Here is a 461,373-nt window from a genome sequence, read left to right on the forward strand (position 1 = left end):
TCTACGACGAAACCACCGCCTGGGCACACCACACCCAGAAAACCAGCAAGACTGCCGCTTGACACCCAAGCTCCTGGGATGTCTTTCACGGCACAAGGGGGATGTCATGAGGGTGCGCAGGGCGCCGGAGACCTGCCCCTCCGGCGAGGAGCCGCCGGAGGCAAAGCCCGTCCGGCAGGGACAAACCACGAACCCACCCAGGCCAACGTATGGTGCAGGGCAGGGTCAGTGGCCTGATGGTCAGCCTGGTGCGGTGACGACCGGGCCCAGCGGGCTGGGGAGCGCGGCCAGGTCCCGCAGCCGCTGGGGTGGGAAGTCGGTCCACGTCTCGCTGGGGTCGCGGGCGGCGTGCAGGTGCCGGTCGAGGAAGCGTTGCCAGCGGCGCAGTCCGTCGACGGCGGTGGCGACGTCGAGTTGCCCCGCTTCGATCGCGTCGGCGAACTCGTCGAGATCGAGCAATCGCTGGTGGCGTCCGTCGGTGGGGACGAGGACATCGGCGTAGAGGTCCCGGACGGTGATCGAGTCCTGCGTGGTCGAGACGTGCACGAGGTCCACGTACCAGTGGTCGGTCCGGCCTTGGTGCGGTCGGTTCCGAGGGTGGACCGCCAGGCGGGAATGGACATGCTCACACCGAGGTCGAGCAACACGAACACGCGTTCCAGCAGCGTGCCTCCGGGCCATGGCACGAAGCTGTCCGGCAGCCGGAACTCGTAGGCGAGCGTGTCACCGAGGCGGATGCCTGGCAGCGGCCCGAACGACGGCGTCGGATCGCCATGAGCGCCTCGCCAGACGTCAACCTGTTTCACGAACCATTCGTACCCGACAGGGCGGCTGACGTCCGAGGAAAGAACAAGACTGTTTCTTCGTGAGGTCGCCATGCACCCTCGGTGTCACTGATCACCGGATCTCGGGAGCTCAAGGGTGCCAAGCAGGAGTGGGATCGACAGTGAGTTCAGCATCGAACAGGGGTATCTGACGGGCCTGTACGCCCGGCTGGACGCGATGCGCGACCAGGCGGCGACCCGGCTGGCCACGGCGCGGGCTGCCGGCACGGACCGGGACGCGACGGCGTTCTGGCAGGCGGAACTGGTCCGCCTGGAATCCGTGGAGGACAGGTTGTGCTTCGGGCGGCTGGACATGCGGGACGGGCGCCGGGTCTACATCGGACGGTTGGGTCTGTTCCCGGACGAGGACGACGAGCCGTTGCTCGTCGACTGGCGGGCACCGGTGGCCGAGCCGTTCTACACCGCGACCATGGCCGCCCCGCACGGGGTGCGGCGGCGGCGACGCATCACGACGCGTGGCCGGGTGGTCCTCGCGCTGGACGACGAACTGCTCGACCCGGACACCGCTGTCACCGGCGGGGACCGTCTGGTCGGGGAGGGTGCGTTGGTCGCGGCGCTGACCGCGGATCGCACCGGGCGGATGCGCGACATCGTGACCACCCTGCAGGCCGAGCAGGACCGCATCGTCCGCGACGCGTATCCCGGGGTGCTGGTGGTGCAGGGCGGCCCGGGAACGGGCAAGACGGCGGTCGCGCTGCACAGGCTGGCTTACCTGCTCTACACCCGCCCGTACCTGCGCACCCGGGGTGTGCTGATCGTCGGCCCCACCCAGGTTTTCCTGGACTACATCGGGCAGGTCCTGCCCGGCCTGGGCGAGCACGCCGTGGTGACGGCGACCATCGCCGACCTGTGTCCGGGCATGGTGGTCAGCCGCACGGACTCGCCCGAGACCGCCGAGGTCAAGGGCCGGGCCGACATGGCAGGCCGGATCGCGGAGGCGGTGCGGTCGGCGGTGCGCACAGCCGGCGAGCCGGTCGAGGTGGTGTTCGAGCAGCAGACGATCCGGCTGGACCCGCGGGACTGCCTCCGCGCCGCGGACACCGCCGCACGCGCGGGACTACCGCACAACCAGGCCAGACTCGTGTTCCAGCAGCGGATGGTCGACCTGCTCGCGCAGCGCCTGACCGATCGCCTGGAGAGTGTGGCGTTCACCGAGACCGGCGAGGCCATCGACGGTGGCAGCGCCGACGGCAGGCTCGGCGCGGCCGATCTACGCGCCTTGGCCGCCGCGGGTGTGGTGATCCACCCCGGTCAGGACGACGATGTCGACGGTCCGAGACGCATGCTCGACGAGACCGACAGAGCCCGGCTGCGGAACGCGTTGCTGGCCGACACCGAGGTGTGCCACGCGCTGGACGAGTTGTGGCCGCGGCTGACCGCGCGGCAGGTGGTGGCCGGCCTGTTCGCCACCCCAGCAGCCACCGGCTGGAGCGCCGCGGACATCCCGCTGCTGGACGAGGCCGCCGCGGTGATCGGCGACCCCGTCGATGCGGCCAGGGACGGGGCGACGTACGGGCACGTGGTCGTCGACGAGGCGCAGGAACTGTCCGCGATGGCCTGGCGGATGGTGCTGCGTCGATGCCCCACCAGATCGATGACCATCGTCGGCGACCTCGCCCAGACCAGCGATCCGGCGGGCGCCTCGTCCTGGGACCGGATGCTGCGACCGCATGTGGACGATCACTGGCGGCTGGCCCAGCTCACCATCAACTACCGCACCCCGGCGGAGATCATGGCCGTCACCACCGACCTGTTCATCGCGCACCACCCTGGCCTGCGGCTGCCCCGTTCCGTCCGCGCGGGCGGCGAACCACCCTGGCGCCGTCGCACCACCCTCGCCGACCTGCCCCACGTCATCGCCGAGATCGTTGCGGCGCACAGCGACGGCCAGTTGGCGATCATCACCCCGCCGCCGCACCTCGCCCGGCTCAGGGCGGCCTTGTCCCTCGCCACGCCACTCGATGCCACCGACCCCGTCGTGGTGCTCGTGCCCGGTGAGGCCAAAGGACTGGAGTTCGATTCCGTGGTGATCGTCGATCCGGCCGCCATTCTCACCGCACCCCTTGGCCACAACGACCTGTACGTCGCCATGACCAGGGCCACCCGGCGACTGGGGATCGTGCATCCCGGCCCACCCCCAGCGGAGCTGTCGCGCGTCCGGGAGTCTTGACTGGCGGAAACCGGGCCGGCCGGTGTCCGCGACCGGCGGCGGTTCGAGCAGCTCTCGCGGAACGACTGCTGTTCGCCGCCGTGCCCGCCGCGGTCGCACTGGCCGTCGCCGTCGATGTTGAGGCGCCGGGCCATGCGCGGGCCCTCGACCGCGCGCTCCAGATTCCGGTGTGGACGGTCCGGCCCTGCCAGGTGACGTCCTTGGGCAGGCCCACGTTGACCGACAGCAGAGTGGCCATGGCTGCTCCTCAGTTGTCGCGGGTGCGCTCGTAGTGGCGGCGGGCCTTCATCCTGTTGCCGCACACCGCCATCGAGCACCACCGCGCCTTGTTCGGTTTGCTGTGGTCGACCAGGAACAACGCGCACTCGGGGTTCGCGCACGGGCGCAGCCGCCCGGGGCTGGTGCGGTGGACCACGTCCCAGGCCAGCACCGCCCGCACGGCGGGCCGTCGTGCGTCCGGTGCCTCGACCGTCCATTCGACACCGTCGGCGGTGACCGACGGGTGGCGGACCACACCGTCGAGCAGCGGGGCCAGCGCCTCGGGTCCGGTCTCTCCGCGGACGAGTGCCTGCAGGGCATCCCGCGCTTCACGGGCCGCCTGCCACTCGCCGGGCGAGCCGGTGCCGTCGTGCGCGCGCAGCCAGTCCGCGTCCAGCACGTCCTGCTGGGTGCCGTCGACGACGGGGGTGCTGTTGAGCAGGTCGAGCAGGAACGTCTCGTCGACCATCAGCTTCTAACCTCCAAATTCTTCTTGACAGGTTATAGCACGGCGTGCGACGGTCTAACCAGTAAAACAACGCAAAGGAGTTAGAGATCATGGCCGTCATTCACCACCGCCACGCCACCGTCCGAGGGCACCGGCTCTTCTACCGCGAGGCTGGTCCGGCCGACGCGCCGGTTTTCCTGCTGCTACACGGGTTTCCGACCAGCTCGTACATGTTCCGGGACCTGATCCCGCTGCTCGCCGACCGCTACCACGTGATCGCACCGGACCACCTCGGGTTCGGGCTGTCCGACGCGCCGGGCGTGGCCGAGTTCGACTACACGTTCGACGCGCTGACCGACCTGACCGAGGAGCTGCTCGCCGGGCTCGGCGTCACCCGGTACGCCGTCTACGTCCAGGACTACGGCGCCCCCATCGGCTGGCGGCTCGCACTGCGCCACCCCGAGGCCGTGACCGCGATCGTCACCCAGAACGGCAACGGCTACGACGAGGGCTTCGTCGAGGACTTCTGGCGCCCGGTCTGGGCCTACCACCGCGACGAGAACCCGGAGACCGAAGCCGCCATGCGCGGCGCGCTGACCCTCGAGGCCACCCGCTGGCAGTACGTGACCGGCGTGCCGGACGAGACGCTGGTCAACCCGGAGGCCTGGCACCACGACCACGCGCTGCTGTCCCGGCCGGGCAACGACGAGATCCAGCTGGCGCTGTTCCGCGACTACGCCACCAACCCGCCGCTGTACCCGCGACTGCACCGGTACCTGCGTGACAGTGCCGTCCCGGTGCTCGCGGTGTGGGGCAAGGGCGACGAGATCTTCGGGCCCGAGGGCGCGAAGGCGTTCGCCACCGACGCGCACGACGCGGAGATCCACCTGCTCGACGGTGGACACTTCCTGCTGGAGAGCGCGGTCGACGAGGCCGCCGCCCTCATCGGCGACTTCCTGGACCGCAAGGTGGCGGCGTGATGCTCGTCCCGGAGGTCGTCACGCGGCCCTGTGCCACCGGCGCCCGTGCTCAGCGGTCCCGTTGCTGCTCGGCGAGGAACCGTTCCAGCTCGGCACCCAGCTCGTCCCCGCTCGGCACGGGTTCTCCGTCGGCGACCAGCAGGTTCTCCGAGGTGCTCGTGAACGCGTCGTACTGCCGCTCCAGCGCCTCGACCACCTGCGCGACCTCGGCGGACTCGGCCACCTGGCGGGTGATCTCGGCGTCGGTGCGGTTCGCCGCCTCCTGCAGGCCCTCGGCCTGGATGGCCAGGCCGGTCGCCTTGGTCAGCGCGTCGAGGAGCGAGACCGAGGCGGCCGGGTAGGTGCCCTGGGCGAGGTAGTGGGGGACGTAGGCGACCAGGCCCATGGCGTCATGGCGGCCCTCGCCGAGGCGGAACTCCAGCAGCGCCGACAGGTTGCCCGGCACCTGCACGCGGTTGAACGGCGACTTCTCCGTCACCAGCTCGGGCCGGGTGGCGTGGGAGATCACCGAGAGCTTGCGGGTGTGGGGAACACCCATCGGGATGCCGTGGAAGCCGACCGTGAGCCGGACACCCCACCGCTCGACCAGTGAGCGGACCGCGGCCGCGACCGCCTCCCACCGCCGGTCCGGCTCGGGGCCGGTCAGCAGCAGGAACGGCGTGCCGATCGTGTCGTGCAGCAGGTGCACCACCAGCTCGGGGGCGTCGTACTCCTCCCACCGGTCCGTGGCGTAGGTCATCATCGGGCGTCGCGCCCGGTAGTCGATCAGGTCGTCGACGTCGAACCGGGCGACCACACGGTGCTCATGCGCCGCCAGCAGGTGCTCGACCAGCGTCGAACCGGCCGAACCGGCATCCATGAAGCCGTCGAAGTGGTGCAGCAGCACCGCTCCGGTCAGGTCCGGGACGTCGGAGTCGACCTCGTACAGCTCCTCCGGGTCCAGCGCCACCTCATGCCTCCCGCAATGATCACGTGCCCTAGTCCTTCCCTCTGCCAACGCGCGGGCGCCGTCAGGCATTCCCGAGGGTTGGGCTCTTCGAGTGGTTTCGCTGCCCGGCGGGTAGGCACGCGCCGTCGCCGGTGCCATGAAAGGGCCATGACGAAACCAGTCGAAGACCCGACACAATACGTTCTCGACGAGGCCATGGCGTACATCCATGCCGCGGCACTGCGGGCGGCCACCGTGCTCGGGGTCGCCGACCACCTGGTCGACGGCCCGCGTGCCGCGGGAGAACTGGCGGAACTGACCGGCTCGCACGGCCCGTTCCTGCGGCGCGTGCTCAGGCTGCTGGCCACGCGGGGCATCTTCCGCGAGGACGACGACGGCCGGTTCCACCTGACGCCGCGCGCCGACGTGCTGCGTGCGGACGCGCCGGGCACGATCCGCGCGGGCGTGCTCGCGGTGACCTCGGAGGTCTACTGGCAGTCCACCGGTGACCTCACCGAGGCGGTCCGGCACGGCGAGCTCGCGTTCGACCGCCGCTACGGGAAGCCGTTCTTCTCCTACCTCGTCGCGCACCCGGACGTGGGCGCGATGTTCAACGAGGGCATGGCGAACTTCTCCGCCGGTGAGGTCGAGCGCATCGTCGCGAGCTACGACTTCCCGGCGTCGGGGGTGCTGGTGGACCTCGGCGGCGGGTTCGGCGGGCTGCTGCTGGCGGTTCTGCGCGCCCGGCCCGGGCTGCACGGCGTGCTGTTCGACCGCGAGACGGTGCTGGCGGGGCACGTGCTCGGCCGGCTCGGCGCGGACGACCGCTGGGAGGCCGTCGCGGGCGACTTCTTCGAGGCCGTGCCAGCCGCGGACTTATACCTGGTCAAGAACGTGCTGCACGACTGGACCGACGACGAGTGCGTGCGCATCCTGACCAACTGCCGCCGCGCGATGAACCCCGGCGCGAAGCTGCTGATCGCCGAGCTGGTGCTCCCGGAGGGTAACGAACCGCACTACGGCAAGGTCCTCGACCTGTTCATCATGTTGCTCCTCCCCGGGTTGGAGCGGACCCGCGCCGAGTACGAGCGCCTCTTCGACCAGGCCGGGCTGCGGGTCACGCGTATGCTCCCGACGCCGTCCGCGTACTCCCTCATCGAGGCGGAGGCCGCGAACTGAGCCGAGGGGCTGGTAGTTTCACGGCCGGTGCAGCATAGTTGGTTACTGCCTAACAGATCTGCGGTCGGGGTGTGGTCTGATGCGGTACAGGCGCGCGGTGTTGCTCGCCGGGCTGGTGGTCCTGGCGTTGCTCGGCGGGACGACGAGTGCGGTGGGACAACCGCCGCTGACGCCCGCCGGGGAGCGGCAGCTGCTCTACGACGACGGCGCCAGCTATCCGCGGGTCATCCGGCTCGAGCACAACGGCGCGGCCAACGGCCGGGTGCTGGCCTCGGTCGGCACGACCGACGGCAGCGCACTGGGCGTCATCATGGAGAGCACCGACGGGGGCACCACGTTCCAGCAGGTCGGCAACATCGCCGACCCGGACGGCGCGAACGGGCGCGGCATGTGCTGCGGCACCCTGTTCGAGCTGCCGTCCCCGGTCGGTGACCTGCCCGAGGGCACCCTGCTGTGGGCGGGCACGTTCGGGTACAAGGTGCCCGAGGCGGACCGGCACACCAAGCAGCGCCTGTGGTTCAGCCGCGACCTCGGCCGCACGTGGACCTTCCGGTCCGACATCTACACCTCGCCCAACCAGTACAACGGGTGGGAGCCGGACTTGTCGGTGGCCGCCGACGGGCAGCTCGTCGCGCACTTCTCCGACGAGTCGGACAAGCCCGACCACGACCAGAAGCTCGTGCGCATGCGGTCCGCCGACGGCATCACCTGGACCGACTACACGGAAACGGTGAAGAACGCGGACTTCTTCGTCCGCCCCGGCATGGCGGGAGTGCGGAAGCTGGCCGACGGCAGGTACTTCCTCGTCTACGAGGTGTGCAACCTCGACGAACCCATGTGCAGCATCTACTTCCGCACCTCCGCGGACGGCTGGGACTACGGCGACCCCCTCGACCTCGGCACCAGCGTGCGCACCGAGGACGGCAAGTGGGTGCGGCACACGCCGACCATCACCGTCAGCTCGACCGGCGCGATCATCCTCGTCGCCGAGATGCTGGTGAACGCCGACGGCAGCAAGGCCGAGGGCAACGGGAAGACGTTGCTGGTCAACGAGAACGACGGTGCGGGGCCGTGGCGGGAGATCCCCGCGCCGGTCGAGGTGCCGTCGCCGGACAACCACGGGTGCATGAACTTCAGCCCGGCGCTGCTCGCGTCACCGGACGGCAGCAGCGTCCTCCAGATCGCGACCGACGTCGTGGACGGTGTCTGCCACGCCTTCTACGCGACGGGACCGATCCCGCCCGCGTAGGTCACTGCTCGCCGGGGCGGCGGGCGGGTGCCGGTGTCGCGTGTGGACGGTCGAAGCGGCCCGGCCGGTACGGGCGCGGCCGAGGATCCGTCCACCTCGGAACCGACCGACCACCTCCACCCCGGGTCACACCGGCGGTGGCGCGCCGACCCCGCGGAAGGGGAGGGTCTGCGTGTAGACGATGTTGGTCGTGGTGGTGCCGAGCGCGGTCAGTTCGTACGAGAGCTGTTCGAGGTGCTGCATCGAGGTGGCGGCGATCTTGAGCGTGTAGCAGTCCTCGCCCGTGGTGCGCAGGCACTCGAGGATCTCGGTGCGGTCGGCGAGCAGCTTGTGCAGTGGCTGGTGCTGGTTGCCGGGGTACTTGAGGCGCACCAGTGCGAGGACGCCGAACCCGGCCTTCTCCAGGTCGACGGTCGCGCGGTAGCCGGTGATGACGCCGATGTTCTCGAGGCGCTTGACCCGCTCGGTCGTGGCCGACGCGCTCAGGTTGACCCGGCGGCCCAGCTCCGTGAGCGCCACCCGGCCGTCCTGCTGCAGCTCGGCGAGGATGGCCCAGTCGGTCGTGTCCAGACTCTCGGTCATCCCGCCAATCTACCGGGGAATCCACGGCGAACGGCCCCGAACGCCGTGGACGGTCCCTTCAACTCCGCCGACCGCCGACATAGTCTTGGGCCCGTGAAGATCGGTGTGAATGTTCCCAACTTCGGCCCCGGCACCCGGCCTGCCGTGCTGCGCGACTGGGCGCGGACAGTCGAAGGACTCGGGTTCGACCTGCTCATGGTGTCCGACCACGTGGCGATCACGCCCGACGTGGCCGCCCAGTACCCGGCTCCCTTCTACGACCCGTTCACGACGCTGTCCTGGCTCGCCGGGGTCACCGAGCGGGTCACGCTCGGCACGACCGTGCTCATCGCGCCCTACCGGCACCCGCTGCTCGTGGCCAGGATGGCCGCGAACCTCAACGACCTGAGCGGCGGCCGGTTCGTGCTCGGCGTGGGCATCGGCTGGGCCCGGCAGGAGTTCGAGGCGCTCGGCGTCCCGTTCCACCGCCGCGGCGCGCTCACCGACGAGCTGATCACGACCGTCCGCGAGGCGTGGCGGGACGAGGACTACCGCGCCGGTGACATCCCGGTCTGGATCGGCGGGCACAGCGACGGCGCGCTGCGCCGCGTGGTCCGGCTCGGCGACGCATGGCATCCGCTGCGCCAGACCCCCGACGACTGGCGCGACACCCTGGCCCGGCTGAAGAAGATCGCCGCCGAGGAGGACCGCCCGGTGCCCGCCCTGGCGCCGCGCATCCTGGTGCGGCTGACCGACGAGCCCATCGCCGCCGGCCGGCGGCTCGGTGAGGGCACCCTCGACCAGGTCCGCGCCGACCTGGAACTGCTGCGCGCGGACGGGGTGCAGGCCATCGTGCTCGACCCGTTCGCGGGAGATCCCGAGGAAACGCGACACCCGGAAGACGCATGGGCCATGCTTGCCACGGTGCGAAAGGAGATCATCAGTTGAACACCGAACACCTGCGGCGGGCGATCGCGCTGGCGGCGGAGGCGCTGGAGAGCGGCAACCCGCCGTTCGGGTCGTTGCTGGCCGGGCCGGACGGCGTGCTGGTGGAGGAGCGGAACACCACGCGCACGGACAACGACATCTCGGCCCACCCGGAGCTGAAGGTGGCCCGCTGGGCGGCCGCCAACCTGGACGCGGCCACCGCCGCGAAGACCACCATGTACACCAGCTGCGAACCCTGCGGCATGTGCGCCGGCGCGCTGGCCCGGTCGGGGATCGGGCAGGTGGTGTTCGCGCTGTCGGCCGCGCAGTACAGCGAGCTGACGGCGTTCGGCGGGTTCCCCGCGGTGCCCGGCGACGGCCCGCACCTGTTCGAGGAGGCGAAGGCGCCCATCGAGGGGTACCGCCCATGACGAAGGTCGCGGTGGTGCAGGCCGCGCCCAGCCTGTTCGACACCCCCGAGACGCTCCACCGGTTCGAGCAGCTGCTGGGCGAGGCCACGTCGGCGGGTGCCGAGCTGATCGTGTTCCCGGAGGCGTTCGTCGGCGGGTACCCGAAGGGCGCGACGTTCGGGGCCACGGTCGGCGCGCGCAGCGACGAGGGGCGGGCGCTGTTCGCCCGCTACCGCCGGTCGGCGATCGACATCCCGGGGCCGGACTTCGACCGGCTGCGGTCGGTGGTCGGCACGCACAAGGCGCACGTCGTGGTCGGGGTCATCGAGCGCGCCGGGAACACGCTGTACTGCGCCTCGCTGCTGTTCGCGCCCGACGGCACCGTGCTCGGCCACCACCGCAAGCTCGTGCCCACCGGCGCCGAGCGCCTGATCTGGGGACAGGGCGACGCGTCGGACATCGCCGTGATCCACACCGACCTCGGCCGGATCGGCATGGCGATCTGCTGGGAGAACTACATGCCGCTCTACCGGAGCGAGCTGTACCGGCAGGGCGTCCAGCTCTACGTCGCGCCGACGGTCGACAGCCGCGACACGTGGGCGTCGACCATGCGCCACATCGCCGTCGAGGGCCGCTGCTTCGCGCTGTCGGCAACGCAGTACGCGGTCCGTGGCGACTACCCGGCGGACTTCCCGCTGCCCTCCGGCGATGCTTCCGAGGACACGGCCGACGCGGTCGTGATCCGCGGCGGCAGCTGCGTGGTCGACCCGTACGGCGCGCTGCTCACCGGGCCGGTGTTCGACCGCAAGGACGTGCTGGTGACCGACATCGACATGGACGTGCTGGACGGCGCGTACCTGGACCTCGACGTGTCCGGTCACTACGCGCGCCCCGACCTGTTCTGGCTGGCGACTACCCAAAGCCCCCGTCGCGGATATCAGTGACGGGGAGCCACTGCCGGGCGGGGTCGAACGGTTCGTACCCGGCGGTGACGTGGTCGATGAGTCGTGGCAGCGCGGGGTGGCGGTTGCGCCGCAGCCACACCATCGACCACGGGTAGACCGGCGTCGGGTCGACGACCGGGATCTGCACGACCCCGGGGTGCCACGGCACCCGCATCGCCTCGCCGGTGAACATGTAGCGGTCCGGTGCCGCCGCGAGCGCGTCGATCAGGTGGTCCAGCCCGAAGTCCGGGCCGTCGACACTGATGCGCAGGCCGAACTCGCGGCGCATCTCGGTGTACAGGTCGGTCCACTCGCTGCCCGGTTCGTTGCCGGGCATCCACGCGACCGAGCCCGCCAGGTCGGCGAGCCGGACACGGCGGCGGCCGGCGAGCCGGTGTTTGCGGCTCGCGAGGAAGCGGTGCGGCTCCGCGTAGGCCGGGATGTGCGCGAACCGCGGGTCGAGCACACCCGTCACGCGCGCGAACGCGGCGTCGACCGTGCCGTTCGCGAGCGCGGACAGGCCGGTCCGCAGCCCGCGCGAGGTCACGATGTCGATCTCCACGTCGCGGTGCGCGTCGTGGAACCGCCGGATCAGCTCGGTCGGCGCCAGGCGGGTGCCGAGCACGTCCACCCGCAGCGGCCGGTCCCGCCCGCCCAGTGACGCGACGGCCGCTTCCGCCATCGCGATCAGGGCGCGGGCGTGGGGGAGGAACGCCACACCGTCGTCGGTGAGCGCCGTGCCCGTGCGGTCGCGGTGCAGCAGCGTCACGCCCAGCCCCGACTCCAGCTTGGCGATCCGCTTCGAGACCGCCTGCTGTGACAGGCCGAGCCGGTCCGCGGCCGCGCCGAAGTGCCGGTCGTCGGCCACCGCGACAAAGGCCCGCACGGTCCCGAGATCGAGATCCATGGCTCCTCCCACAACTGGTGGTGGTCGACGTGGTGTGTCGGTTGTTGGACGACCCGTTGTGCTGTCGAGTGCAATGCGGGTCGCCCGGCCGACAGTACAACCGACAGGAGTGGCGGGATGCGGTCCTTCGTCCACCTGCACGTGCACACCGAGTACTCGATGCTCGACGGTGCGGCGAAGATCGCGCCGCTGTTCGCGGAGGCGGCCCGGCTCGGCATGCCCGCGGTCGGGATGACCGACCACGGCAACATGTACGGCGCCGACCAGTTCTACCAGGAGGCGGTGAAGGCCGGGATCACGCCGGTGATCGGCATCGAGGCCTACGTCGCGCCGGAGTCGCGGTTCGTGAAGCGGCCGGTGTTCTGGGGTGAGGCGCGGCAGCGCGGCGACGACATCTCCGGTGGCGGCGCGTACACGCACCTGACGATGCTGGCGCGCAACGCGACCGGGCTGCGCAACCTGTTCCGGCTGTCGTCGCTGGCGAGCATGGAGGGCTACTACCGCAAGCCGCGGATGGACCGTGAGCTGATCGCGGAGCACGCCGATGGCGTCATCGCCACGACCGGGTGCCCGTCGGGGGAGGTGCAGACCCGGTTGCGGCTGGGCCAGTTCTCCGAGGCCGTCCAGGCCGCGGCGGACTACCGGGACATCTTCGGTGCGGAGAACTTCTTCCTGGAGCTGATGGACCACGGACTGCCGATCGAGCGGTCGGTGCGCGAGGGCCTGCTGGCGGTCGGGTCGAAGCTCGGCATGGAACCGTTGGCCACCAACGACTCGCACTACGTCACGAAGGACCAGGCCGAGGCGCACGCCGCGCTGCTGTGCGTGCAGTCGGGCAAGACGCTGTCGGACCCGAACCGGTTCTCCTTCGACGGTGACGGCTACTACCTCAAGTCGGCCGAGGAGATGCGCGCGTACTGGGACGCCGAGGTGCCTGGCGCGGCCGACACGACGCTGCTGGTCGCCGAGCGCGTCGAGTCCTACGCGGAGGTCTACACCCACTCCGACCGGATGCCGGTCTTCCCGGTGCCCGACGGCCACGACGAAGCCAGCTGGCTGCACCACGAGGTGACGGCCGGGCTGGCGTGGCGCCTGCCAGGTGGTGTCCCGGACGCCTACCGCGAGCGGGCGGCCTACGAGCTGGACGTGATCGTCCAGAAAGGATTCCCCGGCTACTTCCTCATCACCGCCGACCTCATGGCGCACGCGCGCCGCACCGGCATCCGCGTCGGCCCCGGCCGCGGCTCGGCGGCCGGGTCGCTCGTCGCCTACGCGCTGGGCATCACCAACCTCGACCCGCTGCACCACGGCCTGCTGTTCGAGCGGTTCCTGAACCCGGAACGGGTCTCCATGCCCGACATCGACATGGACTTCGACGACCGCCGCCGCGGCGAGATGATCCGCTACGCCACCGACAGGTACGGCGCCGACCGGATCGCGCAGGTCATCACGTTCGGCACCATCAAGACCAAGGCCGCGCTCAAGGACGCCGCCCGTGTCCACTTCGGACAACCCGGCTACGCCATCGCGGACCGGATCGCGAAGGCGCTGCCGCCGCCGGTCGCGGCGAAGGACATCCCGCTGTCCGGCATCGTGGACCCCGGGCACGAACGCCACGGCGAGGCCGCCGAGGTGCGTGCGCTGATCGAGTCCGACGCCGAGGTGTCGACGATCTTCGGCACCGCCCGAGGGCTGGAGGGCCTGATCCGCAACGCCGGTGTGCACGCCTGCGCGGTCATCATGTCCAGCGAGCCGCTGCTGGACGCGATCCCGTTGTGGCAGCGCGACGACGGGTCGGTCGTCACCGGCTGGGACTACCCGTCCTGCGAGGCCATCGGTCTGCTGAAGATGGACTTCCTCGGACTGCGGAACCTGACCGTCATCGGCGACGCCATCGACAACATCAAGGCCAACCGCGGCACCGAGATCGATCTCGACGGGCTGGGCCTCGCCGACGCGAACACGTTCGACCTGCTGGCACGCGGCGACAGCCTCGGCGTGTTCCAGCTCGACGGCGGCGCCATGCGAGACCTGTTGCGGCGCATGCGTCCCACGGGCTTCGGGGACATCGTGGCCGTGAACGCGCTGTACCGGCCGGGGCCGATGGCGATGAACACGCACAACAACTACGCCGACCGCAAGAACGGCCGCCAGCCCGTCGAGCCGATCCACGCCGAACTGGCGGAGCCGCTGCGCGAGATCCTCGCCGAGACCCACGGCCTGGTCGTCTACCAGGAGCAGATCATGCAGATCGCGCAGAAGGTGGCAGGTTACTCGATGGGCCGCGCGGACGTGCTGCGCCGCGCGATGGGCAAGAAGAAGAAAGCGGTGCTGGAGGAGGAGTTCGCGGGTTTCCACGACGGCATGCGTGCCAACGGTTTCTCCGCGGGCGCCGTGCAGGCGCTGTGGGACACCATCCTCCCGTTCGCCGGCTACGCGTTCAACAAGTCCCACGCGGCGGGCTACGCGCTGGTCGGCTACTGGACGGCGTACCTGAAGGCGAACTTCCCGGCCGAGTACATGGCAGCACTGCTGACCTCGGTGGGCGACAACAAGGACAAGTCGGCGGTGTACCTGTCGGAGTGCCGCAGGCTCGGCATCCGGGTGCTGCCACCGGACGTCAACGAGTCGGGCCCGCGGTTCGCCGCGGTCGGCGACGTGATCCGCTTCGGCATGGGCGCGGTCCGCAACGTCGGCGCGCACGTGGTCGAGTCGATCGTCAAGGTCCGCGCGGAGCAGGGGAAGTACGCGTCGTTCACCGACTTCCTCGACCGGTCGGAGCTGGTGGCCTGCAACAAACGCGTGCTGGAGTCGCTGATCAAGGCGGGTGCCTTCGACTCGCTCGGCGAGACGCGGCTGTCGATGGTCCAGGTGCACGAGGACGCCGTGGACGCGGTGGTGCCGCTGAAACGCCGCGCGGCGATGGGCCAGTTCGACCTGTTCGGCCCCGCCGCCGCCGACACGACCACGTCACCGCTGGCGCACCTGAGGTTCGGTGAGGAGGAGTGGCCGCGCAAGCAGTTGTTGTCATACGAGCGCGAGATGCTGGGCCTGTACGTGTCGGCACACCCGCTGGACGGTGCGGAACCGGTGCTGCGCAGGCACGCCCCCCGGCCCATCGCGGCGATCCTCGACAACCCGCCGAAGGAAGGCGAACTGGTGGTCGCCGGTCTGATCACCGCGCTGGAGCGGCGGGTGAACAAGAAAGGCGAGCCGTGGGCGATCTGCACGGTCGAGGACATGGACGCCGCGCTGGAGGTGCTGTTCTTCCCGAAGTCGTACGGGTTGTTCGCCGCGGCCCTGGTCGAGGACAACGCGGTGCTGGTGAAGGGCCGCGTCAACTGGCGGGAGGAACGCATGTCGGTGTTCGGGAGCGGCCTGGCGCCACTGGACCTGACCCAGCCCGGCGAGGCCCCGCTCGTGCTGCACGCCCGGCCGGGCGTGGTGGACCTGCCGGTCGTCCTGGAACTGGAGCGGACCCTGGTGGCGCACAAGGGGGACACGCCGGTGCACGTCCACGTCGGGCAGCGGGCGTTCGCGCTGGACCGCTACCCGGTGGCGGTGACCCCGATGCTGCTGGGTGAGCTGAAGACGATCCCGGGGATCACGGTCGGTTAGAACAACGGCGTGAAGACGCACTCGAACCCGGCCTTCATGCCGGGCTTGTGGGTGGCGGCCATCCAGTACTCGCCGGGCCGCACCACGGTGCCCATGTAGGAGTTGATCTCCGAGCCGGAGTTCGCGTAGCCGACGCTCGTGGTGGGCGGGCTTTCTGTGCCCACCAGCAGGTGCATCCGCGCGGTGCGCCCGCCGACGAAGTACACCGCCACGTACCCGTGGGTCGTGGCCTGGTACACGGTGTCGAGCGCCGCCTCGAACCGGCCGGCGCCGGACTTGGTCAGCCGGTCGAGCCGCTCCTCCAGTTGCCGGACGCGGGCGTACAGGGCCTCGTCGTGTGGTTCGTCCATGCCGGGCACGGTATGGGCGCGCGCAGGCCAACCGGTCCCAGGTTCGGTTTCCGGGATCGGTAGACGGGGTGGCCCGCGACGCTTTCCGGCATGTACCAGAACCCACCGCGGTACGCCCCGGGCCCACCCGTGCACGAGGCCGAGCCGCCACCCCAGCGCAGCCTGCTCATGCGGCTCGTGTTCCGGTTCGTGGTCGTCGCCGTGGCGGCCTTCGCGATCTCCTACGGGGCCATGTCGGACCCGGAGATCACGGTGCTGCCGGGCATCACGTACGCCGACGGCACGTTCCAGGTGCCGTACGAGCGCGACGGCAACCGGGGCCTGTTCCAGCTGCTGACGCAGGACGGCGAACAGGTGCGGATGGCGTCGGTGGATGCCCTCACCGGTGAGGTGCGCTCGGACACGAGGTTACCCGGCCCGCCGGCCGCGCCCGCGTCCACGCCGACCGCGACGGAGGTGGCGCTCCCCGGCACCCGGGAGAAGGTGGTCCTGCGTGAGCTGCCGTTCGGCCTGCCGGGCCTGGAACTGGTCCACGTCACCGAGGACGGCCGGTCGCGCTCGATGGGCGGCGCCATGTTCCAGGGCGTCAGCCTGGTCTCCGCCGCGGTGCCGGGACACGTGCTGGTCCAGCACCAGGGCGCGGGCATCGAGCTGTCGGTGGTCGCGGTGGCGACCGGCCTGGTGACCGGCACTCTGACGGTCGACCAGCCGGTGACCAGCGCGGTCGCGGGCCAGAACAGCGTCGCCGTCACCGCGGGCCCGGCGCTGGTGCTGGCCCACGCCGACGGCCGCCTCACCAAGCTCGAGATCGGCGAGGTCGACTTCTTCGGTTCGGTCAGCTGACGACCGCCGTGGCCTCGACCTCGACCAGGTGCTCCGGCACGTCCAGCGCGGCGACCCCGATCAACGTGCCGGGCGGCACGGGCGTGGCACCGAGCTTGTCGGCGGCACGCCGAGCGAGCCGACTGGACGGACCGCCCGCTGCGCTGACTGCCGGGCGTTGCACGGGCTACCGGCTGACACGCCGTTCGAAGGTGATCAGGATGCCGTCCACACCACCGGGACCGATGCGGCCCTTGACCTCCGCGGTCGTGATGGCCTTCAGTTGCCAGCCCTGCGCGGCGTGCTCGTTGAGCAGGCCCTCGAGCTTGGCGCCGGACATCTTGCCGCCGAGCAGCTTCTCGCGCAGCTCCACGACCTTGTACTCGAACTGTTCGGTCATGGCTCCCATGGTGACCGAGGCCGGGGGCCCGCGCTCGGTCACCGGCTCAGGCCGAGATCCCGCCGCTCCCGTACCACGGCGGGAGGTACAGGCTCGCCTCACCGAGCCGCATCTCACCGAGGAGTTCGGTCGCCTCGCCCCGGCACGCGGCCGCCTGGCCCGCGTCGCCGGTGGCGAGGTGGGCCGCGCCGAGACGGGCCAGGGTCGCCGCCACCTCGAACGTCGAGCCGATGCGCCGCCAGATCTCCGCCGCCGACGTCAGCCACTCGATCGCCGCGGCCCAGTCACCGCGCAGGGCAGCCAGGTCGCCGGTCGACCGCAGCGCCTCGGCGTAGCCGTCGCCCTCACCGATGCGCTGGTGGGTCTCCCGGGACCGCTCGAGCCGTTGCGCCGCGCTGCCCAGGCGGCCACGCCGCATGTCGACGTCGGCGAGCACCTGCTGGACATACGCCCACAGGGTGTCCTCGCCGTACCGGAGCGAGACCTCCAGTGCCGGGGTCAGTACCGCCTCCGCCTCCTCCGGCAGGCCGGCGCGGGTCAGGCACCCGCCGAGGTGGTACCGGTTGAGCGCGGCCACGATCACGTCCTGCTGTTCCTCCGAGAGCCGCAGCGCGGTACGGAAGAGCGGCATCGCCTCGTGCGGCCTGCCCAGGTACACGAGGTTCGCGGCGAGAGCGGACTTCGCGCTCCGGGACAGCGACGCGGCCACGCCGGGCCGACTCGCGCAGGCCGCCGCGCGTTCGAGCCACTCGATCGCCGCGGCGAAGTCGCTGTGCCGGTTCGCGGCGCGGCCCGCGTTGAGCAGTGCCAGCGCCTCCTCCTCGGGATCACCGAGCGCACGGGCCAGCGCGAGCTGTTCCTCGGCGAGCGCTGCGAGCGGCGCGTGCCGGTCGCGGCGCAGGCAGGCGATGAAGAGCGCGCCGAGCAGGCGGACCAGCAGCTCGCGGTCGCCGGCGGCCCTGGCGTGCCTGATCGCCGTCGCCAGCACGTAGTCCGCGTCGTCGCGGTAGGAACGCAGTTCGAGGAACCCGCAGGTGTGCAGGGCCAGCATGCCCACCAGCTCCGTGTGCCCGAGTGCCGCGGCCGTCGCCACGGCGGCGATCAGGCTGTGCCGTTCCGCCTCGAACCAGGCCGTCGGGCTGTGCCGCGCCAGGGCGGCCGCGGCGGGCGGGGCCACCACGCGGGACCGCTCCGGCGCCCGCGCCCAGTCGTGCGGGATCCGTTCGTCGGCCGTCGCGGCGAGCGCCGCCCACGCGTGCACCACGCGTTCGAGTGCGCCGTCCCGGTCGGCCGCCGTGTCCTCGGCCCGTGCCCGCTCCGCGGCGAACGCGGCGACCAGGTCGTGCAGCCGGTACCGGTGCTGGCCTGCGTCGTCCTTGCCGAGCTGCTCGACGAGGTGTGCGTCGACCAGCTGCTCGAGCAGCCGCGCCGCGGGTGCACCGGTGAGCGGTTCGACCACCCACGCCGGCCAGCTCGGCGCGGTGAGCAGACCGAGCCGCCGGAACAGCAGCCGCAACGGCGGGGTCAGCGCGGCGTGGCTCAGCGCGATGCTCGCCCGCACGTCCAGATCGCCGATGCTCAGCTCGTCCAGCCGCCCGTGCTCGTGGTCCAGCCGTTCGCGCAGCTCGTCCAGTGTCCAATGTGGACGGGCGGCGAGACGCGCGGCGGCGATGGACACCGCGAGCGGCAGCCCGCCGCACAGGCGGGCGATCTCTCCCGCGGTGCCCGGCTCGGCGTCCACCCTTGCCGGGCCCGCGGTCGCGGCGAGCAACCGCACGGCGTCGTCCTCGGCGAGCACCGGCACGCGCCACCGCGCCGACGTCACCAGCGCACCGAGCTGGTGGCGGGAGGTGACCACCGTGCGGCACCCGGCCGCGGCGAGCAGCAGCGGGCGGACCTGGTCCTCGGACCCGGCGTCGTCGAGCACCAGCAGCACACGCCGGGCCGCGAAATGGGACCGGTACAGCGCGACCCGCTCCTCGCGGTCGTCGGGCAACGCCGTGTCGAGCACCCCGGCGGCGCGGAGGAACCGGCCGATGACCGCGTGCGGCTCGACCCCGCCGCCCTGGCTGCCCGCCAGGTTCGCGTACAGCTGGCCGTCCGGGAAGTCGTCCGCGAGCCGGTGCCCGGCGGCGACGGCCAGCGCGGTCTTGCCGACTCCGCCCGGCCCCACGAGCACCGCGGGCGACACGTCCCCGGAGCGGACGGTCGTGACCAGTTCGCCCAGCAGGTCGTCGCGTCCGGTCAACGCGCCAGAGGGTGGCAGCTGGCGGGGGACGGGACTCGCCGGCGTCGCGCCGGTGAACCGGTCGCCCCGCAGGATCCGCTGTTCCAGGTCGCGCAGCGCCGCACCGGGTTCGACACCCAGCTCGTCGGCGAAACTCCGGTACGTCCGCCGGTAGTGCTCCAGCGCGTCCGCACGGCGCCCGGTCGCGAGCAGCGCACGCATCCGCTTCTCGTGCAGGCTTTCCCGGTACGGGTGCTCGTCGATCAGCGGGGCCACGGACCGCAGGACGTCGTCGAACCGCCCGAGCACCAGGTCGGCGTCGAGGGCGGCCTCGGCGATGGCCAGCTGTTCGGCGTGCAGGGCCCGCCGGGCGTCGCCGAGCAGTTCGTCGGCCATGTCGGCGAGTGCCGGGCCACGCCACAGGGCCATCGCGCCGGTGAACAACCGCACGGCCGTGTCGTGCTCCCCCCGGTCGGCGGCCGCCCTGCCGGTCGTCGCCAGCCTGCGGAACTCGAGGAGGTCGAACTCGTGCGGCCCGAGGTTCAGCTGGTAGCCGGTCGTCCTGAACTCGATGAGCCCGCCCTCGGTCCGCAGGCGCTTGCGCAGGTTGCTGATCATGTTGTGCAGCTGCGATCGCGCCGACCTCGGCGGCGCGGCCCACAACGCGTCGACGAGCTGGTCGACGTGGGTCAGCCGGCCCGCGTTGAGCAACAGCGAGGCGAGGACGAAACGTTCGCGGGCACTGCCGACGGGCAGCGCCCGCCCGCCCTGCCAGACCTCGACCGGCCCCAGCACTCCGAACCGCACCCCGCCCCCCAACCCACTCTCCCGGGTCCCCGACCAGACAGGATATCCGCATGCCGAGCTTCGACGTCCGCCCCGGCGACGCCGCGTCCCCGGTGGTCCTGCACGTCCCGCACGGTTCCCGGGCGCTGACCGCCCACGCCAGGGACCGGATCCTGCTCGACGACGCCGCGTTGGCCGAGGAGCTGGACCACATGACCGACGCGCACACCGGGCTCATCGCCGCCCGCGCCGCCGCGGCCGCCCGCGTGACCCCGTGGCTGTTCGCCAACCGGCTGTCCCGCCTGGTCGTCGACCCAGAACGGTTCCCCGACGACCGCGAGGAGATGCGTGCGGTGGGGATGGGCGCGGTGTACCTGCGCACCTCCCACGGCGAGCCACTGCGTGCCGACGACCCGGACCACGTCGAGGACCTGCTGACCCGGCACTTCCACCCGTACGCGCGGGCGATGACCGACCTGGTGAACGCGCGCCTCGCCGCGGTCGGCCGGGCCGTGGTCCTCGACGTGCACTCCTATCCCAGCCGCGCCCTGCCGTACGAGCTCCACGCCGACGGCGACCGGCCGGCCGTCTGCCTCGGCGTGGACCCGTGCCACACCCCCGGCCTGCTGCACGAGCGGGCGGCGCTGGCGTTCTCCCCCGTGGGGGACCTGGCCGTGAACACCCCTTTCGCAGGCGCCTACGTGCCTCTCGAGCACTACGGGCGAGCCGGGAACGTGACCGCGTTGATGATCGAGATCCGCCGGGACGTGTACATGGCGGAACCCGGCGGCGCGCAGCACAGCGGGATCGACGCGGTCGCCGCCGCGCTCACCAGGCTCGTCGACACCCTCTGACGGGACCGGTCCCGGGCGGTGTCCCTACGGTGCGACTCCGAGGTGAGGAGGTCGTCGTGACACCGGAGATGCGATACCCGGGTGGTGTGCTGCTGTCCAGCGGCCACGCCAGCCTGGCACGCGGGGTCGCGCGTGCCACGCCCGGCTCGGTGCACGCCCTCGCGCTCGGCGGCGGCTACACCGTCGGCCCCGGCGAGGGCCGGACCGTCTACTTCGGACGCAACCGCCCGCTGGTGCACATCTGCCTCGGCGAGGACGACCGGGAGGTCAGCCGCAGGCACGGCGAGCTCACCTGCCAGGACGGTCGCTGGTGGCTGCGCAACACGGGCCGCAGGCCGATCCGGCTGCCCCGCTCGCAGTGGCTGTTCGCGGAGGAGGACGCGATCCCGCTCACCGAGGGCTACACGCCGCTGTACGTGCCGGGCACGCAGGACCGCGAGCACCTCCTCGAGATCTTCGTGGCAGGTCCCGACGGCGGTGCGCCCTGTCCCGCCGAGGAGCGCCCGACCTGACGCGCGAGGAGGTCGGTGAGCCCGTCGGCAACAGCCTCGACGACAACCTGATCCGGGGGCTCGTCCGAGCGGCCGCGCGCACACCGAAGGACCTCGACCTGCTGGACCGGTAGGCCACCGAGGACCCTAGGGTGGATCTTGCCGATCGACCCGAGGGGGTGTGGATGGCGAGCCAGTTCGGCCCGCTGTTGCGCCGGTTCCGGACCCGTGCCGGGCAGACGCAGGAGGTGCTGGCCGAACGGGCCGGGCTGGGCGTGCGCACCGTCCGGCGCCTGGAGACCGGCGACCACGGCGATCCGCGGATGGGCACCGTCGACGCGTTGTCGGCCGCGCTCGGGCTCACGCGGGCCGAACGGATGGAGCTGCTCGCCGCCGCGGGCAGGCACACGCCTCCCACCACCGGTCCGCCTCCGCCCGATGCGGCGCCCGGCCCACCGGACCCGCTCGCCGAGGCCGCGGGCCTGCTCGCCTACGAGCTGCGTGCGCGCCTGCGGCGCGAGGAGGAGCAGCGGCAGATCCACGACCCGGTCCCGCTGCCGGTCCGGTGGACGCCCGCGCCCGCCGAGCTGACCGACTCCTGGCTCAACATCCGGCAGGCCGGGCCGGGGGAGTCCGCCGAACCCGTGCCCCTCGGCGGCGAGCTGGACGACATCGTCGCCGTCTACCGCAGGCTCCCGTCGGGCAGGCTCGTGGTGCTCGGCCGCGCCGGGTCCGGCAAGACGATCCTCACCATCCGCTTCGTGCTGGGGATGCTCGACGTGGCGGCGCCCGGCGACCCGGTGCCGGTGGTCTTCGGCGTCGGCTCGTGGCACCCCGCCACCACCGCGCTGCGGGACTGGCTCATCGACCAGCTCCTGCGCGACCACCCGGGGCTCGCCGCGCCCGGCCCGGACGGCGTGACCCTCGCGGCGGCGCTCGTGGAGACCGGCCGGATCCTGCCGGTGCTGGACGGCTTCGACGAGATCGGCGGCGGCCTGCACCGCGCGGCGCTCGCCGCGTTGAACACCACCACCCTGCCGCTCGTCGTGACCAGCCGGATCGACGAGTACCGCGCCGCCGTCGAGTCGACCGACGTGCTGACCTCGGCAGGCGCCGTCGTGCTCGGCGACCTCACGGCGGCCGACCTCGCCGACTACCTGCCCCGCACGACCCGCAAGCGTGGCCAGGACGGCACCGCGTGGGAACCGGTGCTGACCGAGGTCCGCGAGCACCCGGACGGCGACCTCGCCGCCGTGCTGACCACGCCGCTGATGGTCAGCCTCGCCAGGACCGTCTACAGCGACACCCCCGACCACGACCCGGCCGAGCTGCTCGACACCGGCCGCTACGCCACCAGGGAGGCGATCGAGCGCCACCTGCTCGGCACCGTCGTGCCGGCCGCCTACAAGGACCAGCCCGGCCGCGCCGCGCACGAGACGGACCGCGTCGAGCACTGGCTCGGTTTCCTCGCCCACCACCTCGACCGGCTCGGCACGCACGACCTCGCGTGGTGGCAGCTCGGCGACCGGACGCCCGGCTGGCTGCGGATGGTGGTGAGCGGGATGGTGCTGGGGCTGGCCGCCGGGATCCCGTCCACCTGCGTGATCGGCCTGAGCCACCTGTTCGGCGTCGGCACCGCGAACGGCGGGTTCGGCACCGGGCTGGCCGCGGCGCTGGCCGCCGGACCGATGGAAGGGCTCGCGGTGGCGCTGACCGTCGGCCTCGCCCACGGTGCCGTGCTCGCACTGGGTGGTGCCGTGTTCGCGCCGTCGCGGGTGCGGATGCGGCTGCGCGGCAGGAGCCGTTCCGGGGCGACGTTCCTGCGCAGGCTCGCCGTCGGGGTCGCCGTGGGGACCGGGCTCGGCGCGGGCCTCGGGATCGCGAACGTGCTCGGCGCGACGTTCTGGATCGTCGGCCGGATCGGGACCACCGTCGAGGCCACGATCGTGTTCGGGCTGACGTTCGGCCTGTTGTGGGGTCTGTCGTGGGGTGTGCTGGCGTACTTCGAGGCGCCCGTGGACATCAGCTCGGCGATCAGCCCGGTGGACCTCCTGAGCGGCAACCGCCGCAACGTCGCAGTCCAGGCGCTGGTGTTCGGGCTGGTGACGTGCCTCGGGTACACGGTGACGGTCGCCGTGGTGCACGGGCCGCGGCTGGGGCTGGCGTACGGCATGACCTACGGGGTCGCGCTCGGTCTCGTGGTCGGGTTCTGCGTCGCGAGCCTGACGGCGTGGGGCACGTGGTTCGTGTTCGCGCGCGTCTGGCTGCCGCTGAACGGGCGGCTGCCGTGGACGCTCCCGGCGTTCCTCGAGGACGCCTACCAGCGCGGGGTGCTGCGCCGGTCGGGTGCGGTCTACCAGTTCCGGCACGCCCGCCTCCAGGACCACCTGACGCAGACCTACCGGGAGAAGCGCTTCCACCGACCCTGACTTTGCATGGTCATGCATAGCCATGCATAATGACTCCCGTGTCCAAAGTGCTCACCTCACTCCCTGTCGGCGAACGGGTCGGCATCGCCTTCTCCGGCGGTCTCGACACCTCGGTAGCGGTCGCGTGGATGCGCGAGAAGGGTGCCGTGCCGTGCACCTACACCGCGAACATCGGCCAGTACGACGAGCCGGACATCGACTCGGTCCCCGGCCGCGCGGCCGCGTACGGCGCCGAGCTGGCGCGGCTGGTCGACTGCCGGGCCGCCCTGGTCGAGGAAGGGCTCGCCGCGCTGGCGTGCGGCGCGTTCCACATCCGCTCCGGCGGCCGCGTCTACTTCAACACCACGCCGCTCGGGCGTGCGGTCACGGGCACACTGCTGGTGCGCAGGATGCTCGAGGACGACGTCCAGATCTGGGGCGACGGCTCCACGTTCAAGGGCAACGACATCGAGCGGTTCTACCGCTACGGCCTGCTCGCCAACCCGTCCCTGCGGATCTACAAGCCGTGGCTGGACGCCGACTTCGTCACCGAGCTCGGCGGCCGCAAGGAGATGTCCGAGTGGCTGGAGAGCCACGGGCTGCCGTACCGGGACAGCACGGAGAAGGCCTACTCCACGGACGCGAACATCTGGGGCGCGACCCACGAGGCGAAGTCACTCGAGCACCTCGACACCGGCATCGAGATCGTCGACCCGATCATGGGCGTGGCGTTCTGGGACGCGTCGGTGGAGATCGTGCCCGAGGACGTCACGATCGGCTTCGAGCAGGGCAGGCCGGTGACGATCAACGGCGAGGAGTTCGACTCGGCCGTGGACCTGGTGATGGCGGCCAACGCCATCGGCGGCAGGCACGGCATGGGCATGTCGGACCAGATCGAGAACCGGGTCATCGAGGCCAAGAGCCGCGGCATCTACGAGGCGCCGGGCATGGCGCTGCTGCACGCGGCGTACGAGCGGTTGGTCAACGCCATCCACAACGAGGACACCCTCGCGAGCTACCACCAGGAGGGGCGGCGCCTCGGCAGGCTCATGTACGAGGGCCGCTGGCTGGACCCGCAGGCGCTGATGCTGCGCGAGGCGCTGCAGCGCTGGGTCGGGACCGCGGTCACCGGCGACGTGACGCTGCGGCTGCGCCGAGGTGAGGACTACTCGATCCTCGACACGTCCGGGCCCGCGTTCAGCTACCACCCGGACAAGCTCTCGATGGAGCGCACGCAGGACTCCGCGTTCGGCCCGGTCGACCGCATCGGCCAGCTCACCATGCGCAACCTCGACATCGCGGACTCGCGGGCCAAACTCGAGCAGTACGCGGGCCTCGGCATGGTCGGCAGTGAGCACCCGACGCTGATCGGCGCCGCGCAGGCCGCCTCGACCGGCCTCATCGGCGCGATGCCGGAGGGCGGCGCCGAGGTGATCGCCTCGCGCGGCAAGGTCCTCGACGCCGACGAGCTGCTCGACCACGTCGCGATCGAGTCCGGCAACGACTGACCTGTTCGCCACGAGCCGCCGCCGGTGTGCCTGCCGCACCGGCGGCGGCTCGCGCCTTGCCATCCCAGAGACCTGCCCGTCCGGCGAGGACATTCCTGGATCACCTCGAGACCAACCGGCGAGGCAACCCGCCGTTCAGTGTGCGGCCTTCGCGTAGCGGTCCGCGAGAAGTGCGCACGCCTCCTTGAGCTCCGCCGGGCCGACCACCTCGATGTCCGCGTCGAAGCGGCCGATCGCCGCGGCGAGACCGGGCCACGACCACGACCCCGCGACGAGCCGGCAGCGGTCCGGGCCGAGTTCCTCGACGAGCCCGTCCTGGACGTAGCGGGACACCTCGGCGGCGGGCAGGTCGAGGATCACCTCGCCGCGGCACGGCCAGTTGCCCGAGCCGCCGCGGAACCGGCCGGCCACGAAGGCGGCCACGTCACCGCCGGGCAGCTCACGCGGTGTGAACCGGGGACCGGTCGGGATGCGCGGGCTGATCCGGTCGGCCCGGAAGGTGCGCCAGTCCGCGCGGTCGAGGTCCCACGCGACCAGGTACCAGCGCCCGCCCCACGTGACCAGGTGGTGCGGCTCGGCCCGGCGTGGCTCGGACCGGTGGTCGAACCGCAGCACCTCGCGGGCGTGCACGGCGGCGCTCAGCGCCACGAGCACCCCGCTCTCGACCGGCGCCACCGTGGACCGCTCGACGGCCGTGATCCGGAACGTGTCGATCCGGTGCCGGAGCCGGGCGGGCATGACCTGCCGGACCGTGTTCAGCGCCCGCGCCGCGGCCTCCTCGATGCCCGCGCCCGTGGTGGCGGCGACCTGGAGCGCGACGGCCAGCGCGACGGCCTGTTCGTCGTCGAACAGCAGGGGCGGCAGTTCCGTGCCCGCGCCGAGCCGGTACCCGCCATCAGGACCCTTCGTGGCCTCGATCGGATAGCCGAGCTCACGCAGCCGGTCGACGTCGCGGCGCACGGTGCGCTGGCTGATGTCGAGCCGGTCCGCCAGCAGCGCGCCCGGCCAGTCGCGGCGCGTCTGGAGCAGCGAGAGCAACGCCAGCAGTCGAGCTGAGGTCTTCGGCATTCCTCAATTCTGCCGGAAGTAGAGGACACACCCTGGCCGCTATGCCTGCGAGTCTTGTCGTGTGCCAGACAGCCACGACGAACACCACAACAACCCGGAGCGCACCGTGACCACCACCCTCGACACCGAGCGGGCCGAGCTGCTCGCCGAGCTCGCCGACGCGCGTGCCGCGCTGACCGCCACCGTCCACGGGCTGACCGACGAACAGGCCGGTGAGCGCCCGACGGTCAGCGCGCTGTGCCTCGGCGGCCTGGTCAAGCACGTCACCGCCATGGAGGAGGCGTGGCAGCGGTTCGTGGTCGACGGCCCGTCGGCGATGCGCCACGAGCTGCCCGACGGCGTCACCTGGGCCGACATCCTCGCGGGCACGGCCAGTGAGTTCCCGCAGTGGATGATCGACCACCAGAACCAGTTCCGCATGCTGCCCGGCGACACCGTCGCCGGGATCCTCGCGCACTACGACGAGGTCGCCGCGCGCACCGAGGAGGTCATCGCCGCCGTGCCGGACCTGTCGGTGACGCGGCCGCTGCCGGTGGCGCCGTGGCACGAGCCGGGCGCGGTGAGCAGCGTGCGGCGGGTGCTGACGCACCTCATCAGGGAGACCGCGCAGCACACGGGCCACGCCGACATACTGCGCGAGACGCTCGACGGTCACACCTCGAGCTGACCTGGGAGGAACGAACACCGTGACCGTGCTGGACACCAGGACCCTCAACCGTGCGACGCTCGCCAGGCAGCTGCTGCTCGACCGGGCGGACCTGCCGGCCCGCGACGCCGTCGCGGACCTGCCGGCCCGCGACGCCGTCGCGGACCTGCCGGCCCGCGACGCCGTCGCGCACCTGTGCGGCCTGCAGGCGCAGGAACCACAGGAACCGTTCGCCGGGCTCTGGTCCCGGTTGCGTGCGTTCGACGCGGCCGAACTGTCGGACCTGCTGACCGGGCGTCAGGTGGTGCGGACCCACCTGATGCGTCGCACGGTCCACCTCGTCACGGCCGAGGACGTGCTGGCGTGGCGCGCCCGCCACGACGCGATGCTGCGCCAGCGGGTGCTCGGGGTGTACCGCCGCGAGCTCGCCGGGATCGATCTCGACGAGCTCGCGGCGGCAGGCCGCGCGGTGCTGGCCGACGGCGAAGCGCGGTCCATGCCCGAGCTGGCGCGGGCCTTGAAGTCTCGTTGGTCCCGCTGGCCCGACGCGGACACGCGGGCGCTGGGCGAGCTGCTGGTCGCCGGGCTGATCCCGATGGTGCAGCTCCCGCCGCGCGGGGTGTGGCGCACGAAGGGCGGGGTGCGGAACCTGCCGGTGTCCGCGTGGCTGGGCCGCGAGGTGGACCCGGCCGCCCCGGACGGCACCGACCCGGTCGGCGAGGAACTGGTCCGGCGCTACCTCGCCGCGTACGGTCCGGCCGCCACCGCCGACGTGCGCGCGTGGTCCGGTCTCGCCGGGCTCCCGGCCGCGGTCAAGGCGGTGCGCGCGGAGCTGGTGTCCTATCGCGACGAACGGGGCCGGGAGCTGCTCGACCTCCCCGGCGCGCCGCTCCCGGACGCGGAAACCCTTGCCCCGGTTCGGTTCCTGCCCGCGTTCGACAACGCGGTCCTCGGCTACGACGACCGCGGCCGGATCATCGACGACGAGCACCGCGGCCTGTCCATCACGGGGGCGCGCTTCGTCCTGGTCGACGGCCGCGTCGCCGGGACGTGGACCGTCGAGGACGGCACCGTGGTCGTCGCGCCGCTGCGCCGTTTCTCGCGCGCGGAACGGGATGCCGTGGCGGAGGAAGGTCAGGCGCTGGCGCTTTTCCTGTCGGACAAGGAAAGCGACCGCGTGCGGGTCACGCCTTGGCGATGATGGCGGTCAGCACGTTCGCCACGACGGCGGGCAGGTCGCGCACCGCGTTGTCGTCGTCGCAGAGGTGGCGCAGCAGCGCCTGTTCGAAGATGCCGTCGAGCATGGCGTAGGCGATGCGCGGCGCGACGGTGACGGTCGCCCCGGCCAGCTCGGCGTAGCGGTCGACGACGCGCCAGATCATGTCCGTGCGGCGTTCGTCCAGCTCCAGCACGTCTTTCCGGAACGAGTCGTCGAACAGGCTCTGGTTGCGCAGGTCGTACCAGAGCCGGTGCACGCGGGCGTCCGCGGCGAGCGTGGCGGCCATGGCGTCCGCGAAACCGGTCCGGAGCCCGTCGGCCGACGTCGCCGCGGCGACGAGCTCGTCGTACCTGGTGACGCAGATTTCCTCGAACTGGCGCACGGCCTCGGTGAGGAGATCGGCCTTGTCGCTGAAGTAGTAGTGCAGGACGCCGTGGGAGAACTCGGAGTTCTGCGCGATCTCGCGCAGGCTCGTGCGCGCGAAACCCAGTTCCGCGAGCGTGTGCAGCGCGGCGGCGGCGAGCTCGGCGCGACGTTCGCCGAACTTGTCGACCTGGCGGCGCGCGATCCGCGCCCGCCTCGTCTCGACCGCCTCACTCACAGTGTTTCCCATCGTTTTCCCGCATCCGATGCCCCGGGATTCGTGATCAGTCTATCGCGCCACCGCCTTGACAGGTGTCAAGTGAAAACGCGACATGCGTCAAAGGAACTGTTGACGCCTGTCAAGTTGTCGCTACGCTGTGACCTGTGCCGCCCTGGACCCGGCGGTGTCGGCAGCGTCATCTCGAGGAGGAGATGCACGATGAGCTACGACCTTGCTGGGCGGAAAGCCCTGGTAACCGGCGGGGCGCGTGGCCTCGGAGCCGGCATGGCCGCGGCGCTGACCAGGGCAGGCGCCGCGGTCGCCATCGCCGATGTGCGGGACGATCTCGGCAAGGCGACCGTCGAGTCGCTCCGGGAGTCGGGCGCCACCGCCGAGTTCGTGTCACTGGACGTGACCGACGACGCCCAGTGGGAGCGGGCCGTCGCCGACACCTGTGACGCGCTGGGCGGCCTGGACATCCTCGTCAACAACGCGGGCGTCGAGATCACCAGCCTGATCACCGAGCTGGATCCCGACGACGTGCGGACGATGCTCGAGGTGAACGTGCTCGGCACCGCACTCGGGCTCAAGCACGGCCTGCGTGCCATGCGCCCTGGCGGCATCGCGGGCAACGGCGGCTCGATCATCAACATCTCGTCGGTCGCCGCCACCATCGCGTGGCCGTCGATCGCCGTGTACTCCGCGACCAAGTCGGCGGTCGACCGGCTCACCAGGGTCGCGGCCACGGAGGCGGGCAAGCTCGGCTACGGCGTCCGCGTCAACTGCGTGTACCCGGGCCTCGTGCCGACCGAGATGGGTGCCCGGCTCGCCCAGGACGTCGCCGACGTCGGGCTGTTCCCCGACGCGCAGGCGGCGGTCGCGTCGGTGATCGAGCAGACCCCGGCCGGACGGCTCGGCGAGGTCGCCGACATGGCGGACGCGGTCGTGTTCCTGGCCTCCGACGCCGCGCGGTTCATCACCGGCGCCGGGCTGCCGGTCGACGGCGGCATGGGCATGTGAGGGGGAGACAACAGTGAGCACCGACAAGCCAGTCGTCGTCTACGGCGCCTCCGGCTACACCGGCCGGCTGGTCTGCGAGTACCTGCGCGAGTACAACGTCCCGTTCGTCGCGGCAGGCCGGGACAAGGCCCGGGTGCGGGAAGCACTCGACGCGGTACCCGGTCTCGACACGGTCGACCACGAGGTCGTCGAGGTCGCGCACGAGGTCGGCCCGCTGACCGAGCTGTTCCGCGGCGCGCGCGTCGTGTGCAACACCGTCGGGCCGTTCACCCGGTACGGCCACGAGGTCGTCGAGGCCTGTGTCGCCGCGGGAACCCACTACCTCGACACGACCGGCGAGCAGGACTGGCTGATCGACTGCGACGAGAAGTACGGCAGCGACATGGCCGCGCAGGGCCTGCTGCTCTCGCCCGGCGTCGCGCACATGTACACCACCGGTGAGATCGCGGCGAACATCTGCCTCGAGACCCCCGGGCTGGACACCCTGGACATCCAGGTGTTCTGGAAGGGCTTCCCGACCGTGGCCTCGACGTTGACGATCCTGGTCAACGCCGCCATGTCGAAGGCATACCACCTGGAACAGAACTCCTACGTCGAATGGCCCGCCGACACCGGCCTGCAGACGGTGACCGTGCCGGGCCAGCACGAGACCGGCCTCGCCCTGCCGTGGGGCGGCACGTCGCACCCGGTCTGGTTCCGGCGCGACCCGCGCGTCGCGAACGTCAAGGTGCTGGGCGGGGTGTTCAACCGGGAGCTCATGCTCGGGGTCCCGCAGATCGTGGCCGGCGTGCTGGAGCAGGTGCGGGACCTGCCGGACGACGAGAAGCACCGGGTGCTCGCCGACCAGGCCGCGGCGGTGCGCAGCGAGATGCCGCCGAGGGAGAACCCGAGGATCAACACCTCGGTCGACTCGGTGCACGCCTCCGGCCCGCTCGGCCGCGCCCACTGCGTGATCTACGGCAACTGCAACTACAAGCAGACCGGTCTGCTGCAGGCCTTCGCCGCGTACTCGCTGCTGCAGCAGCCACCGCGCCGTGCCGGGTTCGCGTCCGCCTGCCAGGCGTTCGGCCACCGCGAGCTGCTCGGCGTGCTGCGGGCCTTCGGACTGGTCATGGAGCCGGTCCTGACCGTCCACAAGTGACAGTGGGAGTACCGTGCAGCTGACCGACTTCCTCGACAAGGGTGTCTCGCTCGGCCCGGGGTCGGCGTGCCTCACCATGAACGGCACCACGCTCACCTACCGCGAGGTCCAGCAGCTGTCGTGGACGATCGGGCGGGCGCTGCGCCGGTCCGGGGTGCGCCCCGGGCAGACGGTGGCGGTCCTGTCCGCCAACGACGTGCTCGCGTTCACGTGTGTCTTCGGCATCTCCCGCGCCGGTGCCGTGTGGTGCCCGGTCAACCCGCGCAACGAGGCGGGCGAGAACCGGGAGCTGCTCGACCTGCTCGACTGCTCGTGCCTGATCTTCCAGGAGTCGTTCGCGCCGCTGGTCGAGCGGATCCGGCCGGACCTGCCGAAGCTGACCACGTTGGTGTGCCTGGACGGTTCTCCGTCGGGCGCCGTGCCCTTCGACGACTGGATCGCGGGGCTTTCCGCCACGCCGTGGCAGGCGGAGCCTGCCGACGACACGTGCATGCTCGTCGGCACCGGCGGCACCACCGGCCGCCCGAAGGGGGTCGTGCTGACCGGGCACAACCTCGAGACGATGACCGCGCTGACGTTGATGAGCTACCCGTTCGACCCACGCCCGGTCTACCTCGCGCTGGCACCGCTCACGCACGCCGCCGGTGTGCTGTGCTTCCCGGTCATGACGCTGGGCGGCGAGATCGTGGTCATGCCCCGGCCGGAGCTCGGCGAGTTCGTCGCGCTCGCGGAACGGCACCGCGTCACGCACACGTTCCTGCCGCCGACGCTGATCTACATGCTGCTCGACCACCCCGCGCTGGCCGGCGCGGACCTGAGTGCCCTGCGCTGCCTGTGGTACGGGGCCGCGCCCATGTCCGTCGCCCGCCTCGAACAAGCCATCGACCGGCTCGGACCGGTGCTGGGACAGCTGTTCGGCCAGACCGAAGCACCGATGATGATCTCCACCCTCGCGCCCGCCGACCACCTCCGCGCCGACGGCTCGATCGCACGCGAACGCCTGTCGTCCGCCGGGCGGCCGACCCCGCTCACCCAGGTCGCGATCATGGCGGGCGACGGATCGCTGCTGGCGCCGGGGGAGCGCGGTGAGATCGTGGTGCGCGGCCCGCTGGTGATGGCCGGTTACCACAAGGACCCCGCCGCCACCGAGGAAGCGGGCAGGCACGGCTGGCACCACACCGGCGACATCGGCTACCTCGACGAGGACGGCTACCTGTTCATCGTCGACCGCGCCAAGGACATGATCATCACCGGTGGTTTCAACGTGTACTCGGCGGAGGTCGAACAGGTGCTGCTGGCCCACCCCGCCGTGCAGGACTGCGCGGTCATCGGGCTGCCGGACGACAAGTGGGGCGAACGCGTCACCGCGGTCGTCCAGCTCCGCGGAGACCACACGGTGTCCGTCGCCGACCTGCACGAGTTCGTCAGAAGCCGCCTGGGTGGCGTGAAAGCCCCGAAACAGATCGAACTCTGGCCCGACCTGCCCCGGTCGCGCGTCGGCAAGGTGCTGAAGACGGAGATCAAGTCCCACCTGGTGCCCGGAGCGGTGTCCCCTAGCCGATGCCGCCCCGAGCAATGACGACCGACCCGGCGTGCGGCGGCACGCGAGCAGGGTCGGCCAGAGGTGGTGGGTCGCCGGGGACTCGAACCCCGAACCTGCCGGGCCAATGAGAAGGAAGCGCCTCCATGCCCGCATGCGCGGAAGGCGGACGCGCTAAGTCAGCCGGCTGCTCTGCCAGTTGAGCTAACGACCCAGGTGCCGCACGGGAAGGCCATGCCCGCTCCGGCGGGACCAATCATGACCATCTCCGCCGGTGCGGTCAACATCATTTACCGGTCCGGAGTCCGGCTGTCCGCCGTGGTCACTCGGTGGCCCACGCGGCGAGGCGGGGTTCCAATGCGCGGTAGAAGTCGGGGTGCAGTGCCATGCCCGTGTGGCTGCTGCGGATGTCCACGCATTCGGCGGACGGGTCCTGGCACAGCCGCCACGGCGCGATCCGGTCCAGACGGGACGACACGGCCAGCGCGGGCACCTCGGCCGGCAGGGCCGCGGCGAGTGCCTCGGAGTGGGCGCGGTAACAGGAGCCGGTGAAGCAGTCCGCGTTCAGGAGGCCCGGCACGCCCAGTGTGGACAGTCGCGTCAGGAGGCGGGCGACCCGGACCGCCTTCGGGTGCGCGCCAAGCGGGTCGAGCACCGGGCTGCCCGCCATGACGAGGCCTCGTGCGAGGTCCGGCCTGCGGGCCGCCACGAGCCTGCCGAGCCAGCCGCCGCGGCTCTGTCCCAGCAGGACCACGCGGCGCCCGGTCGTTTCCGCGTGCGCTTCGAGCTGTCGTTCGATGCGGTCCACCAGTTCGGTCGTGCAGCCGACGTTCAGCCCGATCCGCGCGTCGGCAGGCCGGTAGCCGCGGGCCCGCAACCAGGTGCGGGTCAACGTGAGGGTGTGGGAGCCGCACCCGAACCCGGGCACCAGGAGCACGCCGAGACCAGCGCCCTGGGTCTTCTTCACCTGACGCCAGGCGGAGTCCCGCAACAGCCTCGGCACCATGCCGAGCAGCACGAGGAGCATCTGCTCCTGTACATCGATCCGCCGCAACAACTCCCTGACACGTCGCATGTCCCGCTCCCTCCGTGCCGGAAGGGGTACCCGATCAACGGCGGCTGACACCCGCGCGGGGTTCACGGCGGTCGATCACGGGCGGAAACCACGCGATCAGGCGATCCTTGACCGGTCCGGACGGCAGCCGGTCGACGTGGGACGTGAGGTTCTCGTACCTGCGGAGTTCGAGCCACTGCTCCACGGAAAGTTCTGGTGCCGCTCCCGGAACCGGTGCGCCAGGGTGCCAGGGCCGCGGCCGTGTGCGGGGCCTGTGCGCGGGTGGCGCCGCACCGGATCCGTTCGCCCGTATGGTTTGCGGCCGGAGCGGGGCGACGAGCGAAGGTGGGGGTTGTGGTGAGCGAGCGGATGAAGACCACGCGGCGGCGGTTGCTCAAGGCGGGGGCCGTCGGTGCCGTCGCGGTCGGGAGCTCGTTCCTGGTGGCGGGGGAGGCGGCCGCGGACGGTTACGGTTCCGGCGCGCTCGGGCCGTGGGAGAACCTGTCCAAGCGGATCTCGACCCTCACCCAGATCCGGCCGGTCCTCGACACCGACGGGCTGTTCATGTTCGGCGACAGCATCTCCGTGCAGGACGGGTACTCGCTGGCGGTGCGGCTGCAGAGCCGGACCGGCGACCAGCTCGCCGTGCACAACTGGTCGGGCAGGCCGACCGCGCCCGCCGTCGACGCGCTGGCCGGGTGGGCCCAGGCCTACGGTCTGCCGCGCCGGATCCTGATGGCGACCGGGTCGAACGACATCTTCACGCCGCCCGTGTTCGCCGCGCAGGTGGACCGCACGATGGCCATCGCGGGGCCGGCGCGGACCGTGATCTGGGTGAACGTCCAGGTCGCCAGGACCGGTCAGTCCGCCGCCGTCCAGCTGGCCGACCAGCGCAACAGCGGCTGGATCAACCTGCAGCTGGCCGACGCCCAGAAACGGCACCCGAACCTGCGCGTCGTCCACTGGGCCGAGTTCCTCGCCGCCAAGCCGTCCCGGCTCACGATGTACCTGTCCGACGGCGTCCACACCACGGTGCCGCTGGGCCAGGACGCCCGCAACGAGCTCATCGTCCAGTCGATCGAGGCGACCTGAGCGGACCGGCGGCTTCAGCGATCCTCTATGCCGTTTGCGTAAGAATGTGGTCTCCTCGGCAGTTTCGCGGTGGGAGGTCCGCATGGCGGAGGTCGTACCGGGTCGGATGACCCACCAGCACGACGGCGAACTCGTGGTCTTCCTCATCGGCATGACCATCAACAAGCCGTGGCGGCCGGACCTGTGGTGGCCCGCGTTCCGGGCGATGCCGAAGATGTTGCGCGAGCTGTCGGACATCGAGGACTCCGGGCTGCTGGGGCACCGCCTGATGCTGGAGGGGCGCCACCCCACCCTGGTCCAGTACTGGGACAGCCTGGAGAAGCTGTACGCCTACGCGAGCGAACGCGACGCGGAGCACCTGCCCGCGTGGCGCGCGTTCAACCGCCGTGCCCACCGCGCGGGTGACGCGGTCGGCATCTGGCACGAGACGTACGTGTCGACCTACGCGGAGACGGTCTACGTCAACACCCCGGAGATGGGGCTGGGGAAGTTCACCGGGCTGACGGAGCTGAACCGGACCCAACCGCTGTCACCGACCGAGGCCGAGTGACAGCCAGGACCCCTTCGCAACACCCGCAGCGATGAAGGACCCCTTCGTTGCGTCCGGTGTGATGAAGGACCCCTTCGTAACACCCGGTGCGATGAAGGACCCCTTCGTTGCGTTCACCGTGATGAAGGGCCCCTTCATCACACCGGGCCACGTCCTGAAAGCGCCTTTCACGGCACGAAGGCCAACCGAGCAAAGGCGGAAGCCGACCACCAAGGGGCTCCCTGCCATCCCGTCGACCTGGCGAAGCCCGATCACACCGGTTCAAGGGGGCACCAACAACCCAAACCGGCGGCAAAACTCGGAACCGCCCCCTTGAGCCGGTGTGATAGCCCGTAGGGAGGTCGACGGGATGGCAGGCAGACCCGCACCCAACCGCAGCCAAACAACGAAACCGGGGAGCCATCCCAGAGACCTGCCCCTCCGGCGAGGAGCCCCGGAGGGCACACCGTCAGCAGCTGCGGGCGCAGCGGAACGCGCAGCCACCACACGACCGACAACAGCAAGATCCAGGGCCGGTAACGCGCCTTTCACAGCAGAAGGTCGGCTGTCACGGCGTGACCCGGAACGTCGCGTCCTGCCGGTCACTCGCGCTGGACGACGAACTGAGCGGGTCGATCCGCAGCACGAAACCGGCGTGCCGCAGGTAGTACGTCGGGTAGTTGTGCGAGCGGAACGACGACCAGCCCGAGTCGGCGAGCCCCGCGGTGCGGTGGAAGGTCGCGTCGGCGCGGAAGGCGGCCGTGCCGTCGTTGGCCGCGAGCTGGATCGCGAGGTTGTGGTGCCGCAGGTACTCGCCGGGGTAGTTCACGGACTCGAACGACACGCCCGAGGAGTCGGCGAGGCCGGGAACCAGCCGCCACAGCTGGTCCTGGTACGGGTCGAACGGGTACGTGTCCAGCCGCCCGACGTGGTCCGCGTGCCGCACGAAGCGGTCCGGGTGGTTGGTGGACTTCAGCCGGATCCAGTCCGGGGTGCCCCAGCGGGTGACGAGCGCGTTGTACTCCGCGGTGGAGATGCCCGCGATCGAGCCGTGCTTGGCGTTCAGCGGTGGGGTGTAGTCGCGCTGGTTCATCGCGGTCCACGAACCGCCGCCGATGTTCGAGCTCGACCAGGCGTAGTAGTCGTTGTTGACCGGGCTGAACGAGTCGCCCCACAGCCGCCACCCGGTGCCCTCGTTGTTCTTGACCAGGAGCGGCGCCTCGATCGCGTTCCCCTGCCGCAGCCCGCTCGTGTAGGTGCTGAAGCTGTTCGGTGCGCCGGTCGACGACCGCGCCCCGTACAGCAGGCCGTTGGACAGGTTCTTGTAGTACAGGTAGGTGGTGCCGCCGTCCACGACGACGTCGCCGTCCAGGACACCGAAGCCGGGGCTGAAGAACACCTGCGGCGTGCTCACCGTGCGGAAGTCCGAGGTGTAGTTCACCAGGAACACGTCGCTGCCGTTGTTGGCGGAGTACACGATCCCGTACTGCCCTCTGGCGGCGTCCCAGAACGCGGTCGGTGCCCAGGTGTGCGTGGTCAGCGTGTGCATCCGGAGCCGGCGGTACCCGGTGAAGCTGGTCAGGTTCGTCGAGTCCCACACGTGCAGGTACTGGTTGTTCTGCGTGAAGTCCGTGCCGTTGAGGTCGGTCGCCAGCACGACGAACGTGCCGTCCTGCTTGCGGAAGACGAACGGGTCGCGCAGGCCCAGGGTGCCCGAGGTCGGGGTGGCCGCGGGGTTGTTCCCGTTGAGCGGCGTCCAGTTCGCGCCGTCCTGGCTGACGGCGAGGTGCAGGCCGTAGTTCGCGCCTGTCATCTGGGGTGACTCGGTGAAGTACGACATGACATAGGCGGTGTTCGCGGCGGCCGCGTGCGGCGCGTTGACCACCACGGTCGCGGTGGCCGCGAGGAACAGACTGGCGAACAGCGACAACACTCTCCGGGAAATGCGCATGGCGGTCGAACTCCCTTGGCCGAACGCAGGATGTGATCGTTAACAGGACGTGCGCAGGAGTGCATCGCCTTAACAGACGGGAGGTAGCAGGACTCATTGCTGTGACCGGCGTCTTGTTGTTAACGCTAACAGATGGCGGCGAAGTGCTCAAGACCGGGGAAATAATTGACTCCGCAATGGCCGACGGTCTCGACTGGCGGATTCGTTTACCGGCGGTATGGTCTGGTCATGTCGGATTCATCAGTGATGATCACGCCGATATTCGACCAGCTCGTCGAAGAGTTCCGTCAGCGTGAGAATTCGCCATCAGAGCCCGCGGCTCAGGACCAGGCGGTGGCGGACGAGGGGGTCCGTCCATAGCGGACGGCTGCTGCCCTCTTCAACGTATAGCGCACCGGGGGGCTTGTGGCAAGACCCAGGTCGTGCCGCAGGATACGGCCCGTGATGGATACCGATGTGATCATTGTGGGGGCGGGCCCGGTGGGCCTGATGCTGGCCGGGGAGCTGTGCCTGGCCGGGGTGCGGCCGCTGGTGCTGGAGCGGCAGCCCGCGGCCCGTGACATTCCGAGGGCCAACGGTCTTGGCGGGCAGGTCCTGGAGTTGCTGCGCCACCGCGGGGTGCTGCCGCGGTTCAGCGACGCCGCCACCGACCCCAGTCCGAAGCCCGTCTTCCCGTTCGGCGGCGTGCACGTGGATCTCACGCGGCTGGCCGGTTCGCCGCTGCACGCGCTGCAGATCCCGCAGGCACAGGTCGAGAGCCTGCTCGCCGACCGTGCCCGTGAGCTGGGCGCCGACATCCGCGTCGGGCACGAGCTGGCCGGGGTGGCCCAGGACGGCGCGGGGGTGACCGTGGACGTGCGGGGTCCGTCCGGTCCGCTCCGGCTGACGGCCAGGTACGTCGTCGGCTGCGACGGCGGGCGCAGCAAGGTCCGCGATCTCGTGGGCATCCCGTTTCCCGGCACCACCTATCCGGAGGTCAACCGGTTCAGCCAGGTCACGATGCCCGACTCGGTGACGCGGCTCGACAACGGCGACCTCGACGTGCCCGGCGCGGGCCGGATCAGTGCCGGTTTCACCAGGACGGACCGCGGCGTCTTCGGGCTCGGGTGGCTCGACCCCGAGGTGGCGCTCGTCTTCACCACCGAGGACGAGTCCAGCGTGGACGGGTACAGCGACGACGAGCCGATGACACTGGCCGAGCTGCGGGACAGCGTCCGGCGTGTGCTCGGCGTCGACCTGCCGCTGGGCGAGCCGCGCCGGCTGTCGCGCTTCACGTTCCAGGCGCGGCAGGTGCCGCGCTACCGCGACGGCAGGATCCTGCTGGCAGGCGACGCGGCGCACCTGCTGCCCGCCACGGGTTCGTCGCTGAACGTGGGCATGCTCGACGCGGTCAACCTGGCGTGGAAGCTGGCCGCTGACCTGCACGGCTGGGCGCCGCCGAACCTCCTGGACACCTACCACGACGAACGTCACTTCGCCGGTGCGCGGGCGCTGCTGCAGACGCAGGCGCAGGTGGCGTTGCGACGCGGGCACGACCCGGCCGCCGACGCGTTGCGTGCGGTGTTCCAGGAGCTGCTCACCGACGAGCAGCCTGCGCGCCGCGTTGCCGCGCTCATCGCGGGGGCCGACGTCCGCTATCCGTTGCCGGGCGCCGACCGGCACGAGCTGACCGGCGCGTTCGCCCCGGACTTCGTCCTGGACACCGTGGCGGACGCCATGCGGGCCGGACGGCCGGTGCTGCTGGACCTGGCCGACCGCCAGGACCTCCGCGACGCCGTCCGCGAGTGGGACCACCGCGTCGACGTCCGCACCGCGCAGCTGGCCGACCGCCCTGCCGACGCCGTCCTGATCCGTCCGGACGCGCACGTCGCGTGGGCCGCGCCCGTCGGCGAACCGGCCGACTCGGCCACGCGGTCGTTGCGGGACGCGATGGCGAGCTGGTTCGGCGCGGCCGTCGAAGCCCCCGCGCTGGGCTGACCGCTACGCGACCGCCGGAGTCGTGAAGGTCGCGGCCAGGGCGGCCCGCAGCTGCGCGAGGTGCGACGGCTCCGCATCGAGCAACGGGAGTCGCACCGTCGCGTGCGGGATGATCCCCAGCTCGGCAAGGGCCGCCTTCGCCATCACGGCACCGGGGGACGTGTGCATGACGGCAGCCACCAGCGCGATCAGCGATCCGTTGATCGCCCTGGCGGTGGCCAGGTCGCCCGCGCGGACCGCGCGGATGAGGTCCGCGTTGCGGTCGGCGGCGACGTTGCCCACCACGCTGAGCACGCCGGTGGCGCCGGCCGCCAGGTACGGCAGGTTCAGTTCGTCGATGCCGCAGTAGTAGGCCAGCGAGGTGCTGGTCATGACGGACATCGCCTCGAACAGGTCGCCCTTCGCGTCCTTCACCGCCTGGATGCGCGGGTGTCCGCCGAGTTCGGTCAGCGTCGCCGCCGTCATCGCGAGGCCGGTTCTGGCGGGGACGTCGTAGAGCATCACCGGAAGCTCTGTCGCGTCGGCCACCGCCGTGCAGTGGGCCACCACCCCGGCCTGCGTCGGCCTGTTGTAGTACGGGCAGACGAGCAGCAGCGCGTCCGCGCCCGCCGCCTCGGCGACGCGGGCGCGGCGGACGCTGGCGGCGGTGTCGTAGGTGCCGACCCCGGCGATCACCCGCGCGCGGGGCTTCGCCTGCGCCGCCACCGCGCGGACCAGCCGGACCGCCTCCGCGTCGGTCAGTGTGGGGGACTCGCCGGTGGTCCCGCCGACGACGATGCCGTCGCAGCCGGTGGTCAGGAGGTGGTCGACGAGGTTGACCAGCCCAGGCTCGCTCAGCGCGCCGTCGGGTCGCATCGGGGTCGCCATGGCGACGAGATTCGTGCCGAAGAGCTGGGCAGCGGTGGTCATGAGATCGATCGTGCCGAGGTCGACCGGTGCGGTCCAGCGATGCTTTCTTGTCGATATCGCTTAGCATCACTTCATGATCGATGTGGGTGCCCTGCGGGCGCTGCGGTCGGTGGCGGCGCTCGGGACGCTGGCCAGGGCGGCCGACGAGCTCGGGTTCACGGCCTCGGCGGTGTCGCAGCAGATCAAGCGGCTCGAACGCCAGGTCGGGGTGCCCGTGCTCGCACAGGCGGGCCGAGGGGTCGTGCTCACCCCGGCCGGGCAGGCCATCGTCGACTCGGCACCCGAGGTGTTCCAGGCGCTGGAGCGCTGCGCCGAGGCGGCCCAGTCGGTCTCGGAGGGCGCACCACGCGGCGTGCTCCGCGTGGTCGCCTTCTCGACCGGGGTGCGCGGGCTGCTCGCACCCGCCATGCCGCGGCTCGCGGCGCGCTGCCCGGAGCTGCGCCTGCACATCACCGAGCAGGACCCCGGCCAGGCCCTGCACAGCGTCGAGACGGGCACGGCCGATCTCGCGCTCGTCCACGACGCCGACGGGCTGCCCGCGCCACTGCCACCGGCACTGACCCAGCACCACGTGCACACCGACATCGGCGACGTCGTCATGAACCGGGCGCATCCGCTCGCACGGCTCGACCGGCCGCTCAAGAGCGCCGACCTCGCGGGCCACGCGTGGGTGACCAGCCCGCCCGGCACGGTGTGCCACCAGTGGTTCCGGCGGCTGTTCGCCGGCGCGCCGGCGGACCCCGACGTGCGCCACCTCGTGGACGACTTCGCCACACAGCTGTCGCTGGTCGACTCCGGCGACGTCATCGCCCTCGTCCCTCGGCTCGCCCGCCCGCCGTTGGGGGAGGGGCTCGTCGCGCGGCCGCTGCCGCGGCAGCCGAGGCGCGAGGTGCACGCGGCGTGGCGGCGCAGCGCCGACGCCAGCCCGTCGATCCGGGCCGTGCTCGCGGAGCTCGGGCCGCGGCGGTAGCGGGTCATGGACGGTCCGCGCCTGCGAGGGAGCGACGGTCGTCCCTGGCAGCGGCGGTGCCTCCCTTGACGAGGAGCCAGCACATGAACAGCACCTCGCCGACGAACGTGAACGTGGCGAGGCCCGTCGAGAAGCCCGCGACGCTCCCGGCCCCGTCCACCGCGTACCCGAGCCCGGCGGCGGCGAGCAGCACGGCCAGCGCGGTGGGCACGTTCGCCGACCGGTACGCCAGCAGGCCGAGCAACAACAGATGGCCGCCGAACAGGATCAGGCCGAGGTCCCAGAGCCCGCGGAAGTCCTCGATCCGCGCGAGGGCGTCCGGCTCCCCGACGGCGGCGGACAGCTGCGCGATCGCGACGAGGAACACCGCCGCGTACACGAGCCGGAACCACGCCGTGAGCGTCGACAGCGCGTGGTCCACCGGCGAGAAGAACTCCCGCAACGCCAACGCGACCAGCGTGTCGAGCGCGACCACCAGCACCAGGGCGAGCACGCCGGCGCGGAACAGCGGTGTCGCCGCGTCGGCGGGGGTGACCACCTGCTCGACGACACCGAAGTTGGCGAAACCGGCGAGCACGGACATGGCCAGGAGGCCGATCCCCGCTACCCGGCCCGCGTGCGGCCCGGTCATCGGCGAACACCGCCGCTCGTGCGCGTGAAACCCTTGGCGAGCAACAGGATCGGGAACACCAGCTCGAACAGGCCGCCGGGCACGTAGAACGCGAGCCCGGGCCCGGAGTCCAGTTCGGACACCCCGGCCAGCTCGCTCACGACCCCGGTGAGCAGTGCCGCGTACCCCACGACGCCCAGCACCGCCAACCACTTCGGGACGAGTCCCGACCGCAGCAGCAGACCGGACAGCACGAGCCCGCCCGCACCGGAGAACGCGTAGACGAGCGGTTCGTAGCCCGTGACCGGGTGCCCGCTCGTGGCGAGGTAGAGCGCGGCCGCCAGCAACGTGAGGCCCTCCGCGGTGCGCAGGACGAGATATCCCGTCGCGAGGCCTGCTCCGTGCGGCCGCAGGACGGGGAACAGCGCGATCCCGATCCCGGCGACCGCGAGTCCGGTGTAGGCGACCAGCAGTGCCCCGGCTACGTGCGCGCTCGCGGCGAAGGCCGCCGTGGACGTGAGGAACAGGAGCCCCACGACCACGGCGGTGGTTCTCATGGACATCGATCAACCTCCCTTACAACGTAAGCTTACGTTGTAAGTAGTACACTTACGGCGTAAGCGACGTCAAGGGAGGGACGGATGAGCGACTCGCGAGGCAGGCTGAACCGGGACCAGGTCCTGCGGGCGGCCGTCGCGCTCGCCGACGCCAACGGGCTCGAGTCGCTCACCATGCGCAAGCTCGGGGTGGAGCTGGGGATCGAGGCGATGTCGCTGTACAACCACGTCGCCAACAAGGTCGACCTGCTCGACGGCATGATCGACTGCGTGTTCGCCGAGATCGAGCTGCCTGCCGGCGAGGCGGACTGGAAGACCGCCGCCCGGCGGCGGGCGATCTCGGCCCGCGAGGTCCTGTCCCGCCACCGGTGGGCGACCGCGCTGATGGAGTCGCGGACCTCACCGGGTCCGAAGACGCTGCGCCACCACGACGCGGTGCTCGGGCTGCTGCGCGGCGCGGGCTTCTCGATCGAGATGGCCGCGCACGCCTACTCGCTGATGGACAGCTACATCTACGGTTTCGCGCTCCAGGAGACCAGCCTGCCGTTCGACTCGGGCGAGTCGACGACGAAGGCCGCGCAGGCGATCATGGCCCGCTTCGCCGCCGGCGAGTACCCCAACCTCACCGAACTGGCGACCCAGCACGTGATGCGCCCCGGCTACGACTACGGCGACGAGTTCGAGTACGGCCTCGACCTGATCCTCGACGGCCTCGAACGGGCGGTCAGCACCGGGTGAGTGCTGCCGGTCCGCGGGTCAGGACCTCCCGAGCCGGATGCCTCAGCCCACCCGGCGGTAGCGCGCGTCGAAGAAGGTGAACACCGCGAACGCGGCCAGGCCCGCGGCGGTCAGCGCCAGGAGCGCCGTGCCGTACGGCTGGGCGGCGAGCGTCCTCAGCGCGACGTCCAGCCCGATCGCCTTCTCCGGCTTGCTCTGGACCGCCGCGGCCACGACCAGTGCACCGGCGATCCCGTACACGGCACCGAGTGCGGTGTAGCCGACCTGGCCCAGCCTCGGCACGGCCGTCCGCACCGGGCGGCCGGCCGATGCGAGGTCGTGCTCCTCCGCGAAGCGTTTGGTCAGGCCGTGGCGGACCACGAACAACCCGGCGACGACGATCAGCACCCCGAGCGCGACGACCACCGGCTTGCCCCAGGACTCGCCGAGCAGGGTGCCGACGAGGCCGAGCTGTGCCTGGTCGGTCGACGACGCGGGGGACCCCGCCGCGAGCTTGCCCGCGCTGAACGCCAGGTACCCGAACAGGACCGCCTCGCCGAGGTTCATCAGGCGCAGGCTGGTCCGGTCGCCGGTGGCCGCCTCCAGCAGCTGCCACAGCGCGCTCACCCCGAGCCCCACGGCGATCAGCCACAGCACCACGTCTCCGCCCGCGTTGGACGACAGCGACTGGAGCGCGCCGGTCTTGTCCGCCTTGCCGACGCCATCGCCGTCGAGGTCGCCGAACGCCACCTGGAGCGCCAGCCACGCGACGAGGACATGCACCACCCCGTACGCCACCAGGCCGAGCCGCACCACCAGCCGGAAGGGAGCGCTTCGGGTGACCTGTTCGTGCGCCGGTCTCGCCATGTGCGGAACCGTACTCCCGGCACATACCCGGCGGTGAACCAAAAGGGGAGTGGACCGGACACGTCCGGTGGCTGAGCGGTTCAGATCTCGTGCGTGCTCGCGCGGATCGTGTGCCACGCGGCGCGCACGTGGCTGCACATCACCGACTCCGCCCAGTCGGGGTCGCGGGCGGTCAGTGCCGACACCAGCTCGTGGTGGTGGGCGAGGCTGCGCCGCAGTGCTTCCGGGGTGTACCGGGAGAAGGTGCGCCACACGAGCGGGAGCTGGATGACCGACGAGATCACGTTCGTCAGCCGGGTGTTGTCCGCGGCCTCCAGGACGGTGCGGTGGAACAGGTTGTTCAGTTCGGTCAGCTTGTCGACGTCCGATGGGCGGCCGTCCGGGGCCAGCTCGTCCATGCGGTTCGCCAGGTCGGCCAGTTCGACGACGTCGAGGCTCCCCGACACGGCGGCGAGCCTGCTGCCCCACGGTTCCAGCACGGACCGCAGGCTGAAGATCTCGTCGACGTCCCGGACGTTCCAGCTCTGCACCTGCACACCGCGGTGCCGTTCGTAGCGGACCAGGCCTTCCGCGGTGAGCCTGCGCAGCGCCTCGCGGACGGGGGTGCGGCTCACGCCGGTCCACTCCGCCATCTCGCTCTCGCGCAGCCACTCGCCGCCCGCTCGCCTGCCGGTGAGGATCTCGTCGCGGATCAGCCGGTAGGCGTGGTCGGCCGCGGGGCCGGTGTCGGTCTCGCCAGGGACGTCGTTCATCGCGGACGACGATACTAACTCCGTTAGTTGTATGCAATGCCTTCACGGATCGTTGACACCGCAGATACTTCGGCCTAGTTTTCGGGCAGCTGAGGTCGATGTGGATCACTTTGGGCAATCGTTGTATGCAACTTCGGATTGGTGGGCTATGCGTAACCCGTTGCCGCTGGACGACGTGCGGGTGGTGGAGCTCGGGCAGCTCCTCGCGGGACCGTTCTGCGGGCAGCTCCTCGGGGACTTCGGCGCCGAGGTGATCAAGGTCGAGGACCCGAAGCACGGCGACCCGATGCGGCAGTGGGGGCGCGAGCGGCCGTACGGCAAGTCGCTGTGGTGGCCGGTCGTGGCGCGCAACAAGAAGTCCGTCACCGCCGACCTGCGCACCGAGCGGGGCCAGGACCTCGTGCGGGAGCTGATCGCCCGCGCCGACGTGCTGATCGAGAACTTCCGGCCCGGCACCCTCGAACGCTGGGGGCTGTCGCCGGAGCGGCTGTGGGAGATCAACCCGCGCCTGGTCGTCACCCGCGTGAGCGGTTTCGGACAGTCCGGCCCGTACTCGGCGCGGGCCGGCTTCGGGTCCATCGGCGAGGCGATGGGCGGGATCCGGTACGTCACCGGCGACCCCGACCGCTCACCCGCCCGTACCGGCGTTTCGCTCGGCGACTCACTGGCCGCGACCTTCGCGTGCCTCGGCACGCTCGTCGCGCTGCACCAGCGTGGCCGCACCGGCCGGGGCCAGGTCGTGGACTCGGCCATCTACGAGGCGGTGCTCGCGCTGATGGAGTCGCTGATCCCCGAGTACCAGATCGCCGGCTACCAGCGCGAACGCACCGGCACCACGCTGCCGAACGTGGCGCCCAGCAACGTCTACCCGGCCGCCGACGGCGAGCTGGTGCTGATCGCGGCCAACCAGGACACCGTGTTCCGCAGGCTGGCCGAGGCCATGGGCCGCCCCGAGCTCGCCGCCGACGAGCGGTACGCCACGCACGGCGCGCGCGGCGCCGCCATGGCAGAACTGGACGACCTGATCGCGGCATGGAGCGCGACCCACGAGGCCGACGCGCTCCTGGAGCTGCTCAACGAGCACGGTGTGCCCGCCGGGCGCATCTACACGGCGCGCGACATGCTCGCCGACCCGCACTTCGCGGCGCGCGACGCGATCGTGCGCCTCGCACACCCCGACTTCGGCGAGTTCGCCATGCACAACGTGGTGCCGAAGCTGTCGGCCAGCCCCGGCCGCGTCCGGCACGTCGGCCCGGCGCTGGGGGAGCACAACGACGAGATCTACCGCGGCCTGCTCGGCCTGCCCGACGACGAGGTGGCGTCGTTGCGCGAGGCCGGGGTCATCTGAGGAGGAGACCATGACCTACCGGCTCGGTGTGGACGTCGGAGGGACGTTCACCGACATCCTGCTGATCGACGAGGCGACCGGTGACACGTACCGGGCGAAGACCTCGTCCACCCCCGACGACCAGTCCGTCGGGGTGTTGCGCGGCATCGAACGCGCGTGCGCCGAGGCCGGGGTGTCCATGTCGGACATCGCGGAGGTCTTCCACGGCACCACGGTCGCCACCAACGCGATCCTCGAGGGCAAGGGCGCGCGCGTCGGGCTGGTGACCACCGAGGGCTTCCGGCAGGTGCTGCAGATCGCCAGGTCCTTCGTGCCCGGCGGGCTCGCGGGCTGGATCATCTGGCCGAAACCGGAACCCCTCGCGGCACTCGAGGACACCGTCGAGGTCCGCGGCCGGATCGCCGCCGACGGCTCGGTCGTGACCGACCTGGACGAGACCGACGTGCGCGCCAAGCTCGCGATGCTGAAGGGCGCGGGCATCGAGGCGCTGAGCGTGTCCCTCATCAACTCCTACGCCAACCCCGACCACGAGCGCCGGGTCGGCGAGCTGGCCGCCGAGGTGCTGCCGGACGTGCCGGTGTCGCTGTCCTCCTCGGTGCTGCCGGAGCTGCGCGAGTACGAGCGGACCGTCACGACCGTGGCCAACGCCGCCGTGCAGCCACAGGTCGCCCGGTACGTGGCCAACCTGGCCGGGCAGCTGCGGGAGTCCGGTGTGGACGGCAGGCTGTGCATCCTGCGCAGCGACGGCGGCCTGGTCTCCGCCGACGTCGCCGCGGACAACCCGGTGAACCTGCTGCTGTCCGGCCCGGCCGGTGGCGTGACCGGCGCGACCTGGGTGGCGGAACAGGCCGGGTACCCGGACTTCCTCACGTTCGACATGGGCGGCACCTCCACCGACGTGGCCCTCGTGCAGGGCCTGACGCCCCGCGTCGGCCGCGAGACCGTCGTCGGTGACCTCACCGTGCGCGCCACCTCGGTCGACGTGCGGACCGTCGGCGCGGGTGGCGGGTCGATCGCGCACGTGCCGCCGCTGACCCAGGCGCTGCGGGTCGGGCCGCAGTCCGCGGGCGCCGCGCCCGGCCCGGCCGCCTACGCCGCGGGCGGTACCGCGCCGACGGTCACCGACGCGAACGTCGTGCTCGGCCACCTGCCCACCGACCTGGCAGGCGGTGAGATCACGCTCGACCGGGCGGCCGCGCGTGCCGCGGTGAAGTCGATCGCCGACGCCACCGGGCTCGACTCGGTGGAGGCCGCCGCCGCGGGCATCGTCGACATCGTCAACGAGAACATGTTCGGCGCGCTGCGGCTGGTGTCGGTCCAGCAGGGCTTCGACCCGCGCGACTTCGCGCTCGTCGCCTTCGGGGGCGCGGGTCCCCTGCACGCCAACGCACTCGGGCGGCTGACGGGTTCCTGGCCGGTGATCATCCCGCCGTCGCCGGGTGTGCTGTGCGCCTACGGCGACGCGACGACCAACCTGCGCGACGAGGCCGTGCGCACCCTGGTCCGCCGGTTCGGTGAGCTGACCGACGCGAGCGTGCGGGACCTGCTGACCGAACTGGCCGACAAGGCGAGGGCCACCCTGTCCGAGCAGGGCGTCGCGGTCGAGGACCAGCGGGTGGTCTACGCCGCCGACCTGCGCTACCACGGGCAGGGCTTCGAGATCCCCGTGCCGCTCGACGCCGACAGCTTCGGCGACGGCACAACGGGTCTGGCTGCCCTGCGCGCCGCGTTCGACGCCGAACACCAACGGCTGTTCTCGTTCGTGCTGGACGCCGAGCACGAACTGGTGACCGTCCGCGCCACCGCACACGGGCCCCGGCCGCAGGTCTCGGCCGCCCGGCTGACCGGCGGCGGCCCGGACGCGAGCCACGCGCGGTCGGGCGCCACCGCCATCTGGGTCGACGGCGCCGAGGCCGAGGCCGGTGTCTACGACCGGGCACTGCTGCGCGCCGGGAACGTCGTGACCGGACCCGCGATCGTCACCGAGATGGACTCCACCACGCTCGTGCTGCCCTGGCACGCGGCCACCGTCCACCCGAGCGGCTGCCTGCTGATCAACCCTGTCGACCACCCCGGCGAGGAGAACTGACATGGCCCGCCTCATCGAGACCGCGACCGAGCCACTGCGCGCCGTCGACGTCGACGTGGTGACCCTCGACCTCATCGAGAACGGGCTGCGCAACGCCCGGCACGAGATGGACGAGGTGCTGTTCCGGACCGCGCTGTCGCCGGGGATCCGCGAGCAGCACGACGAGTTCCCGCTGATCGCCAACCGCGACGGCAAGATGGTCGTCGGCCAGTTCGGACTGTCCATCCCGGACTTCCTGGCGAACTTCCACGCCGACATCGAGGAGGGTGACGTCCTCCTGACGTCCGACCCCTACTCGTGCGGCGCCGCGATCAGCCACGCCAACGACTGGCTCGTGGTCCTGCCGATCTTCTTCGAGGGCCGGATCGTGGGCTGGGCGGCGATGTTCGGCCACATGTCCGACGTGGGCGGCAAGTCACCGGCGTCCATGCCGACCGACGCGCGCACGATCTACGAGGAGGGCGTGGTCATCCCGCCCTTCAGGCTGTACAAGAAGGGCGTCCTCGACGACGACGCGCTGCGGATCATCCTCAACCAGGTCCGCAAGCCGGACTGGAACCGCGCCGACCTCAACGGCATCGTCGCCGCCTGCCGCACCGCGGCCCGCCGCGTCCAGGAGATGTGCACCCGGTTCGGGGTGGACACCTACCACTCCGGGCTCGACGCCCTGCTGGACCGCAACCACCGGGCGATGAAAGTGTTGCTGCAGGCGGTGTTCAAGGACGGCGAGACGCTCTCGTTCACCGACTACATCTGCGACGACGGCCTCGGCTACGGCCCGTACGAGCTGAAGATGAGCCTGACCCGCACGGGCGAGAAGGTGCTGCTCGACCTGTCCGGCAGCAGCCCGCAGGCGCAGGGCCCGATCAACTACTTCATCAACGAGAACCTGATCCGCATGTTCTTCGGGATCTACATGATCACCGTCGCGGACCCGCAGATCCTGTGGAACGACGGCTTCTACCCGCTGGTGGACGTGAAGATCCCGGAGGACTCGTTCTGGAAGCCGAAGTTCCCCGCCGCGCTCAACGCCCGCAACCACGGGATCGGCCGCGTGTTCGACCTGTTCGGCGGCCTGCTCGGGCAGACCAACCCGGACCTGCTCAACGCGGCGGGCTTCTCGTCGTCGCCGCACTTCATGTACTCCGGCACGTACAGCCAGGGGGAGCGGAAGGGCGAGTGGTTCCAGCTTTACTCGATCGGTTTCGGCGGCATCCCCGGCCGCCCGCTCGGCGACGGTCCCGACGGGCACTCGCTGTGGCCGTCCTTCGTGAACATCCCCTGTGAGTACCTGGAGTCCTACTACCCGCTGCGGATCGAACGCTGGGAGACCGTCGCCGACACCGGCGGTGCCGGCGCGCACCGCGGCGGCAACGGCGTCGACGTCGCCTACCGGTTCCTGGAACCGGGCACCATCGCCATCCACGACGACCGGTGGCTGACCTACCCGTGGGGTGTCAACGGCGGCGACCCCGGCGCGCGTGGCCGCAAGTGGCTCGAACGCGCCGACGGCACCACCGAGGTCCTCGGCAGCAAAGTGCACGACGTGCCCGTGCGGCCGGGCGACCTGCTGCACTTCGTGACGTGGGGTGGCGGTGGCTGGGGTGATCCGCTGGTACGTGACCCCGCACTGGTGGCGCTGGAGGTCCGTCGCGGCCTGGTGACCGCCGACGGCGCGCGCCGCTACGGCGTGGTGTGCGACGAGCGCGGCGTGGTCGACGAGGCCGCCACGGACGCGTTGCGTGCCGAGTCGCGTGCGGACCGGCCCGACCCGCTGCCCATCTTCAACCGCGGCCCGGACATCGGGACGATCCTCGAACGTGCGCTCGAGGAAACCGGTCTGCCCGCACCGAAACCGCCGGTCGTGATGCCGTGACGGACCGGGGCATCGACGCGGGGTTCGACGGCAGGCTCACCCCCGGCCGTCGTCCCGCGGTGGTCTCGATCGACCTGATGCGGGCCTACTTCGACGCGGACAGCCCGCTGTGCCTGCCGTCCGGCGACTGCCTGGCCGCGGCGGCGCGGGTGCTCGGCGCGGCGCGGGAACACGGGGTGCCGGTGCTGCACACGAGGGTCGCGTACGGGCCGGACGGGGTCGACGGCGGCGTGTTCGTCCGCAAGGTCCCCGCGCTGCGCCACCTGTTCGACGGCGGCGGCCCGCTCGGTGAGCTGATGCCCCCGGTCGCGCCGGTCGGCGGTGAGCTGGTGCTGGTCAAGCAGTACGCCAGCGCGTTCTTCGGCACCACCCTGGCGTCCACGTTGCTGGCACAGGGCATCGACACGGTGGTCCTGGTCGGTGTGAGCACGAGCGGGTGCATCCGCGCGAGCGCGGTGGACGCCATCCAGCACGGGTTCGTGCCGCTGGTGGTGCGCGACGCGGTGGGTGACCGGACCGCGGAGACCCAGTCGTCTAACCTGTACGACCTGCAGGCCAAGTACGCCGAGGTGGTCAGCGAGGCGGAGGCCGTGGCGTACCTGGGGGCGTGGCGGTGATCGAGATCGTCGAGATGTCGCCGCGGGACGGGCTGCAGAACGAGGACGCCGTGCTGTCCACATCGGACAAGGTCGAGCTGGTGTCGCGGGCGGTCCGTGCGGGTGCCAGGCGGATCGAGGTGACGAGCTTCGTCAACCCTCGCCGGGTGCCCCAGATGGCGGATGCGGACGAGTTGATGGCCGCGCTCCCGCGGTATGAGGGGGTGTCGTACGCGGGGCTGGTGATGAACGGCCGTGGGCTGGACCGTGCGCTGGCGGCCGGAGTGGACGAGGTCGACGTCGTGGTCGTCGCCACTGACACCTTCTGCGGGCGGAACCAGGGCATGACAACGGAAGAGGCTTGTGTTCTGGCGGCTTCTCTCGTGTCGGAGGCCCGGTCGGCGGGAGTGTTCACCACGGTCACGGTCGGTGCCTCGTTCGGCTGCCCGTTCGAGGGCGAGGTGTCTCTCGACCGGCTGCGGGAGGTGCTCGGCCGGGTGGTCGACGCGGCCCCGGACGAGCTGGCGCTGGCGGACACGATCGGTGTCGCGGTACCGGCGGACGTCACGGCCCGGCTGGCGCTGGCCCGCTCGCTGACCGACCTGCCGCTGCGGCTGCACCTGCACGACACCCGGCACACCGGAGTCGCGAACGCGGTCGCCGCGGTGGCGGCCGGGGTGTCCACACTGGACGCGAGCATCGGTGGTGCCGGCGGTTGCCCGTTCGCTCCCGCCGCCACCGGCAACGTGGCGACGGAGGACCTCGTGTACCTGTTCGGGCGGAGTGGTCAGTCGACGGGCCTGGACCTGGCGGAGACGATCACGGCGGCGGAGTGGCTGGAGGAACGCCTTGGCACGCGGCTGCCGAGCGCGTTGCTGCGGGCGGGCGGTTTCCCTTCCGGCTGACTACTTCGGGCAGCTCGCCAGCACCGACGCGATCGCGTCGTGTTCTGCCTGGTCCACCGACAGGTTGTACTTCTTCTTCACCGTGACCCAGGCCGTCACGTAGAGGCACGGTTCCTGGCTGGGCAGCCACCTCGCCGGGTCGCCGTCGGACTTCGACTGGTTGCTCGACCCCGTCACCGCGACCAGGCCCTCGACGTCGTTCGCGTAACCCTCGCGTTGTGCGGGGGGCCAGTCGCCGGGGCGTTGACGACGGCCGTCCACCACCGGGCCCGAACGCGCGGCCTCGGCCAGGGGGACCACGTGGTCGATCTCCAGGTCCTCCGGGTCGCTGGTGGTGACGCCGTCGTAGCCGCTGTGCCACGTGCCCGCGGTCGGCCTGCAGTACCGGTCCACCGTGACGCCCTGGCCCTGTTGCCGCAGCACGGTTTCCCGTGTCGTGCACTCGCCGTTGGTGGCCCAGCCGGTCATCCAGTCGTCGCGGTCGTAGTGGGCACCCGTGTCCTCCGGCTGGATCTGCAGCTGCGCCAGCAGTTCGGTCGCCGGGCCCGCCGGTGCGGGTGGCGGTGCGGGCGCGGCGGACTCGGGCAGCGCCTGCTGCAGTTGTTCGCAGCCGGTCAGCAGTGCCACGGACGCGACGCAGGCGAGCAGGCGAGCTTTCACTGTGCCTCCAACGGTTTCACCCATGATCCTGCCGCAGGACCCGGGTGCCGTGGTGACGAGCGGCGCCGCCTTCGGTCAACCGGCGGAGCGGTCTGCTCCTTCCGCACGAGTGCTCACCGGCGGAGCACGCCGGTCAGCGGGTCGTAGCGGAGGACGCGGTGGCGGGATTCGGGCCGGTCCGCGAGACCGTCCACGCCGACCACCAGCACACCGGTTCTCACCAGATCCCGGGTGGTCACCCGCAGCCACGGCAGGCCGGCGCGCAACACGGTCACCTCCTCCAGGAGGGTGCCGTCCCGGCCTGCCGCGATGGCGTACCCGGGACCGTCCGCCGGTGCGATGTCCAGGCCGCCGTCCGCGCGGATCGTGAAGGTGACGACCAGGTCGCCCCGGCCGCCGTTGGCGTCGCCGACGAAGTCGTAGACGGGTGCGGGGTCGCCGACGTAGTGCTTCAGCCTGCCGAGCCCGGTGACGTCCATGCCGTTGTAGAACGTGCGGCCTTGCGCGTCGAGCCAGAAGTGCGGGTTGTGGGTCTTCGCGCTGAAGTCCGCGCCCGAGTTGTAGGAGATGTGCCAGTGCGGCGGGTTGTCGGCGTGCAGCGTGTTGTTGGTCTCGAACCCCATGAGCACGAACCGGTGCCCCTTGGCGGCGGCGCGGGCGATCATGCCGGAGTCCTGCCAGATCACGTGCGCCGCGATGAGCTGGTGCACGACCGACCGCACCTGACCGGCCGGCCACGCCACCGTCGTCCACGGCCCGGCCACCCGGTCCGGGTCGTTGTGCTCGATGCGGAAGTTCATGCCAGGTGACACGTCCGGGAAGCTCCACACCTGCAGCGTCGGCTGGTTCGCGTCGGCGGTGGGCAGGGTCACCGGCAGCGTGAACCCGACGCCGTCGCGGTCGCGGCGCAGGTCCAGCCGCGACTCCTGGTGGACCACGGCCCGCACCGGCACCCCGGGCCACGTGACGCGGACGTCGATGCCGTCGGCCACCGGCCCGCGGACGAACGTGTAGTACTCGGCACGGCTGGCCACGGAGTACTTCGCCCCTGGCACGATCTCGTACCCGGCGGGCAGCGTGATCTCCGGCGCCGAGGGCTCGCCCGGCCGCACCCGCACCACGCGGAACGCGGCGTAGCCGAGCTGTTGCGCGGTGGCGGTGCCGGGCAGCGCGAGCGCCAGCCCGGCGGCGGACGCCCCGGCGAGCAGCGTGCGCCGGGTCAGGTGTGTGGACATGTCACCAGTCCTCGCCTCTTATCGACGGTTTCTCACCAATCTTGGCTGTGACGGGCCGCGATGACCAGAGGGGACGGCACTGTTCACACACGCTTCTCGCCGCGGTCAGTCCCGAGGGTGCAGCCGCAGCGTGACGTGCGTGGCGTGCTCACCGGTGACCGTGCCGACGACCGCCGCGCCGTGGTGGTCGTATTTGGCGTGGTAGACCGCGTCGATGTCGGCGTGTGCCGGAGCGTCCGGAGCCTGGCGGTCGAACTCGACGTCGCGTTCGACGCCACCCGCCTGGATGCGCCCGCGGCCCGCGGCGACGGCCCGGCGGAACCACGGGTTGTCCGCGCCGTGGCCGGACCGCACGTAGACGGCGTCGCCGGTGGTGGCGGTCCAGATGGTGACGTACGGGCGCAGGGTGCCGTCCGGCCGGCAGGACGCGATCCGCAGCTCGGCCGCGTCGCCGATGCGGCGGAGTTCGTCGGGGGTCCACGTGGTGCTCATGGTGTGAGTCAAACACCCGCCGCGTACTGGTGGATCTGCGTCACGGCAAGTGCTCCCTCGCCCACGGCGGAGGCGATGCGCTTCACCGAGTCGGCACGGACGTCGCCCGCCGCGAACACCCCGGGCGCGCTCGTCTCGAGCAGCATCGGTGCGCGGGGCAGGTCCCAGCTCTCGTCGAGCCCGCCAGCCAGCGCGGGTCCGGTGAGCAGGTACCCGCCCGCGTCCCTGCGCACCGCGCCCGCGAGCCACTCGGTGCGCGGGCGGGCGCCGATGAAGCTGAACATGGACTCCGCCGCGATCTCGTCGGTGGCACCGGAGTCGTTGTCCCGCAACGTGATCCGTTCCAGGTGCGCCGACCCGCCCACGGTCTCGACCTCGGTCGTCACGCGTACCTCGATGTTCGCCGTCCCGTCGATCTCGTCCACCAGGTAGCGCGACATGCGGCTCGCCAGCGACGTCGCCCGCACGAGCATCGTCACCCGCTCGGCGTGCTTCGCGAAGTGCAGCGCCGCCTGACCGGCCGAGTTCGCGCCACCGACGATCACCACGTGCTGGCCCGCGCACAGGGCGGCCTCGGAGTTGGTGGACCCGTAGTAGATCCCCGCGCCCTCGAAGCGGTCGCAGCCGTCGATCGCGAGGCGGTGGTAGGACAGGCCGGTGGCCAGCAGCACGCTGCCCGCGCCGATCTCGCGGCCGTCGGACAGGCCGATCAGGTGCGCGCGGCCCGCCCTGCGCAACGACACAGCACCGACCGGGGCGAGTAGTTCGGCGCCGAACCGGCGGGCCTGCGCCACCGCGCGCCGCGTCAGCTCGGCACCGCTCACCCCGGCCGGGAACCCGAGGTAGTTCTCGATCCGGCTGGACATGCCTGCCTGGCCGCCGGGCACGTGCGCGTCCAGCAGCAGCGTCGACAGGCCCTCCGACGCGCCGTACACCGCGGCGGCCAGCCCGGTGGGCCCGCCGCCCACGATGACCAGGTCGTAGTGCGGGCGGGACAACTCGCCACGCAGGCCGAGCGCGTCCATCAGGCCGGCCCGCGTCGGCCGCACCAGCCGCCTGCCGTCCGGCAGCTCCACCGCGGGCACCTCGCCATCGTGTTCTGAGCCGTCGGCCGCCACGTCGACGAAGCGGAACGGCTGCAACAGGCGGGTGAGGAGGTCCCGGAGCTGGTGCGTCGCGGGGGAGAACCGGTGGCCGATCACCCGGATGCCCTCGTACGGCGGCTCGTAGGTCGACTGCCACTCCGCCAGCTGGTCGTCCAGCACCGGGTACAGCCGCTCCGCGGGCGGCTCCCACGGCTTGACCAGGTAGTGGTGCAGCTTCACCTGGTTGATCGCGTCGATCGCGGCCGTCGTGTCCGCGTAACCGGTCAGCAGCACCCGCCGTGCCGACGGAAACCGGTTCAGCGACTCGGCGAAGAACTCGATGCCCGTCATCTCCGGCATGCGCTGGTCGACGAGGAGGAGCGCGGGCTCCTCCCGGCGTTCCGCGAGCTGGTCGAGGATGCGCAGCCCGTCGGCGGGCGAGGTCGTGCACAGCACCCGGTAGCGGTCGCCGTAGGCGCTGAGCAGGTCCCTGCGGACGGCCCGCAGCACGTGCGTGTCGTCGTCGACGGCGAGCAGAGCCGGGCGGTGCCTCGGCGGTGTGGACGGCGGCGTGGACACGGTCATGGGCACCAGTGTCGCCGCGTACCAGGGAATTCCCCGACAACCTGACGAAGTGGCCGGAAGCCGGCGCGGACTTCGTGGAGTAGGGGGCCCGGTTCTTGTTAGCCCCAACAGATGCGGATTCACTCGATGGCGTGACGAAGATACTCATCATTCTCTCGGAATACGGCTACTGGGGCGAGGAACTCCTCGGACCGCTCGTGGCTTTCGACGAACGCGGCTACCAGAGCGTGTTCGCCACGCCGACCGGCAAGCGCGCGCACGCGCTGCCGCCGAGCCTCGACCCCGGCTACATCGATCCGCCCCTCGGCCGTTCGGTCACCACACCGGAGGTCGCGGTGGCGGCGCGGGAACTCGACGAGTCGTCCCGTTTGGACAATCCGATCAGCCTCGAACAGTGGATCCCCGACCGGCCATACCAGAGCGAGCAGGATCCGCTGCGCAGGATGGAGGCCTACTACCGCGAGCTCGCGACCCTGGACACCGACGTCGAGCAGTACGACGCGCTCGTGGTCGTCGGCGGCAGCGGGCCCATCGTCGACCTCGCCAACAACGGCAGGCTGCACGAGCTGGTCCTCGCGTTCGTGCGTGCGGACAAGCCCATTCTCGCGCTGTGCTACGGCGTCGCCGCCCTCGCGTTCGCCCGCGACTGGGAGGACCGCAAGAGCATCATCTGGGGCAAACACGTCACCGGGCACTGCAAGGAGTACGACTACAAGGACGGCACGGGGTTCCTCGGCGTCGACTTCAACATGGGCCCGCCGCCGTACCCGCTGGAGTACATCCTGCGCGACGCGACCGGCCCGGACGGGCGCTACCACGGCAACGTCGGCAAGGAGACCTCGGTCATCGTCGACCACCCGTACGTCACCGCACGGTCCACTCCGGACTCCTTCCTCGGCGGCAGCAAGCTCGTCGAGGTGCTCGAGTCCGGTCTGCGCCGGTACGGCTGGTAGGCCGCCATGCACGCGCGACCCGGCAAGATCGCGATCTTCGAGCAGTTCGCGGCGGACGGCATGACCACCATGTTCGGCAACCCCGGCACCGTGGAGCAGGGCTTCCTGGACATCGTGGACCAGCTGCCCGCGTTCGACTACGTGCTGGCGTTGCAGGAGACCGTCGCGGTCGGCATCGCGGACGGGTACTGCCGGGCCGCGGCCGCGCCCGCACTGGTGCAGCTGCACACCGGTGTCGGTCTCGGCAACGGGATCGGCATGCTGTACCAGGCGAAGCGCGGCCACTCGCCGCTCGTGGTGATCGCGGGCAGCTCCGGCGTGCGCTACGACGCCATGGACTCGCAGATGGCCGCCGACCTCGTCGCCATGGCGCGGCCGGTGACCAAGTACGCGACCAGGGTCACCGACCCCTCCTCGGTGCTGCGGGTGCTGCGCCGCGCGGTGAAGATCGCCATGACCCCACCGCGCGGGCCGGTGTTCGTCGAGCTGCCCATGGACGTGCTCGACGCGCCGACCACGGAACCCGCGATCCCGGCGAACATCCCGAGCCGCGCGACGCTCCCGCCGCACTCCGAACTGGACCGCGCGGCCGAGCTGCTGCTCGGCGCGCAACGCCCGGTGATCCTCATCGGTGACGGGGTCGCGGTGTCCGAGGCGCAGAACGAGCTGACCGAGGTGGCTGAACGGCTCGGCGCACCCGTGTGGGGCGTGGACACGTCCGAGGTGAACATGGACACCACGAACCCGTTGTACCGCGGGGAGACCGGTCACATGTTCGGCGAGGTGTCCGCCAAGGCGGTCGCGGACGCGGACGCCGTGCTGATCGTCGGCACGTACGTGTTCCCGGACGTGTTCCCCTTGCTGGACAACCCGTTCGGCGACGCGAAGGTCGTGCACATCGACCTGGACGAGTACGAGATCGGCAAGAACCACCCGGTGGACCTCGGACTGGTGGCCGACCCGAGGATGACCCTCGCCGGCCTCGCGGCCCGGCTGCCCGACCGGCGGGGCGAGCGGACCGGCTGGCGCAGGCCGCCGGTCGACCAGGGCGACCCGCTGATCGAGCAGTTCGCCGCGGCGCTCGCCGACCGGGTGACCGGTGAGCTGGTGGTGTTCGACGAGGCGCTGACGGCGTCCCCCGGCCTCCGGCGCCACCTGCCGCCCCGGGTACCGGGGAGCTACTTCGCCACCCGGGGCGGTTCCCTCGGCGTCGGGATCCCGGGCGCCATCGGGACCAAGCTCGCGCGGCCGGCCGCGGAGGTGGTCGGGTTCACCGGTGACGGCGGCAGCATGTACACGGTCCAGGCGTTGTGGACGGCAGCGCGGTACGGCGTCGCGGCCAAGTTCGTCATCTGTGACAACGGCCGGTACCGCTTGCTGGACAACAACATCGAGCAGTACTGGCGGGAACGGGACATCCAGCCGCACGCCTACCCTGGCTCGTTCGACCTGACCACACCGCCGATCGGCTTCGTGGCGCTGGCGGAGAGCATGGGCGTGCGGGGCGTCAAGGTCGAGAAGGCGGCCGACGTCGAGCAGGCGGTGGCCGACATGCTCGACCACGACGGCCCGTTCCTGGTTCACCTGATCACGTCCTGAGTCGATGCTCACTCCGCGAGCTCCGTCTGGGTCGATGCTCACTCCGCGAGCTCCGTCTGGGTCGATGCTCACTCCGCGAGCTCCGTTCGAAAGGACAATCGTGAACACCATCCTCCGCGAGGGCGGACGGCTGGCAGGACGCAGCGTCGCCGTGTTGATGGAGACGGACTACGTCGAGCCGGAGCTGTGGTACTACCTCCGCCGGTTCGCGGAGGAAGGTGTCCAGCCGCAGCTGATCACGAGGTTGTGGGGTCAGCCGTCGATCACGTTCACCGGGCACGAGCACCAGCTGCCGATCACGGTGGACGGTGACCTCGAGTCGATCGACGTGTCGACTTTGGACGCACTGATCGTACCGTCCGGCATGGTGTCCGACCGGCTGCGCTACTCCGAACACGTCGACGAGCCGGCTCCCGCGGTGCGGTTCGTGCGGGCGGCGTTCGCGGATCCCGGTGTCCTCAAGGGGATCATCTGCCACGGCATGTGGCTGGTCTCGCCGATCGCGGAGGTGGTCCGCGGCAGACGGGTCACCTGCCACAACAACCTGATCGGCGACGTGCGCAACATGGGGGCGGTCTACACCGACCAGGACGTGGTGGTCGACGGCGACCTGGTGACCGCCCGCAGCGCCGACCACTGCCACCTGTTCGCCCGCACGGTCATCGACCTCGTCGCCGCGCGGGCGGGCAGCACCCGGAGGTCCGTCGTGGACCGGATGGCGAGAAGGGCATGACCGTGCACTCGGATCTCACCGCGCACCTGATCGCGCGCAACGGCCACACCACACCCGTCGGCGCCTCGGAGTACACCGTCTCCGACCTGATCGCTGGTTACGTCACCGGGACCGACGGGTCCTCGGTCGAGCTGCGGACCTCGGACGGGCGGGCGCAGCGGATCGTCATCGGGCACAACACCTCCGCGGAGTTCCTGCGGAACCTGGGGGAGCCGTACGTCGACGCGACCGCGCAGGTGCCGGAACTGCTGGCTCGGGGCGCCTACCTGTACGCCTACGGGGTCCGCTACCCCGACGGGATGTTCGACGCGAAGCGGCTGATCTTCCTCGGCCGCAGGCCGGGGGACTACAACTTCGAGGACCCCCACTGGTGGGCGCGGCAGCTGGGGGAGATCGCGCGGTTCTACCGGCGGGCGCAGTTCGGCGACAAGCGGCCGGTCGACTTCGCCGACTACCGCACCGTGCTGCGCCTCGGCGGCGACAAGAGCGACCACTTCGTGCAGGAGACGGACACGATCTCCCGCCTGGTGTACGGGATGGCGTCGGCCTACCTGCTCACCGGCGACGACGACTTCCTCGACGTGGCCGAGCGCGGCGTGGACTACCTGCGCGACCACATGCGGTTCGTGGACCGCGACGAGGACGTCGTGTACTGGTACCACGGCATCGACGTGCGCGGCGGCACCGAGCGCAAGCTGTTCACGTCCGAGTTCGGCGACGACTACGAGGCGATCCCGGCCTACGAGCAGATCTACGCGCTGGTCGGGCAGACCCAGACCTTCCGGGTCACCGGCGACCAGCGGATCAGGAGCGACATCGACGCGACGATGCGGCTGTTCCACCGCTTCTTCCGCGACCCGGAGCGCGGCGGGTACTACTCGCACGTCGACCCGGTGCTGCTGTCCCCGCACCAGGAGTCGCTGCGGCACAACCGGTCGCGCAAGAACTGGAACTCGGTCGGCGACCACGCGCCCGCGTACCTGATCAACCTCTACCTCGCGACCGGGGACGAGCGGCACGCCGACATGCTGGCTGAGACGTTCGACCTGATCACCGAGCACTTCCCGCGCGAGGACAGCCCGTTCGTGCAGGAACGGTTCCACGACGACTGGACCCCGGACCAGGAGTGGAGCTGGCAGCAGGACCGGGCGGTCGTGGGGCACAACCTGAAGATCGCCTGGAACCTGATGCGGATGAACGCGATCCGGCCCGACCCCCGCTACGTGGAACTGGCCGAACGGCTCGGCCGGACCATGCCGGGCGTGGGCAGCGACCGGCAGCGCGGCGGCTGGTACGACGTCGTGGAACGGGTGCTCGCCGACGGCCGCGACCAGCACCGGCTGGTGTGGCACGACCGCAAGGCCTGGTGGCAGCAGGAACAGGCGATCCTCGCCTACCTGATCCTGGCGGGCAACACCGGCGACACCGATTTCCGGCGGCACGCGCGGGAGGCGTCCTCGTTCTACAACAGCTTCTTCCTCGACCACGACGAGGGCGGCGTGTACTTCAACGTGCTCGCCGCGGGCACTCCGTACCTGCTCGGCACCGAGCGGCTCAAGGGCAGCCACTCGATGAGCATGTACCACAGCAGCGAACTGTGCTTCCTCGCCACCGTGTACCAACGGCTCCTCCTGACCGGCGAGCCGCTCACCCTCTGGTTCCGCCCCAGGCCCGATGCCGACCGGGTACTGCGCACCGCGCCGGACGCGCTGCCGCCGGGAAGGGTGCGGCTGTCGTGGGTCGAGGTCGACGGACGGCCGTACTCCGCCTTCGACGCGGACGAGATGACCGTGAAACTGCCCGACACCAGGCACGCGCTCACGGTGCGTGCTCATCTGTCCCCTGTGGACTGAACGGTCGGAGGAGCCATGGAGTTGGCGAAGTACATGCGTGGCCGCGTCACCGTGCTGGCGCTCGAGGGCGAGCTGGACAGCGCCACGTCCGGTGAGGCGCGCAAGCGGATCAGCGAGCTGGTGCCGTCGGACGGTGCCGCGCTGCTCGACCTCGGTGGCATGACATACATGTCCAGCGCCGGGTTGCGGGTGCTGTTACTCGTCTACCGGCAGGTGCGGCAACTGGGGGTGCCGCTGGCGCTCGCCCGGCTCAACCCGGACGTGGCCGAGGTGATGACCGGAACCGGGTTCATCGACTTCTTCACGGTCGTGGACTCGGTCGACGACGGTGTGGAGGCACTGAGCGGATGAGCGTGCAGTGGATGGACACCGTGCCGGCGACGGCGGCCGCGCAGTCCCTGTCCCCCGACAGCGACCCGTGCCCGACGGGCCGGATCGCCGGGCTCGACGTGCGGGCGGGCAGGCCGCTGCCGTTCGGCGCGACGCGGGTGCCCGGCGGGATCAACTTCTCCGTGTACTCGACGGGAGCGACCGCCGTGACGCTCGTGCTGTTCCGGCGCGGTGCGGAGGAACCGTTCGCGGAGCTGGTGTTCCCGGACTGCTACCGCACCGGTTCGGTCTACGCCATGACGGTGTTCGGCCTGTCCGCCGACGACTTCGAGTACGGCTACCGCATCGACGGTCCGTGGCAGCCGGAGCGGGGCGACCGGTACGACTCGAGCCACATCCTGACCGACCCGTACGCGACGGCGCTCGGCGGCCGCGAGACCTGGGGCGAACCGGACGACCGGAAGTACCGCTACCGCGCGCGGGTGGCGCCGGACGACTTCGACTGGGCCGGTGACCGGCCGCTCAACCTGCCCATGCAGGACCTCGTGATCTACGAGGCGCACGTGCGCGGCTTCACCCGCCACCCGTCGTCCGGCGTGCACTGGCCCGGCACGTTCGCCGGGCTCGCCGAGCGCATCCCGTACCTGGTCGAGCTGGGTGTCAACTGCGTCGAGCTGATGCCGGTCCTGGAGTTCGACGAGAACGAGAACCGGCCGTCCGGGCTGCACAACTACTGGGGGTACAGCACCGTCGGGTTCTTCGCGCCCAAGGCGTCCTACGCGGCGGCGAGCCGCTACGGCCGCCAGACCGACGAGCTGAAGAACCTCGTCAAGCAACTGCACGCGGCGGGCATCGAGGTCATCCTGGACGTGGTGTTCAACCACACCGCGGAGGGCGACGAGCGCGGGCCGACACTGTCCTTCCGCGGACTGGACAACCGGGTCTACTACATGCTGACCCAGGACGGCCACTACTACAACTTCAGCGGCACCGGCAACACCGTGAACTGCAACCACCCGGTCGTGCTCCGCTTCGTGCTGGACTGCCTGCGGTACTGGGTGTCCGAGTACCACGTCGACGGGTTCCGGTTCGACCTGGCCGCGGTGCTCGGCCGCGACTCCGACGGTTCCCCGCTCGCCAACCCGCCGCTGCTGGAGACGCTCGCGACCGACCCGATCCTCATGCACACCAAACTGATCGCGGAGGCGTGGGACGCGGGCGGGCTCTACCAGGTGGGCAGCTTCCCGGACTACTGCCGGTGGTCGGAGTGGAACGGGCGCTACCGGGACGCGATCCGCCGGTTCCTCAAGGGGGAGCCGGGCACGGTCAGCGAGATGGCCGACCGGATCGTCGGATCACCAGACATGTACCTGCGGCGCGGCCCGGTGGCGTCGGTCAACTTCGTGACCTCGCACGACGGGTTCACGCTGCACGACCTGGTCGCCTACAACGACAAGCACAACGAGGCCAACGGCGAGCACGGCGCGGACGGCGACAACGCCAACCACTCGTGGAACTGCGGGCACGAGGGCCCATCGGCCGACCCCGGGGTGCTGGCGCTGCGGCGCAGGCAGATGCGCAACGCGCTGGTGCTGCTGCTGACGAGCCACGGCGTGCCGATGCTGCTCGCGGGGGACGAGGTCGCCCGCACCCAGCACGGCAACAACAACGCCTACTGCCACGACAGCGAGCTGTCGTGGTTCGACTGGCACGGCCTCGCGGCGAACGCCGACCTGCTGCGCTTCACCCGGCGCGCCATCGCGTTCCGGCACGCGCATCCGGTGCTGCGCAGGCGCTGGCACGCCTCCGGCCACGCGCACGGCGCGCTGTTCCCGGACGTGAGCTGGCACGGCGTGCGCGCGTGGACCCCGGACTGGTCGGCGCACGGCAGGCTGCTGGCGGTCATGTTCCACGCCGAGTCGACCGGCGCCGCGGAGGGCGCGCCGGACACCGTGTACGTGGCCGCGAACGCGCACTGGGAGGGCCACGACCTCGAGCTGCCCGGCCTGCCCGCCCACCTGGCGTGGCACCTGTTCGCGGACACCCACAGCGAGCCGTACGCGGCGGAGCCCGGCGCCGAGCCGCGGCTCGGCGACCAGGAACGGGTCCACATCGGACCGAGGACGGTGCTCGTGCTGGTGGCGCGGGAGCCGGGAGGGAGTTGACCATGGAGTTCCAGGGGAAGATGCACGCGGAGAACGGTGTCGCCACCATCCGGCTGATCGGCGAGGTGGACTCGCGGTCCGCGCACCGGCTCAACGAGCTGATCGTCGCGGCGGCCGGCCGGACCCCCCGGCGGCTGGTGCTGCTCGCCGAGGATCTCACCTACCTGTCCTCCGCCGGGCTGCGCTCGCTGGTGTTCGCGCACCAGAAGATGGGGCGCGACGTGGAGATCGTACTCGTCGGCGTGCGGCCGGAGGTGGCGGAGACCATCCGGCTCACCGGGTTTGACCGCAGCATCGTGATGCAGGAGGCGGTGGAGGAACGATGATCGCCGTGCGAGCCCGTGGCATCGACGAACTCGGTGTCATGATCCCCGCCATCGTGGACCGGCTCGCACGTGCGACGGGGCTGACGCACAGCCAGGCCTACCGCCTGCGGCTGGCAACCGAGGAGATCACCACCAACATCGTGACGCACGGGTACGGCGGCCGGGGCGGCACGGTCGACATCGACGCCGGGTACGACGAGGTCTGGGCGTGGGTGCGGATCGAGGACGACGCGCCCGGGTTCGACCCGACCACCTACGAGGTGGTGCCCCGGCTGACCGCGGATCCCGGCTGGCCCCCGCTCGGCGGTTTCGGGCTGTTCCTCGCACTGTCCAGTGTGGACCGGCTGGAGCACGCCCGCGTCGAGGGCCGCAACCGCAACCTGCTCAAGATCCGGCGCTCGGGAGGAACTGATGAGGAAGCCATGCGTGCTTATCGTGGCTGACGAGGCGGCCGGGACCACACAGCTGCCGGGACTGGCGCCCGCACTGTCCGATGGCGGGTTCGACGTGCGCACGGCCACCGAGGACGAGGTGCTGGCCTCGGACGAGCCGGACGGCCCGGACGGGTTGCTGGTGTCCGCCTCGCTCGGCCTGCAGCGGGTCGCGATGCTCGCCCGCCGGTTCGCGCACCTGCCGGCTCCGCCGACGACCATCGTGTTCCCGCAGGACGACCTCGACGCACTCGAGGCGTGCGTGCGGGGCGGCTTCGACTACATCATGCCGCCGTTCCTGCCGAGCCTGCTGCGCAGCAGGATGAGCTCCTGCTGGGAACGCGGTCAGCTGGCTGGCGCCGTCGAGGACATGGCGGCCGAGGCCAGCCTGCGCGCCTACGAGCGGGACCTCGCGATCGCGCACGAGATCCAGTCCGGTTTCCTGCCGGAGAAGCTGCCCGCGCCGCATGGCTGGGACGTCGCGTCCCGGTTCCGCCCCGCGCGGCAGGTGGCAGGCGACTTCTACGACGGGTTCGAGCTGGTCGACGGGCGCAGGCTGGGTTTCGTGGTGGCCGACGTGTGTGACAAGGGCGTCGGTGCCGCGCTGTTCATGGCGCTGATCCGCACCCTGTTGCGGCACACCGCGGAGCACACCGGCACGGCGAGCGGGTCCGGCGACGACCTCCCGCCCGCACCGGGCTCGATGAACATGGCCGAGGCGGGCGCGTCCCTGTCGCCGATGCTGTCGGTGGGCGCGGGCCCGCTGGTACAGGCGGTGGTGGCGACCAACCGCTACCTGACCCGCAACCACCTGCGGCAGGGGTACTTCGCCACGCTCATCTTCGGCGTGCTCGACCCCGCGTCCGGCGCACTGCTGTACATCAACGGCGGGCACAACCCGGCCGTGCTGCAGCGTGCCGACGGCAGCCACACGCTGCTCCCCCCGACCGGCCCGGCCGTCGGCATGATGCTGCACAGCTCCTACGCGCTCGGCCACGCGAGCCTGGAGCGGGGCGACACGCTGCTGCTGTACACCGACGGTGTGGTGGAGGCCCGCGCGACCGGTGGAACACTGTTCGGCATGGAACGGCTGCTCACGGCGCTGAGTGGCCCGGTGAAATCCGCGGAGACCGTGCTTTCCGGCATCGACAAGGCATTGCGGGTGCACGTCGGAGGAGCGGAACAGTCCGACGACATCACCATGCTCGCATTGCACCGAAGTGCGGTCTGACCCGGGTGCCGGAAGCGGTAGCCGCCCGTACCATGGTGGAATGACCTCGCGGGCAGGCCGGTGTTCGACAATCTGGGGTGCATTTGTCGACCGACGGCGGTAGGCGGGAACTCGCCAGGTTCCTGCGCAGCAGGAGGGAGCGCATCGCTCCATCCGAGGTCGGGCTGCCCGCGGGACCCCGGCGCCGCACGCAGGGGCTGCGGCGCGAAGAGGTCGCCGTCCTGGCCGGCGTCAGCCCGACCTGGTACACCTACCTCGAGCAGGCCCGCGGCATCCAGCCGTCACGAGAGGTGCTGGACAGCCTGGCCAGGGTGCTGCGGCTGACCGAGGACGAGCGCCGCTACGTGCACAGCCTGGCGCACGGCAGTGTCATCCAGACCTCGCCGCTGGACGGCGAAATCCCCGCCATCGACCTGATCAAGCAGGTCGTCGCGTTGTTCGAGGAAAGCCCGTATCCGGTGTACGCCGTGAACCTCTACTGCGATCTGCTGGCGTGGAACCAGGCCGCGACCGAGTGGTACGACGACTGGGGTGCGCTCCCGCCCGAGGAGCGCAACATCCTGCGGTGGATGCTGGTCTCACCGGTGGCCCGCATCCGGCTGGTGGACTGGGAGGACGACGCCAAGGACATCGTGGCCCGGTGGCGCGCCGAGAGCGGCAAGCATGCCGCCGACCCGGTGTTGCGGGAACGGATCTCGGAGCTTGCCCACCTCAGTCCAGAGTTCCGCTCCTGGTGGGGCCAGTTCCGCGTGGTGGAGCACAGATCAAAAGTTCGCCGGTTCCGGCACAAGATACTCGGCCACCAGGTGATGCGGATCGTTCCCATGAACTCGGTGGAGATCATTCCGGTGGTAGTCGTGCCACATATCCCTGTTATGGCGTAATCTGGCGCCGGCAAACCGTTTCGACATAAATCGGGAACCCCGCCACGACCTCTTGCGGCGCCGGCTCCGGCCGCAGGTCGGTTGCGCGGCGCACCACCCGGCGTCGGCCGCTGGAGTCGACTTGTCGCCTCGAGCGAATTCCGTGTACTTCGTTAGCTGTCATTGACCGCGCGTTCAGCGCCGGGCAATCTTCCACTTGTCATCTGCAGCCGATGGCCTTGGTATCCGGCTCCGTTCCGTCCGCAGTTATTCGGGAGACGACATGATGCAACCTCAGCGTAACGAGCGCACCGGCAACCTCCCCGTGGCGATTGTCGGTGTCGCGTGCCGCCTCCCAGGCGCGCCTAACGTGCAAGAGTTCTGGAAGCTACTGACCGCCGCCCGTCACACGATCGCCGAACCCTCGCCGGAAAGGCGTAGAACATTTCTTGGACAAATTCCAGAACGTGGCGGGTTCCTCGACAGTATAGACAGTTTCGACGCGTCGTTCTTCGGTTTATCGCCGTTCGAGGCGCTCCGGATCGACCCGCATCACCGGCTCATGCTGGAAACCGTGTGGGAGGCATTGGAGGACGCAGGCCTGCCGCCGGACCAGCTGGCCGGAAGCCGGACCGGCGTGTATACGAGCTGGTTTGGCGGGCATTACTGGCAGCTGTTGCACGAGGCCGGCGTGAGTGACGTACACGCCTACCTGGGCTCGCACCGGTCGTCGGCACCCGCCGGGCGGATCGCTCACCTGCTCGACCTCCGGGGTCCGGCGATGGGGACCGAGGCGCACTGCGCGTCGTCGCTGGTCGCCGTGCACCACGCGCGCCGGGCGTTGGAGGCGGGGGAGATCGAGATGGCCATCGTCGGGGGAGTGAACCTGCTGTTACGCCCGGACGAGCGCGCCGGTCTTGCCGACGCGGGCATCATCTCGCCGACCTACCGCAGCCGTTTCGGCGATGAGGACGCGGACGGGTACGTACCGGCCGAGGGCGCGGTCACCCTCATCCTCAAGCCGCTCGACGACGCGATCGCCGCGGGCGACCCGGTCTACGCCACGATCCTCGGCAGCGGTGTGTGCAGCAACGGCAGGCAGGCGCTGTCCGCCAGTTCGACCGGCGTCGCCGGTCAGGAGGACCTGCTGCGCATGACCCTGCGGGAGGCGGGTCTGTCGCCCGCCGACATCGACTACGTGGAGGCGCACGGCCCAGGAACGGCACAAGGCGACGTCGTCGAGCTCACGGCGCTCGGCAACGTCCTCGGTGAGGGGCGCGAGGCCGGCCGGCCCTGCCTGGTCGGCTCGGTCAAGTCGAACATCGGCCACGCCGAGGCCGCCGCCGGGATGGCCGGGTTGCTGAAGACCGCGCTGGCCCTGCGGTACCGCACCATCCCCGCGACACTGCACGTGCGTCAGCCCATCTCCCTCCTCGCCGCGGACGACGCGCCGATCGAGCTCGCCCGGTACACCCAGGCGTGGCCCGACCGGGGGGTGCCTGCCGTTGCCGGGGTCACCGCACTGGGCATGTTCGGGATCGGCGCGCACGTCATCCTTGGCGAAGCCCCACCGGTCACGCCGCCGTCCCGCCCCGCCGTCGACCGGGCCATGCTGCTCCCACTGTCGGCGGAGGATCCCGCGGCGCTCGCCGGGCTGGCGTCGGCCTACGCGGACACCCTTGCCATGGCGCGAAACCCGGAGGACGTCTGCTACAGCGCAGGCGCCCACCGCACCCACCTGTCGCACCGCGTCGCCGTCGCCGCCGCCGACCGGCGCACGCTGGTCGAGAGGCTGCGCAGGCTGGCCGACCGGCGGCGCATTGGCGAGGTGGCAGGCAAGCCGGCGCGGGTGGTGTTCGTGTTCTCCGGGCAGGGCTCGCAGTGGCACGGCATGGCGCGGGAGTTGCTCGAGACCGAGCCGGTCTTCGCGCGGTCCATGCGGGAGTGCGACGAGCTGATCCGAGCGGAAGGCGGCTGGTCGCTGCTCGACCTGCTGGCCGGTGAGACGCCCATGACCGGCGACGACCGGGTCCAGCCTGCCCTGTGGGCGATCCAGGTCGGCCTGGCGAGGATGTGGCGGCACTGGGGGATCGAGCCCGATCTGGTCATCGGGCACAGCATGGGCGAGATCGCGGCGGCGACCACCGCGGGAGCGCTGACGCCCCGGGACGGCGCCGCGGTGATCTGCCGGCGCAGCGTGCTGGTCGGCACCCTGCGGGAGCCGGGCGCGATGGTGGCGGTCGCGATCGGTGAGCACGAGGCGAACGAAGCGATCGGCGAGTACGCCGACCAGGTGAGCGTGGCAGTGGTGAACAGCGGCTGGTCCACCGTGCTGGCCGGTACCCAGGACGCCGTCGACACCGTCGTCGCGCCGCTGCGCGAGCGCGGCGTGCACTGCAGGCCGGTCCGGACCAACTACGCGTCGCACTCGCCCAACGTCGAGCCGCTTCGCGATGGTCTGGTCAGTGCGCTCGCCGACGTGTGCCCTCGGGCGGGCGACGTGCCGATGCACTCGACCGCGCTGGACCGCGAGGTACGTGGTGACGAGCTCGACGCCCAGTACTGGATGTCGAACCTGCGGGAGCCCGTGCGCTTCGCCTCAGCGGTGCGCGCCGTCCTCGCCGACGAGGTGCCGACGCTGTTCGTCGAGATGAGCCCGCATCCGTTGCTGGTCCCGGCGATCGACGACGAGATCGCCGCGTGCGAGGCCGACTTCGCGACGGCCGTGCCGTCGCTGGTCCGCGATGTGCCGGCCGGCGAGTCGATGCGGGTCGCGCTGGGCGCCGCCTACGAGCGGGGCCGGGTGCCGGACTGGAGCCGCCTGTACGACAGTGGTCAGAGGGTCTCGCTGCCGACCTACCCATGGCAGCGCACGCGGTTCTGGTTCAGCCCGCCTGCGCAGGCGCCGGTTCGCCAGGTCCAATCGCCTCCGCCGCCCCAGGAGCCGCCGCCCCAGGAGCCGCCGACCCTGGTGCCGCCGACCCTGGTGCCGCCGACCCTGGTGGCACCGGCGCTGGTGGCACCGGCGCTGGCCGAGCAGATCGCGTCCCGGGCGGCCGAGATCCTCGCGGCGCCGATCGATTCGATCGACACCGCTGCTCCGCTCCATGTCGCCGGCATGGACTCGGTGCTGGCCGCCAGGCTGTGCCTGCGGCTGAAGCAGGAGCTGGACCTGCGTGTGCCCTACGCCGACCTCATCGAGGACCGGTCCCTGCTCGAGGTCGCCGAAGAACTGTGCGGTAAGGCCGCGCGAGCCGAGTCGGCCGAGCTGGCGGACCTGAGCCTGGCCCACTGACCTGGTCCACGACCTACCGACCCGGCCGGGCTCGTTCGCCTCCTGAAGTGGCGATGGCACGAACGGTCCGTGCAGCACACGTGCTGAACGGACCGTTCGTTCCCTATCCCAGGACCTCGGGGACGGGGGCGAGCTGCCGCTTGGCGAGCAGGGCGTCGAAGGCCACGGCCACGGACCAGCCACAGCCGCGCCTGCCCGCGTGGAAGTCCGCCGCCTCGGCGGTCGCCTCGCTGATGCGGCCGGCGAGGAGCAGGGCGTCGATCAGGCACGCGGTGAGGTACGGCGCGAACCACGGCAGCTCGCCGCGCAGGCAGTCTGCGACGGCGAGCGCACGGCGCAGGTGGGACACCGCTTCGCTCGCCCGGCCGGCGGCCTGTGCGGCGACCGCCTGCGCGGCGCGGGAGAACAGCGCTGTCTCCCGGTCGTCGCCGGGGTCGGCAAGGTCCGGCGCCGCGGTGGACGTCCCGGTGACGGCGAGCAGCCACGCGCGGCAGGCCAGGAGCCGCTCGCGGTGGCGGGTGTCGAGGTGGGCCGCGTCCACCAGCAACGCGTCCGCGACGGCTACCTGGCGCTGCCCGAGCCCGGCGACCATCGCCCTGGTCATCACGACGCGGGGCGAGTCGTCGGTGCCCGCGTGGGTGTCGAGCACCTGGCGGCTCGCGGCGACCTGGCCGCGCAACAGCAGCACCATGGCCCAGACCGGCGCCACCAGGCCACCGAGCCCCTGCCACGCCGCCAGCCTGCACAGCTCGTCGACCTGGTCGAGGACCAGCTCCCGCCAGGCCGTGGCGACCGCCTCGGTCACGTGCCCGGTGACCGGCTCCCCGGCCAGGTGGCTCGGCGGCGGTGGTGCACTCGCCGGTTCGCCACGCCGCGCAGGCACGTGCACCGCGGGGGCCAGCTGGTGCACCCCGTCGTGCGGCACCAGCGCGTCGGCCAGCCGGTCGCGGACCACCATGCCGTGCAGGAGCCCTGGGTTGCCGCCGGTCGACGCGTGCACGGCCGCCGCGGTCGCCGACCGGACCGGCCCGCCGAGCGCGTCGGCGAGGATCCTGGACACGTCGTCCGGGGACAGCGGCGGCAGCCGGAGCGTGCTGGTGCCCAGGTCGTACCGCAGGCAGTCCAGCGGGTCCGGGCCGTGCGGCAGCGCGCCGGTGCCCGCCGCCGTCACGAGCACCAGCGCGCCGTACGCGCCCCGCAGGTGGCGTAAGACCCGCATGGAGTGCGGATCGGCCAGGTGCGCGTCGTCGAAGGCGATCACGGGCCTGCGCCCGGACAGCCGCCCGGCGATCTCGTCGGCCGCGCCGGTGACGTCGTTGTCCGGTGAGCTCGAGTGGATGAAGCCGGGGGGCAGCAGCCCGCGCAGCGCGGCGAACGGCTTCTGCCCGGCCGGTTCGAGGCGCAGCACGACGTCGTTCTCGGCGAGCGGTGCCCTGCCCAGAGCCTCGGTGAGCAGTCTGCTCCGGCCCATGCCCGGTGGGCCGAACAGCATGACGGGGCCCGGCCGGGACTCGGTGAACACCGTGCGGATCCGGTCCAGCTGCTCGGTCCTGCCGACGAAGGGCCATGCCATGCCGCCACCTCCAACAGTGAAGAGATCTGACTTTTACCGTCGGTGCCGGAGCGCTGCCGGGTCAATCGCCAACTGACTAAGTGTGGTGATCACGCAGAAGCTGGTACTTCGAGTACCCCCACAACCACGTTCTGGGTACTTGCCGCCCGCCGGGTGATGGTTGATCCGCACGGAACGAACGGGCGGAGGAACCGCATGGTCGGCATGATCGCAGCCGCGGCAGGCGGCACGTTGCTCGCGGCCTGCTGGCTGAGCGTGGCACGCGCGGTCTTCACACAGGGCCAGGAGCCGCCGCGTGCGGCGAGGTGGAGCATTCGTCTGACGGCTGGGGCGCTCACCCCGGTCGCGGTGCGGCTCGGGGCCGCGCGACGGGAACGGCTGCTGGCGCTGTGCGCGCCACTGGCCCTGTTCCTCATGTTCGCCGCCTGGTTCACCGGCGGCACGACGGGTTTCGTGCTGCTCGCGGTGGCGGCGGAGGTGATCCGCCCGGAGGCCGGGGACATCGGCGCCATGCTCGCGTTCGAGCTGGCAGGCCCGGCGCGGCTGTACGCCATCGCGGCCGCGGTGTCCGGTGCGCTGCTCGTCGGCGTGTTCGCGGTGTACGTGGCCAGGATCGCGGCCGCCCACGGCCGCCGGGAGGCGCTCGTCGCACGGCTGTCGGCCCACGCGAGGGAGCCCTCCGACGCCGAGCGGGTGATCGCCACCTACGTCCGGTCCGACTCCCGCGCCCAGCTCGACACCTGGTACGGCGAGTGGGCGGCCTGGCTCTCCGACGTGCGCTGCACGCACGGCGGCCACCCGTCGCTCGTGTACTTCCGGTCGTCGGGCCCGCTGTCGTGGCTGGAGGCCGCGGTGATCGCGCTGGACGCGGCCGCGCTGGTCGAGGCCACCGCGCCGGACTGGGCCCCGCCGAACACGCAGGTGCTGCTGGAGACGGGCGCCGGCTGCCTGCAGCGGATCGCGGCGGGCATGGGCATCGCCGTCCCCCGGTCGGTGGTCAGCCTGCACGGCCGTGAGCAGCGCGGGTTCGCCGACACGATCGAAACGACCCTGTTCGCCGGTCTTCCGGTGGCACGCACGGAACGTTTGGCATGGGAGGTCTTCCAGCAGGAGCGCACCAGGTACGCGCCGTACGCGGCGGCAGTCGCCGCGCGGCTTCAGTACGGGCCGGACGCCGGCGGGACAGCTGCGGTGATCACGGCGGAGCAGAGTGGGGGACGGTAACGATGACCATCGGTCTCGACACGATTTCCGTGAGGAACGAGTCCACGAACCTGGCCGGGTTCTGCCGGGACAGGCTGTCGCCGCTGGCCAGGTCCGACCAGCGCAGGTGGGGCGAGGTGTACGTGCGCGGGCTGGTCACCGTGCCCGGTCGCAAGTCCATCCGGCGCATCTGCGACACCGTGGTCGGCGCCCGCGCCGACCAGTGCCTGCAGCAGTTCGTCAACCAGAGCACCTGGCAGTGGGAACCGGTCCGGCGCAACCTCGCCGAGCACGTCACCGCCGAGATCGCGCCGAGGGCGTGGGTGGTGCGCGACGCCGTGTTCCCGAAGAACGGCGCGAACTCGGTCGGCGTCGCCAGCCGGTACGTGTCCGCGGCCGGGCGCACGCTCAACTGCCAGGTCGGTCTCACGGTGATGCTCGCTGGCGACTCGGCGGGCGTCCCGGTGAACTGGCGGCTGCTGTTACCCCGGTGCTGGGACGACGACGAGCGCCGCCGCGACCGCGCGCACGTGCCGCCGACGCAACGGCACCGCCCGCGCTGGCAGGTCATGATCGAGGCGGTCGAGGAGATGCGGCACGGCTGGGGTCTCGCCCCGGCACCGGTGATCGCGGACGTCGCCGACCAGCAGGACGTCGAGCCGCTGCTGCGGGCCCTCGAGGAACGCGGCCTCGGCTACCTGCTGCGGGTCGGGCAGCACGTGCCCGCGTGGTCGTCCCGCGTCGGCAACAACCGGGTGCTCACCGTCGGCGAGCTGGCGCTCCTGGCCGTGCGCCCGGCGGCGAGGACCCTGAACTGGCAGATCCGCACCGAGGCACGCGCGGCCGCCACCCGGTTCGTCGCCTCGCCCGTGCCGTGCGAGGCGGACGCGCCGCGGCTGGGCCACAACGTGCGGCTGGTCCGCCGGTTCCAGCCGGCCCGCCACCTGCTCGCCCAGTGGACGGTCGGGCGGAACCGGCCGAGGGCGACCTGGCTGACCAACCTCAACGTCGCGCGGCTGCCGCAGCTGATCGACCTGGTGAAGCTCGACGGGGTGGCGGCCGAGCACCTCGGGCGCATGCAGGACGACGTCGGCCTGCGGCACTTCGAGGGCCGCTCGTACCGCGGCTGGCACCACCACGTCACCCTCGCCTCCATCGCCTACGCCTACCGCCTCGGGCGGGAGATGGAAGAGAGCCGGGAAGACCTGCGGATCCGACCTTATGTCTAGAACCCGCGACCGGACGGTCGAGGCGCTGCGGCGGATCGAGCTGTTCGCCGGGCTCACGGACGACGAGCTCGGCTGGCTCGCCGACGCCGGGAAGCCGGTCACCCTCGCCGACGGCGAGATCCTGTTCGAGGACGGGCAGCAGGCCGAGTACTTCTACGTGCTGCTGACGGGCGAGCTGCTGATCAGCAAGCTCGTCGGCGGGTGGGTCGAGGTCGTCGGCAGGCACTCGGCGGACGCGGCCGAGGCCGTGCCGAGCGCGGCGACACCGGGCGCGGAGCCCGAGAAACCGGTCGCCGCGCACCAGTTCACCGGCGAGCTGCCGATGCTCGCCGGCGGCGGCTACGTCGCGCGGGGCACCGCCGTCGGCCGCACCGAACTGCTGGCCTACGACCAGGAGACGTTCCTGGAGATGATCGTCCGCTGCCCGCGGGTGTGCCGGGTGCTGCTGCCGGTGCTGGCGTGGCGGATCCGGTCCTACGAGCTGCAGGCGGGCAGGCGGGCCCTGCTCGACGGGCTCAGTGTGCTGGCCGCGGGGCTGGCGCACGAGCTGAACAACCCGACCGCCGCGCTCGTGCGGGCGGCGCGGGAGCTGGGTGAGTCGGTGCGTGCGCTCACCGGGTCGGCCGTCCGGTGGGGCAGGCTCGCCGCCGACGGCGAGGGCGCCCGGATCGACGAGCTGGCGGCGCGGATCCGCGCCAGGACCGGCCCCCGCGACCCGTTCGAGGCGGACCGGACCATGGACGCGCTCGCGGACGAGCTGGCGTCACACGGGGTGCCGGGGGCGGACGAGCTGGCCGCGGTCCTCGCCGAGGGCGGCGTCGAACCCGGCGACCTCGCCGGGTTCGCCTGCCACGTGCGGGAGTGCGCACTGCCCGCCGCCGTCGGCTGGCTGGCGCACGTGCTGCGCGCCGAGGCGCTCGTCGCCGACGTGGCGGAGACGAGCGGGCGGATCGCGATGCTGGTGCGGGACACCAAGTCGTACAGTGACCTGGACCGCGCGCCGCAGCGTGCGGTCGACCTGACCGAGGGCCTCGACGCGACGCTCGCCATGTACGCGGCGCGGCTCGACGGCGTCCGCGTGTGCCGCGACTACGCACCGGACCTGCCGCCGGTGACCGTGTACCCGAGCGAGCTGAACCAGGTGTGGGCCAACCTGGTCGACAACGCGATCGACGCGATGGGCGGCGAGGGGGTGCTGAGCATCCGGACCCGGCGCGAGGACCGGTACGCCGTCGTGGAGATCCGCGACGACGGCCCGGGGATCCCGGCCGCCACGATCGATATGCTGTTCCAGCCCTTCTTCACCACCAAGGACATCGGCAAGGGCACCGGGCTGGGGCTGCATCTGAGCCACGGCATCGTGACCACCCGGCACCGGGGTTCGATCAGCGTGACGTCCGTGCCCGGCGACACCTGCTTCACCGTGTGCCTGCCGGCTGAGTGATCACCAGTACCGCTGGACGTATGATCGGTTACCCAGGCCTGGCGATGGAGCGAGCGACGTGACCGACCTTCTGTCTGCCGTGGACGAAGTGGGTACGCCGGCCTATGTCTACGACCTCGCCGAGATCCGCGTCAGCAGGCAGCGGCTCCGGGCCGTGCTGCCGGGCCGCACCGGCCTGTACTACTCGCTGACGGCCAACCCGCATCCCGAGCTGCTGCGCGAGATCCGCGCAGGCGACGTGCTGCCCGCGGTGCGCTCGCCCGGTGAGCTGGACGCCGCGCTCGTCGCGGGCTGGGCGGCGCGGGACGTCCTCTACTCGGGCCCGGCCCGGCGGGACACCGACCTGGACTGGGCGCTGCGGCTCGGGGTGCGGACCTTCACGGTGGACTCGGAAGCGGCGCTGGACCAGCTGTCCCGCCGCGCCGCCGGGCACCGGGAACCGGTGGACTGCCTGCTGCGGGTGAACACCTCCGCGCTCGCCAGGGCAGGCGCGGACCCGGACTTCGTGCTGTCGCAGCCGGCCGGGTTCGCCGGTGGCGGGGCCGCGCGGGTCGTCGGGCTGCACGTGTGCACGGACTCCGATGTGGACAGTACGGCCGAACTGGCGGGCCGGCTGGTCGCGGCGCTCGCCGGGCACGGGGTGGTGGTCGAGCGGATCGGTTTCACCGGTGCCGCACCGGGCCTGGCGGAACGGTTCATGACCCGGTCCCAGGTTTCGTTCGAAGTGGACAGTGAGCTGGTCGGGGTGGCCGGCACGCTCGTCACGGCCGTGCTCGACGTCCGGGTCGCGGCCGGGCAGCAGGTGGTGGTGCTGGAGTCCGGCGCGAACCACGCCGGCCTGTTCGCGGGCAGGCGCCGCAGATCGCTCTCGCCGCGGCTGGTCTCCCGGGCACCGAGGGGCGGACTCGTCGACACCGTCCTGTTCGGTCCGCAGGAGATCCCGCTCGACGTGTGGGCGCCCTCGGTGCGGCTGCCCCGGTTGCGGCCGGGCGACGTGCTGGCCGTGCCGGACACCGGCGCCTGGGGTGTGACGGCGGGCCTGGTCGCGTTCGGTGCGCCCGACATGCCGGCGGAGGTGGTGATCGACCGCGACGACCCGGACGCGGACGTCGTGCACGTCTCCCGCCTCTCGGTGACGAGGTATCCGTAGCCGGCTCCGCAACTAACGGAGTCCGGGCGTGATGTTCGCCGCCACCGCGGTGGCGCCCCGAGAATCGACCCCGTGATCGTTCCGTCCCCCCGGTTCTGCGTCCTGCTCGGGCCCGACTACGCGGGCAAGTCGTCGGTGCTCGCCGAGTTCGCCCGCACGGCGGCGCCGTGGCGGTGCGTGTCGGTCGACGACGACGGCCTCGCGCCGGAGCACCGGTTGCTCGCCGACCTGCGGCGCCGCCTCGCCCGCGATGTGCTGCCCGGGCTCGGTTCCGCGTACTCCGACGACTTCCTCGCGGGACTGTTGCAACTGGCCGTGCTGCACCTGCGCGACCGGGTGCTCGCCGCGGGCAATGCACCGGTCGTCGTCGACTCCTACTACTACAAGATCCTCGCCAAGTGCCGTCTCGCCGGTGTCCGCGAGAACCCGATGTTCGCGTGGTGGCGCACTTTTCCCCGCCCGGCACGGGTGATCTGGCTGGACGTCGCGCCGGGAACCGCGTGGCGGCGGTGCGGCGATGGCGCGGGGACCAACCCGCTGGAGTACTACGGCGACCGTCCCGGCTGGCCGGGGTTCGAGGAGTACCAGACGGATCTGCGCAAAGTGATGCTCGACGAGACCGACCGGCTGCCGGTCACGGTCGTCGCCGAACAGGACAGTGTCGCGCGGACCGCGGCGATGGTGGGGGAGGTGCTGGCCGATGAGCTCGGATGACGAGCGCACCCGGGCCTACCGCGAGCGCGTGTTCGCCGAACGCGCCCGGTTGCGGACGGCGTTGCGGGACTGCGCGGGCCACCAGCACGCCGTGCTGTCGGAGCTGTTGGCGCACAACGCCGACACCGAGTTCGGCCGCGAGCACGGCTTCGGTCGCGTCCGCACCATGGACGAGTTCCGCAAGGCCGTCCCGGTCCGGGACTACGCGGGCCTCTCGCCGTGGATCGAGCGGACGGCGACCGGTGTGCCCGGCGTGCTCACCGCCGACGAACCGGTCGTGTACTTCACCTCCAGCGGGAGCACCGGCGAACACAAGAAGATCCCGGTGACCGCGCGCTTCATGCGCACCACCTTCTTCCCGTTCTTCTACGCGGCGTGGGCACCGCTCACCGAGCACTTCCCCGGCGCGGGCCTGGAAACGGTGCTGAACCTCAAGCACGACCCGGTGCCGAGGGTCGCGACGACCGCCTCCGGCAGGCCGCACCTCGGCGCGAGCCAGGTCGACTTCGGCACCGCGTTCGGCGAACCGCTGTCCGCGGAACCGGGCTCGGCGGCGCCGTGGGCCGAGCTGCCGGCCGGCGTCGACGCGGGCGACCACCTGGAGAAGGCCTACCAGCGGCTGCGGCTCGCCGTGGCGGGCGACGTGCGCGGTGTCATCGGCATCAACCCGGCCGCGGTCGCCGCGCTGCCCTTCCAGCTGCGGGAGTGGTGGCCGCGCATCGTCAAGGAGATCCACGACGGGACCCCCGGCATTGCGCCGGATCCGGTGCGCGCCAGGGAACTCGAGCACCTCGCCGCCCGCGTCGGGCAGGTGCTGCCCGCGCACGTCTGGCCGAACCTGCGGTCGGTGTTCTGCTGGACCAGCGGCCTCGCCTCGCTCTACCTCCCGAGGCTGCGCGAGGAACTGGGCACCGGGGTGAGCGTGCTGCCCGCGCCGGTCGCGGCGTCGGAGTCCCCGGTCGCCGTCACCCTCGACCGGCACCCGTGCGCGGGCAGCCCGGTCGTGACCGCCGCGGTGTACGAGTTCGTGCCCGCCGACGAGGACGCCGACAAGGTCACTGGCGACGGCGCCACCACCCTGGAGCTGCCCGACCTCGAGGTGGGGCAGGAATACCACGTGATCGTCAGCCACGTCGGCGGGCTGTACCGGTACGCGCTCGGCGACGTGGTGCGGGTGGTCGACACCGACGGCGGCGTGCCCCGGCTCGCCTACGCGGGGCGCGGCGGGCTGTCGAACGCCCACGGGGAACGGCTGCGGGAGGCGCACGTCGTGCGAGCGCTTGCCACGGCACTGCACGCCGGCGGCCTCGAGGTCCGCAACGCGACGTGCCGTGCGGGCGAACTGGCCCGCTACGAGTTCGCCTGCGCGCCGTGGCGGTCGTGGAGCTACGTCGAGGCCGACAAGCTGGCCGCGCGGCTGGACGCCGCGCTCGTCGCCGAGTCACCCGGCTACCGGGCCGCACGCGCGGCGGGGCGGCTCGCGCCGCTGGTCGTGTGCTGCGTCGACGGCGAGGCGTTCCTCCGCGAGTGGCACGACCGGGTGCGCGGCGGGGTCCGGCCGGCGCAGGCGAAGGACCGCGTGTTCTGGCGTGACGACGACAGCTGGCGCCGCCTCATCGGTGCGGCGCCGGCCTGGCACGGAGAGGACGAGCATGCCCAGGCTTGACGCGATCGAGCGCACCGCACTGCTGACCGCCGCCATCCGCGCGGCGGAGAGCAGGAGACCGGACCGGCTCTACGACGACCCGTACGCGGCGGCGTTCGCCGGTGACGTCGGGCCGGAGCTGCTGGCCGAGGTGCGGTCGGTGACCTTCCCCTCAGGCAGGGCCAGGACGTTGCCCAGCACCCCGGACTACAACGCCATCCGCACGCGGTTCTTCGACGAGTACCTCACCGCGGCGGTCCGCGACCCGGCCGTGGAGCAGGTCGTGATCGCGCCGGTCGGCATGGACGCCAGGGCCTTCCGGCTCCCGTGGCCGCGCCGGATCCGCCTGTTCGAGGTCGACCGGCCGGTCGTGCTGTCGGTCAAGGACGACGTGCTCGGCGACCCGCCGTGTGCGGTGGACCGCCGCCAGGTCGGCGTCGACCTGCGTGCCGACGACTGGACCGACAGGCTCCTCGCCGCGGGCTACGACCCGGCGGCGCCGTCGGTCTGGCTCCTGGAGGGGCTGCTCTACTACATCCCGGAACCGGACGTGCACCGGATTCTCGACGGGGTGCGGGCGATGACCGCGCCCGGCAGCCTGGTCGCCGCGGACGTGGTCAACGGCGCCGCGCTGCGCCTGCCGACCATGCGCGGGCTGCTGGACGTGTTCGCGGGCTGGGGCTGCCCGTGGCTGTTCGGCACCGACGAGCCGGAGGCGCTGTTCGCCGCCCACGGCGTCGCCGCGACCGCCGTCCAGCCCGGCGAGCCCGCCGCCGACTACGGCCGCTGGCCCGACCCGGTGCCGCCACGCGAGGAGACCGAGGTGCGGCGCGTGTTCTTCGTCCACGGCTTACGCACCGGCGATTGAGGGGGCGACGATGTCGGACGTGGTAGCCGTCGCCGGAGGCGGTGTCGCGGGGCTCGCCGCCGCGCTCGCCCTGGCCGGGGCCGGACACCGAGTGGTGGTGCTGGAACGCGGGGTGGCACCGCCGGACGGCCCGCCGGGGGAGGCCGGACAGATCTGGCGGCGGCCGACCGCGCCGAGCTTCCCGCACGCGCACACGCTGACCTCGCTCGGGGTGTCCGTCCTGCTCGACCGTGCGCCGGAGGTGGTCGCGGCGGCACTGGACGCGGGTGCCGTCATGGTCGACCTGACCCGCGCGAAACCACCGGAGCGGGCCGGGGCCGCCGAAACGAGGCAGGGCGACGCCGCGCTGCTCGCACTCGCCTGCCGCCGCCCGACGCTGGAAACCGTGCTGTACCGGGTGGTGCGGGACCTGCCGGGCGTCGAGATCCGCCACGACGTGCGGGTCGACGGGGTCACCCTCGTCGCGGACCGGGTCACCGGCGTGGTCACCGACCGGGGTGAGCGGATCGCCGCCGGCCTCGTGGTGGACGCGTCCGGACGGCGGGCGCTGGGCCGGTCCTGGCTCGCCGGGCACGGGATCACGATGCGGCCCGACGTGCACAGCCCGTCCAACATGCGGGGCTTCTCCCGCTTCTACCGCAGGCTCGGGCAGACCGCGACGCTGAACCGGGGCAACGCCGAGGGTGTGCTCGGCGACCACTACGCCGCCGTGCTGCACCCGGGGGACAACGGCACGTTCTCGATCGCGCTCGAGACCCTGGCCGAGGACCGGACCATGCGGGTGCTGCGCGACCCGGCCGCGTTCACGGCCGTCGCCAAGGCGACGCCCGGTGTCGCCGACTGGCTGGGACCGGGCATGTCCGAGCCGATCACCGAGGTGCGTGCGATCACCTGCCCGCCCAACGCGTTGCGCACCCTGGCCGTGGCGCCGCCGGTCACCGGGCTGGTGCCGGTCGGCGACGCCGCGGCGACCACCAACCCGCTGTACGGCCGGGGCATGTCGCTGGCGTTCGCGCACGCTTTCCGGCTCGGTGACCTGCTCGCGGCGGGGGACGTGGGGCGCGCCGCGACGGGCGGGCTCGCGGCGGACCTGGTGCTGCCGTGGTTCCGGCTGGCCGTCGCGGACGACGAGGAACGGATCGGGCACTGGCGGGCCGCGTTGCACGGCTGGGCGCCGCCACCACGCCCGCCCCGGCTCACCATGCGCACTATCGCCCGCGTCGCCGGCCGCGACGCCGACGTCTGGCGGGGGCTCGTCCGGGTCCTCATGGGACTGTCGCAACCGGACAGCGTGCTCGCCGACCCGGTGTTCGCGGACCGGGTGTACCGGCTGCTCGCCGACGAGGCCGCGCCGTCGGCCATGCCCACCCGCGCCGACCTGCTCGCGGCGGTGGCTTCATGACCGCCGTCCTGACGCCCACCGTCCTGCTGGCACCGGTCACCGTGACCCCGACCAAGCCGCTCGGGCCCAGCCACCTGAAGGGTCTGCTGTGGACGGACGTGATGTTCCGGGCCACCCGGGTGCGCACCGGCGCCGCCTACCGCTACAGCCCGACCACCTACCACACCTGCGAGCAGACCTCGGGGTTCTGGGAGTACCTCGACCGCACGGTCGGCGACACCGACTACTCCGGCTGCTCGGAGGAGGAGATCGGCGAGCTGTACGTCGCCTACCGGGCCGAGGCCCGCCGGGCGCCCTTCGCGGCGTGCCTGCCCTACGTCGAGGCCGTCGAACGGCACGGCTGGGTGCATCCCGCCAGCGCCCGGGTCCTGGAGCTGTGGGCCGGTCACTACCGGGCGCTCGGCATGCACGATCCGGGGCTCACGGCCGACCAGCCGCCCGGGCTGGACCTCGACGCCGCCGTCGACCGGCTGTCCGCTGTGGACATGTGCCTCGACCTGCGTGAGCACGGCGGGCCGGTGTACCTCGACGCGACCAGGTACGGCCTGGCGCTGCGGCGGATCGTCGCCGAGGACGGCAGGCCGAACTACCTCGCCTGCGCGCTGCGCGAGCTGGTCGCGCTCGCGGGCGAGCACGACGAGGTCGTCCTGCTGTACGACGCCGGGCTGGAGGCGGACTACCTGCTGCTGCACCGGGTGCTCGACCGGCTCGGCACCACCGTGCGCCGCGTCGCGCTCGGCCGGGTGCCGATCGACGGCCGGATCACCTCGGCCCGGCACGGGGACTGGCGCGGGCACACCGTCGGCGCGATCCTCGCCACGCTCGGCCAGGACCACGACCAGGCCGCGCTGCGGCTGGGGCTGCGGCTGTACTTCATCGCCGTGCTCGGGCAGGGCGCGGGCGACGAGTTCCGCTGGGACGTGCTGCGGCGCAGCGTCCGGCGCGCGGAACGCCTGCTGGCACACGGAACCGAACCCGGCGCCGAGCCCGACCCCACGCCGCTCGCCGAGGTGCTCGACCGGCACCGGGGCGACCACGGCTACGTCGACCCCTACCGGCTCGCGGCCGGCCTGCTCGTGCGGCACGGGCCCGGCCCGTCGCCGGAACTGCTCGCGGAGGTGTTCACGTGACCCTCACCCAGGAGGTGCTCCGCCACCAGGTGGCCGACCGGATCCGGGCCGCCCGGCCGGACCTCGGGGGCGGGGAGATCTCCCTGCCCGGCATGCGGGCCGAGGTGGCGGCGCCCACCGAGTCCGGGACGGCGGTCGTGTGCGTGCTGCGACGGCTCGACCTGCCCACGTTCATCGCGGGCACGTGCGCGTTCGCCGCCGCCCTGCCCGCCGAGCGGGTCGCGGACTGGCGCCGCGCGTTCACCAGGACGATCTTCCTGGCGGGCAACCCCGGCAACCTGCGTGACCGGTTCTCCTTCCACCACGCCGATCCGGGCGGCACGATCGCGTGGACCGCGCCCGCGACGCTGCGCGAGCACGCCCCGCTGCGCAGGCTGCTGCGGCTGTTCGACGGCGGGGGCGCGCTGCCGCCCGCGGTGGCGGTGCGGGTGCCGGGACCGGACGTCCGGCCCTCGGCGCACCCCGCCGGGCACGACCTGTACCTCGCGAGCACCGGCGTCACGGTCGGCGAGAGCCTGGTGCACCTCGGGCACCTGCTGGCGGAGGCGGTGTTCGACGGGCTGATCGCGGGGGGCGACCGGCTGGCCGTGTGGCCGGTGCCCTGCCTCGTCGGGCTGACCGGTCCGTACGAGGCACTGCGGGTCGGCGCGGACCCGCACGACCCGGACCGGCTGCGTGCGTACGCCGCGCTCGTCAGGAGCGGGTCGTGACGGCCCCGCCGATCCGGTTCGGTTACCACGGCTCGCTGCGGGCGGCGCACGCGATCGTGGCGGACGCGGGACACCCGGTCGAGCGGTTCTCCTTCGCCGAGTACGACATCACCGCCCCGTTCCGGGCGCTGCGCGACGGCGACCTCGACCTGATGATCGTCAAGTTCGGGCGCTCCGAGCCGGACCTGGCGTACAGCGCCACCGTCGCCACCGAGGACCGCGTCGCCCTGCTCGGCGCGCACCACCCGCTCGCGGGCCGGACCTCGGTCAGCGTCGAGGAACTCGCCGACTACGAGGCCTTCCGCTGCCCCGGCACGTTCCCGCTCGACGTCTGGGACGAGGTGGTGCCGCCGCGTACCCCGGCCGGGCGGCCGATCCGCCGCCGCCACGAGCTGACCGGCACCGGCACGGTGATGGCGACGGTCACGCGGACTGACGCGGTGCACCTGTCGCTGCGCTCGCTCGCCGACGTCGCGTCGGCCGCGGTGCGCGTCGTCGGGGTCCACGACCTGCCACCGGCGCCGGTGCGGCTCGCCCGGCGCCGCGGCCACACACCGGACCACGTCATGGAGTTCGTCCGCGACGCCGAGGCGGCCGCGGTGCGGAGGGAGGCGTCGTGAACGTTCCTGTGGTGCTGCTGCACGCGCTCGCCACGACCTCGGCGATGTGGTGCGCCCAGACCGACGCGCTGCGCAGGCTGGGACACCCGGTGCTCGCCCCGGACCTGCGCGGGCACGGCAGCGCCCCGCTCGGCACGGCCGAGCCGTCCCTGGACGTGCTCGCCGACGACCTGGCCCGCGCGCTCGACCGGCACGGGTTCGGCCGCGCGGTGCTCGCCGGCTCGTCCATGGGCGGGTACGTCGCGCTCGCGTTCCTGCGCCGCCACCCCGAGCGGGTCAGCGGGCTCGCCCTGCTCGGCACCCGGGCCACGGCCGACGAGCCGGGCACGGCCGCCGCCCGTCTCGCGTTCGCGGCGCGGATCGGCGACCCGGCACTGCGCCCCGGGCTGCTGGCCGCGACCACGCCACGTCTCGTCGGCGCCACCACCAGGGCCACCCGCCGCGCCGTGCTGGCCGAGGTGACCGCGATGGCCGACGCCGCCGACCCGGCCGGGGTGGCCTGGGCGCAACGGGCGATCGCGGCGCGGCCGGACTCCGTCGCCCTGCTCCGCTCGGCGGCCGTGCCCGCCGTGGTGATCGCGGGCGCCGAGGACGAGCTGGTCGCCATCTCCGAGGCGGAGCTGATGGCGGTCGCGCTGCCCGGCGGACGGCTGGTGGTGGTGCCGGGAGCCGGGCACCTGACGCCGGTGGAGGCGCGCTGCGCGGTGATGGCCGCGCTCACCGACCTGATCGCACGGGCCGCGGCGCGGCCCGCAATGGAGGTTTCGGCATGACCGTGACATGGGGCCATACCTCGTCCACCGGACTGGACTTCACCGAGTCGTCCATCGTGGACGCACACTTCGCGGCGTGCCGGGGCGAGTACCTCGGGTTGCTGGACGCGGTCGGCATCGAGCCGGGCTGGCACGTGCTGGACGCGGGCTGCGGCCCCGGCGGGTTCCTGCCCGCGCTCGCCGACCTGGTCGGCCCGCTGGGCCGGGTGTCCGCCATCGACCTCGCCGACGAGCACGTGCCGGTCGCCACCCGGCAGGCGGCCGGGGCGCTCTGCCCGGTCGAGGTCCGGCAGGGCAGCCTGCTGCGGTTGCCGTACGAGGACGCCACGTTCGACGCGGTGTGGTGCGCCAACACCGTGCAGTACCTGGACGACGACGAGCTGGCGGTCGCGCTCGCCGAGCTGTGCCGGGTGGTGCGCGACGGTGGCGTGGTCGCGATCAAGGACCTGGACGCGACGCTGGTCACCGCCCGCCCCGGCGACCCGTTCCTGTTCACCGACTTCTTCCGGCTCGCCGCGGACGAGCACGGGTACGCGCGGCAGCTGCTGCGGACCCGGGAGCTGTACCGGTGGCTCGAGGACGCGGGTGTCACCGCGCTGCGGCAGTGGACAGTCCTGATCGAACACCACGCGCCGTTCTCCCGTGCCGCGCAGCGGTTCTACCGGTCGGCGTGCGCCACGATCGCCGACCAGGCCGTCCGGCTCGGCGCGCCGGGCGACTGGCAGGCGTTCCGCGACCCGGACGGGCCCGGCCACCCCTTCGACGACCCGAGGGCGTACCTGAGCGAGGGCAACGTGCTCGCGGTCGGAGTCGTCCGCCGTGGGGCGCGGTGACCTGGAACTGGGAATACCACCACAAGTTCGCTCTGTCTGCGCACCGGATGTGCTGGCAGGCTGGTCTGAACGGACGACCTGAGACACGGGTGGTGGTCAGGTGATCGACGTGATCGCACTCGGTTGTGGCGCCGCGCTGGCTGTGACGGCCTGGCTGTCCGTGCTGCGCACCGTGTTCGTCCCGCGCTCGCGCTCGTCGCTGCTGATGCGCACCGTCGTCGGCGGTACGTGGTGGCTGGGGTCCCGGGCGGCGCACCGGCTGCCGAGGGCCACCGGCGAGAAGGTGATGGAGCTGTGCGCGCCCCTCGCGCTGTACGTGGCCGCGGCGTGCTGGCTGGCCGCCACACTCGGCGGGTTCGCGCTGATGGCGCCCGTGCTCGCCGGGGTGCCGCACACGTGGGACGGCCTTTCCGGGTTCCTGCTGCTGCGCACCGGAAGCCTGCTCGCGGTCGGCGCGTGGGTGTCGGTGGCGCTGGTGCTGATGTCGTTCGTCCTGCACCTGTTCCGGGTCACCTCGGCGTACAGCCGTCGCGAGCTGGTGGTGGCGCGGATGTCGATCCGGGCCGCCACGGCCACGGAGGCCGAGCAGATCCTGGCGGAACACCTGCGGCTCGGCTCCCGCGACCACCTCGACGGGCTGTTCGCGCGGTGGACCGAGTGGCTGGCCGACATCCGCGCCACCCACACCGGCTACCCGGCGCTCACCATCTACCGCCCGGCCACCGACCTGTGCTGGCTGGACGCCGCGGTGCTGGTCCTCGACGCGGCCGCGCTCACCGAGGCGGTCGCGCCGCAGTGGGCGCCGCCCAGTGCCCGGTCGGTGCTGGAGGCGGGGGCGGAGTGCTTTCCCGCGCTCGCGCGGCAGGTGGGGCTGCGCCTGCCGCGTCCCGTGGTGAGTCTGGAGGGCCGGGAGGAGCGTGATTTCGACCTGACGTTGAAGGTCGCTGTCGACGCCGGGTTGCCGCAGGAACACGACGCGCTGGAGGCGTGGCCGGTGTTCCAGGACTGGCGGACCCGGTACGCGCCGTACGTGATGGCGATGAATCTGCGGCTGTGCTACTCCGTGCCCTGAAGCCGCTTTTCGGGACGTGGCCCGGTGTGATGAAGGGGCCCTTCATCACACCGAGCGCAACGAAGGAGCCCTTCATCGCGCCGGGTGTTACGAAGGGGTCCTTCATCGCATCGAGCGCAACGAAGGGGTCCTTCATCACGCCGAGCGCAACGAAGGGGTCCTTCATCACGCCGGGTGTTACGAAGGGGTCCTTCATCGCATCGAGCGCAACGCGACCGACGTCGTCAACCGCGGGGAGGCGGGCCCGCGCCTTCCGCGTGGTTGAACTCGTAGCCGACGCGTTCCGGGCCGCCGTCCACGAAATCGGTGATGACGCTGGGGTTGGCGTGGATGTTCACCATCACCGCGCGGTCCGTGCCGACATTCGTGAAGGTGTGCGGGATGTGCGCCGGGACGACGCACACCTCGTCCGGTCCGGTGGTGCGCACGGTGCCGTCGGCCTCCAGTTCCACGCGGCCGTTGAGGGTGACGAAAACCTCCTCGTAGGGGTGCACGTGGCGTTTCGGGCCCGCGCCCGGTGGGAGGTCGACGATGAACGCGGAAACGGTGATGCCGTCGCCGTGTTTGCTGCCGTCGAAAATGCGCGCCATGATCTCGCCGTCCAGCCGGACGGATGGGAGGTCGGCCATCTTCACGATCTGCATCTCTGGTCCTTTCGTGTCCGGCTCGACCAGCTGATAGCTGCCGGAGGACACCGTCGGGATGTCGACGGCGGCCAGGAACGCCTGGGTTTCCGGTGCGGAGAAGAAGGCGTCCACGGTGGCCTTCGCGTCCCCGGCGGTGGCCCAGTGCACGGAGACGAACCACTCGCCGTCCGAGGACAGTGCGGTCTCCCGTGACACGAAACCGGGGCGCAGCGCCATGTAGCCGGTTTCGACCTCGTGGTTGAGCCTGCGGAACTCGGACTCGCCGACTCCGTCGCGCAGCTTGAACCGGATCGTCTCGATCGTACTCATGAAACACCTCAAGGATTTGTCGGAGACTTCCGCCCGATACGCGAGTCAAGCAGGCGCACCGGTGCGCGGCCAAGTACGGGAATCGGGTTCGCGGCGACTTGTACAAGTCGCCTGCCGGTTACGTCGGATTGCCGGAGTGACACCGTTTCCCCGCCGACTTAACGACGTCGTCCGGAACGTCGTCCGCGTGCTGTCGGTCCGATATCGGCGTGGCTAGCTTCGAACCGAGACGGTTTTCGCGCCCGATGAAGGAGGGTTTTCACCGTGGCAACGCAAGAAAACAACAGGTCCGTTCGGGACGCGACCTTGGACCTCCTCCGGGAACTGGGGATGACCACGATCTTCAGCAACCCGAGCCACACCGAGATGAAGCTGTTCGAGGCCTGGCCCGACGACTTCCGGTTCGTGATGGGGCTGCAGGAGGCGGCCGTCGTCGGCATGGCGGACGGCTACGCGCAGGCGACCGGCACGCCGTCGCTGGTGATGATCAACGGCGGCCCAGGGCTCGGCAACGCGATGGGTTCGGTGTACACGGCGGCGAGCGCGCACACGCCGATGGTGATCCTCGGCGGGCAGCAGGCGCGGAAGATGCTGCAGGGCGAACCGTTCCTGCACGCGAAGAACGCCACCCAGCTCCCGCAGCCCTACATCAAGTGGGCCGCCGAACCCGCCCGCCCGCAGGACGTGCCCGCGCTGCTCGCCAAGGCGTACAACATCGCCAAGCAGCACCCGCAGGGCCCGACGTTCGTCGCGGTGCCGGAGGACGACTGGGTGCGTCCCGCAGGCCCGCCGGTGAAGGTGCGGACCGTGGAGGCCGCCGTGGTGCCGAACCCGGCCGTGCTGGCCAGGCTGGCCGACGAGCTGAACGCGGCCGAGCGCCCGGCGCTGGTCGCCGGGCCCGCGGTCGACGCGCAGGGCGCCAGGTACGAGCTGGTGCGGCTGGCCGAGAAGCTGGGCGCCACCGTGTACGGGAGCCCGGTGTGGCCGAGGGCCAGCTTCCCGGAGAGCCACCCGCAGTTCGCCGGTGTGCTGCCGCCCATCCCGGAGATGATCGCGGAGCGGCTGGGCGCCCACGACGTGGTCGCGATCCTCGGGAGCCCGGCGTTCACGCTGTTCACCTCGGCCGACCTGTTCTCCACCGCCGACGCCGAGCTGGACACCAGCCCGCTGCCCGGACTGCCGGAGGGCACCCGGTTCCTGCACGTCACCGACGACCCGGAGGCGGCGTCCTGGTCGATGGCGGACGCCGCCTACGTGTGCCCGCCGGGCCTGGCGGTCAAGCAGCTGGTGCCGCTGGCGCGGCAACGGAACGGGGTGGCGGCCCCGGTGCAGAAGCCGACCTACCCGGTGCCCCAGGCGTCGGAGCCGCTCACCCAGGCCTACCTGTTCCACCTGCTGTCGCAGGAACTGCCGGAGGACGCGGTCCTGTTCGAGGAGCTGCCGATCGCGCGGGCCGACTTCCACGAGCAGATCCCGCTCGGCCCGTCCAACGGGTACTACGCCACCGCGAGCGGTGCGCTCGGGTTCCCGTTCGCGGGTGCGGTCGGCTACGCGCTCGCCCGCCCCGACCGCCGTGCCGTGGTCGTCGTGGGGGAGGGGTCCGCGCAGTACACGCTGCACGCGCTGTGGACGGCCGCCCGGCACAAGCTGCCGGTCACGTTCGTCATCCCGAACAACTCCGGGTACCTGTCGCTGAAGTACTACCTGGCCGACCAGGAGGCCTGGCACGTCGGCTGGGACCTGTCCGATGTGGACATGGCGCAGCTTGCGCAGGGCTTCGGCTGCCCGGCGGAACGGATCACCTCACCGGACGGCCTGCGTGACTCGCTGAAGAAGGCGCTCGCCGCGGACGGACCGGTGCTGCTCGACGTCGTCGTCGAGGACCCGGGGTTGTTCCGACTCTGACACGCAGAAGACGGGCGGCCGCGCGGGTGCGGCCGCCTTCTTCATTCGCCGACCCAGGGGGTTTGTCCATGACGATTGCCAGTTGGCCGAAGGAGGCCGTGGCCGGCCGGGAACGAGAACGTCCCGTCGTGCCACGCCGTGGCGCGGCCGCCATCGTGGCGTTCGTGGCGGTCCTGCTGCCCGCCGCGTCGACGGTCCCGTCCCCGATCTACGTGGTGTACCAGCGGGAGTGGCAGTTCCCCGACTCGATGATCACCGTCGTGTTCGGGGTGTACTGCCTGTCGGTCCTGGTGAGCATGCTGCTGTTCGGCTCGCTGTCCGACCTGGCCGGGCGCCGTCCGGTGATCCTGCTCGCGGTCGCCGCGGTGGCACTCGCGACCGTCGTCTTCCTGTTCGCGGAAGGACTTCCGTGGCTGGTCGCCGCGCGCGTGGTGCAGGGGTTCGGCGGCGGCATCGGGGCGAGCGCGCTCGCGGCCGCACTGCTCGAGCTGGCGCCGGCGGGTGCGCGGTGGCGGGGTGCGCTGAACGGCAGCGTCACGCCCGTCATCGGGATCGGTGCCGGCGCGCTCGGTTCCGGGATGCTGGTCGAGTACGGGCCCTCGCCGACCCGGCTGCCCTACGTGATCCTGCTCGTGCTGCTCGTCGTCGCCGCGGCCGGCATCGCGCTCGTCCCGGAGACCGCACCCTGCGGCGCCGGCGCGAGCTGCCGGTTCACGTTGGCGCCACGGCGGATCCACGTGCCGGCGCCCGCCCGGCGCGCGTTCGCGGTGCTGTCGTCGGCGATCGTGGCGGTGTGGGCGGTCGGCGGGCTCTACATGGCACTGGGACCGTCGGTCGCGGTGGCGGTGCTGGGCAGTGAGAGCCAGGCGCTCGGCGGCACGGTCATCGCGGTACTCGCGGGCAGCGCGGCGGTGGCGCAGGTGAGCTGCCGCCGGGTGGCGCCGCGGCCCCAGCTCACGGCAGGCGCGGCGGCGCAACTGGCCGGGCTCGTCGGCGTGCAGGCGTCCCTGCTGGCCGGCTCGCAGTCCGCGTTCCTGCTCGGCACGGTGGTGCTGGGCTTCGGCTGGGGCTGCTCGAACATGGCGGCGTTCCGGCTCGCCAGCGCCCTCGCGACACCGGAGCGGCTCGGCGAGGTCGTCGCGGCCATCAACATCGTCGCCTACCTCGGCACGGTCGTGCCGACCGTGGCGGCGGGGATCGCCACCACGCAGATCGGCCTGCTCGGCGCGACCGCCCTGCTGATCGCCCTGGTCGGCTCGCTCGTGCTGGCGTCCGTCGCGGGACTGCGGTACCTCCCCGCCTCGGCACAGTAGGTCCCCCGTACCACAAAGGGAGGGCGCTCACGGATCGTGAGCGCCCTCCTTGTCGCGTGTGCGGTCAGACCCTCGGGCCCGGCACCAGCGCGTAGCTGCCGGACTCGACCGTGCCGGTGTCCACGGCACCGAGGAAGCCCTGGGTCTCGGGTGCCGAGAAGAACGACCCCATCGTGGCCCTGGCGTCCTCCTCGCTGGCCCAGTGCACGACCACCAGGTACTCGCCGTCGGCGCTCTGCGAGGTCTGCCGGGACAGGAAACCTGGCCGCAGCGCCATGTACTCGTCCTGCACCCGCTGGTTGAGCACGCGGAACTCGGCGTCCCGTACGCCGTCGCGCAGCTTGAACCTGATGGTCTCGACGGTGGGGCAGGTGCCGTTGTGGCCGGGGGCGTGCCCGTTCTGGCCGAGCGCGGCGGTGTCCGGGCGCACCGAGGCCACCGCGTTGAACACGCCGTCCGGGTCGTAGCGGTCGGCGACGGCCAGCAGCCGTGCCGCGTTGGGTCCGAACGCGACGGTGACGCGCTCCTGCTCGTCCGTGCCGAGGAGGTTGGGGTACCCGCCGGGGAGCGCGTGCTGCGCGAGGTCCGCCGACAGGTCCCGCGCCCAGTGCCGGTGCGCGGCACCGCCGTCGTCGCACGTGGCGGGTTCCCAGGCGGCGCAGATCTCCACCAGCAGGTGGTCGCGGCGCAACGCGAACGCGGTGTCCGCCGGGGCGACGCGGGTGGCCGCGCCGTGGAAGTTGTGCAGGAACAGGCCGGTGAACGGGGACGTCACCCGCGACATCGCGTCGACGATGATGTCGATCGCGTCGTCGGTGAGGGCCGGCACCCACCGGGTGCGCATCTCGTTGTGCCTGCCGTCCACGATGCTGGGGTCGAAGAGGCTGAGCACGTCCGGATAGGACATCACGTCGACCTGTCCGGACACCGGCGTGCCCAGTCCGCGCACCCGCGCCACCCACGGCTCCGCCTCCCGCGCGTCCCCGCACCACACCGGGAGCAGGAACAGCAGCGGCACGCCGTCCGGGCCGCCGAAGAACCCGGCCATGATCGTCAGGTCGTCCGGGGCCGCGCTGATCAGCTCCTGGTAGCGGTGGAGCACCGCGGCCGCCTGCGAGAGCGGGAAGAGCAGCAGCCCGGCCTGCACCGTGGACACCGGGTGCAGCCGGAACCGTGCCTCGGTGACGATGCCGAAGTTGCCGCCACCACCCCGCAGCGCCCAGTACAGGTCGGGGTTCTCGGTCTCGCTCGCGGTGACCTTCCCGCTGTCGGCGAGCACGACGTCGGCGCTGATCAGGTTGTCGCTCGCGAGCCCGTGGCGGCCGCCGAGGAGCCCGTAGCCACCACCGAGCGTCAGGCCGGTGAGGCCGACCTTGTTGATCACTCCGGTGACCGGCGCCAGGCCGTGCGGGCGGGCGGCGGCGAGCACCTCGCCTGCCCGCGCGGCGCCCTGCACGGACGCGGTCGCGGTCTCCGGGTCGACGCGCACCCGCCGCATCGCGCCGAGGTCGATGACCAGTCCGCCGTCGCGGAGCGCGCGGCCTGCCCAGTCGTGCCCGCCGCCGAGCACCGACAGCGGCAGCCCGTACCGGCGGGCGCAGCGCACCGCGGCCATGACGTCCAGGTCGTCGACACAGCGGGCGATCACCGCGGGCCTGCGGTCGACGGTGCCGTTCCAGATCCGCCGCACGCTGTCGTATTCGTGGTCCGATTCCACCAGGGCGGGGCCGCGCATCGTCAACCGCAACTCGCGCACGGCGTCTGTCGTCGTCGAGGGCAAGGACGTGGCGAGTGACATGTGGTTCTCCTCGGTTCGGTTTCACGGCACCGAATTGGTAGTCCTCTCGCAGGAATATCCCCGCGTACCGGCGACGGCGGCAAGGCGCGGGCGCGGGGTCGCCGGGACTCCGTGAAATACCCGGCGGCCGCGGCGCACCGTGCGGCCGACCTGACGTAGTGCGGCATTTCTTCCGCGCCGAGATGAGCGAATGGAAAACCGTCGGTAGCGTCGCGTGGGGTATGCGTACAGAAAGGTCAGGTAGGTGAGCGTGACGACGTCCGGCACACTTCGGCTCTCCCAGCCGGCCGGGCGGTGGGTCATGGTCGCCACCGCCCTCGGCGCGGGGCTGGTCCTGCTCGAGACCACCGTGGTCAACGTGGCGTTGCCCGCCATCGGGAGCGACCTCGGCGCGTCGCTCACCGGGCTGCAGTGGTCCGTCAACGCGTTCACCCTGACCCTGTCCGGGTTCATCCTGCTCGGCGGTGCCCTCGGGGACCGCTTCGGGCGCAGGCGGATCTACCTCGTCGGGATGGCCTGGTTCGCGGTCGCGTCGCTGCTGTGCGGGCTCGCCGACGACGTCGGGTGGCTCATCGCCGCGCGGGCCCTGCAGGGCATCGGCGGCGCCCTGCTCGTCCCGGGCTCGCTCGCGCTCATCCAGGAGTCGTTCCACCCCGATGACCGGGCCAGGGCGGTCGGCGCGTGGTCCGGGCTGAGCGGGGTCGCGGGTGCCGCGGGCCCGCTGGTCGGCGGCTGGCTCGTCGACGTCGCGAACTGGCGCTGGGCGTTCTTCGTCAACATCCCCGTCGCGGTGGTGGTGTCGGTGCTGCTGGTCCGGCACGTGCCGGAGAGCCGGGACGCGGGCCCGCCGCGCCGGTTCGACCTCGCCGGGGGACTGCTGGCCGCGGTCGGGCTCGGCGGGGTGACCTACGCGCTCACCGAGGCGGCGACGGCAGGCTGGCCGGTGGTGGCCGCCGCGATCGTCGGTGTGGTGGCGATCAGTGTGTTCCTGCAGGTCGAGCGGCGCAGCCGCGAGCCGATGCTGCCGCTCGGGCTGTTCTCCTCCCGCGACTTCTCCGCCGCGAACCTGGCCTCGTTCTTCTTCTACGGCGCGGTGGCCGGGCTCTTCTTCCTGCTGCCGATCCAGCTCCAGGTCGCCGTCGGATACTCACCGCTGGGTGCCGGGCTGGCGCTGCTGCCCGCCACCGTGCTGGTGCTCGTGCTGTCCGCCCGCGCTGGCGCGCTCACCGCCCGCACCGGTGCCCGGCTGCTGCTGTCGGCCGGCTCGCTGGTGTGCGTCGCAGCGCTGCTCCTGGCGCTCCGCATCGCGCCCGGCGCGTGGTACCTCACCGACGTGCTCCCGACCGTCGCGCTCATCGGCATCGGGATCTCGCTGATCACCCCGGCGATCAGCACCACCGTCCTCGGCGCGGTGCCCGAGGAGCGCACGGGCATCGCGAGCGCGGTGAACAACGGGGTCGCGCGGACCGCGGGCCTGGTGGCGGTGGCCGCGCTGCCGGTCATCGCAGGCCTGCCGCAGGACGCCACCGAGGACCCCGCGGCCCTGAACGACGGGTTCGTCATCTCGATGCTGGTCTGCGCGGGTCTCTTCCTGGCCGGTGGCGTGACCACCTGGTTCGGCGTCCGGCGGCACGACAAGGCCCGGCCACCCCGGGTGGGGTGAACCGGGCCTCGAACGTCTCGCCTGCTCAGCTCACGGGCGCGGGCGCCTTGACGGCCTTGTCCGGTTTCTTCCTCGGCTTGCTGAAGCGGCGCATCATCGGTCGTTCGACCAGTGTGTAGAGCAACCAGCCGAACAGCAGGGACAGCGCGAACGTGACGGCGATGAGCCCGATCGACACGAGCGTGCCGCGTGCGTGCTCGGCGCCGGGGTGGGTCACCAGCCCGATCGGCCCGTACTCGAAGACCAGGATGTGCACCAGGTAGAACGCGAAGGACACCTCGCCGAGCCACACCATCGTCCTGGTCGCGAACACCGACCGCTGCCCCGTGATGTCCGCGACCGCACCCGCGGCGACGACGAGCCCGAGCGGCAGCACCACCGGGGCCACCAGGCCCCAGGAGTCCGGGAGCGCGACCTGCAGCACGTACGCGAGCCCGAGCAACAGGAACGCGTGGCCCCTGCTCATGCCGATCCAGCGTCCCTTTTGGACGATCAGCGCCATCACGATGCCCATCACGAACTCGAAGAGCCGCGACGCGGGCATGAAATAGGTGAACCAGTACTTCCACCAGGACACCGGCTGGAAGGGCGCCACCGGGTCCTCCGGCAGCAGCTGGGAGATCAGCGGCACCACCCAGACCGCGACCGCGACGAGGCCCGCGGCCGTCCACAGCCGCGCGGCCGGGATCTTGCGCAGCCACAGCAGCAGCAACGGGAAGGACAGGTAGAACAGCAGCTCACAGGCGAGCGACCAGCTAGGGCCGTTCGTGCCCATCATCACGCCGAAGCTCGGTGACCAGCTCTGCACCAGGAACAGGCTCGGCAGCGTGTTCCCGGCGTTGATCGCGGTGCCCGCCCAGATCATCAGCGACAGTCCGGCGAGCCAGGTGACGAAGTGGTTGGGGTAGATCTTCACTAATCGCCTGCGGTAGAAGCGGGCGGTGGTGTCGTCGGGTCGTGCCGTCCAGGTCAGGATGAACCCGCTCAGCACGAAGAAGAAGCTCACCCCGAGATAGCCGGATCTGCTCAGGTACGTGTTGAGGAAGTCGCTGAGTTCGGCGTCCGCGAACAGTCTCGCCGCGGCGACGTGGGTGACGAAAACCAGCACAGCCGCGATGATTCGCATTCCCGTCAGTGACGGCAGCCGAGAAGTCTTGTCAATCATAGGACGGAATTCCACAGTATGACCTCGGTGGGAGGCCAGAACGCCGCCCGCACTCTGTGATGTCGGTGGTGGGCGCGGACTTGACGAAGTACCGGTAATCGCGCTGCGCCGTGGGAAAGGAGTTGCCAGAGTGCACTCGGAATCCCGTCCCGGCTTGTTCAGCCGTGCCCGAATTTGGTGTCGTCGACACAGGTGGACGGCCGCGTCGACCGTGCGCACGAGGAGAAAAGAGAGTGGAAATGAGTTCCCCGCCGACGCCGGAGCAGACTCGATCCAGGGGAAGTCTGGTGCTCCTGATCCTGTTCCTCGGCACCTTCACGATGGGCAGTGCGGAACTCCTCGTCGTCGGGGTGCTGAACCTCATCGCCGAGGACGCCGCGGTGTCGATCAGCGCCACCGGCAACCTGGTCACCGCGTACGCACTGGGGCAGGCGATCGGCGGGCCCCTGCTCACCGCGCTCACCGTCCGCTACAGCAGGCGGCTCGTGCTGCAGGTGGCGATGGCGGTGTACGTCGCCGCGACCGCACTGATCGCGGTCAGCTCCGACTTCGGGCTGCTGCTGGCCGCCCGCGCGGTGACCGGCGCGCTTCAGGGCCTGTTCGTGGCGGTGGCCATCACGATCGGCATCAGCGTCGTGGCACCGGAGCGGATGGGCCGGGCCATGTCGGTGGTGATCGGCGGCTTCGCGGTGTCCACCGCGTTCGGCGTCCCGCTGGGCACACTCGTCGGTCAGCTGGTCGGCTGGCGCGGCGGCTTCTTCGGCGTGGTCCTGGTCGGCGTGCTGGTCCTGGCCGCGACACTCGTGTTCATCCCCAGGATCGAGGCCTCCGGCACGACCGGCATGCGCTCGCAGGTCCGCCACGCACTGCACCCGAGGGTCGTGGCGGTGCTGGGCTTCGCGGTGCTGCTGTTCGCGGGCCAGTTCGCCGTGCTGACCTACATGGAGCCGTACCTGGGTGACATCGTCGGCATCTCCGGCGGCCTCGTCAGCGCGTTCCTCCTGGTGTTCGGCATCACCAACGCACTGGGCACGTTCGCGGGCGGCAGACTGGCCGACCGCAACGCGACGCTGACGATGGTGGCGTGCTGCCTGGCGCTGGTGGTCGCACTGGGCGCACTCAGCTTCGCCGGTTCCGCTGCGGTGCTCACGGCGTTCCTCCTGGGAGTGTGGGGCCTGGCCGGCTTCGCGGCGGTGCCGTCGGTGCAGTACCGGGTGACGGCCCTGGCAGGGCCTGGCCGCGACCTGGCCGCGTCACTGCCGGCGTCCGCACTGAACGCGGGCATCGCGATCGGCGCGCTGGTGGGCGGCCTGACGGTGTCCGGCGCAGGCCTGGACGCCATAGCCGTGACAGGCGCGATCATCTGTGCCGCCGCGGTCCCGGTCGCGTGGGCCACCGGCTTCCTGAAGACACCGGTGGTGCCCGCGGAGACCGACCCGCAGACAGTCCCCGCACACACGTGATTTCCAACCGATGAAAGGGTGAACCATGTCCGGTGAGCTCAAAGGAAAGCGAGCCCTCGTCACGGGCGGCACACGAGGAATCGGCCTGGGCATCGTAGAACGGTTCCTGGAGGAAGGCGCGACCGTCGTCACCCTGGCACGAAACCCGGCGCCCCACCTCCCACCGGAAGCCACACTGGTACGAGCCGACCTGAGCACCCTGGACGGCGTCCAGTACGCGGCGAACGAGGCACTGTCGGTACTCGGCGGCCTCGACATCCTGGTGAACAACGCGGGCGGCACGGAAAGCGGCGCCCGCCCGTACATCAACGGAATATCGTCGATCCCGGACGAGCTGTGGGTGGACGTCATGAAGACGCACTACCTGGCCGCGGTCCGCCTGGACCGCGCGGTCCTCCCGGGCATGATCGAACAGGGCGGCGGCTCGATCATCGAGATCGTCTCGAACTCCGCCCGCCGCCCGATCCCGCCACTGCTGCACTACACCGCGGCGAAGGCGGCACTGGCCAACTACGCCAAGGGCCTGGCAACGGAGGTGGCACCGCACGGCGTACGCGTGAACAGCGTCTCACCGGGCCTGACGAAAACGCCGAGCATCGACGGCGTGGTGGGCGCCATCGCCGGTGACACCGGCCAGGACCCACAAGACGTCCGAAAGATGCTGGTGGAACTGGAAAGCGCCCCACTCAGGGGCGAAAGCGCCCCGGAAGACGTGGCGAACGTGGTCGTCTTCCTGGCCTCTGACCGCGCTTCCCGAGTAACGGGCGCCAACTACCTGGTGGACGCGGGCTCACTGTCGGAGGTGTGACAGCGGAAAGAGAACCGGCCGGAGGAGCAATCCTCCGGCCGGTTCTCTGTGCGCGAGCGAGTGCAATGTCGTGAGGGTGCCGACAGGACGCGCCGCCTGGATGCACGGATGGTCGAGCCGCGTCTTCCTGCCTCGCGCCCGCACCGGGCCTGGCCTTGGCCCGGCGTGACGAAGGGGTCCTTCATCACGCGGGGCGTTACGAAGGGGTCCTTCATCACGCCGGGCGTTACGAAGGGGTCCTTCATCACGCCGGGCGCCACGAAAGGCCCTTCGGGACGTTGAGCGTCCCGAAGGGCCTTTCGTGGCATCGTCCGCACAGCGACCAGGGCGCCAGCCCACCCCGCCGCAGGCAGACCACCGAAAAGAGTCCCTGCCAAAGAACCGAAGATGCCAACCGAAGAGCCATCCCAGAGACCTGCCTCTCCGGCGAGGAGGCCCGTCCGGCAGGACGCCCGTCCGGCGAGGACAAAACCACACCGAGCAGAACGACCGGCGAGGACAACCACACCGTGCACTAAACCGAAGAAGGAACCTCAACCAGAGCAGCGAGCCCGGCAGCGGCGATGATCTCGTCCTCGCCGCGAGCGCTGCCGGAAACCCCGACAGCACCGACGACAGAACCGCCCAGCGAGATCGGCAGCGCACCGGGCAGCAACGAGAACCCGGGCCGGTTGGACAACCCGGCGAGCACAGCCGGATCAGCGGAGGCGAACTCCGCCAGAGCCTGGGTGGACATGCCGTAGCCGGCGGCGGTGGCCGCCTTGTCCACGGCCAGCGATGTGGTGGCGAACGTCGCGGCGTCCATGCGCACCAGTGCCTTGAGGTTCCCGCCACTGTCGACGACGGCGACGCACACCCCCGCTCCGAGCGACTCGGCGTGCGCGATCGCGGCGTCGACGACACGACGGGCTTCGACGGCGGAAATGGTCATGACTACCTCCTTGAAAGGGGAAAGACCCGGGCGGCAGCCGCCACCCGGGTCGATCCGGTCCACCACGGTTCAGGCCCGCGGCGCGTACGCCACCGCGGCGATGCCGAACTCCACCCCGGCGATGATCGGGTCGAAGTACTCCCAGTACTCACGAACCAGACCGGAGGCGTCGAACTTGAAGATGCCGAGGTAGTTGTTCAGGTACCGGCGACCGCCGACGAGCACGCACTCCGAGTCGAACCTGGCGAACACGGTGTCGTCGGCCTCCCACGTCTCCCTGATCGGGAAACTCAGGCTGTCGAACATCGACGGCATGCCCTTCCACCGGTCGTAGATCGCTGCCTTGCCGACGAGGTGCCGGGGGAACATCCGCGTGCCGAACGGGTAGTACTGCGCGCCTTCGTCGGCCCACAGCTCCATCCAGTCGTCGATGTTCCGCTCCTCCAGCAACCGGAGGAACGTCCCCACCGTCGAGACGTTGCGGCTAGGGGCACCCATGTCAACGCGCCTGTGGCCCGATGACCCAGTGCTCGGTGAACAGCAACCGGTGAACGTACTTCGGCTCGGCGATCGAGAACAGATCCTCTTCCGCACGAGCGAACTCCGGCGACGAGAGCGCCGCGGCGACGGCGTCGGCGTCGTCGAAGTACAACTGGTAGGCGGCGTCGAGCACAGCCTCACCGATGCCGTAGTAGCCATCCGAGGTGAAGCCCTGCAGATACCGGCGCAACCCGGGCACCTCGGCCATCAGCTCGGCGTGCTTGCCGAGGCTGCGCTCACGGAACTCCTTGAGCGGCAACCCTTCCCGGCGCTTGGCCAGCACGATCATCTTGACGCCGCCGGTGCCCGGCCGCACCTCGTGCGCGAACGTGTCCAGCACGACCGTCCGCCAGAACGCCGCCCACTTGGGCTCGTCCAACCGGGCACCCTGGAGGAACTCGTCGGTCTGCAGCGACGCCAGCTGCTCTTCCACGTTCTCGAGCCAGATCTCGGCGACCCCGCTCCACAACGGCTCGGCTCCGGGGTCCTCGCCAGGGAAGGGGATCCGCTTGTCGATCAGGTACTTGCGAATCTGCGGGATCTTGCTCGCGTACTCGACCGCGTGCACGTCGAGCCAGTAGTCCTGGAACTCCCGCTCGGTCATGCCAGGCTTCGGCGCGGCGAAAATGAGCTGGTGAATCATGATGCTCCCTGTCCGTTCTGGCGGATCCTCAGACCTGGTAACGCTTCTTGACGTCGTCGGCGAAGCCGAGGTAGTCGCGCAGCGGCCACACTTCCTCGAACTCCAGGTACTCGCGCATCGGCAGCCTGCCGAGCGCGGTGCGGTCCAGCTCCTCCGCGTCGGGGGAGTCGATGATCGCGATGACGCGCTTCTGCGCGGCCACCTTCCAGATGCCGACGCAGAAACCGGAGTCGACGGTGTCCTGCGCGTGCTCGGCCTCCTCCTGCTCGATCTCCCACAGCTCGTCGAGCGTGATCCGGCCTTCGTGGTTCCACTTCATCTGCACGTAGAACAGCATTGGAGTACCTCCTCGGTCAGGACTTCGCGCGGATGGCGCCGGTCAGCGGGTGGTCGTCCCCGAACACCTCGACCGCGAGGTCGAGCGGGGTCTTCCCGTCGTGTCCCACCAGATCGAGCCGCGCGCCTGCCTCGATGACGGCCCGCGCGCACTCCTCGTAGCCGTGCCACAGCGCGTCGTGCAGCGGCGTGTACCCGTTGGTGGCGCCCTGGAAGTCGAGGTTCACCCCGGGCCAGGCGGCGATCATCGTCGTCAGCTCGACGTGTCCGTTGTAGACGGCCTTGTGCAGCGGGACGGCGCCGAACGTCGGCTCGGTGGCGTTGACGTCCGCGCCCGCGGACAGCAGCAGCCGCGCGATCTCGGTGTGCCCGTCCCGGGACGCGACCAGGAGCGGGGTGTGCCCGTCGTTGAACCCGTTGACGATGGGGAACACCTCGTCGATCTCGGCGCCGTCGGCGATCAGCGCGCGCACGCTGTCGACCTCGCCCGCGCTGACCGCCGCCATCAGCTTCTGCGTGGCCACCTGTTCCTCGTCGGAGGCGATGCGCGCGTTCAGGTACTTCTCCGCGAGCAGCAGGCGGTCCTTGCCGATGGTGTTCACGTTCAGCTCGTAGGCGAAGTGCTCCTTCAGCGAGAAGCCGTAGTGCGTGCTGAGGTTCAGCCCGGCGCCCGCGTCGAGCAGGTACTTCGCGACCTCGGGGAACTTGAACCACAGCGCGTCCATCAGCGGGGTGTGCCCGGTCGTCGGGGCGACCGCGTCGACGAACGCGCCCGCCTCGACCAGCGTCCGCACCACGTCGAGGCTGCCGCCCTGGCACGCCTTGTGCAGTGCGGTCGCGCCTGCGCCGCTGTCGGCGGTGAACACGTCCGCGCCGCGACCGACGAGCAGGTCGGTCATCGGCGCGTCGGCGCGCCCAGCGGCGATCATCAGCGCGGTCAGGCCGCTCGCCGGGTCCCGGTGGTTGACGTCCGCGCCGAAGTCGAGTACCTCGGAAACCGTTGCGTGGTCACCGTTCCAGGCGGCGGCGATCAACCGCCCGTTCGCGTCCGAGGTGAAGGCCGCGATCTCCCCGTTGGGGTCGAAGTACACCTTCCACCGCACGATCCGGCCCGTGTCGTCGACGACCATCTCGTGCGCGTCGAGGATCTCGAACTCCTGGCGGGTCCGCGTGTGCGCGGCCCTGGTGTAGATGGTCGCGATCGCGGTGTCGCCGTCGGCGCGCAGCCCGCGCATCGCGTAGTCCAGCACCTCGGTGGTCTCCGCGCGGACGGCGAACGCCTGCCGCACCTCGTCGACGCCGTGGTGCACCCCGAGATAGGGGATGACCCGGTTCCACTCGTCGCGCGGGAGGTCGAACTCGATGTCCGGAGAGAGCAGCGCCAACGCCGAGTCGAGGTCGCCGTTCTCGAGGCTGGAGAAGTACTTCTCCACCACCTGCCTGGTTTGTTCCGTACTCATCAGGAATTCCTCCCGCGCCTTGTCGGCGGCTCCGGTCCGTGCGCCATTCCTTGGCAATTGCGCCAGCCGGACCCGCCCCCGGGCAAAGGATCCGGGGGCGGCGGGGGTGACAACGTCAAGTGGTGCGCGGACTTCGGGAGGTCGGCCGTGCGCGGGAGGAAGCGAGCACGGCGAAGCCCCCGCGCCGTGGCGCGGGGGCTTCGGTCACACCACGGTCAGGAGGACGACCGGCCGCGGGGCACGAGCCGGACGCGGATCGGCTTCTCCGGGCCCAGCGTCAGCAGCGGCCGGGGGACGACCGGGTCCTGCGACTCCAGCTCGAGGCGGTAGCGCTGCAACGTGCTCGCGATGACGAGCAGCATCTCGGTCATCGCGAACTGGTTGCCGATGCACAGGTGCGGGCCGGAGCCGAACGGGAGGTAGGCGCTGCGGTCGCGTTTCGCGACCTCGTCGGCGGTGAACCGCTCCGGGCGGAACTCCTCCGGCTCGTCCCAGAACTCCGGGTGCCGGTGCGCGTGGTACGGGCTGAAGAAGATGTCGGTGCCCGCGGGGACGCGGAACCCGCCGATCTCGTCCTCCTCCAGCGAGCGCCGCGACGCCAGCCACTGCTGCGGGTACAGCCGCTGCACCTCGTCGAGCACGGAGCGGGTGTAGGTCAGCTTGCTGCAGTCGGCGAGGGTCGGCGGCCTGCCGTCCAGCTCGTCGTCGATCTCGCGCAGCACCCGCTGCTGGACCTCGGGGTGCATGCCGAGCCGGTACCAGGTCCACGTGAGGACGTTCGCGCCCGTCTCGTGGCCTGCCCACAGCATGATCATGACCTGGTCGCGCAGCTGCTCGTCGGTGAGACGGGCGCCGGTCTCCTCGTCCTCGGTCATGATCAGCATCGACAGCAGGTCACCCCGGTCCACCTGGTCGGTCAGGTGCTGGGTGATCACGTAGTCGATGATCTCCTCGACGACCGCCCGGTTCGCCCAGTACCGCCGGTGGCCCGCCGTCGGCACGGACAGCGGCAGCAACGGGAACTGCATCCACGCGCCGAGTTCGTGGTCGACGGTGTCGATGGCCGTGGCGAAGCGGTCGCAGACCTCGCCCTCCTCCAGCGCGAACAGCGCCCGCGCGACGACCCGCAACGTCAGGCTGCGCATCTCGGGTGCGGTGTCGATGACCTCGCCTGCCGCGGCCTTCTCGTCCCACCGCTCGAGCCGGGCCTGGATCACGGCCAGCATGTGCTCGGCCATGGTCGCGACGCGCTGGTAGTGGAACGACGGCTGCATCAGCCGTCGCATCGAGCGCCACTCCTCACCGCCCTCGACGGTGGCGAGCCCGCGGCCGAACAGGGTGCGGGACATCTTGTACGGCATGGAGCTGCGGTCGTAGGCCCCGGCCTTCTGCTGCAGCACCCGCCGGATGTGGTGCGGATGGCGCAACAGGATGATCCGGTTGGCGGCCAGCCGGAACGACGCGACGTCACCGTGGGTGTCCAGCACGTTGGTGAGGAAGGCGAGTGGGGCCTTCTGGTAGGTCAGCATCGTGCGGACGAAGTTGGCCGGGCCGGGTGGGGTGGGAAGCGGCACGGCAGTCGATCCTGCCAGAGCGACTCGCGCTCGCGAGGGCCGTTTGGTCGAATCCGCTCCGATGTTTGCCCCGTCCAGTATCTTGCCTACTTGCTCCTTCGGTGGCCGCCGAGCGTGAGGACCGACATGCCAGCACGAGAGCCCGTCCCGCAAGAGCACCGGTCCATGACCGACGTGCTGCTCTGCCTCCTACTCACCATGGCCGTCACGGCAGGCGTGACGCTGTGGGTGACGTTCCAGGTCGCCGAGGAGGACAGACTGGTCGTCGCCGTGTCCGCGGGTGCGATGGCCCTGGGGCTCTGCATCGCGCTGACGTTCACCACCTACCGCGCGATCCGCGCGCGGCGGACCGTCGCACGCCTGCGCACGCTGGAGAACGGCCTTGCCAGGCTGGTGGGGGAGGTCCTGCCGAAGGCCGCGGCCCGGGTGCGCGACGGCGCCTCCGCCGACACGGTCCTCGCCGAGCTGGCGCCGACGGCCGCCGACGTGCCGGGGAAGCTCCTCGGCGCCGTGGTCCGGGAGATCGGCGTGAGCGAGCGGCAGCGGTCGGCCGCGATGGCCGCGTGCGCGAACGCCGCGGGCCGGGTGCAGGCCATGGCGACGAGCATGCTCGCCGACCTCCGCGAGATGGAGGGCCGCCACGCCGAGAACGTGCTGGGCGACCTGCTGAAGCTCGACCACAGCACCGCGCAGACCGGCCGCCTCGCCGACAGCATCGCGGTGCTCACCGGTGCGCGCTCGGGCCGCCGCTGGACCAAGCCGATCGTGATGGAGTCCATCCTGCGTGGCGCGATGGGCCGGATCCAGGCGTACCAACGGGTCCAGGTCCACTCGAGCAGCACGGCCGCGGTCGTCGGCTACGCCGCGGAGGACGTGATGCACGCGCTCGCCGAGCTGATGGACAACGCGACCCGGTTCTCCGCGCCGTCGGAAGAGGTGCACGTCTACGTCGAGGAGCTGCACACCGGCGTCGTGGTCACCATCGAGGACGGCGGGCTCGGCATGAAACCGCAGGCACTCGCGCGGGCGGAGTCGGCCGTGTCCACCGACGGGCCGCTGGACCTCGCGAAGGTGCCCGGCACGCGGCTCGGCCTGGTGGTCGTGGGCTCGCTCGCGCGCAAGCACAAGCTGCAGGTGTACTTCCGGCCGTCGTCGCGGGGCGGCACCGGCGTGGTGATCCGCATCCCGCAGCAGCTCGTGATCCACCCGCGTGCGGACGCGCCCGCCACGGCGCGCACCGACTCGCGGACCGCCGGGTCCGTCCGGGCGGGGAGCGGGGACACCGCGACCGCCACCGGGGCCACGGCGACCACCACGACCAGGGCGCCCGTCACCACCGCCACCGCGGTGCTGGACTCGGCGCCGCCACCTACCGAGGACACCGTGGAACTGCCAGAACTACCGGAACTGCCCAAGCGGCCACGTGGGCAGACGCTCGCCGCCGCCGTCCGTGCGACGGAGGCGAAACGCAAACCCGGGGAACGCACCGAGAAGAGGACCGACATCGGCGCGCGCTTCAGCGCTTTCCAGCAGGGCCGCCGATCCACCACGCCAGACCAGTCCGCTGGAGAGGAAGACTCGTTATGACCATGGCGACCGACGCCAACCTCACCTGGATGCTGGAGAGCCTGGTGGAGCAGACCGCGGGCGCCACGCACGCGCTGGTGCTCTCCAGAGACGGGCTCAAGCTCTGCCACACGTCCGGGATGTCGATCGACCAGGCCGACCAGCTGTCCGCGATCGCGGCGGGCGTGCAGGCGCTGTCCCAGGGCGCCTCCGTCGAGTTCGGGGACGGCACCGGCGGGGTGCGGCACTCGATGACCGAGTTCCACGGCGGCATCCTGTTCATCGTCGAGGCCGGTGAGGGCGCCCACCTGGCCGTGGTCGCGGCCGAGGACGCCGACGTCGGGCTGATCGGCCACCGGATGAACGAGCTGGTGGAACAGATCGGCGCCTTCCTGATCGCGCCGCCCCGGCAGCCAGAGCGCACCCAGCAGGCATGATCCGCCGCGAGCTCGACAACGAGGAGCCGGACCGGCTCTACACCGTCACCCGCGGGCGCAGCGTCGCGGACGACCCCCACCTCGACATCGTCACGCTGATCGTCGCCGCCGCCGACCCCGCGCCGGGCATGCAGTCCGAGCACGCCAGGATCCTGCGCGCGTGCCGCGCTCCGGTCGCCGTCGTGGAGATCTCCGCCGACCTCGGGCTGCCGGTCGGCGTGGTGAAGATCCTCCTGTCCGACCTGCTGCGGGCCGGCAAGATCACCGCCCGCCACCCGTCGTCGTCGGCGCGCGCCCGCACGCAGCTGCCCGACACCGCTCTCCTGAAGAAGGTGCTCGTTGGACTCCACAAGCTCTGAGCCCCGCGTGCCGCTGGCCGGCACGGTGACCGAGGGCCTGAAGATCGTGATCGTCGGCGGGTTCGGCGTCGGCAAGACGACCATGGTCCGCGCGGTGAGCGAGATCCGGCCGCTGTCAACCGAGGAGACGATGACCCAGGCGGGGGAGGGCATCGACCACCCCGGTCTCGCCGACGGCAAGACCACCACGACCGTCGCGTTCGACTTCGGCCGCATCAGCCTGGACGACCAGATGGTGCTCTACCTGTTCGGCGCGCCCGGCCAGGAACGGTTCTGGTTCGTGTGGGACCGGTTGTTCTCCGGCACGCTCGGCGCGGTGGTCCTCGTGGACACCCGCAGGCTCGCCGACTCCTGGTACGCCATCGACCGGCTCGAACACCACCGGACGCCGTTCATCGTGGCACGCAACAACTTCCCGGGTTCCACGCACAGCATCGAGGACGTGCGGGACGCGTTGTCGCTGCCGGACGACGTGCCGCTGATCGACTGCGACGCCCGCGACCGCGCGTCGGCGAAGAAGGTGCTGATCACCCTGGTGGACCACCTCTACGAGCTGAGCACCGCCAAGGAGGCCGTCCTGTCATGACCGACGTCGTGCGCCGCACCGAAGCGGTTCCGCTGTACGGGGACCGGTACCAGACCGACCCCGCCGGGTTGTACGCGGAGATCCGCGAGACGCACGGGCCGGTCGCGCCCGTGCTGCTGGAGGGCGACATCCCGGCGTGGTTCGTGTGCGGGTACCGGGAGCTGCACCAGGTCACCACCGACGCCGCGCTGTTCGCGCGGGACACGCGGCGGTGGAACGCGTGGGAGACCGTGCCGGACGACTGGCCGCTGCTGCCGCACCTGGTGCACAACCCGTCGGTCATGTTCACCGAGGGCCCGGAGCACCGCAGACGCGCCGGTGCCCTGTCCGACGCGCTCGAGTCGGTGGACCAGTTCGAGCTGGCGAACCAGTGCGAGCGCATCGCCGACCAGATGATCGACCGGTTCGCGGGCGCGGGCGAGGCCGAGCTGATGGGCCAGTACGCGTCGCGGATCCCGCTGAGTGCCACGGCGATGATGTGCGGGGTGCCCGAGTCGGAGGCCAGGATCCTCGTCGACGACGTGATGGGCGCGCTGAACTCGTCGATGGCGAACCAGATGGCCGTGTACGGCCGCATGCAGGAGGAGATGCAGCGGCTCGTCGACCGCAAGCGCGCGCTGCCCGGCGTGGACGTGCCGTCGCACCTGCTGGCCGACCCCGCGAACCTGGGGGACGAGGAGATCCTGTCGGACCTGCTCGTGGTGCTGCTGCAGGCGCACCAGCAGACGACGAACTGGATCGGCAACACGATCGGCCTGATGCTGACCGACGAGCGGCTGGCGGTCACGCTGTCCGGTGGCCGGTCCAGCGTCGGCGACGCGCTCAACGAGGTGCTGTGGCACGACACCCCGACGCAGAACTACCTGGGCCGCGTCGCCACCCGCGACACCCGCCTCGGCGGGCAGCGGATCCGGGCGGGTGACCTGCTGGTGCTCGGCCTGGCCGCCGCCAACGCCGACCCGCAGGTCAAGCCCGAGGGCACGGCGGGCACGGCGGGCAACCGGGCGATGATGTCGTTCGGCCACGGCGAGCACGGCTGCCCCTACCCGGCGCCGGAGCTCGCCGAGATCATCGCGAAGACCAGCGTCGAGGTGCTGATCGACCGGCTGCCCGATCTGGTGCTGTCCGAGGAGCTCGAATGGCGCTCGTCGGTGTGGACCCGCGGCCTGGTCCGGCTCCCGGTGACCTTCACCCCGACGTACGTGCCCTGAGCCGCTCGCGGGCCGTCAGGTGGCCGGCGCTTCCACGGTCTCCTGTGGAATCGCGGTCTCGACGTCCTCGGCGTCCACAGTCGTCTGCGGCGCCGGGAGGCTCGGTTCCACGGTGGCGGTCAGTGGGCTGGGATCGGTGGCGAACCGCTCGCGGCAACGGGCCGCCAACCGTCGACTTCCAACAGTCATGGCAACTCTCCTCGTCCGTCCCATGACTACCCCGATCGCGGGAGTTCATCCCTTCGTTCCCACCGTCGCGTCGAACCGGAACTCGAGGAGGCTGCGGCCGCCGGACACCGTGGTCATCGTGTCGAGGACCAGTCCGTGCGCGGCGGCGAGCGTGCGGAACTCGTCGGCCCGGCGTTCGCGGCCGCCGTAGAGGGTGAGCATGACGAGGTCGATCCCGGTGCTCGCGTGCTCGCCGCCCACCGGTTCCACGACGAGCACGCGGCTCGCGGGGGTGGCGGCCTCGACGCACCGGGACAGGATCCGGTCGGCGTGCTCGTCGTCCCAGTCGTGGAGGATGTCGACCATCAGGTAGGCGTCCGCGCCCGCCGGGAGCGGGTCGAAGAAGCTGCCCGCGGTCACCTCGGCCCGGTCGCCGAGGCCTGCGTCGGCGAAGGTCTGCCGGGCGTCGGCCGCGGTGGGGGCGAGGTCGAGGAGGTGGCCGCGCAGCCGTGGGTTGGCGGTGAGGATGGCGGCGAGCAGGTGGCCCCGGCCGCCGCCGACGTCGACCAGGGTGCCGAAGCGGGACCAGTCGAACCCGGCGACGATCTGCGGGACCTCGTCGCGGAGCCGCCGGGTCATCTGCCGGTCGAACGACGCCCGCAGGTGGGGGTGCTCGGCGAGGTCGGCCCAGAAGTCCTGGCCGTAGCGGCGTGAGTAGGCCTCCTGGCCGGTCGTGACGCTGTGGGCCAGCTCGACGAGCGCCAGCTCACCTCGGCCGCCCGCGGTGTCGAGGTGCAGGAGGGTGGCCAGCATGTTCCCGGCGTCGGCGCGGAGGTGCGCGCCGAACGCGGTGGTCCGGTAGCCGGTGGCGGTCCGTTCGACCACGCCGAGGGTCGTGAGGTGGTTCAGCAGCAGCGTGAGGCCGACCGCCGAGACGTCGAGCTCGGGTGCCAGGCGGGCGGGATCGTCACCGTCACCGGCCAGCCGCTCCGGCAGGCCCAGGGTGACCGCGACCCGCAGGGCCATCGGGGTGGCCAGTCCGGCCAGGCGGGAGAGTTCTGCGATGGCGTTCTCGTTGTGCACCACGACGATCCACGGTGCCAGGTCTGTCAACCGGGATCCGGCACGGCCGCACCGCGACCCCCCGGGTCGCGGTGCGGCCGTGTTCGCTCTCGTCAGCCGGTCACGAGGCTGAGGCCGTACGCGGACAGGATCGGGTTCACCGGCTGGAAGTAGCAGGTGGCCGAGTTGCCGCCGGACACGACGCCCTGGGCCTGGTCGCCCGCGATGAACGCGCCACCGGAGTCACCCGGCTGGCACAACGCGTCCGTCGCGGTGAGGCCGGACACCGAGCCCTCCGGGTAGTTCACGGTCTGGTTCTTCGCGCCGATGCTGCCCTGGGTGACACCGGTGGTGGAGCCGGACTTGCTGACCGCCGCGCCGGTCTCGGCCTCCGTCGACCCAGCGACGGCGCCGACGCCGCTCACCTGGCCGACCGGGTTCCAGTCGCCGCTGGTCTGCACCCAGGCGTAGTCGGCGCCCGGGAACTGGGAGCCGCCCCACGAGCCGAGCGCGGCACCGTCCTTCGACAGCGCGCCGCCGCCGGTCAGCGCCTCGCAGTGGCCCGCGGTCACGAAGCCGCCGCCCACGGAGAAACCGACCGAGCAGCGGGACGACCCGATGTTGTACGCCTCGCCGCCCTGGATGTCGGCGAACAGCCGTGGCCGGTCCGCCGACTCGGTGATGCGGACGTCGGTCACCCCGGCGGCCGCGGCGAACGCGCGCCCTTCTTCCGCCGTGCCCGGCAGCACGGTCATGTTGACCGCGTTGTTCCGCACGTCGACGCCCCACACGGTCACCGAGTCGGGTGCCGTGGCCTCGGCCGCGTTCATGCCGGCCACCATCGTGTCCAGGTCGGCCTCGCTGTGCCGCACGACCTTCGCGACCGCGCCCGCGGCGGCGACCTCCCCGGCCCGTGCCGCGTCGGTGACCGCGACGACGAGGTTCCCGTTCTCCAGCCACGAGCCACCGAAGTCGGCGCCGAGGTCCGTGCTCAGCACGTCGGCGGTCCTGGCCAGTGCCATGTCGTCCACGGCGGGAGCCGCGGTCGCGGTGCCGCCGAGCGGCACCGCGAGGGCGAGTGCCGTCAGCCCGGCGCTCGCGAGCAGGGCGGTTTTCCTTGTGGTCACGGTCGTCTCCTTCGCAGGGTGCGCAGAGCGCTTGGTCGGGTGAGACGGTCGACCGGTCCAATCCGTTATAACGTCGCGTATCCGCCCGGGACAAGATCTGTGGCCGGAGACCAGACGAAAGTAGTGTCGCCGGCTACGCCCGCGTTCCGGGGCCGCCACGCGTCTCCGGTCCATTGAGGACAGAGACGTGCGGCGCCCGTGCGAGGGGCCACGACCTCACAGCCAGTCGTGCTCGCGTGCGTAGCGCGCCGCCTCGTGGCGGGTGCGGGTCTGGGTCTTCTGCATCGCGTTGGAGAGGTAGTTGCGCACCGTGCCCTCCGCGAGGTGGAGCTGTGTCGCGATGTCCGCGACCGAGTACCCCTCGCGGGTCGCCCGCAGCACGTCGATCTCCCGGTCGGTGAGCGGGCAGTCGTCGACGACGGCGAGCGCGGAGACGTCCGGGTCGATCCACCGCTTGCCTTCGTGCAGGGTCGCGACGACCGACGCGATGTGCGCGGGCTCGGCCGACTTGCTGACGAAGCCCTGGACGCCGAGCTTGAGCGCCTTGCGGAGCACCCCGGGCCGCGCGTGGCGGGTCAGCATGAGGATGACCTGCTCCGGCCGTTCCCCGCGGATCTCCGCGACCGCGCCGAGTCCGTCCACATTGGGCATCTCCAGGTCGATGACGAGCACGTCGGGCCGGTGTGCCAGCGTGGCCCGCACGGCCGCCGCGCCGTCCTCCGCCTCGGCGAGCACGGTGATCTCACCCTCGAGCGGGAGCAGCGCGGCCATCGCCTTGCGGAGGAGGGCCTCGTCGTCGGCCAGCACCACGGTGGTCACCGGTTCTCCCGGGGGTGCGGGAACGCCGCGGCCGTTCGGAAACGTCCGTCCTCCTGTGCCACCGTCAGTTCCCCTCCGTTGTCCGCCACCCGCTGCCGCAGGGTCGCCAGTCCCCTGAGCTCGGGCAGCGGGGTGTCCGGTACGCCGTCGTTGACGATGGTGATCCCCGCCTCCGACAGGGTGATGCGCACCTGCGTGGCGTCCGCGTGCCGCAGGATGTTGGTCGTCGTCTCCCGGAGGACCTGGCCCAGCAGCTCGCCGGCCCGAGTGTCCACTTCGGCCGGCCGGTCTGCGCGCACGCGGATGCCGGCCGCCTCGAAGAGGTTCTTCGCGTTCTCCAGCTCCACGGACAGGTTGAGCCGCCGCTGCGCGTAGGCGAGTTCCTTGGTCTGCTTGATGGTGTCGCCGACCAGCGCGTGGATCTCCCGCAGCTCGCCGGCCGCCCGGTCGGCGTCGGAGCGCACCAGCTTCTCCGCCAGCGCGACCTTGAGCTTCACCACGTGCAGCGTGTGGCCCTGGATGTCGTGCAGCTCGCTCGCGAACCGGATGCGCTCCCGCGCGACGGCCAGCTCCGCCTCGTGTTCCCGCGCCTCCTCCAGCTCCGCCAGGAGGTCGTAGAACCGCTGGTTCGCGAACATGAACCCGAGCGTCAGCACCGCGACACCGCCGGGGATCAGCACGAACTGGAGCAGCTCGTCCGATGTGTCCTCATGGGACACCAGGAGCCGCACCGCGCCCACCCCGGCGACGTAGGCGACCAGGCCGAGCGCCGCCACGATCCGGTGGCGCGGCAGCTGCGGGACGACGAGCGGCCCCACGATGGTGAGGCCGTAGAACGCCGTCCCGCTGTCGGCCACCAGCGTGCCGAACAGCCACACCGCCGCCGTGACGGCCAGGCAGGGGACCGCGACCCCCAGCAGGCCGCCCATCGCCCACCGCACCACGGCCACGATCGCCGTCCCCACGCCCACGACGAGGACGACGGCCTCCCACCACGTGTCGGAGTCGACCACCACCAGCAGTATCCCGACCGGGAGCAACGTCACGAGCTGGGTGGTGATGTCCAGCCTGCGCATCCGGTCACGCGTCGCCTCGGTGCGCTCGGACAGCTCGCTGGACGGGCTCATGCCGCCAGGGTAGAGGCCCGTCGCGCGCGGTCACCAGTGACGCCACGTCATGTCCGCGACCGCGAAACGTCATGCCGAAGAGGTGACGTGGCCGCACTGCCGGTCCGGCGCCGCGACGGCTGAGATCAGTGGCATGACCTCTGCACCCGTCATCGACGTCGAACGACTGAACCTGTCCTATGGCGACTTCCACGCCGTGCGGGACCTGACCTTCCACGTGCGGCGCGGCGAGTTCTACGCGCTGCTCGGCACCAACGGCGCCGGGAAGACCTCGACCCTGGAGATCATCGAGGGCCACCGCACGGCCACCTCGGGAGCCGTGCGGGTCTTCGGGCAGAGCCCGCGCGCCCGGCGCGCGGTGCGGCCGAGGATGGGGATCATGTTGCAGGAGAGCGGGTTCTCACCGGACCTGACGGTGCGCGAGTCGGTCCGGTTGATCGGGCGGCTCACCGAACGCACGGACCAGGTCGACCGCGTGCTCGGGGTCGTCGACCTCACGCACAAGGCGGGCACGAAGGTGTCCCAGCTGTCCGGCGGCGAGAAGCGCAGGCTGGACTTCGCCACCGCGGTGTACGGCACGCCGGAGCTGATCTTCCTGGACGAACCCACCACCGGTCTGGACATCCAGTCCCGGGACGACCTGTGGGACGCCGTGGACCGGCTGCGCGAGGACGGGTCCACCGTCGTGCTCACCACGCACTACCTCGAAGAGGCCCAGCAGCGCGCCGACCGCATCGGTCTCATGCACAAGGGCACCTTCCACCGGGAAGGGACCGTCGCCGACCTGACGCGGACGCTCCCGTCGGTCATCCGCTTCACCCTTCCCGTGCCCGCTCCCGTGCTGCCGCTGCAGGCCACGCGCAAGAACGACGGGAAGTTCGTCGTGGAGACCTTCGCGCTGAACAAGGACCTCCACACCCTGCTCGGCTGGGCGCAGGACAACGCGGTGGACCTGCGCGACCTGGAGGCCGGGCCGACCCGGCTCGACGACGTCTTCCGCGCCATCGGCAACTGAACTCCCCTACCGGACAAGGACATTCCCATGCTCACCATCGCGTTCAGCGAACTGGTCCAGATCTTCCGCAACCGGCTCGTGCTCGTCACGAGCCTCGTCATCCCCGTGGCCGTCAGCGCGTTCTTCGTCAGCAGGCACGAGGTGTTCGCGGAGCTGGGCGGCCTCGGCTACATCGCGGCGGTGGTCGTGTTCACCGTGGCGGCGTTCGGCCTCTACACCACCACCGTGACCACCCTGGCCTCCCGCAGGCAGAACCTCTTCCTCAAACGACTGCGTTCCACCGCCGCGAGCGACGCGGGCATCCTCTCCGGACTGCTCCTCCCCATCACCGTCATCACGCTGGTCCAGGTGACCGCGATACTCGCCGTGTTCGCCGGGGTCACCGGCACCCCGGCCAACGTCCCGCTGCTGGTGGCGGCCGTCGCCGCGACGGTGGTGATGATGCTGGGCCTCGGGCTGGCCACGGCAGGGCTGACGAACTCACCCGAGCACGCGCAGGTGACCACGCTGCCCATCAGCATCGGCACCATCGCCGTGGCCAGCTGGGTGGGCCTCACCGGCACCGAGGAGCTGACGCTGCTCAAGCGCCTGCTGCCCGGCGGTGCGGCCACCGAATTGGTCGGCAACGCCTGGGACGGCGGCGTCGCGGTGCCGGACTCCCTCGTACTGCTGGCACCCACCCTGGGCTGGGTCGTCGTCGCCGTGGCGCTGGCGTCCCGCTTCTTCCGCTGGGAACCCCGCCGTTGACGGTTCACCGTTTCGTGTACTGGGGCGAGGTCCACCGAGCGTCGCGGCCACCGGCTGTCGATCATCGAACGCGTGCCGCCCCACGATGGTGTCCGGAAAGGACAGACAATGGCAACCACCGTTACCGGACAGTTCCGCCGCGACCGCTTGTCCGATCCGGACACCGTGCGCGCCGCGATCACGGACGTCTGGTCCGGCCGGCCGGTGATCGTCGTCGACGAGGACCGGGAGGACGAGGGACACCTGATCATGGCCGCCGAGCACGCCACGGCGCACGCGCTCGCGTTCTACCTGCGGCACACGAGCGGGCTGATCTGCGCGCCGATGGCACCGGAGGTCGCGGACCGGCTGCGCCTGCGGCAGATGGTCGACGACAACGAGGATCCGGCCGGCACGGCGTACACCGTGTCCGTCGACGCCGCGGCCGGCATCGAGTCCGGCATCTCCGCGGCGGACCGCGCCTGCACCCTCCGGCTCCTCGCGGATCCCGCCACCACGGCGGAGATGGTGCGCAGGCCCGGGCACGTGTTCCCCCTGCGCGCCAACGCGGGCGGCCTCGCAGGGCGCCGCGGCCACACCGAGGCCGCGGTGGCGCTGGTGCGCCTGTCCGGTCTCGCGCCGGTCGCACTGATCAGCGCTGTGTGCGACGACGACGGGAGCGTCGCCCGGCTGCCCCAGCTGCGTGCGCTGGCAGGCAGGCACTGGCTGAACGTCGTGTCCATCGACCAGATCGTCGCGTTCGCGCCGCCCGCGCTCTGATGCGCGCCCGGTGCGCGGTAGTCCTCGTGCGGTCAGGCGATCCGTCCGCTCAGCCCACCGCGGCTGTGTCCACTGTGTCCACGGGGCCTCTCGTACAGGACGGTGTCGAGGTCGTCGAGACCGGTCGCCCGGCGCAGCGGGACCGGTTCGAGGTGACCGACGCGGTGGTCGTCCTCCCGCAGCGCGGTGACGAAGCGGGCCACGTGCCGGGGCGGCGGGACGACGGTGGTGCCGCCGAGGTGGCGGAGGACGGTGAGACCGTCCGACGGGGACTCGATCGCGGCGGACCAGCCGTGGACCTCGTCCCAGAGCAGGGCGACGTCGTGGTCGGGGTAGCCGGGCAGCCGCTCGTCGAGGGCCACGTAGGCCGAGACGGGGGTGTCGTGGTCGACGGTGCAGGACTCGAGGCCGACGCCCAGTGCGGTCGTGACGTCGGTGAGGTAGGCGCGCAGCGCGGTGAGCGCGGGGTGGGGGTATCCGGTGGGGATGTCGAGTGACGCGGTCACGGTGGGTCTCCCGTGCGGGAAGGGACCGGCGATGCCGGTGCACCGGTCCCTTCCCGGGTCGGTCCGTCAGGCCTGGATCTCTTTGCGGTCCTCGCGGGTGCCCGCGATCTCGATGCGCCTCGGCTTGGCCTTCTCGGCGACCGGGATCCGCACGGTCAGGACCCCCGCCGAGTAGTCGGCGGAGATGTGGTCGGTGTCGAGGGTGTCGCCGAGGAAGAGCTGGCGGGAGAAGACGCCGAGCGGGCGTTCGGTGACCTGCATCTGCACGTCGTCACCGCCGGGGAGAGGCCTGCGCTCGGCCTTGACGGTCAGCACGTTGCGTTCGATGTCGACCTCGATCGCCGAGGGGTCGACGCCGGGCAGGTCGAAACAGACGACGAACTCGTTGCCGGCGCGGTAGGCGTCCATCGGCATCGCGGCCGGCTTGGACCAGGTTCCGGGGGTTGCGGTGCCCAGTACCTGCTGGGCGAACCGGTCCAGCTCACGGAACGGGTCGGTGCGCATCAACATCGGTGTCCACCTCCTGGCTGTCGGGTCTGGTGTCAACACGCACCACAGTTCTAACATGTCATCGAAAGGATGACAAGTATCAAGTCGTCGATGGGATGACACATGGACGTGGACCCGGCCAGGACCGTGCGGGATGTGCACGACGTCGTGCTGGCGGCCCGACGCGGCGACGTGGAGCCTGCCCGGCTCCTCGCCGCGCTGGCCGCGCTGCGCTCGGTGCGCGAGCAGCTCGGCGAGTGGGAACCGGAACTGATCGCGGTGGCGAGGACGGGCGGGCTCAGCTGGGCCGCGCTCGCGCCCGCGCTCGGGGTGGCGAGCAGACAGGCCGCGGAGCGGCGGTTCCTGCGGTTGCAGCCGTCCGCCACGGGGGAGCGGACGGGCGAGGCCCGTGTCGACGCGGAGCGGGACCGCCGTGCGGGCGACCGCGCGGTGGCCGACTGGGCGCGACGCAACTCGGCTGTGCTGCGGCAGGTCGCCGGCCAGGTCAGCGCCCTGACCGGCCTGGACACCGCGGCGCGCGACACCGCCGACCGGGTCGGCTCGGCCCTGGGCGACGACGACGTCGCGACGTTGCTGCCACACCTGGCCGCCCTTCGCGGACAGCTGTCACCGGAGCACGCAGGCCTCTCCGCACGACTCGACGCGATCAGCGACCAGGCCGAGCAACTGCGCCAGGAAGCCGTCGGCAACCGCCGCACACGCAACACCTGACCCGCGTCAGGCGGCTTCCCAGTAGACGTCGTTCGAGCGGATGGTCTCGCCGTCCAGGTCGGCGTTGACGTGGACCGTCTTCCCGATGCCCGCGTAGGCGAACTGGTTGTCGACCGCGTAGCCGTTGGCGTCCGTGGTGAACGTGTGGCCTTCGTTCGAGTAGCCCGGTTCGGTCGACTGCGGGTCCACGAAGATCTGGGCGTTCGGCGGGAACCCGACCAGCTCGACGTGCATCCACGCGCAGCCGGGCAGCGCGCCGCAGTGCTGGGTGGTCGCGGGACCGCGGCTCAGGTTGACCTTCGCGGTGGCACCGGGAGGCTGGCCCGTGATGATCGTCGCGGACTGGCCAGGCACCTGCCGCCCGGCCGGGTCCGTGGTGACCGGCGTGACCGTGATGGTCAGCTCCTGGTCGATCTGGACGTCGTTCAGCATCATCGACGTGCCGGTGACCGTCAGCTGCCGGACCCCCACGACCTCCACCACGTAGTGCAGGAGCGGGCCGGTGCCCATGTCGGCGGGCGCGGCCCAGTTCGCGGTCACGGTCGAGCCCGCGGTGTCGTTGTCCGCGGTGAGGTTCGTCGGCGCCGAGGCGGCCCGGAACGGCGGCGCCGGGATAACCGGGTTGGCCGACGCGCCGGGGCCGGTGCCCTTCGCGTTGGCCGCGGCCACGGTGAACACGTAGCTCGTGCCGTTGGCCAGACCGCCGATGTTCGCGGTCCTGGCGCCCGGGCCCGCGGTCGTCCGGCCACCCGCCCAGGTGATCGTGTAGCCGGTGACCGGTGCGCGGTTGTCCGGGGCGGGACCCCAGTTGACCGTCGCGGTCGAGTCGCCCGCGGTCGCGTTCACGCCGGTCGGCGCACCCGGCGGGGACGCCGGGACAGCGGGTGGCGGCGGTGGCGGCGGTGGCGGCTCCCGCCGGGGCGGCGGCTGCGTCTCCTCCCGGTCCTGGGTGGGTGGTGGTTGCCGAGGTCCGGGGTCCGGGGTCCGCGTCGGCGGCTCGTTTCCTCCCCCCGGTGGCTCGCCCTGCTCGGCGCCACCGCGCGGCGGGGCCCCCTCGCCGGGTTTCCCGCCGGTGATCCGCACGTCGGTCAGCTCGCCGTCCTTGTCGACCACGACGACGTGCTCGCCTTCGGCGCCGTCCACGTAGATGCGGTCGTCCTCACCGCGGGTGATGTGCGGGTCGCCCGTCTCGGCGGGCAGGGTCCTCGACTCCTGGGGCTGGCCCTCGCTGTCGTACGTGGTGAGCGTGTCGGATTTCTTGTCGACCACCGCGACCACCTCGCCGGTGGACACCGGGCCGTCGTAGTCGCCGTCCGGCAGCGCCACCTCGACCGGGTCGGCCACCCGGTCGTCGGCGGTGTCGACCAGGTGCATGGTGCGGCCGTCGAGGATCGCGACCCGGCCCGCGACGTCGGTGGACGCGAGCCGCGCGTCCTCGGACACGTCCACGCCGAGGTCCCGGGCGGGGCCGAGCCCGTCGTCGGCCACCGCGTGCACGGTGTCGGCGGTGGTGTCGACGAACATGAGCCGGTCGCCGACCACGGTCAGCGCGCCGCCGTGGCCCTTGGGCAGCGCGATCGAACAGGACGGCGCCGTCGACCCGGCCGCCAGCTCGCACAGCAGCCCGGCGCTGGTCCTCGGCAGCCACAGCGTGCCGTCGCCGGTGGCGACCGGCACACCGACCGGGCCGCCGAGCGACACCGCGATGGACGGCTCACCGAGCCGCGCGACCTTGCCTTCCTGCTGGTAGACGAGGTACGGGCCGCCCGTGGTCTCCACGCCGACCGGGATGCTCCGCGACTCGGAGGTGCGGGTCTCCTCGACCTCGAGGCTGGACTTGCCGAACTCGGTGACCCGCGAGCTGCCCACCACGTAACCGCTGGTGTCGCCCTGGTAGACCCGGTCACCGGCGCTGCCGGGGACGTCGGCCCGCGCGTCGACGTCCCCGGTCGAGCCGTCGACGTGGAAGACCGCGCCGAGCGCGGAGTTGTACACCCAGTGGCCCGGCAGCAGGAACTGCACGGCGGACACCGGGTTCGCCGCGCCGGTCACGGCGGCGACCACCGCGGCCACACACGCCACGACCACCGCCACGACCGGGAGGCGAGCACGCCACGTAGCGAGACGTGCCTTCGGAGTCATGCCCACACGGTAGAAGTAGTCCTCGGCGAAAGACCAATCCGTGGCAGCAACCGGACAGCCCGGTTGCGGCCACACCCGCTGTCAGCCGTGGGCGGCCGCGTGCTGGTCGTCGGAGTCGTAGGAGCCATCCGGGTTGAGGTGGCCCTCGTCGATGACGACCCACTCGTCGTCGCCCGTGTTGGAGGCGATCGTGACGTCGCCGTCGGGGGTGATCACGGCGGCCTCGTCGGCCTGGCCGTCGTCGTTCGTGTCGGTGAACACGTACGTCGTGCCGTCTTCGCCCGCCACCACGGCGGTGTCGTTCTTGCCGTCGCTGTCGGTGTCGTAGGTGGCCGGGCCCGCGTTCACGTCCTCGCCGGGCAGGTCGACGGTCATGTCGTCCTCGCCTGCCTCGTAGTCCGCGTCCGGGGCGTCGGTGCCGGTGCTGTCGTCCGTGCCGCCTTCCGTGCTGTCGTCCGTGTCGTCGTCCGTGTCGTCGTCCGTGTCGTCGTCCGTGTCGTCGTAGGTGCCGCCGTCGGTGCTGTCGTCGGTGCCGTCGTCCGTGCCGTCGCCGGTCGGGGTCGGCAGTGCCTCGACGTCCTCCTCGTGCCACTCGCCGGTGGTCCCGTCGTACTCGGCGCCGGTGACCACGTCGCCGTTCGCGTCGAACTCGACCGCCACGTCGGCCACCCCGTCGCCGTCGGTGTCCGCGAACGCGATCGCGCCGCCGTCTTCCGTCTCGACCACCGCGGTGTCGTTCTTGCCGTCGCCGTCGAAGTCGAAGTTCTCCTCGACGACGTACTCCTCGCCGTCGATGTCGACGGTCAGCTCGTCGTCGCTCGCGCCATCGGCGAAGTCCTCGATGTGGTCATAAGGCACGTCCACGGCCTGCCCCCTCCGGAAAAGGTGATCTGTCGCGGGGTTGGAGGGGGCGGTGGCCACTTCGGTTCCACAGAGGACACCGGTCGGTAGGCGGCGGGCCCCGGAATGTTCCTGGCGGCCGGTCGCGACCCCTCGCGGGGAGTAGGGGCCGGATGCGTGGGTACTGCCTCTGGCACGTCCCATCACGAGGAGGAACCCAGTGGCCCCCAAGAAGCCGGGCAAGCTCGTCAAGGCAGCCCTTGAGAAGGCGGTCGAGAAAGTCACCGAAATGGTGAACCCGCCGATTCCCGGTGCCCCGAACAGCGAGCCGCCATCCCTCGACGAACCGACCGAGCCACGTGGTCCGCTGCCGCCCAAGCACGACCAGACCGGCCCGGAGACGGTGACGCCGACGGGTGCGCCGACCGGTGCCCCCAAGCAGGCGAAGGGGCAGCAGGGCGAGTACCTCACCACGTCGGCGGGCGCGCGGCTGTACGACACCGACCACTCGTTGAAGGCGGGGGAGCGGGGCCCGACGCTGCTGCAGGACCACCACCTGCGCGAGAAGGTCATGCACTTCGACCACGAGCGGATCCCCGAGCGGGTCGTGCACGCGCGTGGCTACGGGGCGCACGGCGTGTTCGTCGGCTACGGCAGCGCCGCGAACGTGTGCAAGGCCGCGTTCCTCGGCGATGGGGTCGAGACCCCCGTGTTCGTGCGGTTCTCGACGGTCCTCGGGTCGCGCGGGTCGGCCGACACCGTCCGCGACACGCGGGGGTTCGCGACGAAGTTCTACACCCAGGAAGGCAACTTCGACCTGGTCGGGAACAACATCCCGGTGTTCTTCATCCAGGACGGGATCAAGTTCCCCGACGTCATCCACGCCGGCAAGCCGCACCCCGACCGGGAGATCCCGCAGGCGCAGAGCGCGCACGACACGTTCTGGGACTTCGTCTCGACGCACACCGAGGCCACCCACCACGTCATGTGGAACATGTCCGACCGCGGCATCCCCCGGTCCTACCGGACGATGGAGGGCTTCGGCGTCCACACCTTCCGCCTCGTCAACGAGGCGGGGGAGACCGCGCTCGCGAAGTTCCACTGGAAGCCGAAGCTGGGCGTGCACTCCCTGGTGTGGGAGGAGGCGCAGATGATCAGCGGCCTCGACCCGGACTTCCACCGCCGCGACCTCGCCGACGCCATCGAGTCCGGCGCGTACCCGCAGTGGGAGCTCGGCGTCCAGGTCCTCCCGGACACGCCGCGCCAGACGTTCGAGGGCATCGACCTGCTCGACCCGACGAAGATCGTGCCGGAGGAGCTCGCACCCGTGCAGCCGATCGGGATGCTCACGCTCAACCGCAACCCCATGAACTACTTCGCGGAGACCGAGCAGGTCGCGTTCCACCTCGGGAACCTGGTGCCGGGCATCGACGTCACCGACGACCCGCTGTTCCAGGCACGGCTGTTCTCCTACCTCGACACCCAGCTGACCAGGCTCGCCGGGCCGAACTTCAACCAGATCCCGATCAACCGCCCGCACGCGCCGGTCAACGACATGTTCCGGGACGGCTTCCACCAGCACGCGGTGCACGCCGGTGTCGCCCCGTACAAGCCGAACACCCTCGACGGCGGCAACCCCTTCGAGGCGCGCCCGGAGGACCGGCCGTTCGTGGAGGTGGCGCAACCGCTGGCGAAGTCCGTGAAGGTCCGGCAGTCGCCGACGTCGTTCTCCGACCACTACACGCAGCCGAGGCTGTTCTGGCAGAGCCTGTCACCGGTGGAGAAGGAACACGTCGTGCGTGCGTTCACCTTCGAGCTCGGCAAGTGCTACGAGCAGGCGGTCAAGGAACGCCAGCTGATGGTGCTGGCCAACGTGGACCCCGTGCTGTGCAAGGAGGTCGCGCAGGGTCTCGGGCTGCCGGCGCCGAGCGCCACCGGGCGGCCGAGGAGGGTCGTGCCGAGCCCGGCCCTGTCCCAGGTGGGGCAGACGTGGCCGACCGACGGGCGCATCATCGGGATCGTCGTCGACCCGGCCGACCTCGACGGCGTGCGGACGGTCCGGGAGACCATCCTGGCGGCGAGCATGGTGCCGCTGCTGATCGCGCCGACCGGCGGTCCGCTCGACGCGGACAGCGGGCTCGTCGCCCAGCGTACGTTCCTCACCGCCCGGTCGGTCGAGTTCGACGCCCTGATCCTCGCGGGCAGCCCGCCGCCCGGGCCGGACGCGGTGCCCGCACGGGACGCGAAGGCGGGCGCACCGGGCGGTGCCGTCGATCCGCGCGTGGTCCTCATGGTCCAGGAGTGCCACCGCCACGCGAAGGCGATCGGTGCGTGGCGCGGTGGCCGCGCCGCGCTCGAGGCCGCCGGGTGTACCACGGGGCCTGGCATCGTGCTCGACGACGAGCCGACGAACGTGCTGACGAAGATGGCGGAACTGCTCGCCGCCCACCGCGTGTGGGAACGGTTCCCCGCGACGATCTCCTGAAGGGGCCGGTCGTGACCGAAGCACTCACCGAGGACGAGCTCGCGTTCCTCCGCGAGATGTTCGACCTCGCCCGCGGCGGCGCCACGGAGCAGCTGGCCGCGGCGGTCGACGCGGGCATCCCGGTGAACCTCACCAACGAGGCGGGCGACACCCTGCTCATCCTGGCCGCGTACCACGACCACCCGGACACGGTGCGCGCGCTGCTCGAGCGGGGTGCCGACACCGCGCGGGTCGACGACCGGGGACAGACTGCGCTCGGGGCGGCCGTCTTCCGCCGTTCCGAGCGGGCCGTCGCCGATCTGCTCGCCGCGGGTGCCGACCCGGCTCTCGGCGCCCGTTCCGCACTGGACATCGCGCGCTTCTTCGACCTACCGGAAATGTCGGCGCTTCTCGACACGCAAGGGGTGAACGGGACGACCTGAGGTTTGAGATCAACGCTGTTGGTAACCCGGTGCCCGTGGACACCAGGTTGGGTGTGGCCTGTGCGCTGGTCTGTGCCACCGTGCTGGCAGGTTGCGCCGCGGAAGGCCCCCGGAACGACGCGGCGGAGACCGCGTCGCGGTTCCTGCGCGCCGCCGCGGACGGTGACACGGCGGCCGCGTGCGCACTGTTGAGCCCGCGTACCCGCGAGGACCTCGTCACCAGCGACGGTCCGTGCGAGGAGTCGTTGCCCGCCGGCGAGCTGACCGGGACGGTGGCCGGTTCGGACACGTGGTCCGAATGGGCCAAGGTCGACACCGACGCGGGTGCGTTGTTCCTGACGGAGTTCGAGTCCGGTTGGCTGGTATCGGCCGCGGGCTGTCAACCGGAGCGGGACGCGCCCTACCGCTGCCTGGTGGGGGGCTGAGATGCGCCATCCGATCTTCGTGATCTACCTCGCCGGGGTGCTCCTCGGGTTGGCGTACTTCATCGTCGTCGGGCTGCTGCGGCTCTAGGGGGCACGGGTGAAACGGACTCTGCGGGACAACGGTCTTGGCATCGTCTTCGGGCTGCTGTTCCTCGGTTCGCTCGTCGGGCAGGCGATCTCGGGGCAGGCCGACTACAACAACCAGCAGGTCGTCGACGGTGGGCCGACCGTCTCGCTGGGCCAGTACGTCACCTCCAGCGACTTCGCCGTCGACGTGGCCGAGAACTGGCAGTCCGAGTACCTGCAGTTCTTCCTCTACCTCCTGCTGACCGTGTGGCTGGTCCAGCGCGGGTCGCCGGAGTCCAAGCCGCCGAGCCGGATCGGCAGGGAAACCGACGAGCAACAGGAAGTCGGCGAACACTCCACAGAGGACTCACCGAAGTGGGCTCGCGCGGGTGGCTGGCGCACCACGGTGTTCTCCAGTTCGCTGGGGCTCGTGATGGGCGGGCTGTTCCTGCTGTCGTGGCTCGCCCAGTCCATCGCCGGGCTGGTCGTGTACAACGCCGACCAGTTCGCCGCGCACGAGGACGCGGTCGGCTGGCTGCAGTACGTCGGCAGCGCCGACTTCTGGAACCGCACGCTGCAGAACTGGCAGTCGGAATTCCTCGCCATCGGCTCGATGGCGGTGCTCAGCATCTACCTCCGCCAGCGCGGGTCACCCGAGTCCAAACCCGTCGGCGCACCACACGTGATCACCGACGAGACCGGCTGACGAGGCAGGAGGACGGCACATGGCGGAGCGGGACGCGATCACGGACCCCTGGGGCGCGCGCACCCCGTACGGGCCGGGTGAGCGGTGGCCGGTGCGGGTCGACGGCCACCTCGCCGACGGCCTGACCGAGGACGACGTCGACCGGTGGGTGCCCACCGCGGCCGTGCTGCACTCCAACGGCGACGGCATGGAGCTCGCGGTCAGGGACGGGCGGATCGTCGGGGTCCGTGGTCGTGCGGACGACCGGGTCAACCACGGCCGCCTCGACGTCAAGGACCTGTACGGCTGGCAGGCGGGCAACAGCGCGGACCGGCTGACGACGCCACTCGTCCGCCGCGACGGTACCCTTCGACCGTCCACCTGGGACGAGGCGATGACGCGGATCACCGACCACGCCAAGGGGTTGCTCGCCGAGCAGGGGCCGAGCGCGCTGGGTTTCTACACGAGCGGTCAGTTGTTCGCCGAGGAGTACTACACCCTCGCCGCGATCGCGCACGGCGGCGTCGGCACCAACCACCTCGACGGCAACACCAGGCTGTGCACCGCGACCGCGGCGGCGGCGCTGAAGACGTCCTTCGGGTGTGACGGCCAGCCCGCGTCCTACACGGATGTCGACCACGCCGACGTGATCGCCCTGTTCGGGCACAACATGGCCGAGACGCAGTCCGTGCTGTGGACGCGCGTGCTGGACCGGCTGGCGGGTCCCAACCCGCCCGCGCTCCTGTGCGTCGACCCGAGGACCACCGAGGTCGCGAAGGCCGCGACCGTCCACCTGGCACCGATGCCCGGCACCAACCTCGCGCTGATGAACGGACTGCTGCACGAGATCCTCGCGAACGACTGGGTCGACCACGAGTTCGTGGACCGGTGCACGGTCGGGTTCGCCGACCTCGAGGCGATGGTGGCCGACTACCCGCCGGACCGGGTCGCGTCCATCTGCGGGGTGGCGGAAGGACAGCTCCGCGAAGCCGCGGCGTTGCTCGGGCACGCGGAGCGGTTGCTGTGCACGGTGTTGCAGGGGTTCTACCAGTCCCACCAGGCGTCGGCGGCGTCCGTGCAGGTGAACAACGTCGTGCTGGTGCGCGGCATGCTCGGGCGCCCGGGGTGCGGTGTGCTGCAGATGAACGGCCAGCCCACCGCCGAGAACACCAGGGAGTGCGGCGCGGACGGTGACCTGACCGGGTTCCGCAACTGGGCCAACGACGCGCACGTCGCCGAACTGGCCGACCTCTGGAACCTCGACGTCGGCCAGATCCCGCACTACGCCCCGCCCACGCACCTCATGCAGCTGATGCGGTACGCCGAGAACGGCACCCTGCGGTTCCTGTGGGTGTCGGCCACGAACCCCGCCGTGTCGTTGCCGGAGCTGTCCCGCGTCCGGGCGGTGCTCGGGCAGGACCGGCTGTTCCTGGTGGTGCAGGACGCGTTCCTCACCGAGACCGCCGCGCTCGCCGACGTGGTGCTGCCCGCCGCGATCTGGGGTGAGAAGACCGGCACGTTCACCAACGCCGACCGCACCGTGCACCTGTCGGACAAAGCGGTCGACCCGCCCGGCGAGGCACGTGCCGACCTCGACATCTTCCTCGACTTCGCGCGGCGCATGGGTTTCCGGGACAAGGATGGTGCGGCGTTCCCGCCGTGGCAGGACCCCGAGTCCGCGTTCGAGGCGTGGAAGAAGGCCTCCGCGGGCCGCCCGTGCGACTACACGGGACTGAGCTACGAGCTGCTCCGTGCCAGGGGCGGCGTGCAGTGGCCGTGCAACGAGGACAACCCGGACGGCACCGAACGGCTCTACACCGACGGCAGGTTCTTCGCCGACCCCGACTACTGCGAGAGCTACGGCCGCGACCTGATCACCGGCGCCCCAGCCGAACCGGACCAGTACCGGGCCGAGAACCCCGACGGCAAGGCACTCATCAGGGCCGCCGAGTACCTGCCGCCGCACGAAACGCCCGGCGACGACTTCCCGTTCGCGCTGATCACCGGCCGCACCATCTACCACTTCCACACCCGCACGAAGACCGGGCGCGCACCGGAACTGAACGACGCCGCACCGGACGTGTGGGTCGAGATGTCCCCCTCGGACGCGGCGGCAGCGGGCCTCGGCGAGGGTGACCTCGCCGAGGTCACCACCCCGCGCGGCGCTGTCCGCGCACGCGTGCGGATCGGCGGCATCCGCGAGGGCGTGCTGTTCCTGCCGTTCCACTACGGCTACTGGGACACGGACTCGGGCGGTGACAAGGCGGGCCGTGCCGCGAACGAGCTGACCATGACCGACTGGGACCCGGTGTCCAAGCAGCCGCTGTTCAAGACCGCCGCGGCCGCCGTCAGCCGCGTGCCCGACGAGGACACCAGGGGAGACGTCACATGAAACTCGGACTGGCGCTGCGGGAACTGCACCGCGCGGAGCGCTCCCTCGCCCGCGACCTGCTCGCCGTGGCCGACCGCCACCACGTCGAGCACGAGATCCACCACGTCGCCAACGACCTCGTCCTGTGGTCGGCGGACCACCTGAGCGGCATCGCCGACGCGGCGCGGCGGTACGACCTGGACCTCGATCCCGGCCTGCCCGGCCGGGGCCCAGGGGCGGCACTCCGCGCGAAGCTCAGCGACCTGACCGGACGGTTCGCGGCGCCGGGGCTGCTGTTGCTGGCCGACCTGCGCAGGCTGCACCGCAAGGCCGCCGGGGTCTCGCTCGACTGGGAGCTCGTCGCCCAGGGCGCGCAGGCCGTGAAGGACACCGACCTCTTGGCCCTCACGCAGAAGTGCCATCCGCAGACCCTGCGCCAGCTCACGTGGACCAACGCGATGCTCAAAACCCTGTCGCCCCAGGTGCTGGCGAGCTGAGGCCGGGAGCGGTCACTCCGCGAACGTGTCCGGCCGGATCCGGTGTTGCAGCACCGCCTGGGCGACCTCGGTCAGCGGCAGGTGGTGGCTGAACGCGTGGGCGCGCAGGCGCAGCATCGCGTCGTCGAGGCTGATGTCGAGCCGGCCCGCGAGCATGCCGGTGGCGATGTTCACCTCGTCGTAGTGGCCGGGGAGGTCCGCGCGGGCCCACGGCGCCACCTCGTCGCCGCCCGCGTCGGCGAGCAGCGCCGTCGTCGTCAGTGCGGCGAGGGCGACCGCGTCGGCCAGGTGCTCCGCGTCGAGTGTGGCGGGGGTGCGGCGGTACAGGTCGAGGGTGCCGAGCCAGGTCGTGCCGGCCTGCAGGGGGAACGCGAAGGCCGCGCCGACACCCGCGCTCGCCGCCTCGCCCTCGAAACCCGGCCACTGGTGCCTGCCCGTGCCCATGTCGCCGACCAGCACCGGCTCACCGCTGGTGAAGGCGGCGACCCCGGGGCCCTCGCCCAGCGTGTACTGCAGCTCCTCCAGCTCCTCCGCCCACGCGTCGGTGGCCGCGACCAGCTGCTGCGTCCGAACCGTGGTCCGCACGGTGACCGCGGCGGCGTCGACGCCGAGCCGCTCCACGGCGACCGCGCAGACCACGCCGGCCCAGCCCGTGCCCGCCCGCTGGTCCGGCAGCCGCTCGGTGACCAGGCGCCACAGCCGCTCGTGACGTTGATCGCCCACTGTCCGCCACCTCCACGCTTTCCGACGTGAACGCACCTGACCCCCGGCAGGGTGCATCATCGCGCATCCGGTGCCGGGCCGTCGCCCTGCTCGCGGCGGGGTCAGAGTTCGGGCACGTCGAGCTCGGTGTGCCGGTCGGCGAGGGTGCGTGCGAGTTCCGCGAGCTTGATGTTCAGGTCCTGTGAGGTGCGGCGCAGCAGGTCGAACGCCTCTTCGGCGTTGATGCCCCTGCGGTTCATCAGGATGCCCTTGGCCTGCCCGATGACGTCCCGGGTCTCGAGCGCCTTGCGCAGTTCCGCCTCGCGCAGCTCGGCCAGCCGGACCGCCTCGGTGTGCGCCAGGGCGAGCGAGGCGTGGGTGGCGAGGAGCAGGGCGCGGTCGCGGGTCGACTCGTCGCCGAGCTTGCCGGGCTTGCGGCAGAAGATGTTCATGGCCCCGGACATGCGCGGCGGCTTCGCGTCGGCCACCAGCGCGGTCGACAGCACGGAGAGGAAGCCGAGGTCGGCGGCGGCCGGCCCGAAACGCGGCCATTGGGGTGTGGCGGCGAGGTCTCCGCTGTGGGTGCAGGCGGTGCCCTCCTTTCGTGCGGCGTCCAGGCACGGCCCCTCGTTGTAGCGGTACTGCAGCTGGTCGAGCTCGGTGCCGCGCGGATCGGTCTCCAGCGGCGTGTGCAGCCGCCCGTCCGAGGAGCGCAGCGTGATGCTGATCAGGTCGGCGTCCGGGATGACCGCCTGGACGGTGTGCATCACCAGGTCCAGGGCGCCCGCCACCGTGTCGGTGTGCAGCAGCGTCCTGGTCATCAGCGCGAACTGCCTGGCGAGCGGACTGTGGTCCGGGGTACCCGACATCGGGTGCGGCGCGTCCGGCGGTTCGGCGACGAATTCCGCCTTGTCCTGGGTCCAGTCGTAGTCCTGCACGGTGAGGCTCCGTCCCGCCGGGCTCGTTGGTCCGTTTCTTCACGCTACGCCCGTCACGGCCTGTCCACCGGTCGTGCCACCCCTTCGGCGTCCACCGGACCGGCGGGACTCACCGAGGTTGCGGGTCGTCGAGTTCGGGCAGGTCGAAGTCGGCGTGTTTGACGAGCGTCTCGGCGAGCTCGACGAGCTTGACGTTGAGGGTCTGCGAGGTGCGCCGGAGCACGGTGAACGCCTCATCGGCGTTCAGCCCGCGGCGACCCATGAGGATGCCCTTGGCCTGTCCGATGACGTCCCGCGAGTCGATCGCCCTGAGCAGCTGCTCGGCCTGCAGCTTCCCCTGGGTCACCTCGGTGGTGTGGGCCAGGGCCAGGGAGGCGTGGGTCGCCAGCAGCAGCGCCAGCGCCTGGTCGGCCTCCCGCAGCCCGCCGGGTCTCCTGGAGTAGATGTTGAGCGCCCCGGACAGGTGCGGCGGCCGCGCGTTGGGCAGCAGGGCCGTCGACAGCACCGCGAACAGGCCGCGCTCGGCCGCGGCGGGCCCGAACCGCGGCCACGCCTCGTCGGTGGCGAGGTTGTCGCTCGTCGCGACGGCGGGACCGGCCGAGTCGGCCGCGGCCAGGCACGGCCCTTCCTGCAGCTCGTACTGGAGCTGGTCCAGCTCGGCAGCGACCGGGTCGGTCTGTATCGGGGTGTGGAAGACCCCGTCCGAGGAGCGCAGGGTGACGCTCACGAGGTCGGCCCCCGGCACGACGTGCAGGGTCGCGTCGGCGACCTGCTGGAGCACGTCCCCGGTGGTGGTCGCGTCGAGCAGCGAGTAGGTGAGCGTGGCGAACTGCTGCGCCAGCGGACCCAGCGGCGCGCCGTGGTCCCGCTTCGGGGCAGGGCCGGTGGTGACGGCCGTGCGGCTGTCGGCCTGGAATCGGTCCTTGTCCCGGACCCAGTCCTCGTCACTGGGAGGCATCTGCGGCACCTTGGCTTCCCCTTACCACGTCGTGCACGTTGTCAGCCGTGCACGTTGTCGAAGGATCGTTGGGTGGGCGCCGACGCTACGCTGCTGAACCCCGGACGCGAGGTACGTGATCGCGCTGCTGCGCCCTGCTGGTCGGCAGGACGTGCACAGCTCGGGTCACTTTGCCAGAACTGTCCCCGGCGGGAGTCGCCGGGTTGACCTGTGTGCGGGCGGTATCGGCAGGTGGTCGCCGAGCACGCGAGGTTTCGACGCCCGGAGCGGGGGTACGCGTGCTGCGGAGCGTCAAACAGTCGGCGCGGGCACATCGGCTGTCGGGCCGGGGTCGGCCTGACGTTCATCTAGGGGTTCCCTTGCGTATCGCCATGGTCGCCGACACCCCCACCCGGTCCGAACAGGACTCACCACTGCCCGCCCTCGCGCACGCGTTGTCCGTGGCGGGCCACGAGGTGGCCCTCCAGGTGCAACAGGGGCCGAACCGGTCGAAGCGCTCCGTGACGCGGTTCGCCGACGTCCTCGCCGACCGGTGGCGCACCGAGAGACCCGATGTCGTGCACGCCTGTTCGACGTTCGCGGGCACGGCCGCGGTCAAGGCGGCGCGACGCGTCGGCGTGCCGGTCGTCTACGCCGTCGATGAGTCGCCCGTCACGGCCGACGACGCGGCGGTGCTGGCCGCCGCGGACCACGTGTTCGCGCCCTACGGCGGTCAACGGCCCGCACTGGTCCGCGCCGGGGTGCCGCGCTGGCGCATGTCGGTCCTGCCCTACGGGCTGGACGTGAACCACTTCACCCCCGACGGCGCGGGCGCGGAGACCAGGGCGGCGCGCCGCATCGTCTCCGTGGGCTCGGTCGAACCCGGTTCCGGGTTCGGCACCCCGGTCGCCGCGCTGCCCGCACTGCGCGACACCGAGCTGGTGGTCGTCGGCGGACCCGCGCACGGCAAGCACGCCGGTGAGCTGCGCGCGTACGCACGCACCCTGGGCGTGGCGGACCGCCTGGTGCTGGCCGGGTCGGTCCCGCGCGCCGAGCTGCCCACCCTGCTGCGCTCGGCGGATCTGGTCGTCTGCACCCCGTGGACCGCGTCGTTCGGCATCGCGGCGGTGGAGGCCATGGCCTGCGGGGTCGCCGTCGTCGCGAACGCGGTCGGCGGGCTCGCCGACACCGTCGTGCACGGCGTCACCGGCATCCAGGTGGCGCCGAGGCGTCCCCGCGAGCTCGCGGCCGCGCTGCGCGCGGTGCTGGGCAAGCGCGTGGTCCGCGAACAGCTGGGGGCGTCGGGCCGGGACCGCGCCGAGACGCGGTACTCGTGGAACTTCGTCGCCACGCAGGCGGTGCACGCCTACCAGCGCGTGCTGCGCACCCCCTGAGCCGGGTGGGCCAGGGCGTCAGCCCCGCTGTTCGGTGTGCAGGGCGAAGCCGTACTCGTCGCCGACCTTCTCCTTGCCGTAGCTGACGTTCGCGGTCTCGCCGTCGTCGACGGTGGACGAGTGCGGAAGTGCGGACGCCGGGGAGGTTGTCGCGCTCTTGACGGAATGTGGTCGGTTCGTGTTTGTTGTTGTTGGACTCCGTTCACCCCTGCGTCTGGAGTTGTTGATGACGACCCTGCTCACGCGCCTGACCGCGACCCTCGCCGCCGTGCTGGTGTGCGGCACCGTGACCCCGGCTCCCGCCGTGGCCGACGTGCCGGACTTCGACACCTCGGTGGCGGGCAACCCGATCTTCGACGGCTGGTACGCCGACCCGGACGTGGCCGTCTACGACGGCACCTACTGGGTCTTCCCGACCACCTCGAAGGTGTACGCCGAACAGACCTACCTCGACGCGTTCTCCTCGACCGACCTGGTCAACTGGACCAAGCACGAACGCGTCCTGAGCACCGGGAGCGTCGACTGGGCGCACAAGGCGATGTGGGCGCCCGCCCCGATCGAGCGGAACGGCAGGTACTACCTGTACTTCGCCGCCAACGACATCCAGGGCGACGACGAGCTGGGCGGCATCGGCGTAGCCGTCGCCGACCGGCCGGAAGGGCCGTACGAGGACGCACTGGGGCACCCGCTGATCGGGCAGTTCCACAACGGCGCCCAGCCGATCGACCAGGACGTCTTCATCGACGACGACGGCCAGGCGTACATGTACTACGGCGGGTGGGGTCACGCGAACGTCGTCAAGCTGGGCGAGGACATGACGAGCCTCGACACGTTCGCCGACGGCTCCACGTTCCGCGAGATCACGCCGGCGCCGGAGTACGTCGAGGGCTCGCAGATGTTCAAGCGGAACGGCAAGTACTACCTGATGTGGTCCGAGGGCGGCTGGACCGGGCCGAACTACTCGGTGTCCTACGCGATGGCCGACTCGCCGACCGGTCCGTTCACCAGGCTGGACAAGGTGCTCGCGCAGGACCCGGCGGTCGCCAGGGGTTCCGGCCACAACTCGGTGATCAACGTGCCCGGCACCGACATCTGGTACATCCTCTACCACCGCAGGCCGCTGTCGGAGACCGACGGCAACCACCGCCAGGTCGCCTACGACCGCATGGTGTTCAACGCAGACGGCACCATCGCGCGGGTGACCATGAGGGTCAGGGACAACTTCGCCGACGGCAACGCGCTGGGGTGGAAGACCTACGGCGGTGGCTGGTCTGTCCATTCAGGACGGTATGCGGCGGCCCGCTCGTACGGCGGGAAGGCGTTGCTGGACACGAACTTCGGCGACTTCACCCAGGACGTGAACGTCACGGTCACCGGCGGTGGTGGCGACGCGGGCACGGTCTTCCGGGTGACCCAGCTCGCCGTCGGCACCGACAGCTACCGCGGCTACTACGCGGGCATCAGCCCGAGGGGCCGGGTCCTGCTCGGCCGCGCGAACAACGGGTGGACCCTCCTGGCGGACGCGGCGCTGCCCGTTGTGCCGGGACGCGGCTACCACCTGCGCGTCACCGCGTCGGGCGCGAACCTCGCGGTGTACGTGGACGACATGACCACGCCGAAGCTGACCGCCACCGACGGCACCTTCGTCTCCGGCGCCAACGGCGTCCGCGTGTACGACACGGCGGCGTCGTTCGACGACTTCGCCGTCCGCCATCCATAACGCTGTGATGGTAACGTGGTCAGGAGAGCACATCTCGCCTGGCTGAGGAGACAACCGCATGCCCGCGAACTACGTCATGGGATTCGCCAGCCTCGATACCGAGACCGACATCGCGAACCTGCCGGTGCAGGGGACCGTCCCGGACTGGCTCGCGGGCACGCTGTTGCGCAACGGCCCCGCGTTGTTCGACGTCAACGGCACCACCTTCCGGCACTGGTTCGACGGACAGGCGATGCTGCACAGGTTCGACATCGGTGGCGGCGGGGTGTCCTACCGCAACCGGTTCCTCGACACCTCCGCCCTGCGGTCGATCCGTGACCGCGGCCGCATCGGCTACATCGAGTTCGCCACCGACCCGTGCGGGTCGATCTTCAGCCGGTACCGGGCGCGGTGGCAGGGCAAGCTGACACCGAACGCGTGCGTGAACGTCGGCGACTACGGCGACGCCGCGATCGCGATGACCGAGGTGCCGCTGGCGGTCGAGTTCGACCCGGAGACGCTGGCGACCGTCGGGGTCCGGCCGTGGGCGGACGACCTCGACGGCGACACCACCACGGCCCACCCGCACGAGGACCCGACGACCGGGGAACCGGTGAACTTCCTGCTGAGCTTCGGCCGCACCTGCGAGTACCGGGTACACCGGGTGCGCACCGACAGGTTCGAACGGGTGCTGCTCGGCACGTACCGCACCGAGCAGCCGGGCTACCTGCACAGCTTCGCGATCACGCGGCGGTACGTGGTGCTGGTGGTGTACCCGTTCGTGGCCAACGCGCTGTCGTTCCTGCTGCGGGACCGGCCGTTCATCGAGAACTTCCGGTGGCGGCCGGAGCTGGGCACCAGGATCGTGCTGATGGACCTCGCCGACGGGCGGGTGCGCGGGGAGTACCGCACCGACCCGTTCTTCGCGTTCCACCACATCAACGCCTACGACGACACCGAGACCGGCGACGTGGTGCTCGACATCTGCTCCTACGACGACGCGACCGCCGTCGACGCGCTGTACCTGAACAAGATGCGCGGCGCGATCCCGGCACCACAGGCGTTCCCCACGCGGTACCGGGTCGACCCGGGCACCGGCGCGGTGACGTCGAGCCGCCTCTCCGACCTGACCATGGAACTGCCGCGCATCAACTACGCCGCCCGCAACGGCAGGCCGTACCGCTACGCGTACGGCGTCGGCGCGCTGGACCCCGGCGGCAGGAACTTCCTCGACCAGCTCGTGAAAGTAGACACCACCACGGGGGAAACGGCGGTGTGGCGGGAAGAGGACTGTTATCCGGGCGAACCGGTCTTCGTCCCGGCCCCGGACGCGACGACCGAGGACGACGGCGTACTCCTGTCAGTGGTCCTGGACAGTCGCGAACGCCGGTCGTGGCTGCTCGTCCTCGACGCGGCGGGTTTCACCGAACTGGCCAGGGCCACGGTGCCCCACGCCATCCCGTTCGGTTTCCACGGCCAGTTCCGCGAACAGTGGTGACCGTCAGGACATGGAGACGGTGACGAGCCAGCCAGGGTGGTCGGTGGTGCCCGCCATGTCGATCGTCCTGCCGCTGACGAAGGTGAGGTTCGTCGAGGCGAAGACGTGCTGGACGCTGCCGTCGCCCTTGCGGTAGAAGCCGGACCGGTTGCAGGACTGCGCGTCCGGTGATCCCTGGTACCGCAGGTTGAGGTCCCCGGAGACGACGACAGGGCCCGCGGCCGTGTACCCCGCCGCGCGCGTCATCAGCTCCTTGCACTGCGCGAGCGCCGTGGTCCCACTGCGTGCCGAGAGGTGCGTCGTGCACGCGCTCAGCGCGCCGGCGGGCAGGCACGCCCACACCCGCATCTCGGAGCTGCCGTCCTGCGCGGTGTAGCGCCCGGTCACCCCGGCGCCACCGGCGAGCGAGTCGACGACCATGACGGCGTTGCCGTACCGCTGGCCGTTCTGGCAGAGCACCGGAGCGCCGTCCGGCCGCTGCGCGGCGACGAACTGCGCGCGGGCGGCGCCCATCGCGGCCCGCAGGCGTTCGACATCACCCGAGCACGCCTCGTTGACCGACAGGACCTGCGGCCTGGTCGACGAGATCACCGACACCGCCTTGGTCATCACCGCCTCGCCGGTGAAGCACCCGGCCACCCCGCTGTGACAGATGTTGAGCTGCAACACCTTCACCGTGGTGGCCGCGGAAGCCCCCGGCGGGACGACAGCGATCCCGAACAGGGCCAACGACATCACGGCGACGAGCCGGGCGAGGAAGCGCACGTGATCACACAAGCAGATCCGACCTCGAGGTGGCAAGCACGGCGGCGGCCACGGCGGCCTTCACGGAGGTGCGGCCACGCCTGTCAGCCGGGCACGCGGGCACATGACGGGGCAGCGGCGCACGCCGGCTCCCGCCGCGGCGCAGCGGGAGCCGCTGACCACGTTCGTCGCGGCCGCCCGCTCCGGTGACATGTCCGCGCTCGAGCGGCTGCTCGCCCCGGACGTCACCAGCCTGTCCGACGGCAACGGCAGGGTGCGGGTGGCACGCAGGCCGGTCGTGGGCGTGCCGGGCGTGACGCGGGGCCTGGCACTGCGCCAGGCAGGCCGCGCGGCCGCGCCGTCGCTGTGGTCGGTCCAGTCGGCCGCCGCCACGATCACCGACCTGTGGATCGTGCTCAACCCGGCGAAACCGCGCGGCTGGCACCGCTGACGAGCTCGCCGTCGTTCTCCTGGACAGTGTCACGCTCGACGCCGACTGCTTCGTACGTCGCCGCCAGGGCAGCGCGTTCGACCAGGGGTACCGGCGCGTCGATGGCGGTGCGGATGGCCTCGGCCTGGTGCAGCAGCAACGCCGCCCGGTCCGGCTCGCCGGTCGAGCACGCCACCGCCGCCAGGGCCTCCAGGACACTCGCCTGTCGCCAGCGGTCGCCCAGTTCGCGGTGGTGCGCCAGGCTCGTGCACAGGAGTTCGGCCGCCCGGGCGGGTCTGCCCTCGGCGTGTTCGGACAGGCCGAGCAGGTTCAGCGCCCACGCGATGCCTTCCTTGAACTCCAGCTGCCCGAACGTGTCCAGCGCCTCTTCCAGCAGCCGCCGCGCGGTGCCGTCGTCGCCGCGGTGGTGGGCCACGGCGCCCAGGTAGGCCAGTGACGACGCGGCGCCCTTGCTGTCGTCCAGCTCGCGCAGGCGGGTGAGGCTCACCATCAGGTGCGCGCCTGCGCTGTCCAGGTCACCGGCGAGCCACGCCGTCGCGCCGGCCAGCTGGTGGGAGTACGCGACCCCGAAGAGGTCCGCCGCGGCGCGGAAGCTCTCCCGCGAAGCCGTGTACCACCGCAGCGCCTCCGGGTAGCGGGCCTGTTCCCGCGCCACCGATCCGAGCAGCCGCTGCAACCTGCCGACCAGTCTGTGGTCACCGGCGGCGTGTGCGAGTCCGGCGGTGGCGTGCGCGGCGGCCTGGGCGTAGTCGCACTCGAACAAGGCCAGCGACGCGGCACCGGCCAGCGCCTTCGCGAGCGCCGGGTCGTCGCCGGTCCTGGACAGTGCCCTGGCCAGCCACTGCCTGCCCTCCCGGTAGTGCCCGTGCAGGTGGCAGTAGCGGCACAGCGCGGCCGCCAGCCGCAGCTCACCGGCCGGGTCGGGCCGGGAGGCGAACCAGGCCATGGCCGTGCGGAGGTTGTCGTGGTCGGCCCGCAGCTCGCGCAGCCGGTCACCGGCGGGCTCGGCGTCGGCCTCCTCGGCCAGCGCGAGGAAGTACTCGGCGTGCCCTCGGTGGGCTGGGTCGTCGGCGGGCAGCTGCTCGGCGGCGTACGCGGCGATGGTCTCCAGCATGGTGAACCGGCCGGTGCCGCCCTGACGCCGCACCAGCGACTTGGCCACCAGCCCGGTCAGGGCGTCCAGCGTGCCGCCGACCGCCTCGGCCGCGTCGACGGTGAACCCGCCCGCGAACACCGCGAGCCTGCCGAACAGCGTGGCCTCCGCCGCGGTCAGCGAGTCGTGGCTCCACGCCAGCGTCGCCCGCAGCGTGCGGTGGTGGGCGGGCCCGGCCACGCCGTAGGTCAGCAGGCCGAAGCGGTCCCGCAGCCTGCGCACGATCTGGGCCGGGGTCAGCACCGGGGTGCGCGCGGCGGCGAGCTCGATCGCCAGCGGCAGCCCGTCCAGCGCAGCGCACAGCCGGGCGATCGCCGCCGCGTCGTCGTCGCCGAAGTCCCGCACGCCCTGTTCCGCCGCGCGGTCGAGGAACAGCCGCACCGCGTCGTACACCGCCAGCTCCGGCAACGTTCTCGGCACGTCCGGGTCGGGCACCGCGAGCGGCGGCACCTCGTAGGTCACCTCGTCGGCGACCCGCAGCGCCTCCCGGCTGGTGGCGAGCACCGTCAGCCCCGGGCACGCGGCCAGCAGCCGGACCACCAGCTCGGCGCACGCCCGCACGAGGTGCTCGCAGTTGTCGAGCACCACCAGCCGTTCCCCGGACAGCGCCTCGACGACCGTGTCGACGCGTCCCAGGTCCGGCCGTTCCGGCGCGCCCAGCGCGGTGGCGACGGCGTCGGCCACCAGGCCGGGGTCGGTCACCGGGGTCAGGTCGATCACCACGGGTGCGGGGAACGCGGTCACCGCGCTCGTCGCGAGCCGGGTCTTGCCGCAGCCGCCCGGCCCGGTCAAGGTCACCAGCCGGGCCCGGTCCAGCAACCGCCGCACGTCGGCCAGCTCCCGGTGCCGCCCGACCAGACCGGGCGCCTCTGCCATCGCGGCGACCGGTGCCGTGACCACCGGCGCGGGGCGCGGTGGCGCGGTGACCGGGTCCACCTCGGCCGCACCGGCGAGCACCGCCGCCTCCAGCCGCCGCAGCTCCGCGCCGGGCTCGACCCCCAGCTCCGCCACCAGGACCGCTCGCGCCCGCCGGTAGGTGCGCAGCGCCTCCGCCTGCCTGCCCGCCCGGTGGTGGGCGATCATCAGCAGCTCCCACGGCCGCTCACGCAGCGGGTGGCGGGTCAGGAGCCGCTCGAGGTCGTCCACCGCGGCGGCGTGCTCGCCGCGCGCCAGGTCGGCCTCGGCGAGTGCCTCCGCCGCGCCGATCCCCGCCTCCCGCAGGCGGTCCACCTCGGCCAGGCCCCACTCCGCGACCGGGCAGTCGGCCAGCGGGTCACCGCGCCACAGCGCGACACCGGCCCGCAGCCGGGCGGCCGCGCCCGCCGCGTCACCCGCGCCGAGGGCCAGCCGCCCGGCCCGCAGGTGTTCGGCGAACCGGTCGATGTCGAGCGTGCCGGGTGGCAGCCGCAGCGCGTACCCCGGCCCCGCGGTGACGAGCAGGCTGCCGAGCCCGGCGGGCACCATGGCTTGCCGGACGCGGGCGAGGTGGCTGTGCAGCGTCTTCACCGCGGTCGGCGGTGGGGCGGTGCCCCACAGCGCGTCGACCAGCTGCGCGCGGGACACCACCGCCGGTGCGCGCAGCGCCAGCAGTGCGAGCAGCGCGCGCTGTCTGCCGCCGGACAGGCGCAGCGCGCCACCCGGACCGGTGGCCTCGAGCGGGCCGAGCAGGCGCAGGTCAACCGAGCACGCGGTGTCCACCCATTAGGAGAGGATCACACCGGCCGCCAGATACAGACCTCAGCAGCCGGAGATGGACTCGCCGCCGCAGGAGTCGACCCCGCCGCCGCCGATGATGGAGTCGAAGCTGAGGTTGCCCTGCAGGTTGTTGTTGTTCTCGTCGCCGGTGATCGTGTCGTCGCCCGACCCGCCGTGGACGTCCTCGACGTGGCTGATCAGGTCGGTCTCGCCAACCTCGCCGCCCTTCCCGGCCGCCAGGTCCACCGCGACGGGCGCCGTGCGGGCCGTGTAGACGATGATGTCCCGCATCGCCTCCTCCGAGCCGATGATCACGTCGTCGCCCTGGCCGCCGTCGAAGTCGCCCCCACCCTTGTCGGTCGGCGGTTCCACCAGCGCGTCGTCGCCGGGACCGCCCGAGTAGGCGTCCCGCCACTCGCCACCGGACAGCCTGTCGTCCCCGTCGTCGCCGTACAGGCGGTCGGCGCAGAAGGAGCAGGTGCTCAGGGGCGTGGTCAGGTCGCCGTAGACGGTGTCGGCGCCGGGTCCGCCGTAGAGGTGGTCCTCGCCGACGCCACCGACCAGCACGTCACCGCCTTCGCCGCCGGACAGCTTGTCCTTCCCGGCGCCACCGAGCAGGCGGTCCGGTCCGAGACCACCCGTGAGCAGGTCGTCGCCGTCCCCACCGGACGCGGTGAGCGGCAGCGCACCCCGGTAGGCCAACGTGTCCGCCAGCGCGCCCAGGATCACCTCGACGGACGCGACCGCCTGCTCCTGGCACCAGACCGCGACCTCGGAGACGAGCTTGCAGCCCGGACCCGCGGTGAGCGGAACCGTGTCGGTGACCACGAGATACCCGTCGCTGTGCTTGACCCGGATCTGGTGGGCCTGCCCGGCGGACACCTGCACGACCAGCTCCTTGTCCACCACCTGGACCGACAGCGTGCCCGCGTCGGCGGGACCCGCCACCAGCACGCCGTGCGCGAGTACCGCCACACCGAGCGCGGCGCACCGCCGCGCGGAAGTTCCCCATCTGGACAACAGCTTCACCCTCTCAGCCGGATCTACGGCACATGGTCGCCGGAGAGCGGCTGTGTCTCGGTTGTGGCGCGGTTGTGGCCGTCGGAGGTGTCTGTGTTGTCGTCGGAGGTTCTGGTCGACGGGGTTCGTTGGCGGGTGGTGGTTTGTTCGGTGGTGTGGTTTGTCCTCGCCGGACGGGCAGGTCTCCGGGGTGGCGGGGGTGGTTTGGTTGCGTTGGGTGCGGGTCTGCCTGCCATCCCGTCGACCGCCCTTCGGGCTATCACACCGGCTCAAGGGGGCGGTTCCGAGTTTTGCTGCCGGTTTGGGTTGTTGGTGCCCCCTTGATCCGGTGTGATCGGGCTTCGCCAGGTCGACGGGATGGCAGGGAGCCCCTTTGTGGTCGGCTTCCACCCTATGCTCGGTTGGCCTTCGTGCCGTGAAAGGCGCTTTCAGGACGTGGACCGGTTGAATCCGCCGTGTCATGAAGGGCCCCTTCATCACGGTGAGCGCAACGAAGGGGTCCTTCGTCACACCGGGTCTTACGAAGGGGTCCTTCATCGCAGCGGGTGTTGCGAAGGGGCCATCGGGGCGTCGAGTGTCCCGAAGGCGTCTTTCAGGGCATTGGGCGCAGCTCGTGGACGTTGCGGGGGAGGAGCTTGAGTTCGCGTCTGTACTGCGGGGTGCGAACTGCCGCGCGTACGCGGTCGAGGGTCGCCTGGTTGCCGAAGGCGGGCCACAGGCCGAACAGTTCCGCGTCCCGCCACCGCATCGTGGCCTTGTCGGTGGTCGGGTCGACGGCGATGATGCGATCGACGATCTCGGCCAGGTGGGGGTGGTCGTGGCCGGGGTTGTGGCCGGACGCGATCCGGACCGCGTTGGCGAGGACGGTGAGTTCGTCCGTCTCGGACAGCACGCCTGCGGCCTCACCGGTCAGCACTCGTCGCAGGTCTTCGATGTCCAGGGTGCATAAGGCGAACCTGGCGAAGCCCGGACCGACCCGCGGGTCCTCGCTGGCCGCCAGTGCTGCGCGCCATCCGGCGGCGCGGGCCGTTCCGGTGACCAACCGGCGCCGGAGTTCCGCTATGCCGTGCCGGTCCCGGGTTGCCGCGTAGCGCTTCCAGTCGCGGAAGAACTCCGTGGTGTCACCCCGGTCGGCCAGTGCGGCGCCGATGTCGCGGTAGCCCACCCACGACAGGCCGTCGCCGATCCGTTCCGCCGCCGCGCGCGCCCCGGCGAGGTCATCGTCCGCGAGGCGGTTCAGCACCTGCTGCCGTCGCGCGCCGCTGTAGGACGGCAGGAACCCGGCGAGCGCGTCGACGTCGTGCAGTGCGCCCACCGCGATGAGCGCACAGGCGGCGTCGGCGAAGTCGAAGCGGCCAGGACGGCCCAGCGAGGCCACCACGTCGCGGTAGCGGACAGGTGTCCCCTTGATCCTGGTCACCGTCCTCGGACCGTCCCCTTCGGACGGGAGCCGGGAGGTCAGCTCACCGAGCAGCCGCGCCCGAGGCCCGACCCGCGCCGCCGGCACCGGGTAGGGCGGCTTGCTGGCTGCCACACGCTCGTCCTCGGTGACGGGCGCGGTGAGTCCCGCCACGACGAGATCCGTCAACGCGACCACCACGCGGCGATTATGCCGGTGGCGTCAGGGATCCTGGCACCCGGCACCCGCCGCGGGCAGGTGGACCTAGTGCTGTGTCCACTTGCGTTGGCCGGGTTCGTGGTTTGTTCTCGCCGGACGGGGTTTGCCTCCGGCGGCTCCTCGCCGGAGGGGTAGGTCTCTGGGATGGCAGGCAGCCTCGGGTGTGGTGTGGGGCTTGCGCCCCCCGGCGCCCGCGCGCCCTCGTGACGTCCCGTTGTGCCGTGAAAGGCGCTTTCACAGCACTGGCCATGCTGTGAAAGGCGCGTTTAGGGCACTCACCGCCCTCAACGCGCCTTTCACAGCGTCGGCGATGTCCTGAACGCGCCTTTCACGGCAAACCAGCCCACCCCGGCACAGCCATCACCGCCGGCTTGGCCGGACCGCCGGGGGACCCGGCAAAGGTTGGTGGACACAGCACAACTAGAGCCGCTCGATCCAGATGTTGCGGAACCTCGGGTTCGCGCCGGGGTCACCGTGGTCCTGCAGCCGGAGGTGGCCCGGTGCCGGGCCCTCCGCCTGACCGTTCCCGGTCTTGCCGTCGATGGCCACGTCGTTGTGCACCACCTTGCCGTTCCACACGACCGTCACCCGGGCGTCGGCGATCTTGACGCCCGCGTTGTCGAAACGGGCCGCGCGGAAGACGATGTCGTAGGTCTGCCACTGTCCCGACGGCTTCGCCGCGTTCACGTCCGGCGCCTTCTTCGTGTAGATCGCGCCTGCCGTGTTGTTCGCCGGGGGCAGCCCGTAGGACTCCAGGACCTGGATCTCGTAGCGTTCCTGGATGTAGACCCCGCTGTTGCCACGGGCCTGCCCGGTGACCTCCGGCGGGTACTCCGGCTGGTACCACTCGGCGTGCAACCGGAAGTCGCCGAACTTCTCCTTCGTGCGGATGTCGCCGCCGAGCGACTCGACGCTGCCGCCTTCGACCGGCCACGTCGCCGCGCCGCCGGACGTCTTCTCCCACGCGTCGAGGTTCTTCCCGTCGAACAGGGTGATGCGTTTCGTCGGCGTGACGGTGATCTTGTCGAGGTTGACGTGGCCGATGTCGGTCTCCTCGTAGACGTAGGAGATCGTGTTCGCACCCTTCCGCAGCGGCACCGTCTCCACGTGGTTCGCCCACCTGTTCCACGCGACCGTGCTGGCCAGCCAGACCTGCTTCACCTTCACACCGTTGACGTACAGGCTCATCGACCGGGGAGTGGGGCTCGGGTCGGAGTTCTGCCCGTTCGCGTACCGCAGTGCGATGTCGTGGCGGCCTGCCCGGTCCGCGTCGACCGCGAACGTGGTGCTGCTGCCCGGCTCCCAGTTGCGGTCCACGAAGCCCGCGCCGGAGTAGCCGGTGTGGTTGGTGTTCCACCCGGTGCCACCGGCCAGCTGCGCCGACTCCGCCTCGTACTCCGGCGGCGCGGTCGTGCCGTCGGGCAGCCGGTTGAGGGTGTACCACGCCTCGGTGCTCCACAGCTCCGCACCGGAGGCCGATTCGAACGGACGCGGCGAGTGCACGTACACCACGTGGCCCGGCTTGAGCCCGGCCAGCTTCAGCGTGACCTTCTTGCGGTCGCGTGACAGCGTCGCCGAGGTCACCTCGACGTCCTCCTGGTCGATCTTCGGCCCGCCGTACTGCGGCGTCGCCACGTACCGCCACTGCTCGGCCCGGTACTTCGTGACGAGGTCGGCGGCGGTCTCGTCGGACAGCGGCTGGGTGTAGGTCAGCTCGAACCCGCCGCGGATCGCCTTCATGGAGTGGATGTCGAACGTGCGGGCCTGGTCGAAGGACAGCTTCTGCAGGCCGTGCTTGAGCTTGCCCGCCTGGCCCCAGTTGCCTTCCCAGCCGATGCCGCCGGTGTAGATGGCGCCGTCGGGGCCGAGGCTGATCCGGCTCACCCCGGACTCCAGGCCCTGCGTCATCCGGAACACCGCGCCCTGGTACTCGCCGCCGACCTTCTCCAGGTACGCGCGCTGCAGACCGCCGTAGGTGACGTCGCCGAACACCATCTGGCCCTTGAACGTCCCGTTCGGCAGCATGAGCGGGTTGCTCGGCGAGTTCGAGATCTCGCCGTGCGGCAGCCACAGCACCGGCTCGGTCACCGGCTGGTCGTCGTACGGGCCGTCCGGGTTCGTGTGGTGGTTGTAGAACGCGCCCTGCTTGATGCGCACCAGCTTCGACGTCGGCACGTACATGCCCTGGTTGTCGGTGACGAACAGGTCGCCGCCCGGCCCCCAGCCCAGACCGTTCGGCGTGCGCAGCCCGCCAGCCACATAGGACACCTCGCCGGTGTCCTTGTTGATCTTCAAGGTGGAGCCGCGGTTGGGCACCGGCTGCGGGTCGGCGGTCGCGCCGCCGGGCACCATCGCGATGCCCGTGGTGACGTAGAAGTACCCCTTCTCGTACAGCAGGCCGAACGCGAACTCGTGGTAGTTCCCGCCGAACGGCCACGTCGCGACCTTGCGGTAGGTGTCGGTGACCTCGTCGCCGTTCGTGTCGACGAGCGCGGTGAGACCGTCCTTCTCGGACACGTAGATCGTGCCGTCCACGTACTTGAGCCCCATCGGCTCGGTGAGCGTCTCGGCGATCCTCTTGTAGGTCACCTTGGACGGGTCGGTGTTGCCGCTGACGCCGTCGACCAGGTACACCTCGCCGAGGACGGACTCGCGATCACCGCCCCAGGTGCTGATGGCCAGCCTGCCGTCCGGCAGCCAGTCCATGCCGGTCACCTGCGGCTCGAACCCGTCCGGACGCAGGTTCGTCAGCGTGTAGTCGGGGTGCACCGCGTTCAGCGGCAACCCGTCGCCGGGGGAGTCGGTGACGCCCTCGCACTCCTTGCGCCCGGGGGAGGTGACCCGGGTGACGTCGGCGTCGGTGCTCAGCACCGAGTTCGGCACGAGCGTGAAGCCGTCCGCGCCGGGCGGTTGCCACTCCAGCTTCAGCCGCTGGTCGAAGTCGCCGTCGAAGTGGTCGATGCGCAACGCGCGGAGACCGGTGTCCAGCTGGACGGCGCCGTCCTTCGGGGTGGCGCCGTGTCTGCCGGGGTGGTCGACCACGGTCGTGCCGTCGAGCAGCAGCCGGGCACCGTCGTCGCTGGTGAGCCGGAAGTGGTACTGGCCGGCCGTGGATATGTTGAGGTAACCGCTTACCTCGGTGACGAACCGGTCCGCCATGCCGAAGTCGGCTGAGGTGGTCCAGTCGATCGTGGGCATGAGCTTGTCGACGTTGGGGGTCTGGCCGGTCTTGAGCGTGCAGTAGTCGTCCAGGACCACCTGCACGTCGAACACCCGCATCGTCACGCCGGGTTCCTGCGGCGGGATGTCGGGTTGCGCGGAGGCTTGGACGGGTAAGAGCGGGATCATGGTGACCGCAGCGAGCAGAGCGAGTGACTGCCGCATGGAGGCCTACCTCCTTGGTGGCTGACGTCTATGTCCCACACAGAAGAAGACAACTTCCGCCGGAAGTCAACAAAAGACTGTTGAGCACCTGCGAAAGTGCATCCGATTGGAGCAGGTTTACAACCGAAGCTAAGCCAGATAGCCTAGGTAAGCGTTTTCCTAGCGTCGACAGTGTTCGGCGACCGGCAGGAATGGTGGTGTCAAAGGATCTGCGTGTGCCCGGGGTCGGCCTTCAGCGTGCCCGCGCTCGTCGGCACGGCTGGTCGATGTGCCGGGCCGGGACTGTCGGTGGTCTGTGCGATGCTGCGGTCCGTGGTCATCGACTTCGACGCCGAGCTGTGGGTGTGGGACGCCCGGCGCACCGAGACGTGGACGTTCGTGCGGCTGCCCGCCGACGCGTCCGAGGACATCCGCGAACTGTTCGCGGGCAACACCAGGGGGTTCGGTTCTGTGCGGGTGCGGGTGGTGCTCGGCGGCAGTGTCTGGAAGACGTCGATCTTCCCGGAGAGTGGGAGCGGGTGCTACGTGCTGCCGGTGAAACGCGCCGTCCGCACGGCCGAGTCCCTCGAACCGGGGGACGTGGCGAGGGTGTCGGTCGAGCTCATCGAGCTCTGAGCCGGTGCGCCAGGCTCAGGCGAACCCCATACCGCGGCGGCCGGTCTCGTTCAGCTCCTCGACGGTGAAGCGGCCTTCCCAGTCCCGTTCGTAGTGCTCGGCGGGGAAGTCGGACGGGCTGGCGCCGGTCAGGAAGGCGCCGCGCACCCGCTCCGCGTACCGCTCGTTGCGAGGGCACCACGGTGCGGCGGGGATGTACATGACGTTGCCCCAGCCCTCCTGGTCGGTGACCGGGGCGACGCTGTGGATCATGTCGCAGTGCCACCAGACGGAGTCGCCTGCGCGCACGTCGGGGATGCCCGCCTGTGTGCCCACCAGTTCCGGGTGCCACTTCTCGCCTGCCGGGAAGACCTGGTTGACGGTCACCCCGCACATGTCGTCGTCGGGCACGTCGCGCAGCAGGGGTCGCAGCATCAGGTAGGCCATCGCCTCCGGGATGGGCACCGTGTGCAGGACGCCCTGGTCGTGGTCCATGTCGGACAGTGCCGTCCAGCCCTGGAAGGTGCGGAACGCCGAGCACATGGTCGACCCGGGGTACTGCGGCCCGGTCGTGCGGTGGGCGGCGTCCCACGGGTCGTAGGCCTCGACGTCGCCGTCGAACAGCCTGCGGAACGCGGTCTGGTACTCGCGGGTCATCCACAGGTCGAGCGTGCCGGGGTCGAGGTGGGTGCCGAGACCGCCGGAGTTCGCGCCGGGCGGGCGGCGGCGGATGCGGTCCGGGTAGAGCGCGTCGCGAGCCGGGTCGAACCACTGGACGCCGTCGGACTCGTGGCGCCACAACGAGTTCAGGAAGAACTGGACGCGGGCCATCCGGTCGCTCTGGCGGGCCTGCATCTGCGGGCGGGACCAGTAGACCGGGAAGATCTCTGGCTTCGAGTCCACGCTGCCGAAGAAGTCGTCGCCGGGGCCGCGGTAGTTCTCGAAGAAGTGGTTGCGTTCGACGTAGTCGAGGATGTCGGCATCCCAGCCGAGGGCCTGGTCGCGGTCGAAGTGGCCGCGCACGACGAGGCAGCCGCGCCGCTTCAGCTTGTCCAGCTGTGCCGAGGTGACGGTGCCGTTCTCGATGTCGGTGTAGTCGATCACCGGCCACACGCTCTCCCCGGCCGCGCGGTCCGCGTCGATCTCGGCCACCCGCGTCGCGACCCGGCGCCGCACCGCGGCGAACACCTCGTCGATGCCGCGCCCGGACGCCTCGATGCGGGCCCGCAGCGCGGGTTTGACCTCCCGGATCGCGGCGGCCAGATCGGTCGGCGTGGTCTGCCAGTTCGGCACGGTCGCGGTCATGTGGCCACCTTTGGTGAGGACTCCTTACCAGAGATGAACGTAACCCGAGGGGCGGCATTTAGGCAACACTCCTTACTAGGATGGTGGGGTGGATACCGCGAAGCCGCGCCTCGCCCTGCTCCGGTCGATGACCGACGAGCACGTGCTCCGCACGCTGATGCGGCGCGAGCGCGCGACGCGTGCCGAGATCGCCGCGGCCACCGGCATCTCCAAGCCGACCATCTCCGACAGCGTCCGCCGGCTCACCGAGTCCGGGCTGCTGGTGGACACCGGCGAGCGGACGACCGGCCGGGGGCGGATCGGCTCGTACTACTCCCTGGCCACCGACATCGGTGCCGCGCTCGTGGTGGAGATCGCCCCGCACGGGGTGGCAGGCGAGGCGGTGGACGCCTTCGGCGCGGTGCTCGCGCGTACGTCCACGCCACTCGACCGCGACGCGGGCGAGGCAAGGACCGCGCAGGTGCTCGCCGAGGTCGCCGGCACACTGGCAGGCCAGGTCACCGGCGGACTGCGCACGGCGGTCGTCAGCGCCGCGGACCCGGTCGACCGCCGCACGGGCGCACTCGTCCACCTGCCGGACGCCCCGTTCCTGGTGGGCGAACTCGCCCCGGTCCCGCTCCTCGCACCACACGTCGACGGCCCGGTCCTGGTGGACAACGACGTGAACTGGGCAGCACGGGCCGAGATGGCCGGCGGCCGCGCGACGGGCGTGCGCGACTTCGTCTACCTCCACCTTGGCGAGGGGCTGGGCTGCGCGGTCGTCAGCGACGGCGAGGTCCGCCGCGGCCACGGCGGCCTGGCAGGCGAGATCGCCCACCTGTACACGGCTGGCCCGGGCGGAAGAGCCATGCCGTTCACGGAGGTGTTCGCCGGTCTCGGCCTGCGCCGCCCGTCGTCCACCGCCATCGACGTCGCCGCACTGCGCACCGCTGTCACCGGTGCCGCCGCCGCGTCGCCGCGCGCGGTGCTCGCGACGGCCGTGTGCGGTGCCCTGCTGGCCGCGATCTCCCTGGTGGACCCGGAAATCGCGGTACTCGGCGGCGACTGGGGCCCGGACCTGGTGCCCGACGTGGCGGCACGGTTGGCCGGGGAAGCGCGCCACGTGCCGGTGGTCGCGGCCCGCGTCACCGACCCCCACCTGACCGGCGCCCGCGCCACTGCCGTCGAACGCCTCCGAGCCGCGATCGTCGCTACGACGGCGGTTTCGGCGACGGCGACCCCGGCACGCTGAATCGCCGTGAGGCCGGGACGGCGGTCCGGACCGAACGGGTGGCCGTCGCAGGAGGAGCGTGCCCCCGTCCTGGGCTCACCACCACCCGAACGCGAGCCACGCGATCGGGGGCGCGACCACGATCGAGATGAGGCCGTAGGTCAACAGCTGGCGGAACAGCCGAGGCCGGGCCGACGGTTCCGCGGCACCGAGGATGAGGCCGCCGGTGATGCCGAGCGGGTTGATGTCGACGAGGATCGAGGCCAGCGCGAGGGCGAGGACGGCGCCGACGGGGGAGACGCCGTCGGCGACCAGTGTTGGCAGCAGGGGCATGGTGGTGACGAAGACCGCGATGGAGCTGGCGGCGAACGACGTGACACCCGCGATGTAGCACAGCACCAGCAGGCTGAGGCTCGGCGAGCCCTCGATCCGCAGCAGGTCGCTGATCTTCTCGAAGGCACCCAGGTGCTGCATCAGCCCCACATAGGTCAGCAGTCCGCCGATCAGCAGGACCACGCCCCACGGGATCTTCGACACGACCGCGCCGGGCGCCAGTTTCAGCACCAGTTGCAGCAACACGGCCGCGGTCAGGCCGAGGTAGCCCACGTTCATGTCGAAGCCGACCGACAGGACGACGACGGCGAGCATGCACGCGAGGGTGAGCGCGCGGGCACCCATGCCCGCGGCCGGTGTCTCGGAGTCCACATCGGACAGTCCGCGGCCTGCCGCCGGAGTGGTGACGCGGCCGCGCGGCACGGCACCGGTGCCTACGCCGATCACCAGGCACACCACGCACACGACCACACCGGTCAGCAGGCCGCCGAGCAGGAACGACACCGGCGCCGACGACGGCAGGCCGAGACCGAGCTTGTCACCCTGCCCGCGTGCGGACACGCCGTAGACGGCGAGCGGTGAGAGCAGGCCGCTGATGATGCCGGTGACGCCCAGGACCGCGGCGACGAGCGGCGAGTACCGGTAGCGCGCGGCGAGCCCGAGCGCGATGGGCGCGACGATCGCGGTCGCGGCGGCGGGCAGCGTGCCGACCGCGGTCAGCACCGCGCCGATGACGAACGGGACCAGCGGCACCAGCACCGCGCGTCCACCGACCAGCCGCAACAGCAGGTCGAGCAGCCAGTCGAGCGTCCCGTTGAGGTGGGCGACCGCGAACAACGCCGTGACGCCGACGATGAGCACGAAGAAGTCGGCCGGGAAGAACCCGGTCACCTCGTCCGTCGGCACCCCGGCCGCCAGACCGAGCAGGAACGCCGCCGCGAGCGCGGCGCTGCCGAGGTCGAACCTCGGCAGCAGCGTCGCCGCGAACAGGGCGACCAGCACGATGATGGACGCGACTGCCATGTCAGACCACTCCCTTGTGGCGCAACTCGTCGATCTCCGGTCCGGCCAGCCCGGCGAGGTCCCGCAGCACGTCCGCGGTGTGCTCGCCGAGGGCCGGGGCACCGGCGCCGACGACACCGTCGAAGCCGGAGAAGCGCCCGGCGGGCGCCTGCATGAGCCGGCCCGCCACGGCCGTCACGGAACCGCGCGCGCGGATGTGCGGGTCGGCGCACAGGTCCGCCGCCGAGTTCACCGGGCCCGCGGCCACCCCGGCGGCGACGAGCGTGTCCATCAGTGGTTCGAGGTCGCGGGCGGCGACGAACCCGGCGACCCGCGCCTCGATCTCCTCGCGGTGCTCGAGCCGGGCGGTCATCGAGTCGTGCACGGCGAGGTCCGGCGCGTCCATGACCGCGACCAGCCGCCGCCACATCTGCTCGGTCGACGCGGGCAGCGCGAGCCACCGGCCGTCGCGGGTCCGGTAGAGGCTGTTGGGGCTGATGTGCGGGTTCTGGTTGCCCTGTCGCTCGCGGGAGTTGCCCGTGGCGCCGTACTCGACGACGAAGTCCTCCATCATCCGCAGCAGCGGTTCGTACAGCGGGATGTCGGCCAGCTGGGCCTCGCCGGTGCGGTCGCGCTGGCGCAGCGCCAGCATCGCGGCGAACGCGGCGTACATGCCGGTGACGCCGTCGGCGACGGGGTAGCCGGCGAACACCGGCGGCCCGTCGGGGTCACCGGTGCGGTAGGTGAGCCCGGCGAACGCCTCCGCGACCCGGGCGAACCCGGGGCGCTCGGCGTAGGGCCCGGTGCGGCCGAAGGCGCTCACGTGCACCATCACGAGGTCGGGCCGGTAGGCGCGGAGGTCGTCGAAGTCCACGCGGAACCGGCGCAGCGTCGTCGGGCGGAAGTTGGTCACCACCACGTCCGCGCCCTCGGCGAGACGCCCGACCAGCCGCGCCGCCTCCGGGTGGTGCAGGTCGACCGTCACGCTGCGCTTGCCGCGGCCGACCATCGCCCACGCGGCCGAGAGCCCGTCCTCGAGCGGTGGGTAGTGCCGCGCCGGGTCACCGCCGTCGGGGTGCTCGATCTTGATCACCTCGGCGCCGAACTCGCCGAGCAGCGACGACGCCAGCGGGCCGGCGAGGATCGTCGACATGTCCAGGACGCGCACACCGCTCAGTGGTCCGTTGCTCGCCACGCATATTCCTTTCACACGGTCGTGAGGGTCTCCGCAGGTCACCACACCATGCCGGGGCAACGCCCGCCCCGGGAACACGGCTTCGTCACTCACCGGTGAAAGGTTCCGGCTTTATAGTGTCGGGATGCGGGTCGAGCGGGCGCGGTACTTCCTGGCCGCCGTGGAGACCGGGTCGTTGCGTTCGGCGGCGGCCCGGTGCGGGGTGAGCCAGCCGACCGTCGGCCAGCAGATCGCGCTCCTCGAGGAGGAGCTCGACGTGGTCCTGATGACCCGCAGCCGCCGCGGGGTCCGCCCGACCGCGGCAGGCCAGGCGCTGCTGGAGCCGCTGCGCAGGCTGGTGGCGGCTGAGGAGGCGGTGCGCGAGTCGGCCACGGAGTCGGGCGGCGCCTACGCGGGCGGGGTGCACATCGGCGGGGTGTCGGTGACCGCGGAGACGATCATCGCGCCGGTCGTCGGCCACCTGCGCGCGCACCGGCCCGGCCTGCGGTTCACCGTCCGCGAGGGCGCCTCGGCCGACATCGAGGCCGCCGTGCTGGCGGGCGACCTGGACTTCGGGGTGATCACGACGCCATCGCACCCGGCGCGGGCCGGCCTGCACCGGGTACCGCTCATCTCGGCGCCGGTCGGCGTCCTCGCCCCCGCCGACCACCCCCTGGCCGGGCGCGACCACGTCGACTGGGCGGACCTGGCGAGCTGGCCGATCGTCACCATGCGCGCGGGGACGGTGCTGTGGGACGTGCTGCACCGGCACGTGCCCCGCCCGGACGTCGTCGTCCAGGCCATGTCCGCCCGCACCCTGAAGGTGATGGTCGCGCAGGGTGCCGGGCTCGGGCTGCTCGGCGGCTTCGACACGTCGGCGGACATCCCCGACGTGGTCTGGCTGCCCGTGCGCGACGCGGCCCCGATCCGGTTGTGCCTGGTGCAGCGCAAGGACAGCCAGCCCTCCAGGGCCGCGCTCATCGTCCGCAGGCTCATCAAGGCCAGGGCGGACGAGCTGGCCGACCGTGCGGCGTCAGTCGAGCATCCGTGACGGCGGCTCGCCGAGCCCGGGTGCCACGCCGTGGCGCACCGCTTCCTTCGGTGAGCCGAGGTAGCGGTCGTCCGCGTCGAAGATCACGGCCACCGTAAGCGGACACCGCCCTCTGGCGCGTCGACCTCGCCACCGCCCGGCACGACCCGGCCGTCCTCGATCACCGTGCCCTGGACGACTGCCTGGCGCCACGCACCGGCCCGGTCCCGCGGCTGCCAGACCTGCTGTTCGCGGATCACCCCGCCCGCACCGAGGTCGGTCAGCCGCAGCAGGTAGTACACCTCGCCGGCCGCGGGCCCGGTCCCGGTCGGCGTGCTCGCGACGGGCGGCGACGTCGTCCCCCGACGGCCGCGGTCTCCACTTCGGACAGACCGCAGTAGTAGCGGAGCAACCGGGACCCCGGTTGATGACGGCCCTGCGCAGGTACGCGACGAGGTGTTCGGTGTCGGTGATCCCTGGCCGCAGCCGCCACACCGCCTCGTAGCAGTCCTGCACGATGTCCGGGGCCGTGTGGACATTGTCCGTTAGCAGCGCGGCGGTCGGGCACGAACCTGCTCGGCCTGGTCAAGCACCTCACCCACGTGGAGCGGCACTGGCTGCTGGGCCACAGGGTGACCGACTGGCAGGCCACCTTCCACCCCTCGGCCGACGACACCACCGGCACGATCCTTGCCACGTACCGGAAAACCGTCGCCGAGGCGAACGCGGCGATCGCGTCCTGGGAAGACCTCACGGCACCGGGCCCGCGCCGGTCCGCGTCCCGGCGCTGGACGCTCACCCACCTGATCGAGGAAACCGCGCGGCACGCGGGGCACGCCGACATCCTCCGCGAGCTGATCGACGGCGGCACCGGCCGCTGACACGTCAGAGCTCGGCGATGGTGAGCAGCCACTCCATCGTCGGACCTCGGGGTCGGGCGCCTCGCGTCAGCGGGGGAGGCCGCGGTAGTCGCAGTCGTAGCCGAAGTAACGCGGGCCGACGAGCTCCAGACCCGCCGGTGTGGTCCACCTCGGGTCGCAGGGCAGGCCCAGCACCGTCACGCGGTTGCCGTACCGCAGCGCCTCGGTGGTGACCGGTTCGCCGGTGTCGGTCTCCAGCACGCAGATCAGGTCCGGGGTCGTCGCCAGCACCTCGTCGTGGCGCGTCGCCAGGAGGTACTCGTTCTGGAACGACAGGCGCAGCTCCGCGTCCGTGCCCACGATGGTGGCGCCCCCGCGGCCGAAGCCGCCGGTGGTGGTGCGGTGCACGTCGGTGACCTTGCCGGTGATCAGGTGGACGCCGCCTGCGAGGTCGGTGACCGCCGTGATCGGGTTCGCGTGGTCGGCGCGTGCGGTGCGGACCGCGGCGCCGAGGCGGGCGGCGAGGGTGAGGGTGCCCGCGACCAGCCCGTCGGGCAGCTGCGCGCCGGTCATCACGGTGTCGGCGGTGTACACCGAGCACCCGGTGGCGACGCAGGCGGCGCGCGCGATCCGCTCGGCCCACAGGTTGGAGACCGCGTTCACCGTGAGCGTGTTGCCCTTGTCGTCGGCGACGGCCATGGGGCTCGCCGGGATGCCGGCGAGCGTCGGCAGCACCATCTGCGCTTCGGGGAACGCCCTGCCCATCGCGTCGCCGTCGACGACGGGCAGCCCGGTCTCGGCGGCGAGGGCCAGTGGCACCAACGAGTTCATGCCGCCGATCTCGATCGCCACCAGGTGGGTCGCCGAGATGCCCCTCGCCTGTTCCAGCGCACGCAGCGCGGCGAGCGTCTCGGTGCCGTTCGGCAGTTTCTCGGTGCCGACCGTCGGCGCGCCGAGCATCGACACGGGCACGACCACCGCGTCGGCCGGGACCTCGTCGACCGCGACCAGCGTGACCGGGCCGTGCCGGGTGATCGCCGCCTCGGCGAGGAGCCTGCCGAGGTAGGGGTCGCCGCCGCCACCCGTGCCGAGGATCCCGGCGCCACGGGCGATGTCGTCGAGGTCGGCGACGTCGATCTCACGCACAGGACACCCCGACCTGCCGGGACACCGGCGCCTGGACGCGGTCGAGGTCCAGGTCGCCGACCGCCTTCACCCGCACCCGCGTGGCGCCGCCGGGCAGGTAGGCGAGCGGCACCTCGTCGATCTCGACGATCTCGACGCTGCCAGGACGGGCCCCGGCGGCCTCGGCCCGCGCGACCGCCTCTGCCTTCAGTTCGGTGAGCACCCGCACGCGGGTGCCGTCGGCGATCGGGACGACCCGGTCGAGCTCACCGCCCACCTTGGCGATCGCCGCGCCGATCGCGTTGGCCACGTCGGCGTGCTCCGGCCGCCGCACGTCGGGCAGTCCGGGGAGCGTGTCCGGCAGCACCACGCTGCCGCCGCCGACGAGGACCACCGGGAGCGGGCCGGGGGAGGTGCGCATCCGGTCCACCGCGTCGGCGATCCGTTCGGCGGTGGCCGCCAGCACCGCCCGCGCCCTGGCCTGGTCGAAGCGGCGGACCAGTGCGGTCGTCGTCCCGACCCTGGTCAGTCCCGCGGCGACGGCCACATCGGTCAGCGTGAGCGTGTCACCGCCGAACACCAGGCCCCTGCTGGGCAGCGCGAAGCCGACGCTGTCCGGTCCGACCGTGGTCTTCTCGCCGTCGGAGAAGTGCCGGACGAGGCTGCCGCCGCCGATGCCGAGCGACAGCACGTCGGGCATCCGCCAGTTCGTGCGGATGCCCGCCACGTCGGTGGTCGAGGTGGTCTCGCGGGGGAAGCCGCCGACGAGCACGCCAATGTCGGTGGTGGTGCCGCCGACATCGATCACGGCGCAGTCCGCGACACCGGAGAGGAAGCCGGCGCCACGCATGGAGTTCGTCGGCCCGGACGCGAACGTCGCCGCGGGGATTCGCCTGCCGTACTCCACGTCCATGAGCGTGCCGTCGTTCTGGCTGAGCAGCAGCGGTGCGGTGATGCCCGCGTCGGCGAGCGCGCCGGTCAGCGCGTCCACGAGCTCGTCGGCCAGGTCGACCAGCGCCGCGTTGAGCACGGTCGCGTTCTCCCGCTCCAGCAACCCGATCCGGCCGAACTCGTGCGAGCAGGACACCCGCAGCTCCGGCACCTCGTCGCGCAGGAGCTCCGCCGCCTCGTCCTCCATGGTCCCGTTCACCGGCGCGAACACCGACGAGACGGCGACCGAGCGCACCCCGGCCGCCGCGAGGTCGGCCGCGGCCCGCCGCAGCTCGTCGGGGTCCAAAGTGGACAGTTGGCTGCCGTCGTACTCGTAGCCGCCGTGGCACAGGTACCACCGGTCGCCGACGGCCGTGCGCAGCCGCGCCGGCCAGCCGGTCAGTGGTGGGAGCGCGGTGGTCGCGGGCAGCCCGAGGCGGACGACCGCGGTCGGGGTGAGGCGGCGGGCCTCCACCACCGCGTTGGTGAAGTGCGTCGTGCCGATCATGACCGCGGTGATCTCAGCGCGCTCGAACCCGTCCGGTGCGTCCGCGAGCAGCTCGCCGATCGCGGTGAGCACTCCGGTCGTGACGTCTTCTGTCGTCGGGGTCTTCACCGCCGCCACGACCCGCACGTCCTCGTCGTGGCGGCCCGCGATCAGCACCGCGTCCGTGTTGGTGCCCCCGACGTCGATGCCGATGCGCACTGTTCCGCCTCCCCGAACTTCAAAGTGTTGGTCCCGACCCAGCGAACCCGGCGGACCGCAGGCGGTTGGTGGCTGAGCGCCGTCACGTTCCCCTGAGGTAACTGCCGATCAGGCCAAGACTGTGCACAAAGATCCATAGGGCACGCTCTACTCGGCGCCCTTCTCGACTGCCAGCTCTTTGGTGCCGCGCACCAGCCCGGCCTTGCCCGCGGCCAGGTACACGACACCCGCCACCACGAGGGAGTTGAGCGCGGGGATGCCGATCTGCTCCTGCTCGGTCCACCAGCCCAGCAGCGCGGCACCGGCCCAGATCACCAGCGTGGCAGGCACCCAGCCCGGTTCGGTCGCCGGGAGTCTGCCGTGCTCGCGGGACTCGTCGAGCGCGGGACGCCAGCGGCGCACCAGGAAGTACTCGGCCACCATGATGCCCGCGATCGGCGGCAGCGTGACACCGAGGACGGTGAGGAAGTCGGCGAACCGGTCGAGGATGCCCAACGCTGACAGCGCCGTGCCGAGCACGCCGATCGCGATCGTCGCCACGACCCGGTTCACCCGCACACCGAACACTGTGGACAGTGTGTTGACGAACCCGAGCGAGGAGCTGTACAGGTTCCAGTCGTTGATCTTCACGGTCGCCGACACGAGGATGATCACGCCGATGGTCCCGGACGTCGCCGCGAAGATCGTGACCACGTCGGCCGACCGGATCGCGTACGCGAGGATGACACCGACCAGGCCGAGCACGTACTGGCCCAGCGTGATCGAGACGACGGTCTGCTTCACGACGTCCCCGGTGGACCGGTTGAACCGCGTCATGTCCGGGGTGAGCACCGCGCCCGCGATGTAGGAGCCCGCCACGATCGTGGCGCCGGTCGCGATGGACATCGGCTCGCCGAAACCCGCGGTGCCGAGCAGGTCGCCGAGGCTGTGGTCGGACAGCTCGCCGATGACCGACCAGCCGGCCAGCAACAGGAACGCGGGCACCGTGAGGTAGGCGATCCACGCCATCCACCGGAACCCGAACACCACGAGCGCGGTCACCGCGAGCCCGGTCACGATCGACCACAGCCACACGGGCACGCCGTCGACCAGCGCGTGCAGCCCCTCGGCGAAGATCGCGTTCTGGATGCCGAACCAGCCGATCAGGCTCGTCGCGACGACCAGCCCGATCAACGCGGACCCGGACCTCCCGAACCCGGTCCACCGCGCGAGGACCGATGTGGACAGTCCTTCCCGGACACCGGCGATGCCCGCGAAGATCGCGACCACCTCGAGGATCACCGAGCCGAGGGTGAGCGACCAGAACGCGCCCCAGAAGCCCATCCCGGCGCCGAGCGTGGCGCCGAGCAGGAACACGGTCAGGTCGGACAGCTGTCCGAAACGTTGCACGGCAACGGTCCACCACGGGTAGCGGCCCGTCGCGGGCACGCGGTCCAGGGCGTGGTCGTCGGCACCCAGCATCGGGTCAGATCCCGTTCTCTTCGAGCGGCACGGTCGTCGGTCGGGGGCGGCCCGCCGGGACCGCGGATCTCGGTGGTCCCTCGGCGCGGGCGAGGAGCGCGACGGCGGGTTCGGCGAGGTAGCTCAACGGCGTCTCCTCGCGCAGCTTCGCCCTGGCGCGCTGCGGATCCGCCCCGGCGCGGACCGCGGCGACGCGGGCCGCCTCGTCCACGGTTTCCCGCACCACGGAGGCATCGTCGTCGCTCAACGCCAGGATGCGTCTCGCCTCGCCACCGACCGGCGCGGTGGCGACCCCGACCGCCGCCGCGGCCGCCGCCCACGGCGGACACCGGACGCTGACGGTGCCCGCGAGGTGGGGTGGCAGGGTAGCCGCGAGTTCTTCCGCGCCCGGGCCGCCGAGCAGCAGGGGCAGGTCTGTCGGCGCGACCTTCGCCCGGTCGATCGCCTCGGTCAGCGCACGGGTGTCGCAGCGCGCGCCGTCGGGCCGGACCGGGACCTGCGCGACCATGCGCAGACTGGTCGGCACCCCGGCGATCGTCGTGTGCCCCGAGGTCAGCCTCGGCAGGCCCGCCGTGACCGCGCCGATCGAGGGGGCGGTGCCGTCCGCGCGGGTCAGCGCCACGAGCGTGTCCTGTTCACCGGCGAGCAGCGCCGTGCCGCGGACCGTCGCCGCCGCCGCGCCGCCGTACAGCGCCAGCGGGTGCGTCGCGGCGTAGTCGATCGCCATGATCGTGCCGTCGTTGCGAGCGAAGAAGACCTCCGCGTGCCCGAGGCCGTGCGCCACCAGGACCTGCTGCAACCGCTCGGCGTCCCGGCAGGCCGGTGGTGTCATCACGGCCTGCAGCACCGTCGCGTTCTCGCGTTCGAGCAGGCCGCTGCCGCCGATCTCGTGCGACAGCACGATCCGCACGCGGCCGCCGAGCTCCCGTTCCAGCACCGCGGCCGCGGCCAGCTCGTGGTCGGGGGTGAGGGTGGCGAACACCCCGGTGACCGCGACGGCCTCGACCTTGCCCGCCACCGTCCGCGCGAACGCGGCGAGACCGGCCTCGTCCAACGGTTCCAGCTCGGTGCCGTCCAGCCGCGCGCCACCGCTCACACACGTGCTGGCGAGCACCACCCGGTCCCGGAACTCCGGCGGCCACAGTGCGAGCGGGGGCACGGCGGTCGTGGCCGCGCCCAGCCGGACCGCCGCGACCGGCCCGTGCCCGCCGGTCCACGTCTCCTGCGGCGCCGAGCCATCGGTGTCGGGCTCCACCACGACGTCGTCCAGCTCGCTGATCGCGAACAGGACCCGGTCGATGTCGCCTGCCGTACCGCCGCCGTCCACCTCGGCGTGCGCGAGCAACGGTGCCAGCGCCGCGTGCAGCGCGTCGTCGGGGGTCGGCTTCCCGGTCAGCCGCCGCGTCGTGACGGCGACGACCGTGCCGTGGACGTCCACCAGCGCGCCCGCGACTTCGTCGCCGTCCAACGCGATCCCGAGCCGGTAGCCGCCCGTGTGGTGTGCGAGGTCAGACATCGTCGGCCGCCAGTGGGGAGTAGTCGAGGGACAGGCCGAACGCGCGCGGCCCGACGAGCGCCAGGCCTTCCGGCCGCTGCCACGAAGGCGGGCTCGGCAGCGCGAGCACCACGACCCGCAGCCCGTACCGCAGCTCCGGCACCGGTACGGGCTCGCCGCCGTGGATGTCGAACAGGGTGATGACGTCCGGTGTCGCCGCCAGCAGCTCGCCGTCCTCGAGCACCGCGTGGTACTCGTGCCCGGCCTCGAGGCGCAGCCAGCGGCCGTCGTCGCGGTTGACGCCCTCCAGCAGGATCGTCCGGCGGGTGTTGGTGGCGAGCGCGGCGGTGGCCTTGTTCTTGATCGGGTGCACGCCGGTCACCCGGCACTCGGCCAGCCGGGCGCCGCCGAACTCCTCGGCGAGCCGCGCGACGGCGGACCTCGTCGAGTGCCCGTCGCGCACGGCCTCCTCGAGCACGGTCCCGATCCGGAGCGCCTTGGTCATCGAGCCGTCGACGACGGCGCCGTCGGCCTGGTCGACGGTCATCACGTACTCGCTGCTCACCCCTCGGTTGCCGAACGCCGTCGCGACGTTGCGCGCGAGCCGTTCCAGCCACTCGCCGGACTCGGCCCGCACCAGGACCACGCGGTCGTGCTCGTCCGCGAGCACCGACGGGCTGGCGGGGATCCCGGCGACCTGCATGGCGACCTGCTCGATGCCGGGGAACGCGCGGCCCATGCCGTCGGCGTCCAGCAGGGGCAGGCCGGCGTGGGCCGCGAACGCGACCGACATGGGGCCGTTGCTGCCGCCGACCTCGGTGCACATCAGTGCCGCGACGCGGCGGTCGAAGTGGGCCTCGACCTGGCGGCGGATGACGACCGACTCACGGCCGGTGCCGATGCGCTCCACGTACACGTCCGGCGCGCCGAGTAACGCGCACGGCATCACCAGTTCGTCGTCGGGGAGCTCGGTTAGCTCGACCACGCGTACCGGTCCGTGTTCGGCGACCGCGTGCAGCGCCGCGGGTAACGTCTGGCCTGCCGGCCCGCCCCCGCCGGCGCCGAGGACGTCGCACCCCTTGGCGAACGCGGCAAGGTTGCCCTTGTCGAAATCCACCAAGCCATGCTAGTAGCCTGTCACGCAGCGTGTTTAGTTTCGTACGACAGGAATTCGGTCGTGTTTGTCGCGCAACCACAAATCGAGGAGCTGGCCGGCGGGTCCAGCGTGGGTGAGCTCCTGTCCGCGCCGGAGCTCACGTCGCTGACGCTGCTCGCCGGCGACGCGGCCAGGGTCGTGCGTTCGGTGCGGGTGATCGCCGACCTGCGGGAACTGCGCGCACTCGACGCCGACGAGGTGGCGGTCGTGGCCCCCGCGGTGTCCGCGCTGGCACAGGGCCACCAGTTCGACGTCGTACTCCGGGACACGGCCGCCACCGGTGCGGCGGCCGTGGTCCTCACCGGTGTCGACGCCGACACGGTCGAGCCGACCGCGCGGCGCATCGCCGACCGGTGCGCGCTCGCGCTCCTCGTGGCACCGCCCGGCGCCGAGCCGACCCGGCTCGTGGTCGCCGTCGCGCGGGTGCTCAGCGGGGACACCGCCGCCGCCCTGGCCAGGGTCGACGCCGCGCGCAGGCTCATCGCCACGGCGGACACGGCCGAGGCGGTACTCGCCGCCGCGGCCGAGGCCCTCGCCACCGAGGTCGCGGTCCGCGCGCCCGGCCACGCAGAACCCGCCGCACTCGTCGAGGTGGACGGCGTCGCCGACGGTTACGTCACGGCCACGGTGCCCGAGCAGGCCCGTGCCGCCTGGGTGGTGGCGGCCCGAACCGTGGTGCAGCTCGCCGCGGACGCGTACGCGCGGGCGGTCGCGCGGAGCAGGCGGACCGACCTCGCGCCGATCCACGACCGGGGCAGGCTGCTCGGCGAACTGCTCCTCGCGCCGGAGCCGGAACGCGCGCCGCTCGTGGCCAGGGCCAGGGCGCTCGGTCTCGCCGTGGACGGCTGGCACCAGGTGCTGAGGTTCGAGCTGTCCTCGTCGCGGACCGACGCCGCCGCGGCGGACGGCGCCCCGGACCGGTCCGAGGCCGTCGGCAACAGCGCACTGGACACGGTGCTGGCCGACGGCGGGCCTGATGCCGCCGACAGCTGGCACGGCACCCGCATCGGCGGCGACGTGCTCCTGGTGCGCACCACCGGCACCAGGCCCGGCCCGTCGGCGGCCCGTGTCGCGCACCGCGCCGCGACCGCCGCGCTGGCCGCGGCCAGGGACCGGTTCCCCGGGCTGGTGATCCGGTGCGGCATCGGTGGCGTGTACCGCAGGGCGGAAGGCCTGCGCACGTCCGCGACCGACGCGCGGGCGGCGCTCGCGGCCACCCGCCAGTCCACGCCGCCGCGCGACATCATCGCGATCGACGCCCTCGGCCTGAACCGCATGCTGGTCGAGTGGTACGCCTCCGACACCACCCGCGCCTCCGTGGACGACATGCTCGCCCCGCTCGCCGAACTGGGGGCGCAGGCCGCGGAGGACGCCATCCGGACCCTGCAGTCCTATTTGGACCACCAGAGCTCGCCGGCCAAGGCGGCGAAGGACCTCAACGTGCACCCGCAGACGATCGCCTACCGGCTGCGCAAGATCACCGCCATGCTGCACCTCGACCTCAACGACGCCGAGCAGCGGCTGGCGTTGCAGCTCGCTTGCCGTGCCTGGCTGATGCGCTGACCCACCCCTTCCCTCCGCGTCCTCGCGCTTGGCGGGTGGTGGGCGTCACCCGCGGTGTTCGGATCGCGTAAACGTCGGCCTTCACGGCGTCAAGGTCCCGTCAGGTGTGGGTCACGGTCGGCCGGGTGGGCACACACTTCCCTCGCCTGCCGCCATCGGGGCGGCTCACGTGGAGGGAGCCTGGCCGATGGCCGATCTGGCCTACGCCTTGCTGCTGGTCGCCGGATTCCTCGCGCTCGTCATGACGTTGCGGGGGCTGGAGAAGCTGTGACCGGTGTACTGGCGAACGTTGTCGGTGGTGTCCTCGCGCTGCTGCTGATCAGCTACCTGTTCGTGGCCCTCATCCGGCCGGAGAAGTTCTGATGTCGTCCACTGTGGCCGGTCTCGTGCAGGTCGGCGTGCTGCTGGTGGTGCTGGCGGCCGTGTACAAGCCGCTCGGCGACTACATGGCGCGGGTGTTCACCGACCGCGGGCACCTCGCGGTCGAGCGGGTGATCTACCGGCTCGGGCGGGTCGACGCGGAGAGCCAGCAGCGTTGGCCCGTGTACGCGGCGGGGGTGCTCGGGTTCTCGTTCGTGTCGGTCGTGCTGCTGTACCTCGTCCAGCGGCTGCAACCGTTCCTGCCCTTCGACTTCGGCCGTGGCGCGGTCGGCTCCGGGATCGCGTTCAACACGGCGATCAGCTTCGTGACGAACACGAACTGGCAGTCGTACGTGCCCGAGGTCGTCATGGGGCACTCGGTGCAGATGCTGGGTCTCACCGTGCAGAACTTCGTGTCCGCCGGTGCCGGGCTCGCCGTGGCGATCGCACTGGTCCGCGGCTTCACCCGGTCGCGGACCGACTGGCTCGGCAACTTCTGGGTGGACCTCACCCGCGGCATCGTGCGGATCCTGCTGCCGATGTCGTTCGTGTTCGCGATCGTGCTGATCGCGCTCGGGGTGGTGCAGAGCCTGAGGTCCGGTGTGGACGTGACGAACCCGGACGGCTCGGCGAGCACGATCGCGCTGGCCCCCGCCGCGTCGCAGGAGGCCATCAAGGAGCTGGGTACCAACGGTGGCGGCATCTTCAGCGCGAACTCCGCGCACCCGTTCGAGAACCCGAACGGCTGGACGAACCTGGTCGAGATCTTCCTGATCATGGTGATCCCGGTCTGTCTCACGAGGACGTTCGGCACACTGGTCGGCAACCGTAGGCAGGGGTACGCGCTGCTGTCGGCGATGGGGGTGCTGTGGACGGGCATGCTCGCGGTGATCTGGTGGGCCGAGGCGCACCCGAACGGTCCCGCGGCGCTGCTGGCGGGTTCCGCCATGGAGGGCAAGGAAACCCGCTTCGGCATCCCCGGCTCCGCGTTGTTCGCCGACGCGACCACCGGCACCTCGACGGGCGCGGTCAACTCGATGCACGACAGCTACACCGGTCTCGGTGGCGGCGGCACGATGCTGAACATGCTGTTCGGTGAGATGACGCCCGGCGGTGTCGGCACCGGGCTGTACTCGATCCTGGTGACGGCGATCATCGCGGTGTTCCTCGCCGGGCTCATGGTCGGCCGCACACCGGAGTACCTGGGCAAGAAGCTGGGGCGCCGCGAGGTCACGGCGGCGGCGGTCGCGATCCTCTCGATGCCCACGCTGGTGCTGCTCGGCGCGGGCATCGCCATCATGCTGCCCGGCACTCCGGGCTACCTGGCGAACTCCGGCAGCCACGGCTGGTCCGAGGTGCTCTACGCGTACACCTCCGCGTCGAACAACAACGGCAGCGCGTTCGCGGGCATCACCGTGACGAGCCCGTGGTTCCAGTCCTCGCTCGGCATCTGCATGCTGCTCGGCAGGCTGATCCCGATCCTCGCGGTGCTGTGCCTCGCCGGTTCGCTCGCCGCGCAGAAGAAGGTGCCCGCCACCGCGGGCACGCTGCCGACACACGGCCCGCTGTTCAGCTCCCTGCTGACCGGCACCGTCGTGCTCGTCGCGGCGCTCACGTTCATCCCCGCACTCGCTCTCGGCCCCATCGCGGAGGCACTCGCATGACCACCACCGAGCGACCCGCCGCCGAACAGCGGCGGCACCACGTGGAGCGGACCGGCAGGCCCGGCGCCGGGGTGTTCAACCCCCGGCAGTTGCTCGTGTCCTTCCCCGACGCGCTGCGCAAACTCGGCCCCCGCCACCAGCTCCGCAACCCGGTCATGTTCGTCGTCTGGGCGGGTTCCGTGCTCAGCACGGTGCTCGCGATCGGCGACCCTGACGTGTTCACGATCCTCGTCACCGGGTGGCTGTGGTGCACGGTCCTGTTCGCGAACCTGGCCGAGGCGGTCGCCGAGGGCCGGGGCAAGGCGCAGGCGGAAACCTTGCGCCGCACCAGGAAGGAGACCACGGCGCGCAGGCTCCGCGCCGACGGCACCGAGGAACACGTGCCGGGTGCCGAGCTGCGGGCCGGTGACCGGGTGGTGGTCGAGGCCGGGCAGGTGATCCCCGGCGACGGCGAGGTCGTCGAGGGCATCGCGACGGTCGACGAGTCGGCGATCACCGGTGAGTCGGCACCCGTCATCAGGGAGTCCGGCGGTGACTTCTCGTCGGTCACCGGCGGCACCACCGTGCTGTCCGACCGGATCGTCGTGCGGATCACCACGAAACCGGGCGAGTCCTTCGTGGACCGGATGATCGCGCTCGTGGAGGGCGCGCGGCGGCAGAAGACGCCGAACGAGATCGCGCTGACGATCCTGCTCGCCACCCTGACGATCATCTTCCTGCTCGCGGTGGTCGCGTTGCAGCCGGTCGCCCGCTACGCGGGCAGCGTCCAGCCGGTGATCGTGCTGACCGCGTTGCTGGTCTGCCTGATCCCGACCACCATCGGCGCGCTGCTGAGCGCCATCGGCATCGCGGGCATGGACCGGCTGGTGCGGCGCAACGTGCTCGCCACGTCCGGCCGCGCGGTCGAGGCCGCAGGCGACGTGTCCACGTTGCTGCTCGACAAGACCGGCACCATCACCTTCGGCAACCGGCGGGCCACGGAGCTGATCCCGGTCGACGGGACGGCGATGGCGACGCTGCGGGAGGCGGCCCGCCTCGCGAGCATCGCCGACACCACCCCCGAGGGGCGGTCCGTGCTCGACCTCTGCGGTGGCCCCGTCGAGGTGGCGGAGCCGCACGAGTTCGTGCCGTTCACCGCGCGGTCCAGGATGAGCGGCGTCGATATCGGCGACCGCCACCTCCGCAAGGGCGCGGCGAGCGCGTTCGCCGCCACCGAGGAGTCCCGCCGGGTCGTCGACGAGATCGCCGCGGGTGGCGGCACCCCGTTGGTGGTGGCCGAGAACGAGCGGGTGCTGGGCGTCATCCGGCTGTCCGACGTGGTGAAACCCGCGATGAAGGAGCGGTTCGCCGAGCTGCGCGCAATGGGCATCCGGACCGTCATGATCACGGGTGACAACCCGTTGACGGCGAAGGCGATCGCCGAGGAGTCCGGTGTGGACGACTACCTGGCGGAGGCGCGGCCGGAGGACAAGATGGCGCTGATCCGCAGGGAACAGGAGGGCGGGCGGCTCGTCGCGATGACCGGCGACGGCACCAACGACGCCCCCGCGCTCGCGCAGTCCGACGTCGGTGTCGCGATGAACTCGGGGACCATGGCGGCCAAGGAGGCCGGGAACATGGTCGACCTGGACTCCGACCCGACCAAGCTGATCGAGATCGTGGAGATCGGCAAGCAGCTGCTGATCACCCGCGGCGCGCTCACGACGTTCAGCGTGGCCAACGACCTCGCGAAGTACTTCGCGATCCTGCCTGCCATGTTCGCGGGGATCTTCCCGCAGCTGGACAAGCTCAACGTCATGGGCCTGCACTCGCCCGCGTCGGCGATCACGTCGGCGGTGGTGTTCAACGCGCTGGTCATCGTCGGCCTGATCCCGCTCGCGCTGCGCGGTGTCCGCTACCGCCCGGCCACGGCGACGGCGTTGCTGCGCCGCAACCTCCTCGTCTACGGGGTCGGTGGTGTCGTCACGCCGTTCGCCGGCATCTGGCTCATCGACCTCGTGGTCCGACTCATCCCGGGAATGTGACATGAACTCGCTCGCCAGACAGGCACTCGCGGGCCTGCGGGTCCTCGTGGTGCTGACCGTGCTGCTCGGCATCCTCTACCCGCTCGGCGTGTGGGCGGTCAGCAGGCTCCCCGGGCTGGCCGCCAACGCCGAGGGCTCCGTGGTCACCGAGAACGGGCAGGCCGTCGGTTCGGACCTGATCGGCATCGACCCGGTCGCGGAGGACCCGGCGCACGACCCGTGGTTCCACACCCGGCCCTCCGCGGTCGCCCGTGACCTCGACGGCGACGGCGCCCCCGACCTGCTCGGCCCCGCGGACCCGTCGGTCTCGGCCGGGTCCAACAAGGGTGGTTTCGACGCGGACCTCGTGGCGGCGGTCCGGGCCCGCAAGGAGATCGTCGCGGCACGCGAGGGGGTCGACCCGGCTGAGGTGCCCGCCGACGCGGTGACCGCGTCGGCGTCCGGGCTCGACCCGGCCATCAGCCCGGCCTACGCCGAGTTGCAGGTGCCGAGGGTGGCACGGGAGAACGGGCTGTCCGAGGAACAGGTCCGCGCCCTGGTCGGTGCCCACACCACCGGCCGCGGCATGGGTGTCCTCGGTGAGCCCGGCGTGCGCGTGCTGACGCTCAACCTGGCCGTCCAGGCCGCCCGGCGGTGAGTCCTCGCGCCCGCGGCGTCGGCCGGTGCGGCCCGGTCACGAACCGCCGCGGTGGTGGGCGATCAGCTCGTGGTGCTTCTCGCCCAGCGGCCCGGCGGGGTGCGTGTGGACGGTCGCGCGGTCGAGCCGGGGGAGCGCGTGGATGAGCCGGTGCTCGACGTCGTGGGCGATGGCGTGCGCGTCGACCACGCTGAGGTCCTGGTCGACCGCCACGTCGACCTCGGCGGCCAGGCTGTGCCCGTGCCACCGCAGCCGCACCCAGCCGGTGTCGCGAACCCCGGTCGTGTCGCGCACGACCCGTTCGGCCTGGTCGGTCATGGCGGGGTCCACGGCGTCCAGCACGCGGCCGAACACCTCTTTCGCCGCGCTCCAGAGGACGGTGACGATGGCGGCGGAGATCGCGAGCCCGACGACCGGGTCCGTCCACTGCCAGCCGAGAGCCGCACCGCCCGCCGCGAGCAGCACCGCGAGGCTGGTGAACCCGTCGGTGCGCGCGTGCAGGCCGTCGGCGACCAGCGCGGCGGACCCGATCTGCCTGCCGACGGTGATGCGGTAGCGCGCGACCACCTCGTTGCCGACGAACCCGATCACCCCGGCCGCGGCGACCCACCAGATGTGCGTCATCTCCCTCGGGTTGACGAGCCGGTCCACGGCCTGCCACGCCGCCAGTACTGCGGACGAGGCGATCACCACGATGATCACCAGCCCGGCCAGGTCCTCCGCGCGGCCGAGCCCGTAGGTGAACCGGCGGGTCGCGGCGCGCCTGCCGAGCAGGAACGCGATGGCCAGCGGCACGGCGGTCAGCGCGTCGGCGACGTTGTGCAGCGTGTCGCCCAGCAGCGCGACCGAGCCGGTGAACGCGACCAGCACCGCCTGCGCCACCGCGGTCACCGCCAGCGCGCCGAACGAGATCCACAACGCGCGCATGCCGCGCTTGCTCGCCGTGAGCGCGTCGTCGGCCATGTGGTGACCGTGACCGTGCCCATGTCCGTGTCCGTGCCCATGTCCGCGCATGCGGGCAGGGTATGTGCTCACTTGCGCACGCGACAACGCTGCAACTGCCAGCCATGGGCAACGGCCGACAGCTGTCAGAATGTCTGCTCATGTACGCACGCGACGCCGGACCGGACGCCCCGCACTGGCGCGACCTGCCGCCGGGGGACCAGGTCGGCGTCGCCGTCGAGTCGTTCCGGATGCTCGCGGACCCGACCCGCCTGCGGATCATGTGGCTGCTGTCGGGCGGCGAGTACGACGTGACGACCCTGGCGGCCGCCGTCGGCATCGCCCGCCCGGCGGTCTCCCAGCACCTGGCCAAGCTGCGGCTCGCGGGCCTGGTCAGCACCCGCCGCGACGGCAGGCGCGCGCTCTACCGGGTGCGCGGTGGGCACGTGCGCCGCATGCTCAGCGAGGCGATGGAGACCGCCCACCACCAGGTCTCCGGCATGCCGGACCACGACTGAGGCGCGGTCAGCGCGTGGCCAGGTAGACCCAGGCGCCGGTGCCGGACACGAGCCGGACGTGGGTGCGGCGGTGGTCGTCGACCTCGTACAGGTCGGCGGCGGCCAGCTCCGCGGTCGTGAGCGTGAGGACCGTGCCCTCTGTGGTGTCGGCGGGGTCGCCGGTGGGGCGGACGATGGGGTGGCGGCCGGTGCCACTCGCGGCCACGACCGAGGGGTCGGTGATCGTGACCCAGTCCTGCCGGTGGCCGGGCAGGGCGTCCGGGTCGCCGGTGAGGACGCGGCCGAAGTGCTCGACCTGGACGCCGGGCAGCTGCAGGGTGCCGTAGGAGAACAGGCGCACCGCCGCACCGTCCTGGCCGCCGATCCGGTGCAGCACGGGCCGGGAGACGTCGTCGTTGCCGACCACGATCGTCGCGCCGGACCGAGGGCGCACCTCGGCGAGGTAGCGGCGGCTCGCGGCGTGGTAGCGCTGCTCGAAGGCGCGGGCGGCGTGCTCGACCCCGCCGAACGCGCCGGCGTCCCGCCGGGTGCCGCGTCCCAGCGCGACCTCGAGCGCGGTGTCGACGAACACCACCTCGTCCCACCGCCCGGCCAGGTCGCGCTGGAGGAAGCTGCCGTCGACGACCAGCACCGCGTCCTCGGCCGCGGTCACCGGCGGCTCGTCGACGGCCGTGTCGGACGCGAGGTCGATGACCCGCTCCCGGTAGCGGCGGTCGCCGCCGGGCCCGAGCGGGTCGAGCACGGTGCCCGCGAACGTGGGGAAGTCGTAGGCGTCGGCGTAGTAACCGGCCGCGGAGTCACGACCCTGGCGGTGCCGGTGGGCGCGGGGGTGGTGGAAGCCGTCCATCGAGAGGTGGATCGCGGTCCGCCCCCGTGCGGTGAGCGCCGCCGCGAGCTCGCGTGCGAACGTCGTCTTGCCCGCGGCGGTGACACCGTCCACCGCGACCCGCAGCGGGTGCCCGGCCTGCCGGGCGACGAGGTGGTCGGCGATGCGGCCCAGCACCCGCGCCCGTGGCGCGCCAGGCGGTTCGGTGATCACGGCGGGATCGTAGGTCAGTGCCGCCGCTTGATCGTCTTCATGGTGAGGTGCGAGTCGACGCGGCCGATACCGGGCGTGTCCTCGAGGTGGTCGGTGACGAAGCGCTCGAACGACTCGAGGTCGGCGGTGGCGATGCGCAGGTAGTAGTCGGGCAGACCGAACATGCGGCGGAACTCGACGACCTCGGGGTAGGCGGCGACCTGCTCCTCGAACCGGGCGACGGTGGCACGGTCCTTGGCGGCGAGGTCGACGTTGACGATCACCTCGAACGCCCGGCCGGTCCGCACCGGGTCGACGGCGGCGTGGTAGCCGGTGATCACGCCGTCCTGTTCGAGCCTGCGGACCCGCCGCAGGCAGGGAGCCGGGGTGAGGCCGACCCGGTCCGCGAGTTCGGTGTTGGTGAGCCGGGCATCCGCCATCAGCTGCTCGACTATTGCTCGATCGACGTTGTCCACGCACGAATGGTGCGCCACAGCGCCCGAGCGGGCAATGATTGGCAATCGAATTGCGCGATGTTCCGGCTAATGTTGCCGCTGTGACTGTGATCTCCGAGCTGTACCACTACCCGGTGAAGAGCTGTGCGGGCGTGCGCGTGGCGGCGGGGTTCCTCGGCCCGGCCGGGCTCGAGCACGACCGGCGGTTCCTGGTGACCGACCTCGCCGGCACCTTCCGGTCCCAGCGCCGCGATCCGCTGCTGGCCACCATCCAGCCCGCCGTCCACGGTGACCGGCTCACCCTCGCCGCCCCGCGGGTGGGCACGATCGAGGTGCCCGTCGACGTGTCGGTGCCGCGGCGGCCGGTCACGTTGCACGGCACCCCCTTCACCGGCGCGGACCAGGGTGCGGAGGTCGCGGCGTGGCTGAGCGAGGTCCTCGGCGCGCCGAGCAGGCTGGTGTGCGTGCCGCCGGAGCACCAGCGGGTCACCGACGGCCGCACGCCCGGCACCTCCTCGTACGCCGACAGCTGCCCCGTGCACGTGCTGTCGGCGGCCGCGGTGCGCGAGCTGAACGACCGGATCGCCGCCCGCGGCGGCAAGCCGGTGCCGATGAGCCGGTTCCGCCCGAACATCGTGGTCGACGACTGCCCGGCACACGAGGAGGACCACGCGCTGCGGATCACCGCGGGCGGTGCCGAACTCGGCTACGCGAAGGCCGCGATCCGCTGCGTCATCACGATGACGGACCAGCGCACCGGCGCCCGGTCGGGCCCGGAACCCCTGCGCACGCTGGCGTCCTACCGCCGCGCCGACGGCGGCGTCGCGTTCGGCGCGAAGTACGCCGTGCTCCGTCCTGGCCCGATCGCCACCGGTGCCGTGCTCGCGGTCGAACGGTCCGCAGTGGACCTGTCCGGTGTGGACGCGGTGCCGGTCTCCTGAGCTGGTGGGGTGTCCACCTACGTCGGCCGGGCCACCCGCCACCGCACACAAGCTCCGCGTCGTTTGTTCTCGCCGGGCGGGTTTGCCTCCGGCGGCTCCTCGCCGGAGGGGCAGGTCTCTGGGATGGCAGGCAGCCTCGGGTGTGGTGTGGGGCTTGCGCCCCCCGACGCCCTGCGCACCCTCACGACGTCCGGTGTGCCGTGAAAGGCGGGCGCTTTCACGGCATTTCAGCCCCATCCCGGTACGGCGCTCACCGCCGGCTTGGCCGGACCCGCGCCGCAGGACCCGGCAAACGTTGGTGGACACACAGCACTAGCGCACCTGGTCGGTGGGCCGCAGCAGGATCTCGTTCACCGAAGCGTGGTCGGGCTGGCCGACCGCGTACAGCACGGCGGCGGCGACGTCCTCGGCGCCCAGTGTGCGCATCGCACCCGCCATGTTCCTGGCCATGGCGCGTGCGCACCCGCAAGCAACTGCTGGACGCCGCCGCCGCGATGCTCGCGGACCGGGCCGGCATCGGCAAGGGCACCGTGTTCCGGCACTTCGCGACCAAGGAGGACCTGATCGCCGCGATCGTCGGGGACCTGCTCGACGACCTGGTTGCGGCGGCGCGAGCCAGGCAGGACGTGGTGTTGCTGATGACCGGCGTGCACCAGGCCGCCGCGCCGCTGCGGGACACCGAGCCCGACCTGTGGCGGCGCTACTTGGGCGTTCTCTTCGACGGCCTGCTCGACGCGACCTCGGCGCGGCCCGGCCGGACCTGACTCCGTAAGGTTCCCGCGTGCTCACTCTTCGGCGGGTCCCGGAGTTGTGGCGCCGGTTCGACGGCGCGCGTCTGTACCTCCCGCTCGGGCTCCTGCTCTTCGCTGGTTCGCTGGTGCCCGCGCTCCACAGCCACGGCACGCGGTTCGGCGGCATGCCCGACCGCCCGTTCGACACACTCGCCGTGGTGGCGGTCGCCCTCCAATGCCTGCCGCTCGCGGCGAGCAAGCGCTGGCCTGCCGCCTGTCTCGCGCTGGTGTCGATCGGCTTCGCCGTCGACCAGCTCCGCGGCTACCACTCGTTCGCGGGGACCGCGCTGGCCCTGTGCGTGCTGAACGCGGGGTTCCGGCTGGAACGTCACCGCCGCGCCACCATGCTGGCCTTCTCCGTCGCGTACATCCCGTTGGTGGCCGCGTTCCACCTGCTCGGCGCAGGGGAGCCGCCAGGCGAGTTCGTGACGTTCTACCTCGCGCTGGCCCTCGTGTGGAGCTTCGGCGCGTGGCTGCGGTCGGCCCGCGCCGCGGAGGCCGAACGCCGCCGGCGCGTCGCCGAGGACACCCGCGCCGCCGAACGCACCCGTCTCGCCCGCGAGCTGCACGACGTCGTGACCCACCACGTGACGGCGATGGTCCTGCAGGCCGAGGCGGCCAGGTACCTGACCGCGAGACCGGACCGCCTCGACGAGACCCTCACCGTCGTCACCGACACGGGCCGCCGGGCCATCGCGGACCTGCGGGAACTGCTCGACGTGCTCAACCCCGACTACGGCACCACGGCCGGCGGCACGATCGACACCGTGACCGGCACGCCGTCCGCGGCGCGGCTTCGCACGCTCGTGGAACAGACGCGCAAGGCCGGGCAGCCGGTGGAGTTCACCGAGCAGGGCACACCCGCCGAGTCGGCGGGCAGCCCCGTGGCCTACCGCGTCGTGCAGGAGGCACTGACCAACGCGCTCAAGTACGCCCACGGCAGCCGCACCGCGGTACAGGTGCACCACGGCGAAGGGGAGATCACCGTGGAGGTCAGCACCGACGGCACCGGGGCGCGGTCCGGCTCGCAGGGCGGGAGCGGGCGGGGTCTCGCCGGTCTGCGCGAACGGGTCGACGTCCTCGGCGGCGACTTCAGCGCGGGCAGCCGAACCGGCGGCGGGTTCTACGTGCGGGCACGGATTCCCGCGGGGAGCCCGTCGTGACCGCGCCGATCCGCGTCCTGATCGCCGACGACCAGGTGCTGGTCCGCACCGGGCTGGTGACGATCGTCGACGCCCAACCCGACATGGCGGTGGCCGGCGAGTGCGGGGACGGGCGGGCGGCGGTCGACCTCGCGGACCGGCTGCGGCCCGACGTCGTGGTGATGGACGTCCGCATGCCGGTCCTCGACGGCATCGAGGCCACCAGCCTGCTGGCCGGTGCCGGGGTGCCGCAGCCGGTGAAGGTGCTCGTGGTGACCACGTTCAACCTGGACGAGTACGTCTACCGGGCGCTGCGAGCCGGAGCGAGCGGGTTCCTGCTGAAGGACGCGCCACCCGACCGGCTGCTGCACGGGATCCGCACCGTGGCGGCCGGCGCGGCACTGCTGGACCCCGAGGTGACCCGCGCACTCGTGGGTGCCTACGCCACCCGGATCCGGCCCTCGGACGACGACCGGCCCGACGTCCCCCTGACGCCCCGCGAGCTGGAGGTGCTCCGCCTCATCGCCGACGGGCTGTCCAACAGCGAGATCGCCGGGACCCTCGTGCTCAGCCAGGAGACCGTCAAGACCTACGTGTCCCGCATCCTCGCCAAGCTCGGGCTCCGCGACCGGGTCCAGGCGGTCGTCCACGCCTACCGCCACGGCCTGGTCACCTGACGGCCCGGTTACCCGACGGCCGCCGCCTCCTCACCCGGCGGCCGCCGCCCCATCACCCGGCGGCCGTCGCCTCCACGGCGACGCGCTGGATCGCCCGCACGACGAGCTCGGGCTCGTCGACGTAGATGTAGTGCTCGCTGTTCGCCGCGATGCTCAGGTTGCCGCGGCTGGACACCGTGAGCCACTTGCGCTGGCCCTCGGCCCACGCCCGCTCCAGATCCGGCCCGTACTCGGGAACGGCTTCCAGGTAGGGCTTTCCGTGCTGGATCACCTCGACCGGGAGGTCGCCGGCGGACCGGACCTCCCCGTCGGGGACCGCCAGCTGCTCGGGGTTCTGTCCCTGCACGGCGGCCAGCGTCTCGTCCCGCAGCTGGACCGCCATGCCGGTGGCGGACTCGGGGATGCTCGCGGTGAGGTCGGCGCTCTGCGTCGGTGAGGTGGCGTCCATGAGGACCAGCCCCTTGACCGTGTCCTGGTGGTCGGGGGCGTACCTGGCGGCGATGAGCCCGCCGAGCGAATGTCCGGCCAGGACGACAGGAGCGCCACCGGCGACCTGGTCGATCACCGCGGTCAGCACGGTCCCCGCGTCGTCGAGGGTCTGCGGTCCGCCGGGCTGGTCGCTGGCGCCCGCACCGAGCCGGTCGTAGGAACAGACCCGGTTCTCCGCACCGAGGGTCTCCTGGATGTCGGCGAACTTCTTCAGCTCGTCACCGGCCCCCGCCAGCAGCACGACGACCGGTTCACCGTCCTCCGGCTGCCCGGAACAGGACACGGTCACCGAACGGCCGTCGACCGTGATCTTCTTGGCGCCGGTGAACGCCGGTTCCTTCGCCTCGGTGGTCGTCGTGGCGCCGCCGCCCGGCTCCGCCGCCGGGGCCTCGTCGCACCCCGAAAGCCCGATACCCGCCGCCGAGCAGCACAGCGCGAGCAGAGCGGCTGCCCTGACATTGCGGTTCATGAAAATGCCCTCCCGATAAGAGAATCCGCGCGGTGCCCTCGACGCCGCGGCTGTCCCGGGACGCTACGGAGCCGGTGCGCCGGAATCGTCACCTCACGGTGGACACCTTCGGGTAGCTCTTCCGGGGGACATGTATCAGGGACCGTGTCCGGTCCTCTGGGGAGCATGAGAATCACGAGACGCGTGCCGTGGTGGGCCGCGCTGATGGGTCTGCTCGTCGTGGTGGCCGGCTGCGATCCGCTCGACGCCGGTGTGCCGGGAGCACCACCGGGTGTCGGCGGTGGCGGTGTCGACAGTGGCGGTGGCGGCAGTGGTGGCGGTGGGTGTGGCTCGCCCGGTGAGAACGTCCGGCAGCGGCTGCCCGCCGTCGACGACTCCATCGCGACGTTTCCCAACCCCTGCCTGCCTTACAGCGACCTCGTCGGCACCGTGACCGGCTACATCCCCGAGACCGACCGGGCCACGTACGCCGCCACGAGGTTCGCGTTCAAGGTCGGGCTGGTGGCCAACCAGTTCGCGACCGCGGCGAGCCTGGCCGAGTGCCTGTACCGGGCCGACCAGCTCGCGATCCAGGTCTACCAGGAGCGGGACCGGCCGCTGTCGGTCGGTGTCGTGGTGGTCGTGGGGATCAGCCCGGAGGCCGTGGCGGACATCGCGTCCTGCTACCTGTTCGACGAGCCGCCCGCGCAGGACCCCGGCTTCGCCGAGGAGTTCGACCCGTGCCTCGACGTCGAGGCCGACGGCGGGTTCGTCGTGTTCAAGGTCGGTTCGACCGAGACCATGTGCGGCGCCATCGGCGCCTAGCGCGACAGGGGTCTCCTCGGTCACGATCGGAGGGTTTCCGCATCCGCGGACCACCCGGACGCTCTGCACCAACGAGTACGGATGGTGGTGGCGATGAAGGTCGGTTCGGATCCGGCCGAATCCACGACGAAGAACTCGGCCACGCGGTGGCCGAGAAGACCTGTGGAGTCCGACATGACGATCACCGCCGTCACAGTGCACCCGGCCATCGGGATCGCGCGGGTCGGGAACAGTCCGGACGAGTTCTTCATCGGGCCGGAACGGTTGTGGGCGCCGCCGGATCCGGTCGGCGGGTTCAAGGACGCGCGGTCCCGGGTGAAACGGCAGGCGGCGCGGTTCCGGCTCTACGCCCACCACGACGACGGCACCGTCACCGAGCTCACCGCCGCCGACGCGGACATCGCGTGGACGGTCCACGTGGCCAACAGGAAGGCGATCATCCGCAATCCCGGTGCCGAGGGCATGCTGATCGACCCCGGCGCGCGCACGCTCGCCGGGCCAGGGCAGCGGGCGACGTTCGACGGCGGGAAGATCCGCTTCCCCGGGCACTCCGAAGTGGACGTACCGCTGGGGGAGGCCCGCACCGACGAGGACGGGCACCTCGTCGTGCTGGGCGGCTTCGGCACGTCCGCCTCGCCCGGCAACGCCCCCATCACCAACTTCCTCGACAACGAGGGCTGGTTCGACGACGTGTCCGACGGTCCCGTCACCGCCCACCTGACCGTCCGGGCGAGCGGCGAGGAGTTCGACGCGACCGGCGCCTGGGTGATCGTGGCGCCACCGAAGTTCGCGCCGCAGATCGACAGCGTGATCACCCTCTACGACCTGCTGTTCCAGCTGGGCGCGTCGCAGGCCTGGCTCTCCGGCCCCGCGACGCCGTCCTACACCCACGACATCCACCCGATCCTCGAACGCGCGCGCACCACCAGCGCGGTGACGAACACCGGGTCCGCACATGCCTGGCCGGAACCCGTCTACGCGCCGGAAGCGCGCAGGCGGATCTTCGGCCGGCTCAGGGATCCCGCGGGCCGTGGTCGTGGCACCATGCCCCTGCTCGTGGCAGGAGAACTGACCGGGATCCAGTACGCGGTGATGAAGGCGTGGCGGGACGACGACTTCGTCCGGGACTGGGCGGGGCCGCCGGTGCCGAGCGCGCGACTGACGCCAGGGGAGCTGGACCGGGCCGCGCTCGCCGCGTGCGTCGGCGACACGCTCTTCCCCGGCGTCGAGGCGGGCGGCATCCTGGGTGCCCCGATCGCGGATCCGCTGAACTACGTCGGCGCCGCGGACCCCATGCGACTGGACCACACCCGCCTCGTACCGGGTGCGGTCACCGAGTTCATGCCGCTCCCGTGGCAGGCGGACTACGTGCACTGCGGCCACGAGTGGTGGCCGGTGCCGCGCCCGAACAAGGTCGTCCAGCCGGGCACGAACGCACGACTGGACTGGGACCGGGACGCGCGCGACTTCGTCGCGATGACCACCGCGTGGCACACGCTCGGTTTCGTGGTCCGGCGGGGGAACACCTACGTCGAGGTGCGAGGGTGACGTTCGACGTCGCGATCGTCGGCGGCGGCCCGGCCGGGGTGGCCGCGGCGGTCGCGCTCCGCCGCGTCGGCCTCGGGACCGTGCTCGTCGAAGCCTCCCGCCACGAGACACCCCGGGTCGGCGAGACGCTGTCGCCCGGGGTGCGGCCCGCGCTCGCCCGGCTCGGCCTCCCCGTCGCGGGTGCCGTGCCGGAGGCGGCGACCGAGAGCGCCTGGGGCACCCCCGACCTGACGACCCGGCCGGCCGTGCTCAACCCGTACGGCGGCGGCGCGCACGTGGACCGGGCCGCCTTCGACGCCGCGCTCGCCGACCGCGCCGAGACGCACGGGGCCACCGTGCTGCGCGGCTGCCGGGTGCGCCGGTGCGAGCCGACGGGCGCCCGGTCGTGGCGGCTCACCACCGAGCACGGCCAGGTCACCGCCGCCGCGGTCATCTGCGCGACGGGCCGGGGCGCCGGGCTGGTCCGCGCGGTGGGCGCCCGGCGGCAGGCCGCGGACCGGCTGGTGGGGGTGGCGGTCGAGTACGCGGACCCGGCGGGTGACCAGGTGACGCTCGTCGAAGCCGCGCGGGACGGCTGGTGGTACTCGGTGTCGCTGCCGCCCGCGCACCGCGTGGTCGTGTTCATGACCGACTCCGACCTCTGCCGCGCCGGGCGGTACCCGGACCCCGCCCGGTGGGCCGACGCGATCGGCGGGACCCGGCACCTCGGTGAGCGGGTGCGGGGGCTGCGGCCACGCACCCGCCCCCGTGTCGTGTCCGCGGTCAGCCACCGGCTCGTCCGCCCGCACACGGTGCGCCCGTGGCTCGCGACCGGTGACGCCGCGATGAGCGTCGACCCCCTCACCGGCCGGGGAGTGCTGACCGCGCTGCTGGCGGGTGAGGCGGCGGGCACCGCGATGGCCCACTGGCTGCTGGGTGACCGGCGGCCGGCAGCCGACTACGAGCGCGGGCTGGACGCCCGGTACGCCGAGTACCTGGCGGAGCGGGCCGAGGTCTACGGCCGGGAGACGAGGTGGCCGCACGCGCCGTTCTGGCGGCGCCGTGCGGCCTCGTCTCTCGCAGCCTCCCTCACAGCGTCGTCCACACCGTGATGACCGGCTGGTCGTCCTCCCGCCGCAAGCGCAGCCGGACGAACCCGGCGGGACAGGGCCGCACCACGAACCAGCCGTCGTCGTCCACCGGAACCGTCCGCGTGCCGTCCTCGCGGTGCTGGATGTCGATCTCCCCGGCCCGGGGCGGGATCACCTGACCGCGCAGCGCGTCCGGGGTCAGCTCCACCTCGATCGTGGTGGGGCCGACGGAGAACGACAGCGTGCGCACGGCCGTGGCCCCGGCCCGGGTACTGGCGAGGGCCGCGTTCACGTCGGCGACCGCCGAGTCGTGGACCAGTTCGGCCAGTTCGGCGTCGACGTCGTGCCACGTGAACGCGGCCTTGCCGATCTCAAGGAACCTGGCGGGTACGGCGTACTGATCCCGCAGGGCGTCATGCAGGTCGGCGAGCAGTTGCTGGTCGTCGTGCCAGTCGCGGATCATGTCCTCACCTCCTGCTGCGTCCGGGCTGCCTGTCGTCCAGCAGCGGGGCGATGAGGGCGGTGCGGCGCAACGTCTCGAGGCACCGCATGCGGTTCGGTCCGATGCCGCCCACGGCCATGCCCAGCATGCCGGAGATCTCCGAGTAGGGCATGGGCGGCTCGGTGAACAGCAGCGACAGCAGGCGCCGGCACTTCTCCGACAGCTGCGTGAACGCCTGGCGCAACGCGATGAACCGCTCCTCGCGCACGAGCCAGTCGTCGGCGGTGGGTGCGTCGTCGACGACGTCGTCGCCGTCCATCGGCACGTTGCGGTTGCGGGTGCGCAGCAACTGCAGGCACTCGTTGCGGGTGGTGGTCGCGAGCCAGCCGGGCAGCGCGGCCGGCTCGCGGATCGTGCCGAGCCGCTCGACGAGCCGCAGCCACACGGTGGCGGCGACGTCATCGGTGTCGGCCGCGGACAGCCGGTGCCGCGCGCACACCGCCCGGAGCAGCGGTGCGTGCAGTTCCACGATCCGGTCCCACGCCGCCTGGTCGCCGGCCCTGGCGCGCGCCACCAGGGCCGGGACCGTGCCGTCGTCAGCGTTGGTCACGGCGTCGGCTGCCGGACGGGGTCCTGGCCGTTGTCGGCCAGCAGGACCGCGAACGCCTCACGTGCCGTCATCCCGGGCGTGCGGCTCATCCGCGCGGCGACCGCACCGGTGACCGTGCCCGCCGCGAACGACGTGCCGCTCCACTTCGCGAGACCGTTGCCGAACGTGATCACGTCCTGGGACGACAGCGTCACCGGAAAGGCGGGGAACGTGCTCGTGACGAACACCCCGGCCGCCGAGCAGTCCACCCAGGGGCCGGTCATGCTGAAGATCGCGTTGGTCGCGCCGACCGCGACGACGTCGGTCATGGCGGCGGGCCAGACCTGCTTCGGTTCGTCCTGGTCACCCTTGCGGTTGCCCGCGGCGGCGATGACGAGCACCCGGGGGTCGAGCCGGTCGATGGCGCGCCGGAGCGCCATCGGGGGCGCTTCGTGGTCACCGGTGACCCCGAACGACAGGTTGAGGATGTCGAGGTGCTGGTCCTGGAGGTCCGCGATCTCGCGCGCGACCTGCCACACGGAGGAGCGGTCGCGGTCGGCGTCGAGGCCCGCGCGGACCACGATCCCGGCCGCGGGCGCCTCGTGGCGGATCAGCCCGACCAGGAACGCGCTGTGCATGGCGAGCACCGGCAGCGGCTCCGCGCCCGAGGGGGTGAGCTGCGTGCCGGACACCAGGTTCGCCGGGAACGTCGGGTGCGGCACGAGGGCCGTGTCCACGACGCCGACCTTCACGTGCTCGCCGTCGGTGGCCGCGGCGGGCGACTGGATCACCGCGCCCACCGGGACCGGGTCGGCGATCGCCTTGTGCTGTGGCAGCCCGATCACGCTGTCGGAGTTCCGCTCCATCACGGGCGTGAATCCGAATTCCCGTTCGAACCGGACGCGCAGGTCGTACATCAGCACGTCGAGATCGTTTGGCGGAGTGGCGAGCGCGGTGAACTCGTTGATGTACCGGCGGCGCACCCGGGCCGCGTACGAGTCGAGCGCGGAGAATTTCCCGAGCAGCATCAGCCCGAGTTTGTGGTTGTCCTCTCTGGTGCCAGGGCGTAGTTCCGGTTCGTTGTCCAACAGCTTCATGATCTCTATCTGGTGCCGCAGGTCCACGATCAACTCGTCCATGGCGGTGCCCCTTTCCTCCCAGGAATTCTGTCCGTTCCTTCCGATGCGCGGGTCGCTGGTTTGATACCCGACACCTAAATCGAATTTCGCCGGGCGGATGTGTCAGGCATTCTGGTCCGGTGCTCACGCGTTCGGTGGCGGACGAAGCTCGGGAGGCCATGCGCCTCGCCGATTTCGCTGCCGGGCGCGCGGCGCCGGTCGCCGAGCGGGCGACCAGGCGGGCCGCGCGGGCGGGGGACCCGGCGGCCGGGTCGATCGCAGAGCGGGCGTGGGGCCGGTCGCTGCTGCAGACCGGGGACGTGCACGCCGCGATCCGGCACCTGCGGCGGGCCATCACGCTCGCCGACGAGGCGGCGTCCCCGTCGCTCGCCGGCGAGGCCCGCATCCCGCTGGCCGCGGCACTCGTGCAGCGGGGGCGGCCGCACCCGGCGCTGGTGGAGATCGACATCGCGGTCGCGGACCTCACCGCGGCGGGCCACGCCAGGGCCAGGGCGCAGCGGGCGGACATCCTCCACCAGATCGGCAGGCTCGACGAGGCGATCGCCGAGTACCAGGCGGCGATCCCGCTGCTGCGGCGCGTCGGCGACCTCCTCAACACCCAGCGCACGCTGGTGAACCGGGGCATCCTGCACACCGAGCGGCACGCGTTCGCCGCCGCGGCGGCCGACCTGTGCGAGGCCGACCGGCTGGCCCGGGACCTGGGCCGCCACCTCGCGGTCGGGATCATCGCGGAGAACCTCGGGTTCCTCGAGACGCTGCGCGGCGACGTACCTGCCGCGCTCGGGCACCTCACCAGGGCCGAGGCGACGATCGGTGCGCACGGCGGTCAGCTCGGCCCGGTCTTCCTCGACCGCAGCGAGCTGCTGCTGTCGGTCGGCATCGGCCGGGAGGCGGCCGAGTACGCCGAGCGCGCGGTGGCGGCCTTCGAACGGGAGCGGCGGGGGATCCTGCTGCCGGGTGCGCGGCTGGTGCTGGCACAGGCCGCGTACCTCGACGGCGACTGGGCCCGGTCGCTGCACCAGGCGGGCCGGGCGCGCCGCGAGCTGGCGAGGCAGCGGCGGACCGAGTGGTCCGCGCTCGCCGCGCTGACCGTGTTGCGTGCGCGGCTCGCCATGGGTGAGCGGGTGGCGGTGCGGGAGGTCGAACCGGTGGTGGCGACACTGTCCACATCGGGCTGGCCCGCCGCCGTGCTTGAGGCCCGGCTGATGGCGGCGCGGGTGTCGGACCGGCCTGCGGAGTACCTGGCCGCCGCGAGCGAGACGCGGCTGCGCGGGCCCGCGGTGCTGCGGGCGCGTGGCTGGTACGCCGAGGCGCTGCGCCGCCAGGCGTGCGGTGACACCCGGGGTACCGGCGCCGCGGTCCGCGCGGGCCTGCGGATCCTGGACGAGCACGCCACCGCGCTGGGGGCGACCGACCTGCGGGTGCACTCGGCGGTGCACCGGACGGAGCTGATCGAGCTGGGGCTGCGCACGGCGTTGCGCGATGGCCGGGCGCGGCGGGTGCTGGAGTGGGCGGAACGTGGCCGCGCGAGCCGGTTCGCGCACCGCTCGGTGCTGCCGCCCGCCGATCCCGAGCTGGCTGACCTCCTCGCCCAGCTGCGGTCCACGGCGCGGGAGCTGGACCGGGGTCGCGACGACGACCGCCGGGCCGGGCCGCTGGTGGCACGGCAGATGGCATTGGAGCGGCGGATCCGGGACCGCAGCCGCCTTGGCGGCAACGGCGGGGCGGCTGCGTCCATGGCGGGGCCGGTCGGCAGGCCGGTGCCGGCGGACCGGCTCGCGGCGGCGCTCGGCGACCTCGCGCTCGTCGAGTACGTGCGGCTCGGCGGCGCGCTGCACGCGCTGACCGTCACCGGTGGCCGGGTGCGGCTGCACGCGCTGGGGTCGCTGGCCCCGGTCGCGGATCTGGTCGACCGGGTGCATTTCGCGCTGCGCAGGCTGGCCAGGACGGGGCCCGCGCGGACCCAGGACGCGGCGACCGTGCTGATGACCGGGGCGGCGCGCAGGCTGGACGAGGCGCTGCTCGCCGGGCTGCCGGAGGTGCGGGACCGCGACCTCGTCATCGTGCCGACCGGGCGGCTGCACGGCGTTCCGTGGTCGGTCCTGCCGTCGTGTGCCGGCCGTCCCCTGGTCGTGGCGCCGTCGGCGACGCTGTGGCACGCGGCGTCCTCGCGCCCTGCCGTCCCCCTGGGACCGGCGGTGGTCGCGGCCGGTCCTGGGCTCGCCGGTGCGCGCGAGGAAGCGGCCGCGATCGCCGAGATCCACGGGTGTGCGCCGCTGCTCGACGACGCCGCGACCGCCGACGCGGTGCTCGCCGCGCTCCCCGCCGCGGACCTGGCGCACCTCGCCGCGCACGGGCGCCTCGTGCCCGACAACCCGCTGTTCTCCAGCCTGCGCTTCGCCGACGGCCCGGTGGTCGTGCACGACCTGGAGCGCCTGCGCACCGTGCCCCGCACCGTGGTGCTCGCCGCCTGCGACGGCGGGCGGTCCGTCGTGCACACCGGCGACGAGCTGCTCGGCCTCGCCGCGACGTTCCTGGCGTGCGGCAGCGCCCAGCTCGTCGCGTCGGTCCTGCCCATCCCGGACGTCGAGACCGCCCCGCTCATGGTCGCGCTCCACCGCCGCCTCGTCGCCGGTGAGCCGTGCGCCACGGCGCTCGCCGACGCGCAGCAGGCCATGCGCGATGCCGGGCCTGCCGCCCTCGCCGCCGCGGCCGGGTTCGTCTGCCTCGGCGCGGGCTACTCGCACGTGTGACTTCGTATTTTCCGCGCGACTGCCTCCTCTGAGGGACACCAGCAGGCGCACGGAAGGGGGGAGCCGCGATGACGCAGCTCGCGGTGGACGAACACCTGCCGGTGACCGGGTTCTCCGGCACCGCCGAGGTCGAGGTCCGCCAACTGAACGACACGGAATGGGTGACGCTGTCCAGGCTGGACTACAGCACCGGCGGCATGAGGTTCACGGTGCCGCGGGGGCAGCACACGGATTTCGCCTCCGTGCCGAGGGTGTTCGTGTGGTTCCTCCCGCGCTACGGGCGCTACACGAAGGCCGCGATCCTGCACGACTACCTGTGCCGGGTCCCGGTCGCGAACGGCACCCTGCCGCGCGGTGCGGCCGACCGGATCTTCCTGCAGTCGATGCGGGAGCTGGAGGTGGCGTTCCTGCGCCGGTGGATCATGTGGGCGGCGGTCCGGCTGGGCGCGCTGGCGAACGCACGCGGGCGCCAGGGCTGGCTGCGGGCCTGCTGGCAGGTGTTCCCGATCCTGTTCGTCGCGCTGCCCGTGGTCGCGCCGCCCGCGGTCGTGATCGTGGCCGCGCTCCTGGTCTTCTACCTCGTCGAGACGATCGCGCGGGCGGCCCTGGCGGTGGGCAACCTCGTGCGCAGGACGCGGGGCAGGGCACAGAAACCGGTCAGCACTCCGAAGTTCTCACTCAGGCTCTGACCGCGAGGCGCGGACACACCGAAGCCGGACGGCCTCGGCTACCGAGTCCGTCCGGCGGTCGGCTCCCTAGGCTGAAAGGTGCTGTTCGTCGTCTGCGGTGATCGTAGGATTCCTGGTGGGTCGGGGTTTTCTCGTTCGATGACTCGAAATCGCCTCATGTTCATGAGTGGAGCTCGCCCATGTTTCGATCCGGTTTACGCCGTGGTCTCGTCGTCCTCGCCACCGTGGTGGTCGGTCTGCTCGCCGTGACCGTGCCCGCGCACGCTGGTCCCGCTGTGCTCAGTTCCATGAAACCGTTGGCAGTCAAGGAAGTCTCCACCGCCGAACTGCGGGCTTTGATCGCGCGTGGTGGCGGGCAGTCGCTGACGCTCGGCACCCAGGCGGTCATGGACGTCACCTGTTACCTGCTCGTCGGCACTCCGTACGGAGGTGGTGCGCCGGACGCGGACGTCCTCGTCGACGGTGCGGTGTACTGCGACGACTACGTCGATGTCGCCACGTTGCAGGTGCAGTTGTACCGCGGTGACTCGCTCGTCGCCTCCGACTCCGCTACTTTCCCCTACACCTACGGGGTCTACGGGACCGTCGGTATCGCCGACTGCGTCGCCGGGAGCTATTTCGGTGCCGCCACCGCGGTTGTCGCCAGGTACGACCTCTATCCGCCGGTCATCGGGGCCACCAAGCGGAGCGTCGACGTGTCCATCGGTTGTGGTTCGCCGCCCGTCGGGATTCCCACCCCGCCCAACTGCTCGGAGAACCCGCAGTTGTGCGCCCGTATCGGGGACTGACCGTCCACGTGGCAGAGTGGGCGGGTGCCGTTGGTATCGATCATCACGCCCACGCAGGCGCACAACGCCGACTTCATCGGTGAGCTGTGGCTCTCGCTGGAAGGTCAGGCGCTGCCGCCGGGCTGGGAGTTCGAGTGGCTGGTCCAGGAGGACGGGGTGGCCCCCGCCGTGCTGGACCGGCTGCCCGACGATCCCCGGGTCCGCTACGAGGCGCTCGGCGTGCAGATCGGCGGCGCGGCCACCCGCAACACGGCGGTGGCCCGCGCCGCAGGTGACCTGGTCGCGGGCATGGACCACGACGACTTCTACGAGCCGGGTGGGTTGGCCGCACTGGTGTCGCCGTTCGCCTCTCCCGAGGTGGCGTGGTCGTGTGCGCGGATGCGGTGGATGAATCCGGACGGGGCGACCTGGGTCAAGCCGGATGTCTTCCCGGCCGGTCTCGTCCCGACCGGTGTCATCGCCGAGACGTTCGTCCGCACCGACGACTTTCCGTTTCCGGCGTCCATCGTCACCTACCGGCGGCAGCACTTGCTCGCGCACGGCGGATGGCCTGCGGTGGCCCGGTCCACTGACGCGGTTCTGCTGGCGGCGTTCTCCTCTCGCTGGGCCGGGGTGTGGGTGGCTCAGGTCGCCGCCACGTACCGGCGTTGGCCGCGGCAGCACACCGTGCAGTCGGCTGACATCGCTATCCGCGATGTCCCGCACGTCCGGGGCGCGATCGCGCAGCGCCTGGCCGCCGAACGTGCACTCGCCGCGTCCGGCGACGGGTGATCGCCTCCTACTGCAGCCCTGCCCGGACCGAGGTGATGCGCTGGGTGTTGAAGCCCAGCCAGTGCATGCGGCCTACGTAACGCGCGTGTTCCACCTTGATGCAGCGGTCCATGATCACGCTCACGCCACCGTCCGCCGCGACCTGTCCGCCCGTCTCGTTGATCACGCCGAACTGGCACCAGAGCGCGCCCGCGCCGATCCGCACCGCCTGCTCGGCGATCTCGGGTAGTGCGTCCGGTGCGCGGAAGACGTTGACGATGTCCACTGTGTCCGGCACCTCGTCCAGGCTCGGATAGCTTGTCTCGCCCAGGATTTCCGTCGCGCGCGGGTTCACCGGGATCACGTGGTAGCCGTGGCGTTTGAGGTAGTAGCCGACGAAGTAGCTCGCCCGCAGCTCGTTGTTCGACAGGCCGACGATCGCGATCGTCTTCGCGGTGTTCAGTACTCGCTGGATCTCCAGGGGATCCTGGTAGCGCTCCGGCACGGTCATGCGGTCGCCACCTCCTCTCGCACGGTGGCGGCCACGTGCGCGAAACCCTGTTCCAGGTCCCAGATCAGGTCGTCCACCGACTCGGTGCCCACCGACAGGCGCACGGTGCCGGGACCCACCCCGGCCGCCGCCAGTTCCTCATCCGACAGCTGGCGGTGCGTGGTGCTCGCCGGGTGGATGATCAGGCTCTTCGCGTCGCCCACGTTGGCCAGGTGGGACCACAGGGTCACGCCGCGGATCAGTGCCTGCCCGCCGTCGCGGCCGCCCGCCACGTCGAAGGAGAAGACGGCGCCCGCGCCGCCCGGCAGGTACTTCTCCGTCAGCGGGCGGTACTTGCTGTCCGCCAGCCCCGGGTACGTCACCCGCGACGCCAGGTCGTGGCCGGCCAGGAACTCCGCGACCCTCCTCGCGTTCGCCACGTGGCGTTCCATGCGCAGCGACAGCGTTTCCAGTCCCTGCAGGAAAAGGAACGCGTTGAACGGGGACAGCGCACCGCCCAGGTCGCGCAGGGTCTCCGCCCTGAGCTTCATCAGGTAGCCGTAGGTGCCGAACGTCTCGTGGAACTGCAGGCCGTGGTAGGCGGGGGACGGGGCCGCGACCACCGGGAACCGCCCGTTGGACCAGTTGAAGGTCCCGGCTTCCGCGACCACACCGCCGATGCTCGTGCCGTGGCCGCCGATGAACTTGGTCGCCGAGTGGACCACGATGTCGGCGCCCCACTCGATCGGGCGGCACAGGTAGGGCGTGGCGAACGTGTTGTCGACCACCAGCGGCACCTCGTGCTCGTGGGCGACCGTCGCCACCCCTTCGATGTCGAGCACGTTGCCCGCGGGGTTGCCGATGGTCTCCGCGAAGAACGCCTTCGTCTCCGGTCGCACCGCGGCCCGCCACGCGTCGAGGTCGTCCGGGTCCACCCAGGTCAGCGCCACGTTCATCTTGCGCAGCAGGTGTTTGAGCTGGTTCACCGTGCCGCCGTAGAGCGCTTGGGAGGAGACCACGTGGTCGCCCGGTTGCAGCAGCGTGAACAGCGCGGCCGCCTGCGCGGCGATGCCGCTGGCGAACGCCACCGCACCGGCCGCGCCCTCCAGGTTCGCGACGCGCTCCTCGAACACCGCGACGGTCGGGTTCATGATGCGGGAGTAGGTGTTCCCGTACTCCTGCAGGTTGAAGTAGGCGGCCGCGGACTCGGGGTCCTCGAACACGTAGCTGGTGGTCTGGAAGATCGGCACCGCGCGTGCGCCCGTGTTCGGGTCCGGCCGCTGCCCGGCGTGCAGTTGCCGGGTCTCGAACCCGAACGCGTGCTCCTGCTCGACACGGGGGGAGTCGTCGGTCACCAATACCTCTTTCCAGTCGCCGGTCAGGCTGGTGTTCCTGACAGGAAGCGGCGGACGATCGGTGTCTGCCGTGCTTCCTCCAGCAGGAAGCAGTCGTGGCCGTACGGGGCGTCGATGAGGTGCAGCTCGACGTCCTTGCCGAGGGTGCTCAGCGCTTCGTGGATCTCCTCGGACGCCACCGGCGGGTAGAGCCAGTCGGAGCTGAACGTGATCAGGAGCGTGCGTGCCAGCACGCCTTCCAGCGCCTTGGCGAGGGAGCCGTCGCCGTACTGCCGCGCCAGGTCGAAGTACGTCAGCGCGCGCGACATCGTCAGGTACGTGTTGGCGTCGAACCGCCTGACGAACGAGTCGGCCTGGTGGCGCAGGTAGCTCTCCACCTCGAACTCGGGTTCGGTGATGGTGTACCGGATGTCGTCGGCGAACTGCAGCCTGCGGCCGAACTTGTCGTGCAGCGCCGGTGCGGACAGGTAGGTGACGTGGCCGACCATCCGAGCCACGCCCATGCCCGCGGCGGGGATGCGGCCCGTGCCGTAGTAGCGGCCGCCCTGCCAGTCCGGGTCGCGCATGATCGACTCGCGCGCGATCGCGTTCCACGCCATCCCCTGCGGGTGCAGGGCGTGGGTGCTGGCGATCACCACGATGTCGTCGACCTGGTCGGGGTACCGGACCGCCCACTCGAGGGCCTGCATGCCGCCGAGCGAGCCGCCTGCCACCGCCGCGAGCCGTTCGATGCCCAGCTCGTCGAGGAACGCGCGCTGGGTTTCGACCATGTCCGCGACCGTGAGCACCGGGAAGTCCGGGCCGTACGGCTCGCCGGTCGCCGGGTCGGTCGACGAGGGTCCCGTCGTGCCGCGGCAGCCGCCGAGCAGGTTGGTCGACACCACGAAGAAGTGGTCGGTGTCGAACGCCTTGCCGGGGCCGATCATCCCGTCCCACCAGCCGAGCGCCTTGCCCGCCGAGCCGTCGCGGTCGTCGGCCCCGAACCCGTCGCGGGTGCTCGCCGCCGTGCCCGTGGCCGAGAACCCGGCCGCGTGGGCGTCGCCGCTGAGCGCGTGGCACACCAGGATGACGTTGTCGCGCCGGGGAGAAAGGGTGCCGTAGGTCTCGTACGCGACGCGGACCGGGTGCAGTTCCCGTCCACTCTCGAGCCGCACCGGCCGCGGCAGATCCAGGTGTCGCGTCTCCACGGTGCCGACCGAACCGGCCGCGAGCGTCGACGCGGTAGCCATGCGCGCATCATAGCCAGCACAGCCGTTCCCGCGACCGGTGCTCGACCGCGTCTCGGACTATGAGACGCAGGTCAGGCCCGGTGTACGGTCCGTCACATGACGACGATCGACAGCATCGACAACGGGGTCAACGTCCAGGCCCTTCTCGACGCCAGGGAAGCGCTCAAGGCCTCGCCGGAGGCCGCCCAGTTCACGTGGCGGTCGACCACGCGGTGGGAGAACGGCGTGCACACCACCTCGACCGTGAAGGACTTCGCCGGTCTCGGTGCCGAGCAGACCCACAAGGCCGAGGCGACGTTCACCGCCGACCACCCGGAGGTCTTCGCGGCCGAGGACCACGGCATCACGCCGATCGAGTACCTGCTCGTCGGTCTCGGCAGCTGCCTGACCGCCGGTGTCGCGTCCGTCGCGCAGAACCGCGGCATCCAGCTGCGCTCGGTCGAGGCGACCATCGAGGGCGCGCACGACATCCGCGGCATCCTCGGCGCCGACAGCGACGTCCGCAACGGCTACAACGGCATCAAGGTCACGTTCGCCATCGACGCGGACGCGTCCAAAGAGGACATCGAGGCGCTGGTCGCCCAGTCGCAGAAGCGTTCCGCGGTGTTCGACGCGCTGACGAACCCGACCGACGTCACCGTCGAAGTCTCCTGAGCCCCTTGGAGAACACCACCACGGTCGTCATCGGTGCCGGCCACGCGGGCCTGGCCGCCAGCCACTTCCTCACCGCGCGCGGGCTCGACCACGTCGTGCTCGAGCGCGGTGAGGTGGCGAACTCCTGGCGCACCGAACGCTGGGACTCGCTGCGGCTGCTCACCCCCAACTGGCAGAGCCGGTTGCCGGGCCACCACTACGGCGGCCAGGATCCCGACGGCTACATGACGATGGGCGAGGTGGTCGAGTTCATCGACCGCTTCGCCGCACGCACGCGTGCGCCCGTGCGCACCGGCACGACCGTCACATCGTTGCGGCGCACCGATGACGGCTACCACGTGACCACCGACCGCGGCGAGCTCGCCTGCCGCACGGTGGTCATCGCCAGCGGTGCGTGCAACCTGCCCGCCGTGCCGAAACTCGCCGGGGCGGTGCCCGGCACGGTCGAGCAGCTCACGCCGTTCGACTACCGCGGCCCCGAGGCCCTGCCCGACGGCGGCGTGCTCGTCGTCGGCGCGTCCGCGACCGGTGTGCAACTGGCGGCCGAGCTCCACCGGTCCGGCAGGCCGGTCACGCTGTCCACCGGGGAGCACGTGCGGATGCCCCGCACCTACCGCGCCCGGGACGTGCTGTGGTGGATGGACGCGGCGGGTGTCTGGGACCAGCGCTACGACGAGCTGCCCGACCTCACCCGCGCCCGGCGGCTCGGCTCACCGCAGCTGGCGGGCACCCCGGACCGGACGTCGCTCGACATCAACGCGCTCACCGACATGGGCGTGGAGCTGGTCGGCCGCGCCGCGACCGTGCGGGACGGCGAGGTGCTGTTCTCCGGCGGCCTGCGCAACGTGGTCGCGCTCGCCGACCTCAAGATGGACCGGTTGCTGAACACCTTCGACGAGTGGGCGGTCGTGTCCGGCATCGACGGCGACGTCAAGCCGCCGGAACGGTTCGAGGCCACGCGCGTGCCAGAGCGCACCCGGCTGCGGCTGGACCTGCGGGGCGGCGAGATCCGGACCATCGTGTGGGCCACGGGTTTCCGCCCCGACTACACGTGGCTCGACGTGCCCGTGGTCGACGGGAAGGGCCACCTGAACCACGACGGCGGTGTCCTCGACAGCCCCGGGCTGTACGCACTGGGCCTGCCCGTGCTGCGACGGCGCAGGTCCACGTTCATCCACGGCATCGAGGACGACGCGCGGGACGTGGTCGACCACCTCTCGGGGTACCTGGCCGCAGGCCGGTGACCCGGGGACCAGGTCGGCGGTGACGGCGGCGCCGTCGACCAGGTCCTGAGGTGTCCCACCACCGAGACCGGAGCGGACGGGCTCAGTCGTCCAGTGTGGCCAGCTCGATCATCATCGCCAGACGTTTGTTGTCGTCGTGGAGGTCGAGGGGGGTCAGCTCCGCCATCTTGCGCAGGCGGTAGCGGATCGTGTTCTCGTGGACGTCGAGCAGGCGGCCCGCCGCCGCGGGGTCGCCTTGTGCGGTGAGCCAGGCCCGCAGCGTGGCGACGTACTTGGTCGCGTTGTCGTGGTCGTGCCTGCGCAGTTCCGCGACGGGGCCGCGGGTCGGTGTGCGGCCCACTCGTGCCGCGGCCCGCAGGCGCTGGAGCAGGATGTCGTCCCACGACTCCTCGTAGGCGGGCACGTCGGTGTCCGGGTCGCGGGTTTCGTGCAGTGCCAGGCATTCGTCGGCCTCGCGGCGTGCCACGGGCAGCTCCTCGGCGGCGCTCACCCCGCTGACGCCCGCGGACAGAGTGAGCGTGGCGGGCAGCGCGGCACGCAGCGACGTCACCCAGGTGCGTGCCGCGGCCACGTCGTCGCCGGGCAGCACCGTGTACAGGGTGTTGGCGGTCAGCGCGCTGCGCCCGGGCCGTGACCACCCGAAGCCCGTCGTCGCGCGGTCGAAGGCCAGCAGCAGCGCCGCGTGGCGCTCGTCCTGTCCGACGTGCGCGCGCAGTGCGACCACGCGCACCGGGCCCTGCGGCAGGCCCAGCCTGCTCATCACCGTCGCCGCGTCCGCGGTGCCCTCCAGCAGCTGGAGGACCAGGTCGGTCTCCACCTGGCGCTCGAGGTCCGCGCTCGCCCTGGAGCGCAGCAGGTGCAGGGCCACCGTGCGCGCGCCGTCCACGAGGGCGCGGCGGCGCGGCCCGTCCAACGGGGCCGGGCAGGCCACCCACACCGACCCGAGCAGGTCGCGGCCGGTGCGCACCGCCGCGACCATGCGCCCGGTGAGCCCGTGCCCGGGTTCCGGCTCGACGAACAGCGGTTCGTCGGAGGAGCCGAGGTGGGTGAGCACCCCGCGGTCGGTGAACACCGCGCGGAGGGGTTCCGGCGCCTGCCTGCCCAGGATCGTCTCCGCCCTGGCCCGGTCCGCGTGCTGCTGCAGGCTGGAGTAGGCGAGCACCCGGGAGAGCCGGTCCTCGATCGTGACCGCGCCACCGACCGCCGCGGCGAGGCTGTCGGCCAGCGCGAACAGGTCGGTCGGGCCGCGGCCGGACTCGGTCTCCCTGCCCTCGAGGACCAGGCCGTAGACGACCGCCGCCAGCTCGCTCCACGACACCGACGGTTCGACGGTCATCACGGCGACGGGCTGTTCGTCCTCGGCCGCGCCCTCCTCTGACGCGCCCTCCTCGGCCGCACTGTCGCGGACCAGCACCACCGACGCACGTGCGGCCGCCGCCCACCGCACGGCCTCGCCGACCGACGCCGCGCCGATCGCGAGCAGCACGTCACCGACGACCGGGCGGCCGTTCGCCTGCTCGTGGAGGACCACGCTGCGCAGCTCGGTCGACCGCGGCACCGGGCAGCGCGACAGCCGGAGGCCGTAACCACCGAGCACGTTCACGAGCCGGTCCAACCTGACCATGAGAGCCACACTAGCTGTCGAGGCCCGACAGCTCCGGCGGCCGCGTTTGTCGGCGCAGGACAACAGCCTCGGCCTGGGGCTCGGCCATCCTGGCCGGGAGAGCTGAGTGTGGAGGTGGGGCATGGCCGCCATCGGACGTGGCGACGGACCGCGGTCCGCCGTCGTGGTGGGTGCGGGGATCGTCGGGTTGTCGACCGCGTGGTTCCTGCAGGAGCGCGGGGTGTCGGTGACGGTGGTCGACCGCACCGGGGTCGCCGCGGGTGCGTCCTGGGGCAACGCGGGCTGGGTGGCGCCGGGGCTGGCGATCCCGCTGAACGAGCCCTCGGTGCTCCGGTACGGCCTGCGGTCGCTGGCCAGCCCGGCCGCGCCGCTGCACGTGCCGCTGTCCGCCGACCCCGGCCTGTGGGCGTTCATGGCGCGGTTCGCCGTCAACTGCCGGTGGTCGTCCTGGTCGCGGGCGGTGCAGGCGAACCTGCCGCTGAACGACGAGGCCATCGAGGCCTACGACGTGCTCACCGCGAACGGGGTCGCGGCCGCCACGGTCGACGCGCCGATCACCGCCGCCTTCGAGACGTCGAAGCAGGCGAAGGGGCTGCTGCGTGAGCTGGCGCGGATGAACGCCGAGGGGCAGCACGTCGAGCACGCCGTGCTGACCGGCGGCGAACTGCGTGAGCTGGTGCCGCTCGCCGGTCCCGCGCTCACCACGGGCGTGCGCGTCGACGGGCAGCGCTACGTCGACCCGGGTGCGTTCGTCCAGGCGCTCGGCCGTGCCGTCGTCGCCCGCGGCGCCACCGTGCACACCTTCGACGTCGCCGACATCCGCACCGATGCGGGTGGTGTCACGGTGTGCCGCGCAGCGGGCAAGGCCCTGTCCGCCGACGTCGCGGTGCTCGCGACCGGGGCGTGGCTGTCGCCGCTCGCGAAGCGGTGGGGTGCCAGGGTGCCCGTGCGGGCCGGCCGCGGCTACTCCTTCACCGTCCCGGTGGACCGCCCGGTGCCCGGCGCGGTCTACCTGCCGGACGTCCGGGTCGCCTGCACGCCCTACCAGGGCGGACTGCGGGTCGCGGGCACCATGGAGTTCCGCCCGCCCGACGCGCGGGGCGCACCGGCCAGGATCGCCGCGATCATCGCGTCGGTCCGGCCGCTGTTCGACGGGGTGCGCTGGGACGAACGCCGGGACGTGTGGGTCGGGCCGCGCCCGGTCACCCCGGACGGGCGGCCGCTGGTCGGTGCGCTGCGCGCGCCCGGCATCTACGTCGCGGGCGGACACGGCATGTGGGGCCTCGCCCACGGACCAGTGACCGGCCGCCTGCTCGCCGAGCAGATCACCACCGGCAAGCAACCCGCCGCCCTGCGCGCGCTCGACCCGCTGCGCTGAGCGCCCCACCCGCGTCACACCACCAGGACGGAGACACACCCATGAGTGGCGTCTGGCTGACCCCGCAGGCACACGAACGACTGCGGGCCGAACTGAGCACCCTGCTCGCCCCGGGCGCGGTGGCGGAGGAACCCGAGGCGGGCAGGCGGCGCGCGGCCCGCGTCCGCGAGATCCGGGAACTCCTCGCCACCGCCGTCGTGGGGGAGGACCCGCCCAACGACGGCGTCGCCGAGCCCGGCATGGTGCTCACCGTCCGCTACGACGACACCGGTGACGAGGAGACCTTCCTCCTCGGCCTGCGCGACGCGGAGGACAACGACCTGGAGGTCTACTCGCCCGCGTCGCCGCTGGGCACCGCCCTGACCGGCACGCGTCGCGGCGAGCAGCGCGCCTACCGGGTCCCCAACGGCGCGACCGTGCGCGTCACCCTGCTCGACGCCGTCCCGTACGGCAGGCACCGGGCCTCGTCCGCGCCTGCCGGTTCCTAGAATCCCGGCTGTACGGCGGGAAACCAGGGGCGGTGGAAGAGATGGCTGTCGTTGCGGGTGTGGTCTTCACCTGGCTGGGCATGGTGCTGGCGATCTCGTTCCTCGAGACGCCGCTGAAGTTCCGCGCGCCGGACGTGACGCTGCGCGTCGGGCTGGGCATCGGGCGGATCGTGTTCCGCGCGCTGAACACCGCCGAGGCGCTGTTCGCCGCCGTGCTCGCCGTGACGCTGGTCGTGGCGGACGTACCGGGCCGGGTGCTCGCGCCGGTGGTCGCCGCGGTGGCCGTGCTGGTGCTGCAGCTCGCCGCGATCCGGCCCGTGCTCAACCGCCGCTCGGACCGCGTCCTCGCGGGCGATGACCCGCCCCGGTCCACGGCACACCTCGGGTACGTGGCGACCGAGGTCGTGAAGGTCGTCCTGTTGGTACTGGCCGGTGTGCTGACCCTGTCATCGTGGTGACCGGCCGCACGGCCGCTTCCACCGGTGCCCCGTGGTGGTGACCGCGGCGGTGAGCACGACCGCGCCGACGACGAGCGAGTTCGCCACCGAGAACCACGGCGTCGGGGGCAGCTCGGTGGCGTAGTTCGCCAGGATGACCGGTGCGACGAGGATGAGCGGGGCGAGCACCGCGGGGAGCTCCTCGTTCAGCTGCCGCAGCCTCGCCGCGAGGTCCCGGCAGTCCGCGCAGCCCTCGAGGTGGGTGGTGATGCGGCGGGTCCGGTGCGCGGTGCCGCCGTGCCGCACCCAGTCGGGGAGGTACCGCGCGATCGCCTGGCAGATGCCGCGCTCGGTGGGCGGCACGTGCTGGGACAGGTAGGCCTGGCGCAGCCCTTCCCTTGCGCGATAGGCCAGCGCCGCGACGCCGTTGGGTGTCATGTCGAGTGTCCGCGCGATCCGGGCCGGTGACTTGTCCTCGATCTCCGTCTGCCACAGGATCGACCGCCAGCGTTCGGGGAGCGCCGCGAAGGCGCGCGCGGCCATCGAGGCGTGGATGCGGGTGCAGACCGCGTCCTCGTGCCCGGCGTCGGGCCCGGCCTCGGGGACGTCGGGGACCACCAGGACCCCGCGGTCCCGGCGCCGCCAGCTGATCACCGTGTTGCGCATCGTGGTCAGCAGGTACGGCCGGAAGTCCTCGCCGGGGCCGCCGCCCGTGCGGAGGATCCGCAGCACCCGGGTGAACGCCTCGGCGATCAGGTCGTCCCGTTCCGCCCCGGTGATCCCGAGCGAGCTGGTGAGCCGCCGCGCGGCGTGGAAGTGGCGGGCGTAGAGCACCCCGTACGCGGCGAGGTCCCCGTTCCGCACCGCCGCGGCGAGCACCGCGTCACTCGGCGCGTCCGCCACTTCCTCGGTCATGCGTGTACCTCCCCAGAGTGACAGTGCAGATGCACATGCAGCCATCGATGCCAGGCCTAACGGGCCCGCGGCGGGGAGGTTGCGGTTTCAATCAACAAATCCGAGGAGATCTCAGGAGTGTCACCCACTTGGAGCAGAAACCCGGCCAAGTGAGCAATGCATTGCGCTGTCAGGCTTTGGCGCGGCGAAGGCGTTCGGCCGCTTGCGCGCGGACGGCGTCGCAGGACACCGGCGCGTCGCCGTGCAGGGACTCCCAGCGGGCGTTGTGCGCCGCGGCCCACAGGCTCGCGGCCCACGCGATCTCCAGTTCCTCCTCGGTGAACCGGCACCCCCGGAGATCCTGGTAGGCCGCCAGGAACGCGGCGGAGCTCTCGACCGGCGCCAGGGTCGGCGGTGAGGCACTGGCGAACGTCCCGCTCGCCGCGCCCACCAGCGCCGCTTCCGGTTGCCAGGCAAGGCTGTCCCAGTCGTGCACGGCCCACACGTCGACGTCGTGCCAGCGGAGGTTCTGCGCTTCGAAGTCGGCGTGGCCGAGCACGCACGGCAGGTCGGTGGCCAGCAGCCGCTTGCGTACCCGGTCGGCGGTGTCGACGACGTACGCGGGTACGGCGCTCTGGTCGCGCTCGTCGAGAAAGTCGATCGCGGGCCACAGGCCGGGATCCGTGTGGTCCCAGCGGGCCCAGCGCGGGTTCGGCAGCGGTGGCACGACCGTCACGTCGGTCAGTTCGGCCATCAGCCGGGCGAACACGGCCGCGTAGTGCACCGCGATGTCCGGCGAGTCGCCGCGCAGCAGGTCACCACCGGGCCGGGACTCCTCGGCGTGCACGGCCAGCGCGCCGACGGCGACCGGCGGCGTGATCGGCAGGGCGCACGGGAAACCCCGCTCCGCCAGCCGGGTCTGCGCGGTGACGCACGACGCGGCGCGACCGTCGTCCTCCCGCGCCTTCACCACGACGTCGCGCCCGTCGGCGAGCCGCAGCCCGTACACCGCCGAGATCGACCGCCGTTCGAACACCACCTCGACCGGTTCGTTCCCCAGCACCTCCGCGCACCAGGCGGGCAACCAGTCCGGCAGATCGTCCTGCGGCACGGAGAGGGACACGGTGAGACTGTGCCACGGGTACGGGCGGTGGGGGAACCGTCCGAGGGTGCCGCACCCGTTCGATAACATCGGGCGCTTCAGGCCGATGAGATGCGGAGGCGCTGGTTCGTGGACGACAGTGCAGCGGAGATAGTCCCCCCTGGTGTCGACGTGAGCAGGCCGAGCGTGGCCCGCGTCTACGACTACTACCTCGGCGGCAGCGCCAACTGGGCGGTGGACAGGGAGTTCGGCGACCGGGTGCTGCAGAGTTTCCCGCTCCTGCGCGACGTCGCCATCGCGAACCGGATGTTCCTCAACCGGCTGGTGCGGTACCTGACCAAGCAGGGCATCCGGCAGTTCCTGGACGTCGGCGCCGGTGTGCCGACCGCGGGCAACACCCACCAGATCGCCGACGAGATGGTCGCGGGCCAGGGGCGCACGCCCGACACGCACGTGGTGTACGTCGACTACGAGCCGATCGCCGTGGCCCACGCCGAGATCGTCCTCGAGAAGGAGGGCGACACCGACCGGCACGGGGTGATCAAGGCCGACCTGCGCGAGCCCGACGACCTGTGGGAACGCGCCGTGGCGACCGGACTGCTCAACCCCGACGAGCCGGTCGCGCTGTTGTTGATCGCGGTGCTGCACGTCCACCAGCCCGGCGCCGACGGCGTCACCGACATCGGGCCGGCGTCGGTCGCGCGGCTGCGTGAGCTGCTGCCGGTCGGCTCGTACCTCGCGATGTCGCACATCACCGACGAAGGCGTCCCGCCGGAGGTCGGCGCGAACCTCGTCGAGCTGAAGCGGATGTACGACACGTCGAGCAGCAGCAACGGCATCTGGCGCGCCCACAAGGACATCGAGGCCATGCTCGGTGACTTCGAGCTGGTCGAGCCGGGGTGGGCCTGGCTGCCGGAGTGGCGTCCCGAGGAGACCGGGCCGACCGTTCGTTCGATCGCGTTTCCCACCCCGAACCACGCTGTCGGATGGGCGGGGGTCGGCAAGAAGGTCCGCTGAGCCGGCGGTTTGTTTCGGCAACGTGCCCCCGCCGGCCTTCCGGACGCGGTAAGTGTTGGGGGACAACAGTTCTAGCGCGTCGCGGCTTGCACCGCTGCTCGGACGTCGGCCGTGGGGGCCGGGGTGCCGTCCGGGTTGTCGAACGGGCCGTAGGGCGTGCCGTACGCGGGGGTGTCCGGCTCGAAGCGCCAGCTCTCGGACAGCGGACCGACCTCGACCGTGTCGTAGCCGATCGCGTCCAGGAACGCTGTCACCGTCTTGGTGGCGTCGGCGTCGTCGCTCGCGATGGGTAGTGCCGTGCGGTCGGTGCTTCCCGCCGGGCGGGCCAGGGCCGCGAGGTGGCCGGAGTAGATGTTGTTGAACACCTTCACGAGTCGCGCGGTGCCCAGGTGGCTCTGCTCCAGCTCGGCGCTGGTCGTGGTGCCCTCGTCCAGCTCGGCGAAGTGCCCGTCGCGCTGGGGGTAGTAGTTGTTCGTGTCCAGTACGACCTTGCCCGCGAGCTGCGCGGTGGGCAGGTCGCGGTGGGCCTTGAACGGCACGCTCACCACGACGAACTCGCCCGCCTCGGCGGCTTCCCCCGCAGTGGCCGCCCGCGCCTTGGGGCCGAGGTCGGTGACCAGGTCGGCCAACGTCTCCGGGCCGCGCGAGTTGCTCAGCACGACGTCGTACCCGGCCGCGACCACGAGCCGCGCGACCGTGGCGCCGATGTTCCCGCTCCCGATGAATCCCACTGTCGTCATGGCGGTGAGAACCAGCCGCCGCCGCACGGTATTCCGGGTCAGCTGTCGCGGGGGTAGAGCTTGACCACCTCACCTGCGAGGGTCGCGATGAGGTACGCGGCGCCGTAGTCGTCGCTGAGGTAGAGCTTCACCGAAGGGGTGCCGTCGATGATGTCGGTGTCCACGACCACGTACCGCATGGTGGGTTTCTCGACCCCCAGCTCGCTGTCCGCGCGCGCCCACAGCGCGGGCAGCGCGTCCCAGTCGACCTCGTTGAGGTCCAGCACGGCGCGGTCGCTGTCCACCGTGTCCGGGCCGTCCCGGGTCGCGGTGCCGTCGCGGTAGATGAAGTTGTCGAAGCCGTTCTTCACCGCCGCGGCCGGCGCGGTCGCCGTCGCGATGTCCTCGTGGATGGTCAGGTCGGACACCTTGCTGCCACCCATCACCTCGCTCAGCGCGGACACCACCGTGCGCGCGCCTGCCGGGCTGAGCAGGTCCGCGGGCGGCCCGGCCGTCGTGGTCGGGTCGGCGGGCACGTCGACGTTCGGCACGGTGGTGAGCTGCGTGGTCGTCGTGCCCGCGCCGTTCTTCGACGGGGTGTCGTCCGAGTCCAGGGTGGTGATCAGGAAAGCGACCGCGGCGATCACCACCACGGCGCTCACCGCGTACGCCGCCACGACACCCGCGGTGCGCCTGCGCGCGGCGGACGGCACCGAGTAGGGGAGCGAGAGCGGGTCGGGCTGCTGGTACGCGGGGTACTGCTGCCGGTACTGCGGACCGCTGACCGGCGCCGGGAAAGCCGGGCCGGCGGGGGTGGGCGGCCCGAGCGGTACTGGCGTCCCGTGCTCTGCGGCCGCGAGCATCCGGTCGAACTGCTCGCCCGGCGGCCGGGCGGCCGGGTCGTGGACGAGGACCGCGCTGAGGGCGGAGCCGAGCGCGCCCGCGCGCCGCGGCGGCGGGACCGCGTCGGTCATCACGGCGGCGAGGGTGGCCATGGTCGTCGCGCGGCGCATGGGGTTGTAGCCCTCGACGGCCACGTACAGCAGCATCGCGAGCGACCAGAAGTCCGACGCGGTCTTCGTCTCGTCGCCGTGGAGGCGTTCCGGCGCGATGTACTCCGGGGAACCGATCAGCTCGCCGGTCGCGGTGAGCACGGTGGCGTCGTGCAGCGCGGCGATGCCGAAGTCGGTGAGCACGGCACTGCCGTCCTGGCGCAGCAGCACGTTGCCGGGCTTGACGTCGCGGTGCAGGATGCCCGCCGCGTGCGCCGCGCGCAGCGCCCCGAGCACGTCCCGCCCCATGCGGGCCGCCTCCGTCGGCGCGAGCACACCGTCACGGAGCCGCGTGTCCAGCGACGTGCCGCGGACCAGCTCCATGACGATCCACGGGTACGGCGAGTCCTCCGACTCGATGATCTGGTAGATCGACACGACGTTCGGGTGCTGCAGCCGGGCGAGCGCGCGGGACTCGCGCATGACGCGCTCCCGCTGCTGTGCGGCGAGCGCGGGGTTGTTCTCGAACAGCGCGGCGTCGGCCGGGCGCACCTCCTTGATGGCGACCTCGCGGTGCAGACCCACGTCGCGGGCGCGCCACACCGTCCCCATCCCACCGCTACCCAGCCGCTCCAGCAGCTCGAACCGGCCGTCCACGACGCGCCCGATCTGTCCTCGCTCAGACATCGCGCACACGCTAGCAACCGGCCCGGTGCGGCTCGGCGTCCGCTGGACCCCAGGTTCGCACTGGTGAACGAGAGCGGATTTCGCGCCTTCTGCGGTCTCTGGTGGCATCGGCGGGGGCCGAAGGGACCCGGCGACGTCGGTGGGGACAGCACTAGAGTGGTGTTCGGTCTCGGCATGGATGGGTGGGTCGGGTCGGGTATGGACTCCGGTGCGCGAGTGCGGTGGCTGCGGGCGCTGGCCGAGGTGGGACTGGGCGCGCGGCCGGACAGTGGCATGGAGTGGGTCGCGCACCGGGTGTGTGAGCTCTTACGGGTCCCGATCGCGGTGGTGTCGTTCGCGCTCGCCGATCGTCAGGTGTTCCCCGGGTTGTGCGGTCCGCCCGCGCCGTGGTCGAGCAGACGGGAGGCGCCGCTGCGCCACTCGTTGTGCGAACGGGTGGTGGCGGCAGGCGAGCCCGTGGTGGTCGAGGACCGCGCCATCGACGAGTTCGGGGGCGCCGCGTACGCGGGGATGCCGCTCACCGCGGAGGACGGCACGGTCCTGGGTGCGCTGTGCGTGATCGACACCGAGCCGCGCGCGTGGACACCGGCGGAACTGGCCGTCCTGCGTGACATGGCGCGGATGTGCGTCACCGAGTTGCGGTTGCGGCTGGCCCGCCACGACGCCGAGGTCGAACGTGCCCGCAGTGACGACCTGCAGAGCAGGCTGTCGCAGGCGTTGTTGCGGGCGCAGCTGCTGCTCACCGCGTCGCAGGCGCTCAGTGACGTGGCGAGCGTGACCGGGCTGCGGGACCAGATCGCCGACCTGGTCATCGGCGACCTGAAGGCGACGAGGGTGGCGCTGGTCATCACCCAGGACCTCGGGGAGCGGACCCGGCTGGAGGACCAGCGGGAAACCGGACCGGAGGCGCGCCACGACGTCCCGCGCGGGCAGTGGGACGAGTTCGACGTGGCCGCCTCGAGCCTGGTCGCCCGCGCGGTGCGTGATCGGCGGCTCGTGCACATCGCCGACCTGCGGATCGACCTCGACGGTGCCGTCGAGCCGGACGATCAGGCCGCCTACCTCGCACGCGGCGCCGCGGCGGTGATGTGCGTGCCGGTCCTCGACTCGTCCGGGGTGCTCGGCGTGCTGGAGCTGACCTGGGACGAGCCGCACGAGCACGACCCGATGGAGCACGCCGTCGTCGCGACCATCGCCGGGTACGTCGGTGCCGCGCTGCAGCGCGCCCGCTTCCTGCAGCACCGGATCAGCGTCGCGCGGGACCTGCAGGAAGCGATGCTCACGGACCTGCCCGACCTGCCGGGCCTGCGGCTCGCCGCCCGGTACCTCCCGGCGGACGCCGACGAACAGGTCGGCGGTGACTGGTACGACGCGTTTCCCCTCACCGGGCAGGACGGTGTGGTGGCGGTGGTGGTCGGTGACGTGATGGGGCACGACATCGAGGCCGCCGCCCACATGGGACAGCTGCGCGCGATGCTGCGCCAGGCCTGCTGGCAGGAACGGAACACACCGGCGGGCGCGGTGACCGCCCTCGACCACGCCGTGACCGGACTGGAAGAAGGCGCGTCCGGCACCGCGGTGGTCGCCTACCTGGTTCCCGCCGAGGACGGCGGCCGCGAACTGGTGTGGACCAACGCGGGCCACCCGCCCCCGATCCTGGTCGACCCCGACGGCAGCACCCGGATCCTGCGCCAACACGACCACCTCATCGGCTTCACCGACAGTTTCCGGGGCACCCGCCGGGACGCGCGCACCACCCTCGTCCCCGGCGCCACCCTGCTCCTCTACACCGACGGGCTCGTCGAACGCCAGAGCGGCACGATGGACGAGGAGATCGCGAACCTCGCCGCGTCCGCCGCGGCCGCGAAGACGACGGACCCCGGCCACCTCATCGACGTGGTGCTGAGGAGAACCGCGGACAGGTACCGCTTCGACGACGTCGTCCTGCTGGCGGTGCACATCCCGGCACACCCCGAGCCGTGACCGGGTAGCTTGCGAGACCCGCGATGCCGGGCCCGCCGATCCTGGGCCGGATTGGTGGCAACCGGCCCATGCGGGCCGGAGTTTGAAAGGGCATGCGGATGTTCGCGAGCTTCGACGAGTTCGTCGAGGACAGGTCCACTGCCCTGCTGCGCACCGCGTTCCTGCTCACCGGGGATCGCGGGCATGCCGAGGACCTGCTCCAGACGACGCTGCTGCGCACCTTGCGGCGGTGGGCCAAGGCGCGGACCGCGCCGGAGGCCTATGCACGGCGCGTCCTGGTGAACCTGTCCAAGGACCGCCTCCGGGCCCGGGGGAGACGGCCACCGGAGACGGCGATGCCGCCCGACGTGACCGGGCTGCCCTCGGTCGACGCCGGGTACGACCAGGTCGCCGATCGGCGGGTGGTGTCCGACGCGCTCGCGAAGCTGGCCCTCCGGCAGCGGCAGGTGGTCGTGCTGCGGTTCGTCGAGGACCTGTCGGTGGAGCAGACCGCCGACCTGCTCGGGTGCTCGGCCGGGACGGTCAAGTCGCAGACCGCCCGCGCGCTCACCAGGTTGCGTGAGCTGCTCGCCGATTTCCACGGATCACAGACCGCGAAGGAGGTTACCGATGTCCGGTGATGAGGAGTTCGGCCGCACGGTCGGCGATCGTCTGCGCGACGAGGTGGCCGGCATCTATGCCGACCGCGACCTGGTTCGAGCGGTGCGCAAGCGGTCCCGGCGGCGTTCCTGGACGATCCGGGCGTCGATCGGCGCGCCACTGGTCGCCGCCGCGGCGGCCGCTGCCGTGCTGGTGACCACCTCGGGGTCCGGCGTCACCACGACCGACCCGACGCCGCCACGCGGTGGGCAGGCCGCGCCGCCCGCGACCACGACCCAGCCGCGCGTGGAGAACCTCGCGCACGTGCGGGACATGACCATCCAGGCGCTGCGCTCGGCGGAGCACTACGTCATCCACGAGAAGAACATGCTGGACACCGGCTACCTCGAGTACTGGACGGACCGGGCGACCCACCGCTATCGCGTGGACAACTACAGCGCGATCGTCCAGTCCGAACAGGAGGTGGAGCCGGGGCCGGGAGACGTGTTCACGGCCCCCCCGATCCCGGACGAGCCGCCGACGGGCCCCATTCACCGGACCCAGTCCATCGCCGGTGACGGCCCGCCGGGCGACATCCACTACACCTATGTCGACTACGAGCGGAAGACCTGGTCCACCAGTCACGACACGGAGCCGCCGCTGCCGCTCGAGGTGCCCGACATCCTCGACGCGGACGCGCTCAAGCAGGCGATCGACGAGGGCCGGATGGAACTGATCGGCGCCGAGGCCATCGACGGCAAGCCGACCCACCACCTCCGCCTGTTCGCCACCCGCCGCGGGTACCAGATCGACCTGTGGGTGGACAGCACGTCCTACCTGCCGGTGCGGGAGACCTCGACGGTGATCGACGGTCCCGACAAGCCCGTGATGACCAGCGACTACACCTGGTTGCCTCGGACCGAGGAGAACCTGGCGAAGCTGGAACTGACACCGCCGCCGGACTTCGTCCGGGAGTAGGGGTCCGAACAGGACGGTGCGCGGCGCCCCGGCGCCGCGCACCGTTCTTGCGCGGGTTCAGCATCCGAATGGCCGAATCCTGAGCAGCGAAACCTGCGTTACCCTCCGAACTGAAACGTTCAAATACTGGAGGCCCGGTGTCGGCAGCGCTGCCTTTCCCCGCCCCTGTCCGCCGAACGAAGCGGGTCTGGCTCGCCGCCGCGCTCGCACTGGTGTTGATCGTGACCGGCTCGGTCGCCGCGGGGGCGGATCGCGGGCCACGGGACGTCCGGCTGAGCGGCCTCGCCGTCGAGAAGAAGGTCCAGCCGGTCGGCATCGACCTGCGCCACCCGCGGTTCTCCTGGGTCATCGAGACGCGGGCGCGCGGGGTCGAGCAGCGGTCCTACCGGCTGCGGGTCTCGAGCGCGGGTGGTGGCCGGCCCGTGTGGGACAGCGGTGTGGTCCGCTCCCGGGAGTCGGCCAACGTGGAGTACCGGGGCCCGGCGCTGGCGGCCGCCACCGACTACACCTGGCACGTGGACGTCGTGACGACGCATGGCGAGGCCGCGGCGGACGCCACGTTCCGGACCGGCCTGCCCGCGCAGCGGGACTGGGCGGGCAGCACGTGGATCGGCAACGAGCGCGTGCCGGACGAGGCGACCGACCTGACCTTCGCCGGCGCGTCGTGGATCTGGACGCCGGGGAACAGCGCACCGGGGGAGGACCGCGCCTTCCGCGCGACCCGGGTCAGCCCCGACGGCAGGACCGCGACGGGCGTCGAGGTCCTGATCACCGCGGACGACGCGTACGAACTCCTGCTCAACGGCACCGAGATCGGCGCGACCGAGGCGACCGAGAACAGCTGGCAGCAGTCACAGCTCCACCGGGCCGCGGCGGCACCCGACCGCAACGTGCTCGCGGTGCGGGTGCGCAACGGCGCCGACTCGCCCGGCGGGCTGATCGCCGTGGTTCGACTGTCCTATGCGGACGGAACCGTCGAGACGTTCACCACCGGCACCGGCTGGAAGGCGACCGCGGGCGTGCCGGACGGCTTCGCCGGTCCCGGCTTCGACGACTCCGGCTGGGACAGCGCGGCGGTGTTGACCACCTACGGCGGTGCCCCGTGGGGCAGCCAGGTGCGGCCGCCGAAGCAGACCCCCAGGCCCGCGCCCCTGCTGCGGCGTGAGTTCGAGGTGGGCAAGCGGGTCCGCGACGCCACGCTCTACCTCGCCGCCGGCGGGTACGCGAACGTGTCACTCAACGGCAGGCCTGCGAGTGACGAGGTGCTGTCGCCCGGGTTCACCGACTACGACGACACCGTCCAGTACACCGCGATCGACCTGACGAAGGCGTTGCGGCCGGGCACCAACACGCTCGGGATGGAGCTGGGCCGCGGCTTCTACGGCATGACCGGCGGCAACGTGTGGCGGTGGGAGTCCCCGCCGTGGCACGACGACCCGGTCGTGCGCGCGGTGCTGCACATCGAGTACACCGACGGCAGCACCGAACGCGTCGGCACCGACGACTCCTGGCGGATCCACGACGGCCCGACGGTCTTCGACGACCTGTACGCGGGCGAGACCTACGATGCGCGGAAGGTCCAGCCGGGCTACGACACCACCCGCTTCGACGACAGCGGGTGGGCGCGGGCGAGCGAGGTGCCCGGACCGCGCGGTGTGCTCGTCAACCAGCGCCAGCAGCCGATCCGCGTCACCGGGTCGCTGCCCGCCGTGGAGATCACCGAACCGGTCGCCGGCACGTACGTGGTCAAGTTCCCCCGGGTGATCGCGGGCTGGGTGCGGTTCACCGCCAGTGGTCCCGCTGGCACGACGATCCGCGCCGCCCACGGCGAGAAACTCACGGCCGACGGCCGCGTGAACATGAGCAACAACGGCGGTTTCCAGTCCGGCTTCCAGTCCGACCACTTCGTCCTCGCGGGCACGGGCAAGCCCGAGTCGTGGGAGCCCCGGTTCTCCTACAAGGGTTTCCAGTACCTCGAGGTGACCGGCTGGCCGGGTGGCACACCGCCGCTGTCGGCCTTCACCGCGAAGGTGGTGCACACCGACGCCGAGGAGACCGGCACGTTCGACAGCTCCAGCGACACCATGAACCGCACGCACCGCGCGGTGGTCGACACGCTGCTGAACAACATCCACGGCATCCCCACCGACACGCCGATGTTCGAGAAGAACGGCTGGACCGGCGACGCCGCACTGGGCGCCGAGATGTTCATGACGAACCTCGACACGCACGAACTGTTCGCGAAGTGGATGCGGGACCTGCGGGAGACCAGGGATGTCGAGGGCAGGCCGATGGTGATCGCGCCCAGCTCCGGCGACTGGGGCCGGTGGGGCGTGGCCCCGCCGTGGCACTCGGCGTACGTGCTGATCCCGTGGTGGCTGTACCAGTACGGCGGTGACAGCAGGGTGCTGCGGGAGAACTACGACGGCATGAAGGCCTACGTGGACCTGGAGTACGGCCGGACCGACGGCGGGATCGTGCCCGATCCCCGGCTCGGCGACTGGGTGAGCCCGGAGGCGAGCCCCGGCGGCGGCAACGCACCGGAGGACCTGCGTGTCTCCGGGACCGCCTACCTGTACGTGATGCTCACGTCGATGCGCCGCAGCGCGGAGTTCCTCGGCAAGGACGCGGACGCCGCGCTGTTCGCGCGGCACGCCGCCGTGGTGAAGGACGCGTTCAACGCCACCTTCCTCGACCGCGGCGCAGGCCACTACCGCGGGGTCGGCGACCGCGGCTACCGGCAGACGCACAACGTGCTCGCGGTGGCGTTCGGCCTGACACCGGACGAGGCGACCACCAGCAGCACGGTCGACAGCATCGTGGCGGACGTGCGCGCCAGGGGGACGAAGCTCAACACCGGCGTGCTGGGCACGAAGTACCTGCTGCCGGTGCTGACCGAGCACGGGCACGCGGACGTCGCCTACGAGCTCGCCGAGCAGAAGGAGTACCCGAGCTGGGGCTTCATGCTGGAGAACGGTGCCACGTCGATGTGGGAGCACTGGGCGCTGGCGGCCCGCTCCCGGGGGCACTACTTCCTCGGCACCGTCGACGACTGGTTCTACCAGTACGCCGCCGGGATCCGGCCGTCGCAGGAGACCGGCTACCGCGACATCACGATCGCGCCCGCGGTCACCGAACAGCTGAGCAGGGCGAAGGCCACGACCAGGACACCGTATGGCCAGGTCGGCGTCGACTGGCACCGCACCGGCGACGCACTGACGATCACGGTCACGATTCCGGTCGGCGCCAAGGCGACCGTGCACCTGCCGGGACAGCGGTCCGCGGTCACCGAAGGCGGACGTCCGCTCGCATCTGCCGGCGGCGTCGGCAAGGTGTCCGAGAAGGACGGTGAGGTGCTGGTGGCGGTCGGCTCCGGCCGGTACACCTTCCGCGTGCGGCGCTGAGGTCAGCGTGCGACCCGGGCCCGCTTGGCGCGGGCCCGGGCGGGCGTTGGCGGCGGGGCGGTGAGCCGGTGTGGCCAGGCGAAGGTCAGGACCTCGTGCCGGTGAGCGTGCGGGCGTTGGCCCGCAGCACGCGGTCGCTGACCCCACCCGCCTCCCACAAGGGTTTACCTGACGGTGACGGTCGTGGCCCCGGCCGTCACCGTCAGGCTCGGGGTCAGGCAGGCACCGTCCACTTCTGGTTGGCGCCGCCGGTGCAGGACCAGATCTGGAGCTTCGCGCCGTTGGCGGTGTTGTTGTCCCGCACGTCGAGGCACTTACCGCTGCCCACGTTGACCAGATCGCCGTTCGACGAGGGCGTCCACCGCTGGTTGGCGCCGCCGAAGCAGTCCCACAGCTGCACCGCGGTGCCGTCCGCGGTGCCGTTGCCGGTCACGTCCAGGCACTTGCCCAGGCCGCGGACCGTCCCGTCGGAGGCGAGGGTCCACTGCTGGTTCGGGCCGGACGTGCACGTCCACAGCTGTGGCTGGTTGCCGTTGGCGGTCGAGCCGTCGGTGACGTCCAGGCACTTGCCGCCGAGGCCCGTGATGGGACCGGTCCGGCCCTCTGGCGGGTTGGTGCCGCCGTTGCCCGGCCAGGTGAAGGTCGCCATCGCGCCACCGGCCAGCTGGTAGCCGAACGTCTGACCGCCGTAGGACACCTGGAAGTTCTGCGTGCCACCGCTGTTGAGCGCGACGAGCACGATCGTGCCGTCCGGGTTGCGGAACGCGACGTTCTGGATGCCGCCCTCGCCGTAGCCGGTCGAGTCGATCCGCACCGCGCCGGGCGGCACGAACTTGCTCAGGTGCCCGAGCACGTAGTACTCGGCGTTGTACGTGACGCTGCTGCCGTTCGTCGTCACGACGCCCGTGCAGTTGCCGCAGCTGCCGATGACCGGGCCGTTGTTGCCGTCCAGCGCCAGGTTCCACGTCGTGACCGTGCGGGCCCAGTTGCGGGTGGTGCCGATCGCCAGGTTGATGCCCTGCCAGCGCAGCGTGTCGCGGAAGGTCGCCGCGTCGTTGGCCGACTCTGTGCCGGAGCACTCGGTGAAGAAGATCTCCTTGTTCGGCTGGGCGTTGTGCACCACCGACTGTCCACTCGGGTTGCCGCCGTAGCAGTGCCACGCCGACCCGACCACGTTGTTCCCCGCGCCGTTGTTGACCTGCTGCGGGTAGTTCGTGTCGTCCCAGTTGTGGTCGTAGCCGAGCAGCTTCGCGTTCTGCCCGGCCGCACGCAGCTTCGGCACCAGGTTGTTGATGATGTTGACCTGCTGCTGGGCCGGCATCAGCATGCCCGGGTAGCCGGGCGGGGAGAAGTTCGGCTCGTTCTGCACGCTCAGGTAGTCGATCGGCGCGCCGGCGGCCCCGTACGCCTGCGTGAACTTGACGAGGTAGTCGGCGTACACCCCGATCTGGTCGTCGCGCAGTGAGCCGCCGATGAGGTTGTTGTTGTTCTTCATCCACGCTGGCGCGCTCCACGGCGACGCCATGATCGACAGCGTGGGGTTCAGCTGCCGCGCCTGCCGGACCAGCGGCAGGATGTACGCGTTGTCGTGCGCGACGGAGAACCGCGACAGGCTCGGGTCGGGTGCGCCGTCGTTGTAGGTGTAGAAGCTGCGCGAGAAGTCCGTCGCGCCGATCGGCTGTCGAAGGAAGCTCATGCCGACGCCGCTGTCCGGGTTGAACAACGCGTTCATGATCTCGTCGCGGCGGGGTGAGTTGAACACGTTCCACGCGGCCGCGTCGGTGAACGAGGCGCCGAAGCCCACCATGGACTGGTAGGTGCTGTTCGGGTTCACCGAGATCACGGGCCCGCTGCCGCCGCCGGACCCGAACTCGACGTTTCCTTGCTGGCGCAACAGGTTGGCGCGGTCGCCGGTGGTGAGCCAGACGTTGACGGTCGGCGCCGCCGCCGCCGGTGCGGCCGGGATGGTGAGCAGCGCCCCGACGGTGGCCGCCACCGCGGTCACGACGGCGGCCACCCTTGTTCTCGACTTCGCGGAGCTTGCGGAACGAACGTCGAACACAGTCGTCGACATGATGCTCCTTGCAGGGTTGGGAGCAATCTCCACACGGCTTTGTGGAGAAGTCAGTCGTACAGGCGGATGTCGGCGATGCTCCACCAGTTGTCCGCTGTCCCGGTGGCGGTGATCCGCAGGTACCGGGCGCTGGTGCGGCGGACGTCGACGGTGGTCAGCTGGCCGACGCCGGTGCCGGTCGCGAGGGTGCGCCAGGTGCTGCCGTCGTCGCTCGCCGACAGCCGCCAGCCGCGGGCGTAGTCACCGAGGTGGCCGCCGCTGTCGACGGCGACCCGGCGGAAGCGCTCGCGGCCGCCCAGGTCGACCTGCAGGTACTGACCGGGTGCCTGGGCGGCCTCGCTGGACCAGCGGGTCGAGGCGTCGTCGTCCACCGCGAACTCCGCGCCCGTGCCGAGCGAGGCGGTGGCCGTCGCACCGTCGACCGGCACGTGGTCCAGGGTGCTGTCGAGCTGCTTGGCGCGCGGCCAGGTGAACGTGGCCAGCGCGCCGCCGGGCAGCGTGTACTCGAAGGTGCGGTCACCGACGTTGACGGCGAACGTCCTCGGGTCGTCGTTCTCGTTGTGGACCACCAGTGCGGTGGAGCCGTCCGGGTTGCGGAACGCCACGTCCATGATCTGGCCGTTCCAGCCGGTGGTGCCGAAGGACGTGCTGGCGATCCGACGGGCGCCCGGCCGCACGAACTTCGACAGGTGCCCGATCGTGTAGTACTCGGCGTCGGTGCGCACCGAGCCGTCCGGCAGGGCGGTGACGAGGCCGGTGCACGTGCCGCAGCCGCCGTTGTGCGGGCCGCCGGTGCTGTCCAGCGCGATGTTCCAGTTGACCGCGCTGCGCGCCCAGTTGCGGGTGGTGCCGATGACGACGTTGCGGGCGTGCCAGGTCAGGGTGTCGCGGAAGACCTTCTCCTGCGGATCGGTCGCGCCGCGGGAACCGGAGCACTCGGTGAACCAGATCCCCTTGTGCGGGAACGCGTCGTGCAGTGCGGTCTGGGCGCTGGGGTCGCCGTAGTAGCAGTGGTACGCGGTCCCGGCGATCCAGCGGGCCGCCGGGGAGCGCAGGACCTGGTAGGGGTAGTCGGCTTCCTGGTCGCCGTCGTTCGGGTGCGTGGCCCAGTTGTGGTCGTAGGACAGGATCCTGGTGCGGGGGCTGGCGTGGCGGAGCTTCGGGCCGAGCGCCTCGATCACCGCCAGCTGCTGGGCGACGGGCATGTCCGTGCCGGGATAGGCGTCCGGCGTGCGGTTCTGGGGCTCGTTCTGCACCGAGAGGAAGTCGATCGGCACGCCCGCCCGCGTGTAGGCCTGCACGAACTTGACCAGGTAGCGCGCGTACGCGTCGTAGATCGCCGGGTCGTCCTTGAGGCGGCCGCCGACGAGCGAGCCGGTGGTCTTCATCCACGCAGGCGGGCTCCACGGCGTGGCCATCACCGTCAACGCCGGGTTCAGCCGCTTCGCCTGGCGCAGCAGCGGCAGGATCTCGGCCTCGTCGTGACTGATGCTGAAGTGCCGCAGCCCGAAGTCGGTCCGGCCGGGCGGCACGTCGTCGTAGGTGTAGTGCTCCGCCGCCGCGGTGAAGTCGGAGGAACCGATCGGCTGGCGCAGGAAGCTCACGCCGATGCCGGTGGCCGGGTCGAACAGCTTCCGCATGGTGTCGGCCCGCACCGAGGGGGAGAGACCGGCCAGCACCTCGGCCGACGAGTCGGTGATCGACGCGCCGAACCCGTCGACGGCCTGGTAGGTGCGGTCCGGGTCGACCACGATGGTCGGCTGGGTGGACGGTGTCGTGCCGAACGGGACGGGCGGGCGTTCCGCCATCAGCTCGGCCCGGTCCGGGGTGGTCACCCACACCCGCGCCCTCGGCGCGTCGTGCCGGTCGGCGGCCTCGGCGGGCGGCACGGCCGTGAGACCGAGTACCAGGGCCATGATCGCGATCGTTCTCATCGCTGTCCTCGGGGCGCGCAGGATGTAACACGTAGTGAATCACTGTGAAACAGTTGCTTGCATGATGAAACACCCGGTGGTTCGCCATCGTCAACCCCCGGTGCCGTATCGCTATACTGACCAGGTGAAACGCGAGTCCGGCCACCTGAAACAGCGCCATGCCCGATAACCCGCGCGCGACGCTCCGCGACATCGCCGCGGAGACCGGCGTCTCGGTCGCCACCGTTTCCCGGGTGCTCAACGACCACGTCAACGTGGCGCCGCGGACGCGTGACCTGGTCCTGCAGGCCGTCGAGCGGCGCAAGCTGCCCGCGGATCCGGTCGGGCGGCGCACGGTCTACGTCCGCTGCCCGTACGTGCTGACCGACTACTTCGGCCTGATCGTGTCCTCGATCGCGGAGACCCTGAAGCTCCACGGCCTGCGCCTGCTGCTGGACGCGGGCGAGTCCGCCCAGCACAGCGACGCGCTGCCCGGCCTGCCCGGCGAGGACGACGTCAGCGCCGCCATCCTCATCCTGCCGCCGGAGGACGGCGAGGCGCTGGTCGCGTTGTCCCGCACGGGGTTCCCGTTCGTCGTGGTCGACCCCCGCACCCCGCCGCCGCCGGACATCGCCGCGGTGTCCGCCGCGCACTTCTCCGGCGCGCGGGCCGTGGCCGATCACCTGGTCGGCCACGGCCACCGCGACATCGGCGTCATCGCGGGACCACAGGAATGGCTCGCCAGCGACGCCCGCCTGGCAGGCCACCGCGCCGCGCTCGCCCAGGCGGGCGTTCTCCTGACGCCCGAACGGTTGCGGCACATCGAACCGACCACCGCGGCGGGCCGGGCGGCCGCGGCCGACCTGCTCGACCGGACACCGCGGCCCACCGCGATCGTCTGCTTCAACGACAAGGTGGCCGTCGGCACCCTGCAGGCCGCCCGCGAACGCGGTCTACGCGTCCCGGAGGACCTGTCGATCGCCGGTTTCGACGACATCGACCTCAGTCAGGCCACCGATCCGCCGCTGACCACGGTGCGGCAACCGCTGCAGGAGATGGGCCGCATCGCCGTCACCCACCTGATGCGCGTCCTCGACGGTCACCAGCCCGAGGCGCTGCACATCGAGCTGGCCACCACGCTCGTCGTCCGCGACTCCACCGCCGCTCCCGGCCGGGCCGGGGCCCAGGCGCGCTGACGCCGCGGGTCACCGCCGGTACTGGTAGTCCACTGTGGACATCTGGCGGCCGTGCGGGGCGCCATCGCCGCGGTGTGCGAGGAAGTGGCTGCGGGAAGCCAGAAGGTTGCTGTTGCGGATGTCACTTGTCCGCCGCGGCCGGACTTCCGCCTGCCAGTGGGCCGGGCTCATCCCTCGTGCGTACCCTGGGTCGCATGCGTACGAGGGGGAGTCTTGTCAGAATGGTCGGCCTCTGCCTGCTCGCCGGGGCGCTCGTGGCGGGCACGTTGCTCCCGGTCGCCGCGGCCGTGGGGATGGTCGCGAACGGGGCCAGCGAGACGGTGGAGTCGTTGTCGGCGGAGCTCGCCGACGAACCACCGCCGTTGGTGACGACCATCACCGACCGGGAAGGCAACCCGGTCGCGACGCTGTACGACCAGTACCGCGTCCCGACCAAGGTGGACGAGATCTCCGACGCGATGAAGTGGGCGCTGATCTCGGTGGAGGACCGGCGTTTCTACGAGCACCACGGCGTCGACTGGAAGGGCACGATCCGTGCGGCGCTCAACAACACGTCCGGCGGTGACACCCAGGGCGCGTCGACGCTGACCCAGCAGTACGTCAAGAACTACCTGATCAACGTCACCTACCGGAACGACAAGGCCGGGCAGCAGCGCGCGCAGGAGAACAGCATCACGCGCAAGCTGGCGGAGGCGCGGATCGCGATCCAGCTCGAGACGACGATGAGCAAGGACGACATCCTCGCCGGCTACCTCAACGTCGTCGAGTTCTCGCGCCAGGTCTACGGCGTCGGCGCGGCGGCCCGTTCCTACTTCGGCACCACACCGGACAAGCTCACGGTCGCGCAGGGCGCGCTGCTGGCGGGCATGGCCAACAACCCGTCGACCTACGACCCGTGGGCCCACCCCGAGCGGGCGCTCGAACGACGCAACTTCGTGATCGACAAGATGGTGGAGAACCGCAAGCTGTCCAAGGACGACGCGGCGGAGGTCAAGCGCGAGCCGCTCGGCGTGCTGCCGAACGGACCGGACAAGCCCGCCGCGAACTGCGTCGGCGCCGGTCCGGAGAACGGGTTCTTCTGCCAGTACGTCGAGGATTACCTGCTCGAGCACGGCATGGACAAGGACGACCTCTACACCGGCGGCTACACGATCCGCACCACGCTGGACCGCGCGGCCAACCACGCCGCGAAGGAGTCCGCGGAGCAGCAGGTCGGCAAGTCCGAGGAGAACGTCGCGAACACGTTGTCGCTGGTGAAGCCCGGCAAGGACCGGCACGAGGTGGTGGCGCTGGCCGCCAACCGGGACTACGGGCCGGACGCCGCGCTCGGACAGACCGAGTACTCCCTGCCGTCGGCCATCTCCAACGTCACCGGCACCGGGTCGAGCTACAAGATGTTCACCGCCGCCGCGGCGATGGACCGCGGGGTCGCCGGGATCTACGACACGGTGCAGTCACCCAGCTCCTACACCTCGCAGGTGTTCACCGGCGGCGGCGAGCAGTGCCCGAGAGTGGCCCGCGGCACCAGGGCCTACTGCCTCACGAACGCGAGCGAGGGCGGGAGCGGCTCGATGACGCTGCAGACCGCGCTGCAGACCTCGCCGAACACCGCGTTCGTCATCCTCGAGGAGAAGGCGGGCATGGACGCCGTCCTCGACATGGCCAACCGGCTGGGGATGCGCAAGACCATGGCGTCCAACGCCGCGACCGGCGCCAAGCCCGACCCCGGCGCCGAGTCCGCGGAGGAGAGGCAGAGCCAGATCGAGTTCTTCGGGCCGAGCGAGAACTCGCCGGGTAAGGGCTCGTTCACCCTGGGTGTGAGCCCGACCAGTGGGCTGGAGCTCGCCAACGTGGCCGCCACCATCCTCAGCGGCGGTGTCTGGTGCCCGCCGACCCCGCTCGCCGCGGGCGGGGTCACCGACCGCAACGGCAAGCCGTACGTGGTCGAGGAGGAGCAGTGCGAGCAGGCCGTGCCCGAAGGCCTCGCCAACACCCTCGCGGTCGGCATGAGCAAGGACGACCTGGCCGGGGGCACCGCCCACGCGGCCGCGCGGGGCGTCGGCTGGAACCGGCCGATGATCGGCAAGACCGGCACCACCCAGCACAACGGCTCGGCCGCCTTCGTCGGCGGGACACCCCAGCTCGCGGGCGCGGCCATGGTCTTCCGCCCCGACCGGCCCTTCGGCGGGCTCGTCGACGGCGGCCCTGGCAACGTCCGGGCCACCGAGAACGACTCCGGGAACATGTTCGGCGGCAAGACCCCCGCCCGCACCTGGTTCGGCGCGATGAGCAAGATCCTGGAGGGCCAGGAGGTCCTGCCCCTACCCCCGGCGGACCCGAAGTACGAGCGCATGAACTGAGCGGGCACCACCCCCACCACCCGAACGAAGCGCGGGGCACACACCGCACACCGCACCGCGCACCACCCCGCACCCCGTGGCCAACCCGAGGCCATCCCGGAGACCTGCCCCTCCGGCGAGGAGGCCCGTCCGGCAGGACGCCCGTCCGGCGAGGACAACGCACCCCGCAAACACGGCACCGGCCGACGGGAAGCGATCCCGCCGGCCGGTGCCGTGTTCAGGTGACGATCAGCTGCCGAGCGCGGTCTTCATCTCGGCGGCCGGGTCGAACGGGCGCACGTCCGGGTAGCAGACCGAACCGGGGCCCGGGACCGCCAGGTTCACCATGTAGTCGGCGGCGATGTTGTCGACGCAGGTGCTGTCGCCCAGGATGCAGTGGCCGAACGAGTCGACGCTCACCAGCCGGGCGTTGCCCAGCTGCTTGGACATCCGCTTGGCGAACTCGTACTGCGTCGCCGGGTCGTAGTAGTTGCCGACCACCAGCACCGGGTTCGGGGTGCGGGTGTTCCACGGGCCGCGGAACGCGTCGGGGTTCTTCACCGGCCAGGTCGGGCACAGCGCCGGGTCACCCCAGGCGAGGTAGCGACCGAAGGAGCGCATCTGCCGCTCCCACTTGTCGGCGATTCCCGGCACGTCCGCCTGGGTGTTGTTGAACGGCTTGTCCGAGCAGTTCACCGCGGCGTAGGAGTCGTCGGACGTGTACGGCGAGTCCGGCGGCGCGTCCCGCGTGGCCTTGCCCGCGCCTGCGATCAGCGCCTTCACCGCCGCGAGGTCGGCCGGGGCCGCCTTGCGCTGCGCGGACGGGTGGGTCGCGTCCCACACGGCCTGGATCAGCTCGGCCAGGTCCACGAAGGAGGCCGGGTCGTAGAGCGCGCTCGCGGTGACGCCGACCAGCGTGGCCTCGTCGACCTCGGTGCCGTCGGGCAGCGTGGCGGGACCGGTGTTGCGCAGGTAGTTCACCAGCTGGTCCCACTTGCCGCGGGCGTCACCGGAGAACGCGCACGCGGCACCGACGCTGTCGCACTCGGTGAGGAACCCGTCCAGCGCGATCTCGAACCCCTTGGTGCGCTGGCGGTCGTACTCGACGCCGTCGAGCAGGCGCAGCGTCGGGTCGACGTTGCCGTCGAGGATGATCGCCCGCGACTTCTTCGGGAACATGTTCACGTACGTCGCGCCGAGCAGGGTGCCGTAGGAGAAGCCGATGTAGTTCAGCTTGGCCTCGCCCGCGGCCGCGCGCAGCAGGTCGAGGTCCTGCGCGACGTCCTCGGTCGACATGTGGTTGATCAGCGGGCCCGCGAACCGCTTGCAGAACTTGCCGTAGTCCTTGTTGGCCTGCAGCGTCGCGGTCTCCTCCGCCGAGGTGACCGGCAACGGTGCCATCCGGCTGAACACGTCGCCCGCGTCCTCGTCGGTCGCGAAGCAGCGCAGCGGCGTGCTCCGCCCGACCCCGCGCGGGTCGAACCCGATCAGGTCGAACCGGTCCTGGATCGGCCCGTCGAGACGGCTGGTGGTCGGCCACCGGTAGCCGCTGCCACCCGGACCGCCCGGGTTCAGGAACACGGCCCCGACCCGGTTCGCCGTGTCGTTCGCCGCGCGCTTCATCAGCGCGATGTTGATCGTGCCCTGTTTCGGCCGCTCGTGGTTCAACGGCACCGCGTAGTCGCCACAGCTGAACTTGTCGCGCTCGTCCACCGGGACGTTCGCCAGGTCCTCCGGCGCGCACTCACCCCATTCGATGGGCGCCACCCTGGCTTGCGCGGAGGGCGTCGAGGGCGCCGCGGCGGCCGCCGTCGGCACCACGAGCCCCATCAACCCTGTGATCAGTGCCGTGCCCAGCACGACACCGCGTTTCGTCGATCGCGTGGATCTCACGTCGAGACCGCTCCTGTTCTCCCGATGAGAAGTGGTGAAGAGCCACCCCACCGGCCGAACACTCACACAATCGAATGGCAAGCGGTATCGGCGATTTGGGCGGTTTCACTGCGACATTCGGCCGCCGACTTTCGTCGGGTCAACGGCTGAAGCCCGCCGCGAGGCCGCTGAGCAGCTGGCGGCGGCCGAAGATGTAGAGCGCCAGGATCGGCAGCGTGGTGAGGACGACGGCGGCGACGATGGCAGGCACGTTGACGCTGTACTGCCCCTGGAAAGTCGACAACGCGAGCGGCAGCGTTCGCTTGTCCGGGCTCTGGGTGAGAACCAGCGGCAGCAGAAAGCCGTTCCAGATGTTCAGCGCGTTGTACACGGTCACCGTGAGGATGGCGGGGCGGGTGAGCGGTGCCGCCAGCCGCCACATCGTCGCCCATTCGGTGGCGCCGTCGATCCGCATCGCCTCGAACAGTTCCTTGGGTACGTCACGGATGAAGTTGGCCAGCACGAGCACGGACAGCGGGATGGCGAACGCGATCGACGGGAGGATCAGCGCCAGGAGACTGTCGTACAGCTGCATCCTGATGGTGATCAGGTAGATCGGGATCACGGTCGCCTGCAACGGGATCGCGAGGCCCATCAGGAACAGGCCGTTGGCGAAGCGCAGGAACCGCAGCCGCCAGCCGCGCACGATCGCGTACGCGGCCATGAACGAGACGACCACCGCGGGCACCACCGCACCGGCCGTCGCGATCACGCTGTTGACGAAGTAGGTGACGAAGCCCGACTCGAGGACGAACCGGTACGCGTCCAGCGATGGGTCGCCGGGCGGCAGTATGGGATTGCTCGCGTAGTAGGTGCTCTGGACCTTGAAGCTGGTGATGAGCACCCAGTAGATGGGGATGACGATGATCGCCAGCCACACGAAGCTCGCGAATCCGCCGAACCAGTTGCGCCGCTGGACGGCCGGGCTGCCGCGCCGGGGCCGCGCGGGCGGGGGCGTCGTCCGCCGGGGCGGCTTGGTCAGGGTGAGGCTCATGTCAGGCGCCCTCGAACTGGCTCTTGGAGGCGTCGCGGCCACCGAGCCTGCGCAGCAGCAGCGCGAGGACGAGGCCGACGAGCACGAGGATGACGGCGATGGCGCTGGCCGGACCCATCAGGTCGGCCTCGAAACCCCGCCGGTACATGTCCAGCGCGAGCACCCGCGTCGCGTCGCCGGGTCCGCCCGCGGTCAGCACGAAGATCAGGTCGAAGAAGGTCAGCGACCCGACCACCATCAGCGTCGACGACGTGATGATCGTGTATTTCAGCTGCGGCAACGTGATGCTGAAGAACTGGCGCACCCGGCCTGCGCCGTCGATCTGCGCGGCCTCGTACAGGGACCGGGGGATCTGCCGCACCGCGCCCTGGTAGATCAGCGAGTGGAACGGGATGAACTGCCAGGACACGACGAACACGACGAGGCTGAACGCGAGCGTGGGCCTGCCGAGCCAGTCCTGGGCGAGGAACTCGATCCCGAGCCCGTCGCCGAGGCCGAAGTTGGGGTCCAGCAACGCTTTGTACGTGATCGCGATCGCGGCGGAACTGAGCAGCAGCGGGATGAAGTACAGCACGGCCAGCGCCGCTCGGTAGCGCTGGTTGCCGGCGAGGAACGTGCCGATCAGGATGCTCAACGGGGTCTGCACCGCCCAGGACGCGACCATCACGAGGAAGGTGATCCAGACGGCGTGCGTCAGCTCCGAGTTGGCGAGCACGGCCTGCCAGCTGTCCAGTCCGGACAGCTGGATCTCGCCGAGGCCGTCCCACGTGGTGAAGCTCAGCGCGAAGACGCCGACGAGCGGGATGACGGCGAAGCCGACGAAGAACACCATCGCGGGCACGACCAGCCACGGCAGGATGCCGTGGCGGTCGCGCCGCGAGTCGTGTGGAGAGGCCGGGCTCACTTGTTGGTGACCGCGTTGAGGTTGTCGGCGAACTCCTTCGGCGAGATCGACAGCTGGAACAGCTTCACGATGTTGTCGAGGAGGGCCGAGGCCGCGGTGGGATTGAGCGCCTGGTCCCAGGACTGCGCGAAGACCTTGGCGTTGTTCGCGAGGTCGTAGACGAAGCTGACGAAGTCGGCGTTCTGGCTGGCTTCCAGCTCCGACTGCGTGCCCTTCAGGATCGGGACTCCGCCGGAGTCGATCCAGGCCTTCACTTCCTGCTCGTCGAGCACACCGGAGGTGAAGAACTTCTTCGCGACCTCCTTCTGCTCGGCGCTGGCCTTCGCGGAGATCGCCAGGTACTGGCCGGGGTTGCCGACGGCATTGCTCCGATCACCTTTGCCGCCGTCGACCGGCGGGAAGTTCATGTAGCCGAGGCTGTCGCTCGGGACGAAGTCGCCGCCCTGTTCCTTCTGGATGCCGTAGGACCAGGAGCCGTGCAGCATCATCGCGGCGCGGCCGGTGTAGAGCAGTGCCTGGTCGGCGTTGGAGTCCGCGGTGATCGAGGAGAAGCCCTCGATGAAACCCTTGGCGCGTATCAGTTCCTGCATCTTGGTCAGCGCGTCGATGGCGTCCGGATGCGACCACGCGTCCTTCTCGCCGTCGAACGCGGCCTGGAACACCTCGGGTCCGCCGATGCGGTCGAACAGGAACTCCAGCCACATCATGTTCGTCCAGCGGGACTGGCCGCCGAGCGAGAAGGGCGCGATGCCCTTCGCGTTGAACTTGGGCACCAGGGCCATGATGTCGTCCCACGACTCCGGCGGGTCGACCTTGACGTCGTCGAAGACCCTCTTGTTGAAGTACAGGACGATCGGCTCGACCGTCTCGCACGGCATCGCGTAGATCTTGCCGTCGATGGTCGCCGGGCCGAACGACGAGTCGATCAGGCGGTCCTTCACCTTCGGGTTCTGTTCGAACCACGAGGTGAGGTCGTCCACCTGGCCCGCCTCGACCCAGGTGCGCAGCCCGCCGCCGCCCCAGCCCCAGATGACCGTGGGTGCCTGCCCGGCGCCGAGCGCGGTTTTGATCTTCGTCTTGTACGGGTCGTTCTGGAACGTGGTCGTGGTGATCTTCGAGTCGGGATTCGCGTTGTTGAACCGGTCCACCGCGCCTTGCCGGATGCCTTCCTGAGGCGGTCCGGAGAGGAACCAGTACGACGCGCCATCGCCACCGCCCGGGCCGGAGGTGCCGCAGGCGGAGAACGCCAGCGAAAGCGGGACGCCGGCGGCGAGACCGAGGGCGGTACGTCGGGAGAATTGTGTTGCCACGCTGGTGCTCCGTTCTCGGGCCGAAGACTACGCTGGCCTCTGTTTCCGAAAACTTTCGAAAACTGGTGGCGTAAGCCTAGGGACCGTGCGAGATTAGTGTCAAGGTCGAGCTTGGTTCCATTGCCTGAAATAGGCCATAAAAGTATGCTCAGCGGGTATGTCGAAACATTTCGAAACTTTCGGTCCCGAGCAAAGGAGAGGGAATGGCGACGGTCGACAGGTCGCCGACGGAGGGCTCGGGGAAGTCGGTACCGGCCGGTGCCAGGCGCACGACGCTCGCTGCCGTCGCGCATCTCGCGGGCGTCTCCATCGCGACGGTGTCCAAGGTCGTCAACGGGCGCAGCGACGTGGCGCCGGAGACCCGCTCCCGGGTGCAGGAGTTGTTGCGCAGGCACGACTACGTGGCACCGGTCGACCGCCGCACGGAGGCCGCGGCCCGCCCGACCGTCGAGGTGCAGTTCGCCGGTGACCTCAAGCCGTACGTGGCCGAGGCGCTCGGCGGTATCGTCGACGCGGCCACCGAGCTGGGTGTCTCCGTGGCGATCAGTCAGCCGGCCCGCGGGCCGCGATGGGCCAGGGACCTGGTCTCGATGGGCCGCCGCGCCCTCATCGCGGTCACCAGCGTGTACACCCCGGCGTACCTGGACGCGCTGATGCAGGCGGGCCTGCCACTCGTTGTGCTGGACCCGCTTCACCTGCCGCACAGCGAGGTCAACAGCGTCGGCCCGACCAACTTCGCCGGCGGCTTCGCGGCGACGCAGCACCTGCTCGGACTGGGCCACCGCCGCATCGCCTACCTCGGCGGCCCGGCCATCGCCGCGGCCAACCAGGCCCGCGTGCACGGGTACCGGGCCGCCATGGAGGCGAGGGGGACACCGGTGCCGGACGCGTACATCCGGTCGGGCGAGTTCACGTTCCAGACCGGCGTACTCGGCGCCGCGGTGTTGCTGGACCTCCCGTCCCCGCCGACGGCCGTGTTCGCGGGCAACGACGAGATCGCCTTGGGAGTAGTGGAAACCGCCCGCACCCGGGGCCTGCGCGTCCCCCAGGACCTGAGCGTGGTCGGCTTCGACGACACACTCCTCGCGAGGGTCGCGTCACCGCCGCTGACCACCGTCCGGCAGCCGCTGCGCGAGATGGGCGGCGTCGCCCTGCGCACCGCACTACGCCTGGCGGACGGCGAGAAGCTCGAGTCCCACCACGTCGAACTCGCCACCGAGCTGGTGGTCCGCGCCTCCACCGCCCCCGTCTGATGAGGGCGGACGAGTCGGTACCGCTGGGCCGCACCGCCGTGCGGGTCACGCGCCTGGGCCTGGGCCTGGCCTCCCTGGGCGGGCTGTTCGAACCGGTCTCCGACGACGACGCGAGACGCACCGTCGACCGCGCCTGGGACATCGGCGTCAGACTCTTCGACACGGCACCCGTCTACGGCTACGGCCGGTCGGAAAGCCGCGCCGGAGCGGCACTTCGCGACCGCCCCCGCGCGGAGTTCGCCCTGTGCACCAAAGTCGGTCGCCTGGTCGTGCCCGGGGGCGGCGACACCCAGCCCATCTGGGCCGACCCGCCGCCCGGGGTCGGCCCTCGGCTCGACTACTCCTACGCGGGTGTCCTGCGCTCGGTCGAGGAGAGCCTCGTCCGCCTCGGTCTCGACCGGGTCGACGTCGTCCACGTGCACGACCCCGACGAGAACTTCTCCGTCGCCGTGTCGGCGGCCTACCGGGCGCTGGGCGACCTGCGGGCGCGGGGCACGATCGGCGCGGTGTCGATCGGTGTCAACCACGCGCCGGTCGCGGCGCGCTACCTCACGGAGGTGGCGGACCCCGGGCTCGACTGCCTGCTGCTCGCGGGCCGGTACAACCTCCTCGACCAGTCCGGCCTCGACGACGTGCTGCCCGTGTGCGCGGCGCGGGGCATCGCGGTCATGGTCGCCGGGGTCTACCAGTCCGGGCTGCTCGCCGATCCGCGTGGACCGCACGGTTACGCCACGGTGCCGCCTGACCTGGCCGGGCGGGTCGCCGCGTGGCACGAGGTCTGCCACCGGTTCGGGGTTCCGCCGACGGCGGCGGCCGTCCAGTTCCCCTTCGGTCATCCCGCGGTGACGTGTGTCGTGGTCGGGGCCAGGTCGCCGAACGAGGTGGACGAGACCGCCCGCATGCTCGCGCACCCCGTCCCGGACGGGTTCTGGGCCGCTGCCCGCGCGGCGGGCCTCCTGCCCGCGCGGTGACGGTATCCCCGTTCGGCCGTTCCGACGGGTATGGTTCGCCCGGTTGTCTCATGGGGTGACGGCTATCTCGATGTGCTTGTGACGCGGGTCAGGGCGGATGGAGGCGGCGGTGGGACGGCATTCCTCGACGAACCGGCGGCGGCTGCCGGGGCGGTCGCCGGTCGTGGCGCTCAGCGCCCTGGTCGTGGTCGCACTGGTCGGCTGGTTCGCCGTCGACTTCCTCGGAGACCGGCTGCGTGCCGACGACTGCGTGTCGCGGCCGGTCATCGCGGTGACCGCCGCGCCGGACATCGCGCCCGCCGTCAGCCAGATCGCGCGGCGGGTGTCGGCGGACGAGACCGCGTGCTACCAGATCCGGGTGACCTCCCGCGAGTCGGCCGAGGTGGTCGAGTCGCTCGTGGTCTCCGACGGCACCGAGCGGCCGGACGTGTGGATCCCGGAGTCGACGCTGTGGTGGTGGCGTGCCGAGGACGTCGGCGCGTGGGACGAACCGGTGTCGGGGACGTCGATCGCCAGCACGCCGGTCGTGCTCGCGGTGACGGAGACCGTCGCGACCGAACTGGGCTGGCCGTCGGCGCGACCCACCTGGAAGCAACTGCTCGGGCCGGGGGCCGGGACCACCGAGGTCGGCTTCCCCGATCCGGCCCGGGATCCGGTCGGGGTCTCGACGCTGTTCGGGCTGCGGCACCTCGTCGCGAGCGCACCGGACCCGGACACGGCGCGCACGGTGGCGATGCGTGCGCTGTCCAGGAACACGGTGACCAAGCAGGCGGACCTGTTCGCCCGCCTGACCGACACCTCCGGCGCGGCGGAGCCGCTGGAGGTGTTTCCCACGTCGGAGAACGCCCTGCTGCGGCACAACGCGCGGCAGGAACAGGTGCCGCTCGTCGCGGTCTACGCGGACCCGGCGATACCCGCGCTGGACCACCCGTACGTCGTGCTGCCGGACAGCTCGGCCGACGAGCGCACCGCGGCGGACCGGTTCCTGGACCGGTTGCTGCGCCAGGACAGCGCCGACCTGCTCGCCGACGCCGGGTTCCGCACGCCGGACGGCCTCGCGCTGCGCGACCGCTCGGCGAACGGGCGCACGTCGGCCGCGCGGATGACCCCGGCGCCCCTGCCCGGGCCGTCCGAGGTGGAGCGGGTGCTGAGTTCGTGGGCGGGGGTGAACCTGAGCGGCAGGCTGCAGGTGCTGCTCGACGTGTCGGGGTCGATGGCCGAGGAGGTGCCGGGCACGGGCCTGACCCGCATGGCGGTCACCGTGCAGGCCGCCGCGGCCGGGCTGAAGCTGTTCAAGCCGACCACCAAGCTCGGGATGTGGCTGTTCGGCACCAACCTCGACGGCGCGAAGGACTACCGGGTGCTGCTGCCGGTGCGGCCGATGGGCGAGCACCTGGCCGGCGGCGCGCTGGCGGCACTCGGCGGGGTCAAGGCGGTGTCGAGGGGCACCACGTCGTTGTACGACGCGGTGCTGGCCGCCTACGAGGACGGTGTGCGGAACTGGGAACCCGGCCGGATCAACACGGTCGTCGTGATGACCGACGGCAAGGACGACAACGCCAGCGACGTCACCCTCGGCCAGCTCGTGGCACGGTTGGAGCACCTGCAGAACCCGGGCCGTCCGCTCAAACTCGTCGGGATCGGCATCGGCCAGGACGTGGACCGCGCCGAACTGACCGCGATCGCGGAAGCCACCGGCGGCCAGGCCTTCCTCGCTCCCGACCCGACCACGATCGGCGGCGTGTTCTACCAAGCGCTGTCGCTCATGCTCTGCCAGCCCCCGAACTGCCGCCCTGGCGTCAGCGGACGGTGAAGGTGGTGGAGTGCCAGCCGGTGGCGCCGTCGGGGATCGGGGGGATGCGGTCCTGGGGCTGGGTGCTGCCGCGGCGGTCGGTCGCGCGGACCTCGGCGCGGTGCGTGCCGGGGCCGAGGCCGACGTCCGTGCGCCACATGCGCCAGGTCTGGCTGTTGACCTCGGTCGCGAGCTCGGCGGTCTGCCACGGGCCACCGTCGACGCGGACCTCGACCTTGGCGATGCCGATGGTCTGCGCCCAGGAGATCCCGGCGATCGTGACCTTGCCACGGGCGACCGTCGCGAAGGCGCGGGGCGCGTCGATGCGGGACTGGGTCCTGATCGGCGCCTTGACACCCCAGTCCCGCTTGCGCCAGTAGGCCTCCTTGGCGTCGAACGTGGTCAGCTCCATGTCGACGACCCATTTCGTGGCGGACACGAACCCGTAGAGGCCGGGTATGACCATGCGCGCGGGGAAGCCGTGCTCGACCGGGAGCGGTTCGCCGTTCATGCCGATGGCCAGCAGCGCGCCGCGGGTCGGGTCCATGGCGGCGTCGACGGGGGTGCCCGCGGTCCAGCCGTCCACGCTGGTGGAGAACAGCTGGTCCGAGCCGGAGCGGACGCCTGCCTCCCGCAACAGGTCCCGCAGCGGCACACCGACGAAGTTGGCCGTGGACACGTACGGGCCACCGACCTCGTTGGACACACACGTCATCGTGATCGTGCGTTCCACGAGCGGCCGCCTCCGGATGTCGTTGAACGTGAACGTCCTGGTGTCCTCGACCATGCCGTGGATCCGCAGCAGCCAGTCCTCCGCGCGTACCTGCGGCACCGACAGCAACGCGGTGTCCACCCGGTAGAAGTCCCGGTTGGCCGTGAGGAACCGGGGCGTGCCCTCGGCCGCGAAGTCGGCGCCTGAGGGGATCGGTGGCGCGGGGGAGCGTGGCACCAGTTCGCCCACGGCGGCGCGGGAGGCCGTCGCGTCGTTGCGGCCTGCCAAGAGTTCACCGGCGCCGCCCGCGGCCCCGGCGCCGACCACCACACCCGCGGAGGTCCACAGGAACCGGCGGCGGGAGGTGGCGTCCAGGCGGCCTCCGGCCGTGTCCACCGGGGTCACCGTGGTCACCGGGGTCGCCGCGGCGGTTCGCGTCCGGGTGGCCGTGGTGTGCAGCCAGTAGAAGACCGCGACACCGGCGACCAGGCCGGCGGCGGGCGCGAGCGCACCGGCGGCGGGGACCGAGGGCTGGTCGAGGACCGACAGCAGCCCGGCGAGCCCGACCGCCGCCGCGAGTGCCATCCCCGGCCACGGCCGCCGCCGGGACAGCAGGCCGGCGACCACGCCGACCACCAGCAACATGACACCGACGCCGGCGAACACCAGTGCCTTCTTCGCGTCGCCGAGGTTCGCGATGGCCCACTCGGTGACCGACGGCGGCGTCAGGTCGCGCACCGAGTTGCCGACCGCGATCACGGGGGACGCGGTCGGGTCGATCAACCCGCCGACCAGGTGTCCCACCGCCACCGCCGCCAGCACCGACAGCACGCCCACGAGCGCCGCGACCAGGCGGCCCAGCCGGGGTCCGGCATCAACAGTGTCCATGGCAGGCATTCGTCGCCGCGTACCGTGCGGATTGGCGCCTGGCGCGAACCCGGTTCCGTGCCGGTTTTCTCGACGTGTGTGGCGGTTCGGGCATGACCCAGCCGCCCGCACGCGGATAACGAACGGGTAACCAACGACACGGGACCAATCCGCACCGTGCCCGCCACCGAATTCCCCTCGACGGAGCCACGACGAGGTGGCCGACGGGTCCACAGTGGATCCGACCAGTACGAGAGGGAGTGTTTCTTTATGTTGCGTAGTGTTCGTCGTGGAGTGCTGGTCGCCGGTGTCGCGGCCGTGGCGCTGCTGGGTGCCGCGTGCGGCAGCTCGGACGATGGCGCGTCGGACAACGCGGGCGGCAACACGAGTGCCGGGCAGGGCACGACGTCGGCGCCGACGGAGTCCTCTTCGGACAGTGGGATGGCGGAACCGGCCGCGGACCTGGTCGGCCCGGGTTGTGCTGGATACGCGGAGGCCAACCCGAATGGCGCCGGTTCGGTGTCCGGGATGGCGGCGGACCCGGTCGCGGTGGCCGCGAGCAACAACCCGCTGCTGAAGACGCTCGTGGCGGCGGTGTCGGGCAAGCTGAACCCGCAGGTGAACCTGGTCGACACGCTCAACGGTGGCGAGTTCACCGTGTTCGCACCGGTCGACGACGCGTTCGCCAAGATCGACCCGGCGACGGTCGAGACGCTGAAGACCGACTCCGCGCTGCTGACCAAGATCCTGACCTACCACGTGGTCCCCGGTCAGCTGGCACCCGACGCGGTGATCGGCGAGCAGACGACGGTCGAGAAGGGCATGGTCGAGGTCACCGGTTCGGGTGACGAGCTGAAGGTCAACGACGCCAACGTGATCTGCGGCGGCGTGAAGACCGCGAACGCCACGGTCTACCTGATCGACTCGGTTCTCATGCCGACCATGTGACACCTCTGACCCGGCGCGGCACCCACGACACAGTTCCCCGTGGGTGCCGCGCCGATTTCGTCGCGCCGCGCCCGTCAGCCGGGGTCGAGGACGCGTTTGAGGAAGCGCCGCGTCCGCTCCTCCCGCGGGTCGCCGATCACCTGGGCGCTCGGGCCTTTCTCGACGATCACACCGCCGTCGAGAAAGAGGACCTGGTCGGCCACCTGTTCCGCGAAGCGGATCTCGTGGGTGACGATGACCGTGGTCCAGCCCTCGGCGGCGAGGTCCTTGATCACAGCCAGCACCTCGCCGACGAGTTCCGGGTCCAGGGACGAGGTGGGCTCGTCGAACAACACCACGCGCGGCTTCAGCGCCAGCGCGCGGGCGATGCCGACACGTTGTTGTTGCCCGCCGGAGAGCTGGAAAGGGTAGGAGTCGGCCCGGTCGCCGAGGCCAACCTGGTCGAGCAGGGCCCTCGCCTCGGCCACGGCCTCCTCACGGGGGCGCTGCTGCGCGATCACGGGGCCCTCGATGAGGTTCTCCAGGACCGTGCGGTGCGGGAAGAGGTTGTGGGCCTGGAACACCATGCCGCTCTGCGCCCGCAGCCTGCCGGTCTCCCTGCGGCCCGCCTTACCGGCAGGCACGCGGGAGAAGTCCACCTCCACGTCGTCGATCGCGATGACGCCGCGCTCCGGGGTGTCCAGCACGTTGAGCGAACGCAGGACGGTGGTCTTGCCCGACCCCGACGGTCCCAACAGGACGGTCGACGTCCCGCGCCGGGACTCGAAGTCGATGCCGCGCAGGACCTTGTGGTCGCCGAAGGACTTCTCCAGCCCGTGCACGCGGATGCGGGCGGGCTCGGTCTGCTGTTCCGTGGTGTCAGTCATGTGGCCACATACCTGTCCAGTCGGGTCTCCAGTCGTTTCTGCGCGGCGGAGAGCGCGACGCAGATCACCCAGTAGTACAACCCGGCGAAGGTGTAGAGGGCGAGGAACTCGTTGCTCTCCGCCGCCGCCAGCTGCGACTCGCGGAAGAGTTCGGTCAGCAGCACCACCGAGCCCAGCGACGTGTCCTTCAGCAGCGACAGCAGCGTGTTGGACAACGGCGGCACCGCGGTCCTGGTCGCCTGCGGGAGGATGATCCGGCGCAGCGTCCTGCGGTAGTCGAGCCCCACCGTCGACGCCGCCTCCCACTGCCCCTTCGGCACCGCGAGGATCGCCGACCGCACGACCTCGGCCGCGTAACCGGCCACGTTGAGGCTGAACGCGATCACGGCCGCGGTGAACGGGTCGAACTTCAGGCCGATCTGCGGTAACCCGTAGAAGACGATGAACAGCTGCAGCAGGAGCGGGGTGCCGCGGATGATCGAGATGAACGCCCTGGCCAGCCCGGACAGGATCCGGTAGGAGGAGATCCGTGCGAGCGCGACGAGCAGGGCGAGCACGAGCCCGATCGCGAAGCTGATCGCCGTCAGCGGGATCGTCACCTTGACCAGGCCGATGAACATCGGCCACGCCGTGCTGCCCATCACCTCCCACGTGCTGCGCGCCTCGCGGCCTTCCGACAGGTCCGCGTCGCCGCCGTCGGGCACCGACACGTCCGCCTTGAAGTACTTCTCCGAGATCTCGCGCAGCGTCCCGTTGTCCCGCAGCGTGGTGATCGCCTTGTTCGCCTCGTCGAGCCTTGCCGCGTCGTCCTGGCGGAAGGCGAGGACCTGCTCGCTGGTCTCCCCGCCCGCGTTCCCGGCGATCTCGACGTCGGTGGAGCCGGTGCTGGCCAGGTAGTCGAGCACGGCGATGTTGTCGTTGACGATCGCGTCGACCCGGCCCTGCGCGAGCAGTGCCGCGGCCTGCGCGAACCCCTCGACGGCCTCGACGTTCGCCCCGGCGTCGCGCGCGACCTGCGCCCAGTTGCTGGTGGCCGACTGGGCGGTGGTCCTGCCCTTCAGGTCGGCGAGCGTCCTGATGCTGTCGTCGCCGGTGCGCCGGACGATCACGCCGTGGGAGTAGGTGTAGGTGTCGGACAGGCCGTACTTGGCCTCCCGCTCGTCGTTGCGGGACACCTGGTTGGCGATGAGGTCGATCCGCTCGGCGTCCAGCGCGGGGAAGATCGCGTCCCACTGCGTCTCGACGAACTCCAGCCGCCACCCGGCCTCGTCGGCGACCGCCTCGATCACCTCGATGTCGTAGCCGGTGAGCTGCTGCGTCCTCGGGTCGTGGAACGAGAACGGTGGGTAGGTCCCCTCCGTGCCGACCCGGACGACGGGCTGCTCGCCCTCCGGTGCCCGCGCCGCGCTCGCCTGCGCGGCCGGCACTGTGCTCGTCTGCGCGGCCGGCGCCACGATCATCAACAACAGGAGCAGCACGATGCCCCTGAGCGCATGTCGCATCAGCGACTCCCTCGCCTTCGGCCGGACTCCCCGCAGTCCGGGACAGGGCGGGAGAATAGTGCGAATCGGCACCCGGGTGCCGGAGATCCACTATGCGGGAAGCCGTCGTGTCGGCGCCGCGACGGGTGTGAGGACGCAACATGACGGTCCCGTTCCCGCATCCCCGTTAGGTTGATGGGGTGTCACCCGAGCCGAGCCCGAATCCGGTCCTGAGTGAGCCGCGGCAAGTGCTGCCACCGATCTCGCGGTGGAAGATCGCCGTCGGCGGTGTGGCGGTGCTGGTCGTGATCACCGGCGTGGTGATCACGTTGTGGTGGGCGGCCACCAGTGGTCTCACCGGCCCCGACCTGGTCACCGCGCGGCTGGACGCGTTGAAGGTGGGGCTGAGCCTCGGGGTGGGCAGCGGTGGTCTGTTCGCCCTCTACCTCACCTGGCGGCGGCAACGGGCGATCGAGGCGGAGCTGGACAACCGGGAACGCACGTTCCTGCACCAGCTGCGGGTCGCCGAGGACGCCAACACGGATGCCACCGAGCGGCGGGTCACCGAGCTGTACAGCAAGGCGGTCGAGCAGCTCGGCGCGGACAAGGCGCCGGTGCGGCTCGGCGGGCTGTACTCGCTCGAGCGGCTGGCGCAGAACAACGCGGAGCACCGGCAGACCGTGGTCAACGTGCTGTGCGCGTACCTGCGCATGCCCTACCAGCTCCCGGGCGTCCCGCCGTCCGATGACGAGGACCAGAGCAGGCACGACGAGCACCGCGAGCGGGTGCAGGAACGTGAGGTCCGGCTCGCCGCCCAGCGCATCCTCGCCGACCACGTCGCCCCGCGCGACACCGGGCGGTTCTGGGACGGGACGGACCTCGACCTCAGCGGCGCCACCCTCGTCGACTTCGACCTCAGGGCGTGCCGGGTCGGGACCGCCCGGTTCGACGGGGCGACCTTCACCGGTCCCGCCCGGTTCGACGAGGCGACGTTCACCGGCAGTGCCTCCTTCGACCGGGCCGCCTTCACCAGCGGGGTCGGCCTCGCCGGGGTGACGTTCACCGGCGACGCGACCTTCGACGGGGCGACCGGCCTTGGCGGCGACGTGCCGATGAGCTCCGATGTCCCGCTGGCCGAGTTGCTGGGGCTGGGCAATCCGTACGCCCTCGACCCCGTGACACCTGGCAGCCGAGGAGCAACCGCGACCGGCTGCGGGTCCGGATGGGCATCCGGGCCGACGGGCTCCCGATCGAACTCGACCTGAAGGACTCGTCCCAGGACGGCATGGGGCCGCACGGCCTGTTGATCGGCGCCTCCGGTTCCGGCAAGACGGAGCTGCTGCGCACCCTCGTGCTGGCGCTGGCCGTGGCCCACCCGCCGAGCTCGCTGAACTTCATGCTGGTCGAGTTCAAGGGCAGGGTCGATTCGGACCTGCTGGACGCGCTGCCGCACTCCAGCGGCGTGATCACCGACCTGGTGGCGGACCCGCACGGCGGCGTCGACGAGCTGGCCGACGCGGTCGGCAACGAGCTGGCCCGCCGCCAGGATCTGTTGCGCGCCAACGGGAACTTCCCCTCCCTGCGGCACTACGCGCGAGCCCGCGCCGCGGGCGCCGCGCTCCCCGAGATGCCCACGCTGCTGGTGATCGTCGACGACTTCGTCGAGCTGCTGGCCGCGCGGCCCGACTTCATCGACACGTTCGTCCAAACAGGACGGCTGGGTCGATCGCTCGGCGTGCACCTGCTGCTGTCCGCGCGACGGCTCGACGAAGGCAGGCTGCGTGGCCTGGAAACCCACCTGCACTACCGGATCGGCCTGCGCACCTCCGCCGCGGCCGACAGCAAGGCGGTGCTGGGCGTCACCGACGCGTTCCGGCTGCCGAGGGCCCCGGGGCACGGGTACCTCAAGGTCGGCAACGACCCGCTCGAACGGTTCCGTTCCGCCCACGTGTCCGAGCAGTACCGGCGGAACGGCTCGATGGTCGCCGACCCGATGGCTGCCGAAGGCGGAGAGACCCTGCTGACCATCCTGGTCGACCGGCTGAAGGGCCATGGCCCGCAGGCCCACCGGTTGTGGCCGCCGCCCGCATCGCCGTGACGGTCAGGTGAGCCAGAGCGACGCGGCGGTGAGCAGCGCCTCCGTGCCGCGCAGCAGTGCGGCGTCGACGGCGTCCGGGACGAAGTCGGGGGAGTGGTTGCCCGGTGCCCCGCCCGCGGCGACCGCGAGGGCGGGCTGGGCCGGGTCCGGGTAGTGGGCCTGGTCGAAGCCGCCGAAGTTCCAGAACACCGACGGTACGCCCGCGGCGGCGCCGAACCGGCCGAAGTCCTCGCTCGCCGGTTTCATCGACGGCTCGTGCACCACCTCCGCGCCGAACGACTCGGTGAAGGCCGTGATCACGCGCCGAGCCGCGGTCTCGTCGTTGACCAGCAACGGGAAGTCGTTGATGGGTGCGATCTCCGGTGGCCTCGGCGCGCCGGCGGCGGCGGCCTCTGCCGTGACGATCCGCTCGACCGCGGCCAGCACCCGCTCGCGCACCCGCGCGTCGAACGTGCGGATGTTGAGCTTCAGCTCAGCCTCGGCCGGGATCACGTTCTCCTTGGCACCGGCCCGGATCGCGCCGACGGTCACGACAGCGACGTCGGTCGCCGCCAGCTCGCGGGACACGATCGTCTGCAGCCGCAGCACGATCGACGCGGCGATCACGATCGGGTCGACCGTGGCCTGCGGCGCCGACGCGTGCCCGCCCCGCCCGAACACCGTCACCCGCAGGCTGTCACCCGCCGCCATGAACACCCCCGGCCGCACCCACAGGTGCCCGGCGGGCCCGGAGATCACGTGCTGGCCCAGTGCCACGTCGTAGCGGGGGAACCGGTCGAGGAACCCGTCGTCGAGCATGGCCCGCGAGCCGGCGCCGATCTCCTCGGCGGGCTGGAACACCGCGAGGACCGTGCCCGACCAGTCCGCCCGCCGTGCGGACAGCTGCGCCGCCGCACCGAGCAGCGACGTGACGTGGGTGTCGTGGCCACAGGCGTGCATGACAGGGGACAGTTCGCCGTCCGGGCCGGTGGCGGTCACCGTGCTGCGGTAGGGCACCCGGTCTGCCTCGGCCACCGGCAGCGCGTCCATGTCCGCGCGCAGCAGCACGGAACCGCCCGTGCCGCCACTGTCGTTGCGCAGCACACCGACCACCCCGGTGCCGCCGACCCCGGTCGTGACCTCGAAACCGGCCTCGGTCAGCCGGGCGGCCACCACCCCGGCCGTGCGTTCCTCCTGGAACGACAGCTCGGGGTTGGCGTGCAGGTCCCGGTAGATCGCGGTCAGCTCGGGAAGCCGCTCGGCGAGACCGGCGGTCAGGGGCGACGGCACTGACATTCGGTGCTCCTCCTAGATGGGGGTGCCTGCCGGTGGTTCCGGCAGTTCGGCGGGGTGCTCGTACGCGGCCTTCTCGATGGCCTCCCAACGGGTCCGGAGCGCGGGACGGTCCCACGGTCCGGTGGCGGCGGCCTCCACGGCCGCGACCCGTGCGTGGTGGTGCAGCTCCGGCGAGGTCACGGTGTGCTCGAACCGGCGCAGCAGCGTCCACCCGATCGTCTCGGTGACCGGGTCGCGGTCGTCGGTGGTGAGCAGCTCGACCGCCCGGCCCGCGACCGCGGCGACCAGCTCGGACAGCGGCAGCCCGGTGCCGTCGGCGAGCCGGTTCACGCGGGCCGGGGCGAACAGCGTGCGGGCCACCACGTCCGTGCCCGCCGCGATCGCGGCCGCCGCGTCGAACGCACCCGCCGTGCGGTGGTCGAACTGGCCCTCACGCCGGTCGCGCCCACCCGCCGGTGCCACGAGCAGCGGCCGGACGTGTGCCGGGACGGCCAGGAACGACGGGGTCAGCAACCCGGACAACTGGTCGAGCGCGGCGCGCTGCTCGGCGGCGGGCACCGGCGTGGCGGCACCCGCGAAGGACGTGCCCGCGGTGACCGCGTAGCGGCGCCGGTGGCCGCCGACGAGTTTCGCCACGGCCGTCGCCTGGTGCCGGTGCAGCAGGTACAGCACCAGGAACCGGCGCTCCATCTCGTTCGGGTCGCTGCCCGGCGGCACCACAGCGGGCCCGAAGCGGGCCAGTGCCGCCGCACGCACCGCCAGGAGGTCCCGCAGTGCCGAGGTCGGCTCCGCCGGGGCGATCCACGTCGCGCCGCAGGCGTCCGCCGCGTCGTCACCTCGGGCGTCGTTGTCGGTGACGTAGTCCAGGTCCACGGGATCGGCCGGGCCCGCGCCGGTGCCGTAGAGCGCGGCCACCTGGTACAGGTCCCACGGTCCGGCACCGGTCGCGTACGGCGTCCGCGCCGACGGCCGGTCACCGTCCACTGTGAACAGCGGGCCCGGGTAGTCCATCACGGACGGCTTGCCATGGCTGTGCGACGCGAAGTTGTGCGCGAACCCCAGCCCGTGCCCGATCTCGTGCGCGGCGAGCTGCCGCAGCCGGGCACTGACCACCGTCCGCACCGCCTCGGCACCGCGGTCGGTGTCGTACGGCGCGAGCACGCTCTCCGTGATGGCCCGCAGCTGCTCGATCCGCTGCGACCCCAGCCGCACCACGGCCCGCAGGATCTCGCCGGTGCGCGGGTCGACCTGCGGGAAACCCATGGACCAGCCGCGGTCCGCGCGGTGCACCCACAGCACGACGTTGCGCCGGGGGTCGTGCAGGTCCGCACCATCGGGCAGCGGCTCCACCCGGTACCGGCCGGGCAGCCCGGCCGCCGCGAACGCCTCCTGCCACCAGTTGCCGCCCTCGACGACGGCGTCCCGCACGGCGGCAGGCATCGCCGGGTCGAGGTGGAACACGATCGGGTCGTCGGCGCGGAACCGCGTGGCGAGGGCGGTTTCGGCGTCCCGCTCGGCGATCGTGTCGAAGCGGTGCACGGTGTGGTCGGGGGTCATGCCGCTCGTGGGGTCCAGCGGCACCCGGGTGTAGCCGGGCGCGGGCAGCGGGCGCAGCGCGACCTGCTGGCGCACGCTCACCGTCTCGCCGGGCGCCGGCCGCAGCGGCGGCGTCGGCGGCCCGGCCCGCAGCATCAGCCCGGGGTTGGGCCGGGCCTTCGGCTCGCGGGCGCGGAACGTCAGCACCGACTCGATCGCCAGCACGTCCCCGTACCACGTGGTCCGCTCGACCCGGCTGAGCCCGGGGTCCAGCACGTACGGCCGCTCGGCCGCGTCGGTCAGCCGCTGCGCCCCGCCGACGAGGTCGACCAGCCCGAGCGGCGCCGGGTCGAACTCCCCACCGTCGCCAGGGCAGCGCGCGAGCACCGACTCCGCGAACGACGCGGTCGCCGCCGCCTGTTCGGCCGGGGTGGTGCCGGAATGGCCGTAGGCGGTGTTGCGGGCCGTCACGACCACGCCGATCTCGTCCCGGTCGGCGCGGCACACGAACGACGGGCCCACCTCGCCCCGGTCCAGGCCGGTCGCGGAGAGGCCGAAGCCGCCGATGATCGTGGCGTGCAGCAGGAAGCCGGGTCCGCTCGCCCACTCTGCTGTCGAACGCTCTGTTTCCGAACGCGGTGTCGTTGAACGCTGGGTCACTCGACGATCGTGCCTTCCGGCGAGCGCCCGCCGCCAGGAACCGCCGCGAGGAGCGCGCGGGTGTGGTCGGCCTGGGGCGCGGCGAACACGTCGTCGACCGGCCCCGCCTCGACCACCTGCCCGTGGTGCAGTACCACGACCTCGTCGCTGACCTGCTCGACGACCGCGAGGTTGTGCGAGATGAACAGCATGGTCAGCGACCGTTCGTGCCGCAGCCGGTCGAGCAGCCGCAGCACCTCGGCCTGCACGGAGACGTCGAGCGCGGAGGTGATCTCGTCCGCGATCACGACCTCCGGTTCGCAGATCAGCGCGCGGGCGATGGCGACGCGCTGGCGCTGGCCGCCGGAGAACTCGTGCGGGTACCGGTCGGCCGCGTCGGCGGGCAGCGCGACCTCCGCGAGCGCCGCCTCGATCCTGTCGCGGTGCCTGCCGACCCGCGCACGGGCCGGGTCGACGGCCTCGGCGAGGGTCTGGCCGATCGTGCGGCGCGGGTTGAGCGACGAGTACGGGTCCTGCGGCACCATCCGCACCCGCCGGGTCAGTTCCCGCACCGGCACCTCGGCGCCGTCGAGCAGCACCCGCCCGGCGGCGACCGGCACGATGCCGAGGATCGCCTTCGCGAGCGTGGACTTGCCGGAGCCGGACTCGCCGACCAGTCCGACCGTCTGTCCTGCCGGGACGGTCACGCGCACGTCGTCCAACGCGGTCATACGTCCAAATCGGACGGTGAGATCCGCCACCGCGAGCCCGCTCATGACCGCACCGCCAGCCGTGGCACCGAGTCGAGCAGCATCCTCGTGTACGGCGCGGTGACGGCTCCGGCCCGCAGTGCCTCGCACGTCAGCTCCTCCACGATCTCTCCGTCCTTCATCACCAGCACCCGGTCGCACAGCTCCTCGACGACGCCGAGGTCGTGGGAGATGAACAGGATCGACGTGCCGGTCTCGTCGCGGATCCGGCCCAGCTCACGCAGGATCCCGGCCGCGACGGTGGTGTCGAGTGCGGTGGTGGGCTCGTCGGCGACGAGCAGCGCGGGCTCGGCGGCCAGCGCGGCGGCGATCATGGCCCGCTGCCGCATGCCGCCGGACAGCTCGTACGGGTGCGCCCGCAGCACGCGTTCGGGGTCCGTGATGTGCACCTTCGCCAACAGGTCCGTGATCACCGATCGCGCGGCCGACTTGGACAGTCCTCTGTGGACTCGCAGCACCTCCGTGAGCTGGGTGCCCATCCGCAGCGCGGGGTTGAACGTCGTCCCGGGGTCCTGGTAGACCATCGCGACCGTGTCGGCCAGCTCGCGCCGGGTGGGCCTGCCGAGCAGGTCGATGCCGCCCGCCCGCAGCTCGCTCGCGGTCGCCGTCAGTCCTTCCGGCAGCAGCCTGGCCAGCGACAACGCCGTGAGCGACTTGCCGCTGCCCGACTCGCCGACCAGCCCGACGATCTCGCCGCGGCCGATCTCGAACGACACCCCGCGCACGAGCGGCGTCCCGTCGGCCCGCGCCACGGCCAGGTCCCGCACCACCACGGGCGCGGTCGACGCACCGGGTGCGGACCCGGCCGGAGTCTCGGCACGGGCGGTGGTGCGGCGGCGGACCCGGGGGTCGACCGCTGCCGCGAGCCCGTCGCCGATGAGCATCGCGCCCACCGACAGCAACAGGATCAGCAGCGTCGGCCCGACCACCTCGAGCGGCCGCGAGTAGATCGACGGGAGCGCGTCGGCGAGCAGCCTGCCGAGGTCGAAGTCCGGGGTCTGCACGCCGAGGCCCACGAACGACAGCGCGGACATCGCGACCAGCCCGGTCGAGAACGCAGCCGCGACCTGGATGAGCAGCGGCTCGGCCATGTTGGGCAGCAGGTGCCTGCCGATCACGGCCCGCCTCGGCACCCCGGACAGCCGCGCGGTGGTCACGAAGTCGCGCTGGTACAGCGCGCCGGACAGGTTCGCGGTCAGCCGGGCCGTCGCCGGGATGTTCGCCACCGCGACCGCCACGACGAGCTGCCAGCGCCCCGCGCCGAGGATGGCCGCGAGCACGACCGCGACCAGCAGCTCCGGGTAGGAGACGGTGATCTCCACGAACCGCAGCGCGAGCTCCCGCACGCGGCGGGGCGCGGTCCACACCGCGGCACCGGCGAGCACGCCGATCGACATGGAGATCACGGTCGCGGCGAGCGCCATGATGAGGCTCGCCTCGGCACCCACGAGCGCGCGGGCGAGCTGGTCGCGTCCGAAGTAGTCGGTGCCGAGCCAGTGTTCGCCCGAGGCAGGTTGGGCGATGTCGGCGGACAGGCGCGCCGCGCCGTCGCCGATGACGAGCGACGCGATGAGCACGGTCAGCCCGGTGCCACCCAGCAGTACCACCCCCGCGATCAGCGCCGGGTTCCAGCGCAGCCGCCGCGCCTTCGCGGAGCCGGCATCAGGCACAGCCGCGGAGCTTGCTGAGCGAACCTCAGGCACAGTCGCCCTGTCAGACATGCTGTCCTCCGCGCACCCTCGGGTCGACGATGCCGAGCAGGACGTCGACGGCCATCGTCATCAGCGCCGACAGCACCGCGAGGATCAGCACGATGCCCTGCACCAGCGGGTAGTCCTTGGTGGCGACCGCGTTCACCACGCCGAGCCCGAGCCCGGGCCAGCCGAACACGGTCTCCACGCTGATCGCGCCGCCGAGCATGGCGACGAGGACGATGCCGCTCAGCGTGAGCGTGCTGGTGAGCACGTTCGGCAGCACGTACCGCAGCGCCATCCGCAGCCCGGACAGCCGCCAGCCCCGTGCGGTGCGCAGGAAGTCCTGTTCCAGCACGACCGCGGTCTCGCGCCGCACCACCCGTGCGATCAGGCAGATCGACGGCAGGCTCAACGCGAACGCGGGCAGCAGCAACGAAAGCCCCGGCTGCGAGCGGGTGTACGCGGGTGGCAGCACCTCCAGCGTCACCGCGAACAGCAGCACCAGCAGCGTCGCCATGACGTACGGCGGGATCGCCGCGACGACCGCGGTCACGTAGTTGAACGTCGAGTCCAGCCTGCGCCGCTTGCCGCCGCGGGTGAGCGCGCCGATCGCCATGCCGAGCGGCACCGCGAGCACGAGCACCACGAGCAGCGCGAGGAACGACAGGCCCGCGGTGAACGGCAGCCGCCGGAACACGACCTCGGACACGGGCGCGTTCAACGAGAACGAGTGCCCGAGATCGCCCTGCAGCAGCCCGCCGACGTAGTCGAAGAACCGTTCGTACAGCGGCCGGTCGAGCCCCAGTTCGGCGCGGACGCGGTTGATCTGGTCGATGGTGGCGTCCGGGCCCGCCGCGCTCACCGCGGGGTCGCCGGGGATCAGCGGCACGATCACGAAGGTCACCACGACGGCGATGACCACGGTGCCCGCGAGCCCGCCGAGCCTGCGCAGCGCGAAGCCGGTCCACGACGACCCGGCGCGCACGCGGCGCGGCCGGGGCGGTGTCAGTTCGGTGGTGTCGGTCATGTCGCACCTATCCGCAGGGTCGCCAGGTCGACGTAGTCGTCGAACACGGACACGGTCACGTCCGGGCCGGTCACGTAGGTCAGGGGACTACCGGCCAGCGGCACGATGTCGTCCCGCTCGAACAGCGACCGCTGGGCCCGGCCGAACGCCTCGCACCGCGTCCTCTCGTCCGGCGCGGCCAGGCCGTCGGCGAACGCCGCCTCGCCCTCCGGGTTGTCCGACGCGCTGTAGTTGCGGCCGCCGTCCTCCACGGCCGGGCCGATGACCCGGTCGAGCGACGCGCTGATCGAGCCGACGGAGTTCAGGTCGCCGAGGAACACGAGGTCCCAGTCGGCGCCGCCCTCGGCGATGGTGCTCCAGAACGTGGCGTTGTCGACCTTATTCATGGTCACGTCCGCGCCGGCGTCGGCGAGCACCTGGTACACGTAGTCGGCGCCGCCGCTGAACTGCCGGTTCGCGGTGTTGCCGATCATCGTGATCTTCGCGCCCGCGAGCGTTGCCGCCGCGCCCTCCGGGTCGTGGCGTTCGAGCAGCGCGGTGTCGGTGTTGACGCACGCGAAGCTCGACGGCACCACCGAGCGCAGCACGTCCCCGGTGTTCCGGCTGAAGATCGCGTTGAAGGAGTTCTGGTCGATCGCCTTCGCCACCCCCTGGCGCAGGTCGGGCCGGTCGGCGAAGACCCGGCCGGGCCGCTGGTTGAACACGACGTAGGCGGTCGCGTTGATCACCTGGTACTGGTGCAGGTCCGGCTGCGCGGTGAACCGCTGCACCGCGTCCGGGTCGGCGAACTGGCCGAGGTCGAGGTCGCCGGCGAGGATCTGGTTGGCCATCGTGGACTGGTCGGTGGTGATGCCGATCTCGATGCGCTCCGGCGGGGCGCCTGTCAACGGCTCCGCGAAGTCCGGCCAGGCGTCGTAGTCGTCGCGCAGGTCGAACGTGTAGCTCAGGCCCTGCTGCGCGTCGGCCACGGTGTAGGGGCCGGAGAACGCGCCGGGTACCGAGCCCGCCGCGAGTGCGTCCAGGTCCTCGAGCCCGGCCGGGCAGACGATGCCGGACTGCGGGATCGCGAGACCCTGGGGGAGGGTGGTGAACGGTTGCGACAGCGCGATCCGCACCGTCGCGCCTTCGGCGGTGATGGTCGCGTCGCCCAGCCCGAAGACCAGGTTCTTCCACGTCGACCCGGTCTCGGGGTCGGCGAGGTGGGACAGCGAGGCGGCGACGACCGGCGCGGTGATCGGCGTGCCGTCCGCGCAGGTGGCGTCGTCGCGGATGGTGAAGGTGTACGCCGAAGGGGACTCGGCCGCCCAGTCCGACGCGAGGCCGCCGACGAGCGTGCCGCCGTCGTCGCGGCGCAGCAGCGTGTCGTAGAGCAGGCTCGCCGCCTGGAACGTCTGCTGTCCCTGCGCCAAGGCCGGGTCGAAGCTCGACGGGTCGGCGTTGAGCACGGTCCGCAGCGTGCCGGTCTCGGCGGGGCCCGCGGTCGCGGCGCCGCAGGCGGCGGTCAACGTGAGAACGGCGAGCGCGGCGAGAGTTCGCTTCGTGCGCCGGCGGTTCGCTCCGCGAGTTCGGCTCATGGTGCGCCCTCCTGCAACGCGGTCGTGGTGGGGAAGTGCGGTGGGAGCGCGGTGGAGCCCGCGGTGCCGCCGCCGTCCACGCGCACGATGGAGCCCGTGACGAACGTGGTGGCGTCGCTCGCGAGCCACACCACGGCCGCCGCGATCTCGTCCGGTCTGCCCGCCCGGCCGATCGGGTTGGCCGACACGGCCATCGCGTACTCCGGGGTCACCGGGTTGACCGGGCTGTCCACCTCGATGAAGCCGGGTGCGACGGCGTTGACCCGGATGCCCAGCTCCGCGAGTTCGACCGCGCAGGCCTTGGTCACCATCTCCAGTGCGGCCTTCGAGGTGCAGTAGTGCGCCGCACCCGGCCGTGCGCGGGTGGCGGCGGACGAGCTGATGTTGACCACGGCGGCGGGGCGGCCCGCCGCGGCGAGCGCCCGGGTGAGCAGCATCGGCGCGCGCACGTTGACGTGCTGCACCTGGTCCCACGCCCGCGCGGTCATGTCGGCGAGCGAGGTCGCCGGGTAGATGCCCGCCGCGTTGACCAGCACGTCGACCGGTCCGGTCGCGGCCACCGCACGGTCCACGACCCCGGCACAGTCCGGATCGGACAGATCGGCGGTGAAAGCCCTGCCGCCCATCGGTGCCATCGTCGTCGTCAGTACGTCCGCGCGTGCGTCCACCCCGGTGACCGTGTCGCCGAGCGCGTGGAACGCCCGCGCGCACGCGAGACCGATGCCACCCGCCGCTCCTGTCACGAGCACGTGCCTCATGTGCCAACCGCCTCCGCTACCGCCGCGTGTGTGCCGAACCAGACGTCGTCGTGGTTCGTGATGTGGGTGAGCAGCTCCCGCAGCACGACCAGCCGCGAGCGGTGGCCGATCACGTGCGGGTGCATGGTCAGCTGGAAGAACCCGCACTCGGCGTAGGCGGCGTCGAACTCGTCGCGCCAGATCTCCAGCACCGCCCTCGGGGACGTGTAGTTGCGGCCCAGCATGAAGTACGGGACGTCGTCGCGGATCCACTCGACCGGCAGCTCGACCACACCGGTCGGCTCGCCGTCCGCGAGCAGCTCGTACGGTTCGTCGTCGGCCATCAGCGACGAGTCGTACCGCAGGCCCAGCTCGCGGATGACGTCCAGTGTGGACTCCGAGAAGTCCCAGCTGGGCGTGCGGATCCCGACCGGGCGGGTCCCCGCGAGCCGTGCCAGCACCTCGCACGCGCGGCCGGTGAGGTCCAGCTCCTCGGCCTTGCTCAGCCCGGTGTTGCGCTCGTGGATCCAGCCGTGCGCGGCGACCTCGTGCCCGCCCGCGACGAACGCCTCGACGTCGGCCGGGTGCAGCAGCGCGGAGACCGCGGGCACGAAGAACGTCGCCGGGACCCGGAACTCGTCGAGGAGCCGCAGGATGCGTGGCACGCCAGCACGTGCGCCGTACTCGCCCTGCGCGAGCCTGCCGGGGCTGATGTCGTTGTCCCGCAACGAGATCGTCTCGTGGTCGGCGTCGAAGGAGATCGCCACCGCGACCTGCGCGCCACCGGGCCAGCGCTCCGGCGTCAGCCGCCTGCCCGCGCGGACCCGGTCGACGTGGCCACGCCACACCGGTTCTTCCCACTGCCACGGCTGTGGTGTCACGGTGCTCGCCGCCCGTCCTCGTCGATCCGTGTCCAGGCCCGTTTGAGGGTGCGGGCCTGCAGGGTGAGGTCCGCGGCGTGGACGCCGGGCAGCGCGCCGACGACCTTGGTCAGGTAGTCGTAGAGGTCGCCGTAACCGGACAGGGTGCCGTGCAGGCACAGGTTGAACCGCCCGGTCGTGGCGCTCACGTACCGGGTGGACGACTCCTTCGCCAGCCGCGAGCCGACGTTCTCCAGCTCGGCCGGTTCGACCGCCAGCCACTGCATGAAGTCGACGTCCATGCCGATCACTGGGGTCTCGAACAACGTGCGGAACCGCAGGCAGCCGCGGCTGACCAGCGACTCGACGCGCCGGGCCGCGGTGGACTCGCTGGCCCCGACCGCGGCGGCGATCTGCGCGTAGGTGGCCCGCCCGTCCGCGGCCAGCACACCCGCGATGGCGAACTCCTGCTCGGTCAGCGTCACGGTCTCGTGCCAGGCGCGGTGGTCGGTGAACGGAGCCGTGTCGTCGCGCAGCAGGCCGCGTGCCGCGGGCCCGAGCAGCCCGGTGTCCCACTCCTCGAAGGCCGAGAACTTCCGCACCACGACCATCGACTCGGTCTCGACGATGTCGTCGGGCCGGGGGAGGTCCTCGACGAGCACCCGCGCGACGTCCTGGTGGCGGCGGACGACGATCTCGGCGGCCACGTCGGCGCTGCCGGAGACGACCGTGACGAACCGGGTCACGGGCAGCTCGGCGAGCGCCTCGGCGACCGCGTTCGCCCGGCCCGGCCTGCACCGCATGCGCACGATGAGCGAGATGCCGAGCCCGCACCGCAGGTGGTCGAGCACCCCGGTGACCCCGACGACCCGCGACTCGATGAGCTGCTGCCCGCGCCGCGCCACCGTGGACTCCTTGGCGTCCAGCACCGCCGCGATCTTCTTCCAGGAAGCGCGCCCGTTCAGCTGGAGCGCGGCCACGATCCGCCGGTCCACCTCATCGAGCCTGACGCCTTCGCTCATGCGCACACTCTGATGTGAAGGAATCCCTCATGTCAATGGCCAGTACTGCGGGATACGTCCATTTGACCTGGTCGACATGGCCAAGAAACCCGCTCCGACCGGGCCGGAGGACGTCCGGACCGCCGGACGGATGAAACGTGAGACACGATCCGGCGGATCACTTGACACCGGTACGGCGCCATCCTTTTCCTGGTACCAGGAAGATCAGGGGCAGTCGACGGCGAGGAGATCGGGCATGCGGCGGACCCTGCGACGGCTGGGTGCCGCCGCGCTCAGTCTCGTACTCGCGTTCGGGGTGGGAGTCACCGCGGCCGCGCCCGTGGTTGCCGAGTCGAACGGCGGTGTGCGGGTCATGCCGCTCGGTGACTCCATCACCGACGGCTACAACGTCCCCGGCGGCTACCGGATCAACCTGTGGCAGCGCATGGCGGCGGACGGGCACACCGTCGACTTCGTCGGTTCGGGGTCCAACGGACCCGACAGCCTCGGCGACCACGACCACGAGGGCCACAACGGGTGGCGGATCGACCAGCTCGACGCGAACATCGTCGGCTGGCTGCGGGCCACCACACCCCGCACGGTCCTGCTGCACATCGGCCACAACGACCTGAACGAGAACCACGACGTCCCAGGCGCGCCCGCCCGCCTGTCGGCGCTCATCGACAAGATCCGCGCCACCGCGCCCGCCGTGGAGCTGTTCGTCGCCCAGGTCATCCCGTCGACCTACCCGGAGCTGGAGGAGCGGGTGCGGGCCTACAACGCCGCGATCCCCGGCATCGTCGCCGAGAAGGGCCCGCGGACCCACCTGGTCGACATGTACTCGGCGATCACGACCGCCGACCTCGCGGACGGCGTGCACCCCACCGCCGCCGGCTACGCCAAGATGGGGGACCGCTGGTACGAGGCCCTGCGGTCCGTGCCCGGCAGCCTCAGGCCCGCGCTGCCCCCGGTCGGTGCCGCCGTGTCGCTGGTGAACCCCCAGTCCAACCGCTGCCTCGACGTGTCCGGGGTCAGCACCACACCGGGGGCGCAGGTGCACCTCTGGGGCTGCCACGGCGGCACCAACCAGCGCTGGACCCGCACCGCCGCGGGCGAGCTGCGCGTGTACGGCGACCGCTGCCTCGACGTCGACGGCAACCGCACGGCCAACGGCACGAAGATCCAGATCTGGACCTGCAACGGCACCACCGCGCAGCGGTTCACGTTCAACGCCGACGGGTCCATCACCGGCGCGGGCTCCGGCAAGTGCCTGGACCTCACGGCCGGCGGCACGGCGAACGGGACGCTGGTCCAGCTGTACCAGTGCAACGGGACCGGCGCGCAACGCTGGACAGGACGGTGACGGGCGCCGGGAGGCCGCCGGGCGTCATGGGATGACGACCGCCGTGCCGCCCGCGTCCTGCCCGTCCGCGCCGGTCCATGTGCTCCAGTTGTGCATGTAGCTGCCGTTCCAGGCGTAGCGTCGCGCGGTCAGGCCACCGTCGGCCGCCGGGATCCGGTAGTCGTTGCCGATGAACTTGTTGTCGCCCACCGCGTCGAACGCGTGGCCCCAGTACTCGCCAGGCTTGTCCGGGTTCTGGTCGCTCACCACACCGGTCAGGCCCAGCCCGAAACCGTTGGCACACCGCGTGCTGTCGATGGTGTTGTCCACGACGCGCAGTTGCTGCAGGTGCAGCTCCCGCCCCCGCCGCTCCTGGCCGCCTATCGCGTTGTGGTTGCCGGACACGGTGTTCCCCGAGACCTCGACGCGGACCGACGAGTTGACGTCGATGCCGGCGCCGTCCGGCAGGCCGGCCACCGGCTGCGGACCCCGGCGGCCGAGCAGGTCGCAGCCGTTGCCGATGACGGTGTTGCCCGCGATCCTGCCGTTGCTGCTGATCTCGAAGCGCACCCCGTCGGCGGAGTTGCGGACGATCGTGGAGTCCAGGAACCGCAACGAGTTCGGCACGGCCGGATCACCGGCCTGGCCGTCGGCCCACACACCGATGCCGAAGTTGTCGTGGACGTTCGCGCGTTCGACGACACCGGTCGCGCCGTTGGTGACCTTGATGCCGCCGGACTCCCAGTCGCTGACCCAGTACAGCGCCTGCGCCTTGTTGTGGTCGATCTCGACGTCGGCGATCGTGAAACCACGGCCGCCGTTGACCCCGCCGCCGAGCTGACCGTTGTAGGAGGACCGGCCCGCGGTGAACGACGCGCCGTCGCCAACGACCTTGAACCCGAGCGCGTGGTTGTAACTGGTCTCGACGCTGAAGACCCGCCACCGGTCACCGAGCTCCAGCGCACCCAGCTGGCTCGGCGACGCGAAGTACCGCACACCGAGATCGCGGACCACCACATCGGTGGCGGTCCCGGCGGTGATCGCGGCCGGGGTCCTGCCGATCTGCATCGTGACCGCGGCCGGGTCGTCCCGCACCCAGACGCGGTTGGCCGCGTAGTCGGCGTAGAACTTGCCGGGCCCGAGCGCGCTCAGCGACGCGACCCGGAGGAGCTGGGTGCTGTTGCGGAACACGTCCTCGAACCGGTGGCACAGGTTGGTGGTGAGGTCCTCGCACTGACCGTTCCTGTCGGTGTACGCGGGCGGCAGCACACCGCTGACGTACCAGTTGGCGCCGGACGCGGTCCAGCCGGTCATCACCCGCGCACCCGAGAGCATGGTGCCGCGCGTGGGTGACGGGCCCGCGCCCCACAGGGTGTCGCCGGTCTTGAGCCTCAGCGGTGCGCTCAACCGGTAGCGCCCCGCGGCGAGGCAGTAGGTGGTGCCCGCCGGATGCGCGTTCACCGCCGTCTGGATGTCGGCACCCAGCGGAACGGTGACCCCGGAGCACGTGTCGGCCTGCTGTGCCGCCGCTGCGGGCGCCACCGCCAGACCCAGTACGAGCGTCGCCGCCGACAGCACTGATCGCAGCACCTGACCTCCTCAGTCCACTGTGGACCACGCGGTCGTGTCCAGGGGATCCGCAGCCTAGATCGCGGCGGCGCGGTGCCACCAGACGAGGTGAACCGGCATGTGCGGGGCCTGTGCCCACGTCCCGGCCGGTGTGCGAGGACGCGGAGGGACCTGGCGCCGCGCGACGGCAGCACGCCGGCCGCTGTCACCTGGCGGTCAGGGCCCGCCCCATCGCCAGGCGGGACTCGGCGTTCTGCAGCGCCACCACGGAAATCGCGTGCAGCAGTGCCGGTTCGGGGTAGCCGAGGTCGCGCAGGGCCCGCAGGTCCGACGCGTCCATCCGCCAGGGGCTTCGGCTGAGTTTGCGGGCGAACCCGTCCAGCCGCTCCTCCCTGTCGTCGCGTGGTGTGTGCTCGGCCAGCTCGTCGGCGCGAGCGCGGTCGCAGGTCTCCTGCGCGGCCGCGCGCGCCAGCAACCCGCGGTCTCGCCGTTTCAGGGGTTCGCCGGAGTCGAAGACGTACTCGTGCCACCGCTGCCAGGCTTCGTTCGTGGCCGGGAAACCGGGGAGCGTGCGGAACTCGTCCGCGATGACCGGCCAGGACGCGCGGTCCGGTCGTGGCGCTGGTTCCCTGTCGCGCTCCGGCTCGAAAGCGGGCAGTGGGGAGGCGTAGTCGAACTCGACGCCGGAGGCGTCGGCGACCCGGGTCAGGTAGTTGAACATCGCCACGACCGCGATCGCGGACTCCAGCGCCGAGGCGTCGACCCCCTGTGCCGACAGCGACTCGGTGGAGTCAGGGGTGATCGACCACGGCCGTGCGGTCAGGTCGGCCGCGAACCTGGCCAGCGCGGCGCCACGTTCTGGCAGCAGATGGTTGTCGCCCTTGAGAACGCTCGTGGGCAGTGCGGCATCACCGCTGGCGACACGCAGAAACTCTGCGTGAGCCGACGTTCAATAGAAGCACTCGTTCGTGCGGGACGTGACGCTGCTGATCAGCTCACGGTCCGCCCAGTCCAGTGCGGTGCCGTGCAGTGACCCGGAGATCGCGAACGTGCGCCGCATCAGCTCCGGGTCCAGGCTGTGTGCGCGGATGATGCCGGGCGCGTCGTCGTGCGGCGGCCGGTACGCGTCGGGGATCGGCCGGGCGGCCATCATCGCGTAGGTCTCCGCGAGCTCGCCGACCGCGTCGGAGCGAGAGATGGTTCCCAGCCACGCCATGTCAGAAGCCTAGTGTCCCGCGCCGGCGCCTGACCAGATCGCACGACGACGAACCAGAGCGGGTCGATGACGAGCCGGTCATGGTGTGCGGAACCCGCGGAAGGTCACCGGCTTGCGCGTCTCGAAGCCGAGGCGTTCGTAGAGGGCGATGGCACCGGTGTTGCTCTCGGCCACGTGCAGGAAGGGGCGTTCGCCGCGGGTCGCGACGCGTGCGACGAGTGCGCCGACCAGGCGGGCGGCGAGACCGCGTCCGCGTGCCTCTGGTGCCGTGCAGATGGCGCTGAGCTCGGTCCACCCGGGTGGGCGCAGCCGTTCGCCCGCCATCGCCACCAGCGTTCCGCGTTCGCGGACACCGAGGTAGGTGCCCAGCTCGTGGGTGCGCGCCCAGAACGGTCCCGGCTGGGTCCGTGCGACGAGGTCGAGCATCTCGGGCACGTCGTCCGCGCCCAGTTCGACCACACCGGAGACGGTGGGCCGGCCGGACGGGCTGGGCATGGTCATCTGCCTGCCTTCGAGGACGAAGACCGGTTCCCAGTCCGGCGGCGGTGTCGCCGGGCAGCTGAACATGTCGGCGAACTCGCCCCGGCCGAGCAGCCGGGCGAGGTCGTCCCAGGCGCCGGGCCCCGTGGTTGTCGCGGAGAAGGTGGCGACCCCGGGCAGGTAGGTGACGGCCTGGCCCACCTGGCGGGCGAGGTGCGCGTGGTGACCGCGCAGTGACTCGCCGACGGGATCGTCGAGGACGGCGTCGTCGAGGATGGTGTCGTCGCGGTTCACCCGGTGCCGCACCTTCCCGATGCTCTCGTCGTCATTTCCCGGAGTCATTTCCCGAGCATGCCCAGCCGCGTCCACTGCCGCTCGTACTCACCCACCCACAGCCGCGGGGCGTGGCGCGCGACGGCGGCGTGCAGGTCGTGCCTGTCGCTCCCGGTGGGGATCGCGAAGCGGAGACGGTCGGCGGGAAGGGCTGGGATGGGCGGAGGTTCGGTCGCCGACCACGCATGAAGGGCGGAACCATCAGGCAGGTCCGGGGCGCGCAGGAAGACCTCCAGTGCGAAGTCCTTGCGGTGACCCAGTGACGAACCGCCGACGACCGCCGCCGTGGGGGCCCGGAGGTAGCCGACCCCGACGCCCGCGATGTCGGGCCAGGGGACGGGGGTCGCACCCCGATCGCGGTACCACCAGACCCCGGTGGCGTCAACGGCCACACCCGGCAGGCGATGGCGCCGGAAGGGAAACATCACCACGGCGAGGACGCAGAAGGAGAGGCCGACCGCGAAGAAGCCGGTGATGATCCCGCCGATCACCTTCTCCGCGCCGTCCTCGAAGTCACCGCTCGCGAACGCGTTGAACCCGAGCGCCGTCAGGGCCGCGAACACCAGCACGCCGATGAGCACGAACACCAGATGGCGCTTGTCGCCGTAGCGAGACCACACGGCGTCCGGTGCGGGAGCGGTAGGTTGCACGCCTCGGAGCCTATTGGCCGCCGAGCGTGCGCCACCCGCGACGCCAGGCCCGCCGCTCACAGTCCGGTGGAGCGATCCCTGCCGGGAGGTGCTCCTCCTCCGCCACGCCCGTCGCCGTCGGAGGACCGCTGTTCGAGGACGCCGACGAAGGCCGAGGCGACGAGGGCGACCGCGCGGTCGTCGTCGTCGGCCAGCCGGTGCAGGACCTCGCGCGCGGTGGTGCCGGACAGTTCGACCAGTGCCTGGGTGAGGCGTATCCGTATCGCGGAGTCCGCGGTGTGCGCGGCGAGCTCGTCGACCAGTGTGGTCACGATCCGCTCCTCGCACCCGGGGTCGCGGGACAGCGTTCCCAGCACCTCCGCCGCGTCGACGTCGTTGACGCCCTCGACCACCATGCCGACGAGCGCAGGCACGGCCGCGGTCACGCCACGTTTGCCCAACGCCAGCGCGGCGTGCCTGCGCACCGGCGGGTCCGGGTCGCCGAGGGCGTCCGCGAGCACCGCGGTCACCCCCGGGGTGTCGGACATCCTGGCGATCGCCAGCACCGCGCGCCGTCGGACGTCGACGTCCTCCGAGTGCAGGCCGGCGGCGAGCGTCGTGACACCGTCGTCGCCCGATCGGGCGAGTGCCCAGCGCAGGGCGCCCGCGACGTTGGGGTCGGCTTCGGCCAGGATCGCGTTGGCCAGCAGCTCGGCGGGCACCGGCACGCTCTCCGACCGGGTCAGGACGGTCTGTTGCCTGCGCGCGGCGCTGGGCGAGTTGATCCCCTGCATGAGCTCGACGACGCGCAGGACGTCCTGCCAGCCCGCGGGCGCCGACGCGTCGATGGTGCGGAGCCGTTCGAGCAGTTCCTGTTCTCGCTCCAGGCGGTCCTCTGTCCACCGGATGAGTTCGCTGACCAGGGTGGCCGGTGTGAAGGCCTGGTCGTCCAGCGCGCGCCTGATCTGCTTGAGGGAGAGCCCGAGGGACCGCAGGCTCTCCACGTGGAAGATCCTGCGGATGTCCTCGGCGGAGTACTCGCGGTAGCCGCCCGCGGTGCGACCGGTCGGCCGCACCAGGCCGAGGGCGTCGTAGTGCCGCAGCATCCGGGTGCTCACCCCCGAGTGCCGGGCCACGTCGCCGATCAGCATTCGGCGGCCCCTGCGGTCTCGGCGGCTCCCGCCGCGGCCACTGCCACTGCCGCGGCGCGTTCCGGGCCGAGTGTGACGACTCGGGTCGCTTCGTCGATGGCCGCGTCGAACCCGGTCTCCGGGTCCTGCAGGAGCAGCAGGGTGGCGCGGGCGTGCGCGGCCACCGCCGGGTCGGGGTTCGCCGCGGCCTTCTCCATGGCGGGCTCGATGACGTCGCCGAGGTCGACGAGGGCCCGGCTCAGGCTCAGCCGCACGGTGCGGTCGCCGCGGCCGAGCTGCGTGGCCAGTTCGTCGACCAGGTCCTTCTCCTCGTCCTGCGGCACGAGGGCGACCGCGACGCGCCACGCGGTCCGTGCGACCTCGTCGTCGGCGTCGCGCAGCATGTCGCGGGTGACCCAGGCCCCCGCGCTCCGCTCGCCGATCTTGGAGAGCGTGTGCAACGCCTGGCTGCGCGCCTGGGCCCGCTCGGAGTCGAGCTCCCGGCGGAGCCGGGGCAGGGTGATCTCCGGCGGGAGGCGGGTCAGCGCCCAGGACAGCATGTCCCGCACGAAGAAGTCCGGCTCGATCGCGCACCGCTCGACGAGCGCATCGAGGAGGCCGGGGTCGGGGTGCGAGCCCGCGGCCAGGGCGGCCTGGAGCCGGACCGACGAGTCCTTGACGCCCAGCGCCATGGCCACGCGGCTGTGCTGCGGTGTTGCGTTCGTGGTGTTGATCGAGACCACCTCCTGACCCCAGTGGACACCTTGTCACAGTGTCAAGGTCAAGGCCGTGACCGGCGAATCAGAAGATCGCCTGGTCCAGGGCGCGGCCGCGGCGGTATCGGGGTCGCCGGAGACTCGGTGGTGGACGGGTCACAGTCGATTGACCCGGCGGGGTGAACGACTGTTTACTCGGTTGGTGAACACCGGTTCACCGTCCAGGACGGCACATTCCAGTCGGCTCATGATCGTGCTGTGCGGGTGCGGCATCACCGTGTCCCTCATGCACACCCTGGTGGCACCGCTGCTGCCCGAGATCTCGCACACGATGCACCTGTCGCAGGACGCCGTGTCGTGGCTGCTCACCGTGACCATGCTCGCCGGTGCGGTGTGCGCGCCCGTGTGCGGCCGGCTCGGCGACATGTTCGGCAAGCGCAGGATGCTGGCGGTCGCACTGGCGATCATGTCGGCCGGCTCGCTGCTCGGCGCCGTGAGCTGGTCGTTCGAGTCGCTGCTGGGTGCCAGGATGCTGCAGGGCGCCGCGTTCGGTGTGCTGCCGCTCGGGATCAGCATCCTCAAGGACGAGCTGCCTGCGGACCGGGTCATGGCGGGCACCGCGACGATGAGTTCCACGCTCGGCGTCGGCGGCGCGATCGGCATGCCGCTGGCCGGGGTGATCGCCCAGCTCCTGAACTGGCACGCCGTGTTCTGGGCGGCGACCGCGGTGTCGCTGCTGGCGTTCGCGCTGGTGGTGCTCTTCGTGCCGGAGTCGCCGGTGCGGTCCGGTGGCCGGTTCGACGTGGTCGGCTCCCTGGGGCTCGCCGCCGGGCTGGTGAGCCTGCTGATGGCCGTGTCGCGAGGTGGCACGTGGGGCTGGGGCAGTCCGGCGACCATCGGGCTGTTCGCCGGGGCGGCGGTGGTGCTGGTCCTGTGGGCCGTCCACCAGCTGTGGGTGCGGCAGCCGCTCGTGGACCTGCGGACGTCCGCGCGTCCCGTGGTGCTGCTGACGAACACCGCGACCACGCTCGTCGGCGTCGGCATGTTCGCGAGCTTCATGATGACGCCACTCCTGCTGCAGGCGTCGACGGCGACCGGGCACGGCTTCGGCGCCTCGGTCATGGTGGCCGGGCTGTGCATGGTGCCGATGGGTCTGGGGATGCTCTTCTTCTCACCGCTGTCGGCGAAGCTGTCGGCGCGGCGGGGCGCGCACGTGACGCTGCTGGTCGGCACGCTCGTGCTGGTGGTGGGCAACGTGGCACAGGCACTCATGCCGGGGAACATCCCGCTGCTCATGGTCGTGCTGATGGTGGTGTCGATCGGGACCGCGCTCTGCTTCTCCGCCATGCCGACGTTGATCATGGCCTGGGTGCCCGCGACGGAAACGGCGTCGGCGAACAGCGTGAACTCCCTGCTGCGGACCATCGGCACCAGCACCTGCGCGGCGATCGGTGGCACGTTCCTCGCCGCGTACACGATCCGCGTCGACGGCACCGCCGTGCCGTCGACGACCGGGTTCGCGGTGACGTTCTGGATGGCGGCCGGCGCGTGCGCCGGTGCGGCCGGCCTCGCGCTGGCGGTGGCGACGGTGATCCGGCGCAGCGCGCGCAGGGCCGCCGAGGAGACCGGCACCGTCACCGCGCATGCCGACCTCGTGGCTCAGTAAGCTCCCCGCCATGGGCACGGACGCCTCGGCGCCGCCACCGACCCCGGACACGGCGGGCGGCACCCGGCTGGCGATCCTGAGAGCCGCGCGGAAGCGCTTCACACAAGGCGCGTTCGCGGAGGTCGGGCTGCGCGAGATCGCCCAGGACAGCGGCGTCAGCGCGGCGCTGATCGTGAAGTACTTCGGCAGCAAGGAGAACCTGTTCGCCGAGGCGGTCTCCTTCGAGGCCGAGGCGACGGCACTGCTGGACCGCGACATCGACCACCTCGGCGAGCACCTCGTCGCCACCCTGCTCGACCTGCACGACCGCGCCAGCTCGGACCCGTTCCTGCGTGCGGTCATGGCCGCGTTCCGCCCGAACGGCGCCCACTTCTCCGGCACGTTCCAGCAGCACTTCGCCGAGCCGCTGGCGGCCCGGCTCACCGGTGCCGACGTGCCGCTGCGCACCGCCATGATCTGCGCGCACCTGGCCGGGCTCGGCGCGGTCCGCCTCGCCATGAAGCTTCCCGGGGTGACGACGCTGTCCCCGCCGGAGATCGTCGCGACCTTCGGTCCCCTGCTGCAGGACCTGATCACACCCCGCTCTTGAGCCCGTCGCGGTCCCGCGAACGTTGGTCACGCAACGGGGCGCCGACCTGGTGGAGGTGGCGGAGCGCCTGCGCGTAGGAGTCGACCAGCCCGGTTTCCGTGTAGGGCACGCCCAGCTCCGCGCAGTACTCGCGGACGATCGGCTGCGCGCGGCGCAGGTGCGGGGACGGCATGCTGGGGAACAGGTGGTGCTCGATCTGGTAGTTCAGACCGCCGAGCGCGTTGTCCACGAGCCAGTTGCCGCGCACGTTGCGGGAGGTGAGCACCTGCCTGCGCAGGAAGTCGGGGCGGTCGTCGCCGGACAGCGTGGGCATGCCCTTGTGGTTCGGGGCGAAGATCGAGCCCATGTACAGGCCCCACAGCGCCTGGTGGACGACCAGGAACAGCAGCGCCTTGCCCGGGGACAGCACCACGAACAACGCCGCGAGGTAGCAGGCGAAGTGCGTGAACAGGAGGGTGGCCTCGACGCCGCGCCGCCTGAGCTTGGGGTTGCCCAGCGCTCGCACGCCGGAGACGTGCAAGTTCATGCCTTCCAGCAGGAGCAGCGGGAAGAACAGGTACGCCTGCCAGCGGCCGAGGAAGCGCGGTATCCCGCGGCTGGCCCGGGCCTGGTCATCGGACCAGACCAGGATGTCCGGCGCCACGTCGGGGTCCAGCTCCTCGTGGTTGGGGTTCGCGTGGTGCCGGGTGTGCTTGTCCATCCACCAGCCGTAGCTCATGCCGATGCCGAGGTTCCCCGCGATGAACCCGCCGATCTCCGACAGCTTCCTGGTGCGGAACACCTGCCGGTGCGCGAGGTCGTGCGAGACCAGCGCGACCTGCCCGAACAACACGGCGAACAGCACCGCGACGAGCAGCTGCCACCAGGAGTCCCCCAGCGCGACGAAGGCGGCAAGCCCGCCGAGGTAACACGCCGCGAGCAGCCCGATCCGCACCGTGTAGTAGCCGGGACGCCGCTTCAGCAGCCCTGCCTCGTTGATACGCCGGGACAACCGCGCGAAGTCGCTGCCGGTCGACGGCGGCACCGGGGGAGCGGCATCAATAGTCATGGCGTTACTGTCCTGTACCGGCCCGCCGTGACGGCAGCCAGGTGGCCCCCCGATCGACACGGGGGCCAGCCCCATGGCCCTGGCCGGGCCCGATGCGGGCTCCGGTGTCGGCGTCGGAGCGTCACATCGATGGGGGGTACGGGGTTCGAACTCGTCAAGGCTGTGCACGCGAGATGGGATCCTTTCGTGATTTGTGACTACCATCACAGTCATGGACTACGGACACGTCGTCGTGACGTTCACGACGGACAGCAAGCAGCTCGCCAACACCATGGCCGTCGAGGTCGCGGGCACAGCGTTCACCTGCTGCGCGCACATCGAGGGTCCGATCAGGCGGGTCCACCGCTGGCACGGCCACAAGCACGCGACCGAGCAGTGGCGGGTGGAGATCGAGGTCACCGCCGACGGGGTCGACGAGCTGCTCGACCACATCGACGTCCACCACGGTGGCGAGGTACACGACCTCGTGGTGACCAAGAACGTGCGGCACCTCGTCGGCGAGCCCGCTGACGCGGGGTGACCGCACGCCGGGTAGTTGCGCTGCTCCCTCCGAGCTTTCCTTTGTGAGCCTCCGCTCGTCGGGCTGTCCTCGCCGGACGGGCGTCCTGCCGGACGGGCAGGTCTCTGGGATGGCCGGCAGCCTCGGGTGAGGTGTGGGGCGCGCTCCGGTGACGCGCGTGGCCGTGGTGCGTGCCACGTGGCGGGGCCGTCAGCGCCGGGCGAGGCGTCGTTCGGCGCCGGTGCCGTAGTCGAGTTCGTAGTGTGCGAAGACGGCGGGCTCGTCGGAGGCGAGGAGTTCGCCGTCGGTGTCGATGGACGGTGCCTCGCGAGCCAGTGCCTTCGCGTAGCGGACCCGGACCGCTTTCGGGGTGACGGTCGCGCCGAAGGCGGGCACGAAGACGAGCCGCTGCCTGCCGATCACACCCACCTTGACCGTCAGGAAGCTGGGTTCGTCGGTGATGGTGTCGACGTAGACGGCCTCGAGAGAACCGATGGACTTGTCCGCCGGGTCGATGACCTTCATGCCCACCCAGTCGCGCAGGCTCTCCGCAGGAAACATGACCTGCGAATACCCCGGCCTCACCTGCGCAAACGCGACGTGGCCGCCGCGGCTGGGGTGCCGCGGCGGCCACGTGAGCTGGAGTGTTCGTCAGCAGGGCGGGGTGCCGACGGGGCCGAGTCCGATGTAGCCGGTCCACCCGCTGGTGGACGTCCAGAACTTCTGGATCAGGTGGCCGGAGCTGTTCCGGGAGAAGACATCCATCCGCTGGTTGCCCCACGTGACGGCGGTCGGGCTGGTGGTGGTGTAGCCGCCGAAGTCCTGCGGCTCGTAGGTGGTGTAGTCCGCGCCGTCCGGCGTGTGCCACTGGACGAGGCTGTTGTCGTAGTGCCGCACGTAGATGTCCGCGCTCATGCCGCCTCGGGTGGTCGCGGCCGGCCTCCCGATGATGGCGTAGCCACGATCCACCCAGCTGTACCAGTTCGCGGTGTTGAGCCACATCAGCGTCATCAGGCTGCCGTCGGCGGCGCGCGCGTAGACGTTCATCCTGGTGCCGTCGGCACTGGCGACCGCCGCGGGTGCGCTGGTCGAGGTCACGCTCGACGCGTTCAGGCCGATCTGGGCCCAGTGGTTGACCCAGCCGTCGGCGATGCTGAAGTGCCGGTAGACGATCTTGTTGGCGGTGTTCCGCGCGAAGACGTCGAAGCCGGTCTTGTACCGCATCGTGACCGCGGGTGAGGACGTGATGGTGTAGTCACCGAGGTCGGCCCACTCGTACCAGCTGTGGTCCGCGGTCCAGACGAGCTTCTTGAGCCGGTTGTCGATGCCCTGTGCGAACACGTCGATGCGGCTGCCGCCGCCGGACACCACAGCGGCCGGGTCGCCCTTGATCTTGGCGTTGCCGGCCAGGGTCGCCCAGCAACTCCACGCGCCGCCGGAGAAGTTGCGGTGCTTCAGGCGGCCGTCCGTGGTGGTGGCGAAGACATCGATCGAGCCGGTGGCACGAGACACCGACGACAGGCCGGGCATCGTGGTCGGCGCCTGGGCACCACAGTTCTGGCTCACGAACCGCTCTTGGCCCGCCGAATAGTCGAACGCGTCGCCGTGGAACGACGCGGGCCGGATGTAGTCGGGCCAGCTCTGCCCGCTGCCGCGGTCGCGCAGCTCGAAGTGCAGGTGGGCGGAGATGCCGGATGAGTTGCCGTCGGTGTTGCCGAGGGTGCCGATCAGTTCGCCCTGCCGCACGGCCTCACCCGTGCTGACGGCCTTGCTGTCGAGGTGGGCGTACAGGGTGGTCCAGCCGTCGCCGTGGTTGATCTCCACGTAGTTGCCGTAGGCGGAACCCTCGTCGCCCGTCTGTCTGACCGTCCCCGCCGCCGCGGCGACGATGGGTTCCCCCAGGTCCTCGTTGCCGTCGGTGCCGGTCTTGTTGAAGTCGATCTCGTAGTTCCTGTGCGCGCTGCTCCCACTGGAGTTGCCGTCCCAGGAGGTGCCGCAGACGAACGGCAGCTCGAGCGTCGGCGCGGCGGCATACGCCGGTGGCGCCAGCGCGACCGTCGACCCGATCATGGCCAGGCCGATCAGCGGACCGCACAGTTTCCGGATTGCTTTCATGATCCGATCGCACCACCGGCCCGCCCATAGCCAGCCCAATCCGCGCATACGAGCACAGCGGCGACGTATCGGTCGGTGGTCGACGGCCAGTACGCCGACCCGGATCCGGCTCCGCAGACGGATCCGTTGCCAGGACTTCGCGTTTGCGCCGGTCAGGGGGCCGTCGTCAGCGGCACGTCCAGGCGCGCGGACAGTTCGCTCATCGTGGTGCCGTAGGTCTCGGTCACCAGTACCCGGTCGCCGTCGAGGTGGAAGACGGCCTGGTCGGTGTAGACGCGGCTCACGCAGCGCAGCCCGGTGACCGGGTAGGTGCACTCGCGCACCAGCTTCGGGGCGCCGGTCTTGTCGAACAGCGTCATCATCACGAAGACGTCCTTGGCGCCGACGGCGAGGTCCATGGCGCCGCCGACCGCGGGGATGGCGTCCGGGGCGCCGGTGTGCCAGTTGGCGAGGGTGCCGTCCCCGGCGACCTGGAACGCGCCGAGCACGCACACGTCGAGGTGGCCGCCGCGCATCATGGCGAACGACTGGGCGTGGTCGAAGTAGGACGCGCCGGGCAGTTCGGTGACCGGGGTCTTCCCCGCGTTCAGCAGGTCCGGGTCCACGTCGTCGCCGTGGGCGTGCGGGCCCATGCCGAGCATGCCGTTCTCGGTGTGCAGCACGACGCCGTGCGCCGGGTCGAGGTGGTCGGCGACGGCCGTCGGCTGGCCGATGCCCAGGTTCACGTACGAGTTCGGCGGGATGTCCCTGGCGACGAGGCGGGCGAGCTCGACGCGGGTCAGCGGTGCCGGGTGCTCGATCATGCCGTCACCACCACGCGGTCGACGTAGATCCCCGGTGTGACCACGGTTTCCGGGTCGAGGGTGCCGACCGGGACCACACGTGTCACCTCGGCGATGGTGAGGCGGGCGGCGGTCGCCATGATGGGGCCGAAGTTGCGGCCGGTCTTGCGGTACACGAGGTTGCCCGCCTCGTCCGCGGTGTGCGCGCGGATCAGCGCGACGTCGGCGTGGATCGGGTACTCCAGTACGTGCGCACGGCCGTCGATGACGCGGGCCTCCTTGCCTTCGGCGAGCATCGTGCCGGCGCCGGTCGGGGTGTAGAACGCGCCGATCCCGGCACCCGCCGCCCGGATCCGTTCCGCGAGGTTGCCCTGTGGCGCCACTTCCAGCTCGATCCGGCCCTCGGCGTACAGCTCCTCGAACACGTACGAGTCGACCTGCCGCGGGAACGAGCAGATGATCTTGCGGACCTGGCCGGTGGCGAGCAGCGCGGCGAGCCCGGTGCTGCCGTTGCCCGCGTTGTTGTTCACCACCGTCAGGTCGCCGGTCCCAACGCGCCGCAGCGCGTCGATCAGCGCGTACGGCTGTCCGGCCGGGCCGAAGCCGCCGATCAGCACGGTCGACCCGGCGGCGATCCCGCGCACCGCCGTGTCCGTGTCGGGGGCGATCTCGACCATCAGGCCACGTTTTCGAGTACGACCGCGAGGCCCTGGCCGACGCCGATGCAGATCGCGGCGACGCCCCAGCGCGCACGGCGCTCCCGCAGCACCGCGGCGAGGGTGCCGAGGATTCGCACACCCGACGCGCCGAGCGGGTGGCCGATCGCGATCGCGCCGCCCCGCGTGTTGACGATCTCCGGATCGATCGGCCACGTGCCGACACAGGCGAGCGACTGCGCCGCGAACGCCTCGTTCAGCTCGACGGCGCCCACGTCGGACCACGTGATCCCGGCCGAGGCGAGTGCCTTCTCCGCGGCGGCCACGGGTGCGTAGCCGAACTCCTGTGGCACCGACCCGACCGTGCCGCGGCCCGCGATCCGCGCCACCGGGTCCGCGCCGATGGCACTCGCGGCGCCCGCCGACCCGATCAGGGCCGCGGCCGCGCCGTCGGACAGCGGTGACGCGTTGCCCGCGGTGATCCGGCCGTCTGGCCGGAACGCGGGCTTGAGCGAGGTGAGCTTCTCGAGCGTGGACTCGGCCCGGATGCCCTCGTCCCGCTTCAGGTCCACGCCGGGCACGCCCACGACGAGGTCGTCGTAGAACCCGTCCGACCATGCCTGGTCGGCGAGCCGGTGCGACCGCAGCGCGAACGCGTCCTGCTGCTCGCGGGTGATCCCGAACCGCTCGGCGAGCCCTTCGTTGGCCTCCCCGTTCGACACCGTCCACTCCGGATTCATGCGCGGGTTCACCAGCCGCCAGCCCAGCGCGGTCGACACGAGCGTCGCGTCCCCCGGCGGGAAACCCCTGACCGGTTTGGGCATGACCCACGGTGAGCGGCTCATCGACTCGACCCCGCCCGCCACCACGATCTCCGCGTCGCCGGTCTCCACCGCCCGGGCTGCGGCCATCGCCGCGTCCAGGCTGGAACCGCACAGCCGGTTCACGGTCGTGGCGGGCACGGTGACCGGGAGGCCGGCCAGCAGCACCGCCATCCGGCCGACGTTGCGGTTGTCCTCACCGGCCCCGTTGGCGTTGCCGTACACGACGTCGCCGATCCGCGCCGGGTCCAGGTCCGGTGTCCTGGCGAGGAGTTCGGACAGGACGGTGGCGGCGAGGTCGTCGGTCCGCACCCCGGACAACGCGCCCCCGTAGCGGCCGAACGGGGTGCGCACCGTGGAGTACACGAAAGAAGATGGCAACGAGGACGACATGGCTCTCACTTCCAGGGCAGGGCCGCGGCCAGTTCGATGGTGCGGCGGGCGATGTCCGGCGGGGTGCCGTGCGGCGCGACGCGCAGGTTGATCGCGGTGACCCCGGCGTCGGCGTAGCGGCGCAGCGCGGTCCCGACCTCCGCCGGGGTACCGACGAGTGCGGACACCCCCGGCGCCGGGTCGTCCGGTGTGGACTTCCAGAGCCCTCGGCCGGTGTAGTAGCCGAGGACGGGGGAGAGGTACCGCTCGGCGAGCGCGCGGGCCGCCGCGCCGTCCGGGTGGATGAGGCAGAGCCGGTTCGCCACCACGTCGCCGGTTCCGCCGCGGTCGCGGTACGCCGTGGCCTGGTGGGCCAGCAGCCGGTCCGAGTAGTTGGTCGCCGCGTAGTACCCGTCGGCCAGCTCGGCGGCCCGCCGCACCGACGCGGCCGTCCCGCCGCCCACCAGCAGCCGGGGCCGGCCCGCCGGGCCTGGGACGGCACCGCCGTCCCAGGCCGCTCGCAGCTCACGCAGCGCGGTGTCCATCGTCGTGCCACCGGCGAACCGCGCCTTCAGCTCGGCGGGCCCGAGTCCGAGGCCGACCGACAGCCGCCCGCCGCTGAGCTGGTCCACCAGCGCGGTCTCGTACCCGAGCCGCACCGGGTCGTAGGCACGCAGGAGCAGCACCCCGGTACCGAGCCGGAGCGTGGTGTGCGCCGCCAGGTGGGCGAGCACGATCAGCACGCCGGGCAGGTGGAACGGCTGCGGCTCCCGGTGGTAGCTCTCGCCGACCCACACGGTGTCCACACCGGACTCCTCCGCGGTCCGCAGCAGTGGCAGCGCACCGGCGACCTGGTCGGCGACCGGGGCCGCCGACCCGAGGTCCAGGGCCAGTCCGAGCCTCACTTCTTCGCCGACGCCTGTTTCAGGACTTCCTCGCGCGAGAAGTCGTTGATCTTCGGGAGCAGGCTGGGGTCGAGGATCTGGTCGACCTCGACCCGTTTGTCGATCAGGCCGGCCTTCTCGGCGAAGTCGATCGAGCGCCGCACCCGGTCGGGGTCGATGGTGCCCCAGTCCTCCTCGCCCTCCTGCACACCCAGGCCAGCGAGCCGGACCTGCAGCACCTTGACCTGCTGGGCGAGCCCGTCCGCCTCGGACGTGCCACCGGCGGGACGGGTGTCGGGCTGGGACTGCCACATCGCCTGGATGGCGGCCTCCGGGTTCGCCTGGGCGTACACGACACCCTTGGCGAACGCGCGGCCGAACTTGGCGAACGCGTCCCGGTCGGCGTCGAGCCTGCTCTTGCGGGCCACGAACCCGCCGCCGAACATCCCGGTCATCTCCTCGACCGGCAGGTCGGTGATCCTGATCCCGGCGTTCCGCACGATCTGGTACTGCGTGTCCCACAGCGCGAGCGCGTCGACCTGGCCGTCCTTGATGGCACTGACCTGCTGCGCGCCGACGCCGATCGGCACGAGCGTCGCGTCGTTCTCGCCGAGCCCGGCCAGCTGGAGCGCGACCCGCGCGAACGTGGCGCCGGAGCTGCTCACGTTGGTCACGCCGATGCGCTTGCCCTTGAGGTCGGACACGTCGGAGATCCCGGAGCCGTCGACCGCCGCGAGCCCGTAGATCCAGTCGCCGTAGTACGAGGCGAAGTAGGTGAGGTCGGTGCCCTTGGTCGCACCGATGATCACCGGCTCCGGCGTGACGAGGGCGATGTCGGCGCCGCCCGCGATCACCTGCTGCGCGGCCTGGGTGCCCGACGGCGGCAGCGTGAACTCGACGTCGATGCCCTCGTCCTCGAAGTAGCCCTCCGCCTGGGAGAGCAGGAACGTGGCGAAGCCCGCGTTCCAGGTCGGGGTGGTGACGGCGACCTTCAACGTCGACGAGTCACCGCCGCCCGCGGCGCCGCCGCAGGCGGTCAGCGTGGTGACGAGCAGTGTGGTGAGCAGTCCGGTGAGGACTCTGGTCCGGACTCTGGGTTTGGGCATGTGTTCCTCCTTGAACACCCGGACACTCAGGGCGCGGGGTATTCCCCGGCGTTGAGCACCCAGCCTGGCTTGGCGGAGAAGTCCGCGCGCGGCGGGCAGAAGATGTCGATGAGCTGGTTGGTCCCCTGACCGGTGGCCTGTGTCGTGTGGACGGTCGGGGGCGGGATCACCGCGACCGACGGGCTGCCACACGCGTGGTGCACGTCCTCGCGCCAGTCGTCGAGCCTGGTGGTCCACGGCGTGCGGATGTGGTGGACGAACTCCCCGCGCACGGCGAGCGAGCACTGCTCGAAGTCGTCGTGGTGGTGCGGCGAGAGCTTCGTGGTGTCCCGGGGCCCTTCGTGGGGGAACAGGAAGTTCACCATGAACGTGCTGCACCGGAAGATCCGCCCGAACCGGTCCGGGGACCGCTCGAGGTGCGCCACCGGGTACACGCGGACGCGGAAGCCCTCGACCGGGTCCGGCCACGCGGCGAACGGTGCCACGTGCGGGTGGTCCTCCGCGTAGGACGCGGCGTTGCCCGCCCGCTCGGCGAGATCGGCGGACCGGGTGGTGAACAGCCGCACCACGTCGCAGCCGGCGGTCGCGGTGACCGTGCTGTCCCCGGGCGGCACGACCACGACCGCCCGGCCGGTGACCGTTTCCTTCTGGTCACCCGCCACGACCTCGACGCTGGAGTCGTCGTGGGGCAGCACCACCACGTACTCGTCGGGCTGCGCCTCCCGGGTGAACACCTCGCCACTACGGGCCGAGGTGTAGGCGAGCACGAAGTTCTGCCCTCGTCCCCACCAGGTCCTGCTCCCGGCGGCCGTGGTCTCCTGCGGCTCCTGCTTGTCGAAGTCGAGCAGCTCCGGCGCGGCGACCCGGCCCTGCGGGGCCGGGCCCGGCGCCGTGGCGAGGCCGGCGCGGGCGTCGCTCTTGTCGTACATGGGTCCGCCTTTCTAGTGCTGTTTCCACTTGCGTTGGCCGGGGTGGGTTGCCGGATGGGTTTGCCTCCGGCGGCTCCTCGCCGGAGGGGCAGGTCTCCGGGATGGCCTCGGGTTGGCAACGGGGTTCTTTGGCAGGCAGCCTCGGGTGTGGTGTGGGGCTTGCGTCCCCAGCGCGCTGCACGCCCTCACGACGTCCGTTGTGCCGTGAAAGGCGCTTTCACGGCATTGGCCACGCTGTGAAAGGCGCTATCAGGGCACCCAACGCCCTCAACGCGCCTTCACAACACCGGCCATGTCCTGAACGCGCCTTTCACGGCACACCAGCCCACCCCGGCACGGCGATCGCCGTCGGCTTGGCCGGACCCGCCGCAGGACCCGGCAAACGTCGGCGGACACAGCACTAGTCGTCCAGGCCGAGGAGGAACGAGGGGTTGTCGCGGACCATCCGCTGCAGGTCGCGCTCTGGCAGGCCGAGGTCGAGCAGGGCGGCGGCGACGCGGAGCAGCGCGTCGACCGGTCGCGGCCGCCCGGCCTGGCCGAGGTCGGAGGCGAGCACCGTGTGTTCCGGGCCGATTCGCTCGATCCAGTCCATGAGCTGCTTGGGGTCCCACTTGCGGTAGCCCTGCGGGTCGTACATGCCCCACTCGTGCTCCACGTAGGCGCCGAGGCCCACCAGCTCGAGGCACTGCTCTGGGTCGGCGCCGATGACGAAGTTCGGGTGGTTGATCACCATCCGGCGCACCCCGCGCTCCTTGGCCGCGGTGAACAGCTGCGTGATCAGCTCCGGCGTGTTGTGCCCGCCGGAGAGCAGCGCCCCTGCCTCGATGACGTGGTCGAGGACGTCGTAGACCTCGGGGATCAGCTCGCCCGCGTCGTCGGTGAAGTCCACCTGGGCGGACGGCACGGGCACCGCGGCGGTGGGGAAGCCGTCACCTTCCGGGTGGCAGGCGATGTGCCGCCCGGAGGAGAACGTCGGGAACCACACCGCCCGGCCGCCCATCCGTAGCGCCATCGCGACCGCGTACGGGTTGATGCCGCCGACCTGGCTGTTGAGCGCGATCCCGCCGAAGGCCCTGGTGCCGACCTTGGCGAGCCCGTCACGCATCGCGAGCAGGTCCATGACCGTGATGTGGTGGTGCGACTTCACCAGGATCGCCCGCATCTCGAGCCGGTCCCCGTCCTCCGCTGCCTCCACGTGGGTCAGCTCGCGGGGGAAGGGACTGGGGCCGGAGTGGCAGTGCAGGTCGACCGCGCCGCGGAGGACGCGGACCAGTGCGTCGGGTGGAGTCATGCGGGAGAACCCCCTTCGTTGTGTCCGCTATGCACACTCCATGTTCACGATGAGAGATGTCAAGAGCGGGTTTGACCGTGCCTGTTGCTCAAAGCAGGACTGATGGCCTAGGTTCCCGCACATCATGTTCGGCAAACGAACACTGATCCCGCCGAACGGACGGTGAAGGTGAGATGACAATGACGTCAGGGGCGTCAGCGACGTCGGGCGCGTCCGACACGGGTGCCGCGTCGAACGGCGATATCCAGGCCGTTTCCCGGACCGCGCAGATTCTGACCCTGTTCGGCCCCGAGACACCAGAGGTCACCGTCGCCGAGGCGGCCGAGCGGCTCGGCCTCAACCGCACCACACTGCACCGGTACTTCGTGTCACTGGAGGCGGCCGGCCTGCTGGAACGCACCGAGGAACGCAACTCCGTGTTCACCCCGGGCAGGCTGCTCCTGCAGCTGGGCGCGTTCGCGATCGGCCGCAGGAAGGTCATCCAGCTGGCCACGCCGCACATGCGCGACCTGACCAGGACGACAGGTCTCACGGTGGTGCTGAGCCTGTGGGGTCCGTCGGGTCCCGTGGTGTCGCATGTGGAGGACGACGAGTCGCACGGGACCATAGTGACGGTGCGAGTAGGCTCCCAGCTGCCGCTGAACACCGCGCAGGCGCTGGTCTACCTGGCGTTCCTGCCCGACCAGCTCACCGCGGACCGGCTGCTCGGGACACTCCCCGCCGACCAGCGGATGCACGTCCGGGAACAGATCGCCGGGATCCGCGAACGCGGGATGAGCGAACCCATCCTCAACGCGCGGGGGATCAGCGTGATCGCCGCGCCGGTCTTCGACAAGTCGGCGATCTGCGCCACGCTCGCCTTCGTCGGCACCGCCCACCTGCTGCCCGCCGACGGGAGCACCCGGGAGTCGGCGTTGCTCGCCGAGGCCGCCGCCCGGGTCACCGCGGAGATGGGTGGCGGGGCCACCGAGGAGGTACACCATGACTGAGACAGTCGGCACGACCGTCGACACCGCCGTCGAGCTGCGGCACGTCTACAAGCGGTACACGACGAGGCGGTCGAAGCGCGGTGCGGCGCGGGTGGTCGACGCCCTGCACGACGTCAGCCTGTCGGTCGCGCGCGGCGAGTTCGTCTCGATCGTCGGGCCGAGCGGGTGCGGCAAGAGCACCCTGCTGAAGGTCCTGCTGGGACTGACGAAGCGCACCGCGGGAGAGGTCGACTTCGGCGGTGGTAGCCGGATGGGCATGGTCTTCCAGCAGCCGCTGCTGCTGCCGTGGCGCACGGTGACGAAGAACCTGTTGATAGCGCAGGACATCAACCACCGGCTGTCCGACCGGGAGGCGCGCGAACGGGCCGAGGCGATGCTGTCGATGCTCGGGCTGGAGGAGTTCGCCGACCGGTACCCCGGCGAGCTGTCGGGTGGGATGCAGCAGCGGGTCGGCATCGGGCGCGCGCTCATGCACGACCCGGAGATCCTGCTCATGGACGAGCCGTTCGGCGCGCTGGACGCCATGACCCGCGACCAGATGGGCATGGACCTGCTGAACATCTGGGAACGGGACCGCAAGACCGTCCTCTTCGTCACCCACAGCATCCCCGAGTCGGTGCTGCTGTCCGACCGCGTCGTCGTCATGACGCCCCGGCCGGGGCGGATCGCCGAGGTCATCGACGTCGACCTGCCGCGCCCGCGCGGCCTGGAGAACATCAACACACCCGAGTTCGGCGCGATCGTCCGCCGCATCCGGGTCCTGCTCAACTCCGAGAACAGCGCCCACTAGGCCGCGCTGGTGGGAGGGACCCCATGTCCACCGCTTCCCTTGATGTAGAACACGTCCATGAGCCACCGGCCGAGCGGCCCCGCCGCGAGGTGCCCGGCTTCGTGCTCAGCGGCGGCGTGCTGGTCGTCGTGCTCGCCGTCTGGCAGTTCGTCGTGCGTGCCTTCGACGTGCCGATCGTGCTCGTCCCGGCGCCGACCGACGTCTTGTCCTCCCTCGTGGACGGCCTGAGCGACGGCTCGCTGCTCGAGCACGCGTGGGTGACGCTGCAGGAGATCCTGCTCGGCTTCGGTCTCGCCGTCGCCGCCGCGCTGCTGTGCGCGTTCCTCGTCACCCAGTCCCGCGTCCTCGACAAGGCGCTGTTCCCCCTCGTCGTGATGACGCAGACGATCCCGAAGGTGGCCATGGCGCCGCTGCTGGTCGTCTGGTTCGGCACCGAGATGACGTCGAAGGTGCTGACCACCGCGCTCATCGCGTTCTTCCCGCTGCTGATCAACGCGATCCTCGGGCTGCGCTCCGCCGACCCCGACCAGATCGACATGCTGCGGTCCTTCGGCGCGAGCCGCATGCACGTGCTGCGCCACCTGCAGGTCCCGTCCGCGCTGCCGCACATCTTCGCCGGCCTCGACGTCGCGGTCGTACTGTCGGTCACCGGCGCCATCGTGGCCGAGTTCGTCGGCGCCACCGCCGGGCTCGGGTACGTCATCCAGGCCACCAACTTCACCCTCGACGTGTCGCGCACGTTCGCCGTCCTGGTGATCCTGTCGGCGATCGGCCTCGCGCTGCACGCGCTCGTGGTGCTGTGCAACAGGAAGATCGTGTTCTGGTCCGCGGAACACCGACCCGTTACGGAGCAGGCATGATGTTCGACAACCCCGGCGATCTGCCCCCGATCGGCACGTGGCTCAAGATCCCCGCCCCGGACACCGCCGAGATCGCGGCCGCCGCCGGGTTCGACTTCGTCGTCATCGACCTCGAACACACGATGCTCAACCTCGAGACCGCGTACACGCTCATCGCGATCACGTCCGCGCACGGCGTGACACCGATCGTGCGGGTGCCCGACCACCGCCCGTCCACGATCCAGCGGGTGCTCGACGCGGGCGCCGGGGGTGTGCTGGTGCCCCATGTGGACACCCCGGAACAGGCGGCGGCGGTCGCCCGCGCGACCCGGTTCCCGCCGAGGGGCACGCGTGGTTCCGGCGCCACCAGCCGGGCGGGCCGGTGGGGACGGCTGCCGCGCGCGGAGTACCTCGACTTCGGCAACGCGCACGCGCTCTGCCTGCCACAGCTGGAAAGCGAGTCGGCCATGCGCGACGCCGAGCACATCCTCGCCGTGGACGGTGTCGACGGAGTGCTCATCGGCGCCGCCGACCTGTCGATGGAGATGGGCCGCGCCGCGACCGATCCACAGGTGACCGACCTGATCGACGCGGTCCTCGCCACCGCGGCCGAGGCGGGCAAACCGTGCGGGTTCGCACTCGGCGCCGACCCGGCCCGCGCCCGCGAACTGGCCGCGCGGGGGTTCGGTTTCCTGGTTCTCGGCAACGACTCCTCGATGCTGGCGACGGCCGCGGCCACGTTGGTCGCGGGCACCAGGGGGCCGGAGTAGCAGGGACGGGCTGTCACCCGATCGGGGACGGTTCGGCGCCAGCCGGTGTCATGGTCAGCGGCGCGGGTATGTGCCGGACATGATCATCACACCACGCAAGGCAGTAGTGCTCGCCACCGTGGCCACCGTCGCGTTCTCGGGTGGCGGCGTTGCCACCGCCGACGAACCGGCGGAGGTCACCGCCTATTCCTGCGACGCGCTCACGAGCGCGGACGTGCCTGCCGTACGGAAGCGGTTGGCCGACCAGGGGATCGACGTCTCGACCGTGACCGGGCCGATCGGGCTCTCCTGCCGGAAGACCGGCCACGGGTCCGAGGTGGAGGTTTCCGTAACCGGCGTGGACGGTGTGGCCTACCGCTGTGCGTCGGCGGAGGACAAGAACGGCACGAAGGTGGTCTTCTTCGCCGACTGCGGTCAGTCGACGTCGGTCACCGCGTAGCGCACCGCGCCGGGACAGCCCGGGTCGGTGGTCGACGGGACGGACCGGGGCGACCCGGGTGCCGTCGCCCCGGCAACTCGACACCGCGGGTCGGTAGGACCGGTGCGACACGTCCGGCGGTCAGTACGTGGCCGTCCGGCTGGCGAACCGCGCGGCGGCTGTCTGCTGCGACGTCGCCGGGAACGAGATGCGGTCCGGGTCGCCGTCCGAGGTGTACCGCTGCGACGGTGCCGCCGCGAGGCTGTCCAGCCACACGGTCGAGCAGTACTTGGCGTCCGCGCCGGTGGCGTCCTGCGAGCGGATGCGGGGGATGGCCGCCGGGTCGAAGTCCGCCGCGTACGGGGACGGCGCCGGGTTGGCGCCCACCAGGAAGGCTCCCCGGTGCCGGTACTCGGCCGGGCCGACCACGCCGTGCAGCGCGAGGCCGGGCTCGTCCGGTACCGCCCCGAACGGGAACGCGAGCGTCGCGGGGGAGTAGCCGGGGACGGCGGCACGGATCGCCTGGTCCTGCGTGAGGATGTCCTGCCGCACCTGGTCCGATGTGGACTGGGCGAGGTTGGTGTGGTTCGCGGTGTGGTTGCCGACCTCCATGCCGTGCGCGACCAGCCACGGCAGCGTACGCCGCCCGCCAGGGTCCCCGAAGGGATCGGTGTTGACGAAGAACGTCGCCGCGGTCCCGAAACCGGGGTACTCCTCGGCCACCTCGCGCATGATCGACACCGCGGTGCCGTCGGCGGGCAGGCCGGCCGGGTCGAGCGAGAACTGGGTGGGATCCCCGTCGTCGAACGTCAGCACCACCGGGTGCGTGCCCGCGGGGACGTCGAAGTCGCCGTCGGCGTAGCTCGCCGCCGTGACCGGCACGTAGTCCTCCTTGGCCAGCCGGACGAGTTCCGCGCGGAACGCCTCGGGCGTCCGGTCGTACACGGTCTCCGGCTCGGCGACGATCCGGTGGTACATGAGCACCGGCACCACGCCGAGCTCGTTCGCGCCGACCGCGGCCGGGTCGGGCACGCTCGGCGGGGACGTGCTCGGCTCCGCGGCCCGGACCTGCTGCCGGGACGGCACGTGCCGAGCCGCATCGATGGTGCACCCGGTTGCCGCCGTGAGTGCCGCGACGAGTGCGATCGCGACCATGCGCGTTGTGGACACAGCGACACAATGCGGCCGTTTCGTTTGCGCCGCAACGAGGTCGACACCATCAGGTGATTTCAGGTTAGTCCTGCACCGCGCGGGCATGACCAGCACGTGAGTCGTGTCTGCGAGAGTGAGGAGCGGGGAATGGTGGATCAGCGGAAGCGGGGACGGACCATCGCGTTGATGTGTGCCGGTGTGCTCGCGGCGTTGACGGTCCTGGCCGTTCCGGCCATCCGCCACCTGTCGGGCGGTCCGGTCATCACGGGCGTGCCGGAGGGCGCGGTGGTCACCCCTCAGGGGCTGGGCGAGCTGGGCGTCATGGCACCGTCCGGAGAGGATCTGTCCGGGGTGGACGTGCTCGTGGACGGACAGCCCGCCGCGGTGCGCCGCACCGGGGATCGCCTGGTGCTCGCGGACACCGACCTCGCCGACGGCGTCCACACCGTGACCGCGCGCCGCGCCGACTGGCTGCTGCCGGACAACGAGGTCACGCACACCGTCACCGTCGACAGCAAACCGCCGCGCCTGACCGTCGACGAGACACCGGTGACGGACCTCCGCGCGCCGTTCACCTTGCGGGGGCGCGCGCCGGGCGCCACGGCCGTCACCGTCGACCACCGTCCCGCCCGCCTCGACGACGGCGGCGCGTTCGCCGTCTCCCTGCCCGAGGTGCCGACCAGCGTCCACGTCGTCGCACGGGACGCCGCCGGGAACAACACCGCGCAGCGGCACACGGTGGCGGCCAGGCACCCTGGCATGCGCGCGGTGCACATGAGTGCGCTGGGCTGGACCTCGGCCACCCTGCGGGACCCGGTGCTGGCCATGGCCGCCGAGGGGCGCATCGACACCGTCCAGCTCGACATCAAGGACGAGAACGGCGAGATCGGGTACCAGTCGCAGGTGCCGCTGGCCCGGCAGATCGGCGCCACCCGCGACCACTACGACGCGAAGGCCGCCGTGGCCGAGCTGCACGAGGCCGGGATCCGCGTGGTCGGCAGGCTCGTCGCGTTCCGCGATCCCATCCTGGCCCAGGCGTCCTGGCGTGCCGGCCACACCGACCGGGTCCTGCAGACCAGCGGCGGGCAACCCTGGTCCGGCACGTACGGCGAGTACGCGTTCACGAACTTCGCCAACCCGGACGTGACCGGGTACAACATCGCGCTCGCCGAGGAAGCCGCGGCACTGGGCTTCGACGACATCCTCTACGACTACGTGCGCAGGCCGGAGGGCGCGCTGTCCGACATGCGCATCCCCGGTCTGCGGGGCACACCCGAACAAGCGATCGCGGACTTCCTGGCCGACAGCCGCACCGCGGCACGCGCCCACGGTGCGCTCCTCGGCGCGTCGGTGTTCGGCATCGCCGCGCACCATCCCACCGCTGTCGCCCAGGACATCCCCGCGATCGCGAAGAACGTCGACTACGTGGCACCGATGGTCTACCCGTCCCACTGGGGCCCCGGCGAGTACGGGGTCGCGCACCCGGAAGCCCAGCCGTACGACATCACCGCCCGGTCGGTGGCCGCGTTCGTCGAGCAGGTTCGCGGCACCGGCGCGCAGGTGATCCCGTGGCTCCAGGCGTTCAGCCTTGCCCGCGGTTACGGCCCCGCTGAGGTGCAGGCACAGGTCACCGCCGCTGCCGACGCCGGCGTCCGTTCGTTCCTGCTGTGGGACCCCGCTTGCCGCTACGATCCCGCCGCGCTTCCCGCATCCCGCTGAGCGGGTCCGACCCAGCGGACGGCTGATGGCCTGGAAGGCGGCTGGGTCCGCTCGCCGGACGGGCAGGTCTCTGGGGTGGAGTGGGTCCTCTGCGGACGTCGTGTGGGGTGTTCGGCTGACTCGGGAGCATGCCGTGGTTTCGAGGGCGGGGGGCGAGGTATTCCCCGCGCCATGTGGCTCTTGCGACCTCGGGGCGTCTACCGGCCCCAGGCAGATACCTGGCTGCTGGCCGACGTGTTGGACCGGACTGGATTCGCACCGGGTGCGGACGTTCTCGAGATCTGCTGCGGTACCGGCGCACTGTCCATTGTGGCGGCGCGGACTCGTCCTCGGTCGTTGACCGCGGTGGACTGTTCCCGCCGTGCCGCCCTGGCGACCCGGTTCAACACGGCGGTGCGAGGTATCCGGGTCCGGGTCGAGCGGGGGGACGCCTTCGCCCGCACCAACGGACGCCGGTTCGACCTCGTGATCGCCAACCCGCCGTACGTGCCCGGCGAACCGGCGCTCCCGGCTCGCGGGGCCGCGCGAGCGTGGGACGCCGGTGTCGACGGCAGGGCGGTCCTGGACCGGTTGTGCGCGGCCGCTCCGGCGTTGCTCGCTCCCGGTGGCACGTTGCTCGTCGTCCACTCCGCGCTGTGCCGAGTGTCAACCACACTCCGGCAACTGCGCGACGGCGGGCTCACCGCCTCCGTGGTCGCGCGTGCCGAGGAGCCGTTCGGGCCTGTCATGCGCGCCCGCGAGCACCTGCTCCGCGAACGGGGGCTCATCGCCGAGGGGCAGCGCCACGAGGAGCTGGTCGTCGTCCGCGCCGACCGGGTTCCGGCCCGGGTGCCGCGGCCGAGGGTCTCCGCGACCACCAGCACGGAGCACGGGCGCGATCCGGTCACCTCGGAGTGAGGATTCGCTCAGGGGCCTTGTCGTTCCGTCCCGGATCTCGTCGCTTCGTCCACGGAGTGGTAGAGACTCAGCATGTCGTCCAGCCCGGAGACCTGGATGGGCCTGATCACGGGACGGTTGGAGTCCACCACGATCCGCAGCGGCTCCCGGAGCGCCTGGGCGTGCTGGGTGGCCTCCGCCAGCGTGGCGAGACCGGCCGAGCCGAGGAACGTGACCGCGGTCAGGTCGAGGACGCAGGGTTTGCCCGGTGTCTGGCCGATGCCGAGAATGATCGCTTCGCGCAGCACCGGCGCGGTTTCCATGTCGATCTCGCCCTTGACCACCACGACGACGACGTTGTCCCCGTCGCGGAGGACGATGTCCAACCCCGCGGGGGTAACGCCGGTCTCGGGCTGCTCACTCACAACGCAGAACGTTACCCGCTTGTCAATGCACCGGCTGACCGTCAGTGACGTCGGACACCGCGGGCACGGTGTCCCGAGGCCGTGACGCGCGGTGACCACCCGCCAGGCACCGCGTGTCCCCGACCGGAACCCGCCGCGCCGGCAGCGGCACCGTCCGGCTGGTTGTTTGGCGGTGTCCTGGCCGGGCACACCGTGCCGATGCGTGGTGCCCTTGCCGGTGGACTCACATGAAGGTGGTCATCACCGGTGCCAGCGGGAACGTCGGGACGGCGTTGCTGCGGGCCCTCGCGCCCGCGGGCTGGGAACTGGTCGGCGTGGCCAGGCGCAGGCCGGACACCGCGCGGGAACCGTACTCCTCGGCTCGCTGGGCCGGCGTGGACATCGGCGCGGGCACCGCCGAGGACGAGCTGTGCGCGGTGTTCACCGGTGCGGACGCCGTCGTGCACCTGGCCTGGGCCATCCACCCACGCACCGACGAACCGCCGCTGCCGCGCACCAACGCGGTGGGCAGCGCGAACGTGCTGGCCGCCGCGGCGGCGGCCGGGGTGCCGCACCTGGTCTGCGCCTCCTCGGTGGCCGCCTACACGCCTGCGGGCCGGTGGCGACGGGTCGGTGAGGACTTTCCGTGCGCAGGCGTCCCGGGCAGCGCCTACAGCATGGGCAAGGCGGCGCTGGAAGCCCAGCTCGACGCCTTCGGCCGCAGGCACCCCGAGACGCGGATGGCCCGGATCCGTCCGTGTGCCGTCGTGCAGCGTGCCGCCGCCGCCCAGTTGGCGGGCTGGCTGCTCAGCCCGTGGCTGCCCCGCGCGCTGCTCGGCGTCCGTGCCCTGCCCGTTCCACTGTGGACCGGCCTGCGGCTGCAGGTGGTACACGCCGACGACGTGGCACTGGCCATCCGGCTGATCCTGGCCGAGCGCGCGGCAGGCGCGTTCAACCTCGCGGCCGAGTCGGTGCTGCCCGCCCGCGAGGTGGCGCGCGTGGTCGGGGGAGTCCGGGTGCCGGTGCCCTTGCGACTGCTGACCGGGCCGGCATGGGTGGCCTGGCGGCTGGGTTTGCAGCCACTGCACCCGGCGTGGCTGCGGCTGGCCGACCAGGCGTCCCTTGTGGACACCACACGCGCTCGTGCCGAACTCGGCTGGGTGCCCCGCCGAGGGGCCGTCGACGCGCTGGCCGAGCTCGTCACGGCCATGCACGACGACCACCAACACGCGGGCGCCCCACCGCTGCGTCCGCCGCCCCGGCGGCTCCACCTCGGACGTCCCAGCCACCAGGACCAGTCGGCCTAGGAGGAGCCCGCGACGCGTCCGAGGTCGTCGACGGAGGCCCTCCCGCTACCTGGCCGGTGCCAGGGGCAACGTGTCACCACGGTGCAGCAGCCGCACCTCGGCCGTCGTTCGCCGGTCGCGGACCTCCGTCAGGAAGTTGGACACCGGGGACCTGAACAGGCCGTAGTCGTCGTAGTGGATCGGGACCACGCGGTCCGGGCGGAGCAGCTCGACCAGGTCAACGCCTTGCTTGTGGTCCATGGACAGCAACACGCCGAGCACCCTGGTGCCGCCGAGGTGCAGCAGCGCGAGGTCGAGCGTCGGGAAGCGCAGGCCGATCTCGGCGAGGTCCCCGTGGAGGACGGTGTCGCCGGAGACGTAGACCCGCAGTGGTGTCGCGTCCGCGGTGCGCCGGTACTCCAGCACGGTGCCCATCACCTCGGGCAACAGGCGGTTCAGCGGGCCCGCGGTGTGCCGGGCCGGTACCGCGGTCACCCGCAGGGTCGCGTCCCCGGCGGAGAACGTCTCCTCGGCCCAGGTCCGCAGGCCGACGCAGCCGGTGAACCCGCCACGCCCGAGTTTCGCGGCCGCGTGCCCGGTCGTCACGATCGGCACGTCCCGGTCCAGCTCACGCCGCGCGACCCGGTCGAAGTGGTCGCCGTGCAGGTGGGACAGCACGACCGCGGTGAGCGGCGGGAGGTCGGCGGGCTGTGCGGCGGGTTCGGTGCGCCTGCGCGAGAACAGCCCCTGCCCGAAGTACGACCACTGGCCCTGGTGCATGAAGTTCGGATCGGTCAGCACGGTGAACCCGCCCAGCCGGATCAACGTCGTGGCGGTGCCGATGAACGACACCGAATCGCCCGCGGTCTCCTCGAATGGCATGCGGCGGACGTACCCGGTGGCCGACCGGCTACACGGTCGAAGCGCGGGACAGTTGGCTACTCCTCACCCCAGAGCATGAACGGCACCTCGCGAGCCCGCCGTGCGTGTCCTCGGTCGCCCGATGTCTCCGCGATCCGCGCCAGCACCAGCCGGAACTCCGTCCGGTCGGCGGGGCTCAGGGCCGCCAGCTCATGACCGATCACCTCGATGCCGCGCACGGCCGCGTCCGGGTCGACCTCGTCGTCCTCCGCGTGTTCGAGGAACATCAGGGCCTCGACGATCGCCCGGACGAGCAGCGTGTTGTCCATGCCGGGATTAAACCTCGTCTCCACCTCCGGCCGGCCCGCAGCTGGTCGACCCGGTCAGGCGAGGAAGGTGCGGACCAGCAGGAACACGTTCAGTGCGGAGATGACCGTGGCGACGGCGACGCCGCACATCGTGGTCATGGGCCGGTTCGCGAACCGGCCCATGACGTCGCGGCGGCGGGTCAGCCACACGAGCGGCACGAGCGCGAACGGGATCCCGAACGACAGCACCACCTGGCTGAGCACCAGTGCACGTGTCGGATCCACACCGGCCGCGAGGATCAGCAGGGCGGGTGCCATGGTCACCAGCCTGCGCAGGGCGAGCGGGATGCGCCTGCGCAGGAAGCCGTCCATGACGATCTGCCCGGAGTAGGTGCCGACGCTGGACGCGGCGAGCCCGGAGGCGAGCAGTGCGAGGGCGAACGCCAAGGCCGCGCCAGTGCCGAGGGTGGCGCCGAGCCCGCCGTGCATGTCCTCGAGCGAGTCGGACGGCAGGCCGGTGCCGTGCAGCGCGCTCGCCGCGACGACCAGCATGCTGATGTTGACCAGTCCGGCGAGCCCGAGCGCGACGGAGATGTCGAGTCGTGTGGTGCGCAACGCCCGAGGCACAGCGGACGGCTCCTGGCGCTTGTTGAGCGCGGAGTGCAGGTAGATCACGTGGGGCATCACGGTGGCGCCGAGCATGCCCGCGGCGAGCAGCACGCTGTCCGTGCCGTCGAACCCGGGCACGAGGCCCGCGCCGGCACCGGTGAGCGGTCCGAGCCGCAGGACCTGGTACAGGAACCCGATGAGGACGACGGCGAGCAGGCCGATGATCACCGACTCGAAGCGTCTGCGGCGGGTCGGCTGCAGCAGGAGGATCGCGAACGACACGAACGCGGAGATGCAGGCGGCCGGCATCAGCGGGATGCCGAAGAGCAGGTTGAGCGCGACGGCTGCGCCGACGAACTCGGCGAGGTCGGTGGCCATGGTGACCAGTTCGGCCTGCACCCACAGCATTCCGGTCACCGGCCGGGGGCAGTGCTCGCGGCACTGCGCGGGCAGGCTCCGCCCCGTGACGATCCCGAGTTTGGCGGACAGGTACTGCACGAACATGGCCATCAGGCTGGCGCTGACGATCACCCACAGGAGCAGGTAGCCGTAGCCGGCGCCGCCTGCCATGTTGGTGGCGAAGTTGCCGGGATCGACGTACGCGACGGCGACGACGAACGCCGGGCCGATGAAGGTGGCGACCGAGCGCACCCGGGACGGTGCGGCGGCTTCCGGTGCGCGGGCGACCAGGTCGACCATGCCAGGACTCCTCCGGGTAGGGCGGGTGCCCGCCCACGGCGCGATGTGGGGCAACACGGTGGGCGGGCACCCTGTCTCAGGTGAGCTTCTTGATCGCCTTCTCGATGAGGCCCAGGTTGGCCGGGCTGGTCGCGTACAGCAGCGGGTCCGGTTTCGGTGCGGATGCCTTGCCGCCCAGCGGTTCCGGGTTCTGCAGGTAGCTGAACTCGTGCATGCCGTCAGGTGCGGGGCCGGAAGCCCAGCGGCCCTCCGCGCCGTGGGTGCCGTCGGACAGGTGCCAGATGCTGCCCGCGTGCTCGGCGTGCTCCTCGTCGAACAGGGCGCCCGGCGCGACCGCCGTCTCGAGCCCGTCCTCCTGCAGTTCCTCGATCGCCGCGAGCCACATGTTCTGGTGCACGGTGTCGCGGGCGAGGTTGAACTTCAGCATGTCCCGCACGCCGACGTCGTCGGTCATGTTGTAGAGCCGTGCGGTCTGGAGCCGCCCCTGTGCCTCGGCGGCGACGTTGGCGTGGAAGTCGGCGAGCAGGTTGCCGCTCGCGATGATGTAACGGCCGTTCCACGGCACCCCGTTCGAGTCGGACAGGGTCGGCCCGCCGCCGGAGACGATCGCCTGCTGCGGGTCCATGCCACCGATCACCGCGGCGACGACCGGGTCCTTGCCGACCATCTCGGCGGTGGTCTGGGCGGGTGCGCCTTCCAGCAGGCGCGCCACCATGGTCGCGAGCATCTCGACGTGGCCGATCTCCTCGGTCGCCACGTCCATGATCAGGTCCTTGTACTTGCCCTCCATCCGGCAGTTCCAGCCCTGGAACAGGTACTGCATGGTCACGGTCATCTCGCCGAACGCCCCACCGATCAGCTCCTGGAGCTTCCTCGCGTAGTGCGCGTCCGGCTTCTCCGGCTTCGCCTCGAACTGAAGTTGGCTCGTGTGTCTGAACATGTCCGGCACGCTAGGAACGAGCAGTGACAGGTCCGCCACGACCGGTCCACGGGACCGCCACCGGTGCGTCACCGCGCCGTCGTCAGCGCAGATCGGAACGGTTCAAAAAAAGTCTCCTGGCCGAGCACTGAAACGGCCGGTTCGGGGAATTCGCTTCGAGCCCATGTTCGAGCCGACACTGGGACTTCTCATGACGCCGGAACACATGCACAGCACAGAGGACAAGCCGATGATCACCCTGCGGCTTCTCGACGGTTTCGAGCTGCTGCTGGGCGACGACCAGGTGCCGGTCATCCCGAGCTCGCAACGGATCCTGGCCTACCTCGCCCTGCACGAAGGCTCGGTGCCGAGGCAGACCGTGGCGGCCACGCTCTGGCCGAGGGCGACGGCGCACCGAGCCGCGGCCTGCCTGCGCTCGGCGTTGTGGCGGCTGGTCAAGCCGCCGTATCCGCTCGTCGAGGGCGGCAGGGAGCGGTTGCGGATCGGCACGGCCGTCGACGTCGACGTGGCCAGGATCCGCAGGTTCGTCGCCGAGCGGACGCTGTCCGCGCCGTTCGTGCCGGTGGCCACGCTGGCCGCGGACCTGTTGCCGGGCTGGACCGACGAGTGGGTGGTCGCGGAGAGGGAGTGGTGCCGCCAGATGTGCTTGCGTGCGCTGGAGATGCTCAGCGAACGGTTCATGGCCCGCGGCGACCACTTCCGCGCCCACGAGACCGCGGCCGCCGCGGTGCGCGGCGACCCGTTGCGGGAGAGCGCGCACCGGCGTTTGATCGAGCTGCACCTGGCCGACGGCAACCCGGCGGCGGTGATGCGGCAGTACGCGGCGTACCAGGAGCTGCTCTGGACCGAGCTGGGGATGGCGCCGTCACCGGAGATCCGCAGGCTCGTCGCGACGGTGCTTCCCGAGTAGCGGAACGCGGCTGCCGGCACGAGGTGGAGAGCCTATGACCGTGATCGAGTTCCTGGCGGCAGGCGGTGCGGAGAACCTGTGGTCGGCGCGCACTCAGATGGCCCTGTCGCTGGGGTGGCACATCGTCTTCGCGTGCTTCGGCATCGCGTTCCCCGCGATCGTGGTGTTCACCGAGTGGCTCGGCCACCGGCGTGGTGACGCGGTGCTGACCGGCCTCGCCCACACCTGGGCCAAGGCGATGGGTGTGCTGTTCGCGGCAGGCGCGGTGTCGGGGACGCTCCTGTCGTTCGAGATGGGGATCCTGTGGCCCGGACTGATGGACCGGTTCGGCGAGGTGTTCGGGTTTCCGTTCGTGCTCGAGGGTTTCGCCTTCTTCGTCGAGGCGATCTTCGTCGGCGTCTACCTGTTCGGGTGGGACCGCCTGTCACCGAGGGCGCACATGCTGAGCGCGCTGCCGATGGTCGGCGCGGGAATCGCGGGTGCGTTCTTCGTGGTGTCGGCCAACGCGTGGATGAACAACCCCACCGGGTTCCGCCTCGACGCGCGCGGGGAGGTGGTCGACGCCCGGCCCTGGGCCGCCATGTTCGGGCCGTCGACGTGGCCGCAGTTCACCCACATGTGGCTGGCGGCGTTCATGGTCACCGGGTTCCTGGTCGCCTCGGTGTACGCGGTGGGGATGCTGCGCGGCCGGCGGGACGGCCACCACCGCGCGGGGCTGCTCATCCCCCTCACGGTGGCCGCGATCGCCACGCCGGTGCAGATCGGCGTCGGGGACTGGATCGCGAACACGGTGGCCGACAACCAGCCGGCGAAGCTGGCGGCGATGGAGGGCCAGTACGAGACCACCGCCGGGGCCGGGCTGTCGATCGGCGGGATCTACCAGGACAACAAGCTGCGGTACGCGCTGGAGATCCCCTACGGGCTGTCGTTGCTGATCCACCACGACCCGGACGGCGTGGTGCCGGGGCTCGAGGAGGTGCCTGCCGACGAGCGGCCCCCGGTCAACGTGGTGCACCTCGCCTACAACGTCATGGTCGCCATCGGCCTGGCGTTGCTGGCACTGGCGGCGTGGTTCGGTCTGGTGTGGTGGCGCAGGCGGCGGCTGCCGAGAACCGCCTGGTTCCTGCGGGCCGCCGCCGTGGCCGGTGTCGCGGCGGTGGTGGCGATGGAGGCGGGCTGGATCACCACCGAGGTCGGCAGGCAGCCGTGGATCGTCCACGGCCTCATGCGCACCGAGGACGCGGTCAGCCCCGCGGCCGGACTGAGCTGGGGGCTGGTGGCGGTGATCGCCGTGTACACCGTGCTCACCGTCTTCACCGTCGTGGTGTTGCGCGGGCTCGCGCGAGGTCGCGACACCCTTGCCCCGCAAGAGCAGGAGGCGGCGCGATGACGCTCGCCGAAGCCGTGCTGGGCGCGGCGTTCACCGGTCTGGTCGCCTACGCGTTGTTCGGTGGCGCGGACTTCGGCGGCGGGGTGTGGGACCTGCTCGCGGGCGGCACGGAACGCGGCCGGCGCACGCGCGAACGGGTCGAGCGCTCGATCGGGCCGGTGTGGGAGGCCAACCACGTCTGGCTGATCTTCGTGTTGGTGGTGCTGTGGACCGGGTTCTCCGGCGTGTTCGCCGCGGCCGTCACCACGCTCTACCTCCCGCTCACCCTCGCCGCGTTCGGGATCATCGCGCGCGGCGCGGCGTTCGCCTACCGCAAGAGCGTCGACACGCTCGGCATGCGCCGGTTCTTCGGTGCCGCGTTCGCGGTGTCCTCCCTGCTCACCCCGTTCTTCTTCGGAGCCGTCGTCGGCGGGGTGGCCGCGGGCCGGGTCCCTCCCGGCATCGCCGCCGGGAACGTGATCGGCAGCTGGGTCAACCCGACCTCGTTCCTCGGCGGCACCCTCGCGGTCCTGGTGTGCGCCTACCTGGCCGCCGTCTTCCTGTGCGGCGACGCCCGCCGGGACGGCGAGGACGACCTGGCCGAGGTGTTCCGCCGCCGCGCCCTGGTCACCGCTGTGGTCACCGGCGCGGTCGGCCTGGCGGGCATCGCCGTGCTGCGCACCGACGCACCGCTGCTGTTCGACGGGCTGACCGGCCGCGGCCTGCCCGTCGTGGCGCTGTCGGTCGTCGCGGGCCTGACCGCGCTCTGGCTGCTCATGACCCGCCGCTACATCGCCGCGCGGCTCGCCTCCGCGCTCGCCGTGACGGCGATCCTGGTCGGGTGGCCGGTGAGCCAGTACCCGTACCTGCTCCCACCCGCACGGACGGTCGACGAGGCGGCGGCCGGCCGGCCCACGCTCCTCGCACTGCTCATCGCCCTGTGCGCGGGCGCGGCCATCCTGGTGCCTGCCCTCGTCTACCTGTACGTCCTGTTCCAGCGCACGCCGTCCGAGCGCCAGGAGGGCGGTCACCCGCCCGGGTGAAAGGCCTTGGTGCCTGCCGTCTGGCGGTGCGGTTCCAGTTCGTTCCGCTGCTCCTCCGCACGCGCCACGAGCCGGTCGAAGTCGATGTCGGTGAGACGGGCGCCCAGGTCCGCGAGGTCGCGCAGGGTGGCCCACATCTGTTTCTTGCCGTTGATGCCCATGGTCAGCATCTCCAGCTCCTCGAACCGGCTGAGTGGCGAGTAGGTGCGCAGCCTGCCGTTCCGCTTGAGCCTGCCGACGCGTTCGGCCACCATGACCGCGGTGTTCTTCACCGGGTTCGGCGTGATCCGCAGCCGGTCCATGATCGTCCGGAACGTGTCGACGTCCTCCGCGATGGCCTTGGCCACGCGGTCGAGCGCCGCACCCGTCTCGGTGTCCTGGTTGTTGCGTGCCGCCCGTCTGGCCAGTTCACGCCAGCCGATGCCCAATGCCAGCTGATCACACAGGTAAATGCGAAGAAATTGGTCCATAGTGTGGTTCGTACCCGGATTATCTCGCCGGAATCCGGATAGCCGGCGCGAACATTCGCACCCGCTGCCTCGCGTGTACCCCGGCGAGAAGTGAGGTATCCCCGGAACCGGGGCGATCGTTGTGGAGATGGGCTGTGGCGCCGATTTCTATGCCTGACCTGCCGGAAGGTCCGCGCCGGAGGATGGTCGGGGTGTTGTTCTCCTGTTATGAGCAGGCTGGCAGGCCGTCGCTGGCGGCCATCGAGGAGTGGATCGGTGCTCATCCCGGCCTGCCCGGGACGGCCAGCAAGGAGACCATCCGCCGGATGCTGCTGGGGCTCGCGGTCCCGCTCACCTGGGACATGGCGGACACCGTGTACCTCGCGTTGTGCGGGATGGCGGGCCGGGACCCGGACGAACCGGTCGATGACCGGCGGGACGGTCCGGCGGGGCTGTCGAGGCAGGAGGCGTTCCACCGGTACTGGCAGGCCGCCGTGGCGGTGTCATGATCGAGGGTTCTCGCGGGTGAACGAGACCGATTCGCCGGGCAGGTCGACGGCCTGGACCCGCCACCCGGCGTCGCCCCATGACTTGCCCTGCACGAGATACCCGTTCCCCCACCACGTTCGCCGGTGGTACGCGGACCTCGGCAGTCCGCCGACCAAGGCCGACAGCTCCGCGAAGCTCAACCGCACCACCGACTCGCCCCGGCGCGCTGCCGCCATGAGCAACTCGGTCAGGGGGAGGTACTTGCCACCTGCCATGTTCTGCCCCCGGGGTCCGCTCGTAGCGCTCGATCCCGTCGGCGTACCCCCGGACCCAGCGCGTAACCGGAGCACCGCACCGGCGGGGCCGAAGGACCCGGCAAACGTTGGTGGACAGCTAGGGCGTGTCGAGTGTTCTTTCGTTGTCCGGCGGCTGGACTTCGATGATCGACCCGGTGGCGATGAAGTCGACCGGGCCCGCGTCCTCGTGCTGGGGCAGCCGGACCCCGACCCACAGTTGCCCCGAGACCGGTTCCGCGAGAACGGGACCGACCACCACGGCCATGCGGCGCCGCTCCGGGTCGCGGTCGCTCGCCGCGACCCGGTAGACCACCATCGACCCGTGTTCGGGTTCGTGCGCCGCCGGAATCATGGAGCTTTCCTCCTCATCGTGAATTCCCGTTCACGGGCATACCCGTGACGCGGGTACTGACACGTGGCCGGCACGAGCTGTAACCGGATTTCGCGGGCACCCGTCGGGCGCCCGCCCCGGGCGTCACGGAGACACACACGGCGACGGTCGGCGACCGTGTCCATAATGTTTGTTTGTGAAACGTATGGGGGTGAGATCGTCATGACGACGGGACTGGGCATCGCCGCGCGCCCGGCTGGTCGCGGCCTGGTTGTTCAGGTGACCGGGATTCTCGGTGATGGCGAGGGCGACCACGCGTCGTTGCGGGGTGTGGTATCGGCACTGCCACCACCGGAAGTGGCCGTGTTCGACCTGCGCGAGGTCCAGCTGCTGACGGTCGCCGGGGTACGTGAGTTGTTGACCGTGGCGCGGACCCTCGGCGCGCGCGGAGTGCGCTGCGGCGTCGTGGTCGACGCGGGCGGCGCCGTCGGCTCGGTGCTGCGGGCGGCGGCGCTGCCGTCGGAACTCGACGTGTTCGACGCCGTGGACGAAGCGCTGACCGGCGTGCCGCGGCAACCCGAGGTGGACTCGCCCTCCGGATCTGACCTGGACGAGCTCGCGGTGCGGTTCACGTCGTTGACGCAGATGCTGATAAAGGACACCACGGTCGACGCGACACTGCGCAGGGTCGTGGGCGCGGCCCGGTCCATCGTGCCAGGAGCAGACCTGGTGAGCGTCACTCTGCGCGATCCGGCGGGAGTGTTCTTCACCCCGGTGGAGACCAGCGCGGTGGCCGGCACGCTGGACCGGGTCCAGTACCGGACCGGGCAGGGCCCGTGCCTCGACGCCGCCCGCCCCGACGGTCCCGCGTACGCGGCCAGTGACGACCTGGCCACCGAGGTCCGCTGGCCCCACTTCGTCAAGGCGGCCGCCGAGCACGAGGTGACCGCGGTGCTCTCCACCGACCTGCACACCCACGGACCCGTCGCCGTTGGCGGCGCGCTCAACATCTACTCCACGAAGGCCCGCGGCCTTGACGACCACGACCGGCACGCCGCGCTGTTGCTGGCCACCCACGCCGCACTGGCCCTGGCCCACACCGTCGCCACCGAACAAGCCATGCTGCACAACCAGAACCTGCACCGCGCGAGCGAAAGCCGTGACGTGATCGGCCAGGCGAAAGGCATCCTCATGGCCCGGCAGGGGATGACCGCCGACGAAGCGTTCGAGGTGCTGAGCCACACCTCCCAGAACCTCAACATAAAACTCGTCGATCTCGCCCGCACCCTCGCCCACCACCCCGACAGTCTCGACACACCCGTACGCCCACGGCGGTAATCACCACTTCGAGTGAAACCCTGACGCCGCAGGCGACCGCGGTCCTGAGCCGTGGTTCACGGCTCGTGCCGCGGGTAGCCCGTCGCATGGGACTTCATGAGATCCTGCGGCGTACCGAGTCGGTCACCGCGGTGGACGAACCCGCAGGCGCGCTCGCGCGCACCATCGCCAAGATCCTCCCGAGGAAGGCCGCAGAGCTTCTGCGCGGATCCTGGCTCGGGCATCCGGTGCACCCGCTGCTCGTGACGTTGCCGATCGGTGCGTGGACCAGTTCCGCCGTGCTCGACTGCCTCGGCAGGCGCACCGCGGCACGCCAGCTGATCGGCCTCGGTCTCGCCGCCGTGCCGGTGACGGTGCTGGCAGGCGCCGCCGACTATCCCGACCTGACCACCGCGCAGCGGCGAACCGGGGTGGCGCACGCCGCGGTGAACTCGGTGGCCACCGCCTTCCTCCTCGCCTCGTACGTCTGCCGTACTCGTGGCAAGCACCAGGCGGGCATCGCCCTGAGTGCGGTCGGCCTGGTCACGCTGAGCATCGGTGGTGCACTCGGCGGCCACCTGGCCTACGCACAAGGCGGCGGGGTCTACCGGTACCAGGAGCCACCGTTCGTCCGGCACACCGAACCTGCGACGGCCTCCTGACCCACGACAAAGTCGGCAACGGCTGAGCGGCGCCCCTCCGTGGGGCGCCGCTCGGGTGACACAGCCGTCAGGAACGGTTGTCCTGCACGGAGTTCCTGGCCTCGCCCGCACGGTCGGTGACGTCCTCGACGGCCGACCGGGTGTCGTCGCGGACGGTCTGCGTGGCGTCCGCCGCGGTCGACTTCACGGCCTCCGCCGCGTGCTGTGCCGGCTCCCGCAGGTTCTCCTTGAGGTCCTCGGCGACGTTGCTGACCTGTTCCTTGACCGCGCCGCTGTGGTCACTCGCCCACTTGGTCGCCTGTTCGGCGAGTTCCTGTTCCTGCTTGCTCGGCGGCGCCAGCGTCGACAGGAGCCAGCCGGCGCCGAACGCGATGAGTCCGGCCGCGATGGGGTTGCCCTCGGTGCCACGGCGGACCGCCTGCGGGGCTTCCCGCACCGTTTCCTTGGCGCCCTGGGCGGTCTCGCGCATCGACTGTGCGGCGTCGTCGGCCATCGACGATGCCGAGTCCGCGGTGTCGGAGGCCGAGCCCATCACGCGGTCCCGCATGGTGTACATGGCACCCCTTGCCCGGTTCATCCTCCGCTGCACGACCCGGGACGGCGTGACCTTCTCGGCGAGCAGGTCGACGTCGGTGCTCAGGTTGTGCTGGGTGCGTTCGATCTGGCTGCGAAGCCGGTCGGGATCGGTGGTCATGACATGTTTCCTTTCAGCGCGTCCGGGACCTGCTTCATGGTGTCCACGGTGCGTTCGGGCGTCGGGTTCATGGCGCGAAGCGTGCGGCGCCCGGTCGCGAACAGGACGGCGCCCGCGATGGCCCAGAGCACCGCGACGATGAGTGCGGCGAGGCCCTCGTCCATCACGTTGGCGAGGGCCCCCCACACGGCGATCGACAGGAACAGCACGCAGAGCCAGGCGGCCATGCCCGCGCCCGCCATCATCCCCGCGCCCTTGCCGGCTTTACCTGCTTCCGCGCGGATCTCTGCCTTGGCCAGCAGGACCTCCTGCCGCATCAGCGTGGAAAGGTCCCTGGACACGCTGCCGAGCAGGTCGCCGACCGACATGTCCTCGACGTCCGGCCGTTCTCTCGCGCTGCCGGGACTTCCGGTGGGGGTGTTCATCGGTTCACCGGCCCCCTCTGCGGGTCCCACGTCTGCACGGCGGGCGGCACCGGCGATGGCGGATAGGCGGGCACCTCCGGACTGTCGTAGGGCGGGGTCGCCGCGTGCCGCGGCGGGGTGGGTTCGGACGGCCACGACGGCGACCGCCGTTCGGCGCCGTCGCGCCCGTCGCCGGTACCGGAGTCGTCGCTCCGCGCGGCGATCGCGCCGCGGGTCAGGCGCCCGACAGCCACACCGGCGAGTGCCGCCCCGAGGAGGAACACGCCGGGCTTGCGGCGGGCGAACCGTCGTACCTCGTCGAGGAGGTCGCCGGGTTCGCGGTGCTCGAGCCACGACGCCGCGCTCTGGGTGCGGTCCGCGACCTGCCGCGCGACCTCTGACGCGACTCCTTGCTCCTCGGTCTTCTCCGACATCTGCCGCAGCTGCGTGGCGAGGGTGTGCAGCCCGTCGGCCGCCCGCTGCTGGCCCTGTCTGGCCTGACCGGTCAGCTGTTCCCTGCTTTCACGCAGGAGATCGCGGGCTTGCTGTTTGGTCTCCTCGGCGACCCGGCTCGCCTGCTCCCCGACGGTGCCTGCGACCTCGCCGCCCTTGTCCGTCGCGGTCCTGGCGACATCGGCCGCCTCGTCCCGCGCGACCTCGGGTGTCGAACGTTGTTGCGATTCCGGTGATGTGGGACCACCGTACTGCTGTGTCATCGTGCGCCTCCACGTCAAGTCGGTTCGTGGTGGCGCAAGGCATACCCTGGCCGGGAAGTCATATTCCGTCGTCGCGGGATTTCACCGAACTCGGGGTCCGCGCCCTGGTCCGGGGCCGCGATGCCCGCGTACATCAGTTGCGCCAGGGTGGCGTGGACGGCGATGGCGACACCGAGCAGCACCAGACGTGCGGGCACACCGGGGCGGTGCGGAGCGGGATCCGGGCCCGCGATGAGCCACGCGAACAGGTAGCCGGCGACGAGGAAGTGCAGGTGCACTAGGTGATGGCGGTCTCGTTGTGGGTGGTGACCTGGTAGAGCGGCGTGGTGTAGAGCGCGACGAGGCCACCGAGGTTGAGCAGCAGGACCGCGGCCGGGCAACCCGATCTCGGACACGTCGCCGTGAGTTCCGGACGAAGCGCGCGCGTTCACCGCCACCGGTTCACCTCTCACCGTGGTCCGATCGAACGCATACCCCGGTGAGGAGTGGCGAAACTGGTCGGACGGGCGTGTACTCGAAGGTGGATCGGCTGGGACAGGAAGGGCCGACGATGACGTCCGACCGTGTGCTGCGGCTGTCCATCCTGCGTGGGTGCGAGGGCTTCGGCGCGACCGGGTTCGTCCACACTCGACGAGGTCGAGGTCGAGGTGGTCCGCTATGCCGGGAGTCCCCGGCAGTGAGCGTGCTGGTGTTCCTCGGCGGCGCGGCGGGAAGGCGCTTCCGCGACACCGTGTTCGACTCAGGACCGTAGCCAGTCGAGCACGGAGTCGTAGACGGTGTCGTGGTTCAGCAGGTCGAAGTGGTGCAGGCCGCCGAGCCATCGGTGGTCCGCCGTCTGCGTGCGGTCGCCCGCACTGGCCGGGGTCACGAGCAGATCGCCGATCAGCCGCGCCGACAGACTGGTCTGCGAGCGGGCGAGTGTCACGAACACGAAGCACTGCCGCACGCCGGGAGGCGGGGTCGGCGCCGTCTTCGGGGCGGAACCGGTTGGCTGGCTCCGGTGTACGTGCCCGAGGGCGAGGTCCTTGATGCCGTCGCTGCGCAGGGCGAGGAGACGGGCCAGCGGCGCGGTGATGATGAACCGGTCCAGCACACTGCCCGCCCATGCCGCGACGCGTTCGAGGTGCGCCCCTGTGTGCGGGGTGCCGAGGCACACCACTTTGATCACCCGCGAAAGCCACGCGCGGCCCTGTTCGTGCGCCTGCAGCACCGCGCTGCGCACCACCAGACCACCCATGGAGTGGCCGACGAGCACGAGATCGGTCACGGGCACGGGCCAGGCGTCGACGAGGTCGGAGAGCAGGCCGACGAGCTCGTTCCCGTTGTCGCTCACGCGCCGGCCGGTGTTGTAGCGGAGGTAGACCGGCGTGCTGGGCAGGTCGACGGCGAGACGGCTGCCGAAGTCGGTGCCGGTGCGGGACTTCTCCGGTGCGGGCTGGTGGAACCAGGAACGTTCGGTTTCGACCAGCCCGTGGACGAACACCACCACCCGTCCGGACGCGCGGGGGAACTCCGCCGCGATCGCGTCCCCGGTCACCTCGACAGGCCGTCCCTCGACGCGAACGGTCATCGCGGCGGGCAACGTGCCACCGCGGGCGTCCGCGTTCTCACCGAACACCCCGTTCGCGATGCCGACGGCACGCTGGCCAACGCCGGACTCCGCCACCAGCCGCACTGGCGCGGTCGCGACGTTCACGACCTCGTCGAACACCTTGGGAAGATCGGGAAGTAGAACCCACCCTCTGCCGCTCACCGTGCCACCTTCGACTCAGGTCGTCGCCAGGTGACGACCGCGAAGCCGTGCATACCCGCACCGGCGAAGCTCACACCTGAGGTGAACGTAATTTTGACTTGTTCCAGATAATCGTTCTATGGTCGTGGCGTGACGGTGGACTTCGAGGCACAGCTGCGGGCGGTCTCGTTGCGCGTGACCCGGCCCCGGCTGGCGGTGCTGGCCGCGCTGCGCGACCATCCGCACGTGGACACGCACACGGTGATCGCGCTGGTGCGCGACGAGCTGCCCACCGTGTCCCACCAGGCGATTTACGATGTGCTGCAGGCGCTCACCGACGTCGGTCTGGTGCGTCGCATCCAGCCCGCGGGCGCGACCGCGCGCTACGAGTCCAGGGTGGGCGACAACCACCACCACGTCGTGTGCCGCTCGTGCGGCGCGATCGCGGACGTCGACTGTGCCGTCGGCCACGCCCCCTGTCTCACCGCCTCGGACGACCACGGGTTCGTGGTCGACGAGGCGGAGGTCGTCTACTGGGGAACCTGCCCCCGCTGTGCGACCGCACCCACCTCCTAAAGATCCGCCACATCGGAAGGAAGTAGATGAGCTCCACCCAGGACAATGCCCCGTCCAGCGCTCAGGGCGTGGACGAGAAGGCGGCGGCCGGCTGCCCGGTCGCGCACGATTCCGTGACCGCCCACGGCAGTGAGAGCGAGAACCCGGCGATCGACTCGCCGACCCCGAAGACGGGTGGCCGTCCGCGCACGAACAGGGACTGGTGGCCCAACCAGCTCGACCTCTCCGTGTTGCACACCCACTCGTCGAAGAGCAACCCGCTGGGGGAGAACTTCAGCTACGCCAGGGAGTTCGCCACGCTCGACGTCGAGGCGCTCAAGCGTGACATCGGCGACGTGCTCACCACGTCGCAGGACTGGTGGCCCGCCGACTTCGGCCACTACGGCGGCCTGATGATCCGGATGAGCTGGCACGCCGCGGGCACCTACCGCATCCACGACGGCCGCGGCGGCGCGGGCGACGGCGGTCAGCGTTTCGCCCCGCTCAACAGCTGGCCGGACAACGCCAACCTCGACAAGGCGCGCAGGCTGCTGTGGCCGGTCAAGCAGAAGTACGGCCAGAAGATCTCGTGGGCCGACCTGCTCGTGCTCGCGGGCAACGTCGCACTGGAGTCCATGGGCTTCAAGACCTTCGGCTTCGGCTTCGGCCGCGAGGACGTCTGGGAGCCGGAGGAGATCATCTGGGGCCCGGAGGACGCCTGGCTGGGTGACGAGCGCTACGTCAGCGAGTCGGAGATGTCGCCCGACGTCGGCGCGACCGAGATGGGCCTCATCTACGTCAACCCCGAGGGCCCGCGCGGCAACGCCAACCCGCAGGAGGCGGCGCACTTCATCCGGGAGACGTTCCGCCGGATGGCGATGAACGACGAGGAGACCGTCGCCCTCATCGCCGGTGGTCACACCTTCGGCAAGACCCACGGCGCGGGCGTCTCGGACGGCCACGTCGGCGCGGAGCCCGAGGGGGCCCCGCTGGAGGCGCAGGGGCTCGGCTGGCTCTCCACCCACGGCAGCGGCAAGGGCGCGGACACGATCACCAGCGGTCTAGAGGTGACGTGGACCGACGTGCCGACGACGTGGAGCAACCGCTTCTTCGAGATCCTCTTCGGCTACGAGTGGGAGCTGACCACCAGCCCCGGCGGCGCCAAGCAGTGGGTGGCGAAGACCGACGACGAGATCATCCCGGACGCCTTCGACCCGTCGCGGAAGCACCGCCCGACGATGCTGACCACCGACCTGTCGCTGCGCGTCGACCCGGCGTACGAGAAGATCTCGCGCCGCTTCCTCGAGCACCCGGACGAGTTCGCGCTGGCCTTCGCCAAGGCCTGGTACAAGCTGCTGCACCGCGACATGGGCCCGGTCAGCCGTTTCCTGGGGCCGTGGGTCGCCGAGCCGCAGCTGTGGCAGGACCCGGTGCCCGCCGTCGAGGGCGACCTCGTTGGTGACGCCGACATCGCGGCACTCAAGGCGAAGGTCCTCGAGTCCGGCCTCACGACCGCCCAGCTGGTGAGCACCGCGTGGGCCTCCGCCGCGAGCTTCCGGTCCACCGACAAGCGCGGCGGCGCCAACGGCGCCCGGATCCGGCTCGAGCCGCAGCGCGGCTGGGAGGTCAACCAGCCGGTCGCGGCCGTGGTGGACGCCCTCGAGGGCATCCAGCGGGAGTTCAACGAGGCGGGCGGCGCGCAGATCTCGCTCGCCGACCTGATCGTGCTGGCCGGTTCGGCCGCGGTCGAGAAGGCGGCCCGCGACGCGGGCGTCGAGGTGACCGTGCCGTTCCACCCGGGCCGCACCGACGCCACCCAGGAGCAGACCGACGTCGAGTCGTTCTCGGTCCTCGAGCCCAAGGCCGACGGGTTCCGCAACTACCTGCGTGCCGGGGAGAAGCTCCAGCCGGAGGTGCTGCTCGTCGACCGCGCGTACCAGCTCGACCTGACCGCGCCCGAGATGACCGTGCTCGTCGGCGGCCTGCGCTCCCTCGGGGCCAACGTCGGCGGCACCCCGCACGGTGTCCTCACCGACCGGCCCGGCGTGCTCTCCGGCGACTTCTTCACCAACCTGCTCTCGCCGGGCACCCGGTGGCAGGCGTCGGAGACCGAGGAGAACGTCTACGAGATCCGCGACGCGGCGACCGACCAGGTGAAGTGGACCGCCACCGCGGTCGACCTCATCTTCGGCTCCAACTCCCAGTTGCGGGCACTCTCGGAGGTCTACGCCAGCCAGGACGCCCAGGAAAGGTTCGTCGCCGACTTCGTCGCGGCGTGGACCAAGGTCATGGAGCTCGACCGGTTCGACCTCGCCTGACCCGCTTCATCGATGAGCCCGGCCGATCCGTCAGGATCGACCGGGCTCATCTGTGTTTCGGCGCCGCCCCGGCGTTCCGGTGCCACTGGCGGCCGAGCCAGGCGGACAAATCGGAATTGGGTGGCATACCCGGAGGCGCGGTGGGTAGTCACGCGGCGAGGTGGCCCCGGCCGGTGAGTTCTCACGCGGTCGGTGTCACGACTTTCCTCCGGACGAAGGAGAAATCGTCATGACCGATTCCCGAGCTTCCACCGCGACCCACCCGGTGCGGACGGCCGCCATGGTGGTCGCCGCCGTGTTCCTGCTCGTCGGGGTGGCGGGGTTCATACCCGGTGTCACGACGGACTACGACGGGATGACCTTCGCGGGGCACGAGTCGACCGCGATGTTGCTGGGCGTCTTCCACGTCTCGATCCTGCACAACATCGTGCACCTGTTGTTCGGCATCGTGGGTCTCGCGCTGGCGAGGTCGGTGTCCGGTGCGACCGGGTTCCTGATCGGTGGCGGTGCGGTGTACCTGGTGCTGTGGCTGTACGGAGTCGTGATCGACCACGACAGCCCGGCCAACTTCGTGCCGCTCAACACCGCCGACAACTGGCTGCACCTGTTCCTCGGCGTCGGCATGGTCGGTCTGGGCCTGGCGCTGCGCCGCGCCGGCACCAGGGGAGCACGAGCATGAGATGGCTGCGTGCCGGAGCCGTGCTCGGGGTGGCGGTGGCCGCCTCGGGCGCGGTCCTCCGCCGGCACACCGACGAGGACGACACCTCGCGATGGCTTGTGGTGACAGTGAACGCCGAACCGGACGCGGTGGCCGGGGACCCTCGGTTCACCGAGGCGTTCGCCGCTTTCGGCGATGACGTGGAGACGAGGGTCGCGGCGGCTCCTGGCGAGCGGGGCACCGAGGTGGCGGCCCGTGTCCGGCAGGCACCGGCCCGGGCGACCGCGAGGATGGCCGGGCACGACCCCCGGCAGGACGTGCGGCGCACGCTGCGGGACGTCAAGTCGTTGCTGGAAACGGGCGACGTGCTCCGGACGGATCCACCGACCACGGGCAAGCCGACGCCCGGCGGCGCGCTCGTGCGGCTGTTCACGCGCCGGGCGGGTGGGGAGGGACGGCTGTGAAAGCGGTGTGCTGGCAGGGAGTGAACAAGCTGAGCACGGAGACCGTGCCGGACCCGGAGCTGCGCAACGAACAGGACGTCATCGTCAAGGTGCGGTACAGCACGACGTGCGGTTCCGACCTGCACCTCATCGGTGGGTACGTCCCGGCCATGCAGGCAGGCGACGTGCTGGGCCACGAGTTCCTCGGTGAGGTGGTGGAGACCGGCGCCGCCGTGCGGAAACACAAGGTCGGCGACCGGGTGGTGGTCGCGTCGTTCATCGGGTGCGGCGGGTGCTGGTACTGCCGCAACGACCTGTGGTCGCTGTGCGACAACACGAACACCAACCCCGGGATCGCGTCGATGGCCTACGGCTACGAACCGGGCGGCATCTTCGGCTACTCCCACGCGATGGGCGGCTTCCGCGGCAGCCACGCCGAGTACATCCGGGTGCCCTTCGCCGACCACGGCGCGTTCCCCGTGCCGCCCGAGGTGGACGACCGGAGCGCCCTGTTCGCGTCCGACTCGGTGCCGACCGGGTGGATGGGCGCGGACCTCGGCGGTGTCGCCGCGGGCGACGTCGTCGCGGTCTGGGGGTGCGGCGCGGTGGGGCAGATGGCGGCGCGCGCGGCGATGTTGCTCGGCGCGGAGCGGGTGATCGCGATCGACCGGATCCCGGAGCGCCTCGCCATGACCGAGCAGTACATCGGCGCGGAGACTATCGACTACTCCACCACCGACGTCGGGGCGGAGCTGCGCGAACGCACCGGGGGGCGTGGCCCGGACGTGTGCGTCGAGGCGGTCGGCATGGAGGCCCACAGCGCAGGCCCGCACCACGTCTACGACCAGGTGAAGCAACAGCTGCGGCTGCAGTCCGACCGGCCGACGGCGGTCCGCGAGGCCATCCACGCCTGCCGCAAGGGCGGTACGGTCTTCGTCCTCGGCGTGTTCGGCGGGCTGGTCGACAAGTTCCCGCTCGGCGCGGTGATCAACAAGGGCCTGACCGTCCGCGGCGCGCAGCAGCACGGCCAGCGCTACATCCCGATGCTGCTCGACCGCATCGCCAGGGGCGAGATCAGCACCGCCCACCTCGTCACCCACGAACTGTCCCTTGAGGACGGCGCGAAGGGCTACGACCTGTTCAAGCACAAGAAGGACGGCTGCGTCCGGGCGATCTTCGACCCGGCCGCCAGTGCGTGACCCCGTGGATCCGGCGTTCGGCAGGCGCGCCGCCGGTGGTCGTCGTGCGAGTTCGGCGGCGCGCGCGAGGGGAGTGCGGACATGAGCATCACGATCAGACCGACAGCGGTCCCGGGATCCCCCGCGCCCCGGGTTTCCCGGGGCGCGGCGTTCCTGCGGGTGTTCCAGACCACCGACCACAAGCAGATCGGTGCTCTCTACCTGGTCACCTCGTTCGGGTTCTTCCTGGTCGGTGGGGTGATGGCGCTGCTGATGCGGGCGGAGCTGGGTCATCCTGGCCTGCAGTTCCTGTCACCGGAGCAGTACAACCAGCTCTTCACCATGCACGGCACGATCATGATGTTGCTGTACGCGACACCGACGGTGTTCGGGTTCGCCAACGTGATCCTGCCCCTGCAGATCGGCGCGCCGGACGTGGCGTTTCCCCGCCTCAACGCGTTGTCGTACTGGCTGTTCCTGTTCGGCGGCCTGGTGACCGTCGGCGGGTTCCTTACCCCGGGCGGGGCGGCGGACTTCGGCTGGTTCGCCTACACGCCGTTGTCACGCATGGAGTACTCACCGGGACCGGGCGGGAACCTGTGGACGATCGGGCTGATCCTCAGCGGCCTGGGCACGATCCTGGGCGCGGTGAACATGCTGACGACGGTGATCTGCCTGCGCGCGCCGGGGATGACGATGTGGCGGATGCCGATCTTCACGTGGAACATCTTCTTCACCTCCATCCTGGTGCTGATCGCGTTCCCGGTGCTGACCGCGGCGCTGTTCGGGCTGCTCGCCGACCGGTTGCTGGGAGCGCACGTGTTCGACCCGGCCTCGGGCGGGTCGATCCTGTGGCAGCACCTGTTCTGGTTCTTCGGCCACCCCGAGGTCTACATCGTGGCGCTGCCGTTCTTCGGCATCGTCAGCGAGATCATCCCGGTGTTCAGCCGAAAACCCCTGTTCGGGTACAAGGGCCTGGTGTTCGCCACCATCGCCATCACGGCGCTGTCGATGACGGTGTGGGCACACCACATGTTCGCCACCGGCGCGGTGCTGCTGCCGTTCTTCGCGTTCCTGTCGTTCATGATCGCGGTGCCGACCGGGATCAAGTTCTTCAACTGGATCGGCACCATGTGGAAGGGGCAGCTGACCTTCGAGTCACCGATGTTGTTCTCGATCGGGTTCATGGTGACGTTCCTGTTCGGCGGGCTGACCGGGGTGCTGCTCGCCGCGCCGGCCATCGACTTCCACGTCCACGACACCTACTTCGTGGTCGCGCACTTCCACTACGTGCTGTTCGGCACGATCGTGTTCGCCACGTTCGCGGGAATCTACTTCTGGTTCCCGAAGATGACCGGGCGGATGCTGGACGAGCCGTTGGGCCGCCTGCACTTCTGGACGACCTTCATCGGGTTCCACACCACCTTCCTCGTCCACCACTGGCTGGGCGCTCAGGGCATGCCGCGCCGGTACGCCGACTACCTGCACACCGACCAGTTCACCACCCTGCACGCGGTCTCGACGATCGGGTCGTTCATCCTCGGCGCGTCGGTGCTGCCGTTCCTGTGGAACGTGTTCCGCAGCTACCGCTTCGGCGAACGGGCCGATGCGGACGATCCGTGGGGCTTCGGGAACTCCCTCGAATGGGCGACCTCCTGCCCGCCCCCGCGTCACAACTTCACCGAACTGCCGAAGATCCGCTCCGAGCGGCCCGCGTTCGAGCTCCACTACCCGGACATGGTCGAACGCTTCCGTGAGGAATCCCAAGGGCATCCCAAGGGAGAAGGCGGCCGCCTGCCCGCGCCGTCCGAAGTCGGTGCCGCCGCGACACAACCGGACGACCAGGACGACAACACCGACCCCCGCGGCAAGTAACCAACCCCAGGAGAGAACGAAGACCCACTCTCCGCCGACTGCCGGGTTGGCCCGTCGTCAGCGGGGTACCAGGGGAGCGGAGGACGACGAAAGGAGATCTGATGGCCACCGGCGAGACCGGCTTCGACGACGTGACGTTCGACCTCATTTCCGTGCAGTACCACTCACTCAAGGCCGGGCACGACTACGGCCAGTACGTCCGCGACGCGGAGAACGCGGACCGGAACGACATCGCCGAGTTCTTCCGCAAGGTCATGGCGGAGGATTCGGCCAGGGCGAAGCAGTGCCACGAGTTCCTCAAGGAGCTTTCCGGCAGTGCGGAGTCCGGCCCCGCGGTCAGCTGAGCCAGCTCCACCGTGGCCTGCCGACGCGACGGTGTCGGCAGGCCACAGTGGACTCGGCGGCCGCGGCGGCGGGCACCTGACCACCTGCTCGGCCGAGATCGCGGTTGCGACACGACTGCGACCTGGCGGGGACGGCACGGCCATGGGGCCGCGGCACAGTCGGGGCCATGACAGACCTTCAGCAGGCCGCGGCCCGCCGGGTCGCGGGCCCGCGCCTGCCCGCCCTGGACGGGTTGCGGGGTGCCGCGATCCTCGCGGTGCTGATGTTCCACAGTGGACACCTGACCGGCGGCTTCCTCGGGGTGGACCTGTTCTTCGCGCTGTCCGGCTTCCTCATCACCGACCTGCTGCTGCGGGAGGTCGAGACGACCGGCGGCGTGTCGCTGGTTTCGTTCTGGGGCAGGCGAGTCCGCCGCCTGGTGCCCGCACTCGCGGTCATGCTCGCCGTGGTGGCGGTGCTGGTGTGGCTGGTGGGCCCGCCGGACATGGTGCGCACGACGCTGGCAGACGGTCCGTGGGTGCAGCTGAACCTGGTCAACTGGCACCTGATCGCGGAGTCGGCGAGCTACTGGGACCGGTTCGGGTCGGTCCGGGTGTTCGAGCACCTGTGGAGCATCGCGGTCGAGGAGCAGTTCTACCTGGTGTGGCCGGTGGTCGTGCTGGTCATGGCCAGGGGCAGGCGCTCGGTGGACCGCCGGGTCGCGGTCGTCGCGGCCGTGGCTTCCGTTGTCTCGCTGGTGGCGATGGTCGCGCTCGTCAGCGCGGCGGACCCCACCCGGGTCTACACCGGCACCGACACCCGGGCGTTCTCGCTGTTGCTGGGCGCCGTGGTGGCCGTCCGGCCGGTGCGTGCCGCCCTGGTCCGTGCGGTCGGCAGGCGAGCAGGATCGGTGTTGGTGTTGTCCGCGGCCGGGATCGGCACGATGTGGCTGCTCGTCGACGGGGTCGGCTCGTGGTGGTTGTTCACCGGCGGGCTGTTCGCGCACTCGCTGGCCGCCGCGGTGCTGATCGGTCTGTGCGCGCAGACACCGGAGGCGCTGGTCGCCAGGGTCCTCGCCTGGCGGCCGTTGCGCCTGCTGGGGCTGATCTCCTACAGCCTCTACCTCTGGCACTGGCCCGTGTTCGTGCTGTTCTCCGCACAGCGCGGCTGGCCGCAGACAGCCGCGGCGTGCGCCGCGTCGATCGGCCTCGCCACGCTGTCGACCCACCTCGTCGAGAACCCCATCCGGTTCCGCGCGGGCTGGGCTCGGGGACGGCTCGGTCTCGTCGCGTTCGCGGCCCTCATGGCCGCGCTGGCCGCGCTGTGGCTGGCGCTGCCCGCCCCCGCGCCGCCTGCCATCGACATCGACGGGCTGGGCTGATCACCCGGTCAGCGGGCAGGTCCGGCGCTTGTCCGACTCCTCGGTCGGCTGGATGAACCGCACCTGCACCTCCGTGTCGCGTGACCCGCCCGACTGCACGTGGACACCGAGCGCCGTGCACACGATCTGGTCGATGCCGAGCGGAGTCACGTCGTCGATCGTCACCGGCACCATGAGCTGGACCAGGCCGGGTGCGCTGGTCACCACGACGTGCGTGGTCCCGGTGGCCGCGATCTCCGTGCGCAGGTCCGAGTCGCCGACTCCGGTCAGCAGCAACGACATGGCCTCGGCGATGGAGCCGAGACGCCCGGTTTCCCGCAGCTGCGGCCGCAGCCGCTCCTGGCGGTCGACGAAGTACAACGTCACTCCGGGCGCCACGCCGGTCGGCGCCGCACCGCTGTCGCCCACCCCGGATGACTGGACCCCGCAACCCGCGAGCAGCAGGACCGCCGCCACCGCACAGACCCACTTCACGATGCGACCTCCGGGTTTCGTGGCAGCCACAGCACGAACCGCGCACCGCCGCCGCTCGCGTTGCCCGCGGTGAGCTCGCCGCCGTGCAACCGGGCGTTCTCCAGCGCGATGGCCAACCCGAGACCGCTGCCCGGGGTGCGGGTGCGCGCGATGTCGGCCTTGTAGAAGCGGTCGAACACGTGCGGCAGCACCTGCTCGGACAGGCCGGGCCCGCCGTCGGTGACCTCGAGCCGCACCTGCCCGGGGGACGCCGCGACGCGCACCAGAACCGGCGGCGCGCCGTGCCGCAGCGCGTTGCCGACCAGGTTGGCCACGATGACGTCGAGCCTGCGCCGGTCCACCCGCAGCCGGACCTCCCCGGGTGCCGCCACCTCGACGCGTTCCAGCCAGCCACGGGCGCGCAGGCAGTCTTGCACCGCACCCGCCACGTCGACCTCCTCCACGTGCGACCGGGCGGTGCCCGTGTCGAAGCGGGACACCTCCATCAGGTCCTCGACGAGCCGGACCAGGCGGTGGGTTTCGGTGATCGCCAGCCGCGCCGACTCACGGGCGTCCGGCGCCATCCCGTCCGCCGTGGTCGCCAGCACCTCCACCACAGCGGTCAGCGTGCTCAGCGGCGTGCGCAGCTCGTGGGAGACGTCGGCGGCGAACCTCCTGGCGTCGGCCTGCATCTGCCGCAGTGCCGCCATCGAGGACTGCAGCGACCCGGCCATCTCGTTGACGGTGACGGTCAGCTCCGCCAGCTCGTCCGCCCCGTGCGGCGCCGACCTCGCGTCCATGTCCCCGGCCGCCAGCCTGCGCGCGGTGTCGCGGAGCATCCGCACCGGGCGCAGCACGCTTCCCGCGGCCAGCAGCGCGAGCAGCACCGCCAGCGGCAACGCCAGCGCGGCGGTGACGACCGCGGAACGGGTGAGCCCGTCGATCCGCTGCTCCACGCCGGAGAGGTCGTGCACGGAGTACACCTCGATGCCGGACGGTGTCTGTGTGCCGTCCGGTGCGGTGACGGTGATCGGTGTGCCGATCAGCAGCCACGGCCTGTCGCGGGCGGTGATCCGCTGCGTGACGAGCCGCTCGCCGCCGCGCACCGCGGTGCGCAGCGCGGCGGTGACCAGTCCGGTGTCACCACCGGCCCCGGCTCGCAGGTTCTCGTACGTCACCAGCGTGTTCACGCCGACGGCCGCGCGAAGGCGGTCGAGCGTGGCCTGGTCCGGGGGGTAGGTCAGCTGGGGCGTGACGGCGCGGATCTGGTCGGTCATGGTCTGGGTGATCCGCTGCTGTGTCGTGACGACCAGCGCGTCGCTCGCCGACCGGGCACTCGACCACGACGCCGCGCCCGCGCCGAGCACGGTCACCAGTACGAAGGCGACCAGCAGCCGGGCGCGCAGCCCGCGTGGCCACAGCCTCATACCGGCCCGAACCGGTAGCCGAACCCGCGCACGGTCTGCACGTACACCGGGGCCGCTTGGCTGGTCTCGATCTTCGCCCGCAGCCGCTGCACGCAGTTGTCGACCAGCCGGGAGTCACCGAGGTAGTCGTGCTCCCACACCACTTCCAGCAGCTGCTGCCTGCTGAACACCCGGCCGGGCGCCCGGGACAGGGTCAGCAGCAGCCGCAGCTCGGTCGGCGTCAGCGGCACCGGCTCACCTCGCCGCGACACCGTCAGCGAGGTCGTGTAGATCCGCAGGTCGCGGTGCACCCGCACGCCGTCGGGGCTGCTGTCGCTGCGGCGCAGCACCGCGCGGATCCGCGCGTCGAGCACGCTGGGCTGTGCCGGTTTGACGACGTAGTCGTCCGCACCCGCCTCCAGACCGCCGACGACGTCGAGGTCGTCGCCCCGCGCGGTCAGCATGATCACGGGCACCTCGCCGGTCTCCCGGATCTGGCGGCACACCTCGAGTCCGTCGATGCCCGGCAGCATCAGGTCGAGCACCACGAGGTCCGGTGTGGACGAACGGAACTCGCGCAGCCCGTCCTCGCCCGTGTCCGCGGTGCGGACGTCGTGACCGTGTCTGCGCAGCGCGAGCTGGAGCCCGCGCTGGACCAGGGGGTCGTCCTCGATGAGCAGAATCGCCGCCACGCGCCGATTATGGCCGCGCCGAGCCGCGCGCACCGACGGCGACCGGCCCTGCGGCAGGTCCTGCGACACGACTGCGACACGCGGGCGGACGCGCCGGGACACGGCGGCGGCACCGTCGGCGCCATGACCCACACACGACGTCTCGCCCTCGCCATGACCGGACTGCTCCTGCTGTCCACCGGCTGTTCCGGCGAGCCTGCCGCGCCCGGCACGACCGCCGCACCGGGACTGTCCACGGTGCTCTTCCTCGGCGACTCCGTCGCGGCGGGCGAGGCGCTGCCACTCGCCGCGGCGTTCGAGGCGAGTCGCGTGACCTCGAGTCACAGGCCGCCGACGGCGGCGGGAACGTCGTCGGACCGTTCTCCGAGGAGAACTGGAAGAAGCTGCCGGAGCAGATCACCTCCGCCGACCCCGACCTGGTCGTCTACCAGCTCACCACCTACGACTGGGGCAGCGAGGAGGAACAGCGGGCCGCCTACGAGAAGCTGCTGACCACGGTGACCGGCGCCGGCGCGGACCTGGCCTTCGTCACCATGCCACCCATCAGGCCCGACGACTTCTACCGCCCGCACATGGCCGACCTCGACCGCGCCCCCGAGGTCGCCCGCGCCGTCGCGGACGAGTCATCGGGCAAGGCCACCGTGCTCGACGCCGGTGCGGTGTGGGGCAGCACGTACCGGCAGGTCGCCGACGGCAGGACCGACCGGAGCAGCGACGGCATCCACACCTGCCCACAGGGTGCTGCGCGCTTCACCCACTGGCTGCTGGGGGAGCTGGCGAAGAGGTACCCCGGGTTCACCCCGGCGGCGCCGCGGGACTGGGCCAACACGGGCTGGTCCGCCGACGCCCGTTTCCGGGGGTGCTGACCACCAAGCCCGGTGCTACGCACCTGCCTGAGCGTCGCGGTACTTCAGGAGTCCTTCGACGCCAAGGAGGAACGTCTCGCGGACGGGGGCCGGATCGGTGAGGCAGCCTGCCACCATCGCGCCGTCCCGGAGCATGACGAAGTGTCGCGCCGCGGGCTCGGGTGCTGACTCCCCGGTCTGCGCCAGCAGTTCGGTGACGGTGTCGAGGAACCACTGCCGGTGGGCGAGGACGGCCTGGTGGACGGGGTGTGCTGGATCGGGGTACTCCGCTGCCGCGTTCAGGAAGGCGCACCCCCGGAACCCGGCCGACTGGATGTCGCCCGCGATCGACTCGGCGACCGCCCGGACGGTGTCGGCCGCGGCGAGCCCTGCCGCGCGGGCGGTCGCCACCTGGGCGCGGATCGCTTCGTCCGCGTGGGTCAGGTAGGCGACCACCAGGTCGTCCTTGCTGGGGAAGTGCCGGTACAGCGTCGCGCGGGTGACGGCCGCCTCGGAGACGATCCGGTCGATGCCGACCGAGTGGAGTCCCTCCAGGTAGAACAGCCTGCTCGCCGTCATGAGCAGGCGAGACCGCGCTTCCGACACCTGTCGCCTCCTGTTTCGTCACCGCCACTGTAACAGATAGAACGTTCGGTATCGTGGGCCTCGCCCGCCGTGCACGATGCGTGTCCATCTGTGCACTTGTGGCCCGCCGGGTCAGTCCGGACGTCGTGGAGCTAGTTCACTGGATCACGATGGATTCCGGCAACAGGTCACGAACCGGCCGTTCGGGCGGTCGGCGGAGGGAGGCGCGGTGAAACGGATCAGGCTGGTCCTCGCGACGGCGGTCGCGGTGGTGATGGCATCGGCGGGAGTGTCGTGGGCAGACGGTGCGGCGGGACAGGAGCGCGGAGGGGTGTCGGCCGCGGCAGCGGAGATTTCCATCGGCACGCACAACACGCACCGCGGGGACGCCAGTTTCGAACCGTTCGCGGGGGTGATCGGCTGGCAGGAGGTGGAGAGTCCGGCCGCGATCCAGAAGCTCCGCAACCGGCTGGGCGCCGAGTACAACCACTACCTCGGCGGCGGCGCCCCCGCGTCGGCCATCCCGATCTCCTGGCGTGCCGCCCGCTTCCAGAAGCTCGGCGAGGGCAGCGTGCGGACGCACGGCGGCGAGGCCGGCGTGACCCCGGCCCGGTACGTGAACTGGGTCCGGCTGGCGATCCGCGCGAGCGGAACGCAGTTCATCGTGGTGAACACGCATTTCATCTCCGGTGCGTGGAGCGGGCACCCGGAGCGGCAGGCCAGGTGGAACACGCACTACCAGGTGCTGCACGACAAGGTGGCCGGGCTGAAGCAGAACCACCCCGGCGTGCCCATCTTCGTGATCGGTGACTTCAACCGGGCGCGGGCGATGGCCATGCCGAACCCGATCCGGTGGGTGCCGGTCGCCGGTGTGAGCGGAGTGCCGATCGACCACATGTACGCGCCGTCGACCATCTCGCACACCTCGGTGACGCGCGAGCCGAAGTGGGGTTCGGACCACCACGCCTACAAGATGTTCGCGACGATCTGAGCCCACGCGACTCAGGCGGCGGGGGTGGCTCGCCACCCCCGCCGCCTGAGGCCTGCGCGTCGTGGGCGTTCCGCCCGGCCGTGTCGGTGTGTCACCGCACGGTCAGGGTGCGCCCATCACCAGCCCTTCGATCGTGTGCTGCTGTTCGATGGGCTCGAGCCGGTCGACGACGCGGCACGGGAAGTGCGCCAGCAGGGTCTCGGGCAGTTCGCGGTGGTAGTCGCGGGTGACCATCAGGTCGTGGCGTTCGTCGTTGCCCGCGCCGGGGGCGTCGACGCCGAGCACGAGTGTGGGGCGTGGGGTGTCCGACCGGTTGGCGGTGCCGCGGTGGATGGTGAGTGCGCTGCGGGCGGAGATGTCGCCGCGGCGGGTGAGCCTGCTGCGGCCGAGCGCCTCGTACCGCGGCCAGTGGCTCCGTGGCGGGAACATGCCGTGCTCGAATTCGGGGCTGTCGTCCCACTGCGTGCCCGGTGCGATCTCGAACGGACCCATCTCGGGGGTGACGTCGACCGTCGTGAGGTTGAACGCGAGCGAGGTGAGCTTGTGGTCGCGGACCGTCTCGGGCGGTGACGGGAAGTCGCGGTGCCACGGCTGGTTCTCCGCGCCCGGCAGCGGAACGTCGAAGCCGACCTCGACGAACTGGTACTCGGCGCCGAGCACCTTCTCGCAGATCCCCGTGACCCACGGGTGCGTGACCAGCTCCAGGAAGCCGCGGAGCCGCTCGGGGTGGATCTCGACGTAGTACCGGTTCGGTCCGCGCCCGACGGCCGCCCCCGGCAGCTCGAGAGACTCCTGGAAGATCGTCATGATGTCCTCGCCGAGCCGGTCGGCCCATTCCGGCGAGAACGCCGACCGCCTGCCGACGATGCCGTCGGTGTGAAGCTGCTCGATCTCCTGCGCACTGGGCCCGGCCACGTCGCCTGCCATCGGTCCTCCCCGCGGATCGTGACGTCGCTGTCCCGGCCCACGATAGTCACGCCGCCTTCTCGCCCGCCGCGCGTCACCGCGCCCGCGGCTCGTGCGCGGCCCGGGAGGTACGGGTGCGGTACGGGCAGCGCGTGGCCAGTGGCGGCCCCTAGCGTGTCGGGAACCCGTCTGCTCTCTTCGCGGAGCCGGCCGGGGGCAGACCGCCGCGAACCTCGCGACGACCGCACTCGGCTGGGGCTCCGACGAGGCCGGACGCCACTGCGGGTTCAATCAGTACACAACTCCGGCATCATCCACGTGGCGCTGGACCGGGCCGGTTACCTCGTCGCGACGGTGTAGCCGCTCACCTGTCGGCACTCGGCAAGCAGAGGAACCATGACAACGCGATCAGCAGGTCGGCCGCTGACCCCGATGGACATCGCCAAGCAGCACATCGAAGGTGCGGTCGGTCCCGGGATCGCGAAACGACTCGACACGTTCGAGGACGGGACCTTCTACATCAGAGCCGGCGCGTGGGCGGGGCTGTTCTCGTGGCTCGCCGACTTCATGGTGTACGCGCTCTGCGCGGTCGCTGGGTTCGTCGCGCTCGTCGTCGCCTACCCCGAGGTCTCCGACGGTGTGGCGGCGCTGACCATGATCGGTCTGCTGATCGGGGTGCCGATCCTGTACGGCCTGTTCCTCCGCAACGGCCGCGCGCTCGGCGGGACGCTCACCGGAACCCGGCTCGTCCGTGTCAAGAACGGCACCAGGGTCGGCGCCGCGGCCTGCTGGGCCATGCTCGTACGCACCCTGCTGTTCCCGCTGTTCCTCGCCGCCGTGGTCGCGAGCGGGGGGATTTCCCCTGGCTCGCTCAGGAGGATCAGCATCGACGAAGCCGCCACCCGGCGACTGCACACCGCCGGCTTCCTGCGTCTCGACACGCCGGGCGCTGCCGGCCCGCACCGGTAGTCCTGCCCGCCCGCGCGCCACTCCTCGGCTCGTCCGGGGCCGGCGCGCGCGTGCTCGCGGGCCCGGCAGAAAATCTGTGGTGGCTGGAGTAGACATTGTCTGATCGGTGTGGGTAGCATTGTCGTCGTAGGCAATGAGACAACGTCGATCCGGCGCGGGAGATGACGGAACTACCCGCGAAGTGAGACAAGGCCGGGACCGGTGGTCGAAAGAGTGCTAGAGGTAGTACCCGGTCCCGAGGATGTACCCAGCAGGACGTGGGCGGAGTAGTTGCGCTCACGCGGTAGGTGAGTGAGTAGAACGGCTGGTCGGGGTCGGAACCCGTCACGAGAAGTGGTTCCGACCCCGACTGCCAGCGAGGTGTCATGCGTGCTGGGGCCGGTCTGAGTAAGGGGTTCCGGCAGGTGACACCCGCAGTGGTACGAGATGAGTGGATGACGCACGAGAAAGGGGATGGGTCGCTTCATTGGATCGGCCGCCCTGGCCACGTTCGGCCGGGCGGGTACCTCAGTCCCATCAGATTGGTAGGTGGTGCTCGGTTAGGTACAAGCGATCCCCGCGATGCCTGCCCATCGGGCGCACGTGGGTACCACAACCCGGTCTCACGATCGGGACATGATGAAAACCCAAACCCAGGGGCCCCGGTGCTGCAGCACCGGGGCCCCCTGTGACGGTGAGGTGACTTTGATCCCTGATTCCCGCGACTCGGCCGCCCCGGGCGCGGCCGACAAGTTCGACGACGAGCACTACCCCGCCTACACGATGGGCCGGGCCGCGGAGATGCTCGACACCACGGCAGGTTTCCTGCGCAGCCTCGACGAAGCGAAACTGATCGAGCCGCAACGCTCCTCCGGCGGTCACCGCCGCTACTCCCGCCACCAGCTGCGCATCGCCGCCCGGGTGCGCGAACTCGTCGACCAGGGCACCGGCCTGGACGCCGCGTGCCGCATCGTCAACCTCGAAGACCAGCTCCACGAGGCGCAACGGCTCAACGCCGAACTGCGCCAATCCGACTGACACCCCGCGCGGCCCGTGAGGACCGCGCGGCCTGGTCACGCCAGGAGGATCTGCTCGATCAGTTCGATGACCCGCACTGAGTCGGCCGGGTCGACGGGCATCGGTGTGCTGTCGCGCAATGCCGTCGCCAGCAGTGCGTAGAACTCCGCGTACCGACCCGGTTCGGTCGGCACCGCCTCGGTCGCGCCGTCGAGTCCCAGCGTGCCCCATGCGGGTTCCGGCTCGTGCCCGAAGCCCTCGTCGGTGGGTCGGGCGTTGTCCCGGAGCGCGGCTTCCTGCGGGTCCAGGCCGTGCTTGGTGAACCCGGCCCGCGAACCGAGCACCCGGAACCGGGGCCCGGTCCGCGCGGCCAGGCCGTTCATCCACAGGTGCGAGACGACGCCGGTGTCGTGTTCCAGGACAACGAAGGCGTCGTCGGGGGCCGCGCCGCCCCGGCCGCGGGTGAACAGTTCGTGGTACGCCGGGACCGCGTCGCCGAACAGGCGGAGTGCCTGGTCGATGACGTGGGTGCCGAGGTCGTACAGGATGCCGCCGCCCTCGGCCGCGGGGGTCCCGGTCTTCCACGACGAACCGCGGTCCGGTTTCCACCACTCGAACCTGGACTCGAAGCGCCACACCGTGCCCAGCGCGCCGTCGGCCAGCAACCGCCGCACCGTGCGGAAGTCCCCGTCCCACCGGCGGTTCTGGAACACCGTCAACGGCACGCCGAGGCGGCCGGCCTTCTCGACGAGCTCGCGCCCCTGTGCCGAGGTGACGGTGAACGGCTTGTCGACCACGACCGCGACACCCGCGTCGAGGAACGTGTGCGCCAGCTCCGCATGGGACTCCGGCGGCGACCCGATGACCACGAGGTCCAGCTCGCGGTCGAGCAGCGCGTCCACACCGGCCACGACCTCCGTGCCGGGATACCTCGTGCGCACCTCGGCGCGGCGGTGCTCGTTGCCCGTCATGACCGCGGCCAGTTCGTAGTCCGGGCTGGCGTCGACGAAGGGGGCGTGGAACACCCGCCCGGCGGTGCCGAAACCGATGACGGCGGTTCGCAGTGGTCGCATGTGAGGAACCTGTCAGGCCCGGGGGGCGCGGGCAAGTCGGTTCCTGTCGGGTGATGGTGGACCTCTCAGGACAGTGCTCCGCGGTGGTGCGGACGTCGCGGGCGGCACAGTCCACAAAGGATGGTTGCCTGGTGTGGCCGCGCGGGCTCAGCTGCCGCGGAGCAGCTCCGTGAGCCGGTTCGCCGCCGCGACCGCCAGCGGGCCGCACCGGTCGCGGGCCGCGTCGTCGAGGCGGTCCCTCGGCCCGCACACGCTGAAGCAGGCGAACGCCCTGGTGCTGCGGCCGACGATGGGGGCCGCGACGGCGGCGGCGTACGGGTCACGCTCGCCGGAGCTGTCGGTGTAGCCACGCAGCCGGTCGGCGGTGAGCACCTCCTCCAGCGACGCCCGGTCGTGCAGGGTCCTGTCGGTCAGCGGGGTGAGCGCGACGGCCGACAGGTAGTGGTCGAGCTCGGCGTCGGCGAACGTCATGAGGATCGCGCGCCCCGACGCGCCGGCGTAGAGCGGCGCGCGGCGGCCGACCTCGACGGTCATCCGCACGTCCTGCCTGCTCTCGACCTGTGCGACGTAGATGCGCTGGTTGCCGATCACGAAGCTCAGCGTCACGGTCTCGCCGGTGGTGTCGCGCAGTTCCTCCATGACCGGCAGCGCAAGGGATCGGACGTCGACGGTGCCGAGCGCGGCCAGGCTCAGCTCGGTGGCGCGCGGCCCGAGGCGGTACTTGCCGCGCTCGTGCTCACGGGCCGTCATCCCCGACCTGGTCAGCGCCTCCAGCAGCCGGTGCACCGCGCTCTTGGGCAGTTCCAGGCGTTGCGCGATGTCGGTGACCCCCAGCTCCGGTTCCCCGTCCGTGAAGCACATCAGCACCGCGGTGACCCGGTCAACCGACTGCATGCCCGTCACCTTACGACTCGTACCGCTCGAAGCGCTCACAGGGCTCACAACCGCCCCCGCAGCGCTGTTTGCGCCGCACGCACCTCGGCTGTCCGCGCCGCGGCCAGGCCGGCGAGGCGGCCTTCGAACGCGGCCTCCAGCGCGGTGCGGGGAGCGTAGGCATCGCCGACGACCGTGTCGCAGTCCGCATGGACGGCCGCGGCCGCCGGTGTGCGGACGAAGACGACCGTGGTGACGTCCGCGATCCGTTGCTCCTGCCGGGAGAGCGGGTCGGCGCAGACGAAGGCGCCATCGGACATCCGCACCGGCGTGCGCATCAGCACCGCGCCGAAACCCCTGTCCCGCAACCGGTCCAGCAGCGCGGGGCGGGAGTAGACCGGTACCCGCCACGACAGCGCCGCGCGGTCGGTGACGAGCGTGACCCTGCGTCCCAGCGACAGCAGCAGGTCGGCGAGCGCGAGCGCGGTGGTGGTGCCGTCCTCGTCGACGAGCACCACGTGTGCCCCGGTCGACTCCGGCGCGGCGACGGCCTGCCGCAACGGGATCGCGGGGAACGCGGAGTCGGCGGGTGCGGCCGTGTCGCGGGCGCCGGTGGCGACGACGACGTGGTCCCAGCCGCCCGCGAGGAGCGCGGCGTCGGCGCGGGTGCCGAGCCGGATCTCCACCCCCGCGTGCCGCACCGACACGGCGAGCTGGTCGACGTACTGCCCGAACCGGGCCCGCATCGGCAGCCGGGCCGCGAACCGCAGCGCCCCACCGAGTTCCCGCTCCGCCTCCACGAGCGTGACCCGGTGCCCGGCCGACGCGGCGGACAGCGCGGCCTCCATCCCGGCCGGGCCACCGCCGACGACGAGTACGCGCAGGTCCGGTCCCGCCTGTGCCGCGGTGCGCAGCGCGGCCCACTCGCGTTCGAGCCCGGCTTCCGGGTTGACGACGCAGCTGATCGGCAGCCCGAGCTCCAACCTCCCGGCACAGCCCTGGTTGCAGGCGATGCACTCGCGCACGGGGGTGGTGTCGCCGTCGCGGTCGCGGGCCACGAGGTCCGGCACGGCGATGTGCGGCCGGGCCAGCGCGACCAGGTCCGCGTCGCCGTCGGCGACGAGCGCGCGGGCGTTGTCGAGGTCGTCGACCCGGCCGACCGCGAGCACGGCGAGGCCGGGGAACTCCTTCTTGAACGCCTTCGGCAGGTGCCGGAACGGCAGCGGCGGGAAGCTCATGTCCGCCATCTGCGTCGCGACGCTCGCCGTGGCGACGTAGGCGGAGTGGCTGACGTGCAACAGGTCCACGGCGTGGTCGGCGAGGAGCACGCGCATCGCCTCGAGCATCTGGCCGAGGTCGAGCCCGCCGGGCAGGAACTCGTCCCCGCTGATCCGCAGGATCACCGGCAGGTCGGGCGCCGCGGTGGTCACCGCGTCGAGCGCCTCGCGCGCGAACCGCAGGCGGTTCGGCAGCGTTCCGCCGTAGTCGTCGGTGCGGTGGTTGCTGGCGGGGGACAGGAACTGCTGCAACAGGTGGCCGTGTCCGAGGTGGACCTCGACCGCGTCGACCCCGGCGGCGGCGACCCGGGTGGCCGCCGCACCGAACGCGGCGACGACCGTCGCGATCTCCTCGGTGGTCATCTGGTGCGGCACGGCGGCGGTCGGCGACCACGGGATCGGCGAGGCGCCCCACGGCGCGGTGAGCACGAGGTGGCTGCCCGCCTGCCTGCCGACGTGCAGCAGTTGCGCGGCGAGCTTCGCGCCTTCGCCGTGCACGGTCTCGACGAGCTGCCCCAGCGACGCGGCGATGCCGTCCTCTGCCGCCGACACCGTGTTGGTACGGCCGAGGCTCGTCGCGTGCACCCGCATACCCTCGGTGATGATCAGCCCGGCGCCGCCGGCCGCCCGTGCGCGGTGGTAGGCGCGGTGCCGCGCCGAAAAACCGCCGTCCACCGCGAAGTTCGTCGTGTGTGCCGGCATGACGATCCGGTTGCGCAGCTCGAGCCTGCCCGCGCGCACCGGCTCGTGCAGATCACCTGGCGTAGCCATCGCCACTCCCTCATCGTTCGGGGCCGACGCGCGTCACGGGCGTGTTTCTTTCGGTCACGGGGGTTGACAGGGCATCCGAAGGCGCGTCAAATCTGGAACAACTTAATCACCGTTTCCCGCTGAACGGAACACCCCCTGAGGATGCGTGATGATGACATCTCGTTTGGGCAGGACTACCGGAGCACCACGCAGGGCCGTACGGGGGACACGGCTCGCCGCCGTGACGTTCGCCGTGGCGCTGGGCGTCACGGCGTGCGGTGGCGGGTCGGGTGGTGACGGAGCGGCCGGGGGGTCCGCGACCTTCACCTACGCGCTGACCGGTCTGCCGACGAGCCTGGACCCGGCCGACTACCAAGGGGATCCGTCCCGCAACATCGGCTTCGAGCTCGCGAGCTCACTGTTCCGCTGGGACACCGAGGGACTGCCCAACCAGGGCTGCGACACCCTCGCCAACGTCGACCAGCTGACCGGTCAGCTCGCCGAGTCCCACGAGACCAGCGAGGACGGCAAGGTCATCACGGTCAAGCTCCGCGACGCGACGAGCGCCGCGGGCAACACGCTCACCTCGAACGACGTGAAGTGGACCTTCGACCGGCTGATCGCGCTCGAGGTCGGCACGCCGAACACGCTGATGCAGGACGTCGCCGACTACACCGCCGACCCCATCAAGGTCGTGGACGACAAGACCTTCGAGATCCACCTCGACAACCCGGGCGCGATGAGCCTCGCGATCCTCACGTGGGCGCAGTTCCGCATCCTCGACAGCACCGACGTGAAGAAGCACGTCACCGACGCCGACCCGTGGGGCAAGGAGTACCTGCTCAACCACTCGGCCACGTTCGGCCCGTGGACGCAGGAGCCGGGTGACTTCGTGGCGGGCGACCGGCTGACGCTGAAGGCCAACCCGAACTACAAGGGCGAGCGCGGCGACGTCACCAAGCTGGTCTTCCTGTCCGTGCCGGACGCGTCGAGCCGCGCGCAGCTGGTCTCCACCGGCAACGCCAGCTACGGCACCGGCCTGCAGTACGAGCAGTACGCGCAGCTGAAGGACACCCCGGGCGTCGACGTGCAGACCTGCGCGTCCGCCGACCGGATCCCGCTGGTGCTCAACGCGACCGACCCGAACCTCGGCAAGCCCGAGGTGCGCAGGGCGATCTCGCTCGCCGTCGACCGCCAGTCCATCGTGGACGCGGTGTACCGCGGCTTCAACAAGCCGTCGACGGGTGGCCTGAGCCAGGCGTACGGCATCGAGAACACGGAGAACGGCACCTACAAGCACGACGTGGCGCAAGCCAAGCAGCTGATGGCGCAGGCCGGTGTCGGGAACTTCCCGATCACGCTGCACATCAGCCCGAGCAGGCCGGGGCCGGAGGCCGAACAGATCGCGATCCTGCTGCAGAGCCAGCTCAAGGAGATCGGCATCGACGTCAAGATCCAGACGGTCGCGAGCGCCACCGAGATCAACACGATCTTCCACGACGGCACCTTCCAGGCGCTGCTGTACCTGGAGCCGCCCGCGGTCGCCGACCCGTACTACTCGATCTTCCTCTACAACTCGTCGTTCTCGAAGCTCAACACCTACGGCTACCGCAACCCCGAGCTCGACGACCTCGCCAGGCAGGTCGGCTCGATGTCGCCGGGCGAGGACCGCGACCGGCTCGTGACCGAGGCGAGTGAGCAGATGGTGGAGAACCCGCCGTTCATCTACCTGGTGGACCGGGACTTCGTACACGCCGTCCGCGAGGGCTTCACCAACTACCAGCACGCCCCCAACGGGGAGATGTTCGTCTACACGCTCGAGCAGGGATGACGGAGACCGTGACCGAGTACCCGAACCTGTTCTCACCACAGAAGATCGGCCCCAGGACCGCCAAGAACCGGGTCTGGATGACCGCGCACAGCACGCAGCTCGTGAAGGACCACAACTTCACCGAGCAGCACGTGCACTACTACGCCGAGCGCGCCCGCGGCGGCGTCGGGGTCATCACCATGGAGGCGATGGCCGTCCACCCGACGACCCAGCCGTACAAGGGGAAGATCTTCGCCTTCGACCCCGCCGTGGTGCCCAACTACAAGAAGCTGGCGGCCGCCGTGCACGAGCACGGGACGCTGCTGCTCGCCCAGCCGTGGCACCGCGGCCGGGAGACCAGCGGCACGGTCAACCGGCTGCCCGTGTGGGCGCCGTCGTCGGTGCCGTGCACGGTGTACCGGGAGATGCCGCACGTCCTCACGCACTCCGAGATCGACGAGCTGGTCCAGGGGTACGTCCTCGCCGCCCGGTACGCGGTGGAGGGCGACCTGGACGGTGTCGAGGTGCACGGTCTCGCGCACGGCTACCTGCTCGGCCAGTTCCTCTCGCCCGCCACCAACCACCGCACCGACGAGTTCGGCGGCAGCTTCGAGAACCGGCTGCGGCTGGTACTGGACATCATCGAGCGCACCCGCGCCGAGACCGGGCGGGACCGCATCGTCGGTGTCCGGATCAACGGCAGCGACGGTGACGTCCCCGGTGGACTGTCCAACGCGGACTGGACGGCGATCGCCCGTGCCATCGCCGACACCGGGCTGGTCGACTACATCTCGGTCACGCAGGGCACCTACATCGAGCGGATGAACATCTACGGCGCGACACCGAAGCAGGCCGGGTTCCAGGTCGAGGACACCGCCCGGATCAAGGCCGCGGTGCCCGAGCTGCCGGTCGTGGTGGCCGGCCGGATGAACACCCCGGAGCTCGCCGAGTCCGTGCTCGCCGCGGGCAAGGCCGACATGGTGGGCATGGCGCGCACGCTGATCGCCGACCCGGAGTGGGCCAACAAGGCGCGCGACGGCAAGGCGAACGCGATCCGGCCGTGCGTCGGCGCCAACTGGTGCATGGCCTCGATCGTCAACTCGCCGCTGGCCTGCGTGCACAACCCGGCGGTCGGCCGCGAGGCAGAACTGGGTGTCGGCACGCTCACCGAGGCGCAGCGGCACAAGCGGGTCGCGGTCGTCGGGGGTGGGCCGGGCGGCATGCGGGCGGCCCTGACCGCGGCGCAGCGCGGGCACCACGTCACGCTGTTCGAGCAGGAGGCCGAGCTGGGCGGTCAGGTGAAGCTGATCGGCCGCTCGGAGACCTACGCCGAGTGGCAGGGCATCACCGACTGGCTGATCTCGCAGCTCGGCGAGTCCACCGTGGATGTCAAGCTGACGCACCGGGTCGAGGCGGGTGAGCTGGACTCCGGCTACGACGAGGTGATCGTCGCGACCGGCTCCACACCGCTGAAGCACGGCTGGAGCAGCCTGCACCCGGCGTCGTGGGGTGACGGGTCGATCGTGCCGGGCGCCGACCAGTGGAACGTGTACTCGGTCAACGAGGTGCTGTCCGGCAAAGCCGAGATCGGGCCGCGCGTGATGATCTTCGACGACACCGGTGCCCGGCAGCCGCTCGTGGCCGCCGAGTACCTCGCCGACCGCAGGCACGAGGTCACGGTCGTCACGCGGCTGCCCCAGGTCTCGCCGGACCTCGAGGCGAGCCGTGACCTGCAGGCCACCTACCGCCGGGTGCGGGGCAAGGGCATCAGGTTCGTCACCGACGCGGAGATCGCGGAGATCGTCGAGGACTCGGTGGTGCTGCGCGATGTGTGGACGGGGGAGACCACCACGCACGAGTCGGTCGACGCGGTCGTGCTCAGCACGGGCAACGCGGCGCAGGACGCGCTGTTCCACGAGCTGAAGGGGAAGACGTCGGTGCGGGCGATCGGCGACTGCGTGTCGCCGCGCCGCATCTTCAACGCCATCTGGGAAGGCGAACTCGCCGGACGGGAGATCTGAGAGTGACCGACACACAACTGAGTGGCGAGGAGATCGTCGAGCGCGCCAAGGCCCGCCGGGGCGGGAAGCTGCTCCCGGTGCACGAGCTGATGGCCGAGGTCGACCCGCAGATCCTGCACCGCTACGACCAGCTCACCGCGGAACTGCTGTTCCCCGAGGAGCCCAAGGCGCTCGACCTCAAGACGCACTACCTCGTGCTCGTGGGCGTCACCACCGCGGTCAAGGGCGACCCCGACGGGGTCATCTGGTCGGCGAGGCGCGCCATGCAGCACGGCGCCAGCCGTCGCGAGGTGCTCGAGGCGGTCCTGCTCTCCGGGCTGCCCGGTGGCATGCCCACGATCGAGGAGGCCACGCACGCGCTCAAGAAGGTCTTCGACGAGTCGTGACCACCTTCGCGCTGCACGTCGCCGACCCGTCCGGTGTGGACACACCGCTGACGGTCACCCCGGCACGGCTCTACAACCTGGGCTCGGCCACCGTCGACGCGTCGTCGGCGGTCGCCCACCAGGAGGAGGTCGCCGACGTCGGGGTGCGGATCGCCTTCGACATCCCCGCGCCGCGGATCTACCCGATGGCGGTCGGCTCGGTCACCACCGACGAGGTGGTCGGCGTGCACAGCGGTGCCACCTCGGGTGAGGCCGAGCTGGTCATCGTCGTGGCCGATGGCGAGGTGTACGTCGGTGTCGGCTCCGACCACACCGACCGCGAGCTGGAGCGGGCGAGCATCATCTGGTCCAAGCAGTACAGCCCGAGCGTGCTCGGGCGCCGCGTGTGGCGGTGGGCCGACGTCGAGGCCCGCTGGTCCACGTTGGTCCTGGAGTCCACAGTGGATGGCGAGTTGTACCAGAGCTCGCTCGCGTCGGTGTTCCTGGCGCCGCCGGAGATCCTGGAAATCCTCGCCGAACGGGTGACGTCGCTGCCGGAGTCCTACCTCGTGTACTGCGGCACCTACACCAGCATCGACAAGAAGATCCGGTTCGGCACGACGTGGACCGCGACGTTGCGGGACGCCGACGGCGGTGACAACGGCGGTGACCGGCTCGAGCTGTCCTACGACGTCGTCGACCTGCTCCTGGAGATCGAGCCGGAGTTCCGGGTTCCGTTGCGGCCGAAGGAGTCCTGATGTACGGGAGAAGGGCCCGGCTCGGCGTGATCGTCCCGTCCACCAACACCACGGTCGAGCCCGAGTTCGCCGCGCACGTGCCGCGCGACGTCGCGGTCTTCGCCACCAGGGTGTACGTCGCCGAGGTCGCCACCGAGGCGGAGAAGGCGGCGAGCCTGCTCGCCATGCACGAGCAGCTGGACCGCGCGGTGACCGAACTGGCGAGCGCGGGCGTGGCCGCCATCGCCTACGCCTGCACGTCCGGCAGCTTCCTCGCGGGCCGCGACTCCGACCAGGTGATGTGCGCGGACCTCACCCGCCGCACCGGTGTCCCGATCGTCACCACCAGCAGCGCGCTGGTCGCGGCGCTGCGGGCACTGCGCGCGGAGACCCTCGCCGTCGCCACCCCGTACGTCGCGCCGGTCGCCGACGGTGCCACCGCCTACCTGTCGGAGACCGGGTTCCGCGTCGTGGCCCGCAACGACCTGCACATCCTGTCCAACCTGGACAAGGGACGGCTGGAGCCGACCGCGGCGTTCGCCGCCGCGACCGGCATGGACGCGAGTGGCGCGGACGCGGTCGTCATCAGCTGCACGAACTGGCGCACGCTCGACGCGCTCACCGCGATCGAGGCCGAGACCGGGAAGCCCGCGGTCAGCAGCAACCTCGCGACCCTGTGGGCGCTGCTGCGGCTCGCCGGGATCGACGACCACCACAGCCCGGCCACCGCGCTGACGTCCAGGGCGCTGCCCGGGATCGCCCGTGCCGAGTGGACGGCGGCCACCTCGGTGCCCGCGCCGGAGGGAACACACCATGGCTGAAGCAGCACCTGAACGTGACGGGCCGCCGGTCGCGCTGGTCACCGGCGCCACCGGCGGGATCGGCGCGGTCCTCTGCGCCGACCTCGCCGAGGCGGGCTACGCGGTCGTCGCGGCCGACCTGACCGGTGCACCCGCCCCGGGCGCCACGCACGAGGTCGAGCTGGACCTGCGCGACGGCGAGGCGTGCCGCGCCGCCGTGCGGTCCACAGTGGACCGTTTCGGGCGGCTCGACCTGCTCGTCAACAACGCGGGCATCAACGCGCGCGGCACCTTCGACGAGATGCCCGAGGAGGTGTGGGGCGAGGTCGTGGACGTCAACCTCAACGGCACGTTGCGGATGTGCCAGGCCGCCCACCCCGCACTCGCCGCGGGGAGAGACACGGGCAGAGACACAAGCGGTGGCGCGATCGTGAACCTCGCGTCGACCGGCGGGCTCGTCGCCATCGCGGGCTCGGCGGTGTACGGCATCACCAAGGCCGCGATCATCCACCTCACCAAGGTCCTCGCGCTGGAGTGGGCGGGCGCGGGCATCCGCGTCAACGCGGTCGCCCCGACGATCGTGCCCTCGCCGATGACCGCGGACGTGCTCGGCAACGACGACTACATGACCGCGAAGCTCGCGACCATCCCGTTGGGACGCATCGTCGAACCGCAGGAGGTGGCCGACGCGGTGCGCTGGCTCGCCTCGGCCGGGTCGGGGATGGTCACCGGGCAGACGATCGCGGTGGACGGCGGGGTGAGCGTCCTGTGACCACGGTGGAAACGCCGCGCCAGGAGAAGCCGCCCGGCGCCCGCGAACCGCGCCGGTCCTGGTCGGCACGGCACCCGGCGCTGCGCTACGCGCTGGTCCGCATCGCGATCGTGCCGATCTCGCTGTTCGTGCTCGGCAGCGTCTCGTTCGTCCTCGTCTTCTTCATCCCGGGCAACCCGGCCGTCACCATCCTCGGCGACTTCGCCACACCGGAGCAGGTCGCGCGGGTCAACGCACAGCTGGGCATCGACCAGCCGCTCTGGGACCGGTACCTGTCCTACTGGGGCAACCTGCTGCAGGGCGACCTCGGCAACTCGTTCTTCACGAACGAGCCGGTCCTCTCCGACATCGGCAAGTTCCTGCCCAACACCATCGAGCTGGTCGCGCTGGCCCTGCTCGTCGCGGTCTCGCTGGGAATGCTGATCGGCGTCACCGGCGCGTACTTCGCGCGCCGCTGGCCCGACCGGGTGCTCTCCGGGATCACCTCGGCACTGCAGTCGGTGCCGGACTTCTTCCTGGCACTGGTCGGCATCTACATCTTCTTCTTCCTGCTGGGCTGGGCACCCGCCCCCATCGGCAGGCTGTCGATCGAGGCGGGCACCGACCACCCGCCGTTCCTGATCTTCGGCAGCCTGTTCCGCGGCGACTTCGCGACGTTCGGTTCCGCGGTGGGGCACGCGGCGCTGCCCGTGCTCGCGCTCGGGCTCGTCTACTCCGCCTACTTCGCGAAGACCGCCCGCGGCAGCATGGGCACCGCGCTCACCACGCCACAGGTGGAGTTCGCGCGGGCGTGCGGGCTGCGGGAGCGGACCGTCGTGCGGTACGCGTTCCTCGCCTCCCGCACCACCGTCATCACCTACATCGCGATCCTGTTCGGGTCGCTGCTCGGCGGCGCCGCCATCGTGGAACGCGTGTTCAACTGGCGCGGCATGGGCCAGTGGGCACTCGAAGGCGTGCTCAAGGTGGACGTGCCGGTCATCCAGGGCTTCGTGATCACCGCGGGCCTGATGACCCTGTTCCTGTTCCTGTTGCTGGACCTGGTGGTCCTGGCCCTGGACCCGAGGGTGAGCTATGAGTGAGCGGACCCAGGTGCCCGCACCGCGCACGGCACGCAACGGGTTCCTGCTGTTCGTGCGCGCCAACCCCGGCATCGCGGTCGGCGGCGGCGTACTGGCACTGCTGCTGCTGGCGTCGTTCTTCGCGCCGCTGCCGTACGGGCCCACGACTCCGGACCCGACGAACGTGCTGCAGGAGCCGTCTGCCGCGCACATCTTCGGCACCGATGCCAACGGCTTCGACGTGTTCTCACGGGTCGTCGCGGCCGGTCAGCGGGACCTGCCGCTGGCACTGATCGGAACGCTCGCGTCGCTGGTGATCGGCCTGCTGATCGGGTTGCCGCTGTCGTCGAAGAGCCGGTGGAGCGAGCGGTTGATGCGGGCGCTCGACGCGTTCCAGTCGTTCCCGCTGATCGTGCTCTCGGTGACGATCGTGTCGCTGACCGGCAACAACATCCAGAACATCGTCTACGCCATCGTGATCATCAACGGGCCGCGGTTCATCCGGCTCATCCGCGGTGAGGCGCTGTCCATCCGGGACGGCCGGTTCATCGAGGCCGCGGTGGCGACGGGCGCCCGGCCGCGCCGGATCGTCTTCCGCCACATCATGCCCAACGTCGTGGACGTGTGCCTGGTGCAGTGCTCGCTCACCGCCGCCAACGCGGTGATCGTGATCGCGGCGCTGAACTTCCTCGGTGTCGGTGTCTCCCCGCCGGACCCGACGTGGGGCTCGATGGTCCAGGTCGGCGCGCAGGGCATCTCGACCGGGCAGTGGTGGGTCGCGATCTGGCCCGGCGTGGCCATCTTCATCGCCATCGCGAGCCTGAACGTGCTCGCCAACGGGATCCAGCGTCGCGTGGAGGGGAGCTGACATGCTGACCGTCTCAGGCCTCACCACCGAGTTCCGCACCCGCGTGAGCGGGGTGCGGGCCATCGAGGACATCTCGTTCGAGGTGCCGCAGGGCGTCGCGGTCGGGCTCGTCGGCGAGACCGGCTCCGGCAAGTCCGTGACCATTCGCTCGATCCTCGGGCTGCTGCCGGTCAGTGGTCACGTGGTCGGCGGCCGTGCCGACTTCGACGGCGTCGACCTCCTGCGCGCGAACCGCAAGCAGTTGCGTGACATCCGGGGCAGGCGCATCGGGTTCGTCGCCCAGAACCCGTTCGGCTCGCTCAACCCGATCCTCTCCATCGAGAAGCAGTTCGCCAACGTCATCCGCGCGCACCGCAAGGCGAGCCGCGCGGAGATCCGGGCGCTGGCGCTGGCCCGGCTCGAGTCGGTGCAGGTGCGCGGGCCGGAACGGGTGCTGCGCGGGTACGCGCACGAGCTGTCCGGCGGCATGGCACAGCGCGTGGTGATCGCACTGGCGATGCTGCACGACCCGCCGCTCGTGATCGCCGACGAACCGACCACGGCGCTGGACGTCACCGTGCAGCGCCAGATCCTCGACCTGATCGACGCGCAGGTGTCGGAGGGCAACCGGTCGCTGCTGCTCGTCACGCACGACCTCGGGGTGGTCGCCCAGTACTGCAGGCGCGTCGTCGTGATGAAGTCGGGGCACGTCGTGGAGTCCGGCGCGGTCGCCGACGTCTTCACCTCGCCGGAGCACCCGTACACCAAGCAGCTGCTAGCCGCGGTGCCACCCGCACCGTGGTCGAGCGCCGCGAAGGAGGTGACCGGCGCGTGACCACGAGCGAAGCACCGATGCCGAACCTGATGGAACTGACCGGCATCCGGCAGGTCTTCCGCCGCGGCGGCAAGGAGGTCCACGCCGTCAACGGGGTGTCGGTGTCGGTCGCGCCCGGCGAGACGCTCGCGGTGATCGGCGAGAGCGGCTCCGGCAAGTCGACGCTGGGCCGGGTCGCGCTCGGCCTGATCACCCCGTCGGCAGGCACGGTCACGTTCGACGGCACGGTCCTCGGCGACCTGTCCAAGAAGGACCTGCGCGCGCTGCGGTCGCGGATGCAGGTGGTGTTCCAGGAGCCCTACGAGTCGCTGAACCCGCGCATCAGGGTCGGTGACATCGTCGAGGAGCCGCTGATCATCCACCGGTCCGGACTGTCGAAGGCGCAGCGGCGGGAGAAGGTCGTCGCGATGCTGGAGCGCGTCGGCCTCACCGCCGAGCACGCCGAGCGCTACCCACGCAACCTCTCCGGCGGGCAGCAGCAGCGCATCGGCATCGCGCGGGCGATCATCACCGAGCCCGAGCTGGTGGTGCTCGACGAGCCGACGTCGTCGCTGGACGTCTCGGTGCGGGCACGCGTGCTCGACCTGCTGCGGGACCTGCAGCGCGAGCAGGGCATCTCCTACATCTTCATCTCGCACGACCTCGCCACCGTCGGGCTGATCAGCGACCGCGTCGCCGTGATGTACCTCGGGCAGGTCGTCGAGCAGGGGCCGACCGCCGAGGTGCTCACCAACCCGAAACACCCCTACACCAGGGCGTTGCTGTCGGCGACGCTGTCCACGGTGGTGGGGGAGAAGCGCGAGCACGTGCCGCTGCGCGGCGAGATCCCCAACCCGTCGGCCGCGCCGACCGTGTGTGTCCTGAGTGGACGATGCCCGATCGAGATCGACGAGTGCTCTACGGGGCCGGTCGCGCACCGCCGCGTCGGTGACCGGCACGACGTGGCCTGTCTGCGGGTGGACCGCGTCGACCGCCTCCTGCCGGTGGAGGCCGGGTGAACGCGGGTTACCTGCGTGCGCCGTGGGGCCTGCTGCACTACCGGACGGCCGGCACCGCGAAGGCGGCGGACCGGCCGCTGCTGGTGATGATGCACCAGAGCCCGCTGTCGTCGCGGCGGTACCGCGAGGCGCTGCACCTGCTCGCCGGGTTCTGCACCCCCGTCGCCGTGGACACCCCCGGCTACGGGCAGTCCGAGGCGGGCGCGGGGGAGTGGACCGTCGACCGGTACGCCGGGGTGGCGTGGTTCGTCGCCGACGCGTTCGGCGCTGAGCGGCCGTGGTTGTTCGGCCGGGCGACGGGTGCGGTGTTCGCGGTGCACGCCGCCGCGCAGCGCCCGGGTCAGGCGGCCGGCGTGGTCCTGCACGGCGTCCCCGTCTACACCGAGGAGGAGAAGGCGAGCAGGCTCGCGGAGTTCGCACCGCCGTACGACCTGGCGAACAGCGGGTCGCACCTCGACCGGATCTGGCGGCGCGTCACGGACGAGTACCCGTGGGCGGGCCCGGCACTGGTCACCGACCTGGTGCTGGACTACCTGCACGCCGGACCGGACTTCGCCTCGTCCTACCGCGCGATCTGGCGCCACGACCTGCACGCCTCGGTGCGGGCGGCAGGCCCGGTCGACCTGTTGCTCGCCGGGGACGCCGACCGCATCGGGTACATGCACGAGCGGGCCGTCGGCGGGATCGAGCACCGGGCCGCGGTCGTGCTGCCGGACGCCACCGACTTCGTGGCCGAACAGGACCCGGCGGCGTTCTGCCGCGCACTCGCGGGCGTCATCCAGGACAAGGGGACAGGGAACCAGAGATGCTGACCACCACACCGGACGAGAAGCCCGGCGACACCGGCCTCGACGCGCCGCGCGACCGGGGCGTGGTCGCGTGAGCACCGCCGTCGCCGCCGCGGGCTGGGTTGGCACGGTCCTCGGCGCGGGGGTCCGCGTCTTCGACCTCGGCCGCCCGCTCTTCCGCGGCATGCCCCAGTCCCCGAACCACCCGCCCTACTGGCACACGCTGCCGCGCCGCCACGGTGACGGGGTCCGCGCCGACGGCGGCTCGGCCGCCGCCGACCACATCTCGCTCGGCACCCACGTCGGCACGCACATCGACGCGTTCTCCCACGTGTCGCACGATGGTGTGCTGTTCGGTGACATCGACGCCCAGGAGGCGCAGCGCGGCGGCCGGATGACCGCGCTCGGCGCCGAGACCATCGAGCCGATGTTCCTGCGCGGCGTGCTGCTCGACGTGCCCGCCGCGCTCGGCCTGCCCGGGTGCGCGCCCGGCTACGAGATCACCCCGGCCGACCTCGACGCCACCCTCGAACGGCAGGGGAGCAGCCTCGGTGCCGGCGACGTCGCGCTGGTGCGCAGCGGCTGGGGCCCGCGTTTCTCGTCCCCGGACCCGGCCGAGTACCTCGGGCACGACTCCGGTGTCCCCGGCGTGAGCGAGGCCGGCGCGCGCTGGCTCGCCGACCGGGGTGTGCACGCGGCGGGTGCCGACACGATCGCGTTCGAGTGCCTGCCACCCGGCCAGGGCCACGCGCTGCTGCCGGCACACCGGGTGCTGCTGGTGGAGCGCGGCATCCACATCATCGAGGCGATGGAGCTGGAGGAGCTGGCCGCCGAGGGCGTGCACGAGTTCCTGTTCGTCCTGTCGTCGCTGAAGCTGGTCGGCGCCACCGGTTCGCCGGTCCGGCCGCTGGCCGTCGTCCCGGGGGCGGTGGCGGCGTGAGCGAGCCGACGCTGAGCAGGCACCTGGCGGCGTTCGCCGACGCCACGCGGCACCAGCCGCTGCCCGCCGAGGTCGCGGCGAGCGTGCGTGACCGGGTCCTCGACGTGCTCGGGCTGTGCCTCGCCGGGCGCGCGCTGGACACGAGCGCCGCGGCTCTGGCATACGTGCGCGAGCAGGGCGGTGCCGGGCAGGCGCACGTGATCGGTGACGCGGAACGGGTGCCCGCCGCACTCGCCGCGCTCGCCAACGGCGTGCTCGCGCACTCGCTGGACTACGACGACACGCACCTGCCGTCGGTGCTGCACCCCAGTGCGTCGGTGGTGCCCGCCGCGCTCGCCGCCGCGGAGGCGGCGGGCACGGACGGGAAGGCGCTGCTGGCCGCGGTCGCCGCCGGGCTCGAGGTGTGCGTCCGCCTCGGCATGGCGGGCTACGACAAGGAGGCGAAGAACTCGACCTTCTTCGAGCACGGCCAGCACGCCACGTCGATCTGCGGTGCCATCGGCGGCGCGGTCGCGGCGGCGATGCTGCTGGGCCTGGACGAGGACGGCATCACCGACGTCATCGGGGTGTCGGCGTCGATGGCCTCCGGGGTCATCGAGGCCAACCGCACCGGTGGCACGGTCAAGCGCCTGCACTGCGGCTGGGCCGCGCACGCCGCGGTGAGCGCCGCACAGCTCGTCAAGCACGGGTTCACCGGTCCGCCGACCGTCCTCGAAGGCCGGTTCGGCTTCTTCGAGGCGTTCCTGCGCGGCGAGTACGACCCGGCCGAGATCACCGGCGGGCTCGGCGAGGAGTGGGCCGTGCCCGGCATCTTCTTCAAGCCCTACCCGGCCAACCACTTCACCCACACCATCGTCGACGCGGGCCGTGCGCTGCGTGAACAGGGCGTCGACCCGGACGAGGTCGAGGCGCTGACCGTCGGCGTGCCCGCACCGGTGGTCCGCACGGTCGGCGAGCCGATCGAGCGCAAGCGCAGGCCGGCCACCCCGTACGAGGCGCAGTTCAGCGGACCGTACGCGGCGGCGGTCGGCCTGTTCGGCGGGTCGGGGCTCGGCGCCGCCTACGCCGACTACGACACCGGGCTCCTTGCCGAGCCGCGCAGGCTGCGGCTGCTGTCGGTGACCGACGTGACCGCCGACGACGAGTGCACGGCGATCTTCCCGTACCAGTTCCCCGCCGTGCTGCGGGCGCGCACCGCGGACGGCAGGGAGTGGACCGCGAAGGCGCTCGTGAACCGCGGCGGCCCGCAGCGGCCGCTGTCCACCGACGAGCTGCGCGCGAAGTTCCGCGACAACGCCGATGGCGTGCTCACCCCCGAGGCGGTGCGGGCCGTCGAGGAGTGCGTCGCGGGGCTGGGCGGCGGCTCGCGCCCGGACGAGTTGCTGGCGCTCGTCCGACCGGAAGGAACGAGGTGATGCTGAGTACGCTCCTCTCCCCGGTTCGCGGCGCCGAAGGGCGGTGCCGGTGCACTGGCTATCCTCGGGTGGTGGGCAAAGCGGCTGGTGTGGTGCTTGCGGGTGGTCGGTCCACCCGTATGGGGACGGCGAAGTCCGAGCTCGAGTGGCACGGTTCGACGTTGCTCTACCGGGCGGCCGCGGTGATGGCGCGGTCGGTCGACGGGCCGGTGGTCGTGGTCGCCGCGCCAGGGCAGGAGTTGCCCGAGCTGCCTGCCGGGGTCGAGGTGGTCGAGGATCCGGTCGATGGTCTGGGGCCCATGCAGGGCCTCGCCGCCGGGTTGGCCGCTGTGGCGGACCGCGCTGACGTGGCGTTCGTCTGTTCCACCGACCTGCCGTTCCTGCACCCCGCGTACGTGCGGCGGGTGCTGCGGGCACTCACCGACGACATCGACGTCGTGCTGCCCGTTGCGCGGGGGTTCCGGCAGCCGCTGGCGGCCGCCTACCAGACCAGGATCGCCGGGTTGGTCGCGAAGCTCCTCGCGGAGGGGAACCAGCGGCCGGGGATGATCTTCAAGCACTGCGACGTGACGCAGTTGGACGACGCGGCCCTGTTGGCCGACGCGGCGGTCGCGAAGTACGACCCGGAGCTGGACTCGGTGCTCAACGTCAACACGCCGGAGGACTACCGGGCCGCACGGGACCGGGAGCCACCCGAGGTCGTGGTCGAGCGGTTCGGGGCGCTGGCCAAGGGCGGCGGGCACCGGCCCAAGGTCGTCCGGGCCGCGACGATCGGGCAGGCCGCCGAGGTGGTCGGGTTGACGTTGGACCGGCATGTCGTCGCCGCCCTGAACGGGGACCAGGTGACCAAGGACGGGCGGTTGCCCCTGGTCGCGGGGGACGCCGTCGCGTTCCTGTCGGCGGACGCAGGGGGATAGGGCTCACGGGTAGCGCACACGGAAAGGGCATACAGTCGACACATGGCGCCAGGTGGTTTCTTCGGACAGGCGCTCGTCGTGGACGTGCACGCCGGGCACGCGACCGGCAGCCGGCTCACGCTGGACGACCAGGTCCTGCGCGCGTACCTCGGCGGCGTCGGGCTCGGTACGTGGCTCATGCACCGGCTCGCTCCGCCCGGCGTGGATCCGCTCGCGCCGCAGGCGCCGCTCGCGTTCGTGTACTCGTCGCTCGTCGGGACTCCGCTGACCACGAGCGCCAAGTTCGCCGTGGTCGCCAAGTCGCCGTTGACCGGCCTGCTCACCGACGCGCTCGCGTCCAGCCAGTTCGCCATCTCGGGCAAGCTGACCGGCCACGACGCCATCGTGATCCGGGGCCGCGCGGACGAGCTGTCCGTGCTGCTCATCGACGGCGACGGGCCCCGGCTCGAACCGGCGCCCGACTTCGCGGGCCTGTCCGCGGCGGACGCGGAGACCAAGGCCAAGGAGCGGTTCGGCCGCGGCTGGCGCACCGCGGCGATCGGGCCCGCGGGGGAGCGGGGTGTGCGCTACGCGACCATCAGCCACGACGGCAGGCACGCCGGCCGAGGTGGTCTCGGTGCGGTGCTCGGCGCCAAGAACATCAAGGCCGTGCTGGTCAAGGCGGCCACGAAGGTGGGCGTCGCCGACCAGGCCGGTGTCCTCGCCGCCGCCAAGGACCTGCGCGGCAGGAGCTTCGGGCCCGCCACCGCCAAGTACCGGGAGCTGGGCACACTCGCGAACCTGCTGGCGTTCAACGCGGTCAGCACGCTCCCGACCCGCAACTTCACCGCGGCCACCTTCGCCGAGGCGCCCCGGCTCGCCGCGGAGGAACTGCACGAGCTGCGCGGCGTGGCGCGCAACAGCTGCGCGTCCTGCTCCATCGGCTGCGAGCACATCTACGCCCGCAAGGGCGGCGGCAGCCAGCGGATGGAGTACGAGAACGTGTTCGCGCTCGGCCCGCTGTGCGGGGTGTCCGATCCGGACGACGTGTTCGCCGCCAGCGCCCGCTGCGACGAGCTCGGCATCGACACCATCTCCGCCGGTGGCACCATCGCCTGGGCCATGGAGTGCGTCGAGCGCGGCCTGATCGAGGAGCCGTGGCTCCGCTTCGGCGACGGCGCGGCCCTGCTCAGGGCCCTGGACGCGATCGGGAGCCGCGCGGCGGGGCTCGGCGAGCTGCTCGCCGAGGGCTCCCGGCGTGCCGCCGAGCGGGTCGGGCACGGTTCGCTCGACTTCGCCGCGCAGGTCAAAGGCCTGGAGATGCCCGGCTACGAACCACGCAGCCTCCAGTCGATGGCACTCGGCCTCGCCGTCAACGCGCGAGGCGCCGACCACAACCGCTCCGGCGCGTACGAGGCCGACCTGTCGGGTGACGTCGACCGCTTCCACGGCGGTGCCGCACACGTGGCCGCCGCGGTCCAGACCGAGGACAAGGCCGCGGTCATGGACTCGATGATCTTGTGCAAGTTCCTGCGCGGGGTGTTCGACGACCCGTTCACCGAGTGGGCCCGGCTCCTGGCCCTGGTCACCGGCTGGGACCTGGACGCGGACGAGCTGCGTACCGCCGCCAGGCGGATCGTGCGGGCGAAACGTGCGTTCAACCTGCGCGAAGGCGCCACGGCCGCCGACGACACGCTGCCCGTGCGCATGCTCGAGACCCCCATCGAGCTCGGGTCCGGCCGCACCGCGGCGCTCACCGCGGACCGGCTCCGTTCGATGGTCGCGAGCTACTACGAAGCACGCGGTCTTGACCAGGACGGCAGGGTGTCCGCCACCGATCTGGCGGATCTTTTCCTCTAGGCCCGGCGTCGGCCACACAAGCGGGGAGCCGTAACGGTATGCTGTATGCAATGCCAGGAGAGACGGAGCGACGATGACGACTCTCGAGGAGCCGCACACGTCCACCAGGACGGTGACGGCCGAGATCGACGGCCGGTCGGTGACCGTGCCCGAGGGCACGACGATCTACGACGCGGCCAAACGGGCCGGTGTGGACATCCCCGTGCTGTGCCACGACGAGCGCTACGACCCGGTGGGCGTGTGCCGCATGTGCGTGGTCGACACCGGGGGCCGGGTGCTCGCCGCGGCGTGTGTGCGCCCGTGCGAGGACGGCATGACCGTCAAGACGGACACGGAGGAGATCCAGCAGAACCGGGCCACGCTGACCGAGCTGCTGATCTCCGACCAGCCGCCGCGCGCGGAGGACCCCAAGCAGACCAAGACCGGTGACAACCTGCTGCTGGAGCTGGCCGACCGGTTCGACGTGGCCAAGGAGACCACCGAGCTGCCGTGCGGCTCCGGGCGCGGTGTCGACCTGTCGAACCCGGTCATCGAGGTCAACCACGACGCCTGCATCCTGTGCGACCGCTGCGTCCGCGCGTGCGACGACGTGCAGGGCAACGACGTCATCGGGCGGTCCGGCAAGGGCTACGAGACCCTCATCGCGTTCGACTTCAACGACCCGATGGGCCAGAGCTCGTGCGTGACCTGCGGTGAGTGCGTGCAGGCCTGCCCGACCGGCGCGCTGACCAACAAGGCCATCAACAACATCCCGATCCAGCCGCGCGAGCAGCTCGACGCGGTCGACAGCGTCTGCCCGTACTGCGGTGTCGGCTGCGCGCTCACCTACTACGTGGACCGCGAACGCGGCGCGATCTCCTTCGCCGAGGGCCGTGACCAGCCGGGCTCGAAGAGCCGCCTGTGCGTCAAGGGCCGGTACGGCTGGGACTACGCCGCCTCCCCGCAGCGCCTGACCAAGCCGTTGATCCGCATCGACTCCGCCTACCCGAAGGGCCCGCTGTCGGCGGACGTCCGCGGCGACGGCGGCAAGGGCAACGGCAACGACCGCGGCCGCGTCGAGGGCGGCAACCGCAGTGGCGGTGGTCGCGGCGACAAGAAGCTGGGCCGCGACGGCCGTCGCAAGCCCGGCGGGCTCGTCGACTACGACGAGGTCATGCCCTACTTCCGCGAGGCGACCTGGGAAGAGGCGCTGGACCTGGTGGCCAGCCGTCTCAAGGAGATCCACGCGACGCAGGGTCCCGGCGCGATCGCCGGGTTCGGCTCGGCGAAGTGCTCCAACGAGGAGGCCTACCTCTTCCAGAAGCTGATCCGCGTGGGCTTCGGCACCAACAACGTGGACCACTGCACGCGCCTGTGCCACGCGTCGTCGGTCGCCGCGCTGTTCGAGGGCGTCGGCTCCGGCGCGGTGTCCACCACCTACGGCGACGTCGTCAACGCCGAGGTCGTGATCATCACCGGCTCGAACCCGACCGCGAACCACCCGGTCGCCAGCTCGTTCTTCAAGCAGGCCCGCCGCAACGGCACGAAGATCGTGTACGTCGACCCGCGCGCCAGCACGGTCGCGGAGCACGCCGACTACCACTGCCAGGTCAAGCCGGGCACGGACGTGGCGTTCTACAACGGGATCATGCACGAGGTGATCCGCCTCGGCCTGATCGACCGCGACTTCATCCGCGAGCGCGTGTCCAACTACGACGAGCTGGCCCGCACGGTCGCGGACTACCCGCCGGAGCGGGCCGCGCAGATCACCGGCGTGGACGCCGACCTGATCCGCGAGGTCGCCCGCGTGTGGGGCGAGGCGAAGGCAGGCGTCATCTACTGGGGCATGGGCATCTCCCAGCACACCACCGGCACCGACAACGCCCGCTGCCTGATCGCGCTGTGCTCGATCACCGGCAACGTCGGCAAGCCCGGGGCCGGCCTGCACCCCCTGCGGGGCCAGAACAACGTGCAGGGCGCGTCCGACGCGGGCCTGATCCCGATGTTCTACCCGGACTACCAGGGGGTGGACGCCGGGGAGACGCGCGAGCGGTTCGAACAGGCGTGGGGCGCCAAGCTCGACCCCAACCGCGGGCTGACCGTCACCGAGATCATCGGGTCGGTGCTCAAGCCGGGTGGCGTGCGCGGCATGTACATGCTCGGCGAGAACCCGTTCCTGTCCGACCCGAACATCAACAAGGTCCGCAAGGCCCTCTCCACGCTGGACTTCCTGGTGGTGCAGGACATCTTCCTCACCGAGACGGCGGAGTTCGCGGACGTCATCCTGCCCGCGTCCTCGTACCTGGAGAAGGACGGCAGCTACACCAACACCGACCGGCGCGTGCAGCTCGGCCGCAAGGTGATGGACCCGCCCGGCGAGGCGCGGGTGGACTGGGAGATCGTGCAGGACATCGCGCAGCGCGTCGGGCTGGACTGGCGGTACACGTCACCGAGCGAGATCTTCGACGAGATGGTCGCGCTCATGCCGTCCTACGCGAACCTGAAGCACGAGAACCTGGGCCTGTCCGGGAAGCTGTACCCCAACGACGACCCGGAGCACTCCGACGGCACGGTCGTGCTGTTCGACGAGCGGTTCAACACCGACGACGGGCTCGCGCACCTCGTGCCAGCGCAGTGGTTGCCCGCCAGGGAGCTGCCGGACGCGGAGTACCCGCTGGTGCTCAACACCGGGCGGCTCCTCGAACACTGGCACACCGGGTCGATGACCCGCCGCTCCTTCGCGCTGGACACGATCTCACCGATCGCCGAGGTGTACATGCACCCGAAGGACGCGGCCGACCGCGGTCTCGCACACGGTGAGCTGGTGCGGGTGCGGTCGCGCCGAGGGGTGATCGAGCTGCAGGTGCGGATCTCGCACCGCGAACAGCTGGGCAACTGCTTCATCCCGTTCCACTTCCGGGAGGCGGCGGCGAACCTGCTGACCATCGACGAGATCGACCCGGTCGGCAAGATCCCCGAGTACAAGTTCTGCGCGATCCAGGTGGAGGCACTGGGCGCGGAACACACGACCGACGTGGCCACGCTGGGAGCTGCGGAATGACACCGAGTCCCAGGAGCAGAGCGAAGGAGCGGGCCTCGTCTGGACCGAGGAGCGCGCGCGGGCGCGCCGGCGCCGAGCACGCGACGAGGGAAGACGAGGTCTGAGCGGATGAGCGAAGCGACAAGCGTCACAGCGAGGGCGGCGGCGACCAGGGCCCACTGGGTCCCCGGAGTCGAGGGGCGGGCGGGGAAGTTCCCCGGCCCGTCGCTGATCCCCGCGCTCAACGCGATCCAGGCGCGGCTCGGCTGGCTGCCCCGCGAGGAGCTGGAGGAGCTGGCCCGCGAGGTCAAGCGGCCGAGGTACGAGATCGAGGGCATCGTCTCGTTCTACCCGCACTTCCGCACCACCCCGCCGCCGAAGGTCGCGCTGCACGTCTGTCACGACCTGTCGTGCTGGCTGCGTGGCGGCGAGGACCGGATCGCCGCGGTGAAGGCGCGCTACGGCGCGGACACCGACGTCGAGCTGGTCGAGGTCTCCTGCCTCGGCCGCTGCGACGTGGCACCCGCCGCCGACGTGAACGAGCACCCGACGCCGGTGTCCGAGATGGCCGCCGTGGACGCCCTGGTCGACGCCGCGCGCGGGGACGGCGTGTCGGAGGCGGTGGCGTCGTCGCGGACGGAGCCGTGGCCCAACGACCCGTACGCCGCCGGTTCGGGTGTTGGGGAGCGGTACGCGTCGCTGCGGGCGTTGCTCACCGGTGAGCTGAACACCGACGAGGTCGTCGCCACGTTGTCGGCGTCCGGGCTGCGTGGCATGGGCGGCGCCGGGTTCCCCACCGGCAAGAAGTGGGAGCTGGTCGCGGGCACCGACGACCCGGTGAAGTACGCGATCTGCAACGCGGACGAGTCCGAGCCCGGCACGTTCAAGGACCGCCAGATCCTCGCCGACCAGCCGCACCTGGTGCTCGAAGGGCTGCTGCTGGGCATGGCCGTGGTCGGCGCGGAGCAGGGCTACGTGTTCATCCGGCACGAGTACGGGCCAGAGGAACGTGTGCTGCGTGCGGAGATCGACGCGCTGCGCGCCGCCGGGGTCGTCGGGCCGGACGCGTGCGGCAGCGGGCGGCGCCTGGACCTGGAGATCTTCGTCTCGCCCGGCGGGTACATCCTCGGCGAGGAGACCGCGCTGCTCGAGTGCATGGAGGGCCACCGGGGCGAGCCCCGCAACAAGCCGCCGTTCCCGGGCAACTACGGCCTGCACGGCCGCCCGACGTTGATCAACTCGGTGGAGACGTTCGCGGACGTGCCGGTGATCCTGCAGCGCGGCGCGCAGTGGTGGGGCGAGCAGGGGCTCGGCGACTCGGTCGGCTGGAAGTTCTTCGCCGTGTCCGGGCACGTCGAGAACCCGGGCGTGTACTGCGTGCCGATGGGCACCACCGTCCGGGCGCTCATCGACCTGGCGGGCGGTGTGCAGGACGGCAAGGCGGTCGGCGCGGTGCAGCCGGGTGGTGCGTCGTCGAACTTCATCGGCCCGGACCAGCTCGACCTCGCGCTCGACTTCGGCACGCTCGCCGAGGCGGGCACCATGCTCGGCTCCGGCGCCCTCGTCGTGCTGGCGGAGGGCACCGACCTGCTGGCGGCCGCGACGAACGTGCTCCGGTTCTTCCGCAACGAGTCCTGCGGCAAGTGCGTGCCCTGCCGGGCGGGGTCCACGAAGGCGCACACACTGCTGGCCGGCAAGTCCACATTGGACGACGAGCAGCGGTCGCACGTCCTGCGGCTGGAGGAAGCGATGCGCAAGACGTCGATCTGCGGGCTCGGGCAGGTCGCGCTCGGCCCCGTGGTGTCGGTGCTGGGACTGGACAAGGGTGGGGCGGCGGCCCGGCCGCAACCCCGTCCGAACGGTGCGAAGGAGCAACCAGATCGTTGACCGCGGGAGCGAGCCAGAAGGCGCCGGGCGGATGAGCGAAGCGACCAAGAAGACACAGCGGGAGTTCTTCACCACCCGCACCGTTGCCGAGGCACTGGCAGGCTTTCGTCCGGACCACCGGGCGCCGGTCGAGACCGTGCCGCTCGCCGAGGCGCTCCACCGGGTGCCCGCCGCCGACATCCCGTCGCCCCACGCCTTGCCGGGCTTCGTGAAGTCCACTGTGGATGGCTACGCGGTGCGGGCGGCGGACACCTACGGCTCCTCGGACGGCCTGCCGTCGTACCTGGACCTGCTGGGCGCGGTGCGGATGGGCGCGGCACCCGAGGTCACGGTGCGCCCCGGCGGGTGTGCCGCGATGCCGACCGGGGGAGTGCTGCCCGACGGTGCGGACGCCGTGGTGATGGTCGAGTACACGGCCGAGACCATGCCCGGCACCATCGAAGTCACCCGTCCTGTGGCACCCGGTGGTGGGCTGGTGCGCGCCGACGAGGACGTTGCGGCCGGCGCGCCGCTCGTGCCAGCCGGTCGTCCGCTGCGCGCGCCGGATCTCGGGTTGCTCGCCGCGGCCGGGGTCACGTCGGTCGCGGTGCACGCCCGGCCCCGGGTCGCGATCATCTCCACCGGTGACGAGGTCGTGCCACCAGCCACAGTGGAGCTGTCGGCCGGGCAGGTGCGGGACGCGACCGCCTCCGCGCTGGCCGGGCTGGTCGCCGACGCGGGCGGCGAGCCGGTGATCGCGGGGATCGTCGGCGACGAGCCGGGTGCGTTGAAGGACAGGCTGACCGAGGTACTCGCTGATGCCGACCTGGTGGTCGTCTCGGCTGGCTCTTCGGTCGGAGCACGGGACGAGACCGCGGGCGCGGTCGCCGCGGTGGGTGCGGTCTGGTGCCACGGGCTCGCGATCAAGCCGGGCAAGCCGACGCTGCTCGCGGACTGCGGTGGCATCCCGTTGATCGGGCTGCCCGGCAACCCGCTGTCCGCGCTGGTCGTGTTCGGCCAGGTCGGGGTTCCACTGCTGTGGCGGCTGTCCGGGTGCGAGACCCCGCCACCGGTACCGAGCACCCGGGCACAGCTGTCCCGGGACCTGGCGTCGGCGGCGGGCCGGCTCGACGTGGTTCAGGTCCGGCTGTGGGACGGGGTCGCCGAGCCGGTGTTCGGTCCGTCCGCGCTGCTGTCCGTGCTCACCCGCGCCGACGGCTACCTGGTCGTGCCGGAACCGGCCACCGGGCTCGACGCGGGCACCGAGGTAGAGGTCATGCTGTACCGATGAACAGTCCGTTCGTGTCCGACGTCCCCGCCGCGGCGGCCCACACCGCCTGGCGGGAGGCGCGCGCCGCGGCTGGTTGCCCCGCCAGGGTCGCGACCGTGCGGGTGCCGGTCGGCGAGGCCGTCGGCAGGGTGACCGCCGAACCCGTGTGGGCGAAGCGTTCCGCACCCGCGTTCGACTCGTCCGGCATGGACGGGATCGCGGTCCGCGCGCAGGACACGGTCGGCGCGGCGGAGACCACTCCGGTGCTGCTCACCGACTTCGAGGTCGTCGACACCGGCGACCCGCTGCCCGCGGGCTACGACGCCGTGATCATGCGCGAACACGTGCACCGGACCGGCGAGCAGGCCGAGATCCGGGCCGCCGTCCCGCCCTACCAGCACGTCCGCTCGATCGGTGAGGACATCAGCGCGGCCGAACTGCTGCTGCCGGAAGGACACCGCCTGCGCCCGGTCGACGTGGCGGCCTGCGCGGCCGCGGGGGTGGTCGAACTGGCCGTGCGCCGAGCGCCGGTCGTGGCGATCATCCCGACCGGTGACGAGATTCGCCCGTTGGGTGCCACTCTCGAACCGGGCGACATCCTGGACACCAACTCGCTGATGCTCGCCGCCCAGGCCCGCGAGGCAGGCTGCGCGGCCGACGTCACCGAGATCGTGCGGGACGACCCGGACGCCATCACCGCGGCCCTCCGCGCCGCCGCGGCCGGTGCCGACCTGGTCCTGCTGATCGCCGGTTCCAGCGCGGGCCGTGACGACTACACCGCCCGCGTGGTCGCGGGCGCGGGCACGCTGGCGGTCCACGGCGTGGCCGTCCGCCCAGGACACCCCGTCGTGCTCGGCACCGTCGACCGGACGCCGGTGGTCGGTGTCCCCGGCTACCCGGTGTCCGCCGCTCTCACGTTCGACATCTTCGCGGCCCCGGTGCTCGCGGAGCTGGAAGGCGCCGCCCCGCGCGAACGGCCGTCCACCACGGCACACCTCGCGCGGAAGCTCCCGTCGGCGATCGGCATGGACGACTGGGTCCGCGTCCGCCTCGGCCGGGTGGGGGACCGCGTCGTCGCGACACCACTGCCCCGTGGTGCGGGCGTGCTGACCTCGCTGGTGCGTGCGGACGGGCTGCTGGTCGTGCCGTCCGGAGTGGAGGGTCACCACGCCGGAGCGGAGGTCCGGGTGGAGCTGCTGCGCGGACTGGCGGAGATCGACCGCACCGTCGTCGCGATCGGTTCGCACGACCTGGTGCTCGACCTCGCCGCCTCGGCACTGCGGGCCGACAACCCGCTCATCACCCTCGCGTCGTCGAACGTCGGCTCGCTCGGCGGCCTGGTCGCACTACGGGACGGCCTGTGCCACCTCGCGGGCTCACACCTGCTCGACCCGGCGACCGGCGAGTACACGCTGCCCTATGTGGACAAGCTGCTCGGCGATGGCTTCGCGGTGATCCGCCTGGTCCACCGCGACCAGGGCCTGATCGTCGCGCCAGGCAACCCGCTGGAGCTGGCCAAGATCGACGACCTCACCCGGCAGGGCCTCCGGTACGTCAACCGCCAGCGCGGCGCGGGCACCCGTGCGCTCCTCGACCACGAGCTGGCGCGGCGGGGCATGGATCCCGCCGACATCCCCGGCTACGCCCGCGAGGAGCACACGCACCTGGCCGTGGCCGCCGCGGTGTCCTCGGGCCGGGCCGACGCCGGACTCGGGATCCTGGCCGCCGCCCGTGCGTTCGGTCTCGACTTCGTCCCCGTCGCGCAGGAGCCGTACGACCTCGTCCTGCGCACCGACAGCCTCGCCGACGACCGGCTCGCCCCGCTGTGGGACCTGCTCGGCCGCACCGGCTTCCACGACGAGGTCGAGGCGCTCGGTGGCTACTCGTGCGCGGAGACCGGCAGGCGGATCCGCTGACGGTCCTACCCGTCCAGTCTTTCCAGCGTGCCGACCTCGGTGAGGTCGTAGCCGTCCATGTCCGCCACGGCGGCACGGGTCGCCGGGTCGCGCATGGCGGTCATGAGCGACCGCACCGCTCCCAACGCCGTTCCGGCGAGCACGATGTCGTAGGACTCCCAGGTCAGCGGCACGAAGTCGAGACCGAGGTCGGTCGCGGTCGCGCGCAGACCCAGCGCGGCGTCGGCGATCCCGGCGGCGACGGCGAGCCCGGTCTCGAGGTGGGAGTCGAGCTCGGGCCCGTGCACGGTGTGCGGGTCGATACCCGCGCCGATGAGGAGCTGTTCGAGGAGCACGCGGGTGCCCGCACCCGCCTGGCGCCGCGCGACGAGCTTGCCGGTGAGGTCGGCGACCGACCGGATGCCGCTCTGGTCGCCGTGCGGGACGAGCAGGCCTTGCTGGCGGCGCCAGAGGTGGAGCAGATGGGGGTCCTTGCCCCGCAGCAAGGCCCGGGCGAACGGGCTGTTGTAGACACCGGTGTGGTGGCGCAGGTGTATGGCCGCGCCGTCCGCGTCCCCGCGCGCGAGGGCACGCAGACCCTGGAAGCTGCCGCGGCTGCCGACCGGGACCACCGCTGGCGTGGTGCGGTCGAGCAGGATCTGCAGCGCGGGGTCGTCGCTCCCGGCGAGCCGGAACACCCGGTCGGCTTCGAGCAGCCGGGCCGCGGCGAGCACACCGTCCGTGGCGACACGGGCCCGGCGCCGGTCCGCGACGGTGATCACGTCCGCATCGGCGAGATGGCGGTACGCACGGACGACCGTCGACGAGGTCGCCCCCAGCTCGTCGGCGTACGTGCGGACGGCGGGCAGTTCTGCGCCGACGGCCAGCTCACCCGACCGGATCCGGCGGGCGAGCTCGGTGGCGACTTCCAGGTAGCGCGTCATTTTTGTTGTGCCCTGAACCTCACGTGTCACTTCGGTCAGCCGAACAGCGGTAATCTTGTGCCGATCTGTGAGCCTACAGAAGGAGTCAGCGGATGCGCCCGGTTCGTCTTGCGACTGCCTGCGTGGCCCTGCTGCTGTCGCTCGCTGCGTGCGGTGGGACCGATCAGGCGGCCGGATCCTCGGCCGAGAAGTCCTTGATCCTCGCCACCACCACGAGCACACAGGACTCGGGACTGCTCGACGAGTTGTTGCCCGCCTTCACCGCCGACACCGGCTGGCAGGTCAAACCACTGGCCGTGGGCAGCGGACAGGCCATCGAGCTCGGCCGCCGCGGCGAGGCCGACGTCCTCCTCGTGCACTCCCCGGCAGCCGAGGAGGAGTTCGTCGCCGAGGGCACCGCTGGCCCGCGGCGGCTGGTGATGCACAACGACTTCGTGCTCGTCGGGCCGTCGGCCGATCCGGCCGGGATCCGCGGTGTACCGGCGACGGAGGCCATGCGGAAGATCGCCACCACACAGGCGGGCTTCGTCTCGCGCGGCGACGAGTCCGGCACCCACGCCCGTGAGGAGCAGCTGTGGGACCAGAACCGGATCGTCCCTTCCGGACAGTGGTACCGCGCCACCGGCCAGGGCATGGGCGCCACGTTGCGGGTGGCGAGCGAGACGTCGGCCTACACGTTGACCGACCGGGCGACCTACCTGTCCCAGAAGGGAAACCTGGACCTCGAGGTGCTGAACGAGGGCGACCAGGCGCTGCTCAACATCTACCACGTCATCGAGATGACGAAGCGCGCAGGCGACGGGGTCCAGCCGGACGGTGCGAAGGCGTTCGCCGACTGGATCACCGGTCCACGCGCGCAGGACCTGATCGGCGAGTTCGGCGCGTCGGCAGGCGGTGCGCGCCTGTTCGTGCCGGATGCCGGCAAGGACGAGTCGGCGCTGGGGAACTGACGACGTGGACGTGCTCGGCGACGGTCTGCTCGAGGCGTTGCGGCTGCTGGTGACCGGGGACGAGGACACCTGGGCGATCACCGCGCTCACCCTCCAGGTCTCCCTCAGCGCCACCGTGGTCGCGTTCCTGCTCGGCGCCCCGGTGGGCACCGCGCTCGCCCTCGGCCGGTTCCGGGGGCGGCGGGTGCTGCTGGCGATCGCGAACACCGGCATGGGGCTGCCGCCCGTGGTGGTCGGGTTGTTCGTCACGGTGCTGTTGTGGCGCGCGGGCCCGCTCGGCGCGTTCGGGCTGCTCTACACCCCGACCGCGATGGTGATCGCGCAGGCGGCGATCGCCGTGCCCGTCGTGACCGCGCTGACCGCGACGGCGTTGCAGCAGGTCGACCCGGACTTCCTGCTGCAGATGCGCGGCTTGGGCGCCACGAGGCTCCGAGCCCTCGGCGCGCTGCTGGCGGAGGCCAGGCTGCCGCTGCTGGCGGCGGCCATGGCCGGGTTCGGCGCGGTGGTCAGCGAGGTCGGGGCCGCGCAGATGGTCGGCGGCAACCTGGCAGGTGAGACCCGCGTGCTCACCACCGCCGCGGTGCTCGCGACCAGTCGCGGCCAGTTCGCACTGGCCATCGCGTTCGGCCTCGTCCTGCTCGGCCTCGCGTTCGTCGTCAACCTCGCCGTCACGCTCGCACAACACCGGCGGCAGGTGGCGAGATGAGCATCGGCTGCCGTGACCTGCGGGTCACCGCGCACGGGCGGGAACTCGTGTCCGTGCGGGCGCTGGACGTGCCCGCGGGGGAGACGCTCGCGGTCCTCGGCCCCAACGGCGCCGGGAAGTCGACGCTGCTCCGTGCGCTCGCGCACCTGGGCGCCGCGGCCAGGTCCGGGTCCATCCTGCTCGACGGCCAGGACGCCACCACCGCCCAGCTCCGCCAGGCCGTCGCCGCGGTGCTGCAACGTCCCGTGCTGCAACGCAAGTCCGTGCTCGACAACGCCGCGGCAGGCCTGCGGCTGCGCGGCGTGCGACGCGGAGAAGCCCGCCGTCGAGCCGAGCCGTGGCTCGACGCGCTCGGCGTCGCACACCTCGCCGACCGCCAGGCCCACACGCTCTCCGGGGGTGAGTCGCAGCGCGTCGCCATCGCGCGGGCCCTCGCCGTCGCGCCACGCGTGTTGCTGCTCGACGAGCCGTTCACCGGCCTCGACGCCACCACCCGCACGGACCTGCTCGCCGACCTCCGCGCCGCACTGAACGAACAGGACGCCGCGGTTCTGCTCGTCACGCACGACCGCGAGGAAGCACGCGCACTCGCACAACGCACGGCCTTGCTGGTGGGTGGGGAGATCAGGCAGATCGGCGCCACCGCCGACGTCCTCGACGCACCGACCGACCTCGAGTGCGCGACCCTGCTGGGTTTCACCACCCACCTGCCGCCCGCGCTCACCGGTCACCAGTCGATGCTGGTCGCCCGCCCCGAACGCTGCCGTCCGCTCACCGGCTCCACCCCGCCACCGCCGGACACGGTCGTGGTCGACGGCGTCCTGCGCCGAGTGGTACCCCTCGGCGGCGCACACCGCCTCGACGTCGACACCACCTCGGGCACCGTCACCGCGGTGACCACCGCGGACGTCCCGACGTCACCGGGACACCCGATCCGCATCGCGACAGCCAGGGAACACCTTCGCGAGTGCGTGCCTCCGGTACCTGGACGGGTTGTGGTGGGTGCGGCCGGACCTGGAGCCGCGGTCAGGTGGCCGACTCGCCCGTCCTGATGTCCTCGCCACTGCGCCAGAACTGCGTGCACGCCCACAGCCCGAACACCATGGCGGGCACGCCGACCGACAGGAGTGCGATGCCGGCGGTCGTCGCTTCCCGGATGTCGTCGGCGTCGCCGAAGTCGTCGGCGGGGACGTTCGCCAGGCTCCACCAGATGGCTGCTCCGACCACGACCATGAGCATCGCGGCTCCGCAGATCCACAGGTCGAACCGCCACCGGTAGGAGAAGGCGCGCCAGAAGGGCTGTGCTTCGCGTACGACGCGCCCGTTCGGGTTCTTGGCCGCCTGCCGCCGGTACCAGTGGGCGTAGGAGGTCTTCTTGACCAGTGAACCGAGCACGGCGCCGGTCACCGGCGTGATGAGCGCGCCCCACAGGAACCAGACGAAGAAGACGTCGAAGTCCCAGTCGATGGTCCAGGGGAGGCCGAGCAGCGCGGCGGCCAGTACCGCGAGCCCGGTTAGCCACGCCAGGTGCGACGGTGTGGACAGCAGGCGGATCTCGGACTCGAAACCGCCGTGCGGTGCTTTCTTGCCCCGCTGTCGTTTCGACACCCCGATCGAGCCGCGCCGGGTGTACTCCAGGATCCACATCGCGCACATCAGCAGCATGCCGACCCAGGAGAACAGGTACGGGCTGTTGATCGCGCCGAGCACGCCGTCCGAGACGTCGATCCGCTCCTGACTGGTGTGCCAGGCCACGAGTGTGAGCGCCCCGGGGAGCAACGTGGCCAGGAAGTAGAGCACGCACAGCACCAAGACGATCCACCAGGCGACGGTGGGCCGTCCGCTGCCGCTCCCGAGCCTGCCGTCCTCGCCAAGGGCGGCGTACCCGATCATGTTGCTGGCGTTGGGCTGATCCATGGGGCCCTCTCTCAACGTGGCGGTGTCAGGCCGTTTCCGTGGCCGCGCAGGCACGTTTCCGGAAGCTGTCGAAGACGTCGACCGCGTTGTCGCCGTAGTCCTCCCACGGCCTGCCGGACGCGTCGGTGCCCAGCTGGGCGAACAGGGGCACGGCCTCGGCGCCCCGGCCCGCGCTCACCAGTCCGTACGCCGCCCAGCGCCGGTCGCTGCTCGCGTGGACGCCACCGCCGCCCTCGGGTGAGCCCAGCCATCCGAGCAGCACGTCGAGCGCACGGTGGATCCGCGCGTCCTGCCAGACCTTCTCGTTGTGGTCCTCGTAGCCGAACGCGGCCTGGATGACCAGGAAGGCGAGCGAAGGGGACGCGGCGGCGGCACGCTCCGCGAACGCGAACAGCGCGTCGTACGAGACGGGCTCGTCGTCGGCCATGTACATCAGCGCGAACTCGTGCCCCGTGCGGTGCAGCGGGTTGCGGGCCTGCAGCTCACGCCAGATCGCCGCGAACGTGTTGCCCCCGTAGCCGCGGCCACGCGCGAGTGTGATCAGCGTGCACCACGGAGTCGGGTCCTCGGGCGCCAGCTCCGTCGCCCTCCGCGCCGCGAGCTCCGACCGCGCCAGCGTCTGGTGGAACGCGTCGTGCTGCTCGGCCGAGGTCTGCTCCGGCGGCTTGTTGCCGCGCAGTTTCCAGGCCAGCCAGAGAAGTGCGTGCGCGTCGACGACCGCGATGTGCCGGTCGTCGCCGGTGCTCGCGGCCCGCCACGCCGCCAGCCAGGCACCGTTGTCCCCAGCGGCCTCGCCGAGCGCGTGCACCGCCGCCGAGCGCATCGCCCAGTCGCCGTGGCTGCGGTTGAGCAACTCGCGTGCCGGCCGCCAGTCACCTGCCCTGGCCGCGGCCACCGCCGCGGCGATCACCGGGACCGGCCTGCTCAGATCGGTGCTCAGCGCGTGCGTGGGCGGCAGTCCCCATCTGGTGACGTCAACGGCCGGCTGGTCCGGTAGGCCAGGCACGATCTCGGCCGGGTTGACGGTGGGGTCGACCTGGTGGATCAACGCGATCATGTCCTCGGGGGACGCCGTCCGCATGTAGGTGTGCACCGACTGGCCTCGGCGCTTGGCTTCCTTGCGCATGGCCATCAGGACGCGGGTCTTGGTGCCCAGTAGGAGTGCCACGATGGTGTTGCCTTCCGTGTGATTTGTCCTGCCGCGTCGAGTAGCGCGCGCAGTCCCGCCGTGTCCGGTCGTTCGGACACCGCCGCGTCGACCAGCTCCGGCAGTGCGACCCGGTACCGCTCATCCAGTCGCATCGCGCCGACCGAGGGCCACGACTCCTGCCACCGCACCGCGCCCGCCTCGGTGAGCGTCGTGACGACCGCGCCGAAGAGTCCTTTGCGGACGATCAGCTTGGCTCGTTCGTAACGGACCCTCGGGCCGTCCGCGGGCCCGCCCGGCCCGGCCGGACCGGGCGGGGTCGCGCCGAGCTCGGTCAGCAGGCCCGCGTCGAGCGCGTCGAGCAGCGTGCGCAGCGAGGGCGGCCGGGCGGTCAACCGGGCCGCGTTGGCCAGCACCGTGCCGGTGGCCTCGGTCAGTGCGGCGAGGCCGCCGATGCGGACCAGCGTCGGCCAGTCCACACGCCGTTTGGTGCGTGCTTCCGGCACCAGACCGTCGAGCAGCGCCGCGTCGAGCAGCGGCACCGGGTTGTGCAGCAGGCCGAGCGCGGGCCCGGGCGGTACGCGCACCGTGCCGACGGCGCGCAGCGCGTCGATCGCCGCGATCCGCTCGCTCATCGGCGGGTGCGTGTCGTACGGGTCCGCCTCGTCCGGTGGGTTGGCGCGCAGCTCGCCCAGCTGGTCGTGCAGCGAGGCACGGAGCCTGCGGTACCCGGCGAACGCGTCGGCGGGCAGGTAACCCGCGGTCCACCCCACGACCAGGTGGTTGTCCAGGAATGCCTGCCACGACTCGGCGATCGGTGCCAGCTCACGGAACGCGGCGACGGTGGCCGCCGAGCCGACGGCGCCCGCCGCCGCCTCGTCCGCCGCGCTTTCCTGCCGCCTGCTCAACTTCGTGGACGCGCGCAGCGTGACCGCGCCGCAGTGCCGCAGCAGGAAGTGCAGTCCCCGCTGGAGGTAGTCGTCCCTGTTCATCGTGGCCAGTGTGTGCACGTAGGCGCGTCTGCTGCGGTAGGCGATGCCCGCGAAACGGGTGTCCCGGTTGCTGTAGTGCGCGAGCTCGTGGGTGAGGACCGCGGCGAACTGCGCGGAGCTCATCTCGGCGATCAGCGGGGCGCCGATGAACAGGTGCCGCCGCGTGGAGATCAGCCCGAGCAGCCGGGTGTCCTCCATCACGGCGGCGTTCGCGTCCGCGATCAGGTGGATGTCGTCCGGTGGCGCGGTGTCCGCGACCTCCGCGAGCCTGCGGACCAGCGCCCACAGCTCCGGCTGCTCGTGCTCACGCACCGGCACGCCATGCACCGGGTTGTCGATCTTCGAGGCGAGCACCCACAGCCCGCGGCCGAGTACCAGCACGGTCGGCACGACGCCGATCGCGATCTTCACGGCGGTGACGGGGGAGACCGTGAACGCATAGATGTTGAACCAGACCAGAGCGCCCATGACGACGAGCATCGCCATCGGGACGAAGCTGGTCAGCAGCACCCATGACACGGTGCGCGACAACAGTTTCAGAGGTGGCCCCTTTCCCATCCGGCCATGGTGTGCACACTGCCCGTCCCACCGGGACCGGCCGTCCGATGTGGAGGGTCCGGGCCGGCCGGTCCGGCGATGCCGTGACCGCCGCTACTTCCAGGTGATCGGCTCGGCGGCGTAGTCGGCCTGCGCGCCGTCGGGGGCCGCGTCGTCGTAGGTGTCGACCTCGTAGGCCACCCCGGTCACCTCGGCAGGCTCCGGCGCGAGGGCGAGCGTGCAGGTCTCGTAGCTCGCGCCGGCCGCGACGAAGTCGTCGCCCGCGCTGCCCTTGGCACACGGTGCGAACGAACTGGGCACCGAGTAGACGCCGCCTGCCTCGGTGCCGTCGGCGAGCAGGCCCTGCAGCGAGACCAGCGAGGTGCCACCCCAGTCGCCGCCGGTCTCGTTGGTCACGGTGATCCGGACGTAGTACGGCACGTACCCGTCGGCCCGCGCACCCAGCTGGAGCGGGGCGAGGTCGGCCGCGGCACCCTTGTCGATCTTGGTGATCGTGACGCCGACCAGTCCTTCCTCGCCACCGGCCCGGAACGGCACGACGGCCTTGTCCCCGAGCGCCAGCTCGGTGCCCTGGGGGGTCAGTTCGGCCGAGCCGCCAGGCGGGGTGGCGTCCTCGGCGGGAGTGGTGGCCGGGGTGGGCTCCGCTTCGGACGAGGAGGAGTCCGGGACGACGGTCGCCGCGGTCGAGTCCGGCTCCTCCGCTCCGCAGGCCGACAGAACGAGCGCCCCCGCGACCGCGGCAGCGGGCAGGATCCAACGAAACATGAAGTACTCCCCTGATGAGACGTGCGAAGGCAGCTCGAACGGCCGCTCGCCTGTGGTGCGGCGATTCTGCGTGACCCCGGCTACTCGACGGCTACTCCCAGCCAACTCCTCCGGCCCCTACGCCGAACGGAGCAACGCGAACAGTTAGTCTCACCGTGATCGAGACGGAGGTGAGCCGTGGCCGTCGTGTTCCGGATCCTCGGCCGACTCGAGGTCAGCGAGGTCGGTACCGTCAGTGACGTCGAAGACGCCGGTGACCTCGGTGTGGGGACGCCGATCGCGATCGCAGGCGGCCACGCCCGCCAGCTGCTGGGCGTGCTGCTGCTGCACGAGGGGCGGCTCGTCGGCATCGACACCCTCGCCGAGGTGCTCTGGGACGACGACCCGCCGCCCTCGTGCCGCAAGCTCATCCAGGCCAGGATGTCCCAGCTGCGCAGGTCGCTCGGCGCCGTGGTCGAGCTGGACGGCTCCCGCGACGGCTACCGGCTCACGGTCCGCGCGGGCACCGTGGACCTGCGGGAGCATCGCGCGCTGGTCCGCGACGCCGCCAGCGGCACGACACCTGCCGACACCGAGGTGCTGCTCGACCGGGCGCTGTCGCTGTGGCACTGGCCCGCGCTCGCGGAACTGGCGGGCACGGCACGCGGCGCGCGGATCGTCGCCGACCTCACCGAGGAGTACCTGGCGACCGTGGAGGCGCACGCGGACGCCGCGCTCGCGTCCGGCCGCTGCCCCGCGCTCGCCGCCCGGCTCGCCCCGGTGCTCGACGAACACCCGCTCCGCGAGCGGATCCGGGCGCAGCTGATGCGCGCCCTGCACCGGGCGGGCAGGCAGGCAGACGCGCTGGCGGTGTTCGACCGGGGCCGCAGGCTGCTCGCCGACGAACTGGGCGTGGACCCGGGCCAGGAGCTGCGCGCCGCCCACGCCGAGATCCTGGCCGGGGACGACCCGGCAGGCCCGGCCGTGCGCACGGAGCCCGTCGCTCCCGTGCCCCGCCAGTTACCACCGGCGCTCGGTGACTTCACCGGGCAGTGGGCGGAGCTGGCGGAGATCGAGGCGGTGCTCCGTGCGGAGCGCGCCCACGACGAGCCCGCCGCGGTGGTGACCGTCTCGGGTCTGGGCGGGATCGGCAAGACCGCGCTGGCGGTGCAGGCCGGGCATCGCCTCAAGACCGTGTACACCGACGGGCAGTTGTTCGCGGTGCTGGGTGGCGCGCGGGCCCAGCCGGTCGATCCGGCGATCGTGCTGGGTCGTTTCCTGCGTGCGCTCGGGGTGCCCGCCACAGCGGTGCCGGACGACCCGGAGGAACGCGGCGAGCTGTACCGGAGTCTGCTCGCGGAACGCCGGGTCCTGGTGGTGCTCGACGACGTGCTCGACGAGGCGCAGCTGGCACCGCTGCTGCCGGCGAGCGGGACCTGTGGTGTGCTCGTGACCGGCCGGGTGCGGCTGGGTGCGCTCGGTGGTGCGCGGCGCGTCGTGCTGGGCGAGATGTCCGAGGCCGACAGCGTCGCGCTGCTGCGCAACAGCACGGACGGCAGGCTCGCCGCCGCGGCCGACGCGGAGCTGTCGGCTCTGGTCGGGTTGTGCGCGCGGCTGCCGCTCGCGTTGCGGATCGTCGGGTCGTTGCTGGCGTCCCGGCCGCACTGGCGGCTCGCCGATCTGGTGTCGAGGCTGGCGGACGAACAGCACCGGCTGGACGCGTTGCGCTACCGCGACCTGGAGGTGCGGGCCAGCTTCGGGTTGAGCTACGCGGGGCTGCGGCCGGCGGCGGGCAGGCTGTTCCGGCTCCTCGGGCTGCTGGAGGCACCCGACTTCCCGTTGTGGGCGGCCGCCGCCGTCGTGGACAGCGAACTGGGCGCCGCCCAGGACCTCCTCGACGAACTCGTCGACGTGCACCTGCTCGACGTCACCGGCACACCGCACGGCCAGGCCCGGTACGGCTTCCACGACCTGCTCCGCGCCTACGCCAGGGAACGCGCCGAGGCGGAGGAGCCCGCGGCGGGCCGGCACGCGGCGGTCGTCCGCGCGCTCGGCGCCCTGCTCGCCTTCACGGACATCGCCGACCGCGACCACATGGGCCAGAACATGTTCCAGCGGGACGCACCACGCTGGCGGCCGGACCTGGTGGGCGCGAGCCTGCCGCCGGACGTGCTGCCGATGACGGTGCTGGACACCGAGCGGACCGCGCTGGTGGCCGCCGTGCGGCAGGCCGCCGACCTCGGCCGGGACGAGCTGTGCTGCGAGCTCGCCGTTGGCGGGCAGGCGTTGTTCGAGACGGAGCGGTACTTCGACGACTGGCAGACCTGCTACGACACCGCGATGGATCTGGCCAGGACCGCGGGGAACCTGCGTGGTCAAGCCAGGCTGCTGATCTCGATGGCGGGACTGCGCTACCTCCGGCGCCGGTACGGGCCGGCGGAGGAGGCCAACACCGAGGCCATGCACCTGTTCGAGCGGATCGGCGACCAGCGCGGCTATCTGGAGGCCCTGAGCAACGCGCCGTTCTTCCTGGTCCCCAACGGACGGCTGACGGAGGCGATCACCGCGGGCGGCGAGGCCTTTGAGCGGCTCACCGCGAACGGGCAGGCCGCCGCGGCACTGCACGCCTACTCCCAGGTCGGCCTCGCGCACCTGCAGGCCGGCAGGCCCGGCACCGCGGTGGCGGTCCTCGCGGAGATCGTCGCCGGTGCGCGGGAACAGGGCATCCGCACGCTGGTCGCACGCGACACCTACTGGCTCGGCCAGGCCGAACTCGCACTCGGCCACCAGCCCGAGGCCGAGAAGGCCTTCACGGAACTGTCCGCACACGTCGACGACATCGGCCCATCGGGCGACTTCTACGCCGCTCACGCCTGGGGATGCCTCCACCTGGCCCGAGGCGAGTACGCCGACGCGCGCCGACGGCTCCTCGAAGGCGTTGAGATCGCGCGTGGGCTCCACGACCCCCTGTTCGAGGCCCGTGTCCTCGTCGAGCTGCTCGACCTCCACCTGCGTGACGGCGACGACCTTCCGGCCGCCATCAGCCTGGGTGAACACGCGGTCGGCGTGGCCCGCGGCATCAACTACCCGTACCTGCTGGCCGGCATTCTGGACAAGCTCGCCCGGCTGCACACCGCCACGGGCGATGACACCGCGGCCGACCGGCTGGCCGGCGAGGCGGCGACCCTGTACGCCGGGATCCGCTGATCCGCGCGGTCCGGCGCAGCGCTACGGCCGGGATCCGGCCACCGACTGTTCTCCGGCGTCCACCGTGTCGACGGGGATGCCGGCGGGCGGCGGCTCGTCGGGACGCTCATCGACGACGGCCGGGACCACGGCGAGCCGCGCACCGGTGAGCAGGGCCGCGATCCCGGCGGCATGGCCCGTGGACAGCCGCACGCTCGTCGACGGCTCCTCGGACTGCCCGTCGAACACCATGATGTGGCGCGGGCCGCGGTCTTCCGCGACGATGACCAGCAGCTGTTCGCTGTCGTCGCCGACGCGCGTGTCATAGCGCCATCCGATGCCGGGCAGTCGTCGTTCCTGAACCACGAGTTCCGACATCAGCTACCTGCTTTCACGTTCCGGCCCTGGTCCACCTGCGTCCTCGTGTGTCGACCACCACCACGTCGCCGGGAAGGTCGAAGGCGACGAGCGAACCGAGGATCATGGGTCGTACACCGGACAGCGTGATGGTCGTTCCCGTGCCGACGATCGGGCGCACCACGTTGACGAGAAGGGTCAGTTGCGCCTGCGGCAACACGGCGGCATGGGACAGGTCGATGACGAGCTCGCCCGGTTCTTCCGCGCTGCCGGTGTCGTGACGGTTGTCGTAGGCCGCCCGCACGTCGGCCGCGATGGCCGAAACGTAGCGGCCCAGCTGTCCGGCGACCTCCCGGGTTGGGTGGATCCGGACCGTGTGACGGGGTGCCGGCACCACCGGATCCTTGTGTGCTTTCACACCATCTACTGTGCCGGGACGAACGCTGTGCTGCTTGTCCGTCGCCGACAACGAAGAGGGCGTGGTTTGTCGCCGCCCTACAGGTGACCGCGCGGCCGTGGTCGCCGGACAGCACGACTCCTGCCGGCGGCCCCCAGGGGTGACGGTGCCGAACACTGCCGTAACGTGAAGGTGTAACCGGCGTGGTGCGACCTGGTGGATCCAGTGGAGGTGGGTGTTGACGGCCGCTGGACAGCAGTCTGCTGTGGACGTGGTGGGGGAGGCGGGCCGTCGGCGAACCTTCGCGGTGATCAGCCATCCGGACGCGGGCAAGTCCACCCTGACGGAGGCGCTTGCGTTGCACGCGCGGGTGATCTCGGAGGCGGGTGCGGTACACGGCAAGGCAGGCCGGCGTGGCGTGGTGTCGGACTGGCTGGCGATGGAGCAGGCGCGCGGCATCTCGATCACGTCGGCGGCGTTGCAGTTCTCCTACGGCGACACCGTGATCAACATGCTGGACACCCCTGGCCACGCCGACTTCTCCGAGGACACCTACCGGGTCCTGTCCGCTGTGGACTCCGCGGTGATGCTGCTGGACGCGGCGAAGGGGCTGGAGCCGCAGACGCTGAAGCTGTTCGACGTGTGCAGGCACCGGGGCATCCCGGTGATCACGTTCGTCAACAAGTGGGACCGCCCTGGCCGTGAGGCGCTGGAGCTGTGCGACGAGCTGGTCGAGCGGATCGGCTTGCAGCCCATGCCGTTGACCTGGCCGGTCGGGGAAGCGGGCCAGTTCCAGGGCGTGCGCGACTGTCTCGACGGGACGTTCGTCCGCTACCAGCGCACCGCGGGCGGCGCCACCGCGGCGGCAGAGGAACGCCTGACCCCGGACCAGGCGCAGGCTGAGATAGGTGCGGACTGGGCGCGAGCCGCCGAGGAGGCGGACCTGCTCGCCGCTTCGGGTGGCGAGTTCGACCCGGCCCGGTTCATCGCCGCGAACGCGTCGCCGGTCCTGTTCGGGTCGGCGGTGCTGAACTTCGGAGTGCGGCACCTGCTGGACGTGCTGGTCGAACTCGCCCCCCGTCCGGTTCCCCGGCGGGACGCCGACGGGAACTCGCGGGCGCTGGACGCGCCGTTCTCGGCGTTCGTGTTCAAGGTGCAGACCGGGATGGACCCCTCGCACCGCGACCAGGTCGCGTTCGCCCGGGTGTGCTCCGGGGTGTTCGAACGCGGCATGGTCGTCACCAACGCCACGACCGGGCGGCCGTTCGCGACCAAGTACGCCCATCAGGTGTTCGGGCAGCAGCGGTCCACACTGGACACTGCCTACCCCGGTGACGTGATCGGCCTCGTGAACGCCACCGCGCTCCGCGTCGGCGACACGCTGTACGCCGGGAAACCGACGGTCCGGTACCCGGGACTGCCCAGCTTCGCGCCCGGCTTCTTCTCGGTCGCGCGCCCCGCGGAGGTGGGGCGGGCCAAGCAGTTCCGCAAGGGCATCGAGCAGCTCGGGTCCGAAGGTGTGGTGCAGGTGCTGCGCTCGGACCGGCGGGGCGACGCGGCGCCGGTGCTCGCCGCGGTCGGTCCGATGCAGTTCGAGGTCGCCGTACACCGCCTCGACACCGAGTTCGGCGTACCGGTCAACCTGGAGTCGCTGCCGTACACGGTCGCGCGCCGGCTCGACGACCCCGTCCAGCGGTCCATTGTCGACACCGGGCGCCGCAGCGAAGTGCTCTCCCGTGCCGACGGGACCGACCTGGCGCTGTTCACCGACCAGCACGCGCTCAACGTGATGCTGCGCCTGCACCCCGACCTCGTCGTGAGCTCCCTCGTCGCGGGCACTGACTGAGCACACGGCGCGGCCAAGGGGTGCCGGTACGGTGTCGGGTGCCGGTGAAAGGGGTGCGACGTGCGTGAACGGATGCAGATCGGTGAGGTGGCCGAGCGCACCGGGTTGTCGCTGCGCACCATCCGCTACTACGAGGAAGTCGGGCTGGCGGTGCCCAGCGCCCGCAGTCAGGGCGGGTTCCGGCTCTACACCGAACCGGACCTGGACCGGCTCGAGCTCGTCAAACGCATGAAGCCACTGGGTTTCCAGCTGGAGGAGATGCGGGACCTGCTCGCCGTGCTCGATCCCCAGCCCGGCGCGCCCCACGTCGACGACCCGGCGGCGCGGCTCGCGGAGTTCAGCGCCACCGCCGAGGAGGCGTGCGAGCAGTTGCGTGCGAAGCTGCGCGTCGCCGAGGAGTTCGCGGCGATGCTCCGAACGCGTCTTCGTCCTTCCCGGACACGGGGGAAGGCGGGGCGATCCGCGCACTGAGGACCGGTACCGGCCGACGGTTCGTCCACTGTCCTTTGTGTACAGACCGCTGATGGCGTTGCCAGTGATCTCGGCCTCACGAGCGAAGGCCGGCGTCAGCCGAACCAGATCCCTGGTCTAACGTGAGGCGAGAGTCCGGGTCGGCGGCGCGGCGTGCTCCACCGGCCGGCGGGACGACCGTCCGCCATGCGTCTGTCCTGGGGGCATCGACGCCCCTTGGTCGCCGCAGGAACAGTTCGTACGCCGGCACAGCAGCCGACACAGCCGCCCATTTCCCGCGCCGGTGCACCGGCGCTCGACCACGTCAGGTTGCCGCGTGCCCTCATCCGTGTCTCTGTCGTTCCTCCGTGCCCGTTTCTCCCGGCCGTCGTGGCTGTCGCCGCGCGTGGCGCGGACCGAGGTACTGGCCGGTTTGGTGGTCGCGCTCGCGTTGATCCCCGAGGCGATCTCGTTCTCCATCATCGCGGGCGTGGACCCGAGCGTCGGGTTGTTCGCGTCGTTCACGATGGCGGTGGTGATCTCGGTCGTCGGCGGTCGTCCCGCGATGATCTCCGCGGCCACCGGTGCGATCGCCCTCGTGGTCGCGCCGCTGGCCAGGGAACACGGCCTGAGCTACCTGATCGCAGCGGTCATCCTGGGTGGACTGGTGCAGATCGTGCTCGGCGCGCTGGGCACCGCGCGGCTGATGCGGTTCGTGCCGCGCAGCGTCATGGTCGGGTTCGTCAACGCGCTGGCGATCCTGATCTTCCTGGCGCAGGTGCCGGAGCTGATCGACGTGCCGTGGGCGGTGTACCCGCTGTTCGCCGCTGGCCTGGCACTGATGCTGGTGTTCCCAAGGCTCACCAGGGTGGTCCCGGCGCCGCTCGTGTCGATCGTCGCGCTCACCGCGCTGACCGTCGCCGCGGGCATCGCCGTGCCGGCGGTCGGCGACAAGGGCGCACTGCCCTCCGCGCTTCCGGTGCCGGGGCTGCCGCAGGTGCCGTTCACCCTGGACACCCTGACGCTGCTCGCGCCATACGCGATCGCGTTCGCGCTGGTCGGTTTGATGGAGTCGCTGATGACCGCGAAGCTGGTCGACGACATCACCGACACCGGTTCCAACAAGACCCGTGAGTCCGTCGGCCAGGGCATCGCCAACGTCGTCACCGGGTTCTTCGGCGGCATGGGCGGCTGCGCGATGATCGGCCAGACCATGATCAACGTGAAGACCGCGGGCGCCCGCACGCGGCTGTCCACCTTCCTCGCCGGGGCGTTCCTGATGGCGTTGTGCATCGCCGTCGGCCCGCTGGTGTCCCGGATCCCGATGGCCGCCCTGGTCGCGGTGATGGTGCTGGTCGCGTTCGCGACCTTCGACTGGCACAGCGTCGCCCCCGCCACGCTCAAGCGGATGCCGGCCGGCGAGATCACCGTCATGGTCGTGACCGTCGCCGTCGTGGTGGCCACCCACAACCTGGCCATCGGTGTCATCGCGGGCGTGCTCACCGCGCTGGTCATCTTCGCCCGCCGGGTCGCGCACCTGGCGGGCGTCACCGCCGTACACGACCCCGACGGCACCGAGGTCGTGTACGCCGTCACCGGCGAGCTGTTCTTCGCCTCCAGCAACGACCTGGTCTACCGGTTCGACTACGCAGGCGACCCGGACCGGGTCGTCATCGACCTCACCGCCGCCCACATCTGGGACGCCTCCACCGTCGCCGCCCTCGACGCCATCACCACCAAGTACAACGCCCGCGGCAAGACCGTCGAGATCGTCGGCCTCAACGAACACAGCGCCACCATGCACAGCCGGCTCACCGGTGAACTCACCCCGAGTCACTAGGTCGCGCGCGGGCACGCACTGAAACCCTTCCAGGTCAACGTTGTTGCCGGGCCATCCACTGCCAGATGTGGGGTGCCGTTGCGGCCCCTGTTCCCGACGTAGCCGAGTGTGCCGCCACCGGGTTGGCCTTCCGCGTGGCTCAGCGCCAGCACGATGTTCCCGCGTCGGTCGAGCCGCGCGCCGGTCACGGTCCGGTCGAGGTCGTACCCGGCGGCGCCGGCGATCGGGTTGGTGGCCGTGGCGTGGACTCGTGATCGCCGGTGCGGACGACGTCACCGTTGCCGGGTCAGCGCAACCGTTCGGCGACTTGCTCCAGACCGGCCCTGATCAGCCGGCCGTACTCGTCGTCGCCCAGCGTGTCGATCGTGTCCTGCGCCTGGTGAAGGTGCTCGCGGGCACGGGTGAGATCCCCCAGCTTGCGGTGGCACTCGCTCAGGTTCAGGTGCAACGACGGGTACAAGCCGGCCACCGGAAGCGCCACACCGGCTTGCGCGACCCGGGTGTCGGTGAGCAGGTCGGCGGCCGCAAGTGCTCGCTGGTCCCAGATCAGCTCCTGGCGCACGTCGTCCTGCACGTCGGCCATCGCATGCGCGAGCGTGCAACGGTGCAGCGGGTCTCCCCGCTCGCCGCCGATCTCGTCCCAGATCCCGGCGAACAGGACGCGAGCGGCTTCCCGTTCGCCGTTGTGGCTGAGCCGCACCGCTTCGCCGATCCGGATGAGTGTCGGGTCAGTGATCACCTGCGGCTCCTCCTCAGCCCACCACGCGTAGACCGACCGTATCCCCGATCCGGCCACCGGAACAACAACCGCCCGCCGCTGCTCATGCGGCAACGGGCGGCGCCAGCGATACCTGCTTTCCGGGCCACCACTTGCCTGTGCGCCTGCCGTCACCGCACACGACGACGGCTGACAGCCGTCGAGCCCAGGCCGGTGCGGGGCCGCTCGCCGGCCGGGAAGGAGGTGTGGGTGAGGTTCTCGGAGATCTGCCAGATCCGTTCGGCGTCGTCCTCGCTGCGAAGGCGGGAGTAGACGGTCTGTTCGGCCGGTGCGCCTGCCAGGTGCCCGAGACCGCTGGGCCCGTACAGCCGGGCGCCGCGCGCGTCGGGCGAGGTGGCGGCCAGCAGGGCCGGAAGCAGGGCGGTCTCGACCGTCCCGAGGAGGATGCCGCGGCGCGAGAGAGCACGGATGACGCGCACACCGGCGGTGTCCCGTGCCCGGCCGACCTCGGGACGCGCGGCCAGCAGGTTGGTGGGGGCGACGCCGGGGTGGGCGAGGTTGCTGGTGATGCCCCAGCCCGCGGCCTGGCTGCGCCGGTCCAGTTCGAGTCCGAACAGGCCGAAGGCGATCTTGGACTGGCTGTACGCGCGGCGGCCGTTGTAGGACCGTTCCCAGTTCAGGTCGTCCCAGTTGATGGCTTTCTCGTTCGCGGCGACACTGATCTGCGAGGTCACGCGCGCCCGTCCCGCGCGCAGCAGGGGCAGCAGGTTGGCGACGAGCGCGAAATGCCCCAGGTGGTTGCTGCCGAACTGCAGCTCGAAGCCGTCCGTGGTGGTCTGCCGGTCCGGTGGGGTCATCACGCCTGCGTTGTTGACGAGGATGTGGATCGGCCGGTCCTCGCCGCGCAGCGTGGCGCCCAGCGCGGCGACCGAGCTCAGTGACGACAGGTCGAGGTCCCGCAGGGACAGGACCGCTTCCGGGTGCTGCCGCTTGATCTTCGCGACCGCCGCTTCGCCCTTGCCGGGGTTGCGGACGGGCATGACGACCTCGGCACCGGCGGCGGCGAGGCGGGCCGCCAGGCCCAGGCCGACACCGTCGCTGGCGCCGGTGACGACGGCGAGCTTCCCGGTGAGGTCGGGAACGGTGATGTCCGGTTTCGTGCGTGCCATGTGCTGCTCCTGGGGTTCCTCGTGGACGTGTTCCCAGGCTGCGTCCGATCCACGGGGATAGCCACGGCCTCTCGATCCCAGGCTGACCGGACCCGGCCGACATCGACCCGAAGGGGGGATCGGCAGTCCGAGGCAGCCGTCCGGCACCGGTGGCAGGATGAAACCGCAGTCGGACCAGGGAGGAAGCAGCCGTGATCGACCGGGCTGGGCTCGCCGAGTTCCTGCGTCGCCGCCGAGAGGCGCTGCAACCAGAAGACGTCGGCCTGCCGCGCGGGCAACGACGCAGGACCGCAGGTCTGCGCCGCGAGGAAGTCGCCACGCTCTGCCACATCTCCACCGACTACTACAGCAGGCTCGAACGGGAGCGCGGCCCGCACCCGTCCGAGCACATGATCGCCTCGCTCGCGCAGGGCCTGTACCTGTCCCTCGACGAACGCGACCACCTGTTCCGCCTCGCCGGGCACAACCCGCCTGCGCGAGGCGCGACCAGCGAACACATCAGTCCCGGCCTGCTGCGCATCTTCGACCGGCTCACCGACACCCCCGCCGAGATCGTCACCGAGCTCGGCGAGACACTCCGGCAGACCCCGCTCGGCGTCGCGGTCACCGGCGACACCACCCGGTACACCGGCCCGGCCCGCAGCATCGGCTACCGGTGGTTCACCGACCCGGCCACCAGGGCCAGGTACCACCCCGGCGACCACGCGCTGCACTCCCGCGTCTTCGCTTCCGGGCTGCGCAAGATGGTCACACTCCGCGGCCCCGGCTCACGGGCCGCTCACCTCCTGGACCTCCTGCTCGCCGGCAGCGAGGAATTCCGCACCGTCTGGAAGGAACACGAGATCGGCATCCACTACAACAGCGTCAAACGCTACGTGCACCCCGAGGTCGGCGACCTGGAACTCACCTGCCAGACACTCCTCGACCCCGACCAGTCACACCTCCTCCTCGTCTACACCGCCGTCCCCGGCAGCGAAAGCCACGAGAAACTACAGCTTCTCTCCGTGATCGGACCCCAGCACGACATGCTGAGGACGCCACCGGAGGCGTGAGTTCCGGCAGCAGCCGCGTCACCCTCCGGACGCCGAAGGTCGTGCCGCTCAGCGGCTCACGACGGTCTCGCGCTCCACACGCGACAGCTTCTCGGGATTGCGCACGTTGTAGAAGCCGGTGACGTAGCCGTTCTCGAGCCGCACCGCCAGCACGCCGTCGATCTCCCCGTCGACGCGGACGAGCAGCCCAGGGCCACCGTTGACCTGGACCGGCTCGACCGACCTCCTGGCGCCGCGCTGCCACCAGCCGACGGCCAGCAGGCGTGCCACCTTGTCCGCCCCCACGACGGGATGGAGCAGGGCATGCCTGATCCCGCCGCCGTCGCTCATGGCGACGACGTCCGGGGCGAGGATGTCGAGCAGGCTCCGCAGGTCGCCGGTCTCGACCGCGCGCTGGAAGGCCTGGAGCGCGGCTCGGGTCTGCGCAGGGGAAGCGGTGCCGCGTGGTCGGCGCGCGGCGACGTGCGCCCGTGCCCGGTGGGCGATCTGGCGTACGGCGGCGGGGTTCTTGCCGACGGCCTCCGCGATCTCGTCGTACTCCAGCTCGAACACCTCGCGCAGCACGAACACCGCCCGCTCGGTCGGCCCGAGCGTCTCCAGCACCAGCAGCATCGCCATCGAGACGCTCTCGGCGAGCTCGACGTCCTCGGCCACGTCCGGCGCGGTCAGCAACGGCTCCGGCAGCCACGGGCCGACGTAGGACTCCCTGCGCCGGCCGAGCGCACGCAGCCGGTCCAGCGCCAGCCGGGTGACGATCCGCACCAGGTAGGCACGCTGCTCCCGCACCGTGCCGGGATCGACGCCCACCCACCGCAGCCAAGTCTCCTGCAGGACGTCTTCGGCGTCGGTGGCCGAGCCGAGCATCTCGTAGGCGACGGTGAACAGCAGGTCGCGGTGGCCGACGAACGCCTCGGTGGCGGAGTGCACCGGGTCGCCACGATCGAGCGGCCCGGCCGGGTCCGTCGTTCGTTCGCCGGGCTGGCTCATTCCTGGCTCCTGCCTGTTCACGTTCGACGCTGCCACACGCACAAGACGCCGGCCCCTCGTGCTTTGTGACACCCGCGACCGGTCGACCACGTCACACGACCCGCACTGTCACAGGGATCGGGACGCAGGCGTCTCGTGTCCGTCAGGGCACCATTCAGCGCCAGGAAAGGCATGGCACGTGAGCATCGGCAAGTTCGCAGTGGCAGGAGCAACCGGACGACTGGGACGCCACGTCGTCGACGTCCTCACCGAACGGGGCTACCAGGTCGTTCCGATGTCCCGGGCCACCGGAGTGGACATCATCAGCGGTGACGGCCTCGCCGAGGCCCTCACCGGGACCGACGTGATCATCGATGCCGCGTCGTGGCACGGCTCCGACCAGGAGGCGGCGACGGAGTTCTTCCGCACGTCGGCCCGCAACCTGCACGAGGCGGGGCAGAAGGCGGGAGTCACCAGGATCGTCCTCGTGTCCATCATCGGCGTCGACAAGGCAACCGGCGGTTTCATTGCCTCCCAACAGGTACACGAGGAGGCCAACCTGTCCGGCCCGCTGCCCGTCCGCATCCTGCGGGCCGCGCAGTTCCACGAACTCGTCGGCCAGCTCCTCGACTGGCAACAGGGCGACACCGCCTACATCCCGGCCCTGCCAACCCAGCTCGTGGCCGCGCGCACGGTGGCCGAGGCGCTGGTCGGCCTGGCCACCGATCCCGACGCACCGGGCACGCCGGTGCCGGAGATCGCCGGGCCCCGCAGGCAGACCATGGCCGAGGCGGCTGAACTCCTCGGCGCCCGCCGGGGTGTCCGGGTCGTCGGCGTCGACAATCCTGACATGCCTGATGCCCAGGCCGCTGCCGACGGTGCTTTCCTGCCAAGCCCGCACGCCACGCTCGCCGGTCCCACTTTTCAGGAGTGGCTCGACGCCCAGCTCTGATTCGGGCGGAGTCGGCTTACCTGCCATTGTGGTCCGCGCGTGCCGGTTGGTCTCGGGGTGATTCCAGGGTCCTCGCCGGACGGGCGTCCTGCCGGACGGGCCTCCTCGCCGGAGGGGCAGGTCTCTGGGATGGCTCTCCGGTTGGCAACGGGGTTTCTTTGGCAGGGACTCTTTCGGTGGTCTGCCTGGGGTGTGGTGTGGTTTGGGCTCGCCCTCCGCGCTTTCGCGCTTTCGCGCTTTCGCGCCTTTCGCATCTGCCAGTGTCCAGCGGTTCACCTGCCCCCGGTTCATCTGCCCGGCCCGCGGCCGGGCAGATGCCGACGCGACCTGTTCACGATCGTGCTGGCCATGGCGTGTAGCAGGGCAGACGCCCGTCCGGGGCGAGAGCCGGGGTCTGCGGTGCGCGACCATCGACCACGAGTTCGGCGGTCAGACCTGTCATGCGACCAGCTTGCCAACCGTTCTCGCCTCCGGTGGTGGCCAACGCCCTCGGCACCACTGCGTCAGGGGGCGAGTTTGCCCAGCAGTTCCAGCAGGATGCCGCGTTCTCCCGGCGTCAGCTCGGCGGTGTGGCGCACCGACAAGGTGGCCAGCAGGGCGCGTGCCAGTTCGGCCGCGGCGGTCCCTTTGCCGTCGGGGGGCTCGTTCTGGTGGAGCACGGCGCCGAACACGGCGTCGCGCATTCGGTCGGCCAGTCCGGCCGTGCGGGGGCCTTCCGGAGTGGACAGCAGGCTGAGGGTGGTGCCGACGGCGCCGGTGTGGATCGTCGTCGCGGCCTGTTCCGGGGGGAGCCGGAGGCGGCCCGCTTCGGCCAGTCGCTCGAGGATGCCGACGAGGACGCGGTGGCCTTCGCGGGCCGGTGGGCGGTCCTCGGCGTCCGGGGTGCCGTACATCAGCCGGTAGAAGGCCGGGTGCTCGAGGCCGAACCCGACGTGGTCCGCCCAGCCCCGGTGGAGGTCGTCGAGGGGGTCCGCCGAGGGCCTGCGGCTGCGCTTGGCGCTGAGGTAACGCTTGAAGCCCTCCGCCGCCACGGCCTCGAGCAGGGCCTTCTTGTCACCGAAGTGGTGGTAGACGGTCGGCGCGGTGACTCCGGCCGCCTGGCACACGTCCCTGATCGAGACCTCCTCCGCGCCGGTCCGCTCCAGCAGCGTGGCGGTGGCGTCGAGGATCTGCCCGCGGGTGTCGGTCATGTAGCGAGAATATAGGACTGGGTTGCGTTCCCTTTAATCCTGTTATATACCTAACGTGGATATAGAGATCCGCGTAACGTTGTTACGTCATCCAGTGGCAGGAGACGCCGGTGACACACGACCCCGTACCAGAGAGATCCGCGCACACTCGCCGTACCGTCCTCAAGTCCACCGCCGTGGCCGCGGCCGGGACCGTCGCGGCCGCCAACCTCACGTCCGTCGCCGCGGCTGAGCCCGTGCGCACGGTCGCGGGCGGCGGGCCGGTGGAGATCACGCTGTCGGTCAACGGGCAGCGGCGCCGGGTGGTGGTCGAGCCGAGGGTGACGCTGCTCGACGCGCTGCGTGAGCGGCTCGGCCTGACCGGCACGAAGAAGGGTTGTGACCGGGGTGAGTGCGGTGCGTGCACCGTCCTGGTCGACGGCGAGCGGATCAAGTCCTGCCTGACCCTGGCCGTGATGCGGCAGGACACCGAGATCACCACGGTGGAAGGACTGGCGCGCGGCGAGCGGCTGCATCCGGTGCAGGCCGCGTTCATCCGGCACGACGCGTTCCAGTGCGGCGGCTGCACGCCTGGTCAGATCATGTCCGCCGTGGCCTGCATCGACGAGGGGCACGCGGGTTCCGAGGCGGAGATCCGGGAGTGGATGAGCGGCAACCTCTGCCGCTGTGCCGCGTACCAGAACATCGTCGCGGCCGTTGCCGACGCCGCGAAGGAGGTGCGGCGGTGAGCGGAGCTCGCGGAGCGAACCATCGGGCACCGCGGCGCCTGGCGGCGGCGGAGGTGGCGGCGTGAGGGCCTTCGGTTACACGGTCGCGGAAAGCCCGGCCGATGCGGTGCGGATCGCCGCGGGGACACCGAACTCGGCGTTCGTGGCGGGTGGCACCGATCTGCTGAACCTGATGCGGGACGGTGCGCAGTCGCACGACCACCTGGTGGACCTCAACCACCTCGACCTCGCCCGGATCGACATGGACGCCACCACGCTGCGCATCGGCGCTCTCGCCAGGATGCGTCAGGTCGCCGAACACCCCGAGGTGCGGCGGGAGTTCCCGGTGCTGTCGCAGGCGCTGCTCGCCTCGGCGTCCCCGCAGGTCCGCGTCATGGCCGCGATCGGAGGGAACCTGTTGCAGCGCACCAGGTGCGGGTACTTCCGGGACGCGGGCTCGGCGTGCAACAAGCGCGTCCCCGGCAGCGGGTGCCCGGCGATCAGCGGGCACAACCGGGGACACGCGATCCTCGGCGGCAGCGAGCACTGCATCGCCACACACCCCTCGGACCTGGCGGTGGCGCTGACCGCGCTGGACGCGACGGTGCACCTGCTCGGCCCGGACGGCGGAAGGGCCGTCCCCGTCGCCGACTTCCACCTCCTCCCCGGCAGCACACCGCAGCGGGAAACGGTGCTGCGCCAAGGAGAACTCATCACCCGGGTGGACGTGCCGCGCACGCGTGCCGCCACGCGCTCGCGGTACCTGAAACTGCGTGACCGGGCCAGTTTCGAGTTCGCGGTCGTGTCGGTGGCGGCGGCGCTGCGCCTGGACGGCCGCACCGTAGGGGACGTGCGGCTGGCGTTCGGTGGCGTGGGCACCCGCCCGTGGCGGGACACCGGTGTCGAGGCGGCCCTGCGCGGCCGGGAGCTGACCGAGGCGGCGGTCAGCGCCGCGGGCCGCGTCCTGGTGCGGGACGCCGTTCCCCGCGACGGCAACGGGTTCAAGGTCGAGCTGGTCCAGCGTGCGCTGGTGAGTGTCCTCGGTGAACTGGGAGGCGTCCGATGACGGGCTTGGTCGGTCGGGGTGTCGAGCGGGTGGACGGCAGGGCGAAGGTCACCGGTGCGGCCCGCTACGCCGCCGACAACGCGGTGAACGGTGTGCTCCACGGCGCCCTGGTGATGAGCACGGTGGCCAGGGGGGAGATCACGGAGCTCGACACGAGCGCGGCGCTGGCGTCTCCCGGCGTCGTCGCGGTGTACACCCACGAGAACATGCTGCCGCTGACGGTGCCGCCGGACTTCCCCTACCCCAAGAGGTTCATCCCGCTGCAGGACACGCGGATACACCACAACGGGCAGCCGGTCGCCTACGTGGTGGCCGAGACCCTGGAACAGGCGCAGGAGGCGGCGACCCTGGTCCGGGTGCGTTACCGCGTGGCACCTCCCACCGCGCTCCTCGCCGACGCGCTCGACGAGGCGTTCCTGCCACGCGACTTTCGTGGCAGGCCCAACGAGACCGTCCGGGGGGACGCCGCCGCGGCGCTCGAGCGGGCCGAGGTGCGGGTCGAGCAGGAGTACACCAGCCCGATGCAGCACCACAACCCGATCGAACCGCACACCACCACCGCCGTCTGGGACGGCGACTCGCTGACGCTGTACGAGAGCGCGCAGGGCGTCGTCCTCACCCGCATGGTCGTGGCGCAGGCGTTCGCGAAGTACGTGCTGGAGCAGGACATCCGGGTCGTCTCGCCCTACCTGGGCGGCGGGTTCGGCGCGAAGGGCCCCACCTGGTCCCACACGCTGCTCACCGCGGCGGCGGCGCGACTGGCCCGCGGGCCGGTCAAGCTCGTGCTGACCCGCGCGCAGATGTACACGATGAACGGTCACCGCGCCGAGTACCGCCGCGGCCTGCGGCTCGGCGCCACCCGGCAAGGCAGGCTGACCGCCATCGTCGACACCAGCACCGCACAGCTGACCCGTACCGAGGAAAGCATCTACAACACCAGCAACTCCACGCTCCACCTGTACGCCTGCCCGAACGTCCACGTGCGACAGCTGGGTGTGCGGCTGGACCTGCCGACGTCGAGCTACATGCGCTCACCGGAGACCACCGCGCACTTCGGCCTCGAGACCGCGCTGGACGAGCTGAGCTACGAGGTCGGCCTCGACCCGGTGGAACTGCGGGTGCGCAACCACCTCCCGGCAGGTCCACCCGCCAGCAAGTACCTGCTGGAGTGCTACCGGATGGGGGCCAAGGCGTTCGGCTGGGCACGGCGTGACCCGCGGCCGGGAGTCACGCGGGTCGGGGACGAGTACGTCGGCTGGGGCATGGCCACCGAGACCCACACCTACAACGCGATCCCGTCCTTCGCCGAGCTCACCATCGACGAGGCGGGACGGGCGACCCTGCGCGTGGCCAGCCAGGAGATCGGCACCGGTACCTACACCGTGCTCACCCAGGTCGTCGCCGACGGGCTCGGCATGCCGCTGGACCACGTCACGACTTTGCTCGGCGACACGGCGTTCCCCGCAGCGGCCATCTCCGCGGGGTCGTCCACGATGCCCAGCGTGGTCGGCCCGGTGTCCACCGCGGCGCGGAACGCGCGCGACGCGGTGGTCGCGATCGCCGTCGCCGACCCGCGTTCCCCGCTCCACGGCGTGCCCGCGGCGGACGTCGTGGCCGAGCACGGACAGCTGTTCGTGCGCGGCGACCGCCGGCGCAGGGACAGCTACCGCGACGTCGTGCGCCGCCACGGCCAGGCCGTCGTGGTGAACGGGAGCGGACCGAACACGCCAGGGCATTCGTTCGGCGCGGTGTTCGTGGAGGTCCGGGTCCGGCCGAGGCTCGGCGCGGTGCGGGTGAGCCGGGTGGTCGCCGCGTACGACCCCGGCCGGGTGCTCAACCACCGGACCGCGCACGGACAGGTGATCGGCGGCGTGACCTGGGGCATCGGCTTCGCGCTGATGGAGCACACGGTGGTGGACCGGAACACGGCGCGGGTGGTCAACCCGACCCTGTCCACCTACCTGGTGCCGGTGTGCGCCGACACGCCATCGGTGGAGTCGTACTTCGTCGACCGCCCGGACCCGGCCAGCAAACCCGCGCTCGGCGCCCGCGGCTTCGGCGAAACCCCGGGCACCGGCGTGCCTGCCGCCATCAGCAACGCGATCTTCCACGCCACCGGCCGCCGCCTCCGCGACGTCCCGTTCACCCAGGACAAGCTGTTGTGACCCGCCCGGCGCCGCACCTGATGGTCCACAGTGGACAATGTGCGGCGCCGGCATCGGCGCGGGCTCAGCGGGAACCGCTGTCGGGTGTTCGCCTGACAGCGCCGGCCTGATCGTTCTCCTACCTTGATGATCATCCGCGGCGTGGCAGATGTCCGTTTCAGGATCGTCTTCATGGGACCGCGCGACATTTACCTGGGGGAAGTACTGAGCGATGGGTGAGGAAGCGCTCGTCCAGAACGAACGCGTGGGGGTGGGCGGCCTCAGCCTGCGCTCGCAGCGTGCCGCGTGGGGGTACGGCTGCCACCAGCGACCACATGAGGCAGTCGCGGGACCTCGGCGGCGGACGGGGCGGCGGCCTGGCTGCTGGCAGGCTGGCTGCCGTCGACGTTCGACCAGGAGCACGGGGGGTACGACTCCTATTTCGGGGCCCGGCTGCTGCGGGCGGTGGCGGACCACTACCCGGGCAGCGTGGACGCCGCCACGGACAACGTGACCGTCGCGGCTGTCGCGGAACTCGTGGTGACCGAAGCGGCCGCCCACCTTTCCGCCGACGTGTCGGACCGCGGGCTCACCTACGCCGGCCGGACGCTGGTCTACGAGGACACGGTGCGGGACGTCGACGTCCGGATCGGACCGCCGCTGCTGCACGCCGTCGCGGGGCCGCTCGGGATGGTCCTGGACAGCGTCCGGTGGCTGGTGGACGCGGTCGCCAACCGGTACCGGGCCCGGTTCTCGGAGCTGTTCCGGCAAGAGCAGGCAACCTCGGGCGATGAGGCCGTGCCGCTGGCCCGGCTGATGTTGCGGGTCCTGCCGGAGCTGACCGTCCACACGCGACACACACTGCCCGCCGCGGTCGCCGGGGGAGTCGCCGACTTCCAGGAGCGCTGGCAGCGGGTGCTGGGGACACCGCCGGACGCTCGTCGCCACCAGGTCCCGGCCGCCGGGATCGCGGCGGCGATGGCGCGTGAGTTCCCCCCTCCCGCGACGCGCAGGCCGCCATGGAGCAACGCGCGACACCACAGCCCGGACGTGATGCTCGCCGCCGCCGGCCGGCAGGAGGTCGAACGGGGCGATTTCACGGTGGTCCTTGGCGAGCTGCACGTGGCCGTCAACACGATCGAGAGCCGGATCTTCGTGACCCAGCACGAGGAACCGGGCAGGCTGCTGGCGGCAGCCGAGGCCGATCACGGCGATGAGCGGGTGTATGCGTTGCCCCGCGAGGACTCCCCGGTGGTCACCGGCCGGGGCTCGCCACCGTCAGGCCTGTTGTCTCCGCGCTACACCTACTGGGTGAACAGTGGCCCGGAGGCCGCCGAGTGCCCGGTGAACCCGTTGCCCTCGGCCGGTCTGCGGGTACACCGGCGCGGCGACCGGCTGGTCGTCCGGAGCGACGTGCCCGGCCAGGAGTTCGACTTCCTGGAGGTGGTCGGCGAGCTGCTCTCCGGCGCGATCGCGAACGCCTTCCAGCCCGTGCCGGTCACCGGCCACCGGCCCCGGATCACCATCGACCGGCTGGTCCTGTGCCGCGAGGGGTGGACGTTTCCCGCCGGGGAGCTGACGTGGGCGACGCAGACCGACGAGGCGCGGCGGTACCTGCGGGCCCGGCAGTGGCGCGCCAAGCACGACCTCCCGGAGCGCGTGTTCCTCCGTGCGCCGGGCGAGCAGAAACCGATCGCGGTCGACTTCCGGAGCCTGCCGCTGGTCAACATCCTGGCCAAGGCGATCCGGCAGGCCGGAACCCGGCCGGAGCAACCGATCCAGCTGGTCGAGATGGTGCCCGACCTCGACCAGCTCTGGCTGACCGACGCCGGCGGTGCCCCCTACACGTCCGAACTGCGCGTGGTCGCCCACGACGGCTGGTACGAGGCCCCGACGGGGTGCGTCTAGGAGAGAAGTCGCGCGAGGCGTGTGCGGGTCTGCTGCCACAGGTGGTTCATCGCTCGTCCGCTTCCGCCGTTGCTGATCCGCAGGAGCGCGAGGCCGCGGACGGTGGCGATGGCGAAGATCAGGTCGTCGGCGAACCCCGGCCGCCTGGCGATGTCGCCGAGCGCCGCTTCGGCTTCCCGTGCGATGGTCCGTGCCACGTCGCGTTCGAGGCGGTGCAGGTTCGCGCGCAACTCCGGGTCGGTGCGGGACGCGACCCAGAGTTCGAGCGTCGCGTTGAACACGACGCCCTGGCATTCCTCCCACAGCACGTCGAGCGCTTCCTCGATGGAGACAGGACCCCGGGCGAACCGGGCGTGCGCGGCGGCGGCCCGTTGCTCGGCGAGGTGGGTGACGGCAGCGCCGACGAGTTCGGCGCGGGTGCGGAAGTAAAGAGTTTGCGCGCCGCGCGAGACGTTGGCGAGTGCGGCGATCCGCCCGGTCGTCGTCTTGGCGTACCCGTGCGTGACAAGGCATTGAACGGTCGCTTCCAGCAGTGCGACGCGGGTTTCCGCGCGGCGCTGGGCCTGGGTGCGGTGCTGGTGCCTGGGTGCGTCGCCAGGTTCAGCGGCCTTCTCCGCCGCATCATTTGTCTGCGGATCTGCACTTAACTGCATGCCTGCATGTTACTTTGCCAAGCATGGAGCAGACCCTGGCACTCCAGGGGATCCGGCGGGTGGGGCAGATCGGCGGCACCCTCGTCCGTACCCTGTGCGCTCTCGCCCTCGCCCTTGCCGTTGCGACCACCGCGATCGTCCCCGCGGGCACCGCGGTCGCCGACGAACCCGGTCCGGCGCAGCGCCTCGAGACCTTCGAGTTGCCGAGCCAACTGGTCGACACGTCGACGCCCGGTGCCCTGCTCCCCGGTGGGCGCACGGTGCCCAAGGTCAACGTGCTCCTCCCGGACGGCTACGACGCGAACCCGGACCGCGCCTATCCGGTGCTGTGGCTGCTGCACGGCGCGAACGGTGGCGCCGACACCTGGGCGTCGGACATCGAGGAACTCGCGGCCGGGCTGCCCGCCATCATCGTGATGCCCGACGGCGGCACGTTCGGCATGTACATGGACTGGTGGAACGTCGGCGCCAGGGCGAACCCCGCGTGGGCGACCTACCACCTGCGACTGCTCAAGGACACGATCGAGAGCCGCTACCGGATCCTTCCCGAGCGGCGGTGGCACGCCATCGGCGGCATCTCCATGGGCGGCCAGGGTGCACTGCGTTACGCGGCCCTGCTGCCGGGCTACTTCGGGTCGGTCGTGGGGTTCTCGGCCGCGCTCCCGAACATGCAGGCACCTGAGGTGCAGTTCGGGTTGTCGGTGCTGGGGCTGGTCAACGGCGCGGGCTACCACCAGATCTTCGGGTCTCCTGCCAGTGCCTACGCCACGGGCAACAATCCCACGGCGATCGCCGGGAACTACGCGCACACGCGGATGTACCTCACCTCGGGCAACGGCATCAACTGCCCCCAGGACCCGGTCCTGCCCAGCTTTCCCGGCGACGTCGTGATCGAAGCGATCATCAACGTCCAGCAGGGTCTGTTCGCGCACACCGCCCGTGGCGCGGGTGCGGACGTGACCGCCAGGACGACCTGCGGGGTGCACACCTTCGGCGTGTGGGACCGCGCGTTCGTCGCGGCACGGGCGTGGGGCTTCTTCGAGCCGGTGGAAGAACACCCGGCGAACTGGGAGTACCGCACGGTCGCGGGCGAGGGCGAGATGTGGGCGCTGGACTACGAGTTCGCGGCGCCGCCGTCGACCGTCGCGACGTTCACCCGGTCCGGCGACACCCTGAGCGCCACCGGCAGCGGTCACGTCCGGATCAGCGGCCCGGGGAACTGCGGGCTGGCCGCGACGCTGCCGTTCTCACAGCCCCTCCCCGCCGACTGTCCCTGACCGGAGCCAATCCCCGCGATCGCCGCGGTTTCCTGGCCGCGGTCGGCTGATCCGCACTGGAACACCGCGAGCACTCCCTGCGCCTGCACCAACGCCTTGGCTCACCGAGGGAGGCCGACGCCCTCAACGCGGTCGGCTGGTTCGGAACCGGCCCTCGCCCGATGTCGCCATGGGCCGACAATCGTCAGTGTCCGGAACTCGGGACCTGGTCGTCGAACCAGGGGCCTCGTGTGCTGCTTTCGCTGTAATCGTCCGGACGGTCATGGTGACGTGGCCCGTGATGGTCTTCGATACTCTCACCGTGTGCGCCAGGACGATCCGTTCAGAACGGTGTATGAAGCGCTCGATGTGTTCCAGGAGTGTGGGATCAGCTGGGCTGGGCGCGCACGAGGAAGCGGAGCGCGGTCGGGCCGCGTGTGTGGGTATCAGCGGATGATGACGGCGTGGTCCCGGATGCCGTCCCAGGTGGACACTGGAAGATCGGTCAGGGTGAACAGGTCGTCCACGGTGATCACGGTGTCTCGGATGGCGACGATTCCGGCGGCCCGCTCGATCGGCAGGTCGAGTATCCGGGCTATCACGGTGTCGGGTGCGCTCGCGATGTCGACCAGGCCACCGTCGTCGTAGTCGCCTTCGAGGTCGGGACGGCCGATGCGGAGTTCGCGGGCCAGGAGGGGATCGGAGGCCGCGAGGTCGCGGGCTCGAGCCCGTCTCGCGCGGGCCTGCAGGACTTGCCGCACGGCCGGGTCGGCTTCGGGCGTGTTGTCGGCGGTGACAGCTGTGCCGGGTGGTGCGGGGCCCAGGTGGTAGACCTCGCGGCGGAGTTTGGCCAGCAGCGTGGTGCCGACGACCAACGTGCTGAGCACCGCGACGACGAACACCGAGTCGACCGCTTCGGAGACGGCGCCTTCAGCTTGCCCCGACACGTACATCGTGCCGCCCGCGACCAACGCGAACAGGACGGTCGTCAACCACAGCCAGACCCTGCGCAACCGAATGGCGGCGTGCAGGAAGGGCACGAACGTGAACAGGCCCGCGGTCAACACCGGCACCGCCAGGTACCACAGGCTGCCGATTCTCACCGCCTTGCCGGGGTGCTGTCCTGACGTGTCCATCCCGCCCCCCTTTTCGCAACGGCTACAAGTCTGGTATCGGCGGGGAGCGCCTGCCGTTACCCGCCGGCGGACCGCATCGGATCCGGGACCGGTGCTAGCTTGCGGTGGAGCGCCGGAGAGCTGGAGGATCGTTCCTTGGACGAGTTCAGGTTCGAGCAGGACCTGGTACGAGCGCTGCTGGCCGAACAGCATCCGGATCTCGCCGCCCTGGAACTCCGGGACATCGCGGGTGGCTGGGACAACCAGCTGTGGCGCCTCGGGACGGAACTGGCTGTGCGTATGCCGCGCACCGAGCGCGCCCCGGCCCTGCTGCGCACCGAGCAGAAGTGGCTGCCCGTACTGGCTGAGCGCCTGCCGCTGCCGACGCCCGTCCCGGTGCGCATCGGTGAACCGTCGGAACTGTTCGAGCACACCTGGACGATCACGCGCTGGGTCGAGGGCGAGCCGGCGGACCACGCGCCGATCACCCGCGCTGACGCGGCCGAGACCCTCGCGGGTTTCCTCAAGGCCCTGCACCGGCAGGCACCCGCGCAAGCCCCGGCCAATCCCACGCGCGGCGTCCCGCTCGCCGGGATGCGGGACGGGTTCACCAGCGCGTTGACGCTCATCGCCGCCGACGCGAGCGCTGACGCCGCCCGGGAGATCTGGGAGAAGGCTGTCGCCGCGTCCGCGTGGCACGGGCCGTCGCCGTGGTTGCACGGCGATCTGCATCCGGCGAACGTGGTGGTGCGGGAAGGGACGCTCGCCGGCGTGATCGACTTCGGCGAGCTGTGCGCCGGCGATCCCGCCACCGACCTGTCAGCCGCCTGGATCCTGCTGCCCGCGGGCACGGCGAGCCGGTTCTTCGACGCCTACCAGGACGCGGACGAGGCAACCATCGCACGGGCTCGCGGCTGGGCCGTCCTGCGCGCACTGCACCTGATCAGCATCGGGCGGAACGGCAGACTCGGGCTGCCCGGGGGCAAACCGACGTGGGAACCAGCAGGCCGTGCCGCGCTCGAACGCGCATTGGCCGTGAACGGTGATGCCGGCCGTACCGGGTAGCCCTGTCGTCGGCGCCGGGTGAGGAGTGTCGCCGGGCGGGTAGGTCTTGCCGCGGTGTGCGGGGAAGACGCACGTCATGGTCGTTCTGTCACAAAACGCTGCGGACCGGGGTCCTGTGGGCGACTACCTGAGGGACCGCTGACGGCAAAGGGTTGGCGACCGTCCTGACCCCGGGGCTCATGGTGACCGGCGCCATAGCCGCGAGCTGTCAGGAATCCGGGAGCTGTCTCGTTCAGGTGGCGAGCGAACAGACAGGAGCGAGAACATGCGGCACCGCATCATCGTCCTCGGGGCCGGCTACGCCGGCGCGTCCGCCGCCGGGTACCTCGCCCGCCGTCTGCACCCCGACGACGTCGAGATCACCGTCGTCAACGCCGAACCCGACTTCGTCGAGCGGATGCGTCTGCACCAGCTCGCCGCGGGCGCCGACCTGCGCCGCCATGGGTTGGCGGAGATGTTCGCGGGCACGGGCATCCGGCTGCGACTGGCGCACGTCACCGCCGTCGACGCCGAGCACCGGACCGTCACCGTGACCGACGGCGAGGGCACCGACCGGCTCGAGTACGACACCCTCCTGTACTCGCTCGGCAGCACCGCCGCCGACCACGGCGTTCCCGGTGTGGACGAGCACGCCTTCCACGTCGCCGGCCGGTCGGCCGCGCTGCGCCTGCGCCGTCGTCTGGATGATCTCGGCGTGAACGGGACGGTGCTGGTCGTCGGCGGCAACCTGACCGCGATCGAGACCGCCACCGAGATCGCAGAATCCTGGCCGGAGCTCGGGGTCGCCCTCGCCACCAGCGGCGAGCTGGGGGGCTGGCTGGGCAGGAAGGCCCGCCGTCACCTGCTGCGTGCCTTCGACCGGTTCGGCATCGAGGTCCACGAGCACACCACCATCGAACGGGTGACGGCAACGGGGGCGGTCGCCGAGGGTGGCACCTCGTTCTTCGCCGGCGCGACCGTGTGGGCGGCCGGTTTCGCGGCCCATCCGGTCGCCGCCGCAGGCGGTCTCGCCGTCGAGGACGACGGCCGGATGATCGTCGACCGGATGATGCGGTCGGTTTCGCACCCGGAGGTCTACGCCGCGGGGGACAGCGCCCACGCCATCGGTGAGAACGGTCAGCCGCTGCCGATGTCCTGCGCTTCGGCCGGGTTCACGAGAATGCAGGCGACGGCCGCGATCGTCGGGGACCTGACCGGCCGCACAGTCTCACGGAGCCCGTTGGCATACCTCGGGAACTGCATCAGCCTTGGCCAGAAGGACGGGATCCTCCAGATGGTCGACGGCGACGCGCGGTCGAAGTCCTGGTCGCTGCTCGGTCGTCCGGCGGCGCGCTTCAAGGCGTTCGTGCTCAACAGCACCGTGTGGAACATGAACCACCCGACCTACGGGCTGCCGACTCGCAAGCACCGTGTGACAACGGTTTCCGACCGTTCCAGTGAGACGGTCGGAACCTAGGGGACATGGACACCGCCAGCGTGGCGCGTTTCGAGGCCAACCGGAACCGGTTGGCCTCGCTCGCGTACCGTCTGCTCGGCTCGGCCGCCGACGCCGAGGACACGGTGCAGGACGCGTTCCTGCGCTGGCAGGCCGCCGATCGGGCACACATCGAGGTACCGGAGGCGTGGCTGACCAAGGTGGTCACCAACCTGTCGCTCGACCGGCTCCGCTCCGCGACGACGCGGCGCGAACGCGCGGTCGGCGACTGGCTGCCAGAACCACTCCTCGACGGTGACCCGATGCTGGGTCCGGCCGACACCCTCGAGCAGCGCGAATCGGTGACGTTGGCGGTGCTGATGCTCATGGAGCGCCTCCCGCCGATCGAGCGGGCCGTTTATGTTCTGCGCGAGGCGTTCTCCTACAGCCACGCCGAGATCGCCGAGATCCTCGACGTCACCGAGTCCGCGAGCCAGCAACACGCGCACCGGGCCCGGCGCCGTGTCGCCGCGGCGCGCAACGCCAACGAAGTCGACGACGCCGCAGCGCGCCGGATCGTGGCGGCGTTCGTCGACGCCGCCTCCTCGGGCCGCACAGAACGGTTGGTGGCGTTGCTGACCGACGACGCGACCGCGATCGCCGACGGGGCCGGGTCGGCCAGGAATCTGATGCGGGTCTCGGTTCCCGAGCGGATCGCCGCGCTGCTGCGAGCCGGCTTCACACCCACCCCCGCCAAGCGGCGACTGGCGGGCGGCGCACCCTCGATCCACGCCGCCGTGGTCAACGGCTCGCCCGCGATGATCGCCGCGCTCGACGACCGGGTGCTGGGCGTGGTGGTCCTGGCGGTCCGCGACGGCAAGATCGCGGCCCTGCACGGCATGGCCGCGCAGGCCCGGCTCGGCCGCCTCACCGAACAATGGCGGCGGCGCGAGCACGACGACCCCCTCATCGAGTCGTGGTGACAGGCCGGCCCAGGCCCGCGGCCCGGTCGTTCAGCGCGCGACCACTCTCACCTCACCGGGCATGCCGTACTAGGCTGCGCCATCGACGATGGTCGCGCCGGGGAGGAGTTCGAGCAGTGACAGCGGACGCACGGGAGCTGTTGGAGTCGATCCGCGCCGAGCTGGCACCGACGGAGAGCGAGAACCGTCTGGTGCCGTTGATCGAGCGGGGTGACGCCGACCGGTCGGTGTTCGCCACGATCGCAGGCGAGGAGTCCCACATCGTCAGGAGCGACTGGCGCAGCCTGCACTTGCTGGCGTCGCGGTCGACCGAGCACACGGCCAGGGAGTTCGCCGCCGGGCTCGCTCAGGGCGAGGCGCTGGCCCTGGCGAAACTCCCCGCGCTCGCCGCGGCGGGCGGGATGGACGAGGAGACGCTGCGTGCGTACGAGCCGATGGCCGGCTGCCAGGCCTACCCGGCGTACTTCGCCTGGCTCGCGCTCAACGGCGAACCGGCCGACGTCATCGTCGGGATCGTCGCGAACTTCGCCGCGTGGGGTGACTACTGCGGGCGGATCGCCACGGCCATGCGCGAGAAGTACGGGCTCGACGACGACGCGTGCGCGTTCTTCGACTTCTTCGCCGCGCCCGTCCCCGAGGTCGTCGACCAGGCGCTCGCGGCGGTGCAGGCGGGCATGGACGCCGGCCGGAGCAACGAGCGGGAGGCCCGCCGGTACGGCAGGCTGTTCCAGGCCTACGAGCTGATGTTCTGGAACACCATCGCCGACTGCCAGCCCTAGCGGCCGGCCTCGGCCGGGGTCGCCGAGGGGAGCTGGGCCAGGTCGCCGAGGCGGCCGGAGCTGTGCAACCGGAGGAACGCGTCCACCACGTCCGGGTCGAACTGGCTGCCCCGGCAACGGAGCAGCTCTTCGCGAGCCTCGGCCTCGGTCCGAGGAACGTGGTACGGCCGGTCCGCGAGCATCGCCGCCCACGAGTCGCACACCGTGAGGATCCGCGCCTCCAGCCGGATCTGGTCACCGGCGAGCCGGTCGGGATAACCGGTGCCGTCGAAGCGTTCGTGGTGCTGGCGGACCACCAGGGCGGTGTCGGCGAGGCCCGGCACGACGCACAACATGCGGTAGCCGTTGTCGGGATGCTGGCGCACCTGCTGCCAGTCCTCTTCGGACAGCGGGGCGTTCTTGGTCCAGACCTCGTTGGGGACGAGGACCTTGCCGACGTCGTGCAGATGCCCGGCCAGGCTCGTGCGGCGCACGCACTCGCTGTCGAGGCCGAGCTCGACCGCGGTCAGCGCCGCCCATCTGCTCACCGCGCGGCCGTGTTCATGGTTGGACAGCCAGCTGTCGACCAGGTCGGCGACGTGCTCGAGATAGGCGATCATGTCCGCGGTCCCGTTCGGTCCGGCGGCGGTCAGCGGGCCGCACGGGCCGACGTCGATGCGGTTGCGCCCATGGCACTTGGCCGAGTACAGGGCACGGTCCGCGGCGATCACGAGCTCGTGCGGCGTGTCACCGTGCAGCGGGAAGGTGGCGGTGCCGACCGAGATCGTGACCTCCACCGCCGTGTCGTCGCGGACGACGACCGGGCTGCCGCTCACCTTGCGGCGCAGGCGTTCCGCGATGTTCGACGGGTCGTCGGCGGCGGCGCCGCGCACCAGGACCGCGAACTCCTCGCCCCCGTAGCGCGACAGCACGTCCTCCTGTCTTATCCCGTTCCGCAGGCGCCGCGCGATCTCGATCAGCACCTGGTCCCCGCCGGGGTGACCGAAGCTGTCGTTGATCGACTTGAAGTGGTCGACGTCGGCGAGCAGCACCGCCAGTGGCGTGCCGGTCCGCCGGGCGTGCGCCAGCTCGGTGACCAGCCGGGCCTCGAAGTACCTGCGCGTGCGCAGACCCGTCAGCATGTCCGTGATGGCCAACCGCCGCTGCTGGGCGACGAGGACCGCCAGCCTCGCGATCGTCAGCAGGAACAGCAGGCCGCACGCCACCGCGATCACCGGGATGCCGTGGTACTTGCCGCGGAAGTACTCCACGAGGAGCGTGGCGGGGGCGACGAGCGCGGCGGCACAGAGCGCGATGATCCGCGCCGGTCCCGGGCCGGGGTCGGTCACCGTCGCGGGTTCCCCGAGGCTGCGCATCGTCGGGTGCAGTGCGGCAGCGCCCAGCGCCAGGTTGCCCGCCAGCCAGATCGCGTCGAGGAAGTTCCCCGCGGCGTAGGTTCCGCTCAACTGCTGCAGCACGTAGATGCTGTCCGCGGCGAAGAAGGCGAACAGGTTCGTGGACAGCAGCAGGAAAGCGGCCGGGCGCCGTCCGGTGCCGAGGATGAGCCGCAGCGCCACGGCGAACATCGCCAGGTCCATCATCGGGTAGGTCAGCGACGCGGCCTTGGCCAGCGTCGGCACCTGCGCCTGCGCGGTCGGCGCCAGGAGGTACAGCCACGACAACATGCCCGCGGCGACGGCGAGCAGTGCCGCGTCCAGCAGGCTGGGCAGGTCGCGGCCGGGTGTGCGCAGCCGGATCAGCAACACCAGCCCAGCGACCACCAATGGGTAGTGCGCCAGGTAGAACACGTCGGCGAGGCCCGGATAGCGGGTGTCACCGACGATGTTGTGCGTGACGTAGAAACTGGCGTCCGCCGCCGCGTAGATCACCACGCTGGCACCGAGCAACAACCACGGCAGCAACGGCTTCGGCCGGTACCGGTAGCAGCCGTACAGCACCGCGACGGCGGACGAGGTGCTGACCGTGGTGTACAGCAGCACGCCAACGACCGCGGGTGCGTCGAGGGCCAGCGACACGTAGTAGGCGACCACCACGACGAAACCGAACGCGAGGTACACAGCCCATGCCCACCTACCAGTCCGCACGGTCGACGGTGTCCTTTCGCCAGTGATGTCCGTCACCGTGCGACTGTAGCGAGCGCCGCGTGCCATCGCGTGGCGGCGTGCCGTCTCAGAAGGACACGACGCCTTTCCACTCGGCGATGAGATCCGGTCAGCAGTCGGACCGGTTGACCGTGTCGGCGCGGCGTTCGATGAGGACGGTGTCGTGCCAGGTGCCGCCCAGCTGGGCGATGCGTTCGCGGATGCCGACGGTGCGGTAGCCGGCCTGGTGGTGCAGCGCGATGCCGGCGCGGTTCTCGGTGAGGATCGCGGTCTGCAGGGTCCAGAGCCCGGCTTCGTCGGCGGCGACGACCTGACGGCGGATCAGGGCTTTGCCGATGCCGTTGCCTCGGTGGCCGTCGGCGACGTGGATGGAGCTTTCGGCGACGCCCGCGTAGTACTCGCGGGTGGAGACGGGGGACAGGGCGGTCCAGCCGACGACCTCGCCGTCGAGTTCGGCGACCCAGCGGTGGTCGGGGAGCCACTTCGCGTCCAGGGACGCGCGGGACGGCACCGCGGTCTCGAAGGTCGCGATGCCGGTGGCGATGCCTTCGCCGTAGATGCGGCGGACCGCTGGCCAGTCGTCGGGTTGGAGTGCGCGGACGGTGATGTCGGCCGGGACGTCGGGTGGGCAGCAGGGGCGGGGCGCGAGCAGGCCCATGACGGCGTCGGCGGCGTGGGGGAGGCCGACGCAGCAGGCTTCGTTGACGACGACGCGGGTGCTGGTGCCTTCCTTGTGGAGTTTGAGGAAACCGACGTCGGCGAGTTTGCGGACGTGGTGGGAGCAGGTGGACTGGCTGATGCCGAGCAGTTCGGTGAGCCGGCCGACCGTGAGTCCGCCGGGGGTGGTGGCCACGGTGTGCAGGAGCCGCACGCGGGTGGGTTCGGCGAGGCTCGCGAACCACTCGGCGTAGGTCGCGGCTTCCTGCTCGGGGAGCACCGGGGCGGCGGGGACGGTCGCGGTCATGTCGCCGAGTATCGACGTGGATCGATGGTGCGTCAAACGCGGGCGAGGTGGTGGACGGTGGCCACGACCAGGCGGGTGGCGGCGGCGAGGGTGGCGGGGTCGACGCGGTCGGGGGTTTCGGCTGGGGTCTGGTAGCCGGGGATGCCCATGCCGATGCCGACCGCTGGGAGGCCGGCCGCGGCGTAGCGGCGGTTGTCCGACGGCATCGCGCCCGCGCGGAGGGGGACGCCGGTTTCGCGCCCCGCCTGGTCGAGTGCGGCGAGCAGCGCGGTTGCCGGGCCGCCCGCTTCGACCGCCGCCGCGGCGCCGAGTTCGGCGGCCCCGTCGACGTTGATGACGTGCGTGCCGGATGGCACGTGCGGTGCGTGGTGAGCCGAGCCTCGCGCGCCTGCTTCTTCCGCGTCGAGCAGCGCGACCGCCAGGCCGACGCCGGGTGCGGACGTCATCAGGAGGCGGGTGGCTTCCAGGACGACCGCGACGCCGGACGCGTTGTCTGCGGCCGCGGGGAGCCGCTGCTCGGGGTCGTCGCCGACGCCGTCGTAGTGCGCCGTCAGCAGGACCGAGGGGGTGCCGCCGGTGAGGACGGCGTGGACGTTGGTGCCGGTGGTCTCGATCGTGCGCAGGGGAACCGTGACGGTGACCTCGCCGCCCTCGGCGACCATCCGGGTGTGCAGGTCGGTGCGGACCGCGAGGAGTGGACGGTCGCCCTGTGGCGGGCCGGCGATCATCTTCGGCAGCCAGCCCTCGGCGTCGACACCGCGGGGCACGAGCACGTCCCCGATGACGGCCGATCGGGGTTCCGGCAGGTCGGCGGAGGTGAGGTGTTCGACGAAGTCGCGGCGGTGCACGAGGTCGTGGCCGCGCCAGCGGAGCGTGGGGGTCGCGTACAGGTCGCGCACGCCCCGCACGTGGAAGGTCTCGGTGGTCACCTCGGCGCCGAGGCCGGTCAGCTGTCGCGCCAGCCAGGTCGCCGCGGCTCGTCCACCGGGAGTGCCGACGCGACGGCCCCGGTAGGCGTCGGCCGCCAGTTCGGCGATCGTGGTCTGCACGCGGGTGACGTCGGGCGTGCCGGGGCCGGCAGCTGCCGACCCCGGTCGTGCCGACCGGCTTGGCCGTGTCATCCGCAGCAGCCCGCGCCCGCGTCGATGGCCTCCTCGCGCGCGGCCGGAGTGCAGCACTGCCCGGCATCGGCGGCCTCGGCGCTGCCGCAGCACCCGCCTGAACCGGCGGCCGCGGTGCTGTCCGTGGTGGTGGGCGTGCTGCCGCAACAGCCGCTCGCCGAGGGCGGGGTGAACGCTTCGGCGGGGTCGCCGACGAAACCGCCGGGGCGGGTGTCCGTGCTCATGATCGGTCTCCTCGAGTTTCCTCTGTGGTCAGGGGAAGCCCCTGAATAGATGGCTGTCTAATCAAGGCAACATCGCACGCTGGATCGACGGATGTCAATATAGAAGCATGTCGAATCAGGAGCTGGTCGTCGAGGTGGCGCCCCAGGGGGCCGCGTGCTGCGCGCCGCTGACCGAGGCGCCGCTCGTCGCCGACCAGGCGGAGCCGATGGCGAAGATGTTCAAGGCGCTCGCCGACCCGGTCCGGCTGCGCCTGTTGTCGCTGATCTCCTCCGCCGCTGGCGAGGTGTGCGTGTGCGACCTGACCGCGGCGTTCGACCTGACCCAGCCGACGATCTCCCACCATCTCAAGGTTCTGCGTGAAGCCGGCTTCGTGGGCAGTGAGCGCCGGGGGACGTGGGTCTACTACTGGGCGCGGCCGGAGAACCTCAAGCGGTTGTCGGTGCTGCTCGACTCCCCTGGACTCACGTCGGGCTAAGTATCGATCCGCGTCGATGGTTGCATCCATCGAGCCGGGTCGATACTGTCAGCCCAGTCAATCGAACGCTATCGATGAATGGAGTCGATGATGTCGGAGCTGCCCGTGGTGGTGGTCGGCGCCGGTCCGGTGGGCCTGGCGGCCGCGGCCGAGCTGGTCGAACGTGGCCAGGAACCGTTGGTGCTGGAGAAGGCGGACCGGGCGGGTGCGGCGGTCGCCGAGTGGCACCACGTCCGGCTGTTCTCCCAGTGGTCGGAGCTGGTCGATCCGGCAGCCGGCCGCCTGCTGGCGGAGACGGGCTGGCAGCGGCCCGGCGACACCGTCTATCCGACCGGCGAGGAGTGGGCCGCCGCCTACCTGCGGCCGCTGGCCGCCGCGCTCGGCGACCGGGTGCGCTTCGGCGCCGAGGTCGTCGGCGTCGCCCGGCGCGGCCGCGACCGGGTGGTCGACGCGGGCCGCGACACCGAGCCACTGACCGTGCACGTGCGGCGCGCCGACGGCGGCGAGGAGCGGATCACCGCCCGCGCGGTCATCGACGCGTCCGGGACCTGGGGCACGCCCAACCCGCTGGGCGGCGACGGCCTGCCCGCGGTCGGCGAGCGCGCCTCGGTCGACCGGATCTCCTACCGCGTGCCGGACCTCACCGACGCGACCGTGCGGGCACGGTATGCGGGCAAGCATGTGGTGATCGCGGGCAGCGGGCACTCGGCGCTGACCGCGCTCGTCGCGTTCGCCGACCTGGCCGAGCAGGAGCCCGCGACCCGGATCACCTGGCTGCTGAGGCGTGGCGCGGTCGGGTCGACGTTCGGCGGTGGCGAGGCAGACCAGCTGCCCGCCCGCGGCGCGCTCGGCGTGCGCGCGAAGGCCGCGGTCGAGGCAGGGCGGATCGCGGTGGTGACCGGGTTCCGCGCGGAGACCGTCGAGCGGCACGGCGACGCCCTGTCCCTGGTGTCCGACGGCGGCCAGAAGGTGTCCGATGTGGACGAGGTGGTGGTGTTGACGGGTTTCCGGCCGGACCTGTCGTGGCTGTCGGAGCTGCGCCTCGAACTGGACGCGACGCTGCAGGCGCCGGTCGCGCTCGCGCCGCTGATCGACCCCAACGTCCACTCGTGCGGCACCGTGTACCCGCACGGTGTCAAGGAACTGACCCACCCCGAGCCGGACGTGTACCTGGCCGGGATGAAGAGCTACGGCCGCGCACCGACGTTCCTGGCGGTGACCGGCTACGAACAAGTCCGCTCCATCGCCGCCGGGCTCGCAGGCGACCGGGAGTCCGCCGAGCGGGTCGAGCTGGTGCTGCCGGAGACCGGAGTCTGTGGCGGTGCCGGGGTGTTCGACGACCCGGCGGCCGACCAGGCGGGTGGCTGTTGTGGCGCGCCGGCCGAGCCTGAGGTGCTGACGCTGTCCGCGCCACGGGCGCGGTGAGCGACGCACCGACCCCCGCGGTCGCGCACCAGCAGGAGGCGGTGCGCACGGGGCGGTGGGTCGTGCTCGCCGCCCTGTGCGCTACCCAGATCACCGGCTGGGGTGTCCTCTACTACGCGTTCCCGGTGCTGGCCGGTGACATCACCGCGGCCACCGGGTGGTCGGCGCCGGCGATCACCGCCGCGTTGTCGGTCAGCCAGCTCTGCGCCGCGCTGGTGGGTGTCCCGGTCGGCCGGTGGCTCGACCGCCACGGGCCGCGCGGGGTCATGGCGGCGGGGTCGCTACTGGGTGTGCTCGCCCTGCTGGTGGTCGCCACCGCGCAGCACCTGCCCTTGTTCTTCACCGGCTGGGTGCTGGCCGGAGCGGCGATGGGCGCGGTGCTCTACCCGCCCGCGTTCGCCGCGCTGACCCGCTACTACGGCCCCGATCCGGTTCGTGCGCTCACCGTGCTCACCCTGGCCGGCGGCCTCGCGAGCACGGTGTTCGCACCCCTGACCGCCACACTCGCACAGCACCTGGACTGGCGGCAGACCTACCTCGTGCTCGCCGCGATCCTCGCGGTCGTCACCATCCCGGCGCACTGGTTCGGGCTGCGCCTGCCCTGGCCGCCCCGACCGGCGGTCGAAGCCGGACGCGTCGACACCCACCCGCGGCACATCGCCCGCAGCCGCGCGTTCGTCGTGCTCGCGGTGACACTCAGCCTCGCCGCGCTCACGACCTTCGCCGCCATCATCAACCTCGTGCCGCTGCTCGAGGAACGCGGACTTTCCACTCAGGTGGCGGCGGTCGCGCTCGGGCTCGCCGGTGCCGGGCAGGTGGTCGGGCGGATCGGGTACGTCAGGATCGTGCGCCACACCAGCGTCCGCACCCGCACCGTCGCGATCACGCTGGCGCTCGCGGCGACGACCGCCGTGCTCGGTGTCCTCACCACGACGGTGGCCCTGGTCGTCGGCGCGATCGTGGGTGGCATGGCGCGCGGCATCTTCACGCTGGTGCAGGCCACCGCCGTCACCGACCGCTGGGGACGGCGCCACTACGGCCACCTCACCGGTCTGCTGTCCGCCCCGGTCACCATCACCATGGCGTTCGCCCCCTTCGCCGGAGCCGCGGCCGCCGAGCTGCTCGGCAGCTACACCACCGCGTTCCTCGTCCTCGGCGCGCTCGCCACGATCGCGGCCGCGCTGTCGTTCCTCACGATCCCCAGAACCCAGTAGAGGCAGTACTTCTCATGATCGACGCCAGCGACGTCATCGTCATCGGCGCCGGGCAGTCCGGCCTGGCCGCCGCACACGCACTCAGGCAAGCGGGCCGCTCCCCGGTCGTGCTCGAAGCGGGCCAGGAACCGGTCGGCTCCTGGCCCTCCTACTACGACAGCCTGACCCTGTTCTCCCCGGCGCGATACAGCTCGCTGCCCGGCAAGCCCTTCCCCGGCGACCCGGACCGCTACCCGCACCGCGACGAGGTCGTCGACTACCTGCGCCGCTACGCCAAGAACCTCGACGCCGACATCCGCACCCACCACCGGGTGACTGCCCTCCGCCGCCACGGCGAACGGTTCACCGTCCACGTCGAGGACGGCACCGAGCTGACCGCGGCCATGGTGATCGCCGCGTCCGGCGCGTTCGGGCAGCCGCACCGCCCGCGGCTGCCCGGCCTGGATTCCTTCACCGGCACGGTGTCGCACTCGGCCGAGTACCGTGCACCGGCATCGTTCGCCGGGCAGCGCGTCGTCGTGGTCGGCGCCGCCAACACCGCCGTGCAGGTCGGCTACGAACTCGCGAAGGTCGCCACCGTCACCCTCGCCACCCGCAAACCGATCACGTTCGCCCCACAACGCCCGCTCGGCCGCGACGTCCACTTCTGGTCCATCGCCCTCGGCTTCGACCACCTGCCCATCGGACACCTGCTCAGGAACCCGCCGCACACCCCGGTCAACGACGACGGTCGCTACCAGCGCGCCATCAGGGCGCGGAAACCCGACCAGCGCCGCATGTTCACCCACCTCGACGGCGACACCGTCACCTGGCCCGACGGCACCCGCGAACACGTCGACACCATCCTGCTCGCCACCGGGTACCGCCCGGCACTGTCCTATCTGGACCCGGTTGAACGAGCACATTCCCGAGGTATCTCCACCAGCCATCCCGGACTCGGCTACGTCGGTCTCGAATGGCAACGAAGTTTCGCCTCCGCCACCCTCCGCGGCGTCGGCCGCGACGCCCACTACGTCGTGCGGCGCCTCCTTGACGCGAGCAGTTGCCTCAATCTACATTGAGTCAATGAACGTTGAGTGGCCTTCCTCGGTGGTGGCGCGGGCGCGGCTGCACGCGGCGCTCGGCGAACCGGCCCGGCTGGCGATCGTCGACCGGCTGGTGCTGGGCGATGTCGCGCCCGGCGAGCTGAGCCGGGAGCTCGGGGTACCGAGCAACCTGTTGGCCCACCACGTAAAACTGCTCGAACAGGCGGGGGTGCTCGAGCGGTCCCGTTCGGAGGGTGACCACCGCCGTACCTACCTGCGGCTTCGCCCAGAAGCGCTGGCACATCTCGCGCCGGAGGGCGCGGTACGAGCGCCGAGGGTGGTGTTCGTGTGCACCCACAACTCGGCCCGTTCCCAACTCGCCGCCGCGTTGTGGGCTCGCCGCAGCCCGGTGCCCGCGGCCTCGGCCGGGACCGAACCGGCCAGGCGGGTGCACCCGCTGGCGGTCGCTGCCGCACGCGAGCACGGCCTGTCGCTGGCCCCGGCCCGGACCGCGCACATCGACGAGGTGCTGCGGCCGGACGACCTCGTGGTCGCGGTCTGCGACAACGCCCACGAGCAACTCGACGTGGACCGGCTGCACTGGTCGGTGCCGGACCCCGCGCCGCTGGGCACCGACGAGGCGTTCGACCGCGCGTTCACCGATCTCGCCGACCGGGTCGACCGGCTGGCACCCGCCGTCCACGGAGGAACCGATGACTGACCAGGCCCACCGGCACCTGAGCGTCGACCTGCACCACGCCCTCACGACGGCCGCGACGCGGCTGCACGCCGAGTTCGACGGCACCTTCGGCGCCGAGACCATCGAGCGGTTCCTGCACTCCAGCTACGACCAGTTCGCTGCCCGCAGCACCGTGCCGAACTTCCTGCCCCTGCTGGCCGAACGGTTCGCCCGTCAGCGCTTGCACGCGCTGGCCAAGGTCGAAGGCCGCGCCGCCGGAAAGCCGACGGTGCTGTTCCTGTGTGTCCACAACGCGGGGCGCTCCCAGATGGCGCTCGGCTTCTTCCAGAACCTGGCCGGTGACCGCGCCGTGGCGTGGTCCGGCGGTTCCGAGCCCGGCCACGAGATCAACCCGTCCGCGATCGCCGCGATGGCCGAGCGGGGCATCGACATCTCCCGCGAGTTCCCGAAGCCGTGGACCGACGAGGTCGTCCGGGCGGCCGACGTGGTGATCACCATGGGCTGCGGCGACGCGTGTCCCGTGTTCCCCGGCAAGCGCTATCTGGACTGGGCGCTCGACGACCCCGCGGGCAAGGGTGTCGAGGACGTTCGCCCCGTCCGCGACGAGATCGAACGCCGCGTCCGCGGCCTGCTCGACGAACTCGGCGTCCCCGCCACCTGAACCCGGGAGCATTTTTCTTGTCTCGCAAGGTCCTCGCCGAGTTCCTCGGCAGCCTCCTGCTCGCCGCCCTGGTCATCGGGTCCGGTATCGCCGCCCAGAACCTCACCGCCGACACCGGGTTGCGGCTGCTGGAGAACGCCGCCGCGACCGCGGCCGGTCTCTACGCGCTCATCCTCGTGTTCGGCCCGGTCAGCGGCGGCCACTTCAACCCCGTGGTGTCGGTCGTCGACGCCGTCTTCGGCGGACTGTCCTGGCGCCAGGCCGCCGCCTACATCCCGGCGCAGGTCGCCGGCTGTGTGGCCGGCGCGGTGCTGGCCAACGTGATGTTCGACCTCGCGCCGGTCAGCATCAGCACCACCCATCGGGCCACCGCCGCGCACGGGGTGTCCGAAGTGGTCGCCACCCTCGGCCTCGTCCTCGTGATCTTCGCGCTCGTCCGGTCCGGCCGGATCGAACGAGCCCCGGCCGCGGTCGGCGCCTACATCGGTGCCGCTTACTGGTTCACCTCGTCCACCAGCTTCGCCAACCCCGCCATCACCGCCGGCCGCATGTTCAGCGACACCTTCGCTGGCATCGCACCCGCCTCGGTGTTCCCGTTCATCCTGGCCCAGCTCATCGGCGCCGCGCTCGCGGTAGTGCTGCTCCGAGTCCTCTACCCGGCCACGACGTCAGCTCAGGCGGACGAGGCGGCGTTGCCGTCACGATGATCACCGAGCCGGTGGGCCGGGTAGCGCCGCGTGAGGACAGGGCGGTGCGCGGGCCTGGCGATCACCAGACCACCGGGAGCGCGACGAGCCCGCCGGTGAGCGTGCCGGTCCGCACCGTCAACTCGGACACGGGCACCGCGAGCCGCATCGCCGGGAACCGTGCGGCGAGACGGCCGAACACCGTGCGGAGTTCGATGCGCGCGAGCGGGGCGCCGATGCACTAGCGCAGGCCGTGGCTGAAGGTCAGGTGTGCGGCGGCGGAGCGGGTGATGTCGAAGCGGTCCGGCTCGGCGAAGACCGAGTCGTCGTGGTTGGCCGCGCCGGTGTCGAGCAGGACCAGGTCTCCTGCGTGGACGGCGACCCCGCAGATCTCCAGGTCGACCCGGGCGTGGCGCGGGATGCCACGGCCACCCCGGTCCGGCGCCCGGAGCACCTCCTCGACCGCCCCGGCGACCAGGTCCGGGTCAGCACGCAGTGCCCGTCACCGGTCCGGGTCGGTCAGCAGGTGCGGTCCTCGTAGGGCACACCGCCAGCGGACCGCCGAACAACGCGGAGTCCCCGGTACGTGCGGCCTTCTCCGGCATCGGGTGAGCGCGGCCCAGCCGCTCGTCGGACGACAGCCGCCGCACTTCGGCATGGGCGGTGACCAACCAGCCCCCGTCACCCACCGCGGTGCGGATCCGGTGCGCCGCATGCCCCGGGCGGGGTCGCCTGAGCCGCGCTCTACCGCCGAATCAGGGAGGGCTGGAGCGCCGGGTGGTGGACTGGTGGGGAGGGGGTGACCTCCTATGAGTGGATCCGGTGAACCGGTGGCGCGTCCGGTGTGGTCACGGCGTTCCGAGGCCGTGCTGCTGGTGTTGCGTGGCCGCACGGCGCGCGTCGCGGTGCCGGTCGCGGCGGTGGTCGGCACCGTGATCTCGGTGGTCAACCAGGCTGAAGTGATCATCGGCGGGCACGCGACCGGCGTCACCTGGGTGCGGATCGCCGTCAACTACGTGGTGCCGTACATCGTGGCCAGCGTGGCCTACCTGTCAGCCTGCCGGAGCAACCACCAGCGGTGAGTCACCGTCTCGCGCGGCGTCCTGTGTAAGAGCGTGGTCGCGTCCCGGGTTCGCGGCGTTCAGTGTGGCCAACGTATCAGATAGAACGTTCTGTCTTGACAGAGCGCGGCTCAGGCGTCCATGCTGCCTGAGATAGAACGTTCGGTCTTGTCGCTGAATCGCACCATCCTCTGGAAAGGATCATCGTGACCACCGTTGACTCACCCGCCGCCGGCGCGATCGCGCCCGTGCTGCGCCGGCTGTACTTCGTGCGGTTCGCGTTCGCCATCGTCTGGGCGGCCCTGCTGTTCCTCACCAAGGCCCAGCTCGGGCCCCTCGGTATCACCCTCATCGTCCTGTACCCGTTGTTCGACGTCGCGGCGGCTGTCGTGGACGCTCGTTCGTCCCACGCCACCGGTTCGGCACGCGGCCTCTACGTGAACATCGCGATCAGCCTGCTGGCCGCCGCCGGCCTGGCCGTCACCGCGTCCTCCGGTGTGCCCGCGGTCCTGCGCGTGTGGGGCGCCTGGGCGATCGTCGCCGGGGTGGTCCAGCTGATCGTGGCCGTCAGCCGCCGCGGGATGGGTGGCCAGTGGCCGATGATCCTCAGCGGCGGCATCTCCGTGCTCGCCGGTGGCTCGTTCATCGTCGGAGCCGCCGCGCCGAACCCGGCGCTGACGAACGTGGCGGGTTACGCCGTTCTCGGCGGCGTCTTCTTCCTCGTCTCGGCGATCCGCCTCGGCCGCGCGGCCACGGTGAACTGACCATGGACACCACCACCTACGACGTGGTCGTCATCGGCGCGGGCCCGGTGGGGGAGAACGTCGCCGACCGGGTCGTCCAGGGCGGGCTGAGCGCCGCCATCGTCGAGCGGGAACTGGTCGGGGGCGAGTGCTCCTACTGGGCGTGCATGCCGACCAAGGCGTTGCTGCGCAGCGGGGCGGCGCTGCGTGCGGCCCGGGAGGTGCCCGGCGCACGGGAAGCGGTGACGGGTGACCTGGACGTGGCGGCAGTGCTCCGCCGCCGCGACTCCTTCGCTTCGCACTGGCAGGACGACGGTCAGGCGTCGTGGCTCGAGCAGGTGGGTGTTCCGCTGTACCGAGGACACGGCCGGATCGGCTCCGCCCGGGTCGTCGAGGTGACCGGCGCGGACGGCGCCACCACGACGCTGACCGCTCGGCACGCGGTCGTCGTCGCGACCGGGAGCGCCGCGCTGGTCCCGGACATCGACGGTCTGCGCGCGGCGGCACCGTGGACCAGCCGCGAAACGGTGGCGGCGAGCGAGGTTCCCGGCCGGCTCGCGATCATCGGTGGCGGGGTGGTGGCCTCGGAGATGGCGACCGCGTTCACCGACCTGGGGTCGTCGGTGACGGTGCTGGCCCGCGACGGCGTGCTGCACCTCGCGGAGCCGTTCGTCGGCGAGCGGGTCACGGAATCCCTGCGGGAGAAGGGTGTTTCGGTGCGTGTCGGCACCGAGGCCGGCTCGGTGAAGCGTGCCCACGACGGAACGGTGGCCATCACGCTCACCACCGGCGAGCAGGTCGAGGCCGACGAGCTACTCGTCGCGATCGGCCGCACCCCGAACACCCAGGACATCGGACTGGGCACCGTCGGTCTGACGCCGGGTGCCTGGCTCGCGGTCGACGACACGATGCGGGTCGTCGGCGAGGGCGGTGTGCCGATCGGTGACGGGTGGCTCTACGCCGCCGGGGACGTCAACCGGCGCGTTCTGCTGACGCACCAGGGCAAGTACCAGGCCCGTGCCGTGGGCGACGTCATCGTGGCGCGCGCGAAGGGCGAAGCTGTCGACGACGGCCGATGGGGCAGGCACGCGGCGACCGCCGACGAGCGCGCGGTGCCACAGGTGGTGTTCACCGATCCGGAGATCGCGTCCGTGGGCCTGACCTCGGCCGCTGCCGAAGCCGCAGGCCTGCGGATCCGGGTGGTCGACTACGACCTGGCCGCCACCGCCGGGTCCGCCCTGCACGCCGAGGGATACCGCGGTCACGCCCGGATGGTCGTCGACGAGGACCGGACGGTGATCGTCGGGTTCACCCTCGCCGGCCCGGACGTCGCGGACATGCTGCACGCGGCGACGATCGCCGTGGTCGGGGAGGTGCCGCTGGACCGGCTCTGGCACGCGGTCCCGGCCTTTCCCACCGTCAGCGAGGTGTGGCTGCGGCTGCTGGAAACCTACGGCCGCTGACTCGCCCGGCTGGTGTCCGTCCCGGCGTGCTCCCGCCGGGACGGGACAACAGCACGGCGCGCACCCGTGCTGGCCGCAGCTGGAGCCGCGTTTTCCGTCCAGCGGCAGCGTAACGATCCGCGGGACGTGCTGCCGCACCACGAGATGGGATAGCGGAATGAGCCCGAAGGTGTCCCGGCCGGAGCATTCATCCGACGACGAGCCCGGGGAGCCTGAGCTGCCGCCGGGGCACGTGCCGATGCGCCGGCCGGTGACTCCGAGGCAGGCCGCGCCGAAGCCTCTTCCCCGGTGGGTCACCACTGTCGGGTTCGTGGTGCTGCTGGCGGCGATCGCCGGCGTGATCGTGTACCTCGCCCAGCCGGACGATCCGCGCGACTCCGCCCAGGGCACCGCGGACCTGGTCGCCGCGGCCCTCGGCGAGGGTGACAAGTCCGCGTTCGCGTCGTACACGTGCTACCCGGACGAGTTGACGCTGAACGACGACTGGACGCGTCTGGGCAGGACGACGGTCCTGGCCGTCTCCGGCGAGTACGACGGCGTGGCCAAGGCGACGTTGACGATCAGCCAACCCGCGAACACCGACCTGGTGCTGCTGATGCGCAGCGAGGACGACGCCCCGTGGTGTGTGGTCACACCATCCCTCTGCCCCGTCGCCGAGGACCCCACCGCCACCCGGTCCCCGCTCGACATGTGCGCCGGCCGCCCTGGCCGTCCCTGATCTGGTTCCTGCCCCGCCGCAACGTCTTCCGTGCCTGCTCAAGCCTGGTCAACCCACATTTCGGCGCCATCCGTCCGGTGACCGGTTGGGAGCGCAGGCACTGGGTATGACTGCGGTAGCGGATCGAGACAAGGGAGATCGTGATGGCTGGCCTGTTCGACCGGATCAAGTCCTTCATGCGCAGCTCGAAAGGGCAGCAGATGAAGACCAAGGCGGGGGAGATGGCGAAGGACCCGCGCAACCGTGAGCGTGCCCGCGAGGCCGTGCAGAAGTTCCGTCGCAAGCGCTGACGACCTCGGGCTCCGGGGTGCCGGGTCATCGGGGCCGGTAGGCGTCGACCACGTCTACCGGTGCACCGCCTGCCTGGTGGCCCCCGCCGGGGATGTAGATGGTGCCGTCGATGGCCGCCGCCGCGGTGCCGTGGCGTGGTAGCGGCATCGGGGCCAGTTTCTTCCACTGGTCCTTGCGGGTGTCGTAGACCTCGGTCTCGCGGAAGATGTGGTTCGAGCCCGGTGCCGGGTTGCCCTCGCCGCCGAAGGGTGTAGATCCGGTCGCCGACGGCCGCGGTCGCCAGCCCGCCGCGTGGGGTCGGCATGGGGGAGCGATCGCTCCACCGGCCGGACCTCAGGTTCAGGGCGAACACCTCGTCCCGCACGTTGAGCTGGCCGCGATCGCGTCCCCCGAGCACGTAGAAGGTGCCGCCGACCACGGCTCCGCCCGCGTGGTCGCGGGCCTGCGGCAGCGAGGTGAGCGTCGACCACCTCCCCGTGGGTACGTGGTAGGCCGACACCGTGGCCACGGTGTCCTGGAGCCCACCGGGTCCCGGGGTGAGGGTGAGCATCCCGCCTGCCAGGTACACGGTGTCGCCGTGCACGCCCATCGCGGCGCTGCCGCGGCGCAGCTCGGGCGGGACGTCGGCCAGAGGTGCCCACCGGTCGGCGGCCGGGTCGTAGGCGAAGCTGTCGCCGATCGCCTGCCAGGACGCACCGCCCGACAGCCCGCCGAACACGAGGAGCCGCCCGTCGACGGTGGCGAGGTTGGGGTGGTTCATCGGCACCGGCAGCGGGGCGGCGTCGGTCCAGCGGCGGGTGGCCGGGTCGTAGACCTCGACCCGGCCGGTGGTCTCGAGCCGCCCGTCCGGCAGCGGCACGATGCCGCCGACCACGTAGACGCGGCCGTCGAGTGCGGCGGTGCCGTGTTCCTGCCGGGGCCCGCGGGCGATCGACGGCAACCGCTGCCAGCCGGCCGCGTACTCGGCGTCGGGAAGGGGCGCGTTGCCGGTGATGGTGGTCAGCTGGTGACCGTGGGCGTGGGCGGCGGCCGGGGTCGCGGGTGATCCGGCGGCGGGTTGCGGAGCCGACGCGTACACCACCACGACGGCACCGAGCGCGGCGGACGCGCTGACCAGCGCGCCCGCACCGACCAGCAGGCGCCGAACGGAGAAATCAGTCATATCAACGACAGTCCCAGGACGTCGGGTATGCCGCCAATGAATCGTTGCTATGGCCGATCATGCGTATTTGTCATGTGTCGTCCACTTCGGCGCGGAGCAGAGCTCGCAGCCACTGATGAGCGGGATCGCTGTCGAGACTGGGGTGCCAGGACATCGAGTAGGTCATGGTCCCGAGCACGTCGGGCGCGGCCAGTAGGGCGACGCCGTCCGCGTCGCGCAGCATGCGACGCGGGAGAGTGGCGATCAGGTCGCTGCCGACCACGGCGATCAGTGCGGACCGGTGGTGCGGGACGATGAGACCCGCGGTGCGCGCCAGGTCGTTGGCGCGCAGGTCGGTGTCCACCACACCCTGCCGCCCGTCGCGGATGTCGACCACGACGTGGGTGCCGCGCAGGTAGTCGTCGAGCTCCAGCACCGGCCGCCGGGCCAACGGGTGACCGGGATCGACGACGCACACGAACCGCTCCTCGAACAGCCGCTCCGTGCGCAGCCCGGGAGGTGGCGCGTACCCGTACAGCGCGAGGTCCAGCTCGCCCCGCTCCAGCTCGTCGAAGACCGACTCGTGCCACTTGCGCATGTGCAGGCGGGATCCCGGCGAGTCACGCCGCAGCCGGGTGGACAGCGGCACACCGATCGTGTCGACCGCGTAGTCCGTCCCACTGAGCCGGAAGATCTCGACGGCCGTGGCGGGCACGAACTCCTCGGCGGCGAACAGATCGGCCAGCTCCGGCAGCAGCGGCCGCAGCCGCCGCTGCAACCGTTCGGCCGCCGGGGTGAGCCGGTAGCCACTCGAGGTACGGACGAGCAGCTCGTCGTCGAACACCTCACGCAGCCGCTTCAGCGTGCGGCTCATGGCGGGCTGGGTCAGGTGCACCCGCTCAGCGGCCCGCGAGACGTGCCGTTCGTCGAGCAGCGCCGCGAGCGGAGCGAGCAGGTTGAGGTCGAGACGGGCGAGGTTCGACATCCGGTCAGCATCGGCTCTGCCCCATGAGCGGGGCGTGAGACCGGGCGCGCACGATCCGCCTCGCGGCGGCGTCGTGGCGGCCTGCCATGCTACCCGGCATGCGCGACACGGTTGTCGGCCTGTTCGCAGCCGTTGTGCTGATGACAGGAGTGCCCGCCGGCGCCGCCGCGGCGGCACCGGCACCGCCACCCAGACTCGACGTCGCCGCCGCCACCGCGGCGTTGGCGCACCAGCAGATCCACCGGGCGCCAGGGGCGATCGCCTGGTTCGACGAGGACCTGGTGCGCGCCGAGCTGACCGACGACATCCGCATCCTGGTCGCGCCGTTCACCGGCCGCTACGGCAAAGGCGGCAACTACGCGGACGGCGACGCGCACCTGGAGCAGGTCCACCGGCCGCTGAGGAGCTGGGCAGAGGCGCAGGGGCTCACGCTGATCAAGGTCGAGGGCCTGTACGCGTCCAACCTGGACGGTGGTGCCGCGGTCCCGTCGAACATCGCAGAGCTGCGCCAGGTCACCGCGTACCTGGACGTGACCGACACGGTGCTCGCCCTCGTGCGCGACGCCAAGGGGATGCCGGCGGAACAGGCGTTCGCCACCGGCTACCACCCCGACGACGTGGTGGCACCCACCAGGCAACAGGTTGACGAACTGGCCGGGACACTCGCGGAAAGCCCGGTCCACGACGCGCCCGGCCGTGCCGATCCCGTCGCCGACACCCTCGCCGAGCACAGCTCGGCGACGTTCGGGGCCACCGTCCGGGTCGCCGCGTTCCCTGCCCTGCGGCGTGGCCAGCCGATGGTCGACTACGCGCCTGCGCTGGCCGAGCGGTTCCCCGACGACGTGATCCTGGTGAGCTACGGCAACTGGCTCGAGGTGGCCGCGCCGGACCGGCTGCGGATCACCTCGGCGCGGGACTTCGCGTACGGGCGGTATCAGGGCGCTGCGCGCCAGGGCGTGGTGATGACGAACCGGATGAGCACCGTGCTCGAGCGGTATCAGCTGCTCCGCGACGACAGTGCGTTCGCCCGCCCGCTGCCGGAGCCGTTCGACCTGGCGGGGGAGATCGGCGAGCTGGCTCCGTGGCTGCTGCTGGGTTCCTCGGTCGTGCTCGCCGCCGCGTCACTAGGGCCGTGGTGGTTTCGCCGGCCCCGGGACCGGGCGTCGCGGCTGCGGCTGGCCGGCGCGTTGACCTTCGCGGACATCACGGGGTTGGGCGCCGAGCTGCTCGCCGCCGAACAGGAGACCGGCGCCGACGTGTCCGCCGCGTGGGAGCGGCACACCACCGCGCGTCGGCTCTACGAGCAGGCACACACCCAGGAGGCGATGGCCGAGGTCCGGGAGATCTGCGCACAGGGCGCGACCATCCTGCACGGTGTCCGAGGTGGACGGTGAAACGACTGATCTCCCTGCTGGCGCGGCGGCGCTGGTTCGGGCTGCCGCGTGCGCTGAGCCTGGCGCTCGTCGTCGTGCTGACCGGCGCCCTCGTCATGTACTGGCCGGTGCTGTTCCCGTCGGCGCGGGTGCGTGCGGTGGTCGAAGGACTGCGGACCGGGTCCGTGTACGTCGAACCGGGCGCGCCGGGGGTGGTGGATCCGGACCGCGCCCGCAAGGTGGTCGGCGACCGGCCCATCGTGGTGGCCATCCTCAACGAGGAGCCGTTGCCCGCGAGCGGCCACATCAACGGCCCGGACTACGAGTTCTGCGAGGACGTCGCGCGGCTGGTGTCGACCAGCCTGGTCGCGGTGTTCGCGGTGGACGAGCACGGGGTGTACGAGAGCTCCTACTGTGACGGCGCCGCCTTCCCCGGACAGGGGGACTGGGGCTTCTACGTCGACGTGGTCTCGACCGCGCAGACCGCCTGGACCTACCGGGCCACCCCGCAGGACCGCACCCCGGAGATCGAGGAGTTCGCGCTCGCCTTCGACGTCCTGGCCGCCGAGCGGTTCCCGGCGGGGATACCGCGCCGGGGCAGCGTGCCAGACCAGCTCGCCTGGTGGCAGGGCGTGCTGGCCGTCATCGGGATGGTCGCCGCCACCGTCGCGCTGTTCCTGTCGCTGCGGTTGCTCGGCGGGGCCCTCCGCCGACGCGGCACACAGCGGGCTGCGCTGACGCACCGTCGTGCGGCGGCGAGCGCGCGGTTGTCCCGGCTGGCCGACCACGTGCTGCACACCGAGCGCCCCACCGATCTCGCCGAGGCCGGCCGGCTCGCCGACGCGGCCAGGAGCTATGTCCGCCTTGTTGGCCGGCATGACGACGCCCACGACCCCGCCGAACTCGACGTGGTCGAGCTGGAGTTGGCCGAGCTGGAGCGAGAACTCGGCCTGGCTGAGCGGAGTTGACGACCATGCGGATACCCGGGGCGGGGGCGCGGCCGTGAAGAAGATGTCCGAGGAGACCGGTCCCGTCGGCGTGCTGGTGGCTGTCGGCGTGTGTGCGGTGGGCGTGGTCGGCCTGGCGATGGCGATCGGCGCGGTGGTGCCCGCGGTCGGTGACGCGATGAGCGTGAAGAGCACCGGGATCGGCGGCATGTTCGGCTACCTCTTCGGCGCCGTCCTCTTCGGCTCGCCCAGCGTCCTGGGGCTCCGCGCACTGCGCAGGCACCGGACCGCCGAGCGGGTGCTCGCCGCCCAGCCGCGCGACGAGCAGGCGGCACTGGCAGGCAGGCCAATCGTTCCTCTGCCGGACGGGCTCGGTCTCACCGCCCGGTGGCTGGTGGCGGTGCCGCTGATGCTGCTCTCCGTGTCCCTGCCCTACGTCGGCCAGAAGGTGCTGACCGCGTGGAGGTGGGTCTCGTCCGACGAGCGGCCGCTCGACTTCGGCCAGTCAGGCCGGACGTTCACCGGCGAGTTCTGGGCCGCGCTGTCCGAGAACTGGCAGCTGGCGGCCCTGCCGGTGCTGGTCATGGCCGGCTTCCTGGTGCGGAGAACGGCTTTCGGGGCCTGGCCGAGCGCGTGCCGGTACACCGCCCTGATCATCCTGGTACCGGCGATCCTCATCTCCCTGTCGTTGGAGAAGCCCGCCGTCTGGCTGCGCGACGCCGCGGTCGCCGCGGTATTGATCTGGTTGAGTTACTCGCTCGCGCGGTTGACCCTGCACGTGCTCACCCGCCCGGTCGCCTGCGATGTCGTCCGGTCCACGCTGGAGATCCTGTTCCCGTTGCCCGGCCAGCGACCCCGGCTGCGGCTGAAGCACGACCGCCTGGTGCTGGACCGGCTCCACCAGTACCCGTGGCTCTCCTGGTTCGACGACGGGCCGAATCGCCTTGTCCTGCCGTGGCGTGAGGTCCGTGACGCCCAGCTCGACGAGCAGCACGACGACCGGAGCTGGGTGCCGATCGAGGGACAGAGCCGGACGGTCGCGGTGCCTGCCGGGCCCGCGGTACGGATCACCGGTGGCGACGGGACGTGGCTGGTACCGACCGACACCGAGCTGACCGCGCACACCATCGTCGCGGTGATCAAGAACCGGGCCGGGTAGCGGAAACCGGGCTAGGTCGAGGCCGGCTGGCTCTCGTGGTCCTGGCCACTCGGTGCGGTGCCAGGCACGCGGTCGAGTGCGGCCGCGCAGGCGGCCTGCATCCGTGCCGCGACGGTGGGACCGCTCGGTGCCGGTTGCCGACGGGCTCGTGGCCCGAGGTGGGTTTCACGGAGTTCGTCCATGAAGACCTCCCACAACGGCGGGCCGCCGACGGCGAGCACCTCCGCACGGGCGGCGTGCACGTCGGTCACCGGGAGATGCCGGGTTCCCCAGACGTTGAGCTGGGCGAGGACGGGCACCAGCTGGATCGCCTGCTCGGTCAGGTTGTAGGTGACCTTCTGCTTGTGCGAGGGATCGTCGGCCTTGGTGAGCAACCCGTGGTCGACGAGTGTGGCGAGCCGGTCGGCGAGGACGTTCGAGGAAATCCGCTCGGGGCTCGCCAGTAGTTCACGGAAGTGCCTGGCGCCGCCGAAGATCACGTCACGGAGGACCAGCAAGGTCCAGCGGTCGCCGAAGATCTCCAGCGACAGGTTGATGGGGCAGTTCGACCGCGTGTCCTTCCGCACCGCACTCACCTCCGAACCGGTTGCCTTTACGCACCATTGTGCCCTACTGTGCAACTGGTTGCGAAAGAAGAGCAGTTTGGGCTTGGGCGTGACGCCGGCGGACCCTGCCCGAGGTGGTGTCGCGTGAGTGGCGCGCTCCCGCAAGGACCACTGCCATCGCATCACGGCGAGAACCCCGCGGACATCCACAAAGGACGGTGTACATGAGTACCCAGCAAGCGCCATCGAGCCGGAACAGTGCGACCCCCACCCTGGTCGCGCTGTTCTTCGGCGTGTTCGTGATGGGCTGTGCGGAAATGCTCGTGGTCGGTGTGCTGGACTTGATCGCGGCCGACCTCCGCGTCTCCGTCTCCGCCGCGGGCGCGCTGGTGACCTCGTTCGCGCTGGGCATCGCGATCGGTGGCCCGGTCTTGACCGTGCTGACGATGAAGATGAACAAGCGGACCGTTCTGATCGGCGTGCTCTTCCTGTTCGCCGTGGCCAATCTGGTTCTGGTGTTGGGCTCCGGCTACGGGTTGTTCCTCGCGGCGCGGTTCTTCGCGGGCGCGGTCGAGGGTCTGTTCATCGGTGTCGCGTTCGTGACGGGCATTTCGATGGTCCCGCCGGAGCGTGCCGGCAGGGCGATCTCCATGATCATCTCCGGTGTCACGGTGTCGGCGGCGGTGGGGGTGCCGCTGGGCACGCTGGCCAGCCAGGAGCTCGGCTGGCGCGGCTCGTTCACCACTGTCATCGTGCTCTGCGTGGTCGCGCTGATCGCGACAGTGGCGCTGGTTCCGTCCGTGCCCGTTCCCTCCGGGCCCGGCGCGGGTCGCGGCGCGGCCGGCCAGGCCAAGTACGCCTTCGCCCCCCGGGTGCTCGCCATGCTGAGCCTGAACGTCGTGGTGTTCGCGTCGCTGTACACGGCCCTGACCTACATCGTGCCGTTCCTGCGGGACGTCACGGGCGTCACCGGGGCAGTGGTCAGCGTCTTCCTGGTTGCCTACGGCGTGGCCACCGCGGTGGGCTCCTTCGGCGGCGGCCGGTTCGCCGACAGAAACGCCGCACGCGCCTTGCTCGTCGCGACCACCGGCACAGCGGTCGCCCTGCTGGCGCTCTACGTCGTCGGCTCCATGCCGGTCCTCGTGGCGCTTGTGCTGCTGGCATGGGGGATGCTCGCCATGAGCATGGCCCCGTCGCTCCAGCTCCGCGTGGTGACGCTGGCCGGACCCGGCGCCGGGTTGGCGTCCTCGCTGCCCGCCTCCGCGACCAACGTGGGCATCGCGGTGGGCTCGGCCGCAGGCGGGGTGGCGATCAGCGATTTCGGCCCCTCGGCCCCGGTGATCACCGCGGCGATCATCGGGGTGGTCGGCATCGTGCTCGCCTGGGCCACCAGCTACCTCAAGCCGCCGGTCGTCGAGAACACGACGGAGCCGGCTGCCCAGCCGTCCTGACGGAACGTCGGTGTCTACCGCGGACATCGCGGACGGTCACCCGGGGATCACGCCAAGGCGGCGGGTGTGCCCCTGATCGTGCCGGCGCGGTCAGGTGGGCGAGGTGGCGGCGATGTCGTTGGCGGCGACGAAGCCGAAGGTCATCGCGGGGCCGATGGTGGAACCGGCGCCCGCGTAGCCGCGGCCCATGACCGCCGCGCTGGCGTTTCCCGCGGCGTACAGGCCGGGGATGGCGGTGCCGTCCTGGCGGAGCACTCTGGCTCGTGCGTCCGTGCGCATCCCGCCCTTGGTGCCGAGGTCGCCGGGGACGATCTTGAACGCGTAGAACGGCGGTAGCCACAGCGGCGCCAGGCACGAGTTCGGACGGATCGCCGGGTCGGTGTAGTAGTGGTCGTAGGCGCTGCGGCCGCGGGCGAAGTCGGTGTCGGTGCCGGTGCGGGCCAGGTCGTTGAACCGGGTGACCGTCGCTCGCAGGGTCCGGGACGGCATGCCGATGGCGGTGGCCAGGCCGTCCACGGTCGACGCCCGGTGCACGGCTCCGGACGTGTACCAGTCCCGTGGCAGCGGGAAGGTCGGCACGACGTCCTTGAACAGGTACCGGTTGCGGTAGTGCTGGTCCACGATCAGCCACGCGGGGATGCACGGGTCCGTCGGGTCGCGGTCGTACATGACGTGCACGACGTCGCCGTAGGGCGCGGCCTCGTTGACGAACCGCTCCCCGCCCGCGTCGACGATCAGGCCACCGGGCAGCGTGCGTTCGGCGAGACAGAAGTAGGGCGCGCCGGGCAGCGGGATGGCCGGGCCCCACCAGGCGTCGTCCATCAGGTCCAGGGCCGCCCCGGCGCGCTCGCCCGCCAGGATGCCGTCGCCGGTGTTCTCCCGTGCGCCGACCGTCCACTGTGTACCGGTCGGCTGCTGGTGGTACTGGTCGCGCATGGCGGCGTTGTGCTCGAAGCCGCCGGAGCCGACGATGACCCCGCGCCGTGCCTTGAGCACGCCGGTGGTGCCGTTGCGGGACACCAGGACCCCGGTCGTCCTGCCACCCTCGAGCACCAGGTCGAGCAGCGGGGTGTTGAGCCACACCGGCACGTTCGCCGCCAGCAGCCCGGCCCGCAGGCCGCCCGCGAGCGACTGTCCCATGGTCAGCGGCTTCTCACCGCGGAACGCCGCGGCGGTGCCCCTGGCGAGGCACTCGGCGGCGACGGCCGCGCCGCGGGCGTTGACCGAGGACAGGGCGAGCCACTTGTAGTCGGCGCTGAACACGACCATGCCCGCCGGGGTGGCCAGGTACGGCGGGTTCAGCCGGGCCAGCTCCGCGCCGAGGACGTTGCCGTCCAACTGGTCCGGCTCGATCGAGCGCCCGCCCGGCATGCCGCCCGGCAGTTCGGGGTAGTAGTCGCTGTACCCGTCCATCCACCGGAACCGCAGCGGGCTGTGGTTCATGACAAAAGAGATCATCGCCGGGCCGTTGCCCAGGAAGGCCTGCTGCCGCGCCGCGGGCACGGCCGGGCCGACCACGGCCGAGAGGTAGCTCGTGGCCTTCCGCGGCGTGTCCGGCACGCCTGCGGCGAGCAGGACTTCGTTGCACGGCACCCAGATCCCCGCTCCGGAGCGGGCCGCCGAACCGCCGAACGTCGGCGCCTTCTCGACCACGACGCAGCTGAGTCCGCGGTGGGCGGCGGTCAACGCGGCCGTCATGCCCGCGGCGCCGGCACCGACCACGACCACGTCGTACTCGCCGATCACGGGTGTCGCGGCGGCCGCGACGCCGGGATCGGCCATTCCCGAGGTCAGTGCGAGCGTGGCGCCGGCGGCGGTGCCACGAAGAACCTGCCGACGGGACAGCTGCCCGCCGGGCCCCACGGAGTCGGACATGGCAGCAATCTAGAACGTGTTTCAGCACTATGACAATCAAGTTGCTCCTTCTGGACAACAACTGCTGGTCCGAGTGCTGAAATCTGTTCTATCTCGATGGGGGAGCCGCAGGGCGAGCAGTCAATGTCGAGGGATCGGCGACGCGGGGACTGGGGTGGCGGTAGGTGGCCGTGATCACACTATCGATAATGATAATCATGTCAAGTTAGGGTGGTGGTGGTGCGGCGACGGCTCGGGGACCGGTTCGCCGTGTGCCTGCGCTGTGGAGCTGCGACGACACCTGTCGTGTGCCCCGCTGCGCGGCCGACCGATCGCAGACCGGCGGCACCGGTCCGGTGTCCGCGAAGGTCGAGACCTGAGAGGAACGAATGTTGCGCAACGAACGGGCGAGACCCTGGCTGGTCACCGCGGTGGCTGTCGGGTTGCTCACCGTCGGCACGGCGACGACGGCGTCCGCCGAGGACCGGTTGGTCCTCGACCATGGCCACATCGATGCCTTCACCCTGACGTGGAACGACGGCACGCTTGACCTCCAGCTGCAGGAGGACGTCACCGGCAGCCACGTCCCGCACGCGCCGGAGGACGTGCTGTTGCGGGTCAAGCCGGAATCGGCGCTCGAACTGCCCGACCCGGTACCGCCGTCGCTGAGTTTCCTCGGACAGCCGGGGGACACCGTCTACTACCTGCCGCAGACCCAGGATCCGGAGTTGCTCTGGCCCGGGTGGAGCACCGAGCGCATCCCCGCCGGTCTGTTCACCGATCCACTGCGGATCCAGGTGACGGACGTGACCGGGCCCGGTGACGTGTTCCTGTGGCAGACCGGGTCGTTCGGCGGTCCGGTCTCCGTGCTGGGCGGCGGTTTCCAGCTGCCGGGAACGATCTCCCCGAACGTCAACGTGCACGCCCACGCCAACTGGGCGTTCACGGAGGAGGGCACCTACTCGTTCACCGCCGTGGCCAGTGGTGACCTGGCGGCCGGTGGCACGGCGACCTCGGCGCCCAGGACCTACACCTTCCAGGTCGGCGACACAGCAGAGCCGGCGCCGGTCACGACGTTGAGTGTGACGGGAATGGCGGATCACTACCACTCTGGTGACGTGGTGACGTTGTCCGCGGTGCAGGATCCGGCGACGGGGTTGGACCACTATCACTGGTTCACGCGGGCGGCTGGTTCGGACGAGTGGGTGATCGTGCCGGATGCCGCTGGTGCGGAGTACAGCTTCACGGCGACCGCCCAGCACGACGGGCTGGCGGTGATCGCCCGGTTGTACGACCACGATCACGCGGTGGTGGCGGAGTCGGAACCGGTGACCGTCGTGGTCGACGACCACGGTGTGCCCGAACCTCCGGCACCGGCCAGTCAGGACATCGAGGTCACGCTGTCCGATGCGGCCGGTGCGCTGGTGATCAGCGTGGACCCGGCCGACCGGCGGGTGCGGATGAGCGATCTCGCGCTGAGCACGTCCGGGGACCGGTGGGTGTCCAGCGGCGATCTGCGGCCGGTGACGGTGACCGACACCCGGTTTTCGGCGCCGGGTTGGTCGGTGTCCGGCCAGGTTGGGGATTTCTCCAGCGGTGCGGAGAAACTGCGGGGCGGCAGTCTCGGGTGGACGCCGGTCGTCACCCAGCAGCCGACGGCCGCCGGTGTCCTGGCCGGACCGTCCGTCGCTTCCGGCTTCACCAGTGGTGACGGCCTTTCGGTCGCCGGCATCCTGGCTTCGGCGGCGCCGGGCAGCGGTGCCGGAACCAGCAAGCTCGGCGCGGGGCTCACCATCGAGGCGCCGACCACGCTGAGGCCGGCACCTACACCGCGACGATCACGTTCACGGTGATCTGAGCGAGTTCTCGTGGGTCTGGGTGCCGGGACGAGTACCGGCACCCAGACCGCTGTCTGCTCTCATCCGTTCGAATCGGAGGTTCAGTGACCACGCTTCCGCGAGCCGCGGCGCTCGCCGTGCTGGCCGTCATCCTCAGTGGACTGGTCGCGGTGGCGCAACCCGCGGGCGATGCCCCGGTGACGTGGGGTGTGGTTCCGTCGGGTCCGGACGGGCCGAACGGCCGCACTGCCTTCACCTACACGCTCGAGCCCGGCGGCGAGGTCACCGACGTGGTCGGAGTCATCAACTACACAGAGGCGCCCCTGTCGTTGCGGGTGTACGCGAGCGATGCCGTGCGCGGTACCGACGGCGGGTTCGACCTCCTGCCGGCCTCCCGGACGTCCACCGATGTGGGCGCGTGGGCCGAGCTGGGCGAGGAGGACGTGACCGTGCCACCCCGGTCCAGAGTGGACGTCCCGTTCCGCGTCACCGTCCCACGGAACGCCACTCCCGGTGACCACGCCGGCGGGATCGTGGCGAGCGTGCGCACAGAAGGGGACACCGAGGGCGGAACCGTCTCTGTCGACCGCCGGGTCGGTGCGCGGATCTACGCGCGGATCACGGGAACGCTGAACCCGTCGCTTGCCGTCACCGACCTGCGCGCATCGTTCGACGGGTCGCCGGCCGGGTTGCCAGGACAGGTTCGGGTGAGCTACGTCTTGCGCAACAACGGAAACCTCCGCCTCGTGGGGCGGCCGTCGATTCGCGTGAGCGGACCCTTCGGCCTCGGCGAACGCCGACTGGCCGGGGAGCGGCTGGCAGAGCTGAAACCCGGCGACACGATCCGGGTGTCCACTGTGGTGCCGGAGGTGTGGCAACTGGGCAGGCTGAGCGTCGAGGTCACCGTCTCCCCGGAGGCGTCCGGCGATCAGGAGTTGCGGCCACCTCCGGCCGCGGCGGTCGCTTCGGCACGCATGTGGGTCGTGCCATGGCTTCCCCTTGCCGTCGTCGTTGTCGGTGCCGCCGCGGTGGTCTGGTGGCGTCGGCGTGCTCGCCGCTCGACCGTGTCCGAGTCAGCGAACGTTAGTTGAAAACGATAACCGTGTGTATTACGCTCTGGGCGACATCGGGTCGGGGATAAGTCGATCGAGTGGCCTCCATTCGGCCGTATAGGTGACGCGCTGTGCGCGAGGGGGAGAGACCTTGTCGTTGACCAATCCGACCCGGCCTGCCGTGCTGATCGCGGTGGCGGCCGCTGTAGTGGTAGTGGCACCGCCCGTCGCGGCGGGGGATCCCGTGACGTCGACCCAGTCCGAGCACTCCCTCGACACCGGGCCGGTCGACGTCGCGGCGATCTCCCTCGCCGACGACGCGACGATCCGGCTCGGTGCCGACGATCCCCGTGGGGTGCCGCAGGACCCGGAGTCGCTCGTCTACCGCACCGCCCGGGATCGGGTGGAGGTCGGCTGGGACACCGAGGGCATCGGGGCGGGCGAACTCTACGGCGACACCGTCCACATGCGACTCCTCGCCGCGGAGGGGCCCGCCGCTGTCAGCCTGGTGGCGCAGGACCTGCCGGTCGGGAAACGGGGCACCACGACCTGGACGTTCCCGGAGCCTGGTGACTACCTGCTGACCTTCGGGGTCGAGGCGAACCTGCTGACCGGTGAGCCGGTGCGCACCGAGGAGCGTTACACCGTCCAGGTGCGGCCGTCGCAGGACGCGGGTGTCGAGCCGGTCGAGCCATCTCCGCCGCCCACCACCACCCGTGCGGAGCCCGCGCAGGAGCGCGTGGCTCCGGCGCCGGCCGCACCGCGGGCGGCAGCACCGGCGCCGACCACCCCGGGGCGCGTCGTGCTCGACGAGGGGCATGTCGACGCCGTGGCGCCCCGGCTGCTGGACGGAAAGCTCCAGATCCAGGTCAAGGACGGCACGACGGTCGGCCAGGCAGCCGGCAAGGTGCACTGGCGCGAGCCCGGCGACGTCGTGTTCCACGTCAAGCCCTCGGCCACCGCCGCGCTGCCCGACGACGCCGGGCTGTCCTTCCTCGGCAAGCCGGGCGACAAGATCTTCCTTCTGCCCCAGCAACAGCAGGCCGGTGTCCTGTGGACCGGCTGGTCAACCGAGGAGCTCCACGCCGCCCAGGTCGCCGGACCTGTCACCTGGCGGCTGACCGGAGTGGACGGGCCGGGTGCGTTCGGCATCTTCACCACCGGGTCGTTCGGCGACAGCTCGGTGGTCTTCAACAGCACCGACGGCCTGCCCGACAGCCACTCCGTCGCCCTCGGCACCCACGCGCACGCGAACTGGGGCTTCGCGAAGCAGGGCGTCTACCGGCTCACCTTCGACACATCGGTGACGCTGACCGGTGGCGGTACGGCCCGCGACACCGCGACCTACACGTTCGCGGTCGGCGATGTCGACCCCGGCGCCGTCGCTCCGCCCGGCGGTGGCGACGGGCCGGGCGGCGGCAGTGGCAGTGACAACGCTCGTGGCAACGGTGATGACACCCGTACGCCCGGCCTCGCCAGCACCGGCGCCAGTGGGGTGCTGCCGCTGGCCGTTGGCGGCGCGGCTCTGCTGGGACTCGGCGGTGCGGTGGTAGCCGTGGGCCGCAGGCGTGGAAGGTCGGAGAGCCGATGAGAACGCTGATGACCAAGCCGAGAGCCGCGGTCACGCTCGGGGTGCTCGCCGTCGCGCTCACCGTGCCGCTCGGGACGGTTCCCGTGGCAGGCGCAGAGGATGCGGTGATCGTCGACATCGGACACGTCGACGCGGTCGCCCCGCGCGTCATCGACGGCAGGCTCCAGATCCAGTACAAGGACGGCAGCCAGGGGCCGGACCAGGCGGTGTTCCGCGAACCCGGCACCGTCGTCACCCACGTGAAGCCCGAGTCGCGGCTGCAGGTGCCCGACGACCCGAACTACGCGTTCCTCGGCGACCCCGGTGACGATCTCTGGATCATCCCGGAGCAGCAGCTCGACGGCATCGTCTGGGCCGGCTGGAACACCGAGTCGCTCACCCCGTCCGAAGTGGATCCCGCGTCGGTGCGCTGGACCCTCGACGCGATCACCGGCGACGAACGCGGTTCCGCGCCGCCCGGCGCCATGACGATCTTCCAGAGCGGCTCTTTCGGTGAGCCATTGCCCAGAGTGTTCGACACCAACCAGCCGCTGCCCCAGACCTACGGGTTGGTCCTCGGCACCCACGCGCACGGCAACTGGACCTTCAACGCGGAAGGTGTCTACCGGCTGACCTTCACGATCACCGCGACCTCGGCCGACGGCCGCCCGCTGGCCGACACCGAGACCTACACGTTCGCCATCGGCGATGTCGACCCGACCACGGTCCAGCCCGGCGAAGGCACCCAGCCGCCGACCACGACGACGACCACTACCACCACCACGACCACGACCACGACCACCACGACCACCTCGGGGACCACCACCAGCACCGGTGCGCCGGCCGACGACTGCGTCGTCCTGGCCGACGGACACGTCGACGCGGTCGCGCCGCGAATACTGGACGGCAGGCTGACCACGCAGGTCAAGGACGGCACCTCGGGCCCGGACCAGGTCGTGTGGCGCGAGCCGGACTCCGTCGTGCTGCACGCGGTGCCCGCGTCGAGGAACAGCGTCCCGGACGACCCGAGCTACGGGTTCCTCGGCGCGGCGGGAAGCCCGGTGTGGCTGATCCCGCAGACCCAGGTCCCGGGTGTCGTGTGGGCGGGCTGGAACACCGAGTCACTCGACGCGGGGACGGTCAGCGGGGACGTGACCTGGCGTCTGTCCGCAGTGGACGGACCGGGGAACGTGGCAGTGTTCCTCACCGGGCTGACCCCCACCGTCGTGTTCAACGCCGCCGACGGGCTGCCGGACACCACGCACATTCCACTCGGCACGCACGCGCACGGCAACTGGGGCTTCACCGCGGAGGGTGTCTACCGGCTGACGTTCACCGTGACCGCCACCCTCGCCACCGGCGAGACGCAGACCGACACGGACACCTACACGTTCGCCGTCGGGAACGTCGACGCCTCGACCGCGCTCGGTGGCAGGTGTGCCGGTGGCGTGGCACCCACCGGCACCACGTCCACGCCCGCTCCCGGAGGCCAGGACGAGACCGGCACGCCGGACCCGCAGGCCAGCGGCAAGCCGCTGGCCTACACCGGCACCGGCGGTCTCACCTACCTGATCCCGGCCGGCGCGCTGCTGCTCGCGGGTGGCGGGGCGCTGCTGGTACTTGTCCGCCGCCGCCGAGCACACCGGTAGCAGCCGCGCCTCTCGCACCCGGAAGGAACACGTCGGCCCCGCCACGAATCGTGGCGGGGCCGACGTGTTCCGCCTAGTGCTGTGTCCACCGACGTTTGTGGGGTCCTGCGGCGGGTCCGGCCGAGCCGGCGGTGATCGCCGTGCCGGGACGGGGCTGGTGTGCCGTGAAAGGCGCGTTCGGGACATCGCCGGTGTTGTGAAAGGCGCGTTGAGTGCGTTGAGCGCCCTGAACGCGCCTTTTCCCAGCATGGCCAACGCCGTGAAAGCGCCTTTCACGGCACAACGGGATGGCAGGCAGACCGATCCTCGCCAAAGAACCACGTTGCCAACCCGCAAGGCCATCCCGGAGACCTGCCCCTCCGGCGAGGAGCCGCCGGAGGCAAACCCGTCCGGCGACAAACCACGAACCCACCCCGGCCAACCTAAGTGGACACAGCACTAGGTGGTCAGGCCTGCACGGTGAACGTGTAGCTCGCCTGGTCGGACACCGTGGCGCCGGACGCGGCGAGTACACCGCTCACCTCGAAGGTGATGGTGTACGTGCCCGCGTTGCTGAACGCCCAGTTGGCGTGGGCGTGCGCACCGGTGGCGAGTGACCGGCTGTCCGGCAGCCCGTCCCTGCTGTTGAACAACACGGTCGGGTTGCCGAGCGACGTGGTGTAGATGGCGAACTGTCCGCCGGTCACGCCGGTGAGCCGGAACCGCAGCGTGTTCGACTGGAACACCCCGCCCGCGACGTCGGTGCTGTTCCAGCCGGGCCACAGCAGGCTCGCGTTCTGGGTCTGCGGCAGGATCCACACCGTGCTCCCCGGCGTGCCGAGGAAGCTGTAGGCGGCGTTGTTCGGCACCGTGGTCTTCGCGCCCGAGAGCACCCGCAGTTCCACGTCCGCGGGGTCTCGTTCGACGGCCGGGCTGACCGTTCCGTCGAGCAGTCGGACGGTGAGCGCACCGCCCGCGTAGTCCACGTCGACCACGTCGACGTGTCCGGTGGACAGCACGGTGGCGGCACTGGCCGGGCCGGCCGCACCGACCACGACGGCGGCGGCGACAGTCACGGTCGCCACGATTCTGCGGGTTGTCCGCATGGTGTTCCCTCTCTCAGCCGATGTAGAAGGTGTAGACGGCGGGGTCCGACGCGACCGGCGTGCCGTCGGCCAGCGTCGCCGTCGCCCGGAACGTGGCCTTGTACCAGCCCGGCTTCGTGAACGCCCAGTTGACGTGGATGTGCCCGCCGGTGGCGAGGTCGATGTGGTCTGGCCCGCCGTCGCGGCTGTCGGCCAGGACCGTGGGCGCGCCGACGGCGTCGGTGGTGAACACGCTCAGCGCACCCGGGCCGCGCACGCGCCACAGGGTCAGCCGGACGCTGTCCCCGGTGAACACGCCAGGCACCAGTTCCTCAGTGGACAGTCCGGGGAACAGCAGCGCCGGGTCCCCGGACTGGGGGAGAACCCAGACGGGGGCTCCCGCCCGGCCGAGGAAGGCGTAGGCGGGGTCGTCGGGCACCGTGGTCTCCGACTCGGGCAGGGCTCTCAGGATCACGTCCGCCGGGTCGCGCTCGACGGGTGGGTCGACCGTGTCGTCGTGGACGTGCAGCTCGAGCGCCCCGTCCTCGTAATGGATGTCGACCGCGTCCACATGCCCCTGATCGAGCACCACTTTGCCGGTGGCCGTCGCGGGCACCGTGCCCGCGACGAGCGCGAGCGCGGCGAGGCCCGGTACCAGCATGGCCGTGCGTATACGCACAGGAACTCCTTTCAGCACAACGAAACGAACATCATCACGCTAACAAAATTGATAATCGTTTTCGTTAGACCAAGTGGTGGCATTCCCGGAGTCACATGCGCATGACTGAATCAGGCCGCGGCTTCCATGACGTGTTCGTCGGCTGCGCGGTGCGGGCGCCGGGCGAGCAGGCCGTGTTTCGGTCCGAGCAGCCAGGCGGTGAGGAAGACGGCGGTGAGGACGAGCACGATGGTTCCGCCGGTCGGAAAGTCCCATGACCACGAGACGTAGAGGCCGACGAGCGCGGACAGTCCGCCGATGGCCGGCGCGAGGGTCATCATGACGCCGAGGCGGTCGGTCAGCAGCCGGGCCGTCGCGGCCGGTGTGATCAGCAGCGCGAGGACGAGGATGTTGCCGATGGTCTGCACGGAGATGACCACCGCGAGCGTGACCAGCACGTAGAGGAGGATGTCCAGCCAGAACACCCGCAGCCCCATCGCCCTGGCCATCTCCCGGTCCAGGGTGATCGCCACGAACTCCTTGTGCAGCAGGAAGACCACGCCAAGCACCAGGACCCCGGCGCCGCCCGCGACGTAGAGGTCCTCGTCGGGGATGCCGGTGATGGAGCCGAACAGGAACTGCTGCAGGGAGCCCGCGTAGCCGGGTGCCCGCGAGATGATCACGATGCCGAGCGCGAACGCGGCGACGAAGAACACGCCGATCACGGAGTCCTCGCGCAGCCGCCGGTTCTGGGAGAACACGGCGACCAGGATGGCGGTGGCGACGCCGGCGAGGGTACCGCCGAGGATCAGGTTGCCCGAGACGACGAATGCGACGGCGAGGCCGGGGAACACGGCGTGGGCGACGGCGTCGCCGATGAAGGCCATACCGCGCAACACCACGTAGCAGCCGACCACGCCGCACACGACCGACGACATGACGGCGATCAGCAGTGCCTTCGGGAGGAACGCCAGTTCGGGGTTGAACAGGTCGGTGAGGAACTCGATGGGGGACACGGGTCAGGTCGCCTTCAGGATCTTCAGCAGTGGGTTGTGCTCGCCGACACCGAACGTGTCCATCCAGAGCCGTTCGTCCCGCAGCTGCTCCGGCGTGCCCGCGGCGACGATCGTCCGGTTCAGGAGCGCGAGCCGGTGACAGGTGTACAGCGCGGCGGGCAGGTCGTGGGTCGTCATCAGCACCGCCCTCGCCTCATGGGCGAGGGACAGGACCAACTCCGACAACAGCTCCTGGGTCGGCATGTCGAGCCCGGTGAACGGTTCGTCGAGCAGCAGCACCGCGGGCCGCAGCGCCAGCGCGCGAGCGACCAGGACGCGCTGCCGCTGCCCGCCGGAGAGCTGGCCGACCGGCCGGGTGCGCAACCCGGTCATGCGCACCAGTTCGAGCGCCTCGGCCACCGCCTCCCAGTCCGCGACACCCGGGCGGCGGAGGAGGCCGAGCCTGCCGGTCCGGCCGGTCATGACGACGTTCTCCACGGAGATCGGGAAGTCCCAGGCGAACTCGTGGCGCTGCGGCACGTACCCGATCTCCGCGCGACCAGGCCGCCGTACCGGCCGGTCGGCCACGAGCACCCGGCCGGTGCGGGGGTGCAGCAACCCCACCAGCGTCCGCAGCAGCGTCGTCTTGCCCGCGCCGTTCGGGCCGACCAGCCCGACCAGCTCACCTTTGTCCACGGCGAGGTCGACGTCGGTGAGGACCAGCCGGCCGCCCAGCTCGACCGACAGGCTCTCCACCCCGAGCGCGGTCACGACTCGTCCCGTGCGGACAGCGCGGCCCGTTTCGCCGCGCGGCCACGTGCCGCCACGACGAAGACCCCGGCCAGCAACAGCACCGCGACGGCGCCGATCGCGAACAACAGCAGGCCCGGCCCGCCGCCCTCACCGCCGCCGTCCCCGGCCGCTTCGTCCGCGCGAGCGGCGGGCTGAGCGCTCGCGCTGCCCGGTGCCGGTGCTGGCACGTCGGCGGCGAAGGCGGCCTCGACGTCGGTGGCGTCACCGACGGCGAACCGCAGTGCCTGCGAGTCGGTGACCGTGCTGCCGTCCACGAGGTCGGCGGTGACCTCGACCCGAACCGTGTAGACGCCCGGTTCGGTGAACACCCAGTTGGCGTGGGTGTGGGTGTTCACGTCCACCCACACCTCCTGCGCGCCGTCCTTCGTGGAGTCCCACAGCACGTCGGCGGCACCGAAGTTGCCTGCCTGCAGGTAGACGAACAGCTCACCCGGACCGTCCACTCCGGACATCCGGAGCGTGGCGCCGCCGTCGATCGTGGCCATCACCTCGGGATCCTGGGTGTTCCAGCCCACCCACACCACATCGGGGTTCTGCACCTGCGGCAGGACGTGAACCGGTGTCCCCGGCAGCCCGATGAACGAGTACGCCGGATCGTCGGGCACGGGGAGCACCCCGGCGTCCGAGACCTGGAACACCGTCCGGTCGAGGTGGCGCCACACCGACGGGTCCGAGGTGGCGTCGTGCACCATCAAGGTCCACTCGCCGTCGGTGAAGCGAGGGCCGACGTCGACGTGGCCCTGTGACAGCACCTTCCGGTCGGTGGCGACGCTCTGCCCGCTGTCGATGGTCTGGTCCAGGCCATCGCCCGGCGGCGGCTGCCCCTGTGCGGTCACGGCACCGGCCGGGACCAGCAGTGCCGCCGCGGCGAACACCGCCAGGACGCGTCTCATCGGTTTCTTCCCCCTGTCAGCCAAGGCATTCGCGCAGTGAGTCGGCGTTGAACCGCATCATCTCGACGTAGGTGGTGACCTCGTCGTCGAACGTGTCGCCGTAGATCGGGCAGACCCGGACGCCCTGCTCATCGGCGACCTCGGTGAGGGTCGAGGAGCGTGCGGCGAGGTTGGGTTCGAGGAACACGGCGGGGACGTCGAGGTTGCGGATGGTGTCGGTGAGCTTGCGGCGGTCCGCGAGCGAGGGCTCGACGGCCGGGTTGGGCGTGACGAAGCCCGCGATCTTCACGCGGTAGGCGTCGGCCAGGTAGGCGAACGCGTCGTGCGTGGTGACCAGGTAGCGGCGGTCCCGGGGAATCCCGTCGATCCGCTCGCGCACGTACCGGTCGAGCGCGTCGAGCTCGGCGAGGTAGGCGGTGGCGTTGCGGCGGTAGGCCCTGGCGCCCTCGGGGTCCTCCTCGATCAGGGTGTCCCTGATGACCTCCACATAGGACATGGCGTTGCGGACGTTCTGCCACAGGTGCGGGTCGATCTCGCCGTGCACGTGCTTGCCGAGCACCGCCTGCGGCAGCTGGTAGATCTGGTCGCCCGCGTGACCGAGGAAGGCGTGCTGCGGGCCGGCGGGGATCTCGTCGAGTGCCTTGTTGGGCACGTCGATCACGGCCCTGTCGGCGGGGACGACGATCTGCGTCGCTTCCCCGCCGCCCTCCGGGTCGTACAGCGCGTACAGTTCGCCGCGGTCGAGGTCGACGGTGAGGTCGGCGTGCCCCTGGTCGAGCACGACCGGATCGGCCACGCCGGACTCCGACGTGGCCCTCGCCGGTGGCACCCCGACGGTGACGGTGAACGTCGACTCGCCGAGCGGTACCGGTTTCGACTCCTGGTCCACCCGCAGCCGCGCGGACAGGGTCAGCTCGTAGACGCCCGGCTCGGTGAACACCCACGACATGTGCGTGTGCGCGTCGGCGGGCAGTGTCGCGGTGTCGTCACGGAACCCGGTGCCCGCGTCGAACCCGTCGCTGGAGTCGAAGTAGACGTCGGTGTCGCCGAACGACCCGGTCAGATACCCGAAGACGCGGCCGGGCCCGGTCACCTCGGTCGCGCTCACCAGCACGTCCGAGGCGCGGTTCGCGCCGTGCTCCGCACCGTCGCCCCTGGCGCGCAACCCGAGCCAGATCGTGTCGAGCGAGACGTCCTCGACCAGTGGGATGATCTCGGCGGCGTACTTCACCGCGTCCTCGGCCAGCGACACGTTCGCCGCGTCCTCGTCGAGGTTGGCGTCCAGCGTCCTGATGATGTTGTGCTCCTCCAGCATCACGTAGTTGCTGAACGCCACGTCGGCGTACACGACGTTCCGCACGTCCCGCAGGCTCGGCTCGTAGGAGTGCGGGTCCCCGCCGTCGGGCACGAGCGACGTCACGTTCACCCGGTCCCCGCCGACGTGCTGGACGAGGTCCCGCAACAGGCCGGTGGTGGTGACCACCTGCACCCGGCCGTCCCGCTCGCTCAACACCGGCGGAGCCGCGCACGCCGACGACAACACCGCCAGCGCGAGTCCGACCGACAAGCAGGGTCTTCGGGAGGACCGGGAACGACGCACGAACACGCTGCCTAACTGGACCGAGGGGACCGAACCGGCGACTCACTGGAGACGACAATGATTACCATATGCGATAACCGCGAGGGCGTCCATGGCGATCGACGTGCTGGGTCACCCCGTGCGCTGGGGTCCACCGCCCGGGTTCACCCGGGGCGTTGGTTCTGGAACTGGAACTGGACGCGCACGGAGTCGTCCATCCTGACCACGAGCGTGGAGTTGCTCGCCGACCACCTGTTGGGTACCAGGAACATGCGGTCGTTGGCGTGGATGAGCAGTCGCAGGTTGCGGTAGCGGTAGCGGAACGTCTGCCCTTCGGACAGTTCCAGCGCGTTCTCGTCGATCCCGGGGCTGCGCAGGTAGAGGCGCTCTTTGGTGTCGAGGATGACGCTGGGCAGGCGGTCGAGGTCGAGGGCCTGCTGTTGCGCCAGGCCGCGGCCCGACCACTGGGCGACGGTCGCGGTCGTCCAGAACACGCTGACCACGACGACCACGATGACCAGCGCACGGGACGATCGGCGCAGTAGCAGGGTGGGGTCGTCGGCCGGCGTCGGTGCGGATCGGCGGCGTAGCAGTTCCCGGACCTGGGACCCGTACGCGATGAGCGCCGCGCCCGTGCCGGTCAGCAGTGGGGTCACGAGTGGGTAGTAGGCCCACTCGCGGACCTGCGCGTAGACCAGGAGCAACACCAGGCCCACGCCGAGGAGGGCCAGCCCGGCGGTCACGCAACCGAGCGCGAGTTGCCGGAGGTGCCCGGCGCGCCGGGCGGTCACCGCCGTCTCCTCGGCCGCGCCGGGGCCTGCCGCGGCCACCCAGCGCCGCGTCTGCGCGAGGAGCGCCAGTACGCCGATACCGGCCAGCGTGAGCACCAGCATGGGCACGAGGAGCGGCTGGGGGCTCCGCATGACGTAGTCCTGGGTGTCGAGCCCGACCGTGTCGACGTCGATGCCGAAGTACTCGTACTGCGAGCGGGACGACACGTAGCCGAAGTAGAACAGCAGGGCGCTGAGGGCCGTGGCCGGCGCGACGATGGTCGCGCCGGACCGGACCCACTGCTCGAGCCTGCCTGCCGAGGAGGCCTCGTCGCTCATCGCACTCAGCCCGTGGTGAGGGGCGGGCTCTCCTCGGACGGCGGCTGTTCGTCGGTCGTCGGGACCTCGTCCGTGGTCGGGTCCTCCGGTGATTCCTCGTCCGGCTCCGGCTGGTGCAGGGAAATCGGTGACCTGTCATCGGCGAGGAGCTCGTCGCATTGTCGCGCGTTCTTCGACACGCAATGTCCCGTCAGCCGTAAATAGGCCTCTTTCCCGTCCGCCCCGGTCGCGGTGATGGAGACCGAGCACGACTCGTCCGCGGACGTGAAACTGAACGATTCGGTGCAGCCCTGGACCCCTCGGCAACTCGACCCGGTGATGTCGAAAACCCCGCCAGGGGTGATCCGGGTCGACCTGACCGGCACGGACACCCCATCGGGTACCGCTGTCTGTCCCAGCCATCTGACGAGCACGCACTGCCGCAGCGGTGCATCGGTGTAGTTGTCGGCCTCGCCGGCCGGCAGGTTCGGGTAGGAGAGGGATTTCCCGTCGTCAGGGGGTCGCGGCGGCTCGGGGCCGGTACCTTCGACTTCCGGGCTGCCACTGGTGTCGGTGATGTCGGTGTCCGGCGGCGGGTCGCGGGTCTCCCCTGAACCGCACGCGGCGAGCGACGCGGTCAGCGCGACGGCCAACAGTCCTTGCCGGACCAAACAGAACTTGTCCTTGGTCATGTCAGTCACCCCTACACAAGAGGAGTCTGCATCAGTCTGCCGATCGTTACGACCCGTGCCGGACGCGACCGGTGAGCACGTGGCTGCCGGCAAGAGCCAGAGCGCGGACCGACCCCGTCGCACGGGCAGGAGATGCCCAGCACGGACGCCTTTCCCGAGGTCGGTCGGGGATTGCCGGCGACACGTCATGGCGACCGAATTTCACCCGGCACGGGAATCCTTCGACGTTCTGCTCGTTCGGGTGACTTCCGCCTTTCTGGTCATCTGCGCTTCCGGTGGCCGTGTTTTACTGCGACGGTCGGCACAGCGAAGAGGGGGCTCGACCCGCTGGGCCTGGCCCTCCTCGACGTCAGCAAGAACGGCGTGCGGATCGTCGTCCACGAGTACGACGTCGATCGGCCCGCGCACGCCCACGTCACCGGACGAGCACCTGCGATCGGCGGTGTACCGGCGTGTCGTCTCGGTGGCCGCCGCCGCGCGGAACCGCGACCGCGACCACGTGATCGTGGCGGCCATCCTGCGCGACACCCACGAGATGGCGGCCAGGACGGCGGTGGTCCACCTCGTGGACGAGGTCGCGATGCGGGCGACCGGCCCCGCCGAGTTCCGGGAGTGGGCGGCGGACCTCCTGCCACAGCTGGACCGGCTCCGGACGGAGGGCAACCGCGAGTTCATCCGCCGCCGCGTCCACGACTGGCTGTTCTACCTGTCCATCAGGGACGGTCACGTGCCGGCACCCGCCGAGCTGGCGGCGGTCACCGACTGGATGCAACGGCTCCTCGCGGAGAAGTCGACGTCGCCGTCGGTGCTGGGACTGCTCGCCCAGTCCGGCGGCACCAGGAAGATACGCAACCTCGCGAAGCACCGTGCCGGAAGTCGCACGCTCGGAACGAGTTGAGCCAGGAGACAGGCTCTGTCGCTCAGGGTTGTCGCGTGGCCTGTCCCTGTGCGGTGGCGAGGAGAGTGTCGAGCGCCTGCCGGGACGCCTGGAGCTGAGTGATCGTCGCGTCGATCCGGGTGTGCTCCCGCCGGAGGTGCGCGATGAGGCCGGGGCACGGCGCCGGCAGGAGTTGTTCGCCGTCGCTGTGCACGCAGTGGAGTATCTGGGTGATGACCGCCGTGGGCAGGCCGGCCGCGAGCAGGGCGCGGATGTGCCCGACTGTGGCGACATCGGACTCGTGGTACTCGCGGTAGCCGTTGGCGCGCCGGGTCGGCCGGAGGAGGCCCTGCTCCTCGTAGTACCGCAGCAGCCGCTCATTCACTCCGGTTCTGTGAGCCAGGGCACCGATCCGCATGTGCGCCTCTCTCGTTCGCGCTTGACCTTCTCACTGATGTGAGACTTTAGCCTTCCCTCGTCCACTGCCGAAGAGGGAAGGATCAGTTGTGCCAGGTGTGGTGATCATCGGGGCAGGACCGGGTATCGGCCTGTCCGTCGCACGTCGGTTCGCGCGTGAGGGGTTGTCGGTCGCCCTCGTCGCACGGTCCGAGAACAGCCTGAAGACGGTGGCCGACACCGTGGCGTCGGCCGGGGTGCCCGTTGTCACGGTGGCAGCGGACAGCACCGACGAGACGGCGTTGCGTTCGGCTCTCGATGCCGCGATCGAGAAGGTCGGCGTGCCGGAGGTCGTGGTGTACAACGCGGCGATCATCCAGCCCGACGTTCCGGGTGAGTTGTCGGTGCGTGCCCATCAGGAGGCCTGGGCCGTCAACGTGGTAGGCGCGATCAACGCCGCCGCGCACGTCGCACCCGCGATGGCGCGGCGCGGCAGCGGTTCGTTCATCGTCACCGGTGGCATGCCGGAGCCGAAACCGGAGTACGTGAGCCTTTCCCTCGGCAAGGCCGGGGTACGAGCCCTGGTGACGCTGCTCGACAAGCGGTACGGGTCGGCCGGCGTGCACGTGGCGACCGTGACCGTGGACGGCCCGGTCGCTCCGGGCACGGCCTTCGACCCGGACGACATCGCGGAGCACTACTGGCGGCTGCACACCCAACCGCGCCACCGGTGGGAACAGGAAATCATCCACAGTGAACACGTCCCGGGCCACAGTCCGGAAGCGAGTGTCGTGGCAGGGCTCCTGGGTACGTGGCAGAGAGCGTTCGACGAGCAGCGGTGGAACGACCTCGTCTCGTTGTTCGCCGAGGACGCGCTCTTCCAGGGCATCGATCCGAGACTGCTCGTCGGTCCCGCGGAGATCACCGGGTATTACGGCAACGTCCAGGACGGGTCCCGGGCCACTGTGGACGTACTGCGCGCGAGCAGGCTGGGCGAGGACATGGTGGCGGGGTTCGCCGACGTGACCTTCACCAACCCGGTGGGAGAGCCGCGCCCGGTACGGCTGTCCATCGTGGCGCAGCGTGTCATGGGCGCGTGGCGAATCCGCCAGTACCACGCGGCAGCACACGCCGGTGCGGCTCAGCGGGTCCGGTAGCGCGCGTAGACCAGTCCGCTGTCGAAGGCACGCTCCTCGACCAGTTCGAGGTCGAGGCGCACGCCGTCGGGGAAGAACCGCGTGCCGCCGCCGACCACGCTCGTGGTGATGAACAGGTGGTACTCGTCCACCAGGCCGGCCGCGATCGCCTGGGCCGCGAGGTTCGGGCCGTCGACGGTGAGGTCGTGCTCAGCCCCGGCCTTGAGCTTGCGCACCGCGTCCGGGTCGAAGGTCCGCTCGATCCTGGTCTTCGCGCTGGACACCGACTCCAGCGTCGTGGAGTACACGACCTTCTCCGCGGCCTGCCAGTCGCGGGCGTACTGCAGGATGTGCGGCGGCTGGTCGGGCTCGGTGTGCGCGGTCTCCCAGTAGACCATCGTCTCGTACATCCGCCTGCCGTAGAGGTACGTGCCGACGGGGCGGAAGAGGTCGTTGATGAAGGTGTGCACCTCCTGGTCCTCGGCCCCGGTGCCGAGATCGCCCTCCGCCGCCTCGGCGTAGCCGTCGAGCGAGGTGATCATCGAGTAGATGAGCTTGGCCATGAGTCTCCTTCGGGTACGAGCGCGGCGGTCTGCCGGCGGTCCGCAGGTTGTGACCTCCGAACGACCCGAAACTCATCGGTCTGCCGGCCGGCCGGTTCCGTGGCCGACTGCGGAGCAGGAGGAGAAAGCCGGAACTGCCACCTGACCGTGGGCCGGTCCGGCATGATGTCCGATCATGGTGGCCTACCACAGTTTCGGATCACAACGCGCGCCCGTGGCGATGCGGGAGGCCTATCTGGGGCCTGGTCCCGACGACCCGGTCGCGGCGGCCGCGGCGCGGACCCGGTCCGGGTGGGCCATCGCCGAACAGCTCTTTCCCGGGCGGGTGTACGACCACACGTGCGCGGTCCCGCTGTTCGAGAGGTCCCATCCGGAGTCGGCGGAGGTGTGGCTGGGGGAGTTCGGCGACACGGTCGTGTGCATGGTGCCGTCGAACGTCGAGAACCAGCGGGTGAACCGGCACGTCGGCGCGGATCGGCCGGTGCGGGCCGAACTGGTCGAGGACGAGCGGGCGACGCTCGCCTACGTCGACCGCGTGGCCGGGATCGAACGGTTCGTCGAGCTCGGCCCGGAGGCCACCCGCGGGACCGTGCGCGGGTCTGCCCGAGGTGAGCCCCTGCCGTTCGAGGAGCCGTTCCTGGACGGTGCCGACGGCGAGGTGTTCCCGCGGTCGGAGTACCTGCGGGAGGCGCGGTCGTGGCTGTTCGCGGTCGGCTATCCCCGGGGCCCGGTGCCGCCTGCCGCCACGGTGGTCCGCGGCTACCTGCTGGGGCCGGTCGACGGGCCGCCGCCGCTGGCGGACGGGCGTACGGTGGTGGCGCTGCCAAGCCCGGACGAGCTGGCCGACCTGCTCGCCGGTGCGGAGCTGCTGGACGAATGCGACGGGCGATACGTCGCGGGCGGCGGTGACTGGTTCCAGCTGCACCGCGTCGATGCGGAGCACGCACTGCTGGTCGGCTGCGATGTCGAGGACACCGAGACCTTCTTCGCCGCCGCGGTGGCGTACTTCGGCGCGAACTACGAGACCGACCTGCTCGCCGCGGTCCCCGAGTGGTGGTCCGACCTCGTGCGCACGCGCCATTCCGGCGCGTTCTCGACCGGCACCGGGTTCGACCCGATCAACATCGTGTGCGGGTGGGACGGTCGAGGATGGACCAAGGCGATCGGTGCGCCCGGCCCGGTGCTTCTGTACCACTTCCTCGAACCCGACGAAGAGGCCTGACGAGGAAGGCACGTGGCCGCGAACTCGGTGGTCCGGCGCTAGTGCTGTGTCCATTTGCGTTGGCCGGGGTGGGTTCGTGGTTTGTTCTTGCCGGACGGGTGTTCTCGCCGGGCGGGGTTTGCCTCCGGACGGGTTGCCTCCGGCGGCTCCTCGCCGAGGGGCAGGTCTCTGGGATGGCAGGCAGCCTCGGGTGTGGTGTGGGGCTTGCGCCCCCCGGCGCCCCCGGCGTCTCCCGCACCCTCACGACATCCCGTTGTGCCGTGAAAGGCGCTTTCAGGGCGCTCACCGCCCTCAACGCGCCTTTCACAGCGTCGGCGATGTCCTGAACGCGCCTTTCACGGCATACCAGCCCGATCCCCGGCACGGCGATCACCGTCGGCATGGCCGGACCTCGCCGCAGGCGGCATCATCAACGTGTCCTCAACCGCGGCCTTCCAGCCCATGCCCTACCAAGCCAGCTATGCCGCGACCAAGGCGGTCGTGCTGTCCTTCACCGAGGCGCTGGCCGAGGAACTGCGTGGCAGCGGCGTCCACGTCATGACCGCGCACCCCGGCGCGATCGCGACCGGCTTCTTCGACGGCACCTCGGCCACGATCGACCCGGCCGCCGACACCGCGGCCACCGTCGCGGCGCGAACGCTCGACGACTACGCCAGGCGGCGTGCGGTGTCCTACCCTGGCCGGCGCGTGCACCGGGCCCTCACCTGGCCGGCGCGCCTGCTGCCGCGCACCGTCGTCACGCGGGTAGCGGGTGCGTTCAACCGCCGTCATGGCCTGCACGAGGTCGTCGACATCGGCTGACGTACCTGGCGCTCCCATCGCCTCGCCCATGCGGAGGCGAGCTCGTACCGCGGGATCTGCCAGGTGCCGCAAGGACTCCGCGTCAACCACCACAAGCCACCGCGTCGAGCACTGGCCGATTGCCCAGTGCTCGACGCGGTGGTGGTGGGAAAGGTCGGTCAGCTGCTCACGGACGCCGAGAAGTTGTCCACTGCCAGGCCGACGCCGCCGTTCCACGGTTCGAAGCCCGCCTGGATACTCGTCAGGTACCACGACGTGGTGATGGCGCCGCGGGCGCGCACGTCGTTGATGAAGTCCAGCACGCTGAACGACCACGACGTTATCGGCGATGGGGCCACATAGGAGATGACGTTGTTGGCGCCGTTGCTGCCGCGCCACACCTGCCAGCTGCGGCCGCCGATCGTGGTGGTGCCGACGACACTGCCGATCGGCTGGATCGAGCCCTGGCGGTTGAACCAGATCATGATCTCCATCTGGTTCACGCCGTTGGTCTTCGGGGTCGGGTCGAGCCAGATGTCGTAGGAGGCGTTGTAGGTGCCGCCGACGTACCGGTAGTTGATGGACGAGGTCGCGCTGCGGATGCGGCTGACCTGCATCGGCAGGGTGGAGCCGGGGGAGCAGTTGCCGTAGTGGCAACCGAGGAACACCGACGGGTACGACAGCGGTGCCCCGTTGGTCGGTGCGGAGCCCTGCTGTTGAGTGATCCGGAACCCGGTCGAGGTGACGTAGATGCACTGTGTCGCCGAGGTTCCCCACCTGTTGTTCTGGACGACGTAACGCCCCTGGATCGTGGTGGAACCGTATTGGTCACAGATGGTGACGTCGGCCTGGGCGGGTGCCGCCGGTGCGACAGCGACTCCGGCGGCCACGAGCAGGGCGGCGGACAAGTGACGGATGCGCATCGAACTCCTTCAGTCGGCGGTGACTGGGAGCGCTCCCAAAGTGCGTACCATTGACGATGACCGCAACGTGCCGCGATGTCAAGCCGTCCGTGTGGGTGCTGTCACGTCATGTCTTCGTGCTCGATGGCGAGATGCGGTTCGGCCCGGCATGCCCGCCGTCAGCCGTTCTCATCGAGCGTGATGACCACTTTGACGTCCTCGTTCGTCTCGATCGCCTCGGCGGCTCTGTCCAGGGGCACTCGACGGGTGATCAGGCCCGCCAACCACTCGATGTCGGCCTTGGCGAGGATGTCGGCGGCCTGCCGGTAGTGGCGGAGGTTCGCGTTGACCGAGCCGACGACGACATCGTTCTCCAGCACCAGTTCGCGGTTGATGCCACCCGCGTCGACCGGGAGACGGCGGCCGGCGGCCGACACTCCGGTGAGGCAGACGATCCCGTACGCGGCGGTGTGTGCCATGACGTCGAACACGACCTGGCCCGCGCCCGTGGCCTCGATCACGACGTCCGGTTCGAGCCGGGCGGCGACGTCGTCAGCGGGGGCGTGGTGGTAAGTCGCACCCAGCGCCTCGACGAGACCGGGTTTGGGACCCTCGGTCACCCGGTCGAGCACATGGACGTCCAGACCCCGCTGCATGCCGAGGAGAGCCGCGAGCAGACCGATCGGACCGGCGCCGGTCACCAGCACGCGGCGGGGCTCGAACCAGGAGCGCGCACCTATCCGGTCCACCTGCTCCCATGCCTTCGCCACGACTGTCGTCGGCTCCATGAGCATGCCGATGTCCGCCAGCCGCGGGTCCAGCCGCACCGCGTAAGCCGGCTCGACGGACCAGAGTTCGCTGCCGAACCCGTCCAGCTCCTTGATGCCGCGCTCGGTGTAGCGGCCGTTGCGGCACATGTCGAACTCACCGTGCCCACAGGCCCCGCACGGCACGGGATCCGGTCTGCGCACCACTCCGGCGACGAGGTCGCCGGCATGGAAGCCGCTGCCCGGCGGCGCTGTCCGCACTCTGCCCAGCGACTCGTGACCCAGCACGAGCCGCTCTTTCCCCGGTGGCGCCCAGCCGTACTCGCCGCGCACGATCTCCCGGTCTGTGCCGCAGACACCGAGCGCGAGCCCTTCGACCAGCAGTTCGTCCGGCCCGACCACGGGCTCCGGCACCTCGGTGACGGTCAACGACCCCGCCCGGCCGGGTTCGACGGTCAACGCTCTCATGCCGGTCGGCTACCCCATCACTGTTCAGGTCACCCGCCTGTCACCCGGATGGTGAGCGAGCCGCAAGCCGGGTACGACCGGACAGGCGCCTGGCGGGCCTACGACGCAGCGGCGAGGATATCGGCAAACGACGGGGTCAGCGTCTGCGCGGTGGTGGTGTCCGCGTTGACGATGCTGACGACGGCCAGGTCACCGACGAATCCGTCGACCATGACGCCGCCGCGCACCGACTCCATGGTCTCCAACGGATGGTCCTCGTGGGTCTCCGAGAGCTGCCACGTGAGTGACGTCGCCGAGGACAGCTCGTCCGCTGTGAGCGGGCACGCCTCGGCGGAGCCGCTTTCCGAGCCGCCTTCGGCGCCCGTGGCGCCGACTGTGGGCGCCGAGGCCCCGTCGTGATCAGGTGAACGAACGTGCCGGTGAGATCGCCCCAAAGGGCTCAGAGCCCCGTAGCCTCGCGGCCCCGGCGGAAGAACGCGTGACCGCGGGCGGAGACGGTGAAAACCGGCCACTGGCGCTCGTTGAGCAGTTCGTCGTCCAACGCCGGCAGGTCGCTGGGTCTACCCGACCGGGTGGGCACAGCCCATCGCCTCGTCGGCGGTGTGCGCGCCGTGGGTGTGCCGCAGGTGCACCTCGCCCCATTGCCGGACGCTTTCCACGACGGGCAGGACCGTGGTGCCGTAGGGCGTGAGGCGGTAGATGACGGGTGCCGGGACCGGTCCGGTCACCACGCGCTCGACGAGCCCGTCGGCCTCGAGCTCACGTAGTTGCTCGGCCAGCACTTTGGGCGTGATCGGCGTGCCCCGGCGGCGCAGTCCTGCGAAGTGGGACTCGCCGTGGGCGAGCCAGTACAACAGGGTCAGCTTCCACTTCCCCCCGAGCGCGGCGAACGCCGCCGCCATCGGGCAGCCGGGCAGCGGGTTGGGGCGCGCCGGGGAGGGGTTACCCGCAGGTGCCTTCTTGTTCATGGTTGTGCTCCGCCGGATAGTCGGGTCGTGAACATCCGCACCCTGCACACCGTGCCACACGGACGAATCCTGGCCGCGTTCCTCGTGGTCCTCACGCTCACCGCGCCGGCGTCGGCAGCGGGCGACACCTCGACGGCACCCGCCACCTCCGCGGCAGGCGCCGAGGACGGCCAGCGAGACTTCGACTGGGAGCTCGGCGCCTGGCACACGGAAGTCCGGGTGCTCGCCGATCCACTGTCGGACACCGAGGACGAATGGCTTCACTTCACGGGGACGTCCGTCGTGCGCCCGCTGCTGGACCGGCGGGCGAACGTCGTCGAACTCAAGGTCGCCGGACCGACCGGACGGATCGAGGGCCTCAACATGCGGCTCTACGAACCAGGGGCGAAGCGCTGGAGCCTGACCTTCGTCAACATCCGCGACGGACTGCTCACCCCGTCGGTTCACGGCGGGTTCCACGACGGGATCGGCGAGTTCCACGGCGACGATCAACTCGGCGGCCGTCCGATCAAGGTGCGCTTCCTCATCTACCGCCAGGGACCGGACCGGGCCAGGTTCGAGCAGGCGTTCTCGTCGGACGACGGCGCGACCTGGGAGACGAACTGGGTCGCCATCGACCGCCGCATCGACCGCTGAGAGCTGGACCCACGACCGGTGAGGTCGTGGGTCCACGCACCAGCGCGGCCGAACGTTGGGCGTGAAAGACATTCAATTTCCGGATGTCGCGGTTGTTGTCAGTTCTTCGCAGGATGCCGGTTCTATTTTGTCAGCGGCCAATGGGTAATTCGTGAGGCAGCGCGGAAGTCCCACACCTGTCGTGTTCTGAGTAAAGTCGGGGGCGTTGCGGCCCGGTAGGTGTCGAACTTTTGTCACGAAGGTGGCGGTCATGGCGACGAGCCCCGGTAGGCGGGCCGACGGGTTGCCGGACACCCAGCTGTTGTGGGCGCAGCTCCGCGACCGCGTGGACGTCACCGAGCGGATGCGGCCGATGGTGCCGCAGATGGTGCGCGTCGCGGTGACCGAGATCCAGCGTTCCGTCCCCGAGTACGCGGTGCCGCTGGAGGGCAAGTTCCGCGACGTGCTGGTCGGCGCCGTCGACATGGCGATCACGCAGTTCCTGGACAACATCCGCAACCCGCACGCCTCGCAGGTGGACTGGGAGAAGACGTTCCGCTACGCGGGCCGGGTCGAGTACCTGGAGGGCCGCAGCCTCGACGCGCTGCAGGCCGCGGTGCGCGTCGGCTCGCGCAGGGTGTGGCGGATGGTCAGCACCGCCGGCCGCCAGCTGGGGGTCCACCCGACCCGGCTGTTCGCGGTCGCGGACGCGATCTTCGCCTACACCAACGAGATCTGCACGGTGGCGCTGAAGGGCTACCTGGAGACGCAGGCGCAGCACACCGGCGCGGTGGAACGCAGGCGGCGTCAGCTGATGAAGCTGATCCTCGCCGACCCGCCAGCGCCGCTCCCGGCGATCACGGAGCTGGCCGCCACCACCGGGTGGTCGGTGCCGGCGCGCCTGGCCGTGGTGGTGCTGGAGTACCGCGAGGACCAGCACCAGCTGCCTGCCAGCGCGCTGGACCGGCGGGTGCTGGTCGACCTGGAGAGCAACCAGCCGTGCCTGATCACCGCCGACCCGGAGACCGACCTGCGCAGCCTGTCCGACGAGCTGCACGGGCGGCGCGCCGCGATCGGCCCGGCGGTGCGGGTGTCCGAGGCGCACCGGTCGCTGGACGTGGCCAGGCGGACGTTGCGGCTGGTCCAGCGCGGTGTACTGCCGGAGCGGCAGATCACCTGGTGCCGCGACCACCTGTCCACCCTGGCACTGCTGTCCGACACGTTCCTGGTCACGCAGCTGACCCGGCGGGCCATGGCACCCCTCGCGGCACTGACCCCGAAACAACGCGACCGCCTCGCCACCACGTTGCTGGCCTGGCTGGACACCCGAGGCGGCATCAACGAGATCGCCACCCGCCTGGCCATCCACCCGCAGACCGTGCGCTACCGCATGCGCCTGATCGACGATCTGCTCGGCGAGCAGCTGTCCGACAAGAACCAACGGCTCACGCTGGAGATCGCTCTGCGCGCCCACCAGCTGCTGTCGAAACTGGAGGCCGGCGCTGACGAGCCCCGTGCAAGGCCACCAGCAGGCTGAGCCGGGTGTCCGACTGGTGCAGCCGGTCGCCGTACAGGGTGCGCAGCTGGTTGAGGCGGTAGCGCACCGTCTGCGGGTGGACGTCCAGCTCCTGCGCCATTTCCGGCGCGGTGTAGCTGGTTTCCAGCCACAGCGACAACGTCTCGAGCAGCTTGTCCCGCTGCCGCGCCGGTATGGCGGCCAGCGGGGCCAGCGCGGCGGCGGAGATCTCGTCGACCAGGAACGTGTCGTCGGACAGCCACAGTGTCGCCAGGTGCTCGTCGAACCAGGTCACCTCCGCGTCCGGCAGCACGCCGGTCTGTACCAGGTGGACGGTGCGCCGCGCCCAGTGCAGCGAGCGGTGTGCCTGCGCCACGGGCGCGGCGGGGCCGACCGCCGCCCGCCACCCCGGCAGCACCGTCGGCAGGTCGGCCACCAGCTCCCGTTCCTCGGCCGAGACCAGCAGGCACGGCTCGTTGCCCTCGAGGTCGACCAGCATGCGCCGGTCCAGCTCCGACTCCACCGCGCCGCGGCCGCCCCGGTCACCCAGCGCGACGGCGACGACCTGGGCGGGCAACTGCCACCGTGCCGCCTCGGCCAGCCTGGCCAGCGCGTTGGGCGACGGTGTCGCGGAGGGCCCGCCCAGGATCATCTCCATCAGGTGGCGCCGCTTGCGCTCGACCGCACCGGCCGCCCTGGCGCGCGACATCGCGTGCCCTTCCACCGAGAGCGCGGACAGCTCGTCGATGTAGGCGAAGATGGCCTCCGCCAGCAGGCACATCGTCTCGGTCGGCACGCCTGACCGCTGGCCGATGCCTGCCAGGTGCCGCCAGGACACCCGCGCGCCGATCCGGTACGCCTGCTGCAGCGCGTCCACGATCTGGCCGTCGTCCAGCTCGAACTCACCGAGGTCCCGGAACCGGCGCCGGTGGTCCTCCTGCGGGCGCGCCGGGTCGGCCAGCCGCTCGATGAACTGCAGCACCGCCTGCTGCACGTTCTCCACGATCGACCTGCCGAACGCGTCGTCCAGCGGCTGCGCGAACGCGGGCACCTCCCACTGGATCTCCACCAGGATGTCGCGCGTCAACCGCGGAATGCGCGGCCGCAGCACCGTCGCCAGCTCGGCGGGCAGCATCGACCACAGCTCCACTCCCGGGCCGCCGGACGTGGGCGACAACATGGATCCGTAGGCAATCCGGGGAGGTCGCTCCGTCACACGACGAAATTACCGCCGAAACCGGCGTCCGGACATTCTGGCGGATATACCTCCCCGGACCCGACAAAAGCGCTCGCCGCGCATTGTCCGGATCTGACAAGTACCTCACGGCCGGTGCATGCGCGCCCAGAGTTCCGGCCACGGCGCGGCCGGGCTGGTGCACAGCCAGACCGGCACGTCCCGGTTGGCCACCGCGGCATCAGCGTCGATGCCGCTGCCGAGGGTGACCGTGGCGACCCGGCGCACGTCGCCGAAGTGCCGCCGCAGCCAGTCCTGATCGCCACCGACGTAGAGCACCTGGGTGGTCTCGGCACCGGGGGGACCCAGGTACCAGTAACCGCGTTCCGGGCCGTAGGCGCCGGGCAGACCACGTTCGCGGCCGTAGACGTCCAGTGCGCTCGCCTGCCAGTAGCTGTCGCCCATGACCGCGGTCCGCGCGCGTTGTTCCCGCGGCAGGTCGTGGTAGGCCGCCGCGGCGGTGTCGGCCAGCCGGGGCCAGCCGTAGCTGCCGCTCGACACGAAGTCCACGATGTCGATGCCGCTGAACGCCGACGCGGGCCGCACGGGCAGCGCCAGGTAGACCATCAGCGGGATCGACAGCGCGAACACCGGCACCGTGGGCACCCACCGCCACCAGCGGGCCGTCGCACCTCGCTCGATCATGACGGCCGACGCGGCGAACGCGACCGCGAACAGCCCCGCCAGGTAGTAGAAGCGGCTCGCGGTGACCAGGAAGACCAGTGTCACCACCAGGATCGCCACCCCGAACAGGCGGAACGGGCGCAGCGGCTCGGCCCGCAGCAACGCGAACACGCCGTGGCACACCAGGAACACCCCCGGCAGCAGGCCGGCCGCCAGTACTGCCAGGGGGAGCATCATCGGCGGCCCGCCGAGCAGCCGCTGGTTCTGCTCCGCCACCACCTCCTGCATCAGCAGGTACGGCCAGTCGTTCCGGCTCTGCCACCACAGCGTCGGCGCGGTGACCAGCACCGTGAGCACCCCGCCCGCCCACAGCGCAGGACGGGTCAGCAACCACCGCGGCCCGACCAGCAGCGCGGCGACGGCCAGGGCCAGCCAGAAGAACGCGATCAGGAACTTGCCCTGCATGGCGATCGCGGTGACCACCCCGGCGACCAGCAGCAGCCGGTCGGACCCGGTGCGCACCCACCTGGCGACCAGCCAGCTCACCAGCACCCAGCAGAACGGGTCGACGGTCGAGGTGGCGAGCACGTGCCCGGACGCCAGCAGCTGGAACGACAACGCGTACGCGCCCGCGGTGAGCACCTGGGCCCGGTGCCCGCCGCCGAACTCCCGCGCGATCAGCGCGGCCAGCACCACCCCGGCGCACGTGAGCAGCATCGGCAGCAGGCGAAGCCCGATCACCGAGCCGGGGAGCACCGTGTCCAGCGCTCTGGCCAGCACCGGCAGCAGCCACGGGTTGTCGGCGTAGCCCCATGCCAGGTGGTGGCGGCCGGTGGCCAGGAAGTACAGCTCGTCACCGAAGTAGCCGAACCGGCCGCTGACCGCCAGCAGGACGGCCCCGGTGACCGCGGCGATGGCCAGCACCGGCAGCCGGGCGAAAGCAGGCGCGGACACCTGCTCCCGCTCGGCCGCCTGCCGGGACAGGGTCGCCACGGCGCTCAGCCCCGCCCGCCGAAGGTGCCCGCGACGTACCGCGCGCGGCACTCTGCCCGGCGGACCTTGCCGCTGGAGGTCCGGGGCAGCTCGTTCTGGCCGAGCAGCACCACGTCCCGCACCGCGAGACCGTGCTCGCCGGACACCGCGGCCCGGACCGCGTCGGCGACCTCCGTGACGTCCAGGTCGTCGGTGGCGTGGCGGGAGCGTTCCGCCACGACCACCGCGTACTCGCCCTGGTCCCCGGACCCGGCCACCGAGAACGCCACGACCGCGTGCCTGCGGATCGCGCGGTGTGCGTGCTCGACGGTGAACTCGATGTCCTGCGGGTAGTGGTTGCGGCCGTCGGCGATGATCAGGTCCTTCAACCGGCCGGTGACGAACAGGTCGCCGTCGCGGCGCACCCCGAGGTCTCCGGTGCGCAACCAGCCCGCGCAGCCCGGGTAGGGCGTGACCGCCGCGCCGTGCGCGTCGAGGAGCGTGGCGCGGAACACCGCGGCCGACACCGCATCGTCCGCACCCCAGTAGCCGAGGCACACGTTCGGGCCACTGGTCCAGATCTCGCCGACCTGCCCGTCGGGCAGCGCCCGGTGCGTCTCCGGGTGCACGACCCGCACGAGCTGGTCCACCGGCTGGCCGGCGGACACCAGCGTGGACCCCGCCGGTGCGTCCGGTGCGACGTCGACCGCCTCGCCGGCGGCCAGCCGCGCCCGGTCGAACGTGCGGGTCTTCGGCGGCTGCCCGGCGGGCGAGGACGTCACCAGCAGCACCGCCTCGGCCAGGCCGTAGCCCTGGCGGAACATGCCCGGCCGCGCGCCGCAGCCGGCGAACCGCTCGTAGAACGAGTCCACGATGGACGGTGCGATCGGCTCGCTGCCGTCGCCGAACGTGGCCACGTTGTCCAGCCGCAGCCCCGAGAGGTCCGCGTCCGTGGTGCGTGCCGCGGTGTAGCCGTAGGCGAAGTTGGGGGCCACGGTGATCGCCGGTCCCGGCGCCCGCGCCATCAGCTCCAGCCACCGCGCCGGGCGGGTGAGGAAGGCGACCGGGTCCATCAGCGTGGACGACAGCCCGCCCATCAGTGGCGCCGCCAACCCGACGATCAACCCCATGTCGTGGTACAGCGGCAGCCAGCTGACCACCGTGCTGCCGGGCCTGCCCTGGTAGACCCGCACGGTCTGGGTGGCCGCGGCGGCCACGTTGGCGTGGCTGACCATCACGCCGGCCGGGTTCCGCGTCGACCCGGACGTGTACTGCAGGTACGCCAGGGACTCCGGCCGGGGCGGCGGCGCGTTGACGGCATCGGCCACCGGCACGACGTCGACCGCGACCACCGCCGGCCGGTCCAGCGCGTGGTGTTCCAGGAACTCGCTCACCAGGTCGGCGTGCCGCCGGGTGGTGAGGACCAGCGCGGGCGCGCAGTCGGCGAGCACCCCGGACAGCCGGGTCCGGAACCCCGGCAGCGGCGACGGTTCGTACACCGGGACCGCGACCAGCCCGGCGCGCAGCGCACCGAGGAACGCGACCACGTAGTCCAGCGACTGGTCCACCAGCACGGCCGCGCGGTCACCGGGCCGGGCCCGCCGCCCGCACCACGCGGCGACCGCGGTCACCCGCGTGTCCAGCTCCCGCCAGGTCAGCGACGTGGCCACGCCGGGGGAGTCGCCGGCGTGGCCGACGGGGTAATCCACGAAGGTGATCGCGTGCTGCCCGCCGCACGTGGCCGCCCAGTGCGCGAGCGCGTCCGGGAGCGTCGCGAACTCCTGGCCCGCCTGCGGCGACAGGTCCGAGATGAGTGTCATGCCCGCCCCTTCAGATGCCCATGCCGTCGGCCAGGACCGGCCAGGAGCGCTTCAGCGACGCCTCCCAGTACGGCCAGGTGTGCGTGCCGGCTCCGTAGTAGTCGGTGATGACGGGGACGCCGCCGCTCAGCAGCTTGCCGGTGAACAGCCGCGAGTTGATCAGGGACACGCTCTCCAGCAGCTCGCCGACGGCCTCCGGTGCGTCCGGGTTGTCCAGCGGGCCGCTGTTGCCGTCGCCGGCGGACACGTAGAGCTTGGTGCCCCGCAGCTTGTCGATCTTGTCGGCCGGGTTGTGGTCGCGCCACCTGGCGCGTTGCGACCACGGGTCACCCCAGAGGACGCCCCACACGAAGTGGCCCTGGGCGATCATGTTCAGCTGGGTGACCTCGGGAATGGGCGGCATGAGGACGTCGATCGCGCCGCTGTAGGAGGCCGCCGCGCCGAAGGTCCCCGGGAACCGGGAGGCGTACTCCATCGCGCCGTAGCCACCCATGGACAGCCCCGCGATCGCGCGCTGGGTACCGGCGCGGTAACCCCGTTCCAGGATCTGCAGCAGCTCGGTCACGTGGAAGGTCGGCCAGTCCGGTTTGTCGGACAGCCCGTAGTTCCACCACTTGCTGTACATGCCGATGGCACCCGCGCTGGGCATGACGATGATCGCCTGCTTGTCCGCGGTGAACTGCTCGACGTCGGTGTACGCGGTCCAGGACTTGTACTCCTGCGCCTCGCAGCAGCCGTGCAGCAGGTACAGGATCGGCCAGGTCCTGGCCGCTTCCTTGGACCACCCGGCAGGCAGCAGCAGCCGCACCATGGCGGTGTGGGTCAGCGCGGGCGTCTGGATCTTCAGGTCGAGGGTGCGGCTGTCGATCCAGGTCTCCGAGAGCACCCGGGCGCCGTCGTCGGCTTCGGGCAGTGCCGTCGCCGTCGGTGCCGCCTGCCCGGCCGGCGGGCTCAGCAGCGCGGCGGTCACCGCCACCACCAGCGCACCCGCGAACAACCGACTCCGTTGTCGTGTCTTCTTCATGGCTACCTCGTTTTCCGGATGAGCGGAGCTTGCGGAGCGAATCATCGATATAGGCGGAGCTTGCGGAGCGAATCATCGATATAGGCGGAGCTTGCGGAGCGAATCATCGATATAGGCGGAGCTTGCGGAGCGAATCATCGATGTTGCAGTGCGCTGGAAATCCGGTCGGCGATGACCGTGACGTGTGGTGGGTCGATGACCGTGATGTGGTCGCCGGGCACCTTGACGATCTCCAGGTCCTGGCAGAACTCGTGCCAGCCGAGCGCGTCGTCGGTGCGCAGGTAACGCGGGTCCAACGTGGTAGTCAGCGGGTGCGGGTCCTTGGCCCGGAACAGCAGCACCGGGCCGGGGTGGTCGCCTGGCGTGTACTGCTCGGAGATCCGGGCGTCCACATAGGACGTTTGCTGGTGGGTGAGGATCGCGTCGCCCATGCCGGTCACCCGGTCGGCCAGCCTGCGCATGACCAGCGCGTCGCGGTCGGGCTCCGGCATGGCCAGCAGCTCGTCGTGGCGCAGCCCGAGGTCGACCTGGTAGGTCTGCTCGACGTAGTCGACGAACCGGCGCAGCCTGCTCCGCAGCGCCGCGTCCGGTGTGGACTCGTGGTCGGGCAACGGGATGATCGTGTCGATCAGGAACAGCAGCTCGATGTCCGCGCCCGCCGCTGACAGCTGCCGGGCGGTCTCGAAGGCCAGCATCCCGCCGAACGACCAGCCACCCAGCCGGTACGGCCCGGCCGGCTGGCATTCGGTGATCAGCTCCGCGTAGCGCGCGGCCTTGGCCTGCACCGTGTCCAGCTCGTCGAGGCGTTCCAGGCCGTAACAGGTCACCGTCGCGGGCAGCAGCCGCGCCAGCGGCCGGTACACCGCGGTCGGGCTGCCCGCGGCGTGGAACAGGAACAGCGGGACGCCGTCACGTGGGCCGCCGAGCCGCGGCACCGGACCGTCGCCGGTCCCTTCGACCTCGGCGCGGAGCACGTCGGCCATCCCGGCGATGGTCGGCACCGCGAACAGCTCGGCCGCGGTGACCGGTCTGCCCAGTTCGGCGCCGACCGCCGCGAGCAGCCGCCGTGTCGCGGCGCTGTCGAGGTCGACGGGCTCGTGCACGGCTGGCTCGGGACCGCTGAGAACCTCGCGCAGTGTCCTGGCCAGCCACCGCTCGGCGTGGTCGCGGGTGCCCGGGCCGGGTGCGGTCACCTCAGGGAGTTTCTCGGCGACCAGGTGGTCGGCCAGGTCGGTCAGGCTGGCCCCGCGCAACAGCAGCGGCAGCGGCAGGGTGACGCCGAAGTCCCGTTCCACGGCGCCGCGGGCCCGCATGGCCAGCAACGAGTCCATGCCGAGCGAGGTGAGCGGCGCGTGCGGGTCCAGCGTGTCCGGCTCCCGCCACATCATCCCCGCCACCAGCGCCGCGAGGTGGTCGCGGACCGCGGTCTTCGCCCGGGCCGGGTCGCCCGCGACGAGGTCGGCCACCGCGCTCTGGGGGTCTTCTTCCGGTGCCAGCAGGGCGAAGAACGGGCGCTCGGCCAGGCGGGGGAACATGGCCAGCACGGTGTCGGCGTGGAGCCGCGTGATGGCGGTGTGCCCGCGCCCGGCGGCCAGGACGGCGGCGAGCGCGGCCATGCCCTCGCTGGGCGGCATGGGTTCCAGCAGGGGGTTGTCCTTGCCTGCCGCGCCGCCGATCTCGGCCCACGGCCCCCACTGGATGGTGGCGGCGGGCAGGCCGTGCGCGCACCGCCAGGCGACGAACGCGTCGAGCCAGGCGTTGGCCGTGGCGTAGGCGGCCTGCCCGGGGGAGCCGACGAGGCCCGCCACCGAGGAGTAGGCGAGCCACCAGTCCAGGTCGAGCCCGGCGCACGCCTCGTGCAGCCGGACGGCGCCGGTGGTCTTGGCCCGCCACACCGTCGCCAGGTCCTCGGCGGTCATGGTGAGCACGGCCGCGTCGGCGAAGGCACCGGCCGCGTGCAGCACGCCGCGCACGGGGGCGTCACCGGCGGCCAGCACCATCCGCTCGGCCACCCCCGGGTCGGCGATGTCGCCGGTCACCACCTCGACCCGCGCGGGGATCGTCTGCAGTGCGCGCCGGTCCGGTTCGCTGCGTCCGCACAGCACCAGGCAGGTGGCGCCGCCTTCGGCCAGCCACCGGGCCGCGGCGAGGCCGAGCCCGCCGAGCCCGCCGGTGATCAGGTACGCGCCGTCGCGGATGACGGGCCGCTGCTCTGGCAGGACGGCCCGGGTGAGGGCATGGGTGAACCGGTGCCCGCCGCGGCGGGCGACCTCGTCCTCCGGCCGGTCGGCCAGCAGTTCCTCGGCGGCGTCGCGGAGGTCGTCGACGTCGAGCAGGGTCGCACGCAGTTCCGGGTGTTCGAAGGCGAGCACCCGGACGAGCCCGCGCAACGCGGCCTGGCCGGGGTCGCCGGTCTCGTCCGGTCGCACGGCGACGGCGTCACGGGTCACCAGCCACAACCGGGTCGGAGGCAGGTCGACCAGCGCACGCACGACGGCGGCCACCGCCAGCGTCAGCTCCCTGCCGGCGGACGGCGCCGCCAGCACGGCCACGCCGGTCAGCGACCCCGCGATCCGTTCACTCCCAAGGGGAACCGTGCGCACGCGCTGCCCGGCGGCGGTCAGTTCCTCGACCAGCTCACCGGGGTCCGCGCCGTCCGCGTACAGGACCAACCAGTCCGATGTGGACGGTGTGGTCGCGGCGGGCGGTTCGCTCGGCAGCCATTCTCCTTGGTAGGCAAGCCGTTCCGGCAGGTGCGGCACGTCCGCGCGGGCCACCGGTCGCCGCGTGATGCCGGTCAGCTCGGCCAGCGCGACGCCGTCGGCGTCGCGCAACTGCACCGCGTCGTCCGTCCCGGCGATCACGGCCGCACGCCGCAGGTCGCCGGTGACCCGCACCCGGTCGAACCCGTACGCGCGCCCACCGTCGGCCAGCGCGGCCTCGACGAGTGCCGGGTGCAACCGGCTGCCGGTCCAGCCCGCGCCGCCGGGATGGGTCACCTCGGCGAGCACGTCACCACTGGGCTCGACGTCACCGTCGGCAGCAACCGCCGTGGCGGTCGCACAACACACCCAAGCCCCGGCAACGCGGGCCCGCACCTCCACGGCATCGCCCACCGCGCTCACGACCGCCTCGGTGTGCTCGCCCAGCGGCAGCAGCCGGTCCAGCGACACGTCCCGGAGTTCGCCACCGGTCGCGGCGAGCATCAGCTCGACGAGTGCGGTGGGCGGCAACACCGGCACGCCGTGGACGGTGTGCCGGGCCAGCCACGGGTGTGCACCCAGTCCGACATCGGCCCGCCACACCCGCCGGTCCGTGCCCGGCACCGCGACCCCGTCACCCAGCCACGGGTGCCCGGCCCGTCTGCCCGCGGCCGTCGCCCAGTACGGCCGGTGCTGCCACACCGGACCCGGCAGGTCGAGCACCACCCGGTCCGGGTACCGCCCGCGAGCCAACCCCGGACGGCCGTGCGCGTACAGCGCGGCCAGCGCCGCGGTGAAGCCGTCCGACGGGTCGCGGCGCAGCGTCGGCACCACCACCACGTCCACCCCGTGATCGGCCGCGGTCCGCTCCGCCGCGACCGTCGCCACCGGGTGCGGCGAGATCTCGACGAACAGCCGGTGCCCGTCGTCCAGTGCGGCGGCGATCGCCTGCGTGAACCGCACCGGCCTGCGCAGGTTGGCCGCCCAGTAGGCCGCGTCGTAGACCGGGGTCCGCCGGGGATCGGGCGGCACGCTGGAGTAGACGGCGACCTCGGCGGGCCGGTATCGCAGGCCCGCCAACGCGTCCGTCAGCCCGCCGAGCCACGGGTCGAGTACCGCGGAGTGGCCGGCCACCCCGGCAGGCAGCATCCGCGCCAGCCCGCCACCGGCCTCGACCCGCGCCACCAGCGCCGCCACCTGCTCGGCGGGTCCGCTGACCGTGCACTGTGTCGGCGCCGCGTACACCGCGACGCCGACCCCGGGGAACAGCCCGGCGACCTCGTCGGCCGCCAGCTCCACCATGGCCATCGCGCCGCCACCGGCCGCGCCGGCCTCGTCCAGCGCGGCCGTGCGGTGCAGCATCACCCGCAGCCCGTCGTCCGGCGACAGTCCACCCGCCACGACGGCCGCGGCCACCTCACCCACCGAGTGCCCCAGCACGGCGGCCGGGCGCACCCCGTGGGCCTGCCACAGCCGGGCCAGCGCCACCTGCATCCCGAACAGCGCGAGCTGGTGCCGCGACAACGGGTCGTCGGCCCGGTCGCCGGTCAGCAGCCGGGTCAGCGTCACCTCCGCGAGGTCGCCGAACACGTCGTCGAGCGCGGCCACGGCCGCGGCGAACGCGGGTTCCTCGGCCAGCAGGCGACGTCCCATGCCCGGCCACTGCGAACCGTGACCGGAGAACACGAACACCGGGTCGGTCCTCGTGGCCGGTGCGGTCGTGGTGATCACCGCGGGGTCCGGCCGATCCTCGGCCAGTGCCCGCAGCCGATCGCTGAGCTGGTCACGGTCGTGGGCCAGGACCGCCGCCCTTGCGGGAGCGTCGCCGGTGGCGTGCGCGAGCGCGGCGGCCAGCGCCGGGAGCGACCGCTCGTCATGCTCGGCCAGGGCCGCGGCGAGGGCACGCAGCCGGGCGGTCGTCTGGTCGGCGAGCACCACGACCTCGGTCCGATGTGGATGCTCGGGACGGAGCCCGGCGCGGGGCGGTTCCTCCAGTACGACGTGCGCGTTGGTGCCGCCGAACCCGAACGCGGACACCCCGGCCCTGGCCAGCCCCGCGTACCGCGGCCAGTCGGAGTTCCCCGTCTGCACCGCCAGCCTGCCCTCGGCGAAGTCGATGTGCGGGTTGGGCTCGCGGTAGTGCGGGCTCGGCGGAATCCGCGAGTGCCACAGCCCCAGCACCACCTTGATCAACCCGGCGATCCCGGCCGCACCCTCCAGGTGGCCGAGGTTCGCCTTCACCGAACCGATCAGCAGCGGCGCGGACGGCCGCCGCCCGCTGCCCAGCACCGCGGCCAGCGCACCCGCCTCGATCGGATCGCCGAGCGGCGTCCCGGTGCCGTGCGCCTCCACGTAGTCCACCGACCGCGGCCGCACCCCCGCGCGGGCGTAGGCGCGGGCCAGCAACCGTTGCTGCGCGACAGGGTTCGGTGCCATCAGCCCGTTGGACCGGCCGTCGGAGTTGACCGCGCTGCCCCGGATCACCGCCAGCACCCGATCGCCTGCCGCCTGCGCGTCCGCCAGCCGCTTGAGCACCACGACCCCGCAGCCCTCACCGCGCACGATGCCGTCGGCGGCGGCGTCGAACGGCTTGCACCGGGCGTCGGCGGCCAGCAGCCCGGTGCGCTGGAACGCCGCCGTGATCGCGGGGGACAGCAGCAGGTTCACCCCGCCCACGACGGCCGAGGTGGCGTCCCCGGCGATCAGCGCGCGCACCGCCTGGTGCACCGCCACCAGCGAGGACGAGCACGCGGTGTCGACGGTGACGCTCGGGCCGTGCACACCCAGCGCGTAGGACACCCGGTTCGCGGTCACCGACGCGGCCGCGCCGGTGGCGGAGAACGTGCCCACCCGGTCGAGACCGGTCATGGTCAGCTGCGCGTACTCGGTGGCCGACAGGCCGACGAACACCCCGCAGTCCGTGCCGCGCAACGAGTCCGCCGGAATGCCCGCGTTGGCGAGCGCCTCCCACGTCACCTCCAGCAGCAGCCGTTGCTGCGGGTCCAGCACCACGGCCTCGTCGGGGCTGATGCCGAAGAACGCGGCGTCGAACGCGGCGACGTCGTCGAGGAAGGCACCGAACCTCGGCACGTCGTGGTCGGCCAGGTCCGGCGCGAAGTGTTCCCACCTGCCATCGGGGACCTCGCCGACGGCGTGCCTGCCCTCGGTCAGCAGCCGCCAGAACTCGGCGGGAGTCGCGGCGCCGGGGAACCGGCAGGCCAGGCCGACGACCGCGACCGCATCCTGCCCTGCCTGGTCCTCGGCGGCGGCAACCGGTTCTGGCCCGGTCGCGATCGCCCTGGCCAGCTCGGCGATCGTCGGCGCGGTCCACACCAGCGTGCTCGGCAGCGGCCGGCCCGCCATCTCCGCGGCCGCCGCCGTGATCGCCACGGCGTCCCGTGAGGACACCCCGAACTCCCGCAGCGGCCGGTCCACATCGGACGCGCCGACCGGGCGACCGGTCACCGACGCCAGCTGGTCCATCAGCCAGGAACGCCACCGGGTCTCGTCGTGCGGGTTCATGTCCGGCTTCATGTCCGGGTTCATGTCATCGCCTTCCTGCCGCGACAGCGAGTCGCTCCGGACGGGGGCGCAACACGACCAGCGCGAGCGCGGCACCGGCCAGTTGCAGTACCGCCGCGACCACCAGCGCGGCGGTGTAACCGGTGGCCACCTCGGCGCCGCCGGTGTTGCCCGCCACCGCCGTGAGCACGGCCCCGATCAGCGCGACCCCGAGCGCGCTCGACAGCTCCCGGGTCGTCGTGAGCACGCCGGACGCGGTGCCGGAGTCACCCGTGCCGACCTGGTCCAGCGCGTGCGTGGTCAACGGCGCGGTGGCCGCCGACCCGACCCCGGCGAGCACCAGCCCGAGCAGCCGGGGCGCCATCGTGGTCTCGTCGTGCACCACCGCCAGCTGAAGCAGCCCGACGGCCAGCACCAGCAAGCCCAGCGCCACCGTGTGCCTCGGCCCGAGCGCCCTGCTCACCATCGGCACGAACGGGGTCGTCACGATCACCCCGGCGGCCACGACCACCAGCGGCAGCGCGGCATCGGCGGGCCCGAGACCGAGCGATTCCTGGTACGCCAACGGGGTGAAGAACACGATCCCGCTGATTCCCAGTCCCCACAACAGGACCAGCGCGTTCGACCCGGCGAACACCCGGTTCGTCACCAGCCCCGACCACGACCCGCGGACCGGCGCGTGTCGCTCCCGGGGAGTGCGTGCCAACAGGACCAGCGCCGCCGCGGCGAACGGCAGGTTGCTGTAGAAGATCCAGCTCCAGTGCAGGTACTCGGCCAGTACGCCGCCCAGCCACGGGCCCAGCGCGAGCGCCGCCGCCAGCGCCGCGGTCCAGGCCGCGATCGCAGTCGCCCGCCGCCGCTCGGGCAGTTCGGTGCGGATCAGGCTCAGCGTGCCGGGCACCACGAACGCCGCCGCGACCCCCTGGACCACGCGCGCGGCCAGCAGCAACTCCGGCGACCTGGCCACGCCGCCGAGCACCGCGCCCGCCGCGAACACCGCGCACCCGGCCATGACGAGCCGCCGCCTGCCGAACCGGTCCAGCAGCCTGCCCGCGGGCAGCAGGAGCCCGGCGTACGGGAGCATGTAGGCGATGCTGATCCACTGCAGCGACGCCAGGCTCAGCCCCAGCTCCCTGCCGATCGACGGGGCGGCCGCCGCGATGATCGTGTTGTCCAGTGTGGTCACGAAACCGGTGAGCGCGGCCACCGCCAGCAGGGCCGCCATCTGCTGATGATGCGCTCCGCAAGCTCCGCTCATGCCGCCTCCGCGGGAACCCTCGAGGCCCCGGTGAGCACGGTCCTGGGCCTGTCTGGCGGCCGACGGGCGAGCCGGTAGATCTTGCGCCACACGCTGCCGACCTGTTTGCCCAGCGGCCCGGTCGTGTAGTTCAGGCCGTACCGGTCGCAGATCTCCCGCACCCTCGGCGCGATCCGCTGATAACGCCACGCCGGGATGTCCGGGAAGATGTGGTGCTCGATCTGGAACCCCAGGTTCCCGCTGAGGATGTGGAACAGCTTCCCGCCGTCGATGTTGGCCGACCCGAGCATCTGCCGGTAGTACCAGTGCCCGCGTGACTCGTCCTCGCACTCGTCCTCGCTGAAACTGGCCACGCCGTCCGGGAAATGACCGCAGAAGATGATGCTGAACGCCCAGACGTTGCGCACCAGGTTCGCCACCGCGTTGCCCGTGAGCGTCGCCATCGCACCGGGCCCGCTCAACAGTGGGAACAGCACGTAGTCCTTGAGGGTCTGCTTGACCCCCTTGTGCCACATCTGCCTGCGGATGCCCTTGGTGTCCGACCATTTCCGCCGTCCGGACAGGAGCCGGTCGATCTCCAGGTCGTGCAGCATGACGCCCCACTCGAACGCCAGCATCAACACCACCGCGTAGACCGGGTTGCCGCGGTAGTACGGCCGCCAGCGCTGCTCGTCGAGCATCCGCAACAGCCCGTACCCGATGTCGCGGTCCTTGCCGAGGATGTTCGTGTACGTGTGGTGGACGTAGTTGTGCGTGTGCCGCCACTGCTCGGCCGGGCACACCGTGTCCCACTCGAACATCTTCGAGTTCAGCGTGGGGTCGCCCATCCAGTCGTACTGGCCGTGCATGACGTTGTGACCGACCTCCATGTTGTCGAGGATCTTGGCGACGGACAGCGCCGCGGTGCCCGCGAGCCAGGCAGGGGGGAACCACCCTGCCCACAGCAGGGCCCGCCCGAGTGCCTCCAGCCGCTGCCCCGTGGCGACGATGCCCCGGATGTAGGCGGCGTCCTCGTCCCCGAGGTCGTCGACCAGCTCGCGGCGGATCTCGTCGAGCTCGTCGGCCAGTGCGGCGAGTTGTTCCTCCGTGAGCTGGGGGGTACTCGTACCCATCGCCTGCGCTCCTCCGTGGTCAGATCGCTATCTCGACGTCACCGGCGGGGGTGTTGACGCACAACCGCACCTGTTCGTCCGGTTCCGCGCTGATCACGCCGGTGCGCACGTCCCGGACCGGCCCCTCGGGCTTGTGACTGCCGCACGTGTGGCAGATGCCCATCCGGCAGCCGAACGCCGGGCGCAGCCCCGCAGCCTCGGCCTGCTCCAGCAGCGTCCGCCCGTCACCGGGCACCCGGATCCCGCTGCGGGAGAACCACAGCTCACCGGCGACCGTCCCGGGGTCGCCGAGGAACGGTGCACCTGCCACGGTGAACCGCTCGATCCGCAGCCGGTCGCTGATGCCCTCCGCCGCCCAGTGCCTGCTGACCGCGTCCAGCAGCCCGGCCGGCCCGCAGACGAAGGCGTGCGCGTCGGCGTAGTCCGGGGTGATGGCCCGCAGGTGCTGAGCACGGAAGTGCCCGTTCCGCTTGCTGCCCGTGTACCGGTAGGTGACCGTGAACCGGGGGCAGGTCCGGGCAAGCCGCGCCAGCTCGGCCCGGTAGACCACGTCGTCCGGGGTGCGCGCGTAGTGCAGGATCGTCACCCGCCCCGGGTAGCGGACATCCCGGAGCGTGCGGGCGATGGACATCGTCGGGGTGATGCCGCTGCCGCCGCTGATCAGCAGGACGTGGGGGCCCACCTGGTCCGGCAGCGTGAACTCGCCCTCGGCCTGGGACAGGTGGACCAGCAGGCCCGGCCGGGCCCGCGTGGCGAGCCAGCGGGTCACCGTGCCGGCCGGGTTGACCTTCGCGGTGATCTCGAGCGGGCCCGCGCCTGCCGCGGACCCGGCGAGCGAGAAGCAGCGGATCCGGCGCACACCGTCGATGTCCACGCCGAACCGCACGTACTGGCCTGCCCGCGCACCGGCCCAGAGTCCGTTGGGGCGCAACGTCATCGTGACGGTGTCGGGGGTGCGCCGGGCGATCGCGACCACCCTGGCCCGCACGTCGCGCACCGACCACAGCGGGTTGACCAGGTTGAGGTACCGGTCGACGCCGTGCGGCTCGGCGAGTGCGGTCACCACACGGGAGGCGAGGAACCTGCGGGTGAGGCCGGTGTCGTGGTTCTTCATCAGAACTGACCGCAGTTGCCCGGCCCCGGCCGGCCCGCGAACACCTCGGCCAGCCAGTTGGCCGCGTGGTCGGTGGCGGCGGGCATCCCGAGCAGGTGGGCGAAGACGGGCAGGACGTCGAGGTCGTTGAACTGGACGGAAGTGCCCTGTGCGCACCAGTCCCGGCCCAGCTGCCGCGCCTGTTCGTAGGGGAGCACGTCGTCGGCAGGGCCGTGCTCGAGCAACACGGCGGCCTCGGGCTTGCGGGTGCCGATCAGGTTGTCGGCGACGATGGCGTCGAACGGCGGTTCGGCCAGGTAGTCGGCGACCGGCCTGCCGTCCACGGTGAGGTCGCTGGTCTGCCGGAACATGAACGAGAAGACGGCGTCGAGCGTGCACTTCCCGCGTGCTTCGTCGAATACCCGCCTGCCTTCGTCATTCGCGAGGTCGAGAATGCCGGAGTCCGGATAGGCCTCATTCAGCCCGACCAGGGCGAAACCGAGAAATCCGATGTAGAGGCCGCCGTCCAGGGATTCCGCCAGGACCGACATGTCCGCGGGCGGTGCGCCGACATAGGCCCCGGCGATGTCCAGTTCCGGCGCGTATTCGGGGGCGAGTTCGGCGGCGGCGGCCGAGGCACCACCGCCCTGCGAGTACCCGGCGATCCCGACCGGCCCGTCGGCGGGCAGCCCGGCGTCGTCGAGCCGTTGCGCGGCACGCACCACGTCCAGGGTCGCGTGCGCCTGCGACGCCCGGACCGCGTAGGTGTGGTCGCCCGGCGTGCCGAGACCCTGGTAGTCGGTCTGCGCGACGGCGAATCCCTTGCGCAGCAGGGCATCGACGAACAGCTTCTGGAACAGTGCCGCCGCGTCACCCGCCCCTTCACCGACCAGGGTCTTGGAGGTCGCGCACTGGTCACCGAGTCCCGCGGTGAACGGGGCGTAGGCCACGATCGGCCGCTCCCCGGGCCCGGACCAGGGCTGGCTCGGCACCAGAACGGTGCCGGTCACGGGAATCGGATCACCCGCGGTGTCCCGGGAGAGGTACATGATCCGGGTCGCGTCGGCGCCGAGGTAGTTGACCGGCGCGGACTTGATCACGTCACCGTTCGCCCCGGCGGGCAACGGACTGGGCGGCTGGTAGAAATCGACCTGGGCGACGGCCGAGGGGCCCGCGACGAGCAACGCGGCCGTCGCCACCGTGAGGACGGTACTGAGCGCACGCCGAACAGACATACCACACTCCCGGAATTGCACACTGGAATTCGAGGCCCATTTCTCGGTTTGCCGTCAACCACGTATACCGATCGGCGAACAGCCCGGGCAAGGGCACGGGAGACGGCTGCCCGAGAACTTGTCAGCGGGACACAGAGCAGGTCGCGGGACAGTCCTAACCCCGCGACAAAACTGTCGCGGGGTTAGTAAACGACCATCCGGAAATTGGCACGCCGACGCGTTCCGACGCGGGTGCCCGGGGTCACGCCGCGGCGCGCGGGACGTGGCGGCCCACGACATGCGGTGCCGTCGGCTGACTAAAGTATCGGCGTCTGCCAGTCATGAGGGGGCGTGGTCGCTGGTGCTGGGGCGGTTCGGAATCCTGTCCATCAGTCTTGGCGTCGTCATGATGACCGCGACGTCCGGCAGCACCACCCAGTTCGTCGGCCTCGGTCTGTGGTGGTTCGGCGTGCTGTTGCTCGTCCACTCGCTTCTCGGCGGCGGCCGTACCGCCTCGTTCCTCTGGGCGTCCGGGATCGCTGCGGCCGTGGTGGTGTACGTGACGGGCTGGGCGACGATGGTGACCGAGGGAGCCGGGAGGTTGGTCGTCGCGGCTCTGAGCGTGCTGCTCGTCGTCCCGACGCTGGTGCGATCGACGCGGCCGTCGCGCCGGACGGCAGCTCCCCGCCACACCGCCGACGGTCGGCTGCGGGCGGCGTTGGCGTGCTGGGAGGTCGCGCGGAACCAGCTGGCGGCGGGACAACCGCTGCGCGCCGGCCTCACCTACCAGGACGGCATCAACCACATCCTGACGTGCGTCAGCCTGACCCGGCTGGCGGAGGAACGCACGACAGCGTCGCCGCGGCCGGATGACCTCGTGCCCGTGTACCACGCCATGGGAGCGATGGGCCGGGAAGGCATCCCCGTGATGGAACAGGTCAACGCGACGACCCCCGTCCGGTTCCACGCACGCATGACACTCGCGGCGGCACACCTGGCGGACCCGGCGGAGGGCAAGCCGGAGCTGATCAAGGACGCACTGGCGGCCGATGCCGACTCGTCACCGCGACCCGACCTGAACGGGGACGGCCCGCTCTCGGCCGAGGCCCGGATAGCGGGAGCGGCCGAGGCGCGCTCACTCCTGGCGAGGCTCATGGTGGAGCGACCCGGTCTCCGCTGGGAAGCGGAACCGCCGTGGCTGATCGGAAGTGGCGGCCCGCTGCCCTTCGCGCGGGAGAGAAAGCGATTCCGGCAGGCCGTGCTGCCGAGCTGCGCTGGCCTGACTCCCGACGAGGAGATGAGGCAGCTCGCGCAGGAAAGCGTTCTCATGTATACGGAACTGTGCCAGGCAGTACCCGGTTACGAGTCGAACCGCGACGAGGCCAAGGACATCCTCGCCGCGATCCGGGCCTGAGGGATGATGCTCCGCCGGATCGTCACGGTGTCCTGGGGATGGTTGGCGGCAAGCACCGGGATGTTGTCCTCCTGGTGCGACGCGCCACTGATGGGAAGCGGATGGGTTTCCGTAACACGCGTGCGGGGGTTCCTGCCGTAGCTTCGACCGCTGGAAGCCGCCGTCGGCAGAGAGGTGACCAGTGGTGCGACGTTCCGGAGTTCTTCTCGCGGCGCTCGTGATGGTGGCGGGGTCGATTCATGCCGGGCCTGCCGGGGCGACGTCTGACGGGGCGGACCACCGGCGGGTCAGCACTGTCGAGTACGACCTGGGGGACACGGCGTTCACCGATCCGGAGACGGGGACGGTCAGTGAGATCCGGGCTGTGGTGCACCATCCGGTCCGGTGGCGTGGACAGCTGCCGCTGATCGTTGCGCAACACGGGTCCTGGTATGCGTGCACCGCTCCGGACGCGCAGGAGTGGCCGTGCGACAAGGGTGAGCCGTTCCCGGGCTACCGCGGTTACGACTACCTGGGTTCCGCACTCGCCGAGCGCGGCTTCGTCGTGGTGTCCATCAGTGTTGACGGCATCAACATGACCTCCTTCGACTACGGGGACCGGGCGCGTCTGCTCAACGAGCACCTGCGGCTGTGGGGCGAACTGGCGAGGGGTGCGGGGTCGCTGGCCCGGCGTCTTCCCGGTCTGGTCGGCCGTGTCGACATGGCGCGAGTGGGGACGATGGGCCATTCCCGGGGTGGCAAGGGCGTGATGTGGCAGGCGTCCGACAAGCACCGCTCGGCGTGGCCGGCTGGGGTACGGGTGCGGGCGGTGCTTCCTCTGGCGCCGGTGAAGTTCGACTGGCCGGAAGGCGACAACAGCGACACCCTGGTGACCAGAGTCCCGGTCGCCGTGGTCACCAGCGGCTGCGACGGCGCGGTGCACGAGAGGGGCCAGGAGTACCTGGACGACGCGGAAGGAACGACCAGGGAACCGGCGTACTCCGTGTCCCTGACGCACGGCAACCACAACTTCTTCAACACGCGGTGGACACCACCCAGCCCGCTGGGGGAGGACGACAGCACCTGCCCGCGCGAACAGATCAGCCCACGGCGGCAACAGAACGCCCTGGTGACCTACGCGACCGCCTTCTACGAGCGGCACCTCAAGGGCAACGCGGCGTTCGACGCCGTGCTGACCGGTGACCGGCCCCTGCCGCACGTGGACTCTGCCACTCGAGTGGTCGTCCCGGTCGGCTGAAGCCCTGCGAAAGCCGCCGGTGTGGCTGAAGCCGGTGACGACCGCACGATCGAGATCCCCGCGGACCACCGCCGCGGGTTCACCCGGCTGGTGCGGGAAGCCCAAGCCCGGCGCACGGTTCCCGCGCCGGACAGCGACCACGCCTTCCCGCCGTCGGGTGGGTTGCGCGTGTGCGGGTGGCGTGCGATCCCGAGCCCGACGACCAGTGCGCGTTTCCGCATGACGCCGTTCCTTCTCCGTGAGTGGGCCCGGTCAGTCCGGGATCACGACGGCGCGGGTGCGCCCGTGATGCGCCCACGCCTCGCCGACGCGGCTGAGCGGGTAGCCGGTGTACGGCGCGTCGAAGGTGCCGTCGGCGAACCGGGCGATGATCTCGGGAAGCTCGGCGATCATCGCGGCCTTCGAGACCGAGCCCGCGCCGCTGCCGCTGATCCGGATCCGCCTGCTGCGCAGCAGCGCCGCTGGCAGCGCCGCCTCGGTTCCGGCGAGCGAACCGATCTGCACGTAGTCGATCGCCGCGCTGTCGTCGTCCGTGCCGGTCCGTCCCAGTGCGGCGAAGGTGGCCTCGGCGACGGGGCCCCACACGAAGTCGAGCACGAGCGCGGGCGGTGCCTCGGCGACGGCGGTGGCGAGGGCGGTCGTCCCGGCGTCGCCGGCCGCGAGCGGAACGGTGACGGCGCCGAGTCCGCGCAGTCGCTCCAGCGCCTCGTGGTCGCGCCCCCACTCCGCCGGCGCCGACCCGGCCCGGTACTCACTCGCCGGACGCGATGCGTGGCTGGGTGAAGGTGCCGATCTGGTCAAGGCCGCTGGACACCTCCGCGACGACGGTGACCGGAGGTTCGAGCGACAGCTCGGCGTCGTTCTCGACGGGCTCGCGGCCCGGTTGCGCTGACGGCGCTGTCTCGAAGGCCTCCCGCTGATCAGGCGCCCCGGCACGTCGATCGTGGTGAGATCACCTCACTTCACGGGAATCGACTGCGCGTGGTGGAAGATGTTCGCCGGATCCCAGCGGTGCTTCACGGCGACGAGGTTCCGCTGGTTGTCGCGGAAGTTGTCGAGGAAGTAGAGCCACAGCGCGTCATCGACGTCACCCGTGGCGTGTGTGCCGAGAACGTTGTCCGGGTAGTTGTAGTAGGCGCCCGCAACCGTTCCGCTCGGATCATTGGCCGGGTCGGGAGTCCCGCCGTACTCGGCGTAGACCTCTCGGTAGAACTCGTTGATCCACCCCAGGTGGGCGTCGGCTTGGACGTCGTAGGGGGCCTGGTTTCCCTCGCCGGGACGCGAGGCGTTCAGCCAGTAGGTCTGATACTGCAGCTTCATGATCGCGTCGCGTTGGGGAACCGCGGTCGCGTCGGAAGCGACCCGGTTGACGGCACCCCCGTAACTGTCGACCTGCAGGAGACTCTGGCTCATATCCGACTCGGAGACACCGTGTGGGGTCGTGTTGAGCCAGCGGTAGATCGCAGCGACGTGATCCGGCGGGAAGGCCTTGTTCATGTACGCGGACTTGTACTTGCCGAACTGGTTGGGCCCCGAACCGTTCAGAGTCTGCAGCGCTTCGAGGTAGGTAGCGTGTTGCACGCTTTCGCTGCCGGTGAGGGCCGTCGTCCAGCCTGGATGGCCGCCGAGCGGGTCCCGCAACGGCGTGTGGTCGGCGATCGCCCCGAAGCGCGTTCGCGCTTCTGCGTACCGTCGCTCGACCTCGGCCCGGTGGTCGAGGTGGGTGGTCCCTTCCGGGGACACGGCCTGGACGATCATGCCGAGCTGCCCGGACGACACGTGCGTGAGCTTCAGCAAGCTGAAGTCGGTCTCGGGCATGTCACTCACGAACTCCGCGTAGCCGGCAAGCAGGTCCGCGAAGGAGTCGCTGTCGATCGAGGTCCAGTCCCAGGAGAGGGTGTAGATCGAAGCGAACTCCGGGGCATCGGGCAGCTCAGCGAAGTAGTAGCGCAGAATGACGCCGAAATTACCGCATCCGGCGCCCCGCAGGGCCCAGAAGAGGTCTCGTTCGTCGTTCGAGGTGCTCGTCGCCGACACGTGGTGCAGTTCGGCGCTGTTCGACGCCGCGTTCCAGGTCACGATGTCGACCGCGCTGAGGTGGTCGACGGTCAGGCCGCGCAACCGAGACAAGAGTCCGTAGCCGCCGCCGCTGATGTGCCCCCCGGCACCGACCGAGTAGCAGCTCCCCGCGGGAAGCGTCTTGTTGAAACCGTTCAGCAGGGCTCGGTAGACGGACCAGTTCTCACAACCTGCCTCGACGAAGAACGCGGCCCGTCGGTCATCCCAGCCGGCACGGTTCATCGAGGACATGTCGACGATGGCCTTGGTCGTGTCGTTGTATATGAAGTCCTCGTAGCAGTGGCGGCCGGACACGACCTTGACGTCGCGCCCGTAGCGGGAGATGGCTTCGCCGACGTGTGCGACAGCCTCAGCGTCGTTCTTGGGGACATAAACCGCCTCGAGCTTCGAGGCGAACCAGCGCCGGTCGAAGCCCTGCCGGTCGCTGAGCACGACGGGACGTGAACCGATGCTCGCGGACGAGGTGGACATGTTCAGGACTCCATGGTCGAGAAAGGACGGTGTGGTTGGGAAGCGGTGCCGCGAGGGCTTCAGTAGCCGCGTTCGAGAAAGTTCGCCTGGGCCTGGTCGTCGTATTCGATCGCGCCGACTTCCCAGTAGTTCTGCCAGTAGTTGGGCGTCTGGTTGCGTTGGACCATGCGATAGGTCCACTGAGCAGTCAGCAGCCAGAGCACCAGATTCCCGGAAAGCCCGCTGATCGGACAAACCGGCTCGGCAAAGCCCGGGATGTCGAGGACGCCCGCGCCGTCGCGGCTGTGCGTGTTGATGGCGACATCGACGTGGTCGCTGAGAGAGCCGCCATCTCCGTTTCCGTCGAAGGGGCCGAAGGCGACGACCATCGCGCCGATCTGCCTGGCGTACTGGGCGACCTGGATCTCGTCGCTGTTGTCGGGGCTGATCGCGCCGATGAGCACGATGTCGTTGGCCGTGAGCTGCGTCTTGTACAAGTCGTATGGCTGCATGATCATGCTGCCGGCGGCCGTCTCGTAGGCCTCGTTGACGAACATGTTCTGCGTGCCTTCGTAGGGCGCGCCGGCCTGTGGATGCCCATACACGAGAAGGCGCGGGTGGTCCGGGGCCTCCGCGAAGAGCAGGATGCGGTCGGTCCAGGCGCGCGCCACGCGATCGATCAGCTCGAATTCGTGCTCGCGGATCAGTTCGAAGCTCCTCAGGGCATTGTCGAGGTATTCGCGGGCCGCACCGGCGCCGTCGTCGGATCCCTTGGTACTGATCTGCTTGCACAAAGCGGCCGTACAGGCCCAGTAGACCAGGAACTGCGAGAGGCCGCTGGAAGAGATGATCTTGAACTCGGGAATCGCCGGAGTCGAGATCACGCCGCAGCTCCACGTGCAGCCGCTGTCGAGCACACGGTCGCAAATCTGCTCGAGCGAGGTGCTCATCTTGACCGGCAGGAAGGCGCCGATGGGGGTCTTGTAGAAGCGGGCATAACTGCAGGTGATGCCGACGGTGTACGCGCCTCGGGCGCGCGCTTCGTCCGGGCCGACATCGGGAATGGTTCCTTTGTCTGGGTTGATGAGCGATGCGCCGTTCGTGAGCAGGAAGTCGCCCGGCTTCATCTGGTTGTAATCCGCTGAGATGTTCCGGTCGGCACGCTGCGGCAGCACCGAGGGCTGCCCGGGAATGCCAGGGCTTGCCGCGAACATGGCGAAGTGTCCCACCAGGACGTGCGAGAAGATCCGGCCGCCGGAGGCCTGGCACTCGTAGGCGACCTTCATCGCCGCACAGATTGCAGTGATCTGGGTGTCTCGAATGTGTCGACCGATGGCCTCGATCTCCGCGTGGAAGAGTTCCATGTAGGGCGTGCCCGCGAGAGGAGGTCCAACGGAAGCGTCGTTCATGCGTGTTCCTTTCAGCTTTCGCGGCTGGGGACCACCTGGCGGGTGCGTGTTCGGTGATGGCGTGGGTGGGCGCGCTGAAGGGCCGATAAATGAATTTGTGTCGGGGTCTATCTGCGACACAACGTGAATCACTGTAGCAGGGCTGCCTCGGAACGATAGCCGCGTGCCGGCCATCTCACCTTATAGTGAACAAGTGGGATTCACTCAGTCGACCAGGAGATCCAGTCCGGCGCCGCAAATCCTTCAGTATAACTCCGGTCCGCGGTCGGCAATTCGCTCAATCCATCGAACGTGACCGCATATCACTCCGTTAGGCGATCCTTCTGTCCTGTCGCGGATTCCGGAAGGGGAGCGGCGTCACTCACACAGCCCACTAACGATTACCGTGAGTCGCGTTATGCGTCCAATACCCTGTGGCGGCGACCGCTGGGCGACGCGACGACGTGCCCAACGCCGACGTGTACGGTATCGCCGACGTGGCCGGATCTTCCTGGTGTCACGTCACCGCGGAGTCCGGACGTGCCGACCGCGGTCGTCGCTATCGTGGCCGGCATGGCCATCGCTCGCTTGCCCCTCATCGTCGTCGACTGTCCCGATCCTGGTGCGCTCGCCAGGTTCTACGGCGCGATGCTGGACTGGAAGATCGACGTCTCCGCCGACCGGGCTTCGGCTTGCGCTGAGGACGGCCAGTGCATCTCCTTCCACCGGGTGGACGGTTACAGGCCGCCGGTGTGGCCGACCCAGGAGCGGCCCCAGCAGATGCACCTCGATGTGATCGTCGACGACCTCGATGTCGCCGAGTCGGCAGTGATCGATCTCGGTGCCACCAGGCATCCGGACCAGCCCGGTACGTCCTACCGGGTCTTCCTGGACCCGGCAGGTCACCCCTTCTGCCTTTGCCTGAACTGATCCGGCCGGCACGCGGTCGTCCCTGGTGTCAGGTGCAGTGGTGCCGGCGGAGCAGCGGCCGCTGGCTGCCGTCGGTTCCGCTGAGCATGCCGACGGCCCACACGGCGTTCCGGTTCGTCGCGTGAATCGCGGTCAGCCAACCGGTGGTCGACGGCTCCACGGGTGCCGGTGCCGTCCACCGGCCGCGTTCGCGGCGCATCAGCAACGGCAGGGTCGTGCCGGGAACACCGGTGTCCCTGGCACCGACGAACCACACCTCGCCCGAGCTCACCGGGGCGACGTCGGTGAACGTGCCGGCCAGTCCGGGCGCCGGGTCCGTGTCGGACCACCTGGTGCCGTCCCAGTGCAGGGCCAGCGGGCGCCTGCCCGTCGTGTTCCCGGCGGTGCCGACCGCCCAGGCGTCGTCCGGTGCGGACGCCCGCACGTGGCTCAGGTCGGCGCCCGGCACGTTGTCGGCAGGTGTGTGGTGCCAGCCGGTGCCGTCCCAGTGCAGCAGCAACGCGCCGTTCGCGGTCCGGCCGACGGCCCACACATCACCAGCACTGGTGCCGCCCACCGCCGTCAGCACCGCACCAGGAGTGTCGTCGGCATCGACGAGGCTCCACTGGCCGCCGGCCCACCGCAGGACCAGCACCCGTGTGCTGCCGGCGACCGCGGCCCAGCCCACCGCCCACGCCTCGGCCGGGTTCGCCGCCCAGACTCCGAGCAGGGAGGTCGACGTCGCGCCAGGGACGGCGGGCACCGGCGACTCGGTCCACCCGGACCCGTTCCAACGCAGGACGAAACCCCTCCTGGTCGGGCCGCTGTTCCCGACCGCCCATGCCAGCTCGGGGGCGGGCGCGGTGACCGACTGCAGTTGGCTCCACTCACCGGGGCCCTCGACGGGTGTCGCTGTCCAGGAGTGACCGTCCCAGTGCGCGACCAGCGGTCCGCGATCGGTGGCGGCGCCGGTCCAGCCGACCATCCACGCGTCGGTCGCGGTCCGGGCAGTCACGTCGAGATATCCGGTGTGGTCCGGTGCCGGTGCGGGTGCGGTGACCGTCTGCCAGGCCGGAACGCACGGCGGAGGCGGCGGTTGCGGAGAGGTCGTGCTCTCGGGCGGCGCGGTCGTGGGCGGAGTGGACTCCGGAGAGCCGCCCGGTGCGGGTTCGGACGTGTGCGGTGAGGTGGTCTGGACCGCCCCGGGCGGGTGCAGCGCCTGGTCGAACACGGGTGTCACCGGGGGAGGCGTATGCCCCGGGCCCGGGGCCGGGCCGGCCGCGGACCGTGGTTCGTCGCGGTCCGGCATGGCCTCGGCGTGTCCCGTCGGGGGTTGGGAGGAGATCAGGACGGCCATCCCCGTCGCGACGAGGGCGACCACGCCGACGATCGCGGTGACCACCCGGCGCAGGAGCTCGGGATTGAGGTGGACGAGCTGGACGATCGTGTCCGAGCCCGGGACCCGGCCCAGCGTGGCGCTCACCGCCGCCCGCGCGCGGTCGACCGCCGAAACCGCACCGCCGGTCACGCCACCGGTCACGCCCGGGACGGCCGCCGACATGGGCAGGTCCGGCCGCCCCTCCCCGCCGCGGGTGACGATCGCCGCGATGGCTCGCCGTCGCTCCTCCTCGTCCTCCGCGAGCCCGTAGAGAGCAGGTCCGACGGCCCAGCGGCTGTACCTGCCGGCACTCTCCGCGCGGGGCGCGCAGCGAGGGCAGCCCGCGGCGTGGGCGAGCACGGTCCTGGTCCGGTCCGGGTTCAGCTCGGAGGACACTCCCGGCACGGGGTCCGCCAGCTGGGTGCAGTCGTCCCGCCCCGCCCGCACGACGACCAGCGCGACGATCGCCTCGCGGGTGGCCTCACGGGCCCGGTTGAGCTGCCGGTCGACCCGGTCGCCGGGTAGTCCGACGGCCGCGCCGAGCGCCCTGCCGACCACTGGCCTGCCCTGCTCGACACTCAGCCGCAGGTGTTCGCGCATCAGGTCGCGCATGGTGGGTTTGAGGCTGGCGACCGCTCTCCCGAGCGTCTGCCACAGCTCTCGTTTGCCGAGCAGGTACAGCAGGTCGTCGGGCACCTCCGGCGGCCCGGCGTCGCGAGCGAGTTCCAACGCGGGCTCCGCGGGCTGCCGCGACCGGTCGCGGCCCGACTCGGCGAGCTTGCGGCGCCGCGTGCCCTCGGTGTACCGCTCCATGAGCACGTTCCGCGCGATGCCGGCGAGCCATGCGTCCAGCACCTCGATCCGGGCGGACTTGCCGATGCCCTCGAGCGCGCGGGTGACGACCTCGCTGACGCTGTCGTCGATGTCCTCGCGTGCGGACAGCCGGGCGTGGAAGAAGGGGCGCAGCCTCGTGCGGCACCGCTCGAACAGTTCCCGGCGCGCGGCGGGCTCGCCCGCGCGGAGCCGCTCGAGCAGGTCGTCGTCGGTGTTCACGCGTTGCCTCCGAAAGTCGACCGAACACACCGTGAGACCAGTGGACGCCGCGGTCGAAATCTCCCCACTCCCGACCAGAATTCCGCCCGATCTGTTGCGAATGCAATCGACCATCCCGGTGACCGCCGTCAGCGGGGGAGGAAATACCGCGCACCGCCACTACCCCCTCATGAACACCCAGCCGAAGGAGGGACTCCGATGAACACGACATCGTGGTGGCGCCGGAAGTCCCCGGACCACCGCATCCCGGAGCACCGCACGATCGTCGTCGTCGACATGACCGGTTCGGGGAGCTGGCACAACCAGGTACAACTGCGGGCCCGCGCCGCGTTGACCGAGTCGGTCCGGGCCGCGCTGCGCGGCGCCGGAATCCCGCGCCATTCGGTAGCGGTGGAGGACCGCGGCGACGGGATGATCCTCCTGTTCCCCGCGACTGTCCCGAAGGTCGTGATCCTCGACCCGGCGATCCGCCTGCTCGCCGAAGGCATGAACGCCCACAACACGACGTCGGGAGATCCACGCATCCGCCTCAGGCTGTCCGTGCACGCCGGCGAGGTGCACCGGCACGGACGAGGCTGGGCGGGCAGCGACCTGAACACCGCATGCCGCCTGGTCAACGCGGGCCCGCTGTACGACCTGCTACGCAGGCACCCCCACACGGACCTGGCACTGGTCCTCTCCGACGTCATCTACCAGGGCACCGCGCGCCACCACTACCGCGACATCGACCCGGCCACCTACCACCCGATCTCCGTACAGGTCAAGGAACTGCACGCCACTGCCTGGCTCACCGCCCTGAGAACCACAGCTACGTGGTGACCAGCGCGCGCACGTTGGGTTCATCTGGTCAGCGGGCGCGGCCGTCGCGGAGCATGGTGACTGATTTCTCGACGCGTGCTGCTCGTGTCTCGGCTTTCTTGGCGCTGGTCACCTGGTGGACGTGCCATGACTGCTTGCTGTAGGACAGTGTGTTCCAGAACTTCCTGGCCGCCTCGTCCGCGGTGAGCGCGGCGGCGAGGTCTTCGGGTACCTCGATCTCACGGGGCTCGGTGTCGAGTTCCACGTCGACGTCGAAGACCTGTCCGGTTTCGATTCCGCTCTGCGCGCGCCGTTCGGCGCTCACACCGAGGAGAAACCGGCCACCCATCCTGGCGATCGAGGTCCGGAACGTGAAACCGTCGACGGTCACGGTCACCTTCGGGTGACCGCCTCCGCCCACACCCTCGACGACGTCCTCGGGCACCTCGAAGCCCGCGGTGGTCTTGCCGGTCGACTCCAGCTCAGCACGAAATCTCATACGGCCATGATGACAAGCCGGCTTCGCGCTCATGTCTCGCTTTCTCCACCCGGCCTACCGTCAGGCCGGGTTCGCGGGCAGGTGGATGGTGAACGTGGTGCCGGTGCCCGGCGTGCTGCGGACCTCGATCCGGCCGCCGTGCGCGGCGATCAGGTGATGGGTGATCGCCAAGCCGAGGCCGCTGCCGCCGGAGGCGCGGCTCCTCGACCGGTCGGCGCGCCAGAAGCGGTCGAAGATGTGCGGGAGCGACTCCGCGTCGATCCCGGAGCCGGTGTCGGCGACGTCGATGAGCACCTCGTCACCGGGCCCGCGGCCGGCCGACAGCGTCACCCGGCCACCGGCCTGGGTGTGACGCAGGGCGTTGGACACCAGGTTGCCGAGCGCCTGGCGCAACCGGGTGGGGTCGGCGGACAGGTCGGGTTCGCCGTCGATCGTGACCCGCAACGCGACGCCGGCCGCGTTCGCGTGGCCCTGGTGGGCCGAGGCGACCTGCGCCAGGATCGACCGCACCGACACCTGTTCCTGGTGCATCCGCAGCTTCCCCGCGTCGGCGAGGGCGAGGTCCTGCAGGTCGTCGATGATGTGCTGCAGGAGCACCGTTTCCTCCACCAGCGAGGCCACCAGTGCGGGCTCGAGGTTCGCCATCCCGTCCTGCGCGGCCTCCAGCCAGCCGCGGATGTTCACCAGCGGGGTCCGCAGCTCGTGCGCGACATCGCTGACCATCGTCCTGCGCTGCCGCTCGGCGGTCTCGATCTGCTCGGACATCCGGTTGAACGCCGTCGCCAGCTCGCCGATCTCGCCGCGGGCGGTGGTCTCGACGCGTGCGGACCGTTCGCCGTCGCCCATCTTGCGTGCCGCGGAGGTGATCGCGTGGATGGGCCGGACGAGGCGGGTGGCGGCGAGCGCGGTCACGCCGACCGTCAGCACGAGCACGGCCAGCGCCGTCCACGCGATCCTGGAATAGCCCACCGTGGACAGATCGAACCGGTCGGCCCGCGCTCCCGGTTTCCCGATGTACAGGTAGGCGGGCGCGGACACGTGGGACGCGAGCTGTTCGCGGCGCGCGGAGTCCACGCAGCGCTGGTCGTCCGGCGCTGGGCGCAGCTCGTCCGGCGAGACCAGCTCGGCAGGCAGCGTGGGCAACGGCGCCTTGCCCTGCCGGTCGAGGCACGCGTTGACCAGCGTCAGCAGTTCGGTGCTCGCCGCGGTCTCGGTCGTGGTCGTCGCCGCCGGTCTCGGACAGAAGTCGGCGTGTTCGGACGTCGGCGGGACCTCGACCCGGACCGGGCCGGCCACCGGTGAACTCTGGTCGTCCGACGGCCGCAGCGCGACTGGCGGTGCCTGGTCGACCGGCGCCCCCGGATCCAGCGTCGTCGTGTCGCGGGCGGCGCCGGTCACCTCGTCGACGGCCGAGCGGCCGTTGGGCTTCTCGACGATCACCCCGTCGCGGCCGAGCCCGCGCAGGCAGGTCAGCTGCGCCTGCGCGGCGCGGCGCAGCCCGTCGCGTTCGGCGGTGGTCAGGCGGTACGGGCCGACGGCGCGCGCGTCGATGCCGGACTTCCCGGCGTCCGGCTTGAGCACCGGGTCGACCGACAGCGGATCGACCACCGCGGACGGTGTCCTGGGCAGTGGCGACTCCGGTGCCCCGCCGGAGTCGGCGATCGGCGCCCGCGACGGGGTCGTCACCGTGATGTGCCGTCCGGTCTCCCTGGCCACGCGGTCCACCAGCACCCGCACACCCGACCAGTTCCTGTGGGTGGCGGCGTGGCCGAGCAGCAGGTCGTAGATCTCCGCGTCGGTGGCCAGCGACTCGCCGATCTCCTGGTTGATCGCGCCGCTGGTGCTCTGCGCGGCCAGCCACGCCGAGGCGCCGACCGAGCAGCCGGCCACGACCACCGACATCGCGAGCAGTCGCGTGAGCAGGCTATGCCGTCGGGTCATCGGCGCCGATGTCCCTCAGCTTGTAGCCGACCCCGTACACGGTGAGCAGGTGCACCGGGTTGCGCGGGTCGGGTTCGAGTTTGCGGCGCAGGTTCATCATGTGCACGTCGACCGTGCGCTCGGTGACGAACTTGTCCATGCCGAACGCCTGGCTGAGCAGCTGGCCCCGGCTGAACGTGCGGCCGGGTTCTGCGACCAGCACCGCGAGCAACCGGAACTCCGCAGGGGTGCAGTCCAGCGCGACGCCGCCGAACGTGACCTCGTGCCGCTGCTGGTCGACCACCAGGTCCCCGGCCGACAGCACCTGCTGTGCCCGGCCGCCCGCGCGGTGGGAGCGGCGCAGCACCGCCCGGACGCGCGCCGCGAGCTGTCTCGGGCTGTAGGGCTTGGTGATGTAGTCGTCCGCGCCGAGGTCGAGGCCGAGCAGCACGTCGTCCTCGGTGGTGCGCGCGGTGAGCAACACGATCGGGACGTCCGACTCGGCACGCAGCACCCGGCACACGTCCAGCCCGTCGACCCTGGGCATCATCACGTCGAGGACCACGAGATCGGGTTTCCTGCGCCGCGCCTCGTCGATGGCCGCCCGTCCGTCGTGCACGACGATCACGGTGTGGTTGTCGTGCACCAGGTACCGCCGGATCAGTTCGGCCTGTTTCGGATCGTCCTCGGCGACCAGCACCTGTGCGTACACCCCCGCATTATGCGTGCTGTCCCGCCGGGGATCTCGTGACCGCCCGCCGCGGCCGCGAAACCGAACAGGTTCTTCATATTCGGCACACAAGATCCTGAAACCGGCTCCCCAGACTGATCGTCGTCCGGCAACGGCCGGACACGTGGGCCGAGGAAAGGACAACCATGAAGCTGGGCCGAGCATGCGCCGCGGGAGCCGTGCTGTGGGCGGTGGCACTGCCGCTGACCGCCGGGACCGCGCTGGCCGACCAGGAGCCCGCGCCGGTGGCGGAACAGCCTGCGCCACCGGTGGCGGACCCGACGGCGGCGCCGTCGGACGCCGCACCGCCGTCGGCCCTGCCGGACGACCCTGCTCCGGTGACGGTCAGCGTGCCGCCACGTGACGCTCAGGTGCCCGTGCGGCCGGAGGGGGCGCCGGAGACCGGCGGCGGGCCGGAGGAGCCGGGCATCGGCCTGGCCGTGACCGGTGGTGCTGCGGCGGTCATCGCCGCGGGCGGTGCCGCGCTGGTGCTGCGCCGCCGCCGTGCGGGTGCGCGGTAGGGCCGGGGATCCACATTGCGGTTCCGCACCACGGGAACCCGGGGAGGCCGCGGCGTGCTCGCGGCCTCCCTGTTCCTCGTCGTACTCGTCCTGACCGGCTGCTCGGCAGCCGATACCGCAGCGCAGCCGGCACCGCAGCCGACCCAGCCGGCGTCACCGCGATCCGAGACACCGCCACCACCCGCCAACGAACCGGGCACGCTCTCCCGGTCGCGCCCGGTGTGGATCGACGTGCCCGGCATCCGCGCGCACTCGTCGCTGGTGCCGCTCGGCCTCAACGCCGACCGGACGGTCGAGGTCCCGCCGGTGGACCAGCCGATGCAGGCCGGGTGGTACGAGCACAGCCCGACACCGGGCCAGACCGGTCCCTCGGTCGTCCTCGGTCACGTCAACGGCGGCGGCCAGGACGGCATCTTCGCGCGCCTGCACGAGCTGGCGCCGGGTGACGAGATCCGGATCGGCCGCGAGGACGAGCAGGTCGCCCGGTTCGTGGTCGAGCGCACCGAACAGTTCCCGAAGACCGAGTTCCCCGCCGACGAGGTGTACGGCGACACGACGTCACCGGAGCTGCGGCTGATCACGTGCGGTGGCTCGTTCGACGAGACCGCGAACAGCTACCGCGACAACGTCATCGTGTTCGCCGTCTTCACCGGCGTGGTCGACGCCACCGAACCAGGGTGACGCGAGCCGAACCGGCGGAAGACCGGTCGCGTCCACGAAGGACTGGTCGGGTACGCCGGTCATGACGCCCTGGCCGGGCTCGCGTCCCACACCGCGTCGAGTGGCCCCGGTAGCCGTAGTTTCCAGCCGTGCGGCGCTGCCTGCCAGCCAGGTGCCGGTAGCAGGCCGGGCATTCGTTCGAGCAGGACGTCCAGTGCGGTGCGCGCCGTGGCGGTGACCAGTGGATGTGCCGGGCAGTGGTGTGGTCCGGTGCCGAAACCGAGGTGGGTACGGACGTCGCGGTACAGGTCGAACCGGCCGGGATCGAGGAACATCGTCTCGTCGCGGTTGGCTGAGGCGATGGCCGCCGCGATCACGCTGTTCGCCGGGATCTCCCGTTCGGCCAGCACCACGGCACGTGTCGTGCGCCTGCCCAGCACGCCCACCGGTCCGCTCCACCGCAGAGCCTCGTACACCGCCGCGCCGAGCAGTGAGCGGTCGGCGCGGACCGCGGCGAGTTGGTCTGGCACGGACCACAGCGCCAGCAGTGTCCAGCCCGCCAGCCAGCCCGGCTCGATCACGCTCAGCCCGAGGTGCTTGAGCACCGGCACCACGTCGGCGTCCGGTCGCGCCTCGCCGCGCCGGTTGTGGTGCAGCAGGTGGGAGGTCACCGACTCGTCCGGTTGCTCGCGCAGCCGGTCGACCACCGTGGTCACCGCCTTGTCCTCGGCCATCAGCGGCGCTGCGGCCTCATCCACTCCCGGATCGCGACCGAAGTTGTTCGCCACCCTGGTCAGCAGGTTGCCCCAGCGGCGCATCGTGTCGGCGCCGTCGGGATCGAGCCCGAGCAGTGTGCACATGGCGGTGACCGCGACCGGTTCGAAGTAGTCCACGGTCAGGTCGGCCCGTCCGGACGGGCCGACCTCGTCGGCGACCCGGTGGGCGACCGGGCGAGCGATGGTGTCGACGAAGTCGTTCACCCGGTGGGGGTCGAAGTCGTGTCGGAACGCTTCCCGCACGTCCTGGTGGGACTCGCCCTCCCGCATCAGCAACGGTGTCCCGCCGCACAGACCGAGCATCGGCACCCCTGGCTGGTCGGTGGTGAACCGCTCCACATCAGTCAGGACCGTGTGCACGTCGTGCCAGCGGCTGACCAGCCACTGGCGGATCTCCGGTACCCAGGTGACCGGTTCCTTCGCGCGTAGCCGGAGGTAGGCGGGGTAGGGGTCGATCTCCAGTTCCGCGATCGTCACCATGGTGTCAGTCGGCGAACGTCAGGACGGTCGCGACCTCGGGCAGGGGGAACGGGTGACCGGCCAGGCGTTCGGTGTGCTTGACGAGGCTTTCGAGGAACCTCGCCGCGAGGTCGAGGGTGAACCCCTGCCTGCAGACCACGCGGATGACGTCCACGTGCTCCAGGTTGGGCGGCAGGCTGTAGGCGGGCACATGCCAGCCGTCACCCTTGAGCGCCTCGGACAGGTGGTACACGGTGAAGCCGTCCGCCTCCGGGTCACGAAGCCGGAACGCCACCACCGGCAGGTCCTCACCGTCGCTGATGACCTCGTACGGGCCGATCGCCTCGACGCACTTCGCGACGTACCGCGCGGCTTCCTGGCAGCGTTGGGCGATCAGCTGGAAGCCCGTCATGCCGTTGCGCAGGAACTCGTAGTACTGCGCGATCACCCCGGAGGCCGGCCGGGAGAAGTTCAGGGTGAACGTGGGGTGGTGGCCGCCGAGGACGTTGCAGTCGAAGATGAGTGACTCCGGCAGGTACTCCGGATCCCGCCACAGACACCACCCGGAGCCGGGGTACACCAGTCCGAACTTGTGGCCGGACGCGTTGATCGACACCACCCGGGGCAGCGCGAAGTCCCAGGCGACGTCCATGTCGAGGAACGGCGCGACGAACCCGCCGCTGGCCGCGTCGACGTGCAGCGGCACGTCGACGCCCCGGTCTGCCGCCACACCGTCGAGAGCGGCCGCGATGTCGGCGACCGGGTCGTAGCGCCCGTCCTGCGTGCTGCCCAGCACCGCGACGACGCCGATCGTGTTCTCGTCGACCGCGGCCGCGGTGAGCGCCGGGTCCAGGGTGGTGCGGCCCTCCTCGAGCGGCACCATCCGAGCTTCCACGTCCCAGAAGTTGCAGAACTTCGGCCAGCAGACGTGCACATGGGTGCCGAACACCATGTTCGGCCGGCCGGTGCCGCCCCGCTCCCGCCACCGGCGCAGCATGGCCAGACCGGCGAGCATGGCCGCCTCCGAGCTGCCGCTCGTGGAGCAGCCGATGAACCGCCCGTCGTCGTCGTGCCACAGGTTCGCGAGCGCGTTGATGCACTCCTGCTCGATGAGGGAACTCGCCGGGTACTCCTCACGGTTCATCAGGTTGATCGACGCGGTCTCGGCGTAGATTCGTTCCAGCTCGGGCTCCGCGGTCGTCGTGCAGAACGTGGCGAGGTTGAGCGCCGCCCGCCCGTCGAGCAACAACCGGGACCGCACGATGCCGGCCGCCACTCCCGCGGGCATCGACTTCTCCGGCAACCGGCCTTTCGGGACGACGTCCTCGTCGATCCGCTGTGCGAACACCGGAGCCAGCTGCAGATCGTGCTCATCGGTGATCACGCGTTGCAGGCTCATGACAACCTCCGAAATGCCTTGGGTTTTACGAGAGGATCGGCCGGATGGCGCGTCGTCGGTCAGCTGACTCGGTGCGGTCCCGCGGCGACAGGACGATGGTGTCAGTTGGTGCAGAGGCAAGGGAACATCACCGACAACTCACAACCCGGATAGGTGGACCTGAAACCTCCGCTGGCTGACAGCGCACTCACGTAACGTCGACACGTTCCGGTTGACCTCTCGATGTGACGCCGCACGTTGCGCCACCCGGGCCGGGAACCATCACCGAAAGCAGCCGCTTCACTGTCGAACCTCGAACCAGCGGGTTCACCGTCCGCTCGACGGCAGAATGCGGTGCCGGCATTGGTGATTGCACTGGTTGTCGCGAGGCGATATACGCGGCCGATCGTTGAACCGAAGAAATGGTCGGGGGAATGGCCGGGGCGTGCCAACGGAACATCGAATCCCCTGAAGGCAGCGCGAAAGAGCGCGAGGAGAGGTCAGGTTCCACAGAAGGTCTGGTACGTGGCGCCGAAGTCCACGGGCGCGGGGGTGGCGTAGCGCTCGAGGCCGGGGCGTTGTTCGCAGGGGCGGTTCAGTGCGGCCAGCAGGTGCTCGAACGAACCGTGGTCACCCGTGGTCGCGGCGGCCAGGGCCTCCTCGACGAGGTGGTTGCGGGGGATGTACAGCGGGTTCACGCGGTCCATCGCGTCGGCGTCCGGGCCGAGCGACCGCCAGCGGGTCAGCCAGTCGTCGATCGCCGCGAGGTCGAGGAACAGTTCTCTGGCGGGTTCGGCGTCGCCGCGTGCGGCCGCGGCCAGGCGGCGGTAGAACGACGTGTGGTCGACGTGGTTGGCCTGGAGAAGGGTGAGCAGCTCGGCGGTCAGCGTCTCGTCGAGGCTGTCGGTCAGTCCGAGTTTGGCGCGCATGCCGGCCGACCAGGCGGCGTCGTACCGCGGGCGGAACGCGTCGAGTGCCTCGGTCGCCACTGCGATCGCCTGGTCCTGGTCGTCGGCGAACAGGGGGAGGAGGGACTCGGCGAGTCGCGCGAGGTTCCACTCCGCCATGCGCGGCTGGTTGCCGTAGGCGTAGCGCCCGCCGTGGTCGATGGAGCTGTAGACGGTGGCGGGCTCGAACGCGTCCAGGAACGCGCAGGGCCCGTAGTCGATGGTCTCGCCCGAGATCGTCATGTTGTCGGTGTTCATGACCCCGTGGATGAACCCGGCGAGCATCCACCTGGCCACCAGCGACGCCTGGGCGGCGACCACCGCCTCGAACAACGCGAGGTGCGGGCGTGCCGCCTCGGCGGCGGCGGGGTGGTGCCGGGCGATCGCGTGATCGGCGAGACGGCGCAGCAGGTCGAGGTCGCCGGTGGCCCGTGCGTACTGGAAACTGCCGACGCGCAGGTGGCTGCTCGCGACCCGCGCCAGTACGGCCCCCGGCAGCAGCGTGTCGCGGCGCACCGGACGCCCGGTCGCCACCACCGCCAGAGCGCGGGTCGTGGGGATGCCGAGTGCGTGCATCGCCTCGCTGACGACGTACTCGCGCAGCATCGGACCGACCGCGGCCAGGCCGTCGCCGCCACGGGCGAACGGGGTGCGCCCGGAGCCCTTGAGGTGCAGGTCGCGCGGGTGGCCGTCGGCGTGGGCGAGCTCCCCCAGCAGCAGCGCGCGGCCGTCACCCAGACGCGGTGAGTACTGGCCGAACTGGTGTCCGGCGTAAGCCTGCGCCACCGGGGTGGCGCCGTCGGGCACCTGGTTGCCGACGAGCAGGCGAACTCCCTCGGGGCCGCGCAACCAGGCGGGGTCGAGGCCGAGTTCTGCGGCCAGCGGCTCGTTGAGCACGAGCAACCGCGGTGCGGGAGCCTCCTCGGCCTGCCACGGCACAGCCATCTCGGGCAGGGCACGGGCGAAGTGGCCGCTCAGGGCAACGGTCGGCGGGGCGATGCTCACGCCATCAACCGTACGTGCCACGTGCACGGCTGTCGGGTGGCCGGGGTCCCGCCGGCCGCTGCCCACCGCGTGCTCAGCGGACCATGATGCTGTCGATGAGCGTCTCGTCGGTGCCGCCGTCGGCCTGCTGGGATCGGAACTGCAGTGCGGCGACCGGTCGGCGCGGGACTGCTCGCACTGGTCCCGGCGGCGTGACCCGGGTGATCACGCCGCGGCCGGCAGAAGCCGCGATGTGACGGTTGAGTGAGCCAGGCGCCTCGTAGCGCATCGCGGTCCGGTCGTCAGCGGGCTGACCCGGTCAGGCCAGGGGCGCCTGCTGGTGCGCGGTGCCTTCCATGGTGGTGCGGGGCGTGGTCTGCCATTCGGTGATCTGGCGGACCACCCGGATCAGCAGGATGCCGGCGACGAGCGTGAGGCCCGTGCTGATCGTCGAGTAGACGGCGATCGTCTCGAAGTAGCCGACGGTCACGTCGCTCGTGTTCGTCTGGAGGCGGAGGAGGTACTGCATGGCGTAGTTGGCGATGAGGACCAGCCACCAGGCGCGGACCAGTGGGCTCAGGGGCAGGGGGTCGATCTGGTGCTGGTCGGCCGGTACGCCGGGGCGGCTGGCGCGCCAGATGTCGTCGACGATGCGGCGGGGGAACCAGAGGTTCACGACCGGGCAGAACCAGGCGCCGATGGTCCAGCCGCGGCCCATGCGGTGGTGGACGCCGGACAGGCGTTCGGAGTTCACGCGGGCACGCCACAACCAGGTCAGGAACACGGTCACCGACGCGACCATGGCGAGCAGGCTCACCCAGACCGCGGTGATCGTGGCGTCGTCGGCGGCGTACAGGTCGCTGTCGGTGACCCCCGGCAGGCCGGCGACGTAGTCGGCGACGACGGAGTGCGCGTTCCACGCCGTCCACGTCCCGTACAGGTTGGTGGCGCAGACAGCGCCGATGAGCACGGACGCGGCCGCGGCAAGGGTCCGGACAGGCGTGAGCGGAGGCGGTGTGTACACAGTGATCCCCAGACGAGTCGAAACGAGTCACCTGCCCATCGCTCCGGCCTGATCAACTGTTTCACTCGCCACGGGCGAAGTGTTCGCCTGTGTCGGGGCCGCGTGGTCGGACTGCTACACGAGGATCGTGGGGTGGGCAGCCCGTTCGCCCCGGGTGGCCAGATCCCCGGGTGTTCTCTGACGGGACCGGTCCACGCCAAACCCCATGTGGTAGCGGGAGAAGCGGACGCCGGGCGTCACTCCGCCGCGGCAACCCGAGCGTCCGTCGAATGTGGACGCGGTCCACATCCTGGCCACGCTCGCCGGTGGACGACCAGGCCGACATCCCCGTCCCGCCACCGGACCGCCGCCCGCCAGGACCTGGTCCTCCGTAGCGCCGCGACCTGTCGCGGGGTCCTTTCGGTTCAGTGGCAGACATCGTGCGAGACTGCTACGCGGTGAACGCCACCGAAGAGCCGCACACCACCACGAGGGACATGTCGATGGTTCCCGAAGATCTCGCCGTTTGGCGCCGCCGGCAGGATGCGGGCGAGCCGAACCCCTGGTCGGATGGCCTGCGCCTGCTTGCCGACGACGAGCAGCCCGCGGCGCTGGACACCGGCTACCTGACCGCCGGGGACCTCGCGAATCCCGACATCGCCGCCAACGTCAGGGCGATCGAGGAAACGGCCGCGCTGATCACGTGGGTCGCCGAAGATGAGGACGAGGGCCAGGCGTTCGGTTACTGGCGTGGCCCGAACGACCTTCCGCTCGCCGCGGCGCCCGTCGTCAGCCTCGACAACGAGGGCCAGTTCCAGGTCCTCCGGGGCACCAACCTCAGCGAAGCCCTGAGCGACGAGTACGGCCAGTGGGCCGACGACGGCTATCCCGGCCTGGTCGCGCGGTGCCGGTCCCAGGGCGTGACGATCAGCGCCGAGGATCCCGCCGAGCTCCCGGAGCCGACGGTGTCGCCGACCCCGGCGGAGCACCACGTCGCTCGCTACCGCGAGTTGCTCGCAGGCAGTTGACCCGGGGGTCCAGCCGATGACTGACGAGATCGTCGATGCCAGTCCTGAGCAGGTGGTGGCCGTCATCGAGCAGATGGCCGACCTGCCGTGGCCGGACGGCGACGAGTGGCTCGAATGGGAGATCGACGGGCTCGAAGGGCAAACCAGCTTCCTCATGCACGTGCTCCCCCTCGGTGCCACCTCGGACGCGGCGGCCCTGACGTCCTTGACGACGCCCCTCAGCAAGCTGGCCGACCAGCGCTGGGGCGTCCGCTACCGCTTCGACGCGACGCGCTTCACCGACGACGCCGACACCGATCCGGCGTCGTACGACCGGCGCAGCGCGCCCGCGAGCCTGGTGCGAGCGCTCGGCTCGGACAACGCGGCGTGGTGGCGGTCCGGGAGTGACGCCGTGGTTCTCGTTGACAACTCAGCTGCCGCGCCGGAGACCAGCAAAGCCGCCGTGCTCGTGCTGCCGGCGCAGTGGCTGGCCGGGCCGGGTGCTGAAGAGGACGCGCTCCGGTCCCCACTCGTCGCGGACTTCCTCTCCGGCGACAAGGACCGCGTCCTCCCTGCGTTGTGGGCGGTCTTCGCGACCCGTGATCCCGAGATCCTGGCGCCGCTGGCACGCGCGTTGCCTGCCATTGAGAAAGCGACCGCGGACACGGAGCTCGGCGGCATGCTCGCGTCCAACAACTCCAACCTGGACCACGTACTCGACCGGATCTCGCTGTTCGGCAAGGGCGCCTGCCTCTGCGCCGCCTACTTCTCGCACCAGTTCTACGATCCCGAGAAGGAGGCGCATCGGCGGCACGTCCGGATCGTGGAGACGGTCCCCAACGACGGGCAATGGGTGCCCGACCGCATCTGCGAGTGTCGCGACTGCGGCAGGCGGTTCCAGGTCGAGAAGGGGGAGTACCACTACACCTGGTGGAAGTGGACCGAGGTCGCCCAGCTCGGGGGAAAGCATGCGTGAGGTTGCTGGCGTCACCTTGCAGGGCATCAAACGCACCGAACAGGCGACGGATCACCGCCGCAGACGACGCTGAGTGTCCAGCCGGGTGAGCATTGCTTCGCCATCTCACAGACGATAATCTTCACCCATATCGACTGAGATGAGGGGGAAGCTTTACATGCGATGGAAGATTCCGGCCAGCGTGCTATTGGTACTCGCTTTATTGATCCCGGCGTCAACGGCGGTGGCGCAAACCGGATCGTCGAGGCTGGACGAGACAACCTGTCAAGCGGTCGTGTACACGGATATTCGTGAGCTTTTCGTCGTTGACTTGGATACCGCGTCCGATCTCGAGATCCGGATGCTGGCCAACCGAATCTCTTCTGTGGCCGGCGCCGAATCGTTGACCGGGTTGTATGAAGCTGTGCAGGAGCTGCTGAGGAACGGGTCGCCTGATGAGATCCGCGCGTTCCTCCAGGAAGGCTGGCAGACCCACTGGACAATAGATCTGCGAGTTACGGTGCTCCGCACGATGGGAGATCCGGCCGCCGGTGCCAACGTGCGGGCGGCAGCGCAAGAAGCGCTCGACGACGGAACCATCGACACGTTCCTGACCTACCTCAATCACGGCCTGTACGTCGCACGCGCGCTAGACGCCGGGTGGTCCCTGGAGGTGCACACGGATATCCGTGGGCTTTTCGTCGTTGACTTGGATACCGCGTCCGATCTCGAGATCCGGATGCTGGCCAACCGAATCTCTTCTGTGGCCGGCGCCGAATCGTTGACCGGGTTGTATGAAGCTGTGCAGGAGCTGCTGAGGAACGGGTCGCCTGATGAGATCCGCGCGTTCCTCCAGGAAGGCTGGCAGACCCACTGGACAATGGATCTGCGAGTCACGGTGCTCCGCACGATGGGAGATCCGGCCGCCGGTGCCAACGTGCGGGCGGCAGCGCAAGAAGCGCTCGACGACGGAACCATCGACACCTTTCTGACCTACCTCAACCACGGCCTGTACGTCGCACGCGCGCTTGACGCCTGCGAGTCTCAGCCGGCGTAGTCAAGCGCCATCATCCGTCAGGCGGCGATCTACTACACGGCCGCCTTCACCTCAGCACTCGCCGCGAAACGAGTAAAAGAGACTATGGGGACTGCAGGCGACCACGCCGTGCAGAGCAAGTGCATACCAGACCCCATCGTCGCGCCCGAGTCGTGAGGTGAAGGCGGCACGTTCTCCGGCTGTCGCGGAGCAGAGCAGTCGTCGGCAACCGACACCAGTGTCACGTCGTCCCAACGGGATACGAACCTACTCAAGATCCTGACGCGTGGCCGCCGACGTTGTAGGGTCCCGGCGTGCATTTACTCACCGCCGCGCAACAGGACCGGCTGCGGCACCTCGCTCGCCGCAGCCCGGCGTTCATCGGCATGCGGGTCGTCGTCCACGACGACCATGTCGAGGTCACCCACCCCGAGTCGCTCGTGCTCGGGTTCGAGTCGCTTTCGGCGGCGCTGGCGGGCGCTCCGGCCGGGCAGTGGCCGGAGCTGGTCGACGAGCACTTCCGGCGGATCATCGCCCACGGGACGGCGGACAGGTCCGACGTCGAAGGGCCGACCGAGGCCGTGCTCCAGCGCACCTATCCGCACCTGGCCCTCTCGGACAGCGAGGCGTCGGAGGTGGCGTCCTACGCCGACGAGATCACCCCCGGTCTGCTCCGGGTACTCGCCTTCGACCGGCCCGACGTCATCGTGACCATGACGGACGAGGACGTGCGGCGGCACGGCTACGACCGGCTTTACGACGCCGGCATGGAGAACCTGGCGAAGGAAGTGCCGGACCGGTGCGTCGAGGTCGACGGCGTCTACTACCTGCGGGGTTCGGACTACGTCGCCTCGCTGGTGCTGATCATCCCGTGGGTGATCGAGGCCGTGACCGGGGTGGCCGACGCACCGTACGGCGCACTGGTCGCGATGCCGGCCCGCGACCAGTTCATCTTCCACGTCATCCGGGACCGGGACACCGCGGGAGTGCTGGCGGCACTGGACGAGGTCGGGCAGCTCGCCGCCGAGTGCTACGCGAACAGTGCGTACCAGCTCAGCTCACTGGTGTACTGGTGGCGTCCCATGCCCGTGGGTGCGCTCGAGATCGTCGGGTACCACAACGGTGCGGGTGTGGTCACCGACTACTCGGACGACTTCGAGGACGTGCTCTTCACCGTGGGGCTGAACTAAGGCATCGCCTGCCCCGAGCCGCTACCTGGACACAAGAGGTTCATCGTGCGATGGACACCGAGTTGCCGTCGCTGCTTGCTCGGTGGAACACCGAGCCGCCGCTCACCCGGTACGTCCTCGGATGCGTTGCCGCGCACTATCCGCATCACGGTCGGCTGATCACCGGGCAGGTCAGCGACATGAGTTCGGACTACGCCGGCACCCAACCAGGCGTCTACCTGAAGCTCGCAGAGGCGTTGCTGCGTGCCGACGACACGCAGACGTTCACCATCGCCGCGGATATCATCAGCTGGGCTGAGGACCTCGACCCTGGCTGGCTCGACGCGCCAGGTGTCAGCCCCGCGCTGAAAGGCACGCACACCTTGGCCATGGGTGCACCTCGCGCGGCGAACACCACGGCTTGATCGACGCGGCCGCCACGGCCGGTGGGCCCCGCTCCCGCGTCCGCCGCGCACCGAGGACAGCACCCAGAACGGGATCTTGAACAGGATGTCGAGCAACAGACGCAAGACGAAGACGAAGCCTGGCAGGGCAGTCGGCACCAAACCGGTCACACAGCGCCCACCCGTGGCCCCGGAACCCGAAGCCCCGGAGGCTCCTCTCGAAACGCGGGAGAAGCCCTACCGTTGGGCCGTCGGAGCCGTGCTCGTGGTCTGCGCGGTAGCCGTCACACTGGCGGTCGCCAGCGGACGATTCGTCCCGTTCATCCGGCAGCCGTTCGACCTGTGGGAACGGTGGGCAGGCGGGGAACAACTGGCTGACACGCGTCTGTGGGGCTGGCCGCTGTTGGGCTGGGGTCGATTGGGCAAGGTGTTTCAGTTCCTCGCCGGGCTCACCATCGTCCTCGATCTGATCGGCCCGGAGCCCCTTCGTGCCTTCGGTGCCCGGCTTCGCGAAGTGTCGTGGCGACAGCTTGCCGACAAGGCCGAGAAGTTCGTCATCGCAATCACCGCATTGTTCCTGCTGTCTTATTACTTGCTATTTTTCCTGTTCATCTTCGCCGGCCCCTTCATGGCAGAGGTTGGCATGTCCATTGATCTGCTATTCGGCACGTTCGGGTTCATCGTGGCGCTGTTGAGTCTGTTCGGTGTCGGGTTCTTGCTGGCCAGAGGGTGGCGCAGAGAGTCAAGGCACAAGGAGCAAGGCGGCGTGCTCTGGTATGCGGCGAAGGCACCTTTCTTCATCGTTGCAGCGGTTCCAGTCGGGTTGTGGGTCGCAGTATCTCGCGGACTGCTGGTGCCACTCGTCAACGGACTCTCCACGATATTTGACCGTGCACAACCGGGCCATCCACTCCGCTGGGGCGCGTTCGTGTTGTTCGTCATCGGGTTTCAGTTCGATCTGCTCGCGTCCTGAGCCGGGCTGTGACCGAGTGATGTTGGTCAACCTCAGTACTCGCGCGACGTTTGACGGGGTCATGCTGTTGCCGTGAACCGTTACCTGCTCGACAACCGCCGCCCGGAAGCGGGCGAGAGGTTCGCAGCGCTCGCCGAACTGTTCGATCCATGGACGTTTCGCCACCTCGACGACTTGGGGCTCGGCGAGGGATGGCGGTGTTGGGAGGTCGGTGCCGGCGGTGTCTCGGTACCGAACGGCCTGGCGGAGCGAGTGGGGCCCAGCGGCCGGGTGCTGGCCACCGACATCGACGTGTCGTGGACCGAGCCCGCGGCAGGCGGTGTTCTGGAAGTACGTCGGCACGACGTGACAAGCGATCCGCCGCCGGCGGAGACGTTCGACCTGGTCCACGCCCGGCTGGTGCTGGTCCACCTGAAGGATCGCGCGGCCGCGCTGCGGGTCATGATCGATGCGCTCCGGCCTGGCGGATGGCTGGTGATCGAGGATGCGGACCCCTCGCTGCAGCCGCTTGCCTGTCCGGACGAGCGCGGCCCCGCCGAGGAGTTGGCGAACCGGCTGCGCACCCGCATCCGCACGCTGCTGGCCGAGCGCGGCGCGGACCTCGCGTATGGTCGCACGCTGCACAGGCTGCTGCGTGAGTCAGACCTGGAGGGCGTCAGTGCGGAGGCCTACTTCCCGATCGGATCACCCGCCTGCGTCGTCCTGGAAGCGGCCACGATCCAGCACGTTCGCGACCAGCTGCTGGCCGCGGAACTGGCGACCCCCGAGGAGATCGAGACAAACCTCGCGAACCTCGCCAGCGGCGACCTGCACCTCATGCTCGCACCGATGATCACCGCATGGGGCCGCAAGCCGACCTGAGAGGTCGCGCGGACAGGCAACCGGTCAAGGACGTCGGTCACCCTCGCCAGGGTCGCGAACCCACGGTTGTGCCACGAGTTGGTCCGCTCCACGACCAGGGACGCGCCGCCACGCTGCCGTCGGATGGCAGTGCGTGGCGGCGCGGTCTCCTACTCGGCCTGCGGCTGCACCTCCGTGGTGGCCGAGGAGCGGCTGATGATTACGGCACCGGCGGCCAGCCCTGCGATCGCGAGCACCGCTGCGATCAGGAACGGGTCGCCCGCGTGCACAGCGGGAGCGAACCCGATGCCCACGTAGACGGCCACGCCGCTGGCCCCGCCGAGCTGGTCGGCTGCTCGCTGGACACCGGAGGCAATCCCGGCGTCCTCGTCGGTGGTTCCGCTGACCGCGATGTACTGCAGCCCCACGAGCCCGAAGCCCATCCCGACGGCGATCAGCAGCATCGCCGGTAGCAACCACGCTGCCCCGGCACTCAGAGCTGCCACGAGAGCGATCACCGTCATCGCGCCCGCAGCGGCTCCGAGGCCTGCCAGCACGCACACGCGTGCTCCCCAACGGCCCAGCAGCCGGGGTACGAGAACCGAGGCCGCGATCAGCGCGACAGCCAACGGCAGCATCGTGAGTCCGGCTCCTAGCGAACCGATTCCGAGACGGTCCTGCAGGTAGAACGTGAACAGCAGGAACGAGGTCGACAACGCGCCGCTGAGCAGCATCGTCGTCAGGTTCGCCCGCACCCGGGGACGGTTGGCGAGGACGGCAAGGGGCACCAGCGGGTTCGGTGACTGCGATTCGACCCGCACGAACCCGGCAGCGGCCAGCACCGCACCGACCAGCGCCGCCAGGCTCACCCACGGGCTCGTGCCGGGTTCAGCGGCCTCGACCGCGGCATAAGCGAACAGCAGCGGGCACGCGGTCAGCAGGAACGCGCCCGGCAGGTCCAGCCGGGCCCGTTCTCTGGAAGCGGGACGGTCGGCCTGGACAAGCACGAGCGCGGCCACGAGCACGACCAGGATGAAGGGCACCGAGATCAGGAAGATCCAGCGCCAGCCCAGGTGGGCGGTGATGATTCCCGAGAGGGCGAACCCGAGCACCAGCCCGCAGCTGGCGACCGCGGCCCACACACTCAGGGCCCGCGACCGTCGAGGGCCCTCGGGGAACATCAGCACGATGGTGGCCATCGCGGCGGGCAGTGCGATGGCCTCACCGGCCCCTTGGAGGAGGCGCGCGGCCACCAGGGCCGGGAACGAGGGTGCCAAGCCCGCCAGCAGAGATGCCGCACCGAACAGGGTCGTACCGGCCAGCAGCGTGCGGCGGCGGCCCAGCAGGTCGCTGAGGCGACCGCCGAGCATCAGCAGCCCGCCGCCGGTGATGGTGTAGCCGACCACTACCCAGGTCAGTGAGTGGCCGCCGACGCCGAAATCGACGCCCATCGAGGGCAGCGCGATGTTGACCACGGTCACGTCGACCGCGATGAAGAACTGCAGCATCGACATGGCGCACAACACCAGCCATGCGTGCCTGGTAGAAGGGCTTTGCCCGCGTGAAGAAGAAATGCCCGAAAGCATCAAGGTGCTCCGTCGCTCAGAAGAGTTTCCGAGCGGCGCAAAGGGCCGCTCCGGACTGATCACGAAGCGGCTGGACGTTCCAGGTGAGTGGGGCTGTGAGTCGAACGTCCCGCCGCTAGCGGGACGTCCTGGTCACTGCCGCGCAAGCGGCCGAGCATGATGCGGCTGACATGCTGTTCAGCCTAGCAGCGGGTTCCTGTGCCGCCGTTGCGTCAGGAGCACCTATCCGCGCGACCGCTAACTCTTCGGCGAAGTGATCGTGGCCGGCGGAACCGGCCGCACGCCCCGACACAGGCGAACGGTTGCTGCGCCGCGACGGTGGCCAGTCGACCCGTCCGTACAGTTTGGACGGTGAGCTGATCGCCGTGCGCTCCACCACGGGCGTGGACTACGTCGACGCGGACGGGTCGGGTTCCGTCGAGCAGGTGGCCGCGTCGGGTTCGCAGCGACCGACGACGCCCGCCAGCTCGTGACGCTGCTGCCGCCGGGGTACGTCGGTCAGGCGGCGCTGGTGGTGCCGTCCCCGCCCTATGGGCCCTCGACCCACGGACAGGTGTCACCCGCATCCTCGCCGCCCTGTGGACCTTCCTGAATCCGGGCGGGCACATCGCCAGCACCATCCGTCCCTGGCACGAACACGCCGAGCTGATCGACCTCCCCGCCCAGATCCTCGCCCGCGGCCGCGCGGCCGGCCTGATCCCCCGTCCGCCGCCTCGGCGTCGCGCGCATCGTTGGGCGGCACCCGCGGCTCTGTGACCCATGCCACCTGCGGTTCCTGTCAGCAATGAGGGCGTCGTTCCGCTCAAGTCACCGACAGCAAGCGAACCGATAGGAGCAACACATGAAGCACCGCATCGTCGTCCTCGGCGCCGGCTATGCCGGGGCCTACGCGGCCGGGAACCTGGCCCGCCGGCTGTCCCCGGCGGACACGGAGATCACCGTGGTCAACGCTGAGCCGGACTTCGTCGAGCGGCTGCGGATGCACCAGCTCGCGGCGGGCCGGCGGATCGAGGCTCCGAAGCTCGCCGACGTCTTCGCGGGCACGGGGATACGGCTGCGCCTGGCCCGTGTCACCGCCGTCGACCCCGAGCGCCAAGTCGTCGCGGTGGCCGACGCCGACGGGGGCGGTGAGCTCGGCTACGACACGCTTCTCTACACGCTCGGCAGCCACGTCGCCGACCGCGGCGTCCCCGGCGTGGCCGAGCACGCCTTCGACGTCGCCGGCCGACCCTCCGCGCTGCGCCTGCGCGAGCGCCTGGACAGCCTGGGCGAAGGCGGGAAGGTGCTGGTCGTCGGCGACGGGTTGACCGGCATCGAGACCGTCACCGAGATCGCCGAAGCCCGGCCAGGTCTGTCGGTGGCGCTGGTCGCCCCCGGCGAGCTGGGCGCCCGGCTCTCCGCCGGAGCCCGCAGCCACCTGCGCCGGGCCTGCGACCGGATGGGCATCACCGTCCTGGAGCACACCAGCGTCGAAGCCGTCGAAGCGAAGCGGGTGCTGTGCGCCGACGGCACCGTCCTGGCGTCCGACGCAACCGTGTGGACGGCCGGGTTCACGGTCAACCCCATCGCCGCCGCCAGCGGCCTGGAGGTCACCGAGAACGGTCAGATCGTCGTCGATCGCACCATGCGGTCGGTCTCGCACGCGAATGTCTACGCCGCCGGCGACAGCGCCTACGCCATCGGCGACAACGGCCGGCCGCTGCCGATGTCCTGCGCCTCGGCCGGCTACACCAGCAGGCAGGCGATCGACGCGATCGTCGGACGCCTGACCGGCCGCAAGATCCCACACACCAAGTTGACCTACCCTGGCAACCACATCAGCCTCGGCAGGCGGGACGGGATCCTGCAGATGGTGGACGACGAAGCGCAGGCAAAGCCGAAGTACGTGGGCGGCCGAAAAGCCGCGCGGATCAAGGCGGGCATCGTCAAGATCTCACTGTGGGCCACCTCGCACCCGACCTTCGGCCTGCCCAAGCGCAAGCGCCGTCTGGCCGTCGCACCGGAGGTGTCCGCCCGGAAGGCGGTCGCGTAGCCGCCTAAGGTGGTTCACGTGGACAGCGCCGCCACTGATCGCTTCGACACCGGTCGGTTCGAGGCCAGCCGGAACCGGCTGGCCTCGCTGGCGTACCGGCTGCTGGGCTCCGCCGCCGACGCCGAAGACGCCGTGCAGGACGCGTTCCTGAACTGGCAGGCCGCCGACCGGCAGCTGATCAAGGTGCCGGAAGCATGGCTGACCAAGGTCGTCACCAACCTGTGCCTCGACCGGCTCCGCTCGGCACAGGCCCGCCGCGAACGCACCGTCGGCGCCTGGCTGCCGGAACCGCTCCTCGACGGCGACCCGATGCTCGGTCCGGCCGACACCGTCGAGCAGCGCGAATCGGTCTCTCTTGCCGTGCTGACGCTCATGGAGCGCCTGTCACCCCTCGAGCGGGCCGTCTACCTCCTGCGGGAAGCGTTCTCCTACAGCCATGCCGAGATCGCCGAGATCCTCGACATCACCGAGTCCGCAAGCCAGCAGCACCTCCACCGAGCCCGGCGCCGCATCACCGCCGCGCGCCGCGGCGGCGAAGTCGACCCGGCATCCGCTCGCAGGATCGTCGAGAAATTCCTCGCCGCTGCCTCCTCGGGCCGCACCGAACAACTGGTGGCGCTGCTCACCGACGACGCGACCGCGATCTCCGACGGCGCGGGCCTGACCGAGACGCTGCTGCGCTACGACACCCCGCAGCGCATCGCCGCCGTCGCCCGGGCCGGCTTCACACCCACACCCGCCAAACGGCGATTGGCCGGCGGCACGCCCGCCATCCATTACGCGCTCGTCAACGGCGCCCCCGCCATCCTCTTCGTGCTCGGCGACCAGGTCGTCGGCGCCGTGACGTTCGACATCGCCAACGGCAGGATCGCAACCGTGCGCGGCATCGCCGCCCCCGCCCGCCTCGCCCGCATCACCGAAGCCTGGCGCCGCCACGAACCAGACCCGCCACTCGTCACCCGGTGGTGACCCGACGCCGACCGACGGCGGACCTGCGCCGGACATGGTGCATTCGGTCGGGTCAGGCACGTCGTCGGAGGGACGGTGACATGTCAGCGGTGGTCGTGGTCCCTGCCGATCACCGGTTCGGACCCTGAACAGGAGTTCGTGACGGACGATCCACTATGGGCGTTGTACGACAACGTCCCATCGGGACCGCCGGGGCGGGCGTCGGGCACGTGCCTACTGACCGTGGCGGAAAACGTCCGCGACGGACGGGGGCGACACGGCCGGCCCGGTGATCGGTAGCGCGATCAGGTGCGCTCGGACCCGGTCGATCATGAGTTGGGCCTGGGCCGCGGTGAACAGCCCCAGTTCGACGGCGCGCACGATGGCCGCGACCGTGCTCTGGTGGGGTTCGGCGATCTGCTCGGCACTCGCGGTGTTCGGGATCGGCTCGATGTGTGCCATGGGATCTTGCCCCTCGGTCGGCTGACGTCGTACCGGGGTCCCGGGCAACTATCCCCTTGATGGTACGCGCTCGGCCGCGGTGATGGTGCCGGTGGCGTACACGCGCTTGGCGGGCCGGACCCTGTGGACCGTCGACAGTGGAGTGACCCACGGTGTTGCCGGCCGCGAGAGCAGGCGCGACCATCTGCGGCATCGGGTAGTTCCACGGCGCGAGCAACGCGCACGCTCCGACCGGCTCACGCACGACCCTGCTGCTCCGCTCGGTCACCGAGAAGCGAGCCGACACGATGGCCGAGTACAACCTCTACGCGCTCGCGCCGCACCGCGACCAGTGGACGATGGAGTGCGGGGGAGTGGCAGGTCATCGAGGTCGGCGGTGGCTCACCCCGTCGGGTGGTCGGCAAGGTCGTGGTTGCCGGTGGTCGGCAACCAAGCGGGGTGGTTGGTTGGCCGCCGCGCCCATTGGGGGCGCGGGGGACATGGTCGAGAATCAGGGGGATGTGGCCGCGGGGTGCTGAGGGATCGATGACGGGAGACAGTCGTGCGCGCTTCCGATGTCGTGCAGACTCTGCCTGTCGCGCGGCTCGGTGACGCGGTACTGCCCGCGATGCGGACGGTGACCCGGCGTGATCTGCCCGGTCTCGTCGTGGTCGACGAGCAGGACCAGGTCGTCGCCTGTGTGTCGTTGACCGACCTGATTGGCCTGGTGTTGCCGCGTTACCTGCGGGACAGCGGGCCGTGTCTGGCTCGCACGTTCGATGAGGCACATGCCGACCGGATCGCCGAGAGTCTGCTGGGTGCCGCGGTCCGGGACGTCGTCGGCGAGGCGGCGGAGCGGATTCCGGTCGTCCGCGCCGATGCGACGCTGGTCGAGCTCGCGGAGACGATGTCGCGGCAGCGCTGTGCACTGGTTATGGTCGAGCAGCGCGAGACCGGCATGCTCGGGGTCGTCACGGCCAGGCGGCTGCTCGAGGTTCTGGTCGACGCCGCGGTGGATGAGACACCGCGATGACCGTTCCCGCGTTGGCCGACCGCGAAGGTGGTGTTGATCTGTCTGCCGACGACTTGGGCGTTCTCGCCGCGAAAGCCAGTGCCGGGGCGGATGGTGTGCCTGCCGACCTGCTTGACGGGTACCTGCAGACACTGGTCGAGGTGAGCGAGAGCGGACGGCGGATCCGCGAGGACGAGCTGCGACGGTGGCGGGACATCGGCGCGCAGGCCGCGGAGCGCGGCGTGCCGATGCGCGGGTTGATCAACCTGTACATGAGTGCCACCTGGTTGGCGTGGCCCATACTGCCGGGCGTGCGGCACCCGGCGCGGGCCGACCGGCTGGGTCCGGTCGGCGAGTCGGTCTTCCGTGCGGCTGACGCTGCCATCATGACGCTGACCGCGGGCTATGAGGAGGTGCAGCGGTGGGCGGTGCGCCGGGAGGAGTCGATCCGGCGTGAGTTCATCGACGATCTCCTCGACGGGCGAGGTCTCGGCCGGCTCGCCGAGCGCGCCGAGCGGTATGGCCTGCAGCTCGCGGGCACCCATGTCGTCGCGGTGGCCCAGGCTCCGGAGGCGTTCCTGGACGGCGGGTCGGCCGCCCGGGAGGTCGAGAACGCACTGCGGTTCCAGTTCGGCCCCCGGGACGTGCTGGTGTGTACCAAGGACGGCTTGCTCGTCTGTCTTGCCCCGCACCACCTCGAGACCGTCCCGGACGAGTTCGTCCGCCAGCTCACCACCACCCTCGGCAGCGGCACGCCGTGGCGGGTCGGCGTCGGCCGCCCCCAGCCCGGTCCTGGCGGCGCGGTGCGTTCCTTCGAGCAGGCGCGCAACGCGCTCGACATCGGCAGTCGGCTCGATTTGCCAGGGCGCGTCCTCCGGGCTCGTGATTTGCTGGTGTACCAGGTGCTGCGGCGCGACAGCGCGGCGCTGACCGAACTCGTCGAGGAGGTACTCGAACCGTTGCGTGGCACCAGGATGGGTCCGGGGCCGCTCCTGGAGACCCTGCTCGCCTATTTCATGGCCGGCGGCGTCGCCACGATCGCGGCCAAGCGGCTGCACGTCGGCGTCCGGACCGTCACCTACCGCCTGAATCGCGTCAAGCAGCTCACCGGCTACGCGGCAGACGATCCGGCGCAGGCGTTCGCCTTGCAGGTCGCGGTCCTGGGAGCCAGCCTCATCGGGTGGCCCGACCACCACGGTGCGGTATGACAGGAGAGCGCCGTCCGCCTGTCCGGCGGGAAGTCGTGCGGTGGACCGCCATGATGGTGCCTCCTCTCGCGCTGTTCTGGCTCGTCCTCTCCGGGCACTACACGTTTCTGCTGATCGTTCTCGGGGCGGTCTCGGTCGTCCTGGTCTGCTGGTTGGCCTGGCGGGCGGACTTCCCCGAGCGGGACGACGTCGTCCTGCCCCTGTCGCCGCGGCTGCCCCGGTATGTGCTGTGGCTCGGCAAGGAGGTGCTCGTCTCGGCCGTCGCGGTGGTGCGGAAGGTGTGGTCACCGCGTCCGGACCTGCGACCTGTTGTCGGCGTGACACCGTCGCCGGACATGTCCGTGTTCACCCAGGTGGTCTACGCGAACTCCATCACGTTGACTCCCGGCACCCTGTCCCTGGACGTCGACGAGGACCGCATCGAGGTCCACAGCCTCGACGCCGAGGACGTCGACGTGCTACGGGACGGGGAGATGATGCGCCGGGCACGGGGACTGGAGACGCGCCGATGATCTTCGCCGTGATGGCCGCCCTGCTCGTCACCATGGTGCTCGCCCTGGTACGGGCGTTCCTGGGGCCCGATCTCTACAACCGCATCCTGGCCATCAACATGTTCGGCACGAAGACGGTGCTGTTCGTCGCCGTCGCGGGTTTCCTGTTCGGCCGGCCGGACTTCCTCGACATCGGCATCCTCTACGCGCTGGTCAACTTCGTCGCGGTCGTCGCGGTGCTCCGCCTGACCCACCACGACGAACCGGCGACCGGGCGGAACGGGGACGGACACTCATGATCGTCCTCGAGATCGCCAGTGGCGTGCTGCTGGCCGCCGGTGCGTTGTTCGTGATCTCCGGCGGAGTCGGGCTGCTCCGCTTCCCCGACTTCTACACCCGCACCCACGCGGCGGGTCTCACCGACTCCGCCGGGGCGGGCCTGATCCTGCTCGGGCTGCTGCTGCAGGGCGCGGGCTGGGAGACCGCGGTCCGGCTCCTGATCATCATGTTGTTCCTGGCGCTGACCAGCCCGACCTCGACGCACATCCTGGCGCACGCGGCGCGGCGCGACGGCGTGCCGGTCTGGCGGGAGGGTGATCCGCGGCGGTGATGACGACCTTCGTACTGATCAACGTCACGCTGCTCGCGATCCTCATCGCGACGGCGCTGACCATCTCAGGGATGCGCACCCTGTACGCGGCCACCATGCTGACCGCGTTGTTCAGCCTGGTCACCGCGTGCCTGTTCGTGCTGCTGGACGCGGTGGACGTGGCGTTCACCGAGGCGGCGGTCGGGGTCGGCATCAGCACCGTGCTGCTGCTCGGTGTGCTCTCGCTGACCCGGTCGCGCGAAGCGGTCACACCGCGACTGCGGCGGCTGCCCGGCGCGGTCGTCGTGCTCTTCACCGGGGGCACGCTGATCTACGCGAGCCAGGACCTGCCCGAGTTCGGCAGCCCCACCACCCCGGTGCAGACCCACCCGCTCACCGACGTCTACCTGCGACAGTCCCAGGAGGACATCGGCATTCCCAACACCGTCACCTCCGTGCTGGCCAGCTACCGAGGACTGGACACGCTCGGGGAACTGGTCGTGGTGTTCACCGCCGGTGTCGCGGTCCTGGCGCTGCTCGGGCCGCTCATGCAGCCCGCTGAGGCGCGGGAACGGGAGGTGCTCGACCTGGTCGACTACCGCGTGCTGCGGGTGGTGACCGGCATGCTCATGCCGTTCATCCTGCTGTTCGCGCTCTACGTGCTCTTCCACGGCGACTTCGGCCCCGGTGGCGGGTTCCAGGCCGGGGTGATCTTCGCGTCCGGGTTCGTGCTGTACGGCCTGGTGTTCGGGTTGGACCGGGCCCAGCAGGTGCTGCCCCGCCGGGTCCTGTGGGTGCTGATCGCGGTCGGCCCCGTGCTCTACGCCGGGGTGGGCGTGGCGAACATGCTCCTCGGCGGCGCGTTCCTCGACTACGACACCTTCGCCCCGGACGACGCGGCCGCCGGCCAGCACATCGGGATCCTGCTCGTCGAGTCGGCCATCGGCGTCACCGTCGCGGCGGTCATGACGTCGATCTTCTTCGGCTTCGCCAACCGGGTGGAGTCGTCGCGGTGATCGCCACCCACTACGTCTACTGGCTGCTGTTCGCCCTCATGATGATCGGGCTCTACGTCGTCATCAGCCACGGCAACATGCTGAAGAAGCTGATCGGCCTGTCCCTGTTCCAGGTCGGGGTCTTCCTGTTCTTCATCAGCCTGGGCAAGGTCGACGGCGGCAGCGCGCCGATCGTCTCCGAGGACGTCGAGACCTACTCCCATCCGTTGCCGCAGGTGCTGATCCTGACCGCGATCGTGGTCGGGGTGGCCACCCTGGCGGTCGGCCTGGCACTGGCGGTCCGCATCTTCGAGTCCTACGGCACGGTGGAGGAAGACCAGGTGCTCCTGCGCGACGCCGACGA

General features: G+C 71.2%; 418 protein-coding genes, 1 tRNA gene and 4 pseudogenes (1 of these 423 only partly in view). 231 read left to right on the top strand and 192 right to left on the bottom strand.

Annotated elements, in window-relative coordinates; genetic code table 11:
• Positions 1–240 precede the first annotated feature (240 nt).
• Entirely contained in the window at positions 241–681 is a 441-nt protein-coding gene (locus tag FHR82_RS22580; RefSeq protein WP_221464192.1) for a ribonuclease FAU-1 family protein, read from the bottom strand.
• 240 nt (positions 682–921) lie between these two features.
• Between FHR82_RS22580 and FHR82_RS22585 the strand changes: the two genes are divergently transcribed.
• Complete coding sequence (locus FHR82_RS22585) at positions 922–3,015, top strand: HelD family protein (protein ID WP_376706436.1); 2,094 nt, start codon at positions 922–924, stop codon at positions 3,013–3,015.
• A 247-nt stretch (positions 3,016–3,262) separates the two neighbouring features.
• Here the strand turns inward: FHR82_RS22585 and FHR82_RS22590 are convergent, their stop codons facing one another.
• On the bottom strand, positions 3,263–3,742 hold the full coding sequence (locus FHR82_RS22590; RefSeq protein ID WP_184812522.1) for a CGNR zinc finger domain-containing protein: 480 nt from the start codon (positions 3,740–3,742) through the stop codon (positions 3,263–3,265).
• 89 nt (positions 3,743–3,831) lie between these two features.
• Here FHR82_RS22590 and FHR82_RS22595 point away from each other — a divergent pair, with 89 nt between their 5' ends.
• Positions 3,832–4,701, top strand: coding sequence for an alpha/beta fold hydrolase (locus tag FHR82_RS22595; RefSeq protein ID WP_184812523.1), 870 nt, complete (start codon positions 3,832–3,834; stop codon positions 4,699–4,701).
• 49 nt (positions 4,702–4,750) lie between these two features.
• On the opposite strand, the gene FHR82_RS22600 is transcribed toward FHR82_RS22595, so the two are convergent.
• Positions 4,751–5,650, bottom strand: a complete 900-nt coding sequence (locus FHR82_RS22600) for a proteasome assembly chaperone family protein (RefSeq protein ID WP_184812524.1) — start codon at positions 5,648–5,650, stop codon at positions 4,751–4,753.
• 147 nt (positions 5,651–5,797) lie between these two features.
• On the opposite strand from FHR82_RS22600, the gene FHR82_RS22605 reads away from it, so the two are divergent.
• Positions 5,798–6,808, top strand: a complete 1,011-nt coding sequence (locus tag FHR82_RS22605; protein WP_184812525.1) for a methyltransferase — start codon at positions 5,798–5,800, stop codon at positions 6,806–6,808.
• Positions 6,809–6,887: 79 nt separating this feature from the next.
• Entirely contained in the window at positions 6,888–8,057 is a 1,170-nt protein-coding gene (locus tag FHR82_RS22610) for a sialidase family protein (protein WP_184812526.1), read from the top strand.
• A 126-nt stretch (positions 8,058–8,183) separates the two neighbouring features.
• On the opposite strand, the gene FHR82_RS22615 is transcribed toward FHR82_RS22610, so the two are convergent.
• A complete protein-coding gene (locus tag FHR82_RS22615; protein WP_184812527.1) occupies positions 8,184–8,639 on the bottom strand; it encodes an Lrp/AsnC family transcriptional regulator in 456 nt (151 codons plus the stop codon).
• A gap of 93 nt (positions 8,640–8,732) precedes the next feature.
• On the opposite strand from FHR82_RS22615, the gene FHR82_RS22620 reads away from it, so the two are divergent.
• The 3 genes from FHR82_RS22620 to FHR82_RS22630 are packed head-to-tail and all read left to right on the top strand — an operon-like array spanning position 8,733 to position 10,899.
• On the top strand, positions 8,733–9,566 hold the full coding sequence (locus tag FHR82_RS22620) for an LLM class flavin-dependent oxidoreductase (protein WP_184812528.1): 834 nt from the start codon (positions 8,733–8,735) through the stop codon (positions 9,564–9,566).
• On the top strand, positions 9,524–9,976 hold the full coding sequence (locus FHR82_RS22625; RefSeq protein ID WP_184812529.1) for a nucleoside deaminase: 453 nt from the start codon (positions 9,524–9,526) through the stop codon (positions 9,974–9,976). Before FHR82_RS22620 ends, FHR82_RS22625 begins: the two co-directional genes overlap by 43 nt.
• Complete coding sequence (locus FHR82_RS22630) at positions 9,973–10,899, top strand: carbon-nitrogen hydrolase family protein (RefSeq protein WP_184812530.1); 927 nt, start codon at positions 9,973–9,975, stop codon at positions 10,897–10,899. Before FHR82_RS22625 ends, FHR82_RS22630 begins: the two co-directional genes overlap by 4 nt.
• On the opposite strand, the gene FHR82_RS22635 is transcribed toward FHR82_RS22630, so the two are convergent.
• Positions 10,868–11,806, bottom strand: coding sequence for a LysR family transcriptional regulator (locus tag FHR82_RS22635; RefSeq protein WP_184812531.1), 939 nt, complete (start codon positions 11,804–11,806; stop codon positions 10,868–10,870). The genes FHR82_RS22630 and FHR82_RS22635 overlap by 32 nt on opposite strands.
• Positions 11,807–11,923: 117 nt before the next feature.
• Here FHR82_RS22635 and dnaE point away from each other — a divergent pair, with 117 nt between their 5' ends.
• Positions 11,924–15,424, top strand: coding sequence for a DNA polymerase III subunit alpha (gene dnaE, locus FHR82_RS22640; RefSeq protein WP_184812532.1), 3,501 nt, complete (start codon positions 11,924–11,926; stop codon positions 15,422–15,424).
• Here the strand turns inward: dnaE and FHR82_RS22645 are convergent.
• Entirely contained in the window at positions 15,421–15,774 is a 354-nt protein-coding gene (locus tag FHR82_RS22645) for a hypothetical protein (protein WP_184812533.1), read from the bottom strand. The genes dnaE and FHR82_RS22645 overlap by 4 nt on opposite strands.
• A gap of 90 nt (positions 15,775–15,864) precedes the next feature.
• On the opposite strand from FHR82_RS22645, the gene FHR82_RS22650 reads away from it, so the two are divergent.
• A complete protein-coding gene (locus FHR82_RS22650; RefSeq protein ID WP_184812534.1) occupies positions 15,865–16,617 on the top strand; it encodes a hypothetical protein in 753 nt (250 codons plus the stop codon).
• On the opposite strand, the pseudogene FHR82_RS22655 reads toward FHR82_RS22650, so the two are convergent.
• The 3 genes and pseudogenes from FHR82_RS22655 to FHR82_RS22665 all read right to left on the bottom strand — a co-directional run.
• Positions 16,610–16,726: pseudogene (locus FHR82_RS22655) on the bottom strand (RidA family protein); the annotation flags it as partial. The gene FHR82_RS22650 and the pseudogene FHR82_RS22655 sit on opposite strands and share 8 nt — an antisense overlap.
• Positions 16,727–16,783: 57 nt before the next feature.
• Positions 16,784–16,996: a DUF4177 domain-containing protein gene (locus FHR82_RS22660; protein ID WP_184812535.1), complete on the bottom strand. Its 213-nt coding sequence runs from the start codon at positions 16,994–16,996 to the stop codon at positions 16,784–16,786.
• 46 nt (positions 16,997–17,042) lie between these two features.
• Positions 17,043–20,030 carry an AfsR/SARP family transcriptional regulator gene (locus FHR82_RS22665; protein ID WP_184812536.1) on the bottom strand — a complete coding sequence of 996 codons (2,988 nt, stop codon included), beginning with the start codon at positions 20,028–20,030 and terminating at the stop codon, positions 17,043–17,045.
• A 50-nt stretch (positions 20,031–20,080) separates the two neighbouring features.
• Between FHR82_RS22665 and FHR82_RS22670 the strand changes: the two genes are divergently transcribed.
• The 4 genes from FHR82_RS22670 to argG all read left to right on the top strand — a co-directional run bounded on the left by FHR82_RS22670 (position 20,081) and on the right by argG (position 25,270).
• Positions 20,081–20,863: an N-formylglutamate amidohydrolase gene (locus FHR82_RS22670; protein WP_184812537.1), complete on the top strand. Its 783-nt coding sequence runs from the start codon at positions 20,081–20,083 to the stop codon at positions 20,861–20,863.
• A gap of 56 nt (positions 20,864–20,919) precedes the next feature.
• Entirely contained in the window at positions 20,920–21,375 is a 456-nt protein-coding gene (locus FHR82_RS22675; RefSeq protein WP_225943895.1) for an FHA domain-containing protein, read from the top strand.
• 164 nt (positions 21,376–21,539) lie between these two features.
• A complete protein-coding gene (locus FHR82_RS22680; RefSeq protein WP_184812538.1) occupies positions 21,540–23,783 on the top strand; it encodes an NACHT domain-containing protein in 2,244 nt (747 codons plus the stop codon).
• Between the two features lie 38 nt (positions 23,784–23,821).
• Positions 23,822–25,270 carry an argininosuccinate synthase gene (gene argG, locus FHR82_RS22685; RefSeq protein ID WP_184812539.1) on the top strand — a complete coding sequence of 483 codons (1,449 nt, stop codon included), beginning with the start codon at positions 23,822–23,824 and terminating at the stop codon, positions 25,268–25,270.
• A gap of 135 nt (positions 25,271–25,405) precedes the next feature.
• Here argG and FHR82_RS22690 read toward each other — a convergent pair whose 3' ends face one another.
• Complete coding sequence (locus tag FHR82_RS22690) at positions 25,406–26,338, bottom strand: helix-turn-helix transcriptional regulator (RefSeq protein ID WP_184812540.1); 933 nt, start codon at positions 26,336–26,338, stop codon at positions 25,406–25,408.
• Positions 26,339–26,399: 61 nt separating this feature from the next.
• Here FHR82_RS22690 and FHR82_RS22695 point away from each other — a divergent pair, with 61 nt between their 5' ends.
• On the top strand, positions 26,400–27,005 hold the full coding sequence (locus FHR82_RS22695; RefSeq protein WP_311771222.1) for a DinB family protein: 606 nt from the start codon (positions 26,400–26,402) through the stop codon (positions 27,003–27,005).
• Between the two features lie 19 nt (positions 27,006–27,024).
• A complete protein-coding gene (locus tag FHR82_RS22700) occupies positions 27,025–28,185 on the top strand; it encodes a winged helix DNA-binding domain-containing protein (RefSeq protein ID WP_184812541.1) in 1,161 nt (386 codons plus the stop codon).
• On the opposite strand, the gene FHR82_RS22705 is transcribed toward FHR82_RS22700, so the two are convergent.
• Entirely contained in the window at positions 28,169–28,804 is a 636-nt protein-coding gene (locus tag FHR82_RS22705) for a TetR/AcrR family transcriptional regulator (RefSeq protein ID WP_311771223.1), read from the bottom strand. The genes FHR82_RS22700 and FHR82_RS22705 overlap by 17 nt on opposite strands.
• A 201-nt stretch (positions 28,805–29,005) precedes the next feature.
• On the opposite strand from FHR82_RS22705, the gene FHR82_RS22710 reads away from it, so the two are divergent.
• The 3 genes from FHR82_RS22710 to FHR82_RS22720 are packed head-to-tail and all read left to right on the top strand — an operon-like array spanning position 29,006 to position 32,526.
• Positions 29,006–29,806 carry an SDR family NAD(P)-dependent oxidoreductase gene (locus FHR82_RS22710; protein ID WP_184812543.1) on the top strand — a complete coding sequence of 267 codons (801 nt, stop codon included), beginning with the start codon at positions 29,006–29,008 and terminating at the stop codon, positions 29,804–29,806.
• A gap of 13 nt (positions 29,807–29,819) precedes the next feature.
• Positions 29,820–30,947, top strand: coding sequence for a DUF5938 domain-containing protein (locus tag FHR82_RS47550; RefSeq protein ID WP_184812544.1), 1,128 nt, complete (start codon positions 29,820–29,822; stop codon positions 30,945–30,947).
• 13 nt (positions 30,948–30,960) lie between these two features.
• The gene (locus FHR82_RS22720) at positions 30,961–32,526 is read left to right on the top strand and encodes an acyl-CoA synthetase (RefSeq protein WP_184812545.1); all 1,566 of its coding nucleotides are present in this window, start codon (positions 30,961–30,963) and stop codon (positions 32,524–32,526) included.
• A gap of 46 nt (positions 32,527–32,572) precedes the next feature.
• Here FHR82_RS22720 and FHR82_RS22725 read toward each other — a convergent pair.
• Positions 32,573–32,701: transfer RNA gene (locus tag FHR82_RS22725), tRNA-OTHER, on the bottom strand.
• 108 nt (positions 32,702–32,809) lie between these two features.
• Positions 32,810–33,562 (bottom strand): alpha/beta fold hydrolase, encoded by a 753-nt coding sequence (locus FHR82_RS22730; protein ID WP_184812546.1) that lies wholly within the window; start codon positions 33,560–33,562, stop codon positions 32,810–32,812.
• Between the two features lie 336 nt (positions 33,563–33,898).
• On the opposite strand from FHR82_RS22730, the gene FHR82_RS22735 reads away from it, so the two are divergent.
• Positions 33,899–34,633, top strand: coding sequence for an SGNH/GDSL hydrolase family protein (locus tag FHR82_RS22735; RefSeq protein ID WP_221464195.1), 735 nt, complete (start codon positions 33,899–33,901; stop codon positions 34,631–34,633).
• A gap of 82 nt (positions 34,634–34,715) precedes the next feature.
• Positions 34,716–35,183 carry a DUF4188 domain-containing protein gene (locus FHR82_RS22740; RefSeq protein WP_184812547.1) on the top strand — a complete coding sequence of 156 codons (468 nt, stop codon included), beginning with the start codon at positions 34,716–34,718 and terminating at the stop codon, positions 35,181–35,183.
• A 547-nt stretch (positions 35,184–35,730) separates the two neighbouring features.
• Here the strand turns inward: FHR82_RS22740 and FHR82_RS22745 are convergent.
• Positions 35,731–37,113 (bottom strand): glycoside hydrolase family 43 protein, encoded by a 1,383-nt coding sequence (locus tag FHR82_RS22745; RefSeq protein WP_184812548.1) that lies wholly within the window; start codon positions 37,111–37,113, stop codon positions 35,731–35,733.
• 456 nt (positions 37,114–37,569) lie between these two features.
• Here FHR82_RS22745 and FHR82_RS22750 point away from each other — a divergent pair, with 456 nt between their 5' ends.
• On the top strand, positions 37,570–39,090 hold the full coding sequence (locus FHR82_RS22750; RefSeq protein WP_311771224.1) for an FAD-dependent monooxygenase: 1,521 nt from the start codon (positions 37,570–37,572) through the stop codon (positions 39,088–39,090).
• A gap of 3 nt (positions 39,091–39,093) precedes the next feature.
• Here the strand turns inward: FHR82_RS22750 and dapA are convergent, their stop codons facing one another.
• On the bottom strand, positions 39,094–39,999 hold the full coding sequence (gene dapA / locus FHR82_RS22755) for a 4-hydroxy-tetrahydrodipicolinate synthase (protein ID WP_184812549.1): 906 nt from the start codon (positions 39,997–39,999) through the stop codon (positions 39,094–39,096).
• 73 nt (positions 40,000–40,072) lie between these two features.
• On the opposite strand from dapA, the gene FHR82_RS22760 reads away from it, so the two are divergent.
• Positions 40,073–40,969, top strand: coding sequence for a LysR family transcriptional regulator (locus tag FHR82_RS22760; RefSeq protein ID WP_184812550.1), 897 nt, complete (start codon positions 40,073–40,075; stop codon positions 40,967–40,969).
• A 4-nt stretch (positions 40,970–40,973) separates the two neighbouring features.
• Here the strand turns inward: FHR82_RS22760 and FHR82_RS22765 are convergent, their stop codons facing one another.
• Together FHR82_RS22765 and FHR82_RS22770 are read right to left on the bottom strand one after the other, a co-directional pair.
• The gene (locus FHR82_RS22765; protein ID WP_184812551.1) at positions 40,974–41,600 is read right to left on the bottom strand and encodes a DUF4386 domain-containing protein; all 627 of its coding nucleotides are present in this window, start codon (positions 41,598–41,600) and stop codon (positions 40,974–40,976) included.
• Positions 41,597–42,136, bottom strand: coding sequence for a DUF4386 family protein (locus FHR82_RS22770; protein ID WP_221464196.1), 540 nt, complete (start codon positions 42,134–42,136; stop codon positions 41,597–41,599). The genes FHR82_RS22765 and FHR82_RS22770 overlap by 4 nt, the downstream gene beginning before the upstream one ends.
• An 84-nt stretch (positions 42,137–42,220) precedes the next feature.
• Here FHR82_RS22770 and FHR82_RS22775 point away from each other — a divergent pair, with 84 nt between their 5' ends.
• Positions 42,221–42,874 carry a TetR/AcrR family transcriptional regulator gene (locus FHR82_RS22775; RefSeq protein WP_184812553.1) on the top strand — a complete coding sequence of 218 codons (654 nt, stop codon included), beginning with the start codon at positions 42,221–42,223 and terminating at the stop codon, positions 42,872–42,874.
• Between the two features lie 42 nt (positions 42,875–42,916).
• Here FHR82_RS22775 and FHR82_RS22780 read toward each other — a convergent pair whose 3' ends face one another.
• Positions 42,917–43,720, bottom strand: coding sequence for a DUF1206 domain-containing protein (locus FHR82_RS22780; protein WP_184812554.1), 804 nt, complete (start codon positions 43,718–43,720; stop codon positions 42,917–42,919).
• 80 nt (positions 43,721–43,800) lie between these two features.
• Positions 43,801–44,472 (bottom strand): GntR family transcriptional regulator, encoded by a 672-nt coding sequence (locus tag FHR82_RS22785; RefSeq protein WP_184812555.1) that lies wholly within the window; start codon positions 44,470–44,472, stop codon positions 43,801–43,803.
• Positions 44,473–44,620: 148 nt separating this feature from the next.
• Here FHR82_RS22785 and FHR82_RS22790 point away from each other — a divergent pair, with 148 nt between their 5' ends.
• Genes FHR82_RS22790 through FHR82_RS22810 form a run of 5 tightly spaced genes read left to right on the top strand, consistent with a single transcriptional unit; the run spans position 44,621 to position 51,286 of the window.
• A complete protein-coding gene (locus tag FHR82_RS22790) occupies positions 44,621–45,820 on the top strand; it encodes a CaiB/BaiF CoA transferase family protein (RefSeq protein ID WP_184812556.1) in 1,200 nt (399 codons plus the stop codon).
• Between the two features lie 10 nt (positions 45,821–45,830).
• Entirely contained in the window at positions 45,831–47,909 is a 2,079-nt protein-coding gene (locus tag FHR82_RS22795; RefSeq protein WP_184812557.1) for a hydantoinase/oxoprolinase family protein, read from the top strand.
• Between the two features lies 1 nt (position 47,910).
• A complete protein-coding gene (locus FHR82_RS22800; RefSeq protein WP_184812558.1) occupies positions 47,911–49,785 on the top strand; it encodes a hydantoinase B/oxoprolinase family protein in 1,875 nt (624 codons plus the stop codon).
• Positions 49,782–50,402, top strand: coding sequence for an isochorismatase family protein (locus tag FHR82_RS22805; protein ID WP_311771225.1), 621 nt, complete (start codon positions 49,782–49,784; stop codon positions 50,400–50,402). The genes FHR82_RS22800 and FHR82_RS22805 overlap by 4 nt, the downstream gene beginning before the upstream one ends.
• Positions 50,399–51,286: a hydroxymethylglutaryl-CoA lyase gene (locus tag FHR82_RS22810; RefSeq protein ID WP_311771226.1), complete on the top strand. Its 888-nt coding sequence runs from the start codon at positions 50,399–50,401 to the stop codon at positions 51,284–51,286. Before FHR82_RS22805 ends, FHR82_RS22810 begins: the two co-directional genes overlap by 4 nt.
• Here the strand turns inward: FHR82_RS22810 and FHR82_RS22815 are convergent, their stop codons facing one another.
• The 4 genes from FHR82_RS22815 to FHR82_RS22830 form a co-directional block, all read right to left on the bottom strand.
• Positions 51,287–51,946 (bottom strand): HNH endonuclease family protein, encoded by a 660-nt coding sequence (locus FHR82_RS22815; protein WP_311771227.1) that lies wholly within the window; start codon positions 51,944–51,946, stop codon positions 51,287–51,289. It lies immediately after the preceding gene.
• 113 nt (positions 51,947–52,059) lie between these two features.
• Entirely contained in the window at positions 52,060–53,181 is a 1,122-nt protein-coding gene (locus FHR82_RS22820) for a hypothetical protein (RefSeq protein WP_184812561.1), read from the bottom strand.
• Between the two features lie 105 nt (positions 53,182–53,286).
• Complete coding sequence (locus FHR82_RS22825; RefSeq protein WP_184812562.1) at positions 53,287–53,673, bottom strand: DUF2255 family protein; 387 nt, start codon at positions 53,671–53,673, stop codon at positions 53,287–53,289.
• A gap of 8 nt (positions 53,674–53,681) precedes the next feature.
• Entirely contained in the window at positions 53,682–55,343 is a 1,662-nt protein-coding gene (locus FHR82_RS22830; RefSeq protein WP_184812563.1) for an NAD(P)/FAD-dependent oxidoreductase, read from the bottom strand.
• A gap of 131 nt (positions 55,344–55,474) precedes the next feature.
• On the opposite strand from FHR82_RS22830, the gene FHR82_RS22835 reads away from it, so the two are divergent.
• The 11 genes from FHR82_RS22835 to FHR82_RS22885 all read left to right on the top strand — a co-directional run bounded on the left by FHR82_RS22835 (position 55,475) and on the right by FHR82_RS22885 (position 69,122).
• Positions 55,475–56,296: a type 1 glutamine amidotransferase domain-containing protein gene (locus tag FHR82_RS22835; RefSeq protein WP_184812564.1), complete on the top strand. Its 822-nt coding sequence runs from the start codon at positions 55,475–55,477 to the stop codon at positions 56,294–56,296.
• A gap of 6 nt (positions 56,297–56,302) precedes the next feature.
• Positions 56,303–57,895 carry a thiamine pyrophosphate-binding protein gene (locus tag FHR82_RS22840; protein ID WP_184812565.1) on the top strand — a complete coding sequence of 531 codons (1,593 nt, stop codon included), beginning with the start codon at positions 56,303–56,305 and terminating at the stop codon, positions 57,893–57,895.
• Between the two features lie 100 nt (positions 57,896–57,995).
• On the top strand, positions 57,996–58,628 hold the full coding sequence (locus FHR82_RS22845) for a DJ-1/PfpI family protein (protein ID WP_311771228.1): 633 nt from the start codon (positions 57,996–57,998) through the stop codon (positions 58,626–58,628).
• A complete protein-coding gene (locus tag FHR82_RS22850) occupies positions 58,625–60,481 on the top strand; it encodes an AGE family epimerase/isomerase (RefSeq protein ID WP_184812567.1) in 1,857 nt (618 codons plus the stop codon). The genes FHR82_RS22845 and FHR82_RS22850 overlap by 4 nt, the downstream gene beginning before the upstream one ends.
• Before the next feature lie 15 nt (positions 60,482–60,496).
• Positions 60,497–60,832 (top strand): STAS domain-containing protein, encoded by a 336-nt coding sequence (locus FHR82_RS22855; RefSeq protein WP_184812568.1) that lies wholly within the window; start codon positions 60,497–60,499, stop codon positions 60,830–60,832.
• Complete coding sequence (glgX, locus tag FHR82_RS22860; protein ID WP_221464198.1) at positions 60,829–62,976, top strand: glycogen debranching protein GlgX; 2,148 nt, start codon at positions 60,829–60,831, stop codon at positions 62,974–62,976. The genes FHR82_RS22855 and glgX overlap by 4 nt, the downstream gene beginning before the upstream one ends.
• Positions 62,977–62,978: 2 nt before the next feature.
• A complete protein-coding gene (locus FHR82_RS22865) occupies positions 62,979–63,302 on the top strand; it encodes an anti-sigma factor antagonist (RefSeq protein ID WP_184812569.1) in 324 nt (107 codons plus the stop codon).
• Positions 63,299–63,745 carry an ATP-binding protein gene (locus tag FHR82_RS22870; protein ID WP_184812570.1) on the top strand — a complete coding sequence of 149 codons (447 nt, stop codon included), beginning with the start codon at positions 63,299–63,301 and terminating at the stop codon, positions 63,743–63,745. The genes FHR82_RS22865 and FHR82_RS22870 overlap by 4 nt, the downstream gene beginning before the upstream one ends.
• Positions 63,729–64,964: a PP2C family protein-serine/threonine phosphatase gene (locus FHR82_RS22875; RefSeq protein ID WP_184812571.1), complete on the top strand. Its 1,236-nt coding sequence runs from the start codon at positions 63,729–63,731 to the stop codon at positions 64,962–64,964. Before FHR82_RS22870 ends, FHR82_RS22875 begins: the two co-directional genes overlap by 17 nt.
• Before the next feature lie 77 nt (positions 64,965–65,041).
• Entirely contained in the window at positions 65,042–65,848 is an 807-nt protein-coding gene (locus FHR82_RS22880) for a helix-turn-helix transcriptional regulator (RefSeq protein ID WP_311771229.1), read from the top strand.
• 265 nt (positions 65,849–66,113) lie between these two features.
• Positions 66,114–69,122, top strand: a complete 3,009-nt coding sequence (locus tag FHR82_RS22885) for a type I polyketide synthase (protein ID WP_225944603.1) — start codon at positions 66,114–66,116, stop codon at positions 69,120–69,122.
• A gap of 103 nt (positions 69,123–69,225) precedes the next feature.
• Here the strand turns inward: FHR82_RS22885 and FHR82_RS22890 are convergent, their stop codons facing one another.
• Positions 69,226–70,695: an ATP-binding protein gene (locus FHR82_RS22890; RefSeq protein ID WP_184812573.1), complete on the bottom strand. Its 1,470-nt coding sequence runs from the start codon at positions 70,693–70,695 to the stop codon at positions 69,226–69,228.
• 195 nt (positions 70,696–70,890) lie between these two features.
• Here FHR82_RS22890 and FHR82_RS22895 point away from each other — a divergent pair, with 195 nt between their 5' ends.
• The 14 genes from FHR82_RS22895 (at position 70,891) to FHR82_RS22960 (ending at position 85,488) form a co-directional block, all read left to right on the top strand.
• The gene (locus FHR82_RS22895) at positions 70,891–71,919 is read left to right on the top strand and encodes a hypothetical protein (protein ID WP_184812574.1); all 1,029 of its coding nucleotides are present in this window, start codon (positions 70,891–70,893) and stop codon (positions 71,917–71,919) included.
• A 2-nt stretch (positions 71,920–71,921) separates the two neighbouring features.
• Complete coding sequence (locus tag FHR82_RS22900) at positions 71,922–73,127, top strand: IS701 family transposase (RefSeq protein ID WP_184812575.1); 1,206 nt, start codon at positions 71,922–71,924, stop codon at positions 73,125–73,127.
• Positions 73,120–74,571 carry an ATP-binding protein gene (locus FHR82_RS22905; RefSeq protein WP_184812576.1) on the top strand — a complete coding sequence of 484 codons (1,452 nt, stop codon included), beginning with the start codon at positions 73,120–73,122 and terminating at the stop codon, positions 74,569–74,571. The genes FHR82_RS22900 and FHR82_RS22905 overlap by 8 nt, the downstream gene beginning before the upstream one ends.
• Positions 74,572–74,629: 58 nt before the next feature.
• Positions 74,630–75,721: a type III PLP-dependent enzyme domain-containing protein gene (locus FHR82_RS22910; RefSeq protein WP_184812577.1), complete on the top strand. Its 1,092-nt coding sequence runs from the start codon at positions 74,630–74,632 to the stop codon at positions 75,719–75,721.
• A gap of 72 nt (positions 75,722–75,793) precedes the next feature.
• On the top strand, positions 75,794–76,435 hold the full coding sequence (locus FHR82_RS22915) for a hypothetical protein (RefSeq protein ID WP_184812578.1): 642 nt from the start codon (positions 75,794–75,796) through the stop codon (positions 76,433–76,435).
• Positions 76,422–78,101 (top strand): GH3 auxin-responsive promoter family protein, encoded by a 1,680-nt coding sequence (locus FHR82_RS22920; RefSeq protein ID WP_184812579.1) that lies wholly within the window; start codon positions 76,422–76,424, stop codon positions 78,099–78,101. Before FHR82_RS22915 ends, FHR82_RS22920 begins: the two co-directional genes overlap by 14 nt.
• The gene (locus tag FHR82_RS22925) at positions 78,088–78,948 is read left to right on the top strand and encodes an SAM-dependent methyltransferase (protein ID WP_184812580.1); all 861 of its coding nucleotides are present in this window, start codon (positions 78,088–78,090) and stop codon (positions 78,946–78,948) included. Before FHR82_RS22920 ends, FHR82_RS22925 begins: the two co-directional genes overlap by 14 nt.
• 10 nt (positions 78,949–78,958) lie before the next feature.
• Positions 78,959–80,350, top strand: coding sequence for an NAD(P)/FAD-dependent oxidoreductase (locus FHR82_RS22930; protein ID WP_184812581.1), 1,392 nt, complete (start codon positions 78,959–78,961; stop codon positions 80,348–80,350).
• On the top strand, positions 80,347–81,480 hold the full coding sequence (locus FHR82_RS22935; protein WP_184812582.1) for a hypothetical protein: 1,134 nt from the start codon (positions 80,347–80,349) through the stop codon (positions 81,478–81,480). Before FHR82_RS22930 ends, FHR82_RS22935 begins: the two co-directional genes overlap by 4 nt.
• The gene (locus FHR82_RS22940; RefSeq protein ID WP_184812583.1) at positions 81,477–82,190 is read left to right on the top strand and encodes a DUF6182 family protein; all 714 of its coding nucleotides are present in this window, start codon (positions 81,477–81,479) and stop codon (positions 82,188–82,190) included. The genes FHR82_RS22935 and FHR82_RS22940 overlap by 4 nt, the downstream gene beginning before the upstream one ends.
• Complete coding sequence (locus FHR82_RS22945; protein ID WP_184812584.1) at positions 82,187–82,810, top strand: LysR substrate-binding domain-containing protein; 624 nt, start codon at positions 82,187–82,189, stop codon at positions 82,808–82,810. Before FHR82_RS22940 ends, FHR82_RS22945 begins: the two co-directional genes overlap by 4 nt.
• Positions 82,807–83,583, top strand: coding sequence for an alpha/beta fold hydrolase (locus FHR82_RS22950; protein ID WP_221464199.1), 777 nt, complete (start codon positions 82,807–82,809; stop codon positions 83,581–83,583). Before FHR82_RS22945 ends, FHR82_RS22950 begins: the two co-directional genes overlap by 4 nt.
• Positions 83,580–84,416: a class I SAM-dependent methyltransferase gene (locus FHR82_RS22955; protein WP_184812585.1), complete on the top strand. Its 837-nt coding sequence runs from the start codon at positions 83,580–83,582 to the stop codon at positions 84,414–84,416. Before FHR82_RS22950 ends, FHR82_RS22955 begins: the two co-directional genes overlap by 4 nt.
• Before the next feature lie 100 nt (positions 84,417–84,516).
• The gene (locus FHR82_RS22960; RefSeq protein WP_184812586.1) at positions 84,517–85,488 is read left to right on the top strand and encodes a hypothetical protein; all 972 of its coding nucleotides are present in this window, start codon (positions 84,517–84,519) and stop codon (positions 85,486–85,488) included.
• Between the two features lie 224 nt (positions 85,489–85,712).
• Here the strand turns inward: FHR82_RS22960 and FHR82_RS22965 are convergent, their stop codons facing one another.
• Positions 85,713–86,444 carry a cupin domain-containing protein gene (locus tag FHR82_RS22965; RefSeq protein ID WP_184812587.1) on the bottom strand — a complete coding sequence of 244 codons (732 nt, stop codon included), beginning with the start codon at positions 86,442–86,444 and terminating at the stop codon, positions 85,713–85,715.
• A gap of 264 nt (positions 86,445–86,708) precedes the next feature.
• Between FHR82_RS22965 and mdlC the strand changes: the two genes are divergently transcribed.
• Positions 86,709–88,349, top strand: coding sequence for a benzoylformate decarboxylase (mdlC, locus tag FHR82_RS22970; RefSeq protein WP_184812588.1), 1,641 nt, complete (start codon positions 86,709–86,711; stop codon positions 88,347–88,349).
• Between the two features lie 68 nt (positions 88,350–88,417).
• A complete protein-coding gene (locus FHR82_RS22975) occupies positions 88,418–89,662 on the top strand; it encodes an MFS transporter (protein WP_184812589.1) in 1,245 nt (414 codons plus the stop codon).
• 64 nt (positions 89,663–89,726) lie between these two features.
• On the opposite strand, the gene FHR82_RS22980 is transcribed toward FHR82_RS22975, so the two are convergent.
• On the bottom strand, positions 89,727–91,460 hold the full coding sequence (locus FHR82_RS22980; RefSeq protein ID WP_221464200.1) for an FAD-binding oxidoreductase: 1,734 nt from the start codon (positions 91,458–91,460) through the stop codon (positions 89,727–89,729).
• A gap of 244 nt (positions 91,461–91,704) precedes the next feature.
• Between FHR82_RS22980 and FHR82_RS22985 the strand changes: the two genes are divergently transcribed.
• Positions 91,705–93,123, top strand: coding sequence for an MFS transporter (locus FHR82_RS22985; RefSeq protein WP_184812590.1), 1,419 nt, complete (start codon positions 91,705–91,707; stop codon positions 93,121–93,123).
• Positions 93,124–93,148: 25 nt separating this feature from the next.
• On the opposite strand, the gene FHR82_RS22990 is transcribed toward FHR82_RS22985, so the two are convergent.
• A complete protein-coding gene (locus FHR82_RS22990) occupies positions 93,149–94,288 on the bottom strand; it encodes an acyltransferase family protein (RefSeq protein ID WP_260418080.1) in 1,140 nt (379 codons plus the stop codon).
• A gap of 287 nt (positions 94,289–94,575) precedes the next feature.
• On the opposite strand from FHR82_RS22990, the gene FHR82_RS22995 reads away from it, so the two are divergent.
• Both FHR82_RS22995 and FHR82_RS23000 read left to right on the top strand, forming a co-directional pair.
• Complete coding sequence (locus tag FHR82_RS22995; RefSeq protein WP_221464201.1) at positions 94,576–95,751, top strand: MFS transporter; 1,176 nt, start codon at positions 94,576–94,578, stop codon at positions 95,749–95,751.
• 25 nt (positions 95,752–95,776) lie between these two features.
• Entirely contained in the window at positions 95,777–96,559 is a 783-nt protein-coding gene (locus FHR82_RS23000; RefSeq protein ID WP_184812593.1) for an oxidoreductase, read from the top strand.
• Positions 96,560–97,073: 514 nt separating this feature from the next.
• Here FHR82_RS23000 and FHR82_RS23005 read toward each other — a convergent pair.
• From FHR82_RS23005 to FHR82_RS23030, 6 genes are all read right to left on the bottom strand, one after another.
• Positions 97,074–97,490, bottom strand: coding sequence for a GlcG/HbpS family heme-binding protein (locus tag FHR82_RS23005; RefSeq protein WP_184812594.1), 417 nt, complete (start codon positions 97,488–97,490; stop codon positions 97,074–97,076).
• A 69-nt stretch (positions 97,491–97,559) separates the two neighbouring features.
• Positions 97,560–97,958, bottom strand: a complete 399-nt coding sequence (locus FHR82_RS23010; RefSeq protein ID WP_184812595.1) for a nuclear transport factor 2 family protein — start codon at positions 97,956–97,958, stop codon at positions 97,560–97,562.
• A 31-nt stretch (positions 97,959–97,989) separates the two neighbouring features.
• Positions 97,990–98,673 carry an EthD domain-containing protein gene (locus FHR82_RS23015; protein ID WP_184812596.1) on the bottom strand — a complete coding sequence of 228 codons (684 nt, stop codon included), beginning with the start codon at positions 98,671–98,673 and terminating at the stop codon, positions 97,990–97,992.
• A 28-nt stretch (positions 98,674–98,701) separates the two neighbouring features.
• Positions 98,702–99,010: a muconolactone Delta-isomerase gene (locus FHR82_RS23020; protein WP_184812597.1), complete on the bottom strand. Its 309-nt coding sequence runs from the start codon at positions 99,008–99,010 to the stop codon at positions 98,702–98,704.
• Between the two features lie 16 nt (positions 99,011–99,026).
• Positions 99,027–100,469, bottom strand: a complete 1,443-nt coding sequence (locus FHR82_RS23025; RefSeq protein WP_184812598.1) for an ankyrin repeat domain-containing protein — start codon at positions 100,467–100,469, stop codon at positions 99,027–99,029.
• Positions 100,470–100,684: 215 nt separating this feature from the next.
• On the bottom strand, positions 100,685–102,043 hold the full coding sequence (locus FHR82_RS23030; RefSeq protein WP_184812599.1) for a cytochrome P450: 1,359 nt from the start codon (positions 102,041–102,043) through the stop codon (positions 100,685–100,687).
• Positions 102,044–102,208: 165 nt separating this feature from the next.
• Between FHR82_RS23030 and FHR82_RS23035 the strand changes: the two genes are divergently transcribed.
• The 5 genes from FHR82_RS23035 to FHR82_RS23055 are packed head-to-tail and all read left to right on the top strand — an operon-like array spanning position 102,209 to position 106,202.
• The gene (locus FHR82_RS23035) at positions 102,209–103,630 is read left to right on the top strand and encodes a sensor histidine kinase (protein ID WP_225943892.1); all 1,422 of its coding nucleotides are present in this window, start codon (positions 102,209–102,211) and stop codon (positions 103,628–103,630) included.
• On the top strand, positions 103,627–104,046 hold the full coding sequence (locus FHR82_RS23040; RefSeq protein ID WP_184812600.1) for a roadblock/LC7 domain-containing protein: 420 nt from the start codon (positions 103,627–103,629) through the stop codon (positions 104,044–104,046). The genes FHR82_RS23035 and FHR82_RS23040 overlap by 4 nt, the downstream gene beginning before the upstream one ends.
• Positions 104,043–104,405: a DUF742 domain-containing protein gene (locus FHR82_RS23045; RefSeq protein WP_184812601.1), complete on the top strand. Its 363-nt coding sequence runs from the start codon at positions 104,043–104,045 to the stop codon at positions 104,403–104,405. The genes FHR82_RS23040 and FHR82_RS23045 overlap by 4 nt, the downstream gene beginning before the upstream one ends.
• Positions 104,386–104,991, top strand: a complete 606-nt coding sequence (locus tag FHR82_RS23050; RefSeq protein ID WP_184812602.1) for a GTP-binding protein — start codon at positions 104,386–104,388, stop codon at positions 104,989–104,991. The genes FHR82_RS23045 and FHR82_RS23050 overlap by 20 nt, the downstream gene beginning before the upstream one ends.
• A complete protein-coding gene (locus tag FHR82_RS23055; RefSeq protein ID WP_184812603.1) occupies positions 104,988–106,202 on the top strand; it encodes a cytochrome P450 in 1,215 nt (404 codons plus the stop codon). Before FHR82_RS23050 ends, FHR82_RS23055 begins: the two co-directional genes overlap by 4 nt.
• Positions 106,203–106,217: 15 nt before the next feature.
• On the opposite strand, the gene FHR82_RS23060 is transcribed toward FHR82_RS23055, so the two are convergent.
• The 5 genes from FHR82_RS23060 to FHR82_RS23080 form a co-directional block, all read right to left on the bottom strand.
• Positions 106,218–106,391, bottom strand: a complete 174-nt coding sequence (locus FHR82_RS23060) for a hypothetical protein (RefSeq protein ID WP_184812604.1) — start codon at positions 106,389–106,391, stop codon at positions 106,218–106,220.
• Between the two features lie 45 nt (positions 106,392–106,436).
• The gene (locus tag FHR82_RS23065; RefSeq protein WP_225944595.1) at positions 106,437–107,474 is read right to left on the bottom strand and encodes a methyltransferase; all 1,038 of its coding nucleotides are present in this window, start codon (positions 107,472–107,474) and stop codon (positions 106,437–106,439) included.
• A gap of 71 nt (positions 107,475–107,545) precedes the next feature.
• A complete protein-coding gene (locus FHR82_RS23070; protein WP_311771230.1) occupies positions 107,546–108,559 on the bottom strand; it encodes a S1 family peptidase in 1,014 nt (337 codons plus the stop codon).
• Positions 108,560–108,775: 216 nt separating this feature from the next.
• Positions 108,776–109,378, bottom strand: a complete 603-nt coding sequence (locus tag FHR82_RS23075; protein ID WP_184812606.1) for a response regulator transcription factor — start codon at positions 109,376–109,378, stop codon at positions 108,776–108,778.
• Positions 109,375–110,505 (bottom strand): sensor histidine kinase, encoded by a 1,131-nt coding sequence (locus FHR82_RS23080; RefSeq protein WP_184812607.1) that lies wholly within the window; start codon positions 110,503–110,505, stop codon positions 109,375–109,377. Before FHR82_RS23080 ends, FHR82_RS23075 begins: the two co-directional genes overlap by 4 nt.
• Positions 110,506–110,638: 133 nt before the next feature.
• On the opposite strand from FHR82_RS23080, the gene FHR82_RS23085 reads away from it, so the two are divergent.
• The 3 genes from FHR82_RS23085 to ribB all read left to right on the top strand — a co-directional run bounded on the left by FHR82_RS23085 (position 110,639) and on the right by ribB (position 113,026).
• Positions 110,639–111,520, top strand: a complete 882-nt coding sequence (locus FHR82_RS23085; protein ID WP_184812608.1) for an ABC transporter ATP-binding protein — start codon at positions 110,639–110,641, stop codon at positions 111,518–111,520.
• A 27-nt stretch (positions 111,521–111,547) separates the two neighbouring features.
• Positions 111,548–112,267: an ABC transporter permease gene (locus tag FHR82_RS23090; protein ID WP_184812609.1), complete on the top strand. Its 720-nt coding sequence runs from the start codon at positions 111,548–111,550 to the stop codon at positions 112,265–112,267.
• 108 nt (positions 112,268–112,375) lie between these two features.
• Entirely contained in the window at positions 112,376–113,026 is a 651-nt protein-coding gene (gene ribB / locus FHR82_RS23095) for a 3,4-dihydroxy-2-butanone-4-phosphate synthase (protein ID WP_184812610.1), read from the top strand.
• Positions 113,027–113,058: 32 nt separating this feature from the next.
• Here ribB and FHR82_RS23100 read toward each other — a convergent pair whose 3' ends face one another.
• Positions 113,059–113,532: a DUF6292 family protein gene (locus FHR82_RS23100; RefSeq protein ID WP_311771231.1), complete on the bottom strand. Its 474-nt coding sequence runs from the start codon at positions 113,530–113,532 to the stop codon at positions 113,059–113,061.
• 66 nt (positions 113,533–113,598) lie between these two features.
• Positions 113,599–114,042 carry an Hsp20/alpha crystallin family protein gene (locus tag FHR82_RS23105; RefSeq protein ID WP_184812611.1) on the bottom strand — a complete coding sequence of 148 codons (444 nt, stop codon included), beginning with the start codon at positions 114,040–114,042 and terminating at the stop codon, positions 113,599–113,601.
• 102 nt (positions 114,043–114,144) lie between these two features.
• Here FHR82_RS23105 and FHR82_RS23110 point away from each other — a divergent pair, with 102 nt between their 5' ends.
• Positions 114,145–114,753: an HSP18 transcriptional regulator gene (locus FHR82_RS23110; protein WP_184812612.1), complete on the top strand. Its 609-nt coding sequence runs from the start codon at positions 114,145–114,147 to the stop codon at positions 114,751–114,753.
• Between the two features lie 6 nt (positions 114,754–114,759).
• Here FHR82_RS23110 and FHR82_RS47555 read toward each other — a convergent pair whose 3' ends face one another.
• Both FHR82_RS47555 and FHR82_RS23120 read right to left on the bottom strand, forming a co-directional pair.
• Entirely contained in the window at positions 114,760–116,895 is a 2,136-nt protein-coding gene (locus FHR82_RS47555; protein ID WP_184812613.1) for a fibronectin type III domain-containing protein, read from the bottom strand.
• An 81-nt stretch (positions 116,896–116,976) separates the two neighbouring features.
• Positions 116,977–117,759 (bottom strand): hypothetical protein, encoded by a 783-nt coding sequence (locus FHR82_RS23120; protein WP_184812614.1) that lies wholly within the window; start codon positions 117,757–117,759, stop codon positions 116,977–116,979.
• Between the two features lie 196 nt (positions 117,760–117,955).
• Between FHR82_RS23120 and FHR82_RS23125 the strand changes: the two genes are divergently transcribed.
• From FHR82_RS23125 to FHR82_RS23150, 6 genes are all read left to right on the top strand, one after another.
• On the top strand, positions 117,956–120,220 hold the full coding sequence (locus FHR82_RS23125; protein WP_311771232.1) for a catalase: 2,265 nt from the start codon (positions 117,956–117,958) through the stop codon (positions 120,218–120,220).
• Positions 120,221–120,231: 11 nt separating this feature from the next.
• On the top strand, positions 120,232–120,642 hold the full coding sequence (locus FHR82_RS23130) for an ankyrin repeat domain-containing protein (RefSeq protein WP_376706437.1): 411 nt from the start codon (positions 120,232–120,234) through the stop codon (positions 120,640–120,642).
• A 35-nt stretch (positions 120,643–120,677) separates the two neighbouring features.
• Positions 120,678–121,067, top strand: a complete 390-nt coding sequence (locus tag FHR82_RS23135) for a hypothetical protein (protein ID WP_221464202.1) — start codon at positions 120,678–120,680, stop codon at positions 121,065–121,067.
• Between the two features lie 97 nt (positions 121,068–121,164).
• A complete protein-coding gene (locus FHR82_RS23140) occupies positions 121,165–121,839 on the top strand; it encodes a DUF6766 family protein (RefSeq protein ID WP_184812615.1) in 675 nt (224 codons plus the stop codon).
• 19 nt (positions 121,840–121,858) lie between these two features.
• Positions 121,859–124,210 (top strand): molybdopterin oxidoreductase family protein, encoded by a 2,352-nt coding sequence (locus FHR82_RS23145; protein WP_184812616.1) that lies wholly within the window; start codon positions 121,859–121,861, stop codon positions 124,208–124,210.
• Entirely contained in the window at positions 124,207–124,686 is a 480-nt protein-coding gene (locus FHR82_RS23150) for a hypothetical protein (protein ID WP_184812617.1), read from the top strand. The genes FHR82_RS23145 and FHR82_RS23150 overlap by 4 nt, the downstream gene beginning before the upstream one ends.
• A gap of 12 nt (positions 124,687–124,698) precedes the next feature.
• On the opposite strand, the gene FHR82_RS23155 is transcribed toward FHR82_RS23150, so the two are convergent.
• From FHR82_RS23155 to FHR82_RS23165, 3 genes are all read right to left on the bottom strand, one after another.
• Positions 124,699–125,409 carry a GAF and ANTAR domain-containing protein gene (locus FHR82_RS23155; protein WP_311771233.1) on the bottom strand — a complete coding sequence of 237 codons (711 nt, stop codon included), beginning with the start codon at positions 125,407–125,409 and terminating at the stop codon, positions 124,699–124,701.
• Positions 125,410–125,510: 101 nt separating this feature from the next.
• A complete protein-coding gene (locus FHR82_RS23160) occupies positions 125,511–126,326 on the bottom strand; it encodes an ANTAR domain-containing response regulator (RefSeq protein ID WP_311771234.1) in 816 nt (271 codons plus the stop codon).
• Between the two features lie 109 nt (positions 126,327–126,435).
• Positions 126,436–127,284: an ANTAR domain-containing protein gene (locus tag FHR82_RS23165; RefSeq protein ID WP_184812618.1), complete on the bottom strand. Its 849-nt coding sequence runs from the start codon at positions 127,282–127,284 to the stop codon at positions 126,436–126,438.
• A gap of 359 nt (positions 127,285–127,643) precedes the next feature.
• On the opposite strand from FHR82_RS23165, the gene FHR82_RS23170 reads away from it, so the two are divergent.
• A complete protein-coding gene (locus tag FHR82_RS23170; protein WP_376706438.1) occupies positions 127,644–128,657 on the top strand; it encodes a glycosyltransferase in 1,014 nt (337 codons plus the stop codon).
• Positions 128,658–128,675: 18 nt separating this feature from the next.
• Here the strand turns inward: FHR82_RS23170 and FHR82_RS23175 are convergent, their stop codons facing one another.
• Positions 128,676–128,900 carry a hypothetical protein gene (locus FHR82_RS23175; RefSeq protein ID WP_184812620.1) on the bottom strand — a complete coding sequence of 75 codons (225 nt, stop codon included), beginning with the start codon at positions 128,898–128,900 and terminating at the stop codon, positions 128,676–128,678.
• On the opposite strand from FHR82_RS23175, the gene FHR82_RS23180 reads away from it, so the two are divergent.
• Complete coding sequence (locus tag FHR82_RS23180; protein ID WP_184812621.1) at positions 128,884–130,377, top strand: family 43 glycosylhydrolase; 1,494 nt, start codon at positions 128,884–128,886, stop codon at positions 130,375–130,377. The genes FHR82_RS23175 and FHR82_RS23180 overlap by 17 nt on opposite strands.
• 58 nt (positions 130,378–130,435) lie before the next feature.
• The gene (locus FHR82_RS23185) at positions 130,436–131,854 is read left to right on the top strand and encodes a carotenoid oxygenase family protein (RefSeq protein ID WP_184812622.1); all 1,419 of its coding nucleotides are present in this window, start codon (positions 130,436–130,438) and stop codon (positions 131,852–131,854) included.
• Between the two features lie 3 nt (positions 131,855–131,857).
• Here the strand turns inward: FHR82_RS23185 and FHR82_RS23190 are convergent, their stop codons facing one another.
• Positions 131,858–132,619, bottom strand: coding sequence for an endonuclease/exonuclease/phosphatase family protein (locus tag FHR82_RS23190; RefSeq protein ID WP_184812623.1), 762 nt, complete (start codon positions 132,617–132,619; stop codon positions 131,858–131,860).
• 103 nt (positions 132,620–132,722) lie between these two features.
• Here FHR82_RS23190 and FHR82_RS23195 point away from each other — a divergent pair, with 103 nt between their 5' ends.
• Positions 132,723–133,049, top strand: coding sequence for a hypothetical protein (locus tag FHR82_RS23195; RefSeq protein WP_184812624.1), 327 nt, complete (start codon positions 132,723–132,725; stop codon positions 133,047–133,049).
• On the opposite strand, the gene FHR82_RS23200 is transcribed toward FHR82_RS23195, so the two are convergent.
• The 4 genes from FHR82_RS23200 to FHR82_RS23215 form a co-directional block, all read right to left on the bottom strand.
• A complete protein-coding gene (locus tag FHR82_RS23200) occupies positions 133,015–135,900 on the bottom strand; it encodes an AfsR/SARP family transcriptional regulator (protein WP_184812625.1) in 2,886 nt (961 codons plus the stop codon). The genes FHR82_RS23195 and FHR82_RS23200 overlap by 35 nt on opposite strands.
• Before the next feature lie 39 nt (positions 135,901–135,939).
• Complete coding sequence (locus FHR82_RS23205) at positions 135,940–136,917, bottom strand: calcium-binding protein (protein WP_184812626.1); 978 nt, start codon at positions 136,915–136,917, stop codon at positions 135,940–135,942.
• Positions 136,918–137,509: 592 nt separating this feature from the next.
• Positions 137,510–138,517 carry a hypothetical protein gene (locus FHR82_RS23210; protein ID WP_221464203.1) on the bottom strand — a complete coding sequence of 336 codons (1,008 nt, stop codon included), beginning with the start codon at positions 138,515–138,517 and terminating at the stop codon, positions 137,510–137,512.
• 438 nt (positions 138,518–138,955) lie between these two features.
• Entirely contained in the window at positions 138,956–141,919 is a 2,964-nt protein-coding gene (locus tag FHR82_RS23215) for a 3-keto-alpha-glucoside-1,2-lyase-like domain-containing protein (protein WP_184812627.1), read from the bottom strand.
• 300 nt (positions 141,920–142,219) lie between these two features.
• Between FHR82_RS23215 and FHR82_RS23220 the strand changes: the two genes are divergently transcribed.
• A complete protein-coding gene (locus FHR82_RS23220; protein ID WP_221464204.1) occupies positions 142,220–142,534 on the top strand; it encodes a DUF1905 domain-containing protein in 315 nt (104 codons plus the stop codon).
• 15 nt (positions 142,535–142,549) lie between these two features.
• Here the strand turns inward: FHR82_RS23220 and FHR82_RS23225 are convergent, their stop codons facing one another.
• Complete coding sequence (locus FHR82_RS23225) at positions 142,550–143,818, bottom strand: DUF1479 domain-containing protein (RefSeq protein ID WP_184812628.1); 1,269 nt, start codon at positions 143,816–143,818, stop codon at positions 142,550–142,552.
• Between the two features lie 88 nt (positions 143,819–143,906).
• On the opposite strand from FHR82_RS23225, the gene FHR82_RS23230 reads away from it, so the two are divergent.
• Positions 143,907–145,049 carry an ROK family transcriptional regulator gene (locus FHR82_RS23230; protein ID WP_184812629.1) on the top strand — a complete coding sequence of 381 codons (1,143 nt, stop codon included), beginning with the start codon at positions 143,907–143,909 and terminating at the stop codon, positions 145,047–145,049.
• 75 nt (positions 145,050–145,124) lie between these two features.
• On the opposite strand, the gene FHR82_RS23235 is transcribed toward FHR82_RS23230, so the two are convergent.
• A complete protein-coding gene (locus FHR82_RS23235) occupies positions 145,125–146,384 on the bottom strand; it encodes an SLC13 family permease (protein ID WP_184812630.1) in 1,260 nt (419 codons plus the stop codon).
• A 1-nt stretch (position 146,385) separates the two neighbouring features.
• Complete coding sequence (locus FHR82_RS23240; protein ID WP_184812631.1) at positions 146,386–147,558, bottom strand: CaiB/BaiF CoA transferase family protein; 1,173 nt, start codon at positions 147,556–147,558, stop codon at positions 146,386–146,388.
• Between the two features lie 124 nt (positions 147,559–147,682).
• Here FHR82_RS23240 and FHR82_RS23245 point away from each other — a divergent pair, with 124 nt between their 5' ends.
• Positions 147,683–148,588 carry a LysR family transcriptional regulator gene (locus tag FHR82_RS23245; protein ID WP_184812632.1) on the top strand — a complete coding sequence of 302 codons (906 nt, stop codon included), beginning with the start codon at positions 147,683–147,685 and terminating at the stop codon, positions 148,586–148,588.
• A gap of 83 nt (positions 148,589–148,671) precedes the next feature.
• Here the strand turns inward: FHR82_RS23245 and FHR82_RS23250 are convergent, their stop codons facing one another.
• Complete coding sequence (locus FHR82_RS23250; RefSeq protein ID WP_184812633.1) at positions 148,672–148,869, bottom strand: hypothetical protein; 198 nt, start codon at positions 148,867–148,869, stop codon at positions 148,672–148,674.
• Positions 148,870–149,127: 258 nt separating this feature from the next.
• Here FHR82_RS23250 and FHR82_RS23255 point away from each other — a divergent pair.
• Positions 149,128–149,448 (top strand): annotated as a pseudogene (locus FHR82_RS23255) (mycothiol transferase); the annotation flags it as partial.
• 66 nt (positions 149,449–149,514) lie between these two features.
• Here the strand turns inward: FHR82_RS23255 and FHR82_RS23260 are convergent.
• The 5 genes from FHR82_RS23260 to FHR82_RS23280 all read right to left on the bottom strand — a co-directional run bounded on the left by FHR82_RS23260 (position 149,515) and on the right by FHR82_RS23280 (position 156,261).
• On the bottom strand, positions 149,515–150,573 hold the full coding sequence (locus FHR82_RS23260) for an S-methyl thiohydantoin desulfurase family protein (protein WP_184812634.1): 1,059 nt from the start codon (positions 150,571–150,573) through the stop codon (positions 149,515–149,517).
• Positions 150,566–152,188 (bottom strand): hydantoinase/oxoprolinase N-terminal domain-containing protein, encoded by a 1,623-nt coding sequence (locus tag FHR82_RS23265; RefSeq protein ID WP_184812635.1) that lies wholly within the window; start codon positions 152,186–152,188, stop codon positions 150,566–150,568. The genes FHR82_RS23260 and FHR82_RS23265 overlap by 8 nt, the downstream gene beginning before the upstream one ends.
• A gap of 147 nt (positions 152,189–152,335) precedes the next feature.
• On the bottom strand, positions 152,336–153,649 hold the full coding sequence (locus tag FHR82_RS23270; protein ID WP_184812636.1) for a purine-cytosine permease family protein: 1,314 nt from the start codon (positions 153,647–153,649) through the stop codon (positions 152,336–152,338).
• Positions 153,650–153,653: 4 nt separating this feature from the next.
• Positions 153,654–155,165, bottom strand: a complete 1,512-nt coding sequence (locus FHR82_RS23275) for a hydantoinase/oxoprolinase N-terminal domain-containing protein (RefSeq protein WP_184812637.1) — start codon at positions 155,163–155,165, stop codon at positions 153,654–153,656.
• Entirely contained in the window at positions 155,158–156,261 is a 1,104-nt protein-coding gene (locus FHR82_RS23280; protein ID WP_184812638.1) for an S-methyl thiohydantoin desulfurase family protein, read from the bottom strand. The genes FHR82_RS23275 and FHR82_RS23280 overlap by 8 nt, the downstream gene beginning before the upstream one ends.
• Before the next feature lie 60 nt (positions 156,262–156,321).
• On the opposite strand from FHR82_RS23280, the gene FHR82_RS23285 reads away from it, so the two are divergent.
• From FHR82_RS23285 to FHR82_RS23305, 5 genes are all read left to right on the top strand, one after another.
• Complete coding sequence (locus FHR82_RS23285; protein ID WP_184812639.1) at positions 156,322–157,863, top strand: PucR family transcriptional regulator; 1,542 nt, start codon at positions 156,322–156,324, stop codon at positions 157,861–157,863.
• A 267-nt stretch (positions 157,864–158,130) separates the two neighbouring features.
• Entirely contained in the window at positions 158,131–158,226 is a 96-nt protein-coding gene (gene kdpF, locus FHR82_RS23290) for a K(+)-transporting ATPase subunit F (protein ID WP_184812640.1), read from the top strand.
• Positions 158,226–159,887, top strand: coding sequence for a potassium-transporting ATPase subunit KdpA (gene kdpA, locus FHR82_RS23295; RefSeq protein ID WP_184812641.1), 1,662 nt, complete (start codon positions 158,226–158,228; stop codon positions 159,885–159,887). The genes kdpF and kdpA overlap by 1 nt, the downstream gene beginning before the upstream one ends.
• Complete coding sequence (kdpB, locus tag FHR82_RS23300) at positions 159,884–161,911, top strand: potassium-transporting ATPase subunit KdpB (RefSeq protein WP_184812642.1); 2,028 nt, start codon at positions 159,884–159,886, stop codon at positions 161,909–161,911. The genes kdpA and kdpB overlap by 4 nt, the downstream gene beginning before the upstream one ends.
• A gap of 1 nt (position 161,912) precedes the next feature.
• Positions 161,913–162,548: a potassium-transporting ATPase subunit C gene (locus FHR82_RS23305; protein ID WP_184812643.1), complete on the top strand. Its 636-nt coding sequence runs from the start codon at positions 161,913–161,915 to the stop codon at positions 162,546–162,548.
• Between the two features lie 36 nt (positions 162,549–162,584).
• Here the strand turns inward: FHR82_RS23305 and FHR82_RS23310 are convergent, their stop codons facing one another.
• Positions 162,585–163,562, bottom strand: coding sequence for a cation diffusion facilitator family transporter (locus FHR82_RS23310; RefSeq protein WP_184812644.1), 978 nt, complete (start codon positions 163,560–163,562; stop codon positions 162,585–162,587).
• A gap of 89 nt (positions 163,563–163,651) precedes the next feature.
• Between FHR82_RS23310 and FHR82_RS23315 the strand changes: the two genes are divergently transcribed.
• Complete coding sequence (locus FHR82_RS23315; RefSeq protein ID WP_184812645.1) at positions 163,652–164,008, top strand: ArsR/SmtB family transcription factor; 357 nt, start codon at positions 163,652–163,654, stop codon at positions 164,006–164,008.
• A gap of 7 nt (positions 164,009–164,015) precedes the next feature.
• Here FHR82_RS23315 and FHR82_RS23320 read toward each other — a convergent pair whose 3' ends face one another.
• Together FHR82_RS23320 and FHR82_RS23325 are read right to left on the bottom strand one after the other, a co-directional pair.
• Positions 164,016–165,047, bottom strand: a complete 1,032-nt coding sequence (locus FHR82_RS23320; RefSeq protein WP_184812646.1) for a hypothetical protein — start codon at positions 165,045–165,047, stop codon at positions 164,016–164,018.
• Between the two features lie 14 nt (positions 165,048–165,061).
• Positions 165,062–165,502 carry an Lrp/AsnC family transcriptional regulator gene (locus FHR82_RS23325; protein WP_184812647.1) on the bottom strand — a complete coding sequence of 147 codons (441 nt, stop codon included), beginning with the start codon at positions 165,500–165,502 and terminating at the stop codon, positions 165,062–165,064.
• Between the two features lie 80 nt (positions 165,503–165,582).
• Here FHR82_RS23325 and FHR82_RS23330 point away from each other — a divergent pair, with 80 nt between their 5' ends.
• Complete coding sequence (locus FHR82_RS23330) at positions 165,583–166,422, top strand: MOSC domain-containing protein (protein ID WP_184812648.1); 840 nt, start codon at positions 165,583–165,585, stop codon at positions 166,420–166,422.
• Between the two features lie 312 nt (positions 166,423–166,734).
• On the opposite strand, the gene FHR82_RS23335 is transcribed toward FHR82_RS23330, so the two are convergent.
• Complete coding sequence (locus FHR82_RS23335; protein ID WP_184812649.1) at positions 166,735–166,872, bottom strand: hypothetical protein; 138 nt, start codon at positions 166,870–166,872, stop codon at positions 166,735–166,737.
• A 5-nt stretch (positions 166,873–166,877) separates the two neighbouring features.
• Here FHR82_RS23335 and FHR82_RS23340 point away from each other — a divergent pair, with 5 nt between their 5' ends.
• From FHR82_RS23340 to FHR82_RS23350, 3 genes are read left to right on the top strand one after another with little or no spacing between them, the layout of a single operon-like run.
• Positions 166,878–167,186: a TetR family transcriptional regulator gene (locus FHR82_RS23340; RefSeq protein WP_311771235.1), complete on the top strand. Its 309-nt coding sequence runs from the start codon at positions 166,878–166,880 to the stop codon at positions 167,184–167,186.
• 17 nt (positions 167,187–167,203) lie between these two features.
• Entirely contained in the window at positions 167,204–168,376 is a 1,173-nt protein-coding gene (locus tag FHR82_RS23345; protein WP_184812650.1) for a sensor histidine kinase, read from the top strand.
• Positions 168,373–169,032 carry a response regulator gene (locus FHR82_RS23350; RefSeq protein ID WP_184812651.1) on the top strand — a complete coding sequence of 220 codons (660 nt, stop codon included), beginning with the start codon at positions 168,373–168,375 and terminating at the stop codon, positions 169,030–169,032. Before FHR82_RS23345 ends, FHR82_RS23350 begins: the two co-directional genes overlap by 4 nt.
• Positions 169,033–169,084: 52 nt before the next feature.
• Here FHR82_RS23350 and FHR82_RS23355 read toward each other — a convergent pair whose 3' ends face one another.
• A complete protein-coding gene (locus FHR82_RS23355; protein WP_184812652.1) occupies positions 169,085–169,990 on the bottom strand; it encodes an alpha/beta fold hydrolase in 906 nt (301 codons plus the stop codon).
• Positions 169,991–170,155: 165 nt separating this feature from the next.
• Here FHR82_RS23355 and FHR82_RS23360 point away from each other — a divergent pair, with 165 nt between their 5' ends.
• The 3 genes from FHR82_RS23360 (at position 170,156) to FHR82_RS23370 (ending at position 173,433) form a co-directional block, all read left to right on the top strand.
• Entirely contained in the window at positions 170,156–170,794 is a 639-nt protein-coding gene (locus FHR82_RS23360) for a hypothetical protein (protein ID WP_184812653.1), read from the top strand.
• Positions 170,795–170,968: 174 nt separating this feature from the next.
• Complete coding sequence (locus FHR82_RS23365) at positions 170,969–172,342, top strand: LodA/GoxA family CTQ-dependent oxidase (RefSeq protein WP_184812654.1); 1,374 nt, start codon at positions 170,969–170,971, stop codon at positions 172,340–172,342.
• The gene (locus FHR82_RS23370; protein WP_184812655.1) at positions 172,339–173,433 is read left to right on the top strand and encodes an FAD-dependent oxidoreductase; all 1,095 of its coding nucleotides are present in this window, start codon (positions 172,339–172,341) and stop codon (positions 173,431–173,433) included. The genes FHR82_RS23365 and FHR82_RS23370 overlap by 4 nt, the downstream gene beginning before the upstream one ends.
• Here the strand turns inward: FHR82_RS23370 and FHR82_RS23375 are convergent.
• From FHR82_RS23375 to FHR82_RS23385, 3 genes are read right to left on the bottom strand one after another with little or no spacing between them, the layout of a single operon-like run.
• Positions 173,411–173,875: a hypothetical protein gene (locus tag FHR82_RS23375; RefSeq protein WP_184812656.1), complete on the bottom strand. Its 465-nt coding sequence runs from the start codon at positions 173,873–173,875 to the stop codon at positions 173,411–173,413. The two genes, FHR82_RS23370 and FHR82_RS23375, sit on opposite strands and share 23 nt — an antisense overlap.
• 4 nt (positions 173,876–173,879) lie before the next feature.
• Positions 173,880–174,464: an RNA polymerase sigma factor gene (locus tag FHR82_RS23380; protein WP_184812657.1), complete on the bottom strand. Its 585-nt coding sequence runs from the start codon at positions 174,462–174,464 to the stop codon at positions 173,880–173,882.
• A complete protein-coding gene (locus FHR82_RS23385) occupies positions 174,461–175,582 on the bottom strand; it encodes a S8 family peptidase (protein ID WP_184812658.1) in 1,122 nt (373 codons plus the stop codon). The genes FHR82_RS23380 and FHR82_RS23385 overlap by 4 nt, the downstream gene beginning before the upstream one ends.
• A gap of 119 nt (positions 175,583–175,701) precedes the next feature.
• Here FHR82_RS23385 and FHR82_RS47560 point away from each other — a divergent pair, with 119 nt between their 5' ends.
• The 4 genes from FHR82_RS47560 to FHR82_RS23405 all read left to right on the top strand — a co-directional run bounded on the left by FHR82_RS47560 (position 175,702) and on the right by FHR82_RS23405 (position 180,583).
• Positions 175,702–178,335, top strand: a complete 2,634-nt coding sequence (locus tag FHR82_RS47560) for a CHAT domain-containing protein (RefSeq protein WP_184812659.1) — start codon at positions 175,702–175,704, stop codon at positions 178,333–178,335.
• 68 nt (positions 178,336–178,403) lie between these two features.
• Positions 178,404–179,024 carry a DUF1353 domain-containing protein gene (locus tag FHR82_RS23395; RefSeq protein ID WP_184812660.1) on the top strand — a complete coding sequence of 207 codons (621 nt, stop codon included), beginning with the start codon at positions 178,404–178,406 and terminating at the stop codon, positions 179,022–179,024.
• A gap of 287 nt (positions 179,025–179,311) precedes the next feature.
• A complete protein-coding gene (locus FHR82_RS23400; protein ID WP_221464206.1) occupies positions 179,312–179,812 on the top strand; it encodes a hypothetical protein in 501 nt (166 codons plus the stop codon).
• A 24-nt stretch (positions 179,813–179,836) separates the two neighbouring features.
• Positions 179,837–180,583: a glycosyltransferase family 2 protein gene (locus FHR82_RS23405; protein WP_184812662.1), complete on the top strand. Its 747-nt coding sequence runs from the start codon at positions 179,837–179,839 to the stop codon at positions 180,581–180,583.
• A gap of 7 nt (positions 180,584–180,590) precedes the next feature.
• Here the strand turns inward: FHR82_RS23405 and FHR82_RS23410 are convergent, their stop codons facing one another.
• From FHR82_RS23410 to metX, 3 genes are read right to left on the bottom strand one after another with little or no spacing between them, the layout of a single operon-like run.
• Positions 180,591–181,073: a CoA-binding protein gene (locus tag FHR82_RS23410; RefSeq protein ID WP_184812663.1), complete on the bottom strand. Its 483-nt coding sequence runs from the start codon at positions 181,071–181,073 to the stop codon at positions 180,591–180,593.
• Complete coding sequence (locus FHR82_RS23415; RefSeq protein ID WP_184812664.1) at positions 181,070–182,407, bottom strand: O-acetylhomoserine aminocarboxypropyltransferase/cysteine synthase family protein; 1,338 nt, start codon at positions 182,405–182,407, stop codon at positions 181,070–181,072. The genes FHR82_RS23410 and FHR82_RS23415 overlap by 4 nt, the downstream gene beginning before the upstream one ends.
• A 23-nt stretch (positions 182,408–182,430) precedes the next feature.
• Entirely contained in the window at positions 182,431–183,636 is a 1,206-nt protein-coding gene (gene metX, locus FHR82_RS23420) for a homoserine O-acetyltransferase MetX (protein WP_184812665.1), read from the bottom strand.
• Positions 183,637–183,732: 96 nt separating this feature from the next.
• Here metX and FHR82_RS23425 point away from each other — a divergent pair, with 96 nt between their 5' ends.
• Both FHR82_RS23425 and FHR82_RS23430 read left to right on the top strand, forming a co-directional pair.
• Positions 183,733–184,290, top strand: coding sequence for an OsmC family protein (locus FHR82_RS23425; protein ID WP_184812666.1), 558 nt, complete (start codon positions 183,733–183,735; stop codon positions 184,288–184,290).
• 5 nt (positions 184,291–184,295) lie between these two features.
• Entirely contained in the window at positions 184,296–185,534 is a 1,239-nt protein-coding gene (locus FHR82_RS23430; RefSeq protein WP_184812667.1) for an NAD(P)-binding domain-containing protein, read from the top strand.
• Positions 185,535–185,616: 82 nt separating this feature from the next.
• Here FHR82_RS23430 and FHR82_RS23435 read toward each other — a convergent pair whose 3' ends face one another.
• The gene (locus FHR82_RS23435) at positions 185,617–187,158 is read right to left on the bottom strand and encodes a PucR family transcriptional regulator (protein ID WP_184812668.1); all 1,542 of its coding nucleotides are present in this window, start codon (positions 187,156–187,158) and stop codon (positions 185,617–185,619) included.
• 121 nt (positions 187,159–187,279) lie between these two features.
• Here FHR82_RS23435 and FHR82_RS23440 point away from each other — a divergent pair, with 121 nt between their 5' ends.
• From FHR82_RS23440 to FHR82_RS23450, 3 genes are read left to right on the top strand one after another with little or no spacing between them, the layout of a single operon-like run.
• Positions 187,280–188,536 (top strand): NAD(P)/FAD-dependent oxidoreductase, encoded by a 1,257-nt coding sequence (locus FHR82_RS23440; RefSeq protein WP_184812669.1) that lies wholly within the window; start codon positions 187,280–187,282, stop codon positions 188,534–188,536.
• Positions 188,537–188,577: 41 nt separating this feature from the next.
• Entirely contained in the window at positions 188,578–189,024 is a 447-nt protein-coding gene (locus FHR82_RS23445; protein ID WP_184812670.1) for a GreA/GreB family elongation factor, read from the top strand.
• 41 nt (positions 189,025–189,065) lie between these two features.
• Positions 189,066–189,482 (top strand): hypothetical protein, encoded by a 417-nt coding sequence (locus tag FHR82_RS23450; RefSeq protein ID WP_184812671.1) that lies wholly within the window; start codon positions 189,066–189,068, stop codon positions 189,480–189,482.
• Here the strand turns inward: FHR82_RS23450 and FHR82_RS23455 are convergent.
• On the bottom strand, positions 189,471–190,376 hold the full coding sequence (locus FHR82_RS23455; RefSeq protein WP_184812672.1) for a sigma-70 family RNA polymerase sigma factor: 906 nt from the start codon (positions 190,374–190,376) through the stop codon (positions 189,471–189,473). The genes FHR82_RS23450 and FHR82_RS23455 overlap by 12 nt on opposite strands.
• Before the next feature lie 169 nt (positions 190,377–190,545).
• Complete coding sequence (locus FHR82_RS23460; protein WP_184813322.1) at positions 190,546–191,466, bottom strand: aminoglycoside phosphotransferase/kinase family protein; 921 nt, start codon at positions 191,464–191,466, stop codon at positions 190,546–190,548.
• Between the two features lie 102 nt (positions 191,467–191,568).
• On the opposite strand from FHR82_RS23460, the gene FHR82_RS23465 reads away from it, so the two are divergent.
• Complete coding sequence (locus FHR82_RS23465; RefSeq protein WP_184812673.1) at positions 191,569–192,474, top strand: SAM-dependent methyltransferase; 906 nt, start codon at positions 191,569–191,571, stop codon at positions 192,472–192,474.
• Between the two features lie 71 nt (positions 192,475–192,545).
• Here the strand turns inward: FHR82_RS23465 and FHR82_RS23470 are convergent, their stop codons facing one another.
• Both FHR82_RS23470 and FHR82_RS23475 read right to left on the bottom strand, forming a co-directional pair.
• Entirely contained in the window at positions 192,546–193,214 is a 669-nt protein-coding gene (locus FHR82_RS23470; protein ID WP_184812674.1) for an NADPH-dependent F420 reductase, read from the bottom strand.
• A 38-nt stretch (positions 193,215–193,252) separates the two neighbouring features.
• The gene (locus FHR82_RS23475) at positions 193,253–194,872 is read right to left on the bottom strand and encodes a serine/threonine-protein kinase (protein WP_221464208.1); all 1,620 of its coding nucleotides are present in this window, start codon (positions 194,870–194,872) and stop codon (positions 193,253–193,255) included.
• Positions 194,873–195,046: 174 nt separating this feature from the next.
• Here FHR82_RS23475 and FHR82_RS23480 point away from each other — a divergent pair, with 174 nt between their 5' ends.
• The 4 genes from FHR82_RS23480 to FHR82_RS23495 all read left to right on the top strand — a co-directional run bounded on the left by FHR82_RS23480 (position 195,047) and on the right by FHR82_RS23495 (position 201,816).
• A complete protein-coding gene (locus FHR82_RS23480) occupies positions 195,047–196,855 on the top strand; it encodes a SpoIIE family protein phosphatase (protein ID WP_184812675.1) in 1,809 nt (602 codons plus the stop codon).
• Positions 196,856–196,947: 92 nt separating this feature from the next.
• Complete coding sequence (locus FHR82_RS23485) at positions 196,948–197,475, top strand: SigE family RNA polymerase sigma factor (protein ID WP_184812676.1); 528 nt, start codon at positions 196,948–196,950, stop codon at positions 197,473–197,475.
• Complete coding sequence (locus tag FHR82_RS23490; protein ID WP_184812677.1) at positions 197,465–198,412, top strand: hypothetical protein; 948 nt, start codon at positions 197,465–197,467, stop codon at positions 198,410–198,412. Before FHR82_RS23485 ends, FHR82_RS23490 begins: the two co-directional genes overlap by 11 nt.
• A 137-nt stretch (positions 198,413–198,549) precedes the next feature.
• Positions 198,550–201,816, top strand: a complete 3,267-nt coding sequence (locus tag FHR82_RS23495) for a family 78 glycoside hydrolase catalytic domain (protein ID WP_184812678.1) — start codon at positions 198,550–198,552, stop codon at positions 201,814–201,816.
• Positions 201,817–202,030: 214 nt separating this feature from the next.
• Here the strand turns inward: FHR82_RS23495 and FHR82_RS23500 are convergent, their stop codons facing one another.
• Both FHR82_RS23500 and FHR82_RS23505 read right to left on the bottom strand, forming a co-directional pair.
• Positions 202,031–203,890 carry a ricin-type beta-trefoil lectin domain protein gene (locus FHR82_RS23500; protein WP_184812679.1) on the bottom strand — a complete coding sequence of 620 codons (1,860 nt, stop codon included), beginning with the start codon at positions 203,888–203,890 and terminating at the stop codon, positions 202,031–202,033.
• Between the two features lie 50 nt (positions 203,891–203,940).
• On the bottom strand, positions 203,941–205,824 hold the full coding sequence (locus tag FHR82_RS23505) for a discoidin domain-containing protein (RefSeq protein ID WP_184812680.1): 1,884 nt from the start codon (positions 205,822–205,824) through the stop codon (positions 203,941–203,943).
• A 158-nt stretch (positions 205,825–205,982) separates the two neighbouring features.
• On the opposite strand from FHR82_RS23505, the gene FHR82_RS23510 reads away from it, so the two are divergent.
• Both FHR82_RS23510 and FHR82_RS23515 read left to right on the top strand, forming a co-directional pair.
• Positions 205,983–206,999 carry a LacI family DNA-binding transcriptional regulator gene (locus FHR82_RS23510; RefSeq protein ID WP_184812681.1) on the top strand — a complete coding sequence of 339 codons (1,017 nt, stop codon included), beginning with the start codon at positions 205,983–205,985 and terminating at the stop codon, positions 206,997–206,999.
• Between the two features lie 194 nt (positions 207,000–207,193).
• Positions 207,194–209,359, top strand: a complete 2,166-nt coding sequence (locus FHR82_RS23515) for a transglycosylase domain-containing protein (RefSeq protein WP_184812682.1) — start codon at positions 207,194–207,196, stop codon at positions 209,357–209,359.
• Positions 209,360–209,587: 228 nt separating this feature from the next.
• Here FHR82_RS23515 and FHR82_RS23520 read toward each other — a convergent pair whose 3' ends face one another.
• The 4 genes from FHR82_RS23520 to FHR82_RS23535 form a co-directional block, all read right to left on the bottom strand.
• The gene (locus FHR82_RS23520; RefSeq protein ID WP_311771237.1) at positions 209,588–211,231 is read right to left on the bottom strand and encodes an alpha/beta hydrolase; all 1,644 of its coding nucleotides are present in this window, start codon (positions 211,229–211,231) and stop codon (positions 209,588–209,590) included.
• 139 nt (positions 211,232–211,370) lie between these two features.
• Positions 211,371–212,264, bottom strand: a complete 894-nt coding sequence (locus FHR82_RS23525) for a carbohydrate ABC transporter permease (protein ID WP_184812683.1) — start codon at positions 212,262–212,264, stop codon at positions 211,371–211,373.
• Position 212,265: 1 nt separating this feature from the next.
• Positions 212,266–213,168 carry a carbohydrate ABC transporter permease gene (locus FHR82_RS23530; protein ID WP_311771238.1) on the bottom strand — a complete coding sequence of 301 codons (903 nt, stop codon included), beginning with the start codon at positions 213,166–213,168 and terminating at the stop codon, positions 212,266–212,268.
• Complete coding sequence (locus FHR82_RS23535; RefSeq protein WP_184812684.1) at positions 213,165–214,478, bottom strand: extracellular solute-binding protein; 1,314 nt, start codon at positions 214,476–214,478, stop codon at positions 213,165–213,167. Before FHR82_RS23535 ends, FHR82_RS23530 begins: the two co-directional genes overlap by 4 nt.
• A 203-nt stretch (positions 214,479–214,681) precedes the next feature.
• Here FHR82_RS23535 and FHR82_RS23540 point away from each other — a divergent pair, with 203 nt between their 5' ends.
• The 3 genes from FHR82_RS23540 (at position 214,682) to FHR82_RS23550 (ending at position 218,515) form a co-directional block, all read left to right on the top strand.
• On the top strand, positions 214,682–215,731 hold the full coding sequence (locus FHR82_RS23540; RefSeq protein WP_184812685.1) for a LacI family DNA-binding transcriptional regulator: 1,050 nt from the start codon (positions 214,682–214,684) through the stop codon (positions 215,729–215,731).
• Positions 215,731–216,702 (top strand): aldo/keto reductase, encoded by a 972-nt coding sequence (locus tag FHR82_RS23545; protein WP_184812686.1) that lies wholly within the window; start codon positions 215,731–215,733, stop codon positions 216,700–216,702. Before FHR82_RS23540 ends, FHR82_RS23545 begins: the two co-directional genes overlap by 1 nt.
• A gap of 109 nt (positions 216,703–216,811) precedes the next feature.
• Positions 216,812–218,515, top strand: coding sequence for a substrate-binding and VWA domain-containing protein (locus FHR82_RS23550; protein ID WP_311771239.1), 1,704 nt, complete (start codon positions 216,812–216,814; stop codon positions 218,513–218,515).
• Here the strand turns inward: FHR82_RS23550 and FHR82_RS23555 are convergent.
• The gene (locus FHR82_RS23555; protein WP_184812688.1) at positions 218,502–220,094 is read right to left on the bottom strand and encodes a molybdopterin-dependent oxidoreductase; all 1,593 of its coding nucleotides are present in this window, start codon (positions 220,092–220,094) and stop codon (positions 218,502–218,504) included. The genes FHR82_RS23550 and FHR82_RS23555 overlap by 14 nt on opposite strands.
• Before the next feature lie 249 nt (positions 220,095–220,343).
• On the opposite strand from FHR82_RS23555, the gene FHR82_RS23560 reads away from it, so the two are divergent.
• Positions 220,344–221,021 carry a fasciclin domain-containing protein gene (locus FHR82_RS23560; RefSeq protein ID WP_184812689.1) on the top strand — a complete coding sequence of 226 codons (678 nt, stop codon included), beginning with the start codon at positions 220,344–220,346 and terminating at the stop codon, positions 221,019–221,021.
• A gap of 74 nt (positions 221,022–221,095) precedes the next feature.
• Here the strand turns inward: FHR82_RS23560 and FHR82_RS23565 are convergent, their stop codons facing one another.
• Both FHR82_RS23565 and FHR82_RS23570 read right to left on the bottom strand, forming a co-directional pair.
• Positions 221,096–221,887, bottom strand: a complete 792-nt coding sequence (locus FHR82_RS23565; protein WP_184812690.1) for an amino acid ABC transporter ATP-binding protein — start codon at positions 221,885–221,887, stop codon at positions 221,096–221,098.
• Complete coding sequence (locus tag FHR82_RS23570) at positions 221,884–223,389, bottom strand: ABC transporter substrate-binding protein/permease (RefSeq protein ID WP_184812691.1); 1,506 nt, start codon at positions 223,387–223,389, stop codon at positions 221,884–221,886. Before FHR82_RS23570 ends, FHR82_RS23565 begins: the two co-directional genes overlap by 4 nt.
• A 227-nt stretch (positions 223,390–223,616) precedes the next feature.
• On the opposite strand from FHR82_RS23570, the gene FHR82_RS47565 reads away from it, so the two are divergent.
• Together FHR82_RS47565 and FHR82_RS23580 are read left to right on the top strand one after the other, a co-directional pair.
• Complete coding sequence (locus FHR82_RS47565) at positions 223,617–224,633, top strand: pentapeptide repeat-containing protein (protein WP_311771240.1); 1,017 nt, start codon at positions 223,617–223,619, stop codon at positions 224,631–224,633.
• Positions 224,591–225,466 (top strand): FtsK/SpoIIIE domain-containing protein, encoded by an 876-nt coding sequence (locus FHR82_RS23580; RefSeq protein ID WP_311771241.1) that lies wholly within the window; start codon positions 224,591–224,593, stop codon positions 225,464–225,466. The genes FHR82_RS47565 and FHR82_RS23580 overlap by 43 nt, the downstream gene beginning before the upstream one ends.
• Positions 225,467–225,469: 3 nt before the next feature.
• Here FHR82_RS23580 and FHR82_RS23585 read toward each other — a convergent pair whose 3' ends face one another.
• Genes FHR82_RS23585 through FHR82_RS23625 form a run of 9 tightly spaced genes read right to left on the bottom strand, consistent with a single transcriptional unit; the run spans position 225,470 to position 236,600 of the window.
• Positions 225,470–226,741, bottom strand: a complete 1,272-nt coding sequence (locus FHR82_RS23585) for an amidohydrolase (protein WP_184812692.1) — start codon at positions 226,739–226,741, stop codon at positions 225,470–225,472.
• A gap of 12 nt (positions 226,742–226,753) precedes the next feature.
• Complete coding sequence (locus FHR82_RS47570; protein ID WP_184812693.1) at positions 226,754–228,937, bottom strand: zinc-dependent metalloprotease; 2,184 nt, start codon at positions 228,935–228,937, stop codon at positions 226,754–226,756.
• Entirely contained in the window at positions 228,934–229,647 is a 714-nt protein-coding gene (locus tag FHR82_RS23595) for an ABC transporter ATP-binding protein (protein WP_225943887.1), read from the bottom strand. The genes FHR82_RS47570 and FHR82_RS23595 overlap by 4 nt, the downstream gene beginning before the upstream one ends.
• Before the next feature lie 41 nt (positions 229,648–229,688).
• Positions 229,689–231,356 (bottom strand): ATP-binding cassette domain-containing protein, encoded by a 1,668-nt coding sequence (locus tag FHR82_RS23600; protein ID WP_221464209.1) that lies wholly within the window; start codon positions 231,354–231,356, stop codon positions 229,689–229,691.
• 43 nt (positions 231,357–231,399) lie between these two features.
• A complete protein-coding gene (locus FHR82_RS23605) occupies positions 231,400–232,407 on the bottom strand; it encodes an ABC transporter permease (protein WP_184812696.1) in 1,008 nt (335 codons plus the stop codon).
• The gene (locus FHR82_RS23610; RefSeq protein WP_184812697.1) at positions 232,404–233,981 is read right to left on the bottom strand and encodes an ABC transporter substrate-binding protein; all 1,578 of its coding nucleotides are present in this window, start codon (positions 233,979–233,981) and stop codon (positions 232,404–232,406) included. The genes FHR82_RS23605 and FHR82_RS23610 overlap by 4 nt, the downstream gene beginning before the upstream one ends.
• Positions 233,978–234,739, bottom strand: a complete 762-nt coding sequence (locus FHR82_RS23615; RefSeq protein WP_184812698.1) for an SDR family NAD(P)-dependent oxidoreductase — start codon at positions 234,737–234,739, stop codon at positions 233,978–233,980. The genes FHR82_RS23610 and FHR82_RS23615 overlap by 4 nt, the downstream gene beginning before the upstream one ends.
• Positions 234,736–235,599 carry a polysaccharide deacetylase family protein gene (locus FHR82_RS23620; RefSeq protein WP_184812699.1) on the bottom strand — a complete coding sequence of 288 codons (864 nt, stop codon included), beginning with the start codon at positions 235,597–235,599 and terminating at the stop codon, positions 234,736–234,738. The genes FHR82_RS23615 and FHR82_RS23620 overlap by 4 nt, the downstream gene beginning before the upstream one ends.
• Positions 235,596–236,600 carry an Lrp/AsnC family transcriptional regulator gene (locus tag FHR82_RS23625; protein ID WP_184812700.1) on the bottom strand — a complete coding sequence of 335 codons (1,005 nt, stop codon included), beginning with the start codon at positions 236,598–236,600 and terminating at the stop codon, positions 235,596–235,598. The genes FHR82_RS23620 and FHR82_RS23625 overlap by 4 nt, the downstream gene beginning before the upstream one ends.
• Before the next feature lie 235 nt (positions 236,601–236,835).
• Between FHR82_RS23625 and FHR82_RS23630 the strand changes: the two genes are divergently transcribed.
• Positions 236,836–237,942 carry an RICIN domain-containing protein gene (locus tag FHR82_RS23630; RefSeq protein WP_184812701.1) on the top strand — a complete coding sequence of 369 codons (1,107 nt, stop codon included), beginning with the start codon at positions 236,836–236,838 and terminating at the stop codon, positions 237,940–237,942.
• A 24-nt stretch (positions 237,943–237,966) separates the two neighbouring features.
• Here the strand turns inward: FHR82_RS23630 and FHR82_RS23635 are convergent, their stop codons facing one another.
• The 7 genes from FHR82_RS23635 to FHR82_RS23665 all read right to left on the bottom strand — a co-directional run bounded on the left by FHR82_RS23635 (position 237,967) and on the right by FHR82_RS23665 (position 244,021).
• Positions 237,967–239,511 (bottom strand): right-handed parallel beta-helix repeat-containing protein, encoded by a 1,545-nt coding sequence (locus FHR82_RS23635; RefSeq protein ID WP_184812702.1) that lies wholly within the window; start codon positions 239,509–239,511, stop codon positions 237,967–237,969.
• Positions 239,512–239,695: 184 nt separating this feature from the next.
• Positions 239,696–240,217 (bottom strand): carboxymuconolactone decarboxylase family protein, encoded by a 522-nt coding sequence (locus FHR82_RS23640; protein ID WP_184812703.1) that lies wholly within the window; start codon positions 240,215–240,217, stop codon positions 239,696–239,698.
• Between the two features lie 222 nt (positions 240,218–240,439).
• Entirely contained in the window at positions 240,440–240,706 is a 267-nt protein-coding gene (locus FHR82_RS23645) for a carboxymuconolactone decarboxylase family protein (RefSeq protein ID WP_184812704.1), read from the bottom strand.
• Between the two features lie 78 nt (positions 240,707–240,784).
• Complete coding sequence (locus FHR82_RS23650) at positions 240,785–241,528, bottom strand: GNAT family N-acetyltransferase (RefSeq protein WP_184812705.1); 744 nt, start codon at positions 241,526–241,528, stop codon at positions 240,785–240,787.
• Positions 241,525–242,169, bottom strand: coding sequence for a hypothetical protein (locus tag FHR82_RS23655; protein WP_184812706.1), 645 nt, complete (start codon positions 242,167–242,169; stop codon positions 241,525–241,527). The genes FHR82_RS23650 and FHR82_RS23655 overlap by 4 nt, the downstream gene beginning before the upstream one ends.
• 56 nt (positions 242,170–242,225) lie before the next feature.
• Positions 242,226–243,299 carry a HEAT repeat domain-containing protein gene (locus FHR82_RS23660; protein ID WP_184812707.1) on the bottom strand — a complete coding sequence of 358 codons (1,074 nt, stop codon included), beginning with the start codon at positions 243,297–243,299 and terminating at the stop codon, positions 242,226–242,228.
• Positions 243,293–244,021: a HEAT repeat domain-containing protein gene (locus tag FHR82_RS23665; RefSeq protein ID WP_376706439.1), complete on the bottom strand. Its 729-nt coding sequence runs from the start codon at positions 244,019–244,021 to the stop codon at positions 243,293–243,295. The genes FHR82_RS23660 and FHR82_RS23665 overlap by 7 nt, the downstream gene beginning before the upstream one ends.
• 220 nt (positions 244,022–244,241) lie before the next feature.
• Between FHR82_RS23665 and FHR82_RS23670 the strand changes: the two genes are divergently transcribed.
• Together FHR82_RS23670 and FHR82_RS23675 are read left to right on the top strand one after the other, a co-directional pair.
• Positions 244,242–245,660, top strand: coding sequence for an MFS transporter (locus FHR82_RS23670; RefSeq protein ID WP_184812708.1), 1,419 nt, complete (start codon positions 244,242–244,244; stop codon positions 245,658–245,660).
• 10 nt (positions 245,661–245,670) lie between these two features.
• A complete protein-coding gene (locus FHR82_RS23675) occupies positions 245,671–246,249 on the top strand; it encodes a TetR/AcrR family transcriptional regulator (protein WP_184812709.1) in 579 nt (192 codons plus the stop codon).
• Here the strand turns inward: FHR82_RS23675 and FHR82_RS23680 are convergent.
• The gene (locus FHR82_RS23680) at positions 246,233–247,297 is read right to left on the bottom strand and encodes a fatty acid desaturase family protein (protein WP_184812710.1); all 1,065 of its coding nucleotides are present in this window, start codon (positions 247,295–247,297) and stop codon (positions 246,233–246,235) included. The two genes, FHR82_RS23675 and FHR82_RS23680, sit on opposite strands and share 17 nt — an antisense overlap.
• A 211-nt stretch (positions 247,298–247,508) precedes the next feature.
• Here FHR82_RS23680 and cutA point away from each other — a divergent pair, with 211 nt between their 5' ends.
• Positions 247,509–247,817 carry a divalent cation tolerance protein CutA gene (gene cutA, locus FHR82_RS23685; protein ID WP_184812711.1) on the top strand — a complete coding sequence of 103 codons (309 nt, stop codon included), beginning with the start codon at positions 247,509–247,511 and terminating at the stop codon, positions 247,815–247,817.
• A gap of 189 nt (positions 247,818–248,006) precedes the next feature.
• Here the strand turns inward: cutA and FHR82_RS23690 are convergent, their stop codons facing one another.
• The 9 genes from FHR82_RS23690 to FHR82_RS23730 form a co-directional block, all read right to left on the bottom strand.
• Positions 248,007–248,357: a PRC-barrel domain-containing protein gene (locus FHR82_RS23690; RefSeq protein ID WP_184812712.1), complete on the bottom strand. Its 351-nt coding sequence runs from the start codon at positions 248,355–248,357 to the stop codon at positions 248,007–248,009.
• 90 nt (positions 248,358–248,447) lie between these two features.
• Entirely contained in the window at positions 248,448–249,911 is a 1,464-nt protein-coding gene (locus FHR82_RS23695; protein ID WP_184812713.1) for a DUF8189 domain-containing protein, read from the bottom strand.
• 152 nt (positions 249,912–250,063) lie between these two features.
• Positions 250,064–250,714, bottom strand: coding sequence for a 3-oxoacid CoA-transferase subunit B (locus FHR82_RS23700; RefSeq protein ID WP_184812714.1), 651 nt, complete (start codon positions 250,712–250,714; stop codon positions 250,064–250,066).
• Positions 250,711–251,370 carry a 3-oxoacid CoA-transferase subunit A gene (locus FHR82_RS23705; protein WP_184812715.1) on the bottom strand — a complete coding sequence of 220 codons (660 nt, stop codon included), beginning with the start codon at positions 251,368–251,370 and terminating at the stop codon, positions 250,711–250,713. Before FHR82_RS23705 ends, FHR82_RS23700 begins: the two co-directional genes overlap by 4 nt.
• On the bottom strand, positions 251,370–252,563 hold the full coding sequence (locus FHR82_RS23710) for a thiolase family protein (protein ID WP_184812716.1): 1,194 nt from the start codon (positions 252,561–252,563) through the stop codon (positions 251,370–251,372). Before FHR82_RS23710 ends, FHR82_RS23705 begins: the two co-directional genes overlap by 1 nt.
• A gap of 5 nt (positions 252,564–252,568) precedes the next feature.
• Positions 252,569–253,447, bottom strand: coding sequence for an LLM class flavin-dependent oxidoreductase (locus tag FHR82_RS23715; protein WP_184812717.1), 879 nt, complete (start codon positions 253,445–253,447; stop codon positions 252,569–252,571).
• Positions 253,444–254,532 carry an ABC transporter substrate-binding protein gene (locus FHR82_RS23720; RefSeq protein WP_184812718.1) on the bottom strand — a complete coding sequence of 363 codons (1,089 nt, stop codon included), beginning with the start codon at positions 254,530–254,532 and terminating at the stop codon, positions 253,444–253,446. Before FHR82_RS23720 ends, FHR82_RS23715 begins: the two co-directional genes overlap by 4 nt.
• Before the next feature lie 26 nt (positions 254,533–254,558).
• Positions 254,559–255,461: a cupin domain-containing protein gene (locus FHR82_RS23725; protein ID WP_184812719.1), complete on the bottom strand. Its 903-nt coding sequence runs from the start codon at positions 255,459–255,461 to the stop codon at positions 254,559–254,561.
• Positions 255,462–255,861: 400 nt separating this feature from the next.
• A complete protein-coding gene (locus FHR82_RS23730; RefSeq protein ID WP_184812720.1) occupies positions 255,862–256,752 on the bottom strand; it encodes a DUF6282 family protein in 891 nt (296 codons plus the stop codon).
• A gap of 179 nt (positions 256,753–256,931) precedes the next feature.
• On the opposite strand from FHR82_RS23730, the gene FHR82_RS23735 reads away from it, so the two are divergent.
• From FHR82_RS23735 to FHR82_RS23755, 5 genes are all read left to right on the top strand, one after another.
• Positions 256,932–257,741, top strand: coding sequence for an IclR family transcriptional regulator (locus FHR82_RS23735; RefSeq protein WP_184812721.1), 810 nt, complete (start codon positions 256,932–256,934; stop codon positions 257,739–257,741).
• Complete coding sequence (locus FHR82_RS23740) at positions 257,734–258,531, top strand: ABC transporter ATP-binding protein (protein WP_184812722.1); 798 nt, start codon at positions 257,734–257,736, stop codon at positions 258,529–258,531. The genes FHR82_RS23735 and FHR82_RS23740 overlap by 8 nt, the downstream gene beginning before the upstream one ends.
• Positions 258,532–258,554: 23 nt before the next feature.
• The gene (locus FHR82_RS23745; protein ID WP_184812723.1) at positions 258,555–259,391 is read left to right on the top strand and encodes an ABC transporter permease; all 837 of its coding nucleotides are present in this window, start codon (positions 258,555–258,557) and stop codon (positions 259,389–259,391) included.
• Positions 259,388–260,140: an HpcH/HpaI aldolase family protein gene (locus FHR82_RS23750; RefSeq protein ID WP_225943886.1), complete on the top strand. Its 753-nt coding sequence runs from the start codon at positions 259,388–259,390 to the stop codon at positions 260,138–260,140. Before FHR82_RS23745 ends, FHR82_RS23750 begins: the two co-directional genes overlap by 4 nt.
• 79 nt (positions 260,141–260,219) lie before the next feature.
• The gene (locus FHR82_RS23755) at positions 260,220–260,579 is read left to right on the top strand and encodes a hypothetical protein (RefSeq protein ID WP_184812724.1); all 360 of its coding nucleotides are present in this window, start codon (positions 260,220–260,222) and stop codon (positions 260,577–260,579) included.
• Between the two features lie 120 nt (positions 260,580–260,699).
• Here the strand turns inward: FHR82_RS23755 and FHR82_RS23760 are convergent, their stop codons facing one another.
• Positions 260,700–261,728 carry a polysaccharide deacetylase family protein gene (locus tag FHR82_RS23760; protein WP_311771242.1) on the bottom strand — a complete coding sequence of 343 codons (1,029 nt, stop codon included), beginning with the start codon at positions 261,726–261,728 and terminating at the stop codon, positions 260,700–260,702.
• A gap of 129 nt (positions 261,729–261,857) precedes the next feature.
• Between FHR82_RS23760 and FHR82_RS23765 the strand changes: the two genes are divergently transcribed.
• On the top strand, positions 261,858–263,429 hold the full coding sequence (locus FHR82_RS23765) for a putative glycoside hydrolase (RefSeq protein WP_184812725.1): 1,572 nt from the start codon (positions 261,858–261,860) through the stop codon (positions 263,427–263,429).
• Between the two features lie 171 nt (positions 263,430–263,600).
• Entirely contained in the window at positions 263,601–264,326 is a 726-nt protein-coding gene (locus tag FHR82_RS23770; RefSeq protein ID WP_184812726.1) for a HemK2/MTQ2 family protein methyltransferase, read from the top strand.
• Between the two features lie 8 nt (positions 264,327–264,334).
• Here the strand turns inward: FHR82_RS23770 and FHR82_RS23775 are convergent, their stop codons facing one another.
• On the bottom strand, positions 264,335–264,730 hold the full coding sequence (locus tag FHR82_RS23775; RefSeq protein ID WP_184812727.1) for an anti-sigma factor antagonist: 396 nt from the start codon (positions 264,728–264,730) through the stop codon (positions 264,335–264,337).
• Between the two features lie 227 nt (positions 264,731–264,957).
• Here FHR82_RS23775 and FHR82_RS23780 point away from each other — a divergent pair, with 227 nt between their 5' ends.
• Complete coding sequence (locus tag FHR82_RS23780; RefSeq protein ID WP_184812728.1) at positions 264,958–266,016, top strand: NAD-dependent epimerase/dehydratase family protein; 1,059 nt, start codon at positions 264,958–264,960, stop codon at positions 266,014–266,016.
• Between the two features lie 45 nt (positions 266,017–266,061).
• Here the strand turns inward: FHR82_RS23780 and FHR82_RS23785 are convergent, their stop codons facing one another.
• The 4 genes from FHR82_RS23785 to FHR82_RS23800 all read right to left on the bottom strand — a co-directional run bounded on the left by FHR82_RS23785 (position 266,062) and on the right by FHR82_RS23800 (position 269,412).
• Entirely contained in the window at positions 266,062–266,877 is an 816-nt protein-coding gene (locus FHR82_RS23785; RefSeq protein ID WP_184812729.1) for an MBL fold metallo-hydrolase, read from the bottom strand.
• A gap of 56 nt (positions 266,878–266,933) precedes the next feature.
• Positions 266,934–267,185: a hypothetical protein gene (locus tag FHR82_RS23790; protein WP_184812730.1), complete on the bottom strand. Its 252-nt coding sequence runs from the start codon at positions 267,183–267,185 to the stop codon at positions 266,934–266,936.
• A 54-nt stretch (positions 267,186–267,239) separates the two neighbouring features.
• Positions 267,240–268,472 (bottom strand): Nramp family divalent metal transporter, encoded by a 1,233-nt coding sequence (locus FHR82_RS23795; RefSeq protein WP_184812731.1) that lies wholly within the window; start codon positions 268,470–268,472, stop codon positions 267,240–267,242.
• A gap of 76 nt (positions 268,473–268,548) precedes the next feature.
• Positions 268,549–269,412, bottom strand: a complete 864-nt coding sequence (locus FHR82_RS23800; RefSeq protein ID WP_184812732.1) for a manganese catalase — start codon at positions 269,410–269,412, stop codon at positions 268,549–268,551.
• Positions 269,413–269,617: 205 nt separating this feature from the next.
• On the opposite strand from FHR82_RS23800, the gene FHR82_RS23805 reads away from it, so the two are divergent.
• Genes FHR82_RS23805 through FHR82_RS23815 form a run of 3 tightly spaced genes read left to right on the top strand, consistent with a single transcriptional unit; the run spans position 269,618 to position 272,734 of the window.
• On the top strand, positions 269,618–270,322 hold the full coding sequence (locus tag FHR82_RS23805; protein ID WP_221464210.1) for an AfsR/SARP family transcriptional regulator: 705 nt from the start codon (positions 269,618–269,620) through the stop codon (positions 270,320–270,322).
• A 34-nt stretch (positions 270,323–270,356) separates the two neighbouring features.
• Positions 270,357–271,712: a cytochrome ubiquinol oxidase subunit I gene (locus FHR82_RS23810; protein WP_184812734.1), complete on the top strand. Its 1,356-nt coding sequence runs from the start codon at positions 270,357–270,359 to the stop codon at positions 271,710–271,712.
• Positions 271,709–272,734, top strand: a complete 1,026-nt coding sequence (locus FHR82_RS23815; protein ID WP_184812735.1) for a cytochrome d ubiquinol oxidase subunit II — start codon at positions 271,709–271,711, stop codon at positions 272,732–272,734. The genes FHR82_RS23810 and FHR82_RS23815 overlap by 4 nt, the downstream gene beginning before the upstream one ends.
• Here FHR82_RS23815 and FHR82_RS23820 read toward each other — a convergent pair.
• Positions 272,719–273,204, bottom strand: coding sequence for a hypothetical protein (locus FHR82_RS23820; protein ID WP_184812736.1), 486 nt, complete (start codon positions 273,202–273,204; stop codon positions 272,719–272,721). The two genes, FHR82_RS23815 and FHR82_RS23820, sit on opposite strands and share 16 nt — an antisense overlap.
• A gap of 182 nt (positions 273,205–273,386) precedes the next feature.
• On the opposite strand from FHR82_RS23820, the gene FHR82_RS23825 reads away from it, so the two are divergent.
• Positions 273,387–273,692 carry a hypothetical protein gene (locus FHR82_RS23825; RefSeq protein WP_184812737.1) on the top strand — a complete coding sequence of 102 codons (306 nt, stop codon included), beginning with the start codon at positions 273,387–273,389 and terminating at the stop codon, positions 273,690–273,692.
• On the opposite strand, the gene FHR82_RS23830 is transcribed toward FHR82_RS23825, so the two are convergent.
• Positions 273,687–273,947, bottom strand: coding sequence for a DUF7662 domain-containing protein (locus tag FHR82_RS23830; protein WP_184812738.1), 261 nt, complete (start codon positions 273,945–273,947; stop codon positions 273,687–273,689). The two genes, FHR82_RS23825 and FHR82_RS23830, sit on opposite strands and share 6 nt — an antisense overlap.
• A gap of 118 nt (positions 273,948–274,065) precedes the next feature.
• The gene (locus FHR82_RS23835; RefSeq protein ID WP_184812739.1) at positions 274,066–274,320 is read right to left on the bottom strand and encodes a hypothetical protein; all 255 of its coding nucleotides are present in this window, start codon (positions 274,318–274,320) and stop codon (positions 274,066–274,068) included.
• Between the two features lie 201 nt (positions 274,321–274,521).
• Between FHR82_RS23835 and FHR82_RS46345 the strand changes: the two genes are divergently transcribed.
• Together FHR82_RS46345 and FHR82_RS23845 are read left to right on the top strand one after the other, a co-directional pair.
• The gene (locus tag FHR82_RS46345; protein WP_225943885.1) at positions 274,522–275,637 is read left to right on the top strand and encodes an ANTAR domain-containing protein; all 1,116 of its coding nucleotides are present in this window, start codon (positions 274,522–274,524) and stop codon (positions 275,635–275,637) included.
• A gap of 86 nt (positions 275,638–275,723) precedes the next feature.
• Positions 275,724–276,278: a DUF2231 domain-containing protein gene (locus FHR82_RS23845; RefSeq protein WP_184812740.1), complete on the top strand. Its 555-nt coding sequence runs from the start codon at positions 275,724–275,726 to the stop codon at positions 276,276–276,278.
• Positions 276,279–276,345: 67 nt separating this feature from the next.
• Here the strand turns inward: FHR82_RS23845 and FHR82_RS23850 are convergent, their stop codons facing one another.
• The 5 genes from FHR82_RS23850 to FHR82_RS23870 form a co-directional block, all read right to left on the bottom strand.
• Complete coding sequence (locus FHR82_RS23850; RefSeq protein WP_184812741.1) at positions 276,346–276,972, bottom strand: DUF3618 domain-containing protein; 627 nt, start codon at positions 276,970–276,972, stop codon at positions 276,346–276,348.
• Positions 276,969–277,397, bottom strand: coding sequence for a phage holin family protein (locus tag FHR82_RS23855; protein WP_184812742.1), 429 nt, complete (start codon positions 277,395–277,397; stop codon positions 276,969–276,971). Before FHR82_RS23855 ends, FHR82_RS23850 begins: the two co-directional genes overlap by 4 nt.
• Positions 277,394–278,092: a hypothetical protein gene (locus FHR82_RS23860; protein WP_184812743.1), complete on the bottom strand. Its 699-nt coding sequence runs from the start codon at positions 278,090–278,092 to the stop codon at positions 277,394–277,396. Before FHR82_RS23860 ends, FHR82_RS23855 begins: the two co-directional genes overlap by 4 nt.
• A gap of 14 nt (positions 278,093–278,106) precedes the next feature.
• Complete coding sequence (locus FHR82_RS47575) at positions 278,107–278,370, bottom strand: cytochrome c oxidase assembly protein (protein WP_221464211.1); 264 nt, start codon at positions 278,368–278,370, stop codon at positions 278,107–278,109.
• Between the two features lie 461 nt (positions 278,371–278,831).
• On the bottom strand, positions 278,832–279,845 hold the full coding sequence (locus FHR82_RS23870; protein WP_184812744.1) for an esterase/lipase family protein: 1,014 nt from the start codon (positions 279,843–279,845) through the stop codon (positions 278,832–278,834).
• Between the two features lie 129 nt (positions 279,846–279,974).
• On the opposite strand from FHR82_RS23870, the gene FHR82_RS23875 reads away from it, so the two are divergent.
• The 8 genes from FHR82_RS23875 (at position 279,975) to FHR82_RS23910 (ending at position 288,556) form a co-directional block, all read left to right on the top strand.
• A complete protein-coding gene (locus FHR82_RS23875; protein WP_184812745.1) occupies positions 279,975–280,400 on the top strand; it encodes a Fur family transcriptional regulator in 426 nt (141 codons plus the stop codon).
• Between the two features lie 26 nt (positions 280,401–280,426).
• Positions 280,427–282,697 carry a catalase/peroxidase HPI gene (gene katG, locus FHR82_RS23880; protein WP_184812746.1) on the top strand — a complete coding sequence of 757 codons (2,271 nt, stop codon included), beginning with the start codon at positions 280,427–280,429 and terminating at the stop codon, positions 282,695–282,697.
• Positions 282,698–282,926: 229 nt separating this feature from the next.
• Positions 282,927–283,376 (top strand): DUF4383 domain-containing protein, encoded by a 450-nt coding sequence (locus tag FHR82_RS23885; protein ID WP_184812747.1) that lies wholly within the window; start codon positions 282,927–282,929, stop codon positions 283,374–283,376.
• The gene (locus tag FHR82_RS23890) at positions 283,373–283,819 is read left to right on the top strand and encodes a hypothetical protein (protein ID WP_184812748.1); all 447 of its coding nucleotides are present in this window, start codon (positions 283,373–283,375) and stop codon (positions 283,817–283,819) included. The genes FHR82_RS23885 and FHR82_RS23890 overlap by 4 nt, the downstream gene beginning before the upstream one ends.
• A gap of 20 nt (positions 283,820–283,839) precedes the next feature.
• On the top strand, positions 283,840–284,997 hold the full coding sequence (locus FHR82_RS47580; protein WP_318784832.1) for a zinc-dependent alcohol dehydrogenase: 1,158 nt from the start codon (positions 283,840–283,842) through the stop codon (positions 284,995–284,997).
• Between the two features lie 81 nt (positions 284,998–285,078).
• Positions 285,079–286,851, top strand: coding sequence for an aa3-type cytochrome oxidase subunit I (gene ctaD / locus FHR82_RS23900; RefSeq protein ID WP_184812750.1), 1,773 nt, complete (start codon positions 285,079–285,081; stop codon positions 286,849–286,851).
• Between the two features lie 101 nt (positions 286,852–286,952).
• Positions 286,953–287,195, top strand: coding sequence for an acyl carrier protein (locus FHR82_RS23905; protein ID WP_184812751.1), 243 nt, complete (start codon positions 286,953–286,955; stop codon positions 287,193–287,195).
• A gap of 167 nt (positions 287,196–287,362) precedes the next feature.
• Positions 287,363–288,556, top strand: a complete 1,194-nt coding sequence (locus FHR82_RS23910) for an acyltransferase family protein (RefSeq protein ID WP_184812752.1) — start codon at positions 287,363–287,365, stop codon at positions 288,554–288,556.
• Here the strand turns inward: FHR82_RS23910 and FHR82_RS23915 are convergent, their stop codons facing one another.
• Genes FHR82_RS23915 through FHR82_RS23925 form a run of 3 tightly spaced genes read right to left on the bottom strand, consistent with a single transcriptional unit; the run spans position 288,557 to position 291,107 of the window.
• Positions 288,557–289,030 (bottom strand): hypothetical protein, encoded by a 474-nt coding sequence (locus FHR82_RS23915; protein WP_184812753.1) that lies wholly within the window; start codon positions 289,028–289,030, stop codon positions 288,557–288,559.
• Complete coding sequence (locus FHR82_RS23920) at positions 289,027–290,436, bottom strand: ATP-binding protein (protein WP_184812754.1); 1,410 nt, start codon at positions 290,434–290,436, stop codon at positions 289,027–289,029. The genes FHR82_RS23915 and FHR82_RS23920 overlap by 4 nt, the downstream gene beginning before the upstream one ends.
• Positions 290,433–291,107: a response regulator gene (locus FHR82_RS23925; RefSeq protein ID WP_184812755.1), complete on the bottom strand. Its 675-nt coding sequence runs from the start codon at positions 291,105–291,107 to the stop codon at positions 290,433–290,435. Before FHR82_RS23925 ends, FHR82_RS23920 begins: the two co-directional genes overlap by 4 nt.
• A 497-nt stretch (positions 291,108–291,604) precedes the next feature.
• On the opposite strand from FHR82_RS23925, the gene FHR82_RS46365 reads away from it, so the two are divergent.
• Positions 291,605–291,973, top strand: coding sequence for an SGNH/GDSL hydrolase family protein (locus FHR82_RS46365; protein WP_225943883.1), 369 nt, complete (start codon positions 291,605–291,607; stop codon positions 291,971–291,973).
• Positions 291,974–291,988: 15 nt separating this feature from the next.
• Here FHR82_RS46365 and FHR82_RS23935 read toward each other — a convergent pair whose 3' ends face one another.
• On the bottom strand, positions 291,989–292,558 hold the full coding sequence (locus FHR82_RS23935) for a TetR/AcrR family transcriptional regulator (RefSeq protein WP_184812756.1): 570 nt from the start codon (positions 292,556–292,558) through the stop codon (positions 291,989–291,991).
• 208 nt (positions 292,559–292,766) lie between these two features.
• Here FHR82_RS23935 and FHR82_RS23940 point away from each other — a divergent pair, with 208 nt between their 5' ends.
• The gene (locus FHR82_RS23940; protein ID WP_184812757.1) at positions 292,767–293,528 is read left to right on the top strand and encodes an endonuclease/exonuclease/phosphatase family protein; all 762 of its coding nucleotides are present in this window, start codon (positions 292,767–292,769) and stop codon (positions 293,526–293,528) included.
• 102 nt (positions 293,529–293,630) lie between these two features.
• On the opposite strand, the gene FHR82_RS23945 is transcribed toward FHR82_RS23940, so the two are convergent.
• The gene (locus tag FHR82_RS23945; protein WP_184812758.1) at positions 293,631–294,455 is read right to left on the bottom strand and encodes a phytanoyl-CoA dioxygenase family protein; all 825 of its coding nucleotides are present in this window, start codon (positions 294,453–294,455) and stop codon (positions 293,631–293,633) included.
• A 375-nt stretch (positions 294,456–294,830) separates the two neighbouring features.
• Here FHR82_RS23945 and FHR82_RS23950 point away from each other — a divergent pair, with 375 nt between their 5' ends.
• Positions 294,831–295,403: a hypothetical protein gene (locus FHR82_RS23950; protein WP_184812759.1), complete on the top strand. Its 573-nt coding sequence runs from the start codon at positions 294,831–294,833 to the stop codon at positions 295,401–295,403.
• Between the two features lie 684 nt (positions 295,404–296,087).
• Entirely contained in the window at positions 296,088–296,420 is a 333-nt protein-coding gene (locus FHR82_RS23955; RefSeq protein WP_184813330.1) for a MerR family transcriptional regulator, read from the top strand.
• 35 nt (positions 296,421–296,455) lie between these two features.
• On the opposite strand, the gene FHR82_RS23960 is transcribed toward FHR82_RS23955, so the two are convergent.
• The 3 genes from FHR82_RS23960 to FHR82_RS23970 all read right to left on the bottom strand — a co-directional run bounded on the left by FHR82_RS23960 (position 296,456) and on the right by FHR82_RS23970 (position 300,393).
• A complete protein-coding gene (locus FHR82_RS23960; protein ID WP_184812760.1) occupies positions 296,456–297,472 on the bottom strand; it encodes a Gfo/Idh/MocA family protein in 1,017 nt (338 codons plus the stop codon).
• A gap of 147 nt (positions 297,473–297,619) precedes the next feature.
• Positions 297,620–298,366, bottom strand: coding sequence for an IclR family transcriptional regulator (locus FHR82_RS23965; RefSeq protein ID WP_184812761.1), 747 nt, complete (start codon positions 298,364–298,366; stop codon positions 297,620–297,622).
• A gap of 44 nt (positions 298,367–298,410) precedes the next feature.
• Positions 298,411–300,393: an oxidoreductase gene (locus FHR82_RS23970; protein ID WP_184812762.1), complete on the bottom strand. Its 1,983-nt coding sequence runs from the start codon at positions 300,391–300,393 to the stop codon at positions 298,411–298,413.
• 151 nt (positions 300,394–300,544) lie between these two features.
• On the opposite strand from FHR82_RS23970, the gene FHR82_RS23975 reads away from it, so the two are divergent.
• The 19 genes from FHR82_RS23975 (at position 300,545) to FHR82_RS24065 (ending at position 324,585) form a co-directional block, all read left to right on the top strand.
• Complete coding sequence (locus FHR82_RS23975) at positions 300,545–302,203, top strand: ABC transporter substrate-binding protein (RefSeq protein ID WP_184812763.1); 1,659 nt, start codon at positions 300,545–300,547, stop codon at positions 302,201–302,203.
• Positions 302,200–304,203 (top strand): oxidoreductase, encoded by a 2,004-nt coding sequence (locus FHR82_RS23980; protein WP_184812764.1) that lies wholly within the window; start codon positions 302,200–302,202, stop codon positions 304,201–304,203. The genes FHR82_RS23975 and FHR82_RS23980 overlap by 4 nt, the downstream gene beginning before the upstream one ends.
• Before the next feature lie 2 nt (positions 304,204–304,205).
• Positions 304,206–304,589 carry a carboxymuconolactone decarboxylase family protein gene (locus FHR82_RS23985; protein WP_184812765.1) on the top strand — a complete coding sequence of 128 codons (384 nt, stop codon included), beginning with the start codon at positions 304,206–304,208 and terminating at the stop codon, positions 304,587–304,589.
• Entirely contained in the window at positions 304,586–305,326 is a 741-nt protein-coding gene (locus FHR82_RS23990) for a DUF2848 family protein (protein ID WP_184812766.1), read from the top strand. Before FHR82_RS23985 ends, FHR82_RS23990 begins: the two co-directional genes overlap by 4 nt.
• Positions 305,326–306,126, top strand: coding sequence for a maleate cis-trans isomerase family protein (locus tag FHR82_RS23995; RefSeq protein ID WP_184812767.1), 801 nt, complete (start codon positions 305,326–305,328; stop codon positions 306,124–306,126). The genes FHR82_RS23990 and FHR82_RS23995 overlap by 1 nt, the downstream gene beginning before the upstream one ends.
• The gene (locus tag FHR82_RS24000; protein ID WP_184812768.1) at positions 306,119–306,877 is read left to right on the top strand and encodes an SDR family NAD(P)-dependent oxidoreductase; all 759 of its coding nucleotides are present in this window, start codon (positions 306,119–306,121) and stop codon (positions 306,875–306,877) included. Before FHR82_RS23995 ends, FHR82_RS24000 begins: the two co-directional genes overlap by 8 nt.
• Positions 306,874–307,956: an ABC transporter permease gene (locus tag FHR82_RS24005; protein WP_311771243.1), complete on the top strand. Its 1,083-nt coding sequence runs from the start codon at positions 306,874–306,876 to the stop codon at positions 307,954–307,956. The genes FHR82_RS24000 and FHR82_RS24005 overlap by 4 nt, the downstream gene beginning before the upstream one ends.
• Positions 307,949–308,803: an ABC transporter permease gene (locus FHR82_RS24010; protein ID WP_184812769.1), complete on the top strand. Its 855-nt coding sequence runs from the start codon at positions 307,949–307,951 to the stop codon at positions 308,801–308,803. Before FHR82_RS24005 ends, FHR82_RS24010 begins: the two co-directional genes overlap by 8 nt.
• Before the next feature lies 1 nt (position 308,804).
• A complete protein-coding gene (locus FHR82_RS24015) occupies positions 308,805–309,617 on the top strand; it encodes an ABC transporter ATP-binding protein (RefSeq protein ID WP_184812770.1) in 813 nt (270 codons plus the stop codon).
• Positions 309,614–310,615, top strand: coding sequence for an ABC transporter ATP-binding protein (locus tag FHR82_RS24020; RefSeq protein ID WP_184812771.1), 1,002 nt, complete (start codon positions 309,614–309,616; stop codon positions 310,613–310,615). The genes FHR82_RS24015 and FHR82_RS24020 overlap by 4 nt, the downstream gene beginning before the upstream one ends.
• Positions 310,612–311,427, top strand: coding sequence for an alpha/beta fold hydrolase (locus FHR82_RS47585; protein ID WP_184812772.1), 816 nt, complete (start codon positions 310,612–310,614; stop codon positions 311,425–311,427). Before FHR82_RS24020 ends, FHR82_RS47585 begins: the two co-directional genes overlap by 4 nt.
• Before the next feature lie 67 nt (positions 311,428–311,494).
• Entirely contained in the window at positions 311,495–312,343 is an 849-nt protein-coding gene (locus FHR82_RS47590) for a cyclase family protein (protein ID WP_311771244.1), read from the top strand.
• A complete protein-coding gene (locus FHR82_RS24035; RefSeq protein ID WP_184812773.1) occupies positions 312,340–313,758 on the top strand; it encodes an MmgE/PrpD family protein in 1,419 nt (472 codons plus the stop codon). The genes FHR82_RS47590 and FHR82_RS24035 overlap by 4 nt, the downstream gene beginning before the upstream one ends.
• A gap of 71 nt (positions 313,759–313,829) precedes the next feature.
• The gene (mobA, locus tag FHR82_RS24040) at positions 313,830–314,675 is read left to right on the top strand and encodes a molybdenum cofactor guanylyltransferase (RefSeq protein WP_221464212.1); all 846 of its coding nucleotides are present in this window, start codon (positions 313,830–313,832) and stop codon (positions 314,673–314,675) included.
• Between the two features lie 42 nt (positions 314,676–314,717).
• On the top strand, positions 314,718–316,514 hold the full coding sequence (locus FHR82_RS24045) for an aldehyde ferredoxin oxidoreductase family protein (RefSeq protein ID WP_184812775.1): 1,797 nt from the start codon (positions 314,718–314,720) through the stop codon (positions 316,512–316,514).
• A 73-nt stretch (positions 316,515–316,587) separates the two neighbouring features.
• Complete coding sequence (fdhF, locus tag FHR82_RS24050; RefSeq protein WP_184812776.1) at positions 316,588–319,554, top strand: formate dehydrogenase subunit alpha; 2,967 nt, start codon at positions 316,588–316,590, stop codon at positions 319,552–319,554.
• A 108-nt stretch (positions 319,555–319,662) separates the two neighbouring features.
• Entirely contained in the window at positions 319,663–321,420 is a 1,758-nt protein-coding gene (locus FHR82_RS24055) for an NAD(P)H-dependent oxidoreductase subunit E (protein ID WP_184812777.1), read from the top strand.
• 31 nt (positions 321,421–321,451) lie between these two features.
• Positions 321,452–322,690 carry a molybdopterin molybdotransferase MoeA gene (locus FHR82_RS24060; protein ID WP_184812778.1) on the top strand — a complete coding sequence of 413 codons (1,239 nt, stop codon included), beginning with the start codon at positions 321,452–321,454 and terminating at the stop codon, positions 322,688–322,690.
• Complete coding sequence (locus FHR82_RS24065) at positions 322,687–324,585, top strand: molybdopterin biosynthesis protein (RefSeq protein ID WP_184812779.1); 1,899 nt, start codon at positions 322,687–322,689, stop codon at positions 324,583–324,585. Before FHR82_RS24060 ends, FHR82_RS24065 begins: the two co-directional genes overlap by 4 nt.
• A gap of 5 nt (positions 324,586–324,590) precedes the next feature.
• On the opposite strand, the gene FHR82_RS24070 is transcribed toward FHR82_RS24065, so the two are convergent.
• Complete coding sequence (locus FHR82_RS24070) at positions 324,591–325,508, bottom strand: substrate-binding domain-containing protein (protein ID WP_184812780.1); 918 nt, start codon at positions 325,506–325,508, stop codon at positions 324,591–324,593.
• Positions 325,509–325,600: 92 nt separating this feature from the next.
• Here FHR82_RS24070 and FHR82_RS24075 point away from each other — a divergent pair, with 92 nt between their 5' ends.
• Genes FHR82_RS24075 through FHR82_RS24085 form a run of 3 tightly spaced genes read left to right on the top strand, consistent with a single transcriptional unit; the run spans position 325,601 to position 328,216 of the window.
• Entirely contained in the window at positions 325,601–326,458 is an 858-nt protein-coding gene (locus FHR82_RS24075; protein WP_184812781.1) for an ABC transporter substrate-binding protein, read from the top strand.
• Positions 326,459–326,462: 4 nt separating this feature from the next.
• Entirely contained in the window at positions 326,463–327,164 is a 702-nt protein-coding gene (locus FHR82_RS24080; protein ID WP_184812782.1) for an ABC transporter permease, read from the top strand.
• On the top strand, positions 327,161–328,216 hold the full coding sequence (locus FHR82_RS24085) for an ABC transporter ATP-binding protein (RefSeq protein WP_184812783.1): 1,056 nt from the start codon (positions 327,161–327,163) through the stop codon (positions 328,214–328,216). Before FHR82_RS24080 ends, FHR82_RS24085 begins: the two co-directional genes overlap by 4 nt.
• Here FHR82_RS24085 and FHR82_RS24090 read toward each other — a convergent pair.
• From FHR82_RS24090 to FHR82_RS24105, 4 genes are all read right to left on the bottom strand, one after another.
• Positions 328,191–329,081 (bottom strand): hypothetical protein, encoded by an 891-nt coding sequence (locus tag FHR82_RS24090; protein WP_184812784.1) that lies wholly within the window; start codon positions 329,079–329,081, stop codon positions 328,191–328,193. The genes FHR82_RS24085 and FHR82_RS24090 overlap by 26 nt on opposite strands.
• A 25-nt stretch (positions 329,082–329,106) precedes the next feature.
• Complete coding sequence (locus FHR82_RS24095) at positions 329,107–330,249, bottom strand: DUF4034 domain-containing protein (protein WP_184812785.1); 1,143 nt, start codon at positions 330,247–330,249, stop codon at positions 329,107–329,109.
• A complete protein-coding gene (locus FHR82_RS24100; protein ID WP_184812786.1) occupies positions 330,213–331,730 on the bottom strand; it encodes a M48 family metallopeptidase in 1,518 nt (505 codons plus the stop codon). The genes FHR82_RS24095 and FHR82_RS24100 overlap by 37 nt, the downstream gene beginning before the upstream one ends.
• 141 nt (positions 331,731–331,871) lie before the next feature.
• Positions 331,872–332,543 carry a hypothetical protein gene (locus FHR82_RS24105; RefSeq protein ID WP_184812787.1) on the bottom strand — a complete coding sequence of 224 codons (672 nt, stop codon included), beginning with the start codon at positions 332,541–332,543 and terminating at the stop codon, positions 331,872–331,874.
• Positions 332,544–332,720: 177 nt separating this feature from the next.
• Here FHR82_RS24105 and FHR82_RS24110 point away from each other — a divergent pair, with 177 nt between their 5' ends.
• Positions 332,721–335,729 carry an AfsR/SARP family transcriptional regulator gene (locus FHR82_RS24110; RefSeq protein ID WP_184812788.1) on the top strand — a complete coding sequence of 1,003 codons (3,009 nt, stop codon included), beginning with the start codon at positions 332,721–332,723 and terminating at the stop codon, positions 335,727–335,729.
• A 21-nt stretch (positions 335,730–335,750) separates the two neighbouring features.
• Here FHR82_RS24110 and FHR82_RS24115 read toward each other — a convergent pair whose 3' ends face one another.
• Together FHR82_RS24115 and FHR82_RS24120 are read right to left on the bottom strand one after the other, a co-directional pair.
• Positions 335,751–336,086 carry a cation:proton antiporter regulatory subunit gene (locus FHR82_RS24115; protein WP_184812789.1) on the bottom strand — a complete coding sequence of 112 codons (336 nt, stop codon included), beginning with the start codon at positions 336,084–336,086 and terminating at the stop codon, positions 335,751–335,753.
• 13 nt (positions 336,087–336,099) lie between these two features.
• Complete coding sequence (locus FHR82_RS24120) at positions 336,100–336,639, bottom strand: hypothetical protein (protein WP_184812790.1); 540 nt, start codon at positions 336,637–336,639, stop codon at positions 336,100–336,102.
• A gap of 61 nt (positions 336,640–336,700) precedes the next feature.
• Here FHR82_RS24120 and FHR82_RS24125 point away from each other — a divergent pair, with 61 nt between their 5' ends.
• The 3 genes from FHR82_RS24125 (at position 336,701) to FHR82_RS24135 (ending at position 340,598) form a co-directional block, all read left to right on the top strand.
• Positions 336,701–338,308 (top strand): peptide chain release factor 3, encoded by a 1,608-nt coding sequence (locus FHR82_RS24125; protein ID WP_221464213.1) that lies wholly within the window; start codon positions 336,701–336,703, stop codon positions 338,306–338,308.
• Positions 338,309–338,380: 72 nt separating this feature from the next.
• Positions 338,381–338,779, top strand: coding sequence for a MerR family transcriptional regulator (locus FHR82_RS24130; RefSeq protein ID WP_184813334.1), 399 nt, complete (start codon positions 338,381–338,383; stop codon positions 338,777–338,779).
• A 316-nt stretch (positions 338,780–339,095) separates the two neighbouring features.
• On the top strand, positions 339,096–340,598 hold the full coding sequence (locus tag FHR82_RS24135) for a SulP family inorganic anion transporter (protein WP_376706440.1): 1,503 nt from the start codon (positions 339,096–339,098) through the stop codon (positions 340,596–340,598).
• 286 nt (positions 340,599–340,884) lie between these two features.
• Here the strand turns inward: FHR82_RS24135 and FHR82_RS24140 are convergent, their stop codons facing one another.
• Both FHR82_RS24140 and FHR82_RS24145 read right to left on the bottom strand, forming a co-directional pair.
• Complete coding sequence (locus FHR82_RS24140; protein WP_184812791.1) at positions 340,885–341,337, bottom strand: hypothetical protein; 453 nt, start codon at positions 341,335–341,337, stop codon at positions 340,885–340,887.
• A gap of 149 nt (positions 341,338–341,486) precedes the next feature.
• Positions 341,487–342,485 carry an SDR family oxidoreductase gene (locus FHR82_RS24145; RefSeq protein WP_184812792.1) on the bottom strand — a complete coding sequence of 333 codons (999 nt, stop codon included), beginning with the start codon at positions 342,483–342,485 and terminating at the stop codon, positions 341,487–341,489.
• A gap of 191 nt (positions 342,486–342,676) precedes the next feature.
• On the opposite strand from FHR82_RS24145, the gene FHR82_RS24150 reads away from it, so the two are divergent.
• Positions 342,677–343,537: a helix-turn-helix transcriptional regulator gene (locus FHR82_RS24150; RefSeq protein ID WP_184812793.1), complete on the top strand. Its 861-nt coding sequence runs from the start codon at positions 342,677–342,679 to the stop codon at positions 343,535–343,537.
• A 48-nt stretch (positions 343,538–343,585) separates the two neighbouring features.
• Here FHR82_RS24150 and FHR82_RS24155 read toward each other — a convergent pair whose 3' ends face one another.
• Entirely contained in the window at positions 343,586–344,524 is a 939-nt protein-coding gene (locus tag FHR82_RS24155) for an RNA polymerase sigma-70 factor (protein ID WP_184812794.1), read from the bottom strand.
• A gap of 178 nt (positions 344,525–344,702) precedes the next feature.
• Between FHR82_RS24155 and FHR82_RS24160 the strand changes: the two genes are divergently transcribed.
• Positions 344,703–345,455, top strand: a complete 753-nt coding sequence (locus tag FHR82_RS24160; RefSeq protein WP_184812795.1) for an SDR family oxidoreductase — start codon at positions 344,703–344,705, stop codon at positions 345,453–345,455.
• A 503-nt stretch (positions 345,456–345,958) separates the two neighbouring features.
• Here FHR82_RS24160 and FHR82_RS24165 read toward each other — a convergent pair.
• A complete protein-coding gene (locus FHR82_RS24165; RefSeq protein ID WP_184812796.1) occupies positions 345,959–346,645 on the bottom strand; it encodes a TetR/AcrR family transcriptional regulator in 687 nt (228 codons plus the stop codon).
• 176 nt (positions 346,646–346,821) lie between these two features.
• Here FHR82_RS24165 and FHR82_RS24170 point away from each other — a divergent pair, with 176 nt between their 5' ends.
• From FHR82_RS24170 to FHR82_RS47595, 4 genes are all read left to right on the top strand, one after another.
• Positions 346,822–347,373: a (2Fe-2S)-binding protein gene (locus FHR82_RS24170; protein ID WP_311771245.1), complete on the top strand. Its 552-nt coding sequence runs from the start codon at positions 346,822–346,824 to the stop codon at positions 347,371–347,373.
• 61 nt (positions 347,374–347,434) lie between these two features.
• Positions 347,435–348,418, top strand: coding sequence for an FAD binding domain-containing protein (locus FHR82_RS24175; RefSeq protein ID WP_184812798.1), 984 nt, complete (start codon positions 347,435–347,437; stop codon positions 348,416–348,418).
• On the top strand, positions 348,415–350,583 hold the full coding sequence (locus tag FHR82_RS24180) for a xanthine dehydrogenase family protein molybdopterin-binding subunit (RefSeq protein ID WP_184812799.1): 2,169 nt from the start codon (positions 348,415–348,417) through the stop codon (positions 350,581–350,583). The genes FHR82_RS24175 and FHR82_RS24180 overlap by 4 nt, the downstream gene beginning before the upstream one ends.
• 444 nt (positions 350,584–351,027) lie before the next feature.
• Complete coding sequence (locus FHR82_RS47595; RefSeq protein WP_184812800.1) at positions 351,028–352,470, top strand: lantibiotic dehydratase family protein; 1,443 nt, start codon at positions 351,028–351,030, stop codon at positions 352,468–352,470.
• Here FHR82_RS47595 and FHR82_RS24190 read toward each other — a convergent pair.
• Positions 352,467–353,123, bottom strand: coding sequence for a TetR/AcrR family transcriptional regulator (locus tag FHR82_RS24190; RefSeq protein WP_184812801.1), 657 nt, complete (start codon positions 353,121–353,123; stop codon positions 352,467–352,469). The genes FHR82_RS47595 and FHR82_RS24190 overlap by 4 nt on opposite strands.
• 23 nt (positions 353,124–353,146) lie before the next feature.
• Here FHR82_RS24190 and FHR82_RS24195 point away from each other — a divergent pair, with 23 nt between their 5' ends.
• Positions 353,147–354,400, top strand: coding sequence for an alpha/beta hydrolase (locus FHR82_RS24195; RefSeq protein WP_184812802.1), 1,254 nt, complete (start codon positions 353,147–353,149; stop codon positions 354,398–354,400).
• A 425-nt stretch (positions 354,401–354,825) separates the two neighbouring features.
• Here the strand turns inward: FHR82_RS24195 and FHR82_RS24200 are convergent, their stop codons facing one another.
• Entirely contained in the window at positions 354,826–355,515 is a 690-nt protein-coding gene (locus FHR82_RS24200) for a hypothetical protein (RefSeq protein ID WP_184812803.1), read from the bottom strand.
• A 135-nt stretch (positions 355,516–355,650) separates the two neighbouring features.
• On the opposite strand from FHR82_RS24200, the gene FHR82_RS24205 reads away from it, so the two are divergent.
• From FHR82_RS24205 to FHR82_RS24220, 4 genes are all read left to right on the top strand, one after another.
• Positions 355,651–356,559, top strand: a complete 909-nt coding sequence (locus tag FHR82_RS24205) for an aminoglycoside phosphotransferase family protein (RefSeq protein WP_184812804.1) — start codon at positions 355,651–355,653, stop codon at positions 356,557–356,559.
• 265 nt (positions 356,560–356,824) lie between these two features.
• A complete protein-coding gene (locus FHR82_RS24210) occupies positions 356,825–358,015 on the top strand; it encodes an NAD(P)/FAD-dependent oxidoreductase (protein WP_184812805.1) in 1,191 nt (396 codons plus the stop codon).
• 5 nt (positions 358,016–358,020) lie between these two features.
• A complete protein-coding gene (locus tag FHR82_RS24215; protein ID WP_184812806.1) occupies positions 358,021–358,956 on the top strand; it encodes a sigma-70 family RNA polymerase sigma factor in 936 nt (311 codons plus the stop codon).
• Between the two features lie 116 nt (positions 358,957–359,072).
• The gene (locus tag FHR82_RS24220; RefSeq protein ID WP_184812807.1) at positions 359,073–359,735 is read left to right on the top strand and encodes a thiaminase II/PqqC family protein; all 663 of its coding nucleotides are present in this window, start codon (positions 359,073–359,075) and stop codon (positions 359,733–359,735) included.
• Here FHR82_RS24220 and FHR82_RS47600 read toward each other — a convergent pair.
• The 4 genes from FHR82_RS47600 to FHR82_RS24240 all read right to left on the bottom strand — a co-directional run bounded on the left by FHR82_RS47600 (position 359,732) and on the right by FHR82_RS24240 (position 364,146).
• A complete protein-coding gene (locus FHR82_RS47600) occupies positions 359,732–361,855 on the bottom strand; it encodes a diguanylate cyclase (RefSeq protein ID WP_311771246.1) in 2,124 nt (707 codons plus the stop codon). The genes FHR82_RS24220 and FHR82_RS47600 overlap by 4 nt on opposite strands.
• 91 nt (positions 361,856–361,946) lie before the next feature.
• Entirely contained in the window at positions 361,947–362,801 is an 855-nt protein-coding gene (locus FHR82_RS24230; RefSeq protein ID WP_184812809.1) for a helix-turn-helix domain-containing GNAT family N-acetyltransferase, read from the bottom strand.
• A 32-nt stretch (positions 362,802–362,833) separates the two neighbouring features.
• Positions 362,834–363,922: a M28 family metallopeptidase gene (locus tag FHR82_RS24235; protein ID WP_184812810.1), complete on the bottom strand. Its 1,089-nt coding sequence runs from the start codon at positions 363,920–363,922 to the stop codon at positions 362,834–362,836.
• The gene (locus tag FHR82_RS24240; protein ID WP_184812811.1) at positions 363,919–364,146 is read right to left on the bottom strand and encodes a hypothetical protein; all 228 of its coding nucleotides are present in this window, start codon (positions 364,144–364,146) and stop codon (positions 363,919–363,921) included. Before FHR82_RS24240 ends, FHR82_RS24235 begins: the two co-directional genes overlap by 4 nt.
• A gap of 107 nt (positions 364,147–364,253) precedes the next feature.
• Here FHR82_RS24240 and FHR82_RS24245 point away from each other — a divergent pair, with 107 nt between their 5' ends.
• The 7 genes from FHR82_RS24245 (at position 364,254) to FHR82_RS24275 (ending at position 370,354) form a co-directional block, all read left to right on the top strand.
• A complete protein-coding gene (locus tag FHR82_RS24245) occupies positions 364,254–364,622 on the top strand; it encodes an ArsR/SmtB family transcription factor (protein ID WP_184812812.1) in 369 nt (122 codons plus the stop codon).
• Positions 364,623–364,712: 90 nt separating this feature from the next.
• Positions 364,713–366,047, top strand: a complete 1,335-nt coding sequence (locus FHR82_RS24250) for an FAD-dependent oxidoreductase (RefSeq protein WP_184812813.1) — start codon at positions 364,713–364,715, stop codon at positions 366,045–366,047.
• Positions 366,048–366,109: 62 nt separating this feature from the next.
• Positions 366,110–367,261: an MFS transporter gene (locus FHR82_RS24255; RefSeq protein WP_184813336.1), complete on the top strand. Its 1,152-nt coding sequence runs from the start codon at positions 366,110–366,112 to the stop codon at positions 367,259–367,261.
• A 14-nt stretch (positions 367,262–367,275) separates the two neighbouring features.
• On the top strand, positions 367,276–368,322 hold the full coding sequence (locus FHR82_RS24260) for a flavin-containing monooxygenase (protein ID WP_184812814.1): 1,047 nt from the start codon (positions 367,276–367,278) through the stop codon (positions 368,320–368,322).
• A 4-nt stretch (positions 368,323–368,326) separates the two neighbouring features.
• The gene (locus FHR82_RS24265; protein ID WP_184812815.1) at positions 368,327–369,007 is read left to right on the top strand and encodes an arsenate reductase/protein-tyrosine-phosphatase family protein; all 681 of its coding nucleotides are present in this window, start codon (positions 368,327–368,329) and stop codon (positions 369,005–369,007) included.
• Positions 369,000–369,647, top strand: coding sequence for an arsenate reductase ArsC (locus FHR82_RS24270; RefSeq protein WP_184812816.1), 648 nt, complete (start codon positions 369,000–369,002; stop codon positions 369,645–369,647). The genes FHR82_RS24265 and FHR82_RS24270 overlap by 8 nt, the downstream gene beginning before the upstream one ends.
• A gap of 17 nt (positions 369,648–369,664) precedes the next feature.
• The gene (locus tag FHR82_RS24275; protein WP_225943881.1) at positions 369,665–370,354 is read left to right on the top strand and encodes an aquaporin; all 690 of its coding nucleotides are present in this window, start codon (positions 369,665–369,667) and stop codon (positions 370,352–370,354) included.
• A gap of 220 nt (positions 370,355–370,574) precedes the next feature.
• Here FHR82_RS24275 and FHR82_RS46385 read toward each other — a convergent pair whose 3' ends face one another.
• A complete protein-coding gene (locus FHR82_RS46385) occupies positions 370,575–370,787 on the bottom strand; it encodes a cytochrome P450 (RefSeq protein WP_311771247.1) in 213 nt (70 codons plus the stop codon).
• Positions 370,788–371,142: 355 nt separating this feature from the next.
• On the opposite strand from FHR82_RS46385, the gene nrtS reads away from it, so the two are divergent.
• The 4 genes from nrtS (at position 371,143) to FHR82_RS24300 (ending at position 374,318) form a co-directional block, all read left to right on the top strand.
• Positions 371,143–371,415, top strand: a complete 273-nt coding sequence (gene nrtS / locus FHR82_RS24285) for a nitrate/nitrite transporter NrtS (RefSeq protein WP_184812817.1) — start codon at positions 371,143–371,145, stop codon at positions 371,413–371,415.
• A gap of 185 nt (positions 371,416–371,600) precedes the next feature.
• A complete protein-coding gene (locus FHR82_RS24290; RefSeq protein ID WP_184812818.1) occupies positions 371,601–372,158 on the top strand; it encodes a hypothetical protein in 558 nt (185 codons plus the stop codon).
• 2 nt (positions 372,159–372,160) lie between these two features.
• Complete coding sequence (locus FHR82_RS24295; protein ID WP_184812819.1) at positions 372,161–373,600, top strand: dihydrolipoyl dehydrogenase family protein; 1,440 nt, start codon at positions 372,161–372,163, stop codon at positions 373,598–373,600.
• 157 nt (positions 373,601–373,757) lie between these two features.
• A complete protein-coding gene (locus FHR82_RS24300) occupies positions 373,758–374,318 on the top strand; it encodes a hypothetical protein (RefSeq protein ID WP_184812820.1) in 561 nt (186 codons plus the stop codon).
• Here the strand turns inward: FHR82_RS24300 and FHR82_RS48280 are convergent.
• Both FHR82_RS48280 and FHR82_RS24310 read right to left on the bottom strand, forming a co-directional pair.
• The gene (locus FHR82_RS48280; RefSeq protein ID WP_184812821.1) at positions 374,230–375,771 is read right to left on the bottom strand and encodes a Kelch repeat-containing protein; all 1,542 of its coding nucleotides are present in this window, start codon (positions 375,769–375,771) and stop codon (positions 374,230–374,232) included. The genes FHR82_RS24300 and FHR82_RS48280 overlap by 89 nt on opposite strands.
• A gap of 70 nt (positions 375,772–375,841) precedes the next feature.
• Positions 375,842–376,735: a LysR family transcriptional regulator gene (locus FHR82_RS24310; RefSeq protein WP_184812822.1), complete on the bottom strand. Its 894-nt coding sequence runs from the start codon at positions 376,733–376,735 to the stop codon at positions 375,842–375,844.
• 98 nt (positions 376,736–376,833) lie between these two features.
• Between FHR82_RS24310 and FHR82_RS24315 the strand changes: the two genes are divergently transcribed.
• Genes FHR82_RS24315 through FHR82_RS24325 form a run of 3 tightly spaced genes read left to right on the top strand, consistent with a single transcriptional unit; the run spans position 376,834 to position 380,214 of the window.
• The gene (locus FHR82_RS24315) at positions 376,834–378,129 is read left to right on the top strand and encodes a hypothetical protein (protein ID WP_184812823.1); all 1,296 of its coding nucleotides are present in this window, start codon (positions 376,834–376,836) and stop codon (positions 378,127–378,129) included.
• On the top strand, positions 378,126–379,076 hold the full coding sequence (locus tag FHR82_RS24320) for a hypothetical protein (RefSeq protein WP_184812824.1): 951 nt from the start codon (positions 378,126–378,128) through the stop codon (positions 379,074–379,076). The genes FHR82_RS24315 and FHR82_RS24320 overlap by 4 nt, the downstream gene beginning before the upstream one ends.
• A gap of 34 nt (positions 379,077–379,110) precedes the next feature.
• The gene (locus tag FHR82_RS24325; RefSeq protein WP_184812825.1) at positions 379,111–380,214 is read left to right on the top strand and encodes a hypothetical protein; all 1,104 of its coding nucleotides are present in this window, start codon (positions 379,111–379,113) and stop codon (positions 380,212–380,214) included.
• Positions 380,215–380,225: 11 nt separating this feature from the next.
• On the opposite strand, the gene FHR82_RS24330 is transcribed toward FHR82_RS24325, so the two are convergent.
• A complete protein-coding gene (locus FHR82_RS24330) occupies positions 380,226–380,780 on the bottom strand; it encodes a winged helix-turn-helix transcriptional regulator (protein ID WP_184812826.1) in 555 nt (184 codons plus the stop codon).
• Positions 380,781–380,983: 203 nt separating this feature from the next.
• Between FHR82_RS24330 and FHR82_RS24335 the strand changes: the two genes are divergently transcribed.
• Entirely contained in the window at positions 380,984–382,210 is a 1,227-nt protein-coding gene (locus FHR82_RS24335) for an MFS transporter (protein ID WP_184812827.1), read from the top strand.
• Between the two features lie 90 nt (positions 382,211–382,300).
• Here the strand turns inward: FHR82_RS24335 and kstD are convergent, their stop codons facing one another.
• Positions 382,301–384,085, bottom strand: a complete 1,785-nt coding sequence (gene kstD, locus FHR82_RS24340) for a 3-oxosteroid 1-dehydrogenase (protein WP_311771248.1) — start codon at positions 384,083–384,085, stop codon at positions 382,301–382,303.
• A gap of 368 nt (positions 384,086–384,453) precedes the next feature.
• Here kstD and FHR82_RS24345 point away from each other — a divergent pair, with 368 nt between their 5' ends.
• The 4 genes from FHR82_RS24345 (at position 384,454) to FHR82_RS24360 (ending at position 390,173) form a co-directional block, all read left to right on the top strand.
• On the top strand, positions 384,454–385,917 hold the full coding sequence (locus FHR82_RS24345) for a choice-of-anchor M domain-containing protein (RefSeq protein WP_184812828.1): 1,464 nt from the start codon (positions 384,454–384,456) through the stop codon (positions 385,915–385,917).
• 89 nt (positions 385,918–386,006) lie between these two features.
• Positions 386,007–386,993 carry a WxL protein peptidoglycan domain-containing protein gene (locus FHR82_RS24350; protein WP_184812829.1) on the top strand — a complete coding sequence of 329 codons (987 nt, stop codon included), beginning with the start codon at positions 386,007–386,009 and terminating at the stop codon, positions 386,991–386,993.
• A 112-nt stretch (positions 386,994–387,105) separates the two neighbouring features.
• Entirely contained in the window at positions 387,106–388,545 is a 1,440-nt protein-coding gene (locus FHR82_RS24355; protein WP_184812830.1) for a choice-of-anchor M domain-containing protein, read from the top strand.
• A gap of 8 nt (positions 388,546–388,553) precedes the next feature.
• A complete protein-coding gene (locus tag FHR82_RS24360; RefSeq protein ID WP_184812831.1) occupies positions 388,554–390,173 on the top strand; it encodes a choice-of-anchor M domain-containing protein in 1,620 nt (539 codons plus the stop codon).
• A gap of 446 nt (positions 390,174–390,619) precedes the next feature.
• Here the strand turns inward: FHR82_RS24360 and FHR82_RS24365 are convergent, their stop codons facing one another.
• From FHR82_RS24365 to FHR82_RS24400, 8 genes are all read right to left on the bottom strand, one after another.
• A complete protein-coding gene (locus tag FHR82_RS24365; RefSeq protein WP_221464216.1) occupies positions 390,620–391,228 on the bottom strand; it encodes a choice-of-anchor M domain-containing protein in 609 nt (202 codons plus the stop codon).
• 43 nt (positions 391,229–391,271) lie between these two features.
• On the bottom strand, positions 391,272–391,916 hold the full coding sequence (locus FHR82_RS24370; RefSeq protein ID WP_184812833.1) for a choice-of-anchor M domain-containing protein: 645 nt from the start codon (positions 391,914–391,916) through the stop codon (positions 391,272–391,274).
• A 110-nt stretch (positions 391,917–392,026) separates the two neighbouring features.
• Positions 392,027–392,911: an anchored repeat-type ABC transporter permease subunit gene (locus tag FHR82_RS24375; RefSeq protein WP_184812834.1), complete on the bottom strand. Its 885-nt coding sequence runs from the start codon at positions 392,909–392,911 to the stop codon at positions 392,027–392,029.
• A gap of 3 nt (positions 392,912–392,914) precedes the next feature.
• A complete protein-coding gene (locus tag FHR82_RS24380) occupies positions 392,915–393,661 on the bottom strand; it encodes an anchored repeat-type ABC transporter ATP-binding subunit (protein ID WP_184812835.1) in 747 nt (248 codons plus the stop codon).
• Entirely contained in the window at positions 393,658–394,596 is a 939-nt protein-coding gene (locus tag FHR82_RS24385) for a choice-of-anchor M domain-containing protein (RefSeq protein WP_184812836.1), read from the bottom strand. Before FHR82_RS24385 ends, FHR82_RS24380 begins: the two co-directional genes overlap by 4 nt.
• Before the next feature lie 16 nt (positions 394,597–394,612).
• Entirely contained in the window at positions 394,613–396,163 is a 1,551-nt protein-coding gene (locus tag FHR82_RS24390) for an anchored repeat ABC transporter, substrate-binding protein (RefSeq protein ID WP_221464217.1), read from the bottom strand.
• Positions 396,164–396,339: 176 nt separating this feature from the next.
• Positions 396,340–397,284, bottom strand: a complete 945-nt coding sequence (locus FHR82_RS24395) for a hypothetical protein (RefSeq protein ID WP_184812837.1) — start codon at positions 397,282–397,284, stop codon at positions 396,340–396,342.
• 5 nt (positions 397,285–397,289) lie between these two features.
• Positions 397,290–397,955 carry a hypothetical protein gene (locus FHR82_RS24400; RefSeq protein ID WP_184812838.1) on the bottom strand — a complete coding sequence of 222 codons (666 nt, stop codon included), beginning with the start codon at positions 397,953–397,955 and terminating at the stop codon, positions 397,290–397,292.
• A gap of 442 nt (positions 397,956–398,397) precedes the next feature.
• Here FHR82_RS24400 and FHR82_RS24405 point away from each other — a divergent pair, with 442 nt between their 5' ends.
• The gene (locus FHR82_RS24405; RefSeq protein WP_184812839.1) at positions 398,398–398,853 is read left to right on the top strand and encodes a hypothetical protein; all 456 of its coding nucleotides are present in this window, start codon (positions 398,398–398,400) and stop codon (positions 398,851–398,853) included.
• A gap of 22 nt (positions 398,854–398,875) precedes the next feature.
• Here FHR82_RS24405 and FHR82_RS24410 read toward each other — a convergent pair whose 3' ends face one another.
• Complete coding sequence (locus tag FHR82_RS24410) at positions 398,876–399,250, bottom strand: MerR family transcriptional regulator (RefSeq protein WP_184812840.1); 375 nt, start codon at positions 399,248–399,250, stop codon at positions 398,876–398,878.
• Between the two features lie 88 nt (positions 399,251–399,338).
• Here FHR82_RS24410 and FHR82_RS46390 point away from each other — a divergent pair, with 88 nt between their 5' ends.
• The gene (locus FHR82_RS46390) at positions 399,339–400,385 is read left to right on the top strand and encodes an SDR family NAD(P)-dependent oxidoreductase (RefSeq protein ID WP_184812841.1); all 1,047 of its coding nucleotides are present in this window, start codon (positions 399,339–399,341) and stop codon (positions 400,383–400,385) included.
• Here FHR82_RS46390 and FHR82_RS24420 read toward each other — a convergent pair.
• Positions 400,370–400,927: a dihydrofolate reductase family protein gene (locus FHR82_RS24420; RefSeq protein ID WP_184812842.1), complete on the bottom strand. Its 558-nt coding sequence runs from the start codon at positions 400,925–400,927 to the stop codon at positions 400,370–400,372. The two genes, FHR82_RS46390 and FHR82_RS24420, sit on opposite strands and share 16 nt — an antisense overlap.
• 175 nt (positions 400,928–401,102) lie before the next feature.
• Here FHR82_RS24420 and FHR82_RS24425 point away from each other — a divergent pair, with 175 nt between their 5' ends.
• The gene (locus FHR82_RS24425) at positions 401,103–402,149 is read left to right on the top strand and encodes a hypothetical protein (RefSeq protein ID WP_184812843.1); all 1,047 of its coding nucleotides are present in this window, start codon (positions 401,103–401,105) and stop codon (positions 402,147–402,149) included.
• A 405-nt stretch (positions 402,150–402,554) separates the two neighbouring features.
• The gene (locus FHR82_RS24430) at positions 402,555–402,950 is read left to right on the top strand and encodes an SDR family NAD(P)-dependent oxidoreductase (RefSeq protein WP_311771302.1); all 396 of its coding nucleotides are present in this window, start codon (positions 402,555–402,557) and stop codon (positions 402,948–402,950) included.
• Positions 402,951–403,108: 158 nt separating this feature from the next.
• Here FHR82_RS24430 and FHR82_RS24435 read toward each other — a convergent pair whose 3' ends face one another.
• The 4 genes from FHR82_RS24435 to FHR82_RS24450 all read right to left on the bottom strand — a co-directional run bounded on the left by FHR82_RS24435 (position 403,109) and on the right by FHR82_RS24450 (position 406,034).
• Positions 403,109–403,852, bottom strand: a complete 744-nt coding sequence (locus tag FHR82_RS24435; protein ID WP_184812844.1) for a GH12 family glycosyl hydrolase domain-containing protein — start codon at positions 403,850–403,852, stop codon at positions 403,109–403,111.
• Between the two features lie 158 nt (positions 403,853–404,010).
• Positions 404,011–405,066, bottom strand: coding sequence for a glucose 1-dehydrogenase (locus FHR82_RS24440; protein ID WP_184812845.1), 1,056 nt, complete (start codon positions 405,064–405,066; stop codon positions 404,011–404,013).
• A 98-nt stretch (positions 405,067–405,164) separates the two neighbouring features.
• Complete coding sequence (locus FHR82_RS24445) at positions 405,165–405,311, bottom strand: hypothetical protein (RefSeq protein ID WP_184812846.1); 147 nt, start codon at positions 405,309–405,311, stop codon at positions 405,165–405,167.
• A gap of 315 nt (positions 405,312–405,626) precedes the next feature.
• Entirely contained in the window at positions 405,627–406,034 is a 408-nt protein-coding gene (locus tag FHR82_RS24450; RefSeq protein ID WP_225943880.1) for a winged helix-turn-helix transcriptional regulator, read from the bottom strand.
• A 27-nt stretch (positions 406,035–406,061) separates the two neighbouring features.
• Here FHR82_RS24450 and FHR82_RS24455 point away from each other — a divergent pair, with 27 nt between their 5' ends.
• Positions 406,062–406,670 (top strand): hypothetical protein, encoded by a 609-nt coding sequence (locus tag FHR82_RS24455; RefSeq protein ID WP_311771249.1) that lies wholly within the window; start codon positions 406,062–406,064, stop codon positions 406,668–406,670.
• 250 nt (positions 406,671–406,920) lie between these two features.
• Positions 406,921–408,186, top strand: a complete 1,266-nt coding sequence (locus FHR82_RS24460; RefSeq protein ID WP_184812847.1) for a PucR family transcriptional regulator — start codon at positions 406,921–406,923, stop codon at positions 408,184–408,186.
• On the opposite strand, the gene FHR82_RS24465 is transcribed toward FHR82_RS24460, so the two are convergent.
• From FHR82_RS24465 to FHR82_RS24505, 9 genes are all read right to left on the bottom strand, one after another.
• Positions 408,095–409,345 carry a PucR family transcriptional regulator gene (locus FHR82_RS24465; RefSeq protein ID WP_184812848.1) on the bottom strand — a complete coding sequence of 417 codons (1,251 nt, stop codon included), beginning with the start codon at positions 409,343–409,345 and terminating at the stop codon, positions 408,095–408,097. The genes FHR82_RS24460 and FHR82_RS24465 overlap by 92 nt on opposite strands.
• Positions 409,346–409,486: 141 nt before the next feature.
• Positions 409,487–411,016, bottom strand: a complete 1,530-nt coding sequence (locus FHR82_RS24470; protein ID WP_221464218.1) for an ArnT family glycosyltransferase — start codon at positions 411,014–411,016, stop codon at positions 409,487–409,489.
• A gap of 5 nt (positions 411,017–411,021) precedes the next feature.
• Positions 411,022–412,815 (bottom strand): fatty acyl-AMP ligase, encoded by a 1,794-nt coding sequence (locus tag FHR82_RS24475; protein ID WP_184812849.1) that lies wholly within the window; start codon positions 412,813–412,815, stop codon positions 411,022–411,024.
• A gap of 10 nt (positions 412,816–412,825) precedes the next feature.
• The gene (locus FHR82_RS24480; RefSeq protein ID WP_184812850.1) at positions 412,826–413,839 is read right to left on the bottom strand and encodes an alpha/beta hydrolase; all 1,014 of its coding nucleotides are present in this window, start codon (positions 413,837–413,839) and stop codon (positions 412,826–412,828) included.
• A 134-nt stretch (positions 413,840–413,973) separates the two neighbouring features.
• On the bottom strand, positions 413,974–420,087 hold the full coding sequence (locus FHR82_RS24485; RefSeq protein ID WP_225943879.1) for a type I polyketide synthase: 6,114 nt from the start codon (positions 420,085–420,087) through the stop codon (positions 413,974–413,976).
• A 1-nt stretch (position 420,088) separates the two neighbouring features.
• The gene (locus FHR82_RS24490; protein WP_184812851.1) at positions 420,089–421,288 is read right to left on the bottom strand and encodes an MFS transporter; all 1,200 of its coding nucleotides are present in this window, start codon (positions 421,286–421,288) and stop codon (positions 420,089–420,091) included.
• Positions 421,289–421,317: 29 nt separating this feature from the next.
• Complete coding sequence (locus FHR82_RS24495; protein WP_184812852.1) at positions 421,318–422,433, bottom strand: fatty acid desaturase family protein; 1,116 nt, start codon at positions 422,431–422,433, stop codon at positions 421,318–421,320.
• A 19-nt stretch (positions 422,434–422,452) separates the two neighbouring features.
• On the bottom strand, positions 422,453–423,547 hold the full coding sequence (locus tag FHR82_RS24500; RefSeq protein WP_184812853.1) for a ferredoxin reductase: 1,095 nt from the start codon (positions 423,545–423,547) through the stop codon (positions 422,453–422,455).
• Positions 423,547–424,761 carry a lipase family protein gene (locus tag FHR82_RS24505; protein WP_184812854.1) on the bottom strand — a complete coding sequence of 405 codons (1,215 nt, stop codon included), beginning with the start codon at positions 424,759–424,761 and terminating at the stop codon, positions 423,547–423,549. The genes FHR82_RS24500 and FHR82_RS24505 overlap by 1 nt, the downstream gene beginning before the upstream one ends.
• A 388-nt stretch (positions 424,762–425,149) precedes the next feature.
• On the opposite strand from FHR82_RS24505, the gene FHR82_RS24510 reads away from it, so the two are divergent.
• Both FHR82_RS24510 and FHR82_RS24515 read left to right on the top strand, forming a co-directional pair.
• Positions 425,150–426,154, top strand: a complete 1,005-nt coding sequence (locus FHR82_RS24510) for a hypothetical protein (protein ID WP_184812855.1) — start codon at positions 425,150–425,152, stop codon at positions 426,152–426,154.
• A gap of 184 nt (positions 426,155–426,338) precedes the next feature.
• Positions 426,339–427,391: a poly(ethylene terephthalate) hydrolase family protein gene (locus FHR82_RS24515; RefSeq protein ID WP_184812856.1), complete on the top strand. Its 1,053-nt coding sequence runs from the start codon at positions 426,339–426,341 to the stop codon at positions 427,389–427,391.
• 252 nt (positions 427,392–427,643) lie between these two features.
• Here FHR82_RS24515 and FHR82_RS24520 read toward each other — a convergent pair whose 3' ends face one another.
• From FHR82_RS24520 to FHR82_RS24530, 3 genes are all read right to left on the bottom strand, one after another.
• Positions 427,644–428,192 carry an MDR/zinc-dependent alcohol dehydrogenase-like family protein gene (locus tag FHR82_RS24520; RefSeq protein ID WP_184812857.1) on the bottom strand — a complete coding sequence of 183 codons (549 nt, stop codon included), beginning with the start codon at positions 428,190–428,192 and terminating at the stop codon, positions 427,644–427,646.
• Between the two features lie 156 nt (positions 428,193–428,348).
• Positions 428,349–429,941, bottom strand: a complete 1,593-nt coding sequence (locus FHR82_RS24525) for an FAD-binding protein (protein ID WP_184812858.1) — start codon at positions 429,939–429,941, stop codon at positions 428,349–428,351.
• Positions 429,942–430,000: 59 nt separating this feature from the next.
• A complete protein-coding gene (locus tag FHR82_RS24530; protein WP_184812859.1) occupies positions 430,001–431,329 on the bottom strand; it encodes a phosphoheptose isomerase family protein in 1,329 nt (442 codons plus the stop codon).
• A 519-nt stretch (positions 431,330–431,848) separates the two neighbouring features.
• Here FHR82_RS24530 and FHR82_RS24535 point away from each other — a divergent pair.
• Positions 431,849–432,238, top strand: coding sequence for a VOC family protein (locus FHR82_RS24535; protein ID WP_311771250.1), 390 nt, complete (start codon positions 431,849–431,851; stop codon positions 432,236–432,238).
• Between the two features lie 28 nt (positions 432,239–432,266).
• Here the strand turns inward: FHR82_RS24535 and FHR82_RS24540 are convergent, their stop codons facing one another.
• Positions 432,267–434,648: an RNA polymerase sigma factor gene (locus FHR82_RS24540; RefSeq protein ID WP_184812860.1), complete on the bottom strand. Its 2,382-nt coding sequence runs from the start codon at positions 434,646–434,648 to the stop codon at positions 432,267–432,269.
• A 198-nt stretch (positions 434,649–434,846) separates the two neighbouring features.
• Here FHR82_RS24540 and FHR82_RS24545 point away from each other — a divergent pair, with 198 nt between their 5' ends.
• Positions 434,847–435,467: an adenylate/guanylate cyclase domain-containing protein gene (locus tag FHR82_RS24545; RefSeq protein WP_184812861.1), complete on the top strand. Its 621-nt coding sequence runs from the start codon at positions 434,847–434,849 to the stop codon at positions 435,465–435,467.
• Between the two features lie 28 nt (positions 435,468–435,495).
• Here the strand turns inward: FHR82_RS24545 and FHR82_RS24550 are convergent, their stop codons facing one another.
• The 3 genes from FHR82_RS24550 to FHR82_RS24560 are packed head-to-tail and all read right to left on the bottom strand — an operon-like array spanning position 435,496 to position 438,577.
• Positions 435,496–435,945: a YdeI/OmpD-associated family protein gene (locus FHR82_RS24550; protein ID WP_184812862.1), complete on the bottom strand. Its 450-nt coding sequence runs from the start codon at positions 435,943–435,945 to the stop codon at positions 435,496–435,498.
• 60 nt (positions 435,946–436,005) lie between these two features.
• Positions 436,006–437,886 carry a sensor histidine kinase gene (locus FHR82_RS24555; protein ID WP_221464219.1) on the bottom strand — a complete coding sequence of 627 codons (1,881 nt, stop codon included), beginning with the start codon at positions 437,884–437,886 and terminating at the stop codon, positions 436,006–436,008.
• Positions 437,870–438,577, bottom strand: coding sequence for a response regulator transcription factor (locus FHR82_RS24560; protein WP_311771251.1), 708 nt, complete (start codon positions 438,575–438,577; stop codon positions 437,870–437,872). The genes FHR82_RS24555 and FHR82_RS24560 overlap by 17 nt, the downstream gene beginning before the upstream one ends.
• A gap of 164 nt (positions 438,578–438,741) precedes the next feature.
• On the opposite strand from FHR82_RS24560, the gene FHR82_RS24565 reads away from it, so the two are divergent.
• Both FHR82_RS24565 and FHR82_RS24570 read left to right on the top strand, forming a co-directional pair.
• Positions 438,742–439,116, top strand: a complete 375-nt coding sequence (locus FHR82_RS24565; RefSeq protein WP_184812864.1) for a Tat pathway signal sequence domain protein — start codon at positions 438,742–438,744, stop codon at positions 439,114–439,116.
• Between the two features lie 54 nt (positions 439,117–439,170).
• Positions 439,171–439,797 carry a class F sortase gene (locus tag FHR82_RS24570; RefSeq protein ID WP_311771252.1) on the top strand — a complete coding sequence of 209 codons (627 nt, stop codon included), beginning with the start codon at positions 439,171–439,173 and terminating at the stop codon, positions 439,795–439,797.
• Between the two features lie 59 nt (positions 439,798–439,856).
• On the opposite strand, the gene FHR82_RS24575 is transcribed toward FHR82_RS24570, so the two are convergent.
• The 4 genes from FHR82_RS24575 to FHR82_RS24590 form a co-directional block, all read right to left on the bottom strand.
• Positions 439,857–441,032 carry a cytochrome P450 gene (locus tag FHR82_RS24575; protein WP_184812865.1) on the bottom strand — a complete coding sequence of 392 codons (1,176 nt, stop codon included), beginning with the start codon at positions 441,030–441,032 and terminating at the stop codon, positions 439,857–439,859.
• Positions 441,033–441,036: 4 nt separating this feature from the next.
• The gene (gene gad, locus FHR82_RS24580) at positions 441,037–442,410 is read right to left on the bottom strand and encodes a glutamate decarboxylase (RefSeq protein ID WP_184812866.1); all 1,374 of its coding nucleotides are present in this window, start codon (positions 442,408–442,410) and stop codon (positions 441,037–441,039) included.
• Positions 442,411–442,889: 479 nt separating this feature from the next.
• Positions 442,890–444,341, bottom strand: a complete 1,452-nt coding sequence (locus FHR82_RS24585; RefSeq protein WP_184812867.1) for a protein adenylyltransferase SelO — start codon at positions 444,339–444,341, stop codon at positions 442,890–442,892.
• Between the two features lie 298 nt (positions 444,342–444,639).
• Positions 444,640–445,344 (bottom strand): DUF4328 domain-containing protein, encoded by a 705-nt coding sequence (locus tag FHR82_RS24590; protein WP_184812868.1) that lies wholly within the window; start codon positions 445,342–445,344, stop codon positions 444,640–444,642.
• 407 nt (positions 445,345–445,751) lie between these two features.
• Between FHR82_RS24590 and FHR82_RS24595 the strand changes: the two genes are divergently transcribed.
• The 7 genes from FHR82_RS24595 (at position 445,752) to FHR82_RS24625 (ending at position 451,728) form a co-directional block, all read left to right on the top strand.
• Complete coding sequence (locus FHR82_RS24595; protein ID WP_184812869.1) at positions 445,752–446,351, top strand: hypothetical protein; 600 nt, start codon at positions 445,752–445,754, stop codon at positions 446,349–446,351.
• A 16-nt stretch (positions 446,352–446,367) separates the two neighbouring features.
• Positions 446,368–447,306, top strand: a complete 939-nt coding sequence (locus tag FHR82_RS24600) for a hypothetical protein (protein WP_184812870.1) — start codon at positions 446,368–446,370, stop codon at positions 447,304–447,306.
• A 157-nt stretch (positions 447,307–447,463) separates the two neighbouring features.
• The gene (locus FHR82_RS24605; protein WP_184812871.1) at positions 447,464–448,342 is read left to right on the top strand and encodes an ALF repeat-containing protein; all 879 of its coding nucleotides are present in this window, start codon (positions 447,464–447,466) and stop codon (positions 448,340–448,342) included.
• A gap of 293 nt (positions 448,343–448,635) precedes the next feature.
• Positions 448,636–449,511 carry a DUF1444 domain-containing protein gene (locus FHR82_RS24610; protein WP_184812872.1) on the top strand — a complete coding sequence of 292 codons (876 nt, stop codon included), beginning with the start codon at positions 448,636–448,638 and terminating at the stop codon, positions 449,509–449,511.
• A 50-nt stretch (positions 449,512–449,561) separates the two neighbouring features.
• Positions 449,562–449,915, top strand: a complete 354-nt coding sequence (locus tag FHR82_RS24615; protein ID WP_184812873.1) for a hypothetical protein — start codon at positions 449,562–449,564, stop codon at positions 449,913–449,915.
• A gap of 85 nt (positions 449,916–450,000) precedes the next feature.
• On the top strand, positions 450,001–450,867 hold the full coding sequence (locus tag FHR82_RS24620) for a hypothetical protein (RefSeq protein ID WP_184812874.1): 867 nt from the start codon (positions 450,001–450,003) through the stop codon (positions 450,865–450,867).
• A gap of 72 nt (positions 450,868–450,939) precedes the next feature.
• A complete protein-coding gene (locus FHR82_RS24625) occupies positions 450,940–451,728 on the top strand; it encodes a class I SAM-dependent methyltransferase (protein WP_311771253.1) in 789 nt (262 codons plus the stop codon).
• A gap of 149 nt (positions 451,729–451,877) precedes the next feature.
• On the opposite strand, the gene FHR82_RS24630 is transcribed toward FHR82_RS24625, so the two are convergent.
• Positions 451,878–453,356 carry an MFS transporter gene (locus tag FHR82_RS24630; protein WP_311771254.1) on the bottom strand — a complete coding sequence of 493 codons (1,479 nt, stop codon included), beginning with the start codon at positions 453,354–453,356 and terminating at the stop codon, positions 451,878–451,880.
• 391 nt (positions 453,357–453,747) lie between these two features.
• Here FHR82_RS24630 and FHR82_RS46395 point away from each other — a divergent pair.
• The 3 genes and pseudogenes from FHR82_RS46395 to FHR82_RS24640 form a co-directional block, all read left to right on the top strand.
• Positions 453,748–453,995 (top strand): annotated as a pseudogene (locus FHR82_RS46395) (TRM11 family SAM-dependent methyltransferase); the annotation flags it as partial.
• A gap of 139 nt (positions 453,996–454,134) precedes the next feature.
• A complete protein-coding gene (locus FHR82_RS24635; protein WP_184812875.1) occupies positions 454,135–455,325 on the top strand; it encodes an NAD(P)/FAD-dependent oxidoreductase in 1,191 nt (396 codons plus the stop codon).
• 18 nt (positions 455,326–455,343) lie between these two features.
• The gene (locus FHR82_RS24640; protein ID WP_184812876.1) at positions 455,344–456,294 is read left to right on the top strand and encodes a sigma-70 family RNA polymerase sigma factor; all 951 of its coding nucleotides are present in this window, start codon (positions 455,344–455,346) and stop codon (positions 456,292–456,294) included.
• A 213-nt stretch (positions 456,295–456,507) separates the two neighbouring features.
• On the opposite strand, the gene FHR82_RS24645 is transcribed toward FHR82_RS24640, so the two are convergent.
• Both FHR82_RS24645 and FHR82_RS24650 read right to left on the bottom strand, forming a co-directional pair.
• Positions 456,508–456,735, bottom strand: coding sequence for a hypothetical protein (locus FHR82_RS24645; protein ID WP_184813405.1), 228 nt, complete (start codon positions 456,733–456,735; stop codon positions 456,508–456,510).
• A gap of 148 nt (positions 456,736–456,883) precedes the next feature.
• Positions 456,884–456,988, bottom strand: a pseudogene (locus FHR82_RS24650) (aldehyde dehydrogenase family protein); the annotation flags it as partial.
• Positions 456,989–457,276: 288 nt separating this feature from the next.
• Between FHR82_RS24650 and FHR82_RS24655 the strand changes: the two are divergent.
• The 7 genes in view from FHR82_RS24655 to FHR82_RS24685 are tightly spaced (at most 50 nt apart) and all read left to right on the top strand, a layout consistent with a single transcriptional unit that may run on beyond the window.
• Complete coding sequence (locus tag FHR82_RS24655) at positions 457,277–457,747, top strand: CBS domain-containing protein (RefSeq protein WP_184812877.1); 471 nt, start codon at positions 457,277–457,279, stop codon at positions 457,745–457,747.
• Entirely contained in the window at positions 457,744–458,934 is a 1,191-nt protein-coding gene (locus FHR82_RS24660) for a PucR family transcriptional regulator (RefSeq protein WP_184812878.1), read from the top strand. Before FHR82_RS24655 ends, FHR82_RS24660 begins: the two co-directional genes overlap by 4 nt.
• Before the next feature lie 50 nt (positions 458,935–458,984).
• Entirely contained in the window at positions 458,985–459,446 is a 462-nt protein-coding gene (locus tag FHR82_RS24665; protein WP_184812879.1) for a Na+/H+ antiporter subunit E, read from the top strand.
• A complete protein-coding gene (locus tag FHR82_RS24670; RefSeq protein ID WP_184812880.1) occupies positions 459,443–459,724 on the top strand; it encodes an MrpF/PhaF family protein in 282 nt (93 codons plus the stop codon). The genes FHR82_RS24665 and FHR82_RS24670 overlap by 4 nt, the downstream gene beginning before the upstream one ends.
• On the top strand, positions 459,721–460,035 hold the full coding sequence (gene mnhG / locus FHR82_RS24675) for a monovalent cation/H(+) antiporter subunit G (protein WP_184812881.1): 315 nt from the start codon (positions 459,721–459,723) through the stop codon (positions 460,033–460,035). Before FHR82_RS24670 ends, mnhG begins: the two co-directional genes overlap by 4 nt.
• On the top strand, positions 460,035–461,030 hold the full coding sequence (locus FHR82_RS24680) for a DUF4040 domain-containing protein (protein WP_184812882.1): 996 nt from the start codon (positions 460,035–460,037) through the stop codon (positions 461,028–461,030). Before mnhG ends, FHR82_RS24680 begins: the two co-directional genes overlap by 1 nt.
• Positions 461,027–461,373 carry the 5' portion of a cation:proton antiporter subunit C gene (locus FHR82_RS24685; RefSeq protein WP_184812883.1) on the top strand. It continues 28 nt past the right edge of the window, so only the first 347 of its 375 coding nucleotides appear in the window; it begins with the start codon at positions 461,027–461,029; its stop codon lies off the right edge, out of view. Before FHR82_RS24680 ends, FHR82_RS24685 begins: the two co-directional genes overlap by 4 nt.

The sequence above is a fragment of the Actinophytocola algeriensis genome (assembly GCF_014203735.1).
Lineage (GTDB): Bacteria > Actinomycetota > Actinomycetes > Mycobacteriales > Pseudonocardiaceae > Actinophytocola > Actinophytocola algeriensis.

Coding starts and splice junctions, on each gene's coding strand:
- FHR82_RS22745 (WP_184812548.1), bottom strand. CDS start 37,113: ATGCGCATTTCCCGGAGAGTGTTGTCGCTGTTCGCCAGTCTGTTCCTC.
- FHR82_RS24105 (WP_184812787.1), bottom strand. CDS start 332,543: ATGTTTCGTTGGATCCTGCCCGCTGCCGCGGTCGCGGGGGCGCTCGTT.
- FHR82_RS23235 (WP_184812630.1), bottom strand. CDS start 146,384: ATGGCAGTCGCGTCCATCATCGTGCTGGTCGCCCTGTTCGCGGCGACG.
- FHR82_RS23950 (WP_184812759.1), top strand. CDS start 294,831: ATGACAACGCGATCAGCAGGTCGGCCGCTGACCCCGATGGACATCGCC.
- FHR82_RS24620 (WP_184812874.1), top strand. CDS start 450,001: ATGTCGAGCAACAGACGCAAGACGAAGACGAAGCCTGGCAGGGCAGTC.
- FHR82_RS22760 (WP_184812550.1), top strand. CDS start 40,073: ATGATCGATGTGGGTGCCCTGCGGGCGCTGCGGTCGGTGGCGGCGCTC.
- FHR82_RS23490 (WP_184812677.1), top strand. CDS start 197,465: ATGTCCGGTGATGAGGAGTTCGGCCGCACGGTCGGCGATCGTCTGCGC.
- FHR82_RS22925 (WP_184812580.1), top strand. CDS start 78,088: ATGCCCAGGCTTGACGCGATCGAGCGCACCGCACTGCTGACCGCCGCC.
- FHR82_RS24545 (WP_184812861.1), top strand. CDS start 434,847: ATGAACACGACATCGTGGTGGCGCCGGAAGTCCCCGGACCACCGCATC.
- FHR82_RS24485 (WP_225943879.1), bottom strand. CDS start 420,087: ATGAACCCGGACATGAAGCCGGACATGAACCCGCACGACGAGACCCGG.
- FHR82_RS24505 (WP_184812854.1), bottom strand. CDS start 424,761: ATGTCTGTTCGGCGTGCGCTCAGTACCGTCCTCACGGTGGCGACGGCC.
- FHR82_RS23720 (WP_184812718.1), bottom strand. CDS start 254,532: ATGCCCAAACCCAGAGTCCGGACCAGAGTCCTCACCGGACTGCTCACC.
- FHR82_RS24145 (WP_184812792.1), bottom strand. CDS start 342,485: ATGGCACGCACGAAACCGGACATCACCGTTCCCGACCTCACCGGGAAG.
- FHR82_RS23510 (WP_184812681.1), top strand. CDS start 205,983: ATGCCCGATAACCCGCGCGCGACGCTCCGCGACATCGCCGCGGAGACC.
- FHR82_RS24310 (WP_184812822.1), bottom strand. CDS start 376,735: ATGTCGAACCTCGCCCGTCTCGACCTCAACCTGCTCGCTCCGCTCGCG.
- FHR82_RS24200 (WP_184812803.1), bottom strand. CDS start 355,515: ATGGACACGTCAGGACAGCACCCCGGCAAGGCGGTGAGAATCGGCAGC.
- FHR82_RS24495 (WP_184812852.1), bottom strand. CDS start 422,433: ATGGGTACGAGTACCCCCCAGCTCACGGAGGAACAACTCGCCGCACTG.
- FHR82_RS23705 (WP_184812715.1), bottom strand. CDS start 251,370: ATGGTCGAGATCGCCCCCGACACGGACACGGCGGTGCGCGGGATCGCC.
- FHR82_RS24600 (WP_184812870.1), top strand. CDS start 446,368: ATGACTGACGAGATCGTCGATGCCAGTCCTGAGCAGGTGGTGGCCGTC.
- FHR82_RS24360 (WP_184812831.1), top strand. CDS start 388,554: ATGACCAAGCCGAGAGCCGCGGTCACGCTCGGGGTGCTCGCCGTCGCG.
- FHR82_RS24245 (WP_184812812.1), top strand. CDS start 364,254: ATGTCGAATCAGGAGCTGGTCGTCGAGGTGGCGCCCCAGGGGGCCGCG.
- FHR82_RS23725 (WP_184812719.1), bottom strand. CDS start 255,461: ATGTACGACAAGAGCGACGCCCGCGCCGGCCTCGCCACGGCGCCGGGC.
- FHR82_RS24155 (WP_184812794.1), bottom strand. CDS start 344,524: ATGAGCCAGCCCGGCGAACGAACGACGGACCCGGCCGGGCCGCTCGAT.
- FHR82_RS23630 (WP_184812701.1), top strand. CDS start 236,836: ATGCGGCGGACCCTGCGACGGCTGGGTGCCGCCGCGCTCAGTCTCGTA.
- FHR82_RS24500 (WP_184812853.1), bottom strand. CDS start 423,547: ATGAAGAACCACGACACCGGCCTCACCCGCAGGTTCCTCGCCTCCCGT.
- FHR82_RS24555 (WP_221464219.1), bottom strand. CDS start 437,886: ATGACCCGACGGCATAGCCTGCTCACGCGACTGCTCGCGATGTCGGTG.
- FHR82_RS23580 (WP_311771241.1), top strand. CDS start 224,591: ATGGGCATCCGGGCCGACGGGCTCCCGATCGAACTCGACCTGAAGGAC.
- FHR82_RS23145 (WP_184812616.1), top strand. CDS start 121,859: ATGGCGGAGCGGGACGCGATCACGGACCCCTGGGGCGCGCGCACCCCG.
- FHR82_RS23800 (WP_184812732.1), bottom strand. CDS start 269,412: ATGTTCAGACACACGAGCCAACTTCAGTTCGAGGCGAAGCCGGAGAAG.
- FHR82_RS23905 (WP_184812751.1), top strand. CDS start 286,953: ATGGCCACCGGCGAGACCGGCTTCGACGACGTGACGTTCGACCTCATT.
- FHR82_RS24550 (WP_184812862.1), bottom strand. CDS start 435,945: ATGAGATTTCGTGCTGAGCTGGAGTCGACCGGCAAGACCACCGCGGGC.
- FHR82_RS23845 (WP_184812740.1), top strand. CDS start 275,724: ATGGGACTTCATGAGATCCTGCGGCGTACCGAGTCGGTCACCGCGGTG.
- FHR82_RS22885 (WP_225944603.1), top strand. CDS start 66,114: ATGCAACCTCAGCGTAACGAGCGCACCGGCAACCTCCCCGTGGCGATT.
- FHR82_RS22650 (WP_184812534.1), top strand. CDS start 15,865: ATGTACCAGAACCCACCGCGGTACGCCCCGGGCCCACCCGTGCACGAG.
- FHR82_RS24530 (WP_184812859.1), bottom strand. CDS start 431,329: ATGAACGACGCTTCCGTTGGACCTCCTCTCGCGGGCACGCCCTACATG.
- FHR82_RS24425 (WP_184812843.1), top strand. CDS start 401,103: ATGGTGGCCTACCACAGTTTCGGATCACAACGCGCGCCCGTGGCGATG.
- FHR82_RS23830 (WP_184812738.1), bottom strand. CDS start 273,947: ATGGCAGGTGGCAAGTACCTCCCCCTGACCGAGTTGCTCATGGCGGCA.
- FHR82_RS23795 (WP_184812731.1), bottom strand. CDS start 268,472: ATGGTCGACCTGGTCGCCCGCGCACCGGAAGCCGCCGCACCGTCCCGG.
- FHR82_RS23005 (WP_184812594.1), bottom strand. CDS start 97,490: ATGACCATTTCCGCCGTCGAAGCCCGTCGTGTCGTCGACGCCGCGATC.
- FHR82_RS22610 (WP_184812526.1), top strand. CDS start 6,888: ATGCGGTACAGGCGCGCGGTGTTGCTCGCCGGGCTGGTGGTCCTGGCG.
- FHR82_RS23220 (WP_221464204.1), top strand. CDS start 142,220: ATGCTGCGGTCCGTGGTCATCGACTTCGACGCCGAGCTGTGGGTGTGG.
- FHR82_RS24645 (WP_184813405.1), bottom strand. CDS start 456,735: ATGGCACACATCGAGCCGATCCCGAACACCGCGAGTGCCGAGCAGATC.
- FHR82_RS22980 (WP_221464200.1), bottom strand. CDS start 91,460: ATGTCACTCGCCACGTCCTTGCCCTCGACGACGACAGACGCCGTGCGC.
- FHR82_RS23555 (WP_184812688.1), bottom strand. CDS start 220,094: ATGGACACTGTTGATGCCGGACCCCGGCTGGGCCGCCTGGTCGCGGCG.
- FHR82_RS23385 (WP_184812658.1), bottom strand. CDS start 175,582: ATGGACGAGTTGATCGTGGACCTGCGGCACCAGATAGAGATCATGAAG.
- FHR82_RS23835 (WP_184812739.1), bottom strand. CDS start 274,320: ATGATTCCGGCGGCGCACGAACCCGAACACGGGTCGATGGTGGTCTAC.
- FHR82_RS22795 (WP_184812557.1), top strand. CDS start 45,831: ATGACCTACCGGCTCGGTGTGGACGTCGGAGGGACGTTCACCGACATC.
- FHR82_RS23450 (WP_184812671.1), top strand. CDS start 189,066: ATGGCTGTCGTTGCGGGTGTGGTCTTCACCTGGCTGGGCATGGTGCTG.
- FHR82_RS23755 (WP_184812724.1), top strand. CDS start 260,220: ATGATCATCACACCACGCAAGGCAGTAGTGCTCGCCACCGTGGCCACC.
- FHR82_RS23770 (WP_184812726.1), top strand. CDS start 263,601: ATGTGGCTCTTGCGACCTCGGGGCGTCTACCGGCCCCAGGCAGATACC.
- FHR82_RS23700 (WP_184812714.1), bottom strand. CDS start 250,714: ATGATCGAGCACCCGGCACCGCTGACCCGCGTCGAGCTCGCCCGCCTC.
- FHR82_RS22865 (WP_184812569.1), top strand. CDS start 62,979: ATGGAGTTCCAGGGGAAGATGCACGCGGAGAACGGTGTCGCCACCATC.
- FHR82_RS22955 (WP_184812585.1), top strand. CDS start 83,580: ATGACCGTGACATGGGGCCATACCTCGTCCACCGGACTGGACTTCACC.
- FHR82_RS24265 (WP_184812815.1), top strand. CDS start 368,327: ATGAACGTTGAGTGGCCTTCCTCGGTGGTGGCGCGGGCGCGGCTGCAC.
- FHR82_RS23570 (WP_184812691.1), bottom strand. CDS start 223,389: ATGCGACATGCGCTCAGGGGCATCGTGCTGCTCCTGTTGTTGATGATC.
- FHR82_RS23975 (WP_184812763.1), top strand. CDS start 300,545: ATGACATCTCGTTTGGGCAGGACTACCGGAGCACCACGCAGGGCCGTA.
- FHR82_RS22690 (WP_184812540.1), bottom strand. CDS start 26,338: ATGCCGAAGACCTCAGCTCGACTGCTGGCGTTGCTCTCGCTGCTCCAG.
- FHR82_RS23825 (WP_184812737.1), top strand. CDS start 273,387: ATGGTCGGGGTGTTGTTCTCCTGTTATGAGCAGGCTGGCAGGCCGTCG.
- FHR82_RS23595 (WP_225943887.1), bottom strand. CDS start 229,647: ATGACCGCGTTGGACGACGTGCGCGTGACCGTCCCGGCAGGACAGACG.
- FHR82_RS24195 (WP_184812802.1), top strand. CDS start 353,147: ATGGAGCAGACCCTGGCACTCCAGGGGATCCGGCGGGTGGGGCAGATC.
- FHR82_RS22790 (WP_184812556.1), top strand. CDS start 44,621: ATGCGTAACCCGTTGCCGCTGGACGACGTGCGGGTGGTGGAGCTCGGG.
- FHR82_RS23270 (WP_184812636.1), bottom strand. CDS start 153,649: ATGCTGGGTGCCGACGACCACGCCCTGGACCGCGTGCCCGCGACGGGC.
- FHR82_RS24615 (WP_184812873.1), top strand. CDS start 449,562: ATGGACACCGAGTTGCCGTCGCTGCTTGCTCGGTGGAACACCGAGCCG.
- FHR82_RS23395 (WP_184812660.1), top strand. CDS start 178,404: ATGACGCAGCTCGCGGTGGACGAACACCTGCCGGTGACCGGGTTCTCC.
- FHR82_RS23360 (WP_184812653.1), top strand. CDS start 170,156: ATGAGAATCACGAGACGCGTGCCGTGGTGGGCCGCGCTGATGGGTCTG.
- FHR82_RS23215 (WP_184812627.1), bottom strand. CDS start 141,919: ATGCGGCAGTCACTCGCTCTGCTCGCTGCGGTCACCATGATCCCGCTC.
- FHR82_RS22830 (WP_184812563.1), bottom strand. CDS start 55,343: ATGACCGTGTCCACGCCGCCGTCCACACCGCCGAGGCACCGCCCGGCT.
- FHR82_RS24450 (WP_225943880.1), bottom strand. CDS start 406,034: ATGAACAAGAAGGCACCTGCGGGTAACCCCTCCCCGGCGCGCCCCAAC.
- FHR82_RS23055 (WP_184812603.1), top strand. CDS start 104,988: ATGACCGACGTCGTGCGCCGCACCGAAGCGGTTCCGCTGTACGGGGAC.
- FHR82_RS23980 (WP_184812764.1), top strand. CDS start 302,200: ATGACGGAGACCGTGACCGAGTACCCGAACCTGTTCTCACCACAGAAG.
- kdpA (WP_184812641.1), top strand. CDS start 158,226: ATGTCGTCCACTGTGGCCGGTCTCGTGCAGGTCGGCGTGCTGCTGGTG.
- FHR82_RS24190 (WP_184812801.1), bottom strand. CDS start 353,123: ATGCAGTTAAGTGCAGATCCGCAGACAAATGATGCGGCGGAGAAGGCC.
- FHR82_RS23650 (WP_184812705.1), bottom strand. CDS start 241,528: ATGACTCCGGGAAATGACGACGAGAGCATCGGGAAGGTGCGGCACCGG.
- FHR82_RS23730 (WP_184812720.1), bottom strand. CDS start 256,752: ATGACTCCACCCGACGCACTGGTCCGCGTCCTCCGCGGCGCGGTCGAC.
- FHR82_RS24475 (WP_184812849.1), bottom strand. CDS start 412,815: ATGACACTCATCTCGGACCTGTCGCCGCAGGCGGGCCAGGAGTTCGCG.
- FHR82_RS23060 (WP_184812604.1), bottom strand. CDS start 106,391: ATGACTGTTGGAAGTCGACGGTTGGCGGCCCGTTGCCGCGAGCGGTTC.
- FHR82_RS23110 (WP_184812612.1), top strand. CDS start 114,145: ATGGACGTGGACCCGGCCAGGACCGTGCGGGATGTGCACGACGTCGTG.
- FHR82_RS23465 (WP_184812673.1), top strand. CDS start 191,569: ATGCGGAGGCGCTGGTTCGTGGACGACAGTGCAGCGGAGATAGTCCCC.
- FHR82_RS23785 (WP_184812729.1), bottom strand. CDS start 266,877: ATGCCATTCGAGGAGACCGCGGGCGATTCGGTGTCGTTCATCGGCACC.
- FHR82_RS22765 (WP_184812551.1), bottom strand. CDS start 41,600: ATGACCGGGCCGCACGCGGGCCGGGTAGCGGGGATCGGCCTCCTGGCC.
- FHR82_RS23965 (WP_184812761.1), bottom strand. CDS start 298,366: ATGCAGTCGGTTGACCGGGTCACCGCGGTGCTGATGTGCTTCACGGAC.
- FHR82_RS22635 (WP_184812531.1), bottom strand. CDS start 11,806: ATGGATCTCGATCTCGGGACCGTGCGGGCCTTTGTCGCGGTGGCCGAC.
- FHR82_RS23710 (WP_184812716.1), bottom strand. CDS start 252,563: ATGTCGTCCTCGTTGCCATCTTCTTTCGTGTACTCCACGGTGCGCACC.
- FHR82_RS22645 (WP_184812533.1), bottom strand. CDS start 15,774: ATGGACGAACCACACGACGAGGCCCTGTACGCCCGCGTCCGGCAACTG.
- FHR82_RS23275 (WP_184812637.1), bottom strand. CDS start 155,165: ATGTCTGACCTCGCACACCACACGGGCGGCTACCGGCTCGGGATCGCG.
- FHR82_RS23515 (WP_184812682.1), top strand. CDS start 207,194: ATGCGTACGAGGGGGAGTCTTGTCAGAATGGTCGGCCTCTGCCTGCTC.
- FHR82_RS23525 (WP_184812683.1), bottom strand. CDS start 212,264: ATGAGCCTCACCCTGACCAAGCCGCCCCGGCGGACGACGCCCCCGCCC.
- FHR82_RS22930 (WP_184812581.1), top strand. CDS start 78,959: ATGTCGGACGTGGTAGCCGTCGCCGGAGGCGGTGTCGCGGGGCTCGCC.
- FHR82_RS23485 (WP_184812676.1), top strand. CDS start 196,948: ATGCGGATGTTCGCGAGCTTCGACGAGTTCGTCGAGGACAGGTCCACT.
- kstD (WP_311771248.1), bottom strand. CDS start 384,085: ATGTCCGACTCCGTGGGGCCCGGCGGGCAGCTGTCCCGTCGGCAGGTT.
- FHR82_RS24260 (WP_184812814.1), top strand. CDS start 367,276: ATGATCGACGCCAGCGACGTCATCGTCATCGGCGCCGGGCAGTCCGGC.
- FHR82_RS22580 (WP_221464192.1), bottom strand. CDS start 681: ATGGCCCGGAGGCACGCTGCTGGAACGCGTGTTCGTGTTGCTCGACCT.
- cutA (WP_184812711.1), top strand. CDS start 247,509: ATGGACTACGGACACGTCGTCGTGACGTTCACGACGGACAGCAAGCAG.
- FHR82_RS23765 (WP_184812725.1), top strand. CDS start 261,858: ATGGTGGATCAGCGGAAGCGGGGACGGACCATCGCGTTGATGTGTGCC.
- FHR82_RS23695 (WP_184812713.1), bottom strand. CDS start 249,911: ATGAAAGCAATCCGGAAACTGTGCGGTCCGCTGATCGGCCTGGCCATG.
- FHR82_RS23615 (WP_184812698.1), bottom strand. CDS start 234,739: ATGAGGCACGTGCTCGTGACAGGAGCGGCGGGTGGCATCGGTCTCGCG.
- FHR82_RS24410 (WP_184812840.1), bottom strand. CDS start 399,250: ATGCGGATCGGTGCCCTGGCTCACAGAACCGGAGTGAATGAGCGGCTG.
- FHR82_RS23690 (WP_184812712.1), bottom strand. CDS start 248,357: ATGTTTCCTGCGGAGAGCCTGCGCGACTGGGTGGGCATGAAGGTCATC.
- FHR82_RS22730 (WP_184812546.1), bottom strand. CDS start 33,562: ATGCGACGTGTCAGGGAGTTGTTGCGGCGGATCGATGTACAGGAGCAG.
- FHR82_RS23625 (WP_184812700.1), bottom strand. CDS start 236,600: ATGAGCGAAGGCGTCAGGCTCGATGAGGTGGACCGGCGGATCGTGGCC.
- FHR82_RS23820 (WP_184812736.1), bottom strand. CDS start 273,204: ATGGACCAATTTCTTCGCATTTACCTGTGTGATCAGCTGGCATTGGGC.
- FHR82_RS23850 (WP_184812741.1), bottom strand. CDS start 276,972: ATGACCACCGATCCCGACCGGCTTCGCAGCCAGATCGAACGCACCCAG.
- FHR82_RS23410 (WP_184812663.1), bottom strand. CDS start 181,073: ATGACCGTGCCGGAGCGCTACCAGGATCCCCTGGAGATCCAGCGAGTA.
- FHR82_RS23440 (WP_184812669.1), top strand. CDS start 187,280: ATGGCCGCCATCGGACGTGGCGACGGACCGCGGTCCGCCGTCGTGGTG.
- FHR82_RS22920 (WP_184812579.1), top strand. CDS start 76,422: ATGAGCTCGGATGACGAGCGCACCCGGGCCTACCGCGAGCGCGTGTTC.
- FHR82_RS23790 (WP_184812730.1), bottom strand. CDS start 267,185: ATGGACAACACGCTGCTCGTCCGGGCGATCGTCGAGGCCCTGATGTTC.
- FHR82_RS24070 (WP_184812780.1), bottom strand. CDS start 325,508: ATGACGCGCTACCTGGAAGTCGCCACCGAGCTCGCCCGCCGGATCCGG.
- FHR82_RS22670 (WP_184812537.1), top strand. CDS start 20,081: ATGCCGAGCTTCGACGTCCGCCCCGGCGACGCCGCGTCCCCGGTGGTC.
- FHR82_RS23970 (WP_184812762.1), bottom strand. CDS start 300,393: ATGGCTACGCCAGGTGATCTGCACGAGCCGGTGCGCGCGGGCAGGCTC.
- FHR82_RS24395 (WP_184812837.1), bottom strand. CDS start 397,284: ATGAGCGACGAGGCCTCCTCGGCAGGCAGGCTCGAGCAGTGGGTCCGG.
- FHR82_RS24060 (WP_184812778.1), top strand. CDS start 321,452: ATGAGCGAAGCGACCAAGAAGACACAGCGGGAGTTCTTCACCACCCGC.
- FHR82_RS22785 (WP_184812555.1), bottom strand. CDS start 44,472: ATGAACGACGTCCCTGGCGAGACCGACACCGGCCCCGCGGCCGACCAC.
- FHR82_RS22840 (WP_184812565.1), top strand. CDS start 56,303: ATGCACGCGCGACCCGGCAAGATCGCGATCTTCGAGCAGTTCGCGGCG.
- FHR82_RS23305 (WP_184812643.1), top strand. CDS start 161,913: ATGAACTCGCTCGCCAGACAGGCACTCGCGGGCCTGCGGGTCCTCGTG.
- FHR82_RS23645 (WP_184812704.1), bottom strand. CDS start 240,706: ATGGCGTGGCTGGGAACCATCTCTCGCTCCGACGCGGTCGGCGAGCTC.
- katG (WP_184812746.1), top strand. CDS start 280,427: ATGAGCTCCACCCAGGACAATGCCCCGTCCAGCGCTCAGGGCGTGGAC.
- FHR82_RS23560 (WP_184812689.1), top strand. CDS start 220,344: ATGTTGCGTAGTGTTCGTCGTGGAGTGCTGGTCGCCGGTGTCGCGGCC.
- FHR82_RS24670 (WP_184812880.1), top strand. CDS start 459,443: ATGATCTTCGCCGTGATGGCCGCCCTGCTCGTCACCATGGTGCTCGCC.
- FHR82_RS23960 (WP_184812760.1), bottom strand. CDS start 297,472: ATGCGACCACTGCGAACCGCCGTCATCGGTTTCGGCACCGCCGGGCGG.
- mnhG (WP_184812881.1), top strand. CDS start 459,721: ATGATCGTCCTCGAGATCGCCAGTGGCGTGCTGCTGGCCGCCGGTGCG.
- FHR82_RS24295 (WP_184812819.1), top strand. CDS start 372,161: ATGGACACCACCACCTACGACGTGGTCGTCATCGGCGCGGGCCCGGTG.
- FHR82_RS24010 (WP_184812769.1), top strand. CDS start 307,949: ATGAGTGAGCGGACCCAGGTGCCCGCACCGCGCACGGCACGCAACGGG.
- FHR82_RS22850 (WP_184812567.1), top strand. CDS start 58,625: ATGACCGTGCACTCGGATCTCACCGCGCACCTGATCGCGCGCAACGGC.
- FHR82_RS23920 (WP_184812754.1), bottom strand. CDS start 290,436: ATGAGGCTGTGGCCACGCGGGCTGCGCGCCCGGCTGCTGGTCGCCTTC.
- dnaE (WP_184812532.1), top strand. CDS start 11,924: ATGCGGTCCTTCGTCCACCTGCACGTGCACACCGAGTACTCGATGCTC.
- FHR82_RS23025 (WP_184812598.1), bottom strand. CDS start 100,469: ATGAGTACGGAACAAACCAGGCAGGTGGTGGAGAAGTACTTCTCCAGC.
- FHR82_RS24115 (WP_184812789.1), bottom strand. CDS start 336,086: ATGTCGGAACTCGTGGTTCAGGAACGACGACTGCCCGGCATCGGATGG.
- FHR82_RS23815 (WP_184812735.1), top strand. CDS start 271,709: ATGACGCTCGCCGAAGCCGTGCTGGGCGCGGCGTTCACCGGTCTGGTC.
- FHR82_RS24345 (WP_184812828.1), top strand. CDS start 384,454: ATGTTGCGCAACGAACGGGCGAGACCCTGGCTGGTCACCGCGGTGGCT.
- FHR82_RS23885 (WP_184812747.1), top strand. CDS start 282,927: ATGACCGATTCCCGAGCTTCCACCGCGACCCACCCGGTGCGGACGGCC.
- FHR82_RS23680 (WP_184812710.1), bottom strand. CDS start 247,297: ATGACTATTGATGCCGCTCCCCCGGTGCCGCCGTCGACCGGCAGCGAC.
- FHR82_RS24130 (WP_184813334.1), top strand. CDS start 338,381: ATGCAGATCGGTGAGGTGGCCGAGCGCACCGGGTTGTCGCTGCGCACC.
- FHR82_RS24465 (WP_184812848.1), bottom strand. CDS start 409,345: ATGTTGTCGCCCACGTCCGGCGGCCCGGGAGTGGAGCTGTGGTCGATG.
- FHR82_RS23245 (WP_184812632.1), top strand. CDS start 147,683: ATGCGGGTCGAGCGGGCGCGGTACTTCCTGGCCGCCGTGGAGACCGGG.
- FHR82_RS23000 (WP_184812593.1), top strand. CDS start 95,777: ATGTCCGGTGAGCTCAAAGGAAAGCGAGCCCTCGTCACGGGCGGCACA.
- FHR82_RS24250 (WP_184812813.1), top strand. CDS start 364,713: ATGTCGGAGCTGCCCGTGGTGGTGGTCGGCGCCGGTCCGGTGGGCCTG.
- FHR82_RS24680 (WP_184812882.1), top strand. CDS start 460,035: ATGACGACCTTCGTACTGATCAACGTCACGCTGCTCGCGATCCTCATC.
- FHR82_RS24525 (WP_184812858.1), bottom strand. CDS start 429,941: ATGTCCACCTCGTCCGCGAGCATCGGTTCACGTCCCGTCGTGCTCAGC.
- FHR82_RS24440 (WP_184812845.1), bottom strand. CDS start 405,066: ATGAGAGCGTTGACCGTCGAACCCGGCCGGGCGGGGTCGTTGACCGTC.
- FHR82_RS24270 (WP_184812816.1), top strand. CDS start 369,000: ATGACTGACCAGGCCCACCGGCACCTGAGCGTCGACCTGCACCACGCC.
- FHR82_RS23670 (WP_184812708.1), top strand. CDS start 244,242: ATGATCGTGCTGTGCGGGTGCGGCATCACCGTGTCCCTCATGCACACC.
- FHR82_RS24230 (WP_184812809.1), bottom strand. CDS start 362,801: ATGACCGCGACCGTCCCCGCCGCCCCGGTGCTCCCCGAGCAGGAAGCC.
- FHR82_RS22855 (WP_184812568.1), top strand. CDS start 60,497: ATGGAGTTGGCGAAGTACATGCGTGGCCGCGTCACCGTGCTGGCGCTC.
- FHR82_RS22770 (WP_221464196.1), bottom strand. CDS start 42,136: ATGAGAACCACCGCCGTGGTCGTGGGGCTCCTGTTCCTCACGTCCACG.
- FHR82_RS24490 (WP_184812851.1), bottom strand. CDS start 421,288: ATGGCGGCCCTGCTGGCGGTGGCCGCGCTCACCGGTTTCGTGACCACA.
- FHR82_RS24420 (WP_184812842.1), bottom strand. CDS start 400,927: ATGGCCAAGCTCATCTACTCGATGATCACCTCGCTCGACGGCTACGCC.
- FHR82_RS22590 (WP_184812522.1), bottom strand. CDS start 3,742: ATGGTCGACGAGACGTTCCTGCTCGACCTGCTCAACAGCACCCCCGTC.
- FHR82_RS23435 (WP_184812668.1), bottom strand. CDS start 187,158: ATGGTCAGGTTGGACCGGCTCGTGAACGTGCTCGGTGGTTACGGCCTC.
- FHR82_RS23945 (WP_184812758.1), bottom strand. CDS start 294,455: ATGGCAGGCGACGTGGCCGGGCCCAGTGCGCAGGAGATCGAGCAGCTT.
- FHR82_RS23740 (WP_184812722.1), top strand. CDS start 257,734: ATGACTGAGACAGTCGGCACGACCGTCGACACCGCCGTCGAGCTGCGG.
- FHR82_RS22935 (WP_184812582.1), top strand. CDS start 80,347: ATGACCGCCGTCCTGACGCCCACCGTCCTGCTGGCACCGGTCACCGTG.
- FHR82_RS24605 (WP_184812871.1), top strand. CDS start 447,464: ATGCGATGGAAGATTCCGGCCAGCGTGCTATTGGTACTCGCTTTATTG.
- FHR82_RS23315 (WP_184812645.1), top strand. CDS start 163,652: ATGTACGCACGCGACGCCGGACCGGACGCCCCGCACTGGCGCGACCTG.
- FHR82_RS23995 (WP_184812767.1), top strand. CDS start 305,326: ATGTACGGGAGAAGGGCCCGGCTCGGCGTGATCGTCCCGTCCACCAAC.
- FHR82_RS23750 (WP_225943886.1), top strand. CDS start 259,388: ATGATGTTCGACAACCCCGGCGATCTGCCCCCGATCGGCACGTGGCTC.
- FHR82_RS23355 (WP_184812652.1), bottom strand. CDS start 169,990: ATGAACCGCAATGTCAGGGCAGCCGCTCTGCTCGCGCTGTGCTGCTCG.
- FHR82_RS24300 (WP_184812820.1), top strand. CDS start 373,758: ATGAGCCCGAAGGTGTCCCGGCCGGAGCATTCATCCGACGACGAGCCC.
- FHR82_RS23540 (WP_184812685.1), top strand. CDS start 214,682: ATGGCGACGGTCGACAGGTCGCCGACGGAGGGCTCGGGGAAGTCGGTA.
- FHR82_RS24565 (WP_184812864.1), top strand. CDS start 438,742: ATGAAGCTGGGCCGAGCATGCGCCGCGGGAGCCGTGCTGTGGGCGGTG.
- FHR82_RS24165 (WP_184812796.1), bottom strand. CDS start 346,645: ATGACCGACACCCGCGGGCAGATCCTCGACGCCACCGCCACGCTGCTG.
- FHR82_RS22890 (WP_184812573.1), bottom strand. CDS start 70,695: ATGGCATGGCCCTTCGTCGGCAGGACCGAGCAGCTGGACCGGATCCGC.
- FHR82_RS22740 (WP_184812547.1), top strand. CDS start 34,716: ATGGCGGAGGTCGTACCGGGTCGGATGACCCACCAGCACGACGGCGAA.
- FHR82_RS24090 (WP_184812784.1), bottom strand. CDS start 329,081: ATGGATCAGCCCAACGCCAGCAACATGATCGGGTACGCCGCCCTTGGC.
- FHR82_RS24385 (WP_184812836.1), bottom strand. CDS start 394,596: ATGAGACGCGTCCTGGCGGTGTTCGCCGCGGCGGCACTGCTGGTCCCG.
- FHR82_RS23375 (WP_184812656.1), bottom strand. CDS start 173,875: ATGATCCGCGACTGGCACGACGACCAGCAACTGCTCGCCGACCTGCAT.
- FHR82_RS22900 (WP_184812575.1), top strand. CDS start 71,922: ATGACCATCGGTCTCGACACGATTTCCGTGAGGAACGAGTCCACGAAC.
- FHR82_RS23105 (WP_184812611.1), bottom strand. CDS start 114,042: ATGTTGATGCGCACCGACCCGTTCCGTGAGCTGGACCGGTTCGCCCAG.
- FHR82_RS23660 (WP_184812707.1), bottom strand. CDS start 243,299: ATGCTGATCGGCGACGTGGCCCGGCACTCGGGGGTGAGCACCCGGATG.
- FHR82_RS22825 (WP_184812562.1), bottom strand. CDS start 53,673: ATGAGCACCACGTGGACCCCCGACGAACTCCGCCGCATCGGCGACGCG.
- FHR82_RS22780 (WP_184812554.1), bottom strand. CDS start 43,720: ATGGCGAGACCGGCGCACGAACAGGTCACCCGAAGCGCTCCCTTCCGG.
- FHR82_RS22895 (WP_184812574.1), top strand. CDS start 70,891: ATGGTCGGCATGATCGCAGCCGCGGCAGGCGGCACGTTGCTCGCGGCC.
- FHR82_RS24180 (WP_184812799.1), top strand. CDS start 348,415: ATGACGGGCTTGGTCGGTCGGGGTGTCGAGCGGGTGGACGGCAGGGCG.
- FHR82_RS23015 (WP_184812596.1), bottom strand. CDS start 98,673: ATGATTCACCAGCTCATTTTCGCCGCGCCGAAGCCTGGCATGACCGAG.
- FHR82_RS22660 (WP_184812535.1), bottom strand. CDS start 16,996: ATGACCGAACAGTTCGAGTACAAGGTCGTGGAGCTGCGCGAGAAGCTG.
- FHR82_RS22965 (WP_184812587.1), bottom strand. CDS start 86,444: ATGAGTACGATCGAGACGATCCGGTTCAAGCTGCGCGACGGAGTCGGC.
- FHR82_RS23545 (WP_184812686.1), top strand. CDS start 215,731: ATGAGGGCGGACGAGTCGGTACCGCTGGGCCGCACCGCCGTGCGGGTC.
- FHR82_RS22800 (WP_184812558.1), top strand. CDS start 47,911: ATGGCCCGCCTCATCGAGACCGCGACCGAGCCACTGCGCGCCGTCGAC.
- FHR82_RS22975 (WP_184812589.1), top strand. CDS start 88,418: ATGACGATTGCCAGTTGGCCGAAGGAGGCCGTGGCCGGCCGGGAACGA.
- FHR82_RS23310 (WP_184812644.1), bottom strand. CDS start 163,562: ATGCGCGGACATGGGCACGGACACGGACATGGGCACGGTCACGGTCAC.
- FHR82_RS23445 (WP_184812670.1), top strand. CDS start 188,578: ATGAGTGGCGTCTGGCTGACCCCGCAGGCACACGAACGACTGCGGGCC.
- FHR82_RS23020 (WP_184812597.1), bottom strand. CDS start 99,010: ATGCTGTTCTACGTGCAGATGAAGTGGAACCACGAAGGCCGGATCACG.
- FHR82_RS22820 (WP_184812561.1), bottom strand. CDS start 53,181: ATGTCCACACACCTGACCCGGCGCACGCTGCTCGCCGGGGCGTCCGCC.
- FHR82_RS24335 (WP_184812827.1), top strand. CDS start 380,984: ATGAGTACCCAGCAAGCGCCATCGAGCCGGAACAGTGCGACCCCCACC.
- FHR82_RS23910 (WP_184812752.1), top strand. CDS start 287,363: ATGACAGACCTTCAGCAGGCCGCGGCCCGCCGGGTCGCGGGCCCGCGC.
- ctaD (WP_184812750.1), top strand. CDS start 285,079: ATGAGCATCACGATCAGACCGACAGCGGTCCCGGGATCCCCCGCGCCC.
- FHR82_RS24460 (WP_184812847.1), top strand. CDS start 406,921: ATGGCGACGAGCCCCGGTAGGCGGGCCGACGGGTTGCCGGACACCCAG.
- FHR82_RS23610 (WP_184812697.1), bottom strand. CDS start 233,981: ATGAGCCGAACTCGCGGAGCGAACCGCCGGCGCACGAAGCGAACTCTC.
- FHR82_RS24045 (WP_184812775.1), top strand. CDS start 314,718: ATGGCGCCAGGTGGTTTCTTCGGACAGGCGCTCGTCGTGGACGTGCAC.
- FHR82_RS24210 (WP_184812805.1), top strand. CDS start 356,825: ATGCGGCACCGCATCATCGTCCTCGGGGCCGGCTACGCCGGCGCGTCC.
- FHR82_RS22905 (WP_184812576.1), top strand. CDS start 73,120: ATGTCTAGAACCCGCGACCGGACGGTCGAGGCGCTGCGGCGGATCGAG.
- FHR82_RS24055 (WP_184812777.1), top strand. CDS start 319,663: ATGAGCGAAGCGACAAGCGTCACAGCGAGGGCGGCGGCGACCAGGGCC.
- FHR82_RS23505 (WP_184812680.1), bottom strand. CDS start 205,824: ATGAGAACGATCGCGATCATGGCCCTGGTACTCGGTCTCACGGCCGTG.
- FHR82_RS24015 (WP_184812770.1), top strand. CDS start 308,805: ATGCTGACCGTCTCAGGCCTCACCACCGAGTTCCGCACCCGCGTGAGC.
- FHR82_RS22630 (WP_184812530.1), top strand. CDS start 9,973: ATGACGAAGGTCGCGGTGGTGCAGGCCGCGCCCAGCCTGTTCGACACC.
- FHR82_RS22775 (WP_184812553.1), top strand. CDS start 42,221: ATGAGCGACTCGCGAGGCAGGCTGAACCGGGACCAGGTCCTGCGGGCG.
- FHR82_RS23150 (WP_184812617.1), top strand. CDS start 124,207: ATGAAACTCGGACTGGCGCTGCGGGAACTGCACCGCGCGGAGCGCTCC.
- FHR82_RS22595 (WP_184812523.1), top strand. CDS start 3,832: ATGGCCGTCATTCACCACCGCCACGCCACCGTCCGAGGGCACCGGCTC.
- FHR82_RS47555 (WP_184812613.1), bottom strand. CDS start 116,895: ATGACTCCGAAGGCACGTCTCGCTACGTGGCGTGCTCGCCTCCCGGTC.
- FHR82_RS24215 (WP_184812806.1), top strand. CDS start 358,021: ATGGACACCGCCAGCGTGGCGCGTTTCGAGGCCAACCGGAACCGGTTG.
- FHR82_RS23225 (WP_184812628.1), bottom strand. CDS start 143,818: ATGACCGCGACCGTGCCGAACTGGCAGACCACGCCGACCGATCTGGCC.
- FHR82_RS24315 (WP_184812823.1), top strand. CDS start 376,834: ATGCGCGACACGGTTGTCGGCCTGTTCGCAGCCGTTGTGCTGATGACA.
- gad (WP_184812866.1), bottom strand. CDS start 442,410: ATGAGCCTGCAACGCGTGATCACCGATGAGCACGATCTGCAGCTGGCT.
- FHR82_RS23860 (WP_184812743.1), bottom strand. CDS start 278,092: ATGACACAGCAGTACGGTGGTCCCACATCACCGGAATCGCAACAACGT.
- FHR82_RS23500 (WP_184812679.1), bottom strand. CDS start 203,890: ATGTCGACGACTGTGTTCGACGTTCGTTCCGCAAGCTCCGCGAAGTCG.
- FHR82_RS22710 (WP_184812543.1), top strand. CDS start 29,006: ATGAGCTACGACCTTGCTGGGCGGAAAGCCCTGGTAACCGGCGGGGCG.
- FHR82_RS23085 (WP_184812608.1), top strand. CDS start 110,639: ATGACCTCTGCACCCGTCATCGACGTCGAACGACTGAACCTGTCCTAT.
- FHR82_RS23195 (WP_184812624.1), top strand. CDS start 132,723: ATGACGGGGCAGCGGCGCACGCCGGCTCCCGCCGCGGCGCAGCGGGAG.
- FHR82_RS23035 (WP_225943892.1), top strand. CDS start 102,209: ATGACCGACGTGCTGCTCTGCCTCCTACTCACCATGGCCGTCACGGCA.
- FHR82_RS23335 (WP_184812649.1), bottom strand. CDS start 166,872: ATGGCCAGGAACATGGCGGGTGCGATGCGCACACTGGGCGCCGAGGAC.
- FHR82_RS23470 (WP_184812674.1), bottom strand. CDS start 193,214: ATGACGACAGTGGGATTCATCGGGAGCGGGAACATCGGCGCCACGGTC.
- FHR82_RS23040 (WP_184812600.1), top strand. CDS start 103,627: ATGACCATGGCGACCGACGCCAACCTCACCTGGATGCTGGAGAGCCTG.
- FHR82_RS23045 (WP_184812601.1), top strand. CDS start 104,043: ATGATCCGCCGCGAGCTCGACAACGAGGAGCCGGACCGGCTCTACACC.
- FHR82_RS22625 (WP_184812529.1), top strand. CDS start 9,524: ATGGGCCATGCTTGCCACGGTGCGAAAGGAGATCATCAGTTGAACACC.
- FHR82_RS23855 (WP_184812742.1), bottom strand. CDS start 277,397: ATGAACACCCCCACCGGAAGTCCCGGCAGCGCGAGAGAACGGCCGGAC.
- FHR82_RS23400 (WP_221464206.1), top strand. CDS start 179,312: ATGAAACCGTTGGCAGTCAAGGAAGTCTCCACCGCCGAACTGCGGGCT.
- FHR82_RS23090 (WP_184812609.1), top strand. CDS start 111,548: ATGCTCACCATCGCGTTCAGCGAACTGGTCCAGATCTTCCGCAACCGG.
- FHR82_RS24575 (WP_184812865.1), bottom strand. CDS start 441,032: ATGGTGACGATCGCGGAACTGGAGATCGACCCCTACCCCGCCTACCTC.
- kdpB (WP_184812642.1), top strand. CDS start 159,884: ATGACCACCACCGAGCGACCCGCCGCCGAACAGCGGCGGCACCACGTG.
- fdhF (WP_184812776.1), top strand. CDS start 316,588: ATGACGACTCTCGAGGAGCCGCACACGTCCACCAGGACGGTGACGGCC.
- FHR82_RS23805 (WP_221464210.1), top strand. CDS start 269,618: ATGCACAGCACAGAGGACAAGCCGATGATCACCCTGCGGCTTCTCGAC.
- FHR82_RS24235 (WP_184812810.1), bottom strand. CDS start 363,922: ATGACACGGCCAAGCCGGTCGGCACGACCGGGGTCGGCAGCTGCCGGC.
- FHR82_RS22615 (WP_184812527.1), bottom strand. CDS start 8,639: ATGACCGAGAGTCTGGACACGACCGACTGGGCCATCCTCGCCGAGCTG.
- FHR82_RS23165 (WP_184812618.1), bottom strand. CDS start 127,284: ATGCCTCCCAGTGACGAGGACTGGGTCCGGGACAAGGACCGATTCCAG.
- FHR82_RS22990 (WP_260418080.1), bottom strand. CDS start 94,288: ATGATTGACAAGACTTCTCGGCTGCCGTCACTGACGGGAATGCGAATC.
- FHR82_RS23565 (WP_184812690.1), bottom strand. CDS start 221,887: ATGACTGACACCACGGAACAGCAGACCGAGCCCGCCCGCATCCGCGTG.
- FHR82_RS23735 (WP_184812721.1), top strand. CDS start 256,932: ATGACGTCAGGGGCGTCAGCGACGTCGGGCGCGTCCGACACGGGTGCC.
- glgX (WP_221464198.1), top strand. CDS start 60,829: ATGAGCGTGCAGTGGATGGACACCGTGCCGGCGACGGCGGCCGCGCAG.
- FHR82_RS24660 (WP_184812878.1), top strand. CDS start 457,744: ATGACCGTTCCCGCGTTGGCCGACCGCGAAGGTGGTGTTGATCTGTCT.
- FHR82_RS23425 (WP_184812666.1), top strand. CDS start 183,733: ATGACGACGATCGACAGCATCGACAACGGGGTCAACGTCCAGGCCCTT.
- FHR82_RS23475 (WP_221464208.1), bottom strand. CDS start 194,872: ATGTCTGAGCGAGGACAGATCGGGCGCGTCGTGGACGGCCGGTTCGAG.
- FHR82_RS23180 (WP_184812621.1), top strand. CDS start 128,884: ATGACGACCCTGCTCACGCGCCTGACCGCGACCCTCGCCGCCGTGCTG.
- FHR82_RS23455 (WP_184812672.1), bottom strand. CDS start 190,376: ATGACCGAGGAAGTGGCGGACGCGCCGAGTGACGCGGTGCTCGCCGCG.
- FHR82_RS23585 (WP_184812692.1), bottom strand. CDS start 226,741: ATGTCAGTGCCGTCGCCCCTGACCGCCGGTCTCGCCGAGCGGCTTCCC.
- FHR82_RS24000 (WP_184812768.1), top strand. CDS start 306,119: ATGGCTGAAGCAGCACCTGAACGTGACGGGCCGCCGGTCGCGCTGGTC.
- FHR82_RS24665 (WP_184812879.1), top strand. CDS start 458,985: ATGATGGTGCCTCCTCTCGCGCTGTTCTGGCTCGTCCTCTCCGGGCAC.
- FHR82_RS24065 (WP_184812779.1), top strand. CDS start 322,687: ATGAACAGTCCGTTCGTGTCCGACGTCCCCGCCGCGGCGGCCCACACC.
- metX (WP_184812665.1), bottom strand. CDS start 183,636: ATGGCTACCGCGTCGACGCTCGCGGCCGGTTCGGTCGGCACCGTGGAG.
- FHR82_RS23675 (WP_184812709.1), top strand. CDS start 245,671: ATGGGCACGGACGCCTCGGCGCCGCCACCGACCCCGGACACGGCGGGC.
- nrtS (WP_184812817.1), top strand. CDS start 371,143: ATGAGTGGATCCGGTGAACCGGTGGCGCGTCCGGTGTGGTCACGGCGT.
- FHR82_RS23080 (WP_184812607.1), bottom strand. CDS start 110,505: ATGAGCCCGTCCAGCGAGCTGTCCGAGCGCACCGAGGCGACGCGTGAC.
- FHR82_RS24085 (WP_184812783.1), top strand. CDS start 327,161: ATGAGCATCGGCTGCCGTGACCTGCGGGTCACCGCGCACGGGCGGGAA.
- FHR82_RS23810 (WP_184812734.1), top strand. CDS start 270,357: ATGACCGTGATCGAGTTCCTGGCGGCAGGCGGTGCGGAGAACCTGTGG.
- FHR82_RS23185 (WP_184812622.1), top strand. CDS start 130,436: ATGCCCGCGAACTACGTCATGGGATTCGCCAGCCTCGATACCGAGACC.
- FHR82_RS46345 (WP_225943885.1), top strand. CDS start 274,522: ATGACGACGGGACTGGGCATCGCCGCGCGCCCGGCTGGTCGCGGCCTG.
- FHR82_RS23890 (WP_184812748.1), top strand. CDS start 283,373: ATGAGATGGCTGCGTGCCGGAGCCGTGCTCGGGGTGGCGGTGGCCGCC.
- ribB (WP_184812610.1), top strand. CDS start 112,376: ATGGCAACCACCGTTACCGGACAGTTCCGCCGCGACCGCTTGTCCGAT.
- FHR82_RS24435 (WP_184812844.1), bottom strand. CDS start 403,852: ATGCGCATCCGTCACTTGTCCGCCGCCCTGCTCGTGGCCGCCGGAGTC.
- FHR82_RS23365 (WP_184812654.1), top strand. CDS start 170,969: ATGACGATCACCGCCGTCACAGTGCACCCGGCCATCGGGATCGCGCGG.
- FHR82_RS23780 (WP_184812728.1), top strand. CDS start 264,958: ATGAAGGTGGTCATCACCGGTGCCAGCGGGAACGTCGGGACGGCGTTG.
- dapA (WP_184812549.1), bottom strand. CDS start 39,999: ATGACCACCGCTGCCCAGCTCTTCGGCACGAATCTCGTCGCCATGGCG.
- FHR82_RS24075 (WP_184812781.1), top strand. CDS start 325,601: ATGCGCCCGGTTCGTCTTGCGACTGCCTGCGTGGCCCTGCTGCTGTCG.
- FHR82_RS22870 (WP_184812570.1), top strand. CDS start 63,299: ATGATCGCCGTGCGAGCCCGTGGCATCGACGAACTCGGTGTCATGATC.
- FHR82_RS24400 (WP_184812838.1), bottom strand. CDS start 397,955: ATGACCAAGGACAAGTTCTGTTTGGTCCGGCAAGGACTGTTGGCCGTC.
- FHR82_RS24480 (WP_184812850.1), bottom strand. CDS start 413,839: ATGAAGAAGACACGACAACGGAGTCGGTTGTTCGCGGGTGCGCTGGTG.
- FHR82_RS24510 (WP_184812855.1), top strand. CDS start 425,150: ATGACCGCGACGTCCGGCAGCACCACCCAGTTCGTCGGCCTCGGTCTG.
- FHR82_RS23745 (WP_184812723.1), top strand. CDS start 258,555: ATGTCCACCGCTTCCCTTGATGTAGAACACGTCCATGAGCCACCGGCC.
- FHR82_RS23605 (WP_184812696.1), bottom strand. CDS start 232,407: ATGACCGACACCACCGAACTGACACCGCCCCGGCCGCGCCGCGTGCGC.
- FHR82_RS22605 (WP_184812525.1), top strand. CDS start 5,798: ATGACGAAACCAGTCGAAGACCCGACACAATACGTTCTCGACGAGGCC.
- FHR82_RS23480 (WP_184812675.1), top strand. CDS start 195,047: ATGGATGGGTGGGTCGGGTCGGGTATGGACTCCGGTGCGCGAGTGCGG.
- FHR82_RS22680 (WP_184812538.1), top strand. CDS start 21,540: ATGGCGAGCCAGTTCGGCCCGCTGTTGCGCCGGTTCCGGACCCGTGCC.
- FHR82_RS24635 (WP_184812875.1), top strand. CDS start 454,135: ATGAAGCACCGCATCGTCGTCCTCGGCGCCGGCTATGCCGGGGCCTAC.
- FHR82_RS24240 (WP_184812811.1), bottom strand. CDS start 364,146: ATGAGCACGGACACCCGCCCCGGCGGTTTCGTCGGCGACCCCGCCGAA.
- FHR82_RS48280 (WP_184812821.1), bottom strand. CDS start 375,771: ATGACTGATTTCTCCGTTCGGCGCCTGCTGGTCGGTGCGGGCGCGCTG.